We start from the raw sequence: 461,373 nt of genomic DNA on the forward strand, positions 1-461,373 counted from the left end.
GGTAATTACTTTTACCCTAACATCATGTTTTTCCATATCGTTGACATTTATTAGTCAACTTTTTTCAGGACGAGACAGATGTTTAATTCCGGTAAGCGCTGTAAAACTATTTTGCCATTTCATAATGTTGAATTTGGTACTAACAAAGATAATCATTAGTGAGTGTAACTGTAGTTGACAGCTATATTTAAAAGACAAAAGCAGCTGTTCAGGCTGCTTTTAATTACTATTGTAACATCTTACAAATTTCGGTCTTCGCAGGATTTATGTAGATTTCTTTTATATCATTTATATAAGAACCTTTATATCTACGGTTTTTATTCAGAATTTCGCGATAACGCCCCGTATAGTCTTTATCTGTTACAACATAAAAGTTGCTTTCAATCAGTTTCGTTCGTGATGTAACTACATCAATAAACTCTAAGAATAATTCATCTTGTTTTTCTTTAGAGACAGAAGCCGGCATTTTATAAAATAAGGCCGGGTATGTTTATTTTTTAAACAATTCTGAACTCTTTCGTCCTGATTTATGAAAACATAAAAATCATTGACGCCATAAATTTTATCATTAGAATAGTAAGTAGAGTACTCTATACGTTGATTCTCAAACAAAAATGAATCAATATGTTTTGTTTGAGCAGACACGCTTCCGGCAATTAAAAATAAAGCTAATGTGATTTTCATAAAGAAAAATTTAGTTAATAATCTTCGCGACCTTTTAAATACTTTTTGTATTGTGCTTTTGCAATGGCGTCTAATTACTAATATTTTAATGTCTAAAGCTCCTATTTTTAATGGCTAAAACTTTACTTTTTTTTACTTTTAAATCTACAGGAAAAATAGTTACACAAATCATCATTCCCAAAGACAAAGTTGGTTAGACCATTCATGCTCTCTTTTTTTATAATAGGTAGTCCATTATCATTCCTATATTTTATTATGCCGTCATAAAAAGTCTCTAAAATTTTTTTATCTGTTTCTGTGACGTTATCCGACTTAAAATTTTCTATTCCCAAGAGGTAAACATCAGTGTATTCTTGTTTTGATTGGTATAAGGATGGTATCTCAAGATAGACTTTGTTAAAGACATCTTTACTTGCTACTAATACGATAATAGGCCTTGAGTAACTGTAACTTGCATGTACATATTGAAAAGTAGAATATTTTTTATCATCTATTTGTTTTGCATAGTCTGTGATCTCAATATGAACATTTTGTGAAAATATTTTGAAGCAAGATAATATTACTAAATAAGAAATTTTTTTCATAATTTATTTTTGTTTTAATCTTCTAGAATCCAAATATCAATATATTGTATAGGACCATTAAAGTGACAATCGTTTAAACAAGTACCATCACTTTTTAGTGTATCTGCCATACCATTCCCTATGTATGATTATTTAAAACAAGGAAATATGGTCTTTTGTTTAGTTAATATGTTGCAATTCAAATATAAGTGTTTAAAAAGTTCGAACCAATAAAATTCCTACATTTGAAATATATAAAAATGAGTTGATGAAAAACCTATTTGCCGCTGCAATGCTTTTGGCAGCTACATATATAAATGCCCAGCTTAAAAGTCCGGGTGACTACCTGCCAAATTATGGGAAGAATGTTAGCTACTACCATCAGGTGGAAGGCTATTTTGCCCATTTGGTTCAGAGTTCCGATATGATTAAACAGAAATCTTACGGACAGACAACACAGGAACGAAACCTAAATGTATTTTACATCTCCACGCCCGAAAATCTTAAGGAACTGGAAAATATAAGGTTTACCAACCTAAGGGAGATAGGTATGAGCGACAAAAAGCCAACGGCTTCTAATGATAAGGCAATAGTATGGCTCAGCTTTAATGTGCATGGCAATGAACCGGGTGCTACAGAAAGTGCTATGTCAGTAGCTTATCAGCTGATTAACCCCGATAATAAGGAAACTAAAGAGTGGCTTCAAAACACTATTGTGATACTTGATCCTTGCCTTAACCCTGACGGATTTTCGCGGTATGGCAACTGGCTTAGGGATGTATCCGGTAAGAATACCCATCCCGGGCTCAATGACAGGGAACACATGGAACCATGGCCCGGCGGAAGGCAAAATCATTATGACTATGACCTGAACCGCGACTGGGCGTGGCAAACGCAGGCCGAAACCCAGCAGCGTATGGTATTGTATAACGAATGGATGCCGATGGTTCATGTGGATGTGCACGAAATGGGATATAACGAACCCTATTTTTTTCCTCCGGCAGCGGAGCCAATGCACGATTTTATTACCAAAGCACAGCGCGATTTTCATAGCACAATCGGCGATATGACAGCCAAAAAGTTTGATACAGAGGGCTGGAATTATTACACCCGCGAGCGTTTTGACCTTTTTTATCCCAGCTATGGAGATACCTACCCAAGTTTTAACGGCGCTGTAGGCATGACCTATGAGCAGGGGGGAATTGGAGCAGGACGCGCAGTGACAATGGCAAACGGAAATGTACTTACGCTTCAGGACAGGATAGACCATCATACCGCAGCTGTACTTACTGCCGTTGAAACTGCCTCATGGAAAAAAGACAAACTGGTAAAAGATTTCAGGGCATATTTTAAAGACTCGCGCGAAAATCTAAAAGGGAAATATAAAACGTATGTTGTTAAAAATTCGGGTAAAACAGAGCAACTGGCCCGCTTGCTTAAGCGCAATAAGATTCAGTACAGCTATGCTGCTGAATCTAAAAAAACATCGGGTTATAGCTATCAAAGCGATAAAGACAAAGATTTTGCCATTGAGCCTAATGACCTTATCGTGAGGGCAGATCAGCCGAAGGCGGTGCTTACCCAGGTGTTGTTTGAACCGTCGCAAAGGCTTACTGACAGCCTTTCTTATGATATTACCGCATGGGCGCTTCCCCATGCCTATGGCGTAGAGAGTTATGCCCTTAAAAATAACCTGTTTATAGAAACAAGGGCTGAGGTAAAATATAAAGGTAAATTTGAGTATGAGAGGATATATGCCTATTACGTTCCGTGGAATGGGCGCGGATCGGCAAGAACACTAAGCCTTTTGCTTAAAAGCGGCATCAAGGTTCGTTCATCCAGAAAATCTTCAGCATTTAGAGGCATAAAGGTTAGTCCGGGCGATCTTATCATTTTAAAAGGAGATAATACACAATTAGGAAATTTTAAAAGCATGATGGAAACCCTATTGGATAAAAAGCCTGATTATGAGGTTATAGAAAGCGGCTTCTCCTTAGCAGGCGGTGATCTTGGGGGCGAGAATTATCCATTACTGCAAACGCCAAAAGTAGTATTGCTTTCGGGCAATGATGTAAGCGCGACCGATTTTGGACAGGCGTGGTTTTATATGGATGAGATCATTAATTATCCTGTAAGTATTATAGATACCCAAAATCTTGGGAGAATCAACCTAAGTGATTTTACTACACTTATACTTCCTGACGGCTGGTATGACCTTCCTGAAAATAGCAGAAAAAAGATTGACGATTTTATAGATAATGGCGGCAAGGTTATAGCTATTGCCAATGCACTTAATCTATTTGAAGACAGGACTGGTTACAGCCTGACAAAATTTGCTTCATCTGCTGCAAAAGATCTCGATATGACAGAGAGTGACGAAGAACAACTGAAAGCCCGCTTTTATGATTACCAAAATGCGGAGAGAAGGGCTATATCGGCATCAGTGCCGGGAGCGATCGTAGAGAATGTATTAGATAAGAGCCATCCTTTATCTTACGGACTTGGCGACAAATATTTCAGCCTTAAAACGACAGACAGCCGTTACCAGCTTCTTAAGAATGCATGGAATGTTGCTTATGTTCCTGCTGGATACAAAAACTTTGGATTCATTGGCAAGAGCCTTAAAAAGAAGCTTGAAAACACTGTGACTTTTGCGGTAGAGCAAAAGGGCAGGGGTGAGATTATTTATATGGTAGATAACCCATTATTCCGTGGATTTTGGGAAAACGGTAACCTACTGTTCAGTAACGCATTGTTTTTGGTAAATTAGATACGATTCCCAATTCTTTACAGATTCGTACACCACATTTGTACTATAAATTATAAATGTGATGATGATGAGAGCCCTGCTATATACCTTATTCTTGAGTTTTATTTTTACCCAAAGTGTAATGTCACAGCTAGCGCCTCCTGGACTTGGTGAGACTAAAACCGCCTTTTGGTCGGCCATGGGCGTATCGCAGCAGCTGGATGAAAAAAATAGTTCTAAAACCTACTTTGGGCTTGGGTATATAAGCGGCGACCATGAAACCGATCCACTGCATGCACCTTCAATTTTTGTGCTCAACCAGGAGTTCTATCATAAATTAAACCCTAATTGGCAGTATAGTTATGCGTTAAGTTACAGGAGGCAGCATGAATATGACGAAAGTTTTGAAGTTATGGAATCTGATGAAATAAAACAGGAGTTCAGGGTCTATGGAAGGATAGGGTACAGCGTAGATCTTGGAAGTTTTAAGTGGGCGACAACCCTGCGTCAGGAAGTGCGTAAATTCTATTCTGAAGACTTCGCCCAGGTTCCTGATGGCTTACAACTGCGTACCCGCTTAAAAACACAATTGCTTTTTCCGCTGGATAATGATAAAGAGAATAGTATAATGGGCAGTGCAGAAGCATTGTTTGCAATTGCTGACGACAGGGACACAGGCTGGGGAAATCCCGAATATAAGGAGAGCAGATTTTGTCTGTACTATTCTTACTCTCCAAATGATTTTCCCGTAACATTTGACCTAGGTTACATGAACGACCTTATAGGGTATGGGCATCATATTACAGACGCCAGCTATATCGCAATGGACATTGTAATAAATAATCCTTTTTAAAACAGAAAATTTTAAATTGCAGCCTGTATAAAACTTTTAAGTGCAATAGAAACAGCATTCGGAAGTTATAATTAAAAACATTCACAGATGAAAAAGGTTGTATTAGGATTGTTGGCGGCTATATTTTTTACAGCATGCGGAAATGATAATGACGATATTGGTATAACTCCGGATCCGGAAGTTTCAAACTATCGCGATGCAATGCGGGAATTTGTAATTGGTATCAGCCAAAAAGCACATATTGCTAATCCGGGGTTTATTGTAATTCCTCAAAATGGCATAGAGCTGGTGAGTACAACAGGAGAACCTAACGGCGCCCCACATACTGATTATCTTAATGCAATAAGCGGTAATGGCCAGGAGGATTTTTTATATGGATATGACAATGACGACCAGGCTACACCCGCATCGGTAACATCTTATTTAAAAGGTTTTCTTGATTTATCTAAAAATGCCGGTAAAACCATCTTAACGATAGATTACTGTTCTGCACCTTCAAAAATGTCTGAATCGTATACCATAAATAATTCATTCGGATACGTGTCATTTGCGGCGTCTGAACGCAGCCTTACTATTATACCGGCAGCGCAGCCAAACAATGTAAACAGTAATGTGATAACAACATTATCGGAGGCTAAAAATTTCCTGTACATTATAAATCCTGAAAACTTTACAACCAAAGCAGATTTTATAACTGCGGTTAGTGCCACTAATTACGATGCCGTAATTATGGATCTTTTTATAAATGACGAAGAATTTACGGCTGCTGAGATTGCCCAGCTTAAAAACAAAGCTAATGGCGGGAAGCGATTGATTATATCATACATGTCTATAGGCGAGGCAGAAGATTACAGGTACTACTGGAATTCGTCATGGAGTAGCGCCAAGCCCGATTGGGTTGCTGCCGAAAATCCTGACTGGCCGGGCAACTTTAAGGTGAAATACTGGAACCAGGAGTGGCAGGGCATCATCTATAAAAACTACGATTCTTATCTTGATAAAATTACAGCTGCCGGTTTTGATGGCGTATACCTTGATATTATTGATGCTTTTGAATATTTCGAGCAATAAATGGTAAGTTTTTTAGATAACTGTCAGTATAATGCTGACATGATACTGTCAAATCTTCTTTGCGTTTTTAAATTTGATTTTATTTCAAATGTCATCTTGTCATATTGTTATGCCATTTGTTTTATTGGCACAAAGATTGACTAATGTAAAACGTCCACTTGAATAATAAGAATCAAAAACAAAATAATAAAAAGAAAAGAGATGAGTAAAATAATCGGAATTGACTTAGGAACAACGAACTCGTGTGTTGCCGTAATGGAAGGTAACGAGCCGGTAGTTATTCCTAATGCTGAAGGAAAAAGAACTACCCCGTCAGTAATTGCATTTGTTGAAGGCGGAGAGATCAAAGTTGGAGATCCTGCTAAAAGACAGGCAGTGACCAATCCCACAAAAACCATCGCTTCTGTTAAACGTTTCATGGGTAATAAATTCACTGAAAGTTCAAAAGAAGCAAGCAATGTGCCATACAGCGTAGTAAAAGGTGACAACGATACACCACGTGTTGATATCGACGGGCGTCTTTACACTCCACAAGAGCTGTCTGCTATGACACTTCAAAAAATGAAGAAAACTGCTGAAGATTATCTTGGGCAAACTGTAACAGAAGCGGTTATTACTGTTCCTGCATACTTTAACGATGCACAGCGCCAGGCTACTAAAGAAGCTGGTGAAATTGCAGGCCTTAAAGTTAGAAGGATCATTAACGAGCCTACTGCTGCTGCTCTTGCTTACGGTCTTGACAAAAAAGGTATCGATCAAAAAATCGCTGTTTATGACCTTGGAGGAGGTACTTTTGATATCTCTATCCTTGAGTTAGGTGACGGTGTATTTGAAGTTCTTTCTACTAATGGTGATACACACCTTGGTGGTGATGACTTTGACCAGGTGATCATTGACTGGTTAGCTAACGAATTCAACAGTGAAGAAGGTGTTGACTTACGTAAAGACCCAATGGCACTACAGCGCTTAAAAGAAGCTGCTGAAAAAGCTAAAATTGAGCTTTCCGCTTCTACACAAACAGAAATAAACCTACCATACGTTACAGCTACGGCTTCAGGGCCTAAGCACTTAGTTAAAACGCTTACAAGAGCTAAATTTGAGCAGCTTGCAGATTCGTTAGTACAACGTTCTATGGAGCCTGTTGCTAAAGCGCTTAAAGATGCAGGACTTTCTAAATCAGATATTGATGAGGTTATCCTTGTAGGTGGTTCTACACGTATCCCAAGAATCCAGGAAGAAGTAGAGAAATTCTTTGGTAAAAAACCTTCTAAAGGTGTTAATCCTGATGAGGTTGTGGCAATTGGTGCTGCTATCCAGGGTGGTGTACTTTCAGGAGACGTTAAAGATGTGTTACTTCTTGACGTAACGCCGCTTTCTCTTGGTATCGAAACTATGGGCGGTGTATTGACTAAACTTATCGAGTCTAACACGACTATCCCTACTAAAAAATCGCAGGTATTCTCTACTGCGGCTGACAACCAGCCATCTGTTGAGATCCACGTTTTACAGGGAGAAAGGCCAATGGCTACAGATAACAAAACTATCGGTCGTTTCCACTTAGACGGCATCCCACCAGCACAAAGAGGTATTCCTCAAATTGAGGTTACATTTGATATTGATGCTAATGGTATCATCAAAGTATCTGCTACAGATAAAGGAACAGGTAAATCTCACGATATCCGTATCGAAGCTTCTTCAGGATTAACACCGGAAGAAATCGACAGAATGCGTAAAGAAGCTGAAGCTAACGCTGATGCTGATAAAGCTACAAGAGAAAGAGTTGAAAAACTTAACGAAGCTGACGCAATGATATTCCAGACTGAGAAACAACTTACTGAGTTTGGCGATAAATTGTCTGATACTAACAAAGACACTATCGGTATGGCACTTACACAACTGAAAATGGCTTACGAAGCTAAAGATGTTGATGCAATCCAACCGGCGCTTGACAAAATCAACGAGGCATGGAAAAATGCTTCTGAAGAGATGTATAAGCAAGGTGATGCAGGTGCAGCACAAGGCCAGCCTGAAGCAGCACAATCTGAAGGTGACAACGTTCAGGATGTAGACTTCGAAGAAGTGAAATAATTTATTTAGTACTGAGATTTCAGTATTGAGTATTGAGAATAAAAAACGCCGCACATTGTGCGGCGTTTTTGCTATATATAATTTAGTTTGGTGTCATTCTGACGAAGGAAGAATCTACAATTTAGGACTTTGATGGTGCTATGCTAAATATGACTTAGATTACTGTCATTTCGACGATGTGGGAAATCTCCGGGAGAATTAAGGAAATTTAATAACTAACTAAATTATCTGAGATTTTTCGACTCCGCTGCGATACGCTCAAAATGACATACATTGCTTTCAACTCGGTGAAATTTAAGTAAATCTGTAGCTAACAAATAACCGAAAACCAAATAAACTACTCAGCGGTAAAACCTAACCCCTTTATATACCCTTCATTTTGGAAATTATTCTTGTATAAGCAATTTTCAAGAAATTGATTAAGCGCTTTCTGTACCCTAACCCTATCAGGCATATTTTCGCGGACCTTTTCAAAATTGCTGCGGTCGCTTTCTCCATATTTTGTAATCAGCGGATAATCTTCGGGCTGTTTAAAATTCATGATGCCTTTTGTATTGTCCATTTTCTTATACGGCCAAAATGCCCAGTTGATCTTATTCTGATCTAATAGCTTTCTGAATTCCATAACCCATTCATTTGTGTTTTCGCCCGTTTCCCCAATGTATATTGGCACATTGTACTTGCTGCTAAAGTCAAGGTATTTTTGCACCGATTCCTGGTTGATGTCAAACCAGTATTTGTGGAATTCATAAACAATGTTGTCGTCAAGTATGCGTTCAAATACTCCAAAATCTCCCGCCCAGACAGATCCGTTAAGGTAAATTGAATGTTTTTTATCTACTTTACGAATGTCCTTAACCATTCGCTCATACACCATAAAAAGTCTGTGGTTATAATCCGGTATGTCTTTTATAAAATAATGTGAAAAAGGCTCATTTATCACGTCATACCCAATCACGATTGGGTCGTTCTTGTAACGTTCGGCAATCTTTACCCAAATAGCGCTCATTTCATCCTGCGCCGATTTGCTGTAGTACAGCCAGGGATAGCCGTAACTGTCATCTATATTATCTCCTGTCTGTCCGCCTGGAGCGCAGTGCATATCTAACAATACATACAGGTTTTCTTTTCGGCACCATTCAATAACGCGGTCAAAATATTCAAAGCCGGCATTGCGCTTACCCACGTATAGATCGTTTGTAAATAACTTATAGTGAAAAGGTAGGCGCACATGGTTAGATCCTGTACGCTTAAGGTATTTGATATCTTCATGAGTAATATAGCTGTCAAGATATTTATGCCAGAATGCAGCAAGGCTGTCAGGGCCAATCATCTCGTGAAGCAGCTGATCAATTTGTCGTGGAGAGGCGGCTTTTCCAGATTTGAACATATAACCTTCGGGAACCAGCCAGTTGCCCAAATTTGTACCTTTAAGAAGGATAAATTTTCCGTTGCTGTCAAGAATTTCTTTACCCAGTGTCCTGGAGATTTTTCCTTTTTGGGCAATTGCGTTAATTCCAGCCAGGCATACAGTGAATACGAGCAGGAGAGAGGTTAGTTTGTTTTTCATTTAGCGTGAATTAAGTGTTTGTTTTGGAACGCTAAAGATAGATAAAATTGAAAAACAGCCTATCTGAAGATACTTCCGATGGAATGAAAGATGCGACCAAAGAATGTCCTGTGAACTGATATACCTCCATAAATTTCCATCTCTACATCTTCTAAAGGTGTATTATCATCTTTCATAACTACATTGTATGTTTTTTTATCGGTTACAGTTATTCCATGTGTTAGCATTCCAACAGATGTAATTTGGATAATATCTCCCTTTTGAGCCTCGATAGAAAACTTACCATCAAAATCTGTTTGAGTTACTTCTTTTGAGTTTTTCAAAATTACATTTGCTCCTAAAATAACAATGCCTTCCGAGTCCATAACTGTACCACCGATAATATTTTTTGAAGAGGTTACCTTGCCAATTATCTCGTCAGTTTTGAAATTAGTTTGCTCAGTATTCATAGGTGTTTGCGCAGAAATGGTGCTGTTTCCAATCGTCAGGAAACTAACCACTGCAGCACTTGCTGCTATCCATAATGTCGATTTTTCTTTTGGAATAATTAAATCCCTGTCGAGTTGAGAAGTTGTAAATCTGCCACAGGCATTCTTTTTGTTTTCTAGTATTAGTGCAATCTCCCTGTCGGATGATCTTGTAAAATCATACACATTCTTTTGGCATGATGCACAAAAACGGCCTTTTTCGGCAGGCGTCATGGCATCCCAGTTTTCATGGCACGGAGTAGAAATGGATATTTTGATTGGTTTTTTCATGGCTGTTGGTTCCAGATGCAGTTACACTCGTTATTATATAAGATGCCATTTTTTGCAAAAGGTTGGGTCACAAACCAAATTTAACAAAAAACTCCTTCAGCTAATATTATACTAAAGGAGTTTTATGTGTAATTTTTTTAATTGTACTTAAAATCGATTCTTAAGGAACAATGTCATTTTACTGTAAACGTCGGCATAAGTAGCCTCATCCCAATCTCCATGTCCTCCATTAGCATATAAATTATATTCATTATATACATTTGCATTATCTAAGGCGGCTTTAAGACGTGGTCCCTGGGTTGCAGGAACTAACGGATCCTGTCCGCCGTAGAAAGAGATGGTTGGAGGCGATTGTGTCGTAATATGGTTTACGGGGTTTATTGTTTCTATCTGTTCTTGAGTAGGACTTGAACTTCCAACAAGTACCTGTGACGCCGATGGGTACAGTGGGTGCGATGTATAGTTTGGGTCGGTAAAATCGGCGGGGCCCACAACGTCACATATAGCCTTAACGTTATGTTCTGTATCGTAAGCATATGCATATAGTAACGAAAGGTGCGCTCCTGCACTAAACCCGATAAAAGCATAATTACTAGATATCTGATAATTATTTGATTTAAGGTGTTCAAGAACGCTTTTTATATCATCAATCTGTTTAGGATATGCAGGACTTGTTTCTGTAGCCAGCCTGTAATTCATGTTTACAATTGCATGGTCCGGAAACTGTATTTTAAGGACAGGGACAAGCGAAGCTACATCACTTTTATCACCACCTACCCATGATCCTCCATGCAGCAGTACGATTACTTTAGTATTAATACTGCGGTCGTAAGGCAAAAAAATATCTATTTTTTGCTGAGCATCTGTACCATACGAAACATCCGTTAATGTCTGGGCTTCTAAGGGTGCATTATTTTCATCGTCAGAGTTACCGCATCCTGTAATAAGGAATAATAGTAATAGTGGTATAATGAGTAGATTTTTCATAGACCCTGGTTTTATTTATCTAAATATACCAAAGTTAATGCCAAAGCTCCAAGCATATTTACTATGCTTTAACTATTTACTGCCTAAATAATCTTCTTGATTACGCGGAGTTTGTGCGAATGTCTCTTAGTATCAATATTATATATGCCAAGATGATCAAGGCGGTCTATACGTACCTTACCGTGTGCATGGATAATATGATTGTCTTCCATTATAATGCCCACGTGGATAATTCTGCCTTCTTCATTGTCAAAAAAAGCAAGGTCTCCCGGTTCACTTTCTTCAATAAAACTAAGTGCTTCACCCTGGGTTGCCTGTTGCGATGCATCTCGCAGCAGTGAAAAGCCATTTAATTTATATACCATTTGTGTAAAGCCCGAACAGTCTATACCGAAAGGTGTCTTACCTCCCCATAAATACGGAGTATTAAGGTACATAAAGGCCGTTTGCAGCAATTGCTGTTTACTGGTAACGCCTGAAATTTTTAAGCCTTCAAAAGAAAAGTTTTCAGGGTTTATAGATGAGTGCTCTAAAAAGGCAAGCGATGAACCTATAGGGACTGAAAGTAACTGATTATCGGGTGTAGTAAGGTATTCAATAAGGTCGCCGTTAAATATGGCAGGGCTGTTGCTCAGTATGTGATAATCAGCTTCGCTAATCAATCGAAATTGCTTGTTGTCTGTCCAGCCGTTATAACCGTCAAAAGCCAGCTCAATGCGTGACCATTTTTCGGTATGCTCCAAGATCTTAAAATGCTCGCCAAACAACACCTGCGTTGTCATTTCGCTTCTGTCGCTTGGTTCTAAACGTAGGGGCACAATGGCAAGGTTACATATACCGAACATTCTTCTGATTGACTGTTTTTATTTGTTAGTGACTAGTACCTGAGTAGCTATTAGAAAATGCTATTTTCAGGTACCACAAATATAGTAGTTAATTCCGAAGCTTCTTTATAGAGTTTTGAACATTCTTTATAACTGTTAATCGAAAATATTTTGTCTGTATCAGAAGTAATGTTATGATATCATTCGAGTGAAGCTAAGGCGTTAAACTCTGTGGCGTTAAGAAAATTATAAGGGAGGCGTTAATAAGCATCGGCTGTTTGAGGCGAAGCCGAGTTCGGATGGTTTAGCCTGACGAAATAATTTTTAGCCTAAGGAGTTTGAGTCTTGAATTTTTGGCTCTTTTGTTTCAAGACAAAAGAACATTACATCTTTATCAAGTTTACGAGAAATAAAAAAGACAGCCTAAGTGAACTGCCCCCAAAAAGTTAGACACTATTTGGGGGTATTTTTATGGGAAGAAAAGTCAAGTACAGTTATGAATTTAAACTTCGCTGTGTAGAAGAAGCTTTAAATAAGAATCGGTCGATTAAATCTGTAGCAACAGAAGAAGGTCTAAATTTATCCAATCTTAAGTTTTGGATTAGTTTTTATAATAAATATGGTGCTAAGGGTCTTATTCCTCGTCAAACCCAATCTTATACGCTTGATTTTAGGTGTAAGGTTCTGGACTCTATTAGCAAGAAGTTTTTATCTTTGAATGAAGCCTGCTTAGAATTTAATATTCCCAGTCGTTCCACTATTATCAACTGGCAGCAACGATTTGAGCACTATGGCATTGAAGGCTTATTAGATAAACCAAGAGGCAGACCAAAATCCATGACCTACAAGAGAGCTAAAAAGAAATCTGACAAACCTCTTACCCGAGAGGAAGAACTTTTATTAGAGATTGAATCTTTACGTGCAGAAAATGCGCTTCTAAAAAAGTTACAAGCCTTAATTCAAGCCAAAGAAGCCGAGCGAAACAAGAAGCGCAAGCCATAAAGGAATTAAGGCATGATTATGATTTAGACATTTTATTAAATCATACAAATATGGCAAGGAGTACTTACTATTATTATCATAAAAGGAGTCAGGTTAAAGATAAATATAGTCAATTTATTACAAACACAAAGGGCGACTGGGTTACCGCCGTATCACTTTAGAGATTAGGAATAAAGGCTTTCTAATCAATCATAAAACTGTACTTAGACTAATGAAAGTTCTTGGTTTAAAAAGCCTGATAAGGGTACGAAAATATAAATCCTATAAAGGAGAGCATGGCAAAATAGCTCCAAATATATTACAACGTGATTTTAAAGCAGCAGAGCCAAATCAAAAATGGGTAACTGATATAACCAAATTTAATGTAAAGGGAAATAAGTTATACTTATCACCAGTAATTGATTTATTCAATGGAGAAATAATAAGTTATGAATTATCGGAAAGTCCAAATTTTGAGCAGGTAGCTAATATGCTTAAAAAGGCATTTAAGAAAATAGGCGACAATGCTAATCTTATAATGCACTCTGATCAGGGCTGGCAATATCAAATGAAACAATACCAGCGACTCTTGAAAGATAGGGGAATTACACAAAGTATGTCAAGAAAAGGTAACTGCCTGGACAATGCTATTATTGAAAACTTCTTTGGTATAATTAAATCAGAACTATTCTATTTAAAGAAATATACATCGATAAACGAACTTAAAAAAGAAATTATAGAATACATAAAATACTACAATAATGATAGGATTAAACTAAATTTAAAAGGAATGAGCCCGGTAAAATACCGAGCTCATTATTGTCAAACTTATTTATAAATTTGTCTAAACTTTTGGGTGCACTCTAAAGCTGCCTTTTTCTATAATAGATCACAATGTGATTATGCTCTTTCAATTACGATTGCAGAAGCGCCACCACCACCATTACAAATAGCCGCAGCTCCTGTTTTCGCGTTGTTTTGCTCCAGTACATTAAGAAGCGTAACAATGATCCTTGCACCCGAACATCCAAGAGGGTGTCCTAAAGATACTGCACCACCATTTACATTTACTTTTGATGCATCAAGGCCTAATATCTGGCAGTTGGCAAGGCCTACTACAGAGAATGCTTCATTGAATTCAAAGAAATCTACATCTTCTTTAGAGATGCCTGCTTTCTTTAAAGCTTTCGGCAATGCGATAGATGGCGTAGTGGTAAACCATTTTGGCTCCTGTTCTGCATCGGCAAAGCCTTTAATGTAAGCAAGAGGCTTCAGGCCAAGTTCGTTTGCTTTGTCTTCGCTCATGATAACAAGTGCAGCAGCACCATCGTTGATGGTAGAAGCATTTGCAGCTGTTACTGTACCATCTTTAGTGAATACTGCATTAAGCGCAGGGATTTTATCAAGTTTCACGTTAGTGTATTCCTCATCTTTAGTAACCATTATAGGGTCACCTTTACGCTGAGGAACAGCTACGGGTACAACTTCGTTATCAAATTTACCTGCATCCCATGCCTTAGCAGATCGCGTGTACGATTCTATAGCAAAATTATCCTGTGCTTCACGTGATATTTTATATTCTACGGCAGTAGCATCGGCACAAACACCCATGGCGTTGTTGTCGTAAGCATCTGTAAGTCCGTCTTTTTGTAATCCGTCAACCATTGTAGCAGGGCCAAATTTGGCGCCTGTCCTCATTTGTACATAGTGAGGTATAAGGCTCATGTTCTCCATACCACCGGCAACAATCACATCGGCATCGCCAAGTTGTATCGACTGGGCTGCCTGCATAACGGCTTTCATACCAGATGCACATACTTTATTTACTGTAGTTGCAATAACAGAATCAGGTAGTCCTGCAAATCGTGATGCCTGCCTTGCCGGAGCCTGGCCAACACCTGCCTGCACTACATTACCCATTATAACTTCGTCTACATGTTTAGGATCTAAATTTATTTTTTCAAGTGCTCCTTTTATGGCTGCAGCGCCAAGCTGAGAAGCTGTAACAGTTGATAATGCACCCATAAAGCTTCCTATAGGAGTACGCACAGCCGAAACGATTACTACTTTCTTACTCATGATGTATAACCTTTTTTGTTTGTTGAAGTTGCGAATTTAGCGAAATAATGTACAGATAAAAACAAAGTGTGTAAAATTAATTCTAAAAACGATGGTTTTGTTGAATATACTTTTGTTTTGGATAAAAAAATACCCCGCTATTGCGGGGCAGTATATTATTTGGCAGTAGCCATGCGTTTGAGTATTGCCCATTGCTTTAGTGCTGTCCTTGCTTCAACAGCAGGATAGCCCAGCATTACCTTTCCGGCAGGTATATCGCCCGTTACTCCTGATCCTGCACCTACGGTGACACCGTCACCTATGGTAGTATGGTCTTTTATCGAAGCGCTTCCGCCAATGATAACTCCGTTTCCAAGCGTTACAGATCCTGCAAGGCCGCTGTTTCCTGCCATGATGCAGAATTTACCCAGCACGCTATTGTGTCCTATCTGTACAAGGTTATCAATTTTACAGCCGTCGCCTACAATGGTAGAACTGAATTTGCCGCGGTCTACACATGAATTAGCACCTATTTCTACAGCATTGCCAATTATTACATTGCCAATTTGCGGAATTTTTGCCAATCCTTGCTGCGGGCATGGCCTGAAGCCGAATCCGTCAGCGCCGATAACGGCATTAGGATGGATTATACATTGGGAACCCACGTGGCAGCGCTCCCTTATAACAGCACCAGACCAGATTGTGGTATTGTTGCCAATAGTACATCCGTCTAAAACTGTTGCATTAGGGTACAGGGTTGTGTTATTGCCTATTTTTACGTTAGGGCCTACATAACATCCTGCACCAATTTTTGAACCTTCTCCTATAACTGCAGTATGGTCTATAACAGCTGTAGGGTGAATAGCCTGCTCAAACTGAGGCAGGGCAGGAGCAAACAGGTCAAGAACTTTAGACATGGCCAGGTCTGCGTCCTTAACTTTTATAAAAGCCCTGTTATCACCGGGTTCAATTTCGATATCCGAATTCACAACAGCAACAGACGCCTTAGACGCTGCCCATAGTTTTTCGTACTTTTTATTCCCAATAAAGGAAATCTGGTCATTATTTGCCAGTTCAAGCTGTTCGGGCGATAAAATATCAAAGGTAGTTGTACCTACAAGTTCCCCATTGATTTTCTCGCTGATTTCCTCTGCAGAATAAGATCTCATATATATATAGATATAATTGTTTGTTTGAAAAATCATTAAAAATATGCGTTTAACAATGCATACTTTTAAAAGTTTGGCAGTAAATATATAAAGAAATTAATTGTAGGTGCTAAAAAACCATTTTTTCTCTCGAATGATAATATACTGTTTACATATAAACGCAAAGCGTATGACATAAATTGCCCTCGCAAAGATGTAAAATGTTAATTTTGTGATTGTTATAAATAAAAAGTCCTGCCATTTGGCAGGACTTTTTTTGATTTTATGTGCTTAGTATTAGCCTATTAACGTTGCAGAAAGGGTTATTTCAGCTTTCAGTAATTTAGATACAGGGCATATTTCTTTAGCCTTTTGAGCAGCTGTCTGGAAGTCCTGTTCTGTAATTCCCGGTACAGTTGCTTCAAGTTTCAGGTGGATTTTTGTAATAGTCCCATCTTCAAATGTAACCTGTGCTTCTGTGTCAAGATTATCGGCTGTAAAGCCTGCTTCGTTTAAAAGGAAACTTAGCTGCATTGTGTAGCATCCTGAGTGTGCGGCAGCGATAAGTTCTTCAGGGTTTGTGCCCACGCCATCAGCAAAACGGGTTTTAAATGATAATTGGGCGTTATTAAGAGTAGTACTCTCGGTAGAGATCTTTCCTGTTCCTTCCATTCCTGTACCTTGCCAGTTTGCGTTTGCTCTTCTTGTAAATTTCATGATATTAGTTTTTAAAAATTATGGTTTTTATTTTAATTGAAATTACTTCAATTTTCCGATGAACCTGTTACGCTCATATTTTCATTTTGATAGGACAAAGATATTTCAATAGTTGTATATAAAACAAATTAATAATTTTGTATATTTATAAAAAAAATTTATAATGTATGACAATACAACAGTTACGCTATATAATAGCCTTAGATGAGCACCGTCATTTTTCAAAGGCAGCTGAAGTTTGTATGGTTACCCAGCCGGGATTAACCATTCAGCTTAAAAATCTGGAAGAAGAAATAGGCATCAAGATATTTGACAGGACAAAGGTGCCACTTAAGCCAACGCTGTTAGGTGTTGAAATTATCAACCGCGCTAAAAAAGTACTGCATGAGGCCGATTCCATTCGTAATTTTGTTGTAAATCAAAAGAATGATCTAAAGGGGGAAGTTACGCTTGGTGTAATAAGTACGCTATCCCCATATTTAATTCCGCAGTTTATAAAATCCATGAGAGACGTGGTGCCAGATATGCATTTTAATATAAAAGAAACGGGTACAGGCCAGCTGCTTCATGGCCTTCAGAACGGTGAAATTGATATTGCGCTTATGGCTACGCCTACAGGGATGCCGGGCTTGCGCGAATATCCTGTATTTAACGAACCGTTTGTTGCTTTTCTGCACGAAGGGCATCCGTTGGCTAAAGCCGATCACTATGAAATGAACCTGACCGATAAGCCATTTCTGCTCTTGCTGCAGCAGGAGTACTGCTATAATGCCCAAATGCTGGATATCTGCGGGATGCCGGACAGGATGAGTAATCCTGACGAACAGTTTAATTATGATATAAATTCTATTGAAACACTCAAGAATTTGGTGCGGGCAGAACTTGGCTTTGCCATAATCCCGGAGCTGTCTGTGCTAAATGAAAAGGAGAATACATTGTTTAAACCATTTAAAGATCCAAAACCGGTACGCGAAATAAGCCTCGTGACCTCAGACACTTTTTCGCGTAAGCTGCTGCTTGAAAAAATGAGCCATACGATATGGGGCTGCCTGCCTGATAAACTTAAAGAAGAGCATAAATACCGCAAGATACAATGGAACGATTCGCCTTATTTTGTTAATGCAACAGCAGGATTTTTATAATCTTTAGTTTGATAAGAAGCTCTTTACATCATCGGTCCACTGCTTTTTATATTTCCTAAGATAATTCTCGTGTCCACACTCTGGGAAGGTAACAAGCTGTTTCTTTCCTTGTAGATTGTTGTAAATGCTATCAGTTTCGGCTCGGGTAACGCGATTGTCTTTTTCGCCATACATTAGCAATGTTGGGCAGTGTACCGATGCTGCATAATCTTCAGGATTATGGTTAAACGACCAAAAACCATTTTGGATTCCGCCCCAAAATACCAGTAATCCAGCCATTGGAATTGTAGGTGCACCCATTACCCTGAACCGTGCACAAACGGTCTTGTACATCGATCCGAAAGGACATTCTATAATAATTGATTTTGGCGTAATAGAGTAGTCGTGAAGTGCTTTCAGTATTGCTGTAGCACCCATGGATGTCCCGAAAAGTATTATATTCTTTTCACCGGTTTTTGAAAGGTAATCAAAACACGATTTAACCTGCTGGGCTTCAAAATAACCGATGCTGGTAGTATCACCTTCTGATCCGCCTGATCCCATAAAGTCAACAAGTAAAGTATTGTATCCCATATCGAGAAAGGCATCAGACTTATCAATCATCTGCGATTTATCTCCTCCATACCCGTGAAAAAGGATAACAGTTCCTTTAGAATTGGGAGTTTTAATGCTCCAGCATTCAATCAGCTTATTGTTTTTTATTTTTACGGTTGTGTAAGCCTGCGAAGGTTTATCTGTATTTACCGGCCTTGGATTGTCTATCCCAAAAAATAACACTCCGGCGTTTTGGGCAGTGGTCAGCGTATTGGCATCTGTTTTTTTGGAAACTTTATCCGAGAAATGAGTGAATTTATAAGCATGAAAAATAGCTATGATATTCATCAGAGCAAAGACTATCGCTATGGTCCATAAAATCCTTTTAATATACTTATTTCCTTTAGCTGTTGCCATTTGCTATATTTATTACGAAGATATAAAAACAGGCAAAGTAATTAAAAGAGTAGTATGTTATTAATGTGCAGAAATTACGTCGCCGCCCTCGTTCTCTTTTACCTCACCAATATTTCTTTTGCCAATAGCCAAAATGATGAAAGCAACAAGTGTGCTGCCAGTCATTATCAGGATCATGGGTACCATTGAGGTTTTTACGAAGATACCAACAAGCATGGAAGCTACCGCGCCAAGGCCTAACTGTAATGCACCCATAAGGGCAGAGGCACTTCCTGCATTTTCAGAGAATGGGGCAAGTGATAATCCTGCAGTGTTCGGATTGGTTAGTCCGAGGCAGCCAAGGTATAAAAAAAGCATAACGATAGTGCTGTATAAATTTAGCCAGTTATTTACTGCCGCAATTAAAAAAGCAACGCTTATTATGCTTTGCAGCGAAAGGCCAAGATAAACCAACTGACCACTTTTGTATTTGCGCAGCAATATAGAGTTAAGCTGACTTGTGCCGATAAAGCTAACCGACATAAATGCAAATATCCATCCGTATACTTCTCCCGAAACTTTAAAGATATCCATGAAAAGAATAGGGGAGCCGGCAACATACGTGAACAATCCTGAAAAAGCAACACCACCAGAAATGGCATAAGTGTAAAATTGAGGGTGTCGCAGTACACTCCAAAAGCCAGTAAGTATAGGTTTCGGCTTGAGGGATATTGACGGGTCGGGGTTTCGGGTGTGGCCCAGCCCAAATCGGGATGCCAGCAATACCAAAAAGCCCATTATGGCAAGAATCACAAATATAGAGTGCCATCCCCAGGCTTTTATAACATAGCTTCCTATAGTAGGAGCAAGCATTGGCGAAAGCCCCACAACAAGCATCAGTAGTGAAAAAACTTTTGGGCTGTCGTTTACAGGGAAAAGATCGCGCACCATTGCCATAGCAGCAACCGTAGCTGCACAGCTTCCTACGGCTTCTACAAAACGCAATGCAATAAAAGCATCTATATCGGTAACTAAAGAGCATCCTAATGATGCGAGGATATATACAGCAAGACCTGCGTAGAGCGGTTTTTTACGCCCAAAACGGTCTAACAACGGACCATATAGTAATTGCCCCGCTGCAATGCCTATAAAATAGCTTGAAAGTGATAAGGAAACTTTATTAGGGGTTGTTCGCAGGTCTTCTGCAATGGCGGAGAAGCCTGGCAGGTACATATCTATTGTAAATGGCCCCAATGCGGTGAGCGATCCTAATATCAATATCAGGGAGATGTATTTCTGGCGTGTCATAAATGTTGTGTATGGTAGTCAGGGAGGGATTAGATTTTCCCTGATTTTAGAGGGTGCAAATTTAAGCAGAAAAACGACAAAGTAAATGGTGTTTATTTAATAATAACATTGACTTTAAATAAAAAGCGGTTTGTTGATTGTATAAAACAAGAAACCCCACGCATTGAGTGGGGTTTCATAATCTTTGAATCTATAATGTTTTACTCTGTTTTATTTATGTCAATAAGCGTTACCATATTAGCATTAAACCTTGAAAGGTCTGTATCTAATACGGCGAAAAATTCATGATCCACATCAACGACAGCAGCTAAAGCTTTCTGAAGCACTTTTTCGCCTTCGGGTGTCAGCTGTATAACCTTTGCCCTGGTATCAGTAGGGTGCTCATGGCGCGTAATGAATTTTTTATCTACGAGAGTTCTTAATACTTTAGATACCATCATCCTGTCGGCATTGCTTTGCCTGGCAATATCAACCTGCATAACCGCATCGCTTTTTTTGGAAAGCCATCCTAAGGCAGCAAGCAGGGCGAGCTGGGTTTGCGTCAGGTCCAACGGATCCAGCACTTTTTTTTGTTTTCGCTGCCAAAGCATAGTCAGCTGCCCGATTAAATATCCCGGACTGTCGTTTGGACTGCTAAAATGAAAATCAATTTCTTCAGGCATAATTATGTTGAGGCATTTTTTGTGGATACTATATCAAACTCCTGTTATTGGTTTCAAAGAAACTAAATTGAAATGGATAACCCAATTTTTTAGTGCTGTAAATTATTGGTTTTGCCTTATATCGCATTCAGGAATGTAAGTTTATAACCGTCAGGGTCCAGTACGTGGAATGCTCTGCCAAAAGGTGTATCTATGATCGGTCCGGCTGTTGTCACTCCATCAGTAATGAATTTTTCTTTTAACTCGTCTACAATTTCGTAAACGGCAAACCATATAGCCACGCCAACGCCCAGCTCTCTTCCTTCAATTGGTTCAAGAGGCGTGCGGATAGCAAAACTTGCCTCTCCCTGGTTGTATTTAAAGACGCAGGCTTGCGGGTTGGTAGTTCCAACTTCGAAGCCTAATTTCTTTTGATAGAACTCTTTAGATAATTCCAGATTTTTTACCTGTAGCGATGCAAATGTTAACTGTCTCATTTTAATAAATTTTATTGTTGTCGCAAATATAATAAATGCGACAATAATAAAAATATAAATCGATATTTTTTTTTATTAGCTTTTAACTTGAATTAAATTTCTTATCTAAATGGGTATTGAGGAGCATCCTTTGGATGTATGCTTTTAGTAAGTGGTTAAAACAATCGGGAAGAATGATATTAGTGGGGAAGATTATAACCTTAAACTGTCGCGCAGCTTAATACGTTTATTATTACCATTGAAATGTCTATAAACGAAAAATCCATTCGTATAGGCAGATTTTAATTGCTTTGATCGCGCTAGATTTGAACTGTCACGCATATAGCGTGATGCTGTATCCGGCTGAGCAATCAAAATGTCCTTAAAAAACAAAAACCTACTCAATAAGTAGGTTTTGTTTCCGTGATCGCGCCAGGATTCGAACCTGGGACCGCCTGCTTAGAAGGCAGGTGCTCTATCCAGCTGAGCTACGCGACCCTGATCGTCGATCAAATTCAGTCTTTATTGTCGGGGTGGCAGGATTCGAACCTGCGACCTCCTGGTCCCAAACCAGGCGCGATAACCGAGCTACGCTACACCCCGAAGAAGCGGAGAGACAGGGACTCGAACCCTGGCGACGTTTGCACGTCGACAGATTAGCAATCTGCTCCGTTACCACTCCGGCACCTCTCCTCTTTAAAAAGCTCAAAAGTTTTACCCTTTTTGCGGTTGCAAATGTAGCAGATGATTCTCTTATCTGCAACTATTTTTAAAGGTTTTTTTGATTTTTTTGTAACGTTTTCTTAAAGTCTTTAACACTCAACAGGATAGTAAAAATATTTTTTCCAAAATTTTATTGGATACACTTCAGTGTATTTATAAAATAGGCTTCAGGATAGTACTTTTTTTTCATGCTTTCGCTGTCGAGTTCTTTCTTTACAGGGTAATCTACCGTTTCATTTACATATTTTACCCTTATAAAAGATATGTCATATTTCTCTAAATCTTCTAAAGATCCCTTTGTAAATAAAAAAGTTCCTGTCAAAATCCTTAAATTATTCTTTTCGTTACTATCATAAACCAGGCCTGAACACTGGTCTTCGGTTGCGCTTATGAGGGTAACTATCTTTCCATTATTGAGCTGTATGTATATTTTAGATGCGCTGTCGATACAATACGATTTGGGAAATTCCTTGCTTTTTGCCAGCAATTGAAAGTTAAGAATAGGTACGCCTTCGCTATTTGTTAGCGAAAAGAACATAAACTGAGACGTGCCTGCAAATACTTTTTCATACATCAGATACTCTTTGGTGGACTTTAATTCCTGCCCGTCATTACCGGTTACGATAGTATAGTCGCACCCGTTTTTTGGAGTTTCTGTATCTTTTGGCTTATCCGCTTTTTTTTGGGCATTAACGCTGAACGATAGCCCTAAAAGCAGGCATATTATAATCTTCTTCATGTAGTATGGTGTTATTGGATGCCAAATATAATCAAAATGGCATACTGAGTTACTTTTTGGTTAAAGGATTACAAATGTTAACTAAAATATGATAGCTTTGATGTACCGTCATCTATTTCTGAATATTATGAATAAATCTGTTTTTATAGTGCCTTCGCTGCTTATCTGCGGAGCAACAATTTTTTTTAATAGTTCTGTTGCTAAATATACCGCAGTTACTTCCGCAGCGGTTTCCGGTAAAACGCCGGCTGAAAACTATCAGAACTATTGCAGCAGCTGCCATGGCGAGAAAATGGATGCCTTTGTAGACAGGGACTGGAAGCATGGTAACAAACTGTCAGACCTCGTACGGGGTATCTCTAAAGGATATGCTGACGATGGCATGCCGGCTTTTGAAAAAACATTTACAGCGAAAGAGATAGAAGAACTTTCGTCTTATATAATTGAAGGTATAAACAACCGCGCTGCCTACGACTTTGATGACCAACCTAAAAGCAACATCTTTAAAAGCGATAAGCTCACAGTAAAGCTTGATACCATTGCAACAGGGCTTGATGTTCCGTGGGGAATGGCATTCCTTAAAGATGGTAGCCTGCTGGTAACCGAAAGGGGTGGGAAATTATACAAGGTTGCCAATAAAAAAAATACTGAAATTAAAGGTATTCCTGAAGTTTTGGCGCAAGGGCAGGGCGGACTGATGGATATAGTGCTGCATCCTGATTTTGAAAAGAACCAAATTCTTTATTTGTCCTATTCTAAACCAAAGGGCAAATTAGCAACAACAGCTGTAGTCCACGCTAAACTGGAAGGCAATACGCTGGTAAACCAAAAGATGGTATTCGAGGCACTCCCTTATGCATCTACAAGGCACCATTATGGGAGCAGGATGGCATTTGACAAGAATAATTATCTTTTTATTTCGGTAGGGGAAAGGGGTAATGAAAGAGAAAATCCGCAGAGCCTTGACAATTCGTTAGGTAAGATACACCGAATAAATGCCGATGGTTCCATACCCGCAGATAACCCGTTTAAAGATAAAGAGGGTAAGCCGACATCGCTTTATACCTGTGGAAACAGAAATCCGCAGGGGATTGCTTTTCATCCGGTAACGGGCGAGTTATGGGAAACCGAGCATGGTCCGCGTGGCGGCGATGAGATTAATATTATAGCACCCGGTAAAAATTACGGATGGCCCTTAACCAGCTATGGCATCAATTACAACGGAACTACGATTACCGATAAAACGACTGCTCCCGGCATTGAAGAGCCTTTATTATACTGGCTTCCATCTATTGCGCCATCGGGTACTGCTTTTGTAACCGGAGACAACTATAAACCGTGGAAAGGCGCATTGCTTGTAGGTTCGCTGCGATTTAAGTACCTTAACCTCTGCTACCTTGACGGCCATAAAATAACAGGACAGGAAAAGCTGTTAAAAAATATAGGCCGCGTTCGTGATGTACGCATGGCACCCGATGGTTATATTTATGTGGCGGTTGAAGATAATAAGGGTTCTGTATACAGGCTGGTTCCCGTAAATTAGATTTTAGAACATACAAGGACTACCTTTTCATTTTTACTGTTGGTAGTAAAAAATGCATATATATCGCCGCCATCCTTGATTTTCCATTTTTTACGAATATCCTCAACATTTAAGGGAAAATTACGCGTGGTAATGTTCATTTTGCTGCCTTCAAGCGGTTTCATTTCTGCCTTTTGGTAAGGAATAATAGCATCGATTGTAAATCGCCTTCCGGCAAATGGAATCAATTCATCAGATGTATAAAGCTGTGTATGTTTGTGCAGTTTTGTAATCGCATAATGGTGTGCTACGGCATCAAACGCACCTGATTTCATTATAGCGGCATTAGGCTCGTACAGATATTTTTTCGGTAAACCGTAAGGTGCCTCATCTGCAGGTTCATAAGATGCCGTAAAGATATCTTCGCCGTCTTTTGTGAGGTTTACGGCGGTTAATGTCGGCGTGCCCGCAAATCCTTTTTCAATAATCCATAGAAGTTCCTTAACCTCGTTATTCAATGCAATAACCTGTATCTCCTTAACCGAATGGAGTTCTGCCAGTCCGGCGCTTATATCCAGTATTGGAGCCGTTTTAATGAGCAGGTTGTGCGAATATTTAAAATAAGTATCTAACAGTTCCGGTACGTTGGGCATGCAGTCTTTCAACAGAAAAACTTTGCCTTTAGCGTCGCTGCGCCTTGACGGGTCAATGTAGATCAAGTCCCACTTTTTTTGAAGCGTTTCTAATGTAGTTAGGCTATCGCCCGGTATACATTGTACGTTTGTGACACCTAAAATTTCATAATTATGTTTTACTATTGACGATAAATGCAGGTTGAGTTCGCAATGTGTTACATTACCCAGCCTTTGGGCGAAATAGTAATCATCTATGCCAAAGCCACCTGTAAGGTCGATAAGATTTTCGCCAGAAACCAGTGTCGACTTATAGCGAGCAGTACTTTCTGATGAGGTTTGCTCGACCGATATCTTACCAGGATAAAGTATGTCGGCGGTAGTAAACCAAGTTGGCAGTTTATCTTTTGCTTTTTCGCGGGCAGCAATCTGGCCTACTATTTCTGTCCATTCCACATCAGGGAACGGATTTTTTTGCAGTGCAAGCTGTGTGACAGGTTTTCCTGTGTTTTCTATAATGAATTGCTGAACGCTTTGCGATAAGAGTTTTTCCAAAAGCAAACTTAAATGTCTTTAGTAAGTACTTTAACTACGGGATTTTCAGGGAAAAATTCTTTAGCGACTACTTTTAATATTGTGTAAAGCGGTATTGCTACGATCATTCCCAGGATACCAAAAAGGAATCCACTGGCCAAAATTACTATAAATATTTCAAGTGGGTGCGAATTTACGCTATTGGAGAAAATTAACGGCGATGTAACGTTGTTGTCTATAAACTGTGCGGCACAGTACCCTATAAATACATAAAGCGTGGTAGATAGCATTTCTCCCTGTGTTTCAGGGCCAATATTGCCTAAAAGGGTAAGTATAATTACAAGGGCCGTGGCAATAAGTGGGCCTATGTATGGAATTATATTTAAGAATGCAGTGATAAATGCTATTATAAATGCATTTTCTACCCCAAAAACAAGCAATATGATAAGGTACAATATGAACAGCACCGACATTTGAAGTATAAGCCCTATAAAGTAACGGCTTAGCAAATGGTTTATTTTATGAAAGGAATTGATTATCTTATCTTCATGAGAATCAGGCAGTATTTTTTTTGCTGCTTTTACGAACATGTTTCGGTCTTTAAGAAAAAAGAACGTTATGAATATGACCGATGCCAGCCCTATACCAAAGCCGCTTAAAATACCGATGATGGAATTGATGAAATTAGGGATAAAGTTAAAATTAAGCTGAGAGGTTAAATTAGCCTCCTTCATTAATTTTTGTGAATCTATATTATACCCCGCCAGGTAGGTGTTTACCTGATTGATCATATTTGTAAAATCCTTTTCCAGCTGTACAGTATCGAGTAGGGAAAGATTGTCGCTTTGCGAAATTATCAGTGGGACGAACATCATTATGAACCCAGCAAGTAAGAGTATAAAAAATACGAGTGTTGTTATCACTGCGAGCGTATGCCTGAATTTACATTTTCTTTCAAGAAAATTCACTACTGGGGTTGCTATCATGCACACTATAAGTGCGATAAATAGATATAGTATTACGGTTTGTACCTGATATAAAAAAAGCAGCAGCAAGCAGCAGCCTACAATAACAGCCAATGCCCTAAGTATACCGTTTGCAATAGTTTTAGAAGTCACCATGTATTTTTTGTTTTTTTGGTACATCGAATGTACGGTAAAAATTACTAAAATACCAGTTGCTTTAATACAAGATTATGACTTTGCGGGTAGCTATTCCTTAGTTCTTAAACGCATAATTAACTATGTTGGCGCCCATTTTAAGGGCTTTTTCGCGAACCTCCCTAGGGTCGTTATGCACTTCCTGATCTTCCCATCCGTCGCCCAGATCGGTTTCAACGGTATATAGTAAAACTAGTCTTCCTTCTATAAAAATACCCCATGCCTGTGGTGCTTTGTTATCGTGCTCGTGAATCTTAGGCATACCCTGCGGAAACGAAAACGGACCTTTAAAGATCTCATGCCCCACAGCAACAGCTGTCAGTTCTTTGTCAGGAAAAACTTTAGACAGTTCCTTGCGAATGTATTTATCCATACCGTAATTGTCATCAATGTGCAGGAAACCGCCCGAATACAGATAGTTGCGCAGGTTTATCACATCATTATCGCTGAATACGACATTTCCGTGTCCTGTCATGTGTACAAAAGGGTAAGAAAAAATATCAGCACTGCCTGCTTCTACAGTAGCAGTCTTGGCATTGATTTTTGTATTGATGTTCCGGTTGCAGAATTTGGCAAGGTTGGGCAATGAAGTAGGGTTGCCATACCAGTCGCCGCCACCGGAATATTTAAGCACCGCGATTTCCTGTGCTGTAAGCAGCGCAGGAGCAAGCAGTAGTATATAAAGCAGTTTTTTCATTAGTAATGATTGTGGTGTAAATATAGTTTTTCTTTTGTCTTGAAACAAAGCATACAAAAATTCAAGGCTCTGGACTCTTTAGGCTACAGATAATTTCATTCTTCTAAACCATAAGAACTTGCCTTTGGTCAAACAACGAGTGCTTCTTAACGCCTCACTCATAATTTTCTCAATGCCTCAGAGCCTTATGCCTTAGCTTCACTCGCAAGTAATGGTAATTACAACTGGCACTTAAAACGACTCTTCATTAACAAACGCTACGCTGTGTGCTGCCACAACGGCGGCAGTTTCGGTACGAAGTCGCGTGTTGCCCAATGATACGGGAATGTAGTTTTGCTGCAGCGCCAGGTTGATTTCTTTGGTAGAAAAATCGCCTTCGGGACCGATTAATACAGTCACATGCTTTTTAAGCTCAAGGGCATTTTTAAGCAGGCGTTTTTCGGTTTCTTCACAATGGGCTATGAATAGCTGGCCTTCGCGTTGTTCGTCAACGAATGTGTTGTAGGTCACCGGTTCATTAAGCTTTGGCATATAAAACTGGAGTGACTGCTTCATGGCACTTTGCAGTATCTTCTCAAAACGGTCGCCTTTAAAATTGATTCGCTCACTGTGCTCGCAGATGATAGGTGTTATCTCACTGACGCCGATTTCGGTAGCTTTTTCAAGAAACCACTCGTAGCGGTCATTCATCTTTGTAGGAGCCACGGCAAGGTGAAGCGAATAGGGTGCGGGTTCGTGGAATTCTTCGCTGGTAACTTTAACTTCGCATTTCTTTTCGCTTGCAAAAACGATCTCAGAAGTGAAAAGGTAACCGCTGCCATTAGCAATATGAATCGTATCGCCTTCTGTTTTGCGCAGCACTTTTACAATATGCCTGCTTTCTTCCTTATCAAAAGTAAAGGAAGTACAGCCTGATTGTATTTCGGGATTGTAGAATAACTGCATATTATAATTCTATTCGTGCTTTAGAGGTTACAGAAGCATCATTAAACTGATGCTCCAGGTATTTATGGTAGCCCACAATGCCTATCATTGCGGCATTATCAGTTGTATATTCAAATTTTGGAATGTAAGTTTTCCATCCGTATTTTTTCTCAGTTGCCTTAAGGGTATCACGAATGCCACTGTTGGCAGACACGCCTCCGCCTATGGCTACCTGTTTAATACCTGTTTCGGCAACAGCCAGTTTTAGCTTATCCATAAGGATATTGATGATGGTATGCTGTATGGAAGCGCAAATGTCGTTCATGTTTTCTTTTATGAAATCAGGGTTTGCAGCAACATTCTTCTGCACAAAATAAAGGATTTGTGTTTTGAGTCCGCTAAAGCTAAAGTTAAGCCCCGGTACTTTTGGTTTGGTAAACGGGAATGCTTTTGGGTTGCCCAGTTTAGCATATTGGTCAACCAATGGCCCACCCGGATAAGGCAGCCCTAATATTTTTGCACTCTTATCAAACGCTTCGCCTACGGCATCATCTGTCGTTTCGCCTATAACCTCCATGCTAAAGAAGCTTTTTACTTTAACGATTTGTGTATGGCCGCCACTTATCGTCATGGCAAGAAAAGGAAACTCAGGTTTGTCGTAGCCTTCCTCATCTATAAAGTGGGCAAGTATATGTGCCTGCATATGGTTTACAGCAATAAGAGGAATATCTAGCGCCAGCGCCATAGATTTGGCAAATGAGGAGCCTACCAAAAGCGAACCCATTAATCCGGGACCCTGTGTAAAGGCTACAGCACTAAGCTGGTCTCTGGTAACGTTTGCTTTTTTAAGGGCAACATCTATTACAGGCACTATGTTTTGCTGGTGCGCACGCGAAGCAAGCTCCGGCACTACACCGCCATATTCTTCGTGAATGGCCTGCCTTGCCACAACATTAGACAACACTTTACCGTTTTGCAGTATAGCTGCGGCAGTATCGTCGCACGAACTCTCTATTGATAATATATATGTGGGTTTTTCCTGCATAATTTTTAGGCACAGATTTTGGTAATACTAAAAAAGCCTTAAAGCCAATTTAACAAGTATAAAAATTCCTATTTTTGTTGGCTATTAGCCATGTCAGCCAGCGTACAAATTTAAAACAAATAGCAGTATCAAAAAATTTAAAAAAATACTTATAAGGACGATAATCGGGATTATCGTGTTTTTACTGCTATTGGGCATCGCGCTTTCTTTACCTTTTGTGCAAACATGGATAGCTCATTATGCTACAGATAAGGTAAATAAAGACTTTGGTACCCATATCCAGATCGACAAAATCGCTATATCAGTTTTTGGAGGGGTGAAGCTTAAAGGCGTTCTTATACTGGATCATCATAACGATACACTTATTGCAGCCGACAGGCTTCAGACCAATATTATTAACGCAAGGGGATTTCTTGATAGTAAACTTAGGTTTGGCACGATAAAGGCTCACAAACTTAACTTCCACATGAAAACGTATAAGGGCGAGAAAACCTCTAACCTTGATGTTTTTGTAAAATCGTTTGACAGCGGAAAGCCGGGAACGGGTAAATTCCGTCTAAGGACGGATGATTTATATGTGACCGATGGCAGATTTCGTTTAACAAATGAAAATGCCGTTACCGCAAGAGTGCTGGATCTTAAGAAACTAAACGGGCAGCTTAAGGATTTCTACATTAAAGGCAGCGATGTGACTGCCGATATCCAAAAACTGTCTCTTTTAGACCACAGAGGACTTTTTGTGGATAACCTGAAAGCGAAATTCAGTTACTCTAAAACAAATATTAAGCTTGATGACCTTGAGCTTAAAACGGCAGAATCTGCATTAACGGGAAAGGTTAAGCTAACCTATACCATTGCCGACATGAAGGATTTTGTAAACCGCGTAAAGTTTGATTTTACGGTCGACAGGGCTTCTGTATCGTCTAATGAGCTGAATTATTTTTTTAATGAATTTGGAAGGAACCAAAAATTTTATCTTTCAACCCGACTTACAGGGCCCCTTAATAATTTTGTGCTTCATGATCTTAAGCTGCTTGATGATAAGGATTCAGAAATTATAGGTTCGGTAAACTTCAGGCACCTGTTTGATAAAAAAGGGCCTGGCTTTTACATGAATGGTAATTTTGACCGCGTTACGTCAAATTATTCCAACCTTAAAAATATAATGCCAAGGATACTTGGAAAGAGCTTACCAACAATATTAGAAAAGTTTGGACGCATAGACCTTGTAGGCGATGTGGTGCTGACAAAAACTGATATTACTACAAACCTGTATGTAATGTCAGAGCTTGGCGAAGCTACCGCCGACCTCTCGGTAAAAGACTATAACAAACCCGATATTGCTACCTATCTTGGTACTATAGATCTTGAAGGGTTCAATGTAGGCGGACTTCTAAATAATAAAATGGTTGGTCTCGCAACGCTTCACGTAGATGTAAATGGGCAGGGCTTTAATAAAAAATCGCTCAATACAACAGTTAAGGGAGATATAGCCAGTTTCGTTGCTAACAAGTATCGATACAAAAACATTAAGGTGGATGGCCAGTTTAAATGGCCTTACTTCAATGGAAGGATAAACAGTAACGATCCTAACCTTCGCATGTCATTTGACGGTCTGGTAGATATGAGCACAAACCGTATTAAATATGATTTTGATGCAAAAGTTGATTATGCCGACCTCCATATTCTTAACCTGGTTAAAAAAGATACGCTTGCTATTTTTAAAGGAAAGATCCTCGCTAAGGCAAGTGGCAATAGTATTAATACGCTTGCCGGAAAACTAGAGGTTTCTGAACTGTATTACCAAAACAGCAGGGATAGTTATTTCTTCGAAGATTTTAGTGTTGAGGCATCTTATGATAATAAAAATGTAAGGACGGTAACTATAAATTCTAAAGATATCATAGAAGGGCAGATAAGCGGTATTTATGATATTAAGGAAGTGCCAAAGCTAGTGCAGAATGCGCTTGGAAGCCTTTATACTAACTATTCGCCCTTTAAGGTCAAAAAGGGGCAGTTTTTTGATTTTAATTTTACCATCTATAATAAGATAGTCGAAATAATAAGTCCTGAAATAGTCGTTGGCGAAAATACGGTTGTAAAAGGGCGTATCGATGGCGATAAGGGCGAGTTTGTCCTTGGTTTTAATTCGCCGATAATTACTGCTTTCAAAAATGAGTTTGATAATATTAATATCGATATCAACAATAAGAATACCCTTTACAATTCTTATGTAAGTATGGATACTATTAAGCTTAGTAAGTATAAAATATCCGATTTTAGGGCTGTAAATATCACCCAAAACGATACCCTGCATGTACGTACCGAGTTTAAGGGCGGAACAGGGAAGGATTATTTCCATCTTAATTTGTATCACACTATTGATAAGGATAACAAATCTATTGTTGGTTTTAAAAAATCTGAGATCAGCCTTAAAGATTATATGTGGTATATCAATGAGGAGAATGAGTCAGATAACAAGATCATATTTAATAAAAAGCTGACTGATTTTAGTATAGACAGGATCATAATGTCTCATGACGACCAGCAGGTGCGTTTAGGCGGTGAGATAAGAGGTAAGGATTTTAAAGATCTTAAGCTTAACTTTAACGATGTAGATCTTAATAAGATAACGCCTTCGCTGGACAGCCTTAGTTTTGGCGGAAGGCTTAACGGTGAAGTAAACTTAAAACAGGACAAGCAGGAGTTCCAACCGGCTGCATCTATAACTATAGATAGCTTAAAGGTTAATAAGTTCAATATAGGCGACCTGGCGCTTCAGGTGACGGGCGACCGATCGTTTAGGAAATTTACGATCAATACGTCTATTGCCAGGAATGACGAAGAGAATTTCTATGCCAATGGTGCTATCGAAGTTGTAGACAAACAAACACTTATGTCTGTTGACGCTGTATTTACCGATTTTGATATCAGTCCGCTGCAAATGTTCCTCAAATCCATATTCCCTGAGATACGGGGTAGGGCATCAGGACGTGCAGCTATTGTGGGTAATGTAAAGAACCCTGAAATTAACGGAGTGCTCTACCTCAAAAAGGCGGGACTGAAGGTAGGCTACCTGAATACTGATTACAACTTTGCTGAGAATGCAATGGTAACACTCTCTGATAAGGCTATTACATTCCCGAATATAGAACTTACCGATGTAAAATATAAAACAAAGGGCATACTTACTGGTACGGTTAAGCACAAGCTGTTCAGGGATTGGGAATTGGACGAAGTGAAAATCACTTCTGACAGGATACTGGTATTAGACACACAGGACTCTGATGACGCATTGTATTATGGAACAGCTTTCATTAAAGGAGAAGCAAGTATAGATGGCCCGGTTAATAACTTGTTCATTAATGTAAAAGCAGAATCTAAGGCTGGTACTGACATTAAAATACCTATAAATAATTCAGGAACATCTACCAACAATGCAGCCTTTATACATTTCCTTACACCAAAGGAAAAAGAGAACAGGCTTAAAGGTATAGTGGACATAGATAAAACAAAAACCTTTAAGGGGCTTGAATTAAAATTTGATCTTGACATCACACCAGAGGCAAAAATTGAGGTAATTATTGATAAAAATACGGGTCATAGCCTTAGTGCCAGCGGTTTTGGTACCATGCTTCTTGAAATAAATACGCTTGGTAAGTTTAATATGATTGGCGACTTCATGGTGCAAAAGGGTATTTATAACTTTAAATATGCAGGGTTAATAGATAAGAAGATTACCGTAAAACCTAATGGTACCATAAACTGGGAAGGCGACCCTAAAAGGGCAAGGCTAAACCTCGAGGCGGTATATTCGCTTCGTGCTAATCCGTCGGTACTTCTCGAAGCGTCATCGTTTAATAGGAACATACCGGTTGATGTAAGTATTCTGCTTACAGGTAACCTTACAAATCCTGAACCTGACTTTGCTATCAGTTTCCCGGGGGTGAGTTCGGTACTTAAATCAGATCTTGAGTACAAGCTGACAGATATTACTAACAGGCAGACACAGGCATTATCATTGCTTTCTACCGGAAGTTTTGTAAACCCTAACAATATGAATGCAGGTACGGCAGTTGCGGGTAACCTGTTTGAGAGGGCAAGCAGCCTTGTAAACGGCATTTTTGCCGAAGATGACAGTAAGCTAAATATAGGCCTTAACTATGTTCAGGCAGAGAAGAACCCGTACGTGGAGACGAATTCGCAGGTAGGGCTTACTGTTTCGTCGCAAATTAATGACAGGATTACCGTAAACGGCCAGCTGGGGGTACCTATTGGCGGCGTTAACGAATCGCAGATTGTGGGTAATGTTGAGGTGCAGATAAGGCTAAATGACGAGAACTCGCTTAAAGGAAGGGTGTTTAACCGTGAAAATGACATTTCATTTTTAGGGGAGGGAATTGGCTATACACAGGGTCTTGGACTTTCTTATTCGGTAGACTTTGATACCATAAGGGAGTTATGGAGAAAAATATTCAGCAAGACAGACGAGAAGGAATCTGATACCTCTGATGACGGCATTCCGGACTCTGAATTATCGCCTGAATATATTAAGTTTATAGAGGGTAGGAATAAGAAAAAAACGAATAATAGCCAAAAACAGCCTCAAAGGATTCCCGAAACGGATTAATCATAAATAATACGGCTAAAAATTTTATTATATTAAAAAAAGCAGATGTTTCAAAGAGAATACATCTGCTTTTTAGGTTTATTTAAGATTGTTTTAAGAAAAACTTATTAACGAAAACGTTTGAAATGTTGCAGATTTAATAATGGATTGCAAATTCAAATAAATAAATCATATTAAATTATTAATTTTACAATCAAATACTAAAAAATGTCAGTTAACATAAAAAAAATAGGTGTGCTTACATCGGGGGGAGATTCACCCGGAATGAATGCCGCTATCAGGGCTGTAGTGCGTACGTGTGCATTTCATAATATTGAGTGTGCCGGTATTTATAGAGGTTACCAGGGAATGATAGAGGGCGATTTTAAAGAGATGGGGCCGCGTAGCGTAAACAACATTATAAACAAAGGAGGTACAATACTTAAGTCGGCAAGATCTAAAGAATTCATGACCCCTGAAGGCCGTGCTAAAGCTCACGAAAATTTAAAGAAAAATAATATAGATGCCCTGGTCGTAATAGGTGGTAACGGTAGTTTTACCGGCGGCCTTCTTTTTAACCAGGAATTCGGTTTTCCGGTAATTGGGATACCGGGAACTATAGATAACGATATTTTTGGCACAAGCCATACTCTTGGTTATGACACAGCACTTAATACGGTGGTTGAAGTTATAGATAAGATAAGAGATACTGCGAGCTCGCACAACAGGCTTTTCTTTATAGAAGTTATGGGTCGTGACGCAGGGCATATTGCCCTTAATGCGGGTATTGGTGCAGGTGCTGAAGAGATACTTATCCCTGAAGAGGATATGGGGCTTGACAGGCTTCTTGATTCACTTCGCAAAAGTAAGGCATCAGGAAAATCATCGAGCATCGTTGTAATTGCCGAAGGAGACAAAATAGGCAAGAACGCATTTGAGCTTAAGGATTATGTAGATGAAAACATGCCGGAATATGACGTGCGTGTATCTATACTTGGGCACATGCAGCGTGGCGGTGCGCCATCATGTTTTGACAGGGTGCTTGCAAGCAGGCTTGGCGTTAAGGCTGTAGAAAGCCTTTTAGCCGGAGAGTCTAATTACATGGCAGGCCTTATGAAAGACGAAATAGTGCTCGTTCCGCTAGAGCAGGCTGTTAAAGGCAAATCACAGGTGGATAAAGAATTAATAAGAGTATCAGACATCGTTTCGATATAATAAACAACAACAAAAAACATCTATTCACAATGACAAAAGTTAAATTAGGAATAAACGGTTTCGGTAGAATTGGCCGTATTGTATTCCGCGAAACCTTCAACAGGGATAATGTTGAGGTTGTAGCAATCAACGACCTATTAGACGTAGACCATTTAGCCTATCTATTAAAATATGATTCAGTACACGGCCGTTTTGCAGGTACTGTAGAAGTTAAAGAAGGACAGCTTTATGTAAACGGTAAACACATAAGGGTTACTGCAGAGAAAGACCCTAAAGCCCTTAAATGGGACGAAGTAGCGGTTGATGTAGTTGCAGAGTGTACCGGTTTCTTTACTACACTTGAAACAGCACAACAGCACATTGAAGGTGGTGCTAAAAAAGTTATCATCTCTGCTCCATCGGCTGATGCGCCAATGTTTGTAATGGGTGTAAACCATGATAAAGCTACAGCTTCAGATACTGTGGTATCTAACGCTTCATGTACTACAAACTGTCTTGCTCCGCTTGCAAAAGTTATCAATGATAACTTTGGTATCGTAGAAGGTTTAATGACAACTGTTCACGCTACAACGTCTACTCAAATGACGACTGACGGACCTTCAAGAAAAGACTGGAGAGGCGGACGTGCTGCAAGCGTAAACATTATTCCATCATCAACAGGTGCTGCTAAAGCAGTAGGAAAAGTTATTCCGGATCTAAACGGAAAACTAACAGGAATGTCTTTCCGTGTTCCTACAGTTGACGTATCTGTAGTTGACCTTACAGTTAAAGTAGCTAAAGAAACTTCTTATGAGGAAATCATGAGTGTTCTTAAAAATGCTTCTGAAACTAACCTTAAAGGTATCCTTGGCTTTACAGAAGATGACGTTGTATCTCAGGATTTTGTTTCAGATTCAAGAACAAGCATCATTGACGCTAAAGCAGGTATCGGACTTAATTCGACATTCTTCAAGATAGTTTCTTGGTATGATAACGAATATGGCTATTCAAGCAAACTAATTGACCTATCGGTGCACATTGCATCTTTGTAATATTTTTATACCTTGTCCCGCTTTTTGAAAAGAAAGGCGGGACTTTGTTTTTTTATGTACGGGCTTAATATTTATTTAACCTAAAGGTAATTCGTTTAAGCAGTTGTATATACAAATAAGACTCAAACTTAATACAAAATTTACTCTCACAAAATGAAATTATTAGTAGACAGTGGAGCTACAAAAGCCGATTGGATTGCATTAGATGATGATGGGAACAGGCTTTTTAACTCACAAACTTTAGGCTTAAGCCCCGAAGTAATTAACAGGGAGGAGGCTATAGAGCGTCTTGAAGCACGTTTTGATATCTCCAACAATAGAAATGAGGTAACCGAACTTTATTTTTATGGTGCAGGATGTGGCACAGACAGAATGAAAATTTTCATGAAAGGTATCTTTGAGGAGTTTTTTCCTAATGCAAAGGTTACCGTAAAAGAAGATACGTATGCAGCTGCTTATGCTACAAACCCTACAAACGAGAAATCTATCGTATGTATATTAGGTACAGGTTCTAACTGCAGCTATTTTGACGGTGTAGAACTTCATCAAAAAGTACAGTCTCTTGGTTATATTGCCATGGATGACTGCAGCGGAAACCGTTTTGGACGTGATCTTGTCCGCGCTTATTACTTCAATAAGATGCCGGCAGACCTTGCCAAACAATTTGAGTCAGAATATAATCTTGACCCGGATGTTATTAAGCATAACCTTTACAAAGAACCAAACCCTAACGCGTATCTTGCAACATTTGCAAAATTCCTTATTCAGCATAAAGACGAATCTTTTATTAAAGGGCTTATTTTTGATGCGATGCAGGTTTTTGTAGAGAACTATATTACTCAGTATGAAAATGCTCATGAAGTTCCTGTGCATTTTGTAGGCTCTATCGCATTCTACCTTAAAGCTGAATTAGCAGAGGTTTTATCTAAGAATGGGCTTAAGCTTGGTAATGTGTTGAGAAGGCCTATTGACGGGCTTATCGAATATCACGAAGTTAACAAATAAAATATAATTGAAATTGCCATCATTGCCCATGACGGAATGAAGCCGAATGGTACAGTTCCTGAACAAGCATAAAAGAGATACGTATTAAAGAAGGTATTAAGCTTATTGCTACCGGTACAACCGGAAGTAAAGCTGAAAATCAGGATTTAAAGTAAGGAAAATGCTGTCGGGGCCGCTGGGGGTGATGCGCAGATTGCGGCGAGGGTTGCAGAAGGCAAAACTAAATGGTATTCTTTTTTCAAGACCCTTTAGCGAGCCATGCCCACGAAGCGGATATAAATATGCTAATCAGGGTTTGCGATGTGCACAATGTGCCGCTTGCCACAAACCCTGCATCAGCAGATTTGTTTTTGCAGGCTATAGCCCAACAATCATAGAAATTTCCACATTTACGTTTTTAGGCAGTTTTGCCACCTGAACCGTTTCTCTTGCAGGAGCGGTTTTTTCGTTAAAATAAGCGCCGTAAACAGTGTTTATTTTGGCGAAGTCATCCATGTTGCTAATGAAAATAGTCGACTTGATGACATTTTCAAAAGTTGTTCCGGCAGCTTCTAATACGGCTTTCATGTTTTCCATAACCTGTTTGGTCTCGGTTTCTATATCGCCTGTTACAAGCTCTCCTGTTGCAGGATCTAAAGCTATTTGTCCTGACGTATAAAGTGTGTTTCCAAATACTACAGCCTGGCTGTATGGTCCGATAGGCGCAGGCGCCTTATCGGTAAAAATGATTTTTTTCATATTATAGATTGTTTATAACTGTAATGTTTAATTTTTCCAGCGCGTTTTTTAGTTTATTCCACTTCTTGTTGCTTAATGTGGCTGCGCTATATTGTTTTGTGGAATAATCATTAAATATAATGCTTAAGCAATTTGGGGCTTTTCCTTGTGCCTTAAATGTTATCTCTTTTATATCTTCTAATTTATAAGTCTCCTTTTTCCAAAATTTCATATTGCTCTTTATCCTGAAATATTTATTATTTAATTGGAAATAGTTAAACTGACTTTGAAACAATAAGGTAGTCATTAGAGGTAAAGACAATATTATATACTTCTGTATATTGTCCTCATCAATCTTTATCAAAAAAATAAAGCCAAAAAAAAGCATCATCACGATGTATAGCAAACCTTTAAAACTAAATATGAAAAAGCCTTTGTAATTTAAGAAATCTTCCGAAGACAAATTTTTAAGTACTTTTTCTACGGATTTAGGCTTATTGTTGTTAATAAGTAAATCCAGCATTAGCTTCAATTGAGAAGTATTGCTATATACATCATCAAAAATGTACTTTATAGTACCATCACTAAAACGTATTTCTGCACCAGCTTTAAATCCAGTACCTGAAAATCCATATTTCCCTGTCAGAGACAGAGATTCAATATTTGATAGAGCAAATCGTTGATCGTTGAAAGTTATGAATTTATGATCAATAGAAATTTTTGGTGTATTTTTAATTAAGGTAATAAAAATCCAGATGACCGCTCCTGAAAGTAATAAACCTCCCACAGTCAATTTTCCTTTATTATTCATCCCATCTGCTAAAAACATGAGAATGCTAATCACTAAAAGAAAAATACCAACGGCAAAAACTCCGTAAAAATTTATAAGATGTCTTTTTGAAGTAAACGTTTTCATGCTATTATCTAAGCTGTCTGTCCGGTACCTGGCGTTTATCCCATTTGATATCGCTAAGTACGGATGATTTTATACCGATAAAAAAGCCCCAGTAGGTGTTATCGCCAAAAGGTACCCAGTTAAAATCCATCCTCCAGCTTAAGAGATCGCGCTCAAAGCGCAGCTGGGTAAAAGTTACTCCATTCTGTACAAAGTCATAACCTGTAGAAAAACCCATCTTCCAGCGTGGGGTGATATCAAGGTCGCCCGATACCATTACGGAGTTTCCGGTTATCCTGTTTTCACGGTTATTGTTAGAATAGGTAAGCGAGTAGGCCAGCCTTAAATTCCATGGCAGCTCGGCATTATAGAATCCGCCCTTGCTCTTGTCTTTTTTCTCTTCAATGTCTTCTTCATCAAACATACTGTTACGACTGTCGTTAAGGTTATTTGCTTTACCAAATAAATCATCTTCACGACCTCCGTTACGGGCTGTCTGGTTGTTTTTATCTTTTCCGTCGCCTTTAGAATCGCTGCTGCTTATGGAGTAGTTCAGGGAGATGTTTGCACTGGTCATCCTGAAAAGGCTTCCTCCGTTATTAATGTTATAGACATCAATTCTCTGTCCTGTATTATTGATTGCATATGGGTCTAACGTTGCTGCAAAGTTAACGTTCATTTTCTCTTTAAAAAGATTGGTACCGGCAGTTACCCTGAGCGGCGCCCATTTAAGGGAGTCGGCGGCCATATCATAGCTGGTGGTAAAATTAAGGTTGTTAAGCAGCATTATCTTTTTTGGCTTTGCGTCTGCAGAATCATCTTCGTCATTTCTTACTTTGGCTTCAAAAGTGTTGTTCACTGCGATACCCACAACATTAGAATATGATCTTCCTGGTGCGCCAAAAAGACCGTTCTCAAATCGTGTGTAGTCTTCATATTTAGTACCTGTAGCATCAATTCTGTAAGTATCCCAGTACCTGTCAAAGCTAGGGGTGTAGGTGTAAGAAATAGAAGGACGCATTACGTGGCGTATTGCCTGGATTTTTTTTGTTTCGCCAAAGTTAAACATACCATAGATGGTCGTACCTATGCTGGTAGAAAAATTGTATGTCCTGAATGCTTCAAACCCTTTTACATTTTCTATAAGCGTGTCTTTATCTATAGTAGGATTATATTCTCTCCTTACCGTATTCATTACCCATGTTTCCTGGTAGTTTGTGCTTGCCGATACACTAAACTGCTTGAAAAGCTTAAAGTTAGTGCTTAAAGGAATGCTATGCTGTAATCCTGATCTTGCGTCCCTGAACATTTCAGGTTTAAAGAAAAGGGAGTCGGTAGTTCTAATCCTGTTTTCGCCCTTAACATTATACTGGAAGTTTATGTTTTTGATGAACCCTTTTTTAGGTGCATCTGCCGGAGCAAACGGAAATATCCTGTCTACACTTGCCTGAAGCGTAGGTAGTGTCATGTTTATTTCCTGGGTCTGCGTGTTTTGGTTGTGTGTTGCACTCAGGGAGAAATTAACCTGTGGCACCGTTTGGAATGTCTTGGAATATGAAACAGATGAATACAATTGGTTGTTAAGCCTTGATCCAACATTGTCCAGGCTAAGCGAGTTTTGGTAATACCTGCTCGAACCCAAGTTTACGCTTGCCGAAAACCTCGAATTAGGATTTGCCTTGGCATCCTGGGTATGCGTCCACTGGATGTTGTAGCTCCTTGTTTTAGAATAGTCAGGAAGGCCGCGTTCGCTGGTTATAATGTTTTCAAATCGTATGTATACATTACCGTTGTAGTTGTATCGGTTTGCATAGGTAGACTGAAAACGAAGCCCATAGCTGCCATTTGTATAATAATCTCCGGTAACGGCGAGATCGTAATAATCGCTCAGGGCAAAATAATATCCTCCGTTTTGCAGAAAATACCCCTGACGGTTATTATTACCAAATGTTGGTATCAAAAGTCCCGATTCTGCCTTGTCACTCATAGGAAAAAAGGCAAACGGAAGGGCGAGCGGCGTAGGTACATCCGCAATCCACATATTTGTAACTCCAACGACTACTTTTTTGCCCGGTACAAATTTTATTTTATCAGTATAGAAATAGTATTCAGGATTGTCAATATTTTTAGACGTGGTAAAGCGTGCTCCTTTTATGTAGTATACAGAGTCATTTTCCCTCTTTGTTATTTCGCCCTTGATCCTAAATTCACCCTGATCTGTCTTTGAATTCCAAATCCTTGCTTTTTTCGTCTTAGTGTTAAAGTGTATGGAGTCCGCCTCTACGACATTGGTTCCCTGTTTAAAATAAGGGTACTGCGAGTAGTTTCCGAGTGAATCTTTTATCCTTCCGGCAAAAATCTCATTCGTATTGTATTTCATTTTGATGATACCGGACTTTAATTCGATATCTTTATAGTATAATTCGGCTTTATTGTAGAGTTCTATTTCGCCATTTACCTGATCCAGTTTTTCGTAATCTTCAGCGTTACGTCTAATGGTGGCATCAAGTTTGTTAGTCTTTTTCTTGTTGGTATCGTTTACCGTTATGTTTATCTCTTTGCCCTCAACCAGCGAATCCTTATTTACGGGAGGAATTGTATCCTTCTGTTTTTCAGACGGTACTGGTATTGATTTTGCCTTTCTTTCCTGAGCAGAAAGTTTCATGCTTCCCATTGTTAGGAAAATTGATAATAAAACGATATGAAATAAGTTTGTACGCAACGGTTTTAATACTATTTTTGTAAAAATGTGGCTTATTTTAAAAGTGTCAAACTTACAATATTTTTGTCAAAATTTACCACTAATTCTAATTATAACATTACCAGTAAAATATATACAAAACAATGATGGGGAACATAAATCTTAAACTGGCTTTTTTTACTTTTATTGCTTTCTGTTCGGCTACGTTCGCGCAGGACAATTCAAAATTCAGGGTTGTTCTTGACCCGGGCCACGGGGGTAAGGATTATGGTGCCATATACCATGATTATATAGAAAAGAACATTGCGCTTAACGTCGCGCTTAAAGTAGGCAGGCTGCTTGAGAAGGATAATTCTGTAGATGTTATCTTTACCAGGAAGACCGATGTTTTTATCGAGCTTGATGAAAGGCCTAACATTGCAAACAAGGCAAAGGCAAATGTATTTGTTTCTATTCACTGTAACGGTGAGGCAAAGAAAACAGCATTTGGTACAGAGACATTTGTAATAGGTAGCACTAAAAGCGCATCCAACCTTGAAGTCGCTAAAAAAGAGAATGATGTTATCCACCTTGAAAAAGACAAGGTAAAATATGATGGCTTTAATCCTGATTCTCCTGAGTCTATTATAGGCATATCTATACAGCAGGAAGCATACAGGGATCAGAGTATTGATCTTGCAAGCAGGGTAGAAGAACGCTTTACGGAAGACCTTAAAAGAAAAAAGAGAGGCGTTAAACAGGCTCCTTTTTGGGTACTGCACAAAACTGCCATGCCTAGTATACTTATTGAGCTGGGGTTCCTTTCATACAAATCAGAAGGGGAGTATCTAAATTCTGAAGCAGGGCAGGACGAACTTGCAGAGAGTATAGCAAAAGCTATCCTTGGTTACAAAAAGGAATATCACTCAGGAGGCAGCTCATCGTCAGACTACAGAGAACCTGTTACGGTAAAAGAAAAAGAAGTGAAAAGCAAACCTGTTGAAAAACCGGACAGTATTTCTAGTCCAAAAGCACCCGCTGCTCCAAAGCCCGGTGCCACAAAACCTGTTGCGACAGCTAAAGGCGTAATATTTAAAGTGCAGATTGCAGCAAGCGGAAAAACACTTGAGCTTGTTCCTTCAAACTTTAATGGGTTAAAAAATATTTCCAAAGATGCTTCGTCATCGGTAATTAAATACTATTACGGTGAGGTAGATAGCTATGATGAAGCCAAGAAGTTATTGGCAGAGGCAAAAGAGAAAGGATACTCGTCTGCTTTTATAGTGCCTTTCAGGGACGGCCAAAGGATAAAAATTGAAGAAGCTTTAAAAAAGAACTAAGGCTAAACCTTTAAAGTATTATTCACATTTTTATAAAATTATTGTCCTACATTTGTTAAAAAATTATACCATTTTGAAAGTATCAAGAGAAGTTAAAACCGCGGTGTTAGTTATATGTTCCATATTATTGTTTATATGGGGATACTATTTTTTAAGAGGCAGGGATTTATTTAATTCATACAAAACATATTACGTTACTTACGATAATGTTGAAGGGCTTTCTCCTTCGGCAGCTGTAACCCTTAACGGACTTATTGTTGGTAAGGTTACAGGAATTAAATTTGTTGATGCAGAAGGCAGACTTGAGATAGAAATGCAGGTGAAAACCGATTTTCCAATTTCTAAAACAAGTAATGCTACATTATATGAGCCTGGATTATTAGGCGGTAAGCAGATCGCGATTATACCGGACCTTAAAAACACAGACCTAGCCGTAGACGGTCAGCACCTTAAAGGGGGACTTAAACCGGGAATGTTGTCTGTGGTGGGAGAAAAACTTTCTCCGCTTCAGACTAAAGTTGAAGCCACAGTGGTGACTGCTGATAGTTTGCTGCACAGCTTCCATAATGTTTTTGACATGAAAACCCAGGAGAACCTTCGCATAGCTATTGCTGAAATGAGCAATACGATGAAAGAGTTCAGTAAAACTGCTGCTTCTTTAAATGGTGTTGTAGCCGGCAATAAAGGCAATATTGACGCTTCTATGAGAAACCTTAATGTTGCAACAGGTAACTTTGCTAAAATATCAGATTCTCTTGAACAGGCAAATATAGGCCAGGCAGTTAAAAATCTTGAGAAGTCTTTGGCTAAAGTGGATAACATCCTTAACGATGTTAACAGTGGTAAAGGTACTCTTGGTAAATTAATGAAAGATGAAGGTATGTATAATAACCTGAATGACGCTTCTAAAGAAATGAAGGAGCTGATTGCAGATATTAAGAACAACCCTAAACGTTATATTCATTTCTCTGTTTTTGGCAGAAAAGCTACGCCTTACACTGAAGTAAAAACAGAAGAAGTAAAGACTGAAGAGAAAAAGTAGAAAAGATTTGGTTTAATCACCTTATTATATGAGCTATATAGATAATATTCTTTTTGTTGTCGTTCTTGCACTTGGTTTTGGCTATTTTGCATTTAACGTAAAAAAACTAATTCGCAACATTAAGCTTGGGCACAACGTAGACCGTTTTGATAATCCGGGTGAGCGCTGGTCTAATATGGCAGTGATAGCACTTGGACAGTCTAAAATGGTTAGAAAGCCCGTAATGGGCATACTACACATCATAGTGTATGTAGGTTTTGTGCTTATCAACGTGGAGCTTTTAGAAATTATTATTGATGGCATTTTTGGTACACACAGGCTTTTCTCATTTATGGGAGGTTTTTATAATTTCATCATAGGCTTTTTTGAGATACTTGCCTTTGGGGTAATTGCAGCTGTAACCATATTCTGGGTAAGGAGAAATAGTATTAAGCTTAAAAGATTCGTCCACAGCGACCTTAAAGGATGGCCAAAAAGCGACGCTAATTATATCTTATATTTTGAATCGATATTAATGGTATTTTTCCTGACGATGAATGCTGCCGATGCGCATCTTCAGTCGGTTGGCGCACACCATTATGCACAGGCGGGATCTTTTCCTGTATCTTGCTTTATATCGCCGCTATTTGACGGAATGTCAGAAGGTACAGTCATGATTATTGAGCGTGCCGCATGGTGGCTCCATATTGTGGGTATCATGATATTCATGAACTACCTGTATTTCTCTAAACACCTTCACATTCTACTTGCATTTCCTAATACTTATTTTGCAAACCTTAAACCGAAGGGTAAATTTGTTAACCTTGAATCGGTTACCAATGAGGTTAAGCTTATGATGGATCCTAATGCCGATCCATTTGCAGCAGCACCGCCGGCAGCGGAGGGGGAAGTTATTGCAAAATTTGGTGCCAGTGATGTTCAGGATCTTAACTGGGTTCAGCTAATGAATGCCTACACATGTACAGAATGTGGACGTTGCACTGAGGCCTGCCCTGCAAACATAACCGGCAAAAAGCTTTCGCCGCGTAACATCATGATGAAGACTCGTGACAGGCTGGAAGAGGTAGGAAAGAATATTGATAAAAATAAAGGCACATTTGTAGACGATGGCAAAGCGCTGCTGAATGATTATATTACACCTGAGGAGTTATGGGCATGTACTACATGCAATGGCTGTGTTGAGGCCTGCCCTGTTAGCATTGATCCGCTGTCTATTATCATGGATATGCGCCGATACCTTGTTATGGAACAGAGTGCCGCACCGGTAGAACTTAACGGTATGATGACAAATATTGAGAACAATGGAGCTCCATGGCAGTACAGCCAGATGGACAGGTTAAACTGGAAAGACGAAGCATAATGAAAACAGAAGACATCGACAAGAATTTACAGCCTATTACAGAAAACGGCGAACACCTAAGCCCTATACTTCCTGAAGGGATTAAAAACTACCTTATAGATATTGACGGAACTATTTGTGACGATATACCTAATGAGGAGCCGGAAAGGATGGTGACTGCTGCTGTATATCCTGATGCACTGGAAACACTGAACAGATGGTATGATGAAGGACACGTTATCTTCTTTTTTACATCGCGTACTGAAGCACACAGGGAAATTACTGAGAACTGGCTTAAAGAGCATGGTTTTAAATACCACGGTATGCTTATGGGCAAACCAAGAGGAGGTAACTACCACTGGATTGATAACCACCTTGTAAAAGCTACAAGATACAGAGGTAAATTTACCGACCTGATTGACAAAGAAGTTACTATACAGGTTTTTGACGACGGAAAGCACGAATAATATAATTATTATGACTGATCAAAATTTTACAGTTCCTACTATGGCCGATATGATGGCTTCGGGACAGCAGCCGGAAGTTTTATTCTGGGTGGGCTGTTCAGGGAGTTTTGATGACAGGGCTAAAAAGATTACCAAAGCATTTGTTAAGATACTTAATAGTGCCAAGGTTCCTTTTGCTGTATTAGGTACAGAGGAAAGCTGTACAGGCGATCCTGCAAAAAGGGCGGGTAACGAGTTTCTGTTCCAAATGCAGGCTATGGCCAATATAGAGGTATTGAATGCTTATGAAGTTAAAAAGATAGTGACGGCATGTCCGCACTGTTTTAATACCATAAAAAACGAATATCCTGAACTTGGCGGAAACTATGAAGTGGTTCACCACACGCAGTTCTTAAAATCGCTGCTTGATGATGGCAGGCTTACCATAGAAGGCGGCCAGTTTAAGGGTAAAAAAATAACGTTTCATGACCCGTGCTACCTTGGCCGTGCCAATAATATCTATGAGGCTCCTCGCGACCTTATGGAAAAACTGGATGCCGAGCTGGTTGAAATGAAACGCTCTAAACTTAACGGGCTTTGCTGTGGTGCCGGTGGAGCACAGATGTTTAAAGAGCCTGAAAAGGGAAATAAGGATGTAAATGTGGAAAGGACAGAAGATGCCCTTGAAACACAGCCTGAAATTATTGCAGCGGGATGCCCGTTTTGCAACACGATGCTTACTGATGGTGTAAAAGCCAAAAACAGGGAGCATGATATTAAAGTAATGGATGTGGCAGAACTTATTGCCAATGCAAAGGATTTATAATATATAAGATTATGTACGTTCCGTTTGATACACTGCCTGAAGAATCCAGAATATGGATCTATCAGTCTAACAGGAAATTTTCTGATGAGGAAGTTGCCGAAATTGAAGAATCGCTAAAAGGGTTTCTTGAGACCTGGACAGCTCATGGAGCGGGACTTGAAGCTTCTTACCAGTTAAAATATAACAGGTTTATTGTTATAGCGATCAATCAGGGCACTCAGGCGGCTACAGGTTGTTCTATAGATGCTTCTGTACAATATATACAAGCGCTCGAGCAAAAATTTAACGTAGACCTTTTGGACAAGATGAACGTTACCTTTAAGCTTGGCGATCATATTGCTTATAAGCCGCTTATCGATTTTAAAAAGATGGCTAAGGAAAAAGCAGTTTCGGCAAATACTATAGTGTTTAATAATTTAGTTAATACGGTTGGAGAATGGCAGGATTATTGGGAAGTACCTGCAGGAGAGAGCTGGCACAGCCGCTTTTTTTAACTCTTATTACATACACGACAATGTAAGAATCATCATTAGCAATTGGTAATGATGATTTGTCATTTTAAAAAATACATTTATTAATGAGGTCTTTCTTAGTAGTTTTCTTTCTTGCCATTCAATTGGTTTCAGCCCAAAAAGTAAGGGTTTTTAATGATTATACTTCTGATTCCGAGAAGAAATGGGTTGACAGTATCTACAATGGGCTTTCATTTCAGGAGAGGGTTGGCCAGCTGTTTATGGTTGCTGCCTATTCTAATAAAGACTCTACTCATGTAAGGGGAGTTGACAAGCTTATAACCGATTATAAGATTGGCGGACTTATCTTCTTTCAGGGAGGACCGGTAAGGCAGGCAAAACTCACGAACCGTTTTCAGAAAAAATCTAAAATTCCGCTTTTCATTGGTATTGATGGGGAGTGGGGATTGAGCATGAGGCTTGACTCTACCTATCGTTACCCCTGGAATATGACACTTGGTGCCGTTCAGGACATGAAGCTTATCGAAAAAATGGGTCAGCAGATGGCTATTCAGGCAAAACGAATGGGCATCCATTTTAATTTTGCCCCTGTTGTAGACATCAATACAAATCCTGTAAATCCTATTATTGGTAACCGCTCTTTTGGCGAAGATAAATTTTTGGTTACAGAAAGGGCTTCGGCATTAATGCGCGGTATACAGAGCGAGGGTGTATTTGCCACAGGTAAGCACTTTCCGGGACACGGTGACACGTCTACCGATTCGCACCATGCACTACCGTTCCTTAATTTTACGAAAGAGAGACTTAACGATGTAGAATTTTATCCTTACAAACGATTATTTAATGAAGGTTTGGCGAGTATCATGGTTGCCCACCTTAACGTGCCAAGCATAGAGCCCACACCTAACTATCCTACGTCATTATCGTATAATGTAGTGACTAATATCGTTCAGGATGAACTGGGCTTTAAGGGGCTTATTTTTACCGATGCCTTAAACATGAAAGGCGCTAGTGGCTACATGCAGCCGGGAGATATTGACCTTGAGGCTTTCCTTGCAGGAAACGATGTACTGCTTTTTGCAGAAAACGTTCCGGTAGCGATTGAAAAATTTCGTCAGGCCTATGCAGATGGCGTACTTTCTGAAGATAGGCTGCAGCTTTCGGTTAAAAAAATACTGGCATACAAATACAGGGGCGGCCTGAATAAATACAAACCTATAGACCTTGCGAACCTGTACAATGACCTTAACGGACATGAGTATGATGACCTTAACTATCAGTTGTATGAAAGTGCTGTTACTGTGCTTAAGAATGAGCAGGAAACTGTTCCTGTAATGGACTTATCAAGCGAAAAAATCGCGTATGTTAAACTGGGAGACGATGATGGTTCTACGTACCTTACTACGCTTCAGAAATATGCGGATGTTACCGAAGTTCAGGAAGATACGTTAAGTGTACTTTCATCGAGGCTTAAAAATTATTCAACGGTAATCGTTGGCTATCACAAGGCAGATGGCGCGTGGAAAAAGCACGATTTATCGGCTAAAGAGCTTACATGGCTGGATACGATCTCTAAGAACAGGCGCGTTATCTTTACTAACTTTGCCAAGCCTTATACGCTAATCCCTATTAAGAGCTTTGGAAATATTAAAACCGTAATTCAGGCTTATCAGAATAATACAATTGCTCAAACGGTGGCCGCTGAGATTGTTTTTGGCGCTATCGGGTCTAAAGGTAAACTGCCGGTAACAATAGGTTCTTCGTTTAAGCTCAATGACGGATTATTTACCCGTTCAACAAACAGGCTGGCATTTACAACACCTGAAAACGCCGGTATGAGTACCGCTAAACTATCTAAGATAGATATGATAGCGCAGCGTGCCATTAAAGAAAAAATGACGCCGGGAATCCAGGTTTTGGTTGCAAGGCACGGAAAGGTGATCTATCAAAAGTCATTTGGCTACCATACATATGACAATGATGTGAAGGTTAAAAATTCCGACGTTTATGACGTGGCTTCGCTTACCAAGATATTATCCACACTGCCTAACGTAATGCAACTGTATGATACAGGAAAAGTAAACCTTGAGACTAAATTGGGCGATATGATTCCTGCATTGGCAGACACCGATAAGAAGAATATTACCTTAAAAGATATGTTGCTGCACCAGGCGAGGTTTCAGGCATGGATACCGTTCTACCAGGAAACGCTTGACAGTAACAAAAAACCGGATTCATTGCTGTATAGAAAGGCTTTCAGTCCTGAATTCCCTAACCAAGTGGCAGAAAACCTGTTCCTTGTTAAAGGCTACAATGACACTATCGTATCTCGTATAGGCGATAGTAAACTGCTTAAGAGAAAAGAGTACAAATACAGCGATTTTACATTTATCCTGCTTAAAGAATACTTAGAAAAACAAACAGGTAAACCACTTGATATCCTGGCACAGGACGCTTTCTATAAACCGCTTGGTGCTTCGTACACGACGTATAACCCACTGCGTAAATTTGATATGTCTGTAATTCCGCCAACAGAGATAGATAACTATTTCCGTTATCAGGTGATACAGGGATATGTTCACGATATGGCCGCTGCGATGGAAGACGGTATTGCAGGACATGCGGGATTGTTCTCTAACGCCATGGATGTTGCCAAGATCATGCAGATGTACCTTAATAAAGGAAACTATGGAGGCAGGCAGTATTTCTCTGCAAAAACATTTGATACGTTTAACACCTGCTATGCTTGTAAAGAAGGCAACAGGCGCGGACTTGGCTTTGATAAGCCGCAAATTGAAAAATCAGGGCCTACCTGCGGATGTGTTTCTAAAGAAAGTTTTGGGCATACCGGATTTACTGGAACGATGACATGGGCAGATCCTGAAACAGGAATTATTTATGTTTTCCTTGCTAACCGTACATATCCTGAAGCAGGGGAGAACAGGCTTTCTAAAGAGAATATAAGGGAAGATATCCAAAAAGCGATACAGGAAGCGATAATTGAATAAATTTATTTGATAGTGCGTGGATTGTTCATCTAAAACGCACCAATAACTGATAACCATAAACCAGGAACCACTATGCAGTCATCGGCAGTTACACCACAGGAGTATATAGACAACTTACCTGAAGACAGGAAAGATGCCATGAAAAAACTAAGAGAGGTTATCGTGAAAAACCTGCCTGAGGGTTTTCAGGAGCAAATGAGTTACGGTATGCTGGGGTGGGTTGTGCCGCATTCGGTATATCCGTCAGGGTATCATTGCGATCCTAAACTGCCACTGCCTTTTTTAAATATCGCTTCGCAAAAGAATTTTATTGCTGTTTATACCATGGGATTGTATGCCGACAAAGATATGCACGACTGGTTTATTGCAGAATTCCCCAATCATAGCAAGTATAAGCTGGATATGGGTAAAAGCTGTATCCGGTTTAAGAAACCCGATGCAATACCTTTTGAACTGATAGGTGAGCTGGTCTCTAAAATGACCATGGAGCAATGGATCGCCTTATATGAAAAGAATTATAAGCACTAATATTTTGGCAGATATCTATTACGTTAATTTATATTGAAAACAGGCTTTGCCTGTTTTTTTTGTGTAATTTCGTTACCTTTATTTTGACATTATATGAAAATTGCAATAGTTTGTTATCCAACCTTTGGAGGTAGCGGTGTTGTAGCTACCGAGCTAGGTTTGGAACTGGCCCGTAAAGGGCACGAAATCCATTTTATCACTTATAGCCAGCCCGTGCGACTGGCACTTTTAAACCCCAATATACATTATCACGAAGTTCACGTTCCTGAATATCCTTTGTTTCATTACCAGCCGTATGAGTTGGCGCTATCCAGCAAACTGGTAGATATGGTAAAGCTTTATAAGATCGAACTGCTGCACGTGCACTACGCCATCCCTCATGCTTATGCGGGCTATATGGCAAAGAAAATGCTTAAGGAGCAGGGAATACGCATACCAATGGTTACTACGCTCCACGGAACCGATATTACGCTTGTGGGCAATCACCCGTTCTATAAGCCTGCGGTAAGCTTTAGCATCAATCACTCTGATATTGTAACATCGGTATCTCAGGATCTTAAAGATGCTACCTATCGTTTGTTTGATATTAAAAGGGAGATTGAGGTCATCCCTAACTTTATCGAAATCGATAAGAACCGTTTTGATGTGACCTCTGAATGCCACAGGTCTATGATGGCTACCGAAACCCAAAAGATTGTTACGCACATAAGTAACTTCAGGAAGGTAAAACGTATCCCGGATATCATTAAGATATTCTTTGAGATCCAAAAGGTAATGCCTGCCAAGCTGATGATGGTAGGGGATGGCCCTGAAAAAGCCCCTGCGGAAGCCTTATGCGAAGAACTTGGAATTAGCGATAAGGTAATATTCTTTGGAAACAGTAATGAAATAAACAAGATACTTTGCTTCTCTGACCTGTTCCTTCTTCCGTCTGAAACAGAAAGTTTCGGGCTTGCGGCACTTGAGGCTATGGCCAGCGGTGTTCCGGTAATATCAAGTAATACAGGCGGTCTTCCTGAGGTTAACAAGGAAGGCGTTTCGGGTTATCTTGGAAATGTGGGAGATGTGGAGTACATGGCTAAAAAAGCTATAGAAATACTTTCTGATGACGAAAAGCTTCTTGAATTTAAATCTAACGCCCTAAAGGTATCCAAGGAATTTGACGTACAGGCTATTGTACCGATGTATGAAAGGGTATACCGTAAGGCTCTAAAAATGCAAAGCAAATGAAAAAAATGATCGCTTTTAGTGTAATGCTTTTAACGATAGTTACAGCATGCACCACAAAACAAGGTGTTACAACGAAGTCTGATAATGCATACCAGACGCTTACCCAAAATGAATACGGAGGCAGGGAAACCAAATCGCACGAGGTGATAACAACCTCTGCTGTCCTTGCTACGCTTTATAAGGAGCTTAATATAGAGCAGGTTCCCTCTGTTGATTTTGATAAGTATAATGTTGTTGCATTATTCCTTGGGCAAAAGAACAGTGGCGGCTACAAAATAGGTATTAAAAGTGTAACTGTTGATGGTAATACGGCTACGGTAAATACAGAAGAAACCGAACCGTCAGGGATGTCTACCATGGCGATTACAAATCCATACAATATCGTTAAAATAGCAAAGACTAAGAATGTTGTTGTAAAATAACAGTTTTGTGTATAAATGAAAATCCCCAAGTCTATTCGGCTTGGGGATTTTTTTATTTTTTTATCTTCAGTTCTACATACAGCGGAAAATGATCTGACGGGTAACGCCCCGACTTGACTTCCTGGATTGCCCTGTATTCCTTTACTTCAACACCTGTCTTAGGAACAAATACATAGTCGATTCGTATTTTGGCTGGCTCATTTACTTTGAAATCATTAAAGGTAGCTTCAGGGCCGCTCACCTTTTTAGCGATCTTTCTGCTGTCTCCAAGTTCGGCGCTTAGTACCTTAACGCTTTCGCTTGTATCTTCAAGGTTAAAATCGCCTGTAAGTATGAATGGCAGGTTTTGTGTATTCAGCTCCTTAATTTTTGCCAGTATCATCTTAGAGGCATTAACACGGGCTAGATTGCCTATGTGGTCAAAATGTGTGTTGAATGCCCATATTTTTTGTTTCGTCTTTATGTTTTCAAACAAACCGTAGGTACAAACCCTCCTACAGGCGGCATCCCATCCAAATGATGGTGTCTCCGGCGTTTCAGACAGCCAGAATGTTGATTGCTGCAACACCTTGTATTTCGACGAATTGTAAAATATGGCCGAAAATTCGCCTGCACGTTTCCCGTCGTCACGGCCTACACCTATGTAGTCATAATTCTTAAGATACTCTTCAAGGTAATCCATTTGTTGCGGAAGCGCTTCCTGCACACCCATAAAATCGGGTAAAAGCCCTATTACCTGAGCTGCGAGCATATCTTTGCGGTTATCCCAGCGATTTTCTCCGTCGCTTGATACATCAAGACGGATGTTATAACTCATTACTTTTACATTCTGTGCATCTGCATTGGCAAAGGCCAAAAAGCACAGCGCTGATACAATTAATCTTTTCATTTTTTATTTATTAATAAGGCAGGTAACCATGTCCTGCCAGGTCTTCTTTAGTTGTAACGGGTATAAGCCTTCCGTTTTTAAGCAGCAGGTTCCTGTCTGAAGTCAAAAATACATCATTATAATAATGATCGGTAATAATAATGCCTTTGGTAACTTTAATTTGATGCAAAAATTCCCTGATCTTTTCGCGGTAAAGTGGTTCTATCATTGAGAAAGGTTCGTCAAGCAGCAGGAATGGGTGAGGCATATGTGCTATAAGCATAAGTTCAAAATAACGCAGCTCACCCATTGATAACTTACCGGCAACCGTCGCCGAAATTTTAGCAATCATAGCATCGCACAAAATTTTCTCTTGTAAAGCCTGATCGTCATGGCACATCATAATAATGTCGTTCACCTTTAGCCCTTTTGGTAAACAAGATATTTGCGGAAGGCAGGCAATAAGCCGTTGCGGTATTATGTTCTTTACATCGATACCTCCCTTATTAATATACAAACGGCAGGTATCGGGCTTTAAGGTGCCTGAAAGTATTTTTAGCAATGTGGATTTACCGCTGCCGTTGCGCCCGAAGATGCCAACTATTTCTCCCGTTTCTACTTCCAGGCCGATATAATCAAGAATTGTTTTATCACCAAAATTTTTGGTAAGGTCAGTTATGGTTAGTACTGGCATGGCTATGCAAAAAGTATAATTAATGTCAATACAGGAACTCCTATGACAAGGTTAATATAAAAAGTCTTTAAAGCTAATGTAAGCCTTGTATAGCCCATATTGTGATAGAAGTAGTATTCGTGTTTGTAATAGTAATCAAAAGCCAGTATGCCTAGCGCTATGCCAAATGTAGCAAACAAAATAGGCAGCCAGTAAATATTTTGAGAAAAGAAAGCAAGCAGGATGCTGGCCACAAGATTTACCAAAGTTGTTTTTATGTAGTAATGCCAAAATGTTTTCATGCAGGATAATTGGTTTACCCAAAAATATTCAATTTAGGTTTAATAGGTATAGGCAGGTAAAAATTTATTAATGGGCTTTTGCCTTAAATGCAGAACGGCTGCCCCATTTGGGGCAGCCGTTCTTTTATAACCTTTTTTAGGAAAACTATTCCTGTCTGTTGATGTAGATCCATCCGGTGTCAGTTCCACCAGCTGAACGCTCAATCACATAGTAGTAAGTACCTGTAGGAAGTTCGTCGCCGTTGCTTCCCTGGCCTTGCCACTCATTAGTATAATTCCCTTTAGTATACACTTCCTGTCCGTAACGGTTAAAGATAGCCAGTTTTCTTACTCCCATGTATTGAAGGTCGAAACTGTCATTTTTACCATCACCGTTAGGCGATATACCTTTTTGTATCGTACAGCCTATACCATCTACGGTATAAGATCTTGTAGTCTCACATCCGTTTACATTTACTGTAAGGAATAGTTCCATTGGGAAAGTGTCAGTCTCAGGCGTACTATTTACATAGTCAGATACATTAAATGTAAATGTATCAGTACCTACAGGAGTACCTGAAGCTGTTTTCCAAACAAAAGTAAGAGAAGTGTCGTTGTCGTCAAAGCTTCCGTTTTCAGGAGCAGCAGTAATAACAAACGCAGTTCCCTGACAGTCGCCTTCAAATCCAAAGGCAAGTTCGCTTCCTATTGTAAATGTATACGGGAAACTATCGCCACTGATACAATTTGCAGCATCACCCGCATAAGTATAGGTAACCGTATGCACACCAGGCTGGCTTGCAGCCACATTAACCGTACCCGTAACAGGATCAATAACGAGTCCGTTAGTACCTGTAAATGTACCACCTGTCGCAAAGCCGGCAGCTAAGTTAGGCGAAGCATCAGCCGCACCGTAGCAGAAGCTGTTGTCATAATCAAAATCAATAACAGGATCAACCTGCTGCGTGATAACGATAGTTACAGTATTTGTACCTGCTTCAAAACAGTCAGCAGCATTCTCATCAACTGTATATGTTACAGCATAAGAACCGGCTGCACTTGCGGCCACATTGATTTCACCAGTAACAGGATCTATTATAAGACCTGCATTATCGGCAGTAAATGTACCACCTGCCCTGAATCCTGCTGCAAGAGCCGGAGACTGGTTGGCAGCGACAGAACATACCGGAGTAGTGTAGCTAAATCCTGTTTCGGCAACAGCTAGCGGCGTGATAGTAATATCAACACTTGTAGAACCACCAGGGTTACAGTTAGCCGGGTTAGGATTTATTGTGTACGTAACAATGTGTAATCCCGGCGTACTTGCACCCGGATTGATCTCTCCTGTAACAGGGTTTATTATTAAACCTGAATCTGAAGAATAGGTACCCCCAGTAGTGAACTCTGTTACAGGAACAGCAACAAGGTTGTCGCCTGCAATACAAACACTGGTTACAGCATAACTAAATCCTGTAGAAGGAGCGTTAGAAGGGTTTATGGTAACATCAATTTTAGTTCTGTCACCTTCACAACCCGAAGCAGATACCTGGCTTACATAGTATGACCTCGTTACAGGTGTTGTAGTACCTGCAGGCAGCGTTGTATCTGGAGTGATAGCCGTTGTAGAAGCTGTTCCTCCGGTTGCAACATCGTACCAGTTTAGCGTATTGCCAACCTGTACCGTAGCTGTTAACGGATTAACAACAGCATCCTGGCAGTACGTATATGCCGTAGTAGCTGCAGGAGCATCAGGAATAACATTTACTGTTACTTCGATAGCAGCTCTTGGGCTGACACATCCGTCAGGAGATGTTTGAGACACATAATATGTCGTTGTGCCTAAAGCTGACGTATTAGGAGTAGGAGCATCTGTAAGGGCAGTTCCTCCGGTTGCAACATCATACCAGTTAAGCGTGTTGCCGGTTAAAGCAGTCGCTGTAAGTGCCGTTGCAGTGGTATTGATACAGTAATTAACAGGAGTTGTTACTACAGGAGCAGGAACGTCACCGTCGTCAAAAACAACAGTAAACTCGCTGCTGCAGTATTGTGTAGTCCAATGGTATTTATAAGTACCTCCCACTGTAAATCCTGTAATTGTTGTGTTAGGATTTGTAAAGTCTGTAACTAGAGTTTCGCCCGGGTTAGAAGGATCTTCACTCCACTCGCCAGAACCGGCAGCAGTAACAGTTAATACATTATTTACACAGTCAAGGTTTTCAGGACCGTAAGATATAACGGCGTTGTTTGCAGTAAACTGGATTCCGTCAAGGAAGTTACCAATACTTCCGTCGCCATTACATTGAGACGCCGACTGGAAGATAAAGCGCGTTACAGGCTGTGTAGATGTATAAGTACCAGTGTACTCAATCCATCCGTTTATGCCTGTAGTGGCTGTTGTAACTACAGTATACTGGCTCACTGGCTGATCAGGAGATCCTGCAAGAAGCTGGCAGCTATCTGTACAGCTTCTTCCCATGTGGGCAAACTTGTACGTAAATGTTGTAGCATTTGGCGTAGCGTAATCCTGGTAAAGACCGGCAACTACGTTAGCATTAAGCTCAACAAACTGTCCTCCGTCATACGCCGGTTTGTTCTCCATATTTACAGGAGGCCAGAATTCAATGATACCATCAGGTGCTGTAGTTCTCCATCCTTGTACCGTGTTATGATGTATCATAGCAGGGAATGGTGATGGCGGTGTTACTACAGGGAATGGTGTAGGCTGTTCAAAATTATAGTTAATTGTTGTTACAGCACAGTCAGATGTACCTCCACTCTGTAAAGGATCGGGTGTATTAACACATACTTTGAACGATGTATTAAGATTAGGAGCAGCGTTGTTTATGTACAGCCTTACTTTATACGTGTTTCCAGGTGTAAGGTTTCTTGCTGCCAATACATTTATTGAGCTGCACTCTAATTGCAGTAATACGTCGCATTGTGTACCTTCATAAAGTGCAATTACTACAGGCTGAGGAGTACCTACAACCGGTACAAATTGAGAAAGCTCAATGTTTGCCCTGTCTGAAGTTGCTACAAATTCAAACCATATATCCGCACCGTTTGTTCCTCCGCAGGCAAATGGCTGTGGCGATGGCGTTGCTCCCAGGTAAGAAGTAATGGCAAAATCTGCACACTCTTCTCCAATAGGGTTAACTGTTAATGTATAAGCGCCAGAACATTCGTCGTTTGCAATAGCAGTTGTAAAGGCAAATGGCCCTGTCCATTTGCTCTTGTCTGTAGGGTTACAGACAGAACGTACATAATATACGTAGCTTGTAGACGGCTCAAGTTCAGGAGTAGTGTAAGGGAAAGGTTTAGAACCCGCAGAAATACCTTGTGTATCAGCTGTTGGAGAAGGCTGTCCTGCCGGAGCAACATAAACTTCCCATGCTGCTGCTGTACCTGCCTCATTCCAGTTGAACGTAGCGCCAGACTGCGTTATGTCGCTAACTGATTGTGCAGTAGGCCTTGGACAGGTAATAACAGAAAAATCTACGTTATCAATAGCAGCAGGTGCCTGATTTCCTGTAAAGGTGTTATTAACCCACTCGAAAACAATACGCTGGTTAGTTCCCGCAAAAGCTGTAGGATCCAGTATAGTGCTTGAGTTTGTCCATGAAGATGCATTGTAAAGTGGGTTTACAATAAGCACACGATCGGCAGCTGCAGTAATCTGCGTTCCCGGTGTAGGTACAAATGTAGTTGGTACCCTCCATACCCTTACGTAGTCATTAACCTCACCCACGTTCTTATAGTTGAACGAGAAGTCTAACGGTACAGTACCCGATGGTATAATGAAATCTTTATACGCGTGTACTACAGATCCAGATGTAATGTTGTATGCATTAGTTTCGCCTAATGTGTTACTTATGTACAATGAGTTGTTAGGGCTGTTTGATATAGCCGGGCCAACTACCCATTTGTTAACCTGGGTTCCGTTGTTGATAGTCCATCCATACGCATTACCATCAAAAGTTTGAGAGTAGTTAAGTGATGATGCCACTTGTGGCGTATTAAACTGTAACGGGCCTATCCATAAACTTGTACTTCCGGGACCACAATTAGACCTAACCCAAATATTGTAATTTGTAGAATCGGTAAGACCAGACAAAGTTACCGACGGGGTTGCTACGTTTCCTGTTGGGGCTGTAGCTGTTCCCGGAGGAGTAGGAGAAGTAGAGTAGTAGTAATCATAAGTAGGAGTAACCGATGTAGGCGGTGTCCATGTAAATGACGTTCCTGCTATACTGTTAGATGTCATTGCAAGGTTTGATGGAACCGGACAGGTAACTTTATACAAGTTGATGTTGTCTATAGCAGCAGGTGGCTGTGTTCCTGTAGCTGCGGTGTTTCTCCATTCAAATATAAGCCTTCTTGTTTGCCCCTGAAGTGTAATGGCGCTAAACGTAATGTTTGCGGTTGTCCATACCCCGTTATCAGAGAAGTTACCGCCAAGCTGTGTACGTCCTGCAGCGGCAGTGATCTGTGTGCCTGTTGTAGGATTAAAATCTACTGGTACAAGCCAAATCCTGAAATAGTCAACATTTGCTTCGCCAATGTTCTTCCAGTCAAACGAAAGTATAGCGTCATCTATTGCCGATGGAAAAGTTATATCCCTGTAAGCATGAACTACAGATGCAGCAGTAATAGTATATCCATTACTTACACCATTATCGTTAGATATGTACAATGAGTTCGGCGCGCTTTTGCTTACTGCACTTCCTACAACCCATTTGTTTGTCTGCGTACCATTTACAAGCTGGAATCCGTGAGGCCCGTTATCAAAGTTCTGAACATAGTCCATAGGAGCAGGTATCTGCGGCGTAATAAATGCCAGCGGGCCTATCCAGTAACTTTTGCTTGTAGTACTACAGCTGCTTCTTACCCAGATATAATGCTGAGTAGAAGTAGGCAGGTTGTTTACCGTTACAGAGGCAGTTAGTGTACTTCCTGTACCAGCTTCAGTATTTGCAGGTGCAGTGTTTGTGGTAGATATATAGTAATCATATCCCGGTGCACCAGATGTAGGAGCAGTCCATGTAAATGATGCAGCAGACTGGCTAAGCGCAGAAAGCACTATTGCAGATGGCTGAGGACAAGGAACAACCTTTAGGTTAATGTTATCTATCGCGGCAGGAGATTGTGTTCCTGTAGCTGCACTGTTTCTCCATTCAAAAACAAGCCTTCTTGTAGTAGCACCGTAGGTAGAGGCCTGGATAATGTTTGCAGAATTTACCCACGTGGTGCTTTGCGTAGAGTTACCTCCTATCTGAATGCGTCCTGTACCGGCAGTTATTTGTGTACCCGGTGTAGGTACAAAATCTGTAGGTACCAGCCATACCCTGAAGTAATCTACAGCGCTTTCGCCATTAGATTTCCAGTCGTATGTTAACTCAAGCTGATCAAGCGTTGCAGGCATTTGAATATCCCTGTATGCCTGTACTACCGAAGCTGCATTGATGTTATAGGTATTTGTTGTACCATTATCTTCAGAAATGTATAATGAATTTGCAGGGCTGTTGCTTGTTGCAGATCCTACTGCCCATTTATTAGCCTGCGTACCATTATTTAAACTCCATTCATGGTTTCCAAGATCAAAATTCTGGGTGTAATCCAATATTGCAGGAATTTGCGGAGCAACAAAATACAATGGGCCAGCCCATGTACTCTTGTCGTTAGGCCCGCAATTTGCCCTTACCCAGAAATAGTTTGAGCTCGATGGCGTTACAGCAACGTTAGTAGTTGTTGTTCCGGCAGTTCCTGTAGGAGCAGTTGTTCCTGTAGGCGCTGTTTGAGTTGAGCTTACATAATATTCATATCCTGAGGCAGGAACCTGTACAGGAGCTGTCCAGTTTATGGTTGCCTGCGTAGGGGTCAGTCCATTTGCAGCCATTACCGGTGCGGTAGGAGCAGGGCAGGTAATGATAGAGAAGTTGATGTTGTCTATCGCTGCCGGTGGCTGGCTTCCTCCTGATGTATCACTTTTCCACTCAAATATAAGCCTCATGGTTGTATTTGAATAAGCCGCTGCATTTATGACGTTATTAGACGTTGTCCACGCCGCACTTGAAACAAGGTCGCCGCCAATTTTTACACCTCCGGCAGGAGCAGTAGGTAATTGCGTGCCTGCAACCGGTGTAGTAGATACAGGAACAAGGTAAACCCTTATAAAATCCCAACCTGATTCACCAATGTTTCTCCAGTCAAATGCAAGGTTAAGCTGGTTTGAATTGGCAGGAATAAAGACATCCCTAAATGCATGAACTGTGGTGTTAGACGTTGTGCTATAGGTATTGTTAAGGCCATTATCGTTACTTATATATAACGAGCGCGTGCCGCCATTGCTGGCTGCAGTGCCTACCACCCATTTGTTAGTAAGGTTACCGTTACTAAGTGTCCATCCGTGGGGAGTTGTCTCCCAATCCTGTGTATAGTTCAGGATTGCCGGAATCTGGGTAGTCGTAAACTGGAATGGCCCTGACCAGATACTGAATGTTCCGTCACCGCAATTGGCTCTTACATAATACTCGTAGGCGCTTGAAGATGTAAAAGGAACGCCTGCAGCTGTTTGGGTAACTGTAATTGTATTTTGCGTTACATTCTGGCCGGCCGTAAGTGGTAAGCCAGCTCCCGTGTTCTGTACATATACCTGCCACGAAGCAGCGGTGCCCGCCGCCCATGTAAGATCGGCAGATGTTGCCGTTGCGTTGTTAGCAGCTAAGGCTGTTGGCGCAGCACACGATACTTTTTGTATTGTAAGTGTATATGGCGTAGTTTGTGCAGATGTAGTAGAGGATACTACTATATAGATAGTATTGTTTGCCGTAACAGCAAGCGATGCTATATCAATAGTAGGGGTTCCTGTACCACCTGCAATACATGCCGCACCTATGTTAGCACAGCTGCTGTAAACAAACATACCTGCCCCGGTACCTGTACCGGAAAGGTTAATGTTAATGTTTTCGTTTACAGTGGGTGTATAAGAATATACAACATCGTTACCTGAAAGGTAGTTACCTGTAGCATTACAACCCGTACCGGCAGCACCTTCATAATTGTCGGCAAAGTTTGAGGTATTGTTTGTTGTAGTATAAGGCGGGGGTGTAACAACTATAGGATTACTACAATTTTCACCAAGGGCGGCAGTGTTAAAAAACACAGGCCCTATCAGTTCGCTCGTTCCACCGTCGCTACATATAGCCCTAATATAGGCTTTGTAGGCTGTCGCCGGATCTAACCCTGTTGTAATAGTATAAGGAGGCTGTCCGTTATACGTTACACCTGTACCTGTGGGTGATTCATAGTCATGAACAATTTCCACGCTCCATGCAACAGCTCCACCGGTGTTTACCCAGTTTAGCGTAATACCGTTAAGTGTAGGTGTGTTAGCTGTAAGGGTTGTTGGTGCAAAACATTGCGAAACCACACTTACATCATCTACAAGCCAGCGGTCTTTAAAATCACCTTCCATAACAAAGGCAATATGAACAGAGCCTGTAATGTTAGGTAGTGTAATTACTTTTTCGTAATACTCCGTTTGCGTTGGGTTTAGCTGTGTTTCTGTCCACGTTTGCAGATCAGTGTAGGCTGCAAGGTTTGCAGGATTTGAGTCGGTAGAGATTTTAACTTTGTAAATTCCCCCCTGGTCTCCGGGAGTTGTAAGCCTTGAAAAAAAACGTAAAAGTCCGTTTGTAGGCATGTTAAAGTAAGGTGTGATCAGCCAGTCTCTTGGTGCCGGCGTACCATCTGTTACATTTTCCCTGTCAAGATACGCTGCATATTGCCCTGTATGTGCAGGTTGCAGCGTGTTTGCAGGGTTGTTTCTGGTCCATGTTACAGCAGGACCAATTTCATTCACAACTGTCCACCCGGTGGGAGCAGGGGGTGTTCCTGTTGTCCATGCTGTTTCAAATCCCTCTGGGGGGAGCTGTGCATGGGCAAAAACCGACAGTAGTGATACAAAGATCAGTAGTGTAAATTTTTTCATAAAAAATAGTTAATATTAGGTTTAAGTTTTAAAACTAATCAAAAAAACAGGTTAATGGATAATAACCCTATGCATAATTCTTGAACTTTAACTAAAAAAAACAAAAAAAATGTAAAATGTTATAATCTTAACTTTTGAAAATATTATTATAACTTTTCTTATTTATTTAATAGATAATATTCACAAATTAACTGAAGACCAAGCGGATGCATTTTATAGTAAAACGTTTTAAGTTATCGGTGTGTACGATTACCTGATTGTGCCTATTTGTTAAATATTATCGAGGGTAAATTGACATATAAATTGTAATGTCACTAAATACACAAATAAAAAAAAGCCGCTGTAAAGCGGCTCTTACTTATTGAATATTAGTTATAAATCTATAGAAATCTACTCTTGTCTGTTGATGTAGATCCATCCGGTGTGAGATTCTCCACTGTTACGTTCTATCATATAGAAGTACGTACCCGTAGGCAGCTCGTCACCTTTGTCTGTCTGACCAAACCACTCGTTCTTATAGTTGTTTTTAGTATAAACTTCCTGACCGTAGCGGTTAAAGATGCTTAACTTTTTAACGTTAAGAGTTGTAAGTTCAAATGAATCATTTTTACCATCACCATTAGGAGAGATACCTCTTTGTATTTCGCAGCTTGTATCTGTAACAGTGAAAGAGTCTTCGCCAATACATCCGTCAGGAGTTGTTACGGTAACAGCGTACTCGCCGGCTACCGGAGCAGCAATTGAGCGTGTTGCAGCTGTAAATCCATTAGGACCCGTCCATGCATACGTTGCTGAATCTATGTTGAATGAACCATTGTCATCAATAACATTAAGCATATATGTATTGTCTTCACATCCTTCAGTAAACAGAAGTGTGATAGCATTAGGATCCTGGGTTATTTCTACACTTTCTGTATGAGTACAGTTATTTACTGTAACAGTAAGCGTATAAGTTCCAAATCCTGTTCCTGTAATACTGTCGTCTCCCGCTACAGGCGCACCGTCAAGTGTCCATGCATACGTTGCAGCAGCAGTATCAAAGTTAGCACCGGCTACGCTGATAGTTACATTAGCAGCAGAACAAGTTACATATGGGCCTCCAAGGGTAAATGCAGGCGTTGGTGTAATTGTTACTGTAAATGCTTCTTCATCTGTACAGTTTGGTGTAGTATTAGTTTGAGCAAACACAAATATTTGTTGTGAAGTTGTTATAACATCACCTTCAGATAATTGTGTGCCTGTACCACCTTGTCCTGTATAGTAACCGCTGCCGGCAGCAAGTGCAGGAAGCACATAGCTGTCGCAAGCTTCTATTGTACCAGGAGTAACCGCTACCGGAGTAGGGTTAACTGTTACAACAAAACTAAGTTCTGATGAACAAGTAACCGTTCCTGACACAGACTCCGCATACACAAATATTGTTTGTGTAGTAGAGATAACATCGCCTGCACTTAACGCAGTACCAGTTCCACCAGCAGCAGTAAAGTAATTACCAGTTGTTAGGGTAGGTAATATATAACTGTCACATACTATCTGGTCTCCAGGAGTTACGACTGTAGGAGCGTCGATAATAGTTACTGTAAATGTATTTTCAGCAGTACAGTTTGGTGTAGTTCCGCTTGAAGCGATTACACGTATCGTTGTAATTCCTACTTCTTCTATTGCAGTCCCTGCAGGGATTTCAACATCATTTGCATCTGCATAAATGTTGTTTGCACTAAGGACAGGTAACGTATACGAACCACATTCAGTTACATCTGCCGGAGCATCTGCAACAGGTATAGGTGTAACGGTTACGTTTACAGTTGCAGTTGTAGAACATCCTGTCCTGTCAAGCGTAACAACATATTCACCTGCTTCTGTAACAGTAAGAGATGAAGATGTTTCGGTAGTAAGTACAACTCCGTCTTTTGTCCATACATAAGTAACAGGCGTTGTATCAGTATCCGTAATAACTACATCTATAGTGTCAGATGTTCCAAAGCAAATAGAGAAGTCAGCGTCAATTGTAAACTGTGGTGTACGGTCTTCAACAATAAGGTCAAAAGATTTTATACCCACACATGATGTTGGGGTGTAAACCGTTCTTATCCATAATGTTTGTGTACCCGCAACAGTATTTGTAAATGCTGCATAATCTGCAGGATCTATTGCGTTTGTTCCGGCTTCTGCGTCAGCCTGAGAAGGGTGAACAGTAGAAACAAAGTCAGATGGAGTTGTAGTTCCTGCATTAATGATATCCACATTTGGAGTGATATCAAAAGTACTAAAACCACTAGCGTCACATACAGTCATATCTACAGGGTCGCCTGTTAGTGAGTTTACAAGAGGATAGAATTCTACCCTGATGCTTCCTTCAAAAGAACAATCAATGTTAGGGAAAGAAGCTTCTACACCATAGTTACCTGTTTCCGTAGCCTCATAAGTAGAGCCTGTAGCGTCCGGGATAAGAACACCGTCTTTGTACCATGTAAAGACATAGTCACCTCCTGTAAGCTGCGTATCTATTACTTTGCTTTCTGTATCACAAATAGCAGTTCCGTTATCTACAAGAAGGTCAAGACCTAAGTCAAGAGATCCTATGTTGAAACTACCACCTCCTAAGAATACTGCAGAGTTAAACGATGAATCCTGGTAATCTGCAATAACAAGCTTAATGTGGTACGTTTGACCAGGAATAACTATAGCAGAAGCCGTAAGTGCTTTCGTCTGGCCGTTAAAGTTAATGGCAGACGCCATTGGATCGCCGGCATTGTATTGTCCAAAATATTGAACATTCGCAGAAGCACATCCAGTATTGTATAATGAATTCCTGATGTTTGTAACACTTACAGGTATCGTAGTGTTAGGCAGCACTGCAAGATTTTCTGTAGTACCGTCTGGAGCTGTAAGTATAAATGCAAATGCATCTGAATAGTTACATTGGAAAGTACCGTATTCTGCCGAAGCAAATAAGAAATCAAATTCAAACTTGTTGATCAGCGGAACGAAGTCAAACTCCAGTTTCGTAGCGTTAAACGTGTCAGATATCTGCGCAGGATCATTAGCAACAATGATGTCCTCAAGATCTGCATCACCTGGCCATGCCGGTGTAGTGTTACTTCCGGCCGTGTTGCCTATGTAAGGGCCTTCTGCAACAACAGCGTCATTTGTAGCAAGGATAACACCGTAGCTGAATGGGAATCCGTTAGCGCCACCTGCATAATCAAAGTATCCTAAACTTGGCACTCCGCCAAAGTTAGCCTGAGAAGAAGATGTAATGTTAGTTATACTCGCACATGGAGTATTGAAAAGTACTTCTGTAACAAGCTGTTCTGTTGTATATGTCGTAACATCTACATTGATAGGTGTGTTAGGTATCCTTACACACACATCAAACGAAGTAGTCTGGTTTGGTGTTGTAGTGCTTGTGTAAACCCTTAATTTATAGTTTGTACCTATAACAAGATTATTAGCAACACTACTGGCGGCTGTGGTACACGCAACCTGTGTTAACGAACCGCAATCTCCTGTGTAAAGAGCATGGTAAAGCCCTGTTGAGCTTCCTGCAATGTTATTTAAAGAGATAAGGTGTGTAGTAGCTGTTGCTGTAAATTCAAACCAAACATCATCATCTGCACCAGTAGCGCCACATGTTGGGGCCGGTAAAGATGCAGTTGCTCCATAAACACTTCCTGATGCAAACAAAGTACAAGAAGGATCCTGATTTACAGGAACATTTATTGCACCGGCACATTCGTTGTTTGTTGCAGGAGGCGGTGGTGTAGTAACACAAATATCAAAAGCAGTTGTCTGGTTAGCTGTTGTAGTATTAGACCATACCCTTACTTTATAAGTCTGACCCACAACAAAGTTCTGGCCAAGGCTATAGTTAGGGTCGCTGCAATATAGCTGTGTTAAAGTACCGCACACATCACCTACGTAAACTGCGTGGTAAAGGTCTGTAGTACTTCCTGTAACATTTTTAAGCTCGATGATCTGAGCTGTGCTTGTTGCAGTAAATTCAAACCAAATGTCATCATCATCTGCTGTATTACCACAAGTATTAGCTTCTGGTGATGCCGTTGCCGATGTAATTGTGCCAGGCACTGACTGCGCACAAGTAAGCGTAGGGTTAACAGGTACAGTTACAGCACCGGCGCACTCATCATTAGCAGGAGGTGGAGGAGGAGTTCCAACACATACCTGGAATGCAGATGTTTGTCCTGCTGTAGCTGTCCAGGAATATACCCTCAGGTAGTAAGTTTGCCCAACAACAAGGTTATTTGCCCAGCTTTCGTTAGGGTCGCTACAGTATAACTGGGTTAAAGCACCACAGTTGTTACCAGAGTATAATACGTGGAATAAATCTGTAGTACTACCAGTAATATTTAGCAGGCTTATCCTGTGCGTAGTGTTAGTTGCTACGAATGTAAACCAAACGTCATCGTCCTTTGTACCTCCACATGTTGTAGCTTCCGGTGACTGGGTTGCAGAATAGATAGTACCTGCAGTAGTCTGGTCGCAAACAAGTGTAGGATTTACCGTTAAAGCAAATGCGCCAGAACAAGGGTCGTTTGCCGGTGGTGGTGGTGGCGTCGTAACACATATCTGGAAGTTAGATGTCTGGTTAGGCGTGTTCGTCCAGGTGTACACCCTTACTTTATAAGTCTGGCCTACAACAAGGTTATTAGCTACACTTGTATTAGCAGTACCACAATAAAGTTGTGTTAGAGCAGCACAGTCTGTACCAGAATATACGGCATGATACAGGAATGTATTGTTACCTGTAAAATTACTCAATGTAATGATATGAGAAGTATTAGTAGCTACAAATTGGAACCAAATGTCATCATCAGGCGTACCGAAACAAGTTGTCGCCTGAGGAGATGCAGTTGCACCGCCTATGCTTCCTGTGCCAAAATTTGTACAGGTAAGTGCAGGGTTAGTAGGTATAACTGTTGCCTGAGCACATTCGTCATTCAATGGTTTAAGAGCAAAGGCAAAAGGCCCTGACCATTTACTTGCGCCGGCTGTACCGCCACACATAGATCTTACATAAAACACATATTGTGTTCCATAAACAAGAGAACCTGCCGGTGGAGTATACTGGCTGTCAGTTACAGGTGTTCCTGCTCCTGTTGGTGTTGCTGCGCCCGTTGCAGGCATAACTACAACTTCCCAGTTTGTAGCAGATCCCGGTTCAACCCAGTCTAGTGTAGCAGATGTATTGGTAACATTGATAGCTGCAAGCCCGGCCGGTTTAGGACACGTAACAACAGATACATTAATGTTATCAATGGCTGCCGGAGGGTTAGCTCCTAAAACAGCATCGTTTCTCCATTCAAAAACAAGCCTTCTGTTTTGTCCCTGATAAGCATTTACCGGGGTGTCAAAAGATAATGTTGTCCAGTTTGCAGGAGTTTCTAAATTTCCACCTAACTGAACTCTCATATCAGCTGCAGTACCTGCAGTAATTTGCGTTCCTGTTGTAGGAGCAAAAGTTGTTGGTACCATCCATACCCTTACATAATCCCATCCTAATTCGCCAACAGTTTTGAAGTCGAAATTAACTGATATTTCACCAGCATCTGATGGAATTGTTATGTCTCTGTACGCATGTACAACAGATGAAGCACTTACATTATAGTTATTTGTAACACCATTGTCGTTAGATACATATAATGATTTGCCCGGGCTGTTAAATGTTGCAGTGCCTACAAACCATTTGTTTGGCTGAGCGCCGTTGCTTAACGATAATCCATGAGAACCGGTACCGTCAAAATTTTGGATAAATGGCAGCGTTGTAGGTACCTGAGGTACAACTACAATAGCAGGTCCTACCCAGAAACTTTTATCATTAGCTCCACAGTTACTTCTTACCCAGAAATAGTAGGTTTCTGACGATGTAAGGGGAGTAATAGTTTGCGTAGTAGCTGTTGTAGTGCCGTTAACTGTAGCAGTTGTAGATGGCGTTACATTCGTTTGGCTGTAATAGTAGTCATAACCATTTGCCGGAGTAACTCCTGTAGGAGCTACCCATGAGAATGTAGCCGAAGTTTGCGTTGCCGAAGTTAACGTAGGAGCAGCCGGAGACGGGCATGTAATTACTTTTACATTTACGTTATCTATTGCACCCGCAGGCTGAGCACCTCCAAAAGTGTCGTTTCTCCACTCAAACACAAGCCTTCTTGTTGAACCTGCAAGAGTAGTGGTAGGCACAACTACGTTTTGAGTTGTCCATGCCGGAGTAAGGTTAAAATTACCTCCAACCTGAACACCATTTGCTGTAGTAATTTGTGTACCCGGTGTTGGTACAAATGTCGTTGGTACTAACCATGCCCTAACGTAGTCTATAGTGCTTTCTCCACCTGCTTTCAGGTCAAAAGAAACGCTAATAGATCCTGTGCCAGGCGCTATAATAATATCGCGGTATGCATGAACAACAGATCCTGTTGTAACAGTATAGTTGTTAGAAACACCTCCGTCATTACTTACATATAGTGAGTTAGTAGGGCTGTTGCTTGTTGCTGCCCCTACATACCATTTATTTTGCTGACTGCCATTGTTAATAGACCATCCGTGAGCCTGTGGCCCGTCAAACGTTTCAAGATAGTTTAAGTTAACAGCTATCTGTGTTGTAGAGAAAAAGAATGGTCCAGACCAAATACTATATGTGCCATCGCCACAATTTGCCCTAACATAAAACTCATAAGCCGTGGCAGGAGTAAATGCTGCGGCAGGTGTTGTAGTATTACTTACTGTAACAGTATTTTGCGTTACATTTTGTCCTGCAACTGTAGGCAGACCTGAGTTTGCAGGCTGTACAGCAATTTGCCATGCAGTTGCTGTTCCTGCAGCCCATGAGATGTCTGCAGATGTAGCTGTTTGGTTAGCTGCTGCCAGTGTAGCGGGAGCAGCACAATATACCTGTTGTAATGTAAGTGTATATGGTACTGTTTGCGTTGTACTAGATACTACAATGTAGTATGTAGTGCCCGCTGTAACAGCCATAGAAGCTATAACAGCCGGCGCCGTAGCAGTTGCAAGTGCACCAGCAATACAGTTTGTACCAATGTTAGTACAGCTCGCGTATACAAATACGCCCGCTACACCCTGTGTGCCCGAAAGACTTATCTGGATGCTTCCTGTAATGGTAGGAGTGTAAGAATACACAACATCGTTACCGGAAAGGTAGCTTGCTGTTGTTCCACATCCTGTACCTGGAGCGCCTTCATAGTTGTCGGCAAAGTTTGCAGTAGTGTTTGTTGTTGTGTAAGGTAACGGCTGTGTGGTAGGAATTACCAGCGGAGCCGCACATGTTTCTCCCAATGCAGGCGTGGTAAAGAAATAAGGGCCGACCCAGGCACTCTTACCACCATCAGTACAAAGCGACCTTACATAATATTTGTAAGCCGTGTCTGCAGTAAGGTTATTTACCTGGTAAGGAAGCTGTCCTGAATACGTAACACCTACACCTGTTGGGTTAGATGCATCCGGCACCACTTCAATTTCCCATGAAGTAACCCCGGTAGGATTATTCCAGTTCAATTTTGCAGATGTAAGAGTGATGTCTGTGGCTGTAAGGGTAGATGGCGCAGTACATTGCGATATCACCTCTACATCGTCAACCAGCCAACGGTCTGCCTGGTCGCCAATCATGATGAATGCGATACGTACCTGCATATTTGCATATGCAGCCGGTATGTTGAATGTTTTTTCAACATACTCCTGCTGTGTAGGATTTATCGTAAGTTCACCCATCGGGGCAACAAGATCCACAAACGGAAGCTGCGTAACAGGAGTTGCAGGATCTGCTACAGGAGCAATCATGATCTTGTAAGTACCTCCCTGATCTCCAAGCTGAGTTAGCCTGGAATAAAAGTGCAGTTGTCCGTTGTTTGGAGAATTAAACTGGGGTGTAATAAGCCAGTTGGTAGGAATTGGAGCAGAAGGAACTACGTTCTCCCTGTCCAGATAAGCCGCATAGCTACCAGTGTGTGGTGGCGTTTGCGTGTTAGTTGTAACGGTCCGCACCCATGTGGTGGTACCAATTTCGCTGTACACGACCCACCCGCCTGGTGGGGCTGCAGGGCTACCTGTCCAGGGCGTTTCAAATCCCTGAAGTGCAAGCTGCCCATACGTACAAAACGACAATAATGACACGACGATCATCAATGTAATTTTCCTCATAAATATAAAGTTTAGCTAAGTTAAGTCTCAAATTTAAAAAAAAATTAATATAAAGTTAACTATTAACTTAATTTATTAGAAGAAAAGTGGACTTATAGGTTTTTCGTTGTTATATTTTTATTGTGTTTTTTCAGAGGCTGTTAGAAAACTATATTTTTTAATAAATTATAAAAAAAGCCGCTCAAAACTGAGCGGCCTCTTAACCTAAATTAACTAAACTTATAAATATTTATTCCTGCCTGTTTACATATATCCATCCTGTCTTACTTTCTCCCTGAAGTTCTATCATGTAAAAGTAAGTTCCTGTTGGCAGTTCAGATCCGTGAGAATCCTGTCCGTGCCATTCTTTGGTATAATTGTTTTTAGTGAATACTTCCTGTCCGTAGCGGTTAAAAATGCTAAGTTTTTTAATGCTTAAGGTGCTAAGGTCAAGTTCGTCGTTTTTACCATCTCCGTTAGGCGATATACCTCTCGGTATTTCGCAGGTAGTACTTACTACGGTAAATTCTGTTTCGCCAGTACAACCATCTGCAGTAGTTACAACAACATTGTAGATGCCCGGAAGCGTAGCAGTAAATTTTCGCTCCTGAGATGTAAAACCTTCAGGGCCTGTCCATGCATAGGCAGCGGTATCAATGTTAAAGCCGCCATTGTCTATAACCTCTACAACATAAATGTTGTTTTCGCAGTTATCTGCAACTGCAATTTCAACAGCAGTTTCATCGCGAGAAACTACCACGCTATCTGTTGCACTGCAATTATCGTTTATAGCAACTGTAACGGCATATTCGCCAAACTCTTCAGGAACAATAGTGCTTGTGTTTGCAGCGATTGGGGCACCATTAAGCGTCCATGTGTATGTAGCATCTGCAAGGTTAAAATTAGAAGGATTAACAGTTATCGATGTATCTTCAGGGCTACACGCTGTGAAAATACCATCAAGGGTAAACTTAGGCGATAGATCCTGTGCATTCAGCACAAATGACTTAACAACGTAACACTGCGTAGTGTTGTTTACTATCCTTGCATATACTGTTTGTGTAAATTGTACTGTGTTGGTATATGGCGATAGTAAAGGATTTGTATTATTTTCAGCATCATTAGCGTCAGCATGGTAAGTAACTGTATAATTAGCAGGATTAAGTCCGTTCAGGATTACAGCAGTATTAGATACAAGATCAAAATCTGCAAAACCATCAACGTCGCATACCGTAATATCAGCAGGATTTGCCGTAGCATCAGCAGGATAGAACTCAACAACAACGCTGTCCTGTATCAAACAGGTATAGCCTGTAATATTTGCACTGACTGAGTATGTTCCCGGCTCAGTTACTGTAAGCGCAGCATCGGTTTGGCCTGCAATTACAACATCATTACGTTTCCATTCAAAATCATAAACAGCAGCGTCAAGGTTTGTTGAAATAGTTGCCGATTCTCCGTCGCAAACCGCAGTTTGTGTTGCAACAAGCAAATCGTCACCAAGGTCTACAGTTCCGCCGCCATCAATTATACCTCCCTTAATGAATACGCCCGAGTCAAGGTTGTTGTCTGTTTCTGCAATAGCTATCTTAAGATGGTATTGCTGGTTAACCTGTACGTTTGCCGTAGCAGTCATCACTTTAGTCTGCCCTGCAAATGAAGTAGGGGAAAGGTCTTCCTGCCCAAATACATTGTACTTATCAAACCATTCAAGGTTGTAACCGGGACAAACGTTAGGATATCCCGCTCCGCTGATATTAAATACAGATATTGCAAGGTCTGTTCCGGGTATCACGGCAATGTTTTGCGTGTTTCCGTCAGCATCTGTAAGAAGTACAGCAAATGTATCGTAGCTGTAGCACTGTATCATGTCGCCATATTCTTCTGAAGCAAAAAAGAAATCAAGGTTTAATTGCGGTACCGATGGCACAAAATCAAACTCAATAACCGATGCATTTGTAGACGGTTGGAATGGTGGTGCACCAAGCATATTCTCCATAACCGCATCTACATCTGTATCTCCTAACCATACTCCAGATCCCTGTTCCATTGCCCTGTAGTTAGGGCCCGGAACTTTAAGTACATCTCCGGTTGTCATAACGATACCTTCGTTAAAAGGGAAGTTAGACTCACCTTTGTTAAAGTATCCTATACCGTTAGGGTTGTCGCCAAAGATATTGTCAGGATCAGGATAGTTTGTTCCTGTAGAGTAGGTAACATTACTTATCTGTGAACAGTTTCCGTTAAATAATACATTTTTAACCAGTTCTTCAACTGTGTGTTCTGTTGTTGTAACGATTATAGGTTTAACCGGCACTTTTACACATATCTTAAATGTGGTAGTCTGGTTAGTGCTGGCTTCGGCGCTAAATATCCTCAATTTGTATTTTGAACCTACAGTAAGGTTTTCAAGCAGGGTAGTAGAGGCTGCATTGCCAAATTCGGCATAAGCACCATTACAGTCACCAATCTGGGTTAAGTTATCACAGTCATCGCCGTTGTAAATAACATAGTTCATGTATGATGCGCCTTCTGAAATATCAAAAACAGTTACAGTATGCGTTGGCGATGTGGCTGTAAACTCAAACCAAACATCGTCATCGGCACTTGTCCATTCGCCGCATGGGTTTGCCTGAGGCGATTCTGTAGCAAGGTTTAATGTACCGTTTGCATACAGTTCGCAAAAAGCGCCTGTGTTTACAGGTATCGTAACGGCTGTTTCGCAGTCGTCGTTGCTTATGAGCGTTACAAAGTTTGCACCGTCAGATGGTATGCTTGACGACGTATCGCTGCATATCGCCTTTACCGTAACATGGTATGGCGTGCCCGATTGTATTGCAGACCCATCTGCCAGGTCAGTAATTGTATAAGGTAATGAGGTTACTGTAATTCCCGTTGCAGGAGCATCTTCTCCATCAACATTTATAAACAGTTCCCATTGTGTTTCGTTTCCGCCCGGTGTCCAGTTTACCTGTGCCGATGTCTGCGTAACGTCGCTGAACTCAATATATGAAGGCTCAGGGCAAGCCGGCAGCGGCTCTATGATAACATTGTCAATAAACAGGTCTGACGCGTATTCAACAGAAGGAGGTACCTGCCATGCAATATAAACTGTGCCTGTATAAGCAGCAAGCGATACCGTTTTAACGACATACTCTTCATTTGTGTAAACCGTTTCCGGAACGATTACTTCGGTAAAGTCACTTATATTGGCATTTGTAGTAGAAAGAAGTACTTTAAATCCTGTACTGCCTTCCTGCGCATTGCCTATTTTGTAATGAAATTTAAGCCTTTCATTACCTGTAAGGTTTATTGCAGGAGAAATTAACCAATCGTTGTTTGCAGCGTTACCTGCATACATATTGGCAGCTTCATCGCCCTCGAAAGCATCATTGTTTGCAAGGTCCCATACTGCCCAGTCGCCATTATTGTTGGCAGTTGTCCAGCACTGTTCGGTTGCAGAGTCACTATTGAATCCTTCAAAGAAAGGAACCGGCAGTGCGTCACATTTTGTAGTGAAGTAATAGGGACCCGTCCAGATACTTTTATTGTTCGGGCCGCATATTGCGCGTACAAAAACACTTTGCAGTGTATTAGGGGCAAGCCCTGTTGCTGTATAGCTAGCTGCTGTAAGAGGTGTACCATTTGTGCTTGCACCTGGTGTGCCTACAGTTTGCGCATTGCCAACAATAATTTCCCAGTTAGTTTCTGTATTTCCTGTAGTCCAGGTAACATTTGCCGTAGTGTTTCCAATATTCGTTACAACAATATCGGTTGGTTCCGCGCACGTTGGCATCGGCTCAACAATAATGTTGTCTATCATAAGCTCATAACCACCATTTACACCTGTAGGTACATACCAAGCAAAGTGAACAGGGCCAGCAGGCAAGTTAGAGACGTTTATGATCTTTTCTGTAAATAAATCTACAGCATAGCTTGTAAGTGGTGAAAGCTCTATGGTAAAATCTTCAGGGGCATTGCCTGTCGTAGATGCCATTACTTTAAAGGCAACCGCTCCAAATTCTTGTGTTTTATAACGGAATTTAAGCCTCTCATTGCCTGTAAGCACAATGGCAGGTGAGATAAGCATATCGTCATTTTCAGAAGTAGCGCTTACATCAAATTTTGCCGACTGGTCGCCTTCAAAAAAGTCGTAGGTAAAGTCCATGTCCCATACGCTGCCATCGTTATTAATGTCGGCAATAGTCCAGCAGAATTGAGATGCAGAATTTGTATTGAAGCCTTCAAAATAAGGTGTTGTAAAATTATTGCAAAGCGTGTTGAATTGTACAGGGCCAGTCCAGCTGCTAAATGTACCGTCACCGCAATTTGAGCGTACGTAAATTTCATACTGTGTGCTGGCGCTCAATGTGCTTGATGTTATAGTACTAAAGTTTGTTGCCAAACCTGTTCCCATAGGCAGTCCCGTACCTACAGGCTGGATAACATACTGCCATGAAGTTGCTGTAGAATCCCAGCTGAATGTAGCGCCGGTATATGTAGGATCGGTTACAGCAAGGTTAGTTGGTTTTTCGCAAAACTCCTCCTGGATGTTAAGCTGATAACCTACCGACTCTGCAAACCATGAAGATATAACAATGTAGTAAGTCGTACCCGCAGTAACACTTATTGAAGGGATATTAAGATCAGGGGCAGGGGTAAGGTAGTCGTTTGCTGCTCCTGCATAACACTGAGTTCCAATAGCTGCACATGAGGTGTATACAAATATACCTGCATAAGTATCGGTTATGTTAGCTACATTGATGCTTATGGTACCGTTTGCCGTTGCCGTGTAAGCGTATGTTACGTCGTTACCATTGAGGTGTTGTGCTGAGTTTGATACACCACATCCTCCGGCTGAGCCTTCGTAAGTATCAGGGTAGTTTGCGGTATCATCATTAGCTGTATAGGGCAATGAAAGTATCTGTATTGGGTCCTGGCAGCTGTCGCCGGGTTGTACCGTTGTAAATACAGCCGGATCTGTCCAGTCGCTCTCGCCGCTGTCGGCGCAAAGTGCCCTCACATAAAACCGGTATTCCATGCCCGACTGAAGGCCTGCAGCATGATACGGAAGTGCTCCGCTATATACAAAGCCGGTGCCTGTTGCACCTTGTCCTTCTTCAACAATTTCTATTTCCCACTGGGCAGCCCCCGAAGGATTGTCCCACGTAAGGTTAGCAGAGTTTATTGTAATATCAGATGCTGTAAGGTTTACGGGCAGTAAACATTGCGATACGACTTTTACATCATCTATAAGCCAGCGGTCACCGTTGTCGCTTACCAAGACAAAAGCAAGGCGCACATTGGTATTTTCATATTCTGCCGGAATGTCAACTGTGATTTTGTTGTATTCTGTCTGGGTCGGGTTAATTTGCAGTTCTGTCCATGACTGAAGTTCAACATAAGCAGTAAGGTCGTCTGCATTTGCGCCCGCAGGCAGTATTTTTACCTTATACACACTGCCCTGGTCTAATGCCTGGGTAAGCCTTGAGTAAAAAAACAAACGCCCGTTTACGGGTGCATTAAATAATGGTGTAACAAGGTAATCTTCAGGCAATCCTGTCGTTACGTTTTGTGCATCCATGTAAGCGGCATGCATCCCTGTGTGCGGCGGGGTAGGGGCAAATCCTGCTGTAGACTGTACCCACATGTTGGCAGTGCCAATAGTGTTTTGCAGCACCTTCCAGTTTGCAGGCCCCTGGCCGTTACTCCAGCTCTCAAAGCTTTCCTCTGCGAGCTGCGCATTACTGCTGAATGATAATAGCAATGCGATTAAAAAAAGTGAGATTTGTTTCATCATTTCCCTTTTTTTGATGTTAAAAAAAATTAGTAGTTTATGTATGTAGTAAAATCTTGAATCAATAGGAAGAAAAAATTAAGCCTTGCAAACAGATTTGTTTCGGCTTAATTTTTTTAGATCATCATTACTGAGCACAACATTAACAAAAATTTCACGCATTATTTAAAATGCGCATAACTATCGGTTAGGAAACAGTAGGACAAATGGTCGAAAAAGTGAGACAGTGATGTCTTATAGTGTTGAAATATAATTGTATAGGCTAATATTTTCGGCTAATTCCATCTTATGTGCAATACGGTCTTTTCGCTTCCTGCATGCCTCGATTGTAATGTTTAAAATTGAAGAAATTTCCTTGATACTAAGGTTCATGTAGATATATGCAATGAATCTGATATCGTTTGATGTGAGGCCTGGGTGCTGTGTCTTAAGGCGGTTAAGAAACCCCTGGTTGAGCTCCTCAAAATGAGTGATAAAATCTTCCCATTCATCATCTGCCTTAAGGTGGCTCTTAAGATCCCTGATATGGTTGGCCAGCGATACATCTTTAGAAAGTTTGGGTTTCTTTGCAAGTGACGTTATTATGTCTTCAATAAGCTGGTTCCTGTCAGATAAGAATAAAGCCTTAGCAGATAGTTTCCTGTTTCGTGCCTCAATTTCATTTTTGAGGCGTTCCTGTTCCAGAAGTGCATTAGTTTCATTTTCCCTGAATTGTTTTTCAAGCAACAGGTTATCGTTCTTTTCTTTTTCAAGCTCAAGGGAAGTAATGCGCTGGTTGCGTTCGGCTATAAGCTTCTTTTGGCGAAATATAAATACGATACCTGTAAGCACGGCAATAAAGATTGCAAGCAGGGAGTAGATGATCTTACGCTGAGCAGCAGTTTTTTCTTCCTTTAGAGCGAGTTGGTTCTTATAGTCCTGCATCTCAAATTTAACCCTGCTGTTCTCAAACAGCCTTCCGTTCTTAATCTCGTTCAGCTTATGCTGGGTATCAATAATGGAATCTTTACACGCTACGGCCAACTGATACTTGCCACTTTTGTTGTATATTTTAGAGAGGAGTTCAAAAATTCTTTCCCTTGTTTCTATGTTGCGTTCTTTGGCAAGGATGTTACGTGCGGTTTGGGCAGCCATATCATAGTTGCTTTCCTCAAAATAGCTTTTAACGATAATCTCTTTTAGCGGAACAGCAATATCATTGTATGCCACATCTTTTACTTCCTGCTGTAACAACTGTTCGGCTTTTTGTCGTGCCATAACCGTATTGCCTTCAAGCAGGTCACTTTCGGCGAGTATCATGTTTGCCGCGACAACAGATTGCGGCCAGTTTTTAGTAAGATTGGGCATTGCCTCATTAATATACGCTCTGGCCTGTTCAGGATTTTCCAGTATATTCTCTACGTTAGCCAGGTTAATGAGGTAAATGCCAAGGCTCTTGTAGTTTTCGTTTTTGGCGGTTTCGTAAGTCTTTTTATAATATTCGCGCGCTTTTTTATAGTTCTTATCGGCGGTGTAAAGGATAGCAATATTATTAAGAGCAATCATTTCAAATTCAGGTCCAAGCTCCTTTACCGAAAGGTTGTACGCTTCAAGGCAGTAGTTAAGCGCCTCGCCATAATCCATCATGGCAATATAATTGTGGGCGGTGTAATTTATGGCATAGAACAGTTGTTTGTTCCAGCGGTTTTTTTCGGCCGCTGTGCGTGCGGTAGTAAGCAGTTCCAGCGATTTTACATATTCCTTGTTACGGGTAGCTTCCTGTCCTTTTTTTAAAATTGAATCACATTGTGCAGCGGATTGTATCTGGCTCCACGAGAGTGTAGCAGACATTACGAACGACAACATAATAAGTATCTTTTTTACTTTGAAGGACATGGCAGACGGTTGGATTTGGAACAAACAAATATATTCAAATATAGCGACAACTGTTATGCAGTCATATAATTATAAAATATGGCACTTTATTTATCAGACACGCATTATAGAAATAACTTCTGCACTGCTAACCTCTGGGTTTGCACCCGATTTTGACGCTACCAATGCACCTACAGCACAGGCAAAATCTACAGCTGCCTGCGGATCATTTTCGCTAAACAGTTTAGTGACGATAGAAGCCAGGAAAGAGTCGCCTGCACCAACTGTATCTGCAACGGTAATGTTGTATCCCGGGTTAGAATAATAGGCGCCATCCCAATACAATAGTGCTCCGTCTTTTCCACAGGTCACACAAATGCTTTTTGTGTTGGTTGCTTCTGCTATAAATTCAATGTTTTCTTTTAGTCCTTGTTCGGCAGCGCCTAACGCCAGTGCGATTTCAGGCAGCTCTTCGTCATTAAATTTTATAAAGTCTGCTTTTTGCATCAGCAGCTTTAATGTCTCTATGGTGTAATGCGGTTTTCTAAGATTAACGTCAAAGACTTTGCATACTTCCTTTTCCAAAAGTCCCAAAAGTGTAGCTCTTGATGTTTCGTCACGGCAGACCAGGCTTCCGTAAATAAGTACGTCAGCATTTTTTACGAGGGTTTTGGCATGATTGTTTATTTCTATCTTATCCCATGCGGATGGATAATGGATGTCATAGCTGGCAGAACCGGTTTCGTTAAGGTGTACCTGCACTACTCCTGTGGGGTAAGCGTTGGTGCTTATCGCTTTTGTGTCAAGACCCTGTTTTGCAATGTGGGTTATAATTTCGTGTCCGTCTTCGTCTTTACCTACACAGCTTATCATTGCCGAATCAAAGCCCAAACTTTTGATGCGTAATGCCACGTTTAACGGAGCGCCGCCTATTTTCTTTTCACTGCTAAATATATCCCACAATACTTCGCCATAACAAACGGCGGTAAGGCTCTTTTTCATTTGTAATTTTTATAGTATAGAAACGCAATTTACTCGATTTTTAGACAACAATATTGGGTGTTTTCATGAAAAACGCTCTATTGCTTATTTAATCATTACTTAATGACAGCTTAACGCAAGTGGGTATCTGCCTTTGGTATGTTTGCCAAATTTAAGATTAGCTAACAAAACATATTCTATGCGTTTCAATTACAGTAAGATAAAGATAGCTGCAGTAAGCACGGTGGCTGTTATGGCAGGTGTAATGAGTTTTTCATTCTCTGCAACATCTGAATATGAGATTTCTCCTGTAGTGCTCAATAAATTTACATTAGAATTTAATCAGGCAGTACATAACCTTGATGCCTCTGCCCAAGGGTACAGGAACGGGAAAGTAACGCTTGATTCATTGCGATCATCCGTCGCGGCAACAAGGATAAGTTATAAAAAGGTTGAATTTTACCTAGCCTTTCATTACACCGAATATGTAAACGAACATATAAACGGAGCACCGCTATTACATATTGAAAAATCGGGTACCAGCCCCATAGTGTTAACTCCCGAAGGCTTACAGGTAATGGATGAATTGGTATTCTCTGATGAGGCAGCTGCAGAAAAGGTACAGATTGCCGCGGTAGCTAAAAAGCTGAGCGCCAATTATAGCCTGTTGTTCAATAGCCTAACTACAAAACTTAAAGATGAAGGCAATGTCGCCGCAATGCGTATCCAGTTGGTCAGGATATATTCGCTGGGAATTACGGGTTTTGATACTCCGGGCTCGCTGAATGCTATTCCTGAAGCAAAAGCATCGTTACAGGGCATGAAGACTTTTTATGCAGAGAATTACAGCGATGCTAAAAATACTAAAGTGCAATCGCTGTTTGATGACGCGGTAGCATACCTAGATAAGAACTCAGATTTTGATACCCTTGACAGGCTTGAGATACTTAAAAAATATATAGATCCGCTGTATAGCGAATTGGGTAAAATTGAAAAAGGTGCTGCACCAGATTTCCTTATACAGACTACATCATGGAATGCTAACAGCACGTCTATTTTTGGCAACGATTTTCTTAACCCTTATTTTTTTACCGACCTTAAAAAAGGGGAAGATAGCGAGGCACTCCGTTCCTTAGGCGAAGAGCTGTTTTATGATACTGCCATAAGCGGCGACGGTGTAATGAGCTGTGCAAGCTGCCATCAGCCGGAAAAAGGCTATGCCGATGGTATTGTAAAATCGGTAAGCAGCATCAAGGGTAAAAATGTGATGCGTAATGCGCCTACATTAGTAAACGCGGTATATGCCGACAGGTTTTTTTATGACCTGCGCGCCTTTACCTTAGAGCAGCAGGCAGAACACGTAATTTTTAACCCCGAAGAATTTAATACAGCCTACAGTTCTATTCTCAAAAAACTGGGTACAAGTAAAAAATATGCTGCGCAATTTAAATCCGTTTTTGGTAAGGGCGAAGTTACCCGCGAGAAGTTTTCTAAAGCGCTGGCATCTTATGTATTGTCACTGCGCTCATACAACAGCGATTTTGACAAATATGTACGAGGGGAATCTAAAGAATTAAGTCAGGATGTTAAGAACGGTTTTAACCTCTTTATGGGGAAAGCCGCTTGCGGAACCTGCCATTTTGCACCAACGTTTGCAGGACTGGTTCCGCCTTTTTATAATGAGAATGAAAGTGAGATATTAGGTGTGCTTGCCGATCCTAAAGCCAAAAATCTGAGGCTTGACAGTGACGAAGGCCGATGGTCTAATACCGTTTTAAGCGAATATGCCTGGATCTATGAAAAGTCATTCAAGACAAATTCGGTAAGGAATGCAGGGCTTACAGCACCTTATTTTCATAACGGGGCTTATACGACTCTAGAGGAAGTAATAGACTTTTACAACAACGGCGGTGGCGGCGGATTAGGGTTAAATGTAATCAACCAGACATTATCTTCTGATCCTTTAAATCTTACAGATACGGAAAAGAAAGAGCTTATCGCTTTTATAAAATCCCTTAATGATATCCCGGTAAGAAAACCGGTTTCAAAATAATAAGAAGGCTGAATAATTTCAGCCTTCTTATTTATACTGAGTTTAATTAGTAACGCCTGCATAATCATTACTTAAAGAATGGGCTGTTTGCTGTGGGATTTTGCGTGTTACTTAATATAAACTTAAGCACCGCTTCAGACACAGGATATTTTCTGATTCTACTTTTGCTTTAACAAAAACTAAAATCAAATCTAAAGAATTATGAAAAAACGTTTACTATTAGTAAGCATTTTACTTTCAGGGGCTATGTATGCCCAGGAGGGTATTTATCCAGTATCAAAAGGTGCTCAGTGGAAGTATCTTGACAACGGTACAAGCCAGGATGCAACAGACTGGAACCAGCCTGCTGCTGCAAATGCAGGATGGGCTACAGGAACTGCGCCATTGGGGTATGGCGATCCTACTGCAACTGTAATATCTTTTGGACCTGATTCAGGTAACAAGTATATTACATCTTATTTTTACAAAGACATTGATGTGAACCCTTCTTCACTTACTGAGTTTGTAGAATTTGGTTTAAGAAGAGATGACGGTGCTATCGTTTATGTAAACGGGGTGGAAGTATACAGGGAAAATATGCCTGTTGAACCTACAGATTACCTTACTAACTCTTCAACAATCGTTGATGGTGCCGATGAGAAAAGATTCTACATCCACCAGGTATCTAAAACAGTATTCCAGACAGGGATCAACAGGATTGCTGTAGAAGTACACAACCGTGATGGACAAAGCTCTGACATAGGTTTTGACCTTTACATCAAAAACACCAACCCTGCGCTTGAAATTGCGTGTGACGAAGAGCACATAGGATGTTTTACTTCTATTAACCCAACGGCTCAGCTTGACCACCTTATCATAGCGCCTGAATTCCGTTACCAGCTTCTTTTCAAAGAAGGCTCTGCTTATATGACAGGCGGTGGAAACGTACCGGGTAACCATGATTACACTGCGTTTGTTCCGGTAAACGGAAGCAGCACTACAGGCCACCTTTCTGTAAATCAGGAAAATACTCCGGGAGGTGTTTCTATGCTTAACATTCACCTTAATGAAGAAGAAAAACTATGGGTAGTAGACGATTCTAAAGCAGTAGATATGTACAACGCAGATCTTGTAACTACATCAAGAAACTGTTCTGGTGGAATTACACCTTGGGGTACTGTAATTACTACAGAAGAAGATACTGCTAATGGTGATGCCAACGGCGACGGCTACCAGGATCTTGGATGGTTTGTAGAAATCGATCCATCTACAGCATCTGTAATGGAATATGGTAACAACAAACAGGAAAAACTTTGGGCTCTTGGGCGTATGAACCATGAGAATATCGTTATTACCGCCGATGGTACAACAGGTTACTACGGCGAGGATGGTGGTACACACTGCGTATACAAATTTGTTGCCGATACACCTAACAACTTTACATCTGGTAAGGTATATGTTCTTAAGCTTGACCTTGCGCTGTCTAACGATGAGCCAAGTTCTGCAACTGCAACATGGGTACTTGTTCCTAATACTACTCAGGCAGACCGTAACAACCTGCGTACTGTAGCTCAAACGCTTGGCGGTACTAACTTTAACGGTGTTGAAGATTGTGAAATCAACCCGCTTAATGGCAAGATCTATTTTACAAGTAAAGGCAAGAACCGTATTTACAGCTTTAAAGATAACGGAAGCACCATCTCTGAATTTGAGGTATTTGCAGGAGGTATGAACTATGATATAACAACTGCAAACGGTGTTGTTAACGAGCCTTGGGCTGACGGTAACGATAACCTTACTTTTGATGATAAAGGTAACCTTTGGGTTCTTCAGGATGGTGGATTAAACTACATTTGGGTAATCCGTCCAGACCATACACAAAGCAACCCAAATATTAAATTGTTTGCCTCTATGCCTGCAGGATCTGAACCAACAGGATTGACATTTACACCAGACTTTAAATATGGTTTCTTCTCTGTACAGCACCCTAACGGAACTAATGCTCCGCAACAGGATGCTACATTTACAGATATTAACTTTAATGCTTCTGCAACAGTAGTATTTGCCCTTGATAAAGATCTTGGAGCACACACACCGGTTGCCGATTTTACAGCAAACATAACTACTGTAAACCAGGGCGAAACGGTTACATTTACAGATATGAGTACAAACAACCCAACAACTTGGACATGGACATTTGAAGGTGGTGAGCCTGCAACATCTACAGAGGAATCTCCTGTAGTTACATATGCTGCTCCGGGTACTTATAGTGTGTCGCTTGTTACGTCTAATGCTGCCGGTACTAGTGCAGCCGAAGCTAAAACAGATTACATCCTTGTAGAAGAAGTTTTAGGCCTTGATACACCTAACGAACTTAAAGACATGGTAAGCCTTTATCCTAACCCTACAGACGGTGTGGTTACAGTTCAGATCAATGATGCTTCAGGTGAAGATGTATCTGTAGAGGTATTTGATATGCTTGGAAGAAAAGTTTCTGAAACTAAAGGCCAGTCTATCGGCGGAAGCCAGAAATTAGATATCAATCTTTCTTCTGCTGCCGGAGATCAGGTATTTGTGGTTCGCGTACACGTAGGCGATAAAACAGGTACTTACAAACTGCTTAAAAAGAACTAAATAGTTACGTTAATTTTTTTAGGGCCGGTATGCTTTTTTATACCGGTCCTTTTTTTCATTTTATCATGAACAGGAAACTTATGACATTGGTTTTATTATTAGTTGCGGCATTTTCGCTTAAGGCACAAAACGCAAACCCGTTGAAGGCGCCGGTTTATTACAGCATTGCCGATGCGCTGGCAGCTAAAAATGTAACCCAGCTTAATCTTCGCGACAGGCATTATTTTGATATTCCTAACGAGCTGGATAAGCTCAAGGGATTGACATTTATAAACCTTATGGGTAATAATATTGAACATTGGGATAAGGTGCTGTTTAACCAGACCCAGCTCGAGATACTTACGCTTCAGGGTAATGTATTAAAGTATATTCCTGCTAAAGTGGGCGTATTCAAAAAGCTTGTAAGCCTTGACCTTGCCGATAACGAGATTACTTCTATTCCAGATGAGATTGAAAAACTTAAAAAGCTGGAATACCTGTACCTGTCTCACAACACGCTTACCTCGCTTACTAAAAAGATTGAAGGCTGTAAAAACTTAAAAGTGCTTGCGCTTGATAACAATCAGCTAAGTTACCTGCCGGCAGAACTTTCTAACCTTACAAAGTTAAGCTCGCTTCATTTAGGGCGTAACCAGTTCAATGAGTTTGACGGAGAATGGATAAAGCTCGAGTCGCTTTCAGAGCTTAATCTTGAATACAATCAGCTTCAGGCTTTTCCGGAAGGTATTGGAGAGTTAAGCCTCCTTAAAACATTAATAGCCGACTACAATAAGCTTGCTGTGCTTCCGCAGAGTATCAATAAACTTGAAAAACTGGAATTGCTTTCATTATCACATAATAGTATTAAGAAGCTTCCCGAAAATCTATCGGGTCTTAAGAGCTTAAAAACGCTGATACTGACAGGTAATGATATAAGTGATCCCGAAAAAGAACGCATAAAAAAAGCACTGCCGGGATGCAGTGTCTATTTTTAACTGATACTATAACCTTCATTATTGGAGGTTTTTGTTTTTAAGGTTGTTTAAAAATAGCCTTTGTTTTAGCATAATTATCAATAAAGTATATATTTGCAAAATGCCGGGGAGAATACCGGCTGTAAAATATTATAATTCTTATTTTCCAACCCCATGAAGACCATCTATATCATCCTGTTTTTTGCTGCGGCTTTTGTTGCGCTATATGAACAGTCTACAGCGCATCCTAACTTGTTTATAATGATAGGGTGTATCGTCATATTTATGATGGGCCTTATGAAGCTTATGGCTAAAGTGCCAAGCAAGCACCAGGAAAATAACACAATAGAAGAGGAGAGCGATGTTTAAGATAGGCGATGAGGTAAATGTACTTGACGATTCTTTTAACGGAAAGGTTAAAGGTTTTAAGGCAGGTAAGATAATTATAGAAACACCGGAAGGGTTTGAGTTGGCTTTTGAAGAAAATGAGCTGATAAAAGTTACAAACTCGGGCGAAATGAAATCTTTTTTTGCTGAGAAGAGCGTAAGTGCTGTACTCAGGGAAAAAGAGGAACCTAAGAAGCGCAGTTTTGTAAAGGAAAAGAAATCAAAGAGAGACGAGTTTGTTCTTGAGGTAGACCTTCATATTGAAAAACTTGTGCCAAATAAGAGGGGAATGTCTAACTACGATATTCTAACTTTACAATCAGATACGGCAAAACGCCAGCTTGAATTTGCCATAAAGAACAGGATGCAAAAAGTAGTATTTATACATGGGGTAGGCGAGGGTGTACTTAAAGCCGAACTCGATTTTTTACTTGGGCGCTATGAAGGAATAGATTTTAGAGATGCCGATTACCAGAAATATGGGCTAGGCGCTACAGAGGTTTTCATTAAACAAAACCCTAACCGATAAAACATAAAAAATCCCGCTGCCAGCGGGATTTCATTTTTTATATTATTCTCTTAATCCAAAATAATAGGCGTTCGGTATATCAGGGCTGGTTTCTGCTATGTCTTTAAGTGCAAAAGATTCGCCGGTGACAGTATTTGTAAATATTGCGTCTATTGCATAAATTTTGTATTTGGCCACGCCCAAATCCATAACGGTATCTATCCTCAGTTTTCCTGCTGTTGCCTTCCAAAACTGCGTTTGTGCAGGTGTTATAGATCCGCCGCCACCGGCAGGTGTGCAGATTACCTGCGTAGACAGTGTTCCGTTAAATACCTTAAAGTTTAAATTATTGTCGTTACCCAAAGGCAATTCAAGCGTCGTATTACTGCTGTTAAATGCTGCATTGTAATCTAAGACACTTACCGAAAGAAGTTCATCAGCCTTTACCGTATATAAGAGGTTATTGTCGCTGCATTTTAATACGGTAGGATCTCCACCTGTTGTTGCGTCAAAATTAAAATCAAAATTAAAGTCTTTGCTGATATTTCCTAATAGATTGTTATTGATAATAATAGTTTCCTCTCCGTTGTAAAATGAAATATTCTGCATGGTTACAGCGTGCGTGTAACCTCTAAGTTTACCTTTTACTCTTCTTTCTACGGTAATTACAGATAATGTACCTTCGCCTTTCCACACCTCTGCGTTGTCATCAGTATCAAATAAATTGCATACTGAACCTTTAGCGATAGAATTTGTAGCGTAGTTCTTATAAGTAAGCTTGTTTGTTCCCGAGACACTTATTGTTATCGTATAAGGCACGTTATTATTGTTTGCATCTAATGTTGACTGGTTTTTTAATGCTGTTGGCGCTATATCCAGTATCAGGGACTCGCCATTACTTGCATTAATCTTGTAATATCTAAGGCTCGCAGCATCAGCGCTCACGGTACATGGAGTTGGATCGTCAGTGCCAAAATCAAATGTTTTGTATGTCATGTCGCCATCGTCGCATCCTGTAAGCAGTGCAAAGGCCGCAATAAGGCTAAAAATCTTTTTCATATAAAGGTATTTTGAACAAAAATAATGTTTTTAATGAGTATAGAAAATGTTTTGTTTCACAGCTTGTCAAAATAAATGTGTTACCACCTTTTTTCTGTAAATTTGCACCAATGAAAAAAGCATATCTCGACAACGCTTCTACCACGGCGTTACGCCCTGAAGTGATACAGGAAATAACGGAAATACTTACCGAAAATTATGGCAATCCGTCATCTACGCATACTTTTGGACGTAGTGCCAAAGTTATTGTGGAAACGGCTCGTAAGAAAATCGCAAGCCTGATTGGCGCCGAAGCCCGGGAGATCGTGTTTACATCCTGTGGAACAGAGGCCAATAACTGGATCATATCGAGCGCAGTGAAAGACCTTGGAGTGAAACGCATAGTAAGTAGTAGGGTAGAGCACCATTCGGTACTTACTACGGTTGTAGAGATGCAAAAACAGCACGGTGTTAGGGTAGACTATGTAAACCTGCTGCCAGATGGCAGTGCCGACGTTACGCATCTTGTAAAGCTGCTGTCCGAAGATGTCCCTACACTGGTAAGCCTTATCCACGTAAATAACGAGACAGGTACTATATTAGATATAGACAAAGTAGGCCGTATCTGTAAGCAGCATAATGCGTGGTTTCATACCGATACCGTTCAGGCTATGGGTAAGATCCCTATAGATATAAGTAGTTTGCAGGTAGATTTCCTAACGGCTAGTGCGCACAAATTCCACGGGCCTAAAGGTGTTGGATTTGCATACTTTAAAAGGAATACACCGCTGCAGCCAATGATTTACGGAGGTGAACAGGAAAAAGGCTTCCGCGCGGGAACAGAGGCTGTGCACCAGATAGGCGGGATGGCAAAAGCACTGGAACTGTCTTATAAAAACCTTGAAGAGGAAAAAACGCACATCAGTTCGCTAAAGGCCTATTTTACAGAACAGCTGGATAGTAATTTTGAGGGTTATAAGATCAATGGCTACAATGATAACCTCTTCTACAACATTATAAACGTAATGCTTCCGTTGCCGGAAGACAAGACTGCCATGATATTATTCCATCTTGATATGCAGGGTGTGGCGGTCTCGAGAGGTAGTGCCTGCCAGTCCGGGAGTATCAAACCATCGCACGTACTTAAAGAAATACTGTCAGATGAGGATATCAAAAAACCTTCGCTTAGAATTTCATTCAGCCATTTTAATACCAGAGAAGATATAGATTTGCTGATTGCAGCATTAAAGACGGTGTAAACTTATTTACGTTTCTTTTTTCTGCCCCAGTTATTTTTCATCTTTTTATAGGACTTCTTAGAAACAGTAGATTTTTTCTTTGAACGCGACTTACCCTTCTTTCGGCGGGCATTGATATTGTTTACCAACGAATTCTTTACGCCAAGCTTGTTCTTTTTGGCACTGCTCTTTTTTGCTTTCTTTTTTAGTTTACTCATAGCCGTAATTTTGCGGATACTAAATTTACTCAAGCTATAGATAAAGCTGTGCCTATATAATGTTAATTCGGTTTGGTGCAAAAAAAAGCGTGATGTAGTATCACGCTTTAATTATGGGTTTAAGGCAATATTATTGTCCCTGGTAGGCTGCGATATTTATAGCCGGGACTATGTCGTTATTTGGTGTCATTGACAATGAAATAAAATCAAAGATCCATTTGCCGTCTTTTTTAAGTACATGGGCCGTCATCCTCCACGGAATGTTTTGCGTAAATACGATAGGTGTAAACTGGTCGGCAATGATAGCGCCCTGTCCGTCTTCATCTATGTTTATCTCACGACGGTCAACTTTATATTCAATAGTGCCTATAGCAGGATTAGTCAGTTTTTTGTTGAGGTAATCAATAAAGCTCATCTGGTTAAGTACCTCGTTTGGATCTGTACCCATGTAAAAGCCTTTCTCGGTAGAAATAGCCTTTAATGCCATAGCATCTTTCTTTTTAAAAGCCTCGTGGAATTTATCTGCAATTGCAAAAAGTTCAGCTTTGTTAGATTCGGGAGTTCCGGTTTCTGTAGCGGTATCTTTATTGTTTTTACATCCTGTAATGGTTGTAAGTGTTAATGCCAGAGCAAGCAGGGTAATAGTTCTTCTCATATATAGTTATTGCTTAGTTTGGGCTAAAATAAGGATTTGTTTTTAAATAAAAATCCGCTCTGATTGCTCAAAGCGGATTTTTTATTATTTAGTCAGCTGCATTACTGCAAACTGTTACTGTTTACTAAATACTATAAGTGGATAACTTCATCGTAAGCAGCCGCAGCAGCTTCCATGATAGCCTCGCTCATAGTAGGGTGTGGGTGAACAGACTTAATGATCTCGTGTCCTGTAGTTTCAAGTTTTCTTGCAACAACAGCCTCCGCGATCATATCGGTAACACCAGCGCCAATCATGTGGCATCCTAACCATTCGCCATACTTAGCATCAAAGATAACTTTTACAAAACCGTCAGGTGTACCTGAAGCTTTTGCTTTGCCTGAAGCAGAGAATGGGAATTTACCAATCTTAAGTTCGTATCCTTTTTCTTTAGCCTGTTTTTCTGTAAGGCCTACAGAAGCGATTTCAGGAGTAGCATAAGTACAACCCGGTATGTTTCCGTAATCAAGCGGCTCTACATGAAGGCCTGCAATTTTCTCAACACAAAGGATACCCTCAGCAGAAGCAACGTGTGCCAGTGCCTGGCCCGGTACGATATCGCCAATGGCGTAGTAACCCGGTATGTTTGTCTGGTAGTATGAATTTACCAATACTTTATCCCTGTCAGTAGCGATACCTACTTCTTCAAGGCCTATGTTCTCGATGTTAGATTTGATACCTACAGCAGAAAGTAGAATGTCTGCCTCAAGGATCTCTTCGCCTTTAGCTGTTTTTACAGTTGCTTTTACACCAGCACCTGTAGTATCAACTTTTTCAACAGAAGAGTTAGTCATGATCTCGATGCCCGACTTTTTAAGCGAACGCTCAAATTGTTTTGATACATCTTCATCCTCTACAGGAACGATGTTTGGCATAAACTCAACGATAGTTACTTTAGTACCCATTGAGTTATAGAAGTGAGCAAACTCAACTCCGATTGCACCTGAACCAACAACGATCATCGATTTTGGCTGCTCAGGAAGTGTCATTGCCTGACGGTACCCGATTACTTTCTTACCATCCTGTGGAAGATTAGGAAGCTCACGTGAACGTGCACCTGTAGCGATAATGATATGGTCTGCGCTGTACTCGGTAGTTTTTCCGTCTGCAGCTGTTACGTCAAGTTTTTTACCAGGCTTAAGTTTACCAGTACCTTCTATAACGTCAATTTTATTTTTCTTCATAAGGAACTGGATACCTTTGCTCATACCATCGGCAACGCCGCGGCTACGCGCAATAACAGCCCCAAAATCTTTATCAAATTCGTTTACGGTAAGACCGTAATCTGAAGCGTGTTTCAGGTAATCAAAAACCTGTGCACTTTTTAAAAGCGCTTTAGTTGGGATACAGCCCCAGTTAAGGCAGATACCGCCAAGGTTTTCTTTTTCCACAATTGCAGTTTTGAATCCTAATTGTGCTGCCCTGATAGCGGCTACATATCCGCCCGGGCCACTTCCTAAAACAATAACATCGTATTTCATCAGCGTATAATTTCTGTATTAATTTGTGCCTACGAAAGTAAGTATAAATTTGGTTATTCTAAAATGTTTCAATATTTGATTGCACCGCACGCCAATGAAAACTGCGGCTGCGGCTGAAAAATTACTCCTCTGTCTCTGCTACAAACTGCGAATAGTACAGGTTTTTATAATAACCCTGTTCACGGTTTATAAGGTCATAGTGCGTTCCGGCTTCAACGATCTTACCTTTATCCATAACGATGATCTTATCGGCATTAACTACCGTTGCGAGCCTGTGTGCAATGATTATAGAAGTACGGCCTTCGGTAAGCTTATCTGTAGCATTCTGTATCAGCTCTTCCGAATAGGTATCGATAGACGAAGTAGCCTCATCAAGGATAAGGATGCTAGGGTTGCTTACCAATACACGTAAAAAGGCAATAAGCTGGCGCTGACCAGAAGACAGCATAACGCCGCGCTCCTTTACGTTATAATCGTACCCTTCAGGAAGGCTCATGATAAAATTATGGACGCCAATGTTCTTAGCGGCTTCGATAACTGTTTCACGCGAGATTGAAGGGTCATTAAGGGTTATATTATTAAAGATGGTATCGGCAAACAGGAATACATCCTGAAGTACAATGCCTATCTGTTTACGTAAGCTTTCAAGCGTAAATTCGTTAATATCTGTGCCATCAATTGCTATGGTACCGCTGCTTATTTCGTAGAAACGGTTCAGCAGGTTGATGATTGTCGATTTTCCTGCCCCTGTAGAACCCACGATTGCAACAGTCTGTCCGGCATCAATGGTAAGGTCTATGCCTTTTATGACTTCCTCATCCTGAATGTAGCTGAAGTGTACTTTGCTGAATTGTATTTCGCCTTTAAAATGACCTGCGGTTTTATCGCCCGACGTTTGTACCAGCTCTTCCATATCCAGCAGTTCAAATACCCTGTCAGATGCTACGATACCCATCTGCATCTCGTTGAACTTATCGGCAATCTGCCTGAGCGGGTTAAAAAGCATGCCTATGTACATAATGTAGGCAAACATATCTCCGGGCTCTGTTACGGCATCACCACCTACAATACTTATACCTGCGTACCATATTACTACCCCTAAAGTTAACGACGAAATAGTATCGGCAATAGGGAAAAAGATGGAGTTATACAGAATGTTCTTCTGCCAGGCATCATTGTGTTTTTTGTTGATCTCCTTGAATTTTTCATACTCAATATCCTCACGGTTAAATAGCTGAACGATACGCATACCTGTAACACGCTCCTGAACAAAAGTATTCAGGTTAGCTACCTGTGTGCGCACCTCTTCAAAAGCACCTTTCATTTTCTTTTGGAAGATACGCGTAGCAACTACCAGTATTGGCATTGCCAGCATTACCACAAGGCTCAGTTTCCAGTTCATATAGAACATAAAACCAAGTATCACGAGCATTTTAAGCATATCACTTATAATCATGAATAACCCCTGGCTGAATATCTTTGAAATGGATTCGATATCAAAAACAGTCCTTGTAACCAGACGGCCTACGGCTTCATTGTCAAAGAACTTCATCCTGAAGTTATTGATGTGGGCAAACAATTTTTCACGTATGTCTTTTACTATATCCTGCCCGAGCCAGTTGGCCCAGTACACAAAGTAAAATTGCGATAGTACCTCCAGCATGAGCACAATACCCATAAGGGTAATGTAAAACACTAAGCCTGATACATCTTTAGGTATCAGGTAAGAGTCTACCGTCTGCTTTAACAGGTATGGCCTTGCTGCCGCAAAAACAGAGAGGCAGATGGAAGATATTATAACCCATATAAAACGGGATTTATAAGGTTTTGCAAACTGCATTACCTTTTTGAATGATGATGATTTTATGGCTTTCATATAAATTTAACGGCTTAAAGGTACGGATAAATAACCTTGGTAAGATATAATCCGTGTGCAGGTACAGAAAACCCTGCTTTGTTCCTGTCGCGGCTTTCTATAATGCCGGCGAACTCTTCGATACTCATTTTCCCAAGGCCTACATTGACCAGGGTGCCTACAATGGCGCGCACCATATTGCGAAGAAACCTGTCTGCGCTCACGGTAAAAACAAGCTTATTGCCATGCTGTTCCCATCGGGCTTCTTTTATGTCGCAGTTAAAGGTCCTTACATCGGTATGTGTTTTAGAGAAGCATTTAAAGTCGGTGTAATTAAACAGGAGTTTAGCTGCTTCGTTCATTTTATCTACATCGAGTGTGTTGAAATTGTACCAGCTTGCTTCATTATCAAATGCATCCTTAAAGGTATGTATGTGGTATTCGTACGTTCGGCTGGCAGCGTCAAAACGGGCATGAGCCTCACTGTGCAGCGGTATGAAACGGTATACAACAATATCCTTTGGTAAAAATGAATTGAGCTTTTGTACCAGCTTTTGTCTATCGGCAATCTCATCGTGGTCAAAATGGGCAAACATTTGTCGGGCATGAACACCTGTATCGGTACGTCCTGCGCCTACAACATCTATTGTTGTTCTAAGCAATAAAGACAGGGCTTTGTTTAATGTTTCCTGTACCGACGAGCTGTGCGGCTGATACTGCCACCCGCAGTAGGCTGCTCCGTTATATGCAAACTCTATAAAGTATCTCATAGCGAATGCAAAGATAAGAATAAGCTGCGAAGTAGCAGAGTAGCAAAGTGGCAAAGTTTTGGTGCAAAGTGGCAAAGTTTGAGAGCAGCAAAGTAGAAGCGTTCAGGATTTATAATAATTATAGTTTTACAATTTAATTTTTGTGGCGGCTCGCTGACTTTGTAACTTTGCAGCTCAGCCACTTTGTAACTCACGAAAAATGACAAAAATCCTCCTCCTTAGCGATACCCACAGTCATATAGACGACACCATACTTAAATATGTTCGCCAGGCCGACGAGGTATGGCATGCCGGAGACATTGGCGACCTTTCCGTTACCGACACTCTAAAAAAAGAAAAGCCGCTAAGGGCAGTATATGGAAATATCGACAGCAATGAGGGGCGTCTTGAATTTCCGCTCAATAACCGTTTTATGTGCGAAGGCGTCGATGTTTGGATTACGCATATAGGCGGCTATCCGGGTAAATATAACCAGGCAGTGAGGGAAGAACTGTATGCTAATCCGCCAAAGCTTTTTATCTGCGGGCATTCCCATATACTAAAAGTGCAGTTTGACCAAAAGCTGAATTTACTGCACATGAATCCGGGAGCAGCGGGCGTGAGCGGTTTCCATCAGGTGCGCACCATGCTCAGGTTTGAAATAGAAGGCGATAAGATCCAGAACCTTGAAGTGATCGAGATAGGGAAGAGGGTGTAGTTTGGCTATTCTTGGTTTGATAAGAAGAATAAGGCTGATCACTCTCTTTCAAAGAAGGCTGGGTTGAGGACAAAAAAAATCCGGATCGTTTGGATCCGGATTCTTGACGCACTAATAAACTAAGTTAAAAGGTTTATCTCAAGCGGTCTACTGATTTTACGAGGTCTTCATCCTTCTTGATAGCTTTATTGGCTAAGCTTAGAAAAACGATAGAAACAATCGGGAGGATTACCCCAATACCCTTCTCTGAAACGACCTTTTCAGGATCGGTCTCTCCGGATAAATTAAATAGCCTGAATACAAATAACCCTATTAAAATTAAATTTAATATTATGTTCAGCCTGCCCATGACAAACTGGTTTTTTCTTTTCTTGTAGGTAAGTATGCCCACTACACTTAAGGTAGTGCTAAAAGCGAACAGCATAACAAAAGCCAGATCTCTTATAAAGTAGTAGTTCTCGCCATTTCCTGATACCCATAACGGAAAAACAAAAGGTAATACACCCGATGCTATAAACGCTATAAGTAGATATACTGTTTGTATTCTTTGTAACATTCGTGCTTATTTTGCTCCACAAAAATATACTTTCTTTTTATAAAATACTATTGTACACTGAAAATTAATTTGTATTATTGCAATACCAAATCATAAGTGCTTCATTCTGAAGTAGGGATATTTCCCAAAAATTGCTTTCCACCAAAACACATTGCGAGTACACTATTTAATTTAACCAAAAATTTTTCATGTTTGATATTTCCGAACTAAAAGAAATGAAGCTTCCTGAGCTTCAGGAAATTGCAAAAAAAGCAAAAATAAACAAATACAGAGGACTAAAAAAAGACGAACTGGTGTACCAGATCCTGGATCATCAGGCGGCTAACCCTGCTATTATAAAGCCTCTTTTTGAAGAAACTGCGGCAGCTGCACCGGCTGCTACTACAGAAGAACAGCCTGCTGAAAAAACAAAAAGGGTACGCATAGCGCCAGATCCAGCAAAAAAAGAACCGGCAATAAAAAAAGCATCTCCTGCGGCGGGCCTTTTTAAGGAAATTCCCGAAGACGCAGCAGCTGCGGAAGAAATTCCTGCTGAAAAAGCGAAACCGGAATTTAAAAAACCGGCAGCACCTAAAGCAGATGTAAAAGAAGCTGCTCCTGTTGCTGAAACTACAGAACAGCCAAAAGAAAGTAATGATACTCCCGCCCCTAAAGAGGACAGGAAAAAAATAGCACCTGCAAAAGACAACGCCCAGGCAAGGCAAAATGCCGAAGGCAAACCTGCAAGGCCGCAAAAACCGCAGCTTTCTGAAGAAGAAAGGCTTGCACAGATTGAAAGGGCAAACGCCAACAATCCTAATCACCCAAGCTACAAGGGTAACCTGAATAAGGATAAAGAAAAAGAAAACATAACTAAAGAAATTAGTGCTCCTGCCCCGCAGCAAACTGCCCCGGTTCAGCATACGCAGCAAAATAAAAAACAAAATTTCCGCGAACCTGATTACGAATTTGACGGAATTATTGAAAGCGAAGGCGTACTGGAAATGATGCCTGATGGCTATGGTTTCCTTCGTTCTTCTGACTACAATTACCTTGCATCTCCTGACGATATTTACCTTTCCAATTCGCAGATACGCCTTTTTGGACTTAAAACCGGAGATACAGTAAAAGGAGTGGTTCGCCCTCCTAAAGAGGGGGAGAAATACTTTCCGCTGGTTAAGGTTAACAAAATTAATGGGCACGACCCTCAGGTAGTGCGTGACAGGGTTTCGTTTGAACACCTTACACCGCTTTTCCCGGAAGAAAAATTTAATCTTGCTGATAAACAGAGTACTATATCTACACGTATCATTGACCTTTTCTCACCAATAGGTAAAGGGCAAAGGGGTATGATCGTTGCTCAGCCTAAAACAGGTAAAACAATGCTTCTTAAGGATATTGCCAACTCAATCGCGGCAAACCACCCTGAAGTTTACCTTATCGTCCTTCTTATAGACGAACGTCCTGAAGAGGTTACCGATATGCAGCGCAGCGTAAGGGGAGAAGTTATTGCTTCTACCTTTGATGAGCCTGCAGAACGTCACGTAAAAGTGGCTAACATTGTTCTTGAAAAAGCAAAACGCCTTGTAGAATGCGGCCATGATGTAGTGATACTTCTAGACTCTATTACCCGTCTTGCGAGGGCTTACAATACAGTTCAGCCTGCATCCGGTAAAGTATTGAGCGGTGGTGTGGATGCTAACGCACTTCAAAAACCAAAACGTTTTTTTGGTGCTGCCCGTAATATTGAAGGCGGCGGTTCGCTTAGTATTATTGCTACTGCACTTACCGATACCGGTTCTAAAATGGACGAGGTTATCTTTGAAGAATTTAAAGGTACAGGTAACATGGAGCTTCAGCTTGACAGAAAAATTGCGAACAAACGTATTTTCCCGGCTATTGACCTTACGTCGTCAAGTACAAGAAGAGATGATCTTCTTCTTGATGAAAAGACGATACAGCGTATGTGGATCATGAGAAAATACCTTGCCGACATGAACCCTGTTGAAGCTATGGACTTTATCAACGAAAGATTTAAAAAGACAAGAAATAACGAAGAGTTTCTTATCTCAATGAATGACTAATCAAATCATTCATTAGTATATAAAAAATGCCCCTTAATTTTATAAGGGGCATTTTTTATATATACAGGACGAACAATATTATTCGTCGTCCCTGTGTGCTTTTTTAGGATTCTTGTCTGTTTCAGCAAGTTCGCCTGCACAAAGTTCGTTATAGTATTCTACTATATCTTCAAGCGTTCTTGTATTGAAAACGTTGCTGTTAAGCCTTTCAATGATGCCGGGGCACTCGTTGAAATAGTTGGCAATTTTCTTCTTGCTGTTTCCTAAAGAGGTAAGGTTCTTTTCTGTTTTACGCTTTACTTTCAGGAATTTAGAGTCGGGCAATACGTGCGTGCCTTCTTCCTGATCCTTTGCAGGTTTGGTGTTCCATGCTTCCATGGCATCGGCATAAAGGTTTACCTCGCCTGTAGAAATAAGTTCGAGAAAGTAATAGTCTGTCTGGCTGAATGTAACTATCGGAATATATTCAAACGTACGCGGAAATTCAAAATCATGAAATACGATCTTAGAAACTGTGGTTTCGTCCCAATTATCGGCTGTATCGTCTTTAGATACCCTGAACACGATCTTATCTTTAGGTGTTCCGTAAAATGATTCCTTGTCAAATTTAAGTGTAGCATAGCCGGATACGTCTGTTCCGTCAAGAAAGTATATTGTTGCTTCATGTTCCTGCGCCTGCGCGAGAACAGGCAATGAAAACAGCGCAAGGTAGAGTAGAATTGATGATAATTGTCTCATAAGTTTATAATGGCTTATAGACAAATATAATAATCTATTCTCTTATAACCATAACCGAAGCTTTAAATCCTGTGGCAAGATTCCACTGGTTGGACATAAGTTGTTTTTCCTTATCATCAAATATGGTGAATTGGGCGGTATTAGGGCCGGATGTACCCTGATTCATGGCTTCAAACTCCACTTTGTTGAATCCGGGCTGCAACTGCAGCTGAAGCCCCTTTGCATTATTGGTAAGGGTAAATTCGTCGATTACAACCTTGTCATTTACGAGCACACGTATCCTGTCCCCATCTTCAAGGCCGTAATCGGCAGAGAAGATATCCAGATATGCTGATTTTGTGCGTATTTCGCCAAACGACTGATTGCCGCGATAGGCAACATTCGACTCGCCTTTTCGCTGAACGCTTTGGTTTACTTTATCCTGGTATTCCTGTCCGCGGTTAACGAATTCTTCTTTTTTTATCATACTGAATTCAGGCTCTTTCTTAGTGAGGTCGGCTCCTGTAAACGTCTTTTTTGGAGGCACAACTGTAGACGGAACGTCAGTCTTTGCAGGTATCTTTGGCGATATAGTAGTATTGGCTTTAGGAATAGCGAGTCCTCCCATAGGGTTATCAACCTGGGAAAAAACGCTTGATCCTGAAATTATTAAAAATAATACTAAGATGTGTTTTATGTATCGTACCTGCATAGTGTAAGCTTTGAATAATGGCTTTAAACAAATCTAACCAAATTTTTACGATTTTATTGCAATTTGTATGCCATGATTGCCTCATTTAATAGGGTTTTGTGATATTCGGTTTTATGTCAGTGAATCAAAAAATGATCTTTTTTCAATCCTTTTTGTTAAGAGTTTACATATTTTAATCATATTTGCAGGAACCAATCCCGCCAATCCTAATGAAAAGACCATTACATAAAATCGGTTATTTTATTATTTTTTTGATAATGTCTATAAGCGTAACTTCCTGTAAAATGGGACGTTTCGTGTATTATAACTTCGCTAATATTACAGATCATAAAATATTTCCCTCGCGTACTGCACATGCTGATTCTGCGAAGTTTGTATACCCGTTATCTGCCAATCCTAAGTTTCCTAAAAAGCTGACGGCTAATAATGTAGATGTTTCCTTTGAGAAGTTTTTGACTGACTATAAAACGGTTGCTTTTATGATCATCAAAAACGATAGCATACACTACGAAAACTACTTTAATGGTTATAGCCAGGAGTCGGTAGTAGCTTCATTTTCAATGGCTAAGTCGGTTACTTCTATCCTGATAGGGTGCGCTCTTGATGATGGTCTTATCAAATCTATAGACGAACCTATCATCACCTATATCCCCGAGATGAAACACAAAGATGTGGGGCAGGTGACAATCAGGGAGTTGCTGAATATGAGGAGCGGTATAAAGTTCAACGAGAGCTATGTAAATCCGTTTGGAGATGCCGCTACTTACTATTACGGCCGCAACCTGCGCAGGGCAATTTATAAGCGAGAGCTTGAGCAAAAACCGGATACCGAATTCAACTACATAAGCGGTGATACACAGATACTTGGATTGGTTTTAGACAGGGTGTTACAGCCTAAGGGCAAGACAATTACATCTTATTTAGAGGAGAAATTATGGAAGCCAATGGGCATGGAATACGATGCTACCTGGAGCCTTGACCGCAAAAAAGACGGTTTGGAGAAGACTTTTTGCTGCCTGAATGCCAGAGCAAGAGACTTTTCCAAAATAGGTAGGCTGTATCTTAATAAGGGTAACTGGAATGGTAAACAGCTGGTTTCCAAAGCATGGGTGGAGGAATCTACACGGCCTGATACCGGACCAACTGCCGAAAAAGGATATAAATATCAATGGTGGCTTGGCGATAACGGTGTTTTTTCGGCACAGGGTATCTTAGGACAGTTCATTTACGTTAATCCTAATAAAAATCTTATCATAGTCAGGCTTGGAGAAACAGATGCAGGTGTGAACTGGGAAGGCCTTTTTGATTCATTATCAGCTAATTATTAACTACTTATGTCGGCCTGTCCGGCTTTTTTCGGCGTCCCAGTCGTCAGGGCCGGGGTGTCGGTCACGGTCATCCGGACGGGTCACTTCGCCATCCTCAGAATAGTGCGCATTGTTGTTTACATTGTCGTCGGAAGAAGTTTTTCCTTCTTCTTTTTTGTCGGTACTCATAGCTTTAATTTTTGATTCTTAAAGTTATGCGATATATTTTTCTTTACTGTTAAAAACATAATAAAGGTTTAATTGTCAAATTCCAAATTCCAAATAGCAAATAACAAATAGCAAATCCCTGTGCTTAGTATCTGGTGCTTCTAACAACTATCAACCATCAACCAAACAGCCCTCTAATAAAGCAGCTCCTCGACGTTCATTTTTATGTTGGCAGCAATCTTATCCAATGGCAGGTCATTTGGGTCGGTGCCAAAAGGGTCTTCAATCTCTTCGGCGATAAGCTCAAGGCTTGCAAGCACATAGAAGATAAAAACCACAACCGGAATCACGTAATATCCCAGTTGGAACACATAGCCAAAGGGCAGTGTCATGACATAAAAGAAAATGAATTTCTTGATAAAAGCACTGTACGAATAGGGTATGGGTGTATTCTTAATACGCTCGCAGGCACCGGCAATATCGGTAAACGAAAGCAGTTCGCCGTTAAGTACAATAAGCTGGTCGCCGGTAATCTTACCGTTGGTGTACAGTTCGTTAACCTTTGCCATCATGGTTTTTGCTATCTGGTTGGGCTTATGCTTGTAATGCTCGGGCGAAAGCACCGCATCATCAAACAGTTCGTGGCTTATATCCCTGTTTTTCAGGTGCTGATTTAGTACATCGGCATAAGCGGGTATCAGCTTTCGCATCATTTCCTTGTCGGCTGAATCCTTTAGCATAACGGCAAGTTTCAGCGCCAGGTTACGGCTGTTATTTACCAGCGCTCCCCACATTCGGCGGCCTTCCCACCAGCGGTCATACGCAGTATTAGTCCTGAAAACCAATAGCAATGAGATCACGAATCCCAGCATGGTGTGCATAACGGTAATGTTCTTAACATGGCTTCCCTGAGACAGTTGCCAGTATTCCAGCTCCAGGTAAGCCACGCCCGCGCTATACAGGCCAATGCCTGCCATTATAGGGATAAGCTTGCGGAATGTATCGCCTTTATGGAACCTGAATATAAACGAAAACCACTCTTTTGGATTGTATGACAGCATTGCTTTAAATATAGTTTTTTAAGAATTTTATTAAAAATAATTCAAGTGTTAATGTTGCGCTTTTTGTTCTCAAAACGCCTTTTTTGTGCGTAAAATTAGGGGGTGTTAAAGAGCTGTAAATTAACGGACTAAAAATTAATTTTACGCATTTTGTTTTTTTAAAATTTCTTCATTTTTGCTGAAAGGCTAACTTCAGTAAAAGATCAGAATTAAATTTTGGCTTCCAGCCATTTTGCAAAAGACGGTACATCATAAAAAAGTTCGTCTGGATGCATTGCGATCAGTTTTTCGGGTTCGGCAGTTTCGGCCCATGCGGCTGCAATAATTGGCACGCCTACCTGTCTGCACGCGGTAATATCACTCGGTGCATCACCTACATAAATTACTTCTTCATTGGCTACCCCTGTAAACGTATTTAGTACAGCCTGAATGCCTTTAGGTTTGCTTGGGCCTTCGGGAATACCTGTTTCCAATACCTCAAAATACTTACTGATACCAAATCGTTCCAGCGACATAACAGCGCTATTGCGGCCTTTGCCGGTAACCATGGCTGTCGGAATGCCTTTATTCTTAAGTAGTTCCAACAATTCTATAACACCTCCAAAAGGGGCGGGGCACATTTCGTGCAGTGTTTCGTAATGTGAGAGATAGTCTGCAACACCTTTGTCGTAATCATTCGGAGCCAACGCCATTATGGTACCTTCTTCAGACGGGCCAAAGGTAGCAATGATCTCTTCGTCAGATACTTCACGGCTTATTAATGGTTCAATAGATTTACGGAATGCGCTGATGCACAGTGGCAAAGTATTGGCTAAAGTACCGTCAAGGTCAAAGATTACGGCTTTTATATTCTTCATGTTTATTTTTTATCTGTTGGAAAATCAAACGGTTTGGTACTGAATCTTATTGTGATGTTTTTATCGCTTATCTTAAAACGGTCGGGTGTAGAGAATTCTTCGTTCGAGATGATGAACTCGTAACTTTTACCCGCCCAGATGTTTACTGCAAACACGAAAGTTCGGTTATCATCTTCCATTCGCAGTAGCTTTTCCAGCGGAAAGTAGTCTTTACCCTTACTGGTGTAATACAGCGAAAAGTTATCAGGATCCATTGGTTTAGAGAAGGTTATCTTAAATTCCTTTATGCCACTGTCTACATTTTTGTCGCCATTTTTAAATGGCCCGTAAGATACAATATGTGGCAGGCTCTCATTACAAGCCTTAACGGTTTGCTCGCGGTCTATCGGAGTATCATAAAACCCTGATTTATTGAGAAACTGCAAGAGCGAATTTTCGCTGCCGTAGTTGAGTTCAATAATGTCTTTTATAGCTTTTGCCTTATCAGGGCTATTGTTATAGTAGATTTTACATATCTCATAGCCAATGTAATACCCCATATCGCTTTCGGCGCCAAGATAACTGCCGTTAAAGAGCCAGCGCTCAATAGAGGTGGCAAACATTTCTTTCCTGAAGCTCTTTTTTATGGTAGCTGCGTGCTCGCGACCGTATGTTAGATAGTTTGTAACCAATGTTTTACCCATAACCAACTCAGTGATGAAATCAGCCGAGCCCTCGCTAAGGGCATAGCCAAGCACGTTCTTGTGTTCTGCCTTTTTTTGCTGGGTATGAATGTACTCGTGTATGGTAAGCGGTATGATATGGTCGCTGTCCTGCTTTGAAAAAACACCTTTAAGCCAGGGATTTTTAAACTCAGAGAGGTTTATATCAGGCGTTCCGGTGGCAATCTCACTGCCTACAAGTACCATGTTGCCATCTACCGTGCCGGCGGAACGAAAGCCGCCAATGGTAAAGTACAGTTCGGCGGGTTTTAGCTTAGGATAGAGTGCTTTAAGCCGCGCTATAGCCTGCTGTATCTCTTCAGTCTTTTGCTTTACAGATAGTGTGTTAGCCCTTATCGAACCCCAGAATTCTGGATAAGCCTCAATATGTTTTACATAGAGCGTATCCCTGTAACGGCGGGCTTTCATAAAAGCTTTCAGGCCTTTAGTACCTTTATCTATGTAAAGTTTGTTGATAAGGTTCAGCCGTTTGGTAAAATCGTGGGTTTTGGTGATGCTGTCGTAGGCTTCCCAGTAATTATCAATGTCAGATGTATATATCTTTACCTGGCTAAAGCCAATCGATGTTAGGAGTAGGCAGAGTAGGAGTATAACTTTTTTCATATCTTGATTGTACAAATATAATAGTTGTTTAAACGGTAAAACAGCCTGAATTATATTTGTGACAGAAATTTTTTATATTTGAGTTAACCAACAACACAATTATGAAAACAAAAACTTTAATCGCGGCATTAGCAATAGCATTATTTTCAACAGGAATTTCTTATGCGCAGGCTACATTTTCCGGCGATGGTATTTATACCGAGGCAGTATCCATCCTTATAAAACCCTGAAATTTGAACCTATATACTGGATTAATGCAGCTAACGAATTTGTGGTTTATGTTCCTTATAAGAAGCCAATCGTACTCACATTAAAAGACCAGCCTAACATCAAGCTAAAAGATTTTCCTAAATTTTCGAGAGTAATAATAAGCGATTTTTCCTTCATGCTTGCAACCGAAGACAAAAAGGCCTATTATTTTACTACCGATGGCTATGAACAAAACCAAACGCTTGAACTTATGAAAAACTTTGGCGATGAAGTTATAAAAGTAGAGAAAGGCAGTACGTTTACTCAAAACGAAGTTGATGTACCTTTAGAAAAACTTAAGGCTGCAACGAGCGTGTATGATGTTTTAGGGAAGTAATTTTATGTGTTTTAGGATATGAGGGAGATGCTCGCGAAGCAGGGGACTTTTTTTATACGAAGGCTTATTTTACTGGAAACAAGATTAATTGTCATCACTTATTTCTAAAGGATTATAATTTGAATATCGAAGTTCATCTCCCTCACTTTCATCACTTCTTATGATTTTTTCTTTACCGGATTTGTTAGTAACGGTAACCTCTCTTTTACCGTTAAAACTTGTAACATTTGCAAATTCTCTCAAACTATCGTTCTCAACTTTTAGAAAAGCGGTCGTACTACCGCCATATACCATATATGCATCTACACAATCTAATTTTGCATTATATCTAAGATTAGGATATCGTTCGGAATTTTTCATTCGTCTTAGTTTTCCTTTCTTATCAAAAATGAATAAAGTCCTAATGTCATTAGCACCCCTTGCGCCTATGTTAGATTTATAGGTCATGTCATTTAATCCATCATTATTAAAATCAGATATTTCTACATCGCATCCGGAAACACCATCTTTTAAAAGAGCGAATTCCTGATTTAATTTCCATTTACCATTCACTTTTTCGTAAAACTTAATTTCTACATAAACACTGTCGTTAAAAAAACTTTTTACATCTAATTTATATTTTCCTTTCATACCTATAGTTGAACTATCAATGAATACCTCTCTTAGAGATGGGTAAATAATAGTATCTTTTTTGATAGCAACTGTATTATCGGCATCATGTGTATATACAGACTGTTCTTGTTTGCAGCCAAGGAATACTATAAAAATAAATGTGAATACGATATATTTCATATATGTAAAGTATATTCAAACATACTAAATATTACCGTGCACTTAAACAAAAAAAACCGCACTTCACAGCGCGGTTTTTACTAAAAACAATTATTATATAACCTATACCGTAGCGGTTACGTGTTGTGGTGCAGCAGCAGGCTCAAAATCCATGATTACCTGGTTGCGTATGATGTCTTCAAAAGTTTCACGCTGCCTTATAAGGTGGCCTTTTCCTTCATACCAAAGTACTTCGGCAGGGCGCACGCGTGAGTTGTAGTTGCTGCTCATAGAGAAGCAGTAAGCTCCTGCATTGCGGAAACACAATACATCACCTTCTTTAATCTCGGTAATGCGGCGGTTGCTTGCAAAGGTGTCTGTTTCGCAGATGTAGCCCACTACAGAATAGAAACGCTCTTTACCTTTTGGGTTAGAGATGTTCTCTATATGGTGGTGCGATCCGTACAGCATAGGGCGTATAAGGTGGTTAAAGCCACTGTCTATCCCTGCAAATACGGTAGATGTTGTTTGTTTTACCACGTTAACTTTGGCAAGGAAGAAGCCTGCTTCGCTAACAAGGAATTTACCCGGTTCAAAGGTCAGGGTAAGGTCGCGGCCGTATTCGGCACAAAAAGCATTAAAGCGTTTGCTTAGTTTTTTGCCCAGCTCTTCAACATCCGTCTGGATATCATCTTTTTTGTAAGGTACTTTAAAACCGCTGCCAAAGTCAAGGAACTCAAGGTCTTTAAATTGTGCAGCAGTTTCAAATAGTATTTCGGCAGCATATAGGAATACCTCGATATCAAGTATGTCAGACCCTGTATGCATGTGTATCCCGTTAATATGCATACCAGTATTTTGTACAATGCGCAGCAGGTGCGGCATCTGGTGTATAGAGATACCAAACTTACTGTCTATATGGCCTACAGATATATTGCTGTTACCACCTGCCATAACATGCGGATTAATACGGATGCACACCGGCGTACTCGGGTGCTTGGTACCAAACTGTTCTAAAATCGAAAGGTTATCGATATTGATCTGAACGCCAAGGGCTGCCACCTCTTCTATCTCTTCCATAGACACACCGTTTGGCGTATAGATGATCCTGTCAGGAGAATAGCCTGCCAGTAGTCCAAGCTGAACTTCCTGGATGGAAACCGTGTCAAGGCCTGAGCCTACTTCCTTTAACAGCTTAAGTACAGATATGTTTGATAATGCCTTTACAGCATAGTTTATCCTTAGATTGTTTACTTTAGAAAATGCTTTTTCAAGTCTGTGGTATTGCGATTGTATCTTTGCCGCATCATATACATAGAGCGGTCCTCCAAATTCGTCTGCCAGTTGCAGTAGTTGTTTCGTATCCATCTTCGTTAATCACTTTTATGACTACAAAAATAAGTATCTCCGATTACTTAAAAAAGCGAATAACAGAACATTAACAAAATATAACAAAATGTTATAAATACAACATTTTGTTATATAGGAAGAATTTTAAATCACAATATAGCAGTAATTAGTCCATGGGCACTGCCTTTACCAGAACAAGAGTATGCCCGTCTGCCGGGGCGTTATCTAAGATTAGGCTGTCGTTTTGGATTTTGTAGCACGAAAAATTAATTTGGTCAATCTCCATGGCTTTTGGGCACATTTCTATTTGGGCCGTGTTGTCTTTTACGAGGTACGGATACGTCCCTGAATCAAAATAGTCTTCTTTAGAGGTGTCTGTGTTATTGTTATGAATAATAACAGTGCCGTTATCTGCAAAGCTCCACATGATCTGGTTTATGGGGAATGTGGCTGTAGTACCTGCAAAGCCGCCGGAAACGCGTACCAGTGTCCATATCTGCTGAAGCCCATCAGTTGGTTCGGGATTATTGTCGTTGTCATCATCGTTATTGCAGCTGCTAAATCCAAGCAGTGCAAAGGCGCTAAGTAGTAATAATTTTTTCATGGTGGTGGTGATTTGTCTGGTGAATAGTGAATAAAAAAAATCCCGGGAGGCGGTTAAGCGGCAGTGACGGGTTGCCCTAATGCACACCCGGGAAGTACAGGAAATAATAACAATACGTAACTATACGTTAGAACTGTCTTCGCCACGGGTAAATAATAGTAAGGCGATTGCGGTAACTAAGCATAGAATGTCTTTCATTTTGAATTAATTTAAATTATCGTATAAAAGTGTATCGGAGCCCGTCTGTAGACTCGGTTGTTAATATTAAAGTGTTTCCGTTGTGTTCGATGCATCCAAAGTTGCTGTCTTCGGTATAGAAGGATTCTTCGCATGAGCCTCCCCAGGGTTTAACTTCATATGTATGTGTTCCGTTAGGATAACTGTACATGCCGTTTGGCTCAGGCGTATCCGGATGCATACGTTTGTCTGTTGTAACAACTGTGCCTGCCGATGTGCTGATTTTCCAGGTCACATCGCCTTTTGCTATGTCTTCGCTAATGCCAGACTGCGGGGCAAATGCTTTAACAAGGTTCCATGGTCCATTTATGGTGCCGTTATTATTGGTATCGTCGTCACCGCCGCAGGAACCTGCGAAAGCAAGGACAGTAAGTACTAAAAAGAGTTTGATGCTTTTCATGATAAAATTGGTATAAGTTGGTGATTAGGTTTATTGTAAAGATGCAGCTGCGTTAAAAAGGTTGCGCATAATGACTTGTTATTTTCTAAATTTTAATAAACCTTCAGTTAATATAGTGTAACGGTATTGTATCTGTACAATGTTCGAAATTGTTAAGTTATGTAAACTTTTTAATGATGCGCTCAGGGTGTGGATAAAAAATTAAAAATACTTATGGTCGTTGGATGTATTTTGCTATTTTTGTTCCACTTTTAATAAGATAAATGCAATACTTATGAATTTACACGAATATCAGGGAAAAGAAATACTAGCCAGCCATGGTGTACGCGTTCAGCGCGGTATCGTTGCTAACAGTCCTGCTGAAGCGGTTGCAGCTGCAAAACAGCTTACTGCAGATACAGGAACTTCATGGCACGTTATAAAAGCACAGATCCACGCAGGTGGACGTGGAAAAGGCGGAGGCGTTAAGCTTGCTAAAAACCTTCAGCAGGTAGAAGAGATCGCAGGACAGATAATAGGTATGGACCTTATTACTCCACAGACTCCTCCTACAGGTAAAAGAGTACACAAGATACTTGTTGCTGAAGATGTATACTATCCTGGTGAAAGTGAAACTTCTGAATTTTATATGTCTGTGCTTCTTAACAGGGGTAAAGGCCGTAACATGATCATGTATTCTACCGAAGGCGGTATGGATATCGAAGAGGTTGCTGAGCACACGCCGCACCTTATCTTTACAGAAGAAATTGATCCTGCTGTTGGCCTTCAGGGCTTCCAGGCAAGAAGGATCGCTTTTAACCTTGGCCTTAGCGGAAATGCATTCAAAGAAATGACTGTATTTGTTGCTTCTCTTTACAAAGCATACATCGACAGCGATGCATCTATGTTTGAGATCAACCCGGTGTTAAAAACATCTGACGATAAAATCATGGCTGTAGATGCTAAAGTTGTTCTTGATGACAATGCACTTTACAGACAAAAGAAATATGCAGACATGCGCGACGTGCGTGAAGAGAACCCTATTGAAGTTGAAGCTAAAGAAGTTGGCCTTAACTATGTGGATCTTGACGGTACAGTAGGATGTATGGTAAACGGTGCAGGTCTTGCTATGGCGACTATGGACCTTATCAAATATGCAGGTTTTGAGCCGGCTAACTTCCTTGACGTGGGTGGAACTGCAGATGCTAAGCGTGTTGAGACGGCTTTCCGTATCATCCTTAAGGATCCTAACGTAAAAGCTATCCTTATCAACATCTTTGGTGGTATCGTTCGTTGCGACCGTGTTGCTCAGGGTGTTGTAGACGCTTACAAAAACATGGGAGACACTATCAATGTGCCTATCATCGTTCGTCTACAGGGAACTAACGCAGACATCGCTAAAGAACTTATAGATAACTCTGGTATGCCAATCCTTTCTGCTACATTGTTCCAGGAAGCTGCAGATCAGGTTAAAGCTGCACTTAGCTAGAAATTAAAATATTTTGTAAAAGGGCTGTCTCTATAAGGAGACAGCCCTTTTTTTTATGCAAAAGAATGGCCTAATGCCGATAGTATCTCGTTAGAAAGCAATCCGCTGCCACCGCCATAATGCTGGACTATCCTGCAGTTTGGATTATGAGCCGCAAAGGCTTCGCGCAGGCTGTCTTCACATTCCTGCGGTATGCCGCAGCCAAGCAGCACGAGGTCAAAATCTGTTTCTTTAAAAAGCTTAATGGCAAGTTCGCTGCTGCCTGCACCATAGCCGGCCCATCTCTCGTTGTTGTTGATAAGGCGAACCACTGTTTCAAGTATTTCGGGATGCATGCCTGTATATAGAATGTTTATCTTTTTCATGACGCAAGGTTTTACGGTACAAAGATGCAGCGCATTTAAGGTAAAAGCATTGAACCAGGACAAGAAATGATTAAAATAATGGCTGCAGCCATATTTAGCGGCCGCCATCTTTAGAACTGAAGCACGCAATGTTAGCTAAAAGCTGCCATTGGTACGGACTGGCTTTATTTGTGCACCAATGGAATTACCTTATCGCCGATAAGCTGTATAGCATTTTGCAGCTGCTCATGGGTAAGCCCGGCATTATCCATCTGGAATGTAAAGCGCGAAATACCACCAAGGGCTTCGCTATGCCTTAGTATCTTCGCAGCCACCTCTTCAGGGCTGCCTACAAGCAGCGCACCCCTCTCTGCGTTCTGCGCATCAAAATGTTGTCGGCTAACAGGAGGCCATCCGCGTTCCCTGCCTATGCGTGTAAATGTTTCGGCATAACCGGGAAAAAATTCTTCAACTGCTTTTTCAGAAGTTTTTGCAACATAGCCCAATGAGTGGAGACCTACTTGCAGTGTATCGGGCGAATGCCCTGCTTCTTTTCCAGCCTCTCGGTACAGGTCTATTAAGGGGCGGAAACGATGTGTTTCGCCTCCAATAACTGCAACCATAAGTGGAAGCCCAAGCACTCCGGCCCTGACAAAAGATTCCGGTGTACCGCCTACCCCCAGCCATATAGGCAGTTTTTCCTGTAGTGGCCTTGGATAAACCGTCTGGTCATTAAGTGCCGGCCTGAATTTACCCTGCCATGTTATGTGTTCATTCTCTCGTATTTTCAGTAAAAGGTCAAGCTTTTCGGCAAACACCTCATTATAATCCTGAAGGTTATAGCCAAATAAAGGGAACGATTCTGTAAAGGAACCACGGCCTACAACTATTTCGGCACGCCCTTTAGATATAAGGTCTAACGTAGCAAAGTTTTGAAACACCCTTACCGGGTCGGCAGCGCTGAGAACGGTAACAGCACTCGTTAATTTTATGCGATTGGTGCGTGCCGCCGCAGCGGCAAGTATAACGGTGGGTGCAGAATCAAGGAATTCCTTTCGGTGATGCTCACCGATGCCAAAAACGTCCAGCCCGGCTTTATCGGCAAGCTCAATGCGATCAAGCAATTCGTGCAGCGCATTCATATTATGTTCGGGTGTACCCGCTGTAGTGCCCAGTGGCGAAGCTGCAAAACTGTCTATTCCTATTTCCATGATATCTCTTTCTTATTTACTACGAATTTACGAAAACATTAGCTGTAATGCAGGGGTGGCTATACTAAAGTATAGTACCCTGTTGTACTAATAAATACAGGGTAGAATAGTATAAGTAATTTAGATTTTATGTGTATTTTTCAGCCTTGATTAGTACAGACCGTAATACAACTATAAAACAAACCTATTCTATAAACAATGAAACTTTTTTCTAAAAACACATTTCTAACCCTTTCAATAGCCTTAGCAAGCATAGTTACCGCTTCGGCAAAAGTAACACTGCCATCTTTCTTTACCGATAATATGGTGCTTCAGCAAAAATCATCAGTACCATTTTGGGGCGAATCAACAGCAAATACAACAGTTACAGTAACCTCTTCATGGGATAAGAAATCCTATACCGCCAAGGCAGATGCCTCGGGTAAATGGACGGTGACACTGGCAACACCCGCGTATGGAGGGCCTTTTACTATTACCATAGATGATGGCGATAAGCTAACGCTTAATAACATACTAATAGGCGAAGTATGGCTTTGCTCAGGGCAGAGCAATATGGAAATGCCACTTGATGGCTGGGGCAAGATAAACAATTACCAGCAGGAGATAAATAATGCTGATTATCCGCAGATACGACTGCTTCAAGCAGAACACGTAGACAGTGCCGAACCGCTTAAAGACCTTAAGGTACAGCATGGCGGATGGCAGGTTTGCAGCCCAAAAACCATAAGCGACTTTTCTTCTACAGCTTATTTTTTTGCTAAAAAGGTATACGAAGAAAAACATATTCCTATAGGATTGCTTCACAGTTCATGGGGCGGTACGTTTATAGAAGCCTGGATTAGCGGCAACGCCTTAAGACAGATACACGATTTTGATAACGACCTGAAAGCATTGGTTTCTGAATCTGACAGGGAGGCAATGAAGCTGAAATATGAAACGGATGTAAGGGTATGGAATACTGCGATGGAAAAAGCCGAAAAAGGCAATACAGGAAAATGGGAAGCTAAGGACCTGAATACATCAGGCTGGAAAACAATGAAGCTGCCGCAGTTTTGGGAAAGCGATGTCCTTACAGGGTTTGATGGCGTGGCGTGGTTTCGCAAAGAAGTGAACCTGCCTAAAAATATGCAGGGTAAAGAAATTACCCTTACATTTTTTGCCGATGATAATGACAAGGTTTGGATTAATGGCATTGCTGTAGGTAATACCAACGGTTACAATGTGCAGCGAAATTATAAGATACCTGCTTCAATTTGGAAAGAATCAGGAAACGTAATCGTAATAAAAGTTACCGATGATACAGGAGGCGGAGGTATTTATGGCGCCGAATCGGACCTTGTGCTTAAAACCGCCGATGCATCGTTACCACTTGCAGGTGAATGGAAATATGCAATTGGCGTTGATTACAGGGAACTTCCGGCAAGACCGTTCCTTCCACAGGGGCAAAACAGGCCTACTTCTTTATACAACGCAATGATATCACCTCTTATTAAGCTGCCGATTGCAGGTGTTATTTGGTATCAGGGAGAGAGCAACGCCGACAGGGCACACCAGTATCAAACACTTTTCCCGCTGCTTATTGCCGACTGGCGAAATAAGTTTAAAAACAAAGACCTGCCATTTTATTATGTACAATTGGCAAACTACATGAAGAGAAATCCTGAGCCGGGAGCTTCGGCATGGGCAGAACTTCGTGAAGCACAGCTTAAAACTCTTAAACTGCCCAACACGGGCATGATCGTGGCGACAGATATAGGTGAAGCTGAAGACATCCATCCTAAAAACAAACAGGAAATAGGGTACAGGCTGGCACGCATTGCATTGGCAAAGACGTATGGCGTTGCTATTGACTATTCTGGACCTCAGTACAAATCGTTCACAAAGAAGGGCAATACCATAACGCTTACGTTTGATTACTATGAAGGCTTAAAAGCGTCTGCAGGATCATTAAAGGGTTTCTCTATTGCAGGCAGCGATAAGGTTTTTCATTGGGCAGAAGCTAAAGTAAAAGGCAATACCATTGAGGTAAGTGCAAAAGGAATTAAAGATCCTGTAGCTGTACGTTACAACTGGGCCGATAATCCTGATGGTAATCTAACTAATACTTCAGGGCTTCCGGCATCATCTTTCCGTACTGACGAGTGGGAGGGAATTACCTTTGGCAAAAAATAATTTCGATTTTAATTATAGAATTTCATAATTTAAAAGTAGCTGTTTACGTATAATGTTATAAAGGAAAATGTAAAAGTTCATAAGAAGTGTTAACATATTCTTAACGTTTGTTTCCCTATTTTTGAGAGGTGAGTAAAATACAAAAATCAATCTTCTTACTATCATATAACGACATTAGCCTCCTTCTATCTCAGGAAATCCTGACATGGCAAGGCGGTTTTATGTCTAATTATTTTAATGGTTTGAATACTAATGCTATCAGCCATTCAGGCTCTTTCAATTTAGCCGCGCTGTGCAATTCTGCCAGACAGGATGTTACTATTTTTATTGCCAATAATACCATTTTTGCATTATGATACTAATCGTAGATGATATAAGGGCAAATATTCTGGCTTTAAAAAAAGTACTTGAAATGCATGGCCTCGAAGTAGATTCTGCCGATTCCGGAGAAGATGCTTTAAAAAAAATTCTTAAGACCGATTATTCCCTCATAATAATGGATGTGCAGATGCCCGGTATGGATGGCTTTGAAGTCGTGGAAATACTCGCCGGAAGCAACAGGACAAAAGATATTCCGGTAATATTCTTATCGGCAGTAAATAAGGAAAAACGATTTATATCTAAAGGGTATGAGACAGGAGGGGTAGATTATGTTACCAAACCTGTAGATCCTGACCTTCTTCTGCTAAAAGTAAAAAGTTTCCTTAAGCTGTATGAACAGCAGCAGGAGCTAAAGAATATTAGGGATTTGCTTTCTAAGGAAATCGAGATACGAAAAGAAGCCCAGGAAAATCTGGAACTTAAGGTTACTGAAAGGACACAGGAACTATTGCAAAAAAACGAAGAGCTTGAGTTTAGTAACCATGAGCTTCAGCAGTTTGCATGGGTAGTGTCGCACGATCTCAAAGAACCCCTGCGTAAAATAGAAACTTTTGTAAAGATTATAGATGAGCGTTATCTGCCCGATAACGAAACGGCAAAAGACTATGTAAGACGTACAGTAAAATCGGCACAACGAATGACGAATTTAATTACAGACCTTATTGAGTACTCCCGACTTTCGTCTGCCGTGATACCCGTTAAAACCGACCTTAATGCGATTATTGATGAGGTGCTTGCCGACTTTGACTACCGCATAGAACAAAAGAAAGCTCAGCTTAAGGTAGGCATACTGCCAAGCGTTACAGGTGTCTCCAGCCAATTGAGGCAGCTTTTCCAGAATTTACTTGGCAATGCGCTTAAATTCACTAAAGATGATGTTGAACCTGTTATAGAAGTTACATCTGAAATTATTGCAGGCAAAAGCTTTGAAAGCGAACCTGACCCAAATGGTAAGTTCTGCAAAATCACAGTTACCGATAATGGAATAGGCTTTAATGAGGTCTATAAAGACAAGATATTTAAGATATTTCAAAGCCTTAATGACCGTAATGCCTACGAGGGTACGGGTATAGGATTGGCTATAGCCAACAAAATAATAGAAAAACACAGTGGTCTTATAACAGCAAAAAGCAGCGTGGGCAACGGCGCTTCGTTTATTGTTATATTACCTTTATAATAAACTTTACTATAGTATATGGACAGTAATTTTAAAAGGAATCTTTTTATAAGCTCGGGTTTATCGATCATTATATTGCTGATAAGCTCTACGGCATCTTTTTTTAGCATCCGCAGCCTTTTAGACAGCAATGAATGGGTTAAGCATACACAGGATGTTATATACAACCTGAACGAAGCAAAATCTGTAATGGTAGATGCCCAGGGCAGTATGCGGGGCTATCTTGTAACCGGTAAACAGGATTTTCTTAAACGTTATGACAATGCAGAGGATGATACTAACGGTTATGTAGATAAGCTTGCCGATCTTACTAAAGATAACCCAAGGCAGCAGGAGGCAATGAAGGAGTTGCGTCCGCTGATTGCTTCTTTTTATGATTACCTTGAAGCAAGGGTGTTAAAAAAGAACAGTGGAGCGGTTATAACTACAGACGAGCTTGATAATGGCCGCCAGTTGATGGAAGATATCCGTGTACTGCTTAAACGCATGGAGAATGAAGAGCAGGGGTTGCTGACAGAACGTAATTCATCTTCGGAGAAATACGGTCTTTACAGTTCGATATTGATAATAGTTGCAGCGCTTATTGCATTGCTTATTACAGTGGTTTTCTCTGCAAGAACTGCTAAAGACTATAGCGAAAGGCTAAAATTACAGCTGAAACTTGAAGAAAGTGACAAAGAAACTGCCGAAAGGATCAAGGCTATTAGTGGTATTGCAGGAGAAATAGCCGAAGGTAATTATGAGATTAGAGTTGCTGATAACCAGAGTGACGCATTAGGCAGTGTTGCCATATCGCTTAACAATATGGCGGTATCACTGGATAAATCATTTAAAAAGTTATCTGATAACGAATGGCTGCAATCGGGTATTGCGCAGCTTAACGATGCAATGATAGGTGAGAAGGAATTGTTTGACCTTGCATCTGACGTGGTAGAAATGCTGGCTGTTTATACAGAGAGCAGCGCTGCAGTACTGTATGTTTTAGAAGGAGATGAACTTGTAGTAACTGCTGGTTATAGTTTTATAAATGAGACTGGCCGCGGCCGTATAAAACTGGGAGAAGGCCTTAGCGGGCAGGCAGCTTCATCAGGTAAAATTTTAGATATTAAAGCACAATCTGCTGACAGTATAAGGATATCGTATGCGTTAGGCGAAATGAATCCGGGGCATATTGTTGCTGTTCCGCTTTTAGATGATAAAGTAACGGGTGTTATTGAGCTGGCTTCAGTAAATGAGTATTCTAAGCGCAACTTCAAATTCCTTGAAGAAGCGGCAGATAATGTGGGTATAGCCATTTCGGCAGCACAAAACAGGAAACGCCTTCAGGAATTGCTTGAAGAGACCGAATCGCAATCGGAGGAGTTAAGGGTGCAGCACAGTGAGATGGAAAACATCAACGCTGAACTTGAAGCACAAACACAAAAACTTCAGGCATCTGAAGAAGAGTTAAGGGTACAGCAGGAAGAACTGCAGCAAACCAATGAGGAGCTGGCAGAACGCAGTGTATTGCTAGAGGAAAGAAATGTTGAGATACAGAAAAAATCGGAAGACCTTGAACTGAGCACACGTTACAAGTCAGAATTCCTTGCCAATATGTCGCACGAGCTAAGGACGCCGCTTAACTCAATACTGTTGTTGAGCAGGCTCCTATCTGAGAATAACGATAATAACATGAACGATGAACAGGTAGAATTTGCTACCGTAATACAGAGTTCAGGTAACGGTCTTTTAGGGCTTATAGACGAAATCCTTGACCTTTCTAAGATAGAGGCCGGTAAGATGGAACTAGAGTTTATAGACGTTGCCACTAAAGAAATTACAGATAACCTTAGAGCATTATTTGGCGAAGTGGCAAAGCAAAAGAACATTGAGTTTGCTATTAATATAGATAATGCTCCGCTTGTGCTGAAGACTGATAAGGTAAGGCTGGAACAAATACTTAAAAACCTTATTTCTAATGCTATTAAATTTACTGCTGAAGGATCTGTTGCCCTTACAATAGAAAATGACCCGGTTAATGATAAGCTGGTTGTGTTTAGGGTTAAGGATACAGGTATTGGGATACCGTATGAAAAACAGCCGCTTATTTTTGAAGCCTTCCAGCAGGCAGACGGCTCCACAAAACGTAAGTACGGCGGTACTGGACTGGGACTTTCAATAAGCCGTGAGCTGGCAAAACTTCTTAAAGGCGAGATAACTCTTAGGAGTGAGCCAAACCAGGGAAGTGAATTCACGCTTACAGTACCAATATCGGGTACAGGCAGGATAGTTGTTGACAGGCCAAAACCTGTAGAAACCGCTTCTGAGCCGCAAGCACCTACGGTAGAGGAAGAAAATGATAAATACCTGAGCAGGTTTATTCCTGAAGATGTTGCAGATGACAGGGATACGATAGACGAAAATGATAAAGTAATGCTTATCGTGGAAGATGATGTCAACTTTGCAAAATCACTCCTTGAATTTACACGCCAAAGAGGATATAAGGGAGTAGTTTCTGTACGCGGCGATAAAGCCTTTAACCTGGCAGTTATGTACAAGCCTGTAGGTGTGCTTCTTGATATTCAGCTGCCGTTAAAGAGCGGATGGGAAGTTATGGAAGAACTTAAGAACAACTGGCAGACAAAACACATTCCGGTTCACATGATGTCATCTCATAAGATGAAGCAGGAGAGTTTACTAAAAGGAGCTGTTAACTTCCTTGACAAGCCTGTGGCTTATGAGCAGATGCCGGAAATCTTTCAGCGTATAGAAAAGATTGTAAATAAAGATTCGCAAAAAGTACTTATTATTGAAGATAACCCTAAGCACGCAAAAGCTTTGGCATATTTCCTTGAAACGTATAACATAAACTCTGAGATAAAGAGCGATGTAACCGATGGGGTAGATGCCCTGCAAAAAGAACATGTAGACTGTGTGATACTTGATATGGGTATCCCTGACCAGCACGCTTATGAGATACTTGACGGGGTTAAGAAAAATCCGGGATTAGAAAACCTGCCGGTGATAGTATTTACCGGAAAGAGCCTTTCTATGAAAGAGGAGCTTAAGATTAAAAAGTATGCCGACTCTATAGTGGTTAAAACGGCACATTCTTATCAGCGTATGCTGGATGAGGTTTCGCTGTTCCTTCACCTTGTTGAAGAAAACAAGCAGGGAAATGCCAAAACGGACAGCTATAAAAAAATGAGCCTGCTTAACAATGTGCTTAAAGATAAAACTGTTCTTGTGGTAGACGACGATGTGCGTAACATCTACTCGCTTACTAAGGCACTTGAATTGCTTAAAATGAATGTGATAACTGCCATTGACGGTAAAGAGGCGCTTAAAGCCCTTGAAGAGCATCCTGAGGTAGACGTTGTGCTGCTTGATATGATGATGCCTAACATGGATGGCTATGAAACAGCAACAAGGATTAGGGAAAAGAGCAAATACAAAACGCTGCCTGTAATTGCGGTGACGGCAAAAGCCATGACCGGAGACAGGGAAAAATGTATCAATGCAGGCGCTTCAGATTATATTACAAAACCGGTAGACGTAGACCAGCTCCTTTCTTTGCTAAGGGTTTGGCTTTATGACCAGCAATAATTAAATTGGGATGAAAAAGAGAATTTTGATCGTAGACGACGATGCCCGTAATATATTTGCGCTTTCGGCGACCTTAAGGGCAAGACAGTTTGAATGCCTGTCGTGTACAGGTGCAGCCCAGGCTATTACACTTTTAGAAAATGATAACAAGATAGATGCCGTTCTGCTGGACATGATGATGCCTGATATGGACGGTTATGATGCGATCCCGTTATTGCGCAGGACATCCGGTGGTTATGGTATTCCTATAATAGCAGTAACCGCCCAGGCAATGGTAGGCGACAGGGAACGGTGCATAGAAGCCGGCGCTAACGATTATGTATCTAAACCGGTGGATGTAGATAAATTATTGAGGATATTAAGTACGATTTAGGATGATAAATGACCGTGAACTTGAGTTGTTGATAAATGACGTGTTTGAATACCACGGTTTTGATTTTAGCGGTTACTCCAGGGCTTCTTTAAAAAGGAGAGTAGACCGCCTCTACCAGCTGGATGGTTTTAAGAGCGTTGGCGAAATGCTGAGCAGGGTAAGAACTGAACCTGAATATTTTAAACGCATGATTGAGGAGATCACGGTAAATGTAACCGAGATGTTCCGCGATCCTTTATTTTATAAGGTGCTGAGGGAAGAGATCATTCCGGTGCTGGCAACCAAGCCTTTTATAAGGATATGGCATGCCGGATGCGCATCGGGTGAAGAAGTATATTCTATGGCCATACTTTTACAGGAAGCCAACCTGCTTCATAAATCACTTATGTATGCTACAGATATAAATCCGCTTGTGCTGCAGACTGCAAAAAAGGGAATCTTTCCGTTGCAGATGATGAAACAATATTCTGAAAATTACAGGATTTCCGGAGGGAAAAAAGATTTTTCAGATTATTATACGGCTAACTATGGGTTTGCCAAATTCGGCAGCGATTTTACCGCAAAAATGGTTTTTTCAGAACACAGCCTGGTATCGGACGGGTCGTTTAACGAGTTTGACCTTATACTTTGCAGGAACGTGCTTATTTACTTTGATAAAGAGCTTCAGGACCGCGCCTTTACGCTTTTTGATGACAGCCTTGCCAAGCTGGGCTATCTTGCATTAGGCACCAAGGAAACGCTTAAATTTTCTTCGCTGCAAAAAACCTACACGCAGCACAACAAGGATAAGATATGGAAAAAGAAAGAATAGCAAACAGGTACAAAGTACTTATAATAGGCGGATCTGCGGGAAGCCTTGAAGTGCTTATGGAACTTCTTCCTGGACTTGATATCCTGCCGTCATTTGCAATCGTATTGGTATTGCACAGAAAGAATGCCGAAGATTCTACACTTGAGGAACTCATTTCTTATAAAACAAGTATCCCTGTAATGGATGTAGAGGATAAGACGGCTTTACTTCCCGGATTTATGTATATAGCGCCATCTGATTATCACCTGCTTTTTGAGGCAGATAATACACTATCTCTGGATACTTCAGAGAAAATAAACTACAGCAGGCCAAGCATTGATGTTTCGTTTGAGTCGGCAGCCGAAGTATACGGCCCTGGACTTGCGGCAATACTGCTTTCCGGCGCAAATGCAGATGGTACAGAAGGATTGCTTGCCGTACAAAATGCAGGAGGCACTGTAATTGTGCAGCTGCCAGAAACAGCGCAAATGCCATTTATGCCAAGCAACGCCATCTCTAATACAAATCCGCACTATGTGCTCGACGTAGACGGTATACACCAATTTATTACCAACATGAATCGCTAATGGAACAAATTGCTTGTTATTGCGGGTCAGGTAAATCATTTTCAAACTGCTGCCATCCTTATATTTCCGGGAGTCAAAAAGTGCCTACAGCCGAAGCATTGATGCGTTCGCGCTATAGTGCCTATGCAATTCATAATGCTGATTATCTTTATGAAACAACTGCGCCTAAAGAACGCAGGCGTCACAGCAAAGCCGCCATTTTAGACTGGGCAGAAAGCAACCAGTGGCTTAAACTGGAAGTGCTGAACGCCGCAGAAAATACAGTAGAATTTAAAGCATATTACCTCGACGAAAAGTTAACGGCCAGGGTGCATCATGAAAAATCTACATTTAAAAAAGAGGAAGAAAAATGGTATTATGTGGACGGGCAGTATTAATGTTGTAAATACAGTAGTTAAATTGTAAATATGTTAAAAAAGGGATGCTATGCATCCTTTTTTTATGCAATAGTGTATGTTTGCATAACGATAGTAAAACAGCATTAACACCCGAAAACATTAAACAATTTAATAATTATAAATTGTTGCAGAGCGATTTTGCTGTCTGCGGAAAAATGTTAAATTTGTTAAAATCGTTTTTACCAATCTTTAAATAATAATTATGACATCAAACCAAATTAAACAGGCCATTGACAACTGGGCAAGAAACCGACAGGACAGCGGAAAAGTACTTACTTACTTTGAACAGGGCGATTGTTTTGCCTTCCCTTATCCTAAATATGCCGAAACATCAGAATTTATTCATGCTTATGCAGGTGTGTTAGAAGATGTACTTTATTTTTTCATGGTTCCTTCGGCTTATGATAAAGAAGAATACGTTGATGTGATAGACCAGTACACAACTGTATGCCTTGTTGTAAAAAATATAAGCGGTGGAAGCCACGAAATACCTTCTAAGGAAGCTGAAGCAAGGATGAAGGCGTGGAAAGAGCATTATACCGAGTGGGTTCCTGCACAAGTTGATAACACTACATACGGCTTGTTTCAGGCTTTTAATATATCTAACATCGATTTTGAGCATAAAGACGGTACGGTTGTGCTTAGTCTTGGACTTAAGCAAAGCGCATCGGCACAAGTAAACTTTGATGCTGACCTTATTGTTATAAACGGCGCGGGTAAACAATTGGTATATGATGATTTTACAAGATCTGTACCACCTTTTGGAACATCTGCAATGTCTCAAAATGAATTTTCTCTTTTGCCACAGGTATAGATGCAATTCGTAAAAATTTATGATATATTAAGTTATTTAACTCCTGTTTTGCTATTAGGAGGGATTTTAATTGCTTTTTATTTTCGTAAAACTTTAGACAGTATACATAAAAGCATTGCCTATTATCTTTTGGCAATGCTTTTCACTGAAATTTCGGGCAGAATAATTGGCGATTATTATCATAATAATTTAATAGTTTTACTTGTATACAGTATTCTTGAATTAGTTATGTTGGCCTATTTTTATTACAAACACTTATTTAAGGCAAAGCATAAATTAATTTTATTTATAGTATTTTTAGCAGTTATATACATATTGTGGGAAATTTACGTGTTTGAAATCAGAAGCATAAAAGAGTTTCAAACCTATGCTAAGGTTGTAGATAATTTTACTATTATCCTGCTTTCGCTAACTTTTTTCCATGAGAAAATTAATATTTTCAAAGAATCAAAATGGGATAATTTTAGACTGAATGCAGTAATATTGGCTTTCTTTTCTATTAATATGCTGTTCTTCCTGCCTTACAATTTTATTATTAATGAAACTATAGGGTTTTGGTTTTGGCTTGGCATTTTGTCTAGCGTGACTCTATTTAATTCTTATTTAATTAGCCAGATATGGAAAAATGGCAGGACCCGCAAGTTATTGCCTTCTGGATCGCGATAATAATTGTTTTTATTGTTACCCTTCTCTTTTTTGTGGTAAAGATTCTGCATGCTGGCTATAAACGCATGACGGAGGCTAACCTGCGCGAAACCCAACTGCTATTGGACCACCAGAAGAAACTGCTTGAAACCAACTTATATGCTCAGGAAAAGGAGCGTATGCGTGTTGCCGGCGACCTGCACGACAGCCTTATAGGCAAGCTCGTAGTAGTAAAGATGAAAAGCCAGATAGGGGTAACCCTGACTGAACTTGACACTATGCTGGAAGAAAGCATTACTGAAGCAAGAAGAATATCGCACGACCTTACACCGCCTTTACTGGGATACTCCCGAATTGATGAACTGATAGAGGATATTCTTGCTCCATGGAGAGATAAGTTTGAGATGAACTATAAAAAAGATGTGACCAATAGTCAAGACCTTCCTTCTGAAGCTAAAATTCAGGTAATACGCGTAGTACAGGAGCTTATAGTAAATATTAATAAGCATGCACAGGCAAAAGCTGTGAGTGTACATTTACGTTATAGCGATAGATACTTTACGTTGGCTGTTAAAGACAACGGTAAAGGTTTTGATACCTCACTGCTTAAAAAAGGCCTTGGTCTTAGCAATATGGAACTCAGGATGCAGTACCTTAATGCATCGCACAAAGTAAAATCTGTGCCGGGTAAAGGAACAACAACCATTATAGCCACGATTATAAATCCCCCCTTATAAAAAATGGATAACATTACAATAACCATTACAGATGATGATGCTTTAATAGTAAGCTTATTACAGGGCTACCTGCAAAGCATAGAAGGCATAGATGTTCTTTTTACGGCAAATAGCGGAGAAGAACTGCTTGACTCGCTAACCACCGCTCAAACCCTCCCTAAAATTGTACTGCTTGACCTTAAGATGGCAGGCATGGATGGTATTGAAGTTACCCAACAGCTTAAAGATCGTTATCCTGAAATTAAGGTTATTGTAATATCATCGCACTACCAGAAAATGTTTATGGGCTTTATGCTTAAAACAGGTGTATCTGCCTTTTTGCCAAAGGGTATATCTCCGGTACAGCTGGTAGATATAATACGTATTGTAGATAAGCAGGGCTATTATTTTAAAGACGATCAGCTGGAAACGTTAAGGGAACAGATCCCGGCAAAGGCGCCAAGACCCGTATTGCAGGATGAAGAGCTGTTATCAGATCGCGAAATAGATGTACTTAAGCTTATCTGTCAGCAAAAAACGGCTAAAGAGATAGGCGACCAGCTGTTTATTACCCAGCGTACCGCCGAAGGGCACAAAAACAATCTCTTTGCAAAAACCGGCGCTAAGAACATAGCCGGGCTTGTTATTTTTGCTATCCAGCAGGGTATCATTAAAGTAGACGAACTTCCCGTTATATAATCATATTCCTTTTCACTGTGTAAAATTACCTGATTTAGTAAAACAGGTAATTTCTACCTGTGCCAAACTTCTAAATGTGCTGATATTTGCCCTGTAACAAATAAGGAACTGTTACTTAGTATTGAAATTTACTGAATAGAAACCAGGCAGGTTATCAGATGTTTTTTAGCCCCCATAAAAAATATTGCAATGTTGTATCCCCCTACACGTTCACTATAACCTGCCTGTTTTTTAAAGATTATATTTTAGGTCTGCACTGGTTACAGTATGATTTATTAGATGTTGGAGCAGCGTGGTAGTAAGCCGCTGCTCCTTTTTTTATGCAATTAAATTATTGTTTTTTTATCGGTCTTAAAGGGCAAAATAAAAGGGCGGCCAAATCTGGCCGCCCTGTTGCATTGTATGCTATTGTATATTAGTTTACATAACCCGTGTTTTGGGTAAAACCTTTAGTTACATCTAAAACTCCCTGAGGTATAGGGAATATCCTTTTGTACGGAGGTGTAGCAGGTTTAGCAGATTCTGGCAGAGCAAGATCTAATTTACCAAAACGCACCATTTGAGGACGTCTCCACATTTCCCAGTACATTTCAAAACCTATTTCTTTATAAAGTACATCTGCGCTTATAGCAGCAATAGGAGTACCAGGTACGCTGCCAAAAAGGCTTTCACGTGTTCTGCTCGTACGTAAAATGTTAACATCTGCAAGGGCAAGGCCTGTTTCACCTTTACGAAGGTAAGCCTCAGCTCTCATCGTATAGATACCTCCTAAACGGAAAAGTGGGATATCAACTTTACTTGTACCGTTGTTTGCACCATCTCCTGGGTCAAACTCAAATTTAAAGCATCGCGCACCACGATTGATCTGGTTTTGTGCAAGTACCGACTGTGTAGGATTGTCAAAGTTAAGGGCAGGAGTAAAGTCCATTGGTGTTGTAGTACTCTTTTCGCATACAAGTGCCGATACTTTTATCCTTCCGTCAGCAGTTTTTTCAAAACCACCTGCTGCTGCAAGTTTAGGTCCATACTGTTGTCCAAACTGGATACCTCTGTTAAAATGGAACCATGGAGAGGTAGTGCCCGGTACCATATCTGTAGCAGGAACACTAAGCGTAGTCCCATCGTTCATAAACCATGTACCATCAGCATATTGGTAATGCCTCTGGAACCTTGGGTCATCGTGATTGCCATCCCAGCTGGCATAAAACTCAGGAGTGATACAAGATCCGTTTGTACCTCTGTTACCTGCAGATACTCTCTGGTTACGCTCTACCGACATATATGCTAAGTCGTTATCACCGTCACGCAGTTTATCAATTTTTTGTGTAATGGCAAATATTAGTTCTTTTGCACCATCATTGTTGATAGAGAAGCTATCAAAATAGTTGCTTGCAAGGCTAAATTTACCTGAGTTGATAAGAAGGTTAGAATAAGAGATAACTTTGTCCATATCTGTGCCATTACCATCTACCGCAGGCTCATTAAAGTTAAAGTTAGACGATGCATTGTAACGGTCTTTATAAACCGCACGGTTAAGATACATTTGTGCAAGCATTGCATAAGCAGCTTCTTTAGTAACCCTTCCATTGTGGGTTCTCTGTGTACCTAATTCTGCAAGATCAGGTAAAGCAGCTTCAACATTTTTAATAACGTCATCAATTGCTGTATCTGCCTTAAGGATAACCAATGGCGCATTTGCTACAGAAGGATCTTTGTAAGGAGCCTGTCCGTAAAGATCAAGCGTAGTATACGTATAGAATGCTAAAAGTACTTTTGCTTCAGCAAGAAATAGCGCTTTTTGAGGATCGGTGCTTGCTTCTATAGTACGTATTGCAGTTAGCGAGCGCGTAATACCGTTAGTAAGCAGGGTCCAGTTGTCTGTTATAACAGCGTTGTCAGGAGCCCATGTAAATTCGTGCATTGCACGCCATTTGCCGCCGTCTCCCCAGTCGCTTCCGCGTGTAGGCAGCAGGGCGATATCACTGCTGTATTCCTGCATGGCAATCATACCTCCGTTATCTGTAAAAGTCCTGTCGCCTAAACGGTCGTAAGCAGCAGCAAGCGCCGCAGCCGCATCAGAAGATTCCTCGCCGGGAACAGCATCCAGAATTGTTTCATCAAGGTTTGTACAACCCGCTAAAGCAAGTGCAGCACACGCAGTGATTATAATTTTCTTTTTGAATATTGTTTTGAATTTCATGGATTAAAATTTAAGAGTTGTACCAAAAATGAAAGTTCTGGCAGTAGGGTAGCTTGAGTAGTCGATACCTATAGATTGGTTACCGCCGTTAGCTTTAGGGCTGTTGATTAACGGATCGAAACCACTGTAGTTTGTAATTGTAAACAGGTTTTGCCCTGTAATGTAGAATGTTATCCCCTGAAGCCATTTGATATTTTCAGGCCTGAAGTTGTAACCTATACGAGCGGTATTAAGACGTATAAAGTCTGATTTTTCAAGATATAGTGTTGATATCTTTGGAGAGTTGGCAGGGTTGGCACCGGAATCATAATAATCTGATAGCACGTTCCTGTCTGACGCAAGGTTGTTTATGTTAAGGGCGTTAAGTCCTGTATTGTTTAGCAGATAGCCGCCAGTCTGGCCAATGAACGATAATGCAAGGTCAAAATTCTTGTAACGGAATGATGTATTGATGCCGTAAGAGAATTTAGGTATTGCACTCTCTATAATATAACGGTCTGAATTATCGATAACTCCATCACCATTTTTGTCCTGGTAAACATCTGCACCGTTCTCATCAAAACCTATGTGCTTAGGAAGATAGAATGAGCCCGCCGAATAGCCGCTTTTGTAAATGTTTGCAGTTACACCCGATTGTCCCGGACCTGAGATTGTTCCTGACAATATTTCTGATACCGGAAGATCTTCTATCTTATTGTTAAGTGTAGCACCGTTAACATCCATAGCCCATGTAAAGTCCTGATTGTCTATAATTTTTCCTCCAACCATAAATTCAAGACCTTTATTCACGATTTTTCCGTCCATGTTAACCCAGATATCTGGTGTAGGGCTAAGAACCGGAGATATGATATTCAGGATCGCATCTGTAGTAGTCTTGTTAAAGTAATCTACAGTACCATAAAGTCTGTCGTTAAACAAGCTAAAATCAAGACCAACGTTAAACTGTGTTACAACTTCCCATTTAAGATTAGGGAATGCCGTCCTGTCTATTCTTACTCCATTTACAAGGTTCAGGTCATCATACAGGTAATAACCTTCTCCCGGAGCCAGAGTATAACTTGGTTTGGTAATTTTGTTAGGTACCTCCTGGTTACCGGTTTGACCCCAGCTGCCGCGAAGTTTTAATGAATTAACTACCGTAGATTCTTTAAGGAAATCTTCCTGAGAAATGTTCCATCCTCCCGCAAAAGACGGAAAATAACCATATTTATTGTTTTCACCAAAACGTGTTGAACCGTCTGCCCTTATCGATGCTGTAAGCAGGTATTTACCATCAAACGAGTAATTAGCCCTTCCGAAGTATGACTGAAGCTCGTTTATCTGAGCAAAACCTGAAACCCCCGATTGTACACCTGCAAATGCAGGATTGTTTTCAGGAGATACACCTACGCTTCTGTCGGCGATATTATCTACGCTGAATGCGTTTCCAGATCTTTCAAATTTCTGATAAGAGAAACCACCCAATACTTCAAGCTTATGTTTTTCTGACGGAAGGTTATACGTTACGTAATGCTCAACTAGAGAGTTTTTAGACTCAAGGTTGTTCTGCACGTATCTTCCTTTAGGCGTAAGGTCGGTAATATTAGGATATATGGTAGTATTCCTTTCGGCCATAGTACGGTCTATACCTAAGTTCAGTTTGTATTCAAGGCCTTTAGCCAGCCTGAACGATGTTTCCATGTTACCTAAAACCCTTAATGTTCTTGTTTCATCTTCGTAGATGCTAAGAAGGTAAGCGGGGTTATAGTGGGCATTCATGTTAAAGTTGGTGTAACTACCGTCAGGGTTAAACACATTACGCGTTGGGTTTGCCATAAGCGTGTGGATAATAAGCTGTCCGTTAGATCCACCATCATCACTGGTAGGAACACCGTTATCTTTAGTCTCACTCGCTGTAAGGTTCACTTTTATCTTAAGGCGCTGATCGTCTAAGAACGATTCGGCAGCATTAATCCTTGCAGTAGTACGCTTAAAGTTACTCTGGTTAACAATACCTTCCTGGTCCATTTGAGAAACCGAAACGTAATAGTTACCTGTAGTTGTTTGTTTAGCATACGATAACGCATTGTTTTTAGTAACAGCGTTTCTAAAGATTACATCTTGCCAATCAGTATTTCCGCCGTGGTCAAAAGCAGGGTCTTTAATAGCTTCCCTGTATTCTTTGGCATTAAGTAGATCCAGTTTGTGTGCAAGGGTAGAGAAGCCTAAATAAGAATCGGCAGTAAAAGTGGCTTTTCCTGTGCGTCCTTTTTTAGTGGTAACGATAACAACACCGTTAGATCCCCTTGCTCCATATATGGCAGCAGCAGAAGCGTCTTTAAGTACAGATATAGACTCAATATCACTTGTATTTAAGAAGTTAAGCGGGTTTTTAGCGGCAGAAGCACCAAAACCTACGTTAGTTCCACTTGGGCTTACATCGTCGTTAGATAATGGCACACCGTCTACAACAAACAGGGGTGTACTTCCGCTCCTGATGGAACCAACCCCACGGATGGTAACGTTTACACCTGCACCGGGTTCACCGCTGGTTTGTACAACACGTACACCAGCAACTTTACCTTGAAGAAGCTGATCTGCAGATGTATTTACACCCTGCCTGAACTGCTCTTCATTAAGCTGCGTTACTGCTCCGGTAACATCTTTTTTAGATTGTTTACCATACCCCACAACCATTACTTCCTTAAGTTCAGATGCGTCAGGAAGCAGTTTTACAGCAATAGAGCTGCCTGTTACTACTACCGATTGCATTTTGTAGCCTACATAAATAATGTTTAGTGTTTTGCCTTTGGCAACCATAATCTCAAAGTTACCATCAATATCGGTAACTACACTGTTTGCAGTTCCCTCTTCTATGATGGTAGCTCCCGGAAGGGGCATACCCAGTTCGTCCTGCACTTTTCCTTTTACGACCTGCTGCTGTTGCATGGCGCTGGCTAAAAGCGAATTTTTCATTGCCTTATAGTCCGGTTGCAGGTTTGCGGCACTGTACCCCGTTTGAAGGGAGAGTACAGCCGGAACTAAAAAGCAAAGATTTTTTAGTTTAGAATTTGTACTTTTAAAATTCATTGAATTTAAGTTATTGGTTTCACGATGCTTAATTGGCCGTAGCTGTTGGCGCAGCTGCGGCTTTATTGTTAATTTGGATTTCAGTTTTTTGGTATCTAAATCCTGATTACGGTTTTCCGTAAAAAAGTGTTAAATATTGATTGCGAAATAAGGCAATGAAAGCCCAAAACGTTTTTCGTGAAGGTTATGTTTAAATTAATTGATGTAACAGCTAAAACGGTTTCGAAATACCGGGTTTACATAAAGCTTACACAGAGTTTCTGGTTTGTTTTTTTTGTAGTAACAAAAAATTAACCCGCTGCATTTACATTTGCAACCATACCTAAAATTGAGGTATATCAAAGGTTCACGCACTTCACCATCAAAAAAACAGCTACATTATGAAATCATTTACGCCGTTATGTACGGTTATCCTGTCTGCCTTGTCTTTTATGCAGGCAAATGCCCAGGACAATAACTTAAAGCTTAACCAATTGCAGGTTATAGGTTCTCACAATAGTTATAAAACAGCTATTGAGCCGGCACTGTATAAGGTTATCTATGAAAAAGATTCTGCCATAGCCGGGGTGCAGTATGAGCACGTTGCAATCACAGACCAGCTTAATATGGGGCTTCGCAATCTTGAGATCGATATTTATGCCGACAGTAAAGGAGGTAAGTATGCCCACCCAAAAGGCCTTGAACTTGCAAAACCAGATAAAGCGTATGACCCAAATGGCGAAATGAATAAACCTGGGTTCAAGATCATACACATGGTAGATGTGGATTTCAGGAGCTCTGTGCTTACGTTTGAAGGCTGCCTTCAAATGCTTAAAAAATGGTCTGACGAACACCCGGGACACATTCCTGTATTTATCACTTTAGAGCCTAAAGATGGGTATACAAACCAGTTTGGTACTACTCCTGAGCCATTTACACCTCAGCTTTTTGATGAAGCTGATGCGGCAATACGAGCTAACCTTGGTAATGATAAGCTTATTACACCAGATATGGTACGGGGAAAATATGCAACCCTTGAAGAAGCTGTGCTTAAAGGCAACTGGCCTACGCTGAAAAATGCAAAGGGTAAATTTTTCTTTTTGCTTGACGACAGCAAGAACAAGATGAAGATGTATGTAGAGGGGCATCCGTCGTTAAAGGGTCGAGTGGCATTTGTAAATGCCAAACCGGGAACTCCCGAAGCTGCTGCGATGTTCAGGAATGAGTCTGATAAGGATATCGATATTACCGATCTTGTTAAGAAAGGATATATCATCCGTACCCGTGCCGACCTTAATACGGTTCAGGCTCGTATGAATGACTACAGCCTTTTTGAACTGGCTAAAAAATCAGGTGCGCAAATAATTACTACCGATTATTACCAGCCGAGCAAATTATTTAAATCTACTTACCAGATTAAATTTGAAGATGGTAAGTATGTAAGAACGAATCCTGTTAACGGAACAAATTAGTTAGGTTACAATTACAAAATTGGGCATCAAATTGATGCCCTATTTTTATTTATCCCTGTTTATTACTTCGCCCGATGTAAGGTTTACCTCAAAATGTCCTGCCGGTGCGCCATTTAAAAATTTACTTAGTATGGTAAAGAACAATTGCAAATTTTTTTGGGTAGCATCTGCTGTCTGCTTCTTCACTGTAAATGATTTTATAAGAAATTCATAGGCAGCAATGCGTTTTGTACCGATGTCATTAATTGCCAGCCTGTCAGCACTGCGAATACGGTAAAAATCGGTAATAAGGTCTATACCTTTCCATTTTTCAAAATCAGATAGTTCAAGATTACTTTTTTTCAGGAGTAATTTTGCCTTTTTTGATGCCTGATCCCATTCAGCCTTAAATCCATGTTTGTTATTCATAACGTTTTCAAAAGACTCTGTAGTTTTCATAGCAGAAAGCAACAGTAAATCTTTTCCTGATAGGCCTGATAAAAATGTCCTGAACCCTAACGGCCAGTCGTCTGGTAGAAAGCGAAGCCTTACCAGCTCCTTCAAATGAAAATCAGTGAACTCGTGATAGCTTTTTGTATTGAGGATATCTTTATTCCAAATGTCTTTGCTATTTTGAGATGTCAGGTAGTTGTATTCTTCCTTATATAAATCAAACAGCTCATTATAACGCATAACGTTATTTATTATGACAGTTTCAATCTCCAGCTCTTCATTATTTTTAATCGTTAGCAGTTTATAAGCGGGAATGTAAGCAGCTAATGATGGTGTTTGTATATTCACGATAGTATTGCCTTTTTCGGTTTTTCTGACCCCCGTGTCGTTAATGTGCATATGCCCGCCAAAATGTATCTTGATGCCGGCATCGGCAAAGACCTTTGCAACTTCTTCTACAGGTATGCGGTCAAGCTGCCATTTGCCTTTGCCCATGAGGGATTCAATTTCGGAGGAGGCATCGTCGTTAAATTCAACCATAGGGTAGTGGCTAAAGGCAATAAGTACTTTACCTTGTTTCTTAGCTTCATCAGTCACTTTTTTTACCCAGGCTATAAGATGTTTTTTATGCGAAAGCACATTGTTATAGCCTAAATCGGCACCCGAATAATTTTTAGGATTAATTACTGTGCCATCGCTATTTTTTTTAGGGATGTAAACATTGCCATCTATGGCAAGAAGCAACAAGCCATTTACAGGTTCAACCACATAACTAACATCAGGAACAGCGTAACCGGGGGCAACCTCATAAAATCTACCCGAAATTGCACTTTGCTTTTTGGCTTCAGTAAATGAATAACCATCGTGAGAATAGTTGCTAAAAGGCGTTGCCCAGTATTTATATTTTTCTGTTGGGAAGAAGCCAAAATCTTTCAGGTAAGTAGTAATATCTTCGTAACCCATTTTTGCTATATCGGCTGTAATAACGGTTGGCAAGCCATCGGGTTTAGGGGTAAACATTCCGTTGTTGCTAAATATTGCCTGCGGTTTTCCTCCCAAGCCTAAAAAATCGTCTTTTCCGGCAGGCTGGGCAAAAGGGCCTACAGGGTCATGATTGCCTGTGGTAATAAAAAAGGAGATATCATATTTTTTTGAGTACTCAGACAATATGCGCCGCAATCCCCTTAAATGTAAAGGCTGTCCGTCGTCGGTGTAATCGCCGGGAAGTGCCACGTAATGGATACCTCGTTTTGCTATATCGTCTAGCGCTGCAATGAAGGCAAAGTAGTTTTCGTTAAAAATTCTGGTAGAGTGCAGCTGCGATTCCATGGTACGGATAAGCACCGGTTTACCATTCTGCGGATTTATAATTCCTTTATAGTCGTTATCACTCAGGCTGCCATAGAGATCCTGCAAATGCACATCGGCGAGAAAGGCAATCCTGAGCCCTTTTGTATCATGTTGTGCGTTTGCAAAAAAAGTCAGGAGGGAAAGTAGAAAAAAGACGTTGATCCTTTTCATTATTTTTTTAAGTACAAAATTCTTAAAACTTATGTAAAGATAATGTTATAATAAAGGAGTATTTAAGTTGTTTGTAAAGCAAAACATCCGCCAATTGGCGGATGTTTATAAAACTAAAACTAATTTTTTGGGATTACTAATTTTAGTTTATTGGAATTTTTTATCTACAACGATGCGTTTAGTGGCTGTACCGGTATCAGAAGTTATATTTAAAATATATACCGCTGATTCAAGCCCGGTAACATTCATACTGAACGTTTCTGACGTTACATTATTCTGTTGTACCATCCTTCCGTTAAGGTCGTATAACACTGCTTTAATGTTATTGTGCGAACTGAAATCTGGCAGTTTGATAAACACTTCTGTAGATGCAGGGTTAGGGTAAACTGTAAGCCTGATATCTTTAAAGTCTACAGTTCCTACCAGTTCAGATACATTAAGCAGTGCAGGGTCAGATGTTGTTGTACAACCTGTATTGTTTGTTAATACTGCCCTGTATGCATACCCATCAAAACTTTGTGGAACGTCTGTAACGATAAGTGAAGCAAGGGTAGCTCCCGAGTAGGTAGGATTAGTACCCCCATTAGTTACATTTGTCCAGATAGTACCATCTGTAGTTACCTGCCATTGGTATGAGGCTGCGTTAGTTGCTACAACAGTGAATGCTGCGTTTTCACCTTCGGTAATTGTCATGTCCTGAGGCTGCAGGCTTATAGTTACTGCAAGCGGTGCAGTGATAGTAAGTGTAACGGTTTTTACGCATCCGTGGGCATCGGTTACACTTACGTTGTATGTTCCGGCAGCAAGATCTTCAACGGTTGAACTTGTGCCGCCGTTAGACCATTCATAGGTATAAGGGGCAGTACCGCCTGTAGCAATAACAGTTGCCGTACCATCTGTTTCACCCACACATTGCGGAGCGGTAGAGGTAACAGCAGCATTAAGTTCCAAAGGCTGAGTAATACTAAAGTTCCTTAATGTCGAGCATCCGTTAGCATCTGTAATGGTTACCGAATAATTACCAGCAGCAAGGCCCGCAGCAGTAGCTTCGGTACTTACATTAGGTGTCCATGCATATGTGTAAGGACCTGTTCCACCTGTAACAGCAACACCCAGTTCGCCATCTCCTGCCAGGTAGCATGAAACATTAGTTTGAGATATGCTTACCGATAGTGGAGTAGGCTGTGTAATTGTAAATGATTCTTCTACTGAGCATCCATTAGCATCGGTTACCGTAAGGCTATATTCTCCGGTACCAAGGCCTTCAACAGAATTTGTAGTACCGAGATCCGGAGACCAAACGTATGTATAAGGTTCAGTTCCTCCAGAAGCAATCGCTTCAATAGAGCCATCGTTATTGCCTGAGCACGAAATGTTTGTCACTGTAGCATTCAGCTCAAATTCTTCCGGTTGATCAATGATTACAGTATGTACAATAGAGCATCCATTTGTATCGGTAATATTTACGGTATAGGTACCGGCAGCAAGGCCTGTAACAGATGCGCCTCCTGCACCGTTAGACCATGCGTAGCTGTATCCGGGAACGCCTCCTGTTGCAATTATTGCAGCCGATCCGTTTGCTAATCCATAGCAAGAAACATTTGTTTTAACTGATGTTGCCATTATTTGCGGCTGTTCGTATATTGTAAAGCTGCTTGTTGCCGTGCATCCGTTAGCGTCGGTTACAGTACATGTGTATACTCCTGCATTTAAACCGCTTATCATATTTGTAGTAGCGCCGCTAGACCATGCGTATATGTATGGTGCTGTTCCTCCAATTACACTAACCGTTGCTGCACCATTGGCTCCTCCAAAACAAGAAATGTTAGTTGAAGTGCCGTTTAGCACGATTGATGGTGTTTGTGTAATGGTAAAGCTTTGTGTCGCTGTACATCCGTTGGCATCAGTAACTGTCACCGTATAAGTACCTCCGGCAAGTCCCGTTGCTGTTGCCGCAGTACCTCCTGACGGAGCCCATGAATATGTATATGCACCTGTACCACCAGTTGCAACAACCGTAGCCGATCCCGTCGCTGCACCACTACAAAAAATATTTGTTTGTGCTCCGGCAGTAAGCGTTAGCGATGTTGCAGGCTCAGTAATAGTAAATGACTGTGTAGTCGTACACAGGTTAGCATCTTTTACCGTTACCGTATAGGTACCTGCTATAAGTCCGGTTGCTGTAGCTGCTGTACCTCCTGTTGGAGCCCATATATAAGTATACGCGCCTGTTCCTCCTGTTACATTTACTGTAGCCGATCCTGTTGCAGCACCATGGCATAAAACATTTGTTTGCTGCCCTGCCAAAACGGTAAGCTGGGCAGGCTCAGTAATAGTAAATGATTGTGTAGTAGTACAGAGGTTAGCATCTTTAACTGTTACCGTATATGTTCCTGCGGTAAGTCCTGTGGCTGTTGCCGAAGTACCTCCTGTTGGAGCCCAAACATAAGTATATGCGCCTGTTCCTCCTGTTACATTTACTGTAGCCGATCCTGTTGCTGCACCGTTACATAATATATTTGTTTGTGGCCCTGCCGAAACAGTAAGCTGGGCAGGCTCAGTAATAGTAAACGATTGTGTTGCAGTACATAAGTTAGCATCTTTAACTGTTACCGTATATGTTCCTGCAGTAAGTCCTGTTGCAGTTGCCGAAGTACCTCCAGTTGGAGCCCAAACATAAGTATATGCGCCTGTTCCTCCTGTTACATTTACTGTAGCCGTCCCTGTTGCAGCACCATGGCATAAAACATTTGTTTGCGGCCCTGCTGTTACTGTTAAGCCTGCTGCAGGTTCTGTAATAGTTATAGTCCTCGTAATAAAGCATCCTTTATTGTCGGTAATAGTGCAGGTATACGTGGCCGGGCTCAAGTTTGTTGCTGTCGCAGCAGTACCTCCCGATGGTGACCATGAATAGGTATAAGGTGCAGTACCTCCTGATGGTACTACAGTTGCTGTTCCGTTAGCAGAATTATTGCATAATACATCTGTTTTGCTTATTGTCGCAGTAAGCGATGCAGGCTCTGCAATAGTTACCGTTTGTGTTGCCTGGCAAAGATTTGCATCTTTAATGGTAACAGTATATGTTCCGGCTGCAAGTCCGTTTGCTGTAGCAGCTGTACCACCAGATGGAGCCCACAGATAAGAATATGCACCTGTTCCTCCGCTTGGCGTGATGGTAGCAGCACCGTTTGTACCTCCGTTACAGCTTACATTTGTTTGAGAAGCAATAACAGATGTTATTGCAGAAGGTTGTGTGATAGTAATACTTTGTGTAGTTTGGCAAAGGTTAGCATCTTTTATGGTAACCGTATAGGTTCCTGCAGTAAGTCCGGATGCTGTTGCTGCAGTTCCTCCTGTTGGAGCCCATAGATAAGTGTATGCACCTGTGCCACCTGTCACAGTTACACTGGCCGTTCCATTAGATCCTCCATTGCAAATAAGATTATCTTGTGATGGGGTAACTGTTAAAGCCGTTGGCTGGGTAATGGTAAAACTTTTTGTAATTGAGCAACCGTTTGCAGCTGTAATTAAAACGCTGTAATTTCCGGCTGTTAATCCTGTTGCTGTATCTGCGCTTCCGCCAGATGGAGACCAGGTATAGGTAAAAGGACCGGGTGCGCCAGAAGGTACAACTCCAGCTGAACCCGTATTTGATCCGTTACATGAAACATCTGTTTTAAATGTAGAAGCAACAAGCGTATTTGTAGTGGTTATCGTGAAGTTTTTAATTATGCTGCATCCATTAGCATCTGTAATGGTGCAAGTATAAACGCCCGCTGCTAATCCGCTTATAGACGATGTAGTAGCTCCTGTAGGTGACCATAAGTAGGTGTAGCCCGCCGCGCCGCCGTTTGGTATAACTGTTGCCTGTCCGCCCGAAGCACATGTTGCGCTGGTTTGAACGGTAGAAGCTACTAGAAGGCTCGGCTGGTTGATCGTTACATTTAGAGTCGTAAAGCAACCTACACTATCTGTAATTGTACAAGTATAGTTTCCTATTGGCAGTCCGGTAGCAGTTGCTGCTGTACCAACGACAGTATTTGATGCATTTCTCCAAACATAGACATATCCTCCATTACCGCCACTTGGTGTTGCTGTCGCCGTTCCTGTAGAACCTCCGTTACATAATACATCTGTCTTTGATGAGGTTGCTGTTAAAAGTGCAGGCTGATCCACCGTAACGCTTTGGGTAGTCTGGCAGTTATTTGCATCTCTTACTATAACAATATATGTACCTGCTGTAAGTCCTGTTGCAGTGGCGGAATTGCCACCTGTAGGTGTCCACGTATAAGTGTAAGATCCTGTACCGCCAGTAACTGTAGCTGTAGCAGTTCCATTTGAACCATTGTTACAGCTAACATTTGTTTTAGACATTGTAACGCTTAATTGAGAAGGTGTTGCAATAGTGACATTTTTAGTAATAGTACAGCCGTTGCTATCAGTAATTATGCACTGATAATTTCCTGCGGGCCTTCCTGAAATTGAAGATCCTGTACCTCCTAAAGGCGACCAGGCATACGTATAGCCCGGAGTTCCTCCCGTTGCGGTTACGCTTGCAGAACCGTTGCTTCCCCCGAAACAGGACACACCTGTAGAAGCTGTGCTTGCCGCGAGTATTGCAGCCGGTTGGGTTATCGGAAAAATTTGAGTGGTTGAACAGTTACCGTCAAAAACAGTTACAGTATAAGTACCTGCTGTAAGTCCTGAAGCTGTCGCTGCAGTACCACCTGATGGAGCCCATGAGTAGGTGTAATTACTTGAACCTCCGGTTACATTTACCGTAGCCGATCCTGTAGCTTCACCACGGCAACTTACATTAACGATTGCTCCTTGTGTTGCCGTTATTGTATTTACATTTAGAGTTGCGTATGCAGATATAGCTGTGCCAGAACAGCTACCTGATGCAACAAGCTGATATCTGTAATTATTCATACCTACGGTTGCACCGGTAATAGTGAGCGTTGTAGTTTGTGCACCGGAGTATGTTGCATTATTTGTAATATTAGTATAAGTACCGCCTGTGCTAACCTGCCACTGATAACTTGTTGCAGCTGAAGCCAAAGCAGTAAAAACCGTACTTTCGCCTACGCAGATAGAAGCGTCAGACGGGGCTGAGGTTATAGCCGGAAGTGCGTTGACTGTAACTACTACCGTAACAGGCGTGCCCGGGCAGCTGTTTAGGGTAGGGGTTATAGTATATGTTGCGGTCCCGGTGCCATTTAATGTTTGCGCTATAGAAGAACCTGATCCTGCCAGGGCACCTGTTACAGTACCAGTTGTTGCAACAGTCCAGGCAAAAGAAGAGCCTGCCGGGCTAGAGGTAAGCGCAATGTTTGTTGCACTGCCTGAGCAAATAGTTGCCGAGGCTGGTGTTGCAGTGGCAGAAGGTAACGGTTTTACGGTAATAACTACTGATGTAGTTGCCCCCGGGCAACCATTCAAGGTAGGAGTAATGGTATAAGTTGCAGTACCTATTCCGTTTAATGTTTGCGCTATAGAAGATCCAGATCCTGCCGAAGCGCCTGTTACAGTACCTGTTGTTGCAACTGTCCACGCAAAGGTGGCACCTGTAGGGGTTGAGGTAAGCGCAATATTTGTATCAGTACCGGTGCAAATACTTTGAGATGCCGGTGTTGCCGTTGCCGTAGGTAATGGATTAACTGTTATGGCTATTGTAATAGGTGTGCCAGGGCAGCCGTTTAATGTAGGTGTTACAGTATAATTAACGATACCATTACCGGTAAGCGTTTGGTTTATAGACGATCCTGAACCTGCAGATGAGCCGCTAACCGTACCGCTTGCTGTTGCTACAGTCCATGCAAAAGAAGCACCTGCAGGTGATGATGTCAAGGCTATATTAGGTGATGTTCCTGAACATATTGTTTTAGACGATGGGGTAGCTATAGCAATCGGTAAAGGCTTTACAGTAATAACAACTGTGATAGGACTGCCTGGGCAACCGTTTAAGGTAGGTGTAACAGTATACGTTGCTGTACCTAGTCCGTCTAAAGCTTGTGCTATAGAAGAACCCGATCCTGCCACAGCGCCTGTTACTGTACCTGTTGTTGAAACCGTCCATGCAAATGTTGCACCTGTAGGAGCCGATGTAAGCACAATGTTCGTACTATTACCTCTACAGATGTTTTCAGAAGAAGGTGTTGCTGTTGCTACAGGTATAGTAGTTACTGTAAGTGTAGCGTCTGAAGACGTAGCTGATGCGCATGTATTAGATGCCACAACATAATATCTATATCCATTCATGCCGGCTGTTATGCTTCCTATAGAAAGACTTGCAGTTGTTGCATTAGAATATGTAGCGTTATTAGTTATAGCAGTAAAAGTATTTCCCACAGCTGTACTAACATACCATTGATAACTGGTAGCATTTGATGCCGCGGAGCTCAATGTAATGCCAGATCCAGTACAAACAGAAACACTGGCAGGATTTGTGGTGAATGAGACAGGAGTCGCCGCAGGATTGTTGATTGTAAAAATCTTTGTTATGCTTGTGCCTTCACCGTCTGTAATTTGTACAGAATATGATCCAGCAGCCAGCCCGGTTAGTGTAGCAGTTGTACCACCTGAAAGTGTCCATGAATATGTGTAAGGTGTTTTTCCACCTGCAGGGGTTACAGTTGCTGTACCGTTTGAGCCGTTATTGCATGTAGGATTTGTTTGAGATTGTGTTGCCGAAAGAGCAGCATTTGTGGTAAAAGACCTAGTGTTGCCATAACTCGTTCCTACACTGTTAATTGCATAAGCAGAAAAATATATTGTAGTGCTCGTAAGAAGACTCGTTATAGATTGACTGAATGGACTTGCCGTACCGTTTATCACTACATTATTAACTCCGGGTTCCCCAATAGTAGGAGTTGTGTCTGTATAACTCCATACAACGCCATGGCTTTGCAGTGCGCTCCCACCGTCTGATGCAGTGCCTCCCAAGGTTACGCTAGTAGCTCCAAGATTGGTTTGTACAGAAGTAGTTACAACAGGGACAGTAGCACTGGCTAAAGATTCCCACCTAAAGGCGTCAAGGTTAAAATAATCAAAACCTGTACCTGCTAATGTTACTTCAAGCGATGTAATTGGATTGGATGAAGCGGCAATACCTGTAAAATCAAAAAGAACGAAACCGTTATTTACTGTTGAAGGATTACCTGTTAAAAAACCACTGTTTTTTATATAGGTAAATACCTCTGTAGAGCCATTTTTTGCCACAACAGTTACCTGCCTTCCTCCTCCGTCGCCATACTGGTTAACACTGATGTCCGAAAGGAAAAGCCAAAACGATTTTATCTTAAAGGCTGTAAGGCTGCTGATAGTAAACTTTGGATGCACGCCGTTTACATTACCAAGATTATCAAAATATCTTAGATCAGGTGCGGTACCGTTCCATCCATAAGAATTTGGGATAGTTGATGTTCTTACAGCAACCGGAGGACCAACTTGGTTTGTAATTGTGAATAATTGTCCGTTGCTGATAAAAGAAGATGAATTTTCTGGTGCATTTGCAGTATTTTCAAAGGTTTCATTTGTAATTACCTGTGCCGAGAGTTTAAAACTGACTAATAGTAGCCAAATGAGTAAAAAGTAAAGTTTCTTCATGGTGTGATTTAGATTTAAATTATTAGTGGCAAAATTTGAGATAATTATTAGTAAATATTTGTTTTGGATTAATTTAACGTTTTGAATATCAATTTAATCGACGAATGGATAACAAATAATATTGATTATCGTAAGTTTCTATTTGTTATTCTCGTTAAATAATTTCTTAGTAAAAGCACTAAAGGGCGGCAAAAGTGCAGCCCTTTAAATACCTTAAAGTGTCAGATAGATCATTTAACAATACCACTTAATAATTAAAAATACAGTCCGTTAAGGTTTATAAATTATCTAATATGAATATTTAAACTTTTCAGATATTACTATATTTAATTATGTCAATAAATACTGTGGAATCATAAATTACTTATTCTTAAGTTATTATTTCTCTTTACATCTTAAAGGAATAAGTCACGTTAGATTCAGTCATAATTTCAGTGAAATTACTATCTGTTCGTTACAATAAACTTATTGTCTTGAAGGATAAATACCCTGCACACAAATGATGTAATTAAAAGTAACAAAAGGCTGCATATTAGATACCGGTGTGCTGCCCCCAGTGTTTCCTATCGTTACTCCGTTTGTTAAATTTAAATTTGGGGTGGCTTCTATGAATCCTAATGATGGCACAAAGTTTCTCCCTGAGCCAGAGCCCGGTGCGGCTATCGCTGATGCTGCAGTTGGTGTTGCAAGGATAGCGTTAGATGTGCTTACGGCAATTTGCCCAGGGTGATTATGTGCCGGTAGATTTGATACAGTTAATGTAACTGTTTCAGTTCCTGCTTTTAGGCCCAAAGGATATTTTCCTGCAGTATCTGTACCTACAGGTACAGAGGCTTGTAAATTTGGTAATCCAAATGTTGTGCGCCCGTCTCCTCCATAGGTTGTGCCTAAAATTGCGTACAATGCAGAGTATTGAGATATAGGTAATTGCTGTCCCTGACATAACATGTATCCTACAGGTGCAAAATTACCTGCAAATAATTTAATGGTTCCCATTAGTTCTTCGTCCATAATGTTGATTTTTTAATTGGTTAAAATTGGTTTATTATTATGGTGCTAAAGTAGAAATTAGGGTAATGCCAAAACCACGTACATTTACCTGTTTTTCTTTTTGGTTTTTTAATAAATGTGCAGTTTATCAGGTAAATAGGTCATTTGGCAGATTTGACTTTGTAAGAAAATAACGATTAGCTAAATTGTACCTTAATAATTATTTTATATTTGCAAAACCTTAATATTTTTGAGAATTAATAATTTGGCAGCCTTGTAAAAAGAAATGAGGTATTCAAATTTTTGAAGTTTTAAACCAACTATAAACCAATTAAAATTTAAACAATGAGTAAAGAAGACACAACAATCAAATTACCGGATGCAGTACGTTATGCCGCACGTTGGAGAAAAGTAGAGGGTCATTATAATAAGCATCATGAATTACATGCTTTCGTTATCCCAAAAAATGATTTTATAGGTATACTTACCGAAGAAATTGATGCGGTAAGAGGTTATCTTGGTGTAGATGATAATGGAGAAGAAAAGCTTATGTTTGTAGGGACAAAATATAATAAAGAAACAAACACCTATGTCGATATGCTTCCTGCTCCCGGAAACAATAACCAAATCTATGACCTTACTATGCCATGCCCTAATGCATGCGATCAACGAAGTATACTTAATACATTACTACTAGAAGAAAAATAAATGTATCTTTTAAAGATCCTTTCTTATACAAGTCTCTTTTTATTATTTTTTAATAGTGCAATCTATTGTAAAGGCTTTGCCAGTAAAGGCAAAGCCTTTACTTCTTTTGTTATTTATTTAGTTTCGCTTTTTATTATCCAGTCTTTAGCTGATGTTTATGCCTCTCACGGCATGAATAACCATTTTTTTGCAAGCTATCTGCTTTTTATACCTTTCATATTGCTGAGCTTTTTCTTTTACTATTTGCTGGCAGATATCCGGTCAAAAAAGAAAAATATAGTAAAATATGTATCTGTAGTTACTACACTTGGTTTATTTATCCAGTATTGTCTGCATCCTGACATATATTTTACATTTAATTCCATTGGACTGCTTATAACTTCCTGTATAATAATATTATATGCAGTGATGTATCTTTTTGAGCTGCTCTCCCAAAAATTACCATTCCATTATGTTACTGTAGGAATATTCATTTACTATCTAAGCAGCTGTTTAATTTTTGTTTCAGCACCCTCAATTGCGTCATTCAACGTCGAAATCAGTATCTTCATCTGGAAAATAAACGCAATCTTGTTTATTGTATATCAATTACTAATTTTATGGGAATGGAAGCAGACCTTTTATCACAAACCAACCAGGCAGGACTGATAATTGTAATAGGCATTTTCCTTATGTTCTTTATGGGAATGGTTTTGTTGCTGTTCTTTTACTTTTCAAAAAAGAAAATTATCCAGAAGGAACTCGAAAAAAAGAACCTCGAACTGGAATATCAAAAAGAACTGATACTTGCAACACTTGAAACGCAGGAGGATGAAAGAATGCGTATAGCCCAGGATCTGCACGATGATATTAGCTCTAAGTTAAACATTGTGTCGTTAAACAGCCACCTGCTTACAACACCTGATCTTACAGAGAAAGAAATTGAGGAAATATCTGTAAATATAGTTAATCTGGTTTCTAAAACACTGGCAAGTTCAAGAAGGATAGCACATGATCTTTTACCTCCCGTACTTGAAAAATTCGGGCTTCATGCCGCTGTAGAAGAGTTGTGTTTTGAAGTTAACAGCAGCAAGGCTGTAATCGTAAATTATAATAATGATGTTGTGTTTGATGAAAAAGACAGCATTAAGCACCTGCATGTCTTCAGAATCATTCAGGAACTGATTAACAATTCGCTGAAACATGGTAATGCTACCGAACTGTCTTTAAGTTTTGAAAAAGAAAATAATAAAATTAAGTGTATATATTCTGACAACGGAAAAGGCTTTGACTTTAATAAGAATGAAAGTAAAAAAGGCCTTGGAATGAAAAATATAGAAAGCCGTATAATTTTTCTTGATGGCACAATGACTATAAATTCGGCTGTAAATAAGGGTACTAACGTTATTTTTATTTTTTAGATTATGGCAGATACTATAAAAATTGCTCTTGCAGATGATGAGGTGCTTTTTCGTAAAGGAATAGCCTTTCTGCTTCAGCGCAAAAAAAATATTGATATTGTTTTTGAAGCTTCAGACGGTCAGGAACTTATCTCGTTTTTAAGGGAGAACAGGGATAATGGTTCTAATCCCGATATAATTATTATTGACCTTAAAATGCCTGTAACAAATGGGGTAGAGGCAACTAAGATTATCCATGCAGAATTTCCTGACATCAGGGTAATCGCGCTATCCAGTTATAATACCAAATCTTTTATAGCCAATATGATAGATGTAGGTGCCGCCTCATATCTTGTAAAAAACACCACTCCACAAGAGTTGATGACAACTATTAGCGAAGTATACGAAAATGGTTTTTACTACAATGACGAAGTTTTACAGGTAATTCATGAATATTTAATTTCACCTAAAAAGAAGGTTAAAAGACTTCTTGAAGAGCAGCTTACAAATAGGGAAGTCGAAGTACTCCAGCTTATATGCAAGCAGCATAGTGGCGCTGAAATTGCCGAAAAATTATTTCTTAGTGCAAGGACTGTAGAAGGGCACAGGAACAATCTTTTACGTAAAACAGAGTGCAAGAACATGATAGGTCTTATTATATATGCCATTAATAATGAATATGTAAGTCTTGAAAGTCTTATTGATTAATATCCTGAAATAGTAGTTATAATATAAAAAGAATCGCCCGAAGAAAAATTCCTCCGGACGATCCTGACCCAAAATAAACTAACTCAACTATTTTTTATTCAATTCTTTAAGGTAAGCCCTGGTTTTAATACCGCTTTCCTTAAGGTCACTTTCTTTCCAGTTTCCTGTAGATGATGCCGATTTTTTAAGCATGCTGCAGGTTTCATCTTTATCGGATACCGACCATGTTATCCAGCTCAGTCCGCGAGACTCCATCCAGTCAATCCATTTTTGCCATTCGGCAGTATCAAGCGGCCCGTCTCCGGTAGCTTCCATTCCTGCGCATTCTGATATAAATACAGGCAGTCCTGTTTTAATTGCAGCATCTGTGCGGTCCCTCAATTCGTGCTTGTGCGTCGCTGCATAAAAATGAACAGTGTACATCAGGTTGTTGTATCCCTTTATAGGGTCAGCAGCAGGCAGGTTTATATCCTGATCCCAATGCGGACAGCCCACAAGAATAATGTTATCAGGATCATTTTTACGAATTACTTTAATAACTGCTTCACTGTATGCCTTTACGTCTGCCCAGCTTTCTTCGTCAGGTTCGTTAAATATCTCATAGATAACATTAGGTGTGTCTGCATACGTTTTAGACATTTCATCAAAAAAAGCAACCGCTTCTTTGGTATTTATATTATGGCTGTGCCAGTCTATAATCACGTAGATGCCAGATGCTACAGCTCCGTTTACAACAGCCTTTATCTTTGCTTTGGCATCAGCCGGGTTTTCTTTGTAGGTAAGCCCTTTACTTCCGGTTTCTATGCCCATAGCAGCGCGAACTACATTTGCATTCCAGTCTTTTGCAAGCCATTGCACCGACTGTTTGTTGTAAAAACGGGGCCAGAAACTATGCCAGCCATAACTCACGCCGCGAAGCATAACGTGTTTTCCGTTTTTATCTACCAGCTGTGTACCTTTAACTCTTAGCTGTCCGTGTTCTTTCACTGCCTGGGCAAATCCCGCAGTAGAAAGTAAAAGTGCCGCAAAGGCTATTATAAGTAATCTTGTCATTATTTATTTCTTTTTGGTTAATCTAAGGGCAATAACATCGTGGGCAGGCAGGTTTGCTTTCAATGCCTTTTTAGTGGTTGCTGTTCCTTTATCCTTTTTGTCCCAAAGGTTTTTAATGTTATATGTAATAGTGCCAAAAGAAGCGTCCAGTTTATTAATGTCGTCATAAACCTTCTGTTCAGCCCAGTTAAAATCTACATTTTTAGCCGATGTACTCCTGTTTAGGAAAATGATAGCCCAGTCGCCATCAGCCAAAGGCTTTGCCCAGTATTCCAATCCGTCATTTTCGGCAAATTTGAATGCCTGAATACCCAGCTTATCCTGATTTAAGGCAATTATCTCTTTATTGGTAAGTACCTCAGTACTTTCTTTATTCATAGAACGCAGGTCATTTCCTGCAACAAGCGGAGCAGCAATCACAGACCACATGGTAAAATGTGCCCTGTCTTCAGATGGTGTAAGCTGTCCGTTGCCTACTTCAAGCATATCTGGATCGTTCCAATGCCCCGGCCCTGCATACTGGCGGAGCCCTTTTTGCATGTCGAGTATCTGCATAACACCAAAAGCTTTCCAGCTTCCGTGGTCTTTTATACAGTCAAAGCAATTAAAGATGTCGCCTGTTGTTCTCCATAAATGGCCAACATTTTGTCCCCATTCCCACGGTTTATCTGTTCCCCATTCGCAGATGCTTAATACAATAGGGCGTCCGGCTTTTTTAAGTGCAGCGGTAATGGTTTTATAAGCACCTTCGGCTTTAAGGCCTTCGCTGTTGCACCAGTCGTATTTTAGGTAATCAACACCCCATTCAGCATAGGTTAATGCATCCTGAAACTCATAGCCACGGCTTCCGGGCCTGCCGCCACAGGTTTGTGAGCCTGCATCAGAATAGATGCCCAGTTTCAATCCCTTGCTGTGCACATAATCGGCAAGTGCTTTTATGCCCGATGGAAATCGGGTAGGGTCAGGGTGAATAAATCCCTTAGCGTCACGGTCGCCATGCCAGCAGTCATCAATATTTATATAAGTATATCCTGCGTCTTTCATACCTGTTGCAACCATGGCATCGGCCATTTGCTTAATCATGTTTTCATCTACATTGCATGAAAACTTGTTCCAGCTGTTCCATCCCATAGGCGGGGTCATGGCAAGGTTTTGGTATTTTGTGTAATCCTGTACATAATTATTGCCCTGGGCCATCATTACAGATGCAGAAGCAATACAAAAAAGCGAATAGATAATTTTTTTCATTTATAAAGAATAGATTAGTTGGCGTTTAAAAATGGCTGCACGATAGCCTATACTGAAAAAACATTCCCTGAATTTACTCAGGGAATGTACACAAAAAACAACTTATAATACTTTAATTAGTCTTTAAGCACAAAGCCTATATCATCTACGTGATATACAGATGCTGTTCCTGTAAATTCTTTGATGACAAGTGTTTGTAAACCTGTTACTTCAAAAGGGAATTGAGAAAAAGGTATCTCTACATCTTTCCATTCTGTAGTAATGGTTACTGGTATAGAGTCGCTATCGTTCCAGTTTCCGTTGATGATTACAGCAATTTTACCTACCTTTTCTCCTCTTATAGAAAAGCGTATTCCTTTGTAAGCAGAGATATCTACAGTAGACCAGGCAACATCATGAAACTGCTTGCCGCTCCATGCGCCGTTTTCAATCTTCATATACACACCTCCCTGACGGCTGTCAAGACTAGGGATGTAAGAAACGTTATCGCCTTCATCTGCCCAGCCATTGTACCATACATCATCATAAAGTGCTGTTCCTACAGCTTCCCATGAAGAATTTTTACCCGATATCGTGGTTACATTTAAGTATTTGTGATTAGCGCCTTCAGGCATAATAACTTTTATTTCATCTATTGTAGAAGATACCACTTCTGCAGGTATGCCGCCAAAATCTACGGCAGGATCTAAGAAATAACTTCCCGAAATGGTAACTATATCACCGGGAGAAGCATTAATAGGATTAAAGCTTTGAATACCCGGAGCAGGAGGCGCAACAACAAACGAGTAGGTTACAGTACCTTTTGGCGTGACGATCCTTAATTCGTCTGATGCATTCTCATAAGGTGTTTTCCTGTCTATGGTTACAAGAATAACATTATCAGTCACGAAGTTAGAGTTAAAATACGTGTCAGTTTCGTTAAAATAGATCTTTTGCGTATTGCTGAATCCTTTACCTCTTATGATATACATGTTGTCTGCAAAGCCGTATTCTACAAGAGAATCATTCTGGGCAAGGCTTATGCTTTCAATTACAGGTCCTCCTGCAGATGCAGTATCGTCATCATTACACGAGACAAGTGAAACCGATATTGTGAACAGGCACAATAAACCGGTAATAAGATTTGATTTTAAATTTTTCATAATCATTTTAATTAAATTGATATGGAACCGGAGGTTGTTTTAAAAGTGGATTTTTAGCCACGTCATTATCTGGATAGTCAAGATAAAAATCACTTTCAGAAGGTGTAAAGTGTTCTTCCTGATTCATGCTTCCCCTGTTTTGTGCAGCCATGATTGCTATTGCCTGTGCTCTTGGAAGTCTTCCAAGATCAAACCAAAAATCGCCTTCAAAACAAAGTTCACGTCTTCTTTCGAGGAAAATATCATCAAACGTGATAGTTGTAACGCTCGATAATCCTGCCCTGTTTCTTACAGCATTAAAAGAGTCCAGCGCAGCAGCGTCAGATGTGCTTGTACCACCGGCAAGGCTGGCTTCGGCATGAATAAGCAATAGTTCGGCGTAACGCATGATATATGTATTGTTTTCCATCATGTTCCAGCCATCTATAGGTCCGGTCGCGTTACCATTTACAATACCAAGAACATATTTTTTAATCGCTGCTCCCGCGCCTTGTCCACCGATCTGGTCGGCAGCCGGTACTGTAAACCCAATTTGAGAATCTTTACCGCTGTTGGTAAGTACTTTCATATCAGGATACGTATGTCCCGGGAACATTATAGTCTCGTGCTTTCTTAAGTCGTTGTCCTCATAAAGATCAAGCACATCCTGTGATGGACCGAATACGCCGCCATAAGAAGCATTAGAGGTAGTAAGGTTTGCAGTGCTTATACCAAACTGTGTGTTGCAGTTGTTAGCAGAACCGTAATTACCATCTGCAATCCACTGTATTGCAAATATAGACTCTTCGTTGTTATTATTTGGGAAAGTAAACAGGTCGCCAAATGATTTTGCCGGTAACTGAGCACCACCTAAAAGTTTAAACTCATTACTGGTTATTACTTCCTGGGCAAGCTGTTTAGCGCCTGCATAATTTTTATTGTACAGGTACACTTTTGCAAGCATTGACTTGGCAGATCCCTGAGACACACGACCATTATCAGTATAATTAGTACCTCTTGTTTTGGCATTAAGCATTTCTATTGCCTTAAGGTAATCATTCTGAATTTGTGTGTATATGTCTTCTATCCTGTTAGTTGGTATAGCAGGGTTATCGATGTGATCAAGCGGATTAACGATGATAGGCACAGCACCCCACAACCTTACCAGGTAAAAATAAGCGGTAGCCCTAAAGAAATAAGCTTCTCCTATTGTATTTCTTGTTACTGCCGGATCTACCGACGGGCTTACACGGCTTTCAAGATTGTTGATAAGAAAGTTTGCCTGTTGTACATTTGCCCATAGCGATCTCCATCCGTTCACAAGCTCCGGATCACTACCATTCATAGAGAAGGTACGCATTGCGTTTACGTCTCCTGAACCGGTATACATATTACCCGAACCTACTTCGGCAATTGCCCAAAAGAACTTGTTGCTGAACTGGAACCACGTTCTTGAATACATACCGCTTGTTGCCCCCATAACCTGTGCATTATTCTCATAATAGTTGTCTGCGGTAATCGAATCTTCAGGATCTCTCTGCGTAAATTCTTCGCTGCAAGATGATAGCAATGCGCTAAAGGCAAGCATCATCCCCATTAACCTGAATATATTTATATATCTTCTTTTCATTTTCTAAATTTTTTAAAATTCAATGTTAACACCTACTGCAATAGTTCTTGGCGAAGGGTATCTTCCGTTGTCGATACCTGTTAATAATTGGTTTTGGTTAAAAGAACCAATTTCCGGATCATAGCCTTTGTATTTAGTAAAGGTAGCAAGGTTTTGTACTGAGCCATACAGTCTTACCCTTGATAATTTCAGTTTTGAAATCACGTCAGATGGTAAAGAATAACCCAAAGTAAGGTTTTGGATCCTTAAATACGATCCGTCTTCAACGTAACGTGTAGAGATCTGTACGTTGTTATTGCTTGTTCCGTTTATAGCTCTCGGCACATCAGTATTTGTGTTGTCAGGAGTCCAGAAGTTTTGCGTGCCCTGAAGTCCATTTTGGTAAAGCTGTGCGTTAGACGTACCGTTTCTGCGTGTAAGGTTCATTACGTCGTTACCATAAGATCCCTGCATGAATACTGACATATCCCAGTTTTTGTACTTGAAGTTGTTTGTAAAACCAAAAGTAAATTTAGGGTGTGGATTTCCTATGAAAGTCCTGTCATCAGCATCAACTTTTCCGTCTCCATTAACATCTTTATATTTCACATCTCCCAGTTGTGCAGAGCCTGATTCGGCACTTCCGTTTGTTTTACCAAACTGGTTAGGTGAGCTCGTTAGCTGGTCCGTAGTCTGGAAAAGGCCTTCTGCCACATAGCCGTAGAACATACCTATAGGAGAACCTACTTCTGTATTTGTTACCACGTAAGGCTGATAGCCGTTCATGTTTACATCCTGGAAAAGGTTTAAACCATTTTTAAGAGAAAGAAGCTCATTTTTATAATGAGAAACCACTAATGTAGAGCTGTATGAGAAATTACCTGTTCCTTTAGTATTATAACCTAAAGTGATATCGTAACCCCTGTTCTGCATTTCTCCAATGTTAGAGTATGGAGCATCAATACCGCCATACTGTCCTCCTCCGCCTGTTAAATAATCAGGAAGGGGAGTCTGGAAAAGGAAAGCGCTTGATTTTTTTGTATATACATCAAAACTGGCAGATAATCTTGAATCAAACAATGTAAAGTCTAAACCTAAATTCGTTTGTTTCATAGATTCCCATGTAATGTTTGGGTTTTCATATTGGTTCGGCATAAAGCCAGGGCCCAGTCCAGAGTTCTGCTGTCCAAGGGTAGCAGTGTACCTGTTGTTTGCAATTTGCTGGTTACCTGTCTCACCATATCCGATCCTGAATTTAATGTTGTCTACATAACCGCGTGTATCTTCCATAAAACTCTCGTTAGAAAGTTTCCATGAAGCTGCAACTGCTGGGAAATATGCCCATTGCTTGTCAGACTTATAATCAAATTTAGACGACTTATCTGCCCTATAGGAAGCTGACACACTGTATCGTGTATCGAAGTCGTAAATCACACGGCCAAAGAAAGAGTAAAGAGATGCACTGCCCTGGTAACCTGAGGTTACTGTTTGAGATGGATCGGCAACGTTAGGTGTAGTTACAGTGTTTGTTGCAAAGCCTGTTGCATATATAGATGTACCTTCCCAGTGGCTGTCGTTAGCTTCCTGTCCTGCAAGTATGGTAAACTTGTGCTTACCAAAGGTTTTATCGTAGGTAAGAAGGTTTTTTATGTTTATAGAGTACCAGTTCTGGTCTCTCTGGTAAAGGTCGGCAGACGTATTGGTTTGAACCCCCCAGTTATAAGTTGGCATAAAGTCTTTTTGGTTGTTAAACTCGGCATTAGCGCCTACTTCAAGCCTGTATTTTAACCCTGGAAGAAGATCTGCTTCGGCATAAATATTACCTAAAAAGTTTTTTCTTACCAATTTATTATCCCTAACCAGTGCTTCTGCAACCGGGTTAAAAGATGTAGCATTCATATCATTGCTTAATGGGCCCGCAAACGATCCGTCAGGATTTCTTACCGGAATATCCGGCGCCTGAAGAAGCGTATTGCTGATAAGTCCGCCAAAACTCTGGTTAATTGTTAGTTTTTCGTTAGTTATACCGGCGTTCATAGTTGTACCTACTTTTAGCCAGCTTTTAACTTTAGAATCAAGGTTAACACGAAGGTTGTACCTTTTATATCCTGACCCTATAAGTGTACCTTCCTGATCAAGGAATCCACCTGAAATGTAATAAGATGTACCTTCTTTTGATCCTGAGAATGATAACTGGTGGCTTTTTGCAATAGCAGTCTGGTACACAGCATCCTGCCAGTTTGTACCACTGCCTAATAGTTCAGGGTTTTGAAACTCTGTACGGAAATCTTCTGCATTGAAGCCGTAAGCTGACCAAAGGTCTTTTTGCCATTGTGCATATTCCCTAAGGTTCAATACATCTAGCTTTTTATAAATGGTCGCGGCAGAAGTATAGCCTTCGTAAGCTATTTTACCTTCTCCTTTTTTACCCGATTTTGTTGTGATGATAATTACACCATTTGCACCCCTTGAACCGTAAATTGCCGTTGCAGATGCATCCTTAAGAATGTCAATCGACTGGATATCATTAGGGTTAATCATAGAAAGCGGGCTAACAGCATTATTACCTGCACCACCGCTTGAAGAAAAATCATTTCCTGCAATTGGCCTGCCGCTCATTGATTTACCTGTTGCATCCCCTGATACAGGAACACCGTCAATTACATAAAGAGGCTCATTAGTTCCTGATATGGAAGTTGTTCCACGTACACGTATGGATGCCGCACTGCCCGGTTGTCCGGAGTTATTTGTAACCGATACACCCGCAGCTTTACCCTGAAGCATTTGGTCAACAGTAGTTTGCTTAAGGTTTTCTATATCTCTTGTCTTAATGGATGATACAGAACTGTTTATATCGTCTTTTTTCTGGGTACCGTACCCAATAACCACCACTTCGTCAAGCTCTTTAGCATCTTCTTTAAGTGTAATGTTAATTTGTTTTTTTCCTTTTACGGCTACTTCCTGGCTTGTAAAACCGATGAAGCTGAATATTAACGTTCCGTTTTCCGGCACATCAATAGAATATTCCCCGTCAATGTTTGTAGCTACACTCGCTGTGCCGCCTTTAACAGATACATTCGCCCCCGGAATCGTTAACCCAGTAGGGTCTTTTACGACACCTGTTACTTTGTTTTGAGCCTGAAGGGAGCCCAGAGAACAAAATAGTATCAGCATGAAAGACAATATTTTGCCTTTGCTATACCATTTTGCAATGTCATGTAGAGTGTTACCCATAATTAAATTTGTGTTTGGTTAGTTACTGACTTTATAATAAATAAACATTTTAATTTCGCTTTCGGTAATTTAAAGGTTCATTTATTGACAAAAACAAATTTATGGGAGATGTTAAGCGTTTGTTAATATTATTTTATCATTTAACGATAATATTTTCTCTAACGTTTTCGTAAATAATACACTGTAATATATATATCTAAATATTAAATATGTTAAATGTATGATTTTCAATTAATTAATGTTTTTGTAAGTTGTTGAGTATTATAAAATCAGTTGTATTTTTTAATCAAATCGGGTTTATAAAAAGCGCTTTAAGCCATAAAATTCTTCACGATAAAGACTTGGTGTCGTATTTTTTATGCCCTTAAAAATACGGTTAAAATTAGCGATATTATTAAACCCTGATTTAAATGCAATTTCAGAAATGCTCAGGTCTTTTTCTACAAGCCATCGCGCAGCATACCCAACCCTTATATCGTTAAGGTAGTTTACAAATGTTTTATTGGTACGTTTTTTTATAAAACGGTTAAACGATACCGGGCTCATGCTTGCAATATCAGATACATCGTCGAGTGTTATCTTATTGGAGAAATTTTTCTGAATATATTCATACACCAGTTTCATCTTATCATCATCCTCAAAAGTATCATAATCTACGGTGAAGGTAGAAAGTAGCCTTTGGTTTCGAGAATTTGCCATATCGTGCAGGATGGATATTATCTCAAGAAAATAATCCATACCGTCAAGTTTTGATATTTTAACCAGTCTGTCGGCAAGTTCCATTCCAACTTTCTTTGAGAATAGTATTCCGTGGTTAGAACGGTTAAACATATCTTTTATAGGCTGCATAATACGGCGGGCCAACAATGATTCGCTAAACAGATCATTGTGAAACTGTATGGTGATTTCGTGAATGCCTTTGTTTTTGCATCTGTGCAGTTCCCAGCCATGATACAGGTTAGGACCTACAAGTACAAGCTCAACATCATCTATTTCTTCAATGTGATCGCCCACGATTCTTTTTACGCCTTTTCCGTTAAGGATAAAGTTTATTTCAAACTCCGGATGGTAGTGCAGAGGGAAGTCGAAAGTATCCTTTAAACGATCGAAAACCAGGAAGCTGTCGCCCTTTGTTAAAGGTGGAATTTCCCTGTGAAATTTCTGGTTGTCCATATCTGATATTTTATTTGCAATTATATGATATAATATTGATAAAATAATATTAACTTAAATTTATGATGAAATTTATCTTTGGCATTATCAAAAAACCGCTTTTAAAATTGCGTTGTTGTAAATAATAAATAAAATTAATTATGAATTCGTCAATACATTGCGAATCATCTTTAAGCTGATATACAAATACATGAAAAACAAAATCGCTGTTATGCTGGCCATTTCTCTTACAATTTCCTGTAAGAGTACTTCTCAGGTTGCCGGCAGTCCGATAGATAAAAAAGCGACCAAAGAAACGGTAGCCCTCTATAAAAACCTCTTCAAGGCAAAAGAAAAGGGGTATATGTTCGGGCATCAGGATGCGCTTGCCTATGGAGTTGAATGGAAATATGAAGAAGGCAGGAGTGACATAAAAGATGTTACCGGAGATTATCCTGCTGTTTACGGATGGGACCTTGGAGGTATTGAGAATAAAGCTGAAAAGCAGATAGACGGAATTCCGTTTGATAAACAGACCGATTTCGTAAGGCAGGTCTATGACAGGGGAGGTGTAAATACGTTCAGCTGGCACTCTGACAATCCGCTAAGTGGCAAAAATGCATGGGATAACCCTGAAGGTACCGTAGCGTCTATTTTGCCGGGTGGTGCTCATCACGAAAAATTTAAAGGATGGATGGATAACGCGGCGCAATACCTGCTTACTTTAAAAGGGAGTGACGGAAAATTGGTGCCAGTCTTGTATCGCCCTTTTCATGAATTTACAGGAAACTGGTTCTGGTGGTGCAAAAATACTACTACTCCCGAACAGTTTAAAGCTCTTTGGAAATTTACGGTAGAGTATTTTGAGAGTAAAGGGGTGCATAACCTTATATATGTTTATAATACTTCTGACAGTAATGTACAAACTGAAGCTGATTTTATGGAGTATTATCCCGGTGATGAATGGGTGGATATCGTAAGTTTTGATATTTACCAGGGGGGCAGCGGAGAAAAGCAGGTAAAGTTTGTAAATGATACTAAAAGGCTTGTTGCCATTATAGATAAGGTTGCAAAAGATCATAATAAGCTTGCAGCAATTGCAGAAACAGGTTACGAAGCTGTTCCTGATAGCAAATGGTGGACAGGAACGTTAACTGAGGCCATAGGTGACAAAAAAATATCATATGTTTTACTGTGGAGAAATCATGGATGGAACGAGGGCATGACACCACCACGCATGCACTATTATGCACCTTACAAAGGACAGCAGTCTGCCGACGATTTTGTTAAATTTTACAACAAGGGCAACACGCTGTTCCAGAAAGAAGTAACCAAATTAAAATTATACAAATAGGGCTTATCGCCAATCATTATATGAGACTAACCGCCATTGACCTAACAATTATTGCCCTTTATTTTGTGATGATGATCATAATAGGGATCATTATGAAAAACCGCGCCAAGCGAAGTAAGGACAGCTACCTTTTAGGTGGAAAAAAACTGCCGTGGTATATGCTTGGGCTTAGCGATGCCAGCGATATGTTTGACATCAGCGGCACGATGCTTTTGGTAAGCATGGCCTTTTTATACGGATTCAAAAGTGTGTGGATACCGTGGATGTGGCCTGTATTCAATCAGGTGTTCCTAATGGTATTCCTGAGCAAATGGCTTAGGCGAAGTAATGCCACTACCGGAGCAGAGTGGTTGGGCACGCGTTTCGGACTAACAGATAAAGGTGTAAAGCAAAGTCACGCTATTGTAGTTGTGTTCGCATTGATGCTTTGTATCGGCTATATGGCGTATGCATTTGTGGGTGTAGGTGAGTTTTTAGAGATATTCATTCCATATGAAAGCATTAAAGAAGTAGTGCCGTTTCTAGACAAGAATTTAGATCAGTATGCTTCCGGTTCGGCTGAATATACTACGGCATTATATGCTGCAAAACACGCTACTGCACAGTTTTATGGCGTAAGTATCTGCCTTGTCGCTACATTTTACAGTATAGTGGGTGGTATGCATGGTATTGTGCTTGCCGATTTTATAAAATACATGATCATGATAGTGTGTTCCATTTTTGTAGGTACCATCGCGATGGTTCACCTTGCCGATTCGGGAATTATATTTACTGATAAAATGCCAATGGGGTGGGACAGTCCGCTATTTGGCGCAGAACTTGGCCTTGACTGGCAGAATATACTTGCTGATGCACAGGTTAAATTGGAAAAGGACGGTTATAAATTGTTCTCGGCTGTAGTGGCTATGATGTTCTTCTCGGGAGTACTTAAAAGCCTTGCCGGGCCTGCACCTAACTACGACTGCCAAAAGATATTAAGTACAAAATCGCCTGAAGAAGCCAGTAAAATGAGCGGATTTATTTCTATCATACTATTGCCTATACGCTATTTTATGACAATGGGTCTTTGTATCCTTGGGGTGCTTTACTTTAAAGATTTGTCTTTAAGCCATACTGCCGACGGTGTAAATTTTGAAAGCATCATGCCTGCCGTAATTAATAAATACCTTCCAGTAGGACTTGTAGGGCTTGTACTTGCTGGTTTCTTAGGGGCATTTATGAGTAACTTTTCAGGAACACTAAATGCAGGACAGGCGTATATAGTTAATGATATTTACCTTAAATACTTTAAACCGGAAGCCGACAGAAAACAAATCATCAATATGGGCTACCTGTCAGGTGCTGTTATGGTTGTACTTGGTGTAGGCCTAGGTCTTTTTATTAAAGATGTAAATATGATATTCAATATCATAACTGCCGGTTTATATGGAGGTTTTGTATGTGCCAACGTTTTAAAATGGTATTGGTGGCGCTTCAATGCCAATGGTTTCTTTTGGGGAATGTTTGCCGGTATTGCAGCTAGTGCTATTCCTCCGGCGCTTTCTGTTACAGGGGTTACTACTTATTTTGATGGTACACGTATGTTGTATTTTTTCCCTGTATTTATAGTGATCCAGCTTATTGCCTGTATACTGGGATCGTATGCAGCACCGCCAACGGATGACGCAACGCTTAAGACATTCTATAAAGATGTACGCCCTTGGGGATTCTGGAAACCGGTACGCGAAATGCTTCAGGCGGAAGACCCAACAATTGAAAGGAATAAAAACTTTGGCATCAACATGGCAAACGTAGCCATGGGTATTGCCGGCCAAATACTGCTTACGCTATTGCCTATGTACTTCATCCTGTCCAAATGGACTGGATTTGGGATAGTACTGGTACTATTGACAGTAATATTTGCAACAATGAAAAAAACCTGGTGGAACAGGCTAACTGATTATTAAAAAAAATACAAATTAAAGATTTTATATTGAGATGGGTAATGATCTAATTGCTAACGAGCTTACAAGAATATCTAATTATGATGTGCTTGTAAAGCAGCACCAGCAGCTTATTGAAAAGAAAAACGAACCTGCAGCAGAAAGCAACGGTGTTTATACACGATATAAGAACCCTGTAGTTACGGCTGCACATGCGCCTGTTACCTGGAGGTATGATCTTAATGCAGCTACAAATCCGCATGGCATGGAGCGTATAGGCATTAATGCAGCATTTAATGCAGGAGCTATAAAATGGAATGGCAGGTATATTATGTGTGTGCGTGTAGAAGGCGTAGACAGAAAATCTTTCTTTGCCATTGCCGAAAGCCCTAACGGTATAGATAACTTTCAGTTTTGGGATAAGCCATGTGTAATACCTCAATTGAAAGACCATGATACTAACGTATATGACATGAGGCTTACACTGCACGAAGATGGTTGGATCTACGGTATTTTCTGTACCGAAAGAAAAGACCCTAATGCTCCGGCAGGAGATACGAGCGCTGCTATTGCCAATGCGGGAATTGTGCGTACTAAAGACCTTGTGAATTTTGAGAGGCTTCCCGACCTTATTTCAAATACAGGACAACAGCGTAACGTTGTTATACACCCTGAGTTTGTAAACGGTAAATATGCACTGTACACGCGTCCGCAGGATGGTTTTATTGATGTGGGCAGCGGCGGCGGAGTAGGCCTTGGTTATATCGACGACATGGAAAACCCGGTAGTAGAAAATGAGAAGATCATTTTCGGGAAGATATACCATACTATATATGAATTAAAGAACGGTCTTGGACCCGCACCTATAAAAACTTCTAAAGGATGGCTTCACCTTGCACATGGTGTACGTAACACAGCGGCCGGACTTCGTTATACATTATATATGTTCATGACAGACCTTAATGATATAGGGAAAGTTACACATACTCCGGCAGGGTATTTTATGGCTCCGGAGAATGAAGAAAGGGTGGGAGATGTATCTAACGTATTGTTCTCTAACGGCTGGATTGCTGATGAAGACGGAACGGTATATGTATATTATGCCTCTTCAGATACACGTATGCATGTAGCTGTATCTACTATAGATAAGCTTACAGATTATGTTATCAATTCGCCAGAAGACACATTAACTTCTGCCGGGTCTGTAAACACAATTATAAAATTAGTTGACAATAACAGCAAGTTACTATAATGACAAACCTTAAAGGAGAAATGCACCGTGAACTGCTGTCTATTCTTGATTACTGGAGTAGTAATGCCGTAGACAATAAAAATGGCGGTTTCGTAGGTACAATAGACTTCGCTGACACTAAAGATTTCCAGGCCGAAAAAGGCTCCGTGTTAAATGCCCGTATTTTATGGGCATTTTCGGCTTCTTATCCTGTCAGTAAAAATGAGCTTCATTTGCAATTAGCAAATAGGGCTTTCGAATATATTCGTGATTATTTTTATGATGCTGAAAATAAAGGTATATATTGGAGCATCACGCATGATGGTAAACCGAAGGATACCAAAAACCAGATTTATGCACTGGCATTTACTATTTACGGATTATCTGAATATTATGCCGTTTCAAATGACAAAGAAGCTTTAGATTTAGCGATTAAGCTATTTGGTTCTATTGAAAAGTACAGTTATGATTCTCTTCATCAAGGTTATTTTGAAGCATTTACGCAAACGTGGCAGCCTATCGAAGACCTTCGCCTTAGTGATAAGGACGCCAACGAAAAAAAGACGATGAATACACATCTGCATATAGTAGAAGGGTATGCCAACCTTTACAGGGTTTGGAGAGACGAAAGCCTGAAAAATAAGATTATCGAACTGCTTAATACCATAAATAACTATTTCATAAACGCTGAAACGGGTCATCTCCATTTGTTCTTTAACGAAGAATGGGTAGAAAAGCCCGATGTGGTTTCGTATGGTCATGACATTGAAGCAGCTTGGCTATTGCAATGGTGCGCCGAAGTTATTCAAGACAAAGCCCTTATAGATATTTATAAAAGGTATGCTGTGTTAATGACAGATGCCACCTTTGAGGGTATTGATAAAGATGGCGGACTTTGGTATGAATATGATCCGCAGGAGAAAAATTTAGTAGACGAAAAGCACTGGTGGCCGCAATCTGAATTGCTTATAGGAATGATAAACGCATGGCAGCTTACAGGAGATAACAAGTATTATGATGCTGCATTGGCGAACTGGAAATTTGTGAAGCAGTATATCCTTGATAAAAAGCATGGTGAATGGGTATGGGGTATAAATGCAGATTATTCCAGGATAGAAAAAGACAAAGCCGGATTCTGGAAATGTCCTTACCATAACTCAAGGGCCTGTATTGAACTCATTAAAAGACTCCAATAAAAAAAGGCTGCAAAATAGTATGGCTTTTTGACAAAAAAAGAGTTGTTCGAAAACGTTTGAAACTGTAATTTACAGTATCCTTTCCTACTGGAGCAGCTTAGTATTCCTAGGCTATATTTATAGCTTTTGAGTTTATTTTAGACGGAAAAGAGTAACGAATTTCCCAATCATGAAAAGAAAATTATTGTTAGCGGCTTTTGTAATAAGTATGTTTGCAGGTGTGAGCTGTTCATCTTCTGATGATAACAACACAGAAAAACCACGTGTTTTTCCGGAGCCAAATTCTGTAGACCAGGATGGGCTTACAACAGCCAATGTACGCACGTTTATTACTGATCCAAACGCAACAGACGAAACGGCTGCTTTGTTTTATAAACTTAAGCGATTATCTAAAACCAATTATCTTATAGGGCAGCAGGATGCCTTCAATAGTTTTTATGATAATGCAGGCGGAGATTCTGATATCAAAAAATCGACGGGAAATGACCCTGCACTTTTAGGTTCAGATTTTATGTTCATAACCGATAAGGCCAATAATAACCAGCCTGACAATTGGTTTTACCAGCAGGAACAAAAAATTGTTGCCGATGTAAAAGCTGCTTACGATAAAGGAATGGTTAATGTTTTCTGCTGGCATTTAAGGGAGCCTTACAATCAGGATACTTTTTATGCAGCAGATATTACAGACCCTTTACAAAAGGCAAACGCTTTTAAGAGCATACTGCCTGGTGGCGAAAATCATGAACTTTTTAAGCTGAAACTTGATAAGATTGCCCACGTGGTAAGCAACCTTATAGGTTCAGATGGAAAACTGATCCCAATCATCTTCAGGCCGTTTCATGAATTTGACGGCAGTTGGTTTTGGTGGGGTGCTGCTTACTGTACGCCAGACGAATATAAACAGGGATATCAGTTTATTGTAGAATATCTCCGTAATACTAAAGGTGTCCACAATATCCTGTATGCATTTTCCCCAGACAATAGCTATACTACTTCATCACAATATCTTAGCCGTTATCCCGGCGATGATTATGTAGATGTATTGGGCATAGATAATTATGGTGATTTCAGTACAGGGAGCAGTTCTGGAGTAGGTACTGCAAATACAAAACTTAAAATGATATCTGACCTTGCTATCGAAAGAGTAAAGATAGCTGCGATGACCGAAACAGGTTTCAGAGTTACAGCGGGTACAAGTCCTATATCCGGATTTTTCTCTAATAATATATATAATGCAATGACGGTAAATGATCTTCAGATTGCATTTGTAATGTTTTGGAACAACAATCAGGATGGCTATTATGTTCCGCCTGCCGGGCAGTCAAATACTCAGGATTTTATAAATTTTACGCTTAAACCGGAATCTGTATTGCAAAATAACATTCCTAATTCAATGTATGTTCTTCCATAGGAACTAATAAAGATGAACCAACTAAATCAATTATAAATAAATTATATACCCCGTCTTTTAAAACGGGGTATATTTCTGTATCATGAAAACTATTTTAAAGACATTAGGTATCGCAATGGCACTTCAGGCATCTGTATCGTGTATTGCACAAAAACAGCTGGATCAGCCGCTTATTACCGTAAAAGGAACTGAATTTTATAAAGGCGGTAAGCCGTATCATTATATAGGTACAAATTACTGGTATGGGGCACTTTTGGCTTCTAAAGACGTGGGAGACCGCAAGCGCCTCGCGCAGGAACTTGATATGCTTAAAGCCGATGGTGTAGACAACTTGCGAATCCTTGTAGGGGCAGAAGGAGGTGAACAGGATTTCACTGTTACACCTGCCTTGCAGCCTAAACAGAGTGAGTATAATCAAAACCTTCTTGACGGACTGGATTATCTGATAAGCGAAATGAGCAAACGCGGTATGTATGCTGTGCTGTACCTTAATAACAACTGGGAGTGGAGTGGCGGTATGTCGCAGTACCTGGAATGGAATGGTTACGGGCCGCTGCCTAACCCTAATATAAAGCCTAACACATGGCCTCAGTTTATGGAATACACAAAGCAATTTCATAAATGCGAACCTTGTATCGAGGCTTTCAACAATCATATAAAGTATATTTTGGGCCGTACCAATGCCTATTCGAATAAGAAATATACTGAAGATACTACTATTATGGCATGGCAGGTTGCCAATGAGCCACGTGTATTTACGGCAGATAATGAAGAGGCTTTTACCAAATGGCTTAATGGTGTTGTAGATGTGATAGACGATCTTGATAAAAAGCACCTGATTTGTACAGGTTCAGAAGGTAAAGCCGGTTCCGCAGACGATACCGCTATTTTTGAGCGTACGCACAACAACCCTAAGATTGACTATTTAACAATGCACATCTGGCCTAAGAACTGGGGTTGGTACAAACACGATAATCCTGCGGCAACGCTTCCGGCATCAATAACAAGAACCGTTGCTTACATCGATGAGCACATTGCTGTTGCCCAAAGGCTGGATAAACCTATCGTACTGGAAGAATTTGGACTGCCAAGGGAAGGGGAGAGCCTTTCTAAGAAAACCTTTACTGCAGATAGGGATGCTTTTTATGAAGCTATTTTTGAAAGACTGGAAAAGAGTGTTAAGAATAAGGAAGCTTTTGCAGCCCTTAATTTTTGGGGTTATGGCGGAAGTGGAAAAAATAATCCTGACGACGGCAAATGGAAAAAAGGAGATGACTTTACCGCCGATCCACCACAGGAGCCACAGGGGCTGAACTCTGTTTTTAGTACGGATACATCAACACTGAAACTTGTAAAAGAGTATAACAGGAAAATACGAAAATAAGAGAGAGCCGAAAGGCTCTTTTTTAATGGTGGCTATCACCAAAAATTTAAATACTGTATCTTTGGACTTCAAAATTTATAAAATGAAAAAAATTGCTTTATCACTGTTTGTGTCTTCATTTGCACTTACAGCATTTGCCCAGACCATTACTTTTAAGGTAAACTATAAACCATCTACTGTTTACACGCAGAGTAATCTTCAAACTACTAAGAATGAAGTTTCTTATAAAGCGCCTGCCGAAATATTGGAAATGCTGACTGCTCAGGGTATAGAAAATCCTACTACAACGGAAAATAAGACCAATACCACCGGTGTTATGACCACAGGAAAACTGGCAGCAGCAGAAATGCCAATTACCATGAAGTTATCTATAGATTCAGGTGCTGAGGATAAAATAATTCCAGATAACACGGTTATTCACGGAAAGGTGAAACAGGATGGGATGCCGGTTTTTGAATCTATTGATGCTCCAGGAATGGATGCAGCGACTAAAGATATATTCTTAAAAAGTATGCAGGCAACTATGGCGCAGGTTACTATACCTGAAAGAAAAGTAAAGGTGGGTGAAACATTTGTTATAGACACGCCGCTAAGTCTTCCTATGGGACCAGCAACACTTAAAATGAGCGATAAGGCTACCTACAAACTAATAAAGGTAGAAGCCAAAAAAGCTTATTTTGATGTTAGCCATGTGTATACTATAGATTCTGTTGTTAACGAACAGGAGATTAAAGGTACAGGAACGGGAACGGGTAAAGTGGTACACGACATTGAAAATAACTTTATTGTAAAGCAGGATGTAGATATGAATATGCAAATGGGATTTGATACAAACGGCATAACGCTTACTATAAAAGCTAATACTGTGTCTGCACTTACATGCACTATCGCTCCGGCAAAATAAACTGTTATGGTTATATAATACAAAACGACCGCTCATTGAGCGGTCGTTTTTGCTATAAAGTGATTTTATTTTATTTCAAACTCAGTCTCCTGAACATTTTCAGAGTTTGTACCTGTAAACACTTTGAATATTCCCGGTTCTACAAGGTATTCTCCGTCATTGTTATAAAACCCAAGTTCTTTATCGGTAAGTGTAAAGGTTACAGTCCTTGTTTCACCTTTTTTAAGGTTGATTAATTCAAAACCTTTAAGTTCTTTTACAGGACGCGACAGGCTTGCAGCAATGTCCCTTATATATAACTGGGCAACTTCTTTACCATCGTAGTTTCCGGTATTAGTTATATCAACAGATATTTTTATTGCTTCACCTTTAGCGTATGCCTTTTTATCCAATTTTGGTGCGCTGTATTTAAAGGTGGTGTAGCTTAACCCATGGCCAAAGACAAACTGAGGCGTTTTCTCCACATCGCTGTAATGTGACCAGAATACATTATTGTCACTGTTTGTTGGCCTGCCGGTATTATGCTGGTTGTAGTAAATAGGCACCTGTCCTACATTACGCGGAAAGCTCATTGGTAATTTGCCGCTCGGGTTATAATCGCCGTAAAGCACCTGCGCTACTGCATTGCCTGTTTCGGTACCGAGATGCCATGCCTCAACAATTGCGGGGATATGCTCAGCTGCCCATGGCAATGCCAGCGGGCGACCGTTGTTAAGTACCAAAACTATGTTTGGGTTCACGGTGTATATCTCTTCTAAAAGTTCCTGCTGAAGTCCAGGCAGGTTCAGGTCGGTACGGCTGCGGCCTTCGCCACTCTGAAAACCGTGTTCGCCCAATACCATTACAACAACATCGGCAGATGCAGCCGCTTTTTTAGCTGCTTCAAATCCGCTTTTATCAGTTGTATTAAATACAATTTCGTCTAAGAAAGTTGTTTTGCCATTGGTAAGGTCGGCACCTTTTTCAAACGTAAGGGTATTGCCTTTGTATTGCTGCATACCTTCCAGCACAGATACCGCCGTATTATCATCAGATGCAATTCTCCAGCTTCCCAGCGGGCTGTTCTTGTCGTTTGCCAAAGCACCTATCAGGGCTATCTTTTGTCCGGTTTTCTTTAACGGTAAAAGCTGCTTGTCGTTCTTTAAAAGAACAATAGATTTTTTTGCCATATCCAGTACGGCCTCATGATTGGCCTTACTGTTTATCACTTCTTTTTCTCTTTTTTCGTTGCAGTATCGGTAAGGGTCGTCAAACAGTCCAAGTTCATATTTAACCCTTAGTATTCTTCTTACAGCATCATCAATAAGTTTAATGTCTACCTTGCCTTCATTTACAAGCTTTACGAGCTCAACCACATAAAGGTGCGATTCCATATCCATATCGGCGCCTGCTGTAACCGCTTTAAGGGTTGCTTCGGCACCGTCTTTAGCATAACCATGTGCAATCATTTCGCGGATGGAAGCCCAGTCTGTAATTACAAAACCGTCAAAGCCCCACTTGCCCTTAAGGATATCCCGTTGCAGGAAACTATTGCCCGTGGCAGGTACACCGTTAAGTATATTAAACGAATTCATAAAGGTTCTTACCCCGGCCTCGTTTGCTGCTTTAAATGGCGGCAGTACCGTGTTGTATAAGGTTGCATTGCCGATATCTACGGTATTATAGTCCCTTCCTGATTCAGAGAAACCATATCCAGCAAAATGTTTTGCACAGGCTGCAATAGTGTTTGGTGCAGAAAGATCATCGCCCTGAAAGCCCTTAACCCTTGCTGTAGCAACTTTGCTGCCAAGGTAAGGATCTTCGCCTGCACCTTCCATAACGCGGCCCCAGCGGGCATCGCGGCTAATATCTACGTTAGGGCCAAATGTCCAGTTGATGCCTGATGCCGAAGCTTCGTCAGCCGCTACCTGTGCCGATTTTTTAATAGCATCCATGTCCCAGCTTGCAGCTTCAGCCAGTGGAATTGGGCTCAAGGTCTTGTATCCGTGTATTACGTCAAAACCTATGATTAGCGGTATGCCAAGACGGGTTTCTTCAACAGCTATCTTTTGAACAGCACGCACCTGTTCAACACCTCTAACGGTAAGCATTGAACCTACCCAGCCTTTACGCAGGTGTTCATACTTTGTGGCGGCATTGCCTTCTTTAGGGGAGGGGCCTGTTACGTCCCAAAATCCGTTATATTGATTCATCTGGCCCACTTTTTCTTCAAGTGTCATTTTGGCCATTAACTGTGTTACTTTTTGTTCAATTTCCTGTTTTTTGTCCATGGTTTTCTTTTTCTGCGCCTGAGCCGTTCCTAACGAAAACAGTGCAAGCAGCAAAAGTTTTTGAGTTTGTTTCATTGAGTTTTATTTCCGCAGGTATTCCTGGCTGGTTACTTTTTGAGAAGTGTCTGTAAGTAGGGAGCCAGCTGCGAAGCCATTAGTTTATCATCTTCAATTTCCGGATGATAGCCGCAGCCATGGGGTGTAACTTCCTTAAAAATGAATACGCTTACCGGCTTATGGGGCTTTTGGCTGTTTATCGTCTCCTTAATTTTGTTAAGGCATTCGGCAAACGTTTTACTTTTTTCGCCGTTTACCATCGGGCTGTCAAGAAGCACTATTTGTGTTTTTGGCGAATGCCTGTATACAGTTTTTATAAAGTTCACATAGTTGGCTACATACTTATCTTCATTAAAAGGCAGCCTTTCCTTTTTGTGGTCGCCTTCAGAAAAATCATTGGTACCTAAGGCAATGCAGGTAATGTCGGGATTGAATCCAAAAGCATACGGCTTGCTGTTGTCCTTGTTCAGGTACAGATTTTGGTAAACATCAGGCATAATGGCCTCTTTATCATGCTCATCGTTCCAGTTACGGTACATGCCTATGCCCGATACAGAACTCAGGACAAAATCTGCATTTAAAGTTCTTGCCGCAATAGGGGCATAAGAATAATAAGCATTGTGCTGGTCAAACCAAAGCCCGGTATCGCATGGAATCGCTTTAATGTCATTTCCCATGCCACAGGTTATGGAGTCGCCTATGAATTCAATCTTCTTTTTAGGCTGAAGTTTTGCCTTAAACAAATTTCCCTTTGCGCCCGTAAAAATAAGATTGCCGTTAGCCGCTTCTGTGGCTTTATAAATAGTTATGATGTGTTCCCCTGCGCCCTTAACTTTAATGTTTACAGGAGTTCCGTCCGGCTGTATCTTTTCTCTTCCGTGATAAATACCATCTACTTCTACAACAGCATAATTATGGTGTACATAAGTGTCGCTTGCCTTTAGGTTTACGGTACATTCCCTTCCCTTAAAGCCAAAGGTAACTGACGATGCAGAACCTATGAGTATAATGGAGTTATTGTCTGACTTTTCTATCCTGCCGGCAGTTTGAAATATATCTTTGTCTTTCGTATGAAGATCAGTAGTACAGGTGTAGGATAAAATAGATGTGATAAAAAAGATTATCATATTTTGCTTAATACGCATAATTAGGAAGTGTTTAAACCGTAAAAATAAGCAATAAACTATTTTTAGGCTTGTACTAAAATGTCAAAATATGTGTAGATTTCGAGTACTGATTAATGTATCATTTACCCGTAAAGCAAAAAAAAGCTGCCTATTTAAAGACAGCTTTTTGATTACTGAGATGTAAGCCCGAAGAACTTAAATGATCCGTTTACTTTAACGAACTGGAACGCGTGGTTTGTGCCTATATGCCCTTTAGACAATTCGTCCGGCTTATAGGTTTGTACCCACACCTCGTATACTTTTAAATCGTTCGATGTATCTTTTGGGAGGAACGATAGCTTGAAATCTTTAAGTACCATTGTGTTAAAGGCATAGCCTCTTTTTGCCAATGCTTTGTATACAGGCGATTTCTTAAAATCTTCAGCGACTGTAATATAGAATACCTCGGCAGGTACAAAATGGCTGTACGAACCCTGCTCTCCGCCGCCCGGGCATTCTGCACAATCTACCTGTTTAAGCGAAAGCGCAGTATAAGCAGCTTTATCTTTATTTTCTAACGCGGCTACGAAAGCAATAAACGTTTTATCAAGTTCGTCCCACTCTGAAACTTTTTTTTGTGGTGCAGCAGCCGGTTTTGCAGCAGTTGACGTTTTTTTAGTTTTTGATGCAGGCTTTTGTGCCAGGCATACATTGCAGATAAGTATAAATGATACTATCAGGTACTTCATAACTGAATGATTTTTTATGTCAACGAAGATATGATTTAATTTAGTATTGAAAAACCAAAAATACCGTTTACTACCGGACACAATGTTTTAGGACTCTTCTCGGATCCCGCAACCAAAACATCAACCAATCTCAATCCACACCGGGGCATGGTCGCTGGTCTTTTCCCAGCCGCGTACGTGGCGGTCTACTTCGGCATGCTTTAGCTTTTTGACCAGTTGCGGACTCAGCAAAAAATGGTCGATACGCAGCCCGGCATTGCGGTCGTAAGCATTGCGGAAGTAATCCCAAAAGGTATAGATCGTTTCGGTGGGGTAGAGGTGGCGGATGGCGTCCGTCCAGCCCTGTGCCACCAGGTTGTGGAAGGCAGCGCGGGTCTCCGGCCTGAAGAGCGCATCGTTAACCCAGCGTTCGGGTTTGTAAACGTCGAGTTCGGTGGGCATCACATTAAAGTCGCCTAACAGTATAACCGGAGTCTTAAAATCCAGCAACACTTTAGCACGATCGGTTAAGCGCTGAAACCATTTGAGCTTGTAGTCGAATTTGGGCCCGGGAGCTGGGTTGCCGTTGGGCAGGTACAGGCAGCAGATGAGAATGCCCTCTACCATAGCCTCAAGGTAGCGGCTCTGCACATCCTCTACATCTCCGGGCAGCATACGGCCTACTTCCTCCACGGTATGGCCTTCTTTAGTCAGGATGGCGACACCGTTCCATTGTTTTTGCCCGTGCCATATGGCGTTATATCCTGCTTTGTTGATCTCCTCAATGGGGAATTTCTCCTGTGGAGCCTTAAGCTCCTGCAGGCATACGATATCAGGCTGTGCCTCGCCGAGCCAGCGCAGCAACACCCGCAGCCTCCCGTTGACTCCGTTTACGTTATAAGTTGCGATTTTCATAACGGGAAGTTACGAAAGAGTTTATAGTTGACGGTTTACAGTTAACAGATTTTTGGTTAATAACGGTTAACCACCATAGTATCTTTTCATTTTGCGCTGGTGTGTGCGTGAGTCCTTATGTGTTTTGAAATGGGAAATTACAGAGCCGCTTCCGTCTGAATAGGTTTGAAAAGGAATCTGCATTCTGAATTTATCCAGATAGTCAGGCAAGTTTAAAATTTCGGAGAGTTTTTTTATAAAGTTTTCGATTTCTGCAGCTTCTGAAACGTTATTCTGAGCAAGGGGTGTCCAATAGCTTTTTAAACTATAAACTGAACTTTCCTTATGCTCTAATGTGTACAATATACCATCAAACCCTGGTCGCCAGGCTGGGATAAGCTTATCTGTCGGGATGGTATCAATCTTTGTTTCTTGTATCAATTCCAAAACAGGTTTTGCTTGCTGTGGTGAAAGGCCAAACGTCATTTTAAATGTTTTTCCCGTTTCTTTGTCACCAAATTCATTAGTTTCATATATGTTATAAACGATACTACCATAATATACGTTATCGAGTTTGTAAACAGTTATCGCAGTGCCATTATAAGAAAGGCGAAAAGAATAATCGCCGCTATCATTTTCGATAGCATCATAGCCTAAACGCTTGTTTTGTTCCTGAATTTCAGGGTAACCTTCTACATCGCTACCCGGCGCAAAAGTAAAAGCCGGCTTCTGGGCCAGTGCACTTATCGAAAATAATATTAGCAGGTATTTTAGCATAGATGCTAAGATAAGAATTTACTGTAATCAATAAAAAAACGGATAACAGTTTTTACCGCTATCCGTTTTTAAGTTTGTTTTAACCGTGTTATGAGTTGCCGTACAGGTTAGACTCGCCGCCGTCTATAGCGATGGTCTGGCCGTTTACGTACTGGCAGTCGTCGCTAAGAAGGAACGCCACCAGTTTACCCACTTCTTCCGGTTTGCCCAGGCGTCGGGTAGGGTTGCGCTGTGCGTATTCTTTTTCGGCAGCGGCAGGGTCAGAAGGGTTGACCTGTTTAAAGGCACCTGCAACCATTGGCGTTAAGATAGCCCCCGGAGCAATGGCATTCGTAAAAATATTGTCTTTACCGTATTCAATCGCGGCATTCTTGGTCATACCCGAAACCGCGTGTTTACTCGCCACATACGGCATTTGGTTGACAACACCTCTTATACCGCCCACAGAAGCCACGTTTACGATCTTTCCGCCACCATTTTTCTGCATGGCAGGGATAACGTGCTTCAGGCCGTAGTACACACCCATAAGATTAATGTCTACCACTTTTTTAAAGACTTCAAGATCGTAGTCTACTAATGGTGCCTGTTTGCCCTCGATACCTGCGTTGTTGTAAAACCCGTCAATCTGCCCGAATTCGGCAAGGGTTTTAGCCACGTAATTCTTTACCGCTTCTTCGTCTGAAACGTCGGCGGTGACAGTTAGTATTTTTGCGTTGGGCGCAATTGCTTTTATTTCTTCTTTGGCTTTGTTTAAAGCCTCTTCGTTATAATCTACCAGTGTAAGGTTTGCGCCTTTTTCGGCAACAACTTTAGATGCAGCAAGACCTAAACCCATGGCTGCGCCGGTAACAATTACCGTTTTTCCCTCAAATATGCTCATGATTTTTTATTTTATTTCTCCTAAAGTTACGACGCACATTTTGGCGTTAGCGTTAACGAACGGTTAATTAACGGAATTATTGTTTCTTTTTGAAGCGATAAAGGTTTTTGTTGTGGATTGTGGATGAAAAATTAATATGCTACTCTTACTATAGATATAATTAAAATTTAATTAATTCAATAAAATCTTTAATTTTTTTTAAAAAGTCATTATCCTTTTGGTAGTAATTATTGTAGACTTCCTCTAAATTTTGAGTATAATTTATCGTCTGAAATTTTTCTACTCCTATTTTTTTATTAATACCTGATAATCTATCAATTAAATTTTTGTATTTATCATCAGAAGTTTGTTGATATTTTGAAATTAGAGATTTAATAATTGGGTTTAGGAATAGTTCTTGAAGTTTTTCAAAGTCTGTTTCCGATTCAGTTATTTGCAAAAAAATCTTATTTTCAGTTAAATCTTTTAAATCGTTGTCTGCAAATATATCATTCATTACTTCATTAAGTTTTTCTCCTTGAGAGGTTAAGGTTTCTACTTTTTTATGAATATGATTTTGATATTTATCTCTTAATTCTTGAATCATCTTGTCATAAAAATCAAGATATTCTAAAACTTGTATAAAACTTTTTTCCCAATCAATATCTTTATTTTGAAAATAATATACTAGAGAATTATATGTTTCTAATAAATCCAGTTTTAGGAAATTATGATATCCAGAACTGGTACTTGCCATATAAATATTTGGAGAAAGAGGATTGTCCTTTTCTTCTTTTATAAATTTGTGTAGTTGTTTACCGCTTGATTCATGATATTTTAATATTGAGTTTAATAAGGCTATAACAATGTTTAGTCGATTGATATGTTCTCTTTTGGATTTGTCAGATTCTTTAGTTTTTTCATTTTCAATAGTACCAAAAAAAATTTTCCTTTGAAGTTGGTTTGCTTTAATCTGCATGTAAAAAGCTAAAAATGTTATTATTATCCCAACCAAAGAGATAAAAGGATTCATTATGCCCATAGTGTCACCAATAGCTCCTGTTTGCGAAAAATCTAATGAAATATTCTTTGCTTCCCTAGTAAACAAATACGGCGTAAAAAAAGAAAATATTATTAATATAGTTGAGACTGATAATAACGAAATTGTAGCCGCATCCCAATTTTTCACCTCCTTTATACTATTTTTGCTCTCCATAAAAAAATATAGTTGATTAATCGAAAAGTTCAATATAAATGTAAGTAAAATACTTATATTAGTGCTTGAATATTGTATTTATATAAAGTTGTAAATAAAATTAATAATTATATTGACTGTTAGATATACTAATACAGAAAGATTAGGTGTCATAGCTACTGATTTAGTTGTGACAAGAGATTTAAATTGGATTTTTCGCGAACAACCAATTGTAGATGTTGGCGTAGATGCAATTTTGGAACAAGTTGTAGATGGTCAACCAAAAGGAAAATTTTTGGCTGTTCAAATTAAAACTGGAGATGGAAATTTTCATCGTACACCAAAATATCTAACACACTATGTGTCAGCTATACATTACAACTATTGGCTGAATCTTAATATTCCAATAATTTTAATTGCACATATTCCAGTTGAAGACCTTACGGTTTGGATAGAAATTAACGAAGGTAATTTTAAGAAAGTTAAGAAGAGATGGAAATTAGATATACCTCTAAATCAAAAATTTAATTCGACATCTATAAATAGGCTTTCTAAATTATTTACTTCTCTTGATATTAATGCAACTACTCTTGATAGTACAACTGAAACGGGTAGAGCAATACATTTAGAAAATTCTACTCTACATTTGAGTAATATGTCCGACATAATTTGGGAATTAACTGAGTTGACAAAATCTGTGACAGATAACATAACTGATTTTGTAGATAAAAAATATACAAATAAAAGCCCGCAAGTCTCAAAAGTCTTTGCAAATTTCTCTGCAAAACTCAGATTGTATTCTTGGAAACTTGAGGAAGAAATAAATTTGTTTTCGAAATCTTACTCACTAGCTGTTAATGATATGGATATATTGTTCACTAAAACGATAGCAGCTAATCTAGATGTACGCGAATATTTGGACGTTGCATTATTTTCATCTTCTTTAAATAATACAACTTTAATCATTACAAATATGGAAACATTGAAAAATGAAGTGATAAATTTATCCATAGAACATCCGTTATATAAAGAAGCTAAAAAGCAACACTTAGAAGTGATTGATTTGATAATATTTGAGATGACAGAAGCTAAAAAAATCACTGAAAATTTAGTTAATAATTTTCAACTATTGTAGTTCTTAACTTTAACTAATATAATTCCAAATACTCTTCTTCTTGCTCATTTCCAAAAACGCGTTACGCATAGCGGCGTGTTCGGGGCGGGCAAGGGGAGCATCATCCTTTAATATTTTTATGGCGTGGTGGCGTGCCAGTTGCAGTATGTCTTTATCGCGCACAAGGTCGGCAATCTGTAGGTTGAGCACGCCGCTTTGCTGTTTACCCATGATGTCGCCTGGGCCGCGCAGCTTAAGGTCAACTTCAGAGATTTCAAAACCGTCATTGGTACGTACCATGGTTTCCATACGTATCTTGCTGTCGTTAGAAAGTTTCTGTCCGGTCATCATTATGCAGTAGGACTGGTCGGCGCCACGGCCCACGCGCCCGCGAAGCTGGTGCAGCTGCGAAAGCCCGAAACGTTCGGCGCTCTCAATAACCATCACGCTCGCATTGGGTACGTTAACGCCCACCTCAATCACGGTAGTCGCTACCATAAGGTTGGTTTTGCCTGCGGCAAAACGTGCCATCTCGCTATCCTTTTCTGACGGTTTCATTTTTCCGTGCACAATGCTCACGCTGTATTGCGGCAGCGGAAAGTCGCGCGAAATACTCTCGTAGCCGTCCATCAGGTCTTTATAGTCCATTTTCTCGCTCTCCTGAATCAACGGGTAAACGATATATATCTGCCGGCCTTTGGCAATCTCCTCTTTCAGGAACGCCCAAACCTTTAAGCGGTTGCTGTCGTAACGGTGTACGGTCTGAATCGGTTTACGTCCGGGTGGCAGCTCATCGATTACTGAGATATCCAGGTCGCCATACAAACTCATGGCCAGCGTACGCGGAATAGGGGTGGCGGTCATGACCAGCACATGCGGCGGAACCTCATTTTTATGCCACAGCTTACTGCGCTGCTCCACGCCAAAACGGTGCTGCTCGTCGATAACCGCAAGGCCAAGGTTCTTGAACTGCACCTTATCCTCAAGCAGGGCATGGGTGCCAATGATGATGTGCAGCTCCCCCGATTCGAGCTGTTCATGGATGATCTTGCGTTCTGAAGTTTTAGTTGAACCGGTAAGTATCTTAATGTTGATGCCCAGTGGGGTAGCGAGTTCGCTTAATCCCATAAAATGCTGGTTGGCGAGTATCTCTGTTGGCGCCATAAGGCACGCCTGGAAACCGTTGTCGAGTGCCAATAGCATACTCATCAATGCCACTATAGTTTTCCCCGAACCTACGTCGCCCTGAAGCAGGCGGTTCATCTGGGCGGGCTGCCCCATGTCGTGGCGTATCTCTTTGAGCACGCGTTTTTGTGCACCTGTCAGTTCAAACGGAAGGTGGTTGTTGTAGAACCCGGTAAAGTAGTCGCCCACCTTCTCAAACGGATTGCCCTTTATCTTGTGCTTGCGTATCAGGTTTTTGGTGATGAGCTGCAGCTGAATAAAGAACAGTTCCTCAAACTTAAGCCTGAACTGTGCCCTTGCCAATAAGTCCTGGCTCTTTGGAAAATGTACGTTAAACAGTGCCGCGTTCTTGGGTATCAGCTGCAGTTCGTTTACCAGGTGCGCGGGTAGCGTTTCGGTAAATAAAGCCTGCGTTTCTATAAAGAGCTGCTGCATGATCTTGTTTACCACCTTATTGGTAATACCGCGCTGAACGAGTTTTTCGGTAGACGGGTAAATAGGCTGCATGGCGCTGCGCAGGCTCTGTTCGTGGTCGGTGAGCAGCTCCATTTCGGGGTGCGCCATATTGAACGTCCCGTTGAACGAAGTCGCCTTGCCAAACACCACATAAGGTGTATTGATCTTCAGGTTCTCACGTATCCATTTCTGCCCCTGAAACCATACGAGTTCCATTTCGCCGGTGCCATCGGTAAAGGTCGCCACAAGCCGTGTGCGCTTTTCGCCAACCGACTTAATATTGATCACCTTGCCCACCACCTGCACCTCGCTGCTGCTGTTGAGCAGTTCGTTAATGCGGTAATAGCGCGTACGGTCTATATAACGGTTGGGGAAAAGATTGATCAGGTCGCCATATTTATGGATGCCCAGCTCTTTCCGGAGCAGCTCGCCGCGCGCCGGACCCACACCTTTAAGGTATTCTATAGGGGTTTCGAGTAGGTTGTTCATCCATTGGGTTTGAAGCACGAAGGTAAGAAAGCGGCGGTAACTATCCAACTATCTAAAAATCTATTAATCCAATAATCTGCTAAATAAAGACTACCTTTCAAAACATGGATCCCCTAAAATATGACCTCTCTGCTAACGCCGACTTTACCGTGTTTGAATTTACAAGCACCGGTAAAAACGGAACAATACACAAAGCCATCAAATACACCCAGACGCTGAATGCCAATGTGTTTAACCTTGGCTTTGGCGATATCATTTTTTCTGACGATACCATTACAGAGATAGACGACACTAACCTGAGCAACAATGGCGACCTCAACAGTATTATAGCTACCGTGGTGCATTCTGCGTACATTTTTACCGAAAAATATCCTGATGCTTACATACTCTTTGGCAGCAGCGATACCGCCAAACTGCGCCTGTACCGTATGTTTCTTTCGCATAATCTGGCAGCGATTTCTAAATCGTTCCTTGTTTTTGGTGCAATGCATAATGAACAGGGACAGTTGGTTAATGTGCCGTTCTCCGCAGCAGAGGATATCATTGGTTATTTTGGCAGGAGAAAGTGATGTTCAGGGGTGTTCATGTTATAATTTATATAGAATAGTGTCGTAAACAATAACGAACTGTAATTTTATATTTTATACATTTACGCCACAAGCAAACATCCAGCCATGCCTTTAAGCCTTGAAGAAAACCGTATCAACGAACTGCGAAAGTATGACATTCTTGATACGCTTAATGAAACTGAATATGACGATATTACACGCCTTGCATCTATAATCTGTGAGGTTCCCATTGCTATTATCTCTTTTGTAGATGTAGACAGGCAGTGGTTTAAGGCCAAAAAAGGGCTTGACGTTACCGAAACTGCACGGGAACATTCTTTTTGTACACATGCCATCCCTGAGCCATACAAGATAATGATTGTGGAAGATTCCCGCCTCGACGACCGTTTTAAAGACAATCCTTATGTTACCGGCGCACCCGATGTGGTTTTTTATGCCGGTATGCCCTTAGTAACAAGTAATGGCTATGCGCTGGGATCGGTATGTATTATTGATACCAAACCTCGTACCTTAACCGAACACCAGATAGATGCCCTAAAGGCGCTGTCAAGACAGGTAATGACTTTGCTTGATGCCAGGAGAATTAACAACGAACTTCTTGAAGCAAAAAAGCAGATGGAAATTCAGAATGATACTTTGAACCGAACCGCACGCAGGCTTGAACTGGCTATGTCAGCAGGTAAGCTGGGTTCGTATGAGCTTGATATCGATTCGGGTATGATGTATTCGTCAGCGCAGTGCAGAAAAAATTTTGGGCGTACTGCCACCGAAGATTTCAACCTTAAGGAACTGTTTTCATCTATCATGCCCGAATTTCACGAATACGTTCAGGCGGCTATTGCCACCTCCATACAAACCGGAGAGAAATATGATGTAGAATACCGAATTAAACCGTCAACAGGCGAGGAGCGATGGATACATGCGCTTGGTATTCCAATTTATAAGGAAGACGGAAGTCCGTTGCACATGACGGGGATTACGTCTGATATCACCGTACGGAAAGATTTTACCACAGAACTTGAACGTCAGGTTGCCGAACGTACCGAAAAAATTGCGATCCAGAATGTCGACCTTGAAAAAATGAACAGGGAACTACAGGCATTTACTTATATTTCCAGCCATGATTTGCAGGAGCCCTTACGCAAGATCCAGTTCTTTATTTCCCTGCTTAAAGACAAGGAAAACAAAGGCTTTACCGAAAATGCCGTGGCCTATATGGACAAGATATCCAGATCATCTGAAAAGATGCGCAGGCTCATCGCCGACCTGCTTTCGTATTCCCGTACTACTTCTTCAGAAATATTATTTGAAGAGCTTTGCTTTGAAGATGTAATGGCCGAAATTTTAGATGATCTTGAAGAAGAAATCAGCGCAACAGGGGCTAAGATCGATATTGCTGCAACGTGCAGGCTGAGGGCAATACCTTTCCAGTTCAATCAACTGGTGTACAACCTTGTTTCGAATGCGCTTAAATTCTCACGTCCCGGTATTCCCGCGGTAATAACGGCTGAGGCGCATTACCTCAAAGCCGGAACACATAATAACGACAGTCTTGATGCCTCACAAAATTACTACAGGATATCAATATCGGATAACGGCATTGGATTCCCAAACAAGTATGCCGAAAAAATATTCCAGCCTTTCCAACGCCTGCATGGGCTTCAGGAATATGTGGGCACCGGCATTGGCCTTACTATCGTAAAAAAGATAGTAGAAAACCACAACGGTCACATCTTTGCTTCCGGCACTGAAAACGAAGGAGCTACCTTTGAGATCTTTATACCGGAGGTAGGATAGGTAGTGAGATTTTAGATCCGGATAGTTCAGTCATTAATTTCTTTCGTAAATTTACATCACCTATGGAAGAATCCCTACGCGCCCAGATTGAGAAAATTGTAAAGCTTACTGATGACGAATACAAAATTGTACTGACGTATTTTACACAGCGTTCGTATAAAAAGCACCAGTATGTGGTACAGGCAAATAGCCCGGCGCCAAACGATACTTTTGTGGTAAAAGGACTGCTGAAGTCTTTTTATATTGACGATGCAGGCAAAACCCATATTATGCAGTTTGCTATGGAAGATTGGTGGATATCTGACCCTAATGCCTATCACAATAAACAGAACGCGACTCTTAATATTGACTGCCTGGAAGATACCGATACCTTTTTCATCTCCATAGACAATAGGGAAAAGCTTTGCGCCGAAATGCAGAAAATGGAATATTTCTTTATGAAGAAAACTACCGCCGGTTACATTGCACTTCAAAAAAGGATATTATCACTTATGAGTCAGAGGGCGGAGGAGCGGCACACCCAGTTCGTACAACTATATCCAAGTCTTATTGATCGTGTTCCAAAAGCTTTAATTGCTTCGTATTTAGGTATTACCCGCGAAACCCTCAGCCGTATGACAACGCTTTGATGTGATGTACATCACATTTGAGGTGTGACCTATGTCCTTTTTTAAACCGTAGAAGTTCCTAAAATTTGTACTGTATAAATTAAGACACACACTATGGATAAAATAGCATTGGTTGTTGGCGCAACCGGCATCACTGGGAGTAATCTCTCCAAAGAACTTATTGCTGAAGGCTTTACTACATTTGGATTGGCACGAAATCCGCAAAAAGATATCGAAAACCTTTTTCCCATCGCTGCCAATCTCCTTGATACGGAAAGTCTTAAGGCTGCGCTGGAAAGTTTATCACCAACCCACGTGTACTTTACAACCTGGATGCGTAATGACACTGAAGCCGAAAACATACGCGTAAACAGCCTGATGGTTCGTAATCTTCTGGATGTACTATCAGCAAAAAAATCAGTACAGCACGTAGCATTGGTTACAGGACTAAAGCACTATTTAGGTCCGTTTGAGGCCTATGCTAAAGAAGGTTTCCTGCCGCAAACACCTCTGCGTGAAGAACAACCCCGCCTTGACCTTGAAAATTTCTACTACGCACAGGAAGACGAAGTGTATGCTGCAGCTAAACGTGATGGCTTTACATGGAGCGTTCACCGTCCGCATACTGTAATAGGGAAGGCAGTTGGCAACCTTATGAACCTGGGCACCACGCTGGCAGCCTATGCAACAATTTGTAAAGAAACAGGAAGGCCATTCAGGTTTCCGGGCTCGTCCGCACAATGGAACGGGATATCAGATGTTACCGATGCAAGAATCTTAGCCAAACAGTTGGTTTGGGCTTCAACAACTGACGCTGCTAAGAACGAAGCTTTTAATGTTGTAAACGGTGATTACTTTAGGTGGAGCTGGCTTTGGAATAAAATTGCAGCGTACTTTGGCGTTGAAGCTGTAGGTTACGATGGCAGCATCCATACACTTGAAAATGAAATGGCAAATGATGCGCCTATATGGAAACAAATTGCAGAAAAATACAACCTAAAAGAAGCTAACCTGAACAGACTGGCTTCGGCGTGGCACACCGACTTAGACCTTGGGCGTCCAATTGAGGTAATGACCGATATGGCTAAAAGCCGTAAACTTGGCTTTAATGAATTTCAGAGTACAGAAGATTCTTTCTATGACCTGTTTAAACAATTGCGAAAAGAGCAATTGATTCCTTAATTCGTTTTAGTTGAAATAAAATTATCTTATAAATATATCATATACTTTTTGTCATTTCGACCATAGCGTAGCGAGGTGGAGAAATCTCAGTAATATTTAAGCCAGAGACTTTTCGACTTCGCTACGTTGCGCTCAAAATGAAACTCGGCAACCCAATTTTATTTAATGCATATCCGGTTCAGGCGGTTTTACAACACTGCCTTCTTCAGGGTAATATATACTTCCTTTAATTTCCTGAATATGTTTAGGGTCAAACCTTGGCAGCTGGAGTTCGCTGTTGTCCTTCCATTTTTTAACGGTTTTGGCCACTTCGGCCGTTTTTTCTTCAGAGTTGCCTTTATCACGAGCAAAATAGATGGTTTGCGATGGGTAGGCAAGATCGGTACCGCTTTTGGCAACGATATCCATGATACGCAGTAACAGGTCTTCCTGCACTTCCTGCGAAACATCCACATTAATAGCTTCTATGTAAGAGGTAACCTCTACTTTTAGCGCATCGGCAGTAATGCCCGTAAAACGCACGATAGGCGAGGAGTTGATAATGCTTGGGTGCGAATACAACAACGCACGTATCTCTACCAGGAGGAAACGCATCTGATCCGGCGTGGTCTCCATCCTGAAAGTAAGTATCGGGTTAAAGATGTAGCGGTCGCGATGGGCAAAATTTTCAATTTTGCTGGCGGCAAATTCGCCATTGGGTATGGTTACGATAGTACGCTGAGCCGTACGCAGGGTAGTAGAACGCATCCCGATAGATTCTACCGTTCCTTTGATATCGCCTATTCGGCAGTAATCGCCTACGCGAATGGGCTGGTCGGCAATCAGGGTAACGCTTCCCACGAAGTTTTCCATAGTCTTTTGAGCACCTAGTGCCAATGCGATACCTCCAATACCCAGTGCGGCTAATCCGGCAGTGACATCTACACCTACGACGCCCAGTATCGCAATGATACCAATAATGACGATTGCGACTTTAGTAGTACGCCTTAAGAACAGTATTACCGATATGGCAGAAATCCGTCCGCGGCGCGTCATCCTGTCTTTACTGAAGGAGCTAATAAAATCGGCCAGCCTCCATAGCAGCATAAGGAAAGCCACAATGGCTATAGTCACTATTATTACGCTGAAACGCTGGCGTACGATTATGGAGATGCCCAGGCGTTGTGTACTGATTACAAATATCTGTACTGCCAGGTACAGTTTAGCCGGCAGTGTAAAGGCTTCTATAACGGCAGCTACTTTTTCGGTTTTTGCCTTTCGCCACAGCAGGTGAAGCACTAAAGTTATAAACGCTACGATGGCCCATGCCAGCAGATAAGACAGTACTGTTATTACTACCATTACCAGCCAATGCCCCACAGGAACGCCTCCCAGTTTACGAACTTTAAGTACTTCCGGCAGATAACGGTCCAGTATGGTTTCTTCGCTGTCAATTTTTGCTTTGGCAATGGCATTAACAGTCTCGTCAGAGAACTGCCAAAGGGCAGGCTGCCCGTCTTCCGACTGGTTTTCAACGTAGAGGTTAATAAGTTCTTTGTTTGTTGTGATGGTACCTACAAGATCTACACCCGAAGCCTCGTTGTCATCTGTACGTCCGGTTGGCTTATTGCTTATAAGTGACGGTGACATGATATCGCCGTTACGGTCAAGCAGTTTCTGGAAAGCCTCTGCAATACGTATCCTTTCTTTTGCCCTTCGGTAAGATCTTTTGCTTAGTACAAGGTATTCGCTTGCGCGTGGATAATTTTCTTCGCCTAACGCTTTTATAAAACCGTTTACGGTTCCCTGCGGTGTACGCCTGCCAAGTGTATCATCCGGTGTTGTATCTGTTTCCTCAGTATTACCTTTGCCGCCCAACAATTGTGCTGAAGCAGTATAAGGCATTATACAGGACAACAAAACAAGGAGTAAAATAGTCTTTTTAAAGCTTGATTTTAAGTACGAATGCATAGGCGTGGTTTTTGTCGGAATTTTGGTGTACTAAAATTAGAAAATCTATCGTCTTATCTTGAGTTTTTTAACGAAAAGTTGGGTGAGAGTCATCAAGCCGTAAAGTCATCAGGATTTAAAGCACTTAAATAGCCTGATGATCTAACAATCGATAAATAAAAAACGCTCCCGTTACCGGAAGCGTTCCACTTTGTAAATATATAAACACGATAGTACTTACGATTCGCAGCTGCTGCAGCTCACCAGGCTTGTTACAAGCTCTTTAGATACACTTTGGCTTCTTTGGTAATAAAGGGTCTTGACACCCAGTTTCCACGCTTCAATAAGCAGTCCGTTCACATCCTTGATAGGCAGTTCTGCCGGGATGTTCAGGTTAAGGCTTTGTGCCTGGTCTACAAATTTTTGGCGTATTCCCGCCTGCTGGATTATCTCAAGCTGGCTTATTTCTTTAAATGTCTTGAATACGTCTTTTTCTTCTTTAGTAAGCTGTGTCATGTGATGAACGCTTCCGCCGTTAAGCATGATTTCCCTCCACACATCTTCGTTATCTAGCCCTTTGTCTTCAAGCAGTTGTTTAAGGTATTTGTTCTTACGCATAAAGTTCCCTTTAGAAAGTCCCGCCTTATAATAATTGCTGCTAAAAGGCTCTATACCCGGAGAAGTCTGCCCTAATATTGCCGATGATGAGGTTGTAGGTGCTATGGCAAGGGTAGTGGTGTTACGTCGTCCGTAGCCTTTGAGCAGTTCAGGTTCGCCATAAATGCGGGCAAGTTCCTGTGTTGCTTTATCTGCCTTTTCGCTAATGTGCTTAAAGATTTCGGTCGTTTTCATTTTAGCTTCCATACCTTCAAACGGAATCATGTTCTTTTGCAGGTAGGAATGCCATCCCAGAACGCCAAGTCCAAGGGCACGATGCCTTTTGGCAAATTTGTTGGCAGCCGTAAGGTAGTAGTCGCCTTCTGTTTTTTCAATAAATTCCTGTAGTACGGCGTCAAGGAAGAATATCGCAAGCTTAACTGCCTCGGTATCTTTCCATTCCTCATACAGTTCAAGGTTCATGCTCGACAGGCAGCAGATGAAAGATTCGTCCCTGCTTGAAGGCAGCATGATCTCACTGCAAAGGTTACTCGCGTTAATACGCAGGTTATTATCTTTATAAACCTGTGGCTTATTCTTGTTTACGTTATCGCTAAAGAAAATATACGGAAGCCCCTTTTGCTGGCGGCTTTCCAGCACTTTAGCCCATACGTGGCGTTTGTCTGTATCGCCGTCTATCATTTCCTGCATCCAGTAATCAGGTACACATACCCCTGTAAAAAGGTTTTGTATAGGGTTACCAATGCTTTTTATCTTAACGAACTCTTCAATATCCGGGTGATCAATATCCAGGTAGGCTGCAAACGCACCACGGCGCACGCCACCCTGAGATATGGTATCCATCGCGGTGTCAAACAGTTTCATGAAACTTACTGCGCCGCTGCTTTTACCGTTATCAGTTACAGCGCTTCCTCTTTCACGCATTTCTCCAAAATAACCTGACGTACCACCGCCAATTTTTGTCTGCATGATCACTTCGCCCAGTTTGTGGGTAATGCCCTCAATCTGATCCGGTACATGCACGTTAAAGCAGGAAATAGGCAGTCCGCGTTCGGTACCCATGTTGGCCCATATTGGCGAACTGATGCTCATCCAGCCGCGCTCAATCATTTCTACAAACGATTCCTTAAGCTCTGGTTTGTAAAGCCTTCGTGCTGCGGCAGAACAAATACGGTCTATGGCACCTTCTACAGTTTCGCCTTTAAGCAGGTAACCGCGGTTAAGTATCTGTTCGCTTTCAGAATTTTTCCACCACATTTTTGTGGTGCTGTCGTCGCCTAATAATGGTGGCTGCGGATTTGTTATAGAATCAATCATAATTAATCTTGGTAGGGTTGAATTAAAACAGGTCGTTTGCGGTTATGCTTTTATCATGCTTGGTATAGTCTACCGGTCGCTTGGCAAAGAAATCGTCAAGGCTGTTGGCAAAAACTTCTTCTTCAAACCATGCCATTGGCTTGTACTCTTCCTGGCTGATGTTAAAAATCGTTTCAATGCCTATCTGCTTAAGGCTTTCATCGATCCTGAACTTCATAAAGTTTACAAGGTCACGCTTATTGATGATCTCGATCTCTCCGTTTACAAAGATCCAGTCGAGGATGTTGGCCTCTACCTGTATGGAGTCTTTAACCGCTTCGCGAATTAATTCTATTGTATCAGCATTAAAATAATCAGGATGCTCTTCGCGTATTTTGTTTACGATATAGATGCCTGCATTAGCGTGTACCTGCTCATCTACCGATGTCCATGCTATAATGTTACTAACATTCTTCATGTAGCCTTTAAAACGCGTAAATGAAAGTATAATGGCAAACTGGCTGAAAAGCGATACATTTTCGATAAGGATAGAGAAAAGTATAAGCGATACTACATATTTCTTATTATCCTGGCTGCGGGTATCTTTTAGCACATTGCTTAAGTAATTAACACGGTTCATTATAACCGGCACATCCATAAGTTTTTCAAACTCATTGTTGTAACCTAATACTTCGAGCAGCCTTGAATACGCTTCAGAATGCCTGAACTCGCATTCTGCAAATGTGCTGCCAAGCCCGTTGAACTCCGGTTTAGGAAAATGCTCGTAGATATTACCCCAAAAGCTTTTTACGGCAACCTCTATCTGTGCAATGGCAAGAAGGCTATGTTTAATTGCTGTTTTTTCGGCAAGGTCGAGGTGGGAATGAAAGTCCTGCGTATCGGCGGTAAAATCTACTTCGCTATGTACCCAGTAAGCTTTATTGATGGCATCGGTAAATTTAAGCACCTCAGGGTACTCAAATGGTTTATAGTTGATTCTTTTATCGAAAATTGGCATAATGCAAAGAGTTATATATTGACGTTTTCTGGAACAAAAAATACGCTTGCGGAACCGCGTTGTGACGTTTATTTTTTTGTGTTTAACAAATGTAAGGCAACATCAAATTGTGTTCAATACCAGATTGATGATTATAAAATTTAGTTATCAACACTGTTGATTATCAGTAGCTTGTGATTTTAACAAAATATTATTAACAATCGGTCTAAATAGGCTAGGATGCATTGTTATAAGGAAATCTGAAAATTGAGAATAGAAGTTATAAACAATTTCAAATACTAATATCTGAATCCGAAATTAGGAGTTATTAACAGGTAAAATCACGAATTTCTATTTTTAGCCTTGTCTAAAATTCTTGAAGTCGCTAAACGATGGCAATTAGTGTTAGCTAATCTATAATATGCATTGCATTTTATGACAGGTTGCTTAGTTTTGCATGACATACTCAAAACAAGATATGAAATACAGTTTCTTATTCCTTATACTTTTTGCATACAATTTCTTTTTTGCCCAGCAGATAAAAAAGGTTGATTTTACAACGGCAGACGTAAACGTAACTTTTGATATTCCTCAAAAGGAGGTTATTGGTACGGTAACCTATGCTTTTGAAGTGCTTGATAAAAAAACCGATACAATATTTATAGATGCACAAAACATCAAGTTCAGCGATGTTACCATTAACGGTAAAAAAGCAGGATGGACAAATTCGGCGCACGCCTTAAAATTGTATAAAGGGTTTAAAAAAGGAAAGAACAAACTGCAGTTTAAATACACTGCAAAACCAAAGCAGACCCTGTATTTTGTAAAAGATGGCAGCGGCAATCAGATTTGGACTCAGGGACAGGGTAAGTACACCAGCCATTGGCTTCCGAGTTTTGACGATATTAATGAAAAGGTTATTTTTAATATGACCGTGGGCGATGCAGGTACGGGATACACCGTATTATCTAACGGTGTTATCAACAGGGAATTCACTCAGGAAAACCAACACTTTACCAGCTTTATGATGGAAAAGCCCATGAGCAGCTATCTTGTCATGCTGGCTGTAGGTAAATTCAGGAGGTGGGAAATGGCGACGGCATCGGGTACTCCGCTTGAATTTTATTTAAGGGACCAGGACAGTGCTATGTTTGCCGAAACCTACCGCTACAGTTGGGATATATTTGACTTTTTTGAAAAAGAGATAGGTGTTAATTATCCATGGAAATTATACCGCCAGGTGCCTGTACTCGACTTTTTATATGCAGGTATGGAAAACACTACCTCAACTATTTTTTCGCAGGATTTTGTGGTAGATTCCATAGGATTTAATGACAGGACATACACTAATGTTAACGCCCACGAACTTGCGCACCAGTGGTTTGGCGATCTTGTAACGGCCCAAAGCAGCAAACACCACTGGCTGCAGGAAGGTTTTGCGACCTATTATGCACTTCTGGCAGAAGAAAAACTTTTTGGCGAAGACCACTTTAATTATGAGATGTACCAAATGGCCGAACGATTGCAGCAGGCGGCAAAGTCTGATACAATTCCCGTGATGAATGAGAAAGCGAGTATGCTGTCTTTTTACCAAAAAGGAGCCTGGGCACTGCATGTGCTTAGGGAAGGTGTAGGGCATGATGCTTTTAAAAAAGCGGTAAAAACCTACCTTGAAAAATATGCCTATAAAAATGTAAATACCGATGAGTTTATCGCTGAGGTTAACAAAGTGAGCAGTTATGATACCGCTTCATGGAAAAAACGCTGGCTGGAAACAGGTGGTTTTGAAGTGACTGAAGCCATAGAATTACTCAAGAAAAACGAGTCTATGGGGTTGTATCTGGAATTAGGTGAATTACAGAAGAATACTTTCAGTCAAAAGAAAGAAACATTTATGAAGCTGATGGAATCTAACGCTTTTTATGCTCTTAAAGAAGAAGCGGTATTCCAGACAGCTGAAGTGCCTTTTGAAGAAAAGGCCGATTTTATACGTCTTGCCATGAAGAGCAAAGACCTTCGCATACGCCAGGCTGTAGCACGTACAGTAACCGCTTTTCCTGAAAGCTTTATCGAAGAGTATAAAACATTCCTGTATGACGAGTCATACATTACACCTGAGATAGCCATCAACATACTATGCAGGAAGTACCCCGAAAGGCAGGCAGAGTTTTTAGAAATAGGGAAGGATTGGGTAGGCTTCAACGACAAGAACTTAAGGATACTGTGGCTTACGTTAGCGTACACCGCGAAAGAGTACAGGACTGCCGATAAAGATGCTTTTTATGCCGAATTACAAAACTATGCAAGTGCGGGATACGAAAGCTCAATACGTACCAATGCTTTGGCTAACCTGCTGTACATAGGCAAGCCTGACGCCGCGGTTTTTGAAAATCTTGTAAATGCCACACTGCACCATAAATGGCAGTTTGTAAAATTTGGTAAAGATAACATCCGCAGGCTGTTAAAAAGAGAAGGTTACAGGGGCCAGTTTGAAAGCCTGCTGCCAAAATTGCCGGAAGCAGATAGAAAAAGTCTTGAGAAGTTATTGGCGGAGAAGTAGTTACTTTGGTAATAAATCACAAAACCAATATTGAGATTTAAATCCAGTGGTGTCATATTCTCTCAATACAATTTCTCCTTTTGTAAAATTCACAGGATGCTTAAAATATGGCCCGTCATAACAAAAGGTATGAAACTCGCCATTTTCACCGCAAATGTCTACACCTTCGGGCAGGTCGGCAATAAAACTTTCATCTATTATCCGCCCCACGAATGAACTGTCCAGTTTGCTGCCATCCACACAAACCGTAATGGCTTTAAAACCAAGGTTTATAAATTTTGTAAGCAGCTGCCGTGTGTCTTTTTTCCAAAGCGGGAACACCGTCTTGATTCCGAAAGGCTCAAGCTGCTTTTCACGGTAGGCTTTAAGATCTTCAAGAAAGATATCGCCAAAGGCAGCGCATTCATAATCCTGTTTCAGCAGTTCATTTACTTTTTCTTTAAGCAAAGATTCATATTCAGCATTCGTGGGCTGTTCAGGCAGTTCAACAGTTATTAAAGGTATGCCCATCGCGGCGATTTGCTGTTCCAGTAATTCTCTTCGCAGCCCGTGCATGCTCACACGGTTGTAGTGTGAGTTTACCGAAGTGAACAGACAGTCAACAGAATAGTTTTTATCCTGCAGAAGATAATATAAGGCAAGCGCGCTGTCTTTGCCTGTGCTCCAATTAAAGTAAGTTTTCAAGGCCGATTAGATTATACCGCAAAAGTAATAGATAACATACATTACTCAACAATAGAAAATATCCATGCCTCACCTGTTGCTTTATCATCGGCTATGAGATCAATAGCAGTAATTTTAGTAAAATTAAGTTCTTTGGGTAGGTTATTAAAGCTAGATGTAAGTCCGTCTTTCTCTGCGTTAAGCTGCCACTGTCCATTTTCTTTTTTATCACCCAGCTGAAAAGTGCCTTTTCCGTTAGCTTTAAGTTCAAGGTAACTGCCGGCAAGCATTTCGCCAAAGTCTTCTTTTTGTTTTTCAGTCATGTTCGCAGGTGCGGGACATTGCTTTAAATACCATTTTTTAGATAGTTGTGCAGTAGTTGCCTTTACGTATGTTTTTTTTGGAAGCTGCAGTGTTTCAGCAGCGGAAGTTACAGGCGGTGGAGGTACATTAGCGCCAATCCTTGCCAATACCAAGGAAAATTTATCCTCAAAATTCAGGGTGATGAGGTTCTTTTCAAATGAGGTTATAGGGTAGCCATATGATTTATTGTCGCCCGTGGTAAACTCCAGCCTTTTGTTTTTAACTGTCCATTTACCTGTTTCGGTAATGTTTATAAGCGTAATACTGTAGGTCTTGTCGGCTTTCAGCAGCATCGTCATTGAGCTCATCATAGTGCTGGCAGCTTCCTTTTTTCCATTGCTGACGCCGTCAGGAACTATTATAGTATAAAATTTCCAGTCGCCCGTAACATCACTAACCGATTGTGCTGAAATCGTAAAAGTATATAACCCAATGAACAGAGAAAGTAAAAGATTTTTCATAGCTGTAAGATAATTTAGATAAAAATAATAAAATTTCACTAAACTATCCTGATATATAAACTTGAGGCGAAGCTATTTTTTAACCCATTTGTCAAATACATCAATAACGTTTTGTTCCCTTATCGGTTTTACAACAAAGTCGCTCATACCAGACTCCAGACACTTTTCTTTCTCCCCTTTAATATTTCCGGCGGTTATGGCTACTATTGGCAGGTCTTTATTACCGCTAAGGCTTCTTATCGCTTTTGTAGCTTCATAGCCGTTCATAACCGGCATTTGTATATCCATCAGTACAATATCGGGTGTTAGGCGCTCACAAATATTTAAAGCTTCAAGGCCATTTCCTGCTTCTATAAGCATACTATCTGGTACGATTTTCTTTATGATTGACCGTATAAGCATCATATTTACAGGGTTATCTTCAGCTACAACAACTGTGAAATTCTCTTTTGCGGTATTTTCTATTATCAGTGTTTCAGTAACTTCAGGATCTTTTTGGTTAAGTCTTGACAAGAGATAATATATGTCCTGAATTTTAATGGGTTTTAATATCCTGTGTTTTACCTCCAGTCGGTTACAGGCATCAATAATGGTCCCGTCGTCAGATGAACTGTGCAATAAAATTATGGGCAGTTCATCGGCTGTGAAATAGAAAGTTTCACGTATCTTCTTTATTGTTTCAAGGCCATCCATAAACGGCATGTGGTAATCCATGATCACTACGTCAAATTTCTGGTCGTTTGACAGGTATTGCAGTGCTTCAAAACCATTTTTTGCCTGTACGGTATTAATGTTTTTTAGCGATAGCATTTCAGATAATATCATCCTGTTGTTCTCGTTGTCGTCAACAATCAATACGTTTTTGATACTGTCGATATTCTCCCATGTAACAGGATCTCCCTGTTCTGACCTGAAGGTCACATCAAAATAGAAAGTACTTCCCTCACCGGGGCTGCTTTCCAGCTGGAGATGGCTGCCCATAAGCGCAAGCAGTTTATTGGATATCGTTAATCCAAGTCCTGTACCGCCATATCGTTTTGTAGTGGAGTTGTCTTCTTGCGAAAATGCCTCAAATATTTTTGATTTTTTATCAGGCATAATGCCTATTCCCGTATCCCTTACTGCAAAGCGGATTGTTGTTTTTCCATCATCTTTTGCAATAGCATCTACTTTGAGTTCAATTTCTCCTTTCTCGGTAAATTTTGCAGCATTACCAAGCAGGTTTACCAGTATTTGTTTAAGCCTGATGGAATCTGTATAAATAAATCTTGGCAGGTCTCCTGAGATATTAAGAAGCATCTCAAGCCCTTTTGTTTGTACCGGATAGGTAATGATATCGGCAGCCTGGCCTGTAATTTCATACAGGTCGCACTTTTCGTTATCCAGTTCCAGCTTACCTGCTTCAATTTTAGAAAAGTCAAGGATGTCGCTTATAATACTCAATAGCGCATTAGCCGACTGATTTACTATTGAGAGGTATTGTCGTTGTGTCTCGTTAAGTCTAGTTTTCAGTACAAGATCTGTAAATCCTATTACGCCATTCAGGGGCGTGCGTATCTCATGACTCATGTTAGCCAGAAATTCAGATTTAGCAAGGTTTGCATTTTCAGCATTAGATTTAGCAATCCTTAACTCTTCGCGCTGGCCGATGATCTGGGTAATGTTTTGTGTAAACATCATCATTCCGCCTACATTGCCTTTAAACGTATACCATGGCCTCATCTCCCAGGTTATGTACTGGTCTTCAGTATCCTGAGGTAATCTATACCTGTCTTCTTCTCTTCGTTCTACAGCTCCGGCTAAAATGCGTTTATGGCGTTCTCTTCGTTCTTCGTCAATATCTTTAAAAACGTCATAGTGTGAAATGCCTATAATGTTTTGACCTTTAATATGGTAATCTTCCAGCCAGCGATTACTTACGGCAATATACTTCATGTCATTATCCAGCATCGCTACCGATGCAGGGGTGTGCTCAACAAACGCGGATAGACGTGCTTTTTCGGTGATAAGGGCATTTTCAGCAATCCTTTGTTCTGTAATATCTGTTGCAATACCGAGGTAGCCAATTATTTTATTATTTATATCCCTTATGGCTGTATTTACTACAGAGACTGTTCTTTTTGTACCATCTTTTCTTATGTAGGTCCATTCTTTTTTATCGGGTCCGACTGTTTCTGATTTGTAAACAAAGGCCCTGAAGCCTTCAATAGGAAAACCAAATTCATTGCTAAGATCTCTACTTAAGCGCTCAACTTCGGCAGGTTCATGCCATAGGGCAGGGGTTTGTCTGCCTATCATTTCTTCGGCGTCATAGCCAAGAAGCTTTTCTGCGCCTTTGTTAAACACATTAATGATACCGTTTGCATCAGTAGCTATAATACTAATCTCTGAAGCGGCCTGTAACACATCATTCAATAATTTACGTGAACTTTTAAGTTCAATTTGTGCCAGCTTTTCATCATTTATATCCTGAAAAGTACCGTAAATACGTTTACAAATACCGTCCTGAAACTCGACATTTCCAAGTGCACGCACCCATATTTCATTGCCCTGCAAATCAACTACCTGAAGTTCCAGGTCCCATGACTCTCCTTTTTCAAGGGCTTTGTTAATAGCTTGAGTTATTTTATTTCTGCTTTCACCTTCTTTATAAAAATTGATGGCTTTATCAAGCTCAGGTTCGTAGTCCTGTGGTACGCCATGAATTTCTTTTGTAACAGAAGTCCACATTATTTTTTGTTTTGGCACATTAAATTCCCATCCGCCCACGCGGGCAACATGGTTTGTTTGTTCCAGCGTTTCCTTCGTTTTTTTAAGGTCTTCTTCAAGTTTTATGCGCTCAGTAACATCAACAGCGTTACCAATTACATAATTTTCGCCCTCAAGGCTCTGTTCAAGTACATTGCTGTACAGCCATATGTGGTATGCACCGCTTTTATGGATTGTAACCATCTGCCCTTTAGAATAGCCTACACTACTAATCTCGTTAAGATACTGCGTTACATATTCATGCCTTTTAACAGGAACAATATCAAATAAACTAAGATGTAGTATCTCATCTTTTGTGTAGCCTAATATAGCTGCGCCCGCCTCATTTACATTTGTAAAATTGCCTTGAAGGTCATGAGTACACATAAATCCCTGCGAATTTTCAAAAAATATCCTTGCACGCTCTTCACTTATTTGTAATTCGCGCTCTCTTGTCTTTTCATAGGATATATCTCTTCCTATAGCAAACAAACTATCAGTTAAGGGCTCGGGCGTGCTCGCCCATTGAAGGGTTTTATAAGTGCCTGAAATCGTTCTTAAACGGTGTGTAAAATTAGCAGTTGGGTGGCCTTTTTCGATTATTTTTCTAAGTTCCTTTAAAGTAGTCTCAAGATCGTCCGGATGTACAAGATCAAAAAAGGAGGTCTTTAGCATAAAATCGGTGTCCCATCCCAATATCTTTTCAAATGCGGGGTTAACTTTTTTAAAGTAACCATCTGTGCCTGCTACAGCAATAAGATCATCAGACGAATCAAAAAGGTCTTTAAAGCTTTTCATCTCAGCTTTTTCTCTGCGTTCTGCAATGAGGGTCATTACTTCTTTAGCAAGCAATTGCAGTGCTTTCCTCTGCTTCTGTGTAAGCGTTTTAGGAGTACGGTCTATAACGCATAATGTACCCAGGGCATATCCATCGGCATCAATAATGGGCTGTCCTGCATAGAAAGATATATTAGGGTTTCCTGTAACGAGGTCATTGTCTTTAAACCGGTCATCTTTTGCAGCGTCTTCCACTTCAAAAATATCGTTGTCCATTATGGCATACTGGCAAAAAGCAAGGTCGCGGCTTGTTTGTTCAGCATCCAGCCCAATTCTTGATTTAAACCATTGGCGATCATGGTCAATTAGCGAAACGAGTGCAATAGGCACATCGCATATTAAAGATGCCAGTTCGGTTATCCTGTCAAATTCTTCTTCGCTTAGTGTATCAAGAATTTCGTATTTTCTTAAAGCACTCAGCCTCTGCGCCTCGTTTGCAGGCCTTGGATACTGTTTCATTAACGAAAACGGTTTAATTGCTTATTAAAGATAAATTATTATGTGGTTTGTTGTATATTTTTTGGCCTTATAATAACAGGTTGTGCGCCTGTTTACAATGCTTTAATTAAACTGTTTTATCTATTGGATATGCAAAGATTAGAATGTTTTTTAAATTTTTTTAAAAATGCGGTAAACGCGGTCTTTTTATCGGTTAACGGTGTCAAAAGTCGATAAATATTATGGGTGTTAATCATCTAAATAATGAATTGAAGGTATCCTATGCCTATATTTTTAGACCTTACTAAAAACCTGAGCATAAGTAGTCATCTATATGCTTCTATTGAAATAGTACAATTAGATAATAATTAAAAAATAAAATTGAAGCTATCTAAATGTGTATATGTTAAAAAGAAGCTTTAGAATTAATTATAATATATTCATTTTCATTTGTTTGTTAATTTTTTTTACCTAAAAAAAATTAACAATAGTTGCCTTTCATGGCCATTATTTGTTAGGTAAAAGGTGCGTATTTCATCTGTTAAATTTGTGCTTTCATAGATTAAAAGCATCCTTTTGACGGAGATTATTAGATTTTAAAACTACGTATTAGTGTTGTTTATACATTTGACCCATAATACGTAACTAAGTTTTTGATTTCTAAATAATTATTAATATTTCCTTACATCATGAAAAAAGTTCTTACAATAAGCTTTTGTCTTTTAGGTCTTTTAATCACATCTTCTGTTTCTGCACAGGCTACTGCTACAGCAAATGCATCTGCTACCATCGTAACACCAATCAGTATCGCTAAAACTGCCGATATGAATTTTGGTAACATAGCGACCGATGGAAACGTTGGTACAGTAGTGCTTACACCGGGAAGCGCCCGTACATTTACAGGTGGTGTAACCCTGCCGGCAGCAACAGGTACCGTAACTGCAGCATCGTTCACTGTAACAGGTTCGGGTGCATATACTTATGCAATCACGCTTCCTGCTTCGGTAACAATCACAAGCGGTTCTGACTCTATGATTGTTGATAACTTTACAAGTACGCCTTCTGGAACAGGAACACTAAGCTCCGGTACACAAACAATCAACGTAGGTGCAACTTTGAATCTTGTGGCATCTCAGGCAGAAGGTACCTATACATCGGCAACAGCATTTCCTGTTACCGTAAATTATAACTAAAAGATAAAATAAGTATATGGCTGCTTTAATGTTACAGTTAAAGCAGCATTAACTATTTATAGAAAGTATATGAACAATACCCTTTATGTAAAGGCGGGGTTCGCTCTGCTTATGCTTTTAACAATAATTACAGCAGATCAGCCGGTACACAAAACAGATAGCGTGTCTCAGGGTGATCTTGTTATTATGCCGCGCAGGGTACTGCTTGATAATGCTAAGAGAACACAGGAGCTTAATATTGCTAATACAGGAACCGATAGTGCTAAATATCTTATTTCTGTTGTGCAATACAAGATGCTTGAGAGTGGGGCCTTTCAGGAAATTACCGAACCTGAGGCAGGCCAAAATTTTGCTAATAAAAATTTTAGGTTTTTTCCGAGGAGTGTTACACTTGGCCCTAACGAATCGCAGACTATTAAGGTGCAGTCAATAAACACGGGAGAACTTCAGGCGGGAGAATACAGATCGCATCTTTATTTTAGGGCAGTTGCAGAGGAAACTCAGGTGGATGAAACAGCAAAAGTCCCGAAATCACTATCAGTCCAGTTAACGCCAACATTCGGTATAGCTATTCCAATAATTATCAGGACAGGCACAACTAACCTGAGCGTAAAAATGGACAAACCTGTATTATCAGTTAACGATAAAGGTGCGCCACAATTAGAAATGACATTTAACAGAAGCGGTAACATATCTGTTTACGGTGATGTAAAAGTAGAACACATATCTGATAAAGGAAAAATTACTCAGGTGGGTACTGCCAAAGGACTTGCGGTATACACACCAAATCTAAAAAGGAAGCTGCTGCTTCCGCTTGAAAAAAACACGGGGGTAGATTATCATAAAGGAAAATTGAAGATAACCTACCTGACATCTGCAGAGGTAAACCCCGAAGTAATAACCTCTACACAGATTGACCTCATTTGATTGAAATTGTTAACCATGCCATAGAGCGGACAAATTAAGAACACAACACATGAAAAGAGGATTTTTTGCTTTATCGTGTAGATGTACACTTATGATTTTTGTACTGCTGATGGCTAATTTCAGGCTTTTTGGGCAGTCGGTAATCACTAATTATACACCGTCTTATACCACAGCTGCCGGTTTCACACCTATTACCGGAGGCCTTACTACGACATGGACAGGCACGACAGATGACGGGGCATCTGCTTTAATCCCAATCGGATTTGATTTCTGGTACATGGGAACTCGTTACACCAATGTTTCTGCCACGACTAATGGGTGGCTATCTATGGGCGTTGTACCTACAGATTACGCCTATGCAAATAATCTCGTTTCGGGAGGTACGCGGCCGGTAATTGCGCCACTATGGGATGATCTTGACATAGGATCTAATTCAAACGTAACCTACAGGACAACAGGTACTGCGGGAAGCAGAATATTTACGGTGCAGTATTTAAATGCAGAATGGAATTATCTGTCTATTGGGGCGGTATGTTCTTTTCAGGTAAATTTTTACGAGACTACCGGCAAAATAGAATTTGTTTACCGGTCTGATCTTTTTGGCGCAAGCTCACCTTCAGCATCCATAGGCATAACAGGTGCTGCTACAGGATCGGGTAATTATCTGTCGATTAATAATGCGGGAACAGCTGTTAGTTCAACTTCCGAATCCAGCGTTACAACAAAACGCGTAACAGGCAGGACATACGGTTTTACTCCACCCATACCTACAGTGCCGGGAAGCCTGACTTTTACGGCATTAGCTCCAACATCGATGACACTGAACTGGACCGACCTTTCTATCAACGAGAGGGGGTTTGTTATTTACAGATCGACCGATGGGGTAAACTATACTTTTGCTACACAGGTAGCCGCAGGAGCTACATCTTCAATACAATCAGGGCTTACAACAGGAATAACATATTACTGGCGTATTTATGCTGTTACCGAAGGCGGTTTAAGCACTGCACTTAGCGGTTCGCAAATAACAAGCTGCACAGGGCCGGCGATTTCGCAGCTTCCGGCTACTGGGCTAATTTCAAATTATAAGCTGGAAGGTTCTCCTGCAGATGCAGCGGGAACTAACCTTGGGACTTTTCAGGGAGGTATACCATCGGCATCTGCCGACAGGTTTAACGTTGCAGGAAAGGCAATAACCCTTAACGGAACAAGTAATTATATATCTACAACAAATTCGTATGTAAACCCATCATCTATAAGTATATCTTCATGGTTTAAGACAACGTCTACTACAGGTGGTGCACTCATGGGTTTCTCAAGTCTGCAAACAGGAGCAGGTGGCAGCCGTGACAGGTTTTTGTACATGACAAACTCCGGAATTTTGTACTTTGCTGTTGCACCGGGTGCTGTAAAAAAATACATTTCTACAACTAATCCATATAACGATGGTAACTGGCATCAGGTAACTGCAACTTTAGGGGCTGGCGGTATGAAACTATATGTAGACGGCATACTTGCTGCGAGCGACCTAAGCGTTACTACAGCAGAAACTACCACAGGATACTGGCGTTTAGGGCACAGCGACATTTCTACATGGCCTAACGAGTCATCGAGCTATTTTTTTCAGGGCATGCTGGATGACATGGTAATTTACCACAGGGAATTATCTGCCTCTGAAGTAGGGGTTTTATATAACAGTCCCGATGGGGCAGGAAGTAATTCGCCTGTTTGTGCAGGTGCAGCACTAAATCTTACTGCTACTTCAGTATCGGGAGCAACCTACGCCTGGACAGGCCCTAACGGATTTACTTCTACACAACAAAACCCAACTATCACCTATACCGCTGCCTATGCAGGTACTTACACCGTCCAGGTTACAGCACCGGGATGCGCCGCTGTATCTACAGCTTATGTAAATGTTACATCTACAACCGCTGCCGGGCAATGGACAGGAAACGTAAGCACAGACTGGGCCAACGCTTTAAACTGGTGTAATGGGGTAGTACCTACAGCTACTACAGATGTAATCATAACATCTGGCGTGACCAATATGCCAAATATAAGCACAAGCGTAGCATGCCGTAACCTCACCGTTAATGCAGGGGCAACGGTAACGCTTACAGGTACGGGAACATTAAACATTGCTGGCACGCTTACAAACAGCGGTACATTTGCTAATACTGGAACCGTAGCCTTTAACGGTACAACAGGACAACAGACATTTGCAGGCATAAACAGCTTTTATAATCTTACGGTAAGTAACAGTACCGGATTGCTGTTACCATCTTCTATTACAATTGCAAACGACCTTGTACTCGCTGCCGGTGTATTAAACGCCAATAATTTTAATATTACGATTGCCGGAAACTGGACAAACAATGCTTCAGCATCGGCTTTTGCGCCGGGAACAGGTACTGTTTCATTTAACAGCACGACAGCTAAAACAATAGGGGGAAGCGTTTCAACTACCTTTAATAATTTAACCATATCTAATACCGCAAATACAGTCAGTCTTGCCGTAAACATTGCAATTAGCGGCAACCTTACCGTAAATACAGGAACACTTGATTTAGGTGCCTTTACGGCAAACCGTGCCACAGCTGGTGGAATTTTGACGGTTGCCAATAACGCGACATTAAAAATAGGAGGTACAAATACTTATCCGTCAAACTACAGTACTAACACTTTAGTAGCCGCCAGTACGGTAGAATATTATGGCGCAAGCCAAATAGTGGCTAACCAGACCTATGGAAATTTGAGATTAAGCGGTTCGTCAGGCACGGCAGCAAAGTCATTCCCTACATCGGCCATGACAATAGTAGGTAATTTAACGAGTACGTTAGGCACAGCTACATCTGTTACATTTGGTGCAGGTGCGGCTCTTACTGTAAATGGTAATGTTGTAGTAGGAGCCTCAACTACATTTAGCGGGAACAGTTTTACCATTACTGTAGGCGGCAATTGGGCAAACGCAGGAAGTTTTGCAGGAGGCACGGGTACGGTTGTATTTGCAGGGCCCGGTACAACAGTAAGCGGCGCAGGAGTTCAGGGGTTTAATAATCTTACGGTTTCGGCACCTATGGTAAGTTTTTCTGCCGAAGGCGTGACCTTATCAGGTAATCTCGCAACTACAGGATCGGGGGCATTTACCCAGGCATCCGGAGGAACATTAACCATGACCGGGGCGGGCACAACAATTTCAGGAAACTCAATTTCACCCGATAATCTTACCATTACAAGTCCTGCAACGGTAACCACGGCCTCATCTATTATAATTACAGGTAACCTTAATGTTGCAGGAAGCTTTATAGCAAGCTCAGGGACAATTACCATGAGCGGGGCATCAAAAATAATATCAGGATCAGGTACAAAAACATTTAGTATACTGTCTATAACAGGAACAGTTACTACGGCAGTTAGCTTTACTGTCTCATCAGGGCTTATAGTCTACGGAAGCCTTACGGCATCGGGGGGAACGGCGACATTTACAGGAACCTCAAGCCTGAGTGGCACGGCCAATTTATTTAGCGTAACCATAAATGGTACATCGTTACAATTATCGGCAAATGCCATTTTGGGAGTTGCAGGAGCACTAACATTAACATCGGGCACGCTTAATGTAAGCTCAACACCAAACACCGTAAATTTTAACGGAAGCGGTGCACAAACAATTAATGCGATTACTTACAACAACCTTATTTTTAGCACAGGGGGCACTAAGACCGCGGCCGGGGCTATAACAGTGAATAATGATATAACTATTGGCACAGGCACTACTTTTACCGCAGGAAACTTTACGCATTCCATATATAACAACTGGTACAATAACGGAACATTTACGGCAGGCTCAGGTACCGTACAGATATTAGGAACGCAAAATTCGGTAATAAGCGGGGCAACGACATTTAATATCCTTACAATAAATACTACAAGTGCGGCGGTGGGTGTTACGCTGCTTAACAACGTTACAGTGGCAACGGTTAACATGACCAGTGGTACTATGTATACCGGAGCAAATACATTGACAATGACCGTTGACAGGACAGGTCCCGGAATAATCCTTGGTACAATTACGAGGGCACATAGTTTTGGTTTGCTGCTATCAGGGTATGCGTTTGAGAGTCCTCAAAATACAATAACTTTTACTTTGGCATTAGGTGTTAGCAATGTTACCGTTTCTGTTGTTCTTGATCCTCCCGGCGATTTCCCGTCTAACGCATCTATTAAAAGGACATATACCGTTACTATACCTAATAGCATCAGCCTTATCGGTGTAATGCGCTTTCATTATGAAGATAATGAGCTAAATGGTAATAATGAAGCCACAATGACGGCCTGGAGAAACAATGGTACTGGATGGGTATCTAACGGAAAAACAAGTAACGACCCTACAACAAATTATGTGGAAACGGTGGTACCGGGTACAGGCACATACAGATGGACACTTTCTGATGCGCAAAGCGTAATACAGTGGACAGGAGCTACCAGCAGCGATTGGAATACTGCATCAAACTGGAGCCCGGCGAGTGTGCCCGGTCCATCAAATACCGTAAATATTGGTACAGCGGCATTTACTAATCAGCCTGCCATAAGTACAGCGGTTACTGTAAAAAACATCAACTTTGGCAGCGTCCAGGCCGCGACACTTTCCATGAATACAGGCGGATCACTCACAACATCAGACATCAGGGGGATATGGAGTGCTAATGCAACACATATCATAAATGTAAATGCGCAGACTGTAAACATTAACGGCGATCTTTCTTTAAGTGATGGTACTGCGGGGCGTGCCATCAATTTAAATATTGGCACAGGAACAGTAAATATTACAGGCTCATTAACCCAAAGAGGTAATGCAAATGTGGTGTTTGCAGGGGCGGGTAACCTTACTATTGGCGGTAATTTTAACTACACTAACGGAACTTTTACCCCCTCATCGGGCACGGTTACTTATAATGGTACCTCTAATCAGGTTGTAGCGGCAGTGCCTTACAATAATTTGGTAATCAATAAAACCACCACAGGAGCAACAGCTATTGCAACAGGCGCTTTAACCATAAACGGAAATCTTACCATATCAGCAGGAGAACTTGATAGCGATGGTGCTAATACCGTAATAGGCAATGTAACAGTTGTTTCGGGAGCTGTTTACCAAAACAACAGCACAGTTACCGTAGGCGGAAACTGGAACAACAGTGGTTCCTTTATCTCTAACACTTCAGGAACGGGCGTAATCTTTAACGGATCTGGTGCGCAAAGCATATCGGCAACGACATTTAATAATCTTGAATTCAATAAACCTGTAGGTACAGTTGCAACCCTTACGGGAAATGTAACCATAAAAGGAAATCTTACCGGTACATCAGGTACGCTGGATATACAATCTTTTGTATTTAACAGGGATGTACAGGGGGGTACGGCGACATTAAGTGATGCCTCAACACTAATTATAGGTGCGAACAATGCACCTAACAAATTTTCCAGCTATGCCTTAAGTACTAATAGTACAGTAGTTTTTAACGGTACAGGTGCACAGAGTTTATTGCTTCCCGGCCTATCATATGGAAATCTGACCTTTAGGAATGCGGGTACAAAAACCTTATCTACGGCTATTAATGTAAAGAACAATTTAACTATAGAGAATACAGCTGTAGTAGATGGAAGCTCTAATACGGTAACAATAGGCGGTAACTGGCTGAATAACGGGTCATTCGTTCCGTCTACCGGTGCTGTCATATTTACAGGAGGTGCTAATTCTATAACAGGTAATACAACATTTAATAAAGTAACCATTGCCGGAACCTATACCATTTTTAATAATGTAACTTTTAATGGCCTGCTCGAAATTACAGCTTCGGGGTCACTTAACGGAGGGTCTGGTATTACAACCACTCTTAATGCCGACTTAACGAATAGGGGTACACTTAATACATTAGGCATTACTACCTTTACCGGTAATGTTTTACAAACACTCAGTCTTATAAATGCAGTGTCCACTGTTGCAGCCACGGTTAATTTTAACGGTACGGTTTCTCCAGTGTTAAATTCTACTTCGCCGCCTCAGTTTGCTACATTGAATATAAATAATACAGGCGGTGTTAACCCTAGCGTAGGGTGGAATATAGCTACGGCACTTACCGTGGGCACGGGTGCTTCTTTTAACGGAGGGTCTTCTACACATACGCTACTAGGAACTTTAACCAATAACGGAACTATAACAAGCACTGGAATCTTAAATTTTACCCCATCTGCGGCAGCTTTGATTAATATGGGCACAAATTTTACCAGTACAGGTACGGTTGTCTTTGGGGGAGCGGGGGCAATAACACTGGCAGGAAATCCGGGTTCGCTACGTAACGTATTTATATCTAATACAAACGTTGCAGGGGTAAGTTCGGTTTCAAATCTAACTTTAACAAACAACCTTACGATACTAAACGGATCTATCTTTAATGCCGGAAGTTATACTTATGTAATTGGCGGTAATCTGGCTAACAACGGAACCATAAATAGCGGAACATCTACCTTTAACCTTAACGGAGCTACTGTCCAGAACATCAATTCTGTGTCCCCACTATATAACCTTGTTATAAATAATGGCGCTGGTACGGTTACAGTATCTACAAATGTAACGATAAACAATGTACTTACTTTTACTGCCGGCAAGATACAGACGGGCAATTATACAGTTATACAACCAGCTTCAGGAACAGTTTCGGGTGCTGCACAGGCTACCGGCTGGGTGTATGGCAAACTCCAAAAAAATACGGGAACTGGAACGGTAACCAAAACATTTGAGATAGGAAATCAGGCCAATTATCTTCCTGTTTCGGTTGGTTTTGCCAATGTTTCTGTTGCTGGAAACCTTATGGTATCTACTACAGAAGGCGATCATCCAAGCGTGAATAATTCAATGCTAAATCCGGCCCTGACTGTTAACAGGTATTGGACTTTAAGTAATTCGGGTATAGTATTTAGTACAGCAGCCGTTACGTATAATTACCTGGCTTCAGATGTTGATTCAGGAGCCGTAACAAGTGCTTTTGTATTGGCTGAATACAGCAATAGTGCATGGACTTATCCAATGGTGAATGGTTTAACGGCTACAAGCCTTACCGCAAGCGGTATTACCTCTTTTGCAGATTTCCAGATAGGACAGATGGCGATATCAATAAAAACATGGGATGGCGGTGCAGGAACATCTAACTGGGGTGATGCAGCCAACTGGAATACCGATGGCGTTCCTACCGTGAATGATAATGTTGAACTTACAGGGCCTTATATAATCAATATTAATGTTCCTGCGGTAACAAAGAACCTTTTGCTTAGTAATCCGGGACTGGTGTTGAGTACCGTGGGCGCAAATACGCTTTCGGTTTCAGGAAACATGACGCTTGCTTCGGGTACGTTTAACATGGCGGGTGCATTCCCAACAATTACAGGCCTAATCGATTTCTCGGCAGGAACAGTAGGATTTACAGGAACTGTATCGCAAACTATACCTGCATTAAATTATTATAACCTGGTAAGTAGTTCTACAGGGCCAAGGGTATTTGCATCAAGCGGTATAATTGGAGTTTATAATTCTTTTACCTCCGGCATTAATGCGTATACCGTTACAGGAAGTACAGTAAGTTATAATGGAGAATCACAAACAGTGGCGTCATCTGTATATAATAACCTTTCGTTAGACAACAGGGGTATGAAAACTTTTGCAGCCGGTACTACGCGTGTGGCAGGCAACTTAACAGTTGCAGGCACAGTAACTACCGATGCAGTAACCAATGTAAACACAGTAAGCTATAATGGTACTGCCAACCAAATCGTAACTGATATCCCTTATTATAACCTTGACGGGTCAAATCCGTCAGGAGTGGTAATGCTTACTGATGCATCAGTAAAAAACGTGTTGAGTGTTAGCGCCGGATCAGTTCAGATAGGAAATTCTGCCACTGTCCGAAAAGTAACAGCATCAGGTGGTATCACAGTAGCAAGTGGAGCAACTTTTACCATAGCTACAACTTCAGATGCTAAACACAATGTAAACATAGGCGGCGATCTCGTTAGTAATGGCGTGTTTGACATGACCGCCGATGCAAATAGCCTTGGCTCAGTAAACTTTGTAAAAGATGGAAATCAGCTGGTTTCAGGCTCAGGAACAGCTGATTTTAATGATATAACATTAAATCAGGGATCAAACAGCATAAATACATTAGATGTGACAACCGCAGGATTTACAGCTCCGGCAGGTTTTCTTACGTTAAGAAATGGAACATTTAAGCTGAACAATGCAAGCGTGAATGTTACTCTATTTACAGCAGATATAACTACGGGAGCTTTCTTAATTCCTGCAAGTGCAGGACTATGGGTAAATGCAGGGACTGTAAGTTCGACGGCCATGAACTGGACCATTGGCGGATTGGTAAAAGTAAGCGGCGGAACGCTAAATATGGGTAATGCAGCTAACAATGTGGTAATTCCTAAAAACCAGGCGCAGTTCTCAATATCAGGAGGAACGTTGAATACTGCGTCAGCCATTAGCAACCCGGGTGTGGCGTGGAGGTTTGAAATGCAGGATGGTACAGTAAATGTAAATACTTTAGGCAGTACAGCAGGCGGCATTGCACCATTTAACATGGATACTGCGGCATCTGTATTTAATGTAACCGGCGGCAGGTTAGTTGTTCAGAACTCAGGTGGTACAGCAGGACAAAATTTGGGTTACCAAAACATCTCAACAGGAGGTACCGGTTTTACTGGCGGCACTTTACAAATGGGTAACGCTTCAACATCAGGAACACAAACCATGCTTATCAATACAGTTAGGCCATTATATAACCTTGAGATAGGCAGCGCTAATGTAACAATACCGTTAACAATTAATGATTTAACTGTTAGTAATAATGTTACAGTAACTGCCGGGACGCTAAACATAAATAGCAGGGTTATAAAAATAGGTGGTGGCATAAGCAACAATGGGAGCTTTATAGCAAGCAGCGGAACTGTGGAGATGAACGGCAGTGCCGCACAATCTATACCCGCAGCTGCATTTACAGGTAATCTGATACGTAATTTAACGGTAACCAATACAGCCGGGGTAAATCTGGGCGGTGCTTTAAGCCTGACGGAAATACTTAAAGTGAATACAGGAACATTTAATGCATCGGGTAATTTAACGCTGGTTTCTTCTATAGACAAAACAGCATTGATAGATGGAAGCGGTGCAGGGAATGTGTCAGGAAACATTAATATGCAGCGTTACCTTGTGGCAGGTTTTGGGTATAAATATTTTAGTTCGCCTGTGCAAAATGCAACTGTTGGAAGCTTTGCGGCAACCGTCGACCTGAATGCCAGTTTTGCTAATTTCTATAAATATGAAGAAAATAAAGTAAGCAGCGGTTTTACAACGTATACAAATCCTGCGTCGCCATTAATCCCGTTAGAAGGTTATGCCGCCGATTTCGGGCCGTCTCCGGTTCAAAAAACAGTAAGTATCTCCGGGATAGCAAATAACGGTGCCTTATCGGTTACGTTATACAATCATAACCAGCCTTACACAAAAGGATTCAACCTCGTGGGAAATCCATATCCATCCCCTATCAATTGGGATGCTTCTTCAGGGTGGACAAAAACGAATATAGATAATGCACTGTATTTCTTTAATTCAGGAACAACAAGCCAATATACAGGAGCTTACAGCACATACATTAACGGAGTGTCCAGCGACGGTGTTGCCGGGCCTATAATCGCTTCAATGCAGGGCTTTTTTGTACACGTTAGCGATGGCGGCTACCCTGTTGCAGGTACACTTGGTATAAATAACAGTACCAGGACTACCGATCTTTCTCCTGTGTTCCATAAATCTACCTTCAGGGTTATGGAGCCGCCACCGGGTAAGCCAAGAGTACTGGTGCGTGTTAGTGCCAATTTTACTGATACCGAAAAATCTGCTGATCCGCTGGTGGTGTATACATCAGACAGCGCTACGCCCGAATTTAATGGAAATGTAGATGCCATAAAACTTATGAATATAGATGAGCAGACGCCAAGCATATATTCCATAAGAGAAGATACTTCTAAAAAAATGGCTATCAATGCAATTACCGAGGTAGACAGTACAATGGTAATTCCTGTAGGTATTAAGACCGAAAGAGATGGTAAAGTAAGCTTTAACCTTCGCGACCTTGAGAATTGGCCTACCTATCTTAACCTGTACCTGAGAGACGCTGAAACAGGCATCAATCATGATCTGCAGAATAATGAACCTTACATTGTAGAGTTAAAAAAAGGAACTGTTGAAAACCGTTTTTCGCTGGTTTGCTTCCCTGCCGGAGGTAACAGTGGTGAAGATATCTTTATAGCCTATGGAAAAGCTGATGATATGTATGTAAGGATAAAGCTGGAAAAGGAACAAATGGGCACACTTTCAATTACCAATCTTCTGGGACAGCAGGTATCAAGTATGCCTGTAAGCGGTAACGGCGATTATAAGCTGCAGGGATTAACGGTTAACGTGATTTACTTTGTTACCCTTAGCACCCCAAAAGGAAATCATACCCTAAAAATTTTAACCGCCGAACGATAAATAATAAGCCATGAAAATTAAACGAATTACCCGCCATAAAATAGCATATCTAAATAAATTACAGTTTATTCAGGCACTGTTGTTTATCCTGTTATTTACAGGTGTCTCGGCAATAGCACAGGGCCCGGAAAATCCGCCGAGGCCGGCTATTGTTTATGTGAGTCCAACACAGTGGCTAAATTTTGGCGCGTTTTATCAGGGTGGTTTTGGAGGCAGTGTCATTATATACGCTAATGGATCAAGGTCTACAACAGGAAGTGTTATACAGGTTAATCAGGGATATTCATTTTCTCCTGCCATTTTTGAAATCGATGCCGAACCGGGTACGCTTATAACTATTTTAAACGGGCCTAATGTTACGCTTACGGGAAGCAATGGCGGTACAATAGATTTAACCATAGGAGAGTCAGATCCTCCAAGCCCGTTCATAGCAACGGCAACATCTCCGTCGCGCACAATGGTAAGGATAGGGGGAACGCTTACCCTGGGTAATCCGCTGGCAAGCCCACCGGGCAATTATAACGGAACTTTTTCGGTAACTTTTATTCAACCTTAATTTATGCGGTTAACCAATTTTGGTGTCAACATATTTTATTTGTTTAAAATTGCCCTTGTATTCGTAGTTATAACAGGGCAGGGTGCGGTATGTAATGCCCAGGCCATCGAGGAGTACGATGAGGTTCCTGTATTCTTTAACATACAGCGTATCGGTAATACAGAGCTGCCTGCACTTATCAAAGACGAAACTGCCTATTTGCCCGTAGTAGACCTTTTTGAGTTTCTAAAGATAAATATTATATCAAAAGAGCTGGATGCCGTAAGCGGTACGTTTATCCTGCCCAACGCTGATTTTTTAATTGATACTCCAAATAACAGGGTGATTTTTCAGGGGAAAACGTATGACCTTAAACCCAATGGCATTGTAAAAACGACAAACAATGTGTACTTACGGTCGGAATATTTTGGAGAGATATTTGGACTTAATTGTACTTTTAACTTTCGTAATCTTTCGGTAATCCTGAGTACGGATGTTGAATTGCCTGTACTCCGTGAGATGAGACAGGAACAAATGCGTAATAACATAAATAAGCTGAAAGGTATCTTTAAAGCCGACACACTTGTTGCACGCACGCGGCCGGTCTTTTATTTTGGCACCGCCGATTATGCTTTCGCAACATCAGGTGGTAATGAGGAGACCCCGCGGGATACCAGGGCGAGCCTTGGACTGGGAGGAATAATTGCAGGAGGAGAAACTAATGTAGTACTTAATTACCAGAGTAACTACCGTTTTTCTAACAGGCAGCAGTATTATTTATGGCGTTATGTAGATAACAGCCTGTCGTTTGCTAAACAGTTTTCGGTAGGTAAGATACGAGGGCAGTCCATATCATCCATTTATGCGCCCATCGTGGGGGTACAGGTAACCAATACACCTACAACGTACAGAAGGTCTTTCGGTAACTACGTACTGAATAATTATACGGAGCCGAACTGGACCGTTGAGCTTTACGTAAATGGCGTGCTGGTAAATTATACAAAGGCAGATGCGTCTGGCTTTTATACTTTTAATGTACCCCTTGTTTACGGTAACACTAACATAAAGCTGAGGTTATACGGACCTTTTGGAGAAGAGCGTACCACAGAGCAGAATATCAGCATTCCGTTTAACTTTTTACCTGAAAAAGAATTTGAATACACAGCGAGCGGAGGATTAGTTGAAGATGGGCGTGATACACGATTTGCAAGGTTTAGCAGTAACTATGGGCTAAACAGGCATATCACCGTGGGGGCGGGGTTTGAGTACCTGTCTTCAGTAACATCGGGATCAAAAATCCCGTATGTTAACACTTCCTTCCGCTTGTTTTCTAACCTGATGATCTCTGCTGAGTATGATATCGGTGTGAGGGGGAGGTCGGTGCTGAGTTACAACATGAAATCGGGTTTACAGTTTGAGATGTATAATAACTGGTACAGAAAAGGACAAACAGCAATAAACAATACGTTTTTACAGGAGCATAAAGCCATTCTTTCATTTCCATTCAGGACCCGCCATTTTTCTGCCTATACGCGGCTGTCATTCCAGCAGATCCAGTTACCCAATTTAACATATCAGACAGGGGAATGGATGGTTTCCGGAGTTGTAGGAACTGTTAATGGCAGTGCAAATACATTTGCCCTTTTTATTCCCGGGAACGATGCGTATATCTACACAATTTATTCGTTAGGGATGCGGTTCTTTAAAAATCTTATTGTAACGCAGCAGTTCCAATATGAATATACTAACAGCACTGTAATAGCTGTCAAGACGTCTCTTGAAAAAAGGATATTTGCCAACGGCTATGCCAACCTGTCGTTTGAAAGGAATTATTTAAGCGATGTTAATAATATTGAGTTTGGGCTTAGATACGACTTTTCTTTTGCCCAGACGAGGATGACAGTAAGGAAAACCAACGACACCTACAGGGCATTGCAGGCTGTTAACGGAAGCATAATTCATGACGGTATTTCAGGCAAGACAGAATTTAATAATTATACAAGTATTGGTAAGGGCGCTGTCCTTATTATCCCGTATTTAGACCTGAATGGTAATAACAAACGAGATAAAGGCGAACCAAAGGCAGATGGCTTAAAGGTAATCGCTAACGCAGGGCGCGTAAAAAAATCGGCAAAAGATAAAACCATTCTAATAATGGATCTTGAGGCTTATGCTGCATTTAATATAGAGTTAGACCCATCTGGCTTTGAACATGTGGGGTGGAAGCTTCTTAAGAAAAATTATGCCATTGTAATAGATCCTAATTATGTAAAGAACATTGAGGTTCCCGTATCTGTCTTTGGTGAGGTTTCGGGACAGGTAATAAAGTTAGTTGATGAGACCGAGAAAGGGATAGGAGGAATACTTATATCCATATATAACGACAAGTCCCAAAAAATTGCAGAAACAACATCTGAAGCTGACGGTTATTTTTCATATTTAGGACTTTTACCGGGTAAGTATACAGCAAGAATTGATACCGAGAAACTTACTGAATTGGAATTGTCGGTTAATAAAACATCATTTGACTTTACTATTAAACGAAGCACCGACGGATCTTTCGTAGATGGTTTTAAATTTGTTGTCAAGCCTGTGAGGTAATAAAAAGATTCTTATTTAAATCATAAGGTTAATTTTCTGTGATACACTATTCTGTATTCTACACGGCTGTACTATTTAGTTCCTTTAAAAAAGTGGTTCAGATGGATTTATTGGCAAAATCAAATTCGCTTTCTATTGTTTTAGGCTTATAAATTTGCTTATAATATATTTCCCTGTAAGTGTATTATTGTAATTGCAAATGTATTTGTGATAAATGAAATTGAAATTTTTCCTGAAGTAAGCACTAAAATAATTCGGCGAAATATTAAATTTTAAAGCAATTACCCATACTCTTAAAAATTTCACAAAGTAATAAATATACAATTATATCTAAGATAATTACAAGTCTTACGCTTTTTTAATGCCGAAATTTGTGATACTTCGATAGAAGATTCTGCTAAATGGATAGTATTAAGATACTATTTAGATCGTTAACTCTTAAAAAAATGTACGATAAGATGAATAGAATAATAAAATTTTTATTGATGGTGTTTCTGTGCTTTACCAATATTCTTCTTGCGCAGAAAGGCTATGAAGTTGTAGCAAAAGTAACCACTCAGGCTCCTGATATGTCAGGTATTGCAGTTAGCTCGGACAACAGGATCTTTTTGGGTTTTCCGCGTCACGCAGATAATCATAAACAGTTTGCACTTGCCGAATGGGTTAATGGCAAGCCTGTTCCTTTTCCGTCGGATGACTATGTTTATCCTTCTGATAAACCCTGCAAAGAATGGCTTGTATCACCCCACGGTATGTATATTGATCAAAATGATATTCTCTGGGTGCTTGATGATGGCAAACGTTCAGGGCAGAAAGAAATTCCCGTTGGAGCTGCTAAAGTGGTAGCAATCGATATAAAGTCGAAAAAAATCATACACTCATTGGTTATAGATAAACCTGTATTATCAGACGATGCGCATTATAACGATTTGCGTGTTGACCTTACTCACGGAAAAAATGGGACGGTATATATAGCTAATTCAGGATTTGGAGAACGTTATTCGCTGGTGGTTATAGATGTCGCTACAGGTACTGCTAAAGAAGTATTGCTTAATCATTACAGCACATCGCCCGATCCCGGTTTTATGTGTTTCCTTGAGGGCAAGCCATTAATATATAACTTTAAAAAACAAACCTTTCCAAATGGAGGTGCAGATGGTTTAGCCTTAAGCCCCGACAGCAGAAAATTATATTGGACCACAATAAGCGGCCGAAAACTGTACAGCCTGCCAACAGATTTATTAAGTGATCTTACTGCCAGAGAACAGCAGCTTAAAGATGCCATAAAGTGTGAAGGCGAGCATCCTGCCTGCGATGGCCTGGCTGAAGATGAAAGCGGGACTATTTATTTTGGTGCTTTTGAGCAGCAATCTATTATATCGCGAAATAACGATGGTAGTTACAAGCTGTTGGCACGTGATAGTGAAAATTTTGTGTGGCCCGACGGATTAGCCTATCGCAATGGCTATGTATATGTAACCCTGGGACAATGGAATCGTTTACCGGGTTTCAATTCCGGTCAGGATTTGCGGAAACCTCCGTATCTTATAGTAAAAATAAAAGTAGACAACTAAAAATAATAATGATTATGGAAAGAAGACAATTTATAACAAGGGCGGGAATGGCTGCTGCGGGTGCAGTAGTTTCTTCTGCCTTACCGTTTGACGTTCAGGCGCAGACCAATGCTGTACCATTAGCGGCATTTGACAACGAAAATGCGTATAGTCGTTTCAGACCAAAGAATAAAGCAGGATTTGGCGGTGTTGCTATCGGTAATGGCTTTCAACAAAATCCTGACATAGAATGTTTACAGGCAGTTGAGGCTGCATGGAAGGCAGGTATACGTTATTTTGATACTTCGCCGTGGTATGGATTAGGTACAAGCGAACGCAGGCTGGGTATGTTTTTAAAAGATAAGCCACGTGACGAATTTACGCTTTCTACAAAAATGGGCCGTATACTTGAGCCTAAGGAGGATTTTAAGCTGGGAGGTCGAAGCCTTTGGAAAGGCAAGCTTAATTTTGGGTATAAATATGATTACACAGCAGCGGGAGCAAGAAAGAGCGTAGAAGACAGCCTTCAGCGACTTGGTGTATCATCTCTTGATGTAGTTTTTATTCATGACCTTTCGCCCGACAATGGCGACATGAAGCAGGACTGGATAAAATATTTTGAGATTGCCCAAAAAGGCGCCATGCCGGAACTTACAAAGATGAGGGAAGAAGGCCTGATTAAAGGCTGGGGATTTGGTGTGAATACGATCGAACCAATATTGAAGGCAATTGAAGTAGCCGACCCCGATATTTTTCTTTCTGCGTGCCAGTATTCACTTATAAAACATGAAGACGACCTTAATAAGGTTTTCCCGGTTGCAGCAAAAAGAGATATATCTATAGTTGTAGGAGCACCATTATGTGCGGGTTTCCTTTCGGGTAAGGAAAGGTACCTTTATGACGGAAGTTTCCCTGATGGAGTTAAAGAAAAGCTTGCAGCATTAAAAAGGGTTGCGGCAAACCATAAGGTAGACTTGCGTACAGCTGCACTTCAATTTTCTGCAGCACCAGATGTTGTTTCTGCAGTTATACCAGGAGCACATACTGTACAGCAATCACAGGAAAATGCAGCATCGTTTGCGGCTAAAATTCCAAATGATTTCTGGGCAGAACTGAAAAAAGAAAAATTAATCGCAGCTAATGCGCCTGTACCTAAAATTTAATAATCGATCTCAATAATAATGGAATATAGATTCTTAGGAGGATCAGGCTTAAAAGTGCCTGTACTCAGTTTTGGAACTGCCACATTTGGCGGAGGAAACGATTTTTTTAAGGCTTGGGCCAATACCCAGGCTGATGAGGCCGCACGTCTAATCGATATATGTATGGAACATGGTGTTAACCTGTTTGATACGGCCGATATATATTCTGATGGATTGTCAGAGCAGGTATTGGGTAAGGCTATTGCAGGTCACTCAAGGGAAAAGCTCTTGCTGTCTACTAAGGCTACATTTACTTTTGGCGATGGGCCAAATAACCAGGGCTCATCCCGTTTTAATTTATTAAAACAGGTAGAAGGAAGCCTTAAGCGCCTTGGAACCGATTATATTGATATTTTCCACATGCATGGCTTTGACGGAAATACTCCGGTAGAAGAAACGCTGCGTACGCTGGATGATTTAGTACAAAGCGGTAAGATATGCTACATTGCGGCTTCAAATTTTTCAGGATGGCACATGATGAAATCATTAGCTGTTTCCGAAAAATACGGATGGAACCGTTACATTGCACACCAAGTATATTATTCTTTGGCAAACCGCGACTATGAGTGGGAACTTATGCCGCTTGGCCTTGATCAGAAAGTAGGTGCAATCGTGTGGTCGCCACTTTCTGCCGGAAGGCTGGGAGGGAAGTATGGCAGAAATAAGCCTGTGCCGCAGGATAGCCGTGTTGCCCAGGGTGGCAGCCCTGTACCGGAAGCGGCGGTTAATGAAGAGGTTTTCTACAATACAATTGATGTGCTTACGCAAATCGCAGAGGAAACCGGTAAAACCATTGCTCAGGTTGCTTTAAACTGGTTGTTACAGCGTCCTACTGTTTCGAGCATTATCATTGGCGCTCGTAACGAAGAGCAATTGGTACAAAACCTTGGCGCAATTGGCTGGGACCTAACAGTAGACCAGATTAAAAAACTGGACGAGGCAAGCACCGTACCGCCAACTTATCCGTACTGGCATCAATGGCAAAACAAGTCGCTAAATCCTACTCCCGATTTTTACAATTTGTAATAAGGGAAAAAGCCTTTAAACTCTGCGTTTAAAGGCTTTTTTATATTTTTTATATTTAAATTATTGCTACCATGAGATAGGCCTGTAGTCTTTAAGGAATTTTCCGCACCAGTGCTTCCCTGTATTAATGCCATCAAATAATGGATCCATAACCCTTGCGGCACCGTCTACGATATCTAAAGGTGGCTGAAAATCTTCTTCTTCCTGTTTTCTCTTCGCCATTTCAGCAGGATCTTCATCTGTAACCCAGCCTGTGTCTACGGCGTTCATGAAAATTCCTTGCTTGGCTAAAGATCCGGCTGCAGTATGTGTCAGCATATTTAGTGCTGCTTTTGCCATATTTGTGTGTGGGTGTCTATCGTCTTTATAACCGTAGTAGAATTTACCTTCCATGGCAGAGACATTGATAATATGCTTTTTCCCTGTGTTGTCTTTCTTCATTACTTCTGCAAGACGGTTGCATAATACAAAAGGAGCTACAGAATTGACCAGCTGAACTTCAATCATTTCGGTAGTCTCAATCTGCCCTAACGTTAAACGCCAGCTGTTTGTTTTTCTAAGGTCAACCTGCTGCAAATCGGCATCCAGTTCTCCTTCCGGAAAAACTTCACTTGTAGTCAGTGTGTTGTCAAAAGAATACGGTATTTGAGATAGCTTAGCTGAAGCTCTTAGCCCAATACCAGGCTCGGGGCCATGCCAGGTTACCGGCATATTTTGATTTGACGAAGCGCCTATCGTCAATACTTTAAGTTCTTCAAGGCAGTTTGTATGATCCAATAACAAATCCTGCACCTGTTTAGGTAACGACTGAACCGGACGTTCTTCATTTTCCATCAGGTGGGTATAAAATCCGGCTGGTCGTCGTACTGTCTGCGCAGCATTATTTATAAGGATGTCTAAGCGGCCGTATTTTTGTTCTATAAAATTACAGAATATCTCTACGCTAGGAATGTGCCTTAAATCCAGCCCATGTATTTTTAAACGGTGTCCCCATTCCATAAAATCGGGTTCTTTGGCAAAACGAATTGCCGAATCTACAGGAAAACGAGTAGTTGCTACAACCGTAGCGCCGCCACGTAAAAGCATAAGTGTAATATGATATCCTATTTTTAGGCGTGAACCGGTTACGATTGCTATTTGTCCTTTAACATCCGCTGTCTGAAAGCGTTTTGCGTAATTAAAATCGCCACAATCAGTACACATGGTATCATAAAAATGATGCAGTTTAGTAAACTGCGTTTTGCATACATAACAATTTCTTGGTGTTTCTAATTCTAATTGCTCTTTAGAAGATAAATCAGAATACTCTAACAATTTAGGAGCTATAAAAATACTGGCTTCACGCGCCTCACGGATTCCGGTTACTTTTCGTGCGGTTCTGTCTTTCTTTTCCTGTTTTCGCTTTAAAGCTAATTTTCCGTCTTTTTTTCTACGGAGAAGCTCATCTCTGTCAGGCCTTGCAAACTGGCCTGCAGCTTTAATAAGCGCAGTGCGCTGTTCCTTAGGGATATCAAATATCTGATTTGTATTGCTATTTAGTTCGTTTAACAACGCAATACATTTTTCTATTTCTTCTGGGCTTACAGCGTTTGAAGCTATAACATTATCATTCGTCATCGTATAATTCAGGTTCAATTTTAGGCTAAGCTGCCGAGTGTGCAAATATAGTTCTTATAATCTGTGATGCAAGGTTTTGGTGATTCTAAGAATAGAATAATGAGTCGTGAAACAATTCAACTATACTGATAGTTTATGATACTACTATTATTTCTCAGGAGCTTGTGAAATATTAAGATAGGTTTGTATCGTAACGCAGGATTTAGTTTGGAAAAAAGCAATGGGTTCTCCTGACTTACAGGTAATCAGTAAAAATGGTAGGTAATCCCATAATATAAAAAGAAACCCCAATACAAATTAAGGTTTAATGACTTGTATGCTGTAAGGTATTCCTGCCTAACATTTATGCTTAATTCTAACGTTTTTTAGAAGCTTAAAGTCATCAGTCCGATCGTTTATTCCAAACGTTTTAAAATAAGCGACCGTAAACGTCCTTCATGCTCATCTCCCCAATTACCGATGGCTGAAATTACAGGAATTAATGTTTTTCCAAAATCGGTCAGGCTATATTCGACTTTAGGAGGCACAACGGGGTAAATAATTTTTGAGACAAGTTCATGTTCCTCTAATTCCTTCAGCTGGATATTTAAAACCCTGCGTGTGGCATCTGGTATTTTTCGTTGCAATTCACTTGGCCGTTTATGGCCTTCATTGATAAACCATAATAAACGTATTTTCCATTTGCCGTAAAGTACTTCACCTATCAGGTCAAGACCGCAATTCAGGTTGGGTATTGTTTTTCTTTCATACATATAGCAAAAGTAATCCTATGTTCCTACATGTACAATAGGGGAATAATTTATCCCTATATGAATCGTAACTCCGTACTTGTGAGGAAGTAACATACTTCTGAAATTTGTACAACAGAAATTTAAAATATTATACAGGATGGATTATCAAAATGAATTATCAGGAAAGATTGCCTTAGTAACAGGCGGTACAAAAGGAGCCGGAAAGGCAATTGCAGAAAGACTGCTGCAAGCCGGGGCAACGGTTATCATTACTGCAAGGAATGCACCGGAAAAAGAAAACAGTAAGCTGCATTTTATTCAGTCCGACTTGAGTAAAGCAGAAGGAACACAAAAAGTAATCAGCGAAATACTGTTGGCTTATGGGAGGCTCGACATTCTTGTGAATAATCTTGGCTCTTCTACAACACCCGCCGGTGGATTTACTGCATTATCTGATGAAGATTGGGAATCAACCCTACAGGCTAATTTGCTTGCTCCGGTTCGACTGGATAGGGGGTTTTTGCCACAAATGATAGATCGAGAAAACGGAGTTATTATCCATATAGCTTCTATTCAGGGCAAATTACCGCTTTATGACTCTACTTTGCCTTATGCGGCTGCAAAAGCAGGATTAAGAAACTATAGTAAAAGTTTATCGAATGAAGTTTCTCCTAAAGGTGTTCGCGTGCTGACTGTGTCGCCGGGATGGATAAATACATCAGCATCGAAAGCCTGGCTTGGCGAGATTGCAAGAAATGCTAACAGTACTGTAGAAGAAGCGCAACAAAGTGTTATGGATGCATTGGGCGGAATACCTTATGGCAGGCCTGCCCAACCGGAAGAAGTAGCAGAATTGGTTAGCTTCCTTGTTTCACCAAGAGCCAATTATTTAAAAGGAACAGAATTTATTATAGATGGTGGCACCGTACCCGTAATTTAATAACCTTTAAAATAATACCTATGAACTTACCAAAAGTAATAACAGACTTAGTTGATGCACAAAATAACTTTAATAGCAATGCATATGCCAATTGTTTTTCTGAAACTGCCGTAGTACTTGATGAAGGTAAAACACATAACGGACGACCGGAAATCCAGCATTGGATCGAAGAATCAAATGAAAAGTACAAATCGTTGATGGAACCTCTTGAATATACTGAAAATGGAACTTCAAGTATCTTGTCCGCAACGTGTTCGGGTACATTTCCCGGAAGCCCGATTACATTAAAATTTCATTTTGATATTGTTGATGGACAAATTCAACATTTAAAAGTAACAGATTAAAATAAGAAAAGTTTCTTTTGAAACTTTATTTAGCGGAGCAAGAGGCTTCGAATTCTTTATTGTAATCCCTTTTAATACGGGCATTATTCATCATTTATCAGAACTGGTACACCGACAGGTACACTTATATCCAAAAAGCAAAAAAACCTTTAAATCGTGAGATCTAAAGGTTTTTGTTTTTTGAAGATTTCTTTCGAGATCTCATCTGGCGGAGAAAGAGGGATTCGAACCCCCGGACCTGTTACAGTCAACAGTTTTCAAGACTGCCGCAATCGACCACTCTGCCATTTCTCCAGTATGTATCGCAATATATTGCTCATTGTGGTTGCAAATATAGCAACGTTTTTGGTTTTGCCAAAAACTATTTAAGCTAATATTGCATTTAATTTCATACTATTTTATAAACATTTCATTACCTTGTCTTTAAGGATTAAAGTTTTTTTTAGAATTCAGTGTATTCTGTTATTTCAAGGCCGTAACCTATCATTCCTACACGTTTTGTCTGCCCTGAATTAGTAAGCAAACGTATTTTACAGATATCAATATCATGTAATATCTGCGCACCGATACCAAAATCCCTGTCGTCCATTTTAATTTGAGGGGCTTTAGTTACGCCTTCAGCCTGTAATTCTTTCAGTTCCTTAACTCTTGATAATAGTTCTGACGGCTGTATTTCCTGGTTGATGAATAAGATAGCACCTTTTCCTTCTTCATTGATGCGTTTAAACATATTATCCAGTTTTTTATCAGCATCATTAGTAAGTGTACCTAAAATATCATTATTTATCTGGGTAGAATTTATACGCGTAAGAACAGGTTCGCCAATGTTCCAGCTGCCTTTTGTCAGCGCGATATGTACCTGTTTGTTTGTAGTTTGTACATAAGCCCTAAGACGGAAAGTACCAAAACGGGTTTCTATCTCAAAATCTTCTTTCTTTTGTATAAGGCTATCGTGCTGCATTCTGTAAGCAACAAGGTCTTCAATAGAAATAAGCTTAAGGTCAAATTTTTTAGCAACCTCATATAATTCAGGAAGGCGTGCCATAGAACCATCTTCATTTAATATTTCCACAAGTATTCCCGCCGGTTTAAAACCTGCAAGCCTTGCGAGGTCTATAGCAGCCTCTGTATGGCCTGTCCTGCGAAGAACACCGCCTTGTTTAGCTTTAAGAGGGAAAATGTGACCAGGGCGTCCTAAATCTTCCGGTTTGGTAGTATCTTCTACCAGCGCCTTAATTGTTTTTGCCCTGTCGTGTACAGATATACCTGTTGTACATCCATGCCCGATAAGATCTACAGATACCGTAAATGCAGTTTCATGAAGTACAGTATTGTTAGTGACCATCATGTGCAGCTCAAGATCTTTACAACGCGCTTCTGTAAGTGGCGCACAAATAAGTCCGCGTCCGTGAGTGGCCATAAAGTTTATCATCTCAGGGGTTACTTTTTCTGCTGCAGCAATAAAGTCTCCTTCATTCTCACGATCTTCATCATCAACCACAACCACAACTTTGCCGTTACGGATATCTTCGATCGCTTCTTCTATAGTGTTAAGTTTTATTTCGGATAGTGACATGTGTACTGTCTTTAAAATTTATAATTATGACGTTTCAACGTGGTTTGAAGCGCGGCTCTGTTATAGAAATACAGGATTAAGTAGAATGGAAGCGCAAGCACGATATTCAGGATTAATCCAATACTTATTTTTTCATTCAGTATTTTTGAAGTTCTGCTAATACTTTGTGCTGCTTTAAAAGCCGTGATAAAGAAAAGTATCAGGCATATAAGTGCAGGAAGCATAATTCCGGTTTTGCCTTTAGAGACAAAAGGAGACAGGCCTAATAAGATTACATATAGCCCCAATGCTATATTTGATGAGATTTTGAACTTATTATACAGGAATTCGCATTTTAAATATTCAAGGTTATACAAGTTGCAGTCTTCTTTCAGATTTTCCTGTAATATACCTCTACTTTCAAGAACTTTAAGCGCTTTCTTTCTATGCTCAGGAGTCTGACTAAGCATTTTTGTGTTTTTTACCACATAAATAAGCTCATCATCGGTCATAGCCTTAAGGTTTATCCATTCTTCACTATCAGTAACCCTCACGGTATCAATGTTTAGAATAGGCTGTTCGTCGCTGTTATCTTTTTCAAACAGGCGTTTTATAGGATTTGTAAGCCAGTCGAAACTGATGCTTACGCCAAGATCTTTCGTAGCTCTGTAGGTTAGTAACACCGCTAGCGGACTTAATACAAAAGATGACATCCAGGAACCTAGGAAAGGAGGGATACCGTCTTCGCCTGCAAGTTTTCTTCCAAAAGTGTTTATAAAGTGGAAAACAATAAATATCAGTACTGCAAATACGATAGGTAAACCAAGGCCTCCCTTACGGATAATTGCACCCAATGGTGCACCTATAAAAAACATTAGCAGGCAAGAGAAAGCAATAACGAACTTTTCATATAGCGCAAGCCAGTGACCGTTTATGTTTTTTGTCCTGTCGTACATCTGGGTTTCATTCATTTTGATTGTTCCCAGTGAACTGTTTAGGTTGTTAGTTGCTATATCAAGTACTCGTGACTTGTCCGTATCAGCTTTTAGAAGACCAAGCAAATCTTTTGGTACGCTGTCTTTTTTAATTTCCGTTACACCGCTTATCGTTTTGTGTGGAAAAGGAGCTATAGCTAAAGAGTTGTAGCGTTGGGTGATATTATCTGCGATACTTTTAGATTCTTTTGCGTAGTTGTTTTCCAGAGAATCTAGGGTATAAGACAGTTCACTAATATTTAGCATCGTATTAGTGTGGGTAATCTTTTCATCGTCCATATCATTGCTGTTAAGCATGGTTAGGTCAATGTTCATTATTTGTTTTGTAAAGCTGCTTTTTGCAAACGGCTGCTTTTGCCGCTGCGAAGGGTTGTTAGATGTAATCTCTTCATAATAATAGCCGTCAAACAATTCAAGCTGCAATAAATTAGAGCTTTCGCTACTCTTTAACAGGCCTTTTTTAGAGCGGATTATGGTAACATAAGGAGATCCAAGGTTTCTTTTATGAATGGTAACACCTGTTAGCTTTTCATCATTGTCGCCCGATTTCTTATCTACTTTGATATTGAAATTTCCAATGGCGTTAAACTGTCCCGCAGCAATAGCCATCGCAGGCTTACGCTGTATAATGTTCTTACGAAGGTTTAAAAATTTGAATTCAGCTTTTGGGATAACGCTGTTGGCAAAGATGAATGCTACGATACTAAGGCAGCCAATAAAAACCGAAAGACTTCTCATCGCCCTGCTTAATGAGATGCCTGAAGATTTCATTGCAGCAAACTCATAGTTTTCGGCAAAGCTGCCAAACGTCATGATAGAAGCAAGAAGTATAGATAGTGGTAATACCAGCGGTACTATCTTGGGAGAATAAAAAGCCAGGAATTTAAGTACAAGCCATATGTCCAGGTCCTTTCCTGCAAGTTCTGCAATGAAAAGCCATATTCCCTGTAATACGAAAATAAAAAACAGGATTATGAATACCGACGCAAAAGTCGTAATGAACGAAGTAAGGATATAACGGTCTAATATTTTCACCAAAAATTAGTCTAATCTATTAATGTAGTAGTTAGGGTATTTGCTTTCGGTAAAGGTAAAATGATTTTTTGACAAAGGCTGATTTGTTTTAAAAGAATTTATGGTTATAATTATTTTAGTACCATCCTTTTCTGTCTGTATAAAATTGTAGATATGTTTTGTTTGCACATCAACCCCTATAAGCACTTCTTTAGTCTTATCTTTTGCATTAAGCGGGTTTAGTTTTACATATTGAATTTTGCGGCCTTTAATGTTTTGGAGTATGTCCCAGCTGTATTTATAGCCGCTGTTAAAAAAGCTAAGCATTTTAGCGGGGGTAAGATCATCGGCTTTCTGGTCGTCATATTTAGAGATAGAAATCTCTTCATCCTCAGGAACGATATTATACACTTTTTTTCCGTCAAATATTCTGGTCGTACCCATAAAATCTAATGTGTACAGGTTTCCTTTAAGCACAACATTACCTTTGCTCTCCTGATTAAGATTTTGTTTCGGGTTGCCCATAGAATACTTAAAGTCGATAGAAATATTCTGATAACTTTTAACTCTTCCGCTAACCTGGTCCAGTAACGCTTTAGCTTTTTCCGGACTCTGAGCCTGTAGGTGTAGAGGTAAGGTAAAAAAGAATAAAAGTACTATTCCGTAAAAGGTACGCATGCTAAAAATTGTTTTCTTCATTTTTGAAAAATTGCTCAAGTGCACTAAGATCAGTAATCATAACGCTTCTGGCTTTGCTGCCTTCAAAAGGGCCAACAATACCTGCAGCTTCAAGCTGGTCGATAAGCCTGCCTGCGCGGTTATATCCTAATTTTAGTTTACGCTGCAATAGTGATGCCGAACCCTGTTGGGCTGTAACAATAACTTCTGCCGCTTCCCTGAACATAGAATCTCTTTCTGATATATCTATATCAAGATTGATGCCACTTTCCTCCCCAAAATATTCCGGAAGCAGATAAGCGTTAGGGTAAGCCTTTTGCGAACCGATAAATTCGGTAATTTTTTCAACTTCAGGTGTGTCAACAAAAGCACACTGAACACGGGTAAGGTCGTTACCCTGGGTATAAAGCATATCACCACGTCCTATTAGCTGGTCAGCACCCTGGCTATCAAGAATAGTACGGGAGTCAATTTTAGAAGTAACCCTGAATGCAATCCTCGCAGGGAAGTTGGCTTTAATGATACCTGTAATTACGTTTACCGACGGACGCTGCGTTGCAATGATAAGGTGTATACCAATTGCACGTGCCAGCTGTGCCAAACGTGCAATAGGTGTTTCAACTTCTTTACCTGCAGTCATGATAAGGTCAGCAAATTCGTCTACTACCAGTACAATGTAAGGTAAGAAACGGTGCCCGTTCTCAGGATTAAGCCTTCTCTGGCGGAATTTCTCATTGTATTCTTTAATGTTCCTAACCATTGCATCCTTAAGCAGGTTATAACGGTTGTCCATCTCAATACATAGTGAATTTAATGTATTGATAACTTTAGTGTTATCGGTAATAATTGCATCTCCGTCATCCGGCAGTTTTGCTAAATAATGCCTTTCGATTTTGTTGAATAAAGTAAGCTCAACCTTTTTAGGGTCAACCAGTACAAATTTAACTTCCGCAGGGTGTTTTTTATATAATAACGAGGTTAACACTGCATTAAGTCCAACAGATTTACCCTGTCCTGTAGCACCCGCCATAAGAAGGTGGGGCATTTTTGCAAGGTCTACCACAAACGTTTCATTAGAAATGGTTTTACCTAAAGCGATAGGCAGCTCCATTTCTGCAGTCTGGAACTTCGGCGAAGCAATAACGCTTTTCATGGAAACCATGGTAGGGTTCTTGTTAGGCACCTCAATACCTATCGTTCCTTTACCAGGAATAGGAGCAATGATACGGATACCCAAAGCTGATAATGAAAGTGCAATATCGTCCTCAAGGCTTTTGATTTTAGATATACGAACGCCTGCTTCGGGAACAATTTCATATAATGTAACCGTAGGCCCTACAGTTGCCTTTATCTGGGCAATATCAATTTTGTAGTTGCGAAGTGTTTCTACAATCCTGTTCTTATTTTCTTCAAGCTCCTCCTGATTGATTGTAATACCGCCTGAAGAATAGTCTTTCAAGAGTTCTATTGATGGGAACTGGTAATTCGAAAGGTCTAACGTAGGGTCAAACTCTCCAAAGTCCTTTACAAGACGTGCAGCAAGATTTTCTTCTATAGTTGGTTCTTCTGTAAATTTCTCTATAACAAAATTCTCGTCAGTTGTCTTGATTATTTCGTTTGCCGGAACTTTTGGTTCAGGCTGTTTAGTTTTGCCTGTATCAAGCTTAATTTCAGACGAATGTTCGATAGTTGGTTTTAGCGCATCACGGTTTATTTCAAACTGCGATGGCGGAGGCGTAATAGGAGGTACTGTTTTTAATTCAATATTACTAAGCACTTCCTCATCATCCTCATCAAACTCTTCCTCGTTAAATTCATTTACAGGTGGAGTAACCGGTATTACCGGCTGCTGAACACGTAAAGCAGGAGTTGGAACAGGAGTTACTGCTGTATTTTGTGCCTCTGCCTCTTCTAACTCCTCTTCTTCATGATGTCTGCGCTCGAAGAATGTCTTTATAACATCCGGCGATATTTTTATCCTGAAGATCAGGAAGGTAAATAATGCAAATACAAGTACTAATATAGTTCCGATCTTACCAAGGTAATCCTGCATGAACAGGTTCATTTCAAAACCTATTACACCGCCAAGTTCCGGTAGGTAAGGGTTAAAGAATCCAAAAAGTATAGATACTACAATAACCAGGAATATATCCCAGAACAATGTTCTCTTAAGTTTTCTTACTGGCAGGTCTAATACAAGATAGGCGCCGGTCAAAAAGAAAAAGCGTATCAATATAAACGATGCTACACCAAAACCGCGGTACAAAAAGAAGTCTGCCAGAGAAGCACCAAATTTACCAAGCCAGTTGTGGATAACCTGCTTTCTGTCGCTAAACGCAGTAAGTCCGCTCTGGTCGTATTCCCAGTACAGGAAATATGAAATAAAGGATAATAACAAGGCGATAGAGAAAAGAAAGAACAACACGCCGATAAGCACTTTGTGCTGGCGTGATAAGATCCATCTTTTCTTTTCTGTAGTGGGTTTTTCAGCACCCTTGGCTGTTTCTTTTTTGCTCTTTGCCATTTATAATTAGTATCTCGACTGTAAAAATATCAATAAAATTAAAAAAGCAGTAGTACTTTAGGATAATATATGATTGCGCCTATAGCTATTGCAACCGTAGCTGCGAAGAATACAGCACCCGATGCGATGTCCTTTATAAACCCGATTTTTTCGTGGTATTCAGGATGGATAAAGTCGGCTATTTTTTCTGCGGCTGTATTAAGTCCTTCAATAGCAAGTACTAATCCTATTGCTAGTGTTTGCAGCATCCATTCTGTTGGAGAGATACCAAAATAAAAACCCGCAGCAACCATAGCTAACCCAATAAAGAACTGAACCATAATACTATGTTCAGTCGTTACAAGCTTATATGCTCCTTTTACAGAGTATTCTACGCTCTTTATCCTTCCTTTAACAAACCTGTTGTCTTTCATCTACAGTAGGAAATCGTTACAGTGCAGCTAAAGCAGCATCATAATTAGGTTCGTCTTTAATATCAGCAACTTGTTCAGTATATTTTACAGTTCCGTTTTCGTCAATTACAATAACAACCCTTGAGTTTAATCCCTGTAATGGACCATCTACAATGTTTAATCCGTAAGCAGCGCCAAAACTTGCATCCCTGAAATCAGAAGCAGAAACTACATTATCTAAACCTTCTGCACCGCAAAAACGGTTCTGTGCGAATGGAAGATCGCGTGAAATGCATAGTACTGTGGTATTTTCAAGCCCTGAAGCCTTTTGATTAAATTGCCTTACAGATGCTGCACACGTGCCTGTGTCAACGCTCGGAAATATGTTTAAGATCAGTTTTCTGCCTTTATAATCTGCAAGAGATGTGGTAGAAAGATCTGTTTTTACTAATGTAAAGTCCGGAGCCTGAGTTCCTGTTTGAGGCAGTTCGCCTGAAGTTGTAACGGGATTTCCGCCAAGTGTGATATTAGCCATTTTTGTATGTTTTATTTAGAAAGGCAAAAGTAAGAATTTCTACAATGGTATACGGTATAAATATAACGACGCGAACAAAAAAACGCTTCCGGTGTGGAAGCGTTTGATACTGTGAATGTTCTCTTATTATAAATACATAGAGAGCATGGCAATACTCATAAGGATCATGAGGCCGTCTTCTATAATGGTTACTGTACTCATGGGCAGGTTAAATACCGCGCCAAGACAGGCACATTGAATCTTCTTTTTATTCAGTACACTCTGAAACACGCCAAGAAGACTTACCGTCATAAGGACAGCAGTAAATGCATTTACAAATACAGGTTCAAAGTCCAGGGCAAAGGCGATGCCAAGTCCCAGCTCAAGAAATGCGTATACATAACCCCATCCTGAAAACTTCTTTGCTACGATATCATACATGGCGTAGCTACTAGCAAAACCTTTTAAGTCAAGCATCTTGAAAAAGGAAAAAGTAAGGAAAAAACCAGCCATGAATACGCGCATAAACAACATTATGTCAAATGTTTTTCCGCTTAAAGCCGTTATTAAAGATATACATGATATGTAACCGAATATCAAAACAATAGGCTTGTAAGTTTGTATCCAGCTTTTTGACTCTTCAGCTTGCGCTGCGAAGATGTTTTTTTCAATGTGCGAGTGTCGGCTTCCCTCAGAAAGCTGGTATTTTGGATAGTCTTTTAAGGTATCCTGCAAAACGGATGTGGCGATCTGTTCATCCATTGTAACCGTTGCCTGGCCTTTTTCAAGGTTGATTTCTACATCTTTTACATGGGGTGTTCTCTTTAATAAGAAGCTTACTTTGGCGATACAGCCATCGCAGGTCATGCCTGATATGTTATATGTGTGTGTCATTGTTGATGTTATTTATACTGCAAATTTCGGCATAAAACAGACTTTGTCGATTATGCAATTTTTGAAAATAACAACAACATTTACAGTTCATCTATATTCCTGCGCTTTGTTTCTTTTATTGATTTATAGAAAGTAGGGGTAAGGCCTGTAACCTTCTTAAACTGGCTCGATAAATAGGCAGCACTACTGTAGCCAAGTGAGTCGGCTATTTCGGCTAGTGATAGCTCATCATATACGAGCAGTTCCTTTACTTTTTCAATGCGCTGGGTTATGTAGTATTTCTCTATGGTGGTACCTTCTACCTCAGAGAATAAATTGCTTAGGTAGGTGTAGTCATAACGCAGTTTTTCCGCCAGCCATGCAGAGAGATTAGTCTTTAATATTTCGTCAGAATGATGTACCAGGTAAACGATTTCATTTTTAACCTGTTCTATTATGCGGCTTTTTTTATCGCCGATAAGTTCAAAGCCAAGTTTTTTGAGTGTGGCTTCCAGATGACGCTGTTCTTCGGGAGTCAGGTCGTTGCCAATTTCTGCCTCGCCTAATTCAACCGAATGTATATTGAGTTTCATTTGCTCCAGTTCGCTGCGTACAGCTGTTATACAGCGGGGGCAAACCATGTTTTTTATATATAGGTGCATGATAATCGTATTTAGATGTAAAACTAAACATTTTGACATAAAAAAAACGCTTCCGGAAACGGAAGCGTTATATGAGTAAAGTGAGTGAAGTATAATTATTTATCGATAGCACCTAAAACACGCATCATAAAGCTGTTAAGGGCTTCTTTTTTATCTATTCCGTCCTTAATCATTTTGTTTACCTCAAGCGCACCATACATATTAGAGATAAGCTCGCCTATAACGTCCAGCTCTTCATCTTTAAGCGACGGTATTTCTACCATAGCCTCAAGTACCTCAAGGGTTTCTACTATATAATCCTGGTCATTGTCCTCAATAAATTGAGTTAAATGCTTAATTACTGGTAATTTCATTGACTAAATCAGTTAAAACTTCTACTTTATTTGTTTGTACCTGGTTAACAAGTGTTCCATTTTTAAATGTGGCAAATGTTGGCAGGTTATCTACCTTTGCAAGTTTCCTTGATTCAGGGAAATTTTCGGCATCGGCAATAACAAACGCTACGTTTTCATTCTCAGCAGCCATTTTTTTAAATTTTGGCTTCATTATCCTGCAGTTACCGCACCAGCCTGCCGAGTATTGTACTACAACAGTTTCATTACCGGCAACGATTTCTGCTAAATTATCCTTTTCAAGTTCTTGCAGCATGATATCTTAATTAATTAGTTTGTAGCAAGGTATGATGCAACACCATCACGGTCAGCAGTCATCGCTTCTTTTCCTTCTTCCCAGTTTGCAGGGCAAACTTCACCTTTAGTCTGTACGTGAGTATAAGCGTCAATTAGTCTTAGGTACTCGTTTACGTTACGGCCTAGAGGCATATCGTTTACACTTTCGTGGAAAATCTTTCCTGTTTCGTCTACAAGGTAAGTAGCTCTGTAAGTTACATTAGAACCTGTAATCACTACAGAGTCTGTTTCGTCATTGTATTCAGATGATTCAACATCAAGAATACCAAGTATGTTAGAAAGGTTTCTTGTAGTATCAGCAAGTATTGGATATGTTACACCTTCAATACCACCTTTATCTTTTGGCGTGTTTAACCATGCAAAGTGCACTTCGTTAGTATCACAAGATGCACCAATTACGATAGTATTTCTTTTTTCAAACTCACCTAAAGCAGCCTGGAAAGCGTGAAGCTCTGTAGGGCATACAAATGTAAAATCTTTAGGATACCAGAATAAAAGTACTTTTTTGTTATTATTTACAGCTTCTTCAAAAACGTTGATTTTAAGGTTGTCACCCATTTCTGAAATAGCATCGATAGCAATGTTTGGGAATTTTTTTCCAACTAAAGACATAGTGTATTTATTTAAGAGGTTATTATTTTTTTACCAGTGCAAAAATAGGTGATAATACTTGTTTATATGTTACAGGAATTATCATATTTCCTTATGTACCTATAGAATTTTTTTATTTTTAGCACTATCAAGTATAAAAGTGAATTATGCAAACGCATAGTACTATTTTCGATTAAGTTTTTATATTTGTTAAATGTATTGCGATGCATTTAACATTAACCCGATTCAATGGCATTAAAAGATTTATTCAGGAAGAAAAATGTTCAGGACATATTAAACCAGGTTGATAACGCCGACGGACATCAGTCACTTGGCAGGCATCTGGGGGTTAGAGACCTTGCAGCTTTTGGTATTGCTGCAATTATCGGTGCCGGTATATTCAGTACCATTGGTAAAGCTAGTGCAGATGGTGGCCCAGCAGTGATATTCCTATTCCTGTTTACCGCTCTTGCCTGCGGTTTTGCTGCATTTGCCTATGCCGAATTTGCATCTATGGTACCTGTTTCGGGTAGTGCATATACGTATTCTTATGTTGCCTTTGGAGAAATCATTGCATGGATTATAGGGTGGGCATTAATTATGGAGTATGCAATAGGTAACGTTACGGTAGCTATTTCCTGGAGCGATTATTTTACCGGCCTGCTCGAAAGCGGTGGTATACATCTTCCGCAATGGATACAAATGGATTATCTAAGTGCATCTAACGGTTATAATGAAGCCACAGCACTGATGCAGGGCGGGAAAACTTTTGAAAATCTTGATGCCCCACTTAAAACTGCCTACGAAGCCTATACAAATGCCCCAACTATCGGGTCATTGCATTTTGTTGCAGATCTTCCTGCTCTTCTTATCATTATACTTATTACAGCGCTTGTGTACCGCGGTATGAAAGAATCGCGTAACGCAAGTAACTTAATGGTGGTCATAAAACTTTGTATTATATTGTTGGTAATAGCAGTGGGTGTCTTTTATGTGGATACTGATAACTGGAATCCTTTTGCGCCAAATGGTGCTGCGGGTGTATTAAAAGGTGTATCTGCTGTGTTCTTTGCTTACATTGGTTTTGACGCTATTTCCACAACTGCAGAAGAGTGTAAAAACCCGCAGCGCGACCTGCCTAAGGGTATGATGTGGGCTATAATAATCTGTACTGTTTTTTATATCCTTATAGCATTCGTACTTACAGGAATGGTGCGTTACAACGAGCTTAATGTAGGCGATCCATTGGCATTTGTATTCAATAAGCTTAACCTTAAGTGGATGTCGGGCATTATAGCTGTAAGTGCTGTGATTGCCATGGCAAGCGTGCTTTTGGTTTTCCAGATGGGCCAGCCCCGTATATGGATGAGCATGAGCCGTGATGGCTTACTGCCTAAACGTTATTCACGCGTACACCCTAAATTTAAAACGCCTTCTTATGCTACTGTAGTTACAGGTTTTGTGGTTGCCATACCGGCACTTTTTCTTAATCTTACTACTGTAACCGACCTTTGCAGTATAGGTACATTATTTGCATTTGTATTGGTGTGTGCAGGTGTTTTAGTACTGCAAAACAAACCAAATATTCCAAGGGGAAAATTCAGGACGCCTTATCTAAATTCAAAATACATTATGCCTGCTGCACTTATTGCAGGCCTGGTATTTTCATTTACATACAATAGACAGGCTACAATGTCATTTATTAATAACGATAAACACATAAATACTCCATCAACAATTGTAACGTCATTAAATGAAGCTGAGGCCAAAGCCTTATACGAACATATACTTAAGGCGGATACGCAGAATGCTGCTGCAGGAACGCAGGATCTAGAGCACATACTAAGCCGTTACCAGGATAACGATGAGAAATATGCCGAAATGGTGGATTCTCTTCCAATTGCAGATAACATCAAATATGAAAGTGGTTTTGCCCTGTTTAAACACAAGATCCCAATGTGGATATTCCTTATCACTCTTGTATTCTTAGCGGTGTGGGCTTACCGCCAAAACCTTTCTTTAATTCCGCTTTTAGGGCTTATCTGCTGCCTTTACATGATGGCTGAGTTAAGTGTCTGGAATTGGATATATTTCTCAGTTTGGTTGCTTATAGGGCTTGGTATTTACTTTGGCTTCAGTCGAAAACACAGCAAACTGAATTTTGTAAAAACGGCATAACTTCATGGATGTAATCCATCAGGAGTAGCCATTTCTAACAAATTCACTTGTGTATGGTAAATGCAGATTTACGTTTGAAAATGCCGCTCCTGAAAAAGAAAGTTCAGAATATGATGCCTACACTTTTAAGCTGAACGGCTTGAATATCCTTTTTCGTTCGGCTAAAACAACCCCGACGAAAGCAGGGCAGTTTGTTACGCTCTGGAAAAGGCTGAATGGACCGATACTGCCTTTTGATAGCAAGGATAAAATAGACTTTGTGGTAGTTAATTGCAGGTCAGAAAATCATTTCGGGCAATTTGTGTTTCCAAAATCTGTACTGCTAAAACAAGGTGCTTTTACTACTGAAAGTAAAAAGGGAAAACGCGCAATGCGTGTTTATCCGTCATGGGATATTGTCCAAAATGTACAGGCCGAGAAAACCCAAAAATGGCAGTTGGAGTACTTTATAGATTTTACAAATACCATTGATATTCACAGGATAAATAATCTGTATGGTTTTGCTATTTGATCTTCTTTAATGTAAAAGGCGGAAATGTAAGTATCGCTGTTCCATAAGCGATAAATAATGAAGAGCCAAGATCAAAGCCTCCTGCAAAGTAAAGTGCAGAAAGCATCAGGAAAGTAGTTAATAAAAAAAAGATAGTATTCTTTTTCATGATTTAATCGTCTGTTATTAAATCAAATATAAGAAAAAATTAAAAACCTTCAAACACTCCCAATCCAAATAATGCAAAATCATATTTTACAGGATCTTCAGCATCCATAAGCCGAAGCTGGGTATCAAGTTCGTGTAATGCCTTACCGTCATTTTGCTTTCGGATAAGTATGCCTAGTTTTCTTGCCACGTTGCCTGAATGTACATCAAGAGGGCATGAGAGGGCAGAGGGCGATATTGTTTTCCAGATACCAAGGTCAACACCGGTATTGTCTTTGCGTGCCATCCATCGCAGGTACATGTTTATCCTTTTGGCGGCAGAACCTGCCAGCGGGTCTGATACGTGTTTTTGGGTACGGTTTTGATGCTCTATCTCAAAGAAAACTTTTTTGAATTCGTGTATAGCTTTGTGCATACCTTCGGGCTGCTGATGTTTTGCAAATACAGCCTCAAGGCCGTCGTGGTTTAAATAGATATGCCTAAGCGCTTTTATAAAAGTAGTAAAGTCAATATCATTAAATGTACGGTGTACAAAGCCGGTAAGGTTTTCAAGATGATGTTCCTTATGACTCATAACAAAGTCATACGGACTGTTGCCCATAAGTGTTACCATCTTTTTAGCATTGTTAATAATCATTTTACGATTACCCCAGGCGATGGTAGCAGCTAAAAATCCTGCTATCTCAATATCTTCTTTTTGGGTAAATAGATGGGGGATTTGTATAGGATCGCTATCTATAAAATCGGGTTTGTTGTATTGCAGTACTTTCTCGTCAAGAAACAAGCGTAATTCTTCGGCATTCATTTTCACTTCCATAGTACAAAAGTAATGTATCGCCTTAAAGTTTCAAAGCTGCAGAGTTGCAAAGTCGATTTGAAAATGAGCTTACCAAACAGTGAACAATCAGGAAATCGGACAAACCAATTACCCGATAACTGAATCTACTGTATTTACAATAAGTCCGTCGCTCATTACAAGCTTTCTGTCGGCCATATTGGCAAGTTCCTCGTTGTGGGTTACGATTACAAAGGTTTGCCCCATTTCATCACGCAGCTTAAAGAATAACTGGTGAAGGTTTTCGGCAGATGCCGTATCAAGATTACCTGATGGCTCGTCGGCAAAAATTACAGCAGGCTTATTTATCAGCGCGCGTGCAACAGCTACACGTTGCTGCTCACCACCCGAAAGTTCTCCGGGTTTGTGGTCAATACGGTGTGATAGGCCAAGGTATTCTAAAAGTCGTTTTGCTTCTGCCTCTGTCTCGGCTTTTGCCTTACCTGCAATATAAGCGGGTATGCATACATTTTCAAGAGCACTAAATTCAGGAAGAAGCTGGTGGAACTGAAATATAAAGCCCAGCTTTGAATTACGAAATTTAGACAGTGCCTTGTCTTTCATTTTCAGGACATCTTCATTATTTATTACAAGAGTAGTACCATTTTGTTTTTTAGGATTGTCAAGAGTACCTAATATCTGAAGGAGCGTGGTTTTTCCGGCGCCGGAAGCGCCTACTATGGAAACTATTTCACCCTTCTTGATATGTAAGTCAACACCTTTTAAAACGTGAAGCTGATCGTAATATTTATGAATGCCTGATGCCTGTATCATTTACCTAAGGTTTATCACAAAGAAACAAACATTTTAAAGAATAAGAAATCTTTTGGCACAATATTTCGTATATATAGATGTGTGACAACTACTGTCACTCCACAAAATAATTATTAGGAGAATATAGTATGAAAAAAGCAATCGCGATAGTACTGGCAATGGTTTCGTTCTCCTGCCAGTCTAAAGAAAGTCCTGAAAAGGCAATTGTAAAATCTAACGAAGGGGATATAAAAATGGATGACAAAAATTTAGAAACTGCTATTTTTGCGGGAGGCTGTTTTTGGTGTACAGAGGCGTTCTTTACCGATCTTAAAGGTGTTGAAAAGGTAGTTTCGGGATACATAGGCGGAACAGTAGCTAATCCAACTTACAAACAAGTTTGTACTGGCACAACAGGCCACGCGGAGGCAATAAAAATAACCTTTGACCCTAAACAGGTGGCATACGAAGATTTATTAGAGGTTTTTTTTGCCACTCACGACCCTACAACTTTAAACAGGCAGGGTGCAGATGTGGGTACACAATACCGAAGCGAAATTTTTTATACCAATGAGGCGCAAAAAGCCGCGGCAGAGAATTTTATAAAACTGCTTAAAGACCAGCATATTTACAGCACTGCGATAGTTACAAAAATTACCAACGCACCAACATTTTATGCCGCAGAAGATTATCACCAGGATTATTATGCGCAGAATTCAAATCAGCCATATTGTTCAGCTGTGATAACGCCTAAGCTGGAGAAGCTTAAAAAGAATTATAAGTCAAAATTAAAATCGTAATGATTTTTTGGAATAGCAAAAGCTCTCTATTTAGAGGGCTTTTCTGGTTTAAATAAGAAACCCAATCCTAAAGACCGAAGCATTTTTTTCTCAAACCACCAGAAGAATTTAAACTGCCCTGATAAAAATCCGAAAGAAACCAGGAGCACCTGGTATAGCGGAAATATTAGTATAATGTAAAGAGGGTAGTAGATCCAGGGAGAGAAAGTATCTTTTGTAACACCCATCCAGGCTAAAACAGGTTTAGACAGGTATGCTGATGTTGAACCAGTAATGGCAAACACGATAAATATAATAACAAACTGATAGTTATTCTTAATTCCCCAGCGCTGTCTTAAATTTCCCATTTTGGCTAATAAAGTCGCAAATATATTGGTTTTGCGCTTGCGCTGCAATCTTTTAAAGGGATTATTTATATTTATTCCAGATTAAAATTTGCGATTTGACTGTTTAATATTGAGGTATTATTCCTCCTAATTTCTGGTTATAGGTAATCTGAAAAAAAACAAGGTAATTATAGAGCAAGTAATTCACTTCATATCCATAATTAATACGGGATTGATAATCAATCTGCATCTGGTACAAATCGCCAAAACGTGTAGGGTTCATGGCGCGGTTGTTCCATTCTGCTACCCAGAACCTGTTTTTGTTTTCCAGATACGACTGGCCATAATAACCTCTTGGTTTTGCCCTTGACGCCAGCCAGGTATTAAATCCATTCTCTATTATGACAACCTCATATTCAAGCGAATCATTTGCTATCCTTATGGTGTCATTTTTAGCTTTGGCATTAGTCTCAGCTGCAACTTTATCACCCGGCAAAGATGATGTTGAGCCACAGGCAGTCATTACCAGTATAACTGCAGCAAATATGTATATGTAATTTTTCATAACTTATCTAATAAGATATTAATATACAAAAAAAAGCCTCCCGACTGGGAGGCTGAAATCTTTATTTAGCTTTTCTTTCAAGCAATGCCATATAGAAACCGTCAAAACCGCTTTCTGAGGCAAGAACTTTATTTTCTTTGATGAAAGTGAATTCTTTACCAATTTCTGTAGTAAGGAATTTTTTAACCTGTTCTTCATTTTCTGATGGAAGTACAGAGCAGGTTGCATATACCATTTTACCACCCGGCTTAACAATCTTAGAATAGTTTTCAAGCACTTCGGCCTGTACTTTTCTAATGTTGTCTATAAATTCCGGCTGAAGTTTCCATTTGCTGTCAGGGTTACGTTTTAGTACTCCTAATCCGCTGCATGGTGCATCTATAAGCACACGGTCGGCTTTTTCATGAAGCTTCTTGATAACTTTTGTGCTGTCTATAATACGGTATTCAATATTAAAGGCACTGTTTCTTTTAGCACGAAGCTTAAGCTGTTTCAGCTTGCTTTCATAGAGGTCCATTGCTATAAGCTGGCCTTTGTTTTCCATTAGCGATGCCATGTGAAGTGTTTTACCTCCCGCACCTGCACAGGTGTCAACCACGCGCATACCAGGCTCAACTTCAAGAAAGCGTGCCACTAACTGAGACGATGCATCCTGAACTTCAAAAAATCCTTCTTTAAAGGCGTCAGTAAGAAATACGTTTGCCCTTTCTTTAAGGATAAGCGCATCAGGGTAATCTTTCTCAATGATAGTATCAATGTTAAGATCCATAAGAATAGCGCGTAGCTTTTCCCTCGTAGTCTTAAGGGTATTAACGCGAAGTATAACTTTTGCCTGCTCGTTTTGGGCAGCAAGCTCTTTTTCCCATTTAGCCTCGCCAAGTTCTTTAACAGCAAGTTCATCCATCCAGTCAGGAATAGATTCGCGGTACTTTCTTATTTTAGAAAGCTCGTCAAAACGGCCTTTAATACGGCGAATAGGAGTGTCCTCAAAATACTTCCAGTCCGGCAGGGTTATGCCGCGAAGCACCGCCCATACTGCAAAAATACGCCATAGCTTATCCCTGTCAAGAGGCTCCTTAACTTCGGCTATTTCTATATATAAACGTTTCCATCTTACGATTTCATAAATTGTCTCTGCAACAAACTTCCTGTCTGCGCTTCCCCAGCGTTTGTCTTTTTTAAGTGCGCGTGCTACTACCTTATCGGCATATTCTCCGTCATTAAAAACAAAGCCAAGTGAATCTATGACCGTAAAAACTAAGTTCCTGTGTAATCTCATTATAGTGTTTTCTAGCAGCAAAGGTATTATTTTTTAAGCAGAACTTATAACTATGTTTTGTTATGCTTTTTTAGACCGTCTTTTTAATGACTATGTGCTTCCCCTTTATACCTTCCTAGAAACTCAGACGGTGTTTCTCCAGTTTTCTTTTTAAACAATCTGGAGAAGTAAGCATAATCTTCATAACCCAGTGAATATCCAATTTCTGATAAGCTTTCTTTTTGGAGTATAATCGACTTTTTCGCCTCAAGCATAACCCTGTCGATAATAATGTCTGACGCTGTTTTGCTTACAACGGCCTGCGTAATACGGTTTAAATGCTTTGAAGTCATGTTTAGCATTGAGGCGTAGGCAGCGGGCGATCTTTTGGTGGCAAAATTTTGTCCGATAAACTCTTCGAATATCCTGAACTTGGCATAATAGCTGTTCCTGTTTTCTACTGGTACGCTATTTTGATATGCATAATTCCGCAGTCCTTCTATATATACCAGATTAATCAGGCTTAGAATGTAATCTTTTTTCTCAGGCCTGCCCAAAGTATTTTCGTCAAGGACTTGCTTAAAAAGGTTTGTTATTGTTTTTAGATTATTATTGTCAAGCTGTATGTAAGGCGAATTGTGCATGCTGAAAAAGAAAGGGAAGTGGCTTAACCTGCTGCTGGTATAATGCAGATCGTAAAAAGCCTGGGTATGAAAAAAAATATATCCCTTTGTATCGTGCGATAATTCCCAATGATGCGTCTGCCCGGGATTAAGGAAGAACAATGCGCCGGGTTTTACGTCATAAACTGTAAAATCTACTTCATGAATCCCTGTTCCTTCGATAAAGAGTATCGCCAGATAAAAATTATGCGAGTGGGGCAGGGCTATGTCTTTGTGCCGTGTAATAAGGTGGTCTTCCAGTGTATTTGCATAAAAATCCTCAGGGCTGTCCTTTCCCTGAAACTGCTCCATCTTTAATACAGAAACCTTTTTCATATGCTTAAATAATGTCCTAAAAGTACAAATTGTTGCGCATATACGTCATATCCTTTTTTAGCTTTTGATGTTAAATTTGAATAAAAAAAACGATGTCACAATTTATAAATATACTCGATGAAAAATGTCCGAAATGCGGACATGGTAAAGTATTTGCAAAAAAAGGAAATCCTTTATTGTTTCAGATGCCTAAAATGAATGCAAACTGCGCAGAGTGCGGTCATAAATTTGAGAAAGAACCGGGATATTTTTTTGGTTCCATGTATGTAAGCTATGCAATGACGGTTGCCGAAATGATGGCTGTTTTTGCCGTGGCTCATTTTTTTATCAAAAGTTATGTGGGCATGGTAAGTCTTATCGCATTATTTGCAGTGTTGTTGAGTACATTTAATTTCAGGCTGTCAAGAATGATCTGGATTTATATGTTTGACAGTAAAGACAGGCAGTTGTAACCATAAATAAGTGCGTTTTAACGTCGATTTTTTCCGTTCATCTATAAAATTTTAAACCCCATTTTATGGGGTTTCTGCGTTATTTTGAATTTTTTTCACAAAATGGCGACCATTTGTAAATTAAATTCACTTATTGCGGTTATATCAATAGATTTTTTCGGTATATTAGCAAACCAAATTTTTCTAATGAAGAAAGTGTTATTTCTTTTCACGGCTGTAGCATTATTTTCCTGTAAAAAGCAGGATAATGTAAATTTTAAAGCGTCTTTTGAAACAACTTCAATCGATACTTTGCTAAACGAAGAAATAAGCATCAGGGCACTTGCTATTGATGGAGACAAAGCCTGGTATGCAGGAAGTAACGGAAAGTATGGTTGGGTTTCATTATCCGGTGGTAAAAACTTTAACGGTGTAGCCGCACACGATACTATTTTACCCGAATTCAGGGCAATAGCCCAGACAGCAGATGATGTTTTTATTATAAATGCCGGTACGCCTGCATTTTTATATAAAATATCTAAAGATGGTAAGCGTACTAAGTTAGTATATACTGAAACAGGAGATAAGACATTTTACGACAGCATGCAGTTTCGCAATGCAAAAGAAGGTATTGCCATCGGTGACCCTACAGGTGAATGCCTGTCTGTATTAACAACTACAGATGGGGGCGAGACGTGGAAGAAAATGCCGTGCAATCAGCTTCCAAGAGTTTCTGAAGGAGAAGCGGCTTTTGCAGCAAGCAATTCTAATGTTATCGTAAAAGGAGATAAGACCTGGATCGTGTCAGGTGGTAAAAAATCACGTGTTTTCTATTCTGTGGATAAAGGGCAGCATTGGGACGTTCATACTACGCCAATAATTCAGGGTAAAGAAATGACGGGTATATTCTCGGCAGATTTTTATGATGAAAAAAACGGTTTTGCTGTTGGTGGTGATTATGAGCAGTTAGCTAAAAATTCGGGTAACAAGATAGTAACCGATGATGGTGGAAAATCATGGAAACTTACAGGTGAGAACACAGGATTTGGATATGCTTCCTGTGTTCAGTATATACCCGGCAGCAATGGTAACGAATTAATTACGGCAGGGCCTTCGGGGCTTTATTATACTTTTGACAGGGGTGTTTCCTGGAAAAAAATATCAGAAGATAAAAACCTACATACTATTCGTTTTGCAGACAGTAAAACTATAATAGCAGCGGGGCAAAATAAAATAATACGTTTACGTCTTAAATAGTTTATAGCTGTTTTTACGTAATTAATATACAGGCGGTGGGCGAATAGTACATGTTGTTTCTTTGAAAGGCAGGCAGGTTAAGCAGGTTATGATATATGTAAAAAAGAGAAAGAGAAGCTGTAACTTCTCTTTCCCAAACTTAAACTAAACATAAACTAACTAATTGGTTAATCATCCCGATTAAATCCAATTAACTTTCATAAACTACTAATCTTTTTTTCCTTTTATTTTTTTAACGAGCAACTTAGTAAAGTCGTCTTCCGCCATTTTTAATTTTAAAATTTTCTTAGGCCCTATGATCACTTTTAAATCTGTGATCATTTTTTTACGAAGGGCAAATATTTCTTCTTCGTCTGACTGCAGCTGCGCTTCATATAAAACAGCTTCTTTTTGTGTCAGCGCATCTATGTTTTTCTCAGACAGCTTATTTTTTAAAACTGCCATCTTCTCTTCAATGTCAGATGTCTTTCCTTCGCATTGCAGGTAAACAGGCCAGAACTTTTGAGATTCCGTTGCTGATAAATTCAGCGCTGCTGCAATACGTGAAGATTTTATAGCTTTAAGCTGGTCTCTTTTATCCTGCTGGCCAAAGGCAAGCATGGTGAATAATAAAAAAACGGACAGAATGAACTTAATTTTCATAGCCTTATTGGTATAAATGAACATCTGCGTTAGAAAGATAATCTTCTATAGCCTGATCGTCTACAGTAATAGAAGCCTCCTGTAATTCTCTTATATCTTCGTCACTAAGACTCTCCGATAAATCGTAAGAGCTTCTTCCGGATTGCTGAACAACATATTTTTCTGCAGTCTTGCTATCCGGCATTGCCTGTGCCATCGCTTTATTGTTGTTTTGTAAAAGAAAAAACGATAATACAAATGCTGCAGCAGCAGAAGTAACCCATACAGGTCTTCTTTTATACAACGGCACTACCTTAACTTCCTTCATAGGGATGTTGTTTAGCATCACCCTGTCGGCTAAGCTTTCAAAATAAGCATCAGGAGCTTTAAATCCTGAGTTTATATTCGGTCTGCTATCTAATTTAAAATCGTTCATACTGTTTAGACTTATCAAAATGAAAAAGGTTTAATGTGTATTTATAAAATCTTCAATTTTTTTTACTGCGTGGTGGTACGATGCCTTTAGCGCACCCACCGAAGTGCCCAGTATCTCTGAGATATCTTCGTATTTAAGGTCTTCAAAATATTTCATTTTAAATACCAGTTGCTGTTTTTCAGGGAGCGATGCTATCGCATTTTGCAGTTTTATCTGCATCTCATCGCCTTCAAAGTACTCATCAGCCTGCAGGTTTTTAAGCGCTTTCTGTTGTACTTCTTCGTTAGTTATATTATTTTTTTTAGCTTTTGAGCTAACAAATGTTATGGACTCGTTAGTCGCTATACGGTAAATCCAGGAAAATAATTTGCTTTCGCCTTTAAAGTTCTTCAGGTTCTGGAATACTTTGATGAAAGTATTTTGGAGCACATCGTCGGTATCGTCGTGATCCAGTACGATATTCCTTATATGGTTATACAACGGCCTGCTGTATTGGGATACGAGCTGCCTAAACGCGGTATCCTGCGTTTTTGGGTTTAGCAATAATGCTATAAAGGCCTTCTCGTCCTGCAACTTTAGTTTGTGTTTTTAATTTGGACTAAAATTAAGCCAAAAGGTTTAATCAGTCCTAAATTATAATTTCATACTAAAGGTTTAACATATCCTTTAAATAGAAAAAGTTTATTAATACTGTTGTAATGTCGTACTTTTGCAACTTTAGCAAAAAGATATGATAAAGACTGTAATATTTGATATGGATGGGGTAATAGTTGATACAGAACCTGTTCACCACTATGCCTACCACCAGCATTTTAAGCACCTTAATATAGATGTGACCAAAGAGATGTATGCATCCTTTACAGGAAACTCTACAAAAAATGTGTACCAAAAACTTAAAGAAGCTTTTGAAATACTGGAAGAAGTAGAAGACCTTGTGCAAAAAAAACGCTCATTATTCAACGATGCCTTTGATGATAAAGAGGATCTTGACCTGCTTCCAGGTGTTCGTGAGCTTATTGTAAACCTGTATGATAATGGCATCCAGCTTATTTTGGCTTCTTCAGCATCTAAGGTTACAATTGAACGCGTTTTTAACCGTTTCAAATTACACCAGTACTTTACACATATCGTAAGTGGCGAAGACTTCCCTAAATCTAAGCCGCACCCGGCTATTTTTGAGCATGCGGCATCATTATCTGTAGCGCCAAAAGAAGAATGTGTGGTTATTGAAGACAGTACTAACGGTATCAAGGCGGCTAAAGCTGCCGGAATATATTGTATTGGTTACCTTAGCGAGAATTCACATTTACAGGAATTAGCAGAAGCAGATATGGTAGTTAACCATTTTGCAGAGCTTAATGCCGAAAAAATAAGTAAATTACAATAGGCTCCGGCATATTCGCTGTAGCCGTTATAAATAAAGATTATTATGATAAAATGCGTAATATTTGATATGGATGGGGTAGTGGTAAACACAGAACCTATCGGTTACAGGGCAAATCAGCAATTGTATAAATCGCTTAATATCGAAGTTTCAGATGATGTGTATGGCACATTTATAGGTAATTCTGATAAAATGATCGTTCAGAAGCTTAAAGATTTGTACCCTATACAACTTACGCACGATGAATTGCTTGATGAAAAATACAAGTATTATTTTAATGCGTTTGATAATGCGGACGATCTTGCCATGCTGCCTGGTGTAAAAGACCTTATTGTTGATCTTCATACAAACGGAATGCGGCTTATACTGGCATCATCAGCATCTAAAAGAAAGATTGAAAAGGTATTTACGCGTTTTGGGCTACACCAGTATTTTGACCATACCATAAGTGGCGAAGATTTTGAAGAATCGAAGCCAAATCCTGCAATTTTTCTTGAGGCTGTTTCCAAATCAGGCGTTACTAAAGACGAGTGCATAATTATTGAAGACAGTACCAACGGTATTAAAGCTGCTAATGCTGCCGGTGTTTACTGCATTGGCTACAACAGCGGACATACAATGGGCCAGGATACGTCATTGGCTGATAAAGTGATTACCGACTTTAGCCAGGTTAGCTACGAAATCATAAGAGATATAAAATAATGAAAGCCCCTAGAGGGGCTTTTTTATTGGACTGCTTCTTTATAAGTTTTCAGCGCCCTTTCGCGTGCTTCTTTGTGGTCTACAATAGGTTTGTATTGTAAGTCTTCAAATTCGGGAACCCACTTGCGTATATATTTAAGGCCTTTGTCAAATTTTTTGGTCTGTTCGGTGGGGTTAAATATCCTGAAGTAGGGCGCAGCATCTACGCCGCTTCCTGCGGCCCATTGCCAGTTTCCTATATTGCTTGACTGCTCATAGTCAAATAGTTTCTCTGCAAAATAAGCCTCGCCCCATCGCCAGTCGATGAGTAAATGTTTGCATAAAAAACTTGCTACAACCATTCGCACGCGGTTGTGCATAGATCCTGTAGCGTTCAGTTCGCGCATACCGGCATCTACAATTGGGTATCCGGTTTTACCCTGGCACCAGGCTTTAAATTCCTGCTCGTTATTGCGCCATTTTATATTGTCATACTTAGGCCTGAAACTTTTTGTAATCGTGTCAGGAAAATGCCATAAAATCTGCATAAAAAATTCGCGCCATATCAATTCGTTCAGAAAGGTCTCCTTGTTATTTTCTAAGGCTGTCTTTACGATTTTCCTTATGCTCACAGCGCCAAATCGCAGATACGGGCTCAAATGCGATGTACCGTCTACCGAAGGAAAATCTCGCGTTTCCTTATACTCTGTTATCATGGATTGCGAAAGCTCAAATGCTGCAGGCTTAATTTCAGAGGCTGTAAAACCTATGTCTTTCAAATCTAAAAACGGGTAGGAGTGTGCTGCAATTTCAGTAAGCCTGCTTTCGGAATGATGTATCTCTATTTTCTCCCTGTTGAAGCGTTCCTTCCATTTTTTCATGTATGGCGTATATACTACATAAGGGGTGCCGTCATCTTTAACTACTTCGCCTTTTTCAAAGATAACCTGGTCTTTAAATGTCTTAAAGTCAATACCATTTGCAGATAACAGGTCATTGATGGCCCTATCTCTTTTTAATGCATAGGGTTCGTAATCATGGTTAGTATATACTGCCGTAATCTCATGATCTTTTATCAGCTTTTTTAAAACGTTTTCTGGCGAATCATAAAACACAGCAAGCGATTTTTTGTGTTTTTTAAGCTCACTATTAGTGTCGCTCAGCAGTTTATGGATAAACGTTACCCTTGCGTCGTCTTTAGGGAGTTCATTTAAGATATTTTTGTCAAAAATAAAGATAGGCAGCACTTCTTTTCCGCTAGTTAAAGCTTCAAAAAGGGCTGTATTGTCCTCCAGCCTCAGGTCGCGCCTGAACCAAAATAGTATCATAGTCGTTAAAAGTATTACATTGTACCAAAAAGCTCCACCAGCTTTTTTTCGCGGTAGTCAAAGATCTCTTTAAGTTTTGGTTTTACCAAAAACGGATGTACTAAACTGCCCATAAATCCGAAAGGCAGTTTGTAATGCACAAGGTCTTCCATTTCCACACCGCCGGGGATTTCCCTTAAAAAATGCTTGTGATGCCACAGCCTGTAAGGCCCTTCACGTTGTTCATCTACAAAGTATTTTTTGTCGTCAACGTGGGTAATCTCGGTAACCCATTCTACTTTAATGCCTAATAAAGGCGTAACTGTATAATGAATTATCTGCCCGGCAAACATGGGACGGTCATCACCGGATAATGTTACAAACCCCATAGACGGGGGCGTAATTACGGCAAGGTTTTTGGGATCAGATAAAAAATCCCATGCCTCCTGTAATGTTATGGGCAGTTTTTGCGTTGTGTGTACTGTGTATAGCATATTTTTTAGGGTACGGTGATTTCTAAAGTTAGAGAAACATAAGTTATGCGCAGGTAAATGTAGACGTAATTTTAATAAATTTTAACAGTCATACGGTGTTTAATCACTAATTTCGCAGTAACAAACTATAATAAAAAATCTCAACAAGTTTATGAAAAAATTATTCATTGCAGCAACGTTTGTACTGGCATTTATGGTAAATGTATCAGCACAAATAGTTACACCGCAAGCCAGCCCTAAAGCCGTTATTGAGCAGACAGTAGGACTTACTGATGTGAAGGTAGATTACTCCCGTCCAAGTGCAAGAGGAAGATCGGTTTATGGAGAATTAGTACCATTTGGAAGAATGTGGAGAACAGGTGCAAATGCAAATACTATCGTGTCTTTCAGTAATGACGTTGTTATAGGTGGAAAAACGCTTCCTGCAGGCCACTATGCACTTTACACGCAGCCTAAAGCTGACAGCTGGGATGTGATTTTTTACAATGACACTAATAACTGGGGACTTCCTGAAAAATACGACGATAAGAAAGAAGTACTTAGAACATCTGTTAAGCCAGAGTTCCTTAACCGTAACGTAGAAACATTTACTATTGGTGTAAATAATCTTGATAACGATTTTGGTTTCCTTGAAATCGCGTGGGAAAAAACAATGGTTGCCGTAAAATTTGAAGTGCCTACAAAAGCTACCGCAATGAAAAGCATAGAGACAGCAATGTCAGGTCCATCGGCTAACGACCTTTTTTCTGCAGCCCAGTACTATTACCAGTCTAACGGTGACCAGGCAAAAGCTTTAGGATGGATCAACCAGTCTATAGCAAAATCAGGTGTTGATGCTCCATTTTATATCCTTAGGCAAAAATCGCTTATACAGGCAAAAATGGGCGACAAAAAAGGCGCAATAGAAACGGCTAAACTTTCGCTTGCGTCTGCTGAAAAAGCAAACAACAGCGACTATGTTAAGATGAATAAAGATTCAATCCAGGAATGGGGAAGAAAATAATTGGATAGCGCATTGCTATGATAAAGAGCGGGCTGCCTGTAATGGGCAGCCCGTTTTTTTATGGAACTTATTTTAAGCCTCCTCAGTTTGAGGTGTTTCTTTTTTCATGAATGGCTGTATCAGCAAGGCTATTACAATGGTCAATGCTGCTCCGATAACGTTAAGCCAAAGATAGCTAAGCATATCAATTTTGTAGATAACAACTACAACACACTGTGTTATTAGTGCACTCCAAAATATGGCTTCCGCCTTGATATATTTTATGTAGAATGCTACAAGGAAAATCCCGAGTACTGTACCATAAAATATAGACCCTATAATGTTTACCATCTGGATAAGGTTATCAAACAACGACCCCATGCACGCAAACAGTATGGCTATTATTCCCCATATAAGCGTAAACAAGCGTGTAGAGTCAACAAAATGCTTGTCTGTCTTTTCGCCTTTTACGTGGCGTTTGTATATATCTATAGTTGTTGTAGAGGCAAGCGCATTAAGGCCTGACGCAGAAGACGACATTGCAGCCGATATTATCACGGCTAAAAGCAGCCCTATAAGCCCTTTTGGTAAAAAGTTCAGTATAAAATAAAGGAATACATAATCCTTATCGTTTGTTTCTGCTTTTTCATCTACCTGATGGATAAGCTCTTTCGCCTTATCACGCAGGTCTTTCTCCCTGCTGTTAAGCGCGATCATTTTGTTATGCAGCTCCTTGTTATCATAATCTTTGCTAAGCTGGTCTACATACAAAAGGCTTATCTCTTTTTTCTCTTCGGTAACATTTTTAATCTGATTTTCCAGATTGTGGTAAGTATCCTTATATTGAGAGTTTTCTACAAGCTTAGTATTGTTAGGATTAAAATGCAGCGGTGCAGCATGGAACTGGAAAAACACAAAAACCATTACACCTATAAGCAGGATAAAAAACTGCATTGGTACTTTCAAAAGTCCGTTCATGATAAGTCCCATCTGGCTTTCACGTACCGATTTGCCCGAAAGATAACGCTGTACCTGCGACTGGTCTGTACCAAAATAGGCAAGGGCCAGAAAAAATCCTCCGGCAATACCGCTCCATATCGTATATCGCTTTTCGGGGTCAATAGAAAAATCAAGAATGTTCAGCTTTTCATTGGCTCCTGCAATATGCATGGCGTTATTAAAATTCAGCTCCTCCGGAAGGTAATCAAGAATGATAAAAAATGTGATTATCATTCCGGTAAAGATCACAAACATTTGCTGCTTGTGGGTTATGTTAACCGCCTTTGTACCTCCTGACATAGTGTATATAATGATCATAAGCCCTATAAGGACATTCATTACATTCAGGTTCCACCCTAAAAGTGAAGAAAGAATGATTGCCGGTGCATAAATGGTAAACCCGGTTCCTAGGCCTCGTTGTAAGAGGAATATAAGTGCTGCAAATGTACGTGTCTTAACATCAAAACGCTGCTCCAGGTATTCGTATGCCGTATACACCTTGAGTTTGTGGTAAATAGGGATAAACGTTATGCAGATAACCACCATGGCGAGCGGGAGTCCAAAATAGAACTGCACAAAACCCATACCGTCATGGTATGCCTGTCCCGGTGTAGAAAGAAAGGTAATAGCACTGGCCTGTGTAGCCATTACAGATAAGCCTACCGTCCACCAGGGTGTCTCGTTGCTACCTAATATATATTCGTTTACATTTTTGCTTCCCTTTGTTTTTAAAGCACCGTAAGCCACTATAAAAAGCAGGGTAGCCGAAAGTATGATCCAGTCCAGTAGCTGCATATTAATAAATTTGCATTATAAAATAGAACAGCACAATATATATGATGTTGAGCAGCAACACCAGGGAATAACTTTTTTTCCATTTAGCGCCAGTATCTTTCATGTGCAATTTTTTGGTTGTGTATAAGACTCGTTTCTTGTTGTTTTGTTACAGCTTCAGGATTATTTACCCACAGCAATTATATTTGCCATAAGCCTGTAGGCGCCCGATACGCCCTCAGGAAGTTCCCTAAAGAAACTTAACCCTGTGTATACGTAATAACCCTTACCATATTTTGCTACCAGCAAGCCGCCTTTTTTGTCGCTCTCGCCCTTATCGGCCGATTTAAATACAGGCGTGAATTCCTTAGCCCATTCGTCAGGGTAATATAATCCCTGTTCCTGAACCCATCCTTTAAAATCCTTATCGGTTATCTTGTTAGGGTAGTTCAAGATTGGGTTTTTTGCATCAAGAAAAGTAACTTCTGCATTTTCTTCGGTAACCCTGTCCCTTGAAATCCTTAGGCTGTAAGGCGCAATATCCCGTGTAACAAGGTCACCCGTAGTGTTATATTGCACCACCATTGTTCCCCCGTTTGCTACATAATCAAAAAGTATCTGCTGCTTGAATACAAGCGCTTCTACAGTATTGTAAGCGCGTATGCCCACTACGACAGCATCATATCCGGTAAGCGATTCATTAGTTATAGCATCCGGCGATAGCAATGTAACGCTGTAGCCCATCTGCTTGAGGCTTTCAGGAACCGAATCTCCTGCCCCCATAATATAGGCCAGATTATGGCCCGTAATTTTAAGGTCGGCCTTGGTAAATTTGGCTATAGATGGCATAAGCACCTGTTGTGTGGCAATATGTGGGTAGTTGATGATTATCTGTTCCCTGTCAAAGTTTTCTCCGTCAATTGTTGCAATACTCTTTGCAGTAGCTTCGCTTGGATTTTCAGGTGGTGTAATCTCAAATGTAACAATGATCTCACTGCCTTTTCTTGCAAGGTCAAATGGAATAGTGGCAGGACTTACCTTCCAGTCTGACGGAAGTTCTAATTTTACGCTGCCCTTGCAGTTGTCTTTACCTGCTTTTATCTTAACGCTTGCTGTTTGTTTCCTGTTATCCTTAAATAACTGTACCTTGTTTAGGATACGTGTTGTAACAGCAGGAATAATATCAAGTGGCTGATACACCTCTCCGGCAACAGGATCATTGTATTTATAGATCACTGTCCTTTCAAACGGGATTGCCATACCATTAATTTCTACGGTGAATGCCGCCGAAATCTCCCTGATGATATCAGGGAATCCTATTTTTTGGAGGTCATCTACTTTGTACATTCCGGTATCGCCTTTTTCTTTAAGCCAATAAGGAGAAGTGTAGGCTGCAGTTTTGGGTATAACTGCATCTATTGAAGACGTTATGTCTATGTTATTCCCTAAAACCGTGTCCTGTTGGATAGTTTTAGACTCAGGTGTAAGCGTAATTGATTTTAGCTTCATGACCACATTACTGCGGTTAATAGCTTCCCAGCGTATTTTTAAACTGCTTCCCGGTGTCGCTGACTGGTTTTCTGCTGCTGCTTCAAGGTACAATCCGCTGCACGAGGCAATGATGTCTTTAATTTCTTTTTGTTTTATTACTTTCCAATGCTCATCCTGAAGTTTACCAATTTCAGCATACACTTTTACCAAAGCAGCCACGGATGCAGAAGGATTTTTAAAATCAAAATTTTTGATGATTACTGCAATCGCATCACCTATAGCTTTTCCGCCGGCAATGCGGTTCCAAGACGTGTCAATGCCTTCAAAAAGATTTTGCTTGTCCTTAAGGTTGTCGCCTTTAATAAGCTCAAGGTATTCCATATCATCACCTCGTTCACCTGTAGAGCCAAATCCCTGAGATTTATGCTTGCTGCGGCTAAGGGCTGCAATTTCCTGGTTAGAAATGCCGCGGGTAGGGTAGTAAACGCCCGTTTGCAGGTTGATGTACCTTGATTTGTCTGCTTTCTCAAATTTGTCTTTTCCACCAAAGAACCACCACGAGACATTAAACATAACCCGCTTAGGCTGCCATGTTTTGGCATATTTGAGCTGGTTTGGCTCATAGTTTGCGTCAGCAGCAAGCGCATACGCCTCCTGAGTAAGCATAGCCGATGATGTATGGTGCCCATGTGTGGTGCCGGGAGAGCGGTGGTCAAACCTGTTGATAATAATATCCGGTTGGAATTTTCGTATCACCCATACCATATCCTGCAATACTTTTTCCTTGTCCCATATCTGCAAAGTTTCATTAGGTACTTTAGAAAAACCAAAATCATTAGCACGGCTAAAGAACTGTTGGCCGCCATCTATTTTTCTGGCTTCTATAAGTTCCTGCGTGCGTATAACACCCAAGAGTTCCCTTAGTTCAAGGCCTATAAGGTTTTGGCCTCCGTCACCACGGGTAAGCGACAGGTATCCGGTCTGTGCCTTTACATCATTGGCTAAGTAGGAAATAAGCCTGGTGTTCTCATCGTCCGGATGCGCTGCAATATACAGGGCTGTACCTAGAAAATTAAGCTTTTCCAGTTTGTTGTATATTTCTGCCGATGTAGGTTTTTGCTGTTGTGCAAAGCCAAAAGTAAAACTTAAGAGTATAAGGTATGAAAGTGTTTTTTTCATTAATCGTAAAATTCTTTATCCTCCTGTCGTATAGGTATTATGCTTACACCTTTTTGTAGCAGGAGGTTATTAGGATAGGTAATGAGTTCGCCATCCCTGGTTTTTAAAATAGTATGAAAAGCCTTTATGTCTTCAATCTGGGCTTCTATAGGAAAATCTTTGTCGTGAATCTTTATCACATCGCCAATGCGGAACGGAAAGCTGAAAAACAGCACAATACCCGATGTTATATTGCTCAATATGGACCATTGGGCAAAAAACGCAACACCTATAACGGTAAGTGTACCACCTACGTAGGTAACTAGATCATTTGTGTTTAGTCCCCATATTGCAACCATGATAATGATGTACAATGCCATCATTAAGAAATTGATGTATTTAGAGATAAGGTTAGTACGGTGTTCAGATAAATGAGAAGCCTTAGCATAGCTTTTTGTCAGCCGTTTTATAATATAGCTCACGACAATAAACACTACTGTGGTAATGATCGTGCTTAGTATATGGCTATAATATTCTTTCTCTGTCATGCTTTTAGTTTTGTACAAATTTCAACAAACGCTGGTATACCTTGTCAACAGGCAGGCCAACTACGTTAGCATATGACCCCTCGATCCTTGCAATTGCCACAAGGCCAATCCATTCCTGTATGCCATAAGAGCCGGCTTTATCATACGGCTTGTATTCTTCAAGGTAATAGGCAATTTCGTCGTCAGTAAGCGGGTTGAATGTAACCCTTGTCGTTTCATTAAAGGTTTCGCGCACTCCTTTGTTTTTTATGCATACAGACGTAATTACCTCATGCGTTTTCCCGGATAATGATTTTATCATGGCAAAGGCATCTTCTTTGTCGGCGGGTTTACCCAGTGCCTTGTTCTCATGCCATACGATAGTGTCGCTGGTAATAAGTATCTCATTGTCAGAAAGGCTCTCTTCAAGTGCAGCCGCCTTAAGTTCAGCAAGGTAATCTGTAATTTCAGCACCCTGTAAAGTGTCAGGATATATCTCTTCCACGTCTTTAAGTCGAATTTCAAAATCGGCATCAAGGTCCCTTAAGAACTGCTGCCTTCTTGGAGATCCTGAAGCCAGCACGATTTTATAATCTTTTAATTTATCTCTAAGCATGATAATGGATGTTATAGCTTATTACTGCTATTGATGCGGCGGTAAAAAACAGCACTGCTTTCATAACAATTTCAAGCATTGCAAATTCTTTATGCGTTTTAGCCGTCCACAAATTGATAAGTATGTAAATTATTGGGCCAAGAACAAACAATAGTCCGTACCCTAATGATAACAAGAGCTCTTTTAAATAGGTGTTGGCGTAATAAAGCAGTAATGCTACAAGTACCAACCCTACACCGAACGCCACTTTTGCAGCGCGGTCCCTTCCTATCGCAATAGGCAGTGTGTTCAAGCCTTCATTATAATCGCCGTCAGGATTTTTAAGGTCGTTAAGCAGGGTGGTGAGGAAACCTGCAATAAGCGCAAAAACGGCATAATCGCGTATAAGGCCAAATATTGTGCTTAACCTTACAGGATCTACATTGCCAAATACAGGGTAAACGGCAAAAAAGCCTATGATCATTATGCTTATGCCTGTTACTATCGCTATTGCTACATTGCCCAATAAAAGGCTCTGCCTTAAGTTTGTAGAATAGAAATACAATGTGGCCACAGGTATGGCAAAGGCCATCAAAAAACTCGTTCTGCCAATAAGATCAGACAGGTAATACCCAATTATAAGTCCGCCAATAGTAAAAGCGCCATAAATATAATAAGCTACAGATTCTGACAGTCCATACGCCTGGCTTCCTTTTGCTGTGATGTTGGTGATAAGGAAACCACCAGCACCAATAAGCACGGATGCCAATACTAACAATGCGTAATTAGCGCTGTTTAGCGTAAGTGTAAGTCCGGGCTGTAAGTCAAGAAAGCCGTATTTAAAGATAAGTTGTGCAAAAGCCAGTATAACAAGGTTTTCAAACCCTATAAGTTTAAGAAATTTCATTCAGCAGATTTAGTCGTTTAAAAATTGTTAATTTGATTGCATGACTATTAGTCATAACGGGCGTTAAAATGTTCCATCCATTTGCCCTGTACCTTCATTACCTGCTCTATAACATCGCGCACACAACCTGTTCCTCCGTTTTTGTGGGAGATGTATTTGCTAATCTCTTTTATCTCCGGTGCAGCGTCCTGCGGGCATGTAGGCAGGCCTACCAGCTGCATAACATGAAAGTCTGGAATATCATCACCCATGTATAACACCTGCTCAGGGTTAATATTGTATATATCTGTAAATTCATCAAAGGTTTCCACTTTATTCGGTACGCCAAGGTAAATATCAGTAATACCAAGGTTACGCAGCCTGATGCGTACACCTTCATTAAGACCGCCCGATATTATGCAAACTGTATATCCATTCTCCACAGCCGCTTTCATGGCATATCCGTCGCGAATGTTCATATTTCTTAGCATCTCTCCGGTAGGGGTTACGTGTATGTTACCGTCGGTCAATACGCCATCCACATCAAAAATGAATGTAGTAATGTCGTTCATTAATTCTTTATAGCTCTTAGCCATTTTTTGATTGTATAGAGTGAGTTAATAAGGTGTATATCGCTTTCTGGTTATCATCCTGTAAAAAATCAAGATGCCTTTGCAGCGTTGTAGTATCATTTCTTTTAGCTGGTCCTGTCTGGGCTTCAACAGGGGTAAGGGTGCTTATCTTAGTCGCAGTTTCCCATATCAAAGGCTTTAAGATGTCAAATGGAATATTGTTCTTTGTACAGATATCATTACCAACGGTATATAAATGATTGGTAAAGTTATTTACAAATACAGCAGCCAGATGAAGTGCCTGTCTTTGAGTAGTGCTGATGCTGTACGTTAACGGCGATATGCTTTTCGCAAGCTCCTCAAGCAGGGCATAATCTGACGGATCTTCTGTTTCAAGGCAGACAGGGATTTTAGTAAAATCAACCTCTTTATTCTTTGAAAAAGTTTGCAGCGGATAGAATACGCCTCTTCGGTTTTTGCTGTCTATGCTTTCCATAGCTGTACTGCCTGAGGTATGCACCACAAGCCGTCCGCTGAACGCAAGCTGCTCTGAAACACTATTGATAGCGTCATCGCTTACGGCTATGATATAGAGGTCGGATTCAGCAATCCGGTTAAAATCGTCGGTTACCGAGAGGTGCCCGTGCAAGTGTTGTAGCTTTTCAGTATTTCTGGCATATACCTGCGTAAGCTCCACTTTATCTGACTTTTGAAAAGCCCCGATAAGATGCTGCGCTACATTTCCCGAACCGATTATGACTACTTTTAACATGGTCGCTAAATTAGTAAAAAAGTTTCAGGTATTGGGAATGACAGAGTGTACTAAAATGACGAATTCAATACATCAATATGTATCTAAAAATTGCGTCGCATTTAAAAAACAAAATGCGTAACATTATTTTTTAATATGTTGATTTGTAAAGTTTTAAACATATCTAATTTTACGCACGAAAACCGTGTTTTGAGAACGTAAAGCGTAACATTAGAGTGCCTGAAAAAGCATGAAAAAACCCGTAAAACATTAGCTTTACGGGTTTTATATAAAAAAGGATGGTTAAATAGCGATTTTGGAAAAATTCCAAATTCTAAGCATCAAAAATCAAAGTTTAAGTCTTTGAAATTTGTTATTTGCTTTTTGAAATTTTAGTTATTAAGCATTACCGGCATAACCAGCATGGTAACTGTTTCACCTTCGTCAAGGCCATCTACCGGGGTAAGGATACCTGCGCGGTTTGGCAATGACATCTCAAGCATGATCTCGTCACTCTGAAGGTTGGTAAGCATCTCTGTAAGAAAACGTGAATTGAATCCAATCTGCATATCATCTCCTTGATAATCACAGGTTAAACGTTCTTCTGCTTTGTTTGAGTAATCAATATCTTCTGCAGAAATGTTAAGTTCAGTCCCTGCAATTTTAAGGCGTATCTGGTGCGTGGTCTTGTTAGAGAAAATAGCAACACGACGTACAGAACTTAGTATCTGAGTCCTGCTGATAAGCAGTTTGTTAGGATTTTCTTTTGGTATAACCGCTTCATAGTTAGGGTATTTGCCATCTATAAGTCGGCAGGTAAGCACATAGTTATCAAAAGAGAATGTCGCATTAGAGTCATTGTACTCTATTTTAACTTCTGCATCCGATGAACCAAGTATACCTTTAAGTATCGTTAATGGTTTTTTAGGCATGATGAAATCAGCTACCTGAGACGCTTTAACGTCTGCCCTTGAGTATTTTACAAGTTTGTGGGCATCTGTTGCAACAAAGATCAGGCCTTCCGGAGAGAACTGGAAGAACACACCCGACATTACAGGTCTTAAATCATCATTACCTGCAGCGAATATCGTTTTGCTTACAGCAGTTGCAAGCACTTCTGCCGGTACAAGGGTAGACGATGGGTCTTCAAGCGTCACCGCTTTAGGAAACTCATCTCCTGATGCATAAGCAAGTGCATACTTACCTGAGTTAGAGCTTATCTCTATAGTGTTGTTATCTTCAACTGTGAAGGTAAGTGGCTGCTCAGGGAATGTTTTTAGGGTTTCCAGTAACAATTTTGCAGGAACGGCAACGCTTCCTTTGCTTTCTGAATCAATCTCAAGCGTAGCAGACATAGTAGTCTCTAAGTCAGACGCTGATACTTTTAATTCTGTATTATCTAATTCAAAAAGGAAGTTGTCAAGTATAGGCAGCGTATTATTACTGTTAATAACACTTCCTAAAACCTGTAGTTGTTTTAGCAAATATGAACTGGATACTATAAATTTCATCTCTTTTTGGTTTATTTAATTGTAAAATTCGTCGATTTTACGTTTCACAAATATATCGTAATCAAATGGAATAGTGCAACATTTTTTATTAACACTACTTTGAATATTTCCTTTTCCTCAGGTAAGTGAACAACACCCCGAACAGCGCTAAAATGACTATTGGTAATCCGACAGTTATAAACTGTGCGGTAGAATAGTTGTCGTGAACTTTTTGTACATCCAGCATAGGAAGATCGACATCTTTACTGCGGATGTTAATAAGTCCCTTGTCGTCCAGCAGGTAGTTTACGCAGTTCATGATGAAACCTTTGTTGTCATAAAGATTGCCTGTCCACTTATCGTAACCAAGCTCCATTGGCTGGAATTCCTTATCCAATTGATTCTTTATGATATCACCGTCTGATATTACGATCATCTGTCCTGCTTTGTCCTCTTTTTTGTATGAAGGGTCTTTAAACGGCAGTACACGGTTTTCAAAAGCCGAATGAAATTTGCCTTCAAGCAGCACAGCTACAGGGATTGACCCTTTGCCAATATAGTCTTTAGGATTGCCTTCCTCCGAAACCATTTCAAGCTTTACCTCTACAGGCGTGCCTATTTTTTTAGAGTAGGGAGACGACTTTAAAAGTACTGTCTTCTTAATGTCATTCTTTAATATGTCTATTCCATTGGCAAATTCAAATCGTATACCGCTCATATTCTTAACGATAGGATTGTCTGAATCAGGATATACATACGGCGAGAATTTCCACGGATATTCCTGGTACTGCGTTTCGCTGCCCTGTGCACCCGAAGCAAGTTTGATACGCGTTGCCATTTCGTCTTTAACAAGGTCAGGATTGATCCTGAAGCCATATTTAAAGAATATGTCATTAAGGTTTAAGTCTTTAGGAAAAGCAAGCGTGCTGCCGGTAGAATTGTAAAGACTGTCCATTTCTATCTGCACAGCGTCAATCATCCATAGGGTTTTACCGCCGGCTACTATATACTGGTCTATTACCTGTTTTTCCTGCTCTGTAAAGGCTTCTGTTGGTTTTGCAATAACCGTAAGGTCATAGCCCTTAAGCTGCTTAAGGGTTCTCTCAGGGTCTTTTGCCACTGAATCCAATGTAAACGGAGCAATAAAATAACTCTCGCGAACGGTTTTGATGAAATCGCCCATAAGCCTGTCATTCATCTCGCCGTTACCTTTTATAATGGCAACCTTTTTCTCTTTTTCCTTCGTTACCTTATTTATAGCTTCGGTAATGGCATATTCAAGATGCTGTACAGAACTCACTACCTTTTCGGCAGTAGAAGCGCCAAGCATATTTTTAAGTAATGGCAGTTTTACAGTCTTCTTTTCGTAATTTACCATAGCCCATGGAAATACAACTTCCTGCGACTGTTTTCCCTTATCATCCACTGTAACACTAATAGGTGTCATACCCATTTTGTACAGTTCCTGTATAGCCTGGTCGCGTGTTTTTTCGTCGGCCAGCGGATTGGTAAAATTAAAGATGATGTTAGAATTGCGTGCGTGGAATTCTTCCAGAAGCTGCCTTGTTTCGTCCTGAAGCCTTTTAAATTCCCCCGGGAAATCTCCTTCAAGAAAAACATCTATGTATAATGGTTCCTGTACTTCTTCTACAATGCTAAGCGTGGTAGGCGAAAGGGTATAGCGCTTATCGTGGGTAAGGTCAAATCGTTTAAAGTAATAGATGCCTGCAAAGTTAAGCACAAGTAATACGATCGCTGTAAGCAGCAGCTGCTTAAGGTTTTTCTGTTTTCCTGTTTCCATTATCCTTTTAGCGATTTTAGTTTGTACACAGTTACTGACAGGAAGAACACTGCAATGCTTATAAAGTATATAACATCCCTTGTATCAAGTACGCCGCGGCTCATGCTCTTAAAATGGTAATCCATTCCTAATGCCGCAACAAAGCCGTTCATGCCGGTTACATAGCTTGCAATTCCTTCAAAACCAAAATAAAAAACAAAGCAGAAGAATACCGAAAGTATAAAGGCAACGATCTGGTTGTCAGAAAGGGTAGAGGTAAATATTCCTATAGCCGTGTACCCTGCAATAAGGAAAAGCAGTCCAAAGTAAGACCCTACGGTGCTTCCCATATCAATATTGCCTTCAGGATTCCCCAGCCAGGAAATAACAAGTACATATACAATTGTAGGCAGTAATGCCAGTACAATAAGTGTGAGTGCTCCAAAGAACTTACCATTTACGATCTGCCATATGCTTAAGGGTTTAGTAAACAACAGCTCTATTGTTCCCTGTTTCTTCTCATCAGAGAAACTACGCATGGTAACTGCCGGAATAAGGAAAATAAGTATCCAGGGCGAGATGGTAAAGAAAGGGCTAAGATCGGCAAAACCGCTGTTCAGGATATTAAAATCACCCTCAAAAACCCATAGGAAAAGACCATTGAGCAAAAGAAAAATCGCAATGACCAGATAACCTATCGGCGAACCGAAAAAGGATTTGATCTCACGTAATAATAATGCTTTCATTTAACTTTTACGTTTTATATTAATGATATTCTGTCATTTAACAGACTGGTGGTGCAAATCCTTAAAGAGATTCCTCAGCTACGCTGCGCTTCCTTCAGAATGACAAAACTTATATTTTATTTATTCTAATGTAACCAGTTTATCTACGCTCCATGCCTCCGGTTTCTGGCTAAAAAGCTGCTTTGTAAAGGCCCATACTTCTATGAACAGTTCAGAATTCCTGTAATTTTCCAGATCGGCTTCGTCTTCCCAGTAACTGTAGGTAAAAAATACGTTTGGGTTGTTTTTGTCCCTGTACAGTTCTAAGAAACGGTTGCCGGGGAAATTTCGTATATCCTGCTTAACCTGCTCAAAATTATTAAGAAAGGCTTCTACCTTATCTTCATGAAACCCCATTTTTACAATGCGTACAAACATACAGTTATTTTCAATTTAAATTTCAAATCACAAAAGACAAATTTCAAGTCGTTTTTTGACATATAACCAAATCATCAAACCATCAAATCAATTATCTGAAAACCACGTTAACGACATCCCTGAATTTTAGGCCAAGCAATGTATTTGCTGATCCTACCGTACTTGGATTACTGCGGTATATGGCAATTTCAAGAAAGCCGGCTTCGTTAAATATGGCCAGCTTATCGCCTTCGTGGTCTTTTATGGTGAAAGTCTCCCTTATTACAAAATCAGAATAGCCCTTACGTACCGACTTGATAGTCTTGGTACTAAACGTAATTTCAAAATCACGGCCTTTAGCAGCTTCTTTAACCATGCTGTGCGAAATATTTGTCACACAGTTACCAAAGTGGTCTATGTAGGCAATATATCCTTTTATAGAGTTGTTATCGGCAGCGACAATAGGCTGCAGCTCGTTCATCTCTTTAATTTCGGTAATCTCACGGCCTATAACACTTAGCTGTCCGCCCTTTGCAATATGGCACGCCACCATCACAAAAACATCCATTTCTGTGGCTCCCTCATTAAGTCGGTCGTGGATATTGATCTCAACTATTTTCTCAGGAAGTATCTTTTGGGTAAGTATGCTCAGGATACCGTTATCGGCACAAATAAAGTAATGATCATTCCATTGCATGACAATATGTTTGTTGTCATTGGTCAGCTCGGCATCCACACCTATTAGGTGCACGGTGCCTTTAGGAAAGCTATTGTATGCAGCGCCAACTATATAGCTGGCTTCTGATACATTAAAATGATCAATATTATGGGAAATGTCAATAATAACGGCTTCCTGATAGCCGGAAATAATTTTTCCCTTCAAAGCGCCCACAAAATGGTCCTTGAGGCCAAAATCGGTTGTAAGGGTAATTATTGACATAAAATTGTGTAAAACTTTTACAAAAAGCGAGATTTAATTTCACTAAATTTGATTGCAAAGCTAATAATTATATGGCTCATTTCTCTAATTAAAATCAACTGCTTTTGAACGAAAGAATAATTGAATTGACAGACATAGCTCCAAAAGATTTTTGGGGCGCTCAGGATTCTCATCTTGAAACCATTAAAAAATATTATCCTAAGTTAAAGATCGTAGCAAGAGGAACTACCCTTAAAGCCTTTGGCGAAAAAGAAATTCTTGACGAATTTGAAAAACGCTTTAAAAGGCTGATGCTTCATTTTACACGTTATAACAACATTGACGACAATGTAATAGAAAGGGTAATACAAAGTGACAACCAGGTAGAGCAAATGGACCCAAGCGATAAGATTTTAGTGCATGGGGTGGGTGGTAAGCTTATAAAAGCACTTACGCCAAACCAGCAGCTGCTTGTAGACTCTATGTATAAAAATGACATGGTGTTTGCTATAGGCCCTGCAGGTACGGGTAAGACCTATACCGGTGTGGCACTGGCTGTAAAAGCATTAAAAGAAAAGCAGGTAAAGCGTATCATATTAACCCGCCCGGCTGTTGAGGCAGGGGAGAACCTTGGTTTTCTTCCGGGGGATATGAAGGAGAAGCTGGATCCTTACATGCAGCCATTATATGATGCACTGCGTGACATGCTGCCACCACAAACATTAGAAGATTATATTTTAAAAGGGATAATACAGATAGCGCCGCTTGCGTTTATGAGGGGGCGTACGCTGGATAACGCCTTTGTAATATTAGATGAGGCGCAGAACACAACGCACTCGCAAATGAAAATGTTCCTTACCCGTATGGGCAAGAACGCCAAATTTATGATTACGGGTGACCCGGGGCAGGTAGATTTACCACGCCGCACGACATCCGGTCTTAAGGAGGCAATCCTTATCCTTAAAAATGTAGAGGGCATTGGTATCCTGTACCTTGATGATAAAGATATTGTACGCCACCGTCTTGTTAAGAGGGTTATTGAGGCTTATAAGAGCATTGAGAATTTGGATTAATTTCAGTGTGATGCCAGTGTTCTTTTGAATAATTGCAACCAATTTAATTCTATATAAAATGAAGAAGTTATTGTTAGTCGCTGCTCTTGCCTTTTGTGCAGGGATGTATGCACAGGAAACTGTTGTAAAAAAAGATAAAGACACTGAATTTAAAAGTGAGGTCATTAGTATTGATAAGGATACTAAAATGATGGAACTCTTAGATAATGCGTCATTTAAAACCGAAAAAATCAAAATTGAAAATGCCGATAAGATTGTGTTTAACATGGCTACAAATGAAATTGTAGTTACAGGTAAATACAAGTATTCCTTTGATGGCGAAGTAACCGTAGGTGCAATGGGTAAAAAGGAACTAAGATATAAACTGGGCGAAAGCACGGTTTATGTGAACTAAAAACTATACTAAATTAATATATATAAAGCCAGAGATTCAGGTTATCCTGTACTTTGGCTTTATTATTTTAGTAATTATATAACTTATTGCTTATAACTTTCTTATTTTTGCATCTTCAAAAAACTATAAACGTATAACAAGTTTCATGAATACCATAACAAGCACTGATTTCAATTTTCCGGGGCAAAAATCGGTTTACCGCGGTAAAGTAAGGGAAGTATACAATATTAACGATGAGCTATTGGTAATGGTGGCTACAGACAGGCTTTCTGCCTTTGACGTGGTTTTACCCAAAGGTATCCCTTACAAAGGGCAGATACTTAACCAGATAGCCACAAAATTTATGCGCCTTACTGAAGATGTGGTGCCTAACTGGCTTATTGATACTCCTGATCCAAATGTTGCTGTAGGTTTGCTTTGTGAGCCTTTTAAGGTAGAGATGGTTATACGCGGTTACCTTTCAGGTCACTCAGCGCGCGAATATGCTGCCGGTAAAAGAGTACTTTGCGGTGTGGAGCTTGTTGAAGGCCTTAAAGAGAATGATAAATTTCCTTCGCCAATAATCACGCCTACAACTAAGGCAGATAACGGTGAGCACGATATGGATATTTCGCGTGAGGACATCCTTGCTAACGGAATTGTATCTGAAGAGGATTACCTTGTACTTGAAAAATATACCCGTGCCCTTTTCCAGAGAGGTACCGAGATAGCTGCATCACGCGGACTTATACTTGTAGATACAAAATATGAATTTGGTAAAACCAAAGACGGCAGGATCGTTCTTATTGACGAGATACATACGCCGGATTCTTCACGCTATTTTTATGCTGAAGGTTACCAGCAACGCCAAAACAGTGGTGAATCGCAAAAGCAGCTTTCTAAGGAGTTTGTGCGCCAGTGGCTTATAGGTAACGGTTTTCAGGGTAAAGAAGGACAGCAGATTCCTGAAATGACAGATGAGTATATTGAGTCGGTATCAGAAAGATATATCGAATTATACGAAAACATACTTGGAGAGAAGTTCGCTAAAGCAGATATTACAAATATTGATGAGCGAATTGAAAAAAATGTTCTTGCTTTCCTGAACAAATAATTTACTCCACAAAATTGACAAAACCGCCTTATTTCTAGGGCGGTTTTGTTGTTTATGTATGCAGGCATAGTAAGTTTTGAATTGTTAAAATTTAGTTAAAGTAATCAAATACTGTAACGTTTACATGGTTGTGAGCGTCTATTACTTTAAACGATCTAATCAGTCGGATAAAAAAAATAATCATCAATTCAAAACAATCATCATCATGAAAAAATCGATCATTTATCTAGGCCTGGCTCTTGTAGCCTTTAGTAATGTAACTGTAGCAAATACACTTAGTACTGCTCCAAACGCAGAAATGGTTAGTACACACAAAACCGTTACGCCGCTTGGTATGGCAATTGCAAAGGGCGATGTTGCTGCTGTAAAAAAATTCATTGAATACGGTGCAGACATACATGAAAAATCTAACGGAATGACTCCGCTTATGATTGCTGCCCGTTATAACCAGGTGGAAATTGTTAAATTATTGCTTAGCAAAGGAGCGGATGTTAAAGCTAAAGACGAAAAAGGTATTTCTGCATTAAAATATGCAGAAGCATCTAATGCGGCCGAAGCTGTTGTTGTTATCAAACAGGCGTTAAATGCTTAATTAACAAAACTGTTGTAAAACAAAAAAAGCACCCGGAGGTGCTTTTTTTATGCTTTAAAATAAGAGAAGGTTTCTTCGTTTTCAATATTCAGGAGCGTTTCATAGATCAGTTTAATAACATTTTCCACATCGTCCCTGTGAACCATTTCTACTGTTGTGTGCATGTAACGCAACGGAAGCGAAATCAGTGCAGAAGCCACGCCGCCATTGCTGTAAGCAAAAGCATCGGTATCTGTACCGGTAACACGCGATGAAGCAAGCCTCTGGAAAGGTATCTCGTTCTTATTGGCAGTGTCTATTATAAGTTCCCTAAGATTGTTTTGTACAGCAGGAGCATAAGTAATAACTGGGCCTTTACCTATCTGGGTTTCGCCTTCAATACGCTTGTCAATCATTGGTGTTGTGCTGTCGTGGCATACATCAGTCACGATGGCAACATTTGGGCGAATGGTTTTAGTTATCATCTCTGCACCGCGAAGGCCAACTTCTTCCTGGACAGAATTAGTGATATAAAGTCCAAAAGGAAGCTTTTTTTTGTTTTCGTGAAGCAGTCGTGCAACTTCGGCAATCATGAACCCGCCAATGCGGTTGTCTATAGCACGGCATACGAATTTGTCATTGTTAAGGATCATGAAATCATCAGGATAAATGATAACGCAGCCTACATGAACACCAAGTTTTTCAACCTCTTCTTTAGTATTGCACCCGCAGTCAATGAAAATTGTTTCAATTTTAGCAGGTTCTTCTTTACCGCGGTTACGTGTGTGTATTGCCGGCCAGCCAAAGACACCTTTAACAATGCCGTTCTTTGTATGTATGTTTACCCTTTTAGAGGGGGCAATCATGTGGTCAGACCCACCGTTACGGATAACGTATATAAGGCCGTTTTCTGTGATGTAGTTTACATACCATGAGATTTCGTCGCTATGCCCTTCTATGACCACTTTATAAGGTGCATCGGGATTGATAACGCCTACGGCTGTACCATAAGTATCGGTAATAAAAGTATCAACGTAAGGTGTAAGGTATTCCATCCATATCTTCTGTCCTTCAGACTCGTATCCGGTAGGAGAGGGATTGTTTAAATATTGCTCAAGAAAAGCTACAGATGTATCCTTTAGTATGGTTTTTGAAGACATAAATTTAATTTTCCGCTAAAATATAAATTAGATTACAGAGTTAAGTATTATTGTATATTTTTGATATAAATTTTTAATAAATGAAAGCACGCATCTGCTTATTGTTTTTAATTGTAACTGCCTTTTGTGCCAATGCTCAGGTCGTAGCAAACGACACGATTAAAAGTGCTGAAAACGACTCTATTGCCCTTGCGTTTGAGATGAACGAGATCGTGATATCTAATGTAAAGGATACCATTTCGGAAGAAGAACGCAAAAATCTTATCCTGCTTAAACGAAGGACATTAAAGGTGTATCCGTTTGCCAAGACAGCGGCTGACAGGCTTACCATGCTCAATACCAACATGGAAAAGCTTAAGACTGATAAAGAGAAAAAGAAATATGCCAAGATCGTAGAAAAATATCTTGAAGATGAGTTTGAAGCCAGGCTGAAAAAACTATCCCGAAAAGAGGGACAGATACTCGTTAAGCTTATTTACAGGCAGACAGGTAAGAGCACGTTCAATCTTATTAAGGAACATAAAAGCGGCTGGAAGGCATTTTGGTCTAACCGTGTTGCCCATGTGTTTAACATTGACCTTAAAAAAGAATACAGCCCGGCAACAATACCTGAAGATTACCATATAGAAGGATTTTTAATCCAGGCCTTCAGAGAGCGAAGGCTGCCCGACCAACAGCCGGCATTTGCCATAAATTATAAGGCAATAACTCAGCAATGGCGCGAAAAGAATAAAAAAGAAGACTAATATAAACCGGACATTCAGTCCGGTTTTTTTTGTCATCTTTTATTTCAATTAAAAAAAAATATTGCAAGTCGTAGTAGGGATTTTAACATTGTAACTGTTTGATAAGCATAACAAATCAAACCTTTACTATGAAAGAACAAATACTTTTTCTGGCTTTCGTACTCTTGTCAGCGCTAAACGTTTTTGCGCAGGCAGAAGCTTATCCTGCACCGTCTATCCACCAATGCGGCAATGAGGTTTTTGACCTTACAGTACAGGATCTAATTATCTTAGGCAATCAAAGCCCTGATAATTATTCGGTAGAATATTATCTTAACCAGGCAGATGCAGTGGCTGGAGTAAACCAGATTGTAAATGCAATCGCATACGTATCGCCACAGCAGCAGACAATTTTTGCCAAGGTTGTAAACCTTACAAACGGAGACAATGATATAACAATATTTACTACGAGTTGGAGTTCGGGAGTGTTTGTACAGGAAATGGCAGATGTAACAGCCTGCGATGCCTATGAACTTCCGCCATTGCAGGTTGGTAGTTATTATCTTACCGCCGGAGGCATAGACCTGTTACCTTTAGGAACTTTGATTACAACGACCACAACCATTTATATTTATGCAGAGAACGACTTTGGTTGTTCTGACGAAGCAAGTTTTGTAGTTACCATAGATATGGCCCCCCAATTAAACCAACCGGAACCTTTATATGCCTGCGACGAGAACGGCGATGGTTTTGAAATTTTTAACCTTAATGATATTATTGATCAAATAGGCGAGGGTGTAGAAGGTGATTTCGTCTATACTTTTCATAATACGCTGGCGGATGCTGAAATGGGTACAAATGCTATTCCTAATACTGTGAATTTCGCTAATGTTGTTCCTAATACCCAAACGTTATATGTTGCTGCTATTCAAACAGGGACGGTAACAAATTGCCGATGGGTTTCTGGTTTTCAGATTATAGCTGCCGAATGTAACGATAATTCGGTGTCGGGTTTTGTCTCACTTAATTTAGATGGTGACTGTGATAGTTTTGAGGCTGCGGCATCAGGTATTCCGGTTTATTATACCCATAACGATAATGTTTACATTGTATATACCAATGCTGATGGATACTATAATTTTTTAAACGTACCTAATGGTAATGGCGTAGTGAGCGTAACATCTTCATCATCACTTACAGTAAGTCCGTCAACTCAAAACGTTTTGATGCCTGGCAATGAAGAAGAGGTAAACTTTTGCATTACACCTGTTGTAATAATGAATGATGTTTCCGTTACCCTTGTTCCAATTACGCAGGCACGCGCCGGTTTTGCAGCCTCTTATGCAGTTATATACCAAAATCTTGGCGCATTGCCAAAAAGCGGTACTATAACACTACAGTTTGATGCTTCAAAAATGACCTTTACAAATGCGCTTCCTGCAATGATGCAGTCAGGAAATACACTAACGCTTGATTATGAAGACCTGCTGCCTTTACAGACAAAAATAGCAACGGCTAACTTTATGGTGATGCTGCCGCAAGTTGTGCCAACAGGGAGCTTCTTAAACTTTACAGCTACTATTACACCGCTAGCAGACGATGAGAATCCTGTAGATAATGTATCTCTGCTGGATCAAATTGTTGTGGGATCTTACGACCCTAATGATATAGCTGTTAGGGAAGGTGAATTTATTAAGGAAGATGAGACAGGCAATTATCTTAATTACACTATCCGTTTCCAGAATAAAGGAACTGCTAACGCAGAAAATGTAAGGATTGAAACAATGCTTGACGAAGATTTGGACTGGGCTACTTTTGAAGCTATAGCTGCAAGCGATCCGTTTACGATTAAAAATACAAACGGACTTGTTGAGTTTGTTTTTAACGGTATAGATCTTCCTTTTGAAAGTGCCGATGAACCTGCAAGCCATGGTTATGTTATTTACAGGATCAAACCGAAAGCAACTGTTACTATTGGAGATGTTATGACAGCTCAGGCAGGAATATATTTTGATTTTAACGATGTTATCGATACCAATACAACTACTACTACAGTTACTGCATTGGCTGGATTAGCTGACACCGCAATTGATACTTTCACGGTATACCCTAATCCTGCATCGCAAAATGTAAATCTTCTGCTTGCAAATGGTGTTTCTTCATTCGGCGTAAGCGTGACAGATGTTCTTGGCAAAAAAGTACTTCACTCATCTTACCAGAACAATGAAGGTATTCTTAACATTTCAGCATTAAAATCAGGAATATATTTTGTAAGCGTAACTGTATCAGGAAAGCAGCAGACAAAAAAACTTATCGTGAAATAAAATTGATGCTTTAAAATACAAATGCCCTCGTAATGAGGGCATTTTTTATTTTTTAGCCTCTTCAATAACGGGCTTGTTCTTTTTGTATAAAGGTATAAAGTAGGAGAGGGAGTAATTAAACCCAACCCCAAAACTACCGTCATAAGTACGGTTAAACCCGGGAATATAAAGGTTATCAAAATCCTGAGGTTTTTTATCAGTGATCAGGAAGTTCAGTCGTACACTAAAACCCAAGTAGATATTATCATATACTTCCACTTTCATGCCTCCAACAATTTCTCCCCAGTGTGCCGAAAGGCTGCTGTATTTTCTATTGGGATATACCGTGACGTCAGGAAAATAATCGTTTTGGTCGTAAATAGTATAGGAGTTAAGGTTTTGGCTGAAAGATGAAAAACCATAACGGAAGCCAATGTAGATCATGTTTTCCATATCTAGCCAGTTTTCGTACGAGTTGATATCAACACCGGCTTTAAAATAACTTCCTTTTGTGGTGAAATTTACAAGGTCATCATCAATAGTAAAATCTGCCGTACCAATTTCTCCTGCAAAATATAATTTTTTAGTTAGCCTGTAATCGGCAACTATTTCAAAGCCTTTAAAGCCATCTTCATACAAAGACCTTGTAGCCCTGTGAAGATCTACGCCTATACGCAGCCCGTAGCGATCAGGATATATGGGCACACCCGTAGCTGTAGTATCTAAAGCTTTTTTCTCCTGTGCATTGCCTAAAAGTGAAGCCAGTAAAAATATACTAAAAATAGATGTTGATATGTGCTTCATTTTCGTTTTCTACGTTGGGATTAATTATATTTTTATCAGAAATAAAAGTACCCGGATTTTCAGGATGATGTGTTATAACCGGGTTGGGCGTATTTTCGGGATCCAGTAAAAATGTATTCCTGAAACCGCATGCACGGGAAACATACGTTTGCGTCCTTTTGTAACTGATTTCAAAATCATCAATAAAAGTTAATGAATCTGCGCCTGTTTGCGCCAGCCTGTATAGTATTGTCCATTTTACCTTATCAGCGTCATTTTTTAAAGGCATCTTAATTAAAGAATCACCTCTTCTAAATGGCAATGTGTCGTTTGTACCCTCAATGTACACCTTAAAGTTAGAAACACGCTTTACCTGTGTGGTGTTGTCCCGCTGATAAAAATTAACCACTAACTGTGGCGTTATAGGCGAACCATCGGCACATAAATCATCCTTTTCGCAGCTTAACAGGTAAGCGCTCACTATCAGTAAAACGGCTATTGATGCAACTAATCTTTTCATATAGGCTTTGCCTTATTGTTTATCGCTTTTCCAAAAGTACAACATTTTCCACATGGTGTGTTTGTGGGAACATATCTACAGGGCGCACACGTGTAACCTTATATTTTTCGTCCATAAGGGCGAGGTCACGTGCCTGTGTTGCAGAGTTACAGCTTACATAAACCACTTTTTCAGGGGCTATCTGCAATATTTGGTCTACAACATCTTTGTGCATTCCGTCACGCGGTGGGTCGGTAATAATAACATCCGGCCTGCCGTGTGTATTTATAAAGTCATCGTTAAAGACAACTTTCATGTCTCCTACAAAAAACTCGCAATTTGTAATATTGTTGCGTTTTGCATTCTCTTTAGCATCTGCAATCGCTTCAGGCACTGCTTCTACGCCAATAACTTTGCGTGCTTTTTTAGACACAAACTGTGCAATTGTTCCTGTTCCAGTATAAAGGTCATATACCAGCTCATTACCTGTAAGTCCTGCAAATTCACGGGTTATGCTGTATAGTTCGTAAGCCTGGTCAGAATTGGTTTGGTAAAATGACTTGGCATTGATACTGAATTTGAGCCCTTCCATTTCTTCAAGGATATAATCGCGCCCCATAAAAAGAACAACATCCTGATCGTATATCGTGTCGTTAGCTTTACTGTTTACTACATATTGCAGCGAAGTGATGTGCGGATAACGCTCTGCAAGAAAATTAAGAAGCAATTCCCTTTTTTCTTTATCATCTTCAAAAAACTGGATGAGCACCATGATCTCACCTGTTGATGCAGTACGTATCATAAGGGTGCGCAGCAGTCCTTCGTGGTTACGGGGATTAAAAAAGCTTAAACCATTTGCATTCGCAAATTCCCTTACACTGTTACGTATGCCATTACTTGGATCCTCCTGGAGGCTGCAGTGTGTAATGTCAAGTATTTTATCCCATGCTTTTGGGATATGGAAACCAAGGGCGTTGGCATCAGATATTTCTGCACCGCTATCTACCTCAGCCTGTGTTTTCCAGCGTGCGTTAGAAAACGAGAACTCCATTTTGTTGCGGTAATAGAATTGTTTTTCTGAACCCAGGATAGGATCAAAATCGGGTAGTTCTACTTTACCTATACGTTTAAGGTGGTTATAAACCTCCTGATTTTTATAAAATAACTGCTGGGAATACTGCATATTCTGCCACTTACAGCCGCCACATGAGCCAAAATGGCTGCATACAGGGTCTATCCTGTGTTCAGAATATTCATGAAAATTTATTGCCCTTCCTTCATAGTACGACTTTTTCTTCTTAAAAGTCTGTACATCAACTACATCTCCGGGTACCACATTAGGTATAAAGATCACTTTACCATCAGGAGCCTTTGCTACCGATACACCCTTTGCACCGGCATCTAGCACCGATATATTCTCAAATACAATCTTGTCTGTCTTCTTTCTTCCCATGGCGCAAAAATAAGGTATTATTCTAAAATTTAGATACATTTGTTACAATCTCATAAAACAATTTACATGCCTGTATACTTAGCCCTTCTCCGCGGCATAAATGTGAGCGGAAAAAAGATAATAAAGATGGAAGACCTTCGCAGGCTGATGACTGACGCAGGATATCTTAACGTTAAAACCTATATACAGAGCGGTAATGTAATTTTTGAAGGCAGTCAATCCTCAGGAAAAGAAATTGGATTGGCTATCGAAGCAGTGATAGAGAGGCATTATGGCTTTGAAGTTTCTGTTTTTGTATTGCAAAAAGAGGCTCTTGAAAGTGCCGTAGATAATAATCCTTATGCTGAGGGTAGGGAAGAGGAACCGGCAGGATTTAAGAAGCTTTATGTAACTTTTTTATCTGACACGCCCTCACAGGAGAATTTTGAAAAATTACTGCAGGCACCTATAGGCAAAGACCTTATTGATCTGGAAGCTGATATACTTTATTTTAGGCTGGAATCTAAAGCTTCTGACTCTAAGTTGTCCAATAATCTTACAGAAAGTAAGTTAAAAGTAAGGGCCACGACACGTAACTGGAATACTACACTAAAGTTGCTTTCTATGATGGAGTAAGAGTTTTAATATTTTGTTAAAACTTACATAGCCAGCATCTTAATTGATTAATTTAGGAGGAATAAACCAAATCTAAATTTAATACATGAAAAGAAATGCCACAGCAGTATGGGCTGGTTCGCTAAAAGAAGGTGCCGGTAAGATAACTACACAAAGCAATGTTTTAAGCAATACGCAATATTCGTTTAAAACACGTTTTGAAGATGGTAACGGTACTAACCCGGAAGAACTGGTTGCAGCTGCCCATGCAGGATGTTTTACAATGCAGCTTACTGCATATATAAATGAAGCAGGCTATAATGTAGCCTCAATAGAAACAAAGTGCGATATTGATTTCCAGAACGGAAGTATTGTAGGATCGCACCTCTCTGTACTTGCCAGGGTTGATGATATAGAAACTGATGAGTTTCAGCAGCTGGTTACCAAAGCGGAAACTACCTGCCCAGTATCTAAGCTGTTAAACACGGCAATCACATCTAATGCAACATTAGTAAGGAGTTAAGTTGATTTTTGATTTCATATGAGGTCCCGCGCAAGTGGGACCTTTTTCGTTTACAGGAATTCTTATCTTTGGGTACACCAAGAGAATTACCAATGAACCGTTTTGACAGGATAACCGCAATATTGATTCAGCTGCAGTCTAAAAAAGTTGTAAAGGCACAGGATCTTGCCGACAGGTTTGATACCAGCCTGCGTACCATTTATCGTGATATACGCACGCTGGAAGAGGCGGGTGTTCCACTGTATGGCGAAGCAGGTGTAGGATATTCTATAGTTGACGGTTACAGGCTGCCGCCGGTAATGTTTACCAAGGAAGAGGCTGTAGCTTTTATTACGGCAGAAAAACTGATGTCTAAGTTTACCGATAACGAACTGAACAAAAATTTTGGCTCGGCAATGTATAAGATAAAAGCTGTACTGAGGGGAACGGAAAAAGACCTTGTGGAAAATCTTGAGGAGCAGATAGTAGTAGTACAAAAGCCAAATTATGTGTCTCCTCCCGGCAATATCCTGGATATATTGCTAAAGGCAATAGCCGATAAAAAAGCAGTTAAGATTACCTACAAGGCTTTTGCTAACGACAGCAGCGAACGCATTATAGAACCCATAGGTGTTTTTCACGAAAACGACTTTTGGTATACTATAGGGTTCTGTCATTTACGTCAGGAGTACCGTCAGTTCAGGATAGACAGGGTGTTGTCTATCGCGCTTACAAATCTCGATCAGGAAGACAGGGCATCACTAAAAGAATTTCAGGAGCTGAGAAAAACAATGAAATCAGGGTTTGTAACGCAAAAAGCGGTGATTCGGGTAGATAAAAGTGTTGCCGTATATATGCAGGACAGAAAATATTTTTACGGCTTTGTATCTGAAATTGAAACAGATGATTATATAGAAATGACTTTTCTCTCCATGTCGGTAGAAGAAGGCCTTGCAAGATGGTTTTTGATGTATGCTGATTACGCAGAGATTGTAGAGCCGCAGGCACTTAAGGATAGTGTTGCAAAACTTCTGGAAAAAATTACGGCTAAAATAGCTGTTGCTAACGATGAAGATTCAGTCTGATTATCAAAAATGTTTCTCCTTTTACAAATTATGTTTTTTGATTGCATTTAATGCAGATTAAATAGCGGATAATTTTATTTTTGTTAATTTGCAGGCTCAATAAGGATGATTTCTCTCCAATAAGAAGGAATTGCTGTTTGAAAAACAAAAACAATACGACTAATGTCAGTTTTAGAAAAATTAAGCTCGGCTGATGCCATTGCTTTAGAAGACAAGTACGGGGCACATAACTACCACCCGCTTCCGGTAGTTTTAAGCAGGGGAGAAGGTGTAAATGTATGGGATGCTGAAGGCAAAAAATATTATGATTTCTTATCAGCCTATTCAGCGGTAAACCAGGGGCATTGCCACCCAAAGATTGTAGATGCCATGGTTAAACAGGCACAGACATTAACCCTTACCTCAAGAGCGTTTTACAACGACCAGTTGGGCAGGTATGAAGAGTTTGTTACCAAATACTTTGGTTTTGACAAAGTGCTGCCAATGAACACGGGGGCTGAAGCGGTGGAAACAGCCATTAAGCTTTGCCGTAAATGGGCTTACGAGAAAAAAGGAATTGCAGAGCAGGAAGCTAAAATCATAGTGTGCGAAAACAATTTCCACGGAAGGACAACAACGATCATTTCGTTCTCTAACGATGAGAATGCAAGGAAAAACTTCGGCCCTTATACAGCCGGGTTCATTAAGATACCTTATGATGATGTTCAGGCGCTTGAAGAGGTACTGAAATCTGAAAAAAATATAGCAGGATTTCTTGTGGAGCCTATTCAGGGTGAAGCAGGTGTATATGTTCCTGCCGAAGGCTATCTAGCCCAAACAAAACAACTATGTGCAGCCCATAATGTGCTTTTTATTGCTGATGAAGTCCAGACAGGTATTGCGCGTACAGGTAAACTGCTTGCAGTTCACCATGAAAATGTTCAGCCTGATATCCTTATATTAGGTAAAGCGCTTTCAGGAGGTGCATATCCGGTATCGGCAGTACTGGCTAACGATGAGATAATGAATGTAATCAAACCGGGTCAGCACGGATCTACCTTTGGAGGTAACCCTGTAGCATCTGCGGTTGCTATAGCAGCCCTTGAAGTGGTACAGGATGAAAAACTTGCCGAAAATGCCGATGCAATGGGGCAGCTTTTCCGTGATAAAATAGATGAATATATTGCTGAAAGTAATATTGTAACGCTGGTAAGGGGTAAAGGCCTTCTTAATGCTATTGTTATAAACGACGATGAAGACAGCTCTACTGCATGGGATATTTGCGTTGCATTAAAAGATAATGGCCTTTTAGCAAAGCCTACACATGGTAATATTATCCGTTTTGCGCCGCCGTTAGTAATGACTGAAGAACAGCTTTTAGACTGTGTTGCTATTATTACCAAAACACTGGCGGCATTCGAAAAATAAACTTTTACAGTTCACTAACTACCCAATATAATGGAAACCAATTCATCATTTGAAACTTTTGAAATGCAGATTACCGAAACTGCAAAGGGCTTTTTAAAATCAGCGGCAGGCTGGGGGATGTTCCTCTCTATTGTAGGATTTGTGTGCATTGCGTTTGGTCTTTTAGGCTCTCTGGCAATTATGACTGCAGGAGATGCTTTTAAAGCAATGCCGGGCGCAGCCGGGTTAATGTCTGCAATTTCGTTAGGGGTTACGATGCTCGTTTTTATTATACTGTTATTCTTTCCGGTATTTTATCTTTTTAAATTTGCCACTACAACAAAACAGGCAGTTTTAGAAAATAATACACAGGGAATTACGAAGGCTTTCGGCAACCTGAAATCTTATTTCTTATGGTCTGGTATCCTTACTATTATATGGATTGTATCTTATATAGGGTTTGTTGGCATTTTTGCAGCTTCAGTTGCATCAGCACGAGGAATATAAGCCGTCAGATATAGAATACAAATCCCGTAAAATCTGACTTTGGTTTTACGGGATTTTTTATTTTCTGAATGATGTATCAATTAAATGTCTGGCGAAATTCCAAAGGTGATATCAATACTTTCTTTTTAAAGAGCTTGTTGAAAGACTGCGGATATTCAAAACCTAATTGATAGGCGATTTCAGCCACAGATAGACCTGTTGTTGAGAGATATTCTTTTGCCTTCTCTATAAGTTTATCATGTATATGCTGCTGTGCACTCTGTCCTGTTACAGACCGTAACATATCACTTAAGTAATGTGCGCTCACATTCAGGCTTCCGGCTACATAATCTACAGTAGGCAAACCGCTTTTTAAAGTCTCGTCATTATCAAAGTGCCTGTTAAGTAACAACTCCATTCTAGAAAGCAGGTCGTGGCTTGCTGTTTTTCGGGTAATAAACTGCCTTTCATAAAAGCGCTTACTATAATTTAGCATCAAACCGACCTGGGATAGTATAATATCCTGTGTGTGGCTATCTATATGTTGATGCTCCTCATTTATCTTTTCAAAAATCGCTACAATATTTTTTTCCTCTCTATCAGACAGGTGCAGGGCTTCATTAACAGCATAAGAGAAAAATTTATAATTATTTATGTTAGTTGCCAGTGGATGCCCATATAAAAAGTCAGGATGTATAAGTAATGTGAGGCCATTTCCCTGAGCAGACTTTAATTCCTCAGGGGTGTTTGCGTCAAGCGATTGTACCTGTCTGGGTGCAATGAAAGTCATTAACCCTTTATCGTAGTCGTAATACTGCTGACCGTATTTCACTTTTGTAGCTACATTTCTTTTAAGCGAAATGCAGTAAAAGTTTAATGCAAACTGCTTCCAGGTATTAACGTACTCAAGATGCATATCTGCAACATTCACAATACTTATTAACGGATGGTGAGGATCAGGAAGTCCTGTTAGCTGATGAAAATCATTTATGGAATTAATTATTGTCATGGTATATCACTTCTGGATTACTACTCTTAAGCGAATGGACTTATGTACAAATTTACCCAAATAATTGCTTACCTATCTCTTTTCTAAAATCTTCAGCACCTATTTCGTTACGCCTTGCAAACATCGTATTGGCATCGGTTCCCGCTACATATCGTACCTGGTCTTTGCCATCGGTTGCTGCTTCATAAACAACTTCGGCTATTTTGTCTGCGGTTGCGGCACTCTCCATCATAGCATCAATATTACCAAAAAGCTTAACTTCAAGCCCTTTATATGCCGGATGAGAAGTGCTTTCAAGAGATCTGCCTAAAAAATCGGTAACTATTCCACCAGGGGCAATCGTTTTTATACCAATATTGTACTGGCCCAGTTCAAACGACATGCTTTCTGACCACCCTTCTACACCAAATTTAGTTGCATGGTACAATGAATGCAGTGGGAATCCCATAAAACCACCCATTGACGTTGTGCTTATAAACAGGCCGGCCTTTTTTTGCCTGAAGTAAGGTATAAAAGCCTGTGTAACCCTGATCACACCTAGCAGGTTAGTATTTACCTGGTTGAGTATCTGTTCGTCGGTCAGAACTTCCAACGCACCCATAAGGCCATATCCGGCATTATTAAACACAACGTCTATATTATGCGTTGAGACAGCTTCATTTACCGTTTGCTTGATCTGTTGCAGGTTGGTTACATCCAGTGGTAGGAGCGTCACATTTGATAGTTTAGTCAGCTCAATCTCTTTTTCTGGCGAACGCATTGTTGCAATTACAGCCCAGCCTTTTGAATGGAATAGTTTTGCTGTTGCTTTACCCAATCCCGATGATGCCCCTGTTATAAAAATGGTTTTCATTGTTTTGCTATTTAAATTATAAAGCAAAATTCGGAAGGAAAGAGGTTTCGCATGTATCCATATCGTAGTTCATAGTGTCCATATCGTAGGTAACATAGGAACAGATTTAGGTTAGGTTTAAGCGATACCTTTTAATACTAAATAAAAAAACCTTTAAATATCGCTATTTAAAGGTTTGATTTTCAGCGGAGAAAGAGGGATTCGAACCCCCGGACCTGTTACAGTCAACAGTTTTCAAGACTGCCGCAATCGACCACTCTGCCATTTCTCCAGTAAGTCTCGCAACAATTGCTCATTGCGGTTGCAAATATAACAAGGTTTTTCGTTTCTGCAAATAAATAGTACTTTTATTTATCGCATAAATTTCGAAAAATAATTAGCCTGTTATTGTGTTTTTAACAGCTTATTCTATAAGACAAATTGTAAAAGTTGTTGAGTCCTTTTCAGTCAGGTAATTAAGGTAGCCGCCATGGGCTTCAATTATATTTTTAGACAGGGTAAGGCCAATACCGGCACCTTCTGTTCGGGCGGTAAAAAATGGTAAAAATATCTTGTCTTTTATACCAGTGTCAATACCATTGCCGGTATCAGTGCGTTTGCTTCGCCTAACCGGATAACGAACCTGTTCTGTATAACCTGTAACAGCTTAGACTGCAGGTGCAGCGGAACGTTACCTATTTCATCGAGAAAGATAGTACCATTATTAGCGAGTTCAAAACGTCCCGGACTATCGACCTTGGCATCCGTAAATGCTCCTTTAGAATAAACGAAGAGTTCACTTTCAAAAATACTATCGCTCAGGGAAACTAAATCAACATGCATAAATGGATGCGAGGCGCGATTTGAATGTTAATGTATATAATTTGCCATTACATATTTACCTGTACCGTTTTCGCCTAATATCAATACGTTTGCTTCTGTTTTGGCAACTTTTTCGGCTAATGCATACGCACGTTTTATAACTGTGTATTCGCCAAAGAAAACCAATTCTTTTTTAGGAAGATTGGCTTCTTTTTTGCGTTCTTTCCTGCTTTCTTCAACCGCCAATTTTGCTATATTAATCAGTTTTTCGTTATCCCACGGTTTAAGTATGTAATCAAAAGCACCAAGTTTACTTCCCACAACGGCAGTTTCTACTTTGCTAAAAGCCGTCATGAGAATTACTACGGTTTGCGGAGAAAAAGTTTTTATCTCTTTAAGGGCATAAATACCTTCGCGCCCATCCTCAAAGCCTATGCGGTAATTCATATCAAAGCATCGCCACATCAACAGGGTTTTCGGCAAGCGCATCCAGTATTTTAGGGTTGTTCAGCGTATAAATGGTCTCAAAATGTTTTTTTAAAACCATTTTTGAGGCACAAAGTATGGCTTCCTGGTCATCGATGACTAAAATTGCTGCCTGTGTTTTTTTCATTACTATACGTTTTTGGACACTCCTAAATTTTGTCAAATTTTCAATCACTGTTATTCAGTTGTTTGCAACTTTTAAAATTGTGGCACAATATTGCACTATTGTAAGATAAATATGCTAAAATGGACACAAAAAGATGTAAACATAGGTAGTAAGCCGAAAGGCAATCTTTATGATATGCAGGTTAGCTATAACCAGGAAGACAATTCTATAACCCAAACGATACAGTTGCTTTTTAATCATAAACTGGCGGTATTACAACTTATGAACGTTATGGATATAAATCTGATACTATTAATTTCGCCGCGATAGAAGAGGTTGATCTCTCCCAAAAAGAGGCAGCAGTAATTTATGAAAACGCTTTACAGCATTACCCAAAGATACATTTTGCACAATTTGCATCTGATGTTGCAAAGAAAAACATTGCTATAGAAAGAAATGCTATTTGCCGGTAATAGGCGCTTTTTACGTTTATTCTTCATTCTATTATCTTCCTTTAAATCAGCCGGGCAACGTTGTAAATCCGTTTTGGACACAAATTAACGATAACAAGAATCATTATATAGGCCTAAGATTTTCCATGCCAATATTTAACGGTTTTAAAACCAGCCGCAATGTTCAGCTTGCAAAGCTTGAGTTTCAGAAAAAGAATGTTGAGGCAGAACAGGAAAAGATAAAGCTGCGCCAGCTGATTGAACAGGAAACGGCTAAAAAATATCAAAACGAAACCTTGCATTAAAACTGGAGCAAACAAGGTCATATGCCCAAAAATCGTTTGAAACTACTCAGGCAAAATTTAGTAGCGGCCTTATAGAAGCTATTGTTTTTACATCATCAAAAAATCAATTGCTTACAACTGAATATGAATTGCTTAAAGCGGGATATACCGTTAAATATTTGCAGCTAAAATTAAAATTTATTGAGTTAAATACTTTTTAATTACAGTAAATAAACGGGCTTTTAAATTTACAGCCTTCCATTACGGGAGGCTTTATTTATAGTATAAAAATCCTAAAATAAACTTAACAGATTTTTATTTGTAAGAGTCAACTGCTATTTTTAAAAAATGTGAACGGGGGCGTTCATAGTTACCAACAAAAAAAATAAATATTTTATGAGAAGACCAATGTATTTTACAGCTCTTTCTGCTGCTGTTCTTTCTTTGACAGGATGCGGAGATGATGACAAAACTTCAAATGTTCCGGTTGCCACAGGCCCGCCGGTAGAGACTGAAGTGCCTAACACTAATTACCAACCGGCTTTTGCAGGACAGACAAGAGCTAATGGGGCGCAGACTACAACACCGTATACCTCGGGAGTCATTACATCTGCATTATCATCGCCGTGGGGAATTACGAGTTTACCAGACGGACGTCTTTTAATTACTGAAAAAGGCGGTGCGCTGCGTATTGTAACACAGGCAGGTAATGTAGGTAATCCTATTACAGGACTTCCTGCGGTTAATCCTGAAGGACAGGGCGGATTATTAGGTATTTGTATCGATCCTGATTTTACAAACAACAGGATGGTATATTGGGTTTTCTCTGAAGCAGCTGCCGGTGGTAATCTTACTGCTGTAGCTAAAGGAAGGCTTTCGGATAATGATACTGCTATCGAATCAGCTACGGTTATATACCGTGCTAATCCGGCAAACAGCAGCGTGCTTCACTACGGTGGGCGCATTTTGTTTGATAAGACAGGTAATTTGTATGTAAGTACGGGAGAGCGTTCGGTACTGGAGACACGACCACTGGCGCAATCTGTATCATCTGGTCTTGGAAAAATTATAAGAATAGACACAAACGGCCAGGCTGCTGCCGGAAACCCTGGTTTTACAGGAACAAGCGCATTGCCGGAATTGTTTAGTATAGGTCACAGGAATCCGCAGGGGATAGCATTACATCCTGTTACCGGAGAATTGTGGCAAAGTGAACACGGTCCAAGAGGAGGTGACGAAATAAACCGTGTTAAAGCAGGTGCAAACTATGGATGGCCTACAATTACGTATGGTATTGAATATAGCGGCGAACCTATTGGTGCTGCTATTCAGCAGCAGGATGGATTAGAGCAACCGGTATATTACTGGGATCCTGTGGTCTCGCCAAGCGGCATGACGTTCTACAAAGGCAATAAAATACCAGAATGGCAAAATAACCTTTTTATCGGTGCGCTTAGTGGTTCTCATATCGTAAGGCTTGTTATTGATAATAACAATAAAGTTGTTGGTGAAGAAAGGCTTCTTGCCGGCGAAAACCAGCGATTTAGAGATGTTACCCAGGCAGCGGACGGTGCATTATATGCGATTACAGATCAGGGAAGGTTGTATAAGATCGATAAGCAATAAGATAGCTTTAGCATATCAATAATTATAGTATAAATGAGGTTATCTAGTTTTTTAGATAGCCTCATTTTTATTACACAGTTATGGCTTGTGCAGCTTCCTTTCCATGAAGTGGATCCCGCCAATTAAATATAATTCGCTTATTTGAACCGTGAAACGGTATAAAAAGTATGATTACCAGTAAAACGAGGCTCATTATTATTAACGCTCCGTAGATGTCGCGTAAGGCAAGCAGTGATGCCTGAACTTTTACCGAAGAAACGAGTTGTGTATTCCTTACTGCCACCAAAGGATTTAAAGCATCCATTGTGTTTGCCAGTCTGGTGGTATATTTGATCTGTTCATGATAATGCCAGTTTGAATAAAGGGCAGAGGCCACAACAGGGACTAACAATGTGCGCACGGCGATTAGGAACATCGTAACGTCATTAAAATAGTTTAATGGTATGTTGCTTGTAATATAGATACCAACGCTGATATAGGTAATTATGGTAGCCATCGCCCTAAAGAACATCGGCAAAAAAAGATCATTTGGCGAAGCATTTATGGTTGTGATATAATACATGCCAAGGTTTGAAACTAAAAACAATACACATGCAGTTGCTGCCATGGGCGTAAAATTCATGAACTTTCTGTAGTATAGAAAACAGAGGAAACTGCCAAAAAGGTACCCCACTGTTCCGTAAGTATTTATTTTAGCGCTTTCTAGCGGGTTATTTTTAAATACTATTGCTAAAAAAGGTGATGTAAGGGAGCCAGTATTAAATAGCATGCACAAACAACAAAGTACAAAAACGCCGCACAATACATGCCATGAAGCTACAGTTGTAAAGTTGATAATTGGCCTTTTGTTGCGCATATTGCTGTGTAAAAAAGTAAGTAATGCTATAATGCTCCCTATTGTGGCAGCCTGTATTTTTACCGAAGCAAACCAATCCTGCATTAAACCATAGCTCATTACATAGCACATCAAGAGGAGGGAGATTACCAGGAAAATATTACCCAGCCAGTCAAATTGCACTAATGGGATTTTTTTAGACCTTTTTTCGGGATGCACAAAAAGTACAATGATAAGCAGGCCAATGAAAATAAAAAAGTTTTGTTCATGAAAGCTGTAATGCCAGTTGACGGTATCGGCCAGATAGGCAGCCAAAAGTCCTGAAACCGGACCAAAAACCATAGACAATGGGTAGTAGATGCAATATAGCTGATAGCGCTCACCCTTAGGCATTAAAATAGGGATAAGGGATAGCACAATTTCTAATGTTGCGAGCATTTTCACACACCCTATGGCAAAGGACGCCATGATCATAATAAGTGGTGCGTTTGAAACAGAAAGTAGAAAATTAAAGAAAAGCAGCGCGAGAAATGAACAACCTAAAATAAGCTTTGTGTTTGTAAATTGCTTAAGCCTTAAAATGATTGGAAACATACAGGCCATTCCGGTAAAATAGGCGAATCCGGCCATGGTAACGTCGGCGGGTACAGCGCTTTGGTCTCCAATAAGATAAGGCGCTATAGTTGTGGGTATCCCACTGCTGAAGGCTAGTATGATGTTGAGAAACAGCAGGAACCAGAAATCCATTTTCTGAGGTATGCGATTAAAAAAAATTCTGTTATCCATTGTAATTACTCTGCTTTTATCACTTCGGCATTCATCCCTGTTATCAGCAGGTCGAGGTCACCAGTTGTGTTGCTGTCAGTAAATGCGATTTTTACAGGGATTCGCTGCTGCACCTTTACAAAATTTCCTGTAGAATTATCAACAGGAATTGCAGAATAACGACTTCCTGTTGCTTCAGATATTGCTGTAACTTTCCCTGTAAACGTTTTTCCATGTAAAGCATCTATCTTAATAGTTACAGGTGTTCCTAAATGCAGTTTTGCAATCTGGTCTTCGGTATAATTAGCGGTTACCCATTTTTCATTATCGCGTACGATGCTTACCAATTGCTGTCCTGCCTGAACAAGCTGTCCTTCTTCAACTATCCTTCGTCCTACGACCCCGTCGTAAGGTGCTGTTACTACCGTGTAGGATAAATTTAATTTTGCCATATCAAGAGATGCCTGTGCTTTTTGAACATTGGCAGCAGCGGCGATAACTTTATGGCCTGTTTCGTCTGTAGTAAGCTGGTTCGTTTTGTGCTGCCCCTGCAACGCATGGAATTTTGCACGCATTGCGTCAAGCTCTGTTTTGATCTGGTCAAACTGATATTGAGTAACAGCATCTTCTTTAAGAAGGTTCTGGTATCTTTTGTAGTTAGTTTCCATGTTTAGTAACCGTGCTTTTAACTCTTCCAGGTTGGCATTGGCAATTGTAATGCCGTTATGGGCTATATCAGAATCGGAGCTTGCAGCGTCTTTGTTAGCCAATGCATCTGCTAGCAATGAGGCAGCCTGTTCCTTTTGGATCTTATATTCACTATCGTCAAGAATTATAAGTGTGTCACCTTTTTTTACCTGTTGGTGTTCTGTAAACCTTATCTCTTTTATGTAAGCCGGTATCCTAGTGTTGATAGGGTTAATGTATGATTCTACCTGTGCATCGTCTGTAAATAATGAGTTGCCTATATGGAAGAAAACGGTAATTCCCCAAATAAGGGCTGCTATTATGATGAATACTGACAGGGAATTTAGTATGACTATCTTTTTTTTGCGTTTTTGTTCTTTGGTTTGCATACGTTTTGTATTTCTGTAGATGTTTTTTGTTATAATTTTCCGGTAGCTTTTTGCAGCTCGTACCATTGGTATACAACGGTTATGCCTGCGTTGCTGTGATTGAGCTCTGCCGATAGTTTAGCGGAACTGGCATCCAGCATATCAGTAAAAAGAGCTAACTGGTTCAGGTATTTCTTTTCGACTATCCTGTAGTTATCATCGGCAAGCAGCCTGCTTTTTTCTCGCGTAATCATTTCCTGTTTTGCTTCGCGAAATTTTATGTATGCAGCATTAACTTCCAGTTCCGTCTGCTGGCGGATAAGCTCTGTCTGCTCCCTTTGGATAGTTTTTTGTATTTCAGCCAGGTGAATATGCTCTTTGGCGTGATAGATGGAAGAAATATTATAAGAGAGTTTTATACCAACCTGATACAGGTTTACATAATTATTTAATGGAGGAAGTACATAGATGTAGGGGCGAACCATTCCATTTGTCGCGTATAAGGAAAGTGTAGGTATGCGCTCTGCTTTTGCAATGGCTATATTCTTTTCGGCAATTTCTTCCTGGATCGCAGTAGCCCTCATTGCAGGTGTCTGGTTAAAAGCATTACTGAGATTTACATCAAATGTTTCTTCTTTTTCTTCTGCCATTTTTAGGGCGGGGTCAACAATAATCTTTGTCTTTACATCAAGTCCCAAAACAACACATAGTTCACGATTTATAATTGATATGGAATTATCTACTTTGTTAGCCTGTAGTTCCAGCTCTGTAATCTGCAATTCACTGCGTATAATGTCATTTTTTGTAACCATTCCCTGTTTGTGCAGGCTGGTTATGTTTTTGAATACGGCTTTTGCAAGGGCTATGTTAGTTTTATATACCCTTTGCTGATTGTGTAATGCATATAACTCAAGGTAACGGCCTAACAACATTATTTTTATAGTCTCGCTATCTTTATCATAGCTAAGTTCAGAAAGCTTTTCCTCAAGTTCTGATTTGCTTATAGATGCATTTATGCTATTACCTGCGTATAGCAGCTGGCTGGCCTCAAAATCATAATTATTGCTAAAGTGCGGAATATTAATACTCTCCATATAGCTAAAATTTGGTTCCAGTACTACCGCGTTGCTTATGTAGCCAACCTTAGCCGATATTTCAAGTTCGGGAAGTCTGGCAGATTTTGCAATTTCTGTCTTTTGCCTGCTTATTTCAATTCCGTGTTTTGAAATTGACAGCTTTTTACTGTTTTGGGATGCGAGGTCAAAAAGTTCATCAATTTTTATAACCCGGGGGATAGTGTCTTGTGCTGCTGCACTGCAGGAGATGAACACGGCAAACACCGTAATTTTAAATAATGAATTCATTAGTATACTCTTATACTGTTAAAGGTTGAACTATTAGGTCGAAAAAATTATTTGTTTAGATTATTACTAGCCTGAAGAAGTATGGCCATGACTTCCCTGATTTTCCCATCAGGAATATCGCCCTGAAAAATGTTATAAAATTCCTTCATTAATGGATCAAACTTTTGTTTGTACAATTTGCCCTCAGGGGTAAGGGATATGATCTTGTTTCGCCTGTCGTTGATATCTTCAGTACGTGTCACGAGTTTTATTCGGCATAGATTGTCTATAAGCGGGGTTATGCTGGCTTTGCCTTTTTGAACGGCGTTAGCAATTTCCTGCTGGTTTACCTCATTCTTCCTCCATAATACATAAATTACCTGAAACATCTCATAGCTTATTTCATGGCCGTGCAGCTCCTTTATACGTGGCATGAGAAAAGATTTTATGGATTGCCTGGCAGTAATCACAGCATCCACAAATTGGGTCATAAGTAAAATATTATCTGTATCATTCATAAGCTGTGCAAAGGTACACTAATTAGTTCATACTTAAACCATTTTTTATGTGAATTAATTTTAGGCTGAATTTTTGATAACCTTTTTTAACTTACTTACCTTTGGTAACTAAAGGATTTTACCATAAATTTGCATTGTGAAAACATTCTGTGATTCCAACCGGAAAGGAATTCAGTAATAATATGGTTATTAGAATTATATGAGTAAAGAAAGCTTACGGAAATGTGAAAATAATGGGGACGACTGTCCCGTAAAAGATGTTTTGAACAGGATAGGGGACAAGTGGTCTATGCTTACTGTCATTATGCTTAATCACTATGGGACGCTGCGCTTTAATGAATTGCATCAGCATATAGATAATATTTCTCAAAAGATGCTGACAGTGACCCTTAAAACTCTTGAAGCAGACGGATTAGTTTCACGAAAAATATACTCTCAGATACCCCCAAGGGTAGAATATACATTGACATCGCTGGGTGAAAGCCTGGTGCCACCCCTTATGACCTTATATGACTGGGCTAATGAACATATGCCTGAAATTAAAGCTTCAAGGGAAAATTATGAAAATACATTAACAAAATGATCTGTTTCAGCAGATCTAAATTATAGCAGTTGATTAGCTTAGACTGATTGGCTCTCTTAATACATCATGGAAATAAACAAAAAAGAAATAGCTTACTCTATACTCGAGCTTGCAATAGTATCTGATGGGGTAACAATAGAACAAACACTTAAAAATAGTGTTGACCTCGCCCAAAAAGCAGAGCAAATAGGATACAAAAGGCTATGGCTGGCAGAGCATCATAATATGATTCATGTTGCCAGTGTAGCGACCTCGATTCTAATAGGCCATATTGCAGGACATACCCAAAGCATACAGGTAGGCTCAGGTGGTATAATGCTGCCTAATCACTCAGCACTTATTGTAGCAGAGCAATTTGGTACATTAGGAAGACTATATCCAAACAGGATCAATCTTGGTCTTGGCCGTGCGCCCGGCACAGATCAGGTTACGGCTCATGCCATTCGCAGCGACAGGATGCAGGCTGTACAAAACTTTGGAGGTGAGATAGAGCAGATTCAACAATATTTTTCTGAGGATAACGAATGGTCGCAGGTAAGGGCTGTTGTTGCCGAGGGAGTAAATGTGCCAGTCTATATTTTAGGTTCCAGCCTTGATAGTGCACACCTTGCAGCAAAAATGGGTCTGCCGTATGCTTTTGCAAGCCATTTTGCTACAGGTATGCTTCATGATGCATTAGATATTTACAGAAGGGAATTCCAGCCATCACAATATCTTGATAAACCCTATACAATAGCAGGTGTAAATGTTATTGCAGCCGATACCGACGAAGCAGCCGAAAGGAATTTCACATCACTAATACGTATGTTTGTTGGAATTTTAACAGGTAAGAGGGAAGCTTTGCAGCCACCTATGGAAATGACCGATGAATTAATGATGATCCAGCATAATCCCACAGTGCGCGAAATGCTGAAGTATTCTTTTGTAGGCAGAAAGGAAGCCGTTGCTAAGCAAATTGATAAATTTATTCAGGATACAGGCGTTGATGAATTGATGGTAGTAAGTAATATGTATGACCATGCCGACAGGATCAGGTCTCTTGAGATACTTGCAGAAATAATGAAGGAAATAGAGGTTAACGACATTTAATAATTTATTAATCATTAAAAAATCTGTAACAGCTAAGGCTGTTACACCTAATAAATAGAAAAGGAGCCGGCAAAATGCCGGCTTTTTTTATTTGTAGGAATAAGCGAATTTTTTGAAGCTGGTAGCAGGAAAAACCTTTAAATTTGAGACAACAAATAAACAATCATTCTAAATAATTATGAAACAATCAATACCCGGATTTAAAAAGAGGCCTTTTCAATTTTTATTGGTCAGCTTCTTTTTGCTATTGTCGTGGCAGTCTAACAGCCAGTATATTACAGAGAACATTGCCCCGACAGCCATCATTAAAGAAGGTTTGTCGCTGGAGCAGTCTTCAGACGGGCGAATTTTTATAGCAGAAAGAGGCGGTATAGTAAAAGTGTATCAGAATGGTAGTGTTAGCAATGTATTTACAGTTTCTACAGTTACCGATAACGAACAGGGTTTGCTGGGCCTTACACTGCATCCTGACTTTGCTGCAAACGGTTACATTTATGTATTCTATTCAATTAACGATGGGGGTTTAATACGACACAGGATAGAGAGAAAACAGATTGATGCCGCAAATCAGGTGATTGGTACACAGGAAATATTACTTTTAGAGCCAATTGGCGGTGGATTTCATAACGGAGGCGACCTGAAATTCTTTAACGGCTACCTTTATGTTACTGTTGGCGACAGCCAGCAAAACACTAACTCACAGGATCTGGATACTTATAAAGGAAAAATTTTGAGAATTACAGAAGACGGGCTTCCCGCGCCGGGTAATCCTTTTTATGGGAATGGCTCTGTGCAAAAACAGAGTATCTGGGTATATGGTTTCAGGAATCCGTGGAGGCTGGTTCCTAATGCAGTTGCTAATAAGCTATACGTATTGGACGTTGGTACTTCATGGGAAGAGATCAATGAGATTAGCAACCCTGCAATCCGTAATTATGCGTGGGGACACCCGCAGGGTGGTGACGGAGTTCAGCCGGAAACCAATATGTTTACTAATCCAATTTTTACCTATGCAACAGGAAGTATAGGAAATGCCATTACGAATGGTTTGCTTTACAACCCCTTGACCCCGCAATATCCCAATCTTCAGGGTCTTTTCATATTTAAAGATTATGTAAATACCGAAATACGTTCATTTGATCCAAATGTTGCTAATCCGGTCTCAACAATTATTTTTGACTCCCCGCAGCAATATGCGTTGGGAATGATGCTGGGTAATGACGGGTATATCTATTATTGCAGCTATGGCAATAACGGCGCTTTAATAAAGCTGAATTATATTGCGACAGCAGCGCCAACAATAGTTAACCAGCCATTATCACAAACAATAATGGAGACTTATCCGGCAACATTTACCGTTAGTGCAAGTGGGGTGGGTTTAACGTATCAATGGCAGTTTAACAATGTGAATATTAATGGGGCAACTTCGGCAAGTTATACCATTCCATCAGTAACAATGGCTAATGCAGGAAACTACAGGGTTATTGTTACCAATACTGCTGGTACGGTAACAAGTAATCAGGCAGTGCTTACGGTGGTGCCATTTACCAATTCGCCCGAAGTTGAAATTCTTTTGCCATTAACTTCACTAACATGGAATGCCGATGATTCAATTTATTTTGAAGCGGCCGCAACTGATGTTGAAGATGGTGTATTGCCTGCAAGCGCTTTTTCATGGAGTATAGATCTTTTTCATGAAGATGTACCGGGAGCGGGGCACTCGCATCCGGGCGCTAGTCCTCAGGGTGTAAAATCAGGAAATTTTATTGCATCTAACCAGGGTGAAAAAACACCAAACGTGTGGTACAGGTTCACGGTAACAGTAACAGATAGTGACGGGCTTACAAGCAGCACTTTTGTAGATGTTCACCCTAACCTCGTGGATGTTACGGTAACGAGCTCTCCGGTTCTGCTAAATTTAGAATTAAACCAAAAACCGGTAACAGCACCTGCAACACGAAAAGTTGTTGCAAATGCAGCATTACAGACGCTTAATGCGCCTACGCCTCAATATATGGGAAACGTAAGATATGACTTTGACAACTGGAGTCAGGGAGGAACTGCGAACCAAAACTTTCAGGCGCCGGTTGCCGGCACTGCGACTTATACGGCATTTTATACTCAAACAACATTGGATAATGCGCCCTACCTTGGCATAATAGCGCAGATTCCCGGAATTGTTGAAGCTGAGAATTATGACATTGGACCTGCTGCCTATTTTGACAGCAATGGAGGAGGTGACAACCAATACCGGGCCGGTGACGGAGTAGGTACCGAAGTTTGTAATGAGGGTGGATATAACATAGCTTATGTGGCATCAAATGAATGGCTTAAGTATACGACACAAGTTAATACTACAGGCGATTATGATATTAAATTCAGGATTTCTACGCCGTACAATAATAAAACGCTTCACCTTGAAGTAGACGGTATAGATATTACAGGGCCTGTTGCTGTTCAGAATACCGGAGGTTTCCAGGCGTGGCAGAACGCAACGGTTGCCGGTGTTTTATTGACCGAAGGTGTTCATGTGCTTAGGCTGTATTTTGATCAGGCCGACGTAAATATCAATAAAATGGAATTTACGCTGGTTAGCGCTGCACCGCCAATTGCCGATTTTGAATTTAGCCCCCAAATGGGATGTGTTAATTCACCAGTAAATTTTGAATCGGTTTCATTGGGAACTATAGATACCTACACATGGAGTTTTGGCGAGGGTGCCCAGCCGGAAACTGCTGCAGGAAAAGGCCCTCATACAGTAATTTACACCACAGAAGGTGAGAAACAAATGTCGCTAACGGTAAGCAATACAAGTGGCAGCGATACAAAATCCATTGCCTATATGGTACACAACTGTACTGCGGGAATCGAACTTCCCGGCGAAGTTTCAAAAAGAATTACTGTATACCCAAATCCTTCAACAGGAGTGTTTCATCTGTCTAAAGAATTAGACTGGAGCATATTCTCTATACTAGGAGTTAATATAAAATCAGGATCAGGAAATTTAATTGATATAACTGATTATGCAGCAGGTGTATATTTTGTAAAAACTAATGAGAATACTAAGTCTGTACACGTAATAAAGCAGTAATAATCTACATAATTTGTGCTTAAATGAAAATCCACTTCGAAAGAAGTGGATTTTCATTTATACATACTTGAGTTTTTTCTTAATATTCCTGCGCTATTTAAATTTTGTGTAAATTAAAATTGAAATTTTGTATACTCCTGATTGTTATGTCAATAGCTTTTATTCCGCAGGAGTTTAAATATGCTGATCTTATTCTTAGTGCTTAACTGTTGTATTATTTAGTTAATAGGGCATATCCGAATCTGTTACAAAAGTGTTATTGATTGAATTAATGCCTATTGTCCCATTTTAAAATGCTATCTAATAGGATTTAAATTTCAGCGTAAAAATAATCAGGATGATACCTGTAATTTTAATACCGCAGGCACACAATAGTAGACTCTCGGAATTCTAAATGTTTTTCAGACATATGATTGCGCATAATTTGTATTCATTACAAACCCATTAGACGGAATAATTTAATTTTCCAGATAGGGTCTGAACTTAATGAATGTTTTATGAGAAATCATACGAAAATTACTCTGTCCGGAAATTAACTTGAGATTAACTACATCACAAATTCTGTTCTGGAGTTTAACGTCGTCTTACAACTTATTAACGTTACGATGTAAAACGCTTAACTACAGAGTGTTTAAATTTACAATACTTCAAACGTAAAATTTAATCTAAAAATCAAAACTATGTCAATCATTCAAAATGACCATTCAGAGGGGCCAGTTGCAAAGGCCATCGAAAAACAAACTTCAAAACTTCCGTCAGACCTTTTTTTATGGGCTGCATTAGGAAGCATGGCCGCATCTGCCACTCTCAAAGTTCTTCAAAAAGACAAGACCGCATTATTTGTGGGGCAGTGGGCTGCTCCATTTTTGTTACTGGGTTTATACAATAAACTTGTTAAAGTGGAAGGAAGTGACAAAAAAGATAAGCCGGGCTCGCAATCGTCTTCAGCCCCTGTAGAACAACACCCAATAAGTGATTTTGCAGAACCTGAAAATGTGTAATCACATAAACTAATATATGTATTATGAAAAAGTTTAAAACAATTGGACTGGTTGCTATTGTGACAATTAGCACATGCATTTATTCATGCAAAGAAAAATCGTCTAACAATGACGAATCGTATGGCCCAACAGAGACTTCAAGAAGCGAAACGCCCACTGAAAATGACGAAGCTACAAATGATACTTCTGCTCACGAAACAGGGCCGGGATCTGCAACCATCGGAGATACGCTTAACAAGACTTCAAATTAAGATCATTTTATAAACTATTAGCAAACCGACGACGTATGAAAGCAGCAGTTATTCACGGTCCGGGAAAGATTTCCTGTGATACCATCGATGATCCTTCGATATTAAATCCGGATGATATTATTTTAAAGGTAACTTCTACAGCTATTTGCGGATCTGACCTGCATATTTTCTCAGGCGGAATACCCCAGCCAAGGCCTATGGTATTAGGACATGAGTTTATGGGGATTATTGAAGATGTAGGTAAAGGAGTTACGCATTTAAAACGTGGCGACAGGGTAGTGGTGCCTTTTCCCATTGCCTGTGGCAGCTGTTTCTTTTGTAACCATGAGCTGCCGGGGCATTGCGAAAATAGCAACCCAGAGCATTATGGGCCTGAAGGTGGGATAATGACCGAAAAAGGCGGTGCACTCTTTGGATACACCGATCTTTATGGCGGTTATGATGGTGGCCAGTCGCAGTATGTGCGTGTGCCCTATGCCAACTTCGGTCCACGAGTAGTACCGGATAATCTTACTGATGAACAGGTATTATTTCTTACTGATATCTTTCCTACAGGCTATACCGGTATAGATTGGGGAGAAGTAAAAGGGGGTGAGACTGTGGCTATTTTCGGTTCAGGGCCTGTTGGTATCATGGCTGCGAAAAGCGCATGGCTAAGGGGTGCTGCCAGAGTCGTAATTGTTGATACGCTTCAATACCGTCTCGATAAGGCAAAAGCTACCGCCCATTGCGAAACTATATTATGGGAAGATGGACCTAAAGGGGTAGTAGAACAGATACGTGCTATAACACAGGGCCGCGGTGCCGATGTATGTGTGGATGCCGTAGGTTTTGAGCCCGAAAGAAGTTTTCTTGACAAGGCTAAAGCAGTAGTAAACTTTGAAAAAGGATCCGTAAAAGTACTTGAGGCTTGTATGAGCGCGGTAAGGCGTGGCGGAATTGTTTCGGTTTTAGGGGTTTATCCTGTAAATTATGACAATTTTCCAATAGGGCAGTTTTTCGATAAGGGTATTATCATGAGAGGAGGGCAGGCTCCTGCCCATAAACACATTGACAAACTGCTAGGATATGTTACAGAGGGTAAAGTGAAGCTTGATGATATCATTACCCATAGATTACCGCTTACTGAAATTGCGCACGGCTATGACATCTTTAATAAAAAAGAAGATGGCTGTGTCAAGGTGGTTTTAGATCCTTGGGCATAGATTTATAAATTTATATAAAACATGAAAAGCAGGGCCATAGCAGCCCTGCTTTTTCATACTTCTTATTTGTTATATATCGTGTGTAAATAATACTACCTGGTAGTTTTTTGATGCCCTGTATAATGTGATAGAAGATAAGGTCTTAAGATCGTTTGACAGGTTATTCCATAGCTGTTCTTTGTTTTCATAATTATAATCACGTCTTGTACGGAACAGCACATAGATTGAAAAATCATCGGGATTAATAAACAAGTCCCTGTTTTCATCAAATACCAGCCTCGGTCCTTTGTACATTACTTCGGCTTCTTTGTTATATACAAGTTTAGCCAGCCTGTCGTATAATATTTTGTTTGCTTCGGCGCCTGACGGATCAAATTCCAGTTCTTCGCGGGTTCCCGCTATCCTTACAAGTATATCCTCATAATCTGCTATTGTATTTTCTGTGTCAATTACTCTGTCTTCTTCAAGAGAAGATAATTCTATTAGCTGATGATGTTCATTTTTTTCTCTTACTTCAGGAAAACGCTGGTTTTGTAATTGCTGTCCTAATGTGTTCCATATCACATTTTCATCCTCTAAATCATTAAGAGCAATATTTCTGAACAGGACATAGGTATTAAATGCATCATTATCTTTTGGAAGCAAATGGTGATCATATCTAAAGTAATCGCCTTTATGAATTATGTCCGCTGACCTATCCGCAATTGCTTTTTGTACAAAGTTGTAAAAGTTGCTATAATTAGCATTACTTCCTATTTCAAGTTCTGATTCCTGCTGGCGTCCGTTTAAACGAATTACTATGTCTAATGTTCTCATAATTATATATAATACTGTTTTTTGATTATCTTACTTTTGTCCAGCAGGTCTTTTAGGGATTCTGTATCTGTCATACGGATTTCTTCAAGAGCAGCCTCATCAGCTTCAAATTCAATTATCATACTATAATTAAAATCCGGTTTTTCTGCCGGCTCACTAAAATCGGCTTCAGACAGCGCATCATCCCACTGGGTGTAAAACAGGAATTCCTTTTGCCTGCTGAATTCAAAATTCATCAGGGAAAAAAGTGTTACTTGCTTTTCCATAACTGCTTTTTACTAAAGTTACTTCAATTATGGTGGGCATACCACGCCATTACCATATAATTAACGTAAGGTAAATCGCCGGCTCAAAATGTTATAAATGAGACGCTAAATAAGGAGCAGTACGGCTGTACTTGCTTTTTGCTACAGCAGCAGGCGTTCCCTGAGCTACGATTGTGCCTCCTTTGCTTCCCGCTCCCGGGCCAATATCAATTACCCAGTCACTGGCAGCGATAACATCCATATCATGTTCCACAACGATAACGGTGTTACCGGATGCCACAAGCCCTTTAAGCTGTACCATAAGTTTCTCAACATCTGACGGATGCAGGCCTGTGGTAGGCTCATCTAAAATATATAGTGTATTACCGTGCTGCTGTCTCTGGAGTTCTGTTGCAAGTTTAATACGCTGCGCTTCACCACCAGAAAGTTCTGTGGCAGGCTGGCCTAATCTAAGATAGCCTAATCCAACCTGCCGTATTACGTCGAGTGCATGCGCAGAAGATTTATCATCGTTAAAAAATTCGTATGCCTGGTCTACAGTCATGCCCAGTACTTCTGCAATATTTTTATCGTTGTACCTTACTTCTAGTGTTTGTGGATTGTAACGTGTACCATGACAGGTAGGGCATGGAGAATATACACTTGGCAGAAACAACAGTTCTACCATCACAAAACCTTCTCCCTGGCAATGTGGGCAACGGCCTTTTGCAACATTAAATGAAAATCTTCCGGCATCATATTTACGGGATTTAGCAAGTTTAGTTGAAGCAAATAATTTACGGATGTTATCAAATAAGCCCGTGTAGGTGGCAAGGTTAGAGCGGGGCGTCCTGCCTATAGGCTTTTGATCTACAACCACAAGTCGTTTAATTGATTCCATTCCTGCTGTAATACTGCCGCTCAGAGTTTCCACATTATTTTGTTCTAACGGACTTTCTTCTTCCTCAGTCGCAGCTGTACTTATGGAAGTTCCCAAATATTCTGCAACTAATTCTACAAGAACCTGGCTAACCAGACTACTTTTACCTGAACCTGATACACCTGTAACGCTGGTAAAAACACCCAATGGGAATTCGGCAGAGAGATTATTCAGGTTGTTTCGTGTTACACCAGCCAGTTTTAACCAGCCTTTAGGTTGGCGAATATCTTCTTGTACAGTTTTTTTATCTGCGAATATGTACTGCCGCGTTACCGATGCTTCGATATTTCTTAGTCCGTCAGGAGGGCCGCTGTATAATACCCGGCCTCCCAATTCTCCCGCTGCAGGGCCAACATCTACGATCCAGTCGGCGTGGTTAATAACATCTATTTCATGCTCTACAACAAACAGTGAGTTACCGGACGCTTTCAGCCTGTCCAAAGACCTGAGTAATGCTTCTGTATCGGCAGGGTGCAAACCAGCCGACGGCTCGTCTAAAACATAAACTACCCCAAAAAGATTAGAGCGAACCTGTGTAGCCAGGCGCAATCTTTGGAGCTCACCAGGTGAGAGTGTAGGTGTGCTTCTTTCTAAAGTCAGGTAACCCAATCCCAAATCTAAAATAACATTAAGCCTGGCTAAAAGATCTTCGGCTATGCGGTAGGCAACAATTGTTTTTTCAGGGTGCTCCTTATCAGATTTGGAAAGCTGATCTGCCAGAGGCGTAGCAAATGCCTCAAATAGTGGCACCATTTCTTCAAGAGGTAGCCTGTTCATCTCTGCAATGTCAAACCCCGCAAATTTGATGGATAGCGATTCTTTTCGTAAACGTTTACCATGGCAGGAAGGACATTCGCTGCTAAGCATATATTGGGCTACCCTTTTTTTCATTAAAGGGCTTTGCGTGTTAGCAAAGGTGTGCATTACATAGCGCTTTACGCCTGTAAACGTTCCCATGTAATCGGGTTGAAGTTTCTTTTTAAGCGCCTCTTTAACTTTTTCGGGAGTGTAGTTAGCATATACGGGTACAACAGGCTGTTCGTCTGTAAAGAGTATCCAGTCTCGGGTTTCCTTTGGGAGGTCTCTCCAAGGAATATCTACGTCATGCCCTAAAGTTGTCAATATATCGCGTTGGTTTTGTCCCTGCCACGCTAAAGGCCATGCAGCGACAGCACGCTCACGGATGGTTAGCGAGGCATCAGGCACCATCGATTTTTCGGTAACTTCGTATACCTTTCCAAGTCCATGGCATTCGGGGCAGGCGCCTTCCGGTGTATTGGGCGAAAATGCCTCTGCATATATAATGGATTGTCCTTTGGGATAATCGCCTGCACGCGAATAAAGCATTCGCAGTAAGTTTGAAATTGTAGTAACACTGCCTACCGAAGACCGTGTGCTGACAGATCCGCGTTGCTGCTGCAAAGCTACAGCAGGAGGAAGGCCTTCAATTTCATCTACTTCAGGGATAGCCATCTGGTTAAAGAGCCTTCTTGCATAAGGTGAAACGGAATCAAGGTACCTGCGCTGTGCCTCTGCATATAGCGTACCGAATGCTAACGATGATTTACCCGAACCTGAAATACCTGTAAATACAACTAACGCATCCCTGGGGATGGTTACATCAACATTTTTAAGATTGTGCTCACGCGCGCCTTTTACATTTACAAATCCAGTAAATTGTTTATTGCTATCCTTAGGATCTTTCGCCATTATGTTATGATTTTCTGCTTTGCAAACGTAGCAAAAGTCTATGATACACCCTATTTTTGATAAGTCTGCAGTTTGGATACTGCATCGGTATTTCCCTGCTGTGCAGCAAGGTCTATAGCCGATAGTCCGCGCATGTCTTTTACACTGATGTCGGCTCCTTTTTCAAGTAAAAAGTTCACAATCTCGTTGCGCCCAAACATAGCTGCAAACATTAGTGCAGTGCCACCATTGCCGTGTTGCGCATCTATGGCTGCGCCGCGCTCAATTAGTAATTTGGCAACGTCCAGATAGCCTTTAAAACAGGCACCCATTAAAGCAGTATTACCGCTATTGTCGGGTGTATTTATGTTGGCACCCGCATCTAAAAGTGCTCCTGCCGCTTCGGGTTGATTGTTATATGCTGCGATAATAAGCGGCGTAAATCCTTTCTCATCAAAAACGTCAACATTATCTTTGAGAACAAATATTTCTTTGAGCACAGGAACATTTCCCTGGCGTGAAGCTGCAAATAGGGCTTGTGTAATTTCGTCCATTTTTTATAGCTGGGTGTTTATGGTTTTTGATTTTTGAGGTCGTGTAATGATGAAGTGCCTCCTACGACCGAAGATTTTTTAATAACAGATATTTCGCCGTTAAGTTCTAAAACAACCGCTCTTACCTCATCCAGTCGTTCAAGCCTGAAATTCCTGATCTCTGCATAAATTTCTTCTTCTGTAATGCCCTCTCTTTTCATAGCATCATTAATAAATGTACCATTATAATATAATAACGTTGGGTTGCAATTGATTATCTTTTCCATAGTAGGAGAAGCTCTGGATAACCATGCTAATGTGTATTGAAGGATTATGATAATAGTGAGAGCAACAGTGCCTTCTGTCAGGGTCACCTTATTAAGTATCATCGAGGACAATGTTGAGCCCAATGTAACGGTCACTATAAAATCGAAGGCATTAAGTTTAGCCAATGTCCGCTTACCCGATATTCTAACGAGTATAAATAACGTAAAAAAAGCGCATAGGGTGCATAATGCAATATCTGCAAGGCTGTCCCAGTTTTTAAAAAACAGGTCTTTCATACTTAAATTTAACCTTCTTTAAAATAACATGATACTAATAAATGGTTAATATTGAATTAGGTGGTTAAATTCCCTTTTCAATTTCGTTTTTCATCCTGAGATAATCAATGTTATTCTGGTTCATGTAGAGCATAGAAAATTGGGAGATAGCGTCTTCAAAGACATTATTGTTGCCTATGTAACCACTTATAATTGCAGGGTCTCCGGTTCTTGCATGCGCGCGTGCCAGTGCCCATCCGCAGGAGTGCGCATATTTCAGTAAAGTACTGTATTCCATATTTTCCAGCAGGGGCTTTACTTTAGCATCCCTTAGCTGGCGTATGTAAAATTGCTTACCTGTGTCATCGTGTGTCCAGCCTAAAAAAATATCTGATGCTGACTGCATTAATTTCTGCCCTTCTACCACACGCTGGCCGTGATTACTAAACATGCTTTTGCCTATAAATGGCTCAAGTACACTTTGTTTAGCCTCTTTAAACTGAAGAAATAAAGGGTCTCCTGTAGCCGAAAGCAATAACATAATACCACATTGCGTACCCACGCTGCCCACGCCAACGACTTTTATGGCAGTGTCATAGATACTGTAGCGTTGCAATAATGTTCTGCGGTCATTAGGAAGTGTCTTTAAATATCGGTAATATGCACTTTCTGCCTGCTTTGAAAATTCCTCCTGTCTCGCATCCTTAAAATGGTAGATAAGGGGAGGGAAGTCTTTTATTGCTGGTTTTCCGTTTTTAGTATAGACCAGTTTTGTAAAATCTTTTACGTGTGGCTGCCTTTTAATTGCCTTTTTTATCTGAGAAGGGTCAAACTGTTTTGCATTCCTGATCTTTCCTGATTGAATAAGGTCCTTTAGGTTTATCTGCGAATACCATATCTGTAATGCCGACATCTCTGCATATTCGCTCATATGGATACGGTAACTGTTTGCTACTGCAAAGGCAGCGGCCTGGCTTTCGGTAGTTGTAAATCCTTTATTGATGCCCGCTATGGCAAAGCTGGAGGCGAGACGTTTTATATCCCATTCCCACGGCGCTACAGAAGTTTCGTCAAAATCATTAATATCAAAAACTAACTTGCGTTCCGGCGTTGCAAAACCTCCAAAATTAAGCAGGTGGCAGTCGCCGCACGCCTGAAGGTACATTTTAGTAGACGGTAATTGAGACAGATCTGCAGCCATAAGTCCTGCGCTTCCCCTGAAAAATGTAAAAGGCGATTCCATCATTCGCTCATAGCGTATTGGCAGTAACGAAGACATCCTCCCTTTATCGCTTTCACGATGCAGGTCAATAGGATTAATCCTGTCAATAATATCAAGTGAGGCATGGCTTTCAACAGGGCATTGTTCACGCAGCGACCTGCCATAATTATAGCGGTCGTCTCTAGAAACATTGCCTTTAAAATGTTTAATTATACCTGATGCCTTTTTTGATTTCATCTGTTTTTTTATTGTAAAGCAATGCGATGCATCAGCTTTGGTATCATTGTTCTTAGTTTAGCCTTATAATCCTCCTGCAGCCAATCGGTATAATTTTTAGTTGTGTTTTCAAGACACTTGCAGTATTGCTTTACCCTCCAGGCAATCTCTGTTTCTAATTCTTCGGAAAGATGCAGTGCTTCTGTAATGCTTTCAGCATTTTCGATGCACATTAATGTATGCTGGCGAATGGCATCACGAATTACCGTTTTTGGTTTTTCGTTATTTTTTAGCGCTTCTAGATAAGCTGTTTCAATATCAAACGACAGCTCAAGTGTTTTAGGAAATTTTGAGCGCAGTTCTCCACTAATGGTATGTGCTTCATAATCTGATCCTTTGCTTTCTTTAGTGAGGTAGCTTTCAGGATTTTCAAATACATATTTCCAGTCCATCGGCGCATCCCACTCGCCAAAGCGATCTATGTTGTTGCCAAGGTCTACAATCGTAAATGTTTTTTTGTTGCTCATTCTGCGTGATCCCCTTCCTATCATCTGGTGGTAAAGTGTGAGGGAATTGGTTGCCCTGTATAATATTACTGATTGTACAGATGGTTCATCGAAGCCTGTTGTCAACAGTGAAACTGAAGTCAATATGGCTCCTTTGGTTTCTTTATACCATTTTAAAGTTGCCACTCTTTCTTCTTTAGGTGTTTTGTTATCAAGATGTTTTACAGGAAGACCTGCTTCAGAAAACATTTGGAAAACCCTTTTAGAGGTAAAAATACCATTATTGAAAATAAGTGTTTTCTTGCCTTTGCAGTTGTCGTTATAAGCTTCTTTAAGCAATTCGAGCATTGAATCGGATGCATACAATAAATCTGAACTTGCTACAGTATAGTCACCGTGACCTGCCGCTACAAGCGAGTTAAGTTCAACGGTATATTTATGTGTTTTTGGTTTTGCAAGAAATCCCTGCGCAATCAACGACTGAATATTTTCGCCAACTATAAGTTCGCTGTAGTTTTTATGCAGCGGCATTGTAACGTCTGAACTCAAAGGGGTAGCCGTTACACCAATTATAATAGCATTCTTAAATTTATCCAACAGTTTTTGAAAGGAGTTGTGATGCGCTTCATCTATTATTACCAACCCAACACCATCAGGGTTAAACTGCTTGTCCCTTATCCTGTTTTTTAGCGTCTCTATCATGGCAACATAGCAGTCTGGCTGTACTCTTGGCTTTTTCTTTACTTCACTGGTATAGGCCTGGTTGTTAATCCCCATCTTTTTGAGTACGAGAGAAGTCTGCCTGCATAGTTCGATACGATGCGTTAGCACAACTACCTGTTTTGAATATTTCTGGATATAATCTTTAGCGATCTCAGAAAATATTACAGTTTTTCCGCCTCCTGTTGGAAGCTGATATAATAATCGGCTTCCGGCCGGGGCCAAATCTATTTTAGATAAAAGTGTTTGAATGTCAGTTTGCTGATAACTGTATATTTTTCTCTTTTCTGTAATTGCGGTAGTGGTTGTTGCTTCCATTATAAGGTAAATTATGGTATCTAAATTAATCAGCCTAAAATGGAATTGTTATAAATATATGGTAAATAATCAATGCTGAACATATATAATTTTATTGGCAATATATTCACTTTCATTTGTGATTTATTGGGGAATTAAGTCGCTTTACATCGAGTATATTTATAGCGATAACCGACATCCAGTTTCGGTGCTATACTATATGGAAAATAAAACTACCCGAATTGCTATAATTGGCGGAGGCCCCGCCGCCCTGTTCATGTTTAAAAGACTGATTGAACTAGGGAACAAAAACATCCGGATAACCATTTTTGAAAAAAAGCAGCAGTTAGGTTCTGGCATGCCCTACAGTAACGAAGGAGCAAATAAGGAGCACATAACTAATGTATCTGCCAATGAGATTCCGCATATTGTTACTTCGATTAAAGAATGGACACAGACAGTGTCAAAAGATATCCTTGATTTTTTTTCTATTGAAGCCGAACGTTTTAATGAATATAAGGTTTTACCCAGATTGTTCTTTGGGCAATATCTCTCAGGTCAGTTTGATTTGCTTATTGCTAAAGCAAAGGATAATGGATTAGATACACGGCTGCAATTAGGTAAAGAAGTCACAGATATTAAAGATATGCCACAAACATCTGAGGTGCGGGTTGATGTGAACGGTGAACGACATTTCATTTTTGATAGTGTTATCATTTGTACCGGGCACAATTGGCCTAAACGATATGAGGGTAAAATTCCGGGATATTATGACAGCCCATATCCGCCGTCTAAACTGCGACAGCATTTTAACCACCCTGTTGCTATTAAAGGTGCATCCCTAACTGCTATTGACGCTATACGCACCATCGCAAGACATAATGGTGAATTTACAGAAAATGGGAACGGAGAACTTGCATTTACTGTTTCTGATGAAAGTCCCGATTTTAAAATAGTAATGCACACACGTAATGGTTTTCTACCGGCGGTGAGGTTCCATCTTGATGATTCACAATTAAAAAGTGATTCGCTTCTTACTGAAGAACAACTTGCCTCCCATAGAGAACAAAATGGTGGTTTTCTTTCTTTAGATTATATTTTTGAAAAAGATTTTAAAGAACAATTTGTACATAAAGACCCCGAGTTTTATGCCACTATAAAAGATATGACAATGGAGGAGTTTGTAGCTTCTATGATGGAGTTACGCGAAGAACTTGATCCGTTTGTGCTTTTAAGGGCAGAATATATCCAGGCAGAAAAATCTATAAAGAGGCATGAGTCGGTATATTGGAAGGAAATGCTGGCAATATTAAGTTTTGCTATGAACTATCCGGCAAAATACCTGTCGGCGGAAGACATGATGAGAATGCAAAAAACATTACTGCCGTTGATTTCCCTGGTAATAGCCTTCATACCGCAAACCTCTTGCAGAGAACTATTAGCATTGCACGCAGCAGGTAAGCTTGAGCTCGAGGCAGTGGGTAACGATAGTGAGGAAAAAGTACATGAAACCGGCGGGATTACACTTAAATATAATACTGAAGATAATTTGAAATCGTCCTACTTTAAAACCTACATAGACTGCGTAGGGCAGCCGCATTTAAATTATAATGACTTTCCGTTTAAAAGTATGCTGGCGGATAATACTATAAGTCCTGCTACAATAGATTTTAAAGATAATGACAAAGGTAAAGAAGCATATAAGGGTCAACCGGATAAGGTGGAATTATTCGATGATAGTTACCGCCTTAAAGTTTCCGGTATTGCCATTAATGATAATTTTCAGGTTATAGATAATTATGGCGCTTATAACGAACGCATATTTGTAATGGCTGTACCTTATATTGGAGGGTATAATCCTGATTACTCCGGACTGGATTTTTGTGAAGAGGCTTCGGGCAGGATAATCAATTGGATAGCGAATAACATTTAAAATTGTCTATCCTGTTTGATACTGAAAATGTTACATGAATAATTTTTTAGGAATTCGATTTTTATCTTACTTTCAAACTATAAGAAAATTTGTGTAAAATATAACATATTAGAAAATCAAAGGGTTACATTTGTTAATAACGCGCATACCTAAAAAGGTTATCCTGAATCGTAAAACTATTTAGCTAATTTAGAAAAGGACAAATATTAATGGAAGATAATTCAACACAAATTTTGAAAGAAAAAAAAGAGGCCATCCTTGAACTTTGGATCACCAAACAAATGGCTGAAGACAGTTATTTTAACGCAGAAGATCAGAAAGAAGATTCTGATGACTTCGTAAATGCATTTTTAAATGCGCTGAACGAATCCAACATCAATGATAAGGATGCTAAAGGATTTGAAAAAGTACACGATATCCTTATGGGAATTTCTGTTTCAAGGGCAAAACGAGGATTTACGCCAAGAGAAACCGGTGTATATATGTTTACCTTTAAAGAGGCTTTATTAGAGATTCTTTCAAAAGATGTTTCTGATCCTGCTAAGCTTTATGAAGACAGTCTTAAGATCAGTAAAATCATCGATAATATGGCAATCCTTACATTTGAAGGATACATTAAAGGTCGTGAAGATGTTATCTCAAGGCAAACAGATGAAATTACAGAAATTTCTACTCCCGTTATACGCGTATGGGATGGTGTAGTTGCCCTTCCTATAATAGGTACGCTTGACAGTGCAAGGACACAGGTTGTAATGGAAAACCTTCTTCAGCAGATTGTTGAGACAGGGAGCACTATTGCAATACTTGATATTTCGGGTGTACCCGCAGTAGACTCTCTTGTGGCGCAGCATTTAATAAAGACGGTTAGTGCAACGAGGCTTCTTGGTGCTGAATGTATAATTAGCGGAATAAGGCCTGAAATTGCGCAAATAGTTGTGCACCTTGGTATAGACCTTTCTAATATCATTACAAAATCTACACTGGCGAGTGCATTACAAACGGCGTTTAATATGCTGCAGCTTGAAGTACACAAAAAAAAGGGAAACTTTATAAACAACTAGTTTAATGGAAAGAATTCCTATTCTTAAAATGGGTGATTTCTTATTGGTCACCATTCAGGTAGATTTATATGATCAACTTGCAGAAAATCTCGAAAGTGATCTTGTAAATGCTGTAAAAAAATACAATGCTAAGGGTGTTCTCATAGATATTTCCTCAGTTTCAATAATCGACTCTTTTATGGGCCGTATACTGGGTAACATAGGTATAATGTCGCGAATAATGGGAGCGCAGTCGGTTATTGTAGGCATGCAGCCTGCTGTTGCCATGACTTTGGTAGAACTTGGGCTTACGCTTACAGGTGTTGCCACGGCACTTAATGTTGAAAAAGGCATGGAACTTTTGCGTTCAAAAATTTTATTTAATGAAGGCCAAAGTTACGATCATGATAACAATACTGAATAAGCTGGACTTTGAGATAATTCGCGAGCAGGACGTGGTTCCGTTCAGAAATCAGGTCAAGGATGCCGCTGTTAAAGTGGGTATGGGTATACTAAACCAAACCAAACTTATAACTGCGGCGAGCGAGCTTGTACGTAACCTGCTGAAATACGGAGGTGGCGGTAAGGTTGATGTGGAGACAGTAACTAATGGTAGGGAAAATGGGGTACGTTTGATATTTTCAGACAAAGGCCCGGGAATCAAAGATATTGACCTTGCCATGAAAGACGGATACAGTACCGGTAAAAGCCTTGGTTTGGGCCTCCCGGGCACTAAAAGGCTGGTAAATGAATTTAATATACAATCAATAGTAGGAGAGGGAACTACTGTTACGATAATAAAATGGAAGAATGGATGATGCTGTTTTTTTGAACTATAAAATAGAAGACAGGAGTTATGTGTCTTATATAAAAAGAGAAATTCATAACCTGGTGGTAGCGGAAGGATTCAGTTCACAAAAAATAGGCGAAATTGATATTGTTGTTGCAGAACTTACGTCTAACCTTATAAAATTTGCTGAGACAGGAGAATTATTATATCGCATCAGTTCTGACGGGCAGGGTGTTTTTTTTGAAATGCATTGCATTGATAATGGAAGGGGTATACGAAATCTTTCCCGAATGATGCAGGACGGAGTGTCGTCTTCGGATACTTTAGGGCAGGGGTTAGGTGCAATTGAACGTCTAAGCGATACCTCTGCAATTTATACAATTATGAATTGGGGTACGGTAGTGCATTGTAAAGTGTATAAAAGCGATGCTACCCAACCTGACAGAAAAAAAACTATAGACCTGGGGGCTGTGCAGGTATGCTGCCCGGGAGAAAAAGTTTGTGGTGATGGCTACGCCGTAAAAAAAGTTGATAACGGCTTTCAGTTTTTTATGGGTGACGGCCTCGGCCATGGCATAAATGCGCACGAGGCAGCTCTTGAAGCTATAAAAGCCTTTAAAGAATGCAGGGAAAAAAGCCCTGCTGAAGTATTAAGATACATACATCAAAGCGTTAAAAAAACACGTGGTCTGGTAGGTACTGTTGCCCATCTTGACATTGCCGGTCAAAAATGGTCTATATGTGGTGTGGGAAATATTTCTACTATTGTTTATACCGGATTGACCGCCAAAAACTATACTCCTTACAATGGCATACTGGGGCATAACATACCGAGAACGCTAAATGACTCGGTTCAGGATCTTGAAAAATACCAGACGTTAATTATGCATTCCGATGGATTGCGAACACGATGGAATCTTACAGATCTGCCGGGTATATTAAAATATGATCCAAATACCATTGCTGCTGTACTTTATAAAGATAACGCCCGCCATAACGACGATATGTCTGTGTTTGCGGCAAAAATAAACCTATAAGGATGAAAGAAATTATTCGTATCAATCTTGATAATGAAATGGATCTGATCCTTGCACACAGGCGCGCCATAAAATTGGCCGAGCTGTGTGGATTGGCCCTTTCAGCACAAACAAGGTTTGCAACGGCAGTATCAGAGATTGCAAGATGTTCTATCGTTAATGGAATTAATTCTTACTTGATCCTCGGTATCAGTTATTTGAGTGGTGGAAAAAAGGAAATTACCGCTGTAATTTATGACAGCATAGATCTTGTGCAATGTAATCCTGAAGCTTATGCTTATGCATCACGCTTATCGCGGGATATTGCAACTCAATTTATTGACGGGGTATACGAAATAATATTAAACCTAAGGATTCCTTATTCGGGTATCATATCAGATAGCCGAATTGTTTCCTTCAAAGAATATTTTAAAAAAGAGATTTCCTTATCGCCTTATGAGGAACTGCGCAAGAAAAATATTCAGCTGATAGAACTTTCGGAAAAGCTAAGCGAAAGCGAAGCAAAGTACCGACAGTTGACAGATACCCTGCCACTTATAGTATTTTCTGTAGCTTCTTCAGGAACCGTAACGCTTGCCAATAAGAGAGCGGGTGAACTTTTGGGCAATTTCAGCCATTTTTCTCCGGTAGCTATAGGAAACATATTTCATGCTGATGATATCAAAGTCGTTAGTAAAGCTTGGGAAACAGCTAAAAAAAGAGGGAGTATATATACAGGGCAGGCGCGTGTAAAAGTAAAAGATACTTATTTATGGCACCTTATATCTGTCGTGCCCGATAATGATGAACAGGGTGATGTATCAGGCTGGATAATTTCTATGGTTGATATCCATGCACAAAAACTTATTGAAGAAACACTTAAGGACAACAAGGCATTAAGGCAGGCACAGGAAAGCTTAAAGTCATCGAATGATGAATTATCACGCAAAAATAGGGAACTCGAACAGTTTGCCTATATAGCCAGTCATGATCTTCAGGAACCTTTGAGAAAAATTCGAAATTTCACCTCTCTGGCAGAACGTACGTTAACCGAAGAAGAAAAAGAAAAATTATATTTTAATAAGATTAATGCATCTGCCGAACGTATGTCGCGGCTTATTACCGACGTACTAAACTATTCTAAGCTCTCGGTTAAAGAAAATGAGTTTTTGTCGGTAGACCTTAATGCTGTAATGGACGAGGTTATAAATGATTTTGAATTTCAGATAGAAGAGAAAAGAGCCGATATTACCATAGGGCAGCAACTTCCTGTTGTAAAAGGTATACCTGTACAACTAGGACAGCTGTTTTATAATATTATTGGCAATTCGCTAAAATTTGTTGAGGGTATCCCAGTAATAAAAATCAGTTATGAGTTTTTAGAGAAAGGTAAGGGATGGGAACCAAAAGATACGGATTACCATAAAATTTCTGTTTCGGATAACGGAATAGGTATAGATAGCAGATACATCTCGAAGATATTTACAATTTTTAAAAGGCTGCACCCTCAAAATGAATATGAAGGTACAGGGATAGGGTTGGCGCTATGCGATAAAATAGTAGAAAACCATGGGGGAATCATCGAGATTAACAGCGCTCCAAACTCCGGGACAACTATAGATATATTTCTTCCTTAATAAAAACATATTTGTATTATTAACTTCTACAAGTGGGGCTAAAGTCGTTAAATACTGCCAATTAAATATGTGGGCAATAATAATTGACTACCTTACAAAATAGAATTTAAATTAAATCATACGATTATGTCTAAAAGTCAGGATAGTAAAAAAGGAACTAAAAAAGAACCTCTTAAAACTGCTAAAGAAAAAAAAGCTGATAAGAGGGATAAGAAAAACACCAAAAGCTCTGAATAGTTTAAAAGCCCTTGAGGGCTTTTTTTATTTAAAGCTGTTACAACTTCGTTATATAAGTGCAATATTGCGGCCATAGCTGAAATAGTAACAACACGGAAGTATCATTTTGTGTGAACTCGTGATGCAATTGATGATGCCTTTACAGGAACAAATGTATTACAAAAAGACTGACGGATAAGCTTAAAAATATTAGAGGAAGTAACGGATATCAACCCTTAGCATGCAGTTGATGGTGCAAAGGGAAAATTATAAAGTAATCCCCTTATTACTGCAAAAACTTTGCTTTTAGCTCAGGGGTTGGAATCATACAGGCATCTTTTTTTCCATACCATTTATATCTGTTGCGGGCTATATAATCATAGACTTTATTAGATATATATTTAGGTATTATCGAAAAGATGTTCAATAAAGAGTAAATTCCGCCTAATTCTTTTAAAATATTTATAGCCGCAGCAGATTTGTAATAATAAGCTCTACCCGGCTCATACAGTATTATAGAATCTGTTTTTGAAATATCAATTCCAATATAATTTATAATCTGCTGACCTAAATCCGACTGTAAAGCCACAAAACGAAAAATATCATTTTTATCCCGTTTAATTATGAATTGTACAGTGCTGTCACATAAATTGCACACACCATCAAATAAAATTATTTTTTTGCTTTTAGGCAGATTTTCCATTCTTATTTCTTTTTGGCTTCCACAAGCTCCAGAGATTCCAGGTCTACCTTAGAGGTAAATAATCCATAGTTTACTGTTACTTTTTTCTTTTCGATGACATCAATGGTACCAACAGCTTTGCCATCTATCATTCTGACACGGTCACCAACTTTCAGTATTGCTTTTGGTTTTTCAGCCTCAACTTTTAGAGCCTTTATTTTTTTCTCTTTTTTCTCCTGGCGTATTTCTTCTACTTTTTCTTTTACTTCTGCTATGATTTGCTTCTGTACAACTTCTTTCGCTTTCTTTTCTTTAGGAGTTGCCTGCTTACGCTTAGAGTTTTCAATCTCAACAGTCTTAAGGAATTCACCAATAAGTTCCTTTTTGTTCCTATTACTGAAATATTTTTCGCTCATATCGTCAAGTTTCTGTCCCATGTATATAAGACGCTGGTTTGCATCATACAATTCCTGGTAGCTTTCAAGCTTCTGTTGAATTTTTGTATTGATGTTTTCCATCTTTTTGCCTTCTTCACGAGCTTTGCTTTCCTCTTCTTTTAGTGTTTGTGAAGTCTTTTCGAGTTTAGAGCGTTCTTTTTGAAGGGTTGCGATGGTTTTATCAAAGCGTACTTTACTACCTTCAATCTTCTTTTTCGCCCTGTTAATCAATCCGTAAGGGATTCCATTTTTTTGTGCAACTTCAAAAGTGAAAGAACTACCGGCTTGTCCAAGTATAAGTTTATACATGGGTTCAAGTGATTTTTCGTCAAAAAGCATGTTCGCATTCGTTGCGTATGGTAGCTCATTAGCTAAAATCTTAAGATTGGTATAATGAGTCGTAATAATACCAAAGGCTTCACGATGATAGAATTCTTCAAGAAAGGTTTCAGCTAATGCACCACCTAATTCCGGGTCTGAACCTGTACCAAATTCGTCAATCAGGAAAAGTGTTTTGTCATTACATTTCTTTAAGAAATAGTTCATGTTCTTAAGTCGGTAACTGTAAGTACTTAAGTGATTTTCAATAGACTGGTTATCACCAATGTCAGTCATTATCCTGTCAAACAAAAATGTCTCGCTACGTTCATGTACAGGTATGAGCATTCCGCTTTGAAGCATTAACTGCAACAATCCGATAGTTTTAAGGGTAATACTTTTTCCTCCGGCATTTGGTCCTGATATTACTATAATTCTGTTATCCGGAGTAAGTTCTATAGTTTGTGGATATGTCGTTTCTCCTTTTCTTTTATTATTTACATAAAGAATAGGGTGGAAGGCTTCCCTGAAAAACAAACGTTTGTCATCGTTAATAGCAGGTAAAAGACCATTTATTCTTTTTGCATATTTCGCCTTACCAGACACCATATCTATGTCAGTTAAAAAATCCTGGTAATCATACAATAGTGGAACAAACGGACGTATAATATTACTGAGCTGTAAAAGGATTTTCTTTATTTCCTCTTTCTCCTCATATTCATAATTATTGAGTTCACGGGAATACTTAAGAGTCGCTTCAGGCTCAATGTAAGCTATGCTTCCCGTTTTTGAACTCCCCAAAATTGACCCTTTAACCTTACGCCTGTACATTGCTGATACGGCAAGAACCCTTCTGTTCTCAACAACACTTTCCTTAATGTCATCAAGGTATCCCATGCCGTTATACTGGCTAAGCGCCGAAGCAAAACTTTGATTTATTTTAGTTTTTACAAGATTCATCTCGCGACGGATGTTTTGCAACTCCGGGGAAGCATCATCCTTAATTTCCCCGTATTTATCAACAATCTTGTCGATATTTTTTAATATATCTTTCGTGTATTCTACCTGTACAGCTCTGCTGTTAAGTTTTGGGTAATAGTCGTCAAATTTTTCAAGGAATTTGATTAGCGTGTTCACAGTGTCTGAGATTACAGCAATCTTTCTGAACGCAGATGCATCAAGATAACTGTCTTCTATAGCGAGAAATTTTATCTCGTTGGTTACCGGCTCAAAACCGTGATTTGGCAAAGCATTATTATTGTCAAAAGATGAAACGTATTCTGATGTTTGCAAAAGCGAATCCATCAGCTCTTCCTTGTCTTTGAAGGGAGCTATTTCCAATGCTTTTTCACGTCCCGGTTCTGTAGTGCAGCCTGAGGCAACAGCTTCGAGAACGGTATGGAATTCTAAATCTTTTAAGGTCTTATCTGTTATACTGATCATTATCGTATTAAAGCAAATTTTATACAAAAATACTACATATTTAGGCGGATTGTACATCTGGCTAAAAAGTTTAAGATGCCTTTATATTTCTATTTGTATGCTTTAATTATATTTGCCCAAAAACGTCAGTCATGCAGGTAAATATTGAATCCTCTTGGAAGGAAGTGCTTAAGGATGAATTTGAAAAACCATACTTCAGTAATCTAATAGAATTTGTAAAAAATGAGTATGCAACGAATACTTGTTTTCCTCCCGGAAAGAAAATATTTTCTTCTTTTGACCATTGTGCATTTGATAAAGTGGAAGTAGTGATACTAGGACAGGATCCTTATCATGGACCTGGACAGGCAAATGGTTTGTGTTTCTCTGTCAGCGATGGTGTCCCTATGCCTCCGTCACTTCAAAATATTTTTCGTGAAATTCAAACTGATCTGGGGAAACAATTTCCTTTAACGGGTAATCTGGAACGCTGGGCAAATCAGGGTGTACTGTTGCTTAACGCTGTACTAACTGTACGTCAGGCAGAAGCTAACAGCCATCAGGGAAAAGGATGGGAATTGTTTACTGATGCTGTGATCAGGAAAATATCAGAAGAGAAAAAAGATGTTGTTTTTTTGCTTTGGGGCGGTGCTGCAAAAAAGAAGGGTGCAAGTGTTGATAAAAACAGACATTTAGTATTAGAATCAGGACACCCATCTCCTTTAAGTGCAAATAAGGGACATTGGTTCGGTAATAAGCACTTTAGCCGCACTAACGAGTTTCTTGCTTCAAAAGGTAAAAAACAAATCGACTGGTAGCGCTTAATTAAAAGTAAGTGCTCCTAAGATTTCTTCGCTCATAAATGGACCTCCGGGATATTTTGCCGTGTAGTCAAGATTCAGCCATACCTGACCGCGTTCATCTATGTGGTAGTGTACTTCCTTACCGCGGCTTTCCTCAACAAAAAGTATTTCTTTTATAAGGTAATTAGCCGTTTCAAGGTCGGCTTTTGTACCTACAAGCATTTCAGGATATAAATGCCCACCGGTATGGATAATTCTCGGGGTTCCTCCAACTGCTCTTACACAAGCAGCCATAAGAATAGCGTGATCATCGCAATCGCCGGAAAAATGCTGTGTTGACTCACTTGCAAAAGCGATGTATTCATGGCCTTTCGGATCGTTTACATAATTCCAGCGGTTTCTGATTTCCTTAAAAACTGCAAAACACTGAATCATCAGCCGTTGTTTTTTATATCCCTTTACATCCCTAAAATATTTAGTAGTTGCCATGAGGGCAAAATTCCTGACTTTAGGATTTGAATAGTCTACTGCGTCTATAATTTTAGATTTGTTTGGAAAGGGCAGCAGTTTAGAAATTATTATGTCTTGTGGGTTTGCATCGTCAGCCATTGTGTATACCATAGACCTATAATCTTCAAATACAGCATTAAATCCGTAGTTTCCAAAAACAGAGCCATATAATAATGCCATCAAATAAACGAAAATGCAAATTATAAGTACTGTTTTTAATAACCTGAGTAATAACTGAATTACTGTAACTAAAACAATAAATATGAGTATTCTGTCAAGATGAAAAGGCCATTCGGGATCTTTAATGTTTTGGTGGATAATGATGAAAAGCGGAATTGCGATCAACACATTCAGCACAAAAATGATAATAGACGCCCACGGCTCCTTGATTTGGAGCTTAGCTTTAAGATCTTTTATGCTGATGGATTTCGGTTTTATCATTATGCGCTAAATGAAACGCCCTGTTTATACTGCCGAAGTTTCAAATGCAGCTTTTTTATCTATAATATCAAGTTCAAATAATTGATCCTGTACCTTATCAAACGTGTTTTTGTCGAGTTTCTGTTGTGACCATTCTGTAATTTTAAGCCATTCCTTAATATCTTCTTCTTTTTGGCTGTAGCGCTCTGCCAAAACATTCGTTATTCCTTCAATCTGTTTAAAACTAACAGTAGCTTTATTAATTACAGACAGTAGTTTTTCAATAGCCTCAGTATTATTTTCTAATACTTCGTTACGTATTGCAATAACAAAACAAGGCCATGGGGTAGGGCAGTCGTCAATCCTCCTGAAAATGCCCTTGTCTACAATTGGCTTTGTCATAAAGCGTTCCCACATAAAATAATCGCCGCGCCCTTCTGTAAGTGCCTCGACAGCGCCATCCAGTGTATTTATAATTTCAAAATCCAATGCTCTTATATCCCAACCCTGGTTTTTAGCATTTACGATTGCCATAAGGTGCGATCCTGAACCAAAACGGCTAATAGCAGCTTTTTGGTTCTTCAACTCATCAAGTGTTTTATACGGAGATGCTGCAGCAACGTGGATACCCCATACAAGCGGAGACTGCACATATACCTGAATAATTTTGCTGTTATTTCCCGCGGATATATCCTTGATTATTCCTTCGGTAAGAATGACAGCTATGTCTGTGCTTCCATCACGAAGCATCTGGCACAACTTGCCGGTACCTTCTGGTACGTTAGTCCATGCAAGATCTATGCCTGCTTCTTCAAACTTGCCGTTTTCTATTGATAAATGCCAGGGAAGGTTAAAATGTTCGGGTACTCCCGCTATTTTTAATGAGGTCATTCTATTTATATTAAAGCATAAAGGTAGTGAGAGAATAATGACTACACAAACTAGAACAGAAAATCCCTGAAACAAAACTGCTCCAGGGATCTTATTTTATATCAATATACTTATCCGCCCACGCGTTTAACCTTATACCCTTCTTTAGCGAGAAAATCAATTATCTTATTCCTAAAGTTTCCTTGTATGATAATTTCCCCGTCTTTAGCAGCTCCACCTACACCGCAAAGGGTCTTTAATTGCTTTGCAAGGGCTTTTAAATCGTCATCGGTACCTTTATAACCTTTTATGATTGTTGCCAATTTACCGCCTCGGTTTTTTTTATCAAGATGTGCCTCGAGCTTTTGCTGGTTGTTAGCCACTGTTTCCTGCTGCTCATCGTTAGCATCAAACTCAAAATCTTTATTGGTCGAGAATACAAATCCTCCCAAATCATCTAAACTACTTAGTTTCTTTGCCATTTTATTCTAATAAAAACGAATCAACACCCTCCGCATTCGCCAAAAGCATGTATAGATTCTGTTACTATTTTTCCTTTTTTATCTTTTATTGTTATTACAGATGTTTGGTGCCACATCTGGTCAACCTGCCATTTTTGCTGGCTCACCACTGTAATTTCGTATTGGCTGTTTGAAAATATTTTTATCCAGTGCTTTTCATCCGTCTCTTCGTACCCAACAAGGTCAAGTTTGGTCATTTTGCCGTTTATGCTAATGAATCCAAATTCACTATTGTCATCCGTAAAAATATAACTACCCTTATAAAGTTCTTCTTTAGTTCTTGAAAAATAGCAGGCACAGCCTTTTATCTCTTCAGGAAATTCTTTGAACGCAGTTATTATTATTTCATCCTTATTTGTGCAGGACAGCATACTCCAAAGTATTATTGCAGGCAGAAATAGTCGTGTTATGCTGTTATTCATTTATTTTTAAATAAAAAAGCACCAGGATAAACCTAATGCTTTAAGAGTTTATAAAATTAAGTATTATTTTTTAATAAGCCCTAATTCTACAAGGCGTTCGTAAAGAAAATTGCCCGCTGTAATGTCGTCATATAATTTAGGCTCCTCTTCGGTAATGCAATTCTCAAGGCAGTCCAGTTTCATTTCTGCTACAGGATGCATAAAGAAAGGAATAGAATAACGGGAGGTACTCCATGATTCTCTTGGAGGATTAACAACTCTATGTATAGTCGATTTAAGTTTATTGTTAGTGTGGCGCGAAAGCATATCACCTACATTTATTACAAGTTCATCCGGCTCTGCAATGGCATCGATCCAATCTCCATTATGATTTTGAACCTGTAGTCCGCGTCCCTGAGCGCCCATCAATAGCGTAATAAGATTGATGTCGCCATGGGCAGCAGCACGTACGGCGTCTTTTGGTTCCTGAGTAATAGGGGGATAGTGTATAGGGCGCAAAATACTGTTGCCTTCACCTACATATTTATCAAAATAAAATTCGTCTAAGTTTAAATATATCGCTAAAGCCCTCAAAACATAGATACCTGTTTTTTCAAGCATTTTGTAGGCTTGCCTACCCGTAGCGTTAAAATCAGGAAGTTCATTTACCACAACGTTGTCGTGATAATGAGGATGACCGTTATAAACAGAATCATCAGCCAAATACTGTCCAAAATGCCAAAATTCCTTCAGGTCTCCTTCTGTATGTCCTTTGGCTTTTTCTTTACCGAATGATACATAACCGCGCTGACCACCTATACCCGGAATTTCATATTGCTGTTTAGCATCTGCCGGAAGGTTAAAAAAGTTTTTAATTTCAGTGTAAAGATTTTCAACAAGTTTATCTTCAAGGAAATGTCCTTTAAGTGCTACAAATCCTATTTCTTCGTAAGCTTTGCCTATTTCGTTTACAAACTTTTGTTTACTTTCTTCATTTCCTGAAAGAAAGTCCTCAAGATTTACACTTGGTATATTTTGCATAAAAAGCGCTTTTTATTTAAAGTGGAACAAAGGTAAAAATATTTTATGCGCTGTAATATTAAATTTCATTGGCTTTTACGCAAAGAGTTCATAATTTTGAAGGCATGATACACGAAAATTTATTAGTTATACTCGTACTGTTTTTTGCAATGGCAATTTTGTACCTGCTAAGCCAGCGATTAAAAATATCTTACCCAATATTTCTTGTAATAGGGGGGCTTGGGATAAGCTTTATTCCCGGAGTGCCCAGAATAAACGTAGAACCTGACCTCGTTTTCCTTATATTTTTGCCACCATTGCTTTTTGAAGCAGCCTGGTATACGTCATGGAGACAGTTCTGGAAATGGAAACGTTCCATAGCTATATTAGGGTTTGGTTTGGTACTTGTTACATCGCTTGTTGTATCTATTGTATCTGTGAGTCTTATTCCTATGTTTACGCCCGCTCTTGGATTCCTTCTTGGCGGAATAATATCACCGCCGGATGCTGTCGCTGCAACATCTGTACTTAAAGGCCTTGCAGTGCCTAAACGCGGATTGACCATTCTTGAAGGTGAAAGCCTTGTGAATGATGCGGCATCACTAACAGTATTTAGATTTGCCATTGCAGCTGTGCTTACCGGTCATTTCGTTTTTCAGGAAGCGGCAACAGATTTCCTTATACTATCTTTTATGGGGATAGTAATTGGTCTTGTAATAGCGCATATCTTGTATTTTATATTAAAATATTGGGCAAAGTCATCTAACATTACCACGCCAATTACACTTATTGCTCCTTATTTAATGTACATCACAGCGGAGCAATTCCATTGGTCGGGTGTTTTGGCAGTAGTTAGCGGAGGACTTTTTCTTTCTTTCCGTTCACAGGACTTCTTTAATTATCATACGAGGATTCAGTCTACCCAGGTTTGGGCAACTTTAGGTTTTCTGCTAAACGGATTTGTTTTTATGTTAATAGGCCTTCAACTGCCATCAATTATAGATGGTCTAAAAGGTTATTCGCTGGAGGAAGCTATCTATTATTCTCTTGTAATAACGTTTATTGTAATAGTGCTTAGAATCGCATTGGTTTACGGCTCAGCATTTTTGCCGCGCCTTTTATCTAAAAAAATAAGACAGTCAGAAAAAAGCCCGGGATGGAAACTTCCTTTTGTAACAGGATGGGCAGGAATGCGAGGGGTAGTATCGTTAGCATCAGCGCTATCCGTGCCGCTTACACTTGATAATGGAGAGGCTTTTCCGCACCGTAATTTAATCCTATTCATAACTTTTGTGGTTATATTGGTAACGCTTGTATTCCAGGGGTTGACACTGCCATTTATTATTAAGTGGATCAAAATTGAAGAAGTAGATGAGTACGTACCAACTCATGACCAGATTGAATCTATCAGGTTGCATCTTGCTAAAAATTCGGTAAAGTATATGGAAGAAAATTATGCAGCCGAAATGCAGGAGTATGAAACTATCTACAGGATTAAAGAACAGTTGGAGCGAAGCATCAGGGCTACGGAAAAAACAAATAACGAAGAAAATAAAAAACAGGCACTTGCCTCGGTAAGAAAGCTCTACAGGGATATTATGATCGAACTGATTGATTTGAGAAGATCAGGACTTCATGAATTGCGTTCTAAAAAGAAGTATGACGACGAAGTAATAAGGGAAATGGAACATAATCTTGACTTGGAAGAAGCGCGTTTGAATAAAAATTAATAACTATGACATCGTTTTAGTGATAATAATTTAACAATCGTTGCTGTGATTGTTGATTTTTTATAAATTTGACACGTTTATAAAAAAAACTATGACAACTATACAACTTAGCTTTGACAGGAAGCAGCTTTCGAACGAGCAATTACTTGATCTATATAAAAAATTGATGAAGCCCAGGCTGATAGAAGAGAAGATGCTTATTCTCATCCGTCAGGGCAAAGTATCCAAATGGTTTTCGGGAATAGGGCAGGAAGCGATATCGGTAGGCGTTACTGCCGTTTTACATAAAGATGAATACATATTGCCAATGCACCGTAATCTTGGTGTATTTACAGGCAGGGATATTCCGTTGTACAGACTATTTTCACAGTGGCAGGGTAAAGCCAATGGTTTTACCAAAGGACGCGACCGCTCCTTTCACTTTGGAACACAGGAATATAAGATTATCGGGATGATATCACACCTTGGTCCGCAACTAGGGGTTGCCGACGGTATTGCATTAGCAAATAAGCTACGCAGCGAAAAAAAGGTTACTGCTGTATTTACAGGTGAAGGTGCCACCAGCGAAGGTGATTTTCATGAAGCACTAAATATTGCAGCCGTATGGGATCTCCCGGTACTGTTTGTTATTGAAAATAATGGCTATGGTTTATCTACACCTACTAATGAACAGTTTCGCTGCGAAAACCTCGCCGATAAAGGCGTAGGTTACGGAATGGAGTCGCATATAATTGACGGTAATAACATACTTGAAGTATATACTAAGCTAGGGGATATTGTAGAAAGTATGCGTGAAAATCCGCGTCCGGTACTTATAGAATTTAAGACATTCAGGATGCGTGGGCATGAGGAAGCAAGTGGCACAAAATACGTTCCGCAGGAACTCATGGATATGTGGGCTATTAAAGATCCGGTTGATAATTATCGTAAGTTCTTGAAAGAACAGAACGTACTTACCGACGAAATGGACGAAGCACTCCGTGCCGAATTGAAAAAAGAAATTGACGAAAATTATCAGCAGGCTTCTGCTGAACCTGCAATAGAAGCTAATTTAAGCGAAGAATTAAATGACGTCTATAAACTATATCAGCATGAGGAAGTTACTTCCTCAGAATACACAGATAATATTCGTATGATAGATGCTATATCAAAGGGGCTTAAGCAATCTATGGAACGCCATGAAAACCTGATCATCATGGGCCAGGATATCGCTGAATATGGAGGTGCTTTTAAGATTACAGATGGATTTGTTGTTGAGTTTGGAAAAGAAAGGGTTCGTAATACGCCTATATGTGAATCGGCTATTGTATCTGCCGGAATGGGGCTCTCTATAAACGGATATAAATCGGTTATTGAAATGCAGTTTGCTGACTTTGTCTCTACTGGATTTAACCCCATCGTAAATTACCTTGCAAAAGTACACTACCGCTGGCAGGAAAATGCTGATGTGGTTGTGCGCATGCCTTGCGGGGCAGGGGTGCAGGCTGGGCCTTTCCATTCGCAGACCAATGAAGCATGGTTTACAAAAACACCAGGCCTCAAAGTGGTCTATCCGGCATTTCCTTATGATGCTAAAGGATTATTGGCGACAGCGATTAACGATCCTAACCCTGTAATGTTCTTTGAACATAAAGCTTTATATAGAAGTATTTATCAGGATGTGCCTAAAGACTATTATACTATTCCGTTTGGTATGGCAGCAATGCTTAAAGAAGGAGAAGATATCACAATTATATCTTTTGGTGCAGGAGTACACTGGGCGCTGGAAACATTGGATAAAAATCCTGATATAAAAGCTGACCTTATTGATTTAAGGACACTGCAGCCGTTGGATACCGAAACTATATATAAATCGGTTAAAAAGACAGGAAAGGTTATTATTTTACAGGAGGATAGTTTGTTTGGAGGTATAGCGAGCGACATCTCGGCTATGATAATGGAAGAGTGTTTCGAACATCTTGATGCACCCGTAAAACGTGTTGGAAGTCTAGAAAGCGCTATCCCTTTCACGAAAGCATTAGAGGATCAGTACCTTCCTAAAGAACGTTTTGAAACAGTTCTAAAGAAATTATTAGCATATTAATATTGTGAAGCCTGTAAATTATTGAAACACCCTGTTTTCGACTGAAAATAGGGTGTTTTTTTGTGATAACAGTATAGGTAAAATCATTTAAATATAAGCGATAAACCATAGCGTTTTCCGTAATTTTGCAACGTTGCGTCAATGGTAATTAACTGCTGACGACTTTAGTTTTAAATTAGTTCCTGAAAATTATCAGTTATGAGATTTCATACAAGAAAATGGGTTAAACCCGAAGACCTTAATCCTAACGGCACACTATTCGGAGGTAAATTGTTAGCCTGGATAGATGAAGAAGCTGCTTTATATTCAATAATACAGTTGGAAAATCAGCGTGTTGTAACAAAGCACATGTCGGAAATCAATTTTATGAGTTCTGCCAAACAAGGAGATATCGTAGAGATTGGTATAGATGTAGTTCGTTTTGGATCAACGTCAATCGTTCTTAAATCTGAAGTGCGTAATAAAATGACTCAGGAAAAGATAATTACTGTAGATAATATCACCATGGTTAACCTTGATAGCTTCGGCCGTCCATCAGCACATGGCAAGACGAAGATTGAATACGTTAAAGACAGGATTGCAAAACCTTAGGCATCTATATAACCCTTGCCTGAGGGTAATTCAAATATTTCCAGGTCAAAATATGCCACAGAGGCGATAATATGGTCAAATATATCGGCCATTATATACTCGTGATTTATCCAGCGTTTATCTGACGTGAACAGGTAGATCTCAATCGGAATACCTTTTTCGGTTGGCTGCAGATGTCGGCACATTATGGTCATATCTTTGTTTACCCCCGGATGCGTTTCTATATAGCAGTTAATATATTTGCGAAATAATCCCAGATTGGTAAGATTTCTGCCGTTTAGCGATAAAGATTTATCCACTCCATTTTGAGCATTATATTTATCGATGTCGTTTTGACGCTGTTCTATGTATGCAGTGATCAGTTGTATCTTGCTGAATTCTTTAATCTCATCACGATGTACAAAGCGCACTGTATTTGCTTTAATAAGTATGTGTCTTTTTATACGTCTGCCGTTAGAGCTTTGCATTCCCCTCCAGTTCCTGAAAGAATCTGAAACAAGGCTGTATGTTGGAATAGTAGTAGTGGTGTTATCAAAATTCTTAACCTTAACTGTAGCCAGGTTAATTTCGATAACATCGCCGTCTGCCCCAAATTTTTCGATAGTAATCCAGTCGCCTATACGCACAATGTCGTTGATCGTAACCTGAATACTGGCAACTACGCCAAGTATAGTATCCTTAAAAATTATAATTACAACTGCCGATATTGCTCCAAACGTAGCTAAAAGATTTTGAAACTTTATATCAAACAGCATAAGCACTATAGCTGTAATACCAAAAATCCAGAGGATAAGCATTAAAAGCTGAACATAACTGTCTATAGGCTTGTCGTTATAATCAGGTTGCAGCTTGAGATGGTCGCCTATGGCATTAAATATACTCCTTACTATCCAAAGGCTTATAAGAATAAGGAACGTCGCGATGCCTTTAGAAAATACATATTCCCAATAAGTGAAATCTTTTAGTGCTACAGGAACAACCTTGTATATAAATAGTATCGGAATTAAATGGGCAACAAATTTTGGTGTCCTGTTAGTTACCAGGAAATCGTCAAAAGAAGTTTTGGTTTTTCTGGCAAATAGGGTAAAACCTACAACAAGAATTCGTTTGGCAACTTTATCAATTACATATGCAACAACAGCAATAATGATAAGGTTAATAATCAAGTTAACATAGGTCGCCGATACATGGCCAAAACCAATACTCTTGAATAATTTGTATGCCCAGTTTAGTAGTTCCATCTATACGTTTTCCGAATTTTCATCCTGATTACCTCTAAAATATTTCCACTCAATGTAAAATGTACCAAATGGAGGAATTGACGCTAAGCAGATAATTAGATATTTATTGAAAGACCATTTTAATTCCATTTTAAGCATTGTTGCTATAACAATATAAGTAACAAATAATACTCCATGAGTCATTCCGGCTGTATGCATAAATTCTTCTCTATGCCATATGTATTTAAGAGGCATTGCAACAAAAAATAAGAATAATGCAGAAATACCCTCAAGGGTAGCGATGATTTTAAATAAACGTGTCATAATTAAGATTGAGATTTAATCCTGCAAATGTAGGGCATAGCTTATTTGCAGAAAAACAAAAAGTAAGCTAATTCCTGTTGGGAATAAAATAAAAAAAGCTGTTTGTGATAAAACAAACAGCTTGATATATGTAAAGTAGAATTCTTTTAGAATGCTAAAAATGCCTTATTATATTCCCTAAGGTCAAGAATATTGTTCTTGTGGCTAAGGTCACTAAATAAAGAGATCAGATACTCAAGGCTTTCAATGTTATTTTCATTAGTTGCAGCACCATCAGTTACTAATTCTGTTTCTTCATCTACAGGCTCATCATCCGGAATTGCGACAAGAAAAGCATTGTTAGCTTCCAGGTGCTCATAAGTAAGGCGTATAGCTTTAGTAAGCACAGGATTCTGCTCTTCAAGGGAATATTCGCGTAATTTTTTCAGATCGGCAATTAATATTTCAGCATCAAAACCTTTTTTAAAAAGGTCAAGTTGTATTTTGTTGATCAGTTTTTGTGCGCTCGGATTTTCCACAGTAAAAGTTATTTAGTTTTGACTTTATTTAAAGGATTGCAAAAATACTATTTTATATAGTTTTTCGGTACTCTTTTTGAGATTTTATTGCTGATGGTAAAATTAAGGCTTATTTTTGAATGCTATGAGTAAACGTGACTTAAAAAAATATCTTTCTTCATTGCCTAAGGAAGAGCTGGAAGAGCAATTGCTGGCACTCTATGATAAGTTTAGTGAAGTAAAAGCGTATTACGACTTTGTATTTAATCCTAAAGAAGAAAAACTGGAGCAGGAAGCCAAGGTAAAGATATCTAATGAATATTTTCCTATAAAGGGTAAGCGTCCTAAACTTCGCCGCTCAACTGCCCAAAAATATATCAAACACTTTTTAAGCCTTGGGGTAGATCCTTATATAGTGGCAGATGTTATGCTTTATAACATTGAAATTGCCCAAACCTATTCGGCAAAAAGAGAGCTGAAATACTCTTCCTTTTACAAAAGTATGTACAATTCCTACAAACAGGTTGTAGAATATGTGGCTGCAAATGGAATGAACAGCAACTTCGAGGCGCGTATTAAAGGTATATACGAACAATCATTTAAACAGAAATGGGAAAACATGAAGGAGTTTGAACGTATTTTCGACAACTTTGAATAATTAGAATAATTCTCCCTGAATATTTACCGTATGATATCCGGCTTTTAGCTTGCCTACCCTGAAAAGATTTACTTTTTCATGTGCTAGTCGTGTCGGTTCAGGTATCCGGTGTTTTAATATACAGGGTTTTATTAGTTCTAAACTGTCTGCTACAGATATTTTGTGTCCGGGAGATATGTAAACCGGTTTCACATTGTTTTTTGTTCGTACAGCATATCCCATGTGTTCGTTTTGGCTAATGATTTCGCTGCTGCTAAATTTAGTAAGGCCAAGCGGTTTATAATTTCCGTACAGCATATTTTTAGCACAGCCAATTGAAGGATGGTCTGTCAGCACTCCAAAATGAGATGCTATGCCCATTTGCCTTGGATGTGTAACTCCCTGACCATCTAAAATCATTAGGTCGGGCTTTGTCGGAATCTGTTTCCATGCGTGAAGTAAAGACGGAACTTCCCTGAAGCCTAAAAATCCGGGAACATAAGGAAAAGTAGTTTTGGCCTCCACAATAGAGTAGGAGAGTAGCTGCATCTGAGGGTAGCTCAATATAACAATTCCTGCATAGACAACATCAGTATCCTTATTGTGAGATATATCTCCTCCCGCAATTGTTGATATATTTTTATTAGCGGTAATCAGGGATACACTGTGCCTGAGTGTATTTTGTATTTCTGTCGCTTCCGTTAATGAGGTACCATCGTAATTTAGCATAATCTTCTTACATAAATCTTTTACCAAAATTAAGTATTTAAACAGCTGATTTTGTGATGCAAGCTCCTAATGTTATATTAATTTTTAATGAAGATTGTTAGAATTATGATTTTATATACTGTAAAATGCACTTAAAAATCATATTTTTGGAGATTAACACGCCTACATGGAAAGAGAAGAGAATGTCGAGGACAGGAAAGAGCTGTACCACTATCAAAAAGAAGATATAGACGCAATTTTTGAGAAATTTGAAGGTAAATCTGAAAATTTCCATTTGTTGTACCAACTTCCTACGGGAGGCGGTAAAACCGTTATATTTTCTGAAATTGCCCGACGCTTTATTGAAAAATACCAGCGTAAGGTTCTTGTGCTTACTCACAGGATAGAATTAAGCAAGCAGACGTCGCAAATGCTTAAAAGCTTTGGTGTATCTAATACGATTATAGACAGTAATGTAAAGGAGCTTCCTTACAACAATGAGTACGATTGTTATGTTGCGATGGTTGAAACGCTTAACAACAGGCTTAAGGACAAGAAATTCCATATGGATTATGTGGGCCTTGTTATTGTAGATGAGGCACATTATAATTCTTTCAGAAAACTGTTTACCTTTTTTAAAAATTCGCTGTTTCTCGGTGTAACGGCTACGCCATTAAGTTCTAACATAGAATTACCCATGTATGAAACTTATAGCGAATTGATAGTAGGCGAACCGATTCAATCACTTATAAACAAAGGGTTTCTTGCTAATGCTGCCATGTATGGCTATGATGTAGAGCTAACTTCGCTAAAACTCGGTATTAACGGAGATTATACTGTTAGTTCGTCTGACGAGTTATATTCGCGTTCTGCAATGCAGGATTTACTTTTACAGTCCTATCTTTCGAGAGCACAGGGGAAAAAGACCCTGATCTTTAATAATGGTATCAACACATCATTATATGTGTATGAGACTTTTAAAGCAGCGGGACTTCCTATTAAACACCTTGACAATAAAACACCTGAGATAGAGCGTAAAAAGATACTAACATGGTTTAAGAAGACACCTGATGCCATACTTACCTCTGTTTCTATTCTTACGACAGGATTTGATGAGCCAACTGTCGAGGCAATAATACTTAACAGGGCAACACGGTCATTGACTCTTTATTTCCAGATGATTGGCCGCGGATCAAGAAAACTGCCTCATAAAGACTATTTTACTGTAATAGATCTGGGCAATAATGCTCAGCGCTTTGGACTTTGGAGTGATCCTATAGACTGGCAGTACATTTTCAGGCATCCTGAACAGTTTTTGGAGAATATAAGAACTGATTCTGATATTGAAAGCTATCACAGTTATAGTATGCCGGACGATGTTAGGGAAAAGTTTGCTAAAACTTTAAACATATCATTTGATGTGGAAGAAGAATTTCGGCTGGCTGCAGAAAATAAACTCAAACCAAAAGCTGTTATTGATAAATCAATAGACCAGCATGCGCAGATGTGTATAGAAAATTCTGAAACTGTTCCTGAAGCGCGAAGACTTGCAAAACTCCTTGATCCGGATATTGAATACCGTGTAAAGCAGTATTCTAAATTATTGGCAAAGACAACTAAAAATTACAGGGAGTGGCTAATTGAAGATTATAAGAACAGGCTTACTATACATATAGGTAAGATGTTTTACAAATACAAAGATGACGACGACGATGAAGAAATAGAATTAGAAAAGTTGTAACTGATTGCTATCGCCTCCTTTTCGTTTAGTTGGTTTCGCTTCGCCAAATATTGTACGCCCACCATATTTATATGACTCATCGCGCTCTTTCTGTATAAGGGCGTCAAAATTTGTATTTGGTGTAAAGTCTTTTTCAGCATTTCTGGAAATTTCAGATAACTTTCTTATGGCATCCATTTTATCGCTGTTACCAATTTTTGCCCTTTGTATAGCCGTCTGAAGTGTATTTATAGTTTCATCAAACACTTTTATTGGTACAGGAAAAGGATGCCCGTCTTTTCCGCCGTGAGCAAACGAGAAACGCGCGGGGTCGTCAAATCGGGTTGGGGTACCGTAAATTATTTCACTAACCAGCGCTACAGACTGGATCGTTCTCGGCCCCATACCTTTTAGCATTAGCAGATCCTCAAAATGCTCAGGTTTGTTTTCATGTGCCACCCAAAGCATAGCACCAAGGCGTTTTATATTAACGTCTTTTATCCTTACATCATGGTGATTAGGCATTACAAGATGATTTATTTCTTTAAGTATTTTATCCGGATGTTCGTTAACAATCAGTAATGATTTGTCACGGGTTTCGGCTGCAGATGAAGCAGTCAGATTTAAAATTTTCCCTTGGTTTTGCCCATAAATAAAAGTATGCGGTTCGTTAACAAACGACTGAAGATTTTCCGAATGCCAGTGATATCTTCTTGCCGTACCTGTGTTGTTATTCATGCCCTGTTGTATAACACACCATTCGCCTTTTGCATTTACTATAAAATTATGCTGATATAGTTGAAAGCCATCCTGAATAGCTGTATTGTCCACTTTTGCTGTCAGGCGGCTCAGTCCTGCGAGCTCAACGCCATTAAGACCGGTGCGCTGGCCAACAGCGATTAATTCTTCAGGTGTTTTTGTTGAGTTCTTTCCCTTGCCTCCACAAATATATATTCCTAACTCCTTAGCATGGGGATTTACAGATTTTTTGAGCGCACCCAATACAGATGTGGTGATTCCGGAAGAGTGCCAATCCATACCCATCACAGCCCCAAAACTCTGAAACCAGAATGGATTAGCTAATTTGCTTATAACCTCAGAAGTAGAAAATTCCATTGCTATTGTTTCCACAATGGCGAGCCCCAGCTTTGCCATCCTTTCAGACAGCCAAAGCGGTACATGTCCTCCATGAAGTGGCAGGTCTGCAGAACCGGATCTTTTCATTTGTTTAATTGAGTAATTAACAGATAGGAATAACAAAGATACTGTAACTGATTAAATTATATTTTTAATTAACTAATAGTGCTTGATATTTGTTAACATTGGTAATGTTAACTTAATAAATAAATTACTGATTTATCTTTAGGTATTAAAAGCCGTGAATATCCAATAATAATTTCTCAACTGTATCAATCACTTAAAGTGTTGGTTCAAATTGGCTATAATTTAATACAACATTATAGTATATTTAGAATTATACTCACTAACTTAGGTGAACTTAAAAACACAATTACACACATTAATTTAATAGTACCATGGAACGTATCTTTACCCATATAGGAATGAATGAGCATAATGCTCTTTCTTATGAGAAGGCTGCGGCAGACTTTGCTGTAGAGAACGAAAAAACAGAAGATGTATCATGCAGTCTGTTGCTTAAAAACCTGCTAATGAATAATCTTAAGCTTCTAAGCCTAAATGATATAAGTGCTATTTTACTATTCTAAACCATACAGCTATGATAAACGAAGATAAAAAACACTCAAATGATGACCAGTCTCAAAACAAGCCTGCTCATAATCATCAAGAAAATACTTATAATTCACATTCTTCAAAAAATGAAGATATAGACGATACCGATAAATATCTTGCTATGGAACAACCTGGAGTTCAGTATACATCTGACACCAGCCCAACCCGAAATTCCGACCAGGCAGATTTTGGAGAAGAAAAACACGACGGACAGTGGAGTGAAGAAGGTGGTAACAGTAAAAATTCTGATGCTTTCAATCAGGATGATTATTTACTGGAAGATAATATTGACCTTGATGAAGATCAAAACCAGTCCATCTCAAGCGATGATGAAGATTTTGAAGAAACAAACGAAAGATATTAAACCTTTTAGGTTATAATTAATAGTCCCCGGTACGTTAAATACCGGGGATTTTTTTAAAACTTTATTTATGGCGGGAAATTCTAAGATTGCGATTTACGGGGCACTGGCGGCCAATATAGGTATTGCAGTTGTAAAATTTATTGCTGCATCTATCACCGGTAGTTCTGCAATGATAAGTGAAGGTATCCATAGTACTGTAGATAGCGGTAATTCGTTGCTGCTGTTATTAGGTATGAGGAGAAGCCAGCGTGCTCCGGATAGAGGACATCCATTTGGGCACGGTAAAGAGATATATTTCTGGACACTCATAGTAGCTATATTAGTGTTTTCGCTTGGTGGTGGAATGTCAATATACGAAGGTATAAGCCATCTTCAACATCCTGAGGAACTGAAAGACCCATTTTGGAATTATATAGTATTAGTTATTTCCATGGGATTTGAAGGTGCATCATTGCTTTATGCTGTGCGGGAGTTTAATAAAAGCCGCGGGAAACTCGGCTTTTGGAAAGAAGTGGGAATGAGCAAGGATCCTGCCTTATTTGCCGTTATATACGAAGAAAGTGCAGCAATAGCCGGACTTATCATTGCTTTGCTTGGTGTGTTTTTAGGGCACTATTTTGGTAACCCTGTATTTGATGCCCTTGCATCTATACTTATCGGACTCGTGCTTGTAGCAGTGGCCATAACTATGGTAAAAGAAAGCAAAGGATTATTAGTAGGAGAGAGTGCCGATCGTGCTATTGTTGAAGGTATTTATAATTTGGTAAGCAGCGATAAGGATGTGGAAACTTTGTATTTTCCGTTAACGATGCATCTGGCTCCAAATGAGATCCTATTAGCACTTGACGTTGAATTCAGAAAGGATATGACAGTTGAAAATCTCTTTGGCGGTATTGCAAAACTCGAAGACAAAATCAAGAAGGAATTTCCAACGGTTAAGAAAATTTACATAGAAGCTAAAAATTTTGGCGGCAGGGACAGGCCCTGGATGATTGAGGCTACTGATTAATACGACGTGATTTCTTATTGCGGTTCAAACATCTCAAATTTTTCACCTTATACATGAACGGGGATATATATATCAAAAGAAGCACCTCTACCTAGCTGTCCATTTGCTGAAATATGTCCGTTATGATTTTCAACAATTTTCTTTACCAAGGCAAGTCCCATACCGGTGCCGTGTTGCGGCTTATCCGATAAGCGCTGAAATAATTCAAATATCCTGCTGCTGAATTTCTGATCAAATCCATGACCGTTATCGGTGATGTTAATGTGATGGTAGATCGTATCTGAAAGAAGTGAATCATGAAGCGACTTTCCTGTATCTCTCCTTGAAGATATAATAATTTTTAAAGGAAGTGTTTCATCAGAGAATTTTACTGAGTTACTTATAAGATTGTAAAATAATAACCTTAATTGGGATGGAATCACTGTTGCAGCATCATCAGAAAAATCAGTAGCGAGATTGATATCCCTTAATTCAATAACTTCTTTCAGATCTGCGGTCGTCTGTTCTAATATCTCCGATAGCAATACCTTTTCAAGAACATTTTTTGAGGTTGCTGTAGTAGAGTAAGTAAGAAGATCATCTATGAGAAGCTGCATTCTGTTGGCAGCTTCCTGAAGCCTTTTGAACCAGTCTTTACCTGATTCAGAAAGTTTATCTGCCTCCTTCTCTAATAGTATAGAGCTTATGGATTGTATCTTTCGTAAAGGTTCCTGCAAATCATGGCTTGATATATAAGAGAATGTCTGTAATTCCTTTTCCATCTTCTTTAACTGCGCGTTACTTTTCTGAATTGTAATAGCATCATCTCCTGCCTTTCTTTTCAATTCCAGAGCTACAGATTTCTCTATTTCAAGTTTTTTATTAGCTAAACCTACGAATTCTACTACTTCAAGATGGAAAGAAATAAGATCTGTAAATAAAGAAAACATTCCGCGTACAGCAGGATTGTCGAGCATGTTAGGAGAAGGATCTATAGCACATAAAGTACCAAAAAAAGTTCCGTCCTTTTTAAAGATAGGGAAAGAAATGTAGCTTTTAAAGCCGTATGTTTTTGGTGTATGATGATCTTTAAATATCGGATGGGCTGGAACATTATCAATTACAACCTCTTTGTAAGAATCCCTTATTTCATCACATATAGTGGTTTTTAACTCTAATTCATCACCCGGTTTCAAACCAAACCCAATGTCGTCACGCGCGCTGCAGGTGATCCACTTTTCTTCAGTTACTCTTGCAACTGCCGAAAAACCCATTCCTGTATTCAGACAGATTACATCCAGGATGGTAGAAATTATCGGGATTTGTAATATATTGTCTATATCCTGTTGAAGATTTTTATCTGGCTGAGTCATTTTAAAGTAATATTCCGATTATAAATATAGATTTTTTTGTTAAGGATAACAAATATTATGTCGGCTATATTAAGTCGCCGATTACGCGTATTTAAAATCGAATAATCTATAATATAGCTAAAAGGTGATATGTAGTAAAATTAAATTCACAATAACCTGATAATATCTAAAAAATAAATATCTGATTAATTAATTTAATTTGTATATTTGTAATACAAATCTGCATAAAGCGATTTTGAATATTTATTAGCCCCCTAATATTTATTTTTTTACTAATTGCAGCTGTGTAAACAGCTGCAATTTTAATAATGATTTAGATTCTTGTTACGGTCTGATTTTTAATTTCTTAGTCAAACCTGTCCTTATTTATTTTAGATTTTTGAGTCAGCCCTTATAAATATGAATAAGTTAATATTATTTATAGCATTATTATTTCTATCCTGTAACGATTCAAAAATCAGTAGTGATACTGCAGTAGCTATACAGCCTTATAATGTTATGGAAAGCGATAAAACAGATAACATTAAAAAAGCAATAGTTGAATATTATGGCGTTTCAGTTATTATACTGCCCCAGAGAAAGCTATATAAAGAAGCCTTTATCAATATAAAATCTCCTCGCTATAGAGCCGATAGCATTATAAAATTCCAGGAACATTCACTGCCAGATGGTGCTGATTATATCCTGGGGTTGACTGAAATAGATATTTCTACTACAAAACATAATTCTGATGGAAGTGTAAAAAGTCCTAAATGGCGCTACAATGATTTTGGTATTATGGGGTTAGCGTATTGTCCCGGCAAAAGTTGCATCGTATCCGGGTTCAGATTAAAGCATAAGAATGAGGAACTGTATTTTAACCGGTTTAAAAAAGTGGTAATACATGAACTCGGCCATAATTTTGGATTACCACATTGTCCTGATAAAAAATGTGTGATGACAGATGCTGTAGAAAGCATAAAAACTATTGACAACGCAAAGCCTGAGTTATGCGTCAAATGCAAAAAGGCTATTCAATAAAAATCCCCTCATAAAAAGGGGATTGTATTAATATTTACCACTTAATAAAGCGCCACCCATAGGGACTTTAGTGTCAAGCCCTAATTTCTTGAGCATTTCGTATGTTGTACAAACAGCAGCAGAAGTAACCGGGATGCCAATTTCTTTCTCAATAGCATCTATAGCCTCAAGCGAAGGCATCTGTACGCAGGCGGAAACCACCAATACATCTGCACTTTCAAGGTTAAGGCTTTTGTAGATGTCCAGCAAGTTCATGGGATCCTGAGCAGCCACTTCTAAATTATCGGGTATTTCAAGAGCGATAAAGTCGACTACTTCAAATCCCTGGTCTTCAATATAATCAACAACCAGTTGTGTTAGCGGCTTCATATACGGCGTAATTACAGCCACTTTTTTAGCGCCTAATACTTTAAGTCCGTTAATAAGCGCGCCTGCGCTGGTAACAATAGGGGCAGGGGCATCATTCTTTACGGTCTCCTCATAAAGATTGGCCTCAGATACGCAGTGGTATCCTTTACCCATGCTCATAATTGCCACTAAGCAGGCATAACCCATAACATCTACCTGTGCGTCTGATAACTCCTGTGCACATTTTAAGCTTTGGGCATCCATGGCCTCGAGTTCTTCTTTAGTAACTTTTTTCATTCGCATGCGGCTCGAATGAAATGTAAAACGTTCGGGTGAAATAATTTCCCTTGAACGTAATAAAGCCGGTATTTCGGTTTCCATCGTAACGTTAGAGCTTGGTACGATCTGTCCTATCCTATATGTTTTCTTAGTCATTTCTAATTTTCTAAATTCATTTATTAAAGTGATGCCGAATCTACAACTGTATTTTTAAGAGTTCCTATTCCTTCAACAGTAGCCTCAACTACGTCGCCGGGCCACATGAATTCCTGAGGATTACGGCCTGCACCAACTCCAGCAGGTGTACCGGTAGCTATGATATCTCCCGTTTCAAGTGAAAATACAGTACTAAGATCATGAATAAGGTCTTTTATATCAAAAAGCATGAATTTGGTGTTAGAGTTCTGCTTTTCTATACCATTAACCGTCAGGCGAAGATTAAGGTTCTGCGGATTCTTAATTTCATCACGCGTTACCAGTACCGGGCCCATAGGGGCAAAGGTATCCTGCCCTTTAGAAACAATCCACTGGCCTGCACGACGGCAGTCACGGGCACTGATATCGTTTATTACGGTATAGCCGTACACATGGTCCATCGCATTTTCTTTTGTGATGTTTTTACCACCTTTACCAATAATAACGGCAAGTTCAACTTCCCAATCCAGTTGTTTCGTTATCTTTTGATTATGGATGATATCCGTATCAGGTCCTGTAACGGCCGTTGTAGGTTTAGAAAAGATAACAGGCTCCTGCGGAAGGTCTTTTGATGTATCCAGTGTACGTGCAGATTCTGCTACGTGTTCTGTGTAATTAAGCCCGATGCCAAAGATATTTTTACGAGGCTTGGGTATAGGTGCCAGAAGTGTTGCATTACCCAAAGGTATTGAGCATTCTTCCAGTTCTTCTTTTGTAGCCGTATTGATAAGGCGAACTGCGTGGTTGATGCCATCTATACCAAGATCTATAAAATCAAGCATATTATCAGGCAGCGGGCTTTGTTTGATATGTCCCAGCTTTTCAGCATCAATAATCATCTGCTCTTCAATAAAGCCAAGTTTAGCAGCAGTATGGTTTATTCTGTAGGTAACTAATTTCATTATATCAGTTTGTTGTATTTATATTGTGTATTAATCTATCTTTTGATATCCGTCAGGATGCTCTTTTTCCTGATACAGTCCAAGTGAAGTGATAACAGGCAGGTCGTTAAAAGAGAAAAGGCAGGCATCTTCAGTTTCTGATAGATTTGCATGTTCATGATATACCCATGAAGGCACGCAGAAGATATCGCGTTCTTTCCAGTCAAATCGTTTTCCATCTATAATTGAATATCCGTGGCCTTTAGCGCATTGGTAAACAAACGAACCGGTGTGTTTGTGAGCTTTGGTATGCTCGCCTGCACGTAGCAATTGTATGGATGCTCCCATAGTCTGCATTACGTGTCCTCCTGTAGTAGGGTTGGTGTAGTGCATCAATATGCCGTCAAATTGAGAGCCGTCATTTACATTGGCAGCTTCCAAAAGAGCAGGATATACGTGCTTCCATGAATATTTAAACAGGGGAGAGTAGGGCTTATTCCACTCAATATCTGCTGGTACAAGGCCTGCTCCGCTAAAGCTAAGCGGTAAATGGTTTACAGGTGCTATTAATGGCTGCTTGCCATCATAGACAGCATAATCATTGGCTTCAAGCGCATTTACAAGTGGAATATCAAGTCCGTCCTGCCAGATGCATGTTTTTCCGCCGGCTTCAACCCCATGCTCATGCCAGGTGCTGTTAGGTGTTATAACAAAGTCGTTTACTTCAAGCATTATCTTATTGCCATCAACTACCGTATAACCGCCTTCGCCTTCCATGATAAAACGAAGGGCAGAGGCTTTATGCCTGTGGGCAGAAGTGCTTTCGCCCGGGCGTGTTACCTGAATTCCTGTATATAGCCATCCTACAGCTGCGCTAACGTCTTTACGTTTATCATTTACAAGATAAACTACACGTCGGCCCGCCTGTTCAGGTGTAACCAATTCAGACGATTTAAGCACCAATTCACGCAGCTGATCATATTTCCACAACATGGGTACCGAAGAAGATCTTGGCTCCCAGGGTTCAATATCGTTAGCTACTGTCCAGAGTGCACCGGCACCAAGGTTTGCCAATTCTTTATAGTAAGCTTCCAGCTCGGGTGTGTCCTGAACGCGGGCACGGCCCAGTACGCTGTCGTCATGTTTTGTTTCCATACTAAATATAATTAGTTGAAGTTTTTTCTAATCGTTGTCACTTATAAATGTAATATTTTTCCTTGGGGCAGTATTTACCCTAAGGTCAAAGATATCAAAGCGGTTGTAATGCCCAAGTAAATCGTGCATTTGTTTAGGTTGTATACATTTAGATAAATCTATATCAGCGTACACAATGCCTTCAACATCAATTAAGGGTTCACCTATCACTGCGCCATTCGGGCCGATAATACCTGAGAAAGCACTGTTCTTACGCGTAAGCAATTCTTCGGCATTAGGCACATCCTGTTTCATTACATCAATAATTTCTTTAGTGATGGTTGAACAGGATACAATCGTAAATAGCTTCCCCTCAAAAGAATGCGCTGCCGCCCTTATTTTTATAGCTTCAGCCATGTCATAATCAGGTGGGGCAACCGGCAGTGAAATATAATTAGCGATATGTATAAGTTCGCCTTGCGCAAGCAGGGAAAAGCGTGCCAGCGTATTGGTGTTCTCACCGCAAGCTAATGTGCCGATAGGCCCAATTTCAGTATTATATACCTTAAGCGAGGAACCGTCGCCACCCGTCCATGTAAGTTTTTCAGCCCAGGTAGGAACCAGTTTACGGTGTTTTCCTATCAGGTTACCTTTATTATCTATTATAAGATTAGTATTGTATAATTCGCCAAAGCTTTGACCGCGCTCGTTAACACCAATCACAATGTGAATGTTGTTTTCTTTTGCAGCCTCGCAGATCCTGTCCACTTCAGGACCCGGAACGGTAATCGAATTTACATATAATTGCTCATACCACTTGCTGCCCTGAACGGGTGTCATAATCCAGTTCCAGTAAGGGTAACCTGCAATAAATACTTCAGGAAAAGCAACTAAAGATGCGCCATTACCTGCTGCTTCCTTTATAATTGAAATTGATTTATCTACAGTAGCATCCACGTTTAAGAAAACGGGAGAAGCCTGTACCGCTGCAGCTTTAAATTTTGGTAAATCCAACATATCTTTAATTTTGAATTTTATATTTTTCAAGTTTCACCCTCATTTCATCTCCAAAAGGGCTTGACTTAATATCACCTCTGTCATTTAGGAAGTCTACTTTTACAAGCGTTACCTCGCCTTCCAGGCAAACAGAGCCATCTTCGTGTTCAAATTTAAATCCACAAACCATAGACGAGCCACCAAGGTTTTTTATCCAAAGGTATTTTGTTAGCTCATCGCCAAGACGGGCTGCTTTTTTAAACTGAATCTTAAGATCAACCGTAGGTATACCACCGGTCTTATGAATGTTTTTAAAAGGCAGGTGTAAAGCTTCTTCATAAAAATCCTCTACCAGGCAGTTCAGCATTTCTAAAAATCTTGGATAGAATACAATTCCTGCATAATCCACATGCTGAAAGCGGACTTTTTCTTTCTTTATAAATGCGTTTTCCATTAGGCTTGTAATGTTGTTTTAAGTTTAAATCGCTGTATTTTACCAGTCTCCGTTTTAGGAAGGGCAGCCATATAACGTATCTCTCTTGGGTATTTATAAGGTGCTGCAACCTGTTTAAACCAATCCTGTATTGTTTTGGTTAAAGCATCGCAAGCTTTTTCTTTATCTTTAAGTACAATGTAGGCGCAAACCAGCATACCCCGGTTTTCGTCAGCAAGGCCAACTACGGCGCACTCTGCAATATCTTCGTGGGTAAGCAAGACGCTTTCTACCTCAATAGCTGCTATATTATAGCCTGATGAAATAATCATGTCATCGCCACGGGCTACGAACCAAAAATAACCATCTTCGTCTTGTTTAAATATATCCCCGGTAATATTCCAGCCGTTTTCAACATATTCTTTTTGCTTGTCAGGGCTGTTCAGGTATTTACAGCCTGTAATTCCCCTTACGGCAAGTCGTCCCGGTGTACCGGTTGCAACTTCATTTCCTTTTTTATCAACGATTCTGGCTTCGTAACCGCGAACAGGCAGACCTGTTGCACCTTTACGCATATTTTCTTCATTGGAAGAAATAAAGATATGTAGTATTTCGGTTGATCCGATACCGTCTATTATCCTTAATCCCGTGGCTTCACACCAGTCTTCCCAAACCTTTACAGGCAAAGTTTCTCCGGCAGACACACATTTGCGTAAAGACGATATATCAAATTCATTTACTTTAGTTGTCAATACCCGCCACGCAGTAGGGGCGGTAAAGCAAATTGTCACTTTATAATCTTCAATTGCTTTAAGCAGTAATTCAGGTGTTGGTTTTTCTATTAATACTGTTGATGCTCCATAATAAAATGGAAATAAAACCAAGCCGCCAAGGCCAAAGGTGAATCCAAGCGGCGGGCTTCCGGTAAATACATCATCAGGAGTTGGCTGGAGCGAATATTTTGGAAAGGCTTCGCAGATCAGTAATATATCTTTGTGGTAATGCGATGTCATTTTTGGCTTTCCGGTAGTGCCCGATGTAAAGCCGATGATTGATAGTGAGTTAGATTTTGTTGGATAGTTAACGAACACTTTGGCCTTATTACCCATAAGTGTTTCCAGTTTAGAAACACCTTCGGCAGTACCATCAAAAGTAACCAGGTGTTTAAGGAAGGGCGATTTAACCTCCAGCATAGCTTCTTCCAGCCTGTAATCGCACAAAACATGCGATATTTCGGCACTTTCTATCATCACGCTAAGTTCTTTTTCACGCAGCAGGGGCATTGTTGCAACTGCAATTCCGCCCGCCTTTAGTATACCAAACCAGCATGCCACATACATTGGGTTGTTAGCCGAACGTATTAGTACCCTGTTACCCGCTTTAAAATCCAGATTTTCAGTCAGTACGTGCGCTATCTGGTTGGCTTTTTCATACAGGTCGTTAAAAGTCCATACGGTTTCAAAAGTACGGATAGCAATCCTGTCACCGTTACCTTCTGTCACATGCCTGTCTAAAAGCTTTTCTACGCAATTCAGGTCTTCCGGAAACTCAAAATCCGGATGCCCTGTAAAACATTCTGCCTGCAAAGAAGGATGCGGTAAATGATTGTGTGCAAAATTATCTTCGTAATGTTTCATCACTAAGTGTGTATTACTTTTTATGAGTTATGGGTTTTAATGCTTTTTTCATTCCTTCCATGGCTTTGCGTTCGCCACTTTTATAAGGATAATGGTGCGATGCCGCCGACATATATTGTTTGGGTATACCTACCGACAGCAAATCATTAGCATTGTATTGCTCGTATGCCTGTGCATTGCGTACAAAAGCTGTATCGAGCAGCAATGTCTTGCCAAGGGCAACAAGATCGGCACGGCCATTTAAAAGGATTGTATTAATCTGGTCGATATCCTGAATATATCCTGCGGTGATGGTTGGTACATGTACTTCGTTACGCACCATATCAGAGAATGGCGTTTGCCACATCCTGCCTACAGCAGGCTTTTGGTTTTCTACGGTTAATCCGGTAGACACATTTATAATATCTGCTCCTGCATCTTTAAATGCCTGGGCAATAATTATTACATCTTCTTCAGTAATTCCACCCACAGCCCAGTCTGATGCTGATATGCGTACGCTCATGGGCTTGTTTTCAGGGAAAACGTGTCGCATGGCTTTAAATACCCTAATTGGGAATTTTAACCTGTTTTCAATGCTTCCGCCAAATTCGTCTTTACGGATGTTAGTTAGCGGAGAAAGGAACGATGCCAAAAGAAACCCGTGATGTACCTGAAGTTCTATCATATCAAATCCTGCTTCATCAGCATTTTTTGCGCCGTTTACAAATTCAGTAGCAATACTTTCCATATCCTCCGAAGTCATTTCCTTAGGAGTGCCCATATTTGAACTGTAGGGGATAGGGGAGGCGGAGATTAAATCCCATGCATTTTCAATAGGGCTGCCGCCATCCTGCCAAGGAAATTGCACCGCGCCTTTTCGTCCTGAATGGCCTATCTGGATTCCAATTTTAGATGTGCTGTTTAGATGGATAAAATCAGTTATACGTTTCCATGCAACTGTTTGTTCTTTAGTATATATACCAGGGCATCCTAAAGTTATTCTTCCGGTTGAAGATATTGCTGTAGCTTCGGTTAAGATTAGTCCGACACCGCCTGTAGCACGCGATCCATAATGCATCAGATGCCAATCGGAGACCTTACCTTCTTCAGCAGAATATTGCTCCATAGGGCTCATTACAATACGGTTGTCAACTGTCATTCCTCTTAACGTAAAAGGAGTGAATGCCGGCGATATGTTAGATTGTTTGCCTGCAGTTGTAGTGAATTCGGCTTGCACTTTTTGCGGGAAAGACGGGTCACGTAGCGCCAGATTTTCAAAGGTTACTTTCTTAGCCCTTGTCATTACGCTGAAGGCAAACTGCATAAAGGGATGCTGAATGTGCCTGTCCACATGTTCGAACCAATCCAGCGATACATTGGCAGCATGCTGAATCATTTCAACACGGTTGCGGCGCAGCTTTTCATAATTAGCAAAAACAGCTTTTGTATCTGTTTCGTATTTTATAACCGAGTCTGCCAGTGCGATCGCGCATTCCATAGCCAGTTTTGTTCCTGATCCAATAGAGTAGTGTGCTGTGGCCTTAGCATCTCCAAGCAATACAATATTATCTTTGCTCCATTTATCATTAGTTACGGCGGGGAATTGCCTCCAATGCGAACGGTTAGATATTAGTCCGTGTCCATCAAGTTCTTCTTTGAATATATCAAGTAATTTATTAATAGTATCTTCTTCATCTGTAACGCTAAATCCTGCTTTTTGCCACGTCTCATCTGTAGTTTCAAATATCCAGGTGCTCATGCCTTCTTCGTACTGGTAGCTGTGTGCTACAAAAGTTCCGTAAGGTGTGGTCCTGAAAAAATAGGTGAAAGCATCCAATGGGCGGGTAGATCCCATCCATACAAAGCGGTTGCTTTTCATTTCAGTCTTCGTACCAAAATCCGAAGCAAATTTGTCGCGTACTCCGCTATTAATACCGTCTGCTACAACGATGATATCAGAATCAGCAAACTGGCTTAAATTATCTACATTCGCTTCGAAATTAAGGTTAACACCTTCTTCGCTACAGCGTTGCTGTAATAATTGCAATAATGTTTTACGGGAACATCCGCAGAAACCATTGCCGGTAATGCGTACTTTCTCGCCATCTCGGGCTACATCAAGTTCGTCCCAGTAAGCAAATTTAGTTCGTATAAGATCGTATGACTGAGGATCGCGTGTGAGGAATTCGCTAAGTGTCTCATCAGAGAATACTACGCCAAATCCAAATGAATCGTCAGCTTTGTTGCGTTCGTATATGCTAACATCGCAATCGGGCATAGCTTTCTTTAAAAGGATCGAAAAATACAATCCACCCGGGCCGCCGCCTATAACTGTTACTTTCATTATTTATACAAATGGTCTTTTAATTGAAAAAATCTCTCCTAGTTTAGCGTAATTCCAGCCGGCAAGCCTTGCTATAGGTCTGTAAGCGTCCTGGTTTATTTTATAATCGGGCAGTAATATCGATTCATCCACATGAAACATTACTATCCTTCCTATCATTATAGTTGCGCCACCGTCTTTATGGCCTTCAAGGCTATAGTGGTGTACGAGTTCGCATTCCATTGCAACCGGACTTTCTTTTACTCTTGGCGGCTTTACAAAATCTGAAGCTATGGGCGTAAGACCTGCATAATCAAATTCATTGCCATCCGGCGGGAGGTTTAAAGAGGTAGCATTCATAGCTTCTACCAGATCTTCTGTTGCCATATTTACCACAAATTGCTTTGTAGCCAATACATTATTAAGTGTGTCCTTATTGATGTTTCCGCTTCTTACTGTCGAGAACATTACATGCGGTGGATCTTCGCCCACTGCATTAAAAAAAGAAAAAGGGGCAAGGTTAGGTATGCCATCTTCACTTATAGAAGATACCCATCCTATAGGTCTCGGTATTACTGTACCTGTAAGGATTTTGTATATATCTTTCTGGCTTGTATGCTCAGGATCAATTTTCATAATTATCAATAATGATTAGTGCAAATAAAAGAAAAATTAAGCACCAAATTTTAAACAATTTTGTTATTTAATAGTGTAATTCAGAATAATATATTAATTATTATTAAGGTATAGGTTGATTTTCAGAGCTATCGGATGATGTATAAAAATTAATAATTATTATTTATTAAGGGTGTAAAATTATACTTTAATCAAAAAATATCGAATTAAAATTTATTATTCATTTTTATATAATTGCTAAATTAGTATATTTATGCAAAATAAATATATATGGAGATTTTATCCTGTCCGAAGTGCCAAAGCAGTACAATAGTTAAAAGTGGCGTAATCAATGATAAACAGAGGTATTTATGCAAAAAGTGCAGGTATTATTTTACAGTTAATAAGCTGGGAAAGAAAATAGATAATTATTACGTAACCAAAGCTTTACAGCTATACCTTGAAGGGCTTAGCTTTCGTGAAATAGAACGCATAATAGGGGTTTCTCACGTTACGGTAAGCAATTGGGTTAAAGAATTTAAAATCAAGAAGCCATCTCACGGTGATTATCATCCTACCTACAAGATATTCAACCATTCAGAGCTTATTGAACATCTTAAAAATAAGGATCAGTTATCGGGCGCAGGCATGATAATTACAGAGCTTGGAGATAAATTTATGCTTATAAAATGGGAGCGTTTTAAAGATTAGCTATACCTCTTTACAAAAATATATATTCGATATATATTTCTTCGATTCGATTTTAGAATTTGGTGGTAACGAAAACGTTTTTTAACTGATAAACCAAACAATCTATGAAACGAATTTACATTATAGCGGGCCTGCTGTTTTCGATGGCCGCTTTTTCTCAGGGTTCGCCGGAATATGGATCTTGGTTAAAATTTAATCTTGACACCACTGGTACTAAGTACATGAGGCTCATCGCGTGGAATCAGGTATGGTTCAGGTCTACAGAGATGAATCCCGGTACCATGATAAACGGGGAAGAAGCCACAAATAGTACAGATATTGGCAATAGAAGGTTAAGGATATTACTGTATGCCCAGATTTCTAAAAGGTATATGATATTAACACACTTTGGTATAAATAATCAAACCTTTACTAACGGTGGTGCTGCAGGAACTACAGGAACGGGTGGCTACGGACAAGGCAAAAAACCGGGAATGTTCTTTCACGATGTATGGAATGAATATGCGGTAATATTACCGGAGGCAAGTAAAAAATTCAGTCTTTCGTTAGGAGGGGGATTACATTATTATACCGGCCTTTCCCGTATGACAATGTCTTCCACACTAAATTATCTTGCTATTGATGCACCCATATTTAACTGGCCGCTTATAGAAAACTCTGATCAGTTCGCTCGACAGATGGGAATATTCGCAAAAGGTAAATATGGTAAATTTGAATATCGATTCAGTTATAATAAACCGTTTGCTACAAATCTTGTACCTGTAGATGTGCCTACGTCCGATCTTCAGGTAGCAGTTGATAATAGCGGAAATACTAAGTGGTCTAAAGCCGGATATGTTGAATATCAGTTTTTAGAGCAGGAGTCTAACCTGCTGCCTTATAAAGTGGGCAGTTACCTGGGGACAAAAAAAGTATTTAATTTAGGTGCAGGCTTTTATATAGCACCAGATGCTACAAAAAGTTCTGTGGCCGGCGAGATTAAGAGACATGACATAAAACTTTTTGCGGCAGATGCTTTTCTGGATATACCGTTAGGAGATCCCAAAAAAAGAATGGCTATTACTGCGTATAGTGTTTTCTATAATTATGACTTTGGTCCTAATTACCTGCGAAACCTGGGTATAATGAATGTTGGTGTAGCTAATCCAGATTTTACAGGCCAGGCGGCACTTGCCGGTGCAGGAAATCTTCAGCCAACCATGGGTACAGGAAATATCTGGTACACACAGGCAGGATTTATGATACCTGATTCTTCAGAAAAACCTGCTGTAAGAGTACAGCCGTTTGGAGCCTTTACGTACAAGAATTTTGAAGCTCTTGATAAATCAAGCACCCAGTTTGATATTGGTACAAATTTTCACCTTGATGGCCAGCATGCAAAGATAACGGCGCAGTATTCTACACGTCCTGTTTATACTTCTCCTGATTCATCAAGCCTTAAAGGCGAACTTATCGTTCAACTACACATCTATCTATAATATAAAACTAACACTATTACTATGAGCAATACATCTACTAAGGGAATCTGGAAGGTAATTACCGCTTCATCCCTGGGCACATTGATAGAATGGTATGACTTCTATATCTTCGGAAGCCTTGCTGTTGTGATCTCTACTAAATTTTTCCCTGCCGACAATCCTACCGCGGCATTTCTTTCTACATTGGCAACATTTGCAGCAGGTTTTGTGGTTAGGCCTTTCGGGGCACTGTTTTTTGGCCGTCTTGGCGATCTTATAGGCAGGAAATATACTTTTATGGTTACGCTTTTACTTATGGGAGGGGCAACATTTTTAATAGGATGCATACCCAGCTATGAGACGATAGGTTTCTTTGCACCACTACTTGTTCTTGTACTGCGTTTATTGCAAGGCTTAGCGCTTGGAGGCGAATATGGCGGTGCTGCTACGTATGTTGCCGAACATGCTCCTAAGGGGCAGCGTGGCTACTGGACTTCATGGATACAGACAACTGCTACCTTCGGATTATTCATTTCATTAATGGTAATCCTTGTTACAAGAGGTACATTATCAGAACAAGCTTTTGATGAATGGGGATGGAGGGTACCATTCTGGATTTCTATCCTCATGGTTATCGTTTCTTATTTCATAAGAAGAAAAATGCACGAGTCTCCTGTATTTGCTAAGGCAAAAGCCGAAGGAAAGACAAGTACAAATCCGCTTAAGGAAAGTTTTGGAAATAAATTCAACCTCAAGTTTATCCTTTTGGCACTCTTTGGGGCAGCAATGGGGCAGGGTGTTGTTTGGTACACAGGGCAGTTCTATGCCATGAGTTTTATGAAAACCGTAATGTTTGTAGAATCTTCTCAGGTTGATGGACTATTAGGTATTGCATTACTATTTGCTACACCTTTCTTTGTGTTCTTTGGTTGGCTGAGCGATAAAGTTGGCCGTAAAGCGATTATGATGCTGGGTATGCTGGCAGCTATATTATTATACAGGCCTATTTATGATAAAATGTATACTACCGTTGATGTCGCCGCAAAAACGGAAGTTGTTGCCGATACAAAACTCGATGCAATCACTAAAGAAACAAAATCGGGTACACTTGATTCGGTATATACTACAAATAAAGTTTATACAGATGGTACGGTTTACAAACAGGTAAAAACTGTACATTTAGAAAATGGACAGCCTATAATGGTTGATGGTAAAGCAAAAGCCGATACAAAAACAACAATTACTGTCAATGATTCTGATAAGTGGACGTTGATTCTGCTGTGTTTCATCCAGGTAATATTTGTAACAATGGTTTATGGTCCAATTGCAGCTTTCCTGGTAGAGATGTTCCCTGTAAAAATCAGGTATACATCTATGTCACTGCCTTACCATGTAGGTAACGGGATATTTGGCGGATTACTTCCTGCGGTATCGACTTATTTTGTAACAACAGCAAAAGATGCGGGAGATGCCAAGTTTTACCTTGAAGGCTTGTGGTATCCTATTATAATTGCTGCAATAAGTTTCGCTATAGGTATGATATATCTTAAATCTAAAAACAACGTAGAACACGATTAATAGAAAAATATATGAAAGCATTAAAAAGAATACTAGGAATTGTGTGGTTGGCACTGGCAGCAGCATCGGCATACTATTGTATAAGTTTTGGATGGCCAAGGTTTACGTCGGGTAAAATTGATGACCTTGTGTTTGGAATCATCCTGTTATTTGTATTGACACCGCTAATATCTTTAGGGTTGGGTACTTTTGGTTATTATGCCCTTAGAGGTGAATATGATAATGTATAATTGATTTATTTTTTATAAATTTCCATAGCTCCTCAACGGGGCTATGGTTTTTAATAATGGATATGAAAAAAAGACACGAACAGAAACTCATAATACTATCAATACTATTGCTTATGGCATTTAATATGCCATTCCTGCTGTTATTTGACAGTGCCGAACCAGTTTTAGGAATACCTGTTATTTATGTATATTTTTTTTCTGTTTGGCTGGCTTCAATATTGGTTTCACTCTACGTAATAAAAAGATATTATGAGTAGTGCAGCTTTACTAATCATATTATCTATGTATTTGGCGCTGCTTTTTTTTGTTGCACATTGGGCCGAAAAAAAGGCAAACTCTAAATGGACAAATAATCCCTATATCTATTCATTATCACTTGCGGTGTATTGTTCTGCATGGACCTACTATGGTAGTATTGGAGTTGCGGCTAAGTCGGGTTTAGGCTACCTGCCCGTGTACATTGGCCCAATAATGATAATACCTGCCTGGATGCTTATACTCCGAAAAATAATTCGAATATCTAGGGTAAATAAAATTTCCAGTATAGCTGATTTTATCTCGCTTAGATATGGCAACAGCCGCTTACTTGGAGCATTAGTGACAGCTATATGTCTTTTAGGAATTTTACCATATATAGCATTACAGCTCAAGGCAATAGCCGAAACTTTCCATATTGTAACTTTAACAAGATCGTCTGATAGTGTTTTTAATGACACAACTACTTATGTAGCGATAGCATTGGCTTTATTTGCATCATATTATGGCACACGTTATGTTGATGCGTCAGAAAAAAGAAAAGGAATTGTTACGGCAGTAGCTTTAGAATCATTACTGAAACTCTTCTTTTTTATCCTGGTTGGTGTCTATGTTACCTTCTTTGTATTTGATGGTTTTGATGATATTTATAACCAGGCCAGTCAAATGGGCAGTTTTGCCGAAAAGAATACAATTGGCGGAATTCCTCAGGCTATTAACTGGTCATTCCTATGCATTTTGTCATTATTTGCCATTTTCCTTCTCCCACGGCAGTTTCAGATGGGTGTTATTGAAAACAACAGGGAATCACACATAAAAACAGCAGTTTGGTTATTCCCTTTATATATGCTGCTTATCAATATTTTTGTATATCCTATAGCGTGGGGCGGAAATATAATTTTTGAAGGAAGCACTGTAAACGCAGATACCTATTCCTTACTTATACCGCAGGCTTTAAATAATAAAACGGTTACAGTACTCGTATTTCTGGGAGGATTTTCAGCAGCCATTTCAATGATAGTAGTATCTTCAATCGGCTTATCTACTATGCTTAGTAACAATATATTAATTCCATATGGCTTTTTAGGAACGCTGCAGGCGGGTAACCAGACGGAGAATACCAAGCGCATTGTGAATATAAGGAAAGTTGGCATCTTTAGTCTTATCATAATATCATATTTTATCTACAGGGTTTTAGTGCTGGATTATGACCTCGTATCCATTGGCCTTTTATCATTTGTGATAATTGCCCAGTTAGCACCATCATTTTTTGGAGCAATTTTTTGGAGGAGGGGATCGCGTAAAGGGGCAACCACAGGCATTATCATTGGTTTTTTAGTCTGTACCTACACGCTTCTTATTCCCTATGCCACAGGCGTGACACACACAGGTAATTATTTTGTTACCGAAGGGCTTTTTGGCATAGAAAGCTTAAAACCTTTTGCCTTGCTTGGCCTTGATTATCTCGCTCCGGTTCCACACGCTCTATTTTGGAGTATGTTCTTTAATATTTTTACTTATCTGGCCGTATCTGTAAGCTTTAAAGGAAATTACAGGGAACGGAATTATGCCGAGATGTTTGTAGATATTGATAAGTACATTACAATGCACGAAAATGCTTTTATATGGAAAGGAACTGCTTATACGAGTGACATAACCATGATACTCAAGCGTTTTCTGGGAGAGGACCGCACGCGAAGGGCTCTAAATATTTTTCAGGTTAAATATGATGTAGATAAGGATCAGGAACTTGCCGATGCAAGGCTTATAAAATTTGCAGAAAACCTGCTTACGGGACATATTGGTACGGCTTCGGCAAAAATATTAATTTCCAGCGTTGTAAAAGAAGAAAAGATTACCCTGCCTGAAGTGCTAAAGATACTTGAAGAGTCTAAAGAAAATATTATTATAAATAAAAAGCTGACAGAAACATCTAATGAGTTAAAATCCATTACGGCTGAACTTCAAAAAGCTAACGAGAAACTGCTTTGGAAAGACCATCAAAAAGATGAATTTCTGGATACTGTTACCCATGAACTCAGAACGCCTATCACTGCCATTAAAGCAGCAGGCGAAATCCTTCATGACGATGAAGATATGCCTGAGGAACTGCGAAAACAATTTTTACAAAACATAATGTCGGAATCGGACCGATTGAGCAGGCTCATCGATAAAATACTTGACCTTGAAAAATTTGAAACGGTAAACAAATCATAAATGCATCGAGCCATAACCTCGGTGAAACGATTGAAAAATCATTAGAACCACTGCAACAACTGATAAAAAACAAAGGAATTTCCGTTGAATTTATATCAATTGATAATCTGATCGCAATGTACGACGAGGACCGAATGGTACAGGTTATTACAAATTTACTTTCCAACGCGATTAAATTTTGTCCGGATGTAGACGGGGTTATAACTATAACCACAGAACAAAATGACACTGAAATAATAACCAGAGTATCTGATAATGGCAAGGGCATTACGTTTCAAGATATGGAAAATATATTTGATAAGTTTTACCAATCTAACAATCAGAATATTAAAAAACCCGTTGGGAGCGGATTGGGCCTTGCAATAAGCCGCCAGATTGTCGAGCATCACAAAGGAAAAATTTGGGCCGAAAACAATGAAAATGGTGGGGCCTGTCTTATCTTTACACTACCTAAAATGCAATGATTGCGAGATGAAGAAAATATTGATTGTAGATGACGAACCTAACATAGTTATGTCACTTGAATATACCTTCAGGAAGAATAATTTTGAAGTATTTATAGCTCGCGACGGGCAGGAAGCATTGGATATTTTAAAAACAGAACTACCGGATATTATCATATTGGACGTAATGATGCCAATGGTTGATGGTTATGCAACACTGGAACAGATTAAGCAGGATGAAAAACTAAGTGGCTGTAAGGTGATTTTCTTGTCTGCGAAGAATAAAACATCTGATATTCAGCGAGGTATGGCACTTGGAGCCAATTTATATATGACCAAGCCATTTTCTGTAAAAAAACTGATTGAGGAGGTAAATCAATTGGTAAATCATGTATAGAATTTTAGCATAAATACATCGTTTGAGAATGTATGTTTTGCTATATTTACAATATTAACGAAAACAACTACTATTAAAAGATATGAGTTACTATCAGGTAAAAAACTTAGAGCAATACTTTAAGCATTATAATAAATCTATACGCGAACCTAGAAAATTTTGGGATAAGATAGCTGATGAAAATTTTACATGGTACCAAAAATGGGACAAGGTTGTAGAATTTGATATGCAGGAGGCTGAAGTTAAATGGTTTGTCAATGCAAAAGTAAACATTACCAAAAACTGTATAGACAGGCATTTGGCAAAAAGAGGTGAGAAGACTGCCATAATCTTTGAACCTAATAATCCTGACGAGGAAGCTGTACACATTACATATAATGAATTGTATGAGCGCGTATCTAAAATGGCTAACGTTTTGCGCGAGCAGGGAATTAAGAAAGGAGACAGGGTATGTATCTATTTGCCAATGATACCCGATCTTGCCGTTTCAGTATTGGCTTGTGCCAGGATTGGAGCAATACACTCTGTTGTGTTTGCAGGGTTTTCCGCTTCTGCAGTAACAGCGAGGATTGTTGACTCGGGCTGTAAAATGGTCATTACTTCAGATGGCGGTTTCCGTGGTAATAAAACTATAGAGCTTAAGTCTATTGTAGATGAGGCACTTTTAAAATGTCCAACGGTAGAAAAAGTGCTTGTAGCGAAAAGGACAAATGGTAAGGTAGAGATGAAGGAAGGCCGTGATCAATGGCTTCAGCCGCTTCTTGATGAAGCTGTGGGCAATAATGTTGCTGAAATCATGGATGCTGAAGATCCTCTATTTATTCTTTATACTTCAGGTTCAACAGGCAAACCTAAAGGTATGCTGCATACTACTGCAGGATACATGGTTTACGCCGCCTATACTTTTAAAAACATATTCGCTTACGAGGAAAACGACATTTACTGGTGTACTGCCGATATCGGCTGGATTACCGGGCACTCTTATATATTATACGGACCATTATTAAATGGTGCAACTACAGTTATTTTTGAAGGGATACCTTCTTACCCTGATTTTGGCCGTTTCTGGGAGGTTATAGACAAACATAAAATCACTCAGTTTTATACAGCTCCTACAGCAATACGTTCATTAGCAAAAGAAAATTGGGAATGGGTGGATAAACATGACCTTTCAACATTAAAAGTTATAGGGTCGGTAGGGGAGCCTATAAATGAGGAAGCGTGGCATTGGTATAATGACCATGTGGGTAAAAAGAAGTCACCGATTGTTGATACGTGGTGGCAAACAGAAACAGGTGGTATTATGCTTTCGCCAATACCATTTGTAACACCTACTAAACCAACCTATGCTACATTACCATTGCCGGGAATCCAGCCTGTTTTAATGGATGAGCTTCGTAATGAGATTGAGGGCAATCAGGTTGTCGGCAGCCTTTGTATCAAGTTTCCATGGCCGGGAATGGCAAGAACAATATGGGGAGACCATCAGCGTTTTAAAGACACATACTTTTCAACTTTCCCGGGTAAATATTTTACGGGAGATGGCGCTTTAAGAGATGAAGTAGGTTACTATAGAATTACAGGCAGGGTAGACGACGTTGTTATTGTTTCAGGACACAATCTTGGCACGGCGCCAATTGAAGATGCTATCAATGAACATCCTGCAGTTGCAGAGTCTGCCATTGTAGGATTTCCTCACGATGTTAAAGGTAACGCTCTTTATGGCTTTATTATTCTTAAGGAATCTGGCTCAGGACGAGACAGGGATAATTTATCTAAAGAAATTAACGAACACATATCCAGCCATATAGGCCCAATTGCCAAGCTTGACAAAATACAGTTTGTATCTGGTCTGCCAAAAACACGCTCAGGAAAAATCATGAGACGAATACTTAGAAAAATAGCCGAAGGCGACTTTTCTAACTTTGGCGATACATCAACATTATTAAATCCTGAAATAGTAGACGAAATTAAGGATGGAAAACTTTAGTTTTTTTTATTTAAATTGAAGATGGCGGCTTTGTAAAAGGGCCGCTTTTTTTTATAATTGCATTTGAAAATAATTAAATATCATGATCAGACAAATAGTATTACTGTTCACCATACTCATTACAACATTAGCTTCTGCACAAAAAGACTATTCATTTGATTACGTTGCTGAATACAAAATATATGATGATGAATATGGAAATGGATTGACAGATGATCATTGCCTTCGTTATGATTTTATAAATAGCAAAGACAGCAGTTATATGCTTTATGCATTTATAAACTGTGATACAATTAAGTTGAATTTAACTTTAGAAAATGGTAAATCATATCATTCAGAAATCAGCTACAATGACTTTTTTGTAACTCACATAGGTTTAAAATGCCCTGTAGAGCGTAGAAAAGAAAACAGCTCTTATAAAAACGTTAAAGATTACCTATTTGTACCACAAAAGGATACTATTATAAACGGAATTTCTTTTAATAATTTCATGCTAAAAAGGCTAAAACATAAAGAGGGTAAAGTAATTCCTGATAATTATTATATAATTGATAACACTGCTGGATTTAATCATCCTGTCTTAAATCCTACAGATATACTCTATAGAAAATAGTAAAAAGGCGATAATTTCCCAAATGGTATTATAAAAGAAGTGTATGCTTACAATCATAAAAATATCAGGACAGTCTTTTTTGAGCTTGTGCAGTTTTCTTACGTAGAGAAGCATATTATGATCGACTACTCCGGATGCAATAATTAATTATTCCTGTAAGCCTAATTTGTTTTTTAGTTTTAAAAACACAAGTGCTGTGAGGTATGCATTACCTGATGCGGTATGCCTTTCGTCTTTTCGTATTTTTAATGCATCGCATACATCTTCAAGAGACGTTTTTGAATCATCGGGTAATCCTTTCCAACGCTGAAAAAGTACATTTGTATCCATAAAAGGATTTTTAATCCTTCCTAAATCCAGCCTTTTAAGAGCCTGATTTATCATCTCTATATCAAGATTTATATTGTGTCCTACAAGTGTAGCATCTTTTACAAAGTTTAAAAATTGTATCATTGCTTCAGCCTCAACAACTTTCTCTTTATTTTCTTTTAGTACACCTTGTAATGCAACGGATTGTGGTGAAAAGCTTTCCTGTTTTATTGTAGTTTCAAAAAAATCTCCGATTTCTATAGCACTCTTAATAACACCGATTGCCCCTATAGAAAGTATGACGTCTTCTTTCCAATCCAGGCCTGAAGTTTCCATATCAAAAACAACATAACGTTTTATTTTGTTATCATCGTCTTTATCGAAAAGTGAAACATAATTTTTCCAGAATTGAGGTACGTTATTTCCTGTTAGCCAGTCAAATGCCATTTTTAGTTTATATAAGTTATTGGGAAACGATTTTTAATAATATCCTGAACTTCGTTTATAGGTTCAAAACAATTTTTAAGTTTTACTTTATCTATTTTCGATAAGTCATTCAAATTTAGATACCTGCCGTTAGAATCATTAATTAATCCTTCTTCAGTCCTAAATCTCATAAGGGTGTTAAAGGCTTCAGCACATTCTTCGTAAAGATCTGCATTTTTTGGTTCAAGTTCGGCAAGCTTTTTAAATCTGTGATAGGTATTTGTAATTTCAAATAAATTATGGCTGAGCGCTAAAACCCTGGCCGCATCAATCAATGGTTCCAGTGCGCGGCTTTTAATGTCAAACGCATCTTTATGCTCACCGTCATTTTCTACCAAAAATTGCCTGAAAAAACCTAACGGTGGTAAATTCCTAAGAGTGTCAGCTGCCATAAAGCCAAAAAATTTCTTATTTTGGTTCATATTGTGCTCAATGTTAGAAAGAAGCATTTCTTCAATTTCTGCGTTGCCGTATATAAAATCAAAATCAAAAAATGTTGTGCTTAGCTCAACACCTTTTTCAGCAGGAGTATTTATCCACGTATTGTACTGTTTTATCCACGCCGACAGTGATTTACACCACAAAGGATTACTTGCCAGCAGGCCGCTTGGCGATGGTTCGTATCCAACTTTTTCAAGAATTTGGTTTACAGCTTCGGCAAGTTCCTGAAAATAGGTTTTAACATCATCATATTGTTCAGTTTCAACGTCTTCAAATACAAGTGCATTATCCTGATCTGTTTTAAGCAATTGTTCTTTACGTCCCTGGCTGCCAATGTTTACCCATGTAAAGCGGGCAGGGGGAGGTATGCCAATTCTTTCTACGGCCAACTCAATCGCGCGGCGGGTAAGTTCTGTATTTATTTCTGAAACTATATTAGATATATGAGAAATAGGAATATTTGTATCTATCGAATTTTGTATGAGATCGGTAAGTTTTTCACGGACGTACTTTAATTCCTTTGCATTACTGGCTCTTCGCGTTTGCTTAAGCAAAATTCCCGGTGTATTAGATTGCGCTGCAATCACATCATGTTCACTAATAATACCGCTTATATGAGATTTGTTAGTACCATCCTGTGTAACACATAAATGACCAACATTGTTTTTAAGCATTACCATTTGCGCTTCTGCCACAGAAATATTTTCAGGTACGGTGATAACAGGGCTGGTCATAATAGTCCTGGCATCTACGTCAATAGAGTATTGCCCTGTAGCTATTTTAATCCGTAGATCCCTGTCTGTAATAATTCCTACAGGCAACTGGTTATCCTGTATAATAACGCTGCCTATAGCACTGTTTGCCATTGTTTTGGCAATAAACCTGAGTATGTCATCAGCATTAGCCGTAATAGGATTTTTAGTATATTTAATAGGCTGATAGTACTGTATATCCGCTACCTGATCGTTAAACAGATGATTCTCAGAAATTAATATTCCCTGACGCTCTTTATCGTGTGGATTACGTGTTTGAGAAGCGAAGCTCTCAAGAAGAAAGTTTAAAACCTGATGATTATTTTGCACATACGGCTGAAAAACAGCAATTGGAACTGCACAAACAATAGATTCTTCGCGCGCTTTAGCCGTCATCAGGTAATCATTCTTTGCAAAGAAAGGTCTCAAACCTAAAATATCTCCCTCATCACACTTGTCTATAAGAGTTTCTTCGGCATCTGAAGTTATTGATAAACCTATGGCTCCGTCTTTTACTATGTAAAAATAAGGATGAGTTGCATCGCCTCCTTTAAATAGCGTTTGATTCTTATCCAGATAAAGTATTTTAGAAGCGTTGGCAATGCCTAGTAAGTCGCCACTTTCCAACGTATTAAAAGGAGGGAAGTGTTTCAAAAAATCGACAATATCTTGAGCAACAATGTTTTTCATAATTGGGAAAATGGAATTTAAAAGTAATGCTTTTTACCGTTTTATAAAAATAAAAAGAGACCGTCAAAATCTTAAAGGTTTGTTAAATTTTAATATGTCGCAAATTGTTATCTATTTTTACGCCATTAAATTTAAACAACCTTAAAAATGAAATTTACAACAAAATTTACAGCTATCATAGCTGCGGTTTTCTTTACAACAATCTCCTTTGCACAGGATAAAAAACCTGCAAGTCCAGCTGCGACTGCAAAAGGAACAATAAATGGTTCAGAAATTACGATTAGCTATAGCAGCCCGTCTGTAAAAGGGAGGGCAATTTGGGGAGAACTGGTTCCTTACAATGAACTATGGCGTGCCGGCGCAAATGCACCTACGACTATTGAAACTACAAAAGCGCTTAAAGTTGAGGGCAAAGATTTACCTGCCGGGAAATATGCTGTATATGTAATCCCTCAAAAAGGTTCTGCGACAGTTATTTTTGGCAGCGATCCAAAAATGAGCGTTTTCAATTATGATAAAGCGAAAGATTTTTTACGTGTTGATGTTAAGACTAAAAAATCTGCTAAAGCAAATGAGAGCCTGTTATATACAGTGGAAAAAAATAATATTATATTAAGCTGGGAAAATTTAGATATTCCGGTTTCAGTAAAATAATTCAAAATTAAATTGACAGAAAGCACGCTGACTTATGGTGAGCGAGCTTTCTTATTATGATTGATATAGAGCCAATATTAGTTTTTCTATTTATTATTTTACATAATATACATTATAAGTCAAAATGGCTATTGGAAAAAGCGGGAAAAGGACCCGCTCAATTTATGTTTTGCTGACTGTTGATTTCTTTACTGTTTTATTGTTTTGGAAATAATATGTGGTAAGTTCTCTTTGCCTTGTATCCAGGCTATATCCATAGCCTACAAGATCATTATCAACTAAATTAAAATGATACTGGCCATTATTGAAATATACAACAATGTTGTTATCTGTATCAATTTTAATAAAATAATTTTCTCCGTTAACTTTGTAAGAATCTAATGTCCCTTTACAATCGTAAATTTCAAACATTTTATCCGGACTTGCTATAAAATTAAAATAGTCGTTTGCTTTTATTTTGTTTACAATCGTTAGAATTTTCTTTGAAATTTCAACCTGCTTTTGAGTTGTCTGAGAATTTACATTTATTGTAACCAGTATCGCAATAAATAAGAATATTTTTTTCATATAGTTTGGGATTTTGACGTATCAAATATAAATCATTTTTACATCTAAACTCCAAAATTGATAACATATATGCATAAAAATATGCTAAAAATGGTGTAAAAAATTATAATTTAAGGTAATTCTTATGTTTTATCATAAAATTAACATAATATCTATTTTTCAAATAACAATCTAAATTATAAATTAAAGGCAGCTTACACATAGCTGCCTTTAATTATTAGAATAACTATTTTTACTTCTTAATTTCGCCAGTGTAAACAAATTTTTCCCCTTGGTATACTGTTGCCTGTACAACACCATCTTTACGTGTTTGCAATGCGTAACCAAAGACTGTATTGTTAGGAAATCTGATAAAATACGTCTGATCTGCAAATGTTGTTGCAGGCTTTTTTATTTTAAACCTGAATTCACCGTCAGCCATAATCTTAAGAGTAAATTTATCTGTTTCGGCAGTCGTGTACTGTAATTCTCCGCCAACATAATGCTCAGTAACAGTTTCAGGGAGTGACGGAAAATCTTTAAAAGTATTTCCTTTTTTAAGGATTGAATACAATTCGAAATTTTTAATAGATAATGGTACCGATTTGTCCTGTGCACTCATTGTAAATCCAAATGCGATCGTTAACAGGAAGCAGATAAATAATTTTTTCATTTTAATTTTATTCTGGATTAATATTAGGTTGTAAATATAACAAGTTTTAATAATTCATTGTTTGCTATTTTAGTTTAAATGTGGTAGCTACCTTGCGTTATTGTTAATGTGTAATAAAATACCCTAACATCTGTAATTTAATAAATACGCAACCGTTATCTTTGTAGTACCAACAATAAATAAAAATGTCTGATAGAATAAAAATTATTTCAACCAATTTATTATCTGATAATTGGGGTGTGCTTAATAAAGTTAAATACGATTATCAACTTAATGACGGCAGCTGGCAGACTTCTGAACGTGAAGTTTACGACCGTGGTAACGGTGCTGTAATACTTCTATATAATAAGCAGAAGCAAACAGTAATACTTACGCGTCAGTTTAGGCTTCCTACGTGGTTTAACGGAAATACTGAAGGACTAATGATTGAGGCATGCGCCGGCGTACTGGATGAAAATGACGCGGAAACGTGTATAAGGCGTGAAACCGAAGAAGAAACAGGTTACACACTCTCTGATGTTAAAAAGATTATGGAGGTATACATGTCACCCGGCTCTGTGACAGAAATAATTCATTTTTTTATTGGGGCTTATTCTGAAGAGATGAAAACCGGAGATGGCGGCGGACTTGATAAGGAACACGAAAATATAGAAGTTCTTGAACTTTCGTTTAACGATGCCTACGATAAGATTGCGTTAGGAATTATTAAAGACGCAAAAACGATAATGCTGCTTCAGTATGCAAAAATCAATAGCTTATTTTAGCAAATAAATCCCGGATAAAATGTTTTATCCGGGATTTTATCTTCTTGTTAGTTTAACAGTATTTTGCGGTTTATAGTGTAGGGAATTGCTTATTTTTAAGTTTTAAAACTTACATTATGGATATTACATTTAATACCAATCCCAAATTAAACATACTCATTCCTGTTTTTTATTTGGCATGGCAGGATGATACGCTTTCAAAAAATGAATTTAATGCACTTAATGCTTTTATAAAAAATCAGAACTGGTTTACAAAAGCAGAAAAAGATTTTTTAAAATCTAAAATTGACTACGCTTCTCCCCCTACTCGCTCTGAGCTGTTTCACTGGAAAGAGAAAATAGATAAAGCGCTTGATTCCGGTAAAAATTCAACTAATCTTACCGAATTAGGAATTCTTATGGCTAATGCTGAGAGACCCGCTCTCAATGAAGATGATATAAAGAAAATTGGAGTTTCATTTGCAGAAATGGAATCCGATCTTGGTATCATGAGCCGTGAAGTAATTTCGGGTTTGAGGAAGCAAAGGGACACAATTACTGACAAATATAAAACGGTTGAAAGTTTTGATGTAAAGAAACTTACTGCCTTTCTAGATGGTACTCAAAGTGCAGTAATCAATAAAGTTAAAGCTCTTATTTCCTCTCAGGAATTTGCATTGAATATTCCTACAGACACAATGGAATACAGGGAAAAAGTATTGGATTGGAGTAAAATATTAGCTCAACATGGGCTTGGCTCATACGCTTATCCAAAAGAGCATGGTGGTAAAGGTGATATTGAAGGATATTTTTCTATAATGGAAACGCTTAGCTATCATGATTTAAGTTTAGTGATAAAGTTTGGAGTGCAGTTTGGTCTTTGGGGAATGAGTATTTTATCACTTGGGACTGAAAAACATTACAAAAAATACCTCAAAGATATTGCTTCCTTAAAATTACCAGGGGGATTCGCAATGACCGAAACACACCATGGCTCTAACGTTAAAGGTGCGCGAACTACAGCAATATATAATCACAAGAACAGGACATTTACCATTAATACTCCTGAGAAATATGATCGAAAAGAATATATAGGCAATACGGCAAACCATGGCGAAATGGTTACGGTATTTGCAAAGCTTGTAATAGACGATAAAGATTATGGCGTAAACGCTTTTGTCGTGCCTATTCGCGATTCTGATAAGAACACGCTTCAGGGAGTTACAATAGAAGACTGCGGCCACAAAATGGGTCTTAATGGCGTAGATAACGGAATCCTGACCTTTAAAAATGTTGTAATTCCTTATGAAAATATGCTTGACCGTTTTGCCCGGGTAAATGAAAATGGAGAATTTGAAAGCCCTATTCCTAGTGATAACAGGCGATTCTTCACTATGCTTGGCACACTGGTGGGGGGACGAATTGGGATACCAAGATCGGCACTTGCTGCCGCTAAAACAGGTTTAACAACAGCTATAAAATATGGAGATAAGCGAAGACAATTTGGACCTGAAGGTGGTCAGGAAGTACCAATTCTTAATTACAGGATGCATCAGCTAAGGCTTATGCCTTATTTAGCAAATGCCTATGCGATACATTTCGGCTTGCAGTATCTTACAAAACGTTTTGTAAACCGTACCGAAGACGAGATGCAGGAAATTGAAGCGCTCGCGGCGGGAATGAAATCATATTCTACCTGGAATACAAGGGATACTCTTCAGGAATGTCGTGAAGCCTGTGGCGGTAAAGGATATTTAAGTGAAAACCGTATAGACGACCTGAAGAACGATACAGAGATATACACCACATTCGAAGGTGACAATACAGTATTGATGCAACTGACCGCTAAAAATCGCCTGGGAGAATTCAGGAAACAGTTTGGCGAAATGAATGTCTCTACTATTTTTAGTTATGTTGTAGATAAGGCAAAGACCTCAATCACCGAAAAAAATCCTATTGCCACACGAAATACAGATGACAGCCATTTAAAAGATAAAACTTTTCAATTACAAGCATTTCACTATCGGGAAAAAGAAATTGTGAGTTCTGCTGCAAGACGTTTCAAGAGATTAATTGATGATGGTCTCGAGGCTTTTGATGCTGTAAACGTTATGCATCCACATATGATACAAATTGCTGACAGCTTTCTTGACAGGGTCTTCCTGGAGCAGTTTCAGGCACAATTAGAATTGGTTACAGATGAGGGTTTAAAAGAAGTTTTGGAGAGGCTTTATAATTTATTTGCTCTTAATAAGCTGGAACAGCATAAGGCCTGGTATCTTGAGCAAGGATATATGGAGGGCATAAAAACAAAAGCGATACGCAAAATGGTAAGCCAGCTGTGCTGGGAAATCCGTCAGGATGCTGTACCGCTAGTAGATGCGTTTAATATTCCTGACAGCTGCCTTGGTGCAATTGTTACTAATAAAGCCGCTGAAGCATAAAAAAATAAAATTATTATCTAAAAGGCGAATACTGTGCAGTATTCGCCTTTTTTATTTGGTTTTCAGAACCATACAATAAAATTATTGTGAAAAGAGTACTAAATAGCTATGCTTTATTTTTTATTCTTTCTAACTTGAGTTTATTAACTCTCAAGGATATAAACATGAAAGCATTATGGAAAGGCAGTATCAGTTTCGGACTGGTACATATCCCAATAAAATTATATAGCGGCACGCAAACCCACAGAATAGCCCTTGATATGGTGAGGCAAAAAGATAAATGTGCCATACAGTATGTCCGTGTTTGTAAAAAAGATGGCAAAGAAGTACCATGGGAAGATATTGCCAAAGGCTACCGTAAAGAAAATGGCGACTATGTAATACTTGACAAAAGTGATTTTGAAAAGGTGTTACCTGAAAAGACACAGTCACTGGATATATTCGAGTTTATTAGAGAAGAAGAGATTCCATCTAAATATTTAGAAAAGCCCTACATAACAGAACCGGCAAAAGAAGCCAAGAAAGTATATGCTTTATTAAGGGAAGCGCTAAGAAAATCAGGCAAAGTAGGTTTGTGTAAGTTTGTTATGAGGACAACCGAGCATCTTGGCATCTTAAAAGTTGAGGAAGATGCTATCCTGCTCATCCAGATACGCTTTGAAGATGAGCTTCGCGATCCTGACGAAGCAGGATTAATCCCTAAAGACATTAAGATAGCTAAAAAAGAACTTGATATGGCTATGAGTATCATAGATCAGCTTACTGATACTTTTGATCCAAAAAAGTACAAAGACACTTACAAGGCAGAATTGATCAAAATGATCAAGAAGAAAGCAACCGCAAAGTCCGGACCTAAAGAGCCTGCTCCGCGAAGACGCAAAAAGACGCCTGAAGCTAAAGATGATTTGCTGGAGCAGCTTAAAGCAAGCCTTGCTGCCATTAAAAATTAATTATTATGAAACTATCTGAATATAATAAAAAGAGGGATTTTAAAAAGACTGCTGAACCTAAAGGTAAAGTAAAGAAGTCTGGTAAGGAGCTTCGATTTGTTGTTCAGAAACATGATGCTTCTCGCCTGCATTATGATTGGCGTTTAGAAATTGACGGCGTGCTTGTAAGCTGGGCGGTGCCAAAAGGACCGAGTACTGACTCATCAGTCAAACGCCTTGCTATGCAAGTAGAAGATCATCCGATGGACTACATTGATTTTGAAGGTACTATCCCAAAAGGTCAATATGGTGGCGGAACAGTTATGGTTTGGGATACAGGAACTTATTTAGCAGAGGGATCTGACGATGTTGCCGAAAGCGAAAAGATGCTTCGTAAAATGCACGATGAGGGCAATATTAAAGTTACTATGAATGGTAAGAAGCTTAAAGGGGCTTATCATTTAGTGCGAATGAGCGGTAAGCAGGATGAATGGCTGCTGTTGAAAGGAAAAGATGAATATGCCGATAAAAAGGACTACAATCAGCATTCGGTACTAACCGGACGCACTCTTGATGAAATCGAAAACGATAAAAAATCTGACACCTGGCAAAGTAATAAGCCGGCAAAACAATCTGATGATGGGGACGAGAATAATATCTTAAATAAACAAGAAACCAATAAAGTGGGTGAGTCAGTTAAGGAATCTGCCACTTTTACTGCTGAAGATGTAGCCGACGCAAAGGTTTGTAAAACATTTCCAAAAGAATGGAGGCCGCAACTTGCAACGCTGGCAGATGAGATATTTGACAGCGATGAATGGATGTTTGAAAACAAATATGATGGCTACCGCGCAATGATTCAAATATATAAACAAAAAGTTGAGTTAGTGTCTCGTAATGGATTATCGTTCAATGATAAATATAAATTATTAGTGGATACTTTTAGTGTTTTAAAAGATGACCTGATTCTTGATGGTGAGATTGTAATTGAAGATAAAAAAGGTAAAACTAATTTTCAATGGCTGCAGCATTATCAGGACAATCCGGATAAAGGAAATCTTAAATGTTACGTTTTTGATATTCTTTATTTTAACGGTTATGACTTAACATCGTTAGAACTACTCCAGCGGAAAAGAATACTGGAGGCAATTTTGCCACAAACAGATCAAATAATCTATTCAAAACATATAATCGGCAAGGGAACAAAAGCATTAGCTAAGGCCGAAAAAAATGGTGGTGAAGGGCTGATAGCAAAGAAAATCACATCTACTTATCATATCAATAAACGATCTAAAGAGTGGCTTAAAATAAAAGTGACTAAAGAACAGGAGATGGTCATTGGTGGCTACACAGAGCCTAAGGGATCACGCACCGGCTTTGGTTCTCTTATACTTGGTTATTATGAAAATGGGAAATTTATTTATTCCGGGAAAGTAGGTACCGGCTTCAACGAGGAATTGCTTAATGAGATGTATATTAAACTTAAAAAGCTGGAACGTAAAACATCGCCTTTTGAAGTGAAGCCAAAAGAACCAAAGGTGCACTGGGTAGAACCTGAACTCATAGCCCAGATAAAATATTCTGAATGGACCGAGACAGGAAGCCTAAGGCATCCTGTATTCATTGCTCTTCGGACAGATAAAAAACCAGCGGATGTAACACGAGAAAAGCCTGAAGCGATTACAGATATTGTTCCCGAAGAAAATCCTAAAAAAGATGTGGATACAAAAAACGATAAGAAAGTGGATAAAGACTTGAAATTGACCGCAGATTTTGATACTGAAAAGGTTGAAATTACAAATCCTGACAAAGTCTTTTGGCCGGAGGAAGGCTACACAAAAGGAGATGTAATAGACTACTATAATTTAATGGCCGATTACCTCTTACCCTATGTAAAAGACAGGCCGCAATCTCTTCGCCGTAATCCCGATGGTATAAAGAATGAAGGCTTCTTTCAGAAAGACATGGCAGGCAAAGCACCATCATGGGCAAAGACAAGAAAAATTAAATCATCGTCTAAAGGAGAAAGTATTGAATACCTTATGTGCAACGATAAAGAAACATTGCTATATATGGCTAATCTTGGCTGTATTGAGATAAATCCGTGGAGCAGCCGTGTGGGTAACATCAATAATCCCGATTACATTATTTTTGACCTTGATCCTAACAAAGCATCCATAAAAGATCTGGTGACTACCGCCAAAAAAGTAAAAGAGATTTTAGACAGCCTAAATATAAAAGGTTACCTAAAAACCTCCGGTGGCAAAGGACTGCACGTATTCATCCCGATTCTTCCAAAATACACCTACGACCAGACTAGGAATTTCTCACATATTATAAGTGAAGCTGTACACAAAGCACTTCCAAAAATAACAAGTTTGGAAAGGATGCCTAAAAACCGTATAGGTAAAATATATCTAGACTTTCTCCAAAATGGTAAAGGTAAAACAATGGCCTGCGCCTACTCTCTTCGTCCGCGTGAAGGAGCAACAGCCAGCACACCATTGGAATGGGAAGAACTAACGGACAAATTTAGCCTAAAAGACTATAACATAAAAACACTGCCGCAAAGAGTAAAAGAAAAAGGAGATTTATGGGAGAATTTCTTCGACGACGCTATAGACCTAAAAGATGTCCTGGATAAATTAAGCGAATAAATCGATTTTTAATTTTTTATATTGTGAAATGTAAGATATTAGAAAGGCTGCCTCATTAATCAGACAGCCTTTCTAATATTATTTAACTTCTTTGATACCTTTGATAAAGAGCCACTTCATATAAATTGTGTCACCTCCCGCTTGCCTTGCATGCTGAAATTTAGGAGCCAGCAATGTTGTAGCAACTGCCGAAATTAGCGGAAGCCATAAGCCTCTTGCCTGTGTAAATGTAAATAACAAAAAATAGCTCAGGCAGTAAAAGAAAACAAATCCCAGAAGATTATATATAAAGGCTTTATTTTGCTTTGGTATTTTCATATTCTTTATTCTGTTTCGTTAGTGTCTTTTTGAAATTTAGTTCGCTTGCTGCCTTCATACATTTCATATTTTACAAAACGTGTTTCAAGCTTACCATTAAAGAGCTTAATTTTTCTCGAAGGCTTAAGGCCTACATATTTAAGTGCCTCAAGATTTGCGGTGATAAACCATGCATTGGTACCGGGATAGCTTTGTTTTAGCGTGTCGCCAATTTCCCTGTAAAAACGCTCCATTTCTATATCAAGCCTTTCGCCATAGGGCGGATTGAATACCATATGCAGCGGCCCTCTTGTTTCTTTTTCTGATGTAAAGAAGTCCTGCTGGCGAATTGTAACATAATCATCAAGGTTGGCATTCTGGATATTATCCTTAGCCTTCATAACTGCCGAAGGCGCTTTATCGTATCCTGTAATCGTATAATGAAACTCTTTTACCTTTTTCATTAATGAATCAACAATCATATCAAAAAGATCATTATCCCAGTCATTCCACTTTTCAAAAGCAAATTCCTTACGGTTAATGTTTGCAGGAATATTGCATGCAATCATTGCTGCTTCGGCCAATATTGTACCTGAACCACACATAGGATCCATAAAATCGCCCTGGCCATCCCACCCCGAAAGCAATAGCATTCCTGCTGCAAGCACTTCATTTATAGGGGCTATATTAGTAGCAGTCTTATAACCACGCTGGTGTAATGAATTACCCGAAGTATCCAGCGCAACAGAACACTGGTCGTCGTGGATATGAAGATTGATCCTTAGATCAGGAAAATCTTTATCAATACTTGGCCTTTTGCCGTAACGGTCCCTAAATTGGTCAACTACAGCATCTTTAGCTTTAAGCGCTACAAACTGCGAGTGATTAAAATGATCTGAATGCAATGTAACATCTATAACAAACGATTGATTTGCATTTAAATATTTGGACCAGTCTATGCCTTGTATACCTTTATAAAGGCTCAATTCGTTATATGCCCTGAAGTAATAAATAGGCTTAAGTATCTTAAGTGCAGTTCGTAACGATAGGTTAGCCTTATACATAAAGCCTTTATCGCCTTTAAAGCTTACCATACGCACACCCTGCTCTACTTCCTGAGCTCCTAAAACCTGCAGTTCTCTGGCAAGTATTTCTTCAAAACCAAAAAAGGTTTTGGCAATCATTTTAAAATTATTTTCCATGTAGCTGAATCGAATTCTTGGCAAAAATAAACTAATTTTGCCGGTACACTCAATGAATATGCAAAAAGAAACGAATAACTGGTTTGCGTCCTGGTTTGACACTCCTTATTATCATATATTATATAAGGATAGAGACTACGAAGAGGCACAACTTTTCATGGATAACATAACCGAATACCTTAATCTGCCTGAAGAAGCAAAAATACTGGATCTCGCCTGTGGCAAAGGCCGTCATTCCATTTACCTTAATAAATTAGGGTATGATGTAACGGGCGCCGATCTGTCTGAAAATAGTATAAAAATTGCTTCAGAACATACTAACGACACGCTGCATTTTAAAGTACATGATATGCGTGTTCCTTTTGAAGAAAAATATGACGCAATATTTAATCTTTTTACAAGCTTTGGCTATTTTGAGAACGACAGCGATAATGTGGTTACCCTAAAAGCCATTTGCGAAAGCTTAACAGAATATGGCTTTGGTGTAATTGATTTCATGAATGTAAACCAAGTCATTAAAAACCTGATTCCTGAAGAAACAAAAACTGTTGACGGGATTGATTTTTACATTAAGCGTTACGTTTTAGATAATCATATTTATAAGGAAATAGATTTTGAAGACAAAGGTGAAAAATTTCATTATACTGAAAAAGTTCAGGCGCTAACGCTGCAAGATTTTGAAGCAATGATGGAAGAAGCCGGAATATATCTTCTAGACACTTTTGGAGATTACAAACTAAGGAAATTTTTTAAAAACGAGTCAGAGCGTTTAATAATGATTTTTAAGTAACATGATATACATATTACCCCTGCTATCGGTTATAATAGGTTATATTTTAGCCTTAATTTTAAAACCGAGCAACAAGAAAGGTCTTAAACTGCTGCTTTCATTTAGCGGTGCTTTTCTCTTAGCACTTACAGTTTTACATTTATTGCCTGAAGTTTATGAAAGTGCAGCTCATGCACACGAGGGACACGACCATGAGCATTCTCACGGTAATCCTGTAGGGATTTTTATTATGGTTGGAATTGTTTTCCAGATCATACTGGAATACTTTTCTAAAGGAGCAGAACATGGCCATGTACATGTTCACGGTGATGAGCATTTGCATAAAATGCCATGGCTGCTATTCGTAAGTCTTTGTATACACGCATTGCTTGAAGGCATGCCGGTAAGCCATCACGCTGATCTGGCCTGGGGAATTGCTGTACACCACTTCCCTATTGCCATTATCCTTACCGCATTCTTTATCAATTCAGGCTTAAACAAAACGGCAATTATGCTTTTCATGCTCGCTTTTGCCGTAATGACACCGCTTGGAACATTAATATCAGGGCAACTTGAATTCATAAGCCATTACTATACCGAAATTTCTGCTATAGTAGTGGGTATACTTTTCCATATTTCATCTACAATTATCTTTGAAAGCAGCGAAGGTCACAAATTCAATCTTGCAAAACTTTTGGTTATAATTTTAGGGGTTATACTGGCCTATTTTCTTAATCTTACATAAAGTCATTCATTATGTCTTTTACAAAAACCACAGAACAGAGTTCCAAATACAATCATCTTGAGATAATGCCGGTGGCAGAACTGCTTCATAATATTAATAATGAAGACAAGGCAGTTCCGCTGGCGATAGAAAAAGCACTGCCGCAAATTGAAAAACTCGTTGACAAAACTGTTTTAAAGCTAAAAGAAGGTGGCCGTTTATTTTATATCGGCGCAGGTACAAGCGGAAGGCTCGGTATTGTTGATGCTTCAGAATGCCCTCCAACTTTTGGTGTTCCCTTTGATCTTGTAATAGGAATTATTGCCGGTGGCGATACCGCTATAAGAAGAGCTGTAGAGTTTGCAGAAGACGATAAAGAACAAGCATGGAAAGATCTTTCAGCCTATCATATAAACAGCAATGATGTTGTTGTAGGTATTGCTGCCTCAGGGACTACTCCTTATGTAATAGGCGGACTTGAAAAGTGTAACGAGAATAATATTGCTACAGGTTGTATAACCTGCAATAGCGGCAGCCCGCTCTCAGCTGTTGCGCAATTCCCTATTGAAGTTGTTGTAGGCCCCGAATTTGTTACCGGCAGTTCAAGGATGAAAGCAGGTACAGCACAGAAACTGGTGCTGAACATGATTTCTACTGCAACAATGATACAGCTAGGCCATGTTAAGGGCAACAAAATGGTAGATATGCAGCTCAGTAACGAAAAGCTTGTTGACCGTGGCGTAAAAATGATAATGGATGAGATTAAAGTTTCTTATGAAGAAGCTTCGGCGTTACTCGATGCTCACAAAAACGTAAGAAAAGCAATAGAAGCGTATGGGAACAAATAAAGAAGTCTTGATGCGAGGTATACGCTACCTTACAGGAGCTCTTCCTCTATTTTTTATAGGCCCCGTAGTTATACACAGCTCATTTGTAAATAAGAACAATGTTCTTTTTATTCCGGTATTGATATTTGGAGCCCTCCTTTGTCTCTTCGGGATGTGGCTTATGTTCCTAGGAATACGCACTATTATGAAAAGCATGTTTGATAAATAATATGGATTTAGCCGAAGACTACATAAGAAGCATTAAAAGACAGTTCCTGTATTATAAAACGCTGGCCGAAAAAGCAATGGAACAGCTTACTCCCGAACAGTTATTTTGCTCTGCTGATGAGGATACTAACAGCATTGCCGTAATTGTTAAGCATCTTAATGGCAATATGTTGTCACGCTGGACTGATTTTCTTACCACAGATGGAGAAAAAGAATGGCGCAACCGTGACAATGAATTTGATAATCCTTACACTGATAAGGAAACATTGCTGGCTAATTGGGAAGAAGGATGGTCTTGCCTTTTTACTGCTATAGAAAATCTGAATGCAGAAAACCTAACTGAAATTATCTACATAAGAAATGAAGGCCACACAGTTTTAGAGGCTATAAACAGGCAGCTGGCGCATTATCCGTACCATGTAGGCCAGATTGTTTTCTACGCAAAACAACTAAAATCAGGCAAATGGAATAGTCTTTCGATACCGAAAAATAAATCAAACCAATACAACAGCGGGAAATTTTCTGAAGAAAAAGGGAAGCGAAATTTCATAGACGCTGAATTAAACAAACTGAATAATCCTGACAACCAATGAAAAAACTACTATTTATTCCATTAATCGTTTTGCTCGCATCTTGTTACAATCAGGAACGCAATTGTAAAGATTTTAAAACCGGAAAATTCAGTTTTGAATATGAAATTGACGGCAAAAAGAAAATTACCCACTTTGAGCGTACCGAAAATTTAGAGATAGAAACCTTTGAGGGCAAAACAGATTCCTCGTCTGTACGGTGGGTTAATGACTGCGAATACATTCTACAGAAACTGCATCCAAAAAATATGCAGGAACAAAAAGCTGTACAAATGAAGATACTAACAACAAAAGAAAACTCATATACTTTTGAATTTTCAATAGTTGGAGATGCTAATAAACAAAAAGGAACGGTAACGAAGCTATAATATCAGGAACCTCTGTATTAATTAAGATTAATGTACTTAGCATTCTTTCTAGGTTTCCTTGCGATTTTATGATATGGCATATTAATGATAATACCGGTAATACATATCAATACAAGAATAAACTGGATGCAAAAATAGATGATATCTTCTATGCCATTAAAGTTTGGAAAATCTATAATCAAATAAAGTATTGAAAAAATAGACGCTACGACCGAAGTAATTAAAGCAAAACATTTTCATAATCCTGTAATTTATTGGTTAAACAATACAGCTAACAAATTAGAAAGGACTATTTATACATAGAACTTTCAGGTCTTAACTATTTTCATATATGTAAAGTGTGTAATTATTGCTGATATAAATTTTATCGGCTGAATAAATGTACAAAAAAATCTTAAATTAATCTTAACGAATTTTAAAATACCGTTAATTAGATGTAATATTTTAGTTAATATCTGCGTTAAGACATATAATTAATTGCAGAATTTGTTAAAAACAATTAATTTATATAGTTCATTTTATTTTAAGTAGTTAAAATTTAACTATTTAACATTATTTTGGATATAAACAATTTTACAAATCTGAACTTTGCAACCAACAAACCAAATATAAAGAAGTGATGAAATGGAGAAATTTAAAACAAAGAGCTAAGCAGACCATCAGTAACGCAATGAGAAGCTATAGACAAAGAAGACTTAGAAGATATTTTATGTCGTAACAACAATTAGTTTAAAAAAGATTTTGCCGCTGGTTATTTATTGATCAGCGGCAAAATTTTTTTTGTCCACTCTTCAAGTTTTTCACTAAATGATTTTGTAGCGTTTGCACCGCTAGGTGACGGAAGTACATCATAAAATATATCTTGTCTCCTTCCTACATACTTATCATAGTACGCTGCAGCATTTTTGCTGGAAAATAATACATTTCTCAATTGCGGGTGCTCTTTATAAAACGCATCAAAATCATTTACTACTTCATTCTTTATTTTGCTGTCAAGACTTCCCTCCCGCTCACAGGATGCCAGCACATCCCAGACAGCTAGCTTATGTCTCTGTAAAAATTTTCTTTTCAAATCGTAATCGTGAGTAATCTCTTCTTGGAAAATTGCATATAATAATCTCCAGAACTGGTTTCCCCTGTTACCATAGTACTCCTGTAAATCTAATGATTTTTCGCCCGGCATGGTACCGAGTATAAGAATTTTAGAATCTGCATTTACAAATGGAGGGAAAGCATTTTTCATTAAAATGTAAATCTATTGTATGATTTTATAATTGTAAGGGACTATTTTAAGCATTCTGTAACACAGCAAGTTAAAGTATTGTTACAGTAGTATATTTTGTGATATCGTTAGCAATATACTGATAAGCAGTAAACTAATTTTGATATGAACAACCGATGTATTATAATCTAAAATAAACTAAAAACATGAAAACAGCAACAAAAACCACTGCTAAAACGACAGCAGCTTCAAGAGCTAAAAAAGCAACTCCTGCAACTAAAGGAGCTACTACCACAAGAACCAGAATGGTAAAAGCTAAGTCTACGGCTGCCGAGGGATTAAAAGAACTCTATATTGACTGTCTTAAAGATATTTACTGGGCAGAAAAAGCCTTAACAAAAGCGCTGCCTAAAATGGCAAAAAATGCAACTAATGAAAATTTGGTAGCGGCATTAGAAGACCATCTTACGGTAACTGAAGAGCAAATTTCAAGACTCGAAAAAGTATTTGAACTTATAGGTAAAAAAGCTGTTGCCAAAAAATGTGAAGCAATGGACGGACTTATAAAGGAAGGTCAGGATATTATGGAAAGCACTGAACCTGGAGCGGTTCGTGACGCCGGAATTATTGCTGCATCGCAAAAGATTGAACATTATGAAATTGCTACTTATGGCACCATTTGCGCTTTTGCAAAAACATTAGGGCAGGATGAAGCCGCTGCATTGCTTCATGAAACCCTTGCAGAGGAAAAAGAAGCTGATATAACGTTAACTGAAGCTGCTTACAACACAATCAATTTTGACGCTGCTGAAGAAGACGGTATGGAAATGTAATAAAATTTAAAAACGGGGTTAAAATTAACCCCGTTTTTTCTAAATATCCCGAATATCTATATCCCAGCTGATGTCAGGATTATAAATTAATTCTCCATTCTTTACTTGCAGCGGAGAATCAAAGTTATTAGTATATAATGCTCCTGTGCCTAATCCCTGCGGCATAGGATTGTTCTGAAGAAAAGTCCATTGTGCAATGGCATTAAGTCCTATGTTACTTTCCAAAGCTGACGTTATCCACCAGTCAATGCCTAGGCTTTCAGCGATATCAATCCATTCTTTAGAGCCTCTGAATCCACCAACAAGGCTTGGCTTCAAAATTATATATTGAGGCTTTATTTTTTCTAATAAACGCTTCTTTTTTTCATAACCGAAGACACCGATTAATTCTTCGTCTAAAGCGATTTCCAAAGGAGTTGTTGCGCATAACATTTCCATTACACTTAACTGCCCCTGTTTTACCGGCTGTTCTATGCTGTGCAGTTCGTAGGTTGCGATATGGTTTAGTTTGTCCAAAGCATCAACAGCAGAAAAAGCGCCATTTGCATCTACACGAATCTCAACTTGATCTTTATCAAAATTCTGTCGTATAAATTTAAGAAGGTTCAGTTCTTTCTGAAAATCTATAGCCCCAATCTTTAACTTAATGCATTTAAAACCCTGAGCCAACTTTTCCTCAATCTGCTGTTTCATGTACTGTTCCTCGCCCATCCAAACTAATCCGTTTATTGGAATGTTTTTAGTTCCATCAGTAAATTCGGAAGGAAACAATATATATGGAGATTCTGATCCAAGCGATTGAAAAGCCATTTCTATCCCGAACTGAATAGACGGGAATTCAATAAGGGCATCCCACAATGCTTCTTCACCTAAATGGATGTTGTTACAAACCCATTTTAATTTTTCTTCATAATCAGGCCTGTCGTCTATGCTCAATGAACGAAGTATTCCACACTCCCCTATTCCTTGTTTACCATCTTTTTCGAGAATGATAAACCAAGTTTCCTTCTGCGTTATAATACCACGCGATGTACCGCTTGGACGCTTAAAATCGAGAATATATTTAGTATAATGTGCTTCCATTCTTTTCTATTAGTCGCAAATCACAATGATTTGTAAAACAAGGGGCTATAACTCGATTGAACCGCCTATTTCGAGAAGCATTAAATCTTTGCCTTTATTGAAAAATTTCTTAATAGCGTCTTCCTTATCAATTTTGATGTATCCGAAGGTATCATAATGGTAACCTAAAATCTTGTCACATTCAAGGAAGTCAGAAGCTATAATAGCATCTTCAACATCCATAGTAAAGTTGTTTCCTAACGGCAGGATGGCAAGATCTAATTTTGTGCGCATAGGAATAAGCTTCATATCAAAGGTTACCGACGTATCCCCTGCTATATAAATATTTTTATGCTCCCCTTCAATCACAAAACCTCCGGGGTTACCGCCATAGCTACCGTCAGGGAAAGAACTTGAATGGTGCCCTACCACGTATTTTACCTTACCAAAATCGAAATTCCAGCTTCCGCCATGATTCATTGGGTGAACGTTATGCCCTTTTTTCTCAAAGTAAGAGGTAATCTCTGCATTAGACACGATTACTGCGCCAGTATTCTTGGCAATTGCTTCTACATCTAAGATATGGTCGCCATGTGCATGGGTAAGAAGTATGTAGTCAGCTTTAAGCTGCATGATGTCTATATGTTTTGAAAGTTCATTTGCTGTAATGTAAGGGTCAACTATTATGTGCTTTCCGCCAACTTCAATCCCTAAGCTGGCGTGTCCGTAAAATGTAATTTTCATAAGTATGTTTTTTATTAATTGGAAATTCTAAATTTAAAACTGTAGCACTATACAAAGTAATACAGAAAGAAAAAATGTACCCAACGCTACTTTTTTAAGCTCCGGGTCAAGGTCGCGCGGCACAGTATTTTTAGCCACCGTTTTTATATGCAGTATAAAAGGTACGTATGCTATTAAAAATAAATACTGTACGGGTTTAAAATTTGATAAGACTGCAAAAGTGAGCATTAGACCCAAGGCTAATATAATTACCGCGTAGTGGTATATTTTGGCATTTTTTGCCCCCATTTTCACGACAATTGTATTTTTACCCGAAAGTGCATCTGACACCTGATCACGCATATTGTTAAGGTTTAGTACTGCTACACTAAGTAAGCCTACTGTTATTGCCGGCAGCACCACAAGGCTGTCTACCTTTTGGGCAAATAGGAAATAACAGCCGATAACGCTTACTAGCCCGAAAAATATAAAAACGAACAGGTCACCTAATCCTTTGTATCCATAAGCTGAATTACCAATTGTATATTTTATAGCAGCAGCAATTGCAGCAAGGCCAAGAACAAAAAAGAATACAGAATAGACGAAGTTTTCGCTCCCAAAAGATATGTATATTAAAACGATGGCTGCAATCAGTGTCAGTACCGAAGTAATTATTATGCCTTTTTTCATTTCCTGTACGGTTATTGCACCGCTTTGTATTGCACGCTGCGGACCTATACGGTTTTCATTATCAGTACCTTTCACGCCATCGCCATAGTCATTTGCAAAATTAGAAAGCACCTGTAGGCCTAATGTCGTAAGCAAAGCAAATCCAAGAATTGCATAATTACTGAATCCCTGCGAAAAGGCATAAAAGCAGCCTACAAGTATTCCTGAAACTGATAGTGGTAATGTTCTTAATCGTGCTGCCTGAAGCCAGGCTTTTGTATTTGCCATCGTATATAATAATCTAATTTTTAAATCTTATGTTGGATTTTACATCCATTGTCCTGTTCCTGTTTCCACCTGGTATAACCAATAATTTACCAGTTGCTTAAGTCTTGTGTAATTTGAAAGCCCAAATGACAGCGTGCCCCCCGCAGTATGCAGTGTTACGATACCGATATCTGAACCTTTATGCCAAAAATACTGTTTTATAGAAATCGTTTGTATTTTGTCCGGAACTATAAATTCCCTGTCAATGTCCCATGCGCCGCTTTGTTTGATAATAAAATCATCAGACACAAAAAGCCTGTAATGCCTGAACCCGAAATAAATAAGGACTCCAACAAATAAAGCATATAAAGGCAAAAATACGATGTATTCCTTTATTGACGGATAAACAAGAAAGGCAAGTAGCAAATAAACACCCAGCGGAATTACGAGGAAGATTATAGTTTCCATGATAATCTTGCGTAAACTTGGTTTCAGGGCCGTACCTTTTTCCGGAATCTTTCCTAACAGAAATTTGAGTAGCATATCTTTTTCTTCATGACTGCATCCCGGAATTTCAATTGCTGTCTTTTTCTGATCCCGGTCATTAGCCTCAACACCTGATGCCTGCCTTATTTTTAAATCGTTCATGTTGAATTTCTTCTGAAAGAAATTATTACCAACTGTAACGATCTGAACTTTGTTGGGGCGCAGTATCGTGTTCTTTGTATTTAATAACCCGTAAGATAGCAGCAGCGAATCATGTTGTTTTGTAATCCTGAAATTATAATACCTTACTATTGTGCGGACAAGATTTATAATCAGTGTTAAAACCATTATGCCTAAAATTATAAATGTTATAAAGCGCAGCAGTATTTCGGGATTTATATATTCATCCAATGGATCTTCATCATATCCGGCTGCTTCTATAAAATCTTCTATATATTGAAATGAAGTAATTATAAACGCCAGCAAAAGAGCGAAACTCCTTGTGTAGTTTGACGTAATACCTGTCTTAAATAAACTTAATAGGCTTATTTGTATGAATGGATGCACTGATTTTGCATCACTATCCTCTTTGGCATTGTTAGTATTGTCTTTAGAATATCCTGCTTCTAACAGCCTGTCTTTTAATGATAGCGCGGTTTCATGATTTATAGCCCTTATAGATACTTCCTTGCCGCTGCTGCCTGCAGTATCCACTTCAAGGGCATGCACGCCAATTATCTTTTGGATAAGCGACTGGTTAATGTTAACCTGCTGAATTTTATCAAGAGGAATTGCTATGCGGCTTTTATTCCATATTCCTTTTCGTATTACAAATTCTTCGTTTCCCTCATCAAGAAAAAAAGTGAAGTTTCGATACCTTAAATAGGCAATAATACATATTCCTAAAAGTATCGTAACGATAACAGCCCACAAAGCAGCACGGCCGAATTGGTCAATTTTGTAGACCCAAACTATTAAAAAAGGCCAAAGCGCACGCAGAGCACTTTGAAAAGTATCGGCAAACATAATAACCACACCTATAAGTGACTGGCGCTGCGGTTCGCTAAAGTTACTCTTCATTCGATACCTCATTAATTATTTTACCCATAAGCAGCAGTTTTATCTTTTCTGCCTGCTCTTTTTCTATACCCGGTATCTGAATATCACTCTTGTCGCCACCGGCAGTAAATATTTCTATTGATGCAAGCCCAAACGCCCTTGATATAAAACCTTCATGCAATGCAACGTGCTGTACCCTGTTGTAGGGAATGATAGTTGTAGTAATTGCTATAGCGCCGCTTTTATAAATAGCATCGTGAGTACGAAATGCATATCCCTTATTCCTGAAACTTAAAAGTGATACTAAAATAGATAGAATTACAACCAATGCGTACAAAATCGCAACAGGAATCCAATATTTATTCAGTTCATTAATAAAATAAAATGCTACTCCTGCGCATATCGCAATTGTGCCATATACCAATGCGTAATTAAACCATATCACTTTTAGGTAAGACGGCTGCAAACGGGTTAAACGCACATCTTCAAAACGCGGTAGTGCAGAAAGATCTATTGGTTCGTTTATGTAATTTTCCATTTTGAAGGAGTATTTAAAAGCGATATGTTCCGTGCCAAAAAGTTGAACACGGAACATATTAATTTAAGCTGTAATTATGGTATCCATTTAATATCCCTGAAGTTAGGCTTTCTCTTTTCAAGAAACGCATCGCGACCTTCCTTTGCCTCTTCGGTCATATAGGTTAATCGTGTAGCTTCTCCTGCAAATACCTGCTGCCCAACCATTCCGTCATCGGTAAGGTTAAAGGCAAATTTCAACATTTTTATAGATGTAGGGGATTTATCTAGTATCTCCTGTGCCCAGGAATACGCAGTATCTTCAAGTTCATCATGAGGAATAACTGCATTTACCATTCCCATTTCGTAAGCTTCCTGAGCCGAATAGTTGCGGCCTAAAAAGAATATTTCACGTGCACGTTTCTGCCCAACCATTTTGGCAAGATAAGCAGATCCGTAACCACCGTCAAAGCTGGTTACATCGGCATCAGTCTGTTTAAAAATAGCGTGTTCCTTACTCGCAAGCGTTAAGTCGCAGATCACGTGAAGACTATGTCCTCCGCCTACTGCCCACCCCGGAACAACAGCAATTACAACTTTTGGCATGAAGCGGATAAGACGCTGTACTTCAAGTATGTTAAGGCGGTGCATACCATCGTCTCCCACATATCCCTGGTGGCCGCGTGCTTTTTGGTCACCTCCACTGCAAAATGAATAAATTCCGTCTTTAGATGATGGCCCTTCGGCAGAAAGAAGAACAACACCTATAGAGGTATCTTCCCTCGCATCAAGAAAAGCTTCAAAAAGCTCTGCTGTGGTTTTCGGTCGGAAAGCATTTCGTACATCCGGCCTGTTAAACGCGATACGCGCTACACCATCACACTTTTTATAGGTAATATCTTCAAACTCCTTTACAGTTTTCCAGTTTATATTGCTCATGCTTGTATAATAATTTACCGTAAAAATAAGTCATTTTTTGCATTCGCCAATAAAAATATGGCATCATAAGAAGGCTCTTACAGCTTTTAAAAATCATGTATAAATTCAATTATAAGATAATTTATTTAGACTCAAAACATTAACTATTTATTGAATAATAATTCGATTTTTTTAGTGTTAACCTTATCTAAAAAGCTCTTCAAAAGTTATGGTTTAATTATATTTGCGGTTTACCCGTTACTAAAAAATGAAGTTTACACGAATACTACCCTATATATTTGCATTAACCTGTGTTTCATGCCTAAAAGAAAAGTCTGAAGTTGCAGAAAATACAAAAAAAGAAGTTAACGATACCGTATTAAGGATTGCCCCGCTTGACGTTAAGCTTAATAAAGTCAGCTTAAAATACAAATCTGCCAAGACTAATAGTATTGATAATTTTTACCACAAATTATGGAGAAAAGACGACCTGAGCGGCGGATTTCTCGTGGCTAAAAACGGAAAGATACTCTATGAAAAGTATGGCGGATTTGCCAACAGGAGCAACAAGGTTGAGATTACTTCGCAAACACCTGTCCATTTAGCATCTGTAAGCAAGGTATTTACTGCTGCGCTTGTGCTAAAATTAATTGACCGTAATAAACTACAGCTGGATCAAAAGGTAAATACGCTGCTTCCTGAATTTCCTTATGAAGATATTACAGTGAGGATGCTTTTAAATCACAGGAGCGGCCTCCCAAACTACGCCTATTTTTGTGATGATAAAGCCATTTGGGATCGCAGTATGCTGACTAATCAGGATATACTGAACCTTTTTGCACAGCATAAATTCAATCTGTACTTTTTACCCGATAAAAAGTTTGGCTATTGTAATACCAATTACGCAATGCTTGCTCTGATCATAGAAAAGGTAACCCATATGAACTACCGTGAGGCTATGAAAAAGATAGTTTTTGAACCGCTGGGCATGAAGAACACTTACGTTTTTGATTATCAAAAAGACAGGGAAACCGCATCCCGATCGTATAAAGGTAATAACGTACTTTATGGCTACGATTTTCTTGACGACGTTTATGGCGATAAGAATATCTACTCCACGCCGCGCGATATGCTCAAATTTGACCTTGCAACATACTCTAAAAAATTCCTTAACCCTGAGCTTTATAAAGAAGTGTTCCAGGGATACAGTTACGAACACAAAGGAACTAAGAACTACGGGCTTGGTATACGCCTTCACGAATGGGAAACAGGAGAAAAATTATTTTATCATAATGGATGGTGGCACGGTAATACTACATCGTACGTAACTCTAAAAAAAGACACTGTAACCATTATTGCATTGTCCAATAAATTTTCTTATAAGCCTTATAAAGTATGGAAATTAGCGCCGTTATTTGGCCACTACCCTATAAAACCTGATAAAGACGACGAACTTGAATAATTTAAAGGCCCTTATTTTTAAGGGCTTTTTCGTTTATTAACTATTTCTGTTGACAATTAGTCTACCAACTTAGTAGACTAATAACTATATTTGCGATGGAAAAAATTAGTAAAATGGAAAAACTAAATTATCTTGCCTTTGCAATGCCTGCATTCTTCCTGTTTGTTTATATGGAATATAAGCTGGCACAACACAGAAAAAAAGCACACCTGTTCAAGTATGACAGCTCTATATCAAATGTTAGCATAGGTATTGCCGAAAGACTGATAAACCTGTTTGTTTCTGCCAGTTTTTATCAAGTGTATTATTGGGTGTATGATAATTATAGATTATTTACCGTTTCCTGTAACTGGGTGGTTTGGCTTGCCCTTATACTGGCTACAGATTTTGTGTGGTATTGGTACCACAGGCTTGGGCATGAAGTGAACATTTTTTGGGCAGCACATATTGTGCATCACCAGAGTGAAGAGTTTAACCTTACGGCTTCTGCTAGGATTACGACAATCCAGGCATTGATACGAACCGTTTTCTGGTGCATATTACCTTTTATGGGCTTTCACCCTACCATGGTCATCACGATGCTGCTCGTACATGGCGCGTATTCATTCTTTACACATACACAGGTATTAAACAGGGTAAAGTGGTTGGAATACGTTTTTATAACCCCGTCGCTGCATGGTGTACATCATGCCTCAGATGAAAAATACCTGGATAAGAACTATGGTGATATGTTTGTCTTTTGGGACAAGATGTTTGGTACGTTTCAGGTCGAGGAAGAACAGCCTAAATATGGGCTTACTCATTCTTTAAAAAGCTATAGCTTCCTTTGGATGCATTTTCATTACTATTTTGAGATATATGAATCGTATAGACGTGCTAATACTTTTAAAGGTAAGTGGAGCGCTGTTTTTGGGAGCCCTGCTGTAATGGATCAGGATATACGTCCTGAACTGGAAAAGAAATTTTTGCAGGACAGGCGATTACGATTAAAGGAATTAAAATTCAAAAATTACCTGACGCTGCAAATAGGTTTATCTGTGGCAATGCTTAGCTGGTTCACTTTTTTTTACAACACCCAAACTATCGCAGACAAGCTGTTTTATCTTAGCTTTATAATGATTACCCTTATCAATTGCGGGGCATTGCTTGAGCAGCGCAAATGGATTTATTACCTTGAATACTTCAGGCTTGCAATTCTATTCAGCTACCTTCTGTATTTAGAAGGCCACGCTGAATTATTATTGCTGCCGGTATTTGCACTTATTGCAGCCGAAAAGATATTCGCGCTAAGCAAATGGTATCAGGGTTATGTATTGCAAACCAAGTAAGCGCACTATTTACTCCCGCACGAGGTAAATGCCGTCTTCCTTAATTTCGATAAGTTTTTGCTTATAAAGTGTACCGATGGCTTTTTTAAAGGTCTTTTTGCTCATTTTTAGTACTGTCTTGATATCCTCAGGATGGCTGTCATCGTTTAAACGAAGAAAACCACGATTAGCTCGAAGTTCGTCAAGCACTATCTCGGCATTAGGTTCAATGCCCTCAAAGCCCTGTTTTTGCAGGGTAACGTCAATTTTTTTATCAGGACGAATGTTTTTGATATAGCCTTTCATCCTGTCACCGGTGCGTACGTCATCATACACCTGATCTTTATACAATAAGCCTTTGTGCTGCTCATTAATGATCACATTGATACCCATCTCCGTAATATGCGAAATGATAAGATCTACTTCTTCACCGTTTTCAACGGTTAGCTCATCATTTTTAAGGAACTGATTGATCTTACTGGTACCTACAAGCCTGTTCGATTTTTCGTCAAGGTACATGTAAACAAGGTAACGCTTGCCTTTTTCCATTTCACGAGCCTGCTCACGAAAAGGCACAAACAAATCCTTCTCTAGCCCCATATCAAGGAACGCTCCGAACTTATTAGTGAAATTTACGCGAAGTAATGCGAATTCGTTTAGGTAAATATAAGGCTCAAGCGTTGTAGCTACAGGACGCTCCTCCTGATCCAGGTACACGAATACAATTAGTTCTTCGTCTATCTCAAATTCATTCGGCACATATTTATTCGGCAATAATATGTCTTCTTTTCCGTCACTAAGATAAAGTCCAACCTGTGTATCCCTTACAATCTTAAGCGTATTGTATTTTCCTATTTCGATCATTCGTATAAATTTCAGCTGCAAAGGTACGAAGAATAGGGTAATCTTTACTAAGGTTATTAAATAACAAAGCCGGCTTAAAACCGGCTTGTTATTCTATGTTAGTTCCTTAAAATACTGCAGCAATATCTTGTCATTTTCCAGCATAGGTGTAAACACTTCCAGGATTTTAGGCTGGGTTCCGTTTTGCATGAATGTTTCTAATGCTGTAGTTAATCCGTTTTCATCACGTGCTGTATCGTAACTAAACCCATACATTTTTGCAAGATGTTCAGCAGTAAGATTATGAGCCGTTTCAAAATACGTATTAAAGACCGGTGTTTCTGCATGGCCGGGCAATATCCTGAAGATACCCCCTCCTCCATTATTGATCACAATAATTTTAAAATCTTTAGGAATGTAGTTGTTCCAAAGTGCATTACTGTCGTACAGAAAACTGATATCTCCTGTTATTAGCAGTGTTTCTTTACCACTTGCCACAGCTGCTCCGACTGCCGTAGAGCTGCTGCCATCTATACCGCTTGTGCCCCTGTTGCAAAAAACCTCTACAGAATCTTTTACATTAAATAACTGAAGGTAACGTATTGCAGAACTGTTACTTATTTGCAATTGCGAATTTTCGTTAAGCGCCGGAAGTATAACTTCAAAAGCTTTGAAATCTGAGAAAGGAATCGTTGCGAGATACTCGTCATGTTTTATTTTCCTGAAGGCATTAAGCTCCTGTGCCATTTGGTTGTAACCACTTTCGACCATTATTGTTTTTGGCAGAAAATCAGAAAAGAAAGTATTGGCATCTTCTTCAAAATGTTTAGTAAGCGCGCCAAAGGTATCGTAAGCCCTTAGTGTATCAATGTGCCAATGATCAGTCGGTTTGTATTTTCTAAGCCACGCCTTAACACGTTTAGAAACTACCATTCCCCCAAAAGTTACTAATATTTCAGGGCTGTAGGCCTCAAAATTTTCAACTGTAAACGGTGTAATTATAGTATCTATACTATTCAGGAATGTCTCATGATGCAGGTTAGACGTGGTTTCTACCATCACGACTACCGATGGATCTTTAGCTAAATGTTCAATTACACCTGCGTCAATAGTATTAGGATCATTAACACCTACCAGGACCAACTTTTTCTTAGCAGTATTCCACTTATCAATATATAAAGTAAGATCTTCTTTAAAAGGCTCTTCAACGATTGTATCAAATACTTGTGACTGTACAGAAAGGGCTGTAACCGTTTCATACAATGGTTCTTCAAAAGGAGCATTAATATGTACCGGGCCCTTTTGCAATACAGCTATATTTATAGCTTCGTTTATGAGCCTGTCGTTCTCGGTAGAAGCATCCTCTAAAAGATTGGCTGTATAAGCAATGTGGTTAGCGTATACATTTTCCTGACGGATAGTCTGCCCGTCACCTATATCAATCTTATCGTGCGGCCTGTCGGCAGAGATAACAATAAGCGGAATCTGACTGTAAAAAGCCTCCGCAACGGCAGGATAATAATTAAGCAATGCTGATCCTGAGGTACAAACAACAGCAACAGGTTTCTTAAGCTGCTGCGCCATGCCTAAAGCAAAAAATGCTGCCGAACGCTCATCTGCTACGCTATAGCAGTTAAAGTTTGGGTTATTGGCAAAACCTATGGTCAGGGGAGCATTGCGCGATCCCGGAGAGATTACAATATCTGTAACTCCTTTGGCAAGGCATATTTCTAATATGCTTTGTGCCAAAGGTATTTTAGGATAGATCATTTTTAGGAGTTTAAGTAATCAGGGCCCGGGATTTTTAATTTCCGGGCCCTGAATGTATTTTGTTATGCTTTAATCCAGTTTACGATCTCAGCATCTGTAGGAAGCGTTCTTGGGCTTATTACTTTTACAAGTTCACCTTTTTCGTTGATAAGGTATTTTTGGAAATTCCATTCTACCTCGCTGTCCTGAAGTCCGTTTTTACTTTTTTGAGTAAGAAACTGATAGATTGGCGCCATATCATCTCCTTTAACTGATATCTTATCCATCATTGGAAAAGTGACACCATAATTCAGCTGGCAGAATTCAGCGATTTCTTTGTTTGTGCCGGGCTCCTGTGCAGCAAAGTTATTTGCAGGGAAACCTACAATTACAAAACCTTTGTCTTTATAGTCTTTGTACAATGCCTCTAGGTCTTTGTACTGAGGCGTAAGTCCGCATTTAGACGCAGTATTTACTATCATTACTTTTTTACCTTTAAGTGAAGCAAAATCAAATTCTTTTCCGCTAAGGTCAGTAACTTTAAACCCGTATATGTTTGATGCCGACATAGTTTTAGTTGTTTCTTTTGTGGTTTTAATTTTTTTAGTCTGAGCCTGGTTCTGGCAGCTAAATAATAAAGCTGCACCCATCACTGCAATTGCAAATTTTTTCATCGTTTAATTTTTAATGATCTAAAATTACGAAAAATTACTTCTTAAAATATTTCCTGTACTGTACATATGCGAGTGTTCCTATAATAAATACGCCAATAGCCATGTAAAGGAAATATACTGGTGTCCTTACCTCACCACTAGCATACGAATGCAGTCCTGTAAGGTAGAAATTTACCCCAAAATAAGTCATTAGTATAGAGGCAAAGGCCAAAACGCTAAAGAAGTTAAATATCCATGAACCTCTTAACGCAGGAACAAAACGCATGTGTATTACAAAGGCATATACCATAATACTTACCAGCGCCCAGGTTTCTTTAGGATCCCATCCCCAGTAGCGCCCCCAACTTTCATTAGCCCATTGCCCGCCAAGGAAGTTGCCAATAGACAACATCACAAGTCCTACGGTAAGCGTCATTTCATTTATATAAGTAAGCTCTTTTATATTGAGTTCCATTTTTACCTTGTTCTTATCGTTAGTAAATATCATAAGGATAAGAGAAACAAGACCTAAAATCATGCCTAATGTAAATGGTCCGTAACAACCTACAATAACCGCAACGTGAATCATAAGCCAGTACGAGTTAAGTACAGGCACAAGATTACCTATTTCAGGGTCAGTCCAGCTTTGATGCGCAACCCACAGTACCATAGCTGCCACAAAGGCTGTTGAAGCAACTGTAAGCTCTGATCTGTTTTCGGATGAAAAACGAAATACTGAACGAATGCCCGAAGTAAAACTGATTTGTTTGAATCCAAATCCAAAAGCAAGGCCGAAGAACGTCGTTGCCCAGGCAACATAAATAACAGATTCGTAGGCATTACTCCAGGGCGCGTGGCCAGATATATACCATCGCGCAATAAGTCCCGCAGTATGCAAAAGGAAAAGCAAGCCAACTATTATATTAAAAATTTGAACTGTTACACTAACCCATTTACGTGAGTTGAATATTTTTATAATAGCAAACAGGAACATTAAAATACCTGCTAATGCATAATAACTATAAAGCTTTTTAAAGATATCATATTTATTATATAAAATTTCCGTGTTTACTTTATCGTCACTTGGCATGATACTGGCCCCATACTTATGCTGGTATTTAGTCAGGCCTTCAAGAAGGCTGTTTGCAAGCTTGTAGTCATTATTCTGGCTTGCCTCGGCTAACGCCTGTATATAAAATGGCAAAACATTTTTAATCTTGTCAAGCTCGGGGTTTTTAACCTGAGGGATTTCAAGATAAGAAACCCATTTATTTCCTTTATCATTTGGAACAGGATATACTTTTAATATCTGCCCTGTTAATGCAGAATATAAAAGGTTTATCCTTTTATCGATATCCATGTAATCTTTCTCAAACTCATTAGCTTCTTTTACTCGGTACGCTTTTTCAAGTATTTTTGTAAGCTTGTAATTACCCTGTGCATCAAAAAAGTCAGATAGCGCAGCAAATTTTGCTTCTTTTTCAAGTCCGGCGACTATCCTTAAGCTATCGTTACCTCTTTTAAGCTGAATAATCGGCACACTAAACCACATTTGGTCCATCATGGCCATAGAAAGGAATACCTGGTCTGAATTAAGCCCTTTGTACGTATCGCTCTTGCTCACTTTTCTTAAAAGTTCTGAAGAGAATGTATTAATAGGCTTCATCCTTCCCCCTGCATCCTGAATGATCATTCGGCCAAATTTAGCAGCATGTTCTTCGCTAACCTTGTACTTCAAGATGATAGAATCCATTTGTGCCTCGGTAGGCTGATCGTGCATGTGGTTTTGAGAATACCCCGTAAACACAAATAAGAAAAATGCAATTGCAGATAGCGCGGCTTTCTTTGCCTTAACCTTATCCAGTTTGTGTTTAAGGTCGCCAAATCGCGTATTTTTATCAAATAATATTGCCATAAGACCAATGTATAATAAGAAGTACCCAATGTAGCTTATCCAGGTACCGTAAAAATCATGGCTAACAGAAAGATTAGTTCCTTTTTCATCAGGATCAAAACCTGACTGAAAGAATCTGTAACCGTTATAATCAAGTACGTGGTTCATATAGATTCGGGCATCAAAAGTCGTGTTCTGCTCTTTGTCTTCAACAGTAACCTTGCTTTCGAACGATTCGTAGCTTGACTCAGTACCCGGATATTTATTAGCAATGAAATCATTCAGCTTTATGGCAAAAGGAAGCGTATAAGTCCTGCTGCCATACATAAGCGTATATTCCAGTTTGCCTAATTTGAATGATTGCGGTACACCCATTTTGGCTTTACCGCCTAAAAGCGTTACCTCTTTTTCCTCCCCTTCTGATTTCACTACAACAGTAAGTGCCGATTCTTCTTTAGTCTTAAAATCTTTACTCGCTATATAGTCAACCTTTCCTTTGATTGGTGCATCAGGAAATACAAAACGTGCGTTTGCGACATTATATAAGGAACGGAACATCAGCGGCTGATCGGCATCTTTGACTACATCTCCAGTAGCTTTATCTGCCATTCGCATATAATCTCCTTCAAATGGGGTTTTGATGGTATATTTACCATCTTTGATAGTAATGTTTATTGCCCCTTCAGTAGGGATATTAAGCGCAAAAAGAAGGTTATGTATGTTTTGTACCTCTCCTTCTTTAAGGTAATGCTCATGGCGGCCTCCGTCTCCGGCTTCAACCAGTTTCAGGTAGTAAATTCCTTTAGGATCTTCTGCAACTGTTTCTTTTGCGCCAAGCTTAAAATCCTTGTATTCTACGTCAAACGGGATATCAGCAAACTTTTCAGAGATAGAGAAGTTATTATTTGCTACTGGAGAAAGAAGCAGGTGTTCTTCAAACGTCCTGCGACGCATTTCTCCCTCATATTCACCATCAACAAATACTGTAAGATATGTTTTATCAGAATAAAAACGGCTCTCGGCAGCACCTTCCCTTATTGGCATCATACCTTCATAGCTGATGTAACGCGTAACAAACGCACCTATGATAATGAATATAAACGAAAGGTGAAGCAGCAAAGTGGCCCACTTTTCCTTTTTATGAAGCTGGTAGCGTTTAATATTACCAAAAAAGTTAATCACAAACAGCAGCATGATGGCTTCAAACCATTTTGCGTTGTAAATGAATATACGTGCAGTATCTGTGTTATAAGCGTCTTCTATAAATGTACCAATACCCATTGCAAGTGCAAAAACGAGAAAAAGTACAGCCATTAAACGTGTTGAGGAAAAGAACGAAATAATTTTATCCATGAGCGCGGAAAGTTGTTTTTGTAAATCGTTGCAAAAGTACTTAAAACTTAAATCTCAATCCCGATTTTATTGAAAAAAATGACCAATTCACAATGTCAAATATTTTTTTTGTAATAATGATAAGTTCGGTATATTTGACGTTTGCGCTTACTTAAACAACTATTACCCAATTAACCTATACAATTAATGAGAATAAACAAATTCCTATTGTTTTTCTGCTTTAGCGGATTGGCTGCTTTTGCGCAGGAGATACTCCCTAACAATCAGTCAAAATTTGATGACGTTATGTACCGTCGAGGTAACACTTACCGTACAGCGTCGGGCGTTCCCGGACCGGAATACTGGCAAAACAGGGCAGATTATGCTATTGATGCCGAGTTTAATGATAAAGCCGGTACCCTTAAAGGAAAGCTGACCCTAACTTATCACAACAATAGCCCTGAAGATCTTAGCTATGTATGGATGTATGTGGAACAAAACCGCTTTACTGCAGATTCCCGTGGTACATTGACAACCCCTATTGACGGCAGAAACCGTTATGCAGGTGATACCGATGGTGGTTTTAAGATCACAGGACTTTCTGCTAAAGTTAAGGGAGAGGCGTCTTCAAGATTCCTGGTTACCGATACCCGTATGCAGGTGTTCTTTAATGAGCCTATTGCTTCTAAAGGTGGTGTAGCTACCGTAAGCATGGATTTTGAATTTAAGATTCCTGAGGAAGGGATGGATCGCATGGGCCAGCTGAAAACCAAAGATGGCGTTGTATATTCCATGGCACAATGGTATCCGCGTGTCGCCGTTTTTGATGATGTAACAGGATGGAATACCGAACCTTATCTTGGAGCAGGCGAATTCTATCTTGATTATGGCGACTATGATTATAAAGTAACCGTTCCTTATGATTATATTGTTGTAGGTTCAGGAGAGCTTGCAAACCCTAAAGAAGCACTATCAAAGGAACTGGTAAGCCGTTGGGAAAAAGCAGCACAAAGTGATAAGACTGTTTTCCTTATCTCTGCTAACGAAGTTGGAAACACTAAAGTAACACGACCTGTACAAAACGGAAAAGTTACATGGCATTTTAAAATGAAGAACAGCCGCGATGTTGCATTTGCAATGTCTAAAGCATTTATATGGGATGCGTCACGTATCAACCTGCCAAGCGGTAAAAAATCAGTATCACAATCGGTATATACTAAAGAAAGTGCCGGCGATAAAGCCTGGGGACGTTCTACAGAATATACTAAAGCCTCTATAGAACATTATTCTACAAAATGGTTTGAATATCCTTATCCAAATGCAGTAAACGTTGCATCAAACGTTGGCGGTATGGAGTATCCAGGCTTATCATTCTGCCACGCTTCAAGCCATGGACAGGATCTTTGGGAAGTGACCGATCACGAGTTTGGCCATAACTGGTTCCCTATGATCGTAGGTTCTAACGAACGCCGTTATGCATGGATGGATGAAGGTTTCAATACCTTTATTAACTACTACAGCACATTAGCATTTAACAATGGAGAATACCCTACCGACGCTGCCAAAGGCCGTAACGGAGTATTTTGGTTCAAATCAAAATACAGGGAGAGTATCGCTACATATCCTGACGTGGCAAGGCCCATGAACTTAGGCTATACAGCATATTCTAAACCTGCAACAGGTCTTATCCTGCTTCGTGAATACATACTTGGCCCTGAACGTTTTGATTATGCATTTAAGGCATACATTAAAAACTGGTCTTACAAACATCCACAGCCTTCAGATTTCTTTAATGCAATGGATAATGGCGCCGGAGAGAATCTTAACTGGTTTTGGAGAGGCTGGTTTATGGGCAGCGGAAACATAGATCTTGGCGTTACAAAAGTGGTTCAGAATGCTGATAACGCTATTATCACCTTTATAAACAAAGGCGATGTACCAATGCCGGTAGTGTTTAAAGTTGTTTATGATGACGATACAAAAGAAACCAAAACCCTGCCTGTAGAAATATGGCAGCGTACGAATGAATGGAACTACATGCTTAACTCCGCTAAAAAAGTGAAAGCTATAGATATTGATCCGTTGCGACTTCTTCCTGATATCGATTCCAGCGATAATTCCTGGATAAAACAATAACAAAAAAGGCGGTTTAGTAACATAAACCGCCTTTTAATGTTACGCTTTTGGTTCTCAAAACGCCGTTTTTGTGCGTAAAATTAGAGTAAGCTAAAAATCTGTAAATCAATCTTTTGTAAAATAATGTTGCGCATTTGGTTTTTCGATTTTAAGCACAAAAAGCCTGCTAAGATTTTTCAATCCGGCAGGCTTTTTTTTGGAATTACCAGTTTTTATTTTCCGCTGATACGTATCAGTTTTTTGTTCACAAATTCTTCAATTCCTAAACTTGAAAGTTCCCTTCCGTAACCTGACCTTTTTGTTCCTCCGAAAGGAAGTTCCGGACTTGAATTGGTAGGTTCGTTAATAAATACCATACCTGTTTCTATCTGCAACGCTACTTTCTCTGCACGAGCAATATCTTTACTAAATACGGCCCCACCAAGCCCAAAAGTTGAATCGTTAGCCAGCTTAATTGCTTCATTTTCATCTTTAACCCTGTAAAATGAAGCAACAGGGCCAAATAATTCTTCGCGGTAAGCCCTCATTCCCGGTTTGATATCTGTAAGGATCGTAGGCTCCATAAAGGCACCTTCCCTATCAAGTCGTTTACCGCCAATAACTGCCTTAGCACCTGCTCTTACCGTATCTTCCACCTGCTCAGCAAGCTGTTTAGCAGCGTCTTCACTGCTTAACGGACCTATTTCGGTCGATTCATCTGCAGGGTTGCCTACCTTAAGCCCAGACATTTTTTTGGTAAGCTTCTCAAGAAACTCATCTGCAACAGATTCCAAAACGATCATACGCTTGGCAGCCGTACACGACTGGCCCATGTTTTTCATACGTCCGTCAAACGCCTGTGCGACGGCGTTGTCAAGATCGGCATCATCCAGCACGATGAACGGATCGCTGCCACCAAGTTCCAGCACCGATTTTTTAAGGTTTTTACCTGCTGCCTCAGCAAGGCTTGCACCAGCTTTTTCACTGCCTGTAAGTGAAAGCCCTTTGATACGTTCATCTTCAGCCAATTTTCCAATTTTGTCACCGGCAACAAACAGATTGGTATAAATTCCTTCTTCGGCGCCTGCCTCTTTAAATATATCTTCAATAGCCTGAGCACATTGCGGTACATTACTGGCGTGTTTAATCATAATAACATTACCCACGGCAATATTAGGCGCAGCTATGCGCGCTACCTGATAGAACGGATAATTCCATGGCTCTACACCAAGGATAACTCCGATAGGGCTGTATCTTACATACGCCTTACCTTCTTTAACCTCAAATGGTTTGTCCTCAAGGAATTTTTCGGCGTTATCGGAATAGTATTTAAAGATGGCAGAGCTAATATCAATTTCGTCTTCGCTCTCCCCTATCAGTTTACCCATTTCCAGTGTAATAAGTTTTGCCAGCTCTTTCTTTTTCTCCTGAAGCAGCTGCGCTACTTTGGCAAGCAGTTTTGCCCTCTCTTCCACAGGTTTATCTCTCCATACATTATATGCCTTGTCGGCACTACTTACCTTTTCATCAATAGTGCTTTCGCTGAGCACATCAAATTTCTTTACTTCCTTATTGTTAAAGGGATTAATGGTTGCTATAGCCATAATTTTTTTGTTTTTGAATTAATACTTGTAACTGTGATAAAAAGTAGCAGTTTGTCATAATTGTTGTACTAGTTATATACCTGCTCCTGAACCGTTTTGCTTCCTGCAAAGCCTTCCAGTATGAGGCGCACACTGCTATTGTCCTTAACATAAAAGCGGGCATGGGTTTTAGCGCTGCCTACTTTTACAGTATATGCCGAAACAGGCAACTCTTCAAACATATACTCATCGGTCCAGTCGTCGCCTATCGCAAAAATGAAATCGTAAGCTGCACCGGCAAGCAGCCTGCCTGCAGCACGCCCCTTATTCACATTGCTGTTTTTGATCTCCAATACTTTATTACCTTCTAATACCGCAAGCGAATTGTTACTTATAAGGCTGTTAAGCACAAACTCAAGTTCTTTGGCACGTATATCTGCCAATTCGCCATCTGCCTTGCGGTAATGCCACGCCAGCGAATAGTTTTTCTCTTCAATAAACGATCCCGGAGTACGGTCTACAAACGTTTCCATGATGGGGCGTATGTTTTCCTTCCAATCACTTTTTACGCGTTCTATTGCCTCCCAGTCGCGGCCCTTACGCCTCAACCAGACACCATGGTCGGTAATAAGCGTGTAATTTTTATGCCCAAACCATTTCCCGAGAGTATCATGATCACGACCGCTTATAATTACAACCTCATTATTTTCATCCGCAGCAAGGCTGTCTAATAAATCAAAAAGCTTATCGTCAGGAAAGGCTTCGGCAGGAGTGTTTTTAAACCCTACGAGGGTGCCGTCATAATCTAGAAGGAAAAGCCTTTTTTGGGCTGAATCATAGTCATTGCCCATAGCTGCAAATACTTCGGTGGTAAGTTCCCGTGTAACCTGTACTTCCGGCTCCTGAGCTGATGAATACAGCGCCTTCATAAACTCTTCCGACCATTTTTCCACATTGTATCGGGAAATCCTTTCTTTCATCTGCACAATCCTGCTGGACTGTTCTTCAGGAGGCATTTCAAGAGCAAACTTTAACGTGTCGGCAATCTGCTCAAAATTGTTCGGATTGATAAGCAGCGCTTCATGCAGTTCTTTTGCCGCTCCTGCCATTTCGCTTAATACCAATACACCGTCGTTGTCTGCCCGGGATGCTACATATTCTTTGGCAACCAGATTCATACCATCGCGAATAGGCGTAACAAGTGCTACCTGCGATGAAGCGTAAAGATCAATAAGGTCTTCAAAAGGCATAGAGCGGTAAAAATACCAGATAGGCGTCCAGTTAACAGTGGCAAATTGCCCGTTTATACGCCCTACAAGCTCGTCTGTCTCGCGCTTTAGCTTCTGATACTGCGGCACATTAGATCGTGACGGTACAGCAAGCATAACGAGCCGTACTTTTTCTTTGTACTCAGGATATTTATTCAGGAAATATTCAAAAGCAAGAATCCTGTTAGGTATACCTTTGGTATAGTCCATCCTGTCTATGGAAAGGATAAGTTTATTATCGCCAAAGTGGAGGCTGTGCTCTTCGAGCTTACGCATAAGGTCAGACTTTTTATCTTCAGGCCTTGTTTTATGCTCCTGCGCAGCATTGTTGAACTGGTTGTAGTCAATCCCCATAGGGAATGAATCCACTTTTACAGTGCGCCCATCATAAACGATATCGTTAAATTTGGTTTCAAGCCCTTTAATGCGCTTAACCGAACTTAAAAAGTGCCTGACATAATCGTAGGTATGAAAACCTACCAGATTAGCGCCGAGCACTCCGTTAAGCAGTTCTTCACGCCATGGGAACGTCCTGAATATTTCGTATGACGGATAGGGAATGTGTAAAAAGAAGCCTATAGTAAGAGCAGGATTTTTATCCCGAATCATCTGCGGTACGAGCATAAGCTGATAGTCGTGTACCCAGATCATGTCGCCTTCATTGGCATACGCCAAAACTTCATTGGCAAATTTGCGGTTTACTTCTTTATAGGAGTTCCATTGTTCGAGTTCAAACTCGGTGTATTCCTGAAAGTAATGAAACATAGGCCAGAGCGTCCTGTTGCTAAAGCCAAAATAAAAATTTTCAACATCTTTTTCGGTCAGGCTTACAGTAGCGCATTTTTCTTTTTGCAGTGCTTCATCTACTTTTTCGGTAAGTTCTGCATCAAGTTGTTCTTCTGTAAGTCCGGACCACCCTATCCAGATGCCATTTCCTTCAGAATGCACAGACTTCATACCCGTTGCCAGTCCGCCTACGCTGGTTTCTACCTGCAATTGGCGGTTATCAATTTTAAGATTTACAGGCAGTCGGTTAGAAACAATAATTGTTTTATTCATGCTAAAGTATTTGCGGTTAAGGTTTGATTTTTATAAATTTAGTGAACAATGAGCCGAAAGGCTAGTAAAATAAAGACTTTATGAAAAATTTAAATTATGGCATAATCGGAAATTGCAGAAGTGCAGCGTTGATTTCAGACACCGGATCTATCGAATGGTGCTGTCTTCCAAAGTTCGATTCATCATCGGTTTTTGCGAAAATACTTGACGAGAAAATCGGGGGAAGCTTTGAGATCATAACCGATGAAAGCTATACTATACGCCAGCACTACATCGAGAATACAGCGATACTGGTTACTATCTTTAGTAATGGTACCGATGCGTTTGAGATAAACGATTTCATGCCCAGATATTACAAAGAGGATGGTTCTTACAACACACCACCGGAACTGATACGTTATATCAAACGGCTTTCAGGCAAACCGTTATTTACGGTTAAATATGACCCAAAGCTGGAATATGCTGCCGGGCATACCGTAACGTATGTTAAAAACGATTACATAGTAAGCCTCACCAACAGTGCCAAATTCAATTCATTATTTTTACACACAAGCTTTGATAAGCAGGCTGTAGCCGATGGCACACCAATAGAACTTAACGGAGACGGCTTTTTCCTGTTAGCCTATAATGAAAAAATATTCGACCAGACGGTAAACAAGATATACCTTGAATTTGAGCGTACCAAAACGTATTGGCTTAACTGGTCAGACAGCACTACGTCTTATAAAAGATACAATGCCCAGATAGCGCGAAGCGCGATAACCCTAAAGCTGCTTACCTACGATAAGACCGGGGCGGTACTTGCTGCGGCTACCACCTCTCTGCCTGAAACTATAGGTGAGGTACGTAACTGGGATTATCGCTTCTGCTGGATACGCGATGCCTCTATGGTGGTCAAGGTAATATCAGACATTGGCCATCGTAAACAGGCCAAAGACTACCTTCAATTCATTATAGATATTATGCCTAATAAGGATGAGAAACTACAGATCATGTATGGCATCAATAAAGAGAAAGACCTTAAAGAAGAAACACTGGACCATCTTAGCGGTTATATGGACTCAAAACCTGTACGCATTGGTAATGCAGCCTTTACACAGCGCCAAAATGATATATACGGCATTCTTATGGATGTAATATACCTGCAGCTCGTTAATTTTAGCAACGATATTCAAAATGCCGAAGAGCTTTGGAACATTACAAAAGGTATTGTATGGGTAGTGGGAAGCCACTGGCAGGAACCTGATAAAGGTATCTGGGAATTCCGTACTGAAGAAAGGCATTTTACGTTCTCTAAAGTATTGTGCTGGACGGCCATAGACAGAGCCATTAAAGTTGCTAAAATATTAGGCAGGACGTCTAAAATATCAAAATGGGAAACTTTGGAAGAATCTATCCGCAGGGATATAATGGATAATGCCTGGAATGAAAACGTACAGGCATTTACTCAATCATACGGTTCAGATGATCTCGATGCATCGGTGCTGCTGATGGAAAATTATGGCTTTATAAATGCAATGGATCCTAAGTATGTCGCTACAGTTCACGCTATAGAAAAAGATCTTAGCAACGACGGACTTTTATACAGATACAAAAATAAAGACGACTTTGGTTTGCCATCGTCATCATTTACTATCTGTACCTTCTGGTTCATTAACAGCCTGTATAAAATAGGCGAAACCAGAAAAGCAGAGAAAATGTTTGATCAACTACTATCTTATAGTAATCATCTAGGTTTGTTTAGCGAAGATATTGATTTTAAGACAAAAAGACTTTTAGGAAATTTTCCTCAAGCCTATTCCCACCTCGCGCTAATAGAGACAGCGATAAATATAAGTAACGTAACCCATGAGGAAGAAGTAATGGATGCAGTGAGGTAATTTATGATAAATACTCCTAATACAAAAAGCCCTTTCGTTATTTATCGAAAGGGCTTTAACTATATATAGAGGGACAATTTATGAATTAATAAAATTCACTATATCCTCGTTGAATTTTTCTTTGTGCGTATAGAATAGACCGTGCGGGGCATCATCATAAACGATGTATTGTGCATGCGGAACCATCTTAACCGTTTCTTCGGCAGATGCATCTATCGGCACCGTTTCATCTGCTTTACCGTGAAGCACAAGAAGCGGCACTTTAATATTGCGAAGGTCATCCCTGAAATCTGTTGTGGACCATGCCTGCATTGACTTGATGGTAGAATATCCGGCTGAGTTGAGCGTTAGCACCATATCTCTCTGAAGGAATTCATCGCTTACAGGTTTGCTGAATAAATGTACACCATAAAACATTTTTGCAAAACCGGCAAGGAACTTTGGCCTATCGTCCTCAAGCTGTTGTTTTATGTCAGTAAACATTTCCTGCGGAAGCCCAGTAGGATTATCATCAGTTTTAAGCAGATACGGCGTTACAGCGCTAACAAGCGCAGCTTTTTTTACCCTGCCTTTAGCATTATATTTTGAAAGGTAACGGGCCACCTCACCACCACCCATAGAAAACCCTACAAGGGTTACGTCTGTAAGATCAAGTTGTTCTAACAGCAGGTTTAAGTCTGATGCAAAATTATCGTAGTTGTACCCTTCCCAAGGGCGTGATGATTTTCCGAATCCTCTTCTGTCATAAGCTATGACACGAATATTGTGTTTAGGAAGTTCATTAAGTTGATATTCCCACATTTCATGGTTTAGCGGCCAGCCATGTATAAGTACAACGGGCTTACCCCTGCCTATGTCCTGGTAAAAGATCTTAACTTCCTCTGAGCTGCCTGAAAGGCTTACCGAATTAGTAGTAATAAAAGGCATAAATAAAATTTTTTGCGGTTAATAATAGAACTATAAATTTACTAACCACATAAAACACTACAGGCCTCGTTAAGAATTTGTTAGGTGTTAATAAAAGGCAAATTGGGAAAACATTTATATAACCCCCATCTTCTCCATAAAGAATGTAGCACTTTTATTACGACAAATGCCATCGCGCAGGCAGTAGTCAAAATAAAGCTCATTATTTTCAATCTGCGCCTCAAAACAGCGGTTGACTAATTGTGAAGGATATTCTTTTGCAAGTTCGCAAACTTCAATATCATGGGTTGCTATCGCACCGGCAGCATTAAGCGCAATCATCTTCCTTATGACTTTTACAGTCCCGGTGCGCTTATCGTCAGAATTTGTACCTCGCAGTATTTCATCAAGAAGCACAAAAGCCATTTTGTCAGCCAGCTGATCCATGATATACCTGAGGCGCTTAACCTCTGCAAAGAAATACGACTCGTTGTCTGAAAGTGAATCAGATAACCTCATAGAAACCAACACCGGCAAAGGATGAACATTAGCAGCAGAAGCGCATACAGGTGCACCCGCCCCTGCAAGCACCATATTGATACCGAGGCTTCTAAGAAATGTACTTTTACCCGACATATTAGATCCTGTGAGTATCATAAATACGGAATCGAAAGTAATATCATTCCTTACCCTGTTTTCTTTATTTAACAAGGGATGCGCAAGGCCTTTAAATTCAATTTTATAATTTGTATTTATGGTTGGGAATGTAAAATCAGGATTATTATAATACAGGTTTCCAAGGCTACCCAAGGCTTCGATTTCTGCAATAACTTCAAGCCAGCCGGCAATTGCAGCAGCGTTTTCCTTTTTCCATTTAAGCAAGCTTTTAAACGCGTAAAAATGGTATAACATTACACCATTCATGAGGGCAGCTCCAAATACGTTATCCATGCTGTCAAGCCTGGAAAAGTATATTGCAAGTTTTTTTATTTTCTTTCCGGCGCTTCCTTCGCCCGCATTCAGTTTTGCCTGTATTGCTTTTAATTTTTCAGACGAAAAGGGTTCCTTCTCGATCTGTTCAATTATGAGTCCGTAATGATGAATTATGTTGTCTATCTCTGTTGTGTCTTTCATTTCGGCTTTTATAGCCTTTACATGGAACAAAATAAATAACAGGTTAAAACCGAATAGCCACTCGGCGGCAGTGCTCCATGTACTAATTGAAGTTACAATATATGCTATTACAGAAACAACAAAAGATATAGGTAAAATGTAAGCTGTAAGATTAGATATTAAAGGCGTATTTTTTGAAACTCCATTCGTCCATAGCATCAGCTTTTGATAAACGTCTTCACTTTCTTTATTCACACGGCTCAGTGCCATAATCTCCTGCCTGAATTCGAGCTTTCCAGCTAATTCTTTTACAGCTTCCTGATTTAAAAGGATATCATCAATTGGCAACAGCTGTGTAAGGGATTCGGCCAGCTTTATACTTCCCCTGTAACTTTGGGCGCGGTTAAGGTTATGATATAATGACCTGTCACCAAAAACATCAAGATCGTGTGAGTAAGGATGAGTAAAATCTATAAAAGCTTTTCCATTATCAAAAGGTATAGATTTACCATCCAGATAATCCATTTCTTCCTGATTTATTTTCACGAGTGCTCCTGCCCTCAGCTTCCTGTTGCGAACAAGGGCATGACGGTTCATTAAAAGGACAAACTCTACTGCACAAAACAGCATAAGACAGGTAAATACCAACGGTTTTTCGGCATTAAAGGCATAGTACCCAAAAGAAAATACTCCTATTGCCATCAGCAGCCGTGAAGCGCTTATAATGTTATACCGCGTAGTAAGCTTTTTGAGTTCGAGTTCATAAACAGCTTTACGATTTTTGTAGAATTCCATATCGCGTTGTTATATAACAAATATAATACAAAAAAATCCTGCCGTAGTATTGGCAGGATGTATATTACTCTTCGTGAAATACCAGTAACGGCACTTTTGAATGGTATGCCATTTTTTTTGTTAGACTACGATGAAACAAACTCTCAAAGAAACCACGCTTATGTGTACGCATTACCAACAGGCCTACATTTTGGTTGTCTATAAAATCAAGTATAGTCTGTTCTATATCGTCTCCCGCAATATTATAAAAATCAATCTTTTCACTTCTGTAGTATATCTTCCATTCATTTATGCGTTCTTCGATATCTGCCGGGTCATCTTCATTTTTAATATAAAGGCAAAGCACCGATGCGTTAAATTTATGAGCGATATCCAGTGTTCTGGAAAGAGAATCATTATCCTTATCTTTATATTGGGTCGTAAAAGCAATACTTGTTATAGGGTGATATTCGGCCTCCGCTGGAATACCCAGTACCGGCACCTTTGCATTTGTTATTACAGATGCGGTAGAAGAACCTAAAAAGGTTTCCTTAAGACCTGTAGCACCTTTAGTTCCCATTACAATAAGGTCTATTGCTTCATCTGTACAAACCTTATTTATATTGTAAATCAAATCACCATAAAGCAATACATTACGCATCTTAACATGTCCCAGATTTCTTCTCTCTGCCATTTGGTGCAATTCAGGAAGCTGTTCCCTAAAACTCTCAAATTGGTTCATCTCTACAATATCAAATATCTCTTTTGTAGATTCCGGCAGTGGAGGTGTTTCTACAATTGGCAGATCATAGACATGCAGAACCACCAGCTCTGCGCCGTAAGAATCTGCAAACCGCAGTGCATATATAAAAGCTGTGTTTGCAGCTTCAGAAAAATCGGTAGGAAAAAGTATTTGTTTCATGGTTGACGATATTGGTACACCATAAAAATACAAAATTTACTGTGCCATACCTAAGCAAAACTGTAAGGGTTTTGTTAAAAAAGAAAGGCTGCCAATTGGCAGCCTTTGGTATATATTTTTCTAAAATTAGTTTAGTTTGTTAGAAGTATAGTTACCTGTTATGGTTACATTGCTTCCTTTAGTCACGTTACCAAAGATAGTAATTGAAGAACCTGAACCTACAAACTCAACTTTAGAATTACTGTTAAGAACAAGGTTACCATAGACAACTACTGATCCTTCAATTTTAAGAGTACCATTTACTGTAAGTGGCTGACCAAAAAGAACAGTACCCTGAGCAAGAGAGCCTTTTATGTAGAACACTCCACCGCTATTAACATTAAGCGCCTGAGATACTGAAAGTGAACCACACCATGTTAGGTTTGCATTTACATTTACAGTTGCAAGAGCAGCTGCACCCTGGTATTGTTTTGTTTCACCGGAATTTACATTTAAGTTAGCAGAAAGGCCAAGGTATAGCGGGAAAGACGTACAATCTACTGAGCTTGCTACCATCTTAACTATTTTTAGACCTCCGTTACCCATTGCGGCAAAGATGTAGTCACCTGAGCTTGTAAGGTAGTTACATGAGCTGTTTCCGCTTAGGGATATAGAACCTAAGAAGCTTAATACCTGGTTTGTATTTTTGTAGATGTACATACCTGCACCGCCGTTTGCAACAAATACATTAGTATCGTTTACAGAAACTGCGTTTGTAGTAATATCTGATGCAATTACACCTGTTACATTTGTAGGTACAGCGATAGTCTGCGATTTAACACCGGTAGAAATATTATAAACTCCAAGGCCGTTGTAACCTTCAGACACAAGTACTGAAGTTGTTCCAAGGAAATCAACAGTTCTTTTTGCGTTCTGGGCATCCTGAGATGTGTTGAATGATGCTATCTGAGTTAAACCGTCTGCATTATAAACTTTTACGCCCTGGGTACCACTTAATACAACAATTTTGTTATTATTAGCGCCTACAGCTCTAAGATCTGCAACAGGAATCGTAACTTCTATATTGTTTGATGTTTTGTTAAGCTGGTAAAGTGATCCGTTGTTACCTGATACAGCATAGTATTTAGATGAAGTAGATGTTACTGATGTACCAGTATTACCTGCTAACGATTTCTGAACGAAATTTGTACTTAAAAGTCCATTGTTAAGGGTCATAGCACCGCTAAATGCTGCTGTACCTGCTGTTGGAAAAGCATCTGTACTTCTAGCACCGGCAACATAAAGCATTCCGTTATCATATCTTACACTGCTGATATCTGTATTAGGGAATAAAGCCTGAACGACTAATGCCGGAGCTGTAGGGTTAGAAATGTTTATTACATCTATAGCGCCTCCGTAAGGTTCGCCTTCTACGTTATAAGAAACATATGCATAGTTACCGTTAATCGCTACGTGAGTTGCTTTAAGCTTTACGCCACCATATGTAGGAGGAGCTACTTCTGCAACAAGCACTAATGGAAGTGTTCCCGCAACCTGCTCTGTTCTTCCATTCTCAGCACTGTCATCTCTCATAGAAAGTACTCCTGCATTATCGTAGCTGATACGTTCGTTTAAAGATTGTGCGTCTGTGTTTAAGACAACACCGTTTTGAGTGTTGTTATCACCTGCCCTGTCGTCGTCATTCTGACATGAAACAGCAAATAAGATAGCTAGTAAGGTAGCGCCGCGTAAAAATTTAAGTTTCATTATGTAAAAAATTTAGTTTTCCAAAAATATTAATTAAGTGCCAATTCAAAAAAACATTTAACCTGTTCTTTGCATGTGCCTTTGTAAAATACCAAAACATCTATACCAATTGAGAAGAATACGTTGTTTTCCATGATCTTTTGTTTTGATGAGACAAATGTATGTTAGTAAATCTATACAATATAAAAAATGAGGTAAAGCGAATATTTTGTGCGGTAAAATAGAGTTATCTTTGCAAAAAAGGTATTTTATGATTCCTCAGGACACAATTGTTGCCCTTGCCACGCCATCAGGCTCAGGAGCAATAGCTATTATAAGACTCTCAGGCGATGATGCCATTACTATAGCTTCAAAAGTATTTGCTTCGGTAAGCGGTAAAGACATTACCCGTCAAAGAACACACACTATACATCTTGGACATATAACCGATGGGCAAAAAACATATGACCAGGTTTTACTCTCATTATTTAAAGGACCTAACTCATATACCGGAGAAAACACTGTTGAGATTTCCTGTCACGGTTCTACCTATATCCAGCAGCAAATAATACAGTTATTACTACGCAGCGGATCGCGGATGGCAAACGCAGGCGAATTTACGCTTCGCGCTTTCCTTAACGGCAAGCTCGACCTTTCTCAGGCAGAAGCTGTAGCAGATTTAATAGCATCAGATAACGAGGCATCGCATCAAATTGCAATGCAGCAAATGCGCGGTGGATTTTCAAACGAAATTGCAAAGCTGCGCGAAGAACTATTAAATTTTGCGTCGTTAATTGAACTTGAACTTGATTTTTCTGAAGAAGACGTTGAGTTTGCAGACCGCTCACAATTTACCGAATTATTACAACGAATTACTTTTGTACTTAAGCGCCTTATCGACTCATTTGCAGTAGGGAATGTTATCAAGAACGGCATACCTGTAGCTATTGTTGGCGAACCTAATGTTGGAAAATCAACGCTGCTTAATGCCCTTTTAAACGAAGAGCGTGCTATTGTTTCTGATATTGCCGGAACGACGAGAGATACTATAGAGGACGAACTGGTAATAAACGGCATTGGCTTTAGATTCATTGATACCGCAGGCATCCGTGAAACAGAAGATGTCGTAGAGAGCATTGGTATCAAAAAAACTTTTGAAAAAATAGAACAGGCACAAGTAGTTGTTTACCTGGTTGACGGATTTGAACTTACTTCAGACTCAACCCAACTTGACAGGCTTAAAATTGAATTTGAAAGGGTTAAGAACCAGTTCCCATTAAAACCGCTTATTATAATAGGGAATAAAGCCGACAAACTTAACAAAGAACAAACTGATGCTATATTAAACGCTATTCCAGAATTGTTTCTTATTTCCGCAAAAAATAATATAGGTATTGAAGAACTTAAGAATAAGCTGTTATCTTTCGTCAATACGGGTGCATTAATAAAAAACGAAACAATAGTAACTAATACAAGGCATTACGATTCACTATTTAAAGCATTAGAAGAAGTACATAAAGTTCAGTTTGGTATACAGTCAAATCTTCCCGCCGACCTGATGGCTATAGATATAAGACAGGCTTTATATTACTTTGGAGAGATTACAGGACAGGTTACCAATGACGAATTGTTAGGTAATATATTTGCTAATTTCTGCATCGGTAAATAGCAGGCACAAAGCATCGCAAATCAACACAAACAAAACCAGTTAAATTGTTATAAAACAGCAATTTAGCTGGTTTTTCATTTTTGTCCATTTTATCTTTATTTGGTGATATTTGGTAAAAGTTTGTACCCCAGTTGTACCTCATTTTGAAAACGGACACCGTGGTCAATTTTGAGGCGAAAACATGGCACACAGAGGCACACTTAGGCACATTGGGGCACAAATTATCGTATATGAGCACCAACATCAGGATCACCAGGATCTGTGATTTCTGCCTGCAGGAATTCACAGCCAAAACAACAAAGACAAAGTACTGTTCCCACAAATGCAACAGCCGGGGGTATAAAGCCGCTGTACGCAATCAGAAGATAGAGACCAGTAATATTGAAACCATTAAGGTAATCAACGCCGACCTTGAGAAAATCAAGCTGCGTGAGTTCCTAAACATAACCCAGGCGAGTACACTCTTCGGGATAAGCCGAAGGACAATCTACCGGCTTATTGACCGGGGGCACCTCAACATTGCAAAATTCGGGACACGTACCGTCATCAAAAAATGTGATCTGGAAGCGTTCTTTGCTGTGCCAATAATTGAACAGACCCTGCAGCCTGTTCAGGCTTTTCCCGGTATTGCTAATTGCTATACAATAAGCCAGGCGCAGTCGGAGTTCAACATATCTCCTGCTGCGTTGTATCATTTGATACACCGTCATGGAATTTTGAAATACAGCATAGGAAAATTTACCTATGTTCCCAAAACAGATTTGGATATAATATTTAATGCAGTGCAGATATGAAAAGGATAAGTGTAACATTGAGAAGCAAGGCTATCAGTAAAGGAAGGCAGACATTATACCTCGACTTCTTCCCTCCTATATTGAATCCGGAGACTGGAAAATACACCAGGCGTGAATTTTTGAAGTTGTACCTGTATGATAAGCCAAAAAGCTATACTGAAAAAGTGAAGAATTCGGAACACCAGCGCACGGCAGAACTCATCTGTACACGGCGCCAAAACGAAGTGAATAAGGAATTTATATACACGCCATTCGAATTGGAGCAGCTCCGCATAAAAGCAATTGGCCAGCAGTCATTTCTTGATTACTTTAAAAAACAGGGCGATAAAAGAACTGGAAGCAATTGGGATATTTGGGACACGGCCATACGCCATTTTGAAGCATTTCTGCGCGGTAAAGATATACTTTTCCAAGATCTAACCATTTCTTTTGTGGATGATTACCGTGATTATCTCCTTACGGCTAAAAACCGTCGAAACGGTGACAAGACAATTGCGCGAAATACTGCCTTATCGTATTTTAATAAACTGAAAGCGACACTCAAAAAGGCCTATAAAGAAGGATTATTGCAAAGAGATATAAACTCAGGGATTGAAGGTATTAATGAACAAGAATCGCAGAGAAACTATCTCACACTTGAGGAGGCTGCTATGCTCTTTAAGACACCCTGCAAAAAAGAAATTGTGAAGAGGGTAAGCCTCTTTGCAATTTTTACAGGTATAAGGTATTCCGATATAGCTAAGCTCAAATGGAAAGATGTGCAACATACCCTTAATGACGGTTACTACATACGCTTTACCCAAAAGAAGACGGAAAAACAGGAAACTATGCCCATATCTGAAAACGCTTTTGAAATATTAGGGGAGCCTCGAAATCCAGAGGAAAAAATCTTTCCCGGGCTAAAGAAATGGGATTTTGACCGCGTAGTGCCACTATGGGTAGCGGCAGCAGGAATAAAGAAGCATATAACCTTTCATTGCTTCCGACATACCTATGCGACGTTGCAGATTGCAGGAGGAACTAATTTATTGACGGTATCCAAAATGCTGGGGCACAAAAGCATAAAAACAACACAAATTTACGCCAAAGTAATTGACGAAACTAAAAGGGAAGCTACCAAGAAGATTAAGTTTTGGTAGTCCCCTTTCTGCATTAAAATATATGAGACATCACTTTTCTTTTATCAGTTCATCATTTGTGCTAATTCTCCCTGATTTTATCCAAGCAGTGAGTTCTGATTTGTAAAAATACAGTCGTTTTCCTTTTTTATTATAAGGCAGCTCATTTCTACTAACCTTTGAGTAGATTGTCGCCACCGAAAGTTTTAATATGTCAGAAGCTTCAGTAATGGTCAGTAGTTCATCGTTTTCTACCGTTATTCCTGAGAGTTCGTGCAAAAGTTTCTCTATATTTTCCATCTTAGCGTATAGATTGCTGATCATTTTCGGCAGCTGGTCAAAAGTATAAGGTTTCATATTTAAATATTTTAATCATTCTTATAAGAAATTAGGATGTAAAGCTATTCTACAAAGAATATTTATTTACCTCCTGATATCTAAAGGAACACTTTGACTTACAGTTTCCTCTATGATTCAACTGTGTATCCCTGAAAAATTTATCCTAAGCCTCAATTCTCATGAATACTAGAATACATTTTAGATATGAATGGTATTAATTAATTCGGTGCTGAAACTTTTACGTAAATGTTGATAGATATCGCCGCTAATTCTAAAACTTCTTCCTGTTAATGCTCTTCCGTTAGGGTGCTTTGCTTATGCTAATAAAATCCAGGCCTAACACAATAAGATGGTTATTTTTGGTTGTGGTATCGCCATGGCTGACTTCTAATAAGGTATCCTGATGGTTAAAACCCGCATAAAAAATTGCAAATGGCTTAGCAGTCCTTTACTATAATCTTTATTGACATTCGCCTTAATAAAAAACACGAACATTTTGGTGAATCTATTAAAAGAATAAAAAAATCACTAAATTTCCGATGACCAATACCAGCTGTGCTGACGATTTAACTTTAACCATATTGCATTAATTTCTTTTTTAGCGCAGATTTTTGTACAGTTTACAAGATAATGATCATGAAAAAAATAAAATTATTGAGTGCAGTTTTTATATTTCAGGGATGCTATTTAATGCAGGAGTGGCAATCATATTCAGTTAAAGAACATAATGGAAGATCTTTCCTGAAAGAGATGAAATATAAAGAAAGTTTCACACCTCAAATGTCGAATTTAATTGATCAGAACTGTCTTTATCACAGATACTATGAAAACCCATCCATAGATTATAAGCTACATTCTGGAATTAGATTTTTTAAAAATGGCCAATACATCATTTACAATAGCAGTTCCGCATTGAATTATTCAATCTTCACAACCTTTTCGCAAGGAGAGATTGGGTATTATAATTCAAATTTGAAAGATAGCATTATCATAATCGAAAAGGCGAACCATCTGTTCAGGCGAGCAGGTAAAAGATCATTGGATAGATATAAAGTAACAAGTAATGGAGATCTAATTAGCATTACAAAAGATGCTTCCGACTTAGAGGTGAGTACAAAAAAAATTACACGCCTGAATTTAAGGATAGTAAATCTGTACCAGATTGGTAATTATCATTGCTAATGATCAAAGATATAACTACTCCTAAAATTCCTCTCTTAATCAAAAGAATAAGGATAAGTCCTGCGAAGGATTATGTTTTTGTCTTTCAGATCGGGCTCATTTACTACATAATATTTGTGCAGCGCTCTGCTTTCAATCTTAAGGATTTTATAGAAGAATTTTATGTAGCCATACTTTTCTATGTCTTGAAGTGAAAGGATGCAATTTTTATATTTTTTTAAAAATTCCGACCCCTCAACTGTAACATTATTTTTAACCATATATGTTGATGGAGAATCATCCTGGGTGTTCATGCTAACTCTTCCACTTCCCAATAGATCTGTAAACGTATATTGATTTGTACCGTATTGTCTGCTTCCTATATAACTGAACTTAAAATTGCTAAAGTTCAAGGTCTGCTCTTTAAAGTCTTGATTCTGTGGTAATATAAAAATAATTGTGTCCTGTTCGCTAATATGAAGCAAATCCTGCGAAAAGGTTGAGGATGCAAATAATAAAAACACTAAACAACTTATAAACTTCATAATTAATTTTAATTAGCATTATTGTTATGGGCTAAAGTGTTGTCACACCTGCTAAGATATCCGGGCTGTTTAAGTGCTCACGAAATTTTAGACAATCATTGTGAACAAACATACCTTCGGTCGATTGATTATGCCCATCTATAGCGTTTTTATCTCCCCAGCGCAAAATGTCCCCTATGCTCAGTTACGTCAGCTCTTTTTACCACAAACCAGTAGTCGGTTGCCGGAAGCGGCTGGCCATTATACATTCCATCCCAACCTTTGTCATTATTGGATAGAGATGTAATAACTTTTCCATAACGGTCAAAAATATGTATGCTCATTCCGGGTTCCCAAGAGGATAATTTTATAGACCAAAAGTCATTAATGCCATCGCCGTTCGGAGTGAAAAATTTAGGATATGTCAGCAGCAATATCTCAGTTTCAACTGTTCCGCAACCATTCCTATCGCGAACATATACAGTATATCTGCCTGCCGCCATATTCTCGAATATATTGCTATCCTGGTAATGCTCACCATCAATTGAATATTCGTAATTTCCTGACGCAGCAGTAACAATAGTTATTGCATTATCCCTATCGGTCCAGTCATTAATCTCAATGTGGCCTATACGTGGTTTATAAGATAGTTCTACACTAAATTCTTTTGTTGATGAGCAGACTATCCCAGAATTGTCCTTATAGATGGTCACCTGGTAATTGCCCGGCTGTGTAATTACAATTGTCTGCGCGGTAGAACCGGTTGACCACTTATATGTATACCCAGGATCAGCTGTAATGCTTACTTTTCCGTCTTCGCACAAGCTATATGAATCTTTTATGGTAATTGCCGGTGATGGTATTAAATTAATCTTCAGCAGTACCACCTTATAGCATAATGAATTGTACTCAACCCTTACATATACACTATTGTTTTGCTGGCGGAGATCATAATGGCCGTAGTCAGCAATAGCTCCTGAAGAATCTTTATCTTGGGCTGTTACAGCAGATGTATAGTACTCAAAGCTATAATTTATGCTATCGGGAATGAGAAAATCACTGTACAGCGTAAGATCAATTATCTCGATGCCGTCATTAAAATCATCGCAAACATTTGCCTCATAATCTGAAGCGGGCAGCTCGTCAATAATGTTTGCAGTCAATTCAAGACGTTGGATAGATTCGCAACCCTCAATGGTCTGCGAAGCCCAGTAGATGGATCCGTCTGTTAGCACAGTAGCTAATGGTAGAACTGTACCACCTGTCTCCTGACCGTAAAATTTTATATCACTGCCATTGACGATAAAATCTGCAAGAGTTGCATTAAGGTTTTTGCAGAAATTTTGCTGCCCCTCGCCCTCTGGCTTAGGAGTGTTGCGTATTGTGATTGTCACAGGCTTTCGCTGGCTTTCACAGCTGCCTATAGTTTGAGACGCATAATATGTTGTTCCGCTCAACAGGGCGGTCGTCCCCGGTAGTACGTTGCCATCAACCTGGGCATTATACCAGGTTACGTTTTGCCCTGTAATGGGAATGTCAGCCAGGGTAAGCTGTGGCTTAAAGCAGAGGGTTATTTCAGGTGCTGCAACCGGTAGTGGCTGCTGGCTCACCAATACGGTTTGCTGTTGGTGGGAAATATTCCCATTTGTATCAGAATAGTCCCATGTTATGGTGTAGGTTCCTGAAACAGTATAAGCCAAGGGGCTTGCAGTTGTTGCCGTAATAGCTCCGGCGCAATTGTCTGTAGCCAGCGGATAGGGAACTACAAGGGAATCGCAGTTTCCGGTAATATCTGGCAATGAGGCATTGTTTGGCACAGGCGCGATAGTATCGCCGACGCTAACCTGTACATTTATAGCGCCGTCGCAATTGCCTGTTCCGGTTATAGTGCAGGTGTAGAGGCCATTATTCGCGATGTCAGCGTTGGCAATCACGGGATTCTGAAGTGTGGATGCAAATCCATCTGGCCCTGACCAGGAGTATGCCGTTCCGCCTGTAGCCGTAAGCTCAATATCTTTTCCTATGCATACTGGAGAATTGCTGCCAGCTGCCACCAGTGTTTCACAATCCTGAAATTTTACAAGGAAAGCATCCCTGTAAGTATCACCAAGTGTAGTCTGATGCGCTCCGGGCGTTGCAATACCGCTGGTACTTCCCCAGGTATCCCCAACTATGTAAATATTTTTATTAGCATCCAGGGCAACGTGGTTGCAGTAATTGCCTTCGCCATAAAAATCTTCCATAAGATTACCTCCATAATAGGTGCCCCAAACCCTTTGCCCTACAGCATCAAGCTTGATAAGATATGCCTCACCATAGCTATTAGCTTCTAAAAATGCGCCTGGTGTCGCAATGCCTGTATTTTCATCAGTTGAACCGGTAAAATAAACATAATCATTCGGGCTGACATCCAGGTCCTGTATATAATCTTTGAAATAAGTACCCCAAACCTGGCTTGAAGCATCAACATCAAATTTTACGACATACGAACTTCTGCCGTAATCCATCTCTATATCCTGGAAACCGGCATTGAATGTCCCTGTACTATTCAGGTTTGTATTATTAGTAAGCCCAAAAAAATACAGATAGTTTCCTGCCATCTTTGCATTTGTAATGCCGGTATACTGGCTTCCTCCAAAATAAGTTCCCCATACCCTCTGGCCTTCAGCCGTAATTTTGGCGATAAAGCCAGAGCTATAACCCGTCATGAGACGCTGATAACTGCCAGAAGTTGAAATACCCCCTGCGCTTCGGGTATTGCCGAGAACGTAAATATGATTATCTTCAGAGAAAAGGCAGGCTGTTATTTCATCGCTTTCGATGCCACCATAATATGTTCCCCAGGTTTGAACGCCCTCAGGAGTAAATTTGGCAAGAAATCCATCGCTGTCCAAATAGCCGTCACCATGTTCTGTCTGGTGAACCATCGGAGTTGCTACATGGTCATGGCTGTCAGTCACACCGGCAAGGAATACATTATTGTCATTATCAAAACAGATAGATTTTCCTTTTGTAGTGGATTCTCCTCCAAAAAAAGTCCCCCATTGCCTGATTCCTTCATCATTAAGCTTTACAAGGTATGCATTATCATAATAGCCAACACTTACAGGCTGGTGGCTGCCTGATGTGGTAACATTATTTACCGTGGAAGATGCGGCTCCGGTAAAATAGACATTTGAGTTTGCATCAACATTTAAAAATGCTGGTATAGCTGTATAATAGATTCCCCAAAGGCGGGTGCCATCGGTATCAAACTTAGTAATAAAGCCATTGTATAAAAAGTAAGGCTCAGGGTATGTTCCTGTAGTTGCAATATTGTTAGTACTAGATGTTTTGCCGGCCATAAAAACAGCATTGCCGGGGCCTGTTACCACATCAAGGGGGTAATCACTGCCTGTGCCACCGTAATATGTTCCCCAGAGTCGCATTGGTACAGGGTCGATTATCACTGTTTTATCCGCAGACGAATGTGATGAGAAGCCATATATATTGTTTTTAATTTTTTTATACCTGACCGAAGTTTCTTTCCTTCCGCTTTGGCCCTCCTCCCAACTTAAAGGCAAAACCTCCTCCATGGTCCCAAAACGTAGAGCCATACTGATTTTATTATCTTGAAGACTGGTTTTGGCGCCTCTAAACCTCATTTGGATATCATTGACCTTACCCTGAGGATGAATAATAAAATTATACTCTACAGGCTTTGTCAAATTTTCCGGTATAAAAAAGACCACATCTATCCCGTTATAAATGTTATAATAGGTAACTTTTTTATAACTGTGCACAAATAAGATGCCTTTAGACTCCCCGGGATTAGTGTAATAGTGGTCATAGTCAGACGACTTGCCTTCAGCCTTAATAACTGTCTTTGGATTGCATCCGATAAAATCAATGTCGATCCTTTGAAAATGGAATTGGGGTGCTTCACTTTGGAGATTTTTTATCTTTTTATCATCCGCGTCAGCAGGCTCATATACGTCATATGAAAATCCGTCCTTCCTTAGCTGGACGTTTAGGCCCTTGGTATTCAATAGATATAGAACCCTTTTGTTCACTTTTCCTGTCTCATCAAAAATCTGGCCCTTATTCTCGATGAAGCCTTTGGATTTATCCTGCCCCGAAAGGTTTATAGAAACAAAAAGAAGTAGAAGGAGAACTGAAATTTTCATCTGTAATGTATTGCGATGCAAATGTATGAAAGATTTTATTTCTCAGAATGCTAAAATTGGTTCTTATCTTCATCGGCGTTTCTAATGTCCGCGCTCAGGAAATTTATCTTAGCACATTGCAGTATCTTAATACAATTTCATTTCCATTATTCTTGATGACATTTTTTCACCTTAATCTGAAAATTTGGCATTCTTGCCTAACTGGTATTTTCTTTGTTTGGCAGCTTTAACTGCCCACGCAAATAATCCAGTGGGCAAAGAACTTAAATTGTTTATAAGAAGATATTAAAATTTAAATGTAATGGCTTCAAAGCTTATAACAGGGTTAGCTATAATGTCGCTTATTATACTGTTGCTGGTGCTTGTATTGCGCAGGCTAAATCAGCCCTATTTTGTCGCTTACATATTTGCGGGAATTCTACTCGGTCCCGAATTCCTTGCTATTTTTGATCGAAGTGACTCAATTACAGGTATTGGTGAACTTGGCGTAGTCCTACTGATGTTTTTCGTAGGAGCTGAAATAGACCTCAGTGCCCTCACCCGTAGATTTTTCCGCCCACTGGCTGCAGTTCTCATCCAAGTGGGCTTTAGCTTTCTATTTATATATCTATTGAGTTTTTATTTTGGGTGGAATACCAAACTTGTAGTACTTCTTTCATTTATTATCAGCTTAAGCAGTTCTGCAATAGTATTTCAGTATTTGGGCAAAAATAATGAAATGCATACCTCCTTAGGGCTCTTAGCCGGCAGCGTGCTGCTCCTACAGGATATTTTGGTTGTACCGATGATGCTTATATTAAATATAACAGCCGGCCACGCTATGCCCCTGCTTGAAATTCTAAAGGTGTGCTGCGGTGCTCTACTTTGCGTCGTATTCCTTTGGGCTGCGGTCGCCAGGAAAATGTTCAGAATACCACTGATGACAGAATTAGGGGAAGACCATGACCTACAAGTTTTTGTGGGCTTCTTACTTTGCTTTGGAATGGCATGGATTACCTGGTTTTTCGGGCTGTCCCCGGCTCTTGGAGCATTTATGGCGGGTATATTTATTGGCCAGGACAGATCCACACACTGGCTAGATAATGCCTTAACACCATTTCGCGTATTCTTTTTGGCCTTCTTTTTCATATCAGTAGGCCTTCAGATCAATATTAGATTTTTTGCAGGCAATCTATTGGTTATAGGCGCCCTCGCACTTGGCGTGCTTTTAATTAACAGCCTGATCAATGCGCTTGTATTTCGCATGACTGGCCAAACCTGGAGGGACAGCGTATATGCCGGGGCTCTTCTATCTCAAATCGGCGAATTTAGTTTTGTGCTGGTAACCCTGGCTAAAGAATTGGGAACGGTTAACGAGTCAGTACATCAGATAACACTTGCCGTAATTGCCCTAACCATGATGCTTAGTGCCATATGGATCAAAATAATTCAGGCCTTTATCTTTAAAAGTGCAACCATTATAAAACTGCCATTGGGAAAATAATCCGGGTCTTGATATATGGGCTGCAGGCTGCCATTACAAAAGTATGATTGATTATACCACTATCGAATTATGGAGTATAAGCAGAAATACAGAGGCAGCTCTCATTATAATTGCTGTATCAGGTCATCATAATCGTCAATTGCCAATGGCTGGTAGCTGCAGTGGACGCTAACCCCTATAAAAGTTGCATTTCCTTTAGAACCCTCACAGGTATATTTATATCGCAAGCGGCAGCCGCAGCCGTCCAGTTCTCCCAGTACGTAATAATAAATGCTTTCACTATCATCAAAATCAATATTAAATTCATTGATCATCACATGCACTTTTATGATAGTTTCATTTCCTGATATTTCAATTTCTTCACAAGGTGTGCCCGACAGATCCTCAATATCTGCTATATCATAGTGACCCAATGCCATTTCTCCTGCCTGCAAAAGCATCTGTATTTCCTTTATTATCTCATCCTCACTTGCACCCTTCTCAATGCTTTCCAGCGCGCCCATATAGTGGAATGCTACAGTATAGCGATGATGCCTTTGCAGTTCTGAGAATATAAAGATAAGCTGTTCCGAGCCGTGCACAGCATTGGAAATTTCTTCGAGATAAAAATGCCCACGCAGCATCCTGGCTTTAATTTTATTCATTATCGCCTCAGTAGACTGCAGTTCCAGGTCGTTAAGCTTTATCTTAATTTTCAGGATGACACTTTCTTCACCAAAAGGATGATGAATTGCAGCTGATGCGCTATCTGAAGCGGTCCAAGGCTCTACACTTATAAATTCAAATTCATTGTGCTGTAGATGCGGCACTAACTTCTCATGCGCCTCTATCATTGCCTGATCCTGACTCAACGAAAAATCTATTTTGCCGGCACGGTACAATATAACTAAGTAATTAGCCATAATAAGTTTTTTAACCTAAGTTACATATATCTCCCCTTTCCGGCTACCACTTTAGTGTATTGTTAACGTGCCTATAAAACAGGCCAAAACACGTTGATTTGGCAGTATTTCAAAATAGCTGCTTATTAATAATAATTGATGCCCCTTTTAAAAGCACTGTAACTAAGCTAAGTATATTCTAGGCTGCAAGCTGGCTATGTTTCAACCTGACATTCTCACAAATTTGCTTTTTGTGCAGTCTACTGCCCTTACTATAGTCAATCTATTTAAAAATGGTAAATCCATTTTCCATTACAAAACCGATAAAAAGGCAGCTAATGTAATGCGCGGAAAGTCAATAGGAAATCCAAAAGACTACGGCATAATGGCTAGCTCCTACGTCACAAGCCACCCTTTGGGACTTATTCCGTTTCCTTTTGTTTTCCCGCTTTCCGTGCACAATATACCTGCTTTCTTTTTTCCGGTTTTTCTTTTGGAAAAAATTGCGCGAAGCGAAAGCGAGCAGACGGGAAGGAAGTAAAGCTATACTGGATTGTATCAAATTAAAAAAATGAAGTATGAACATTATCGGAAGAGTGACAAAGGATGCGCAGGTGCATACCCTGTCAAATGAAAAACAGGTGGTTAATTTCTCAATTGCCACCAATGAGAATTACCGAAATAAACAAGGGGAAAGTGTTGAGCAGGCAACATTTTTTGACTGTGCCTACTGGATAAGCCCCAAGGTTGCAACATTTTTAACCAAAGGAACATTAGTGGAGCTTACAGGCAATGTGAGCGCAAGGGCATGGACAGGAAAAGATGGTGTGCAAAGGGCATCGTTGAATTTCCTAACCTCCCAAATCAAACTGCATGGCGGTGGCAAAAAAGGAGAAAACCCTACAACCGAAAGCAGACAGGACACCAACAGGGCAAAGAATATTGAGGTGACAGGAAATGAAACCATACACGACGACCTCCCATTTTAATCATCTAATCTAAAATTTAAAAATCATGGCACATAACCTAAATTTCGACGAAAAAACAGGAACATACTCTTTTTTCAGTGTTCAGCAAAAAGCATGGCATGGCTTAGGTCAAATAGTTCAGGACTATCCTACAAGCAGCGAAGCAATACAATATGCAGGGCTTAATTATGAAATTGCTAAAAAGGCAAACAGGCACGAACTGCCGAGCGGTAAAACCATAGTGTCCGACAGCAGTTTTTTTACCTACAGGACAGATAATGAAATGGTCTTGGGTTCAAGTGTAGGGAAAGATTACCATATTGTCCAAAACCATGAGGCCTTCGCATTCTTTGATGCCATAGTAGGTGGTGGCGAAGGTATACTGTATGAAACGGCAGGGGCTTTGGGTGACGGTGAGCGCATTTTCATAACAGCCAAGCTCCCTGACTATATCCGTGTGGGCAATGGTGACGATATAACTGAAAAGTATATTTTCCTGACAACCTCACATGACGGAAGCGGAAGCATTACTGCTGCTTTTACCCCTATACGTATCGTTTGCCAAAATACCTTGAACGCATCATTGCGCAGCATGACTAATACCGTTCGCATCCGTCATACATCAGGTGCGAAAGGGCGATTGGAAAGCGCACACAAGGTGATGGGGCTTGCCAACACCCTTAGCAGCCAGTTAGAAAACATCTTTAATAACTGGGCGAAAGTTAAGGTAACTGATTCAGAAGTTAAAAAACTGATACAATTAGCATTGTGCCCAAACAAAGAAACCTTTGATTTAATTAAAAAAGATGCGCAGGACGAACTTTCGACCGTATTTAAAAACACGGTGGATGATGCTTTTTCCTATGCGATGCTAAGCGAATCACAGCAAATGGATACCACCAAAGGAACATTGTTCGGAGCGTACAATGCCGTCACAGGATACTACCAAAACGTTCGGAATTACAAAGACAGCGAAGCTAAATTACAGTCCATTGTAATGGGTGGCACAGCGCAGTTAAAAGCGCAGAAAGCATTTGAGCTTTGCACTTCTTTTGAGAAAATTGGTGAAGATATCTTCAACTATAACTAACCATAAGGGGCAATTGCATTGATGCGATTGCCCATTATAACCCCTGCAACCGGAGGGATAGGTTTATCGGTGCAGGAATTCTAAACTTTTAAAATGATTTGATTATGGCAAACTTTTGCAGCAATATGATTGCATTCGAGGGCAACGCCCCGGCAATCGCAGCTATACAGACGCTCTTTACAATGATGGCTGAAAAGCAAGAGCAACATGGCAATGGACAATTGCCCCCATTTATTATTGAGCAAAAGGGCTATTTCTTCGACATCTATTGTGATGAAGAGAATGACGGGGCTTTCGGCTATGAAACAAGATGGTCGCCAAATACAACTGTAGTGCTGCAGATTGCGGAACACTTCAGGGTAAATTTTACCCTTGACTATGAAGAGTTGGGAAATTGCGTCTACGGCAAGGCAACCTATAAAGATGGTGTATTGACCGACACCTTTCTCGAAAACGAGGATTTTAATAGCTACGAGTATGACGATGATGAAGATGCCTACCACTTTGAAGGCGAAACCTTCGAGGGTGACTGGGAAATACTGGAGACACTGCTTGAACGAAAAATAGCCAAACTATGAAAGTTCCAGATTTGTTCGGCTGCACTATATGAGGCTTCTCCTGGTAACATTGCTCTGCCTTATGATATACTGGGTGGCATAGGTGGAAACTGTATAGGGATAGCTTTCAAAATTGCACGATATACTGTCGAGCTCAATACGCTGCTGCACGTTACCGGAGATAATGCGGTTATAATAGCCTTTCTCCGAGAGGTCCTTGTAATAATTAAATGCACTTTTATCAGCAAGGTCAATGTAAAAACTTTCTACTATAGTTGAAAGAAACTTGATTAAATCATATCTGACTTTAACCCAATAATGATATGCTCATTGTTGGGGGAGTGGAATTTCGGTGAATAACATTTGGGAACAGTAATTCAAGATAAAATAGTTGATCCTATAGTTAAAAAATAAAAAATATTTCTTATATTAATTACAGTATAATTTTAAATTGTGTCATTCTAAAATCAAATTGGAGAGTCTGATTTTAAATTAAAACTGACATCAATAAATTAATTACAGATCAAACAATTGTTAATTGCGATTTTTCCGTAATGTATTTAATAAATAAATTTATATATTTGCGCGAATTAACATAATTTTAAGATTTAATTATTAAGATAATTCTCTAATGAATTTTAATCCATTCAGCAAACTAATTGCTTTAACAGCATTGTTTTTCCAAATTATAACTTACGGACAGATATCAAAAACAATTCCTGAACTTACTAAACCAAGTCCCGAGGTGGCAAGCCTAGGAAGATACGGAGAATTGCCTATGAATTATTACACTGGTACCGCCAATATTGACATACCACTTTACACGATAGATTTTGACGGCTTGGATATCCCGATTAATTTGTCATATAATACAGGTGGAATCAGGGTTGATCAAGAATCAAGTTGGGTCGGTTTAGGATGGACACTTTCATGTGAGCCAATTATTACAAAAAGTACAAAAGGTTTGTGCGATATGAATACCGGTTATAATGACGGAGATGGAAAGGTAGGCTTTCCGTATACCGACCTTGCTTTACCCGAAGATGCTGCAGCATATAATGTCAATCAAACTTTTAAAGATAAAATAGAATTTTGGCGAAATGACAGGCAGCATGTTATCGGTTGGGATACTGAGCCCGATGTGTTTTCTATAAATCTTTTCGGAGAATCGGCTAAATTTATACTTACCCAAAAAGCATTAAATGCGGGCGTTATCGGAGTTAAATTAATTAACCCTGATAGCAGGATGAAAATTATTTATGACGAAAGCACAAGAACCTTTACTGTTACTAATGACAGAGGATTTGTATTTTATTTTACCAAGCAGGAATATTCGATTACAGCTTCGGGACAAGGTTATAGTTTCAGCGTGAATTCTGGGTTTAACAATCCACTTATTACAGGTTGGAAAGTTGAAAAAATTGTATCTCCGAAAGGTAATATCATATTTTACAACTATGCTGCAAATTCAAGTCTATGTAGTTCCCCTAAAGCAGCGTGGTATAGAAAATTACCGTTGTGTCCTAATTTTAATAATAATGTATTTAATCTCTATACTGATATGCCTTATTATACAAACTATGTGAATATCAGCTCCACCCCTTATTTGAAATCTTTGGTATTTAATGACGGGCGAGTCGATTTTACTATATCCGACCGTACTGACATATATAAGTTAGGTGTATCACCAATGACATTCATAAACATTAGTGGATTTAATACTAATAGCCCTAAAAAGTTAGATAATATATCTATAAAAAATTCATCAAATTTAGAAGTCAAGAATTATAATTTCGAATATACATATTTTTCGCAGAATCAAACTGCAATACATCCTGAGGAAATTCGACGTCTGAAATTGGATAAAATTAGTGTTAACAATCAGTTTTATCGCTCATTTGAATACATCGGTACTGAAGCTTTGCCTTTAAAAACAACTTGTGATTATGATTATTGGGGGTTTTTTAACGGGAAGAAAAACATGGTTAGTTTTCCGTCACATAACAAAGTACCAGGTTGCGTTCCGGCTGAGAAGCCATTGATTCAATTTTTTGGTGCAGACAGGCAACCTGATTTTAATTATGGAAAAAACGGTTTATTATCAAAAGTTATTTACCCTACCAAAGGCTATACAGTACTAAATTATGAGCCTCATTCAATACGATTAGACAATACTACCCTTAGCACTGAATATCCTTTCGAAGATTATGATAAGGTTGAAATTACGTCGACATCGGAATCACAGTCGGTGCAATCCCAGTCAGTATATCTCAACGGAACCGAAATAAATCCTTTTTTTAAGTATAAAGGCAACAATGTTGATCCGGAGCCAATATCAGGAGTTGCAACTTTAGAAATCTCCTGTGGTACTCAATTTGAGAATAACTCAGGGAGTAATGGAAGAAAGTGTACTGTTGCTACTCCTGATGTAGGAAAAATAGCTTTTCAGATGATTAATGCTGCGACTGGCCAAGTGGTTAGAACAATTAGGTTCTCAAATGATGCCACATGTAATTATGATACTAATTGTCCCCCGCTTCAAATTACAGAGGGAGAAGGAAATGTGAGAAAAGTAAATATTCCTATTACATATAATCTTCCTGCAGGGAACTATTATTTTAGGGTTACTGGTCTTAAATATCCTGGAAATTTATATGATGCCGATGAGGGTATCACCTCTGCCAATCCGGAATATATGAAGCAATATTATTTTGCAGTGCGTTTTAGATTCAGTATTCCTAAGTCGCAAAGCAATTTCTATAATAAAGAAGTAGGCGGGGCAAGAATCCAAAGTATCGTGAATTATAACCACGATGGGAACAGTATCGGTCAAACATTGTATAAATACGAAAAAACTTTTTCAGATGATGGTAAAAAGTATTCTTCAGGAATACTTATCGATCCCTTAAATTTTGGTTATATTGATGATACAGGGATGGAAGAAATAAATAATTCGTGTGGAGGAATGTCTGGATATACTGTAAGAAACGCAGTTGTTGAGACAGATAATATTCAAAGCGGAAACGCGCCATCACAAAATTATATTTCATATTCCCAGGTACAAGAAATCTACTCTGGCAGTAATTTGACTAATACTACAAACGGATCAAAAATATTATATTACAATAATCAGGCTAACGTCTTAATGCCAAATAATTATGGTCAGACAATTCATTCAAATTTTCAATCTAATGACAATTTAAGTAATGCTTTTTATCCAAGATATACATATCAGGAGTCTAATGGAAGCCTAATTAAGGAAGAGTACTATGATAATGCTGGTTCTAAAGTTAAGGAGATTGGCTACCAATATTCGTATCAGTCAGTGTTAGTCGGAAGAGGAATTAAACCCAAATATAAGGATTATTACGTAATAGGATGTGGCTCATTAGATCACTCTGAAGGTTGGCCATGGACAATGCAGATTTACACGCACAAAAATGAATCTTCACTGCTTTCTCAAAAAACCGAAACAGATTATCTAACCAACGGATTAGTAAGTAATTCATCAACATACACTTATAATTCGGAATATTCAATTCGCACAGCCAACGAAATTACTTCGACAGGAGAAACAAAATTAGTTTATAATTATTATCCTGGGGATTCTGAAGTAAGTTCATCGCCAAATGTATCGACTTTAGTTTTCAAAAATATAATTGGTTCACCACTCCAATCGAAAACGACTTTAAACGGAAATCTTATAGAACAGATTGATAAAGAATATGCGCTGTTTAATTCTAATACATTATTGGCAGAGTCAAAAATTAAGTTCTCAAAAGATGGGGCTGTAAGCAATGATTTATACCAATATGAACAATATACCGCTAAGGGTAAAGTTGCGCAATATCGAATTTCGGGAGGTACACCAAGTGTAATGATCTGGGGGTACAATGGTACACTTCCTCTGGCTAAAATTGAGAATGCAACCTACACTCAGGTTTTATCCGCATTAAGTTTAACGGAAAGTGCAGTAAATAATTTGACGGCGGCACCATCAAACATACGTACGCAGTTACCTAATGCACTTGTAACAACCTACACATATCAGGGTTTGATTGGGATTTCAGGCATCACCGACACAAAAGGAGTTACAACCTCGTTTGAGTACGACAGTCAGGGAAGGCTTATGACAGTCAGGGACGCCGGAGGAAAAATACTTTCTGAAAACGCATATAACTACAAACAATAACAACCCCAATGAAAAATATATATATAGTTATACTGATTGCTTTTTTAAGTAAAGCCACAGCCCAGGATATTCTTTGGGAGCGTTCTTACGGCGGCAAGCATGCTGATTATCTTTTAGATGCGCAGGCAACAGCCGATTACGGATTCATACTTGCTGGCGCATCGCTATCTGTAAAGTCAGGTAATAAAGAGGCGGATAATATCGGAGACCTTGACTACTGGCTATGGAAGATGGATGAGAAAGGGGATGTGGAATGGCAAAAGAGTTTTGGTGGCTCGGGAGCAGATTTGTTATATAGCATAAATGGGACTTCTGACGGTGGTTTTATCCTTGCCGGGACATCCGAATCCAATATCGGTTTTCACAAGAAAGGGGCATCGCTTGGAAAAGAAGACATTTGGGTTATAAAACTTAATGCAAAGGGAGATGAGCAATGGCAGGTTACCCTTGGCGGTGCTGGTCAAGATTTTGTAAAATCAATACTTCAGACCCCGGATGGCGGATATATTATAGGAGGTTCATCTTCCTCCCCTGCCAGTGAAAAGATACGTGAGGGTAAACCTGACCCTTTGGGTAAGAGTGAGAATGATTTTGGAGGTCTTGATTTCTGGGTTGTTAAATTAGACAATACCGGTAAGATAAAATGGCAAAGGACTATCGGGGGACAATATAATGACATATTGAAATCCATTGCCCTTACAAAGGATGAGGGATACATACTTGGAGGGTATTCTAATTCTACTGTATCCCAACATAAATCCCTTGACCCTTATGGAGAAGGAGATTACTGGATCGTAAAACTGGATAAGGACGGAAAGACGCAGTGGGAAACCATTTACGGTGGTGAAGCTGACGATAACCTTGCTGTAATAGTGCAGTCAGCTGACGGCAGTTACCTTATAGGAGGTAATTCTGCCTCTTCCACATCCGGGAACAAATCAATCAATAATAAAAAAGGGACAGATTTTTGGATACTCAGGCTTGATGAGAAGGGGCAGTCCATATGGCAGAAAACCTTCGATACCGGTAAGGTGGATATACTTACCTCTATGGTTGAAAATGCAGATGGTACCATCCTTCTTGGCGGTTATGCCCAAAGTGAAGTGATAGGCCAGGATAGCAAAAAAGACAAAAAGGAGATCAATGACTATGTGGGGCTGAAAATATCGGCCGAAGGAAAAGAGCTTTGGAGGGAAGTGGTAGGAAGCAGAGGTGAAGACCACCTCAAGAAGCTGATTGAGACCCGGGATGGCGGCTTTATACTTGCCGGCACAAGCAAAGGGGAGATTTCCCGTGACCGTAACAGTGGCCATGGGAATGAAGATTTTTGGGTTGTAAAGCTCAAGGATAAGGAAAAAGAAAAGAAAGATAAGGATAGGAAAAATATTGAAGCAATCCCTAACCCTGCAGCAGACTTTACCAATGTTATCGTCAACTTTGAGTTTGACCATGGTACAGCGACAGTATATGACCTTGCAGGCAGGCAGCTCCAAAGCTTTGAGGTGAGTAGCCGTACTATCCCTGTAGAACTTACCGGCTACCCTGAAGGCCTTTACATTGTAGAGGTGCGTACCAATAAAGGGAATGATTCTGTAAAAGTAATGAAAGGCCGCAATTAATGTTTCCCTATTAGACAACCGAAACAACTTATGAAAAAAATATTATATATATTTCTCTTACTCCCGTTTACTGTTTTAGGGCAGACGACCTCCCAAAATTATGTGCGGACATATATTTATAAAGATGACACTTTTACCTCAGATGCTTCAAAGGCCAATGCAACTGTGACGTATTATGACGGGCTTGGAAGGCCAATACAGCAGGTTGCGGGCAAGATGAGCAACACAGGCAAGGATTTAGTGATACCTTTTTATTATGACGCTTTCGGCAGGCAATCACGTGAATACCTACCCTATGAGGCTTCAATCACAGACCTTTCATTTGATGGGTCCGCTGCAACGAACGTCGTTACATTTTACAATAAGACAGCTTTCGAAAATACTGCCAACCCATATACGGAAAAATTCTTTGAGAACTCGCCACTGAACAGGATACGGAAACAGGGATTTCCTGGCACGGACTGGCTTGGTAATGCCGATAACGATAATGACCATACTATTAAATATGCTTACCTGGCCAACAGTTCAGCAACTCCAGTAAAGAAGCTGAGGGCTGTGGCACAGTGGAACCCGACAAACAAAGTGTATAATATTTCCATAGTTGATGAGGGAAATTACGGCGATGGCCAGCTGTACCAGACCATTACCCAAGATGAAAATCGTGCAATACCAGTGCAGACTGCCGCGGGATTTAAATCGGGGGTCGAAGAATTTAAGGATAAAGAAGGAAGGCTTATATTAAAAAAGAGCTATTTTCAAACTAATGATTATTATGGGATGCCCTCATCCGGAACTTCCAATATCTACTATGTTTACGACCAGTATGGAAACCTTACCTATGTAATCCCATCAGGGCCTATTACCGAAACCACCCAATCCAGCCTTGATTTGTATGGATACCAGTACAAATATGACTCAAGGAACAGGGTTGTAGAAAAGAAATTACCGGGCAGGGATTGGGAATATATTGTATATGATAATCAGGACAGGGTTGTAGCTACAGGCCCCGCCTATTCGCCTTTTGGTACAACAGGAAATACGCAAAAAGGTTGGCTTATCACAAAATATGACCCTTTTGGTCGTGTAGCTTACACAGGCTGGGTTGCTGGAAGCGCATTCACTTCTGCAGATAGGGCATCCAAACAGGCAGGTACTTTTGGAACCGAAACAAAAACTGCTTCTGCGACCATCATAGATAACATTAGCGTTTATTATACAAATACCTATCCACAGTCAGGGATGAAATTGCTGACTGTAAATTATTATGATAACTATACTTTTCCAGCAGCTGCTACTTTTCCATCATCGGGTGTGGAAGGCATCGGGGTGCTTACAGCCCCTAAAGGCATGCAGACGGGTTCATGGAACAGGATATTGACTACGGCCAGTGAGACTTTTGCAGAGGTGCATACAACATTTTATGATTCAAAAGGCAGGCCACTGCGTGTAAGGACGAGCAATTCACAACAGGGAGGATATACCCAGACAGATTCAAAGCTTAAATTCGACGGAAGTGTTTCTTATGTAATTACCAAACATAAAAGGACAAGCTCTTCCAGCGAACAGGAAGTATCGGTGCGAAATGACTACACTTATACTACCCAAGACAGGCTATTAAGCGAAACACATACTATTGGCACAGCAGCACCTGAGCTGATGTCTTATAATGCATATAATTCTATAGGCCAGCTCATCGAGAAAAAAGTGGGACGCACGCAGTCCTCTCCATTGCAGGATGTAGATTTTGCCTATAATATAAGAGGGTGGCTTAAAAGTATAAATTCAATGGCAAATCTTGCTTCCTTTGGCAACCCTCAGGATCTTTTTGCTTTTTCAATAAATTATACAACCGCAAGCACTGATCCGGTCGTGCCATTGAATTATAATGGCAATGTTACAGAAACCACCTGGAAAACATCAAGTGATAATATTTCCCGAAAATATAGCTATAAATATGATGAGCTTGCCCGCTTGAGGAATGCCTATTACCAGATACCTGCTGCTACTGTGCCTATGCGTAACTCTTATGATGAAAGCCTAAGGTACGACCCATACGGAAACATCATTGGTCTTCGTAGGAACGGGGGGCTGGATAGCGAAACGGACGTAGTTGAAATTGATAATTTAGTGTATACCTACACAGGAAACAGGCTAGATAAAGTAGTAGATAATAGTAACAGTTCGCAAGGGTTTAATGACTTGACTGCAGCAAATGTAAACGACTTTGGCTATGATTCTTTAGGTAATCTTACATCAGACCTGAACAAGGGAATTGCAGCCAACGGGATAATCTATAACCACATGAACCTGCCGGTTAAAATCACGATGAATTCAGTTAACGGAACGGGTACGATTTCTTATATTTACAACGCATCAGGTACTAAGCTCAGAAAAACGGTTGTGAATACAGGCATAAGCCCAAGTGTGACCACTGTTGTGGATTATCTTACAGGTTTCCAGTATAAAAATAATGTTCTGGACTTTATCCCAACAAATGAGGGTTATGTAAAGAACACAGTGGTAAACGGAACTAATAACTACAACTATGTGTACAATTACAAAGACCATCTAGGAAATGTGAGGTTAAGTTACGCAGTAGATCCTGTAGATGGGGTTTTAAAAATACTGGAAGAGAGCCATTATTATCCTTTTGGGATGAAACATTCCGGGTATAATAGCACGCAAAATATGATTTCTGGTTTTCAAACATTACCAGCTGTAAGGCTTACACCGGTAAATTCACCAGCGGATATGACATATAAGTACAAGTTTCAAGGACAGGAACGACAAGATGAATTGGGGCTAAGTTGGGATAGTTTCAAATGGAGAGATTATGATTATACAATTGGAAGATTTATATCAATAGATCCATTAGCTCCTGATTTTCCACAATGGTCTCCATATGTATTTAGTGGAAATTTAGTAACTATATCTAGAGAATTGGAAGGTAAGGAGCCTGAATTTTTACTCGGTTCAGACGGCAAATTGTCTTCAGGAGTTGTTACTTTAATGAATATCGCTTACGGTTATTCCGTCTCATCTTTAACAAATTCTACTTGGATTATTAATACCGATGCTAGAGTGAGATGGTGGGATTCATTAACAGGTCATCCAAATGCATCTGTAAAAGGCAAACAAGTTCTTTATAGCTCGGATCATGTTAATAGTAGTGCGGATTACTGGTTTGGTTTAATTTCACACGAACAGAGCCACAGAGATGAAATAGACAAAGAAGGAAATATAAGCTTCTATTATAAATATCTTCTTGAAGGTGCCACTAAGAAGTATAAAGATATATCTACAGAGGCAAAAGCTTATTTGATTGGTAGTGATGATGATAAAGTTGATTTAGCAGATAAGTTGTTGGCTTATAAAGATGGTGCTATAATGGATATATTTCAAAGAGGCAATCTTACAGATAATGAAAAAGCAGGAATGCTTAAAGTTGTAGGATATCAATTCAAACGAGATGTAGTACTTCAAGGAAATATAAACCGCGCCAAATTAAATATAAAAAATATAAAAAATAACCGCTGGGATTCTAAAACAAAATCCAATATGACAAATATTTTAAATGTTTTAATAAAAAGTTGGACAATTGAACAAGATGAAATAACAAATAAATATGGGGAATAGATATTTAATAGTAACACTCTTAATATCAAGTATGATTTTTTTGAGTTGCAAAGAATTTAGAGGAGAAAAATTAGAATTGAATTACAAGAAGGGCTATGTTAAAATTTTGTCTGAAGATTATATCATTGATAGCTTAGTCGTAAGAAACCATACTAATAAATATTACATAATTGGATTGGTAAATAAAAGTAAGGGTGATAATGTAATTTATTTTAATCAGATAAATTTTAATTATACAATTTACCAAGATAGTTTAAATTATTATTGTTCTAAAGTCTCAGATATAAATTTGCCAGGCTTAGATGTATATATTAGAAAAAAAGGATTTTTAGGAAGTGGTCAGATTGAAAATTGTACTAACATGGAGTATTTTAATTATAATCAAATTCCTTGTAACGTTAAAATTGTTGATACTATTGAGGCTTTGAATCCATATAAGTAGGTTTTCTGTATTATTTATTTTAATAATACTTTCATTAGGTGGCTAAGTAATTGTTTATTACTTTATACATATGTTTTAATAAATTAATCTCTTAAAATTATCCTCACTTTGTTTAGTAAATAATAATTTAATTAAAAAAAAGTAGTTGATTAGCAATGTGTTTATTATTTGCAATGGCAGTTCTTACATCGGACAGAAACAATCCGTTCTAAACGATATACTTCTAATGTCATGAATAAATTGTTGCGTGATACACTTAAATTGTTTCAGAAGAGGATATTTATGTATAATAATTTTTGACATTTTATATTAAAAACTATTTAACCACGAGATTAACTTGTTATCACCTTCCCATTGAGATTCCTGATCAGAAGTGTAAATTTCTACATACGCTTTTTCTAGAGCAATCCTTTTTTGCCGTGAATCTGCTTTTGCGTAAATTTCAGTTGTTGTTACTGATACATGCCCTAGTAAATCTCGAATGTAAATTAAAGGGAGTTCAGCTTGTAGTAGATGCATAGCTTTAGAGTGCCTTATTGAGTGACAGCTTATTTTAGAGGGCATAAGATCTGGATTTATATCTCTAGCCTTTTTAACGTACTTTGTTAATATGTAATTTACCCCTGCTCGTGTTAATTTTTGTTTTCGAGAGTTGCGAAATAGAGGTATGTGATTAAGAGAGTCATGGATAAGGTTGTTCTCATGGAGATAATCTTTCAAATGATTCATTTCTGCGTCTAAAAGTGGCACTATCCTATATTTGTTCCCCTTTCCCTTTAATTTAATTGTATATGGCTTATTGAAATTAATTGCAGATGGCGTTAAGTCTATGATTTCTTGAACACGTGCACCGGTATCATAAAGTAAGCATAGCAAAGCTAAATCTCGTCTTCCTCTTTTTGTCTGAGTATTAATCTGTTCAAGTAATAATTTTATTCCTGATAAACTCAAATATTCAAATACCTTTTTTTGAGTTTTTGCAATTGGTATTGAAGAGATTTTTTGGCGCTGAATGATGAACTCAAATTGATCGTCAGCTATGTATTTAAAAAAGGTTTGAATAGCCGCTAATCGAGCATTAATTGTGCTATGTGAAGAATTTCTAGATTCTCTGAGCCATTTCAGAAATTCTAAAACTATAGATTTGGTGATTTGATTGATTTTAATTTTATCAATCCTCAAACCTTTTTCATTTTCTAAAAATCTAATTAGTAAAACAAAAGTATCGCGATAAGCACGAACAGTATTTACAGAAAGATTTCGTTCTATAGGTAAGTATTCAGCTATGAAACTTTTTATGTATTTTGCAAAATCAGTTGTCTTCATTTATAATGGCATTTTTAGGAATAAGATCAAAGGTTAAGATATCCAACATTTTAATTACATCCGGGTATATAGCTGTAGTAAGTTTAACATATGTGTCAGTAGATTTTATAGAACTATGCCCTAAGTATTGGGACAATATTGGGAGTGAAACATATAGATCTAAGCCTGACTCAATCATTTTGATTAGCGCGTGTACTGCAAAAGTATGTCGTAAATCATGTAGACGTTTTTTATTATTTATATCGTCTCTGGCAATTCCCGCAATCTCCAAACATTTTCTGAAACGAGTATTGATGGCAGCTTTTGCAAGTTTTTCTCCGTTATGCTTTATAAAAAAGTAGCCATCTATGTTTTTGTTTTTTAGTTTATCTCTGTAATTTAGATAAGTGCTGAGTTCCACTGCGAGAGTTTCTGAAATCGGTATAACCCTCTCTTTTCCACTTTTACTATCATTAATAATGATATATTTTTCGTTTATATTTACGTTTTCATCCCGAAGAGTTAAAGCTTCTATTGAACGAACGCCTGTACAGTAAAGAAACCGTATTAAGATTGGAAAACAGAAAATATTAGCGTAAGGCATTTGCTGTTTTACTCGCATGCCATCGATGACTTCAAATATTTTACTTAATTCGCTATGGCTATAAACATGGGCAACATACTTAGATTTTGGCCATGGTAGTTTTTTGGGTATATAAGAAGAAATGCCAAGGTTGCATAAATAAATTGAAAATTCTCGAAAAATTGTAATTCTACTATACCGATAGCTATCTGTAAAATTATTATGATTTTTTATAAATTTCCTAAAGAATTTTTTTGTAAAGCCCAGTGAATATTCATTTTCGTCGTAAGCAAGTTGATCTATTTGTTTCAAAATTGCGGTTTGAGTCTGATATTTATATCCCAACTTCCACTTTAATTTTATGAAATCTTGGAGATTTTTAGAGTAGATACTTTTGTTGGGTAACTTAATCATAAAATACTCCTCCTTTCTGAGTGTAAAAATTGTTATCTGTGGTTGGAACATCAAGGCAGCAATATGTGAGTGATTTCATATCTATTCTCATATAATACATGGTAGATTCACTACTTTTATGTGCTAAAACGGAGCTAATAATTGGTAGTGTAATTTGCTTTTCCAATAACCTAGATGTCAAACTGTGTCGAAGAGAGTGTGGGCCAAATTTTCTATTTGCTACATCAATCCCAGAGTTTTTAAAGGCCCGCTGGGTGATATGAGTAACAACATTACTGGATGGAAATTCTCTAAAGGGGGATTTACCCGTTAGAAATATAAAAGGAGAAGTGACATTCGGTCTCCCATGTTTTAAATAGTCGATTATTGCATTGCCTACATCTGGAAACATAGGACATATTAATTCTTGTCCAGTTTTCATAACGTTAATTTTGATTAGCGATTTACCCCAATCTATATTTTCAAATTTTAGATTTGATATGTCCGCTGCTCTAAATCCTAATCTTATAGCAATGAGTAAGACCGCATAATTTCTTTTGCCAATTTTAGTAACTCTATCGATTGATTTCAATAATTTCTCAATTTCTTCTAATGTATACGTTGAAGGTAATTGTGGTTGACTAACACGCTTAAAAGAAGGGATTTTTATGGCAATATCAACTGATATTAATTTATTTTCAAATAGATAATTAAAAAAAATTTTCAATACGGATACCGACATCTCTACATGTCTTAGTTGATAGCTTTGTAATTGAGAAATATACGTAATTAGAAAATTGTAGTCTACACAATGAATTTTACCAATTCCATTTGCATTGCAATATTCATAAAAATTATGGAGTTTTTTGATATAAACGTTTATATGTCTAGAGCGATTTAAAAGTGTAGTTCGCTTGAATTTGATAAACTCCATAATAATAGATCCTATTTCTCCCGAAAATTCATATTTGTATTGTTGATGGGTTTGAATTCCGACAATTTGCCGTGTAAGGAAGAATTCTGATGTTTGGCGCAAACATCGCTGCAGTAGCTGCTCATAATCTTTGAGTACCCTGGATGGTCTTTCCTGAAAATAAAAATTCTCGATATCTCTATCCTGAGACGGATTGTACATTATTTGATTATTTTGATCTAAGAAAAAAACTATTTTTCTTAAAGCGTATTTAAAACGTCCAGCATATGTTTCGGTACATCCTCGATCCTTTATCAAATATGTTAGTAGCTGATTAGTAAAATCTTCAAAATTGCTAAAACCGTTGTAGTTTTCCATAATATTTGTTTTTGATATTGAGCAAGTTATTACAAAAAACTATATGCTGCAGTTAGTACAAATTTGTACAAATTTTCATCAAAATTTTTTCTAGTGCAATTTATGTCAGTGAAATTAGGGCCTTTGGCTTTTTTTTAAAAAAAAAGCCAATAATATAATTATGAAATATTTATGATATTATTAACATTTAAAATATAGTTCGTATATTTTGTAAAATATTTTAAATTATTATGCAAAGTCAATAAACTAAGAAGGCTTTGTATAGTGGAATTATTTATTAAACTTTACATAATTGTTTGCTTTGCATAATGGCCCATAACGTAAACTTTGACCACTCCTTTATCCGGCATGAGCTGGAAATGGCAGGGTTTAAATGGACTACAAAAAAACTATGCACTGTTCGGGCAGCAAGAAAAATAAAACCGAGCCTGCCATCCTATAGCCTGGGCAAGCTTTGCAGGTCACTCGGTATACCTTTATTGCAGGCACACCGCGCCGGTTGTGATGCTGATGCTACAGCCATATTGCTATCAAGGCTGCTGATATTGGATGCCGAAGGCGAGATTGCCAGGATGGTTAAAAAGAATTCCCACGACCAAAACCTGCCCCCTAACCTGCCTCCTGCAGATTTTGAGCAGCTGCCGGAAAAACCGGGTGTCTACTATTTCTATAACCAGATTGGAAAAGTAGTGTACGTAGGAAAAGCCAAGAATCTCAAAAAGCGGGTAGCCCAGCATTTTGGAGGACACAAGATAACACCCCAAAGACAGCATTTTATGCGCGATATCTATTCTATAACCTATGAGGTATGCGCTACGGAATTTATGGCACTGCTTTTGGAATGCAGTGAGATAAAGAAACTTTGGCCTGAGCATAACAGGGCACTAAAGAAGTTTGATCCCAAGTTTGGGCTCTATGAATATGAGGCGCGCAATGGTTACCGTTATCTTGCCATCGGAAAATTAAGCAAATTCCAGTCCTGCCTTGAAGTGTTTCACTCGCAGCATGATGGTATAAACACTTTGCTGGGCATGGCATCCGAATTTAAGATTGACTATAGATTCTGCCAGTACGGCACCACACTTGCCGGAGATATGGCTCCCCCACCGACAATCGCAAATTTGCCTGATCCAGACCAACATAATAATCAGGTAACACTGGCAATCGACGCCTTACTGGGAAAACGACCCAGCTTTGCCATTATGGACAAGGGGCGCCATAAAGAAGAACGTAGCTGTGTCTGGGTTGAAGACGGCCATTTTTATGGAATGGGCTATATAACTACAGAAATCGGTTTCACTGAACCGTCCCAACTGAGAGATTATGTGACCCCATATAAAAGCAACCACTATATCATGCAGTTGATTTATACCTATGCAAGTAAGTATCCGGGCAAGCTACTGTTTAAGAAGAACTTTGAAGCATAATAATTACCATAGAGTATGACACTATTTACTGATACCGAATTATTTACCTCGGGTAGCGAATGCAATAAGACTTTCAACCTTCCGGATCTGGAGCTAATGCACATTAATAATTTCATTGGCAAAGAAGAAGCTGATGCCTATTATCACGCATTGCTTCACACTACGCCGTGGAAACAATATCAAATGCCAATGTACGACAAGCTGGTTACTGCGCCCAGAATGATTGCGTGGTATGGAGAAAAGGAAGATGCCGGTGACAGCGCCCTGCCCTGGACACCTGAGCTGCTGGCATTGCGCTTTAAAATAGAAAAACAAACAGGCCTTGAATTTAATGCAGTATTGCTAAACCTATACCGGAATGGCAACGATAGCGTAGCCTGGCACTCTGATAAGGAACACAAGATTGGAAAAAACCCCAATATAGCCTCTGTTATCTTCGGCCAGACAAGACCCTTTAGGCTGCGCCATAAAACTAATAAGGCTATTCCCCAAGTAGAGATACCCCTGCATCATGGATCTTTCCTGCTTATGTCAGGTACGACCAACACCCATTGGGAGCATCACATCCCTAAATCGTCAAAAGAAATGCTGCCCAGGATAAATTTGACTTTTCGGCAGGTACGACTACAAAGCATTTAATATATACTGTCTTATGGAGTAGATGACCGCCATTTAAATATCAACATATAACAAAATTGCCTTTATTTATAAGGAATACAGGGTGAACATACCATTTGAAATAGTAATTTAGCCACCATAAAAATTAACCTGCCAGATGCCCGACAAAGATTTAGTTAGATTCTTAGAAGCACAAAACCAAATGTATCTTACCGCTCTTACAGAAATTAAGAAGGGCAGCAAGAAATCCCATTGGATGTGGTTTATATTTCCACAGCTGGAAGGTTTGGGATCAAGTGAAAATGCCCGTTACTTTGGAATCAAAGGCATGGACGAGGCCCGCCAATATCTTAAGCATCCTGTGCTGGGAAAACATCTTATTGAAATTTCAAACGCGCTTTTAGAGGTTAAGGGGAAGACAGCCCTAGAAATACTGGGAAGTCCCGACAATCTTAAGCTGCGCTCCTGTATGACGCTTTTTGCAACACTTGAAGATACAGATCCTGTTTTTAAGCAGGTATTGGAAAAGTACTTTGAGGGAATTCCAGATCGCCTTACCCTATCAATTCTATTGGATAGGCACTGAGCCTAATAGTTTAAGTAAGTGACTTGATAACTTGTAAAACGGAAAATACAAAATGTAAACATTTTTGTTTACATTTGTTCTATGGAAATCAAGTTTGAGAAATATAAAGGGATTCATCCGGGAGCAATCTTGGAGCGCGAACTCAAAAAGAGGAACATCGCCCAGCGCCCCTTTGCGCTTTCCCTTCCCGAGCATCCCCAGACTTTTAATGCGATCACCAAAGGAAAAAGAGACCTTAATACCTCTTTAGCGCTTAAGATTGATCGTGCGCTGGGCCTGAAAGAAGGAACCATGATGATCCTGCAGGTATTTCATGATATACAAAAAGAAAAACTTAAAGATGCCGCAAGCCAGCGCCCTGATTTTTCTGCGCTTCGCCCTAATCTTTTCTGGGATACCAACATCGCTTCCATTGACTGGCAGAAGATGTACAAGGCCGTTATCAAAAGGGTATTTGAACGCGGCAACAGTGATGAAAAGAAAGAAATCATTCGTTTTTACGGCCCTGCACGGGTTAAAGCCGTTATAGGCACAGAGTTTATATAACACCAATTTTATATCCCAACCAAAACATGTACTGGAATACTGTCAACGAGCTCCTGCGCGAGAGCCTGTCAATATTGATGCAAGCAAAAGAATTCGAGCCTTTTCGGCTTGTGGGAGGTACTTCCCTAAGTCTTCAGATCGGTCACCGCATATCAGTGGATATCGACCTTTTTACCGATGAGGACTATGGCTCAGTGGATTTTGACAGCATCGATGCATTCCTTACAGCCAATTTTAACTATGTAGATGCCGATTTTGGCTCTCCTGTTGGAATGGGTAGGTCTTACCTTATCGGCAGGGACAGGGAAAACAACGTAAAGCTGGACCTGTTTTACACTACTGATAAATTTATCCAGCCACCCCTTGAAGACCAGGGCGTGCGAATGGCCACCATTGAGGAAATTATCGCTATGAAAGTAGATGTGGTCTCTCGTGGGGGACGTAAGAAGGATTTTTGGGACCTGCATGAGCTGCTGCCTAAGTATACTATTAACCGAATGCTGGAACTGCATCTCCAGCGCTCCGAGCATACCCACGACAGGTTGCAGATACTTAAGAATTTCAGGGACTTTACCATGGCCGATGATGACTTCGATCCCGAATGCCTCAGGGGCAAATATTGGGAATTTATCAAGGAGGACATTGAGATAGGTCTTGCAAAAATTATATAGTCGTGAAGTTATTCTGCTTAATTCGAATGTTTATACAGATAAGGGTTTTAATTCGCGATAATTAATTTATGCTGGAATTTCAATAAATGTTAAACGTCCCGCTTAAAAGTAGCTTAGGATGAAACTAATTATTAATTGATACAATTCAGTACTCCAAAACCTGGCAGAGGAGTACTGATTGCAAACAATGATTATAGGTGGTTACTTCTTCTTATTCTTTAAATATTCCTCCACTGCCTTTGCATTCTTGCCTGCCGCCCTCACCGCTCCTGTGAGCTGTTGCGATGATACGCCGAACTTATCCTTCCAGTACTGCATTTCATAAGGTTCTTTTGTATTTATAGTTGAACGGTCCGGGTTTCCTGTTTTTTTCTTACTGTCGCTCATAATAGTAGATTTTTAGTTACTTAAAATTACGCAACGCACCCTCTTATCCGGACACTTTTAACGTACGTTTAATATTTTGGGTTTAACTTCCCCGGATCCCCATACCATGCCATAAGTAACTTTGTACAACTTATCACGCCTTGGATTACAATGCTTTAGCATAGGATTAACAGCCAAATTTATTATAAAAATTTTTCGTTCTTATCGATCATGGGTAACTTAGATATACCGTGGCAATCCATGATTCTGCGTTGTCACTACACTTTCATCTGATTAAATACTCAACCTATGGCACTCGATACGTACAAACAAAAAAGGGATCAGTCCAAAACGCCGGAGCCATTTGGAGGCGAAAGCGATAGCAAGGAGCTTCGATTTGTCATCCAGAAACATGCCGCTTCGCATCTGCATTACGATTTTCGCCTTGAAATGGAAGGCGTGCTCAAAAGCTGGGCGGTGCCCAAAGGGCCTTCAACCGACCCCAAAGTTAAGCGCCTTGCAATGATGGTGGAAGACCACCCCTATGATTATAGGACCTTTGAAGGCCTGATACCAAAAGGGGAATATGGCGGGGGAACAGTTATGGTTTGGGATGAAGGGACGTATATTGCCCTAGACGGCAAAGATTTAAGCAAAAAAGAGCAGGAAAAAGAACTACTGCATGGGCTTCATAGCGGAAAGGTAAAGTTTGTCCTTAAGGGAAAAAAACTCAAAGGGGAATTTGCCCTTGTCAAGGCTCATGGCCGGGGGGAAAACGGTTGGCTATTGATGAAGCTGGAGGACCGATACGCCTCTGAGTCAGACATTACAGCAAAGGACAAATCGGCGGTCTCGGGAAAAACCCTTGAGCAGATCGCAAAAACCGGCAAAAATAGTCACGGCATTGTTGATTCAGGGGAAAACGAAACAACGGCAAAAAAGGCAACAAAGGCTAAAACTCCAAAAAAGGCCGGCACTAACGGCAAAAAAGCATCCTCGGCTGACAAACTGTTAAAGCAGGGAGTAAAAAGCAAGATGCCTAAAAATGTTAAGCCAATGCTTGCCACACTGGTCAACGAGCCTTTTGATACCCCCGGATGGAGCTATGAGGTGAAATGGGATGGCTACAGGGCCTTGGCGTATATCTATAAGGGAAATGCAGAACTTTCTTCACGAAACAATAAATCTTTTACGGAAAAATATTATCCCCTGGTGGACGCCATGAATCAGTGGGACTTTGAAGCTGTCCTTGATGGAGAAATCCTTGTTATCGGCGAGGATGGCAAGGCAAACTTTGGTGCGTTGCAGAACTGGCGCAGCGAGGCCGACGGCCACCTTGTATATTACGCATTTGACCTGCTTTGGTACAATGGAAAAGAATATATGAGCCTGCCACTCAGCGAGCGCCAGGCTATACTGAAAAGTATACTGCCCCCGGATGATGAACGTGTGCGGCTAAGTGCAGTATTTGAATCAGGAGGCATCGAATTTTATGATGCAGCAAAAAAAATGGGGCTTGAAGGTATCATGGCCAAAAGATCCGACAGTCTTTACAGCCCCGATAGCCGTTCAAAAAACTGGCTTAAGATTAAAGTAAACCAGCGTCAGGAAGTGGTTATCGGAGGATTTACTAAAAACCACGGTTCCGCGAAATTATTCAGTTCATTATTGCTCGGCGTATACCGAAACGGCAAGTTAGACTACGTAGGAAAAGTAGGTACGGGATTTACAGAGAAAATGCAGAAAGAAATGATGGAAGCATTCACGCCGCTTATTACCTCAAAAAATCCTTTTGAAACAACTCCTGATATTAATAAGCCCTCGCGCTTCCGGCCGAACCCTCCCAAAGCGACAGCCACCTGGCTCAAGCCACAGCTGGTATGCGAGGTTAGCTTTGCCGAAGTGACTGCTGACGGGGTATTCCGTCATCCTTCTTTTGAAGGCATGCGAAGCGATAAAAAAGCTAAAGAGGTGGTATTGGAAACTGCCACTCAAACATCAGTGGTAGCCGACAGCTCCCCACGAAAAACCGAGAAGGCCCCGGCGCAGCTGGTCAAGCCACCAAAACTGGGCGAGAGACAAACACTTTTGAACCCTACCGAAGAAACACAGGTCAAGAAGCTGAACGGGCACATCCTTAAATTTACCAACCTTAGCAAAGTATATTGGCCTGAGCAAGGGTACACCAAAAGGGATATGTTCAACTACTATTATAAAGTGGCGGACTATATTCTGCCTTATCTCAAAGACAGGCCGCTCTCACTTAACCGTTTTCCCGGCGGGATAACCGGGAAAAGCTTTTACCAGAAGGATGTAAAAGGTAAAGCGCCGGACTGGGCAAAAACATTTCCCTATACTACCAGTGACGGGGAAGACAAGGAATTCCTGGTTGGCGATGATGAGGCTACACTGCTTTGGATGGCATCATTGGGTTGCATAGAGATGAATCCATGGTTTAGCCGCATACAGCAACCCGAGAACCCTGACTATTGCGTGATCGACCTCGACCCTGCCGAGAAGACCACTTTCGGGCAGGTAATTCAGGCTGCCTGCGAGGTCAAAAGCGTATTGGATGAATTGCGGATCACAGGTTATGTAAAAACCTCCGGCTCTACAGGCATACACATCTATATACCGCTTGGGGCGAAATATAATTATGACCAGTCGCAGATGTTTGCCAGGCTCCTTGTTGGAATTGTGCATAAAAGGCTGCCCAAGTTTACGAGTTTGGAACGCCAGATAAAAAACAGGAAAGGAAAAATGTACCTCGACTATTTGCAAAACCGCCCTGGGGCCACTATAGCCTGTCCCTACTCCCTTCGCCCGAAACCTGGGGCAACAGTATCCATGCCGCTTCATTGGGAAGAAGTCAAAAACGGCCTGAGCATGAAAGATTACACTATCAAAAATGCGGTAAGCCGAATCAGGGCCGAAGGTGACCTGTTCGCCGGCTCCCTGGAAAAGGGCATCGACATGCAGGCGGCACTCACCATAGCGCAGAACTTACTTGATAATTAAATAATATAACTATGAAAACAATAAAAATTTACCTGCTTTGCATCACAGCGACCATTATGGCCTCGTGTATTGACAACAACAATAAGGATAACACTACAGGTGCAAAAAATAGCGAGACGGATTATACCCAGGACGCGCCAACATACAACGAAACGCAAAATGACATGGAAGAAAAGCTCGATACGGTCAGTACCGATAAGCGGATACCTGAAGACGCCGTAGAAAGATCTTCCAAAGGAAATGCTTCGTCAAAGTAACTACATCAGAAAGTGACATTACTTTAGCTGCTAAATAAAAAACCTTCTTCATCGAAGGTTTTTGTTCTCATACGGAACCTTGATATTCTTTTTCAGCAGCTGACATGTAGAATAACTAGCCATACTTTAATTTCCACGCCTTCTTCATAAGTGCATAGCGCGGATCGGATTCGGCATCTTTCCATACTTTATAAAAAATTTCTGCGGCATGGGCTTTTTCAACTTCTCCGGTTCCCCGTTCAAGCAGCTCATAATTATTCTCTTTATCGTATTTTTTTCCGCCCCTGTAATTAGCGTAACGCCTTGCACGCGTGTAGCCCATCTGAAGGTATTTACGCGCCATATCAGCTCCCACAAAATCTTTAGTATCTAGATAATTTAAAAATAGCGCAAATATCTGCTCACTGCTTCTCCTTGCTGTTGCTTCATCTTTAAAACGCCAGTACTTACCAATCTCATCCTTGTACGGCTGGCATATCAATACGCCCTGCTCCCCTTTGCCGACTTTATAAAGCTCTGGATTATCACGGTAATCAATATCGGGCTTCCATGGGTAGCCTTTTTTGTCAAAATGCAGGTAGCTCGGTCCTTTCATATACTTTTCGTAACTATTACGCTATGGACTTGCGCATTAAAATTATACTTCATAGGCCTTTGGAATATTAATGGATACTGTAATTGGCTTGCCGGCCGGCAATGACAAATGCCTTTAATGCAACCATTTTTCCGTTCCGGAAACGCCAGAGGTCACAATAATCATAAGCAGTTGGATTGCCCTGCTTATCCTTGATTGTGATATTGCCCACAGCCGTGACATACTCGCCTTCAGCAACCAGATTCTCTACATTAAATTTCGGTGGTTCCAAATAAGTCGATTCCATATATTCCAAGATCGCCTTTTTACCCTGCAGTGTCTGTTCACCGACAAACTCCCATATTATTTCTTCCGCACAAAAGGCAAGGAAACCATTATTATCACCCCTAGATACGGCAGCATTTGCAGCCAGTAATATTTCTTTATTGTCCATCGAATTTGCAATTTTATTTATTAACTACCTGATGCATCTTATTAATGCAGTGGTGGCAGCATATATTGAAATAGGCTCAACTTATAGCCTAAGGATTTTTTGGAGCGTTGGGCCTTACAATGACCCTCATCGACTGGTCATTGCTAAAAAAGGAAATCATCCAGTTAAAGAATGTCTTGATCTTGTTACGCACATTGACCAGTGAAAAGAGATGGACAAACAGCCAGGCCACCCATGCGATAAATCCCTTAAAGAACAGTTTAGGCTTTGGAAGCTCTGCCACAGCTTTGCTTCGTCCAATAATTGCCATCGTTCCCTTATCGCGGTATGAAAAAGCTTTAAGCTTCTTGTTTTGCTGCATAGCAATAAGGTTTTGGGCCAGGTTCCTGCCCTGCTGGATGGCCACCTGCGCTAGCTGCGGGTGTCCCTTATCAAAGTTTTTGTCAGCAGTCTGCAGGCAGGTATCCCCTATCGCGTATATATTTTTGAGGCCATTAACCTGGTTAAATTCATTTACTAAAAGCCTGTTGCCTTTTCCGTAACATTCCTTCGGAATACCCTCAAATGATTTTGCTGATACGCCCGCAGTCCAAATCAGCAGCTTAGTCGCGATAGTAGTGCCATCGGCAAAGATTACCTGGTCATCCGCATAATCTTTGACCTGTTTGCCCAATACAACCTTTACCCCCATTTTCACAAGAGTGTCATAGGTGTATTGCTGCGATTTTTTGCTCATCGGTGCCAGCACCACATCCAGTGCATCAACCAGGTAAATAGTACCTTTATAGCGTGCCAGTTCCGGATATTCTTTGCCAAAGACATTTTTCTTAATCTGTGAAAGCATCCCGGCCAGCTCTACTCCGGTCGGGCCGCCACCAGCAATAACGATAGTGGTTAGCTTTTCCCTTTCAACCGGATCCTGTATGCGGGTAGCCTCTTCGGTCCTTTGAAGCACCGTATTGCGGAGGTTAACGGCATCATCGATAGTCTTCATCGGAATGCCATAGTTACGGATATTTTCTATTCCAAAGTAATTGCTCTCTGTACCCGTAGCAATAACAAGCTCATCATAGGAAAGCTGGCCATTGTCCAGTACAACAGTTTTCTGCTCAGGGATTATCCTTTCAAGGCTGCCCATGCGAAAACTTATATTCCCTTTTCCGGCAAACAGCTTGCGAAAAGGATAGGTGATGTTAGAAACCTCGAGGTAGCCCGTTGCTACCTGGTAAAGCAAGGGCGGAAAAAAATTATAATTGTTCTTGTCCACAATGGTAACATGGATATCCTTTCTGCCAACTAATTTTTCTGCCAGGTTTATCCCTGCAAAACCTCCTCCTATTACTACTATCTCTCTTGCCATGGTCAGTCATTTATTGTCGTATTTATTTTAAATGCACATTCATAAAATTACAACATAGGTACAATCATTGTTATTAAAGTATTGTTATAATCTCCCTAACATGCAAGACGGCTCCACTAATAGCTGTTAAACTTCCGCTAATTAATTTATTATTAGAATAATACTGCCTTATGATTCGTAATTTCAAGGTTGCCAATACAGCAGAATAGTTCGTTGCAAAAACGATAATAGTGTAACAAAAATCAGTGCTATGCCATGGTATGACGGGGATTATCCCCCTTCCTATAAAAATCAGCCCGAAGGGCTACGGCGAAAAGCGGTTGAAATTGCTAATGCCCTTCTGAAGGAGGGTGTTGAGGAAGGCATTGCCATTGCAATGAGGGATTTTTTACATAAATCCGTACAAGGCAACCTTTACCATTGTTATCTACGATAAGAAACCCTGCAGAATTAAATATAATTCTGTTAGTCCCTACCCCTGCCGACTTTAGCAATTCGCTTTGGTTAAAAACAGTTTCCTTACCTGCCGCACCTACTTTATAGAGAGCTTAGGCATATCCATCTGTTATATAAACATTACCTCTCCATCAAAAGCCATATCATTGGGGAAATGTTCTCCCGGAATCAATTTGGAAAGTCTGTGTTAGAAATTTTTTTTCATGATTTTAAATCAATAATTAGCAGCCTTGCCTGATTCTTTTTTGTTTCGAGCATGCTGAATTTACTTTGATTGGCATCCCCTGCACAAACAAAAAGACGCTTTCCATCAGGATGTACTTTAAGCCCATACTTAGATATAAGGCTCTTATTGGAATACAATTCAGTATATTTTCCGTCTCTGGTCACCTTACCTGCCGTGCCCAACCGTGCTGATTATACATAGAAAACATTGGCTGCCTTATCACAGACAACGCCTTCGGGATAAGAAACCGGTGCTTCAAATTCAATACGTTTTGTAGGTTCCTGAGCATAAACCGCTACGCCCGTTAAAAGTAATATAGTAAACTTTTTCATAGTTTTATTTATATCCTCTAATTTGTAGCATTTGTACAAGGAAGATCGATTTATAAATTGTCGTATGCTCTATCTATTAAGAATAATAGTGATTCTTCAATCTTTTTCCTTCCGTTTTCTTGCGTCAAGTCTATGCCACAAAACGGTACACCGTTATAAGTGGCGTGTAAGTTAAGGTAATAGCTCCCCGCAATAAGTATTGCTATAATTGAGCGAAAATCGCTTGCCTTATCCTTAAAATAGGGATCAGTTATGTGCTGGAACAACAACTCGCCACTGGCTTCCTGCTGCCACGTCAAGTTTTTTAATGCATCGCGCTGTTCTGACAACCCCCACAACAAAATTTTTTGAAACTCCGGATGATTATTTACAAATTCGTAATGATTAAGAATAGCTTCTTTTGAGAATGCCCTGCCACCGTCTAAAATGGTGGCAGGCATATTGTTTTTTTTAATATTATCCCAAAAATTTTGTGAGAGCAGATATTCTTCCAGTAATTTATCTAATCCCCCAAAATGACTATAGATCAACGTTTTGTCAAGACCAGCTACGGCTGCGATATGGTTTATTTTTAGGGTAGAAAACCCTGTTTCGGTTATGATCTTTCCGACAGCTTCCAAAAGTCGCTTTTTGCTTCTTTCTGCATTTCGTATTGTACCGGCGGCTTTTTTACGTTCCATAGACTATCTAGTTATATCAAGATCCAAATATAACATTTTAAAATTTTTAAATTAATCCACTAAACGGTGGATTAATTATTTATATTTGTTAAGAGACAGTAGAGGTTTCTGTACCTAAACACACAGAAACAAATTACAAAAAAATTCAGTAAGACCGGTAAATAAACGGTATACATAGACTATTATAATCATGAAGCTAAAATTAGTAATATTTTTTACAGGGTGGTACCTGGCTTGTTTAGGGCAAACTATTGACTTAGATGTATCAGCGCGGGTGGATACAACAAACGCTGAGATTAACAAGGTTTATCACTTATACAAACAATATATAAATTCGAAACCGGACAGCCTATCTCAAAACCCCTATTGGAACAAGATTGAAATGGAACGTTATCACAAGGCTGGACTAAAAGTTGCTGACAATTTTTCCCTCTTTGGAAACGGAAATTATGAAAATGGGAGCTTACATTATTTTGTTCCTAAAATTCTGCAGATTGATAAGGTTGAGGAGGGCCGCTATCAAATAAAAACAATTTTTATGGCACGTAACGAAGATCAGGATTACAAACAATTCTCACCACTTGCGGTCAGCAAACTCTACGCTGTTAAAGATATAGCCGGCAATTATAAACTGGAAAATGTTATTGACTACGATACGAGAAAGTGGAAAAAATATACTTACAAATTTATTACCTACTATGTCCATCCACTTTGTGATTTTAATAAAAAGAAAGCTAAAAATGCGGTATCATTCTGCATAAATATTATAAGGCAATTTAAGCTTCAGGAACCTGAAAAGATTACATATTATATCACCCCGAATTCGGATGAGCTCGGAAAAATTTTAAATTTCGACTATTGGCTTTCTTATTCAATGGGGAGGGCATTTCCAAATTTCAGGACAATATACACTGGTTTCAACGATGAAGAATTCAAGCATGAATTACTGCACCTTCTTTTCCCAACTTCAGAAAATTGCAACAGACCTTTTATTATAAACGAAGGTATAGCGACATGGCTCAGTGGCCCTGGATATGATGAGACTTTCGAGGATGCACTCCGTGTTTTTTCAGGAGAAATAAAAGATAAGGAGGTTAGCCTGGATGAAATCATTACAAGTAAGTACAGAAATACATTAGATAATAACCCTATCTATTTGTCAGGGGCTGTAATTTGTAAGCTGGTTTATGAGAGATACGGTACAACAGGTATCATTAGGCTTCTGGACTGTACGCAGCAGAAGGAAGGATTTGAGAAACTACTGGAAGACCTTTTTGAAATGTCATATAATGAGGTCGGAATTTTAGTTATAAATTATATTAAAGGATATAAATAAGCTAAGCAACTTATGAAGGATATTTTAAAAAACAAAGCCATTGGAATTGAAGTTTTTCAGGCTATCATGGGCCGCCCCAAGAAGACGATGGTAAGAAAAACAATTCTGAAAACACAAAGGGTAACCATTTTACCAACGTAGTGCTCAAAATAAGCACCAAAGCAAAAATAGATTTCACCTGTAATGAAAATGCATTACTATCGACGTTTCTACATGTGTTCAGGCGCTGTGATACGGTAAGCGTAACAGGTGACAATACCAGGCTTAATATCGACACGGATAAGTACAGGCAGGTAATCCTTCAAGGGGTCACAAGGATTTGAGGAAATACATCGAAAGGCGTTTTTAAATATGCAGGAAATATTAACGGATTTTTATAGGGCTTCCCAATCCTTCGTTAAGCAGCAGTTAATTGTTTTATAAACAGCTATTTATTAATGCACTCCATAATTAACTTTGAGGAAATTTAAAAATTACTATTATGAAAAAAATGTTTTTCTCGCTGGCTGCAATCTTAGCCTTTGGCATTGCATCAGCACAGACAGAGCCGTCTAAAACACCTCAGACGAATAAGCCAACACAAACACAGACACAAACAAGCACTTCCTCGTCAAGGACTACCACCAGCCACAACAAGAAAGATGCTACAGGCACACAGACCCAGACCACAGAGAAAAAGCGTAAGACAGCCAGCAAAACAACCACTGCTCCAACTACGGCAGCACCTGGGACGACACCTGGAACAGGGACGACCACCCCTGCTACGGGGAACACTAATACTGCACCGGGCACCGGGACTACGACCAACAGGCCGTAACCATAAATAAAATAGGCGTACTGCTTTTATAGCTCCTACGCCAATTTTTCATACAGTTATTTATCGGTTATTTTGAAATAAAGGCTGCCAGAAATTTTCTGGCAGCCTTTATCATTCTTAACAACATATATCCGAATAATAATGATTTATAACGCTCGTTAAAAAATGCCATCGCAATTTTGCACAATCAGCAGATAATACTATCAGGCATGTAAATGGCATAAAAATATGGGGGAAATTCACTTGAAGCTAATGTCACACTTCTCAATCCTGATCAGGCGGAAATAATCATTTTCGGATATAATGTCGATACTGCACGCGCCCTCAATCTGGCTTTTAATTTCAGCATTGATATTGTCCACCTCAGTTAATGGACTTGCAAAGTTAAACTGGATGAAAGTGGCGAATTGTGAGCCATGGCCAATATCGGCTATAGTAAACGAATCCTTATCGCTAAGGCATACGATTTCGTAGGCTTGCTGATCAAATGCCTGTTCCAACTCGCATAAGAGTCCTGTCAGGCTGACCCCGGAGTCCTTACCGGATTGGGTAATTATTTTTACAAGGCAGGTATTGAATTGCTTCATAGCGATGAGTTTAAATTATAGGTTCATTATTATATATTTTATGCCTTCCAGCTGACCTTGATGGTGCTATTTCCCAGCAAAGTATATTCAGAAAATTGCTTTTGGCTCTTAACAGGCTTAATCTCATTATTAAGGTCTTGCTTTGCTGCCGTTACTGCAATAGCAGGAAGATCATTGCCTTTTGCAAGAGGGACAACCACCATTCTAAACGATAGTCTCTGGTCCCCACGGGTAAAAAATGTCACTGCAGAGCGGCCAACCTTAAAGTCAGTTGCGGGATATTCGGTAAAGATCATCAAGCCTGCTTTTTCAATTTTGAAGTATTGCCTCGGCACAATGCCAAAGGCGATACCCGCGCCATATACTTCCTGGCCCACCTGTCCCGATCGTTGCCAGCCGTCCTGGAGATCCTCAAGGGCTATCCACAGGTTTGGGTCGATCTCTCCTGTCTTTACATCTTTTTGCTCTGCAATGACCTCTTTTGGCAATCGGGGAGGATAATAATAGGAAACCCTGTTAATTACATACTTCACGCACTCTGCAAGCAGTAGCCTTACTCCGGGCAGTAGCTCCTGTACCCCATCAGCCTCCCGAAGAAAACTATGCATCGCTGCAAAGACTTCCTGCTCCTCATAGGCGGCTGTATAGGGGGCATCTTTTAAAGGGTAAATGGCAAAGAATGTCGGATAATGCCTGGCATTGCCATAATCGCATTCCCACAGCTGGACGTTTTTAAGTACTGCTGCAATGAGCATATAACTAAGGTTCAGATATAGCTTATCGCCGGTTTCCTTATACAGCCTTAATAGCGCTCCGGCGGAAAAGGCCGTATTATTGGCCTGGTAGAAAATATCAAAGCCGAGGCCGTCCATTTTTCGTGCCGCCTTGATCGCTTCTTTAAAATACTTCTCCTCACCTGTAAGCTGCCATACCTGGATCATCAAATGGGAATACGCGCCCGGGACGTCCTTTTCACCTCCCTGGCCTTCCGCAGTTTCCTCTTTCAGTACCTCCAGGGTTGCCATTTTGTAAAATACCGGCCACTCGTATTTGAAGTGGTGTGCAACTTTAATTACATAATCTATGGAATCCAGTACCAGTTTTTTGGCAAGGGCATCGCCGTTGAGGGCCAGCCGCGAGAGATTCAGCAGCGGATGGTGCAGGTACCAGGAATCCATGACTTCAGGCTGTTTCTGCTCTTCGCTCCAATCAAGGTTTTTCTCTAATGCTGGAAGCCACCTGACCACGGTGCCAAGTTCCTTATCGTAAAAGTTCTCAAGGCCATTATGAATGGTCTCAATGATATCCTTGTGGCTTTCACCGCTCCACCTGTCGAAATCCATTAAAGGCAACAGTACCGCAAGCTGGACCATACTCTCCGGGGGTGTTTTGTAATCGCTGACATAGGCGTTGAGATAGCTCCTGCCATCTGCAAATTTCCAGCATCCTTGATGGCTAAAAAGGTCTTTGAGGCCTTTATCGACAATCTCTGGCCAGTCCTGATACAGTGTCTGGGGTTTTGGAAGCAGCAGATAAATAGCTGCCAAATATTCGATAAAGCGCTGGGCCATATCGTAATTATCGCCCACAATACTGTCACTTAGTAGGACAAAAGCATCAGAGATAATATAATCCTCGCCTTTTTTCAGGGGCTTATCTTCTGTGGAAGGCAGTTTTAATCCAAGTTCCGGCCATAGCCCACCTACAAGGTCGGCCCCGGATGTTTGAGTATCCTGAAAAAATTTATTTAGCGCGGTCAGGTTCTGGAAGTAAAATACCGAGCCGGTTTTTGGCTTTTCAAGCGAAAAATAAAGCAGCCCTGAACGGTTTCCCATCTGGCTGGCATGCACTGTACCGGCAGTATTCTGTGTTTTTCCGCCAGCTTTAAATAACGGCATTATATCCCTTGGCCAATATGGCAGGATTGTATCGAAGGCCGGGGTAATAGTGGTTGTATACCTGAATATCGTTTTTTCAGCAGTTGGGAATGAAAGCACCACGCTTATCTGCATGGCAGCGCTTTGCAGCAAAAATATAATTTCATCGTTATGCTCCTTCAGTTCCTTCAATGTAAGTTCAGAACCCGCAGCCTGTGCAGCCCTGAAGGCTACCCGCCCACCATTGTTATTCCATTGCACCACAAACCATAAATCATAGTCATCAAATATTATTTTTATAGTATATTCACTGATTTCCTTTTCTAAAATAAGCGTGCCGCTTTCCAATTTAATCTGCGCGGCAGCTGTCCAAGCAGAAACTGGCTTCATAGTATTTCTATTTTTAGATTATCTGAAGATGTGGCCTTATTTTTAGGTCTACCACGTCGCAGCGTTTGGGCTGCGACAGGCAATACAGAATGCTTACCGCTATATCATCAGCACTAAGCATCTCAAGTGCATTCACTTTTTCTATTTTCTCTTTGGCAGACTGTGGCTGCATATCGGTATCTACAGCACCGGGCTCGATAAGGGTTACTTTTATTCCTTTGCTATTTACCTGTTTGCGGAAGGCTTCACTGAAGCCCTGTATCCCCGATTTCGTAGCTACATACACAGAGCCTGTTTCTTCCCTTACATCTGCACTCATAGAGCCTACGTTAATAATGTGGCCTTCGCCTCCCATGCGCTTTACCGCTTCAGAACAGCATGCGATATATGCGGTAAGATTAGTATTAACAACTTCCTGCCATTCCTTGTAATTCCCTTCCTGCGTTGTCCCGGCCGCGAGTGCTGCGTTATTAATGAGCACGTCCAATCCTGAAAACTGCCTGTCCACCAGCCCGAAAACTTCCTGAATACCTTCCTCAGTGCTCAGGTCTGCAATAATACCCCAGGCACTGGATTCTTTTTGAGCTTTGCTTCTTATATCGTTCAGGGCATCGGCAAGGTGATTTTCATCCCGGCCAACAATAATTACTTTTGCTCCAACAGCACTTAATAATACCGCAGCCGCCCGGCCAATACCAGTACTGCCTCCGGTAATTAATATTTTTTTGCCACTGACCGACTGTGGCAGATATTCTTTAAGGTAATCCATAGCAATCGATTTTTTGAATTCAGCGAAGTCATTTGACTCACTGCTACTTCTTATTTTTATTTAATGTATCGCCAATCGTTGCAGATCCAGGCCCTGTCTCGTGCGAAGCAGTATCAAGGGTTGCATTATCATTTTCTGTCGGTGTGGCGTCCCTTGAGGTTTCAGTCGGCCCGTACGATTCATCATTGTTAGAGGATTTGTCTTTGCACGAATATAGCAGTGCAAGTGATCCAAGAGATACAGCTAAAATTTTGATTTTTAAATTTTTCATATTGGAAGGTTTTGATTAATACATTGTAATAAGCCAATTCAATCCATAAAGTTAAAGACCTGATAGTTAACCTTTCTATAGTAATATGTTAATATGTCACGGTACAACGTTAAAGTGCACTATTTAAATCTGGAAAAAAAAAATTAGCCTCTTGTTGACATCATAAACAGCTACACTGATTCTTCCGCCTACTTCAGTATGCTAGTCAGAGAAGGATACTAGACATGTTATGAAGATGTTAATATATAATTGATTTCACTTCTGTTTTATTTATTTTGATTACCAATCACCAAATAATATAATATGAAATCAATTGCTGCTATATGTATTCTTACAATGATAGTTGTAACATCTTGCAGCTACTGCGAAGATGACAGCGCAACGAATAACGGCATCGCCGTGCAGTACCGTATCAACGTAGACGAGCCAATTATAGCGGAAGTTCAGTACAGGAACTCACAGGATCAGATTATAGTAATTAATATATCAGGTCAAAACGATACGATGTGGCACCGTACAGAATTTGTAAGCAGCCCCTTCCAGGCCTATAAAAGCGTAAAATTTTTAAATGTCAGCAATAAGTCAATTGACTATACGCTTCGGCTATTTGTAGATGGTACCCTTGTTCACACCAAGGCGGGTAGTGTATTGCCTGAGTCGGAATCCGCTGAGCAAGTGCAGTATTCTATTTTGGATTAAGACCTTAAGCAGGTTCCACATACATAAAACAGGCCAATGTAAATTGTAAATTATGCCATCAAAAATCGTGATTGACTGCGCTGAGGCTATTGCCCTCCAAAAGTTAAACATAGCATTTGTAGAAAGCGCTACCGCAGGACGAATGTGTTCAGAATTTTCCCTTACTCCGCATTCCGGTGATATATTGCGTGGAGGTATTTCCTGTTATGAAGTATTTATAAAGGAACATATATTAAAAATCCCACCGAAATTAATCAAAGAATTTATCCCCGAATCGGCAGAAGTTACCGCTGCCCTGGCACAGCATTCTTCAAAGCTTTTTAATCAGACATTAATGTGGGGATAACAAATGAAATCTTTCTTTCCTTTAAAAAAATCAAATGAGGTGATGAATTGCCTGTCTTGCTAAACGTACTAATTGAAAAAGGCGTCAAACATTTTTGAAGTATATTGCGGTGGCATGCAGATTTAAAGACGTAACTCCTATGAAAGGAAAAGTTTGAGACAAAAAAATAGCTCAAAGCGTGTTATCGGAAAACAAGTTATTTATCGACGTAAAACTGCAATAAAGCAGCGCCAAGAAAGAGGATTAATTGGTTTAGTTTTCGAGTAAGAACAGTGCGCACAACAAATAAATAAGTTGCTGGCGGACGACCTGCAGGAACTGATAAGTAAAGGCTTGTAAACAGCGATAGTATTAGTCCTTATACTGTTTCATCTCTCAAGAGAATAAGTGTCTCATTACATAAGATTCACAATTTAATCGATGGCAGGAGCGCTTTTTATGCTTCCAGTGTTCAGGTAGATGCAATTACGAAAACATAATTGTACTCGCAGATTATCATTCGTGACATACTATATAAAATAGTTGTGTATTTTGACAGAATAGTACTGCATGATATTTACCATTTTGAATAATTTTACAACTATAACGATTTCAGTTCGACCTATTTAAAGTCATCACAATTTCTGGTGACTGTAATAAGATAGATGTCCCTGCCGTTTTCGAGCATTTATTTTAATTAAACAGCTTCGTATTTGCGAACAGTAATATTACCAATAATAAATATGGCCGTAAAGACTAACCTTAGAATCTTCATTTTTTGTTTGACTTTCCTACTGTGCTTTGTGCAGTTAAGTAACGCACAAAGTAAAAAAACTGCCTGGGATAAAACCCTTAGAGGTGCCTGGATCCAGGATGATCAGCAAGGTGTTAAAGATGTAATTCTAGCTGGGAATGGTAAAGTATGTGAAATTGTTGTAGGCAAAAATGAAAACAGTGCTGTTAGGCAAGCAGCTGAGTTTCTGGCAGGAGATCTTGAGAAGATTTGTGGTAGTAAACCAAAGATAGTCGAAAGTGCGAGCAAGAATGCAGTCAGTATCAGGCTTGTTACCCTCGGTAATAGCGACATTCCTTCAGAAGTTGAAGCAACATCATTAAAAGGTAAGTGGGAAAGTTATCAGATCATAACATCTGGCCGGAATGTATGGCTTGTAGGGTCGGATTTTCGTGGTACAGCATTTGCCGCGTATACGCTTTCGGAACAGTTAGGTATCGACCCGCTTTACATCTGGACCGGCTACCGCCCGGAATTCCATAATCCCTTAGTACTTAAACAGACAAATTTTAAAGCAGATTCTCCAACTTTTCGTTACAGGGGTTGCTTCCACGATGATGAGGACATATTGCAAAGGCCTTTCAACGATCAGGGTTATCCAAAATTAGATGGGGACATTTCACTTGATTGGTATAAGAAGTGGTTCGAAACAGAACTAAGGCTACGGATGAATATGGTAGTCCCTTATACCCGCGCGCATCGTCGTTTTGAAGTTCAAAAAATTGCCAGTGACTGGGGTTTGTTTTTCACAGGGCAACATTATGATGTCCTGGTTTCAAATCCTTTTGGTTTTGATCGTTTTAATCTTGCTAAGGAACGTGGAGTGAAGCCTGTCTGGAATTGGTTTACCAACAGAGAAGGCATGATAAAATACTGGCAAGGTGGAATAGACGAAAATCGTGACCTTAATGTAATCTGGCCCGTAGGTATGCGCGGTTTGTCCGATGAACCATTTGAATTTCCAAACGGTATGACAGATGAGCAAAAAGCAGCGATTTTTCGTGATGTAATCCGTACGCAGGTAGATCTGGTTACGAAATCTCTCCCAACAGATAAAACACCAATTTTCACATTTACCATGTATGGTGAAATGTTTGAATACTATCAGAAAAATGCCGCGGCTTTTGATTTGCCGCCAAATGTTACTATTGTATGGATTGATAATAATGATGGGATTATGAGCGGACTGCCGAAAGATTTGGGCCGTTGGAAACATGGGATTTATTATCACCTTGCCTATTGGTGGGGTCCTAACACCAAGCAGGAGGTTCATACTATCACCCCTGCAAGGATTGCACAAGAATTTGAGAAGGTTGTTAAAGCAAAAGCAACAGAATACATGCTGGTAAATGTATCAGAAATGCGGGACTACATCATGGGATTACGAATGATCTCAGATATTACCTGGAATGCACCTGCCATATTTTCTAATCCGAACCCCGCTGAAAAATTTACAGCGTGGTGGACCCGCGAGTATTTTGGTTCTAAAAATTCAAATACAAGTCAGTTGGCTGAAGAGTCCTATAATAATTACTTCTCTATAATTGATACAGCCGATAAGTTGTGGTTTTCTTCAAATTGTGTAGAACAATTGCTTGGGAAGCTATACGAGAAAATAGGAAACAGAAATTTTACACCCATTAATCCGGACACGTTAAAAATACTTCAAACCAGGATCGAAAAGCAGGATAAAGCGTATAGAGTATATAATAGCGCTCAAAAGGCATTGTCCCTTTCACAGCAACGATTTTTTAGTGTTGATGTGGGCATTGGAATGCTTATAGATTACAGGCACAGCCAGGCTGCACTCAAACTTAACGAGGCATTAAATGCTCCAAATGCAACCCTAATGTGGCAGGCTGTTTTTGAAGCGCGTTCGGCACTCGAACAACTCGAAGTGGAACTGGCCCGTGGCGAATATCCTCCGTTCGAGAGGTGGTACCATGAGACATGGCTTCGGGAACCCCTTTTTGTCACTAATCCGCACCGCCCGTTTAATCAAATTCGTTCCTTCATTTCAAACGAAGGTTTGGGAAGTTTGCCGAGGTCAAAACAACGGTGGGAATAGTCATGCGTGGATCTTATTTTAGATTTTAATATAAAAGATTAATAATTAGCTTAAGAAAATGATGGAGTGATGAGTAAACGGTTTAAAGATATTTCATGCATTATCACCACAGACTGTAGTCTTGCAAAAGTGGACATGCTATCCAAAGGTCACAATCTATGTGAAAAATTAGATGGATTTCCCGTCCGGCCCGGATGCTAAAAATTATCCTCCTTGTATGGAGCGTCTAAAACTACCCAGCATTCAATCGAATCGATTAAGAATATCCAAGAAGAACTTACTCCAAAGTACATCAAAATTGATACGGTTTAATCAGGAGCGTATGGTAACTGATTTAGCGATACTGCGAAGGAGGAATCTAATTCCTAACATGGTCACTTTGAAATTTATGTGAATTATTACTCACCGAATATCTTTTTGCGATGATTAATTCCCCAGTCCTTCATTGCATAAATAATTGGTGTTAACGTAGCTGCATAGGGTTCGTGAGTGTATATAATTTTTACTGGATAATCCTGAATTATGGATCTTTTAATGAGTTGGTGCTGTTCCAGTTCTTTTAGCTCTTTAGCCAAAACCTTGGGCGTAATGCCGGGTATACTTTCCTGGATGTCGACAAATCTGTCATTGCCTACACCGATTGAGACAATTATCGGCAATTTCCATTTGCCATTCATTACGTCTAAAAAATCCCGCACTGGTTTGATTGTGCTTATACAGTCGTTATAACCCCTTTTTACTGCCATATTAATCTTTTAAAATTACAATAATCACTTTCCTTTAGGAAAGCACTATACAAAGTAAAGTAATTTTTCCCGAACTTGCAGTAGTATTTTAGATAAATACAATTATGCAAATATGACAACACAAAATACAGCATACTCCATTCTGGAACTGTCCATCGTTTCACAGGGACAAACTTTCAAAGAAACTTTGAATAATTCCCTTGCCTTAGCAAAGGAAGCTGAAAAACAGAACTACAAACGGTATTGGTTTGCAGAACACCACAATTCAGACAATGTTGCAAGTAGCGCCACATCGGTACTAATTGGCTATGTTGCCGAAAACACAGAAAAAATAAGGGTTGGTTCTGGCGGTATCATGTTGCCCAACCACGCCCCGCTCATTATAGCCGAACAATTCGGGACTCTGGCTCATCTGTATCCATATCAGGAACGTCATTTTAACCTGGCAAAAACCCAATACGAAGCATTTGGCGTCAAACGCGAAGATAAAGTGGGCCGGAAAGAAATTTCCGATATGAATTATAAATTTTTTAATGCACCACATATTGCAATCCCTTTTATGCCTTCGTTTGGTGATAATGTACGTGTAGGTGGAGATATTGGGATGTACGGACAAAACTTTCTGTTATCACTAACCGCCCACGGACTTGCCGGAATACCGCAAACAGCATTAGGTTTCTTCGCTGGTACCATAAGAGAAGTATTGAATGTGTCCGACGAGCTTAAAATGCTATTTGGAATTTCTTTCGGTAAGATTAGTAAAGGAAGGGCTTCGCTTAATGCAATCACCTCTAACCCGGGCGGGATGGTCAATTTTAGCCGTGGCCATTTAGGAAAGGAAGACCAATACCCTATGAATAAAGAATTTATCGAAATCGTGATTGGCTTATGGGACAATTATGAGGATGACGCATTTATAAGAGATAAGGAAAATGGGGTTTTTCTTACCGCCCGTAAAATGCACAATGTTAATTATAGGGGTGACTATTTTTCCGTTGATGGCCCTTTGAATTTAAGCCGTTCCATCCAAGGCAGGCCCGTATTGTACACCGCCGGTGTATCAGACAAATTTATGGAACACGCCACAAGTTACACAGATGGTGCTTTTACACACGGCGATAGTCTGGAGGCTATGGTTGATATTTCAAACAGAATGCGTGAAAAACTAATAAAAAAAGGACGCAGGCCAGAAGATTTCATCATTTCAATGTCTCAAAATCCTATTGTAGGAAAAACGGATAAGGAAGCGGTTGAGAAATACAGGGAGCTGATGGAATTGTACCCATACAACAGTTTACCCAGACCTTTATTTTTTGGTTCTGCAGAACGGGTTGCTAACCAAATTCAGCAATGGTATGAAGCTGGCGCAATGGATATGTTTATGATCCGTCAAGATCATCCTCACGGTATACGTGATTTTACAGCACTGGTAATACCGATTTTACAGGATCGTGGCATTTTCAGAACGGAATATGAAGCAGATACCTTGAGGGGAAACCTGGAAATTCCAAAACCACCATTCCGAAAGGTATTTGCGGAAAAGGATTCTGTAATGTTTTAAAATAGTTGAGGATGAATATAGGAATTATCGGTGCGGGCCTATTCGGGAAAACATTAGCAAGGAAGTTAAAGAAAGCAGGACACGAAATTCGGATTTCCAATTCCCGAGGTCCGGAAACGCTTCAGGAATTTTCAAAAGAAACCGGTGCAAGTGCCGTTACTACCGAAGATACAGTAAAAGAGGTAGAAGTGGTAATCATCATTATTCCGTTCAATAAAATTTCAACCTTAAGCGCTATTTTTAAAGACGTACCAAAAAGCACCATTGTGATGGATGCGATGAATTACTATCCGGTACTGGACGGTAGGATTGAAGCCATTGAACGTGGAATTACGGACTCGGAATATGTACAGGCAATAATCGGACGGCCGGTTATAAAGGCGGTTAACAGCCTGGAAGTTTTCACCTTGATTATCAGACTCATGGCGCTTACAGCCTGGCGCACCGGTTTACTGCACAGATTTGAAGTTGGATGAAATTGCTGCAGAAATTGCCAAAGCCGAAAAGGAACGTATTCCAAAACGCCGGGATTTAGCTGGTGCAGTACTTCAGGAAAGATTTGGAGGTTCATACGAAGACCTTACAGTAGACTATCTGGTTAATTTGAACCGTGTGCTGTATATGTAATTATTATAACAGTCAACAGGGATAAACGCAACTTTTTGCGGAGGATAGTAAATTGAGAAAAAGTATTTGCAATTGGATAATATAACCACGTTGACCTCTCCCACCTATTGCTGATGCTGCTACTACTTATTTGTAAACCAATAGAGTTCGTCAATTTTAAATGCAAAAAAGCAATGTACACGTTAGAATTCAGAGGGCTATAGAATTAAGTGTTGAATTAAACAGTCTGTTGCACGTTGCTTAAAAGTTAATACAAGCCCTGAAAATATAAGGAGATGGGGAAAAAGAGCTTATTCCTGAAAACCTACATACCAGAGCATAGACCTGTGAAGAATTTATTTGTGAGTTAAGTAATTACAAAGCAATTTCCAGAAGCATGTCAAGAATAGGAAACTGTTGGACAATACAGTTTCGGAAATTTTTTTCAAAAGATTGAAAGTAGAATTGATTTATCAAAATTATTAACCAAATAAACAAGTAGCTTAATTATCCATTTCCGAGTATCATGAAACATTCTACAATACCAGGAGGCGGCATAGTCATTTAGCCAATTCGACAATAGAAAGAGTTGGCAAAATCTATAGACGGTAAATCCTTTGTAATTATATTATTATAATAGTTTGATTCTCGCTAAACAAAGACCAAACATATTCATTATAAAGGAAATTTTATTTACGACAAGAAAACTGCTACTACTTATTAAGATTAGAAGTGCAAGTAAAAATCAGAAATTTGGCAGTTAACATTCCTAAAGTTTCTATAATGTAAAATCTTTTATCAGTAAGATAACCTAACTTTAATAGGCTAAAACACCTTACATGAAAACTTTTATTAAAAACAACGGCTTATCATTAAGCTTTTTTGTGCTGTTTGTGATAACCATCGCCTGTCAGACCTACTTCGGGCTGCAGGAACATAACAGAGAGATAATCGAAGGTGGTGTCGCTGTCAACTTAAGTGGCTATCTGCAATCAGGGCACTTTTTGCAGTCCACTTTTGAGAACTGGGAATCGGAATTTCTCCAAATGGCCTTATTTGTGGTACTGACCATTTTCCTTCAGCAAAAAGGCTCATCAGAATCCAAGGATTTCGATAAGGATGAAGAGGTGGACCGCGAACCGGACTCAAACCGAAAAGATACGCCCTGGCCCGTAAAAAAAGGTGGCCTTATACTGTTTTTATACAAACATTCTCTGACCATCACCTTACTCACACTTTTCATACTTTCATTTGCGCTTCATTTTTACGGCAGCTTAAAAGACGAGAATGAACTGGCATTATTAAAAGGCCAGCCTTTAGCTACTACAGGCAGCTATATATCAGATTCGCGTTTTTGGTTCGAATCTTTCCAAAACTGGCAAAGTGAATTCCTGTCCGTGTTTGCCATCATAATTTTGTCAATCTTCCTGCGCCAAAAGGGTTCACCCCAATCAAAACCTGTAGACGCACCACACATGGAAACAGGTGAATAACAAAACATAATATTATGCCATCAAAAATTGTGATAGACTGCGCCAGGACTATTGCCCGGCAAAAACTAAATATAGCATTCGTGGAAAGTGCTACTGCGGGACGAATGTGTTCCGAGTTTTCGCTTACTCCGCATTCCGGTGATATATTACGTGGAGGCATTTCTTGCTACGAGGTTTTCATCAAGGAGCATATCCTAAAAGTCCCTCCGAAACTAATAAAAGATTTTACACCTGAATCAGCAGAGGTAACCGCCGCCCTGGCAGAGCACTCCTCAAAACTTTTTAAATCTGATATTACCGTAGCCGTGACCGGTCTAACTGCCCCGGGTGGAAGCGAGACAGCAGAAAAACCAGTGGGAACAATGTTTTTGCACATCCTGTTGCCAAAAGGATTTATAGTGCATGCCGAGGTATACTCGGGGACGTCCGAGCAGATAGTATTAAAAACTGTAGACAAGGCTGCAGAATTGATTCGTGGTCATCTAAATAAAAACTGATCTTCAGATTTGTAATATTTATAGTGTAGGCTCCGTTTCACGTGTGCCGTCAAAGCATCTACATTTTACAATGGCGGTTTTTCAATATACTTTGTTAAAGTAGAACTAATTAGTAATTTTTTAGTATTAGAAGATCATTTTTGCAAGTATCTTACATTTGATAAATCACTGATAATAAATAAACAATTATGGCAAATTCAACAGACCGAAAGACAGATGGAAGGGGCCAACGAATTGTCCCTGCGAAATCAAGCGCAGCCGAAGGGCTGAGAGAACTTTTTGTAGATGAGCTAAAGGATATTATCTACGCTGAAAGAGCACTTGTAAAAGCGCTCCCTAAAATGGCCAATAATGCTTTCGATGCCAACCTTAAGGCAGCTATCGAGGACCACGTAGCCGTTACTGAAGGACAGGTACAGCGCCTTGTCCAGGCTTTTGAGATTCTTGGGGAATCTGACAGGGGCAAAAAATGTGATGCGATGGAGGGGCTTATTAAGGAGGGCGAAAGCATACTGGAAGAAACCGAACCCGGGCCTGTGCGTGATGCAGGAATAATTTCTGCCTCGCAGAAAATTGAGCATTATGAAATTGCCTCCTATGGTACCCTGGTTGCATTTGCAAAAATACTTGGAGAAGATGATGTGGCAGCACTACTGGAACAAACCCTTGCCGAGGAAAAAGATGCCGACCTCAAATTAACCGATGCAGCCTATAACAGCATCAATCTGGAGGCAGCCGGTGAAGAAGCGCAGGATGATGACCAAAGGAGCGACAGCCTGTAATTTATAATCCCCAACCGATGTTGGGGATTTTTTATTACGTGAATTAGATGATAATCGAAATTCATTTTCCGTCATCTAAGAAAAAGAAAAGGAAGATACTTAATTGATGACACAGTTTGTAAATTTGCTAAAAAAGGCGATAGATGGCAAGAGATCCTAAGAAAGGTACTACAGAATTCACCGGTTTTGTAAAGGTCAAAGGTGCAAGGGAACACAACCTGAAAAATATTGACGTAAGCATTCCGCGGGATGCCTTAGTAGTTTTTACCGGTATCTCCGGATCGGGAAAGTCCTCACTGGCATTTGGTACCTTGTATGCCGAAGCGCAGCGTAGGTATTTGGATTCGGTATCGCCATACGCGCGAAGGCTGTTTAACCAGATGGCTATTCCTGAAGTAGATGAAATTGAAGGGTTGCCCCCGGCGGTTGCTTTGCAGCAGCAGCGCGGGTCAGTCAGTACCCGCTCCTCGGTTGGCAGTGTAACTACAATATCCAACCTGCTCCGGATGCTATATTCCAGAGCGGGTGAATATCCTGCAGGGCAATCCATAATCTACGCAGAGGCATTTTCTCCCAATACGCCCGAGGGTGCTTGCCCGCAGTGCCACGGCCTTGGAAAAGTATATGAGGTAACAGAAAAATCCATGGTCCCGGATGATTCCTTAACCATCCGTGAACGTGCGGTCGCCGCCTGGCCATCGGCATGGCAGGGGCAGAATCAGCGTGACATCCTTACTACACTAGGACACGACGTGGATATTCCATGGAAAGACCTTCCGAAAGCTACCCGTGACTGGATACTCTTTACTGAGGAACAGCCAGTAGTACCAGTATATGCGAATTATACAATGGAAGCTGTGAAGGATGCCCTTAAGAAAAAACTAGCCCCTGACTATATGGGAACCTTTACTGGCGTTAAGCGCTATGTAATGCACACATTTGCCAATACGCAAAGCCCGCTTATGAAAAAACGGGTAGCACAATATATGTTAAGCAGTGAATGCCCATTATGCAAAGGTAAAAGGCTTCGCAAGGAATCACTGTCGGTTAAATTTGCGGGCCACGACATTGCTGATATGAGTCGTGTACCGCTGGAAGAAATGGCAAATATCTTTTCGAAATTTGCAACGCCACTGTCGGATCAGCTCTCACAATCGGACAAAGAGCACCCAGAAAAAACCATTGTTGCTTACCGTATTGCAGAAGACCTGTTGGCAAGGCTCGCCGTTATTCTTGATCTAGGGCTTGGCTATCTTACCCTTGAGAGAAGTACCCCTACCCTGTCACCAGGCGAGCTCCAAAGGCTACGGCTTGCCACCCAGGTCCGCTCCAACTTATTTGGTGTCGTATACGTCTTGGATGAGCCTTCTGCAGGTCTTCATCCTGCTGATACAAAGGCATTATTGCGTTCCCTGGACAGGCTTAAGGTTTCAGGGAACTCACTCTTTGTCGTGGAACACGAAATTGATGTAATCCATCATGCCGACTGGATCGTGGACGTTGGCCCGGCAGCCGGTGAGCGCGGCGGACGAATAATTTACAGCGGCCCGCCTGAAGGGCTAAATGTTATAGAAGAATCAATAACAAGGCGGTATATTTTTGGAAATAAATCCAAGATATTTAATGACCACCACGTGCCTAAAGGATGGCTGAAGTTAGCCGGCGTAACACGGAACAACCTCTATAAGCTTTCGGTAGACTTCCCATTAGGTGTTTTTACCAGTGTTACCGGTGTATCCGGTTCAGGCAAAAGCACCTTAGTGAGCCAGGTATTAGTAGAGCTTGTCGCCGATTATCTTGGGACTTCCATAGGCACTATCATAACTGAGGAAGAAGAAAACCCTTTAGAGCAAACTACAGTCGAAACTCTTGGCGGCAACATTCTTGAAGGGATGGAATTCATCAAGCGCCTTGTAGTGGTAGACCAAAAGCCGATAGGCCGGACGCCTAGGTCCAACCTCGCTACCTACACAGGCCTGTTTGATAACATACGTAAATTATTTGCTTCAGCGAAACTTGCCAAATCAAGAAAATATGATGCTGGGAGGTTTTCTTTCAATGTCGCCAAAGGGCGTTGCCCACACTGTCAGGGAGAAGGTTTTGTTATGGTAGAGCTTTTGTTTCTTCCAAGTGTGTATTCGCCCTGCCCCACCTGCGGGGGCAGCCGTTACAACCCGCAAACATTAGAAGTGAAATATAAGGATAAAAACATTGCAGAAGTGCTGGGTATGACCGTGGATCAGGCCCATGAATTCTTTGCGGATGAAAAATCGGTAGCGCATTCGCTTGACGTTATAAGCCAGGTTGGTTTAGGTTACTTACGATTGGGTCAGCCAGCCACAGAGCTTTCCGGCGGTGAGGCACAGCGTATAAAATTAGCAACAGAACTGCAAAGGCAGCAGCACGGCAACTCACTGTATATTTTGGATGAGCCCACTACCGGGCTGCACCCATCGGATGTTGAGCGTCTTATGATACAGCTAAAAGGATTGGTTGCCGCCGGCAATACGGTAATTGTAGTAGAGCATGATATGGAGGTAATCGCAGCAAGTGACTGGGTAATAGACATAGGTCCTGGTGCCGGAACCAAAGGCGGTACCATTGTTGCTCAGGGAACGCCGAAGGATGTATCAAAAAACAAAGCCAGTATAACAGCGCCTTACTTAGCAAATCATATTTAATCCTCCATAGGATTAACGTGCGATGTAAAATGCCTGCACATATATCATGGGCAGGGAAGATCCCCTGCAAATGTATAGTGGCACCTCTTAAAATTGTGGCTATCATTTTCTTTCGCGCCATCGCTTGATTTAATGTCTACAAATAAGGCTCAATTTTAGATACGGGGTCATATTTAAAAATCTTAAATGCAATAACCACCACGCAGGCAAAAATTATGTGCCCAAAGAAAAGCTGTATGTAATACGATCTTCGCGCTACATCATCATGTATCGCTGTGCTATAAATGGCATGCCAACATATAATCCCAAGGATTCCGCTTATAATGCCCATCGCTATTCCCGACAAAAAGCCAAAGTGCACGCCCGTATAGCGCCAGATTGCCTCATAGCAGAATACTAATGCCAATCCAATGATATAGTGCGCAATCCAGCCGCCAACTTTATGCCACCTGCCACTAAGTTTAATTCCAACTCCTTTGAGAATATAATCCAGCATAACCGGTTCCCTGAAAAGGCGTTTATAGCTTGCCGAAAGCAGATAACTAAAGGTAGTCATCATGTTCGTAGCTGAAAAAGCTGCTATAAAAATTTTTAAAAGATTCAATACAGACAGATTAATGTTTGCTAATTCACCGAACACTACTTATAAACATAAACAGCGTGAAAGCTTTGCCATATTAAGTTAAAACGGTCCTGTTAGCCATTACGACTGAAAAAACAATTTCTTGGTTCTAACAATTTCACGTAAGGATCACAATAATTCATACGAAAGCCATTGCCCAATTCTTCCGGAAGCCTCTTCACAAAAGTCAAGCCCTGAGTAGTCTGGATTATATCCACCGATGTACGGTACGGCCATTATAAAAATGCGTTCATTATAAGCACCGTAACTGTCAGTGACCTGGAAATTATCATTAATAGCAATTCCGGACACTTTAAGCCTGTAGCCGTCAGCGTGCTTTTCTACCCTTTCAGGAATGTCCTGCATCTGCTTTTCACCAACAATACTACACTTAAATCGTATGGCTGCACTACTGATTGTTTTATTTTCAAGCAAACTCCTAAATGGAAAATCTTCATAATTTAGGTGAGGCTGACCAATACAATCCACATATGTCTTATAATGCGACGATTTCGTTTCATTTGAATCGGTTGTGTAGCTTACTGTAACACCACCCTTCTGCTCGTCCACCTGCTCGTCACTTTGGTTTCCAACCGCCTCAAGCTCAAGCCTACCGGCAGCATGTAAGGCCAGTAATTCCCTGCATGAGGTCTGCGGGATAAATGCTATCACAAGGGAAATAAGTGGCAATAATGTTTTTTGCAGTCTCAATGTATCCTCGGCAGAGAGGTATTTTGCAGGGTAATTTAATGCAAAGCTTAGAATAGCAAGCATCTCCTTCCAGTACACCGACTCACGCCTTTTAATCGACTTCTCTGCCTGGATATATTCCGCCCTTAAGAGTTGGAAAGGGTCAAGCTCTTCACGCAACTCCATCATAGAGGCTACAAACTCTTCCACTACCATATCCTTTATCTTAAAATAGAAGTCAGGATCTTTGTCTTTAAATTGCTCTTTGAAATTTTTTTTAAATATATAGTCTAAAGAAAGAAAACCGCCATTTTCTTTTCTGTGTGCTGACAATTCTTCCTCGGTTAGAAGTGAATTGCTCTTAAGGTGAGGGTCTTCCAGATGAAAGCGTACAGCCGGCAGAAAGCCATGTCGGGTATGCATTATTACCTTAAAGTCAGGAGAATCTTCAGAGGCCTGAAATGTAAGTTCCCCTGCATCATTCGTTATAAAGGTACCATTATGCCTGGCCATTGTCCGGATAGCGTCAATTGCAGTAAGTGAGGCACCCTTAATGCCAACCGTATGGTTGAAATTCCTCTTCAGTTTGGAAGGCGGATACGGACTCCCATAATATCCCGGCACTTTGCCCTCATGGCGCTTGGGCCAGTTATGTCCCGTACAAATAATTACTTTGTCGAAAGTGTACATCTCGCTGCCATTAACCTCTACATTTACTTCTAAAGTGTCGGGATTGTCCGTTATATCGGTTACCTCGCTACCCGTTTTAAGCGTTACGTTAATTCCTTTTTCTTTTGCCAGGTCATGGAGCAGATCAAACTGCCCACTTAAATAATATCCAAAAAACAGCCTGGGCAGAACTTTGTATTCATTGAAACGTTCGGATTCAATCGAAAACAGATCAAGTATATCTGACGATATGGTTTTGACCCACTCTTTAATGGGTGTTACGATATGCGGTATCTCGTTTGCAGATACATTAGTAATATGTTCCTCATTCGCCCCGTCCCTGCTGTAGGGCATGCCGGCCCCGAACTGCTCTTTTTTCTCGAATATCGTAATATCGATATCCTTACTATCTAAGTTCAGCAATCGCTTAAACATGAATAGAGCAGCAGGCCCACCGCCTACAGTTGCAATTCTGATATTTTTATTTTTCATAAGCCTTTCCTTAGGTTGGGATTAGAGTATAAATGTAGGTTCTTATAAATCACGACATTCCCGATTAATTCATAAATATTAGTGAAGATTTTATTAATAAAACCGGATTACAACTATGTGATGATTTATACAGCTCACTTTTCTGCAAATTGTCATAGGTTGTATTCGCTAAACTGTTGCTTACATTTTTTACCAAAAATTTATAACTATTCTATTTTGTGGTGAGTAATTTAGATAACCTAGAATTTACCTTACCATGGAAACAATGTCATCAGCAGTTTTAGCACCAAAAAGAAAAACATATAGTTATCAGCAAACTGACATTCAAACGCTTTTATCAAAAATAGAAACTGCGTCCCATGGAAGCAGGCTACTGTACCAGTTACCAACGGGCGGCGGCAAAACAGTAATATTTTCTGAGATTGCAAAATATTATATCCAAAAATACAGCCGTCAGGTCGTGGTGCTAACCCACCGTATCGAACTCTGCCGGCAAACAACTTCCATCCTTAAAAAAAGTGGCATCAACAGCCAGGCCTATACCAGCGATGTAAAAAGAAAATCAAGGGTACAGCCTGATTGTTATGTGGCCATGATCGAAACACTCAAAAACAGGATTCGGGACAAAGTATTTAACCCCGATGCCGTAGGCCTGGTCATAATCGATGAAGCGCACCATAACTCCTTTCAAAAGCTGCTGGATAAATTTAAAAACGCGATTGTCATTGGTGTAACCGCTACCCCCCTTAGTTCTGATATCACCATGCCGCTGCATAAGAATTACAGTGAGCTTATAGTTGGTGAAGCTATCCAATCATTAATAGCTCAGGGATACCTGGCAAAACCAAAGGCTTATAAATATACTGTAGAGCTAAATTCATTGGTCACGGCACCACATGGCGATTACACTGTAGCAAGCTCTGACTTGCTATATGCATCAGATCCAATGCTTGAATTGCTTCATACGGCGTATAAAAGCCACTGTCAGGGTAAGAAGACATTAATTTTTAACAATGGGATATTTACCTCTAAAAGGGTTTTCCAAATGTTCTCCAACGCCGGTTACCCTGTGAGGCACCTTGATAATAAAACACCCAAAGAAGAAAGAACAGCTATATTAAAATGGTTCAAGGAGACCAAAGATGCCATTTTAACATCAGTTTCGATATTGACTACGGGCTTTGATGAGCCATCGGTCCAGGCTGTTATCCTTTACAGGGCAACCAATTCCCTGACACTTTACCATCAGATGGTCGGCAGAGGATCCCGCAGGACTGGAAACAAAAAAACATTTACCATTGTAGACCTTGGAAACAATATAGAGCGTTTTGGGGAATGGGATGCACCTCTTGACTGGAAATTGGTATTTGAGAATCCTGAAGGCTTTATAAATAAAGAAAGTAAGGGCTCCGATTATGAATCTCACAGCATCAGCAGTGAATTGCGTTCAAAATTTCCAAAAACACTGGAATTGTCCTTTGATATCGAATCTGCATACCTTGCAGCCCTACAGAATAATGAAAAGCCTAAAACTGTCATAAGGGACGCGATCAGGCAGCATGCGCTGATGTGCATTGAAAATGCAGAGACTATTACCGAAGCCCTGCATCTTTCCGATGAGCTCGAAAGTGAAATAGCATGGAGGGTCAGGCAATATTGTAAATGCCTCGAAAATACGACCAAAAATTACAGTTCCTGGCTTCAGCAAGACTATAGGTCTAAACTTAGGACAATCATCCAAAAACTAATGCACCGTATCATAACAGCATGAAACAGTTTTTTAATCCCGACAAAGCATGAGGTCAAAGAAAAATACCGGCATTTTTAAACATTTCAAGGGCACAACTTCTAAGGAAGACCGATATGCCTATGGCAATTCACTTCGCGAAATGTGCCCTATTGGATCACATGCCGTAGTGGATATCGGCGATAGGATAAATCCTGTAGACCTTCATATGGAAAGTGATAAGGGGCGCATGGCTACATTGCTTCCTATCCGCTATGAGCGTATGATGGAATCCCCATTTACCTTTTATCGTGGCAGTGCCGGATTAATGGCTTCTGACTTATCACAGCTCCCTTCTACCAAGATGTATCTACAGGCGTGTGGTGATTGCCACCTGCTGAACTTTGGGGGGTTTGCAACACCGGAGCGCAAACTGGTATTTGATATCAATGATTTTGATGAAACTTCAGTAGCGCCATTTGAATGGGACCTAAAAAGGCTCGCCGCTAGTTTTGCAATTGCAGGAGCAGATAAAGCCTATTCTGAAACAGAATGCAGTGAAGCCGCTTATATTGTGGCAAACAGTTACCGCATACACATGCAGGAATATTCAGAGATGTCTGCCCTGCAAATATGGTACTCTCAAATTAACTTAAAAGACCTTATAAAATCAGGGAAGATCCGAAATGCAAAGCAGTTCGACCCTATTAAAATAAAAAAAGCAATAAGAAGGGAACCCCATCAAAGGGATTTCTTAAAGCTTGCCTATTCCAAGCATGGCCACCCTAAAATTAAGGATATTCCTCCCCTGATCTATCATTTTGAAAAGGAGAAACAGGCCGAATTCTTCCGTCAGGCTGAAGGTGCCTATCATCGATATCTGAGGACGCTATCCAACGATAGAAGAACCCTGCTGGAGCGTTACAGCATATACGACGCCGCTATAAAGGTCGTTGGCGTAGGCAGCGTTGGAACCAGATGCGGCATCATGCTGCTGCTATCCGCTACTGGCGACCCGCTCTTTTTGCAGTTCAAAGAAGCAAAACAAAGCGTACTGGAGCCCTACATCGGAAAAAACAAATTTACCAATCATGGACAGCGTGTGGTCGAAGGACAGAAACTCATGCAATCCGCCTCGGATATTTTCCTGGGATGGACACATGATGACACCGGGCAGCAATTCTATGTGCGCCAGTTACGGGATGCCAAAGTAAAGCCGATTCTGGAGAATATGGGCCACGCTACTTTCCGTACATATGCACATTCCTGCGGTTGGGCACTCGCAAGGGCTCACGCACGCACGGGAGATCCAGCCGTTATTAGCGGATATCTTGGTATGGATGATAGCATGGATCAGGCTATGGCCGATTTCTCCATTGCTTACATGAAGCAAAACGAAAAAGACTTTATACGGATGCAGAAAGCCGTAAATAATGGCAGTATCCCAAATATTGAAATAAAATAATTTATCAGATAACTATGGATGAAATTACGCAAGCGCTCTTTGCAGCATCACGCCAGGGAAATGTTCCTGTGCTAAAGGAAATATTTGCACTACAAAATAATCTTGATGTTCAGGATGAAAAGGGCTTTACGCCATTAATCATTGCCGCTTACAATAACCAGCCCGATGCTGTTGCGGCATTGCTTGACGCCGGGGCTGCTATAGACAAAGCAGACCATAGCGGAAATACTGCTCTTATGGGTGCCAGCTTCAAAGGCTATGCCGAGGTCGTTAGGTTACTGATCGACCGTGGGGCATCGATAAACGCACAGCACGGCAACGGCGGTACAGCGCTTATGTTTGCAGCAATGTTCGGGCGCAATGAAATTGTAAATCTGTTACTGGAAAACGGTGCTGATGGCTCTATTAAAGATAGTCGGGGGATGACAGCACTTGATCTTGCACATCAGCAGGGAAATATTGAAGCTGTTACGATGTTTCAAAGATAAGGCTTGCAACTACAACTTCGTTAATTATATTGTAAGGCTATTGTATCGGCTCTTTTTATCAGTTAACTTTAAATGAAAGATAGTTCGTACACAAAAACAGCATTAAAAAATAATTTATGAGAACAGTAGACATCGTAATACGTCTGAGTAGCCATCAGCGCGAATCCCAACTTGAAATAGGTACAAACAATAACCATGATACCTTTTACAATGCATTACAAAAGGAAGTAGATAGCCAGTCGGCGACAATAGTCCACAAAGGCGATTATTTCAGGTACGACCAGCACCTATTGCCAAAAGATGATAATGAATTTAATACCTATGTGCTTTTCAGGGATATTACCCTTAATGATACCGATGATGAGCAACTGTTATGGAATACTTTAAGCCGACAATTGCAATATCAGAGATTTCCTGAAATAAGGGAGAAAAATGCACATCATCAATTGATAGAGTTATCATCTCTTGAGGAAGATCTTGCTGGCACGGAAGCGCCGGTTGAAAATTTTGAAGATATATTGATAAGAATACCCGGTACACGAGAAGAACTTGAATATGACCCGGCGGGGGCTGAAGCTAACAAAATATTATACGATAAATTGGCAAAACTAATATACGACAAAGAGGCAGAAGTGATGTATAAAGGGCCAAGACTGATTTTTGCGGAAAACAGGGACCTGTTTATCAATCCGGATGACTTTTCTATGTATGTCCTTTTCAGGACTAGGCGCGATTATAATTATGAAAGCAAGGAACAGCTTTGGGAGAACCTTGCCGGAGACTTAAAAATATTGTCATTGATTACGTTATACAAGTCGGAAAAAAATTATCAGGTAATGCTCTTAACACACGAAGCATAATTATCATAAATTAAAAAGCCTGCCAGAAAATGGCAGGCTTTTTAATTTAGAGTAAGTCTTATGGTTGTCCGTCACCGCCAGCTGCCCCGTAGATCTGGCCATTAGCATAACTTGCATCATTTGCAGCGAGCTGCACATATATCGATGCAAGCTCGGCAGGCTGTCCGGGCCTTCCAAGTGGCGTATCGCCTCCAAATTGGGTAAGCTTTTCCATGGTTGCACCACCGCTGACCTGTAGCGGAGTCCAGATCGGGCCGGGGGCAACACCATTAACCCTGATGCCTTTAGGACCAAGCTGCCTGGCAAGTGATTTAATGTAATTTGTTGTTGCCGCCTTAGTTTGTGCGTAATCATACAGGTCTTCGCTGGGATCAGTTGCCTGCACTGAAGTGGTACCTATTATGGAGGCACCCGGTTTTAGATGCGGCAGCGCTGCTTTGGTTACCCAGAAAGGAGCGTAAATGTTCGTCTTCATTGTAGCGTCGAAATCCTCTGTCGTAATGTCCAATATTGATTTTCGGGTTTGTTGCCTGGCCGCATTGTTGACAAGTATATCAAGGCCTCCAAGTGCTTTTACAGCTTCTTCTACAAGCTTCTTGCAAAATGCTTCTTCGCGAAGGTCTCCCGGAATTGCGATAGCCTTTCGGCCTTCAGCTTTTATCAAGGCAATTACTTCTTTGGCATCCTCTTCTTCAGCCGGTAAGTAATTGATAGCAACATCCGCTCCTTCCCTTGCATAGGCAATGGCCGCTGCCCTGCCCATTCCGGAGTCTCCACCCGTTATTAATGCTTTACGCCCTTTGAGGCGGCCTGAACCCTTGTAGCTTTTCTCGCCATGGTCGGGCTTGGGATCCATTTTGCTTGCCAGCCCCGGCCAGGGTTGATTTTGGGCTTTGAAGGGCGGCCTGACATATTTTGTAGTAGGGTCTTCAAGTCCCGCATCTGCCCCAAAGCTTTTATCTTCCAGACCTTCTGCCAGCGCAGGTGAAACAATCGTGGTTGCCAAAATCGCACCAAGGCCACCTAATGCCTGGCGGCGGCTCATTGTATTATCTTTTTTCATAATTGTCTTTTTATATTTTCAAATGATTAAGAGTCTATCGTAATAGTCTATCAGGAAATTCCTGATAACTACGCCCACGGATCCAACACCACTTTTACACATCCATCTTCCTTCTTGTTAAAGATGTCATAGCCATGGGCAATTTCAGTAAGGGGTAATCTATGGGTAATGATATCATCAAGGGTTACTTTACCTTCCTGTACATAACCCAGTAACTTATCAATATGCTTGTGCGCAGGAGCCTGCCCTCCTCTCATGATAATGCCTTTATCGAAGAATTGACCCACAGGGAAATTATCATAAGTTGTAGGATATACCCCGAGTACCGATACAATACCGCCTCTGCGGACAGCACTCATACAGGCCTCCAGCACTTTTACCGATCCTTTTTCAAGATTGACAACGGCTTTTGCTTTATCAAGAAAGCTTCTTTCAGGCTCAAAGCCTACGGCATCTACACAAACATCGGCACCACGTCCCTGCGTAATAGCACGTATCTGCTCCACTACACCTTTAGGGCCATCCTCCCACAGTATTGTCTCGCAATGGGCAGTAGCTCTGGCCTTATCCAGTCGGTATTGAAGTGTATCAATCACAACAACCCTCGCAGCACCTCTGAGCCATGCGCTTTTTGCGGCCATAATGCCCACCGGTCCCGATCCGAAAATTGCGACGGTCTCACCTCCTTTTACCTCTCCCCAGTCGATACCGGTATATCCTGTAGGAAAAATATCTGTCAGGAAAAGCACCTGTTCATCCGTAAGGTTATCAGGTACTACACGTGGGCCAAAGTTGGCATAAGGCACACGTACATACTGCGCCTGGCCACCGTCATACCCCCCGTAAAGATCGGTATAGCCAAAAAGAGCACCTCCCTTTTCAGTCAGCAAACCGCCTTCAGGCCCATAATGCTCCGGATTGCTGTTCTCGCAATGCCCCGGTAACTCATGGTTACAGAAAAAGCAGGAACCACAGGCAATAGGAAAAGGAACCACTACCCTGTCACCGCGTTTTAAATGCGTTACTCCTTTGCCCACGTCTTCAATGATCCCCATGAATTCATGTCCAAGGACCATTGGCCTGGGCTGTGGAATACCTCCGGAGAAGATATGCAGGTCAGACCCGCAAATGGCTGTTGATGTTACTTTTAAAATGATGTCATCCGGATTTAGTATCGACGGATCATCGATGTTGTCACAGGTTATCTTACCCGGACCGTGTATTACTGCTGCTTTCATAGAATACTGGTTTGGTTATAGAATTAAATAATTTTCTTTAGATCGGTAATCGCGGGCCCGTTTATTACAGTTCCGTAAGCGGTGAACCTGGAACCATGCAACGGACAATCAAATGATTTTTCATCATCATTCCATTGCAGGACGCCACCCAAATGCGGACATACCGCACTACAGGTATGGAAACTTCCGTCTGCATCCTTATACACCGCAACTTTCTCAAGTCCTCTGGATATGATAGCTCCTTTGTTTGGTCCGAGCTCTGCAACTTCTTTTATATCGCCCGATACGATCCAGTCTTTTGCCATGGTGTAAGCCATATTGCCTACTTCTTTGAGGAAATCAACTCCTGTTCGCAGCGTTATCCTCGCAGGATCATATAACTCGATATAGGGGTTAGGATTGCCCATAATAATATCATTAATGATAAGTCCGCCAAGCGTGCAATGTGTCATCCCGTTACCGGAATCTCCCGTGATAATGTAAATATTCTCATCACCCGGGTTTTTACCGATAAAGGCTAAAGAGTCCACGGGCTCCATAACCTGTCCTGACCATTTATAAGCGATATCCGAAAAATAAGGAAAATGCTGTTTTGTCCAGGAAATAAGGTTGTTGTAACGTTCTTCTTCTGATACATTCTCCTGGTCGGCCATACCCGTTTTATGATCTTCTCCACCCGATATCAGTAGATCAAAATTATCGTCCAGTGGCTCTAAGCGGACATAATGATAGGGTTTTGCGACCCATTTTGAATCCTGGTTTCCTGTATCCCACCACATAGCATAAGGCAAAATGCCTTTGGGGATTTTAGCAGCGATAACGTAGGTGCGATAAGCAAACTGCTTGGTATGCATGGTAAGGATATCGTTTACCGGTGAATTTGTCGCAACCACAATATGGTTCGCCTTTACAGAAAAGCCTTTTGCTTTGGCTCCGTTTTTATCTATACTATCCACATGCGTATCGGTATATATCTCTCCCCCCATGGCTATAACGGCATCGGCCAGCCCTTTCAGGTATCTGGTGATATGGAACTGTCCCTGTCCCGGAAACTTAATAGCCCGGAGGTGTTTGCCCGATGGCATTCCGGGAATTTGGGTGACCATCTCGGTAGGCAGCCCTGCCCTGCGAGTTGCTTCCAGCTCTTTATCGAGGTTTATTTCCTTGTCTGAAGGATCGGTGAACAGGTAACCATCTACCGTCTTAAAGTTGCAGTCAATATTCTCGATAGCTACGACACCCTGGATCCAGTCCAGCGCCTGCCTGTGACTTTCGGCTACAAGTTTTGCTTTTTCCTGCCCGAAGAACTTCTCGAGGTCATAATAGCGGTCATCCAGGGCATAGGTAATCTGGGCTGTTGTCCTTCCGGTTTCACCGCTACCCAAATAACCATCTTCCAACAACACTACCGTTTTACCTGATTTGCTTAAGCAATAAGCCGTTGTAAGCCCTGCTATGCCTCCACCAACGATCAGCACATCGGCAATGGCATCCGATTCCAGCGTCTTATAAACAAGCGGGGGTTGGGAATCATTCCAATACGAATGGTGGTGTCCGCTTGTGAGTTTATCATTGATGGGATCCTGATTATCCATAGCTTTAAGGTTTTAAAGATTAATAATCGCCATTAACGCCTTCTCTTTTGGCATTAATACTGCTTCGCTCGCGCTTTGAAGCAGGATGGGAACTTTCCAGTCGTCCGTCTTCCTTCATGCTGGATTCCATTTGCTTCTCCATCGTTGAAGCAATAGCGCTATCCGGCAGCATGGTATTCATGGCTTTTTGTGCTTTGTTCATAAAGCCAGGAGACACTACTGTCGTTCCGCTCATAAGCGCTTCATATCCTGCTTTGGCCACTTCTTCAGCCGTGTACAGATCACTTTCCTTATAGGTAACAGTGTTCTCGGCTTTTGCCTTATGGAAGAAATCAGTATCTGTTGCACCCGGCTGCAGGGCAGTAATGCTGACTTCAGTTTCCTTAAGCTCATCTGCCAGGGCCTCGGTAAACGAAAGCACAAAGGCTTTTGTTGCAGCATATACCGAAAGGTATGGCGAAGGTATTTTTGACGCCGATGATGCCAGCTGAAGTATCCTGCCTTCGTTTCTTGCTACCATTTCTTTTAGATAGAATTTGGTTAGGCTCAATAATGAAATGATATTTAACTGGACGATATCAATTTCTCGCTCCAGGTCGGTTTTAGTAAACCTTCCCCATTCGCCTTGCCCTGCATCATTAACCAATACGTTTACGGTGATGCCAAGTTCAGTCGTTTTATCATATACCTTTTGTGCAGCGTCGCTTTCAAATAAGTCTGCAGGTATAATATGTGTATGGATGCCGCTGTTAAGCTGTTCCATTTCGGAAGCTGTCTGCTTCAGGTTATCTTCGTTGCGGGCAACCAGTATAAGGTTATAGCCATCTTTTGCCAGAAGCTTTGCCAGTTCATAACCAATACCGCTTGTTGCGCCCGTAATCAGTGCGTGTTTTTTCGTTTCCATAATGTTATAGCTTGTTTTAGATATTTCCTTCAGGTTCTGCAAAATCGCTTATTGGGTGTAGTTCAGTTGGCGAAGGAGAAGAAGATTGTGAAGCTTGCTTGCTTTTTTTATCACTTCCTTCAACCTTTACTATTTTATTATAAATACCTAACAATAAAAAAGGCGCAGCCCATTGCCCAACAAACAACGCTGTCTTATCTTTTCGAAAAATCTTAAGGGTCGCAGATGCGGCCATACTTCCAAATGCTGCCCACAAGAAAAGGTCTGACGGAAGTTTTGAAGTTTGTCTTTCGATTGCCTTTGCAACAGGCCCTTCTGAATGGTCGTTTTGAATAATTGACATAGTATAATTTTTTTAGTTTGAATTAGTTTTCGAACTCTTGTAAAGTTAACTGCACTGTTGTTAAGCATTTTAAATCGTAATGTTAATAAGTGGTAAGATTGCGTTAAACTATAAATGATTAATTATGAAGGCGTTAATACCGCGTTAATTTCTGATTGTACTCGGATTCTGGTAAGTAACTTTATAAGGAATAGAACAAAACTAAAAGCATACTTTGATGAAAAAAAATCACACACCTTCTGCAAGTCCTATAGACAATGCCAAGCTGCAGGACCTGGAAAAGAACAGGGAATATGGCGAAGGCCAGTTCATAACTACCGATCATGGCGTACGCATAAACAATGACCATAATAGCCTGAAGGCCGGTGAGCGTGGTCCTTCCCTACTGGAAGATTTCATTATGCGTGAGAAGATTACCCACTTTGACCACGAACGCATCCCGGAACGTATAGTCCATGCAAGAGGGTCCGGTGCCCACGGTTACTTTGAAGCCTATGGCAATGTAAGCCAGTACACCAAAGCAGTATTTTTAAATGACACATCGGTAAAAACACCAGTATTTGTCAGATTCTCAACCGTTGCGGGTTTTAAGGGATCAACAGACCTTGCCAGAGATGTACGCGGGTTCGCGGTAAAATTCTACACACAGGAAGGTAATTTTGACCTTGTAGGCAATAACATACCTGTATTCTTTATACAGGATGCCATGAAGTTTCCTGACCTTATACATGCTGTCAAGCCTGAGCCTCATAACGAGATACCTCAGGCTGCCTCTGCCCATGACACTTTTTGGGATTTTATATCCTTAATGCCCGAATCGATGCACATGGTCATGTGGGCCATGAGCGACCGTGCTATCCCAAGAAGCCTACGTATGATGGAAGGCTTTGGTATCCATACTTTCCGTTTGGTAAATGAAAATAATGAATCGGTGTTTGTAAAATTCCATTGGAAACCGAAATTGGGGACACATGCCGTAGTTTGGGACGAAGCCCTGAAAATTTCAGGTAATGATCCTGATTTTCACAGGCGCGATTTGTGGGAAGCCATTGAAAATGGGAATTTCCCCGAATGGGAATTGGGCGTACAGATTGTTCCGGAAGCCGACGAGCACAAATATAACTTCGACCTTCTGGATCCAACGAAGCTCATCCCTGAAGAACTGGTTCCGGTAACTAAAATAGGCCGTATGGTACTCAACCGTAATCCTGACAACTTTTTTGCCGAAACCGAACAGGTCGCATTTCATCCCGGCCATGTAGTACCGGGAATAGATTTCTCTAATGATCCGCTATTACAGGGAAGATTATTCTCTTATACCGATACACAGTTGTCCCGCTTAGGCAGCCCTAATTTTCATGAGATCCCTATCAACAGGACCATAGCCCCTATGCACAACAACCAGCGCGACGGGCACATGAGACAGGAAATAAATGTAGGGCGTGTCAGCTATAGCCCTAACTCCCTGAACAATGGCTACCCTGCACAAGCGAAAGAATCAGAAGGTGGATTTGTCAGCGTTTATGAGCGCGTTGAAGCACACAAGGTTCGTGAACGAAGCGAAAGTTTTGCCGACCATTTCAGCCATGCGGCTTTGTTCTTTAAAAGCCAGACACCGGTGGAGCAAAACCATATCATTAGTGCGCTCCGTTTTGAACTGAGCAAAGTAGAGACTATTGCGATCAGGCAGCGTATGCTCGGGCTGTTATCGCAGGTAGATAACGCCCTTGCCAATAAGGTAGCCGAAGGCCTTGGCCTGGCTGTTCCTGCACAGCCGGAAAAACCGATGAACCATGGTATCGGTGCCGATGCCGATCCGCAAAAACATGAACCAAAGCCACTTGATAAAAGCTATCAGCCCTCTGATGCTCTGAGCATGCTGAAAAACCCAACAGTAACGGATACGATAGAGACCAGACAGGTTGCTTTTCTATGTGCTGATGGCGTAAGTGAAGCTTCTGTAAATGCTTTAAAAAAAGCTTTGGAAGCAAAAGGGGCGTCTGCAAAAATTATAGGCCCACATGCGGGTAACATCAAGACAGATACAGGCAAGGAATTAAAAACTGATTTTACGTTTTTCTCTTCCTCATCAGTAGTATTTGATGCAGTCTACATTCCGGGCGCTGCAAATATGGCTCCGTTGGAAAGCAACGATAATGTTATCGAATTTATTAATGACGCCTATAGGCATTGCAAAGTGATTGGTGCTGATGACGGAACTGATAAACTTTTATCGAAAACGACAATTGGTAATAAACTTGCCGACAAAAAAGAGAAGACATTGCCAGGGATAGTAATGGGCAGCAGTAAAGCCTTTGCCGATGAATTTATCTCCGAACTCGGGAAACACCGAATCTGGGAAAGGGAATCAAAAATAGTAGAGTAATAACTGGGAGGAAAGCGCTGCTTTCCTCCCCTTCTAATATAAGGTACCATGAAAACTGTTGAAAAAATAATTATTGCAGGAATTGTAGGGACTACATTCATGACACTTTACAGCTATCTGAAAGCAAAAAAAGAAGAACAGCAATATGTAGAGCCCATAATGATCAATGGGCTTATAGATAATTCGAAAAACCTGCCGGAGCTCAGTGACGAGGAAATTCATCCTGCCGGATGGCTTATCCACTATGCCACCGGAATAGGCTTCGTATTTGCCTATAGATTAATTTGGAAAAACGCATTGCACAAACCAACGTTAGGGAAAATGCTAATTATAGGTTCGCTAAGCGGATTAACGGGCATAATGGTCTGGAAAATGCTTTTCAGACAACATGACCAGCCCCCACAAAATTATCGCTATGGTTATTACAGGCAACTTTTCGTGGCACATATCGTTTTTGCCTTAGCTGCCTTACCCACGTATAGCGCCCTTAACGATAAATAATAAAGTATGGCAAAGCGCAATTACAGGCAAATGGCATTATTTGGCGAGCTGTATGCATATCTTGTGGTTCTCTCACCACCGGAAACGGTGAAAGCTGATATTGCTAAGATTAAGAAGAAACTAAATGATATTGCCTATATAAGCGATAGGAATCTTCATTCCATCGCTCATATTACGCTGGTTGATAAGCTTACCGATGATGCTGATTTTGCCGAAACGATTGCTAAACTGATAACACCTGCTAACCCTTTTAAAGTAATTGTAGAGGGCTGGAGTATATTTGACCATGGACATAGTGTCACTGTCTATTTAAGCATAAAAAATCCTGAACCGATTGTTAGCCTTATGACACTGGTAAAGTCCACTTCCAAAACGCCTCACATAAGCCTGGCAAAGAAAATATCCTATGAGAACTTTGATATGCTGAAGCCCTATTTGGAAAGTCTGAATTATTCAGCAGAATGGCTCTGTGATGAAGTAAATGTGCTGCGTAAGCTTATGTCTGAAAAACATTTAGGATTCAGGGAATCCATCAAAATAAAAATAATGTGATTTTTCTGATTTTGAACCGGTTCTAACAGCCTTATAGCATAGTATCAGGCATCCTTTATTTCAGGCTCTACTAACCCGATGAGTTTATCCAGCGAATCCTGCCAACCCAAATAGCACATTTCAACAGGTATAGCCGCAGGTATACCTTCGTGTACTATGCGTAGATCTGTCCCGGTTGATATTTTCTGGAGCCAAATGCTATACATCATTTCCCCGGGCAAGTTAGGGCCGTCAAACCTGTCAACATACTTTAAAAACTCATTCGGCTTAATTTCAATATATTCCCCGCCGAAAGACTGTGTGCTGCCGGTTGAGAAATTTTGAAATGACATTCTGTAGGTACCCCCAACCTCAACATTCATTTCATGTACAGTACATACAAAACCGTACGGAGGCAACCATGAAGCTATAGCAGCAGCTTCGGTAAAGGCACGAAATACTTTTTCAGGAGATGCCTTGATAACTCTATGCAGTGAAACCTTGTCGTTTGACATAGCATATATTTTTATTGTTATTTAGTAAAAATCAGTCCATTGAATAGCTAATATAGCAACAATTTGGATCTGAAGATATGAATAATTTTGTAATTTTTAGTTAACCACTAAAGTTCCCTATCTAACTAACCATATCGCTTGCGGCTTTTTTATCGATATCATAGTCAAGTCTAATAAATAGTATATCAAAAATTTGTTAATGACTGTAAAAAAATTAGGTAAGTATACTTTAATTACACCAAATCGGCATAATATTTTTTAATTTGAGATTCAAAGCTTACCTGAATTAAATTAAGGTTATCTTCCTGAACTTTTAACTTACCAGTATATTCATCAATTTGAAATTTTGAAAGCTTGGCTTTTTTAAGTGCGTTAAGTTGCACATCTGAATATTCAACTTCATAGGTCTGTTTAAGTTGAGTATAAAAGTCGAGATAAGTGTGATTGGAATCTGTAAAAGCTTTTGCATCCCATCCATTTATAGAAGATGCAAATTGATAAATAGTATCTTGAAGTTTTAAATTCTTAGATTTATTATCTAACCATTTAGATAAAAGATACTTCTTGGCACTTTGAGTACTTCCGTTTATAATCTTATCCGCAAAATAAAATGTTACAGTAATTCCAATTGCGACTATCGAGAGTATGACTTCCAAGCTCATTATTTTACAAATTTATTTACGAATATAATCAAAAAGCCTCTACTATAAGAGGCTTAATTTTTTACATATCGGAAAGTTTTAAGACTTTCTTTTTTCGAGTGATTAATTAACAAGCCACTTTTGAAAAAGGAGTGGCTTTCAATCTAATATTTTATGACTGTACCTCTCCCGATTGATTTTGTTGGTTTTGTCCATAATGAGAAATCCAAAGATTGTGCATTTTTGTACCACTCTCAAAAAATGAACGCATCAAAGTATTGTGTTCCTGTACCGAAGTATCATAATCCAAATGAGCTTGAGGGCTATTTGTCCGCAGAATTGTTGTTTGTTTCAGTTTCTGATATCCTAAATGTTGAGCCATCGCAGAAAGCATGTCAGTCCTTAACATATTAGATTTTCAATCGTATTGCCAGTACGATTATTCAATGATTCAAGTAGTTTCTCCCATGCAGATAAGACTTCAGAGGAGTCTTCAAAAACGATGTCAATTTGATTCAAACCATTTACGAAGTCGCGATGTGTGGGATTACCTCGCAGAGAAAAAAGCAAAAGGAATAAGTCCATTTTACTATTGTGTTTATTTTGCTGGTTATCTAATTCGCGACCTGTTTTTACAGCCTCTATTGGGGACATTTTTATCCAATAGATTGTCACACCTAAGATACAAACGCTAATAGCCCAATAAATAATTTCAAAGTAATCTTTTATTATCATAATAATGTTAGTTAATTGGTTACAGCTAATATAAAAATTTTGTTAATGTGTTTTTACAAATTTGACAATCATTTTATTTTTGGTGCACGTTCTTTTACCCCGATTCATTTCAATTCAATATGTAATTTTAAGGCTTGAAGCCCCTCTTTATTATTTAAGGAGGGGCTTTTTTATTATGCAGATATTTAGTAACTTAACGGTTCAAATATTTCTGTAAAAATTTAGCAATGCAGATTAATTTCAGTAAAAAATCGAGCAAAGCAGGAGATGGAAGTGACAATAGGGAATGGAGTTTTAATTTTAGGCTCAGTTTAATTCCTTTGCTTCGTCTTTTCTTATTTAAGATTTGAGTATTTGTAGCCCGCCTTTTCAGGCGGGTTTTTCTTTTGGGATTAATTCTCCCAATACTGTATTCATTTTGTGATTACATTTGTCCTATGATACTCGCCACTGAAAATAGCATAAAAGCAGAATCCTGTACACTCTATGAACTAAAGTGTTTCATAAAACACGTAAAGCTTTCCGCGCAACACGTCAATATAAAATTGAGTTGGGAGTTTAAAGAGGGTGTGTATTGGGCTTATATGAAACGTGACGGAGAAACTCTATATAAAAAGCCGTATACAAAATCTACGCTTTTAGATGTGATTATACAGATGCATTTAGACTTTAAACAAGTAATGGAAAGTACTGCATTGAGTAATAAATAAATGTCCCTCATAGTGAAGGCATTATCAGGATATACTTAAAAAATAGATTTACCATTCAACGACTATAATTGCATGAAGCCGAATTTGAACTTTATGTATTGTATTATTCATTACCTTTAGAATCACTTTACTCACT

General features: G+C 39.8%; 379 protein-coding genes, 5 tRNA genes and 6 pseudogenes. 182 read left to right on the forward strand and 208 right to left on the reverse strand.

Annotated elements, in window-relative coordinates:
• Positions 1 to 806: 806 nt before the first annotated feature.
• On the reverse strand, positions 807 to 1,268 hold the full coding sequence (locus tag R1T16_RS00005; protein ID WP_317499003.1) for a hypothetical protein: 462 nt from the start codon (positions 1,266 to 1,268) through the stop codon (positions 807 to 809).
• Positions 1,269 to 1,515: 247 nt separating this feature from the next.
• Here R1T16_RS00005 and R1T16_RS00010 point away from each other — a divergent pair, with 247 nt between their 5' ends.
• The 4 genes from R1T16_RS00010 to dnaK all read left to right on the forward strand — a co-directional run bounded on the left by R1T16_RS00010 (position 1,516) and on the right by dnaK (position 8,008).
• Complete coding sequence (locus R1T16_RS00010; RefSeq protein ID WP_317499004.1) at positions 1,516 to 4,017, forward strand: M14 family zinc carboxypeptidase; 2,502 nt, start codon at positions 1,516 to 1,518, stop codon at positions 4,015 to 4,017.
• Positions 4,018 to 4,138: 121 nt separating this feature from the next.
• Complete coding sequence (locus R1T16_RS00015) at positions 4,139 to 4,849, forward strand: DUF2490 domain-containing protein (RefSeq protein ID WP_317499005.1); 711 nt, start codon at positions 4,139 to 4,141, stop codon at positions 4,847 to 4,849.
• 87 nt (positions 4,850 to 4,936) lie between these two features.
• Entirely contained in the window at positions 4,937 to 5,920 is a 984-nt protein-coding gene (locus R1T16_RS00020; RefSeq protein WP_317499006.1) for an endo alpha-1,4 polygalactosaminidase, read from the forward strand.
• 201 nt (positions 5,921 to 6,121) lie between these two features.
• Entirely contained in the window at positions 6,122 to 8,008 is a 1,887-nt protein-coding gene (gene dnaK, locus R1T16_RS00025) for a molecular chaperone DnaK (RefSeq protein WP_317499007.1), read from the forward strand.
• Positions 8,009 to 8,345: 337 nt separating this feature from the next.
• On the opposite strand, the gene R1T16_RS00030 is transcribed toward dnaK, so the two are convergent.
• The 4 genes from R1T16_RS00030 to R1T16_RS00045 all read right to left on the reverse strand — a co-directional run bounded on the left by R1T16_RS00030 (position 8,346) and on the right by R1T16_RS00045 (position 12,168).
• On the reverse strand, positions 8,346 to 9,578 hold the full coding sequence (locus tag R1T16_RS00030) for a glycoside hydrolase family 5 protein (protein ID WP_317499008.1): 1,233 nt from the start codon (positions 9,576 to 9,578) through the stop codon (positions 8,346 to 8,348).
• 59 nt (positions 9,579 to 9,637) lie between these two features.
• Positions 9,638 to 10,336 carry a carboxypeptidase-like regulatory domain-containing protein gene (locus R1T16_RS00035; protein WP_317499009.1) on the reverse strand — a complete coding sequence of 233 codons (699 nt, stop codon included), beginning with the start codon at positions 10,334 to 10,336 and terminating at the stop codon, positions 9,638 to 9,640.
• Positions 10,337 to 10,483: 147 nt separating this feature from the next.
• On the reverse strand, positions 10,484 to 11,323 hold the full coding sequence (locus R1T16_RS00040; RefSeq protein ID WP_317499010.1) for an alpha/beta hydrolase: 840 nt from the start codon (positions 11,321 to 11,323) through the stop codon (positions 10,484 to 10,486).
• Between the two features lie 83 nt (positions 11,324 to 11,406).
• The gene (locus tag R1T16_RS00045; RefSeq protein ID WP_317499011.1) at positions 11,407 to 12,168 is read right to left on the reverse strand and encodes a C40 family peptidase; all 762 of its coding nucleotides are present in this window, start codon (positions 12,166 to 12,168) and stop codon (positions 11,407 to 11,409) included.
• Between the two features lie 450 nt (positions 12,169 to 12,618).
• Between R1T16_RS00045 and R1T16_RS18370 the strand changes: the two genes are divergently transcribed.
• Positions 12,619 to 13,149: a helix-turn-helix domain-containing protein gene (locus tag R1T16_RS18370; RefSeq protein WP_411162007.1), complete on the forward strand. Its 531-nt coding sequence runs from the start codon at positions 12,619 to 12,621 to the stop codon at positions 13,147 to 13,149.
• Positions 13,150 to 13,312: 163 nt separating this feature from the next.
• Positions 13,313 to 13,966, forward strand: coding sequence for an IS3 family transposase (locus R1T16_RS18375; protein WP_411162012.1), 654 nt, complete (start codon positions 13,313 to 13,315; stop codon positions 13,964 to 13,966).
• A 62-nt stretch (positions 13,967 to 14,028) separates the two neighbouring features.
• Here the strand turns inward: R1T16_RS18375 and R1T16_RS00055 are convergent, their stop codons facing one another.
• From R1T16_RS00055 to R1T16_RS00065, 3 genes are all read right to left on the reverse strand, one after another.
• Positions 14,029 to 15,207, reverse strand: coding sequence for an acetyl-CoA C-acyltransferase (locus tag R1T16_RS00055; protein ID WP_317499012.1), 1,179 nt, complete (start codon positions 15,205 to 15,207; stop codon positions 14,029 to 14,031).
• 155 nt (positions 15,208 to 15,362) lie between these two features.
• Positions 15,363 to 16,355: a UDP-3-O-(3-hydroxymyristoyl)glucosamine N-acyltransferase gene (gene lpxD / locus R1T16_RS00060; protein ID WP_317499013.1), complete on the reverse strand. Its 993-nt coding sequence runs from the start codon at positions 16,353 to 16,355 to the stop codon at positions 15,363 to 15,365.
• Positions 16,356 to 16,631: 276 nt separating this feature from the next.
• On the reverse strand, positions 16,632 to 17,051 hold the full coding sequence (locus tag R1T16_RS00065) for an OsmC family protein (RefSeq protein ID WP_317499014.1): 420 nt from the start codon (positions 17,049 to 17,051) through the stop codon (positions 16,632 to 16,634).
• 167 nt (positions 17,052 to 17,218) lie between these two features.
• On the opposite strand from R1T16_RS00065, the gene R1T16_RS00070 reads away from it, so the two are divergent.
• Complete coding sequence (locus R1T16_RS00070) at positions 17,219 to 18,193, forward strand: hydrogen peroxide-inducible genes activator (RefSeq protein WP_317499015.1); 975 nt, start codon at positions 17,219 to 17,221, stop codon at positions 18,191 to 18,193.
• A 3-nt stretch (positions 18,194 to 18,196) separates the two neighbouring features.
• Here R1T16_RS00070 and R1T16_RS00075 read toward each other — a convergent pair whose 3' ends face one another.
• The 8 genes from R1T16_RS00075 to R1T16_RS00110 all read right to left on the reverse strand — a co-directional run bounded on the left by R1T16_RS00075 (position 18,197) and on the right by R1T16_RS00110 (position 23,010).
• Positions 18,197 to 19,144, reverse strand: a complete 948-nt coding sequence (locus tag R1T16_RS00075) for an alpha/beta hydrolase (protein ID WP_317499016.1) — start codon at positions 19,142 to 19,144, stop codon at positions 18,197 to 18,199.
• 60 nt (positions 19,145 to 19,204) lie between these two features.
• Positions 19,205 to 20,431, reverse strand: a complete 1,227-nt coding sequence (locus R1T16_RS00080) for a multidrug effflux MFS transporter (RefSeq protein ID WP_317499017.1) — start codon at positions 20,429 to 20,431, stop codon at positions 19,205 to 19,207.
• A gap of 200 nt (positions 20,432 to 20,631) precedes the next feature.
• Positions 20,632 to 21,093, reverse strand: a complete 462-nt coding sequence (locus R1T16_RS00085) for a MarR family winged helix-turn-helix transcriptional regulator (protein ID WP_317499018.1) — start codon at positions 21,091 to 21,093, stop codon at positions 20,632 to 20,634.
• 116 nt (positions 21,094 to 21,209) lie between these two features.
• A complete protein-coding gene (locus R1T16_RS00090; protein ID WP_317499019.1) occupies positions 21,210 to 21,569 on the reverse strand; it encodes a VOC family protein in 360 nt (119 codons plus the stop codon).
• 403 nt (positions 21,570 to 21,972) lie between these two features.
• Positions 21,973 to 22,046, reverse strand: a tRNA-Arg gene (locus R1T16_RS00095).
• A gap of 30 nt (positions 22,047 to 22,076) precedes the next feature.
• Positions 22,077 to 22,151: transfer RNA gene (locus tag R1T16_RS00100), tRNA-Pro, on the reverse strand.
• 6 nt (positions 22,152 to 22,157) lie between these two features.
• Positions 22,158 to 22,241, reverse strand: a tRNA-Ser gene (locus R1T16_RS00105).
• 160 nt (positions 22,242 to 22,401) lie between these two features.
• On the reverse strand, positions 22,402 to 23,010 hold the full coding sequence (locus R1T16_RS00110) for a hypothetical protein (RefSeq protein WP_317499020.1): 609 nt from the start codon (positions 23,008 to 23,010) through the stop codon (positions 22,402 to 22,404).
• 127 nt (positions 23,011 to 23,137) lie between these two features.
• On the opposite strand from R1T16_RS00110, the gene R1T16_RS00115 reads away from it, so the two are divergent.
• Positions 23,138 to 24,553, forward strand: coding sequence for a PQQ-dependent sugar dehydrogenase (locus R1T16_RS00115; RefSeq protein WP_317499021.1), 1,416 nt, complete (start codon positions 23,138 to 23,140; stop codon positions 24,551 to 24,553).
• Here R1T16_RS00115 and R1T16_RS00120 read toward each other — a convergent pair.
• The 5 genes from R1T16_RS00120 to tsaD all read right to left on the reverse strand — a co-directional run bounded on the left by R1T16_RS00120 (position 24,550) and on the right by tsaD (position 29,524).
• Positions 24,550 to 25,725 carry a THUMP-like domain-containing protein gene (locus R1T16_RS00120; protein ID WP_317499022.1) on the reverse strand — a complete coding sequence of 392 codons (1,176 nt, stop codon included), beginning with the start codon at positions 25,723 to 25,725 and terminating at the stop codon, positions 24,550 to 24,552. The two genes, R1T16_RS00115 and R1T16_RS00120, sit on opposite strands and share 4 nt — an antisense overlap.
• 2 nt (positions 25,726 to 25,727) lie before the next feature.
• The gene (locus tag R1T16_RS00125) at positions 25,728 to 26,819 is read right to left on the reverse strand and encodes an AI-2E family transporter (protein WP_317499023.1); all 1,092 of its coding nucleotides are present in this window, start codon (positions 26,817 to 26,819) and stop codon (positions 25,728 to 25,730) included.
• A gap of 97 nt (positions 26,820 to 26,916) precedes the next feature.
• On the reverse strand, positions 26,917 to 27,555 hold the full coding sequence (locus tag R1T16_RS00130) for a DUF4159 domain-containing protein (RefSeq protein ID WP_317499024.1): 639 nt from the start codon (positions 27,553 to 27,555) through the stop codon (positions 26,917 to 26,919).
• 231 nt (positions 27,556 to 27,786) lie between these two features.
• Positions 27,787 to 28,500, reverse strand: a complete 714-nt coding sequence (locus R1T16_RS00135) for a 16S rRNA (uracil(1498)-N(3))-methyltransferase (protein ID WP_317499025.1) — start codon at positions 28,498 to 28,500, stop codon at positions 27,787 to 27,789.
• A 1-nt stretch (position 28,501) separates the two neighbouring features.
• On the reverse strand, positions 28,502 to 29,524 hold the full coding sequence (gene tsaD, locus R1T16_RS00140) for a tRNA (adenosine(37)-N6)-threonylcarbamoyltransferase complex transferase subunit TsaD (RefSeq protein ID WP_317499026.1): 1,023 nt from the start codon (positions 29,522 to 29,524) through the stop codon (positions 28,502 to 28,504).
• A gap of 175 nt (positions 29,525 to 29,699) precedes the next feature.
• Here tsaD and R1T16_RS00145 point away from each other — a divergent pair, with 175 nt between their 5' ends.
• From R1T16_RS00145 to R1T16_RS00165, 5 genes and pseudogenes are all read left to right on the forward strand, one after another.
• Positions 29,700 to 34,154: a translocation/assembly module TamB domain-containing protein gene (locus R1T16_RS00145; RefSeq protein ID WP_317499027.1), complete on the forward strand. Its 4,455-nt coding sequence runs from the start codon at positions 29,700 to 29,702 to the stop codon at positions 34,152 to 34,154.
• Positions 34,155 to 34,361: 207 nt separating this feature from the next.
• On the forward strand, positions 34,362 to 35,348 hold the full coding sequence (gene pfkA / locus R1T16_RS00150; RefSeq protein WP_317499028.1) for a 6-phosphofructokinase: 987 nt from the start codon (positions 34,362 to 34,364) through the stop codon (positions 35,346 to 35,348).
• Positions 35,349 to 35,377: 29 nt separating this feature from the next.
• A complete protein-coding gene (gap, locus tag R1T16_RS00155) occupies positions 35,378 to 36,379 on the forward strand; it encodes a type I glyceraldehyde-3-phosphate dehydrogenase (RefSeq protein ID WP_317499029.1) in 1,002 nt (333 codons plus the stop codon).
• 153 nt (positions 36,380 to 36,532) lie between these two features.
• Positions 36,533 to 37,384 carry an N-acetylglucosamine kinase gene (locus tag R1T16_RS00160; protein WP_317499030.1) on the forward strand — a complete coding sequence of 284 codons (852 nt, stop codon included), beginning with the start codon at positions 36,533 to 36,535 and terminating at the stop codon, positions 37,382 to 37,384.
• A 6-nt stretch (positions 37,385 to 37,390) separates the two neighbouring features.
• Positions 37,391 to 37,761, forward strand: a pseudogene (locus R1T16_RS00165) (methylglyoxal synthase).
• On the opposite strand, the gene R1T16_RS00170 reads toward R1T16_RS00165, so the two are convergent.
• From R1T16_RS00170 to R1T16_RS00180, 3 genes are read right to left on the reverse strand one after another with little or no spacing between them, the layout of a single operon-like run.
• Positions 37,742 to 38,122: a RidA family protein gene (locus R1T16_RS00170; RefSeq protein WP_317499031.1), complete on the reverse strand. Its 381-nt coding sequence runs from the start codon at positions 38,120 to 38,122 to the stop codon at positions 37,742 to 37,744. The pseudogene R1T16_RS00165 and the gene R1T16_RS00170 overlap by 20 nt on opposite strands.
• Position 38,123: 1 nt before the next feature.
• Positions 38,124 to 39,017, reverse strand: a complete 894-nt coding sequence (locus R1T16_RS00175; protein WP_317499032.1) for a hypothetical protein — start codon at positions 39,015 to 39,017, stop codon at positions 38,124 to 38,126.
• A gap of 4 nt (positions 39,018 to 39,021) precedes the next feature.
• Positions 39,022 to 41,661, reverse strand: a complete 2,640-nt coding sequence (locus tag R1T16_RS00180; RefSeq protein WP_317499033.1) for a putative LPS assembly protein LptD — start codon at positions 41,659 to 41,661, stop codon at positions 39,022 to 39,024.
• A gap of 179 nt (positions 41,662 to 41,840) precedes the next feature.
• Here R1T16_RS00180 and R1T16_RS00185 point away from each other — a divergent pair, with 179 nt between their 5' ends.
• From R1T16_RS00185 to R1T16_RS00230, 10 genes are all read left to right on the forward strand, one after another.
• A complete protein-coding gene (locus tag R1T16_RS00185) occupies positions 41,841 to 43,016 on the forward strand; it encodes an N-acetylmuramoyl-L-alanine amidase (RefSeq protein ID WP_317499034.1) in 1,176 nt (391 codons plus the stop codon).
• Between the two features lie 73 nt (positions 43,017 to 43,089).
• Complete coding sequence (locus R1T16_RS00190; protein ID WP_317499035.1) at positions 43,090 to 44,058, forward strand: MlaD family protein; 969 nt, start codon at positions 43,090 to 43,092, stop codon at positions 44,056 to 44,058.
• Between the two features lie 28 nt (positions 44,059 to 44,086).
• Entirely contained in the window at positions 44,087 to 45,418 is a 1,332-nt protein-coding gene (locus R1T16_RS00195; RefSeq protein WP_317499036.1) for a (Fe-S)-binding protein, read from the forward strand.
• On the forward strand, positions 45,418 to 45,864 hold the full coding sequence (locus R1T16_RS00200; protein WP_317499653.1) for a phosphoheptose isomerase: 447 nt from the start codon (positions 45,418 to 45,420) through the stop codon (positions 45,862 to 45,864). The genes R1T16_RS00195 and R1T16_RS00200 overlap by 1 nt, the downstream gene beginning before the upstream one ends.
• 10 nt (positions 45,865 to 45,874) lie before the next feature.
• The gene (locus R1T16_RS00205; protein ID WP_317499037.1) at positions 45,875 to 46,669 is read left to right on the forward strand and encodes a (Fe-S)-binding protein; all 795 of its coding nucleotides are present in this window, start codon (positions 45,875 to 45,877) and stop codon (positions 46,667 to 46,669) included.
• 11 nt (positions 46,670 to 46,680) lie between these two features.
• On the forward strand, positions 46,681 to 47,163 hold the full coding sequence (locus R1T16_RS00210) for an ABC transporter ATPase (RefSeq protein ID WP_317499038.1): 483 nt from the start codon (positions 46,681 to 46,683) through the stop codon (positions 47,161 to 47,163).
• Positions 47,164 to 47,246: 83 nt separating this feature from the next.
• A complete protein-coding gene (locus tag R1T16_RS00215) occupies positions 47,247 to 50,150 on the forward strand; it encodes a glycoside hydrolase family 3 N-terminal domain-containing protein (RefSeq protein WP_317499039.1) in 2,904 nt (967 codons plus the stop codon).
• 72 nt (positions 50,151 to 50,222) lie between these two features.
• On the forward strand, positions 50,223 to 50,678 hold the full coding sequence (locus R1T16_RS00220) for a DUF1801 domain-containing protein (protein WP_317499040.1): 456 nt from the start codon (positions 50,223 to 50,225) through the stop codon (positions 50,676 to 50,678).
• A 93-nt stretch (positions 50,679 to 50,771) separates the two neighbouring features.
• The gene (bshA, locus tag R1T16_RS00225) at positions 50,772 to 51,908 is read left to right on the forward strand and encodes an N-acetyl-alpha-D-glucosaminyl L-malate synthase BshA (protein WP_317499041.1); all 1,137 of its coding nucleotides are present in this window, start codon (positions 50,772 to 50,774) and stop codon (positions 51,906 to 51,908) included.
• Positions 51,905 to 52,330, forward strand: a complete 426-nt coding sequence (locus R1T16_RS00230) for a protease complex subunit PrcB family protein (protein WP_317499042.1) — start codon at positions 51,905 to 51,907, stop codon at positions 52,328 to 52,330. The genes bshA and R1T16_RS00230 overlap by 4 nt, the downstream gene beginning before the upstream one ends.
• 52 nt (positions 52,331 to 52,382) lie before the next feature.
• On the opposite strand, the gene R1T16_RS00235 is transcribed toward R1T16_RS00230, so the two are convergent.
• The 8 genes from R1T16_RS00235 to R1T16_RS00270 all read right to left on the reverse strand — a co-directional run bounded on the left by R1T16_RS00235 (position 52,383) and on the right by R1T16_RS00270 (position 78,946).
• Positions 52,383 to 53,219, reverse strand: coding sequence for an endonuclease/exonuclease/phosphatase family protein (locus R1T16_RS00235; RefSeq protein WP_317499043.1), 837 nt, complete (start codon positions 53,217 to 53,219; stop codon positions 52,383 to 52,385).
• A gap of 10 nt (positions 53,220 to 53,229) precedes the next feature.
• Positions 53,230 to 53,892, reverse strand: coding sequence for an ATP-binding cassette domain-containing protein (locus R1T16_RS00240; protein WP_317499044.1), 663 nt, complete (start codon positions 53,890 to 53,892; stop codon positions 53,230 to 53,232).
• A 2-nt stretch (positions 53,893 to 53,894) separates the two neighbouring features.
• The gene (locus R1T16_RS00245; protein WP_317499045.1) at positions 53,895 to 54,173 is read right to left on the reverse strand and encodes a hypothetical protein; all 279 of its coding nucleotides are present in this window, start codon (positions 54,171 to 54,173) and stop codon (positions 53,895 to 53,897) included.
• Positions 54,174 to 54,318: 145 nt separating this feature from the next.
• On the reverse strand, positions 54,319 to 62,142 hold the full coding sequence (locus R1T16_RS00250) for a gliding motility-associated C-terminal domain-containing protein (RefSeq protein WP_317499046.1): 7,824 nt from the start codon (positions 62,140 to 62,142) through the stop codon (positions 54,319 to 54,321).
• Positions 62,143 to 62,532: 390 nt separating this feature from the next.
• Positions 62,533 to 70,314, reverse strand: coding sequence for a choice-of-anchor L domain-containing protein (locus R1T16_RS00255; protein ID WP_317499047.1), 7,782 nt, complete (start codon positions 70,312 to 70,314; stop codon positions 62,533 to 62,535).
• A gap of 229 nt (positions 70,315 to 70,543) precedes the next feature.
• Entirely contained in the window at positions 70,544 to 76,093 is a 5,550-nt protein-coding gene (locus R1T16_RS00260; protein ID WP_317499048.1) for a choice-of-anchor J domain-containing protein, read from the reverse strand.
• Positions 76,094 to 76,324: 231 nt separating this feature from the next.
• Positions 76,325 to 77,965 (reverse strand): tetratricopeptide repeat protein, encoded by a 1,641-nt coding sequence (locus R1T16_RS00265; protein ID WP_317499049.1) that lies wholly within the window; start codon positions 77,963 to 77,965, stop codon positions 76,325 to 76,327.
• A 93-nt stretch (positions 77,966 to 78,058) separates the two neighbouring features.
• Entirely contained in the window at positions 78,059 to 78,946 is an 888-nt protein-coding gene (locus R1T16_RS00270) for a carbohydrate kinase (protein ID WP_317499050.1), read from the reverse strand.
• A gap of 178 nt (positions 78,947 to 79,124) precedes the next feature.
• On the opposite strand from R1T16_RS00270, the gene R1T16_RS00275 reads away from it, so the two are divergent.
• The 5 genes from R1T16_RS00275 to R1T16_RS00295 all read left to right on the forward strand — a co-directional run bounded on the left by R1T16_RS00275 (position 79,125) and on the right by R1T16_RS00295 (position 85,460).
• Positions 79,125 to 80,978 (forward strand): cytochrome-c peroxidase, encoded by a 1,854-nt coding sequence (locus tag R1T16_RS00275; RefSeq protein ID WP_317499051.1) that lies wholly within the window; start codon positions 79,125 to 79,127, stop codon positions 80,976 to 80,978.
• 201 nt (positions 80,979 to 81,179) lie between these two features.
• Positions 81,180 to 83,591, forward strand: a complete 2,412-nt coding sequence (locus R1T16_RS00280; RefSeq protein ID WP_317499052.1) for an alkaline phosphatase PhoX — start codon at positions 81,180 to 81,182, stop codon at positions 83,589 to 83,591.
• 65 nt (positions 83,592 to 83,656) lie between these two features.
• The gene (locus R1T16_RS00285; protein WP_317499053.1) at positions 83,657 to 84,565 is read left to right on the forward strand and encodes a leucine-rich repeat domain-containing protein; all 909 of its coding nucleotides are present in this window, start codon (positions 83,657 to 83,659) and stop codon (positions 84,563 to 84,565) included.
• 153 nt (positions 84,566 to 84,718) lie between these two features.
• Entirely contained in the window at positions 84,719 to 84,913 is a 195-nt protein-coding gene (locus R1T16_RS00290) for a hypothetical protein (RefSeq protein WP_317499054.1), read from the forward strand.
• A complete protein-coding gene (locus R1T16_RS00295; protein ID WP_317499055.1) occupies positions 84,906 to 85,460 on the forward strand; it encodes a Smr/MutS family protein in 555 nt (184 codons plus the stop codon). Before R1T16_RS00290 ends, R1T16_RS00295 begins: the two co-directional genes overlap by 8 nt.
• 42 nt (positions 85,461 to 85,502) lie before the next feature.
• Here the strand turns inward: R1T16_RS00295 and R1T16_RS00300 are convergent, their stop codons facing one another.
• Positions 85,503 to 86,498, reverse strand: a complete 996-nt coding sequence (locus tag R1T16_RS00300; protein WP_317499056.1) for a hypothetical protein — start codon at positions 86,496 to 86,498, stop codon at positions 85,503 to 85,505.
• Between the two features lie 110 nt (positions 86,499 to 86,608).
• On the opposite strand from R1T16_RS00300, the gene R1T16_RS00305 reads away from it, so the two are divergent.
• The gene (locus R1T16_RS00305; RefSeq protein WP_317499057.1) at positions 86,609 to 87,736 is read left to right on the forward strand and encodes a cysteine desulfurase family protein; all 1,128 of its coding nucleotides are present in this window, start codon (positions 86,609 to 86,611) and stop codon (positions 87,734 to 87,736) included.
• 2 nt (positions 87,737 to 87,738) lie between these two features.
• Here R1T16_RS00305 and R1T16_RS00310 read toward each other — a convergent pair whose 3' ends face one another.
• The 5 genes from R1T16_RS00310 to truA form a co-directional block, all read right to left on the reverse strand.
• Positions 87,739 to 87,933, reverse strand: a complete 195-nt coding sequence (locus R1T16_RS00310; RefSeq protein WP_317499058.1) for a hypothetical protein — start codon at positions 87,931 to 87,933, stop codon at positions 87,739 to 87,741.
• 130 nt (positions 87,934 to 88,063) lie between these two features.
• Positions 88,064 to 88,588, reverse strand: a complete 525-nt coding sequence (locus R1T16_RS00315; protein WP_317499059.1) for a nuclear transport factor 2 family protein — start codon at positions 88,586 to 88,588, stop codon at positions 88,064 to 88,066.
• A 131-nt stretch (positions 88,589 to 88,719) separates the two neighbouring features.
• On the reverse strand, positions 88,720 to 90,108 hold the full coding sequence (gene lpdA / locus R1T16_RS00320; RefSeq protein WP_317499060.1) for a dihydrolipoyl dehydrogenase: 1,389 nt from the start codon (positions 90,106 to 90,108) through the stop codon (positions 88,720 to 88,722).
• A 121-nt stretch (positions 90,109 to 90,229) separates the two neighbouring features.
• A complete protein-coding gene (locus R1T16_RS00325) occupies positions 90,230 to 91,984 on the reverse strand; it encodes an ABC transporter ATP-binding protein (RefSeq protein WP_317499061.1) in 1,755 nt (584 codons plus the stop codon).
• A gap of 14 nt (positions 91,985 to 91,998) precedes the next feature.
• Positions 91,999 to 92,733: a tRNA pseudouridine(38-40) synthase TruA gene (truA, locus tag R1T16_RS00330; protein ID WP_317499062.1), complete on the reverse strand. Its 735-nt coding sequence runs from the start codon at positions 92,731 to 92,733 to the stop codon at positions 91,999 to 92,001.
• A gap of 199 nt (positions 92,734 to 92,932) precedes the next feature.
• On the opposite strand from truA, the gene R1T16_RS00335 reads away from it, so the two are divergent.
• Entirely contained in the window at positions 92,933 to 93,430 is a 498-nt protein-coding gene (locus R1T16_RS00335; protein WP_317499063.1) for a metallophosphoesterase family protein, read from the forward strand.
• 133 nt (positions 93,431 to 93,563) lie between these two features.
• Here R1T16_RS00335 and R1T16_RS00340 read toward each other — a convergent pair whose 3' ends face one another.
• Positions 93,564 to 93,986, reverse strand: coding sequence for a DUF4293 domain-containing protein (locus tag R1T16_RS00340; protein ID WP_317499064.1), 423 nt, complete (start codon positions 93,984 to 93,986; stop codon positions 93,564 to 93,566).
• A gap of 188 nt (positions 93,987 to 94,174) precedes the next feature.
• On the opposite strand from R1T16_RS00340, the gene rho reads away from it, so the two are divergent.
• On the forward strand, positions 94,175 to 96,049 hold the full coding sequence (gene rho / locus R1T16_RS00345) for a transcription termination factor Rho (RefSeq protein ID WP_317499065.1): 1,875 nt from the start codon (positions 94,175 to 94,177) through the stop codon (positions 96,047 to 96,049).
• Positions 96,050 to 96,127: 78 nt separating this feature from the next.
• Here the strand turns inward: rho and R1T16_RS00350 are convergent, their stop codons facing one another.
• Positions 96,128 to 96,787: a hypothetical protein gene (locus R1T16_RS00350; RefSeq protein ID WP_317499066.1), complete on the reverse strand. Its 660-nt coding sequence runs from the start codon at positions 96,785 to 96,787 to the stop codon at positions 96,128 to 96,130.
• A 34-nt stretch (positions 96,788 to 96,821) separates the two neighbouring features.
• Positions 96,822 to 97,478 (reverse strand): hypothetical protein, encoded by a 657-nt coding sequence (locus R1T16_RS00355; protein ID WP_317499067.1) that lies wholly within the window; start codon positions 97,476 to 97,478, stop codon positions 96,822 to 96,824.
• Positions 97,479 to 97,687: 209 nt separating this feature from the next.
• Here R1T16_RS00355 and R1T16_RS00360 point away from each other — a divergent pair, with 209 nt between their 5' ends.
• Positions 97,688 to 98,806, forward strand: a complete 1,119-nt coding sequence (locus R1T16_RS00360; protein ID WP_317499068.1) for a serine hydrolase — start codon at positions 97,688 to 97,690, stop codon at positions 98,804 to 98,806.
• Here R1T16_RS00360 and R1T16_RS00365 read toward each other — a convergent pair whose 3' ends face one another.
• The 4 genes from R1T16_RS00365 to R1T16_RS00380 form a co-directional block, all read right to left on the reverse strand.
• Positions 98,807 to 98,974 carry a hypothetical protein gene (locus tag R1T16_RS00365; protein WP_317499069.1) on the reverse strand — a complete coding sequence of 56 codons (168 nt, stop codon included), beginning with the start codon at positions 98,972 to 98,974 and terminating at the stop codon, positions 98,807 to 98,809.
• A 173-nt stretch (positions 98,975 to 99,147) separates the two neighbouring features.
• Positions 99,148 to 100,014, reverse strand: coding sequence for a bestrophin family protein (locus R1T16_RS00370; protein WP_317499070.1), 867 nt, complete (start codon positions 100,012 to 100,014; stop codon positions 99,148 to 99,150).
• Between the two features lie 209 nt (positions 100,015 to 100,223).
• The gene (locus R1T16_RS00375; RefSeq protein WP_317499071.1) at positions 100,224 to 100,871 is read right to left on the reverse strand and encodes an HAD family hydrolase; all 648 of its coding nucleotides are present in this window, start codon (positions 100,869 to 100,871) and stop codon (positions 100,224 to 100,226) included.
• A 2-nt stretch (positions 100,872 to 100,873) separates the two neighbouring features.
• Entirely contained in the window at positions 100,874 to 102,196 is a 1,323-nt protein-coding gene (locus R1T16_RS00380) for a DUF2268 domain-containing putative Zn-dependent protease (RefSeq protein ID WP_317499072.1), read from the reverse strand.
• A 101-nt stretch (positions 102,197 to 102,297) separates the two neighbouring features.
• Here R1T16_RS00380 and R1T16_RS00385 point away from each other — a divergent pair, with 101 nt between their 5' ends.
• Both R1T16_RS00385 and R1T16_RS00390 read left to right on the forward strand, forming a co-directional pair.
• Complete coding sequence (locus R1T16_RS00385; RefSeq protein ID WP_317499073.1) at positions 102,298 to 102,426, forward strand: hypothetical protein; 129 nt, start codon at positions 102,298 to 102,300, stop codon at positions 102,424 to 102,426.
• Between the two features lie 41 nt (positions 102,427 to 102,467).
• Positions 102,468 to 102,782 carry a hypothetical protein gene (locus tag R1T16_RS00390; RefSeq protein ID WP_317499074.1) on the forward strand — a complete coding sequence of 105 codons (315 nt, stop codon included), beginning with the start codon at positions 102,468 to 102,470 and terminating at the stop codon, positions 102,780 to 102,782.
• An 84-nt stretch (positions 102,783 to 102,866) separates the two neighbouring features.
• Here R1T16_RS00390 and R1T16_RS00395 read toward each other — a convergent pair whose 3' ends face one another.
• The 4 genes from R1T16_RS00395 to R1T16_RS00410 all read right to left on the reverse strand — a co-directional run bounded on the left by R1T16_RS00395 (position 102,867) and on the right by R1T16_RS00410 (position 106,144).
• Complete coding sequence (locus R1T16_RS00395) at positions 102,867 to 103,574, reverse strand: hypothetical protein (RefSeq protein WP_317499075.1); 708 nt, start codon at positions 103,572 to 103,574, stop codon at positions 102,867 to 102,869.
• A 102-nt stretch (positions 103,575 to 103,676) separates the two neighbouring features.
• Entirely contained in the window at positions 103,677 to 104,921 is a 1,245-nt protein-coding gene (gene lysA, locus R1T16_RS00400) for a diaminopimelate decarboxylase (RefSeq protein ID WP_317499076.1), read from the reverse strand.
• 148 nt (positions 104,922 to 105,069) lie between these two features.
• On the reverse strand, positions 105,070 to 105,507 hold the full coding sequence (locus R1T16_RS00405; protein ID WP_317499077.1) for a hypothetical protein: 438 nt from the start codon (positions 105,505 to 105,507) through the stop codon (positions 105,070 to 105,072).
• 214 nt (positions 105,508 to 105,721) lie between these two features.
• Positions 105,722 to 106,144 carry a hypothetical protein gene (locus tag R1T16_RS00410; RefSeq protein ID WP_317499078.1) on the reverse strand — a complete coding sequence of 141 codons (423 nt, stop codon included), beginning with the start codon at positions 106,142 to 106,144 and terminating at the stop codon, positions 105,722 to 105,724.
• Positions 106,145 to 106,418: 274 nt separating this feature from the next.
• On the opposite strand from R1T16_RS00410, the gene sucC reads away from it, so the two are divergent.
• A complete protein-coding gene (sucC, locus tag R1T16_RS00415) occupies positions 106,419 to 107,612 on the forward strand; it encodes an ADP-forming succinate--CoA ligase subunit beta (RefSeq protein WP_317499079.1) in 1,194 nt (397 codons plus the stop codon).
• A gap of 53 nt (positions 107,613 to 107,665) precedes the next feature.
• On the opposite strand, the gene R1T16_RS00420 is transcribed toward sucC, so the two are convergent.
• Both R1T16_RS00420 and R1T16_RS00425 read right to left on the reverse strand, forming a co-directional pair.
• On the reverse strand, positions 107,666 to 107,977 hold the full coding sequence (locus R1T16_RS00420; protein WP_317499080.1) for a hypothetical protein: 312 nt from the start codon (positions 107,975 to 107,977) through the stop codon (positions 107,666 to 107,668).
• Between the two features lie 164 nt (positions 107,978 to 108,141).
• Positions 108,142 to 109,167: an LLM class flavin-dependent oxidoreductase gene (locus R1T16_RS00425; protein WP_317499081.1), complete on the reverse strand. Its 1,026-nt coding sequence runs from the start codon at positions 109,165 to 109,167 to the stop codon at positions 108,142 to 108,144.
• 198 nt (positions 109,168 to 109,365) lie between these two features.
• Here R1T16_RS00425 and R1T16_RS00430 point away from each other — a divergent pair, with 198 nt between their 5' ends.
• From R1T16_RS00430 to R1T16_RS00480, 11 genes are all read left to right on the forward strand, one after another.
• The gene (locus R1T16_RS00430; protein WP_317499082.1) at positions 109,366 to 111,339 is read left to right on the forward strand and encodes a sialate O-acetylesterase; all 1,974 of its coding nucleotides are present in this window, start codon (positions 109,366 to 109,368) and stop codon (positions 111,337 to 111,339) included.
• Between the two features lie 352 nt (positions 111,340 to 111,691).
• Entirely contained in the window at positions 111,692 to 112,897 is a 1,206-nt protein-coding gene (locus R1T16_RS00435) for a response regulator (RefSeq protein ID WP_317499083.1), read from the forward strand.
• Between the two features lie 18 nt (positions 112,898 to 112,915).
• Positions 112,916 to 116,482, forward strand: a complete 3,567-nt coding sequence (locus R1T16_RS00440; protein WP_317499084.1) for a response regulator — start codon at positions 112,916 to 112,918, stop codon at positions 116,480 to 116,482.
• Positions 116,483 to 116,492: 10 nt separating this feature from the next.
• The gene (locus tag R1T16_RS00445; protein ID WP_317499085.1) at positions 116,493 to 116,855 is read left to right on the forward strand and encodes a response regulator; all 363 of its coding nucleotides are present in this window, start codon (positions 116,493 to 116,495) and stop codon (positions 116,853 to 116,855) included.
• 1 nt (position 116,856) lies between these two features.
• Positions 116,857 to 117,666 (forward strand): protein-glutamate O-methyltransferase CheR, encoded by an 810-nt coding sequence (locus R1T16_RS00450; protein WP_317499086.1) that lies wholly within the window; start codon positions 116,857 to 116,859, stop codon positions 117,664 to 117,666.
• Positions 117,648 to 118,232, forward strand: a complete 585-nt coding sequence (locus R1T16_RS00455; protein ID WP_317499087.1) for a chemotaxis protein CheB — start codon at positions 117,648 to 117,650, stop codon at positions 118,230 to 118,232. Before R1T16_RS00450 ends, R1T16_RS00455 begins: the two co-directional genes overlap by 19 nt.
• Complete coding sequence (locus R1T16_RS00460) at positions 118,232 to 118,609, forward strand: YchJ family protein (RefSeq protein WP_317499088.1); 378 nt, start codon at positions 118,232 to 118,234, stop codon at positions 118,607 to 118,609. The genes R1T16_RS00455 and R1T16_RS00460 overlap by 1 nt, the downstream gene beginning before the upstream one ends.
• A gap of 223 nt (positions 118,610 to 118,832) precedes the next feature.
• Entirely contained in the window at positions 118,833 to 119,444 is a 612-nt protein-coding gene (locus tag R1T16_RS00465; protein WP_317499089.1) for a hypothetical protein, read from the forward strand.
• Positions 119,445 to 120,110 (forward strand): hypothetical protein, encoded by a 666-nt coding sequence (locus R1T16_RS00470; RefSeq protein ID WP_317499090.1) that lies wholly within the window; start codon positions 119,445 to 119,447, stop codon positions 120,108 to 120,110.
• A complete protein-coding gene (locus R1T16_RS00475; RefSeq protein ID WP_317499091.1) occupies positions 120,062 to 120,826 on the forward strand; it encodes a sensor histidine kinase in 765 nt (254 codons plus the stop codon). The genes R1T16_RS00470 and R1T16_RS00475 overlap by 49 nt, the downstream gene beginning before the upstream one ends.
• 3 nt (positions 120,827 to 120,829) lie before the next feature.
• The gene (locus R1T16_RS00480) at positions 120,830 to 121,504 is read left to right on the forward strand and encodes a response regulator transcription factor (RefSeq protein WP_317499092.1); all 675 of its coding nucleotides are present in this window, start codon (positions 120,830 to 120,832) and stop codon (positions 121,502 to 121,504) included.
• A gap of 415 nt (positions 121,505 to 121,919) precedes the next feature.
• On the opposite strand, the gene R1T16_RS00485 is transcribed toward R1T16_RS00480, so the two are convergent.
• Positions 121,920 to 123,704: a RagB/SusD family nutrient uptake outer membrane protein gene (locus tag R1T16_RS00485; RefSeq protein ID WP_317499093.1), complete on the reverse strand. Its 1,785-nt coding sequence runs from the start codon at positions 123,702 to 123,704 to the stop codon at positions 121,920 to 121,922.
• Positions 123,705 to 123,707: 3 nt separating this feature from the next.
• Positions 123,708 to 126,659: a TonB-dependent receptor gene (locus R1T16_RS00490; RefSeq protein ID WP_317499654.1), complete on the reverse strand. Its 2,952-nt coding sequence runs from the start codon at positions 126,657 to 126,659 to the stop codon at positions 123,708 to 123,710.
• Between the two features lie 494 nt (positions 126,660 to 127,153).
• Here R1T16_RS00490 and R1T16_RS00495 point away from each other — a divergent pair, with 494 nt between their 5' ends.
• The gene (locus tag R1T16_RS00495; protein WP_317499094.1) at positions 127,154 to 128,224 is read left to right on the forward strand and encodes a phosphatidylinositol-specific phospholipase C1-like protein; all 1,071 of its coding nucleotides are present in this window, start codon (positions 127,154 to 127,156) and stop codon (positions 128,222 to 128,224) included.
• Positions 128,225 to 128,269: 45 nt separating this feature from the next.
• On the opposite strand, the gene R1T16_RS00500 is transcribed toward R1T16_RS00495, so the two are convergent.
• The 3 genes from R1T16_RS00500 to R1T16_RS00510 form a co-directional block, all read right to left on the reverse strand.
• On the reverse strand, positions 128,270 to 130,177 hold the full coding sequence (locus tag R1T16_RS00500; RefSeq protein WP_317499095.1) for a metallophosphoesterase: 1,908 nt from the start codon (positions 130,175 to 130,177) through the stop codon (positions 128,270 to 128,272).
• Between the two features lie 147 nt (positions 130,178 to 130,324).
• Positions 130,325 to 137,785: a PKD-like domain-containing protein gene (locus tag R1T16_RS00505; RefSeq protein WP_317499096.1), complete on the reverse strand. Its 7,461-nt coding sequence runs from the start codon at positions 137,783 to 137,785 to the stop codon at positions 130,325 to 130,327.
• Positions 137,786 to 138,250: 465 nt separating this feature from the next.
• On the reverse strand, positions 138,251 to 138,796 hold the full coding sequence (locus tag R1T16_RS00510; RefSeq protein ID WP_317499097.1) for a phage tail protein: 546 nt from the start codon (positions 138,794 to 138,796) through the stop codon (positions 138,251 to 138,253).
• Between the two features lie 324 nt (positions 138,797 to 139,120).
• On the opposite strand from R1T16_RS00510, the gene R1T16_RS00515 reads away from it, so the two are divergent.
• From R1T16_RS00515 to R1T16_RS00525, 3 genes are all read left to right on the forward strand, one after another.
• Entirely contained in the window at positions 139,121 to 139,483 is a 363-nt protein-coding gene (locus R1T16_RS00515) for a hypothetical protein (RefSeq protein WP_317499098.1), read from the forward strand.
• Positions 139,484 to 140,088: 605 nt separating this feature from the next.
• Complete coding sequence (locus R1T16_RS00520) at positions 140,089 to 140,883, forward strand: sensor histidine kinase (RefSeq protein WP_317499099.1); 795 nt, start codon at positions 140,089 to 140,091, stop codon at positions 140,881 to 140,883.
• Between the two features lie 3 nt (positions 140,884 to 140,886).
• On the forward strand, positions 140,887 to 141,570 hold the full coding sequence (locus tag R1T16_RS00525; protein ID WP_317499100.1) for a response regulator transcription factor: 684 nt from the start codon (positions 140,887 to 140,889) through the stop codon (positions 141,568 to 141,570).
• 87 nt (positions 141,571 to 141,657) lie between these two features.
• On the opposite strand, the gene R1T16_RS00530 is transcribed toward R1T16_RS00525, so the two are convergent.
• The 6 genes from R1T16_RS00530 to R1T16_RS00555 all read right to left on the reverse strand — a co-directional run bounded on the left by R1T16_RS00530 (position 141,658) and on the right by R1T16_RS00555 (position 151,008).
• Complete coding sequence (locus R1T16_RS00530; protein WP_317499101.1) at positions 141,658 to 142,623, reverse strand: glycoside hydrolase family 5 protein; 966 nt, start codon at positions 142,621 to 142,623, stop codon at positions 141,658 to 141,660.
• 3 nt (positions 142,624 to 142,626) lie between these two features.
• Entirely contained in the window at positions 142,627 to 143,871 is a 1,245-nt protein-coding gene (locus R1T16_RS00535; protein ID WP_317499102.1) for a glycoside hydrolase family 27 protein, read from the reverse strand.
• A gap of 116 nt (positions 143,872 to 143,987) precedes the next feature.
• On the reverse strand, positions 143,988 to 145,013 hold the full coding sequence (locus R1T16_RS00540; protein ID WP_317499103.1) for an IPT/TIG domain-containing protein: 1,026 nt from the start codon (positions 145,011 to 145,013) through the stop codon (positions 143,988 to 143,990).
• Between the two features lie 7 nt (positions 145,014 to 145,020).
• The gene (locus R1T16_RS00545; protein ID WP_317499104.1) at positions 145,021 to 146,622 is read right to left on the reverse strand and encodes a RagB/SusD family nutrient uptake outer membrane protein; all 1,602 of its coding nucleotides are present in this window, start codon (positions 146,620 to 146,622) and stop codon (positions 145,021 to 145,023) included.
• Positions 146,623 to 146,634: 12 nt separating this feature from the next.
• On the reverse strand, positions 146,635 to 149,835 hold the full coding sequence (locus R1T16_RS00550; protein WP_317499105.1) for a TonB-dependent receptor: 3,201 nt from the start codon (positions 149,833 to 149,835) through the stop codon (positions 146,635 to 146,637).
• Between the two features lie 297 nt (positions 149,836 to 150,132).
• Positions 150,133 to 151,008 carry an AraC family transcriptional regulator gene (locus R1T16_RS00555; RefSeq protein ID WP_317499106.1) on the reverse strand — a complete coding sequence of 292 codons (876 nt, stop codon included), beginning with the start codon at positions 151,006 to 151,008 and terminating at the stop codon, positions 150,133 to 150,135.
• A gap of 190 nt (positions 151,009 to 151,198) precedes the next feature.
• Here R1T16_RS00555 and R1T16_RS00560 point away from each other — a divergent pair, with 190 nt between their 5' ends.
• From R1T16_RS00560 to R1T16_RS00590, 7 genes are all read left to right on the forward strand, one after another.
• Entirely contained in the window at positions 151,199 to 152,341 is a 1,143-nt protein-coding gene (locus R1T16_RS00560) for a glycoside hydrolase family 26 protein (RefSeq protein WP_317499107.1), read from the forward strand.
• Positions 152,342 to 152,361: 20 nt separating this feature from the next.
• Positions 152,362 to 154,287 carry a sodium:solute symporter family protein gene (locus tag R1T16_RS00565; RefSeq protein ID WP_317499108.1) on the forward strand — a complete coding sequence of 642 codons (1,926 nt, stop codon included), beginning with the start codon at positions 152,362 to 152,364 and terminating at the stop codon, positions 154,285 to 154,287.
• Between the two features lie 31 nt (positions 154,288 to 154,318).
• Positions 154,319 to 155,515, forward strand: coding sequence for a glycosidase (locus tag R1T16_RS00570; RefSeq protein WP_317499109.1), 1,197 nt, complete (start codon positions 154,319 to 154,321; stop codon positions 155,513 to 155,515).
• A complete protein-coding gene (locus R1T16_RS00575) occupies positions 155,515 to 156,690 on the forward strand; it encodes an AGE family epimerase/isomerase (protein ID WP_317499110.1) in 1,176 nt (391 codons plus the stop codon). The genes R1T16_RS00570 and R1T16_RS00575 overlap by 1 nt, the downstream gene beginning before the upstream one ends.
• 169 nt (positions 156,691 to 156,859) lie before the next feature.
• Positions 156,860 to 158,101: a glycoside hydrolase family 26 protein gene (locus tag R1T16_RS00580; protein ID WP_317499111.1), complete on the forward strand. Its 1,242-nt coding sequence runs from the start codon at positions 156,860 to 156,862 to the stop codon at positions 158,099 to 158,101.
• Positions 158,102 to 158,183: 82 nt separating this feature from the next.
• Entirely contained in the window at positions 158,184 to 159,485 is a 1,302-nt protein-coding gene (locus R1T16_RS00585) for a beta-mannanase (protein WP_317499112.1), read from the forward strand.
• 82 nt (positions 159,486 to 159,567) lie between these two features.
• On the forward strand, positions 159,568 to 160,389 hold the full coding sequence (locus R1T16_RS00590; RefSeq protein ID WP_317499113.1) for a hypothetical protein: 822 nt from the start codon (positions 159,568 to 159,570) through the stop codon (positions 160,387 to 160,389).
• A 65-nt stretch (positions 160,390 to 160,454) separates the two neighbouring features.
• On the opposite strand, the gene bglX is transcribed toward R1T16_RS00590, so the two are convergent.
• The 7 genes from bglX to R1T16_RS00625 form a co-directional block, all read right to left on the reverse strand.
• Complete coding sequence (gene bglX / locus R1T16_RS00595) at positions 160,455 to 162,734, reverse strand: beta-glucosidase BglX (protein ID WP_317499114.1); 2,280 nt, start codon at positions 162,732 to 162,734, stop codon at positions 160,455 to 160,457.
• Positions 162,735 to 162,766: 32 nt separating this feature from the next.
• Positions 162,767 to 163,861, reverse strand: a complete 1,095-nt coding sequence (locus R1T16_RS00600; protein ID WP_317499115.1) for an SGNH/GDSL hydrolase family protein — start codon at positions 163,859 to 163,861, stop codon at positions 162,767 to 162,769.
• 152 nt (positions 163,862 to 164,013) lie between these two features.
• Positions 164,014 to 164,571 (reverse strand): hypothetical protein, encoded by a 558-nt coding sequence (locus tag R1T16_RS00605; protein ID WP_317499116.1) that lies wholly within the window; start codon positions 164,569 to 164,571, stop codon positions 164,014 to 164,016.
• A 120-nt stretch (positions 164,572 to 164,691) separates the two neighbouring features.
• Complete coding sequence (gene xth, locus R1T16_RS00610; protein ID WP_317499117.1) at positions 164,692 to 165,465, reverse strand: exodeoxyribonuclease III; 774 nt, start codon at positions 165,463 to 165,465, stop codon at positions 164,692 to 164,694.
• A 66-nt stretch (positions 165,466 to 165,531) separates the two neighbouring features.
• On the reverse strand, positions 165,532 to 166,221 hold the full coding sequence (locus R1T16_RS00615) for a hypothetical protein (protein ID WP_317499118.1): 690 nt from the start codon (positions 166,219 to 166,221) through the stop codon (positions 165,532 to 165,534).
• Positions 166,222 to 166,309: 88 nt separating this feature from the next.
• A complete protein-coding gene (locus R1T16_RS00620) occupies positions 166,310 to 167,101 on the reverse strand; it encodes a glucose 1-dehydrogenase (protein ID WP_317499119.1) in 792 nt (263 codons plus the stop codon).
• Positions 167,102 to 167,261: 160 nt separating this feature from the next.
• On the reverse strand, positions 167,262 to 168,296 hold the full coding sequence (locus R1T16_RS00625; protein ID WP_317499120.1) for a hypothetical protein: 1,035 nt from the start codon (positions 168,294 to 168,296) through the stop codon (positions 167,262 to 167,264).
• A gap of 112 nt (positions 168,297 to 168,408) precedes the next feature.
• Here R1T16_RS00625 and R1T16_RS00630 point away from each other — a divergent pair, with 112 nt between their 5' ends.
• A complete protein-coding gene (locus R1T16_RS00630) occupies positions 168,409 to 169,410 on the forward strand; it encodes a DUF4365 domain-containing protein (RefSeq protein ID WP_317499121.1) in 1,002 nt (333 codons plus the stop codon).
• Positions 169,411 to 169,419: 9 nt separating this feature from the next.
• On the opposite strand, the gene recG is transcribed toward R1T16_RS00630, so the two are convergent.
• Positions 169,420 to 171,519, reverse strand: a complete 2,100-nt coding sequence (gene recG / locus R1T16_RS00635; RefSeq protein ID WP_317499122.1) for an ATP-dependent DNA helicase RecG — start codon at positions 171,517 to 171,519, stop codon at positions 169,420 to 169,422.
• Positions 171,520 to 171,623: 104 nt separating this feature from the next.
• Between recG and R1T16_RS00640 the strand changes: the two genes are divergently transcribed.
• The 4 genes from R1T16_RS00640 (at position 171,624) to R1T16_RS00655 (ending at position 175,675) form a co-directional block, all read left to right on the forward strand.
• Positions 171,624 to 172,088, forward strand: coding sequence for a DUF6934 family protein (locus R1T16_RS00640; RefSeq protein ID WP_317499123.1), 465 nt, complete (start codon positions 171,624 to 171,626; stop codon positions 172,086 to 172,088).
• Between the two features lie 105 nt (positions 172,089 to 172,193).
• Positions 172,194 to 173,885, forward strand: a complete 1,692-nt coding sequence (locus R1T16_RS00645) for an ATP-binding protein (protein ID WP_317499124.1) — start codon at positions 172,194 to 172,196, stop codon at positions 173,883 to 173,885.
• A 62-nt stretch (positions 173,886 to 173,947) separates the two neighbouring features.
• Positions 173,948 to 174,514 (forward strand): Crp/Fnr family transcriptional regulator, encoded by a 567-nt coding sequence (locus R1T16_RS00650; protein ID WP_317499125.1) that lies wholly within the window; start codon positions 173,948 to 173,950, stop codon positions 174,512 to 174,514.
• Positions 174,515 to 174,607: 93 nt separating this feature from the next.
• The gene (locus tag R1T16_RS00655; RefSeq protein WP_317499126.1) at positions 174,608 to 175,675 is read left to right on the forward strand and encodes an SDR family oxidoreductase; all 1,068 of its coding nucleotides are present in this window, start codon (positions 174,608 to 174,610) and stop codon (positions 175,673 to 175,675) included.
• Positions 175,676 to 175,837: 162 nt separating this feature from the next.
• Here R1T16_RS00655 and R1T16_RS00660 read toward each other — a convergent pair whose 3' ends face one another.
• The 3 genes from R1T16_RS00660 to R1T16_RS00670 all read right to left on the reverse strand — a co-directional run bounded on the left by R1T16_RS00660 (position 175,838) and on the right by R1T16_RS00670 (position 180,536).
• Positions 175,838 to 177,625, reverse strand: coding sequence for a mechanosensitive ion channel family protein (locus R1T16_RS00660; RefSeq protein WP_317499127.1), 1,788 nt, complete (start codon positions 177,623 to 177,625; stop codon positions 175,838 to 175,840).
• A 216-nt stretch (positions 177,626 to 177,841) separates the two neighbouring features.
• The gene (locus R1T16_RS00665; protein ID WP_317499128.1) at positions 177,842 to 179,539 is read right to left on the reverse strand and encodes a ribonucleoside-diphosphate reductase subunit alpha; all 1,698 of its coding nucleotides are present in this window, start codon (positions 179,537 to 179,539) and stop codon (positions 177,842 to 177,844) included.
• 22 nt (positions 179,540 to 179,561) lie between these two features.
• Positions 179,562 to 180,536 carry a ribonucleotide-diphosphate reductase subunit beta gene (locus tag R1T16_RS00670; protein ID WP_317499129.1) on the reverse strand — a complete coding sequence of 325 codons (975 nt, stop codon included), beginning with the start codon at positions 180,534 to 180,536 and terminating at the stop codon, positions 179,562 to 179,564.
• A gap of 457 nt (positions 180,537 to 180,993) precedes the next feature.
• Here R1T16_RS00670 and R1T16_RS00675 point away from each other — a divergent pair, with 457 nt between their 5' ends.
• Entirely contained in the window at positions 180,994 to 183,075 is a 2,082-nt protein-coding gene (locus R1T16_RS00675) for a M1 family metallopeptidase (RefSeq protein WP_317499130.1), read from the forward strand.
• Here R1T16_RS00675 and R1T16_RS00680 read toward each other — a convergent pair whose 3' ends face one another.
• The 3 genes from R1T16_RS00680 to R1T16_RS00690 form a co-directional block, all read right to left on the reverse strand.
• A complete protein-coding gene (locus R1T16_RS00680; protein WP_317499131.1) occupies positions 183,076 to 183,759 on the reverse strand; it encodes a diphthine--ammonia ligase in 684 nt (227 codons plus the stop codon).
• Between the two features lie 41 nt (positions 183,760 to 183,800).
• Entirely contained in the window at positions 183,801 to 184,562 is a 762-nt protein-coding gene (locus R1T16_RS00685) for a hypothetical protein (protein ID WP_317499132.1), read from the reverse strand.
• 72 nt (positions 184,563 to 184,634) lie between these two features.
• Positions 184,635 to 188,606: a PAS domain S-box protein gene (locus R1T16_RS00690; protein ID WP_317499133.1), complete on the reverse strand. Its 3,972-nt coding sequence runs from the start codon at positions 188,604 to 188,606 to the stop codon at positions 184,635 to 184,637.
• Positions 188,607 to 189,274: 668 nt separating this feature from the next.
• Here R1T16_RS00690 and R1T16_RS00695 point away from each other — a divergent pair.
• The 8 genes from R1T16_RS00695 (at position 189,275) to R1T16_RS00730 (ending at position 208,207) form a co-directional block, all read left to right on the forward strand.
• Entirely contained in the window at positions 189,275 to 189,778 is a 504-nt protein-coding gene (locus R1T16_RS00695) for a DUF4402 domain-containing protein (RefSeq protein WP_317499134.1), read from the forward strand.
• Positions 189,779 to 189,847: 69 nt separating this feature from the next.
• Positions 189,848 to 190,705, forward strand: coding sequence for a molecular chaperone (locus R1T16_RS00700; RefSeq protein WP_317499135.1), 858 nt, complete (start codon positions 189,848 to 189,850; stop codon positions 190,703 to 190,705).
• Between the two features lie 49 nt (positions 190,706 to 190,754).
• On the forward strand, positions 190,755 to 201,290 hold the full coding sequence (locus R1T16_RS00705) for a LamG domain-containing protein (RefSeq protein ID WP_317499136.1): 10,536 nt from the start codon (positions 190,755 to 190,757) through the stop codon (positions 201,288 to 201,290).
• 10 nt (positions 201,291 to 201,300) lie between these two features.
• Complete coding sequence (locus tag R1T16_RS00710) at positions 201,301 to 201,846, forward strand: DUF4402 domain-containing protein (protein ID WP_317499137.1); 546 nt, start codon at positions 201,301 to 201,303, stop codon at positions 201,844 to 201,846.
• Positions 201,847 to 201,885: 39 nt separating this feature from the next.
• Entirely contained in the window at positions 201,886 to 204,426 is a 2,541-nt protein-coding gene (locus R1T16_RS00715) for a carboxypeptidase-like regulatory domain-containing protein (RefSeq protein WP_317499138.1), read from the forward strand.
• Positions 204,427 to 204,884: 458 nt separating this feature from the next.
• Complete coding sequence (locus R1T16_RS00720; protein ID WP_317499139.1) at positions 204,885 to 206,000, forward strand: L-dopachrome tautomerase-related protein; 1,116 nt, start codon at positions 204,885 to 204,887, stop codon at positions 205,998 to 206,000.
• Between the two features lie 14 nt (positions 206,001 to 206,014).
• Positions 206,015 to 207,142 carry an aldo/keto reductase gene (locus R1T16_RS00725; protein WP_317499140.1) on the forward strand — a complete coding sequence of 376 codons (1,128 nt, stop codon included), beginning with the start codon at positions 206,015 to 206,017 and terminating at the stop codon, positions 207,140 to 207,142.
• A gap of 18 nt (positions 207,143 to 207,160) precedes the next feature.
• Positions 207,161 to 208,207, forward strand: a complete 1,047-nt coding sequence (locus tag R1T16_RS00730; protein ID WP_317499141.1) for an aldo/keto reductase — start codon at positions 207,161 to 207,163, stop codon at positions 208,205 to 208,207.
• Positions 208,208 to 208,273: 66 nt separating this feature from the next.
• On the opposite strand, the gene R1T16_RS00735 is transcribed toward R1T16_RS00730, so the two are convergent.
• On the reverse strand, positions 208,274 to 209,824 hold the full coding sequence (locus tag R1T16_RS00735; protein WP_317499142.1) for an SDR family oxidoreductase: 1,551 nt from the start codon (positions 209,822 to 209,824) through the stop codon (positions 208,274 to 208,276).
• A 395-nt stretch (positions 209,825 to 210,219) separates the two neighbouring features.
• Positions 210,220 to 210,576, reverse strand: a complete 357-nt coding sequence (locus tag R1T16_RS00740) for a helix-turn-helix domain-containing protein (RefSeq protein WP_317499143.1) — start codon at positions 210,574 to 210,576, stop codon at positions 210,220 to 210,222.
• A 136-nt stretch (positions 210,577 to 210,712) separates the two neighbouring features.
• On the opposite strand from R1T16_RS00740, the gene R1T16_RS00745 reads away from it, so the two are divergent.
• Positions 210,713 to 211,495: an SDR family oxidoreductase gene (locus tag R1T16_RS00745; protein ID WP_317499144.1), complete on the forward strand. Its 783-nt coding sequence runs from the start codon at positions 210,713 to 210,715 to the stop codon at positions 211,493 to 211,495.
• A gap of 20 nt (positions 211,496 to 211,515) precedes the next feature.
• On the forward strand, positions 211,516 to 211,839 hold the full coding sequence (locus R1T16_RS00750) for a nuclear transport factor 2 family protein (protein ID WP_317499145.1): 324 nt from the start codon (positions 211,516 to 211,518) through the stop codon (positions 211,837 to 211,839).
• A 206-nt stretch (positions 211,840 to 212,045) separates the two neighbouring features.
• Here R1T16_RS00750 and R1T16_RS00755 read toward each other — a convergent pair.
• From R1T16_RS00755 to R1T16_RS00810, 12 genes and pseudogenes are all read right to left on the reverse strand, one after another.
• Positions 212,046 to 212,133 (reverse strand) — tRNA-Ser (locus R1T16_RS00755).
• A gap of 148 nt (positions 212,134 to 212,281) precedes the next feature.
• On the reverse strand, positions 212,282 to 213,415 hold the full coding sequence (ribB, locus tag R1T16_RS00760; protein ID WP_317499146.1) for a 3,4-dihydroxy-2-butanone-4-phosphate synthase: 1,134 nt from the start codon (positions 213,413 to 213,415) through the stop codon (positions 212,282 to 212,284).
• A 554-nt stretch (positions 213,416 to 213,969) separates the two neighbouring features.
• Positions 213,970 to 215,424 (reverse strand): annotated as a pseudogene (locus R1T16_RS00765) (LptF/LptG family permease); the annotation flags it as partial.
• Positions 215,425 to 215,430: 6 nt separating this feature from the next.
• On the reverse strand, positions 215,431 to 216,102 hold the full coding sequence (locus R1T16_RS00770) for an outer membrane lipoprotein carrier protein LolA (protein WP_317499148.1): 672 nt from the start codon (positions 216,100 to 216,102) through the stop codon (positions 215,431 to 215,433).
• On the reverse strand, positions 216,083 to 218,605 hold the full coding sequence (locus R1T16_RS00775) for a DNA translocase FtsK (protein WP_317499149.1): 2,523 nt from the start codon (positions 218,603 to 218,605) through the stop codon (positions 216,083 to 216,085). The genes R1T16_RS00770 and R1T16_RS00775 overlap by 20 nt, the downstream gene beginning before the upstream one ends.
• Positions 218,606 to 218,643: 38 nt before the next feature.
• On the reverse strand, positions 218,644 to 219,018 hold the full coding sequence (locus R1T16_RS00780; protein ID WP_317499150.1) for a diacylglycerol kinase family protein: 375 nt from the start codon (positions 219,016 to 219,018) through the stop codon (positions 218,644 to 218,646).
• 16 nt (positions 219,019 to 219,034) lie between these two features.
• Positions 219,035 to 219,532 carry a thiol peroxidase gene (gene tpx, locus R1T16_RS00785; protein ID WP_317499151.1) on the reverse strand — a complete coding sequence of 166 codons (498 nt, stop codon included), beginning with the start codon at positions 219,530 to 219,532 and terminating at the stop codon, positions 219,035 to 219,037.
• 126 nt (positions 219,533 to 219,658) lie between these two features.
• Positions 219,659 to 220,405, reverse strand: a complete 747-nt coding sequence (locus R1T16_RS00790) for a heavy-metal-associated domain-containing protein (protein WP_317499152.1) — start codon at positions 220,403 to 220,405, stop codon at positions 219,659 to 219,661.
• Between the two features lie 80 nt (positions 220,406 to 220,485).
• Complete coding sequence (locus R1T16_RS00795; RefSeq protein ID WP_317499153.1) at positions 220,486 to 221,046, reverse strand: helix-turn-helix domain-containing protein; 561 nt, start codon at positions 221,044 to 221,046, stop codon at positions 220,486 to 220,488.
• A gap of 95 nt (positions 221,047 to 221,141) precedes the next feature.
• Positions 221,142 to 221,399, reverse strand: a complete 258-nt coding sequence (locus tag R1T16_RS00800; RefSeq protein ID WP_317499154.1) for a DUF6952 family protein — start codon at positions 221,397 to 221,399, stop codon at positions 221,142 to 221,144.
• Positions 221,380 to 221,694: a thioredoxin family protein gene (locus R1T16_RS00805; protein WP_317499155.1), complete on the reverse strand. Its 315-nt coding sequence runs from the start codon at positions 221,692 to 221,694 to the stop codon at positions 221,380 to 221,382. The genes R1T16_RS00800 and R1T16_RS00805 overlap by 20 nt, the downstream gene beginning before the upstream one ends.
• A 14-nt stretch (positions 221,695 to 221,708) precedes the next feature.
• Positions 221,709 to 222,347, reverse strand: a complete 639-nt coding sequence (locus R1T16_RS00810; protein WP_317499156.1) for a peroxiredoxin — start codon at positions 222,345 to 222,347, stop codon at positions 221,709 to 221,711.
• Between the two features lie 228 nt (positions 222,348 to 222,575).
• Between R1T16_RS00810 and R1T16_RS00815 the strand changes: the two genes are divergently transcribed.
• Both R1T16_RS00815 and R1T16_RS00820 read left to right on the forward strand, forming a co-directional pair.
• Positions 222,576 to 224,504, forward strand: a complete 1,929-nt coding sequence (locus R1T16_RS00815) for an amino acid permease (RefSeq protein ID WP_317499157.1) — start codon at positions 222,576 to 222,578, stop codon at positions 224,502 to 224,504.
• 49 nt (positions 224,505 to 224,553) lie between these two features.
• Positions 224,554 to 225,015, forward strand: coding sequence for a MepB family protein (locus R1T16_RS00820; RefSeq protein ID WP_317499158.1), 462 nt, complete (start codon positions 224,554 to 224,556; stop codon positions 225,013 to 225,015).
• On the opposite strand, the gene R1T16_RS00825 is transcribed toward R1T16_RS00820, so the two are convergent.
• The 3 genes from R1T16_RS00825 to R1T16_RS00835 all read right to left on the reverse strand — a co-directional run bounded on the left by R1T16_RS00825 (position 225,008) and on the right by R1T16_RS00835 (position 226,771).
• Entirely contained in the window at positions 225,008 to 225,163 is a 156-nt protein-coding gene (locus R1T16_RS00825; RefSeq protein WP_317499159.1) for a hypothetical protein, read from the reverse strand. The genes R1T16_RS00820 and R1T16_RS00825 overlap by 8 nt on opposite strands.
• 39 nt (positions 225,164 to 225,202) lie before the next feature.
• A complete protein-coding gene (locus tag R1T16_RS00830; RefSeq protein WP_317499655.1) occupies positions 225,203 to 225,967 on the reverse strand; it encodes a TIGR02757 family protein in 765 nt (254 codons plus the stop codon).
• Between the two features lie 120 nt (positions 225,968 to 226,087).
• The gene (locus R1T16_RS00835; protein ID WP_317499160.1) at positions 226,088 to 226,771 is read right to left on the reverse strand and encodes an ABC transporter ATP-binding protein; all 684 of its coding nucleotides are present in this window, start codon (positions 226,769 to 226,771) and stop codon (positions 226,088 to 226,090) included.
• Between the two features lie 233 nt (positions 226,772 to 227,004).
• Between R1T16_RS00835 and msrA the strand changes: the two genes are divergently transcribed.
• On the forward strand, positions 227,005 to 227,550 hold the full coding sequence (gene msrA, locus R1T16_RS00840) for a peptide-methionine (S)-S-oxide reductase MsrA (RefSeq protein ID WP_317499656.1): 546 nt from the start codon (positions 227,005 to 227,007) through the stop codon (positions 227,548 to 227,550).
• Between the two features lie 26 nt (positions 227,551 to 227,576).
• Here msrA and R1T16_RS00845 read toward each other — a convergent pair whose 3' ends face one another.
• The 4 genes from R1T16_RS00845 to R1T16_RS00860 all read right to left on the reverse strand — a co-directional run bounded on the left by R1T16_RS00845 (position 227,577) and on the right by R1T16_RS00860 (position 230,697).
• Positions 227,577 to 227,897 carry a DUF6787 family protein gene (locus R1T16_RS00845; protein ID WP_317499161.1) on the reverse strand — a complete coding sequence of 107 codons (321 nt, stop codon included), beginning with the start codon at positions 227,895 to 227,897 and terminating at the stop codon, positions 227,577 to 227,579.
• 103 nt (positions 227,898 to 228,000) lie between these two features.
• Positions 228,001 to 228,441, reverse strand: coding sequence for a DUF6146 family protein (locus tag R1T16_RS00850; RefSeq protein ID WP_317499162.1), 441 nt, complete (start codon positions 228,439 to 228,441; stop codon positions 228,001 to 228,003).
• A gap of 61 nt (positions 228,442 to 228,502) precedes the next feature.
• On the reverse strand, positions 228,503 to 229,720 hold the full coding sequence (locus tag R1T16_RS00855; RefSeq protein ID WP_317499163.1) for an RsmB/NOP family class I SAM-dependent RNA methyltransferase: 1,218 nt from the start codon (positions 229,718 to 229,720) through the stop codon (positions 228,503 to 228,505).
• Between the two features lie 83 nt (positions 229,721 to 229,803).
• Positions 229,804 to 230,697 carry an AraC family transcriptional regulator gene (locus R1T16_RS00860; protein ID WP_317499164.1) on the reverse strand — a complete coding sequence of 298 codons (894 nt, stop codon included), beginning with the start codon at positions 230,695 to 230,697 and terminating at the stop codon, positions 229,804 to 229,806.
• 92 nt (positions 230,698 to 230,789) lie between these two features.
• Here R1T16_RS00860 and R1T16_RS00865 point away from each other — a divergent pair, with 92 nt between their 5' ends.
• A complete protein-coding gene (locus R1T16_RS00865; protein WP_317499165.1) occupies positions 230,790 to 231,149 on the forward strand; it encodes a DUF983 domain-containing protein in 360 nt (119 codons plus the stop codon).
• 186 nt (positions 231,150 to 231,335) lie between these two features.
• Positions 231,336 to 232,385 (forward strand): oxidoreductase, encoded by a 1,050-nt coding sequence (locus R1T16_RS00870; RefSeq protein ID WP_317499166.1) that lies wholly within the window; start codon positions 231,336 to 231,338, stop codon positions 232,383 to 232,385.
• Between the two features lie 207 nt (positions 232,386 to 232,592).
• On the opposite strand, the gene R1T16_RS00875 is transcribed toward R1T16_RS00870, so the two are convergent.
• The 3 genes from R1T16_RS00875 to R1T16_RS00885 are packed head-to-tail and all read right to left on the reverse strand — an operon-like array spanning position 232,593 to position 234,015.
• A complete protein-coding gene (locus R1T16_RS00875; RefSeq protein WP_317499167.1) occupies positions 232,593 to 233,027 on the reverse strand; it encodes a sensor of ECF-type sigma factor in 435 nt (144 codons plus the stop codon).
• A gap of 4 nt (positions 233,028 to 233,031) precedes the next feature.
• Positions 233,032 to 233,442, reverse strand: coding sequence for a hypothetical protein (locus R1T16_RS00880; protein WP_317499168.1), 411 nt, complete (start codon positions 233,440 to 233,442; stop codon positions 233,032 to 233,034).
• Between the two features lie 30 nt (positions 233,443 to 233,472).
• Positions 233,473 to 234,015: a sigma-70 family RNA polymerase sigma factor gene (locus R1T16_RS00885; RefSeq protein ID WP_317499169.1), complete on the reverse strand. Its 543-nt coding sequence runs from the start codon at positions 234,013 to 234,015 to the stop codon at positions 233,473 to 233,475.
• Positions 234,016 to 234,172: 157 nt separating this feature from the next.
• On the opposite strand from R1T16_RS00885, the gene R1T16_RS00890 reads away from it, so the two are divergent.
• Both R1T16_RS00890 and R1T16_RS00895 read left to right on the forward strand, forming a co-directional pair.
• Complete coding sequence (locus tag R1T16_RS00890) at positions 234,173 to 234,829, forward strand: HAD family hydrolase (RefSeq protein WP_317499170.1); 657 nt, start codon at positions 234,173 to 234,175, stop codon at positions 234,827 to 234,829.
• 42 nt (positions 234,830 to 234,871) lie between these two features.
• Positions 234,872 to 235,528, forward strand: coding sequence for an HAD family phosphatase (locus R1T16_RS00895; protein ID WP_317499171.1), 657 nt, complete (start codon positions 234,872 to 234,874; stop codon positions 235,526 to 235,528).
• Positions 235,529 to 235,551: 23 nt separating this feature from the next.
• Here R1T16_RS00895 and R1T16_RS00900 read toward each other — a convergent pair whose 3' ends face one another.
• Both R1T16_RS00900 and R1T16_RS00905 read right to left on the reverse strand, forming a co-directional pair.
• A complete protein-coding gene (locus tag R1T16_RS00900; protein ID WP_317499172.1) occupies positions 235,552 to 236,835 on the reverse strand; it encodes a deoxyribodipyrimidine photo-lyase in 1,284 nt (427 codons plus the stop codon).
• A gap of 14 nt (positions 236,836 to 236,849) precedes the next feature.
• Positions 236,850 to 237,308, reverse strand: coding sequence for an SRPBCC family protein (locus R1T16_RS00905; protein WP_317499173.1), 459 nt, complete (start codon positions 237,306 to 237,308; stop codon positions 236,850 to 236,852).
• A 151-nt stretch (positions 237,309 to 237,459) separates the two neighbouring features.
• Between R1T16_RS00905 and R1T16_RS00910 the strand changes: the two genes are divergently transcribed.
• Positions 237,460 to 238,311, forward strand: a complete 852-nt coding sequence (locus tag R1T16_RS00910) for a DUF2911 domain-containing protein (protein ID WP_317499174.1) — start codon at positions 237,460 to 237,462, stop codon at positions 238,309 to 238,311.
• 72 nt (positions 238,312 to 238,383) lie between these two features.
• On the opposite strand, the gene R1T16_RS00915 is transcribed toward R1T16_RS00910, so the two are convergent.
• From R1T16_RS00915 to R1T16_RS00970, 12 genes are all read right to left on the reverse strand, one after another.
• Complete coding sequence (locus R1T16_RS00915) at positions 238,384 to 240,084, reverse strand: sodium:solute symporter (RefSeq protein ID WP_317499175.1); 1,701 nt, start codon at positions 240,082 to 240,084, stop codon at positions 238,384 to 238,386.
• Positions 240,085 to 240,246: 162 nt separating this feature from the next.
• Positions 240,247 to 242,733 (reverse strand): PIG-L family deacetylase, encoded by a 2,487-nt coding sequence (locus tag R1T16_RS00920; protein ID WP_317499176.1) that lies wholly within the window; start codon positions 242,731 to 242,733, stop codon positions 240,247 to 240,249.
• The gene (locus R1T16_RS00925) at positions 242,733 to 243,260 is read right to left on the reverse strand and encodes a mechanosensitive ion channel domain-containing protein (protein ID WP_317499177.1); all 528 of its coding nucleotides are present in this window, start codon (positions 243,258 to 243,260) and stop codon (positions 242,733 to 242,735) included. Before R1T16_RS00925 ends, R1T16_RS00920 begins: the two co-directional genes overlap by 1 nt.
• A gap of 4 nt (positions 243,261 to 243,264) precedes the next feature.
• A complete protein-coding gene (locus tag R1T16_RS00930) occupies positions 243,265 to 243,855 on the reverse strand; it encodes a Maf-like protein (protein WP_317499178.1) in 591 nt (196 codons plus the stop codon).
• Complete coding sequence (locus tag R1T16_RS00935) at positions 243,848 to 244,741, reverse strand: UbiA family prenyltransferase (RefSeq protein ID WP_317499179.1); 894 nt, start codon at positions 244,739 to 244,741, stop codon at positions 243,848 to 243,850. Before R1T16_RS00935 ends, R1T16_RS00930 begins: the two co-directional genes overlap by 8 nt.
• 47 nt (positions 244,742 to 244,788) lie before the next feature.
• Positions 244,789 to 245,316, reverse strand: a complete 528-nt coding sequence (locus R1T16_RS00940) for an HAD-IIIA family hydrolase (RefSeq protein ID WP_317499180.1) — start codon at positions 245,314 to 245,316, stop codon at positions 244,789 to 244,791.
• The gene (locus R1T16_RS00945) at positions 245,309 to 246,064 is read right to left on the reverse strand and encodes a Rossmann-like and DUF2520 domain-containing protein (protein ID WP_317499181.1); all 756 of its coding nucleotides are present in this window, start codon (positions 246,062 to 246,064) and stop codon (positions 245,309 to 245,311) included. The genes R1T16_RS00940 and R1T16_RS00945 overlap by 8 nt, the downstream gene beginning before the upstream one ends.
• A 371-nt stretch (positions 246,065 to 246,435) precedes the next feature.
• Entirely contained in the window at positions 246,436 to 247,554 is a 1,119-nt protein-coding gene (gene dnaN / locus R1T16_RS00950) for a DNA polymerase III subunit beta (protein ID WP_317499182.1), read from the reverse strand.
• A gap of 94 nt (positions 247,555 to 247,648) precedes the next feature.
• Positions 247,649 to 249,334, reverse strand: coding sequence for a gliding motility-associated ABC transporter substrate-binding protein GldG (gene gldG, locus R1T16_RS00955; protein WP_317499183.1), 1,686 nt, complete (start codon positions 249,332 to 249,334; stop codon positions 247,649 to 247,651).
• Entirely contained in the window at positions 249,334 to 250,059 is a 726-nt protein-coding gene (gene gldF, locus R1T16_RS00960) for a gliding motility-associated ABC transporter permease subunit GldF (protein ID WP_317499184.1), read from the reverse strand. The genes gldG and gldF overlap by 1 nt, the downstream gene beginning before the upstream one ends.
• A 120-nt stretch (positions 250,060 to 250,179) precedes the next feature.
• Complete coding sequence (locus tag R1T16_RS00965; protein WP_317499185.1) at positions 250,180 to 250,476, reverse strand: antibiotic biosynthesis monooxygenase family protein; 297 nt, start codon at positions 250,474 to 250,476, stop codon at positions 250,180 to 250,182.
• A gap of 91 nt (positions 250,477 to 250,567) precedes the next feature.
• Positions 250,568 to 251,395 carry an SAM-dependent chlorinase/fluorinase gene (locus tag R1T16_RS00970; protein WP_317499186.1) on the reverse strand — a complete coding sequence of 276 codons (828 nt, stop codon included), beginning with the start codon at positions 251,393 to 251,395 and terminating at the stop codon, positions 250,568 to 250,570.
• Between the two features lie 104 nt (positions 251,396 to 251,499).
• On the opposite strand from R1T16_RS00970, the gene R1T16_RS00975 reads away from it, so the two are divergent.
• The 4 genes from R1T16_RS00975 to R1T16_RS00990 all read left to right on the forward strand — a co-directional run bounded on the left by R1T16_RS00975 (position 251,500) and on the right by R1T16_RS00990 (position 254,526).
• Positions 251,500 to 252,447: a PhoH family protein gene (locus R1T16_RS00975; RefSeq protein ID WP_317499187.1), complete on the forward strand. Its 948-nt coding sequence runs from the start codon at positions 251,500 to 251,502 to the stop codon at positions 252,445 to 252,447.
• Between the two features lie 58 nt (positions 252,448 to 252,505).
• On the forward strand, positions 252,506 to 252,841 hold the full coding sequence (locus R1T16_RS00980; protein ID WP_317499188.1) for a hypothetical protein: 336 nt from the start codon (positions 252,506 to 252,508) through the stop codon (positions 252,839 to 252,841).
• Between the two features lie 145 nt (positions 252,842 to 252,986).
• A complete protein-coding gene (locus tag R1T16_RS00985) occupies positions 252,987 to 253,934 on the forward strand; it encodes a phosphoribosylaminoimidazolesuccinocarboxamide synthase (protein WP_317499189.1) in 948 nt (315 codons plus the stop codon).
• Positions 253,935 to 254,139: 205 nt separating this feature from the next.
• A complete protein-coding gene (locus tag R1T16_RS00990; protein WP_317499190.1) occupies positions 254,140 to 254,526 on the forward strand; it encodes an ankyrin repeat domain-containing protein in 387 nt (128 codons plus the stop codon).
• Positions 254,527 to 254,573: 47 nt separating this feature from the next.
• On the opposite strand, the gene R1T16_RS00995 is transcribed toward R1T16_RS00990, so the two are convergent.
• A complete protein-coding gene (locus R1T16_RS00995; RefSeq protein ID WP_317499191.1) occupies positions 254,574 to 255,665 on the reverse strand; it encodes a M42 family metallopeptidase in 1,092 nt (363 codons plus the stop codon).
• 80 nt (positions 255,666 to 255,745) lie between these two features.
• On the opposite strand from R1T16_RS00995, the gene R1T16_RS01000 reads away from it, so the two are divergent.
• A complete protein-coding gene (locus R1T16_RS01000; protein WP_317499192.1) occupies positions 255,746 to 256,411 on the forward strand; it encodes a DUF4294 domain-containing protein in 666 nt (221 codons plus the stop codon).
• A 128-nt stretch (positions 256,412 to 256,539) separates the two neighbouring features.
• A complete protein-coding gene (locus tag R1T16_RS01005; protein WP_317499193.1) occupies positions 256,540 to 258,714 on the forward strand; it encodes a T9SS type A sorting domain-containing protein in 2,175 nt (724 codons plus the stop codon).
• Positions 258,715 to 258,759: 45 nt separating this feature from the next.
• On the opposite strand, the gene R1T16_RS01010 is transcribed toward R1T16_RS01005, so the two are convergent.
• Genes R1T16_RS01010 through rlmD form a run of 3 tightly spaced genes read right to left on the reverse strand, consistent with a single transcriptional unit; the run spans position 258,760 to position 261,428 of the window.
• Positions 258,760 to 259,497 (reverse strand): DUF6048 family protein, encoded by a 738-nt coding sequence (locus R1T16_RS01010; protein ID WP_317499194.1) that lies wholly within the window; start codon positions 259,495 to 259,497, stop codon positions 258,760 to 258,762.
• Positions 259,469 to 259,996, reverse strand: a complete 528-nt coding sequence (locus tag R1T16_RS01015) for a DUF6452 family protein (RefSeq protein WP_317499195.1) — start codon at positions 259,994 to 259,996, stop codon at positions 259,469 to 259,471. Before R1T16_RS01015 ends, R1T16_RS01010 begins: the two co-directional genes overlap by 29 nt.
• A gap of 19 nt (positions 259,997 to 260,015) precedes the next feature.
• Positions 260,016 to 261,428 carry a 23S rRNA (uracil(1939)-C(5))-methyltransferase RlmD gene (gene rlmD, locus R1T16_RS01020; RefSeq protein ID WP_317499196.1) on the reverse strand — a complete coding sequence of 471 codons (1,413 nt, stop codon included), beginning with the start codon at positions 261,426 to 261,428 and terminating at the stop codon, positions 260,016 to 260,018.
• A gap of 66 nt (positions 261,429 to 261,494) precedes the next feature.
• On the opposite strand from rlmD, the gene R1T16_RS01025 reads away from it, so the two are divergent.
• From R1T16_RS01025 to R1T16_RS01045, 5 genes are all read left to right on the forward strand, one after another.
• The gene (locus tag R1T16_RS01025; protein ID WP_317499197.1) at positions 261,495 to 262,043 is read left to right on the forward strand and encodes a DUF1697 domain-containing protein; all 549 of its coding nucleotides are present in this window, start codon (positions 261,495 to 261,497) and stop codon (positions 262,041 to 262,043) included.
• Between the two features lie 85 nt (positions 262,044 to 262,128).
• Positions 262,129 to 262,545, forward strand: coding sequence for an OsmC family peroxiredoxin (locus R1T16_RS01030; protein ID WP_317499198.1), 417 nt, complete (start codon positions 262,129 to 262,131; stop codon positions 262,543 to 262,545).
• 68 nt (positions 262,546 to 262,613) lie between these two features.
• Complete coding sequence (locus R1T16_RS01035) at positions 262,614 to 263,609, forward strand: YafY family protein (protein ID WP_317499199.1); 996 nt, start codon at positions 262,614 to 262,616, stop codon at positions 263,607 to 263,609.
• A 162-nt stretch (positions 263,610 to 263,771) separates the two neighbouring features.
• Positions 263,772 to 265,016 carry an ornithine--oxo-acid transaminase gene (gene rocD, locus R1T16_RS01040; RefSeq protein WP_317499200.1) on the forward strand — a complete coding sequence of 415 codons (1,245 nt, stop codon included), beginning with the start codon at positions 263,772 to 263,774 and terminating at the stop codon, positions 265,014 to 265,016.
• Positions 265,017 to 265,046: 30 nt separating this feature from the next.
• Positions 265,047 to 265,502: a hypothetical protein gene (locus R1T16_RS01045; RefSeq protein WP_317499201.1), complete on the forward strand. Its 456-nt coding sequence runs from the start codon at positions 265,047 to 265,049 to the stop codon at positions 265,500 to 265,502.
• A 76-nt stretch (positions 265,503 to 265,578) separates the two neighbouring features.
• Here the strand turns inward: R1T16_RS01045 and R1T16_RS01050 are convergent, their stop codons facing one another.
• The 5 genes and pseudogenes from R1T16_RS01050 to R1T16_RS01070 form a co-directional block, all read right to left on the reverse strand.
• Entirely contained in the window at positions 265,579 to 266,490 is a 912-nt protein-coding gene (locus tag R1T16_RS01050; protein WP_317499202.1) for a helix-turn-helix transcriptional regulator, read from the reverse strand.
• Between the two features lie 52 nt (positions 266,491 to 266,542).
• The gene (locus R1T16_RS01055) at positions 266,543 to 267,343 is read right to left on the reverse strand and encodes an SDR family oxidoreductase (protein ID WP_317499203.1); all 801 of its coding nucleotides are present in this window, start codon (positions 267,341 to 267,343) and stop codon (positions 266,543 to 266,545) included.
• A gap of 186 nt (positions 267,344 to 267,529) precedes the next feature.
• Positions 267,530 to 267,614 (reverse strand) — tRNA-Ser (locus R1T16_RS01060).
• Between the two features lie 132 nt (positions 267,615 to 267,746).
• Positions 267,747 to 267,917: an ATP-binding protein gene (locus R1T16_RS01065; RefSeq protein ID WP_411162013.1), complete on the reverse strand. Its 171-nt coding sequence runs from the start codon at positions 267,915 to 267,917 to the stop codon at positions 267,747 to 267,749.
• A 17-nt stretch (positions 267,918 to 267,934) separates the two neighbouring features.
• Positions 267,935 to 268,757, reverse strand: a pseudogene (locus tag R1T16_RS01070) (sigma-54-dependent transcriptional regulator); the annotation flags it as partial.
• 111 nt (positions 268,758 to 268,868) lie between these two features.
• Here R1T16_RS01070 and R1T16_RS01075 point away from each other — a divergent pair.
• The 3 genes from R1T16_RS01075 (at position 268,869) to R1T16_RS01085 (ending at position 271,098) form a co-directional block, all read left to right on the forward strand.
• Positions 268,869 to 269,066 (forward strand): hypothetical protein, encoded by a 198-nt coding sequence (locus tag R1T16_RS01075; protein WP_317499204.1) that lies wholly within the window; start codon positions 268,869 to 268,871, stop codon positions 269,064 to 269,066.
• A 133-nt stretch (positions 269,067 to 269,199) separates the two neighbouring features.
• Entirely contained in the window at positions 269,200 to 269,493 is a 294-nt protein-coding gene (locus tag R1T16_RS01080; protein WP_317499205.1) for a TolC family protein, read from the forward strand.
• 375 nt (positions 269,494 to 269,868) lie between these two features.
• On the forward strand, positions 269,869 to 271,098 hold the full coding sequence (locus R1T16_RS01085) for a PQQ-dependent sugar dehydrogenase (RefSeq protein WP_317499206.1): 1,230 nt from the start codon (positions 269,869 to 269,871) through the stop codon (positions 271,096 to 271,098).
• A 70-nt stretch (positions 271,099 to 271,168) separates the two neighbouring features.
• Here the strand turns inward: R1T16_RS01085 and R1T16_RS01090 are convergent, their stop codons facing one another.
• The 4 genes from R1T16_RS01090 to R1T16_RS01105 are packed head-to-tail and all read right to left on the reverse strand — an operon-like array spanning position 271,169 to position 275,530.
• On the reverse strand, positions 271,169 to 272,719 hold the full coding sequence (locus tag R1T16_RS01090; RefSeq protein WP_317499207.1) for a hypothetical protein: 1,551 nt from the start codon (positions 272,717 to 272,719) through the stop codon (positions 271,169 to 271,171).
• A gap of 5 nt (positions 272,720 to 272,724) precedes the next feature.
• A complete protein-coding gene (locus R1T16_RS01095) occupies positions 272,725 to 273,774 on the reverse strand; it encodes an HlyD family secretion protein (protein ID WP_317499208.1) in 1,050 nt (349 codons plus the stop codon).
• Positions 273,775 to 273,803: 29 nt separating this feature from the next.
• Complete coding sequence (locus tag R1T16_RS01100; protein WP_317499209.1) at positions 273,804 to 275,117, reverse strand: TolC family protein; 1,314 nt, start codon at positions 275,115 to 275,117, stop codon at positions 273,804 to 273,806.
• Positions 275,118 to 275,164: 47 nt separating this feature from the next.
• Entirely contained in the window at positions 275,165 to 275,530 is a 366-nt protein-coding gene (locus R1T16_RS01105; RefSeq protein WP_317499210.1) for a MarR family winged helix-turn-helix transcriptional regulator, read from the reverse strand.
• Between the two features lie 283 nt (positions 275,531 to 275,813).
• On the opposite strand from R1T16_RS01105, the gene R1T16_RS01110 reads away from it, so the two are divergent.
• The 6 genes from R1T16_RS01110 (at position 275,814) to R1T16_RS01135 (ending at position 282,834) form a co-directional block, all read left to right on the forward strand.
• Positions 275,814 to 276,197 carry a helix-turn-helix domain-containing protein gene (locus R1T16_RS01110; protein WP_317499211.1) on the forward strand — a complete coding sequence of 128 codons (384 nt, stop codon included), beginning with the start codon at positions 275,814 to 275,816 and terminating at the stop codon, positions 276,195 to 276,197.
• Between the two features lie 72 nt (positions 276,198 to 276,269).
• Positions 276,270 to 277,286: an LLM class flavin-dependent oxidoreductase gene (locus R1T16_RS01115; protein WP_317499657.1), complete on the forward strand. Its 1,017-nt coding sequence runs from the start codon at positions 276,270 to 276,272 to the stop codon at positions 277,284 to 277,286.
• A 178-nt stretch (positions 277,287 to 277,464) separates the two neighbouring features.
• The gene (locus R1T16_RS01120; protein ID WP_317499212.1) at positions 277,465 to 280,377 is read left to right on the forward strand and encodes a PQQ-dependent sugar dehydrogenase; all 2,913 of its coding nucleotides are present in this window, start codon (positions 277,465 to 277,467) and stop codon (positions 280,375 to 280,377) included.
• Positions 280,378 to 281,057: 680 nt separating this feature from the next.
• The gene (locus R1T16_RS01125; RefSeq protein ID WP_317499213.1) at positions 281,058 to 281,378 is read left to right on the forward strand and encodes a hypothetical protein; all 321 of its coding nucleotides are present in this window, start codon (positions 281,058 to 281,060) and stop codon (positions 281,376 to 281,378) included.
• 23 nt (positions 281,379 to 281,401) lie between these two features.
• Positions 281,402 to 281,629: a hypothetical protein gene (locus R1T16_RS01130; protein WP_317499214.1), complete on the forward strand. Its 228-nt coding sequence runs from the start codon at positions 281,402 to 281,404 to the stop codon at positions 281,627 to 281,629.
• 35 nt (positions 281,630 to 281,664) lie between these two features.
• Positions 281,665 to 282,834: a zinc-dependent alcohol dehydrogenase gene (locus R1T16_RS01135; RefSeq protein WP_317499215.1), complete on the forward strand. Its 1,170-nt coding sequence runs from the start codon at positions 281,665 to 281,667 to the stop codon at positions 282,832 to 282,834.
• 69 nt (positions 282,835 to 282,903) lie between these two features.
• Here R1T16_RS01135 and R1T16_RS01140 read toward each other — a convergent pair whose 3' ends face one another.
• The 7 genes from R1T16_RS01140 to R1T16_RS01170 all read right to left on the reverse strand — a co-directional run bounded on the left by R1T16_RS01140 (position 282,904) and on the right by R1T16_RS01170 (position 290,581).
• Positions 282,904 to 283,650: a hypothetical protein gene (locus tag R1T16_RS01140; RefSeq protein ID WP_317499216.1), complete on the reverse strand. Its 747-nt coding sequence runs from the start codon at positions 283,648 to 283,650 to the stop codon at positions 282,904 to 282,906.
• Positions 283,651 to 283,652: 2 nt separating this feature from the next.
• On the reverse strand, positions 283,653 to 283,916 hold the full coding sequence (locus R1T16_RS01145; protein ID WP_317499217.1) for a hypothetical protein: 264 nt from the start codon (positions 283,914 to 283,916) through the stop codon (positions 283,653 to 283,655).
• Positions 283,917 to 284,007: 91 nt separating this feature from the next.
• Entirely contained in the window at positions 284,008 to 286,545 is a 2,538-nt protein-coding gene (gene uvrA / locus R1T16_RS01150) for an excinuclease ABC subunit UvrA (RefSeq protein ID WP_317499218.1), read from the reverse strand.
• Positions 286,546 to 286,595: 50 nt separating this feature from the next.
• Entirely contained in the window at positions 286,596 to 287,078 is a 483-nt protein-coding gene (locus R1T16_RS01155; RefSeq protein ID WP_317499219.1) for an ankyrin repeat domain-containing protein, read from the reverse strand.
• Between the two features lie 17 nt (positions 287,079 to 287,095).
• A complete protein-coding gene (locus R1T16_RS01160; RefSeq protein ID WP_317499220.1) occupies positions 287,096 to 287,620 on the reverse strand; it encodes a DUF421 domain-containing protein in 525 nt (174 codons plus the stop codon).
• Positions 287,621 to 287,684: 64 nt separating this feature from the next.
• Positions 287,685 to 289,058, reverse strand: a complete 1,374-nt coding sequence (locus R1T16_RS01165; protein WP_317499221.1) for a DUF2252 domain-containing protein — start codon at positions 289,056 to 289,058, stop codon at positions 287,685 to 287,687.
• 8 nt (positions 289,059 to 289,066) lie between these two features.
• Entirely contained in the window at positions 289,067 to 290,581 is a 1,515-nt protein-coding gene (locus tag R1T16_RS01170; RefSeq protein ID WP_317499222.1) for a DEAD/DEAH box helicase, read from the reverse strand.
• Positions 290,582 to 290,780: 199 nt separating this feature from the next.
• On the opposite strand from R1T16_RS01170, the gene R1T16_RS01175 reads away from it, so the two are divergent.
• The 6 genes from R1T16_RS01175 (at position 290,781) to R1T16_RS01200 (ending at position 296,976) form a co-directional block, all read left to right on the forward strand.
• Positions 290,781 to 292,493, forward strand: a complete 1,713-nt coding sequence (locus R1T16_RS01175) for an FAD/NAD(P)-binding protein (RefSeq protein WP_317499223.1) — start codon at positions 290,781 to 290,783, stop codon at positions 292,491 to 292,493.
• A gap of 209 nt (positions 292,494 to 292,702) precedes the next feature.
• Positions 292,703 to 293,554 (forward strand): STAS domain-containing protein, encoded by an 852-nt coding sequence (locus R1T16_RS01180; protein WP_317499224.1) that lies wholly within the window; start codon positions 292,703 to 292,705, stop codon positions 293,552 to 293,554.
• A gap of 4 nt (positions 293,555 to 293,558) precedes the next feature.
• Complete coding sequence (locus R1T16_RS01185; RefSeq protein ID WP_317499225.1) at positions 293,559 to 293,957, forward strand: STAS domain-containing protein; 399 nt, start codon at positions 293,559 to 293,561, stop codon at positions 293,955 to 293,957.
• Positions 293,917 to 294,351, forward strand: coding sequence for an anti-sigma regulatory factor (locus tag R1T16_RS01190; protein ID WP_317499226.1), 435 nt, complete (start codon positions 293,917 to 293,919; stop codon positions 294,349 to 294,351). The genes R1T16_RS01185 and R1T16_RS01190 overlap by 41 nt, the downstream gene beginning before the upstream one ends.
• Entirely contained in the window at positions 294,344 to 295,360 is a 1,017-nt protein-coding gene (locus tag R1T16_RS01195) for a SpoIIE family protein phosphatase (RefSeq protein WP_317499227.1), read from the forward strand. Before R1T16_RS01190 ends, R1T16_RS01195 begins: the two co-directional genes overlap by 8 nt.
• A 2-nt stretch (positions 295,361 to 295,362) precedes the next feature.
• Positions 295,363 to 296,976, forward strand: coding sequence for a sensor histidine kinase (locus R1T16_RS01200; protein WP_317499228.1), 1,614 nt, complete (start codon positions 295,363 to 295,365; stop codon positions 296,974 to 296,976).
• A 502-nt stretch (positions 296,977 to 297,478) separates the two neighbouring features.
• Here R1T16_RS01200 and R1T16_RS01205 read toward each other — a convergent pair.
• Together R1T16_RS01205 and R1T16_RS01210 are read right to left on the reverse strand one after the other, a co-directional pair.
• On the reverse strand, positions 297,479 to 297,895 hold the full coding sequence (locus tag R1T16_RS01205) for a thiol-disulfide oxidoreductase DCC family protein (protein WP_317499229.1): 417 nt from the start codon (positions 297,893 to 297,895) through the stop codon (positions 297,479 to 297,481).
• 2 nt (positions 297,896 to 297,897) lie between these two features.
• On the reverse strand, positions 297,898 to 300,072 hold the full coding sequence (locus R1T16_RS01210; protein ID WP_317499230.1) for an endonuclease MutS2: 2,175 nt from the start codon (positions 300,070 to 300,072) through the stop codon (positions 297,898 to 297,900).
• A gap of 131 nt (positions 300,073 to 300,203) precedes the next feature.
• Between R1T16_RS01210 and ung the strand changes: the two genes are divergently transcribed.
• Entirely contained in the window at positions 300,204 to 300,869 is a 666-nt protein-coding gene (gene ung, locus R1T16_RS01215; protein ID WP_317499231.1) for a uracil-DNA glycosylase, read from the forward strand.
• A 3-nt stretch (positions 300,870 to 300,872) separates the two neighbouring features.
• Here the strand turns inward: ung and R1T16_RS01220 are convergent, their stop codons facing one another.
• The 5 genes from R1T16_RS01220 to R1T16_RS01240 all read right to left on the reverse strand — a co-directional run bounded on the left by R1T16_RS01220 (position 300,873) and on the right by R1T16_RS01240 (position 304,617).
• A complete protein-coding gene (locus R1T16_RS01220; protein WP_317499232.1) occupies positions 300,873 to 301,805 on the reverse strand; it encodes a transglutaminase in 933 nt (310 codons plus the stop codon).
• A 24-nt stretch (positions 301,806 to 301,829) separates the two neighbouring features.
• Positions 301,830 to 302,675, reverse strand: a complete 846-nt coding sequence (locus R1T16_RS01225; protein ID WP_317499233.1) for a substrate-binding domain-containing protein — start codon at positions 302,673 to 302,675, stop codon at positions 301,830 to 301,832.
• Between the two features lie 110 nt (positions 302,676 to 302,785).
• On the reverse strand, positions 302,786 to 303,136 hold the full coding sequence (locus R1T16_RS01230) for a translation initiation factor (RefSeq protein WP_317499234.1): 351 nt from the start codon (positions 303,134 to 303,136) through the stop codon (positions 302,786 to 302,788).
• Positions 303,137 to 303,156: 20 nt separating this feature from the next.
• The gene (locus tag R1T16_RS01235; protein ID WP_317499235.1) at positions 303,157 to 303,597 is read right to left on the reverse strand and encodes a hypothetical protein; all 441 of its coding nucleotides are present in this window, start codon (positions 303,595 to 303,597) and stop codon (positions 303,157 to 303,159) included.
• Positions 303,598 to 303,660: 63 nt separating this feature from the next.
• Entirely contained in the window at positions 303,661 to 304,617 is a 957-nt protein-coding gene (locus R1T16_RS01240) for an isopenicillin N synthase family dioxygenase (RefSeq protein WP_317499236.1), read from the reverse strand.
• Between the two features lie 104 nt (positions 304,618 to 304,721).
• Between R1T16_RS01240 and R1T16_RS01245 the strand changes: the two genes are divergently transcribed.
• From R1T16_RS01245 to R1T16_RS01255, 3 genes are all read left to right on the forward strand, one after another.
• Positions 304,722 to 306,326, forward strand: coding sequence for a Na+/H+ antiporter (locus R1T16_RS01245; protein WP_317499237.1), 1,605 nt, complete (start codon positions 304,722 to 304,724; stop codon positions 306,324 to 306,326).
• Positions 306,327 to 306,417: 91 nt separating this feature from the next.
• On the forward strand, positions 306,418 to 308,409 hold the full coding sequence (locus tag R1T16_RS01250) for a dehydrogenase E1 component subunit alpha/beta (protein ID WP_317499238.1): 1,992 nt from the start codon (positions 306,418 to 306,420) through the stop codon (positions 308,407 to 308,409).
• A gap of 198 nt (positions 308,410 to 308,607) precedes the next feature.
• Entirely contained in the window at positions 308,608 to 309,000 is a 393-nt protein-coding gene (locus R1T16_RS01255; RefSeq protein WP_317499239.1) for an acyl-CoA thioesterase, read from the forward strand.
• Here R1T16_RS01255 and R1T16_RS01260 read toward each other — a convergent pair.
• The 3 genes from R1T16_RS01260 to R1T16_RS01270 all read right to left on the reverse strand — a co-directional run bounded on the left by R1T16_RS01260 (position 308,997) and on the right by R1T16_RS01270 (position 311,062).
• The gene (locus R1T16_RS01260) at positions 308,997 to 310,241 is read right to left on the reverse strand and encodes a mechanosensitive ion channel family protein (protein ID WP_317499240.1); all 1,245 of its coding nucleotides are present in this window, start codon (positions 310,239 to 310,241) and stop codon (positions 308,997 to 308,999) included. The genes R1T16_RS01255 and R1T16_RS01260 overlap by 4 nt on opposite strands.
• Positions 310,242 to 310,544 (reverse strand): DUF3817 domain-containing protein, encoded by a 303-nt coding sequence (locus R1T16_RS01265; RefSeq protein ID WP_317499241.1) that lies wholly within the window; start codon positions 310,542 to 310,544, stop codon positions 310,242 to 310,244.
• Positions 310,545 to 310,690: 146 nt separating this feature from the next.
• Positions 310,691 to 311,062 (reverse strand): hypothetical protein, encoded by a 372-nt coding sequence (locus tag R1T16_RS01270; protein WP_317499242.1) that lies wholly within the window; start codon positions 311,060 to 311,062, stop codon positions 310,691 to 310,693.
• A gap of 124 nt (positions 311,063 to 311,186) precedes the next feature.
• Here R1T16_RS01270 and R1T16_RS01275 point away from each other — a divergent pair, with 124 nt between their 5' ends.
• Positions 311,187 to 311,699, forward strand: a complete 513-nt coding sequence (locus R1T16_RS01275) for a DUF6155 family protein (protein ID WP_317499243.1) — start codon at positions 311,187 to 311,189, stop codon at positions 311,697 to 311,699.
• On the opposite strand, the gene nfi is transcribed toward R1T16_RS01275, so the two are convergent.
• Positions 311,700 to 312,407: a deoxyribonuclease V gene (gene nfi, locus R1T16_RS01280; protein ID WP_317499244.1), complete on the reverse strand. Its 708-nt coding sequence runs from the start codon at positions 312,405 to 312,407 to the stop codon at positions 311,700 to 311,702.
• 166 nt (positions 312,408 to 312,573) lie between these two features.
• Between nfi and R1T16_RS01285 the strand changes: the two genes are divergently transcribed.
• Positions 312,574 to 314,127, forward strand: a complete 1,554-nt coding sequence (locus R1T16_RS01285) for a DEAD/DEAH box helicase (RefSeq protein WP_317499245.1) — start codon at positions 312,574 to 312,576, stop codon at positions 314,125 to 314,127.
• Here R1T16_RS01285 and R1T16_RS01290 read toward each other — a convergent pair.
• The gene (locus tag R1T16_RS01290; protein ID WP_317499246.1) at positions 314,113 to 315,330 is read right to left on the reverse strand and encodes a DUF763 domain-containing protein; all 1,218 of its coding nucleotides are present in this window, start codon (positions 315,328 to 315,330) and stop codon (positions 314,113 to 314,115) included. The two genes, R1T16_RS01285 and R1T16_RS01290, sit on opposite strands and share 15 nt — an antisense overlap.
• 311 nt (positions 315,331 to 315,641) lie before the next feature.
• Between R1T16_RS01290 and R1T16_RS01295 the strand changes: the two genes are divergently transcribed.
• From R1T16_RS01295 to R1T16_RS01305, 3 genes are all read left to right on the forward strand, one after another.
• Positions 315,642 to 315,833 (forward strand): hypothetical protein, encoded by a 192-nt coding sequence (locus tag R1T16_RS01295; RefSeq protein ID WP_317499247.1) that lies wholly within the window; start codon positions 315,642 to 315,644, stop codon positions 315,831 to 315,833.
• Positions 315,834 to 315,844: 11 nt separating this feature from the next.
• Positions 315,845 to 316,222: a hypothetical protein gene (locus R1T16_RS01300; protein ID WP_317499248.1), complete on the forward strand. Its 378-nt coding sequence runs from the start codon at positions 315,845 to 315,847 to the stop codon at positions 316,220 to 316,222.
• Between the two features lie 67 nt (positions 316,223 to 316,289).
• The gene (locus R1T16_RS01305) at positions 316,290 to 317,231 is read left to right on the forward strand and encodes a cation diffusion facilitator family transporter (RefSeq protein ID WP_317499249.1); all 942 of its coding nucleotides are present in this window, start codon (positions 316,290 to 316,292) and stop codon (positions 317,229 to 317,231) included.
• A gap of 47 nt (positions 317,232 to 317,278) precedes the next feature.
• Here R1T16_RS01305 and R1T16_RS01310 read toward each other — a convergent pair whose 3' ends face one another.
• On the reverse strand, positions 317,279 to 318,583 hold the full coding sequence (locus tag R1T16_RS01310) for an ATP-binding protein (protein WP_317499250.1): 1,305 nt from the start codon (positions 318,581 to 318,583) through the stop codon (positions 317,279 to 317,281).
• A gap of 399 nt (positions 318,584 to 318,982) precedes the next feature.
• Between R1T16_RS01310 and R1T16_RS01315 the strand changes: the two genes are divergently transcribed.
• Complete coding sequence (locus tag R1T16_RS01315; protein ID WP_317499251.1) at positions 318,983 to 319,603, forward strand: zinc-dependent metalloprotease family protein; 621 nt, start codon at positions 318,983 to 318,985, stop codon at positions 319,601 to 319,603.
• Positions 319,604 to 319,630: 27 nt separating this feature from the next.
• On the opposite strand, the gene R1T16_RS01320 is transcribed toward R1T16_RS01315, so the two are convergent.
• From R1T16_RS01320 to R1T16_RS01355, 8 genes are read right to left on the reverse strand one after another with little or no spacing between them, the layout of a single operon-like run.
• Positions 319,631 to 320,386: an Asp/Glu racemase gene (locus tag R1T16_RS01320; protein ID WP_317499252.1), complete on the reverse strand. Its 756-nt coding sequence runs from the start codon at positions 320,384 to 320,386 to the stop codon at positions 319,631 to 319,633.
• A gap of 23 nt (positions 320,387 to 320,409) precedes the next feature.
• Complete coding sequence (locus R1T16_RS01325; protein ID WP_317499253.1) at positions 320,410 to 321,327, reverse strand: fumarylacetoacetate hydrolase family protein; 918 nt, start codon at positions 321,325 to 321,327, stop codon at positions 320,410 to 320,412.
• 30 nt (positions 321,328 to 321,357) lie between these two features.
• Positions 321,358 to 322,461 carry a cupin domain-containing protein gene (locus R1T16_RS01330; RefSeq protein WP_317499254.1) on the reverse strand — a complete coding sequence of 368 codons (1,104 nt, stop codon included), beginning with the start codon at positions 322,459 to 322,461 and terminating at the stop codon, positions 321,358 to 321,360.
• A 27-nt stretch (positions 322,462 to 322,488) separates the two neighbouring features.
• On the reverse strand, positions 322,489 to 323,457 hold the full coding sequence (locus R1T16_RS01335; protein WP_317499255.1) for a carbon-nitrogen hydrolase family protein: 969 nt from the start codon (positions 323,455 to 323,457) through the stop codon (positions 322,489 to 322,491).
• A gap of 4 nt (positions 323,458 to 323,461) precedes the next feature.
• Complete coding sequence (locus R1T16_RS01340) at positions 323,462 to 323,890, reverse strand: thioesterase family protein (protein WP_317499256.1); 429 nt, start codon at positions 323,888 to 323,890, stop codon at positions 323,462 to 323,464.
• Positions 323,890 to 325,506 carry an AMP-binding protein gene (locus tag R1T16_RS01345; RefSeq protein WP_317499257.1) on the reverse strand — a complete coding sequence of 539 codons (1,617 nt, stop codon included), beginning with the start codon at positions 325,504 to 325,506 and terminating at the stop codon, positions 323,890 to 323,892. The genes R1T16_RS01340 and R1T16_RS01345 overlap by 1 nt, the downstream gene beginning before the upstream one ends.
• A 13-nt stretch (positions 325,507 to 325,519) precedes the next feature.
• Entirely contained in the window at positions 325,520 to 327,829 is a 2,310-nt protein-coding gene (locus R1T16_RS01350) for an FAD-dependent monooxygenase (protein ID WP_317499258.1), read from the reverse strand.
• Between the two features lie 3 nt (positions 327,830 to 327,832).
• Positions 327,833 to 328,444: a flavin reductase family protein gene (locus R1T16_RS01355; protein ID WP_317499259.1), complete on the reverse strand. Its 612-nt coding sequence runs from the start codon at positions 328,442 to 328,444 to the stop codon at positions 327,833 to 327,835.
• A 270-nt stretch (positions 328,445 to 328,714) separates the two neighbouring features.
• Between R1T16_RS01355 and R1T16_RS01360 the strand changes: the two genes are divergently transcribed.
• The 9 genes and pseudogenes from R1T16_RS01360 (at position 328,715) to R1T16_RS01405 (ending at position 338,314) form a co-directional block, all read left to right on the forward strand.
• A complete protein-coding gene (locus R1T16_RS01360) occupies positions 328,715 to 329,134 on the forward strand; it encodes a terminase gpP N-terminus-related DNA-binding protein (protein ID WP_317499260.1) in 420 nt (139 codons plus the stop codon).
• 104 nt (positions 329,135 to 329,238) lie between these two features.
• On the forward strand, positions 329,239 to 330,612 hold the full coding sequence (locus R1T16_RS01365) for a porin (RefSeq protein WP_317499261.1): 1,374 nt from the start codon (positions 329,239 to 329,241) through the stop codon (positions 330,610 to 330,612).
• 21 nt (positions 330,613 to 330,633) lie between these two features.
• Complete coding sequence (locus R1T16_RS01370) at positions 330,634 to 332,169, forward strand: MFS transporter (RefSeq protein ID WP_317499262.1); 1,536 nt, start codon at positions 330,634 to 330,636, stop codon at positions 332,167 to 332,169.
• Between the two features lie 11 nt (positions 332,170 to 332,180).
• Entirely contained in the window at positions 332,181 to 332,399 is a 219-nt protein-coding gene (locus R1T16_RS01375) for a DUF6814 family protein (protein ID WP_317499263.1), read from the forward strand.
• A 62-nt stretch (positions 332,400 to 332,461) separates the two neighbouring features.
• Positions 332,462 to 332,656, forward strand: a complete 195-nt coding sequence (locus tag R1T16_RS01380; protein ID WP_317499264.1) for a hypothetical protein — start codon at positions 332,462 to 332,464, stop codon at positions 332,654 to 332,656.
• A pseudogene (locus R1T16_RS01385) lies at positions 332,649 to 335,335 on the forward strand (ATP-binding protein). The gene R1T16_RS01380 and the pseudogene R1T16_RS01385 overlap by 8 nt, the downstream one beginning before the upstream one ends.
• Before the next feature lie 7 nt (positions 335,336 to 335,342).
• Positions 335,343 to 335,711 (forward strand): response regulator, encoded by a 369-nt coding sequence (locus tag R1T16_RS01395; RefSeq protein ID WP_317499267.1) that lies wholly within the window; start codon positions 335,343 to 335,345, stop codon positions 335,709 to 335,711.
• 82 nt (positions 335,712 to 335,793) lie between these two features.
• Positions 335,794 to 337,701 (forward strand): acetate--CoA ligase, encoded by a 1,908-nt coding sequence (gene acs, locus R1T16_RS01400; protein WP_317499268.1) that lies wholly within the window; start codon positions 335,794 to 335,796, stop codon positions 337,699 to 337,701.
• Positions 337,702 to 337,783: 82 nt separating this feature from the next.
• A complete protein-coding gene (locus tag R1T16_RS01405; RefSeq protein WP_317499269.1) occupies positions 337,784 to 338,314 on the forward strand; it encodes a hypothetical protein in 531 nt (176 codons plus the stop codon).
• Positions 338,315 to 338,461: 147 nt separating this feature from the next.
• Here the strand turns inward: R1T16_RS01405 and R1T16_RS01410 are convergent, their stop codons facing one another.
• Both R1T16_RS01410 and R1T16_RS01415 read right to left on the reverse strand, forming a co-directional pair.
• Positions 338,462 to 339,070, reverse strand: coding sequence for a 3'-5' exonuclease (locus R1T16_RS01410; RefSeq protein ID WP_317499270.1), 609 nt, complete (start codon positions 339,068 to 339,070; stop codon positions 338,462 to 338,464).
• A gap of 2 nt (positions 339,071 to 339,072) precedes the next feature.
• Entirely contained in the window at positions 339,073 to 340,992 is a 1,920-nt protein-coding gene (locus R1T16_RS01415; protein WP_317499271.1) for a DUF294 nucleotidyltransferase-like domain-containing protein, read from the reverse strand.
• Between the two features lie 147 nt (positions 340,993 to 341,139).
• Here R1T16_RS01415 and R1T16_RS01420 point away from each other — a divergent pair, with 147 nt between their 5' ends.
• Positions 341,140 to 341,646, forward strand: coding sequence for a DUF2911 domain-containing protein (locus R1T16_RS01420; protein WP_317499272.1), 507 nt, complete (start codon positions 341,140 to 341,142; stop codon positions 341,644 to 341,646).
• 162 nt (positions 341,647 to 341,808) lie between these two features.
• Here the strand turns inward: R1T16_RS01420 and R1T16_RS01425 are convergent, their stop codons facing one another.
• Positions 341,809 to 342,213 carry a hypothetical protein gene (locus R1T16_RS01425; RefSeq protein WP_317499273.1) on the reverse strand — a complete coding sequence of 135 codons (405 nt, stop codon included), beginning with the start codon at positions 342,211 to 342,213 and terminating at the stop codon, positions 341,809 to 341,811.
• Between the two features lie 232 nt (positions 342,214 to 342,445).
• Positions 342,446 to 342,865 carry a hypothetical protein gene (locus R1T16_RS01430; protein WP_317499274.1) on the reverse strand — a complete coding sequence of 140 codons (420 nt, stop codon included), beginning with the start codon at positions 342,863 to 342,865 and terminating at the stop codon, positions 342,446 to 342,448.
• Between the two features lie 185 nt (positions 342,866 to 343,050).
• On the opposite strand from R1T16_RS01430, the gene nudK reads away from it, so the two are divergent.
• The 4 genes from nudK to ligD (R1T16_RS01450) all read left to right on the forward strand — a co-directional run bounded on the left by nudK (position 343,051) and on the right by ligD (R1T16_RS01450) (position 349,638).
• On the forward strand, positions 343,051 to 343,629 hold the full coding sequence (gene nudK / locus R1T16_RS01435; protein ID WP_317499275.1) for a GDP-mannose pyrophosphatase NudK: 579 nt from the start codon (positions 343,051 to 343,053) through the stop codon (positions 343,627 to 343,629).
• A gap of 116 nt (positions 343,630 to 343,745) precedes the next feature.
• On the forward strand, positions 343,746 to 346,052 hold the full coding sequence (locus R1T16_RS01440) for an acyl-CoA dehydrogenase (RefSeq protein WP_317499276.1): 2,307 nt from the start codon (positions 343,746 to 343,748) through the stop codon (positions 346,050 to 346,052).
• Between the two features lie 164 nt (positions 346,053 to 346,216).
• The gene (locus R1T16_RS01445) at positions 346,217 to 347,002 is read left to right on the forward strand and encodes a Ku protein (protein ID WP_317499277.1); all 786 of its coding nucleotides are present in this window, start codon (positions 346,217 to 346,219) and stop codon (positions 347,000 to 347,002) included.
• Positions 347,003 to 347,007: 5 nt separating this feature from the next.
• Positions 347,008 to 349,638, forward strand: coding sequence for a DNA ligase D (ligD, locus tag R1T16_RS01450; RefSeq protein WP_317499278.1), 2,631 nt, complete (start codon positions 347,008 to 347,010; stop codon positions 349,636 to 349,638).
• Between the two features lie 78 nt (positions 349,639 to 349,716).
• On the opposite strand, the gene R1T16_RS01455 is transcribed toward ligD (R1T16_RS01450), so the two are convergent.
• Positions 349,717 to 349,956, reverse strand: coding sequence for a hypothetical protein (locus R1T16_RS01455; RefSeq protein ID WP_317499279.1), 240 nt, complete (start codon positions 349,954 to 349,956; stop codon positions 349,717 to 349,719).
• Between the two features lie 5 nt (positions 349,957 to 349,961).
• Positions 349,962 to 351,137: a class I SAM-dependent RNA methyltransferase gene (locus tag R1T16_RS01460; protein WP_317499280.1), complete on the reverse strand. Its 1,176-nt coding sequence runs from the start codon at positions 351,135 to 351,137 to the stop codon at positions 349,962 to 349,964.
• A gap of 58 nt (positions 351,138 to 351,195) precedes the next feature.
• Here R1T16_RS01460 and R1T16_RS01465 point away from each other — a divergent pair, with 58 nt between their 5' ends.
• From R1T16_RS01465 to R1T16_RS01490, 6 genes are read left to right on the forward strand one after another with little or no spacing between them, the layout of a single operon-like run.
• Positions 351,196 to 351,927: a class I SAM-dependent methyltransferase gene (locus R1T16_RS01465; protein WP_317499281.1), complete on the forward strand. Its 732-nt coding sequence runs from the start codon at positions 351,196 to 351,198 to the stop codon at positions 351,925 to 351,927.
• Position 351,928: 1 nt separating this feature from the next.
• Positions 351,929 to 352,651 carry a ZIP family metal transporter gene (locus tag R1T16_RS01470; protein ID WP_317499282.1) on the forward strand — a complete coding sequence of 241 codons (723 nt, stop codon included), beginning with the start codon at positions 351,929 to 351,931 and terminating at the stop codon, positions 352,649 to 352,651.
• A gap of 11 nt (positions 352,652 to 352,662) precedes the next feature.
• On the forward strand, positions 352,663 to 353,478 hold the full coding sequence (gene murQ / locus R1T16_RS01475; protein ID WP_317499283.1) for an N-acetylmuramic acid 6-phosphate etherase: 816 nt from the start codon (positions 352,663 to 352,665) through the stop codon (positions 353,476 to 353,478).
• A 10-nt stretch (positions 353,479 to 353,488) separates the two neighbouring features.
• Entirely contained in the window at positions 353,489 to 353,686 is a 198-nt protein-coding gene (locus R1T16_RS01480; protein WP_317499658.1) for a DUF6095 family protein, read from the forward strand.
• 1 nt (position 353,687) lies between these two features.
• Positions 353,688 to 354,278: a DUF1572 family protein gene (locus R1T16_RS01485; protein ID WP_317499284.1), complete on the forward strand. Its 591-nt coding sequence runs from the start codon at positions 353,688 to 353,690 to the stop codon at positions 354,276 to 354,278.
• Positions 354,275 to 354,643: a DNA topoisomerase IV gene (locus R1T16_RS01490; RefSeq protein WP_317499285.1), complete on the forward strand. Its 369-nt coding sequence runs from the start codon at positions 354,275 to 354,277 to the stop codon at positions 354,641 to 354,643. Before R1T16_RS01485 ends, R1T16_RS01490 begins: the two co-directional genes overlap by 4 nt.
• A gap of 751 nt (positions 354,644 to 355,394) precedes the next feature.
• Here the strand turns inward: R1T16_RS01490 and R1T16_RS01495 are convergent.
• Complete coding sequence (locus tag R1T16_RS01495) at positions 355,395 to 355,886, reverse strand: DNA-deoxyinosine glycosylase (RefSeq protein ID WP_317499286.1); 492 nt, start codon at positions 355,884 to 355,886, stop codon at positions 355,395 to 355,397.
• Positions 355,887 to 356,071: 185 nt separating this feature from the next.
• Here R1T16_RS01495 and R1T16_RS01500 point away from each other — a divergent pair, with 185 nt between their 5' ends.
• Positions 356,072 to 356,698 (forward strand): ferritin-like domain-containing protein, encoded by a 627-nt coding sequence (locus R1T16_RS01500; protein ID WP_317499287.1) that lies wholly within the window; start codon positions 356,072 to 356,074, stop codon positions 356,696 to 356,698.
• Positions 356,699 to 356,737: 39 nt separating this feature from the next.
• Here R1T16_RS01500 and R1T16_RS01505 read toward each other — a convergent pair whose 3' ends face one another.
• The 6 genes from R1T16_RS01505 to R1T16_RS01530 form a co-directional block, all read right to left on the reverse strand.
• Entirely contained in the window at positions 356,738 to 357,781 is a 1,044-nt protein-coding gene (locus R1T16_RS01505; protein WP_317499288.1) for an o-succinylbenzoate synthase, read from the reverse strand.
• A 45-nt stretch (positions 357,782 to 357,826) separates the two neighbouring features.
• The gene (locus R1T16_RS01510; protein ID WP_317499289.1) at positions 357,827 to 358,504 is read right to left on the reverse strand and encodes a metal-dependent hydrolase; all 678 of its coding nucleotides are present in this window, start codon (positions 358,502 to 358,504) and stop codon (positions 357,827 to 357,829) included.
• 33 nt (positions 358,505 to 358,537) lie between these two features.
• Positions 358,538 to 359,440: a 1,4-dihydroxy-2-naphthoate octaprenyltransferase gene (gene menA, locus R1T16_RS01515; RefSeq protein WP_317499290.1), complete on the reverse strand. Its 903-nt coding sequence runs from the start codon at positions 359,438 to 359,440 to the stop codon at positions 358,538 to 358,540.
• Positions 359,441 to 359,479: 39 nt separating this feature from the next.
• Positions 359,480 to 360,985 (reverse strand): PH domain-containing protein, encoded by a 1,506-nt coding sequence (locus tag R1T16_RS01520; protein WP_317499291.1) that lies wholly within the window; start codon positions 360,983 to 360,985, stop codon positions 359,480 to 359,482.
• Positions 360,975 to 361,502, reverse strand: coding sequence for a PH domain-containing protein (locus R1T16_RS01525; protein ID WP_317499292.1), 528 nt, complete (start codon positions 361,500 to 361,502; stop codon positions 360,975 to 360,977). Before R1T16_RS01525 ends, R1T16_RS01520 begins: the two co-directional genes overlap by 11 nt.
• A gap of 74 nt (positions 361,503 to 361,576) precedes the next feature.
• Complete coding sequence (locus R1T16_RS01530; protein WP_317499293.1) at positions 361,577 to 362,419, reverse strand: 1,4-dihydroxy-2-naphthoyl-CoA synthase; 843 nt, start codon at positions 362,417 to 362,419, stop codon at positions 361,577 to 361,579.
• Positions 362,420 to 362,666: 247 nt separating this feature from the next.
• Here R1T16_RS01530 and R1T16_RS01535 point away from each other — a divergent pair, with 247 nt between their 5' ends.
• Both R1T16_RS01535 and R1T16_RS01540 read left to right on the forward strand, forming a co-directional pair.
• On the forward strand, positions 362,667 to 363,860 hold the full coding sequence (locus tag R1T16_RS01535; RefSeq protein ID WP_317499294.1) for a serine hydrolase domain-containing protein: 1,194 nt from the start codon (positions 362,667 to 362,669) through the stop codon (positions 363,858 to 363,860).
• 113 nt (positions 363,861 to 363,973) lie between these two features.
• Positions 363,974 to 365,188: a sterol desaturase family protein gene (locus R1T16_RS01540; protein ID WP_317499295.1), complete on the forward strand. Its 1,215-nt coding sequence runs from the start codon at positions 363,974 to 363,976 to the stop codon at positions 365,186 to 365,188.
• Positions 365,189 to 365,197: 9 nt separating this feature from the next.
• Here R1T16_RS01540 and R1T16_RS01545 read toward each other — a convergent pair whose 3' ends face one another.
• From R1T16_RS01545 to ccsA, 4 genes are all read right to left on the reverse strand, one after another.
• Positions 365,198 to 366,031 carry a S1 RNA-binding domain-containing protein gene (locus tag R1T16_RS01545; RefSeq protein WP_317499296.1) on the reverse strand — a complete coding sequence of 278 codons (834 nt, stop codon included), beginning with the start codon at positions 366,029 to 366,031 and terminating at the stop codon, positions 365,198 to 365,200.
• A 93-nt stretch (positions 366,032 to 366,124) separates the two neighbouring features.
• Positions 366,125 to 367,780, reverse strand: coding sequence for a 2-succinyl-5-enolpyruvyl-6-hydroxy-3-cyclohexene-1-carboxylic-acid synthase (gene menD, locus R1T16_RS01550; protein ID WP_317499297.1), 1,656 nt, complete (start codon positions 367,778 to 367,780; stop codon positions 366,125 to 366,127).
• A gap of 62 nt (positions 367,781 to 367,842) precedes the next feature.
• Entirely contained in the window at positions 367,843 to 368,433 is a 591-nt protein-coding gene (locus R1T16_RS01555; protein ID WP_317499298.1) for a glutathione peroxidase, read from the reverse strand.
• Between the two features lie 34 nt (positions 368,434 to 368,467).
• On the reverse strand, positions 368,468 to 371,659 hold the full coding sequence (gene ccsA, locus R1T16_RS01560; RefSeq protein WP_317499299.1) for a cytochrome c biogenesis protein CcsA: 3,192 nt from the start codon (positions 371,657 to 371,659) through the stop codon (positions 368,468 to 368,470).
• 186 nt (positions 371,660 to 371,845) lie between these two features.
• On the opposite strand from ccsA, the gene R1T16_RS01565 reads away from it, so the two are divergent.
• Positions 371,846 to 373,774, forward strand: coding sequence for a M1 family metallopeptidase (locus R1T16_RS01565; protein WP_317499300.1), 1,929 nt, complete (start codon positions 371,846 to 371,848; stop codon positions 373,772 to 373,774).
• A gap of 212 nt (positions 373,775 to 373,986) precedes the next feature.
• Here R1T16_RS01565 and R1T16_RS01570 read toward each other — a convergent pair whose 3' ends face one another.
• Both R1T16_RS01570 and R1T16_RS01575 read right to left on the reverse strand, forming a co-directional pair.
• The gene (locus R1T16_RS01570; RefSeq protein WP_317499301.1) at positions 373,987 to 375,357 is read right to left on the reverse strand and encodes an NAD-dependent succinate-semialdehyde dehydrogenase; all 1,371 of its coding nucleotides are present in this window, start codon (positions 375,355 to 375,357) and stop codon (positions 373,987 to 373,989) included.
• Between the two features lie 68 nt (positions 375,358 to 375,425).
• Positions 375,426 to 377,663 (reverse strand): bifunctional alpha,alpha-trehalose-phosphate synthase (UDP-forming)/trehalose-phosphatase, encoded by a 2,238-nt coding sequence (locus R1T16_RS01575; RefSeq protein WP_317499302.1) that lies wholly within the window; start codon positions 377,661 to 377,663, stop codon positions 375,426 to 375,428.
• A gap of 80 nt (positions 377,664 to 377,743) precedes the next feature.
• Between R1T16_RS01575 and R1T16_RS01580 the strand changes: the two genes are divergently transcribed.
• Entirely contained in the window at positions 377,744 to 379,543 is a 1,800-nt protein-coding gene (locus tag R1T16_RS01580; protein WP_317499303.1) for a glycoside hydrolase family 15 protein, read from the forward strand.
• A 78-nt stretch (positions 379,544 to 379,621) separates the two neighbouring features.
• Here the strand turns inward: R1T16_RS01580 and R1T16_RS01585 are convergent, their stop codons facing one another.
• The 4 genes from R1T16_RS01585 to R1T16_RS01600 all read right to left on the reverse strand — a co-directional run bounded on the left by R1T16_RS01585 (position 379,622) and on the right by R1T16_RS01600 (position 385,004).
• Positions 379,622 to 380,470, reverse strand: a complete 849-nt coding sequence (locus R1T16_RS01585; protein WP_317499304.1) for an alpha/beta hydrolase — start codon at positions 380,468 to 380,470, stop codon at positions 379,622 to 379,624.
• Positions 380,471 to 380,584: 114 nt separating this feature from the next.
• Complete coding sequence (locus R1T16_RS01590) at positions 380,585 to 382,357, reverse strand: MutS-related protein (RefSeq protein ID WP_317499305.1); 1,773 nt, start codon at positions 382,355 to 382,357, stop codon at positions 380,585 to 380,587.
• A gap of 64 nt (positions 382,358 to 382,421) precedes the next feature.
• Entirely contained in the window at positions 382,422 to 383,258 is an 837-nt protein-coding gene (locus tag R1T16_RS01595; RefSeq protein WP_317499306.1) for a universal stress protein, read from the reverse strand.
• Positions 383,259 to 383,384: 126 nt separating this feature from the next.
• On the reverse strand, positions 383,385 to 385,004 hold the full coding sequence (locus tag R1T16_RS01600) for a hypothetical protein (protein WP_317499307.1): 1,620 nt from the start codon (positions 385,002 to 385,004) through the stop codon (positions 383,385 to 383,387).
• A gap of 250 nt (positions 385,005 to 385,254) precedes the next feature.
• On the opposite strand from R1T16_RS01600, the gene mnmE reads away from it, so the two are divergent.
• From mnmE to R1T16_RS01615, 3 genes are all read left to right on the forward strand, one after another.
• Positions 385,255 to 386,652 carry a tRNA uridine-5-carboxymethylaminomethyl(34) synthesis GTPase MnmE gene (gene mnmE / locus R1T16_RS01605; protein WP_317499308.1) on the forward strand — a complete coding sequence of 466 codons (1,398 nt, stop codon included), beginning with the start codon at positions 385,255 to 385,257 and terminating at the stop codon, positions 386,650 to 386,652.
• Between the two features lie 230 nt (positions 386,653 to 386,882).
• Positions 386,883 to 387,446, forward strand: a complete 564-nt coding sequence (locus R1T16_RS01610; protein ID WP_317499309.1) for a helix-turn-helix domain-containing protein — start codon at positions 386,883 to 386,885, stop codon at positions 387,444 to 387,446.
• A complete protein-coding gene (locus R1T16_RS01615; RefSeq protein ID WP_317499310.1) occupies positions 387,443 to 388,585 on the forward strand; it encodes a site-specific integrase in 1,143 nt (380 codons plus the stop codon). Before R1T16_RS01610 ends, R1T16_RS01615 begins: the two co-directional genes overlap by 4 nt.
• Before the next feature lie 30 nt (positions 388,586 to 388,615).
• Here R1T16_RS01615 and R1T16_RS01620 read toward each other — a convergent pair whose 3' ends face one another.
• Positions 388,616 to 388,921 carry a helix-turn-helix domain-containing protein gene (locus tag R1T16_RS01620; protein ID WP_317499311.1) on the reverse strand — a complete coding sequence of 102 codons (306 nt, stop codon included), beginning with the start codon at positions 388,919 to 388,921 and terminating at the stop codon, positions 388,616 to 388,618.
• 618 nt (positions 388,922 to 389,539) lie between these two features.
• On the opposite strand from R1T16_RS01620, the gene R1T16_RS01625 reads away from it, so the two are divergent.
• Positions 389,540 to 390,085, forward strand: coding sequence for a hypothetical protein (locus R1T16_RS01625; RefSeq protein WP_317499312.1), 546 nt, complete (start codon positions 389,540 to 389,542; stop codon positions 390,083 to 390,085).
• A gap of 35 nt (positions 390,086 to 390,120) precedes the next feature.
• On the opposite strand, the gene R1T16_RS01630 is transcribed toward R1T16_RS01625, so the two are convergent.
• Entirely contained in the window at positions 390,121 to 390,609 is a 489-nt protein-coding gene (locus R1T16_RS01630) for a hypothetical protein (RefSeq protein WP_317499313.1), read from the reverse strand.
• A gap of 149 nt (positions 390,610 to 390,758) precedes the next feature.
• Positions 390,759 to 394,754, reverse strand: coding sequence for a T9SS type B sorting domain-containing protein (locus tag R1T16_RS01635; RefSeq protein WP_317499314.1), 3,996 nt, complete (start codon positions 394,752 to 394,754; stop codon positions 390,759 to 390,761).
• Between the two features lie 301 nt (positions 394,755 to 395,055).
• Between R1T16_RS01635 and R1T16_RS01640 the strand changes: the two genes are divergently transcribed.
• On the forward strand, positions 395,056 to 396,237 hold the full coding sequence (locus R1T16_RS01640) for a cation:proton antiporter (protein WP_317499315.1): 1,182 nt from the start codon (positions 395,056 to 395,058) through the stop codon (positions 396,235 to 396,237).
• A gap of 104 nt (positions 396,238 to 396,341) precedes the next feature.
• Here the strand turns inward: R1T16_RS01640 and R1T16_RS01645 are convergent, their stop codons facing one another.
• Entirely contained in the window at positions 396,342 to 397,139 is a 798-nt protein-coding gene (locus tag R1T16_RS01645) for a hypothetical protein (protein WP_317499316.1), read from the reverse strand.
• 232 nt (positions 397,140 to 397,371) lie between these two features.
• On the opposite strand from R1T16_RS01645, the gene R1T16_RS01650 reads away from it, so the two are divergent.
• The 4 genes from R1T16_RS01650 to R1T16_RS01665 all read left to right on the forward strand — a co-directional run bounded on the left by R1T16_RS01650 (position 397,372) and on the right by R1T16_RS01665 (position 399,754).
• The gene (locus R1T16_RS01650; RefSeq protein WP_317499317.1) at positions 397,372 to 397,659 is read left to right on the forward strand and encodes a hypothetical protein; all 288 of its coding nucleotides are present in this window, start codon (positions 397,372 to 397,374) and stop codon (positions 397,657 to 397,659) included.
• 37 nt (positions 397,660 to 397,696) lie between these two features.
• Positions 397,697 to 398,107 (forward strand): single-stranded DNA-binding protein, encoded by a 411-nt coding sequence (locus R1T16_RS01655; protein WP_317499318.1) that lies wholly within the window; start codon positions 397,697 to 397,699, stop codon positions 398,105 to 398,107.
• 25 nt (positions 398,108 to 398,132) lie between these two features.
• Entirely contained in the window at positions 398,133 to 399,176 is a 1,044-nt protein-coding gene (locus R1T16_RS01660; RefSeq protein WP_317499319.1) for a DUF932 domain-containing protein, read from the forward strand.
• Between the two features lie 221 nt (positions 399,177 to 399,397).
• Positions 399,398 to 399,754, forward strand: a complete 357-nt coding sequence (locus tag R1T16_RS01665) for a hypothetical protein (RefSeq protein WP_317499320.1) — start codon at positions 399,398 to 399,400, stop codon at positions 399,752 to 399,754.
• Between the two features lie 27 nt (positions 399,755 to 399,781).
• Here R1T16_RS01665 and R1T16_RS01670 read toward each other — a convergent pair.
• Positions 399,782 to 399,982: pseudogene (locus tag R1T16_RS01670) on the reverse strand (conjugative transposon protein TraK); the annotation flags it as partial.
• A 382-nt stretch (positions 399,983 to 400,364) separates the two neighbouring features.
• Here R1T16_RS01670 and R1T16_RS01675 point away from each other — a divergent pair.
• Genes R1T16_RS01675 through R1T16_RS01690 form a run of 4 tightly spaced genes read left to right on the forward strand, consistent with a single transcriptional unit; the run spans position 400,365 to position 409,622 of the window.
• Positions 400,365 to 403,925: an RHS repeat domain-containing protein gene (locus tag R1T16_RS01675; protein ID WP_317499321.1), complete on the forward strand. Its 3,561-nt coding sequence runs from the start codon at positions 400,365 to 400,367 to the stop codon at positions 403,923 to 403,925.
• A gap of 8 nt (positions 403,926 to 403,933) precedes the next feature.
• Positions 403,934 to 405,544, forward strand: coding sequence for a T9SS type A sorting domain-containing protein (locus R1T16_RS01680; protein ID WP_317499322.1), 1,611 nt, complete (start codon positions 403,934 to 403,936; stop codon positions 405,542 to 405,544).
• A gap of 30 nt (positions 405,545 to 405,574) precedes the next feature.
• Complete coding sequence (locus tag R1T16_RS01685; RefSeq protein WP_317499323.1) at positions 405,575 to 409,180, forward strand: DUF6443 domain-containing protein; 3,606 nt, start codon at positions 405,575 to 405,577, stop codon at positions 409,178 to 409,180.
• Positions 409,170 to 409,622 carry a hypothetical protein gene (locus R1T16_RS01690; RefSeq protein WP_317499324.1) on the forward strand — a complete coding sequence of 151 codons (453 nt, stop codon included), beginning with the start codon at positions 409,170 to 409,172 and terminating at the stop codon, positions 409,620 to 409,622. Before R1T16_RS01685 ends, R1T16_RS01690 begins: the two co-directional genes overlap by 11 nt.
• Before the next feature lie 309 nt (positions 409,623 to 409,931).
• Here the strand turns inward: R1T16_RS01690 and R1T16_RS01695 are convergent, their stop codons facing one another.
• From R1T16_RS01695 to R1T16_RS01705, 3 genes are all read right to left on the reverse strand, one after another.
• Complete coding sequence (locus R1T16_RS01695) at positions 409,932 to 410,948, reverse strand: site-specific integrase (protein WP_317499325.1); 1,017 nt, start codon at positions 410,946 to 410,948, stop codon at positions 409,932 to 409,934.
• Entirely contained in the window at positions 410,935 to 411,822 is an 888-nt protein-coding gene (locus R1T16_RS01700) for a tyrosine-type recombinase/integrase (protein ID WP_317499326.1), read from the reverse strand. The genes R1T16_RS01695 and R1T16_RS01700 overlap by 14 nt, the downstream gene beginning before the upstream one ends.
• 94 nt (positions 411,823 to 411,916) lie before the next feature.
• Positions 411,917 to 413,194 carry a site-specific integrase gene (locus tag R1T16_RS01705; protein ID WP_317499327.1) on the reverse strand — a complete coding sequence of 426 codons (1,278 nt, stop codon included), beginning with the start codon at positions 413,192 to 413,194 and terminating at the stop codon, positions 411,917 to 411,919.
• Between the two features lie 308 nt (positions 413,195 to 413,502).
• On the opposite strand from R1T16_RS01705, the gene R1T16_RS01710 reads away from it, so the two are divergent.
• The 5 genes from R1T16_RS01710 (at position 413,503) to R1T16_RS01730 (ending at position 417,042) form a co-directional block, all read left to right on the forward strand.
• A complete protein-coding gene (locus R1T16_RS01710) occupies positions 413,503 to 414,621 on the forward strand; it encodes a GIY-YIG nuclease family protein (protein ID WP_317499328.1) in 1,119 nt (372 codons plus the stop codon).
• A 15-nt stretch (positions 414,622 to 414,636) separates the two neighbouring features.
• Positions 414,637 to 415,260 carry an alpha-ketoglutarate-dependent dioxygenase AlkB family protein gene (locus R1T16_RS01715; protein ID WP_317499329.1) on the forward strand — a complete coding sequence of 208 codons (624 nt, stop codon included), beginning with the start codon at positions 414,637 to 414,639 and terminating at the stop codon, positions 415,258 to 415,260.
• A 136-nt stretch (positions 415,261 to 415,396) separates the two neighbouring features.
• Positions 415,397 to 415,825, forward strand: a complete 429-nt coding sequence (locus tag R1T16_RS01720; protein ID WP_317499330.1) for a DUF1810 domain-containing protein — start codon at positions 415,397 to 415,399, stop codon at positions 415,823 to 415,825.
• Positions 415,826 to 415,906: 81 nt separating this feature from the next.
• Positions 415,907 to 416,371, forward strand: coding sequence for a transcriptional regulator (locus tag R1T16_RS01725; RefSeq protein ID WP_317499331.1), 465 nt, complete (start codon positions 415,907 to 415,909; stop codon positions 416,369 to 416,371).
• Between the two features lie 26 nt (positions 416,372 to 416,397).
• Complete coding sequence (locus R1T16_RS01730) at positions 416,398 to 417,042, forward strand: nucleotidyl transferase AbiEii/AbiGii toxin family protein (protein ID WP_317499332.1); 645 nt, start codon at positions 416,398 to 416,400, stop codon at positions 417,040 to 417,042.
• A 201-nt stretch (positions 417,043 to 417,243) separates the two neighbouring features.
• Here R1T16_RS01730 and R1T16_RS01735 read toward each other — a convergent pair whose 3' ends face one another.
• Positions 417,244 to 417,429 (reverse strand): DUF3606 domain-containing protein, encoded by a 186-nt coding sequence (locus R1T16_RS01735; protein ID WP_317499333.1) that lies wholly within the window; start codon positions 417,427 to 417,429, stop codon positions 417,244 to 417,246.
• 288 nt (positions 417,430 to 417,717) lie between these two features.
• Here R1T16_RS01735 and ligD (R1T16_RS01740) point away from each other — a divergent pair, with 288 nt between their 5' ends.
• Both ligD (R1T16_RS01740) and R1T16_RS01745 read left to right on the forward strand, forming a co-directional pair.
• The gene (gene ligD, locus R1T16_RS01740; RefSeq protein WP_317499334.1) at positions 417,718 to 420,426 is read left to right on the forward strand and encodes a DNA ligase D; all 2,709 of its coding nucleotides are present in this window, start codon (positions 417,718 to 417,720) and stop codon (positions 420,424 to 420,426) included.
• A gap of 11 nt (positions 420,427 to 420,437) precedes the next feature.
• On the forward strand, positions 420,438 to 420,683 hold the full coding sequence (locus R1T16_RS01745) for a hypothetical protein (RefSeq protein ID WP_317499335.1): 246 nt from the start codon (positions 420,438 to 420,440) through the stop codon (positions 420,681 to 420,683).
• Between the two features lie 115 nt (positions 420,684 to 420,798).
• Here R1T16_RS01745 and R1T16_RS01750 read toward each other — a convergent pair whose 3' ends face one another.
• From R1T16_RS01750 to R1T16_RS01770, 5 genes are all read right to left on the reverse strand, one after another.
• Complete coding sequence (locus R1T16_RS01750; protein ID WP_317499336.1) at positions 420,799 to 421,278, reverse strand: DUF4385 domain-containing protein; 480 nt, start codon at positions 421,276 to 421,278, stop codon at positions 420,799 to 420,801.
• A gap of 67 nt (positions 421,279 to 421,345) precedes the next feature.
• On the reverse strand, positions 421,346 to 421,711 hold the full coding sequence (locus R1T16_RS01755) for a nuclear transport factor 2 family protein (protein WP_317499337.1): 366 nt from the start codon (positions 421,709 to 421,711) through the stop codon (positions 421,346 to 421,348).
• An 88-nt stretch (positions 421,712 to 421,799) separates the two neighbouring features.
• The gene (locus R1T16_RS01760) at positions 421,800 to 423,071 is read right to left on the reverse strand and encodes an NAD(P)/FAD-dependent oxidoreductase (RefSeq protein ID WP_317499338.1); all 1,272 of its coding nucleotides are present in this window, start codon (positions 423,069 to 423,071) and stop codon (positions 421,800 to 421,802) included.
• A gap of 873 nt (positions 423,072 to 423,944) precedes the next feature.
• A complete protein-coding gene (locus tag R1T16_RS01765; protein WP_317499339.1) occupies positions 423,945 to 424,085 on the reverse strand; it encodes a hypothetical protein in 141 nt (46 codons plus the stop codon).
• A gap of 50 nt (positions 424,086 to 424,135) precedes the next feature.
• Entirely contained in the window at positions 424,136 to 424,765 is a 630-nt protein-coding gene (locus tag R1T16_RS01770) for a TetR/AcrR family transcriptional regulator (protein ID WP_317499340.1), read from the reverse strand.
• Between the two features lie 190 nt (positions 424,766 to 424,955).
• Between R1T16_RS01770 and R1T16_RS01775 the strand changes: the two genes are divergently transcribed.
• Entirely contained in the window at positions 424,956 to 426,101 is a 1,146-nt protein-coding gene (locus R1T16_RS01775; protein WP_317499341.1) for a hypothetical protein, read from the forward strand.
• A gap of 481 nt (positions 426,102 to 426,582) precedes the next feature.
• Positions 426,583 to 426,918 carry a hypothetical protein gene (locus tag R1T16_RS01780; RefSeq protein WP_317499342.1) on the forward strand — a complete coding sequence of 112 codons (336 nt, stop codon included), beginning with the start codon at positions 426,583 to 426,585 and terminating at the stop codon, positions 426,916 to 426,918.
• 239 nt (positions 426,919 to 427,157) lie between these two features.
• Here R1T16_RS01780 and R1T16_RS01785 read toward each other — a convergent pair whose 3' ends face one another.
• Genes R1T16_RS01785 through R1T16_RS01800 form a run of 4 tightly spaced genes read right to left on the reverse strand, consistent with a single transcriptional unit; the run spans position 427,158 to position 430,812 of the window.
• Complete coding sequence (locus R1T16_RS01785; RefSeq protein WP_317499343.1) at positions 427,158 to 427,505, reverse strand: hypothetical protein; 348 nt, start codon at positions 427,503 to 427,505, stop codon at positions 427,158 to 427,160.
• A 38-nt stretch (positions 427,506 to 427,543) separates the two neighbouring features.
• Complete coding sequence (locus R1T16_RS01790) at positions 427,544 to 429,772, reverse strand: hypothetical protein (RefSeq protein ID WP_317499344.1); 2,229 nt, start codon at positions 429,770 to 429,772, stop codon at positions 427,544 to 427,546.
• 13 nt (positions 429,773 to 429,785) lie between these two features.
• Positions 429,786 to 430,541: an SDR family oxidoreductase gene (locus R1T16_RS01795; protein WP_317499345.1), complete on the reverse strand. Its 756-nt coding sequence runs from the start codon at positions 430,539 to 430,541 to the stop codon at positions 429,786 to 429,788.
• A 43-nt stretch (positions 430,542 to 430,584) separates the two neighbouring features.
• Positions 430,585 to 430,812 (reverse strand): hypothetical protein, encoded by a 228-nt coding sequence (locus tag R1T16_RS01800; protein ID WP_317499346.1) that lies wholly within the window; start codon positions 430,810 to 430,812, stop codon positions 430,585 to 430,587.
• Positions 430,813 to 431,115: 303 nt separating this feature from the next.
• Between R1T16_RS01800 and R1T16_RS01805 the strand changes: the two genes are divergently transcribed.
• The 3 genes from R1T16_RS01805 to R1T16_RS01815 all read left to right on the forward strand — a co-directional run bounded on the left by R1T16_RS01805 (position 431,116) and on the right by R1T16_RS01815 (position 434,697).
• Entirely contained in the window at positions 431,116 to 431,511 is a 396-nt protein-coding gene (locus tag R1T16_RS01805; protein WP_317499347.1) for a hypothetical protein, read from the forward strand.
• A 52-nt stretch (positions 431,512 to 431,563) separates the two neighbouring features.
• The gene (locus R1T16_RS01810) at positions 431,564 to 431,857 is read left to right on the forward strand and encodes a CinA family protein (protein ID WP_317499348.1); all 294 of its coding nucleotides are present in this window, start codon (positions 431,564 to 431,566) and stop codon (positions 431,855 to 431,857) included.
• 722 nt (positions 431,858 to 432,579) lie between these two features.
• The gene (locus R1T16_RS01815; RefSeq protein ID WP_317499349.1) at positions 432,580 to 434,697 is read left to right on the forward strand and encodes a glycosyl hydrolase 115 family protein; all 2,118 of its coding nucleotides are present in this window, start codon (positions 432,580 to 432,582) and stop codon (positions 434,695 to 434,697) included.
• A gap of 398 nt (positions 434,698 to 435,095) precedes the next feature.
• On the opposite strand, the gene R1T16_RS01820 is transcribed toward R1T16_RS01815, so the two are convergent.
• Positions 435,096 to 435,443 carry a helix-turn-helix domain-containing protein gene (locus R1T16_RS01820; RefSeq protein ID WP_317499350.1) on the reverse strand — a complete coding sequence of 116 codons (348 nt, stop codon included), beginning with the start codon at positions 435,441 to 435,443 and terminating at the stop codon, positions 435,096 to 435,098.
• A 112-nt stretch (positions 435,444 to 435,555) separates the two neighbouring features.
• Between R1T16_RS01820 and R1T16_RS01825 the strand changes: the two are divergent.
• The 8 genes and pseudogenes from R1T16_RS01825 to uvrA (R1T16_RS01860) form a co-directional block, all read left to right on the forward strand.
• Positions 435,556 to 435,864 (forward strand): annotated as a pseudogene (locus R1T16_RS01825) (LLM class flavin-dependent oxidoreductase); the annotation flags it as partial.
• A 93-nt stretch (positions 435,865 to 435,957) separates the two neighbouring features.
• On the forward strand, positions 435,958 to 437,004 hold the full coding sequence (locus R1T16_RS01830; protein ID WP_317499659.1) for an LLM class flavin-dependent oxidoreductase: 1,047 nt from the start codon (positions 435,958 to 435,960) through the stop codon (positions 437,002 to 437,004).
• 11 nt (positions 437,005 to 437,015) lie between these two features.
• Positions 437,016 to 437,480, forward strand: coding sequence for an NAD(P)-binding domain-containing protein (locus R1T16_RS01835; RefSeq protein WP_317499351.1), 465 nt, complete (start codon positions 437,016 to 437,018; stop codon positions 437,478 to 437,480).
• Positions 437,467 to 437,631, forward strand: coding sequence for a hypothetical protein (locus tag R1T16_RS01840; protein ID WP_317499352.1), 165 nt, complete (start codon positions 437,467 to 437,469; stop codon positions 437,629 to 437,631). Before R1T16_RS01835 ends, R1T16_RS01840 begins: the two co-directional genes overlap by 14 nt.
• 818 nt (positions 437,632 to 438,449) lie before the next feature.
• On the forward strand, positions 438,450 to 439,103 hold the full coding sequence (locus tag R1T16_RS01845; RefSeq protein ID WP_317499353.1) for a DUF6766 family protein: 654 nt from the start codon (positions 438,450 to 438,452) through the stop codon (positions 439,101 to 439,103).
• 14 nt (positions 439,104 to 439,117) lie between these two features.
• Positions 439,118 to 439,600, forward strand: coding sequence for a CinA family protein (locus tag R1T16_RS01850; RefSeq protein ID WP_317499354.1), 483 nt, complete (start codon positions 439,118 to 439,120; stop codon positions 439,598 to 439,600).
• A gap of 188 nt (positions 439,601 to 439,788) precedes the next feature.
• Positions 439,789 to 440,382, forward strand: coding sequence for a ferritin-like domain-containing protein (locus R1T16_RS01855; RefSeq protein WP_317499355.1), 594 nt, complete (start codon positions 439,789 to 439,791; stop codon positions 440,380 to 440,382).
• A gap of 143 nt (positions 440,383 to 440,525) precedes the next feature.
• On the forward strand, positions 440,526 to 443,063 hold the full coding sequence (gene uvrA, locus R1T16_RS01860) for an excinuclease ABC subunit UvrA (RefSeq protein ID WP_317499356.1): 2,538 nt from the start codon (positions 440,526 to 440,528) through the stop codon (positions 443,061 to 443,063).
• A gap of 136 nt (positions 443,064 to 443,199) precedes the next feature.
• On the opposite strand, the gene R1T16_RS01865 is transcribed toward uvrA (R1T16_RS01860), so the two are convergent.
• Together R1T16_RS01865 and R1T16_RS01870 are read right to left on the reverse strand one after the other, a co-directional pair.
• Positions 443,200 to 443,667 (reverse strand): hypothetical protein, encoded by a 468-nt coding sequence (locus R1T16_RS01865; RefSeq protein WP_317499357.1) that lies wholly within the window; start codon positions 443,665 to 443,667, stop codon positions 443,200 to 443,202.
• 147 nt (positions 443,668 to 443,814) lie between these two features.
• The gene (locus tag R1T16_RS01870; protein ID WP_317499358.1) at positions 443,815 to 445,536 is read right to left on the reverse strand and encodes an FAD/NAD(P)-binding protein; all 1,722 of its coding nucleotides are present in this window, start codon (positions 445,534 to 445,536) and stop codon (positions 443,815 to 443,817) included.
• A gap of 265 nt (positions 445,537 to 445,801) precedes the next feature.
• Here R1T16_RS01870 and R1T16_RS01875 point away from each other — a divergent pair, with 265 nt between their 5' ends.
• From R1T16_RS01875 to R1T16_RS01890, 4 genes are all read left to right on the forward strand, one after another.
• Entirely contained in the window at positions 445,802 to 447,307 is a 1,506-nt protein-coding gene (locus tag R1T16_RS01875) for a DEAD/DEAH box helicase (RefSeq protein WP_317499359.1), read from the forward strand.
• Positions 447,308 to 447,332: 25 nt separating this feature from the next.
• Positions 447,333 to 448,727 carry a DUF2252 domain-containing protein gene (locus R1T16_RS01880; protein ID WP_317499360.1) on the forward strand — a complete coding sequence of 465 codons (1,395 nt, stop codon included), beginning with the start codon at positions 447,333 to 447,335 and terminating at the stop codon, positions 448,725 to 448,727.
• 14 nt (positions 448,728 to 448,741) lie between these two features.
• Positions 448,742 to 449,215: an ankyrin repeat domain-containing protein gene (locus tag R1T16_RS01885; protein ID WP_317499361.1), complete on the forward strand. Its 474-nt coding sequence runs from the start codon at positions 448,742 to 448,744 to the stop codon at positions 449,213 to 449,215.
• A gap of 116 nt (positions 449,216 to 449,331) precedes the next feature.
• Positions 449,332 to 450,075: a hypothetical protein gene (locus R1T16_RS01890; protein WP_317499362.1), complete on the forward strand. Its 744-nt coding sequence runs from the start codon at positions 449,332 to 449,334 to the stop codon at positions 450,073 to 450,075.
• A 58-nt stretch (positions 450,076 to 450,133) separates the two neighbouring features.
• Here the strand turns inward: R1T16_RS01890 and R1T16_RS01895 are convergent, their stop codons facing one another.
• The 5 genes from R1T16_RS01895 to R1T16_RS01915 all read right to left on the reverse strand — a co-directional run bounded on the left by R1T16_RS01895 (position 450,134) and on the right by R1T16_RS01915 (position 455,218).
• A complete protein-coding gene (locus R1T16_RS01895; RefSeq protein ID WP_317499363.1) occupies positions 450,134 to 451,138 on the reverse strand; it encodes an SDR family oxidoreductase in 1,005 nt (334 codons plus the stop codon).
• Between the two features lie 68 nt (positions 451,139 to 451,206).
• The gene (locus tag R1T16_RS01900) at positions 451,207 to 452,376 is read right to left on the reverse strand and encodes a zinc-dependent alcohol dehydrogenase (protein WP_317499364.1); all 1,170 of its coding nucleotides are present in this window, start codon (positions 452,374 to 452,376) and stop codon (positions 451,207 to 451,209) included.
• A gap of 23 nt (positions 452,377 to 452,399) precedes the next feature.
• Positions 452,400 to 453,971 (reverse strand): FAD-dependent oxidoreductase, encoded by a 1,572-nt coding sequence (locus R1T16_RS01905; RefSeq protein WP_317499365.1) that lies wholly within the window; start codon positions 453,969 to 453,971, stop codon positions 452,400 to 452,402.
• A 19-nt stretch (positions 453,972 to 453,990) separates the two neighbouring features.
• Entirely contained in the window at positions 453,991 to 454,875 is an 885-nt protein-coding gene (locus R1T16_RS01910) for an SDR family oxidoreductase (RefSeq protein WP_317499366.1), read from the reverse strand.
• Positions 454,876 to 454,891: 16 nt separating this feature from the next.
• On the reverse strand, positions 454,892 to 455,218 hold the full coding sequence (locus tag R1T16_RS01915) for a hypothetical protein (RefSeq protein WP_317499367.1): 327 nt from the start codon (positions 455,216 to 455,218) through the stop codon (positions 454,892 to 454,894).
• A 217-nt stretch (positions 455,219 to 455,435) separates the two neighbouring features.
• Here R1T16_RS01915 and R1T16_RS01920 point away from each other — a divergent pair, with 217 nt between their 5' ends.
• The 3 genes from R1T16_RS01920 to R1T16_RS01930 are packed head-to-tail and all read left to right on the forward strand — an operon-like array spanning position 455,436 to position 458,657.
• The gene (locus tag R1T16_RS01920; RefSeq protein ID WP_317499368.1) at positions 455,436 to 457,604 is read left to right on the forward strand and encodes a catalase; all 2,169 of its coding nucleotides are present in this window, start codon (positions 455,436 to 455,438) and stop codon (positions 457,602 to 457,604) included.
• A 48-nt stretch (positions 457,605 to 457,652) separates the two neighbouring features.
• Positions 457,653 to 458,105 carry a hypothetical protein gene (locus tag R1T16_RS01925; protein WP_317499369.1) on the forward strand — a complete coding sequence of 151 codons (453 nt, stop codon included), beginning with the start codon at positions 457,653 to 457,655 and terminating at the stop codon, positions 458,103 to 458,105.
• A gap of 6 nt (positions 458,106 to 458,111) precedes the next feature.
• On the forward strand, positions 458,112 to 458,657 hold the full coding sequence (locus R1T16_RS01930) for a 2'-5' RNA ligase family protein (RefSeq protein ID WP_317499370.1): 546 nt from the start codon (positions 458,112 to 458,114) through the stop codon (positions 458,655 to 458,657).
• A 44-nt stretch (positions 458,658 to 458,701) separates the two neighbouring features.
• On the opposite strand, the gene R1T16_RS01935 is transcribed toward R1T16_RS01930, so the two are convergent.
• From R1T16_RS01935 to R1T16_RS01945, 4 genes are all read right to left on the reverse strand, one after another.
• Positions 458,702 to 459,151: an SRPBCC family protein gene (locus tag R1T16_RS01935; protein ID WP_317499371.1), complete on the reverse strand. Its 450-nt coding sequence runs from the start codon at positions 459,149 to 459,151 to the stop codon at positions 458,702 to 458,704.
• Between the two features lie 233 nt (positions 459,152 to 459,384).
• Positions 459,385 to 459,813, reverse strand: a complete 429-nt coding sequence (locus tag R1T16_RS01940; protein WP_317499372.1) for a hypothetical protein — start codon at positions 459,811 to 459,813, stop codon at positions 459,385 to 459,387.
• A 151-nt stretch (positions 459,814 to 459,964) separates the two neighbouring features.
• Positions 459,965 to 460,201: a hypothetical protein gene (locus tag R1T16_RS18380; RefSeq protein ID WP_411162008.1), complete on the reverse strand. Its 237-nt coding sequence runs from the start codon at positions 460,199 to 460,201 to the stop codon at positions 459,965 to 459,967.
• Positions 460,195 to 460,527 carry a DUF6680 family protein gene (locus R1T16_RS01945; RefSeq protein ID WP_317499373.1) on the reverse strand — a complete coding sequence of 111 codons (333 nt, stop codon included), beginning with the start codon at positions 460,525 to 460,527 and terminating at the stop codon, positions 460,195 to 460,197. Before R1T16_RS01945 ends, R1T16_RS18380 begins: the two co-directional genes overlap by 7 nt.
• Between the last annotated feature and the right edge of the window lie 846 nt (positions 460,528 to 461,373).

Origin of the sequence: Flavobacterium sp. DG1-102-2 (assembly GCF_033042555.1) — a bacterium.
GTDB lineage: Bacteria > Bacteroidota > Bacteroidia > Flavobacteriales > Flavobacteriaceae > Flavobacterium.

What these genes read in the sequence shown, in the direction of transcription:
- R1T16_RS01085 (WP_317499206.1), top strand. Translation starts at nt 269,869, where the DNA reads ATGAGAAGACCAATGTATTTTACAGCTCTTTCTGCTGCTGTTCTTTCT.
- R1T16_RS00490 (WP_317499654.1), bottom strand. Translation starts at nt 126,659, where the DNA reads ATGAAAAATTCGCTTTTAGCCAGCGCCATGCAACAGCAGCAGGTCGTA.
- xth (WP_317499117.1), bottom strand. Translation starts at nt 165,465, where the DNA reads ATGAAAATCGCAACTTATAACGTAAACGGAGTCAACGGGAGGCTGCGG.
- R1T16_RS00540 (WP_317499103.1), bottom strand. Translation starts at nt 145,013, where the DNA reads ATGAAAAATTTAAAATCAAATCTTATTACCGGTTTATTGTGCCTGTTC.
- R1T16_RS00015 (WP_317499005.1), top strand. Translation starts at nt 4,139, where the DNA reads ATGTCACAGCTAGCGCCTCCTGGACTTGGTGAGACTAAAACCGCCTTT.
- R1T16_RS01495 (WP_317499286.1), bottom strand. Translation starts at nt 355,886, where the DNA reads ATGAAAAATGCTTTCCCTCCATTTGTAAATGCAGATTCTAAAATTCTT.
- R1T16_RS00695 (WP_317499134.1), top strand. Translation starts at nt 189,275, where the DNA reads ATGAAAAAAGTTCTTACAATAAGCTTTTGTCTTTTAGGTCTTTTAATC.
- R1T16_RS01095 (WP_317499208.1), bottom strand. Translation starts at nt 273,774, where the DNA reads ATGCAAACCAAAGAACAAAAACGCAAAAAAAAGATAGTCATACTAAAT.
- lysA (WP_317499076.1), bottom strand. Translation starts at nt 104,921, where the DNA reads ATGGATACGAAACAACTACTGCAACTGGCAGACGAATTTGGAGGACCG.
- R1T16_RS01685 (WP_317499323.1), top strand. Translation starts at nt 405,575, where the DNA reads ATGAAAAAAATATTATATATATTTCTCTTACTCCCGTTTACTGTTTTA.
- R1T16_RS00700 (WP_317499135.1), top strand. Translation starts at nt 189,848, where the DNA reads ATGAACAATACCCTTTATGTAAAGGCGGGGTTCGCTCTGCTTATGCTT.
- R1T16_RS00280 (WP_317499052.1), top strand. Translation starts at nt 81,180, where the DNA reads ATGAAAAAACGTTTACTATTAGTAAGCATTTTACTTTCAGGGGCTATG.
- R1T16_RS00230 (WP_317499042.1), top strand. Translation starts at nt 51,905, where the DNA reads ATGAAAAAAATGATCGCTTTTAGTGTAATGCTTTTAACGATAGTTACA.
- rlmD (WP_317499196.1), bottom strand. Translation starts at nt 261,428, where the DNA reads ATGGGAAGAAAGAAGACAGACAAGATTGTATTTGAGAATATATCGGTG.
- R1T16_RS00520 (WP_317499099.1), top strand. Translation starts at nt 140,089, where the DNA reads ATGGAAGCAGACCTTTTATCACAAACCAACCAGGCAGGACTGATAATT.
- R1T16_RS01265 (WP_317499241.1), bottom strand. Translation starts at nt 310,544, where the DNA reads ATGACACGTTTATTTAAAATCATCGCTACCCTTGAGGGTATTTCTGCA.
- R1T16_RS01525 (WP_317499292.1), bottom strand. Translation starts at nt 361,502, where the DNA reads ATGGAAAATTACATAAACGAACCAATAGATCTTTCTGCACTACCGCGT.
- R1T16_RS01875 (WP_317499359.1), top strand. Translation starts at nt 445,802, where the DNA reads ATGTCATCAGCAGTTTTAGCACCAAAAAGAAAAACATATAGTTATCAG.
- R1T16_RS01520 (WP_317499291.1), bottom strand. Translation starts at nt 360,985, where the DNA reads ATGAAGAGTAACTTTAGCGAACCGCAGCGCCAGTCACTTATAGGTGTG.
- R1T16_RS00770 (WP_317499148.1), bottom strand. Translation starts at nt 216,102, where the DNA reads ATGAAGAAAACAATTTTTAGCATGCGTACCTTTTACGGAATAGTACTT.
- R1T16_RS01305 (WP_317499249.1), top strand. Translation starts at nt 316,290, where the DNA reads ATGGCGGGAAATTCTAAGATTGCGATTTACGGGGCACTGGCGGCCAAT.
- R1T16_RS00210 (WP_317499038.1), top strand. Translation starts at nt 46,681, where the DNA reads ATGTACGTTCCGTTTGATACACTGCCTGAAGAATCCAGAATATGGATC.
- R1T16_RS00565 (WP_317499108.1), top strand. Translation starts at nt 152,362, where the DNA reads ATGAGACTAACCGCCATTGACCTAACAATTATTGCCCTTTATTTTGTG.
- R1T16_RS01005 (WP_317499193.1), top strand. Translation starts at nt 256,540, where the DNA reads ATGAAAGAACAAATACTTTTTCTGGCTTTCGTACTCTTGTCAGCGCTA.
- R1T16_RS00285 (WP_317499053.1), top strand. Translation starts at nt 83,657, where the DNA reads ATGAACAGGAAACTTATGACATTGGTTTTATTATTAGTTGCGGCATTT.
- R1T16_RS01625 (WP_317499312.1), top strand. Translation starts at nt 389,540, where the DNA reads ATGAAAAAAATAAAATTATTGAGTGCAGTTTTTATATTTCAGGGATGC.
- R1T16_RS00425 (WP_317499081.1), bottom strand. Translation starts at nt 109,167, where the DNA reads ATGGAAATAGGAATAGACAGTTTTGCAGCTTCGCCACTGGGCACTACA.
- R1T16_RS01345 (WP_317499257.1), bottom strand. Translation starts at nt 325,506, where the DNA reads ATGAAACATTACGAAGATAATTTTGCACACAATCATTTACCGCATCCT.
- R1T16_RS01660 (WP_317499319.1), top strand. Translation starts at nt 398,133, where the DNA reads ATGGCACATAACCTAAATTTCGACGAAAAAACAGGAACATACTCTTTT.
- R1T16_RS01470 (WP_317499282.1), top strand. Translation starts at nt 351,929, where the DNA reads ATGATATACATATTACCCCTGCTATCGGTTATAATAGGTTATATTTTA.
- msrA (WP_317499656.1), top strand. Translation starts at nt 227,005, where the DNA reads ATGGATGACAAAAATTTAGAAACTGCTATTTTTGCGGGAGGCTGTTTT.
- R1T16_RS00625 (WP_317499120.1), bottom strand. Translation starts at nt 168,296, where the DNA reads ATGGAGAGCAAAAATAGTATAAAGGAGGTGAAAAATTGGGATGCGGCT.
- R1T16_RS01535 (WP_317499294.1), top strand. Translation starts at nt 362,667, where the DNA reads ATGAAGTTTACACGAATACTACCCTATATATTTGCATTAACCTGTGTT.
- R1T16_RS00925 (WP_317499177.1), bottom strand. Translation starts at nt 243,260, where the DNA reads ATGACAGAGAAAGAATATTATAGCCATATACTAAGCACGATCATTACC.
- R1T16_RS00030 (WP_317499008.1), bottom strand. Translation starts at nt 9,578, where the DNA reads ATGAAAAACAAACTAACCTCTCTCCTGCTCGTATTCACTGTATGCCTG.
- R1T16_RS01530 (WP_317499293.1), bottom strand. Translation starts at nt 362,419, where the DNA reads ATGAGCAATATAAACTGGAAAACTGTAAAGGAGTTTGAAGATATTACC.
- mnmE (WP_317499308.1), top strand. Translation starts at nt 385,255, where the DNA reads ATGATTCCTCAGGACACAATTGTTGCCCTTGCCACGCCATCAGGCTCA.
- R1T16_RS00005 (WP_317499003.1), bottom strand. Translation starts at nt 1,268, where the DNA reads ATGAAAAAAATTTCTTATTTAGTAATATTATCTTGCTTCAAAATATTT.
- R1T16_RS01935 (WP_317499371.1), bottom strand. Translation starts at nt 459,151, where the DNA reads ATGTCAAACGACAAGGTTTCACTGCATAGAGTTATCAAGGCATCTCCT.
- R1T16_RS00385 (WP_317499073.1), top strand. Translation starts at nt 102,298, where the DNA reads ATGAAAACAAAAACTTTAATCGCGGCATTAGCAATAGCATTATTTTCA.
- tsaD (WP_317499026.1), bottom strand. Translation starts at nt 29,524, where the DNA reads ATGCAGGAAAAACCCACATATATATTATCAATAGAGAGTTCGTGCGAC.
- R1T16_RS01160 (WP_317499220.1), bottom strand. Translation starts at nt 287,620, where the DNA reads ATGAAAGACCTGTTTTTTAAAAACTGGGACAGCCTTGCAGATATTGCA.
- R1T16_RS01630 (WP_317499313.1), bottom strand. Translation starts at nt 390,609, where the DNA reads ATGAAGTTTATAAGTTGTTTAGTGTTTTTATTATTTGCATCCTCAACC.
- R1T16_RS00830 (WP_317499655.1), bottom strand. Translation starts at nt 225,967, where the DNA reads ATGAATGCCGAAGAATTACGCTTGTTTCTTGACGAGAAAGTACTGCAA.
- R1T16_RS01790 (WP_317499344.1), bottom strand. Translation starts at nt 429,772, where the DNA reads ATGAAGCCAGTTTCTGCTTGGACAGCTGCCGCGCAGATTAAATTGGAA.
- R1T16_RS01335 (WP_317499255.1), bottom strand. Translation starts at nt 323,457, where the DNA reads ATGTTGGATTTACCAAAATTTAAAGCTGCAGCGGTACAGGCTTCTCCC.
- R1T16_RS00580 (WP_317499111.1), top strand. Translation starts at nt 156,860, where the DNA reads ATGAAAAGAAAATTATTGTTAGCGGCTTTTGTAATAAGTATGTTTGCA.
- pfkA (WP_317499028.1), top strand. Translation starts at nt 34,362, where the DNA reads ATGTCAGTTAACATAAAAAAAATAGGTGTGCTTACATCGGGGGGAGAT.
- R1T16_RS00340 (WP_317499064.1), bottom strand. Translation starts at nt 93,986, where the DNA reads ATGTTACAAAGAATACAAACAGTATATCTACTTATAGCGTTTATAGCA.
- R1T16_RS00410 (WP_317499078.1), bottom strand. Translation starts at nt 106,144, where the DNA reads ATGAAAAGCATCAAACTCTTTTTAGTACTTACTGTCCTTGCTTTCGCA.
- R1T16_RS01565 (WP_317499300.1), top strand. Translation starts at nt 371,846, where the DNA reads ATGAGAATAAACAAATTCCTATTGTTTTTCTGCTTTAGCGGATTGGCT.
- R1T16_RS00910 (WP_317499174.1), top strand. Translation starts at nt 237,460, where the DNA reads ATGAAAAAATTATTCATTGCAGCAACGTTTGTACTGGCATTTATGGTA.
- R1T16_RS01635 (WP_317499314.1), bottom strand. Translation starts at nt 394,754, where the DNA reads ATGAAAATTTCAGTTCTCCTTCTACTTCTTTTTGTTTCTATAAACCTT.
- R1T16_RS01210 (WP_317499230.1), bottom strand. Translation starts at nt 300,072, where the DNA reads ATGATCAGTATAACAGATAAGACCTTAAAAGATTTAGAATTCCATACC.
- lpdA (WP_317499060.1), bottom strand. Translation starts at nt 90,108, where the DNA reads ATGAAATACGATGTTATTGTTTTAGGAAGTGGCCCGGGCGGATATGTA.
- R1T16_RS01275 (WP_317499243.1), top strand. Translation starts at nt 311,187, where the DNA reads ATGAGTAAACGTGACTTAAAAAAATATCTTTCTTCATTGCCTAAGGAA.
- R1T16_RS00135 (WP_317499025.1), bottom strand. Translation starts at nt 28,500, where the DNA reads ATGCAGTTATTCTACAATCCCGAAATACAATCAGGCTGTACTTCCTTT.
- R1T16_RS00685 (WP_317499132.1), bottom strand. Translation starts at nt 184,562, where the DNA reads ATGAAAAATCTTTTACTTTCTCTGTTCATTGGGTTATATACTTTTACG.
- R1T16_RS01460 (WP_317499280.1), bottom strand. Translation starts at nt 351,137, where the DNA reads ATGGAAAATAATTTTAAAATGATTGCCAAAACCTTTTTTGGTTTTGAA.
- R1T16_RS00870 (WP_317499166.1), top strand. Translation starts at nt 231,336, where the DNA reads ATGAAGAAAGTGTTATTTCTTTTCACGGCTGTAGCATTATTTTCCTGT.
- R1T16_RS01430 (WP_317499274.1), bottom strand. Translation starts at nt 342,865, where the DNA reads ATGAAAAAATTATTTATCTGCTTCCTGTTAACGATCGCATTTGGATTT.
- R1T16_RS00810 (WP_317499156.1), bottom strand. Translation starts at nt 222,347, where the DNA reads ATGTCTTTAGTTGGAAAAAAATTCCCAAACATTGCTATCGATGCTATT.
- R1T16_RS01620 (WP_317499311.1), bottom strand. Translation starts at nt 388,921, where the DNA reads ATGAAACCTTATACTTTTGACCAGCTGCCGAAAATGATCAGCAATCTA.
- R1T16_RS00405 (WP_317499077.1), bottom strand. Translation starts at nt 105,507, where the DNA reads ATGAAAAAATTATTACTACTTAGCGCCTTTGCACTGCTTGGATTTAGC.
- R1T16_RS00940 (WP_317499180.1), bottom strand. Translation starts at nt 245,316, where the DNA reads ATGGCTAAGAGCTATAAAGAATTAATGAACGACATTACTACATTCATT.
- acs (WP_317499268.1), top strand. Translation starts at nt 335,794, where the DNA reads ATGAGTTACTATCAGGTAAAAAACTTAGAGCAATACTTTAAGCATTAT.
- R1T16_RS01225 (WP_317499233.1), bottom strand. Translation starts at nt 302,675, where the DNA reads ATGACCTCATTAAAAATAGCGGGAGTACCCGAACATTTTAACCTTCCC.
- ligD (WP_317499278.1), top strand. Translation starts at nt 347,008, where the DNA reads ATGAAACTATCTGAATATAATAAAAAGAGGGATTTTAAAAAGACTGCT.
- R1T16_RS00375 (WP_317499071.1), bottom strand. Translation starts at nt 100,871, where the DNA reads ATGAAGAATATAAAAGCCGTAATCTTTGACCTTGACGGTACTTTAGCC.
- R1T16_RS01465 (WP_317499281.1), top strand. Translation starts at nt 351,196, where the DNA reads ATGCAAAAAGAAACGAATAACTGGTTTGCGTCCTGGTTTGACACTCCT.
- R1T16_RS01445 (WP_317499277.1), top strand. Translation starts at nt 346,217, where the DNA reads ATGAAAGCATTATGGAAAGGCAGTATCAGTTTCGGACTGGTACATATC.
- R1T16_RS00245 (WP_317499045.1), bottom strand. Translation starts at nt 54,173, where the DNA reads ATGAAAACATTTTGGCATTACTACATAAAAACAACTTTGGTAAATCTT.
- ung (WP_317499231.1), top strand. Translation starts at nt 300,204, where the DNA reads ATGCAGGTAAATATTGAATCCTCTTGGAAGGAAGTGCTTAAGGATGAA.
- R1T16_RS01135 (WP_317499215.1), top strand. Translation starts at nt 281,665, where the DNA reads ATGAAAGCAGCAGTTATTCACGGTCCGGGAAAGATTTCCTGTGATACC.
- tpx (WP_317499151.1), bottom strand. Translation starts at nt 219,532, where the DNA reads ATGGCTAATATCACACTTGGCGGAAATCCCGTTACAACTTCAGGCGAA.
- rocD (WP_317499200.1), top strand. Translation starts at nt 263,772, where the DNA reads ATGTCAGTTTTAGAAAAATTAAGCTCGGCTGATGCCATTGCTTTAGAA.
- R1T16_RS01365 (WP_317499261.1), top strand. Translation starts at nt 329,239, where the DNA reads ATGAAACGAATTTACATTATAGCGGGCCTGCTGTTTTCGATGGCCGCT.
- R1T16_RS00515 (WP_317499098.1), top strand. Translation starts at nt 139,121, where the DNA reads ATGAGTAAAGAAGACACAACAATCAAATTACCGGATGCAGTACGTTAT.
- R1T16_RS00470 (WP_317499090.1), top strand. Translation starts at nt 119,445, where the DNA reads ATGCAATTCGTAAAAATTTATGATATATTAAGTTATTTAACTCCTGTT.
- R1T16_RS00815 (WP_317499157.1), top strand. Translation starts at nt 222,576, where the DNA reads ATGGCATTAAAAGATTTATTCAGGAAGAAAAATGTTCAGGACATATTA.
- R1T16_RS00500 (WP_317499095.1), bottom strand. Translation starts at nt 130,177, where the DNA reads ATGAAAAGGATCAACGTCTTTTTTCTACTTTCCCTCCTGACTTTTTTT.
- R1T16_RS00945 (WP_317499181.1), bottom strand. Translation starts at nt 246,064, where the DNA reads ATGTTAAAAGTAGTCATAATCGGTTCGGGAAATGTAGCGCAGCATCTT.
- dnaN (WP_317499182.1), bottom strand. Translation starts at nt 247,554, where the DNA reads ATGAAATTTATAGTATCCAGTTCATATTTGCTAAAACAACTACAGGTT.
- R1T16_RS00575 (WP_317499110.1), top strand. Translation starts at nt 155,515, where the DNA reads ATGACAAACCTTAAAGGAGAAATGCACCGTGAACTGCTGTCTATTCTT.
- R1T16_RS01200 (WP_317499228.1), top strand. Translation starts at nt 295,363, where the DNA reads ATGAAAGAAATTATTCGTATCAATCTTGATAATGAAATGGATCTGATC.
- R1T16_RS01350 (WP_317499258.1), bottom strand. Translation starts at nt 327,829, where the DNA reads ATGAAAGTAACAGTTATAGGCGGCGGCCCGGGTGGATTGTATTTTTCG.
- R1T16_RS00790 (WP_317499152.1), bottom strand. Translation starts at nt 220,405, where the DNA reads ATGACACACACATATAACATATCAGGCATGACCTGCGATGGCTGTATC.
- truA (WP_317499062.1), bottom strand. Translation starts at nt 92,733, where the DNA reads ATGAGATACTTTATAGAGTTTGCATATAACGGAGCAGCCTACTGCGGG.
- R1T16_RS01290 (WP_317499246.1), bottom strand. Translation starts at nt 315,330, where the DNA reads ATGAAAAGATCCGGTTCTGCAGACCTGCCACTTCATGGAGGACATGTA.
- R1T16_RS00750 (WP_317499145.1), top strand. Translation starts at nt 211,516, where the DNA reads ATGAACTTACCAAAAGTAATAACAGACTTAGTTGATGCACAAAATAAC.
- R1T16_RS01155 (WP_317499219.1), bottom strand. Translation starts at nt 287,078, where the DNA reads ATGGACGAAATTACACAAGCCCTATTTGCAGCTTCACGCCAGGGAAAT.
- R1T16_RS01125 (WP_317499213.1), top strand. Translation starts at nt 281,058, where the DNA reads ATGTCAATCATTCAAAATGACCATTCAGAGGGGCCAGTTGCAAAGGCC.
- R1T16_RS01325 (WP_317499253.1), bottom strand. Translation starts at nt 321,327, where the DNA reads ATGAAATTAGTTACCTACAGAATAAACCATACTGCTGCTAAACTTGGC.
- R1T16_RS01145 (WP_317499217.1), bottom strand. Translation starts at nt 283,916, where the DNA reads ATGGAAAAGCAAGTAACACTTTTTTCCCTGATGAATTTTGAATTCAGC.
- R1T16_RS01380 (WP_317499264.1), top strand. Translation starts at nt 332,462, where the DNA reads ATGAAAAAAAGACACGAACAGAAACTCATAATACTATCAATACTATTG.
- R1T16_RS00890 (WP_317499170.1), top strand. Translation starts at nt 234,173, where the DNA reads ATGATAAAGACTGTAATATTTGATATGGATGGGGTAATAGTTGATACA.
- R1T16_RS00510 (WP_317499097.1), bottom strand. Translation starts at nt 138,796, where the DNA reads ATGGACGAAGAACTAATGGGAACCATTAAATTATTTGCAGGTAATTTT.
- R1T16_RS18370 (WP_411162007.1), top strand. Translation starts at nt 12,619, where the DNA reads ATGGGAAGAAAAGTCAAGTACAGTTATGAATTTAAACTTCGCTGTGTA.
- R1T16_RS01360 (WP_317499260.1), top strand. Translation starts at nt 328,715, where the DNA reads ATGGAGATTTTATCCTGTCCGAAGTGCCAAAGCAGTACAATAGTTAAA.
- R1T16_RS01480 (WP_317499658.1), top strand. Translation starts at nt 353,489, where the DNA reads ATGCGAGGTATACGCTACCTTACAGGAGCTCTTCCTCTATTTTTTATA.
- R1T16_RS01030 (WP_317499198.1), top strand. Translation starts at nt 262,129, where the DNA reads ATGAAAAGAAATGCCACAGCAGTATGGGCTGGTTCGCTAAAAGAAGGT.
- R1T16_RS01590 (WP_317499305.1), bottom strand. Translation starts at nt 382,357, where the DNA reads ATGGAATTCTACAAAAATCGTAAAGCTGTTTATGAACTCGAACTCAAA.
- R1T16_RS01600 (WP_317499307.1), bottom strand. Translation starts at nt 385,004, where the DNA reads ATGAAACTTAAATTTTTACGCGGCGCTACCTTACTAGCTATCTTATTT.
- R1T16_RS00855 (WP_317499163.1), bottom strand. Translation starts at nt 229,720, where the DNA reads ATGAGATTACACAGGAACTTAGTTTTTACGGTCATAGATTCACTTGGC.
- R1T16_RS00970 (WP_317499186.1), bottom strand. Translation starts at nt 251,395, where the DNA reads ATGTCAATAATTACCCTTACAACCGATTTTGGCCTCAAGGACCATTTT.
- R1T16_RS00435 (WP_317499083.1), top strand. Translation starts at nt 111,692, where the DNA reads ATGATACTAATCGTAGATGATATAAGGGCAAATATTCTGGCTTTAAAA.
- R1T16_RS00920 (WP_317499176.1), bottom strand. Translation starts at nt 242,733, where the DNA reads ATGAAAAAAACACTTTCATACCTTATACTCTTAAGTTTTACTTTTGGC.
- R1T16_RS00645 (WP_317499124.1), top strand. Translation starts at nt 172,194, where the DNA reads ATGCCTTTAAGCCTTGAAGAAAACCGTATCAACGAACTGCGAAAGTAT.
- R1T16_RS00255 (WP_317499047.1), bottom strand. Translation starts at nt 70,314, where the DNA reads ATGAGGAAAATTACATTGATGATCGTCGTGTCATTATTGTCGTTTTGT.
- R1T16_RS00220 (WP_317499040.1), top strand. Translation starts at nt 50,223, where the DNA reads ATGCAGTCATCGGCAGTTACACCACAGGAGTATATAGACAACTTACCT.
- R1T16_RS00055 (WP_317499012.1), bottom strand. Translation starts at nt 15,207, where the DNA reads ATGAGTAAGAAAGTAGTAATCGTTTCGGCTGTGCGTACTCCTATAGGA.
- R1T16_RS00985 (WP_317499189.1), top strand. Translation starts at nt 252,987, where the DNA reads ATGAATACCATAACAAGCACTGATTTCAATTTTCCGGGGCAAAAATCG.
- R1T16_RS00535 (WP_317499102.1), bottom strand. Translation starts at nt 143,871, where the DNA reads ATGAAAAAAATTATCTATTCGCTTTTTTGTATTGCTTCTGCATCTGTA.
- R1T16_RS00380 (WP_317499072.1), bottom strand. Translation starts at nt 102,196, where the DNA reads ATGAAAAAAGTTATACTCCTACTCTGCCTACTCCTAACATCGATTGGC.
- R1T16_RS00655 (WP_317499126.1), top strand. Translation starts at nt 174,608, where the DNA reads ATGGATAAAATAGCATTGGTTGTTGGCGCAACCGGCATCACTGGGAGT.
- R1T16_RS01255 (WP_317499239.1), top strand. Translation starts at nt 308,608, where the DNA reads ATGAGATTTCATACAAGAAAATGGGTTAAACCCGAAGACCTTAATCCT.
- R1T16_RS01795 (WP_317499345.1), bottom strand. Translation starts at nt 430,541, where the DNA reads ATGGATTACCTTAAAGAATATCTGCCACAGTCGGTCAGTGGCAAAAAA.
- R1T16_RS00900 (WP_317499172.1), bottom strand. Translation starts at nt 236,835, where the DNA reads ATGATACTATTTTGGTTCAGGCGCGACCTGAGGCTGGAGGACAATACA.
- R1T16_RS01815 (WP_317499349.1), top strand. Translation starts at nt 432,580, where the DNA reads ATGGCCGTAAAGACTAACCTTAGAATCTTCATTTTTTGTTTGACTTTC.
- R1T16_RS01645 (WP_317499316.1), bottom strand. Translation starts at nt 397,139, where the DNA reads ATGGCTAATTACTTAGTTATATTGTACCGTGCCGGCAAAATAGATTTT.
- R1T16_RS01260 (WP_317499240.1), bottom strand. Translation starts at nt 310,241, where the DNA reads ATGGAACTACTAAACTGGGCATACAAATTATTCAAGAGTATTGGTTTT.
- R1T16_RS01750 (WP_317499336.1), bottom strand. Translation starts at nt 421,278, where the DNA reads ATGAAAGGACCGAGCTACCTGCATTTTGACAAAAAAGGCTACCCATGG.
- R1T16_RS00125 (WP_317499023.1), bottom strand. Translation starts at nt 26,819, where the DNA reads ATGGTGACTTCTAAAACTATTGCAAACGGTATACTTAGGGCATTGGCT.
- R1T16_RS00780 (WP_317499150.1), bottom strand. Translation starts at nt 219,018, where the DNA reads ATGAAAGACAACAGGTTTGTTAAAGGAAGGATAAAGAGCGTAGAATAC.
- R1T16_RS01820 (WP_317499350.1), bottom strand. Translation starts at nt 435,443, where the DNA reads ATGGCAGTAAAAAGGGGTTATAACGACTGTATAAGCACAATCAAACCA.
- R1T16_RS00670 (WP_317499129.1), bottom strand. Translation starts at nt 180,536, where the DNA reads ATGCCAATTTTCGATAAAAGAATCAACTATAAACCATTTGAGTACCCT.
- R1T16_RS01410 (WP_317499270.1), bottom strand. Translation starts at nt 339,070, where the DNA reads ATGGCATTTGACTGGCTAACAGGAAATAACGTACCTCAATTCTGGAAA.
- R1T16_RS01425 (WP_317499273.1), bottom strand. Translation starts at nt 342,213, where the DNA reads ATGAAAAAAATATTCTTATTTATTGCGATACTGGTTACAATAAATGTA.
- R1T16_RS00570 (WP_317499109.1), top strand. Translation starts at nt 154,319, where the DNA reads ATGGGTAATGATCTAATTGCTAACGAGCTTACAAGAATATCTAATTAT.
- R1T16_RS01055 (WP_317499203.1), bottom strand. Translation starts at nt 267,343, where the DNA reads ATGAAAACCATTTTTATAACAGGGGCATCATCGGGATTGGGTAAAGCA.
- R1T16_RS00495 (WP_317499094.1), top strand. Translation starts at nt 127,154, where the DNA reads ATGAAATCATTTACGCCGTTATGTACGGTTATCCTGTCTGCCTTGTCT.
- R1T16_RS00980 (WP_317499188.1), top strand. Translation starts at nt 252,506, where the DNA reads ATGAAGAAGTTATTGTTAGTCGCTGCTCTTGCCTTTTGTGCAGGGATG.
- R1T16_RS00445 (WP_317499085.1), top strand. Translation starts at nt 116,493, where the DNA reads ATGAAAAAGAGAATTTTGATCGTAGACGACGATGCCCGTAATATATTT.
- murQ (WP_317499283.1), top strand. Translation starts at nt 352,663, where the DNA reads ATGTCTTTTACAAAAACCACAGAACAGAGTTCCAAATACAATCATCTT.
- R1T16_RS00800 (WP_317499154.1), bottom strand. Translation starts at nt 221,399, where the DNA reads ATGAAATTACCAGTAATTAAGCATTTAACTCAATTTATTGAGGACAAT.
- uvrA (WP_317499218.1), bottom strand. Translation starts at nt 286,545, where the DNA reads ATGGCGAAAGATCCTAAGGATAGCAATAAACAATTTACTGGATTTGTA.
- R1T16_RS01770 (WP_317499340.1), bottom strand. Translation starts at nt 424,765, where the DNA reads ATGGAACGTAAAAAAGCCGCCGGTACAATACGAAATGCAGAAAGAAGC.
- R1T16_RS00560 (WP_317499107.1), top strand. Translation starts at nt 151,199, where the DNA reads ATGAAAAACAAAATCGCTGTTATGCTGGCCATTTCTCTTACAATTTCC.
- R1T16_RS01705 (WP_317499327.1), bottom strand. Translation starts at nt 413,194, where the DNA reads ATGGAAAACTACAACGGTTTTAGCAATTTTGAAGATTTTACTAATCAG.
- R1T16_RS00720 (WP_317499139.1), top strand. Translation starts at nt 204,885, where the DNA reads ATGAATAGAATAATAAAATTTTTATTGATGGTGTTTCTGTGCTTTACC.
- R1T16_RS00525 (WP_317499100.1), top strand. Translation starts at nt 140,887, where the DNA reads ATGGCAGATACTATAAAAATTGCTCTTGCAGATGATGAGGTGCTTTTT.
- R1T16_RS01165 (WP_317499221.1), bottom strand. Translation starts at nt 289,058, where the DNA reads ATGAAATCAAAAAAGGCATCAGGTATAATTAAACATTTTAAAGGCAAT.
- R1T16_RS01355 (WP_317499259.1), bottom strand. Translation starts at nt 328,444, where the DNA reads ATGAAAATTGATCCTGAGCATACAAGCCAGAAAGATATATACAAAATC.
- R1T16_RS01000 (WP_317499192.1), top strand. Translation starts at nt 255,746, where the DNA reads ATGAAAGCACGCATCTGCTTATTGTTTTTAATTGTAACTGCCTTTTGT.
- R1T16_RS00200 (WP_317499653.1), top strand. Translation starts at nt 45,418, where the DNA reads ATGAAAACAGAAGACATCGACAAGAATTTACAGCCTATTACAGAAAAC.
- R1T16_RS01835 (WP_317499351.1), top strand. Translation starts at nt 437,016, where the DNA reads ATGAATATAGGAATTATCGGTGCGGGCCTATTCGGGAAAACATTAGCA.
- R1T16_RS01240 (WP_317499236.1), bottom strand. Translation starts at nt 304,617, where the DNA reads ATGCAAAATATACCAAGTGTAAATCTTGAGGACTTTCTTTCAGGAAAT.
- R1T16_RS00530 (WP_317499101.1), bottom strand. Translation starts at nt 142,623, where the DNA reads ATGACAAGATTACTTATAATAGCCTTTGCGGCACTTTTACTTTCTACT.
- R1T16_RS00690 (WP_317499133.1), bottom strand. Translation starts at nt 188,606, where the DNA reads ATGAAACAGTATCCAAGGCCTGCAAACGAGGCGCAGAGGCTGAGTGCT.
- R1T16_RS00710 (WP_317499137.1), top strand. Translation starts at nt 201,301, where the DNA reads ATGAAAATTAAACGAATTACCCGCCATAAAATAGCATATCTAAATAAA.
- R1T16_RS01945 (WP_317499373.1), bottom strand. Translation starts at nt 460,527, where the DNA reads ATGATAATAAAAGATTACTTTGAAATTATTTATTGGGCTATTAGCGTT.
- R1T16_RS00365 (WP_317499069.1), bottom strand. Translation starts at nt 98,974, where the DNA reads ATGAGTACCGACAAAAAAGAAGAAGGAAAAACTTCTTCCGACGACAAT.
- R1T16_RS00995 (WP_317499191.1), bottom strand. Translation starts at nt 255,665, where the DNA reads ATGTCTTCAAAAACCATACTAAAGGATACATCTGTAGCTTTTCTTGAG.
- R1T16_RS01175 (WP_317499223.1), top strand. Translation starts at nt 290,781, where the DNA reads ATGGAAAATAAAACTACCCGAATTGCTATAATTGGCGGAGGCCCCGCC.
- R1T16_RS01245 (WP_317499237.1), top strand. Translation starts at nt 304,722, where the DNA reads ATGATACACGAAAATTTATTAGTTATACTCGTACTGTTTTTTGCAATG.
- R1T16_RS01695 (WP_317499325.1), bottom strand. Translation starts at nt 410,948, where the DNA reads ATGAAGACAACTGATTTTGCAAAATACATAAAAAGTTTCATAGCTGAA.
- R1T16_RS01295 (WP_317499247.1), top strand. Translation starts at nt 315,642, where the DNA reads ATGGAACGTATCTTTACCCATATAGGAATGAATGAGCATAATGCTCTT.
- R1T16_RS00420 (WP_317499080.1), bottom strand. Translation starts at nt 107,977, where the DNA reads ATGAAAAAGATAAACATTCTATATACAGGCATGCATCCCGAAATACTT.
- R1T16_RS01800 (WP_317499346.1), bottom strand. Translation starts at nt 430,812, where the DNA reads ATGAAAAATTTAAAAATCAAAATTTTAGCTGTATCTCTTGGATCACTT.
- R1T16_RS01300 (WP_317499248.1), top strand. Translation starts at nt 315,845, where the DNA reads ATGATAAACGAAGATAAAAAACACTCAAATGATGACCAGTCTCAAAAC.
- R1T16_RS01585 (WP_317499304.1), bottom strand. Translation starts at nt 380,470, where the DNA reads ATGCCTTTTATTACTACTAATTCGGTAAGCCTTTCAGGCAGCTCAGAG.
- R1T16_RS01490 (WP_317499285.1), top strand. Translation starts at nt 354,275, where the DNA reads ATGAAAAAACTACTATTTATTCCATTAATCGTTTTGCTCGCATCTTGT.
- R1T16_RS01610 (WP_317499309.1), top strand. Translation starts at nt 386,883, where the DNA reads ATGAGCACCAACATCAGGATCACCAGGATCTGTGATTTCTGCCTGCAG.
- R1T16_RS00290 (WP_317499054.1), top strand. Translation starts at nt 84,719, where the DNA reads ATGAAGACCATCTATATCATCCTGTTTTTTGCTGCGGCTTTTGTTGCG.
- R1T16_RS01890 (WP_317499362.1), top strand. Translation starts at nt 449,332, where the DNA reads ATGAGAACAGTAGACATCGTAATACGTCTGAGTAGCCATCAGCGCGAA.
- lpxD (WP_317499013.1), bottom strand. Translation starts at nt 16,355, where the DNA reads ATGAGATCTTATTCTGCAGAGGAAATCAGCGAGAAAATCAATGGGGAA.
- R1T16_RS00965 (WP_317499185.1), bottom strand. Translation starts at nt 250,476, where the DNA reads ATGTTTGTACGCATTGTAAAAATGGGGTTTCATGAAGATAAGGTAGAA.
- R1T16_RS01870 (WP_317499358.1), bottom strand. Translation starts at nt 445,536, where the DNA reads ATGAAAAATAAAAATATCAGAATTGCAACTGTAGGCGGTGGGCCTGCT.
- R1T16_RS01920 (WP_317499368.1), top strand. Translation starts at nt 455,436, where the DNA reads ATGAAAAAAAATCACACACCTTCTGCAAGTCCTATAGACAATGCCAAG.
- R1T16_RS00175 (WP_317499032.1), bottom strand. Translation starts at nt 39,017, where the DNA reads ATGAAAACGTTTACTTCAAAAAGACATCTTATAAATTTTTACGGAGTT.
- R1T16_RS01340 (WP_317499256.1), bottom strand. Translation starts at nt 323,890, where the DNA reads ATGGAAAACGCATTTATAAAGAAAGAAAAAGTCCGCTTTCAGCATGTG.
- R1T16_RS00805 (WP_317499155.1), bottom strand. Translation starts at nt 221,694, where the DNA reads ATGCTGCAAGAACTTGAAAAGGATAATTTAGCAGAAATCGTTGCCGGT.
- R1T16_RS00315 (WP_317499059.1), bottom strand. Translation starts at nt 88,588, where the DNA reads ATGAGAAGAACTATTACCCTGCTTGCTCTGGCATTAACACTTACAACC.
- R1T16_RS01545 (WP_317499296.1), bottom strand. Translation starts at nt 366,031, where the DNA reads ATGATCGAAATAGGAAAATACAATACGCTTAAGATTGTAAGGGATACA.
- R1T16_RS01555 (WP_317499298.1), bottom strand. Translation starts at nt 368,433, where the DNA reads ATGAAAAAATTTGCAATTGCAGTGATGGGTGCAGCTTTATTATTTAGC.
- gap (WP_317499029.1), top strand. Translation starts at nt 35,378, where the DNA reads ATGACAAAAGTTAAATTAGGAATAAACGGTTTCGGTAGAATTGGCCGT.
- R1T16_RS00450 (WP_317499086.1), top strand. Translation starts at nt 116,857, where the DNA reads ATGATAAATGACCGTGAACTTGAGTTGTTGATAAATGACGTGTTTGAA.
- R1T16_RS01900 (WP_317499364.1), bottom strand. Translation starts at nt 452,376, where the DNA reads ATGAAAGCAGCAGTAATACACGGTCCGGGTAAGATAACCTGTGACAAC.
- R1T16_RS01885 (WP_317499361.1), top strand. Translation starts at nt 448,742, where the DNA reads ATGGATGAAATTACGCAAGCGCTCTTTGCAGCATCACGCCAGGGAAAT.
- R1T16_RS00305 (WP_317499057.1), top strand. Translation starts at nt 86,609, where the DNA reads ATGAAAAAAGCATATCTCGACAACGCTTCTACCACGGCGTTACGCCCT.
- R1T16_RS00660 (WP_317499127.1), bottom strand. Translation starts at nt 177,625, where the DNA reads ATGCATTCGTACTTAAAATCAAGCTTTAAAAAGACTATTTTACTCCTT.
- menA (WP_317499290.1), bottom strand. Translation starts at nt 359,440, where the DNA reads ATGGCAAATACAAAAGCCTGGCTTCAGGCAGCACGATTAAGAACATTA.
- R1T16_RS00895 (WP_317499171.1), top strand. Translation starts at nt 234,872, where the DNA reads ATGATAAAATGCGTAATATTTGATATGGATGGGGTAGTGGTAAACACA.
- R1T16_RS00205 (WP_317499037.1), top strand. Translation starts at nt 45,875, where the DNA reads ATGACTGATCAAAATTTTACAGTTCCTACTATGGCCGATATGATGGCT.
- R1T16_RS01720 (WP_317499330.1), top strand. Translation starts at nt 415,397, where the DNA reads ATGCCCGACAAAGATTTAGTTAGATTCTTAGAAGCACAAAACCAAATG.
- R1T16_RS01710 (WP_317499328.1), top strand. Translation starts at nt 413,503, where the DNA reads ATGGCCCATAACGTAAACTTTGACCACTCCTTTATCCGGCATGAGCTG.
- R1T16_RS00160 (WP_317499030.1), top strand. Translation starts at nt 36,533, where the DNA reads ATGAAATTATTAGTAGACAGTGGAGCTACAAAAGCCGATTGGATTGCA.
- R1T16_RS01730 (WP_317499332.1), top strand. Translation starts at nt 416,398, where the DNA reads ATGTACTGGAATACTGTCAACGAGCTCCTGCGCGAGAGCCTGTCAATA.
- R1T16_RS01330 (WP_317499254.1), bottom strand. Translation starts at nt 322,461, where the DNA reads ATGGAAACAAAACATGACGACAGCGTACTGGGCCGTGCCCGCGTTCAG.
- R1T16_RS01320 (WP_317499252.1), bottom strand. Translation starts at nt 320,386, where the DNA reads ATGACTAAGAAAACATATAGGATAGGACAGATCGTACCAAGCTCTAAC.
- R1T16_RS00075 (WP_317499016.1), bottom strand. Translation starts at nt 19,144, where the DNA reads ATGGCAACAGCTAAAGGAAATAAGTATATTAAAAGGATTTTATGGACC.
- R1T16_RS00505 (WP_317499096.1), bottom strand. Translation starts at nt 137,785, where the DNA reads ATGAAGAAACTTTACTTTTTACTCATTTGGCTACTATTAGTCAGTTTT.
- nudK (WP_317499275.1), top strand. Translation starts at nt 343,051, where the DNA reads ATGTCTGATAGAATAAAAATTATTTCAACCAATTTATTATCTGATAAT.
- R1T16_RS00650 (WP_317499125.1), top strand. Translation starts at nt 173,948, where the DNA reads ATGGAAGAATCCCTACGCGCCCAGATTGAGAAAATTGTAAAGCTTACT.
- bshA (WP_317499041.1), top strand. Translation starts at nt 50,772, where the DNA reads ATGAAAATTGCAATAGTTTGTTATCCAACCTTTGGAGGTAGCGGTGTT.
- R1T16_RS01655 (WP_317499318.1), top strand. Translation starts at nt 397,697, where the DNA reads ATGAACATTATCGGAAGAGTGACAAAGGATGCGCAGGTGCATACCCTG.
- R1T16_RS00620 (WP_317499119.1), bottom strand. Translation starts at nt 167,101, where the DNA reads ATGAGCATATTTGAGGGAAAAACGGTAATTGTTACCGGCGCAGCCATG.
- R1T16_RS00675 (WP_317499130.1), top strand. Translation starts at nt 180,994, where the DNA reads ATGAAATACAGTTTCTTATTCCTTATACTTTTTGCATACAATTTCTTT.
- R1T16_RS00350 (WP_317499066.1), bottom strand. Translation starts at nt 96,787, where the DNA reads ATGAGACAATTATCATCAATTCTACTCTACCTTGCGCTGTTTTCATTG.
- R1T16_RS01180 (WP_317499224.1), top strand. Translation starts at nt 292,703, where the DNA reads ATGGAAGATAATTCAACACAAATTTTGAAAGAAAAAAAAGAGGCCATC.
- R1T16_RS01370 (WP_317499262.1), top strand. Translation starts at nt 330,634, where the DNA reads ATGAGCAATACATCTACTAAGGGAATCTGGAAGGTAATTACCGCTTCA.
- R1T16_RS01785 (WP_317499343.1), bottom strand. Translation starts at nt 427,505, where the DNA reads ATGAAGCAATTCAATACCTGCCTTGTAAAAATAATTACCCAATCCGGT.
- R1T16_RS00115 (WP_317499021.1), top strand. Translation starts at nt 23,138, where the DNA reads ATGAATAAATCTGTTTTTATAGTGCCTTCGCTGCTTATCTGCGGAGCA.
- R1T16_RS01190 (WP_317499226.1), top strand. Translation starts at nt 293,917, where the DNA reads ATGAAGGCCAAAGTTACGATCATGATAACAATACTGAATAAGCTGGAC.
- R1T16_RS01090 (WP_317499207.1), bottom strand. Translation starts at nt 272,719, where the DNA reads ATGGATAACAGAATTTTTTTTAATCGCATACCTCAGAAAATGGATTTC.
- R1T16_RS01615 (WP_317499310.1), top strand. Translation starts at nt 387,443, where the DNA reads ATGAAAAGGATAAGTGTAACATTGAGAAGCAAGGCTATCAGTAAAGGA.
- R1T16_RS01250 (WP_317499238.1), top strand. Translation starts at nt 306,418, where the DNA reads ATGACAACTATACAACTTAGCTTTGACAGGAAGCAGCTTTCGAACGAG.
- R1T16_RS01120 (WP_317499212.1), top strand. Translation starts at nt 277,465, where the DNA reads ATGAAACAATCAATACCCGGATTTAAAAAGAGGCCTTTTCAATTTTTA.
- R1T16_RS00180 (WP_317499033.1), bottom strand. Translation starts at nt 41,661, where the DNA reads ATGAAACTTTCTGCTCAGGAAAGAAAGGCAAAATCAATACCAGTACCG.
- R1T16_RS00735 (WP_317499142.1), bottom strand. Translation starts at nt 209,824, where the DNA reads ATGACGAATGATAATGTTATAGCTTCAAACGCTGTAAGCCCAGAAGAA.
- R1T16_RS01830 (WP_317499659.1), top strand. Translation starts at nt 435,958, where the DNA reads ATGAATTATAAATTTTTTAATGCACCACATATTGCAATCCCTTTTATG.
- R1T16_RS00935 (WP_317499179.1), bottom strand. Translation starts at nt 244,741, where the DNA reads ATGAAATTTCTTAAACTTATAGGGTTTGAAAACCTTGTTATACTGGCT.
- R1T16_RS01455 (WP_317499279.1), bottom strand. Translation starts at nt 349,956, where the DNA reads ATGAAAATACCAAAGCAAAATAAAGCCTTTATATATAATCTTCTGGGA.
- R1T16_RS00185 (WP_317499034.1), top strand. Translation starts at nt 41,841, where the DNA reads ATGATGGGGAACATAAATCTTAAACTGGCTTTTTTTACTTTTATTGCT.
- R1T16_RS00215 (WP_317499039.1), top strand. Translation starts at nt 47,247, where the DNA reads ATGAGGTCTTTCTTAGTAGTTTTCTTTCTTGCCATTCAATTGGTTTCA.
- R1T16_RS01185 (WP_317499225.1), top strand. Translation starts at nt 293,559, where the DNA reads ATGGAAAGAATTCCTATTCTTAAAATGGGTGATTTCTTATTGGTCACC.
- R1T16_RS00250 (WP_317499046.1), bottom strand. Translation starts at nt 62,142, where the DNA reads ATGAAAAAATTTACACTACTGATCTTTGTATCACTACTGTCGGTTTTT.
- R1T16_RS00040 (WP_317499010.1), bottom strand. Translation starts at nt 11,323, where the DNA reads ATGAAAAATCTACTCATTATACCACTATTACTATTATTCCTTATTACA.
- R1T16_RS01845 (WP_317499353.1), top strand. Translation starts at nt 438,450, where the DNA reads ATGAAAACTTTTATTAAAAACAACGGCTTATCATTAAGCTTTTTTGTG.
- R1T16_RS01805 (WP_317499347.1), top strand. Translation starts at nt 431,116, where the DNA reads ATGAAATCAATTGCTGCTATATGTATTCTTACAATGATAGTTGTAACA.
- R1T16_RS00730 (WP_317499141.1), top strand. Translation starts at nt 207,161, where the DNA reads ATGGAATATAGATTCTTAGGAGGATCAGGCTTAAAAGTGCCTGTACTC.
- R1T16_RS00460 (WP_317499088.1), top strand. Translation starts at nt 118,232, where the DNA reads ATGGAACAAATTGCTTGTTATTGCGGGTCAGGTAAATCATTTTCAAAC.
- R1T16_RS00430 (WP_317499082.1), top strand. Translation starts at nt 109,366, where the DNA reads ATGAAACTTTTTTCTAAAAACACATTTCTAACCCTTTCAATAGCCTTA.
- ccsA (WP_317499299.1), bottom strand. Translation starts at nt 371,659, where the DNA reads ATGGATAAAATTATTTCGTTCTTTTCCTCAACACGTTTAATGGCTGTA.
- R1T16_RS00360 (WP_317499068.1), top strand. Translation starts at nt 97,688, where the DNA reads ATGAAAAGACCATTACATAAAATCGGTTATTTTATTATTTTTTTGATA.
- R1T16_RS01925 (WP_317499369.1), top strand. Translation starts at nt 457,653, where the DNA reads ATGAAAACTGTTGAAAAAATAATTATTGCAGGAATTGTAGGGACTACA.
- R1T16_RS01855 (WP_317499355.1), top strand. Translation starts at nt 439,789, where the DNA reads ATGGCAAATTCAACAGACCGAAAGACAGATGGAAGGGGCCAACGAATT.
- R1T16_RS01580 (WP_317499303.1), top strand. Translation starts at nt 377,744, where the DNA reads ATGAAAAATTTAAATTATGGCATAATCGGAAATTGCAGAAGTGCAGCG.
- R1T16_RS01765 (WP_317499339.1), bottom strand. Translation starts at nt 424,085, where the DNA reads ATGAAAAAGTTTACTATATTACTTTTAACGGGCGTAGCGGTTTATGCT.
- R1T16_RS01220 (WP_317499232.1), bottom strand. Translation starts at nt 301,805, where the DNA reads ATGATAAAACCGAAATCCATCAGCATAAAAGATCTTAAAGCTAAGCTC.
- R1T16_RS01675 (WP_317499321.1), top strand. Translation starts at nt 400,365, where the DNA reads ATGAATTTTAATCCATTCAGCAAACTAATTGCTTTAACAGCATTGTTT.
- R1T16_RS01570 (WP_317499301.1), bottom strand. Translation starts at nt 375,357, where the DNA reads ATGGCTATAGCAACCATTAATCCCTTTAACAATAAGGAAGTAAAGAAA.
- R1T16_RS01140 (WP_317499216.1), bottom strand. Translation starts at nt 283,650, where the DNA reads ATGAGAACATTAGACATAGTAATTCGTTTAAACGGACGCCAGCAGGAA.
- R1T16_RS00090 (WP_317499019.1), bottom strand. Translation starts at nt 21,569, where the DNA reads ATGAGACAGTTAACATTTGCATCGCTACAGGTAAAAAATCTGGAATTA.
- R1T16_RS01025 (WP_317499197.1), top strand. Translation starts at nt 261,495, where the DNA reads ATGCCTGTATACTTAGCCCTTCTCCGCGGCATAAATGTGAGCGGAAAA.
- R1T16_RS00070 (WP_317499015.1), top strand. Translation starts at nt 17,219, where the DNA reads ATGACAATACAACAGTTACGCTATATAATAGCCTTAGATGAGCACCGT.
- R1T16_RS00615 (WP_317499118.1), bottom strand. Translation starts at nt 166,221, where the DNA reads ATGCTAAAATACCTGCTAATATTATTTTCGATAAGTGCACTGGCCCAG.
- menD (WP_317499297.1), bottom strand. Translation starts at nt 367,780, where the DNA reads ATGATCTATCCTAAAATACCTTTGGCACAAAGCATATTAGAAATATGC.
- R1T16_RS01230 (WP_317499234.1), bottom strand. Translation starts at nt 303,136, where the DNA reads ATGGCAAAGAAACTAAGTAGTTTAGATGATTTGGGAGGATTTGTATTC.
- R1T16_RS01915 (WP_317499367.1), bottom strand. Translation starts at nt 455,218, where the DNA reads ATGTCAATTATTCAAAACGACCATTCAGAAGGGCCTGTTGCAAAGGCA.
- R1T16_RS00310 (WP_317499058.1), bottom strand. Translation starts at nt 87,933, where the DNA reads ATGAGTAAACTAAAAAAGAAAGCAAAAAAGAGCAGTGCCAAAAAGAAC.
- R1T16_RS01015 (WP_317499195.1), bottom strand. Translation starts at nt 259,996, where the DNA reads ATGAAAAGATTAGTTGCATCAATAGCCGTTTTACTGATAGTGAGCGCT.
- R1T16_RS01420 (WP_317499272.1), top strand. Translation starts at nt 341,140, where the DNA reads ATGAAATTTACAACAAAATTTACAGCTATCATAGCTGCGGTTTTCTTT.
- R1T16_RS00130 (WP_317499024.1), bottom strand. Translation starts at nt 27,555, where the DNA reads ATGAAAAAACTGCTTTATATACTACTGCTTGCTCCTGCGCTGCTTACA.
- R1T16_RS01100 (WP_317499209.1), bottom strand. Translation starts at nt 275,117, where the DNA reads ATGAATTCATTATTTAAAATTACGGTGTTTGCCGTGTTCATCTCCTGC.
- R1T16_RS01725 (WP_317499331.1), top strand. Translation starts at nt 415,907, where the DNA reads ATGGAAATCAAGTTTGAGAAATATAAAGGGATTCATCCGGGAGCAATC.
- recG (WP_317499122.1), bottom strand. Translation starts at nt 171,519, where the DNA reads ATGAACAACCTACTCGAAACCCCTATAGAATACCTTAAAGGTGTGGGT.
- R1T16_RS01505 (WP_317499288.1), bottom strand. Translation starts at nt 357,781, where the DNA reads ATGGAAGCACATTATACTAAATATATTCTCGATTTTAAGCGTCCAAGC.
- R1T16_RS01575 (WP_317499302.1), bottom strand. Translation starts at nt 377,663, where the DNA reads ATGAATAAAACAATTATTGTTTCTAACCGACTGCCTGTAAATCTTAAA.
- R1T16_RS01895 (WP_317499363.1), bottom strand. Translation starts at nt 451,138, where the DNA reads ATGAAAAAAGATAATACAATGAGCCGCCGCCAGGCATTAGGTGGCCTT.
- R1T16_RS01050 (WP_317499202.1), bottom strand. Translation starts at nt 266,490, where the DNA reads ATGACAATAATTAATTCCATAAATGATTTTCATCAGCTAACAGGACTT.
- R1T16_RS00080 (WP_317499017.1), bottom strand. Translation starts at nt 20,431, where the DNA reads ATGACACGCCAGAAATACATCTCCCTGATATTGATATTAGGATCGCTC.
- R1T16_RS00585 (WP_317499112.1), top strand. Translation starts at nt 158,184, where the DNA reads ATGAAAACTATTTTAAAGACATTAGGTATCGCAATGGCACTTCAGGCA.
- R1T16_RS01010 (WP_317499194.1), bottom strand. Translation starts at nt 259,497, where the DNA reads ATGAAGCACATATCAACATCTATTTTTAGTATATTTTTACTGGCTTCA.
- R1T16_RS00605 (WP_317499116.1), bottom strand. Translation starts at nt 164,571, where the DNA reads ATGAAGTACCTGATAGTATCATTTATACTTATCTGCAATGTATGCCTG.
- R1T16_RS00395 (WP_317499075.1), bottom strand. Translation starts at nt 103,574, where the DNA reads ATGAAATATATCGTATTCACATTTATTTTTATAGTATTCCTTGGCTGC.
- R1T16_RS01910 (WP_317499366.1), bottom strand. Translation starts at nt 454,875, where the DNA reads ATGGAAACGAAAAAACACGCACTGATTACGGGCGCAACAAGCGGTATT.
- R1T16_RS00485 (WP_317499093.1), bottom strand. Translation starts at nt 123,704, where the DNA reads ATGAAATTCAAAACAATATTCAAAAAGAAAATTATAATCACTGCGTGT.
- R1T16_RS00170 (WP_317499031.1), bottom strand. Translation starts at nt 38,122, where the DNA reads ATGAAAAAAATCATTTTTACCGATAAGGCGCCTGCGCCTATCGGACCA.
- R1T16_RS00545 (WP_317499104.1), bottom strand. Translation starts at nt 146,622, where the DNA reads ATGAAAAGAAGATATATAAATATATTCAGGTTAATGGGGATGATGCTT.
- R1T16_RS00265 (WP_317499049.1), bottom strand. Translation starts at nt 77,965, where the DNA reads ATGTCCTTCAAAGTAAAAAAGATACTTATTATGTTGTCGTTCGTAATG.
- dnaK (WP_317499007.1), top strand. Translation starts at nt 6,122, where the DNA reads ATGAGTAAAATAATCGGAATTGACTTAGGAACAACGAACTCGTGTGTT.
- bglX (WP_317499114.1), bottom strand. Translation starts at nt 162,734, where the DNA reads ATGAAACAAACTCAAAAACTTTTGCTGCTTGCACTGTTTTCGTTAGGA.
- R1T16_RS00260 (WP_317499048.1), bottom strand. Translation starts at nt 76,093, where the DNA reads ATGATGAAACAAATCTCACTTTTTTTAATCGCATTGCTATTATCATTC.
- R1T16_RS01045 (WP_317499201.1), top strand. Translation starts at nt 265,047, where the DNA reads ATGGAAACCAATTCATCATTTGAAACTTTTGAAATGCAGATTACCGAA.
- R1T16_RS01540 (WP_317499295.1), top strand. Translation starts at nt 363,974, where the DNA reads ATGGAAAAACTAAATTATCTTGCCTTTGCAATGCCTGCATTCTTCCTG.
- gldG (WP_317499183.1), bottom strand. Translation starts at nt 249,334, where the DNA reads ATGGAAACAGGAAAACAGAAAAACCTTAAGCAGCTGCTGCTTACAGCG.
- R1T16_RS00235 (WP_317499043.1), bottom strand. Translation starts at nt 53,219, where the DNA reads ATGAAAAGATTAATTGTATCAGCGCTGTGCTTTTTGGCCTTTGCCAAT.
- R1T16_RS01395 (WP_317499267.1), top strand. Translation starts at nt 335,343, where the DNA reads ATGAAGAAAATATTGATTGTAGATGACGAACCTAACATAGTTATGTCA.
- R1T16_RS01690 (WP_317499324.1), top strand. Translation starts at nt 409,170, where the DNA reads ATGGGGAATAGATATTTAATAGTAACACTCTTAATATCAAGTATGATT.
- R1T16_RS00035 (WP_317499009.1), bottom strand. Translation starts at nt 10,336, where the DNA reads ATGAAAAAACCAATCAAAATATCCATTTCTACTCCGTGCCATGAAAAC.
- rho (WP_317499065.1), top strand. Translation starts at nt 94,175, where the DNA reads ATGTTTGATATTTCCGAACTAAAAGAAATGAAGCTTCCTGAGCTTCAG.
- ribB (WP_317499146.1), bottom strand. Translation starts at nt 213,415, where the DNA reads ATGTCACTATCCGAAATAAAACTTAACACTATAGAAGAAGCGATCGAA.
- R1T16_RS18380 (WP_411162008.1), bottom strand. Translation starts at nt 460,201, where the DNA reads ATGTTAAGGACTGACATGCTTTCTGCGATGGCTCAACATTTAGGATAT.
- R1T16_RS01375 (WP_317499263.1), top strand. Translation starts at nt 332,181, where the DNA reads ATGAAAGCATTAAAAAGAATACTAGGAATTGTGTGGTTGGCACTGGCA.
- R1T16_RS01595 (WP_317499306.1), bottom strand. Translation starts at nt 383,258, where the DNA reads ATGAAACAAATACTTTTTCCTACCGATTTTTCTGAAGCTGCAAACACA.
- R1T16_RS00725 (WP_317499140.1), top strand. Translation starts at nt 206,015, where the DNA reads ATGGAAAGAAGACAATTTATAACAAGGGCGGGAATGGCTGCTGCGGGT.
- R1T16_RS01485 (WP_317499284.1), top strand. Translation starts at nt 353,688, where the DNA reads ATGGATTTAGCCGAAGACTACATAAGAAGCATTAAAAGACAGTTCCTG.
- R1T16_RS01235 (WP_317499235.1), bottom strand. Translation starts at nt 303,597, where the DNA reads ATGAATAACAGCATAACACGACTATTTCTGCCTGCAATAATACTTTGG.
- R1T16_RS01880 (WP_317499360.1), top strand. Translation starts at nt 447,333, where the DNA reads ATGAGGTCAAAGAAAAATACCGGCATTTTTAAACATTTCAAGGGCACA.
- R1T16_RS01105 (WP_317499210.1), bottom strand. Translation starts at nt 275,530, where the DNA reads ATGCCACGTATAAAGGAGCTGCACGGCCATGAAATAAGCTATGAGATG.
- R1T16_RS01500 (WP_317499287.1), top strand. Translation starts at nt 356,072, where the DNA reads ATGAAAACAGCAACAAAAACCACTGCTAAAACGACAGCAGCTTCAAGA.
- R1T16_RS00275 (WP_317499051.1), top strand. Translation starts at nt 79,125, where the DNA reads ATGCGTTTCAATTACAGTAAGATAAAGATAGCTGCAGTAAGCACGGTG.
- R1T16_RS01640 (WP_317499315.1), top strand. Translation starts at nt 395,056, where the DNA reads ATGGCTTCAAAGCTTATAACAGGGTTAGCTATAATGTCGCTTATTATA.
- R1T16_RS00550 (WP_317499105.1), bottom strand. Translation starts at nt 149,835, where the DNA reads ATGGGTAACACTCTACATGACATTGCAAAATGGTATAGCAAAGGCAAA.
- R1T16_RS00065 (WP_317499014.1), bottom strand. Translation starts at nt 17,051, where the DNA reads ATGAAATTTACAAGAAGAGCAAACGCAAACTGGCAAGGTACAGGAATG.
- R1T16_RS00240 (WP_317499044.1), bottom strand. Translation starts at nt 53,892, where the DNA reads ATGCCAGTACTAACCATAACTGACCTTACCAAAAATTTTGGTGATAAA.
- gldF (WP_317499184.1), bottom strand. Translation starts at nt 250,059, where the DNA reads ATGAAAGCATTATTATTACGTGAGATCAAATCCTTTTTCGGTTCGCCG.
- ligD (WP_317499334.1), top strand. Translation starts at nt 417,718, where the DNA reads ATGGCACTCGATACGTACAAACAAAAAAGGGATCAGTCCAAAACGCCG.
- R1T16_RS00745 (WP_317499144.1), top strand. Translation starts at nt 210,713, where the DNA reads ATGGATTATCAAAATGAATTATCAGGAAAGATTGCCTTAGTAACAGGC.
- R1T16_RS01415 (WP_317499271.1), bottom strand. Translation starts at nt 340,992, where the DNA reads ATGAAAAACATTGTTGCTCAAGATATTGTCGATTTTTTGAAACACTTC.
- R1T16_RS00195 (WP_317499036.1), top strand. Translation starts at nt 44,087, where the DNA reads ATGAGCTATATAGATAATATTCTTTTTGTTGTCGTTCTTGCACTTGGT.
- R1T16_RS01715 (WP_317499329.1), top strand. Translation starts at nt 414,637, where the DNA reads ATGACACTATTTACTGATACCGAATTATTTACCTCGGGTAGCGAATGC.
- R1T16_RS00835 (WP_317499160.1), bottom strand. Translation starts at nt 226,771, where the DNA reads ATGATACAGGCATCAGGCATTCATAAATATTACGATCAGCTTCACGTT.
- R1T16_RS00270 (WP_317499050.1), bottom strand. Translation starts at nt 78,946, where the DNA reads ATGAAAAAGAGCCTTACCGCCGTTTGTTATGGCGAAGTATTGTGGGAT.
- R1T16_RS00875 (WP_317499167.1), bottom strand. Translation starts at nt 233,027, where the DNA reads ATGAAAATTAAGTTCATTCTGTCCGTTTTTTTATTATTCACCATGCTT.
- R1T16_RS00865 (WP_317499165.1), top strand. Translation starts at nt 230,790, where the DNA reads ATGTCACAATTTATAAATATACTCGATGAAAAATGTCCGAAATGCGGA.
- R1T16_RS00880 (WP_317499168.1), bottom strand. Translation starts at nt 233,442, where the DNA reads ATGAACGATTTTAAATTAGATAGCAGACCGAATATAAACTCAGGATTT.
- R1T16_RS00590 (WP_317499113.1), top strand. Translation starts at nt 159,568, where the DNA reads ATGAAAAAAATTGCTTTATCACTGTTTGTGTCTTCATTTGCACTTACA.
- R1T16_RS00300 (WP_317499056.1), bottom strand. Translation starts at nt 86,498, where the DNA reads ATGAAAAAGATTTTTAGCCTTATTGCGGCCTTTGCACTGCTTACAGGA.
- R1T16_RS01440 (WP_317499276.1), top strand. Translation starts at nt 343,746, where the DNA reads ATGGATATTACATTTAATACCAATCCCAAATTAAACATACTCATTCCT.
- R1T16_RS00825 (WP_317499159.1), bottom strand. Translation starts at nt 225,163, where the DNA reads ATGAAAAAGAATACTATCTTTTTTTTATTAACTACTTTCCTGATGCTT.
- R1T16_RS01760 (WP_317499338.1), bottom strand. Translation starts at nt 423,071, where the DNA reads ATGGCAAGAGAGATAGTAGTAATAGGAGGAGGTTTTGCAGGGATAAAC.
- R1T16_RS00990 (WP_317499190.1), top strand. Translation starts at nt 254,140, where the DNA reads ATGAAAAAATCGATCATTTATCTAGGCCTGGCTCTTGTAGCCTTTAGT.
- R1T16_RS00740 (WP_317499143.1), bottom strand. Translation starts at nt 210,576, where the DNA reads ATGTATGAAAGAAAAACAATACCCAACCTGAATTGCGGTCTTGACCTG.
- R1T16_RS00845 (WP_317499161.1), bottom strand. Translation starts at nt 227,897, where the DNA reads ATGGGAAATTTAAGACAGCGCTGGGGAATTAAGAATAACTATCAGTTT.
- R1T16_RS00860 (WP_317499164.1), bottom strand. Translation starts at nt 230,697, where the DNA reads ATGAAAAAGGTTTCTGTATTAAAGATGGAGCAGTTTCAGGGAAAGGAC.
- R1T16_RS01755 (WP_317499337.1), bottom strand. Translation starts at nt 421,711, where the DNA reads ATGGACAATAAAGAAATATTACTGGCTGCAAATGCTGCCGTATCTAGG.
- R1T16_RS01810 (WP_317499348.1), top strand. Translation starts at nt 431,564, where the DNA reads ATGCCATCAAAAATCGTGATTGACTGCGCTGAGGCTATTGCCCTCCAA.
- R1T16_RS00370 (WP_317499070.1), bottom strand. Translation starts at nt 100,014, where the DNA reads ATGCTGTCATACAATCCAAAAGAGTGGTTTTCGTTTATATTCAGGTTC.
- R1T16_RS01905 (WP_317499365.1), bottom strand. Translation starts at nt 453,971, where the DNA reads ATGGATAATCAGGATCCCATCAATGATAAACTCACAAGCGGACACCAC.
- R1T16_RS01940 (WP_317499372.1), bottom strand. Translation starts at nt 459,813, where the DNA reads ATGAGCTTGGAAGTCATACTCTCGATAGTCGCAATTGGAATTACTGTA.
- R1T16_RS00665 (WP_317499128.1), bottom strand. Translation starts at nt 179,539, where the DNA reads ATGATTGATTCTATAACAAATCCGCAGCCACCATTATTAGGCGACGAC.
- R1T16_RS01075 (WP_317499204.1), top strand. Translation starts at nt 268,869, where the DNA reads ATGCTAAAATGGACACAAAAAGATGTAAACATAGGTAGTAAGCCGAAA.
- R1T16_RS00110 (WP_317499020.1), bottom strand. Translation starts at nt 23,010, where the DNA reads ATGAAGAAGATTATAATATGCCTGCTTTTAGGGCTATCGTTCAGCGTT.
- R1T16_RS00480 (WP_317499092.1), top strand. Translation starts at nt 120,830, where the DNA reads ATGGATAACATTACAATAACCATTACAGATGATGATGCTTTAATAGTA.
- R1T16_RS01780 (WP_317499342.1), top strand. Translation starts at nt 426,583, where the DNA reads ATGAAAAAAATGTTTTTCTCGCTGGCTGCAATCTTAGCCTTTGGCATT.
- R1T16_RS00045 (WP_317499011.1), bottom strand. Translation starts at nt 12,168, where the DNA reads ATGTTCGGTATATGTAACCTTGCCATTGTGCCCCTACGTTTAGAACCA.
- R1T16_RS01205 (WP_317499229.1), bottom strand. Translation starts at nt 297,895, where the DNA reads ATGGAAAATCTGCCTAAAAGCAAAAAAATAATTTTATTTGATGGTGTG.
- R1T16_RS00850 (WP_317499162.1), bottom strand. Translation starts at nt 228,441, where the DNA reads ATGAAAAATTACATATACATATTTGCTGCAGTTATACTGGTAATGACT.
- R1T16_RS00355 (WP_317499067.1), bottom strand. Translation starts at nt 97,478, where the DNA reads ATGCAGGTACGATACATAAAACACATCTTAGTATTATTTTTAATAATT.
- R1T16_RS01195 (WP_317499227.1), top strand. Translation starts at nt 294,344, where the DNA reads ATGGATGATGCTGTTTTTTTGAACTATAAAATAGAAGACAGGAGTTAT.
- R1T16_RS00335 (WP_317499063.1), top strand. Translation starts at nt 92,933, where the DNA reads ATGACAAAAATCCTCCTCCTTAGCGATACCCACAGTCATATAGACGAC.
- R1T16_RS01775 (WP_317499341.1), top strand. Translation starts at nt 424,956, where the DNA reads ATGAAGCTAAAATTAGTAATATTTTTTACAGGGTGGTACCTGGCTTGT.
- R1T16_RS00325 (WP_317499061.1), bottom strand. Translation starts at nt 91,984, where the DNA reads ATGAAAGCCATAAAATCATCATCATTCAAAAAGGTAATGCAGTTTGCA.
- R1T16_RS01850 (WP_317499354.1), top strand. Translation starts at nt 439,118, where the DNA reads ATGCCATCAAAAATTGTGATAGACTGCGCCAGGACTATTGCCCGGCAA.
- R1T16_RS00640 (WP_317499123.1), top strand. Translation starts at nt 171,624, where the DNA reads ATGGATCCCCTAAAATATGACCTCTCTGCTAACGCCGACTTTACCGTG.
- R1T16_RS01405 (WP_317499269.1), top strand. Translation starts at nt 337,784, where the DNA reads ATGATCAGACAAATAGTATTACTGTTCACCATACTCATTACAACATTA.
- uvrA (WP_317499356.1), top strand. Translation starts at nt 440,526, where the DNA reads ATGGCAAGAGATCCTAAGAAAGGTACTACAGAATTCACCGGTTTTGTA.
- R1T16_RS01310 (WP_317499250.1), bottom strand. Translation starts at nt 318,583, where the DNA reads ATGACTCAGCCAGATAAAAATCTTCAACAGGATATAGACAATATATTA.
- R1T16_RS00600 (WP_317499115.1), bottom strand. Translation starts at nt 163,861, where the DNA reads ATGCGTATTAAGCAAAATATGATAATCTTTTTTATCACATCTATTTTA.
- R1T16_RS00915 (WP_317499175.1), bottom strand. Translation starts at nt 240,084, where the DNA reads ATGCAGCTACTGGACTGGATCATACTTTCGGCTACCCTGCTTTTTATA.
- R1T16_RS01130 (WP_317499214.1), top strand. Translation starts at nt 281,402, where the DNA reads ATGAAAAAGTTTAAAACAATTGGACTGGTTGCTATTGTGACAATTAGC.
- R1T16_RS00930 (WP_317499178.1), bottom strand. Translation starts at nt 243,855, where the DNA reads ATGCTTAGAGATAAATTAAAAGATTATAAAATCGTGCTGGCTTCAGGA.
- R1T16_RS00455 (WP_317499087.1), top strand. Translation starts at nt 117,648, where the DNA reads ATGGAAAAAGAAAGAATAGCAAACAGGTACAAAGTACTTATAATAGGC.
- R1T16_RS01170 (WP_317499222.1), bottom strand. Translation starts at nt 290,581, where the DNA reads ATGGAAGCAACAACCACTACCGCAATTACAGAAAAGAGAAAAATATAC.
- R1T16_RS01745 (WP_317499335.1), top strand. Translation starts at nt 420,438, where the DNA reads ATGAAAACAATAAAAATTTACCTGCTTTGCATCACAGCGACCATTATG.
- R1T16_RS01735 (WP_317499333.1), bottom strand. Translation starts at nt 417,429, where the DNA reads ATGAGCGACAGTAAGAAAAAAACAGGAAACCCGGACCGTTCAACTATA.
- R1T16_RS01110 (WP_317499211.1), top strand. Translation starts at nt 275,814, where the DNA reads ATGAGTAAAGAAAGCTTACGGAAATGTGAAAATAATGGGGACGACTGT.
- R1T16_RS00085 (WP_317499018.1), bottom strand. Translation starts at nt 21,093, where the DNA reads ATGCCTGAAGAAATTGATTTTCATTTTAGCAGTCCAAACGACAGTCCG.
- R1T16_RS00775 (WP_317499149.1), bottom strand. Translation starts at nt 218,605, where the DNA reads ATGGCAAAGAGCAAAAAAGAAACAGCCAAGGGTGCTGAAAAACCCACT.
- R1T16_RS00440 (WP_317499084.1), top strand. Translation starts at nt 112,916, where the DNA reads ATGGACAGTAATTTTAAAAGGAATCTTTTTATAAGCTCGGGTTTATCG.
- R1T16_RS00705 (WP_317499136.1), top strand. Translation starts at nt 190,755, where the DNA reads ATGAAAAGAGGATTTTTTGCTTTATCGTGTAGATGTACACTTATGATT.
- sucC (WP_317499079.1), top strand. Translation starts at nt 106,419, where the DNA reads ATGAATTTACACGAATATCAGGGAAAAGAAATACTAGCCAGCCATGGT.
- R1T16_RS01510 (WP_317499289.1), bottom strand. Translation starts at nt 358,504, where the DNA reads ATGAAAATTACATTTTACGGACACGCCAGCTTAGGGATTGAAGTTGGC.
- R1T16_RS01930 (WP_317499370.1), top strand. Translation starts at nt 458,112, where the DNA reads ATGGCAAAGCGCAATTACAGGCAAATGGCATTATTTGGCGAGCTGTAT.
- R1T16_RS00555 (WP_317499106.1), bottom strand. Translation starts at nt 151,008, where the DNA reads ATGGACAACCAGAAATTTCACAGGGAAATTCCACCTTTAACAAAGGGC.
- R1T16_RS01315 (WP_317499251.1), top strand. Translation starts at nt 318,983, where the DNA reads ATGAATAAGTTAATATTATTTATAGCATTATTATTTCTATCCTGTAAC.
- R1T16_RS00905 (WP_317499173.1), bottom strand. Translation starts at nt 237,308, where the DNA reads ATGCTATACACAGTACACACAACGCAAAAACTGCCCATAACATTACAG.
- R1T16_RS00010 (WP_317499004.1), top strand. Translation starts at nt 1,516, where the DNA reads ATGAAAAACCTATTTGCCGCTGCAATGCTTTTGGCAGCTACATATATA.
- R1T16_RS00475 (WP_317499091.1), top strand. Translation starts at nt 120,062, where the DNA reads ATGGAAAAATGGCAGGACCCGCAAGTTATTGCCTTCTGGATCGCGATA.
- R1T16_RS01285 (WP_317499245.1), top strand. Translation starts at nt 312,574, where the DNA reads ATGGAAAGAGAAGAGAATGTCGAGGACAGGAAAGAGCTGTACCACTAT.
- nfi (WP_317499244.1), bottom strand. Translation starts at nt 312,407, where the DNA reads ATGCTAAATTACGATGGTACCTCATTAACGGAAGCGACAGAAATACAA.
- R1T16_RS00020 (WP_317499006.1), top strand. Translation starts at nt 4,937, where the DNA reads ATGAAAAAGGTTGTATTAGGATTGTTGGCGGCTATATTTTTTACAGCA.
- R1T16_RS00795 (WP_317499153.1), bottom strand. Translation starts at nt 221,046, where the DNA reads ATGCACCTATATATAAAAAACATGGTTTGCCCCCGCTGTATAACAGCT.
- R1T16_RS00295 (WP_317499055.1), top strand. Translation starts at nt 84,906, where the DNA reads ATGTTTAAGATAGGCGATGAGGTAAATGTACTTGACGATTCTTTTAAC.
- R1T16_RS01680 (WP_317499322.1), top strand. Translation starts at nt 403,934, where the DNA reads ATGAAAAATATATATATAGTTATACTGATTGCTTTTTTAAGTAAAGCC.
- R1T16_RS00465 (WP_317499089.1), top strand. Translation starts at nt 118,833, where the DNA reads ATGACATCAAACCAAATTAAACAGGCCATTGACAACTGGGCAAGAAAC.